The sequence below is a fragment of the Pseudomonas salmasensis genome (genome assembly GCF_014268375.2).
GTDB lineage: Bacteria > Pseudomonadota > Gammaproteobacteria > Pseudomonadales > Pseudomonadaceae > Aquipseudomonas > Aquipseudomonas salmasensis.
Window position 1 is genome coordinate 5,676,170 of record NZ_CP077083.1, and the last position, 461,373, is coordinate 6,137,542.

Annotated in this window: 374 protein-coding genes, 1 tRNA gene, 2 rRNA genes and 23 pseudogenes (2 of these 400 only partly in view); 204 read left to right on the plus strand and 196 right to left on the minus strand. The window is 59.2% G+C overall.

Annotation, left to right across the window (positions count from 1 at the left end; all coding sequences use genetic code 11):
• The 3 genes from HU731_RS25600 to mrdA form a co-directional block, all read left to right on the plus strand.
• A 23S ribosomal RNA gene (locus HU731_RS25600) occupies window positions 1-885 on the plus strand; it begins 2,007 nt to the left of the window's first position.
• 170 nt (window positions 886-1,055) lie between these two features.
• A 5S ribosomal RNA gene (gene rrf, locus HU731_RS25605) occupies window positions 1,056-1,171 on the plus strand.
• Window positions 1,172-1,384: 213 nt separating this feature from the next.
• Window positions 1,385-3,277: a penicillin-binding protein 2 gene (gene mrdA, locus HU731_RS25610; protein ID WP_057712029.1), complete on the plus strand. Its 1,893-nt coding sequence runs from the start codon at window positions 1,385-1,387 to the stop codon at window positions 3,275-3,277.
• A 1-nt stretch (window position 3,278) separates the two neighbouring features.
• On the opposite strand, the gene HU731_RS25615 is transcribed toward mrdA, so the two are convergent.
• The gene (locus HU731_RS25615) at window positions 3,279-3,680 is read right to left on the minus strand and encodes a GFA family protein (RefSeq protein WP_186608792.1); all 402 of its coding nucleotides are present in this window, start codon (window positions 3,678-3,680) and stop codon (window positions 3,279-3,281) included.
• 98 nt (window positions 3,681-3,778) lie between these two features.
• On the opposite strand from HU731_RS25615, the gene HU731_RS25620 reads away from it, so the two are divergent.
• Window positions 3,779-4,246, plus strand: coding sequence for an SRPBCC family protein (locus HU731_RS25620; protein WP_186608791.1), 468 nt, complete (start codon window positions 3,779-3,781; stop codon window positions 4,244-4,246).
• Between the two features lie 42 nt (window positions 4,247-4,288).
• On the opposite strand, the gene HU731_RS25625 is transcribed toward HU731_RS25620, so the two are convergent.
• Complete coding sequence (locus HU731_RS25625; protein ID WP_186608790.1) at window positions 4,289-6,502, minus strand: TonB-dependent receptor; 2,214 nt, start codon at window positions 6,500-6,502, stop codon at window positions 4,289-4,291.
• Between the two features lie 218 nt (window positions 6,503-6,720).
• Here HU731_RS25625 and HU731_RS25630 point away from each other — a divergent pair, with 218 nt between their 5' ends.
• The 3 genes from HU731_RS25630 (at window position 6,721) to HU731_RS25640 (ending at window position 10,490) form a co-directional block, all read left to right on the plus strand.
• Window positions 6,721-9,078: a DNA polymerase II gene (locus HU731_RS25630; RefSeq protein WP_186608789.1), complete on the plus strand. Its 2,358-nt coding sequence runs from the start codon at window positions 6,721-6,723 to the stop codon at window positions 9,076-9,078.
• Window positions 9,079-9,127: 49 nt separating this feature from the next.
• The gene (locus tag HU731_RS25635; RefSeq protein WP_186608788.1) at window positions 9,128-9,760 is read left to right on the plus strand and encodes a glutathione S-transferase N-terminal domain-containing protein; all 633 of its coding nucleotides are present in this window, start codon (window positions 9,128-9,130) and stop codon (window positions 9,758-9,760) included.
• A gap of 151 nt (window positions 9,761-9,911) precedes the next feature.
• Complete coding sequence (locus HU731_RS25640) at window positions 9,912-10,490, plus strand: DUF4174 domain-containing protein (RefSeq protein ID WP_186608796.1); 579 nt, start codon at window positions 9,912-9,914, stop codon at window positions 10,488-10,490.
• Between the two features lie 37 nt (window positions 10,491-10,527).
• On the opposite strand, the gene HU731_RS25645 is transcribed toward HU731_RS25640, so the two are convergent.
• The 15 genes from HU731_RS25645 to HU731_RS25715 all read right to left on the minus strand — a co-directional run bounded on the left by HU731_RS25645 (window position 10,528) and on the right by HU731_RS25715 (window position 30,255).
• Window positions 10,528-11,934 (minus strand): lipid II flippase MurJ, encoded by a 1,407-nt coding sequence (locus HU731_RS25645; RefSeq protein WP_186608787.1) that lies wholly within the window; start codon window positions 11,932-11,934, stop codon window positions 10,528-10,530.
• Window positions 11,934-12,755 carry an acyltransferase gene (locus tag HU731_RS25650; RefSeq protein ID WP_186608786.1) on the minus strand — a complete coding sequence of 274 codons (822 nt, stop codon included), beginning with the start codon at window positions 12,753-12,755 and terminating at the stop codon, window positions 11,934-11,936. The genes HU731_RS25645 and HU731_RS25650 overlap by 1 nt, the downstream gene beginning before the upstream one ends.
• A complete protein-coding gene (locus HU731_RS25655) occupies window positions 12,752-14,155 on the minus strand; it encodes an O-antigen ligase family protein (protein WP_186608785.1) in 1,404 nt (467 codons plus the stop codon). The genes HU731_RS25650 and HU731_RS25655 overlap by 4 nt, the downstream gene beginning before the upstream one ends.
• Window positions 14,155-15,258, minus strand: coding sequence for a glycosyltransferase family 4 protein (locus tag HU731_RS25660; RefSeq protein WP_186608784.1), 1,104 nt, complete (start codon window positions 15,256-15,258; stop codon window positions 14,155-14,157). Before HU731_RS25660 ends, HU731_RS25655 begins: the two co-directional genes overlap by 1 nt.
• Window positions 15,249-16,463 (minus strand): glycosyltransferase family 4 protein, encoded by a 1,215-nt coding sequence (locus tag HU731_RS25665; protein WP_186608783.1) that lies wholly within the window; start codon window positions 16,461-16,463, stop codon window positions 15,249-15,251. Before HU731_RS25665 ends, HU731_RS25660 begins: the two co-directional genes overlap by 10 nt.
• A 22-nt stretch (window positions 16,464-16,485) precedes the next feature.
• Window positions 16,486-17,826, minus strand: coding sequence for a glycoside hydrolase 5 family protein (locus tag HU731_RS25670; RefSeq protein ID WP_186608782.1), 1,341 nt, complete (start codon window positions 17,824-17,826; stop codon window positions 16,486-16,488).
• Window positions 17,823-19,004: a glycosyltransferase gene (locus HU731_RS25675; RefSeq protein ID WP_186608781.1), complete on the minus strand. Its 1,182-nt coding sequence runs from the start codon at window positions 19,002-19,004 to the stop codon at window positions 17,823-17,825. Before HU731_RS25675 ends, HU731_RS25670 begins: the two co-directional genes overlap by 4 nt.
• Window positions 19,004-20,983 (minus strand): GumC family protein, encoded by a 1,980-nt coding sequence (locus tag HU731_RS25680; RefSeq protein WP_186608780.1) that lies wholly within the window; start codon window positions 20,981-20,983, stop codon window positions 19,004-19,006. The genes HU731_RS25675 and HU731_RS25680 overlap by 1 nt, the downstream gene beginning before the upstream one ends.
• A gap of 76 nt (window positions 20,984-21,059) precedes the next feature.
• Complete coding sequence (locus tag HU731_RS25685; RefSeq protein WP_186608779.1) at window positions 21,060-21,887, minus strand: polysaccharide biosynthesis/export family protein; 828 nt, start codon at window positions 21,885-21,887, stop codon at window positions 21,060-21,062.
• A gap of 6 nt (window positions 21,888-21,893) precedes the next feature.
• Window positions 21,894-22,805 (minus strand): glycosyltransferase family 2 protein, encoded by a 912-nt coding sequence (locus HU731_RS25690; protein WP_186608778.1) that lies wholly within the window; start codon window positions 22,803-22,805, stop codon window positions 21,894-21,896.
• Window positions 22,805-24,265, minus strand: coding sequence for a mannose-1-phosphate guanylyltransferase/mannose-6-phosphate isomerase (locus HU731_RS25695; RefSeq protein ID WP_186608777.1), 1,461 nt, complete (start codon window positions 24,263-24,265; stop codon window positions 22,805-22,807). Before HU731_RS25695 ends, HU731_RS25690 begins: the two co-directional genes overlap by 1 nt.
• Window positions 24,265-25,704, minus strand: coding sequence for an undecaprenyl-phosphate glucose phosphotransferase (locus HU731_RS25700; RefSeq protein WP_186608776.1), 1,440 nt, complete (start codon window positions 25,702-25,704; stop codon window positions 24,265-24,267). The genes HU731_RS25695 and HU731_RS25700 overlap by 1 nt, the downstream gene beginning before the upstream one ends.
• Before the next feature lie 506 nt (window positions 25,705-26,210).
• Window positions 26,211-28,697, minus strand: a complete 2,487-nt coding sequence (locus tag HU731_RS25705) for a TonB-dependent siderophore receptor (protein WP_186608775.1) — start codon at window positions 28,695-28,697, stop codon at window positions 26,211-26,213.
• A gap of 105 nt (window positions 28,698-28,802) precedes the next feature.
• Window positions 28,803-29,753 (minus strand): FecR domain-containing protein, encoded by a 951-nt coding sequence (locus HU731_RS25710; RefSeq protein ID WP_186608774.1) that lies wholly within the window; start codon window positions 29,751-29,753, stop codon window positions 28,803-28,805.
• Complete coding sequence (locus HU731_RS25715; protein WP_003190219.1) at window positions 29,740-30,255, minus strand: sigma-70 family RNA polymerase sigma factor; 516 nt, start codon at window positions 30,253-30,255, stop codon at window positions 29,740-29,742. Before HU731_RS25715 ends, HU731_RS25710 begins: the two co-directional genes overlap by 14 nt.
• A 168-nt stretch (window positions 30,256-30,423) precedes the next feature.
• Between HU731_RS25715 and HU731_RS25720 the strand changes: the two genes are divergently transcribed.
• Window positions 30,424-31,053, plus strand: a complete 630-nt coding sequence (locus HU731_RS25720) for a LysE family translocator (RefSeq protein ID WP_186608773.1) — start codon at window positions 30,424-30,426, stop codon at window positions 31,051-31,053.
• A gap of 795 nt (window positions 31,054-31,848) precedes the next feature.
• Here HU731_RS25720 and inhA read toward each other — a convergent pair.
• Window positions 31,849-32,529, minus strand: a complete 681-nt coding sequence (inhA, locus tag HU731_RS25725; protein WP_186608772.1) for an isonitrile hydratase — start codon at window positions 32,527-32,529, stop codon at window positions 31,849-31,851.
• Window positions 32,530-32,619: 90 nt separating this feature from the next.
• Between inhA and HU731_RS25730 the strand changes: the two genes are divergently transcribed.
• Window positions 32,620-33,588 carry a GlxA family transcriptional regulator gene (locus HU731_RS25730; protein WP_186608771.1) on the plus strand — a complete coding sequence of 323 codons (969 nt, stop codon included), beginning with the start codon at window positions 32,620-32,622 and terminating at the stop codon, window positions 33,586-33,588.
• On the opposite strand, the gene HU731_RS25735 is transcribed toward HU731_RS25730, so the two are convergent.
• The 3 genes from HU731_RS25735 to HU731_RS25745 are packed head-to-tail and all read right to left on the minus strand — an operon-like array spanning window position 33,574 to window position 37,092.
• Window positions 33,574-34,485, minus strand: a complete 912-nt coding sequence (locus HU731_RS25735) for an alpha/beta fold hydrolase (protein WP_186608770.1) — start codon at window positions 34,483-34,485, stop codon at window positions 33,574-33,576. The genes HU731_RS25730 and HU731_RS25735 overlap by 15 nt on opposite strands.
• A complete protein-coding gene (locus HU731_RS25740) occupies window positions 34,473-36,299 on the minus strand; it encodes a glycoside hydrolase family 15 protein (protein WP_186608769.1) in 1,827 nt (608 codons plus the stop codon). The genes HU731_RS25735 and HU731_RS25740 overlap by 13 nt, the downstream gene beginning before the upstream one ends.
• Window positions 36,292-37,092 (minus strand): glucose 1-dehydrogenase, encoded by an 801-nt coding sequence (locus tag HU731_RS25745; protein ID WP_186608768.1) that lies wholly within the window; start codon window positions 37,090-37,092, stop codon window positions 36,292-36,294. The genes HU731_RS25740 and HU731_RS25745 overlap by 8 nt, the downstream gene beginning before the upstream one ends.
• A 146-nt stretch (window positions 37,093-37,238) precedes the next feature.
• On the opposite strand from HU731_RS25745, the gene HU731_RS25750 reads away from it, so the two are divergent.
• The 7 genes from HU731_RS25750 to HU731_RS25780 all read left to right on the plus strand — a co-directional run bounded on the left by HU731_RS25750 (window position 37,239) and on the right by HU731_RS25780 (window position 44,487).
• Window positions 37,239-37,640, plus strand: a complete 402-nt coding sequence (locus HU731_RS25750) for a cytochrome c (RefSeq protein WP_186608795.1) — start codon at window positions 37,239-37,241, stop codon at window positions 37,638-37,640.
• A gap of 79 nt (window positions 37,641-37,719) precedes the next feature.
• Window positions 37,720-38,220: a sigma-70 family RNA polymerase sigma factor gene (locus HU731_RS25755; protein ID WP_186608767.1), complete on the plus strand. Its 501-nt coding sequence runs from the start codon at window positions 37,720-37,722 to the stop codon at window positions 38,218-38,220.
• 26 nt (window positions 38,221-38,246) lie between these two features.
• Window positions 38,247-39,194, plus strand: coding sequence for a FecR family protein (locus HU731_RS25760; RefSeq protein ID WP_186608766.1), 948 nt, complete (start codon window positions 38,247-38,249; stop codon window positions 39,192-39,194).
• Between the two features lie 97 nt (window positions 39,195-39,291).
• Window positions 39,292-41,685 carry a TonB-dependent siderophore receptor gene (locus HU731_RS25765; protein ID WP_186608765.1) on the plus strand — a complete coding sequence of 798 codons (2,394 nt, stop codon included), beginning with the start codon at window positions 39,292-39,294 and terminating at the stop codon, window positions 41,683-41,685.
• Window positions 41,686-41,928: 243 nt separating this feature from the next.
• Window positions 41,929-42,951 (plus strand): type III secretion effector protein, encoded by a 1,023-nt coding sequence (locus HU731_RS25770; RefSeq protein WP_186608764.1) that lies wholly within the window; start codon window positions 41,929-41,931, stop codon window positions 42,949-42,951.
• A gap of 287 nt (window positions 42,952-43,238) precedes the next feature.
• Window positions 43,239-43,406, plus strand: coding sequence for a type III secretion effector protein (locus HU731_RS25775; RefSeq protein ID WP_186608763.1), 168 nt, complete (start codon window positions 43,239-43,241; stop codon window positions 43,404-43,406).
• A 418-nt stretch (window positions 43,407-43,824) separates the two neighbouring features.
• Entirely contained in the window at window positions 43,825-44,487 is a 663-nt protein-coding gene (locus HU731_RS25780) for a type III secretion effector protein (RefSeq protein ID WP_225931535.1), read from the plus strand.
• Between the two features lie 7 nt (window positions 44,488-44,494).
• Here HU731_RS25780 and HU731_RS25785 read toward each other — a convergent pair whose 3' ends face one another.
• Window positions 44,495-45,646, minus strand: a complete 1,152-nt coding sequence (locus tag HU731_RS25785) for an MFS transporter (RefSeq protein ID WP_186608762.1) — start codon at window positions 45,644-45,646, stop codon at window positions 44,495-44,497.
• A 798-nt stretch (window positions 45,647-46,444) separates the two neighbouring features.
• Between HU731_RS25785 and tssI the strand changes: the two genes are divergently transcribed.
• Genes tssI through HU731_RS25805 form a run of 4 tightly spaced genes read left to right on the plus strand, consistent with a single transcriptional unit; the run spans window position 46,445 to window position 52,106 of the window.
• On the plus strand, window positions 46,445-48,340 hold the full coding sequence (tssI, locus tag HU731_RS25790; protein WP_186608761.1) for a type VI secretion system tip protein TssI/VgrG: 1,896 nt from the start codon (window positions 46,445-46,447) through the stop codon (window positions 48,338-48,340).
• Entirely contained in the window at window positions 48,340-49,176 is an 837-nt protein-coding gene (locus HU731_RS25795; protein WP_186608760.1) for a DUF4123 domain-containing protein, read from the plus strand. Before tssI ends, HU731_RS25795 begins: the two co-directional genes overlap by 1 nt.
• A gap of 4 nt (window positions 49,177-49,180) precedes the next feature.
• Window positions 49,181-49,942 carry a hypothetical protein gene (locus tag HU731_RS25800; protein ID WP_186608759.1) on the plus strand — a complete coding sequence of 254 codons (762 nt, stop codon included), beginning with the start codon at window positions 49,181-49,183 and terminating at the stop codon, window positions 49,940-49,942.
• A gap of 13 nt (window positions 49,943-49,955) precedes the next feature.
• Window positions 49,956-52,106, plus strand: a complete 2,151-nt coding sequence (locus HU731_RS25805) for a lipase family protein (protein WP_186608758.1) — start codon at window positions 49,956-49,958, stop codon at window positions 52,104-52,106.
• Window positions 52,107-52,115: 9 nt separating this feature from the next.
• Here the strand turns inward: HU731_RS25805 and codA are convergent, their stop codons facing one another.
• From codA to HU731_RS25835, 6 genes are all read right to left on the minus strand, one after another.
• Window positions 52,116-53,351: a cytosine deaminase gene (codA, locus tag HU731_RS25810; RefSeq protein ID WP_186608757.1), complete on the minus strand. Its 1,236-nt coding sequence runs from the start codon at window positions 53,349-53,351 to the stop codon at window positions 52,116-52,118.
• Between the two features lie 50 nt (window positions 53,352-53,401).
• Window positions 53,402-54,670, minus strand: a complete 1,269-nt coding sequence (gene codB / locus HU731_RS25815) for a cytosine permease (protein ID WP_186608756.1) — start codon at window positions 54,668-54,670, stop codon at window positions 53,402-53,404.
• Window positions 54,671-54,887: 217 nt separating this feature from the next.
• Window positions 54,888-55,085 carry a type II toxin-antitoxin system RelB family anti-toxin gene (locus tag HU731_RS25820; protein WP_186608755.1) on the minus strand — a complete coding sequence of 66 codons (198 nt, stop codon included), beginning with the start codon at window positions 55,083-55,085 and terminating at the stop codon, window positions 54,888-54,890.
• Window positions 55,082-55,456: a hypothetical protein gene (locus HU731_RS25825; protein WP_186608754.1), complete on the minus strand. Its 375-nt coding sequence runs from the start codon at window positions 55,454-55,456 to the stop codon at window positions 55,082-55,084. Before HU731_RS25825 ends, HU731_RS25820 begins: the two co-directional genes overlap by 4 nt.
• Window positions 55,457-55,586: 130 nt before the next feature.
• Window positions 55,587-55,943 (minus strand): 6-carboxytetrahydropterin synthase QueD, encoded by a 357-nt coding sequence (gene queD, locus HU731_RS25830; protein ID WP_003237990.1) that lies wholly within the window; start codon window positions 55,941-55,943, stop codon window positions 55,587-55,589.
• 182 nt (window positions 55,944-56,125) lie between these two features.
• On the minus strand, window positions 56,126-57,205 hold the full coding sequence (locus tag HU731_RS25835; RefSeq protein ID WP_186608753.1) for a patatin-like phospholipase domain-containing protein: 1,080 nt from the start codon (window positions 57,203-57,205) through the stop codon (window positions 56,126-56,128).
• A 158-nt stretch (window positions 57,206-57,363) separates the two neighbouring features.
• Between HU731_RS25835 and HU731_RS25840 the strand changes: the two genes are divergently transcribed.
• From HU731_RS25840 to HU731_RS25855, 4 genes are read left to right on the plus strand one after another with little or no spacing between them, the layout of a single operon-like run.
• Window positions 57,364-57,666 (plus strand): PepSY domain-containing protein, encoded by a 303-nt coding sequence (locus tag HU731_RS25840; RefSeq protein WP_054898803.1) that lies wholly within the window; start codon window positions 57,364-57,366, stop codon window positions 57,664-57,666.
• Window positions 57,666-57,977 (plus strand): PepSY domain-containing protein, encoded by a 312-nt coding sequence (locus tag HU731_RS25845; protein ID WP_003190266.1) that lies wholly within the window; start codon window positions 57,666-57,668, stop codon window positions 57,975-57,977. Before HU731_RS25840 ends, HU731_RS25845 begins: the two co-directional genes overlap by 1 nt.
• Window positions 57,977-58,645: a response regulator transcription factor gene (locus HU731_RS25850; RefSeq protein WP_003190268.1), complete on the plus strand. Its 669-nt coding sequence runs from the start codon at window positions 57,977-57,979 to the stop codon at window positions 58,643-58,645. Before HU731_RS25845 ends, HU731_RS25850 begins: the two co-directional genes overlap by 1 nt.
• Complete coding sequence (locus HU731_RS25855) at window positions 58,642-59,955, plus strand: ATP-binding protein (RefSeq protein ID WP_186608752.1); 1,314 nt, start codon at window positions 58,642-58,644, stop codon at window positions 59,953-59,955. The genes HU731_RS25850 and HU731_RS25855 overlap by 4 nt, the downstream gene beginning before the upstream one ends.
• Before the next feature lie 251 nt (window positions 59,956-60,206).
• Here the strand turns inward: HU731_RS25855 and HU731_RS29030 are convergent, their stop codons facing one another.
• Both HU731_RS29030 and HU731_RS29035 read right to left on the minus strand, forming a co-directional pair.
• The gene (locus HU731_RS29030) at window positions 60,207-60,962 is read right to left on the minus strand and encodes a methyl-accepting chemotaxis protein (RefSeq protein WP_371914724.1); all 756 of its coding nucleotides are present in this window, start codon (window positions 60,960-60,962) and stop codon (window positions 60,207-60,209) included.
• A gap of 102 nt (window positions 60,963-61,064) precedes the next feature.
• Window positions 61,065-62,354 (minus strand): annotated as a pseudogene (locus HU731_RS29035) (methyl-accepting chemotaxis protein); the annotation flags it as partial.
• Between the two features lie 228 nt (window positions 62,355-62,582).
• Here HU731_RS29035 and HU731_RS25865 point away from each other — a divergent pair.
• Both HU731_RS25865 and ctpM read left to right on the plus strand, forming a co-directional pair.
• On the plus strand, window positions 62,583-63,902 hold the full coding sequence (locus HU731_RS25865; RefSeq protein WP_186608793.1) for a Na+/H+ antiporter family protein: 1,320 nt from the start codon (window positions 62,583-62,585) through the stop codon (window positions 63,900-63,902).
• A gap of 166 nt (window positions 63,903-64,068) precedes the next feature.
• Window positions 64,069-65,748, plus strand: a complete 1,680-nt coding sequence (ctpM, locus tag HU731_RS29090; protein WP_032892489.1) for a methyl-accepting chemotaxis protein CtpM — start codon at window positions 64,069-64,071, stop codon at window positions 65,746-65,748.
• A 22-nt stretch (window positions 65,749-65,770) separates the two neighbouring features.
• Here ctpM and trhP read toward each other — a convergent pair whose 3' ends face one another.
• Window positions 65,771-67,084, minus strand: coding sequence for a prephenate-dependent tRNA uridine(34) hydroxylase TrhP (trhP, locus tag HU731_RS25875; protein WP_186608750.1), 1,314 nt, complete (start codon window positions 67,082-67,084; stop codon window positions 65,771-65,773).
• Window positions 67,085-67,255: 171 nt separating this feature from the next.
• Here trhP and HU731_RS25880 point away from each other — a divergent pair, with 171 nt between their 5' ends.
• Window positions 67,256-68,323: an AI-2E family transporter gene (locus tag HU731_RS25880; RefSeq protein WP_019818663.1), complete on the plus strand. Its 1,068-nt coding sequence runs from the start codon at window positions 67,256-67,258 to the stop codon at window positions 68,321-68,323.
• Window positions 68,324-68,326: 3 nt separating this feature from the next.
• Here the strand turns inward: HU731_RS25880 and HU731_RS25885 are convergent, their stop codons facing one another.
• The 3 genes from HU731_RS25885 to HU731_RS25895 form a co-directional block, all read right to left on the minus strand.
• Window positions 68,327-68,509, minus strand: coding sequence for a hypothetical protein (locus tag HU731_RS25885; RefSeq protein WP_003190283.1), 183 nt, complete (start codon window positions 68,507-68,509; stop codon window positions 68,327-68,329).
• A gap of 91 nt (window positions 68,510-68,600) precedes the next feature.
• Window positions 68,601-68,795: a hypothetical protein gene (locus HU731_RS25890; RefSeq protein WP_032892487.1), complete on the minus strand. Its 195-nt coding sequence runs from the start codon at window positions 68,793-68,795 to the stop codon at window positions 68,601-68,603.
• Between the two features lie 234 nt (window positions 68,796-69,029).
• Window positions 69,030-69,404 (minus strand): hypothetical protein, encoded by a 375-nt coding sequence (locus tag HU731_RS25895; protein ID WP_073525728.1) that lies wholly within the window; start codon window positions 69,402-69,404, stop codon window positions 69,030-69,032.
• A 156-nt stretch (window positions 69,405-69,560) separates the two neighbouring features.
• On the opposite strand from HU731_RS25895, the gene HU731_RS25900 reads away from it, so the two are divergent.
• Window positions 69,561-70,379 carry a shikimate 5-dehydrogenase gene (locus HU731_RS25900; protein ID WP_186608749.1) on the plus strand — a complete coding sequence of 273 codons (819 nt, stop codon included), beginning with the start codon at window positions 69,561-69,563 and terminating at the stop codon, window positions 70,377-70,379.
• A 601-nt stretch (window positions 70,380-70,980) separates the two neighbouring features.
• Here HU731_RS25900 and HU731_RS25905 read toward each other — a convergent pair.
• Window positions 70,981-71,631 (minus strand): YceH family protein, encoded by a 651-nt coding sequence (locus HU731_RS25905; RefSeq protein WP_186609497.1) that lies wholly within the window; start codon window positions 71,629-71,631, stop codon window positions 70,981-70,983.
• Between the two features lie 116 nt (window positions 71,632-71,747).
• On the opposite strand from HU731_RS25905, the gene HU731_RS25910 reads away from it, so the two are divergent.
• Window positions 71,748-72,257, plus strand: coding sequence for a DUF1993 domain-containing protein (locus HU731_RS25910; protein ID WP_186609495.1), 510 nt, complete (start codon window positions 71,748-71,750; stop codon window positions 72,255-72,257).
• A gap of 184 nt (window positions 72,258-72,441) precedes the next feature.
• Window positions 72,442-75,702 (plus strand): hypothetical protein, encoded by a 3,261-nt coding sequence (locus HU731_RS25915; protein ID WP_189661307.1) that lies wholly within the window; start codon window positions 72,442-72,444, stop codon window positions 75,700-75,702.
• A 78-nt stretch (window positions 75,703-75,780) separates the two neighbouring features.
• Here HU731_RS25915 and sstT read toward each other — a convergent pair whose 3' ends face one another.
• Window positions 75,781-77,001, minus strand: a complete 1,221-nt coding sequence (gene sstT / locus HU731_RS25920) for a serine/threonine transporter SstT (RefSeq protein WP_186609493.1) — start codon at window positions 76,999-77,001, stop codon at window positions 75,781-75,783.
• A gap of 241 nt (window positions 77,002-77,242) precedes the next feature.
• On the opposite strand from sstT, the gene HU731_RS25925 reads away from it, so the two are divergent.
• Window positions 77,243-78,397, plus strand: coding sequence for an MFS transporter (locus tag HU731_RS25925; protein WP_186609491.1), 1,155 nt, complete (start codon window positions 77,243-77,245; stop codon window positions 78,395-78,397).
• A gap of 4 nt (window positions 78,398-78,401) precedes the next feature.
• Here the strand turns inward: HU731_RS25925 and nhaR are convergent, their stop codons facing one another.
• Window positions 78,402-79,304 carry a transcriptional activator NhaR gene (gene nhaR / locus HU731_RS25930; protein WP_186609489.1) on the minus strand — a complete coding sequence of 301 codons (903 nt, stop codon included), beginning with the start codon at window positions 79,302-79,304 and terminating at the stop codon, window positions 78,402-78,404.
• Between the two features lie 134 nt (window positions 79,305-79,438).
• On the opposite strand from nhaR, the gene HU731_RS25935 reads away from it, so the two are divergent.
• The 4 genes from HU731_RS25935 to mnmH all read left to right on the plus strand — a co-directional run bounded on the left by HU731_RS25935 (window position 79,439) and on the right by mnmH (window position 82,702).
• Window positions 79,439-79,690, plus strand: coding sequence for a hypothetical protein (locus HU731_RS25935; protein ID WP_186609488.1), 252 nt, complete (start codon window positions 79,439-79,441; stop codon window positions 79,688-79,690).
• Between the two features lie 31 nt (window positions 79,691-79,721).
• Entirely contained in the window at window positions 79,722-80,471 is a 750-nt protein-coding gene (locus HU731_RS25940; RefSeq protein ID WP_014717958.1) for a TerC family protein, read from the plus strand.
• Between the two features lie 93 nt (window positions 80,472-80,564).
• Complete coding sequence (gene selD, locus HU731_RS25945) at window positions 80,565-81,599, plus strand: selenide, water dikinase SelD (protein WP_186609487.1); 1,035 nt, start codon at window positions 80,565-80,567, stop codon at window positions 81,597-81,599.
• The gene (gene mnmH / locus HU731_RS25950) at window positions 81,599-82,702 is read left to right on the plus strand and encodes a tRNA 2-selenouridine(34) synthase MnmH (protein ID WP_186609486.1); all 1,104 of its coding nucleotides are present in this window, start codon (window positions 81,599-81,601) and stop codon (window positions 82,700-82,702) included. The genes selD and mnmH overlap by 1 nt, the downstream gene beginning before the upstream one ends.
• Before the next feature lie 109 nt (window positions 82,703-82,811).
• On the opposite strand, the gene HU731_RS25955 is transcribed toward mnmH, so the two are convergent.
• Window positions 82,812-83,867 (minus strand): permease, encoded by a 1,056-nt coding sequence (locus HU731_RS25955; protein ID WP_186609485.1) that lies wholly within the window; start codon window positions 83,865-83,867, stop codon window positions 82,812-82,814.
• A gap of 58 nt (window positions 83,868-83,925) precedes the next feature.
• The gene (locus tag HU731_RS25960; protein ID WP_186609484.1) at window positions 83,926-84,627 is read right to left on the minus strand and encodes a histidine phosphatase family protein; all 702 of its coding nucleotides are present in this window, start codon (window positions 84,625-84,627) and stop codon (window positions 83,926-83,928) included.
• Window positions 84,628-84,879: 252 nt separating this feature from the next.
• Between HU731_RS25960 and HU731_RS25965 the strand changes: the two genes are divergently transcribed.
• From HU731_RS25965 to hemB, 3 genes are all read left to right on the plus strand, one after another.
• Complete coding sequence (locus tag HU731_RS25965) at window positions 84,880-85,578, plus strand: glutathione S-transferase N-terminal domain-containing protein (RefSeq protein ID WP_098952059.1); 699 nt, start codon at window positions 84,880-84,882, stop codon at window positions 85,576-85,578.
• A gap of 3 nt (window positions 85,579-85,581) precedes the next feature.
• Window positions 85,582-86,424, plus strand: a complete 843-nt coding sequence (locus tag HU731_RS25970; protein ID WP_186609483.1) for a PhzF family protein — start codon at window positions 85,582-85,584, stop codon at window positions 86,422-86,424.
• 116 nt (window positions 86,425-86,540) lie between these two features.
• Window positions 86,541-87,515: a porphobilinogen synthase gene (gene hemB, locus HU731_RS25975; protein ID WP_016977356.1), complete on the plus strand. Its 975-nt coding sequence runs from the start codon at window positions 86,541-86,543 to the stop codon at window positions 87,513-87,515.
• Window positions 87,516-87,574: 59 nt separating this feature from the next.
• On the opposite strand, the gene HU731_RS25980 is transcribed toward hemB, so the two are convergent.
• The 6 genes and pseudogenes from HU731_RS25980 to HU731_RS26005 all read right to left on the minus strand — a co-directional run bounded on the left by HU731_RS25980 (window position 87,575) and on the right by HU731_RS26005 (window position 96,622).
• Window positions 87,575-87,988: a hypothetical protein gene (locus tag HU731_RS25980; RefSeq protein ID WP_186609482.1), complete on the minus strand. Its 414-nt coding sequence runs from the start codon at window positions 87,986-87,988 to the stop codon at window positions 87,575-87,577.
• Between the two features lies 1 nt (window position 87,989).
• A pseudogene (locus tag HU731_RS25985) lies at window positions 87,990-89,810 on the minus strand (RHS repeat domain-containing protein); the annotation flags it as partial.
• Between the two features lie 52 nt (window positions 89,811-89,862).
• Window positions 89,863-90,285 (minus strand): ANTAR domain-containing protein, encoded by a 423-nt coding sequence (locus tag HU731_RS25990; RefSeq protein ID WP_044273265.1) that lies wholly within the window; start codon window positions 90,283-90,285, stop codon window positions 89,863-89,865.
• 20 nt (window positions 90,286-90,305) lie between these two features.
• A complete protein-coding gene (locus tag HU731_RS25995) occupies window positions 90,306-91,520 on the minus strand; it encodes an EAL domain-containing response regulator (RefSeq protein WP_186606310.1) in 1,215 nt (404 codons plus the stop codon).
• A 129-nt stretch (window positions 91,521-91,649) separates the two neighbouring features.
• Window positions 91,650-95,288: a transporter substrate-binding domain-containing protein gene (locus HU731_RS26000; RefSeq protein ID WP_186606309.1), complete on the minus strand. Its 3,639-nt coding sequence runs from the start codon at window positions 95,286-95,288 to the stop codon at window positions 91,650-91,652.
• Between the two features lie 122 nt (window positions 95,289-95,410).
• Window positions 95,411-96,622: an EAL domain-containing response regulator gene (locus HU731_RS26005; protein ID WP_186606308.1), complete on the minus strand. Its 1,212-nt coding sequence runs from the start codon at window positions 96,620-96,622 to the stop codon at window positions 95,411-95,413.
• A gap of 202 nt (window positions 96,623-96,824) precedes the next feature.
• On the opposite strand from HU731_RS26005, the gene HU731_RS26010 reads away from it, so the two are divergent.
• From HU731_RS26010 to HU731_RS26065, 12 genes are all read left to right on the plus strand, one after another.
• Complete coding sequence (locus HU731_RS26010; protein ID WP_057710092.1) at window positions 96,825-97,451, plus strand: response regulator transcription factor; 627 nt, start codon at window positions 96,825-96,827, stop codon at window positions 97,449-97,451.
• Between the two features lie 174 nt (window positions 97,452-97,625).
• Entirely contained in the window at window positions 97,626-98,180 is a 555-nt protein-coding gene (locus tag HU731_RS26015; protein ID WP_082628774.1) for a fimbrial protein, read from the plus strand.
• A gap of 56 nt (window positions 98,181-98,236) precedes the next feature.
• Window positions 98,237-98,776: a fimbrial protein gene (locus HU731_RS26020; RefSeq protein WP_186606307.1), complete on the plus strand. Its 540-nt coding sequence runs from the start codon at window positions 98,237-98,239 to the stop codon at window positions 98,774-98,776.
• 44 nt (window positions 98,777-98,820) lie between these two features.
• Entirely contained in the window at window positions 98,821-101,310 is a 2,490-nt protein-coding gene (locus HU731_RS26025) for an outer membrane usher protein (RefSeq protein ID WP_186606306.1), read from the plus strand.
• A 24-nt stretch (window positions 101,311-101,334) separates the two neighbouring features.
• A complete protein-coding gene (locus tag HU731_RS26030; RefSeq protein ID WP_186606305.1) occupies window positions 101,335-102,090 on the plus strand; it encodes a fimbria/pilus periplasmic chaperone in 756 nt (251 codons plus the stop codon).
• 35 nt (window positions 102,091-102,125) lie between these two features.
• On the plus strand, window positions 102,126-102,698 hold the full coding sequence (locus tag HU731_RS26035; RefSeq protein WP_186606304.1) for a fimbrial protein: 573 nt from the start codon (window positions 102,126-102,128) through the stop codon (window positions 102,696-102,698).
• A 10-nt stretch (window positions 102,699-102,708) separates the two neighbouring features.
• Window positions 102,709-103,194: a fimbrial protein gene (locus HU731_RS26040; protein WP_164692263.1), complete on the plus strand. Its 486-nt coding sequence runs from the start codon at window positions 102,709-102,711 to the stop codon at window positions 103,192-103,194.
• The gene (locus HU731_RS26045) at window positions 103,191-103,694 is read left to right on the plus strand and encodes a fimbrial protein (RefSeq protein ID WP_094775091.1); all 504 of its coding nucleotides are present in this window, start codon (window positions 103,191-103,193) and stop codon (window positions 103,692-103,694) included. Before HU731_RS26040 ends, HU731_RS26045 begins: the two co-directional genes overlap by 4 nt.
• A 9-nt stretch (window positions 103,695-103,703) precedes the next feature.
• Window positions 103,704-104,240, plus strand: a complete 537-nt coding sequence (locus HU731_RS26050; RefSeq protein WP_094775090.1) for a fimbrial protein — start codon at window positions 103,704-103,706, stop codon at window positions 104,238-104,240.
• Between the two features lie 5 nt (window positions 104,241-104,245).
• Window positions 104,246-105,091 carry an MrpH family fimbial adhesin gene (locus HU731_RS26055; protein WP_057710100.1) on the plus strand — a complete coding sequence of 282 codons (846 nt, stop codon included), beginning with the start codon at window positions 104,246-104,248 and terminating at the stop codon, window positions 105,089-105,091.
• Between the two features lie 110 nt (window positions 105,092-105,201).
• Entirely contained in the window at window positions 105,202-105,456 is a 255-nt protein-coding gene (locus HU731_RS26060) for a DUF1652 domain-containing protein (RefSeq protein ID WP_056784067.1), read from the plus strand.
• Window positions 105,457-105,461: 5 nt separating this feature from the next.
• Window positions 105,462-105,740 carry a hypothetical protein gene (locus HU731_RS26065; RefSeq protein WP_186606303.1) on the plus strand — a complete coding sequence of 93 codons (279 nt, stop codon included), beginning with the start codon at window positions 105,462-105,464 and terminating at the stop codon, window positions 105,738-105,740.
• Between the two features lie 19 nt (window positions 105,741-105,759).
• Here HU731_RS26065 and HU731_RS26070 read toward each other — a convergent pair whose 3' ends face one another.
• Window positions 105,760-106,260 (minus strand): CinA family protein, encoded by a 501-nt coding sequence (locus tag HU731_RS26070; RefSeq protein WP_186606302.1) that lies wholly within the window; start codon window positions 106,258-106,260, stop codon window positions 105,760-105,762.
• 123 nt (window positions 106,261-106,383) lie between these two features.
• Between HU731_RS26070 and HU731_RS26075 the strand changes: the two genes are divergently transcribed.
• From HU731_RS26075 to HU731_RS26100, 6 genes are all read left to right on the plus strand, one after another.
• Entirely contained in the window at window positions 106,384-106,791 is a 408-nt protein-coding gene (locus HU731_RS26075; RefSeq protein ID WP_186606301.1) for a low affinity iron permease family protein, read from the plus strand.
• 621 nt (window positions 106,792-107,412) lie between these two features.
• A complete protein-coding gene (locus HU731_RS26080; protein WP_186606300.1) occupies window positions 107,413-108,177 on the plus strand; it encodes an OBAP family protein in 765 nt (254 codons plus the stop codon).
• Between the two features lie 80 nt (window positions 108,178-108,257).
• Window positions 108,258-109,547, plus strand: a complete 1,290-nt coding sequence (locus tag HU731_RS26085) for an SDR family oxidoreductase (protein WP_186606357.1) — start codon at window positions 108,258-108,260, stop codon at window positions 109,545-109,547.
• A 40-nt stretch (window positions 109,548-109,587) separates the two neighbouring features.
• The gene (locus HU731_RS26090) at window positions 109,588-109,869 is read left to right on the plus strand and encodes a hypothetical protein (RefSeq protein ID WP_186606299.1); all 282 of its coding nucleotides are present in this window, start codon (window positions 109,588-109,590) and stop codon (window positions 109,867-109,869) included.
• A 102-nt stretch (window positions 109,870-109,971) separates the two neighbouring features.
• On the plus strand, window positions 109,972-110,229 hold the full coding sequence (locus HU731_RS26095) for a DUF6555 family protein (RefSeq protein WP_186606298.1): 258 nt from the start codon (window positions 109,972-109,974) through the stop codon (window positions 110,227-110,229).
• Window positions 110,226-110,465, plus strand: coding sequence for a hypothetical protein (locus HU731_RS26100; protein ID WP_186606297.1), 240 nt, complete (start codon window positions 110,226-110,228; stop codon window positions 110,463-110,465). The genes HU731_RS26095 and HU731_RS26100 overlap by 4 nt, the downstream gene beginning before the upstream one ends.
• Before the next feature lie 705 nt (window positions 110,466-111,170).
• On the opposite strand, the gene HU731_RS26105 is transcribed toward HU731_RS26100, so the two are convergent.
• Complete coding sequence (locus tag HU731_RS26105; RefSeq protein ID WP_186606296.1) at window positions 111,171-112,028, minus strand: SDR family oxidoreductase; 858 nt, start codon at window positions 112,026-112,028, stop codon at window positions 111,171-111,173.
• A 308-nt stretch (window positions 112,029-112,336) separates the two neighbouring features.
• On the opposite strand from HU731_RS26105, the gene HU731_RS26110 reads away from it, so the two are divergent.
• Entirely contained in the window at window positions 112,337-116,482 is a 4,146-nt protein-coding gene (locus HU731_RS26110; RefSeq protein WP_186606295.1) for a CheR family methyltransferase, read from the plus strand.
• 15 nt (window positions 116,483-116,497) lie between these two features.
• Here HU731_RS26110 and HU731_RS26115 read toward each other — a convergent pair whose 3' ends face one another.
• From HU731_RS26115 to HU731_RS26155, 9 genes are all read right to left on the minus strand, one after another.
• The gene (locus tag HU731_RS26115; protein WP_186606294.1) at window positions 116,498-117,016 is read right to left on the minus strand and encodes a hypothetical protein; all 519 of its coding nucleotides are present in this window, start codon (window positions 117,014-117,016) and stop codon (window positions 116,498-116,500) included.
• Window positions 117,017-117,030: 14 nt separating this feature from the next.
• Window positions 117,031-117,252, minus strand: coding sequence for a PLDc N-terminal domain-containing protein (locus tag HU731_RS26120; RefSeq protein ID WP_003190416.1), 222 nt, complete (start codon window positions 117,250-117,252; stop codon window positions 117,031-117,033).
• Between the two features lie 78 nt (window positions 117,253-117,330).
• Window positions 117,331-117,774: an SRPBCC family protein gene (locus HU731_RS26125; protein WP_186606293.1), complete on the minus strand. Its 444-nt coding sequence runs from the start codon at window positions 117,772-117,774 to the stop codon at window positions 117,331-117,333.
• A 65-nt stretch (window positions 117,775-117,839) separates the two neighbouring features.
• Complete coding sequence (locus HU731_RS26130; RefSeq protein ID WP_054921177.1) at window positions 117,840-118,226, minus strand: nuclear transport factor 2 family protein; 387 nt, start codon at window positions 118,224-118,226, stop codon at window positions 117,840-117,842.
• 92 nt (window positions 118,227-118,318) lie between these two features.
• On the minus strand, window positions 118,319-119,062 hold the full coding sequence (locus tag HU731_RS26135; protein WP_056787550.1) for an SDR family oxidoreductase: 744 nt from the start codon (window positions 119,060-119,062) through the stop codon (window positions 118,319-118,321).
• 43 nt (window positions 119,063-119,105) lie between these two features.
• Window positions 119,106-120,233 (minus strand): alkene reductase, encoded by a 1,128-nt coding sequence (locus tag HU731_RS26140; RefSeq protein WP_186606292.1) that lies wholly within the window; start codon window positions 120,231-120,233, stop codon window positions 119,106-119,108.
• Window positions 120,234-120,289: 56 nt separating this feature from the next.
• Window positions 120,290-120,871 (minus strand): TetR/AcrR family transcriptional regulator, encoded by a 582-nt coding sequence (locus tag HU731_RS26145; RefSeq protein ID WP_186606291.1) that lies wholly within the window; start codon window positions 120,869-120,871, stop codon window positions 120,290-120,292.
• Between the two features lie 104 nt (window positions 120,872-120,975).
• Window positions 120,976-122,232, minus strand: a complete 1,257-nt coding sequence (locus HU731_RS26150) for a cation:dicarboxylate symporter family transporter (protein ID WP_186606290.1) — start codon at window positions 122,230-122,232, stop codon at window positions 120,976-120,978.
• A gap of 112 nt (window positions 122,233-122,344) precedes the next feature.
• Window positions 122,345-122,770, minus strand: a complete 426-nt coding sequence (locus HU731_RS26155) for a VOC family protein (RefSeq protein WP_014718007.1) — start codon at window positions 122,768-122,770, stop codon at window positions 122,345-122,347.
• Between the two features lie 155 nt (window positions 122,771-122,925).
• Here HU731_RS26155 and HU731_RS26160 point away from each other — a divergent pair, with 155 nt between their 5' ends.
• Both HU731_RS26160 and HU731_RS26165 read left to right on the plus strand, forming a co-directional pair.
• Window positions 122,926-123,804, plus strand: a complete 879-nt coding sequence (locus HU731_RS26160) for a LysR family transcriptional regulator (RefSeq protein ID WP_032892377.1) — start codon at window positions 122,926-122,928, stop codon at window positions 123,802-123,804.
• Window positions 123,805-124,017: 213 nt separating this feature from the next.
• The gene (locus tag HU731_RS26165; protein ID WP_186606289.1) at window positions 124,018-125,292 is read left to right on the plus strand and encodes a glycoside hydrolase family 68 protein; all 1,275 of its coding nucleotides are present in this window, start codon (window positions 124,018-124,020) and stop codon (window positions 125,290-125,292) included.
• A gap of 706 nt (window positions 125,293-125,998) precedes the next feature.
• Here the strand turns inward: HU731_RS26165 and HU731_RS26170 are convergent.
• The 4 genes from HU731_RS26170 to HU731_RS26185 form a co-directional block, all read right to left on the minus strand.
• Window positions 125,999-127,708, minus strand: coding sequence for a polyurethane esterase (locus HU731_RS26170; protein WP_186606288.1), 1,710 nt, complete (start codon window positions 127,706-127,708; stop codon window positions 125,999-126,001).
• 174 nt (window positions 127,709-127,882) lie between these two features.
• Window positions 127,883-132,712 (minus strand): dermonecrotic toxin domain-containing protein, encoded by a 4,830-nt coding sequence (locus tag HU731_RS26175; RefSeq protein WP_186606287.1) that lies wholly within the window; start codon window positions 132,710-132,712, stop codon window positions 127,883-127,885.
• Between the two features lie 570 nt (window positions 132,713-133,282).
• Window positions 133,283-138,487, minus strand: coding sequence for a dermonecrotic toxin domain-containing protein (locus tag HU731_RS26180; protein ID WP_186606286.1), 5,205 nt, complete (start codon window positions 138,485-138,487; stop codon window positions 133,283-133,285).
• A gap of 92 nt (window positions 138,488-138,579) precedes the next feature.
• Entirely contained in the window at window positions 138,580-140,628 is a 2,049-nt protein-coding gene (locus tag HU731_RS26185; RefSeq protein WP_186606285.1) for a M3 family metallopeptidase, read from the minus strand.
• Window positions 140,629-141,037: 409 nt separating this feature from the next.
• Here HU731_RS26185 and HU731_RS26190 point away from each other — a divergent pair, with 409 nt between their 5' ends.
• Together HU731_RS26190 and yecR are read left to right on the plus strand one after the other, a co-directional pair.
• Complete coding sequence (locus HU731_RS26190) at window positions 141,038-141,337, plus strand: hypothetical protein (protein ID WP_014718001.1); 300 nt, start codon at window positions 141,038-141,040, stop codon at window positions 141,335-141,337.
• Between the two features lie 120 nt (window positions 141,338-141,457).
• Window positions 141,458-141,718 (plus strand): YecR family lipoprotein, encoded by a 261-nt coding sequence (yecR, locus tag HU731_RS26195; protein WP_186606284.1) that lies wholly within the window; start codon window positions 141,458-141,460, stop codon window positions 141,716-141,718.
• A gap of 82 nt (window positions 141,719-141,800) precedes the next feature.
• On the opposite strand, the gene HU731_RS26200 is transcribed toward yecR, so the two are convergent.
• Window positions 141,801-143,051: an MFS transporter gene (locus tag HU731_RS26200; RefSeq protein ID WP_186606283.1), complete on the minus strand. Its 1,251-nt coding sequence runs from the start codon at window positions 143,049-143,051 to the stop codon at window positions 141,801-141,803.
• 102 nt (window positions 143,052-143,153) lie between these two features.
• On the opposite strand from HU731_RS26200, the gene HU731_RS26205 reads away from it, so the two are divergent.
• On the plus strand, window positions 143,154-144,122 hold the full coding sequence (locus HU731_RS26205; protein WP_186606282.1) for an AraC family transcriptional regulator: 969 nt from the start codon (window positions 143,154-143,156) through the stop codon (window positions 144,120-144,122).
• 221 nt (window positions 144,123-144,343) lie between these two features.
• On the plus strand, window positions 144,344-144,571 hold the full coding sequence (locus tag HU731_RS26210; RefSeq protein WP_060767487.1) for a hypothetical protein: 228 nt from the start codon (window positions 144,344-144,346) through the stop codon (window positions 144,569-144,571).
• Between the two features lie 174 nt (window positions 144,572-144,745).
• Here the strand turns inward: HU731_RS26210 and tssM are convergent, their stop codons facing one another.
• From tssM to vasI, 7 genes are read right to left on the minus strand one after another with little or no spacing between them, the layout of a single operon-like run.
• Window positions 144,746-148,384 carry a type VI secretion system membrane subunit TssM gene (tssM, locus tag HU731_RS26215; protein ID WP_186606281.1) on the minus strand — a complete coding sequence of 1,213 codons (3,639 nt, stop codon included), beginning with the start codon at window positions 148,382-148,384 and terminating at the stop codon, window positions 144,746-144,748.
• A gap of 20 nt (window positions 148,385-148,404) precedes the next feature.
• Entirely contained in the window at window positions 148,405-149,739 is a 1,335-nt protein-coding gene (locus HU731_RS26220; RefSeq protein ID WP_225931537.1) for a T6SS immunity protein Tli4 family protein, read from the minus strand.
• A complete protein-coding gene (locus tag HU731_RS26225) occupies window positions 149,736-150,989 on the minus strand; it encodes a T6SS immunity protein Tli4 family protein (RefSeq protein ID WP_186606280.1) in 1,254 nt (417 codons plus the stop codon). Before HU731_RS26225 ends, HU731_RS26220 begins: the two co-directional genes overlap by 4 nt.
• On the minus strand, window positions 150,977-152,782 hold the full coding sequence (locus tag HU731_RS26230) for a Tle4 family T6SS lipase effector (protein ID WP_186606279.1): 1,806 nt from the start codon (window positions 152,780-152,782) through the stop codon (window positions 150,977-150,979). Before HU731_RS26230 ends, HU731_RS26225 begins: the two co-directional genes overlap by 13 nt.
• Window positions 152,779-155,298, minus strand: a complete 2,520-nt coding sequence (locus HU731_RS26235; protein WP_186606278.1) for a type VI secretion system Vgr family protein — start codon at window positions 155,296-155,298, stop codon at window positions 152,779-152,781. Before HU731_RS26235 ends, HU731_RS26230 begins: the two co-directional genes overlap by 4 nt.
• Window positions 155,299-155,302: 4 nt before the next feature.
• A complete protein-coding gene (gene tssA, locus HU731_RS26240) occupies window positions 155,303-156,721 on the minus strand; it encodes a type VI secretion system protein TssA (RefSeq protein WP_186606277.1) in 1,419 nt (472 codons plus the stop codon).
• On the minus strand, window positions 156,709-157,380 hold the full coding sequence (vasI, locus tag HU731_RS26245; protein ID WP_225931538.1) for a type VI secretion system-associated protein VasI: 672 nt from the start codon (window positions 157,378-157,380) through the stop codon (window positions 156,709-156,711). The genes tssA and vasI overlap by 13 nt, the downstream gene beginning before the upstream one ends.
• A 332-nt stretch (window positions 157,381-157,712) precedes the next feature.
• Here vasI and tssB point away from each other — a divergent pair, with 332 nt between their 5' ends.
• The 15 genes from tssB (at window position 157,713) to HU731_RS26320 (ending at window position 175,722) form a co-directional block, all read left to right on the plus strand.
• Complete coding sequence (tssB, locus tag HU731_RS26250; RefSeq protein WP_032892393.1) at window positions 157,713-158,216, plus strand: type VI secretion system contractile sheath small subunit; 504 nt, start codon at window positions 157,713-157,715, stop codon at window positions 158,214-158,216.
• Window positions 158,217-158,246: 30 nt separating this feature from the next.
• Entirely contained in the window at window positions 158,247-159,725 is a 1,479-nt protein-coding gene (gene tssC, locus HU731_RS26255) for a type VI secretion system contractile sheath large subunit (RefSeq protein ID WP_186606276.1), read from the plus strand.
• Window positions 159,726-160,142: a type VI secretion system baseplate subunit TssE gene (gene tssE, locus HU731_RS26260; protein WP_186606275.1), complete on the plus strand. Its 417-nt coding sequence runs from the start codon at window positions 159,726-159,728 to the stop codon at window positions 160,140-160,142. It abuts the gene before it with no gap.
• 7 nt (window positions 160,143-160,149) lie between these two features.
• The gene (gene tssF / locus HU731_RS26265) at window positions 160,150-161,916 is read left to right on the plus strand and encodes a type VI secretion system baseplate subunit TssF (RefSeq protein ID WP_186606274.1); all 1,767 of its coding nucleotides are present in this window, start codon (window positions 160,150-160,152) and stop codon (window positions 161,914-161,916) included.
• Entirely contained in the window at window positions 161,880-162,902 is a 1,023-nt protein-coding gene (gene tssG, locus HU731_RS26270; RefSeq protein WP_186606273.1) for a type VI secretion system baseplate subunit TssG, read from the plus strand. The genes tssF and tssG overlap by 37 nt, the downstream gene beginning before the upstream one ends.
• Entirely contained in the window at window positions 162,899-164,248 is a 1,350-nt protein-coding gene (tssJ, locus tag HU731_RS26275; protein ID WP_186606272.1) for a type VI secretion system lipoprotein TssJ, read from the plus strand. The genes tssG and tssJ overlap by 4 nt, the downstream gene beginning before the upstream one ends.
• Window positions 164,249-164,285: 37 nt before the next feature.
• On the plus strand, window positions 164,286-165,632 hold the full coding sequence (gene tssK / locus HU731_RS26280; protein WP_032892401.1) for a type VI secretion system baseplate subunit TssK: 1,347 nt from the start codon (window positions 164,286-164,288) through the stop codon (window positions 165,630-165,632).
• Window positions 165,625-166,470, plus strand: coding sequence for a type IVB secretion system protein IcmH/DotU (gene icmH, locus HU731_RS26285; protein ID WP_186606271.1), 846 nt, complete (start codon window positions 165,625-165,627; stop codon window positions 166,468-166,470). The genes tssK and icmH overlap by 8 nt, the downstream gene beginning before the upstream one ends.
• 103 nt (window positions 166,471-166,573) lie before the next feature.
• Window positions 166,574-167,095 (plus strand): Hcp family type VI secretion system effector, encoded by a 522-nt coding sequence (locus tag HU731_RS26290; protein WP_186606270.1) that lies wholly within the window; start codon window positions 166,574-166,576, stop codon window positions 167,093-167,095.
• 77 nt (window positions 167,096-167,172) lie between these two features.
• Window positions 167,173-167,430: a PAAR domain-containing protein gene (locus HU731_RS26295; RefSeq protein ID WP_047710546.1), complete on the plus strand. Its 258-nt coding sequence runs from the start codon at window positions 167,173-167,175 to the stop codon at window positions 167,428-167,430.
• Between the two features lie 26 nt (window positions 167,431-167,456).
• On the plus strand, window positions 167,457-169,394 hold the full coding sequence (locus tag HU731_RS26300; protein ID WP_186606269.1) for a type VI secretion system Vgr family protein: 1,938 nt from the start codon (window positions 167,457-167,459) through the stop codon (window positions 169,392-169,394).
• A gap of 19 nt (window positions 169,395-169,413) precedes the next feature.
• Entirely contained in the window at window positions 169,414-169,842 is a 429-nt protein-coding gene (locus HU731_RS26305; protein ID WP_186606268.1) for a DcrB-related protein, read from the plus strand.
• Between the two features lie 42 nt (window positions 169,843-169,884).
• On the plus strand, window positions 169,885-174,474 hold the full coding sequence (locus tag HU731_RS26310; RefSeq protein WP_189661076.1) for an RHS repeat-associated core domain-containing protein: 4,590 nt from the start codon (window positions 169,885-169,887) through the stop codon (window positions 174,472-174,474).
• An 11-nt stretch (window positions 174,475-174,485) separates the two neighbouring features.
• Window positions 174,486-174,806 (plus strand): hypothetical protein, encoded by a 321-nt coding sequence (locus HU731_RS26315; protein ID WP_202889514.1) that lies wholly within the window; start codon window positions 174,486-174,488, stop codon window positions 174,804-174,806.
• A gap of 115 nt (window positions 174,807-174,921) precedes the next feature.
• Window positions 174,922-175,722 carry a hypothetical protein gene (locus tag HU731_RS26320; protein ID WP_186606267.1) on the plus strand — a complete coding sequence of 267 codons (801 nt, stop codon included), beginning with the start codon at window positions 174,922-174,924 and terminating at the stop codon, window positions 175,720-175,722.
• Window positions 175,723-175,931: 209 nt separating this feature from the next.
• Here the strand turns inward: HU731_RS26320 and HU731_RS28660 are convergent, their stop codons facing one another.
• Window positions 175,932-176,153, minus strand: a complete 222-nt coding sequence (locus HU731_RS28660; RefSeq protein WP_225931539.1) for a hypothetical protein — start codon at window positions 176,151-176,153, stop codon at window positions 175,932-175,934.
• 3 nt (window positions 176,154-176,156) lie between these two features.
• On the opposite strand from HU731_RS28660, the gene HU731_RS26325 reads away from it, so the two are divergent.
• From HU731_RS26325 to HU731_RS26340, 4 genes are all read left to right on the plus strand, one after another.
• Window positions 176,157-178,271 (plus strand): RHS repeat-associated core domain-containing protein, encoded by a 2,115-nt coding sequence (locus HU731_RS26325; protein ID WP_437180726.1) that lies wholly within the window; start codon window positions 176,157-176,159, stop codon window positions 178,269-178,271.
• Entirely contained in the window at window positions 178,268-178,771 is a 504-nt protein-coding gene (locus HU731_RS26330; RefSeq protein WP_186606266.1) for an Imm26 family immunity protein, read from the plus strand. The genes HU731_RS26325 and HU731_RS26330 overlap by 4 nt, the downstream gene beginning before the upstream one ends.
• Before the next feature lie 217 nt (window positions 178,772-178,988).
• Window positions 178,989-180,215 (plus strand): RHS repeat-associated core domain-containing protein, encoded by a 1,227-nt coding sequence (locus HU731_RS26335; protein ID WP_496198647.1) that lies wholly within the window; start codon window positions 178,989-178,991, stop codon window positions 180,213-180,215.
• Between the two features lie 1,407 nt (window positions 180,216-181,622).
• Window positions 181,623-181,931 (plus strand): hypothetical protein, encoded by a 309-nt coding sequence (locus tag HU731_RS26340; RefSeq protein ID WP_186606263.1) that lies wholly within the window; start codon window positions 181,623-181,625, stop codon window positions 181,929-181,931.
• 211 nt (window positions 181,932-182,142) lie between these two features.
• Here the strand turns inward: HU731_RS26340 and HU731_RS26345 are convergent, their stop codons facing one another.
• The gene (locus HU731_RS26345; protein WP_186606262.1) at window positions 182,143-182,430 is read right to left on the minus strand and encodes a helix-turn-helix domain-containing protein; all 288 of its coding nucleotides are present in this window, start codon (window positions 182,428-182,430) and stop codon (window positions 182,143-182,145) included.
• 838 nt (window positions 182,431-183,268) lie between these two features.
• On the opposite strand from HU731_RS26345, the pseudogene HU731_RS28665 reads away from it, so the two are divergent.
• The 8 genes and pseudogenes from HU731_RS28665 (at window position 183,269) to HU731_RS26380 (ending at window position 187,256) form a co-directional block, all read left to right on the plus strand.
• Window positions 183,269-183,478: pseudogene (locus HU731_RS28665) on the plus strand (hypothetical protein).
• A gap of 622 nt (window positions 183,479-184,100) precedes the next feature.
• The gene (locus HU731_RS26350; RefSeq protein ID WP_186606261.1) at window positions 184,101-184,400 is read left to right on the plus strand and encodes a hypothetical protein; all 300 of its coding nucleotides are present in this window, start codon (window positions 184,101-184,103) and stop codon (window positions 184,398-184,400) included.
• Entirely contained in the window at window positions 184,397-184,639 is a 243-nt protein-coding gene (locus HU731_RS26355; RefSeq protein WP_186606260.1) for a hypothetical protein, read from the plus strand. The genes HU731_RS26350 and HU731_RS26355 overlap by 4 nt, the downstream gene beginning before the upstream one ends.
• Window positions 184,640-185,175: 536 nt before the next feature.
• Entirely contained in the window at window positions 185,176-185,349 is a 174-nt protein-coding gene (locus HU731_RS26360) for a con-10 family general stress protein (RefSeq protein WP_027616405.1), read from the plus strand.
• Window positions 185,350-185,686: 337 nt separating this feature from the next.
• Window positions 185,687-185,965: pseudogene (locus tag HU731_RS26365) on the plus strand (con-10 family general stress protein); the annotation flags it as partial.
• Window positions 185,966-186,025: 60 nt separating this feature from the next.
• A complete protein-coding gene (locus HU731_RS26370) occupies window positions 186,026-186,577 on the plus strand; it encodes an ATP-dependent Clp protease proteolytic subunit (protein ID WP_186606258.1) in 552 nt (183 codons plus the stop codon).
• A 29-nt stretch (window positions 186,578-186,606) separates the two neighbouring features.
• Entirely contained in the window at window positions 186,607-186,846 is a 240-nt protein-coding gene (locus HU731_RS26375) for a DUF2934 domain-containing protein (RefSeq protein ID WP_186606257.1), read from the plus strand.
• A gap of 194 nt (window positions 186,847-187,040) precedes the next feature.
• Window positions 187,041-187,256 carry a hypothetical protein gene (locus tag HU731_RS26380; protein ID WP_186606256.1) on the plus strand — a complete coding sequence of 72 codons (216 nt, stop codon included), beginning with the start codon at window positions 187,041-187,043 and terminating at the stop codon, window positions 187,254-187,256.
• A gap of 35 nt (window positions 187,257-187,291) precedes the next feature.
• On the opposite strand, the gene HU731_RS28670 is transcribed toward HU731_RS26380, so the two are convergent.
• Window positions 187,292-187,573 (minus strand): DUF6555 family protein, encoded by a 282-nt coding sequence (locus HU731_RS28670; RefSeq protein WP_225931540.1) that lies wholly within the window; start codon window positions 187,571-187,573, stop codon window positions 187,292-187,294.
• A 334-nt stretch (window positions 187,574-187,907) separates the two neighbouring features.
• Between HU731_RS28670 and HU731_RS26385 the strand changes: the two genes are divergently transcribed.
• Both HU731_RS26385 and HU731_RS26390 read left to right on the plus strand, forming a co-directional pair.
• Window positions 187,908-188,855 (plus strand): SRPBCC family protein, encoded by a 948-nt coding sequence (locus HU731_RS26385; RefSeq protein WP_225931546.1) that lies wholly within the window; start codon window positions 187,908-187,910, stop codon window positions 188,853-188,855.
• Window positions 188,855-190,024 carry a zinc-dependent alcohol dehydrogenase gene (locus HU731_RS26390; protein ID WP_186606255.1) on the plus strand — a complete coding sequence of 390 codons (1,170 nt, stop codon included), beginning with the start codon at window positions 188,855-188,857 and terminating at the stop codon, window positions 190,022-190,024. The genes HU731_RS26385 and HU731_RS26390 overlap by 1 nt, the downstream gene beginning before the upstream one ends.
• A 91-nt stretch (window positions 190,025-190,115) precedes the next feature.
• Here the strand turns inward: HU731_RS26390 and HU731_RS26395 are convergent, their stop codons facing one another.
• Complete coding sequence (locus HU731_RS26395; protein ID WP_186606254.1) at window positions 190,116-191,375, minus strand: APC family permease; 1,260 nt, start codon at window positions 191,373-191,375, stop codon at window positions 190,116-190,118.
• A gap of 202 nt (window positions 191,376-191,577) precedes the next feature.
• Entirely contained in the window at window positions 191,578-191,892 is a 315-nt protein-coding gene (locus HU731_RS26400; RefSeq protein WP_054068927.1) for a hypothetical protein, read from the minus strand.
• A 418-nt stretch (window positions 191,893-192,310) separates the two neighbouring features.
• Here HU731_RS26400 and cyoA point away from each other — a divergent pair, with 418 nt between their 5' ends.
• From cyoA to cyoE, 5 genes and pseudogenes are all read left to right on the plus strand, one after another.
• Window positions 192,311-193,234 carry a ubiquinol oxidase subunit II gene (gene cyoA, locus HU731_RS26405; RefSeq protein ID WP_186606253.1) on the plus strand — a complete coding sequence of 308 codons (924 nt, stop codon included), beginning with the start codon at window positions 192,311-192,313 and terminating at the stop codon, window positions 193,232-193,234.
• A 2-nt stretch (window positions 193,235-193,236) separates the two neighbouring features.
• On the plus strand, window positions 193,237-195,210 hold the full coding sequence (cyoB, locus tag HU731_RS26410; protein ID WP_186606252.1) for a cytochrome o ubiquinol oxidase subunit I: 1,974 nt from the start codon (window positions 193,237-193,239) through the stop codon (window positions 195,208-195,210).
• A gap of 3 nt (window positions 195,211-195,213) precedes the next feature.
• Entirely contained in the window at window positions 195,214-195,828 is a 615-nt protein-coding gene (locus tag HU731_RS26415) for a cytochrome o ubiquinol oxidase subunit III (protein ID WP_186606251.1), read from the plus strand.
• A gap of 1 nt (window position 195,829) precedes the next feature.
• Entirely contained in the window at window positions 195,830-196,168 is a 339-nt protein-coding gene (cyoD, locus tag HU731_RS26420) for a cytochrome o ubiquinol oxidase subunit IV (RefSeq protein WP_183000315.1), read from the plus strand.
• Window positions 196,126-197,013, plus strand: a pseudogene (gene cyoE / locus HU731_RS26425) (heme o synthase); the annotation flags it as partial. The gene cyoD and the pseudogene cyoE, both read left to right, overlap by 43 nt.
• Here cyoE and HU731_RS28675 read toward each other — a convergent pair.
• From HU731_RS28675 to HU731_RS26445, 4 genes and pseudogenes are all read right to left on the minus strand, one after another.
• Window positions 196,994-198,324: pseudogene (locus tag HU731_RS28675) on the minus strand (response regulator). The pseudogenes cyoE and HU731_RS28675 sit on opposite strands and share 20 nt — an antisense overlap.
• A 169-nt stretch (window positions 198,325-198,493) precedes the next feature.
• The gene (locus tag HU731_RS26435; protein ID WP_186606249.1) at window positions 198,494-199,003 is read right to left on the minus strand and encodes a ferritin-like domain-containing protein; all 510 of its coding nucleotides are present in this window, start codon (window positions 199,001-199,003) and stop codon (window positions 198,494-198,496) included.
• Between the two features lie 65 nt (window positions 199,004-199,068).
• Window positions 199,069-199,953, minus strand: a complete 885-nt coding sequence (locus HU731_RS26440) for a manganese catalase family protein (RefSeq protein WP_186606248.1) — start codon at window positions 199,951-199,953, stop codon at window positions 199,069-199,071.
• A gap of 166 nt (window positions 199,954-200,119) precedes the next feature.
• On the minus strand, window positions 200,120-200,380 hold the full coding sequence (locus HU731_RS26445; protein WP_186606247.1) for a hypothetical protein: 261 nt from the start codon (window positions 200,378-200,380) through the stop codon (window positions 200,120-200,122).
• Window positions 200,381-200,736: 356 nt separating this feature from the next.
• Here HU731_RS26445 and HU731_RS26450 point away from each other — a divergent pair, with 356 nt between their 5' ends.
• A complete protein-coding gene (locus tag HU731_RS26450) occupies window positions 200,737-200,919 on the plus strand; it encodes a con-10 family general stress protein (protein ID WP_186606246.1) in 183 nt (60 codons plus the stop codon).
• Window positions 200,920-201,237: 318 nt separating this feature from the next.
• Window positions 201,238-201,492 (plus strand): metallothionein, encoded by a 255-nt coding sequence (locus HU731_RS26455; RefSeq protein ID WP_186606245.1) that lies wholly within the window; start codon window positions 201,238-201,240, stop codon window positions 201,490-201,492.
• A 38-nt stretch (window positions 201,493-201,530) separates the two neighbouring features.
• Here the strand turns inward: HU731_RS26455 and HU731_RS26460 are convergent.
• The 10 genes and pseudogenes from HU731_RS26460 to HU731_RS26505 form a co-directional block, all read right to left on the minus strand.
• Window positions 201,531-202,649, minus strand: a pseudogene (locus tag HU731_RS26460) (carboxylate-amine ligase).
• 6 nt (window positions 202,650-202,655) lie between these two features.
• Window positions 202,656-203,631, minus strand: a pseudogene (locus tag HU731_RS26465) (methyltransferase).
• Between the two features lie 19 nt (window positions 203,632-203,650).
• Window positions 203,651-203,947, minus strand: a complete 297-nt coding sequence (locus HU731_RS26470; RefSeq protein ID WP_186606244.1) for a hypothetical protein — start codon at window positions 203,945-203,947, stop codon at window positions 203,651-203,653.
• A gap of 823 nt (window positions 203,948-204,770) precedes the next feature.
• On the minus strand, window positions 204,771-205,787 hold the full coding sequence (locus HU731_RS26475; RefSeq protein ID WP_225931693.1) for a zinc-binding metallopeptidase family protein: 1,017 nt from the start codon (window positions 205,785-205,787) through the stop codon (window positions 204,771-204,773).
• 156 nt (window positions 205,788-205,943) lie between these two features.
• The gene (locus HU731_RS26480) at window positions 205,944-206,444 is read right to left on the minus strand and encodes a YciE/YciF ferroxidase family protein (RefSeq protein WP_186606242.1); all 501 of its coding nucleotides are present in this window, start codon (window positions 206,442-206,444) and stop codon (window positions 205,944-205,946) included.
• A gap of 153 nt (window positions 206,445-206,597) precedes the next feature.
• The gene (locus tag HU731_RS26485) at window positions 206,598-207,527 is read right to left on the minus strand and encodes a ZIP family metal transporter (RefSeq protein ID WP_186606241.1); all 930 of its coding nucleotides are present in this window, start codon (window positions 207,525-207,527) and stop codon (window positions 206,598-206,600) included.
• A gap of 98 nt (window positions 207,528-207,625) precedes the next feature.
• Entirely contained in the window at window positions 207,626-207,853 is a 228-nt protein-coding gene (locus HU731_RS26490) for a PLD nuclease N-terminal domain-containing protein (protein WP_186606240.1), read from the minus strand.
• A 95-nt stretch (window positions 207,854-207,948) separates the two neighbouring features.
• Entirely contained in the window at window positions 207,949-208,395 is a 447-nt protein-coding gene (locus HU731_RS26495) for a DUF421 domain-containing protein (RefSeq protein WP_186606239.1), read from the minus strand.
• Window positions 208,396-208,402: 7 nt separating this feature from the next.
• Window positions 208,403-208,921 (minus strand): hypothetical protein, encoded by a 519-nt coding sequence (locus HU731_RS26500; protein ID WP_186606238.1) that lies wholly within the window; start codon window positions 208,919-208,921, stop codon window positions 208,403-208,405.
• Window positions 208,921-209,427 carry a CinA family protein gene (locus HU731_RS26505; protein ID WP_186606237.1) on the minus strand — a complete coding sequence of 169 codons (507 nt, stop codon included), beginning with the start codon at window positions 209,425-209,427 and terminating at the stop codon, window positions 208,921-208,923. The genes HU731_RS26500 and HU731_RS26505 overlap by 1 nt, the downstream gene beginning before the upstream one ends.
• Before the next feature lie 181 nt (window positions 209,428-209,608).
• Between HU731_RS26505 and HU731_RS26510 the strand changes: the two genes are divergently transcribed.
• Window positions 209,609-209,824, plus strand: a complete 216-nt coding sequence (locus HU731_RS26510; RefSeq protein ID WP_186606236.1) for a hypothetical protein — start codon at window positions 209,609-209,611, stop codon at window positions 209,822-209,824.
• A 127-nt stretch (window positions 209,825-209,951) separates the two neighbouring features.
• Here HU731_RS26510 and HU731_RS26515 read toward each other — a convergent pair whose 3' ends face one another.
• The 5 genes and pseudogenes from HU731_RS26515 to HU731_RS26535 all read right to left on the minus strand — a co-directional run.
• Window positions 209,952-210,200: a hypothetical protein gene (locus HU731_RS26515; protein ID WP_186606235.1), complete on the minus strand. Its 249-nt coding sequence runs from the start codon at window positions 210,198-210,200 to the stop codon at window positions 209,952-209,954.
• A gap of 249 nt (window positions 210,201-210,449) precedes the next feature.
• Window positions 210,450-211,157 (minus strand): RES family NAD+ phosphorylase, encoded by a 708-nt coding sequence (locus tag HU731_RS26520; RefSeq protein WP_186606234.1) that lies wholly within the window; start codon window positions 211,155-211,157, stop codon window positions 210,450-210,452.
• Window positions 211,150-211,821, minus strand: a complete 672-nt coding sequence (locus HU731_RS26525) for a hypothetical protein (RefSeq protein WP_186606233.1) — start codon at window positions 211,819-211,821, stop codon at window positions 211,150-211,152. The genes HU731_RS26520 and HU731_RS26525 overlap by 8 nt, the downstream gene beginning before the upstream one ends.
• A gap of 341 nt (window positions 211,822-212,162) precedes the next feature.
• Window positions 212,163-212,429 (minus strand): annotated as a pseudogene (locus HU731_RS26530) (Arm DNA-binding domain-containing protein); the annotation flags it as partial.
• A 483-nt stretch (window positions 212,430-212,912) separates the two neighbouring features.
• Window positions 212,913-213,227 (minus strand): annotated as a pseudogene (locus tag HU731_RS26535) (AMP-binding enzyme); the annotation flags it as partial.
• Between the two features lie 90 nt (window positions 213,228-213,317).
• On the opposite strand from HU731_RS26535, the gene HU731_RS26540 reads away from it, so the two are divergent.
• Window positions 213,318-213,617: an acyl-CoA-like ligand-binding transcription factor gene (locus tag HU731_RS26540; RefSeq protein WP_234306295.1), complete on the plus strand. Its 300-nt coding sequence runs from the start codon at window positions 213,318-213,320 to the stop codon at window positions 213,615-213,617.
• Here HU731_RS26540 and HU731_RS26545 read toward each other — a convergent pair.
• The 4 genes and pseudogenes from HU731_RS26545 to HU731_RS26560 all read right to left on the minus strand — a co-directional run.
• Complete coding sequence (locus tag HU731_RS26545; RefSeq protein WP_186606231.1) at window positions 213,591-214,100, minus strand: hypothetical protein; 510 nt, start codon at window positions 214,098-214,100, stop codon at window positions 213,591-213,593. The genes HU731_RS26540 and HU731_RS26545 overlap by 27 nt on opposite strands.
• Window positions 214,101-214,158: 58 nt before the next feature.
• Window positions 214,159-214,365: pseudogene (locus HU731_RS26550) on the minus strand (transposase); the annotation flags it as partial.
• 60 nt (window positions 214,366-214,425) lie between these two features.
• The gene (locus HU731_RS26555) at window positions 214,426-214,728 is read right to left on the minus strand and encodes an antibiotic biosynthesis monooxygenase family protein (RefSeq protein ID WP_003235795.1); all 303 of its coding nucleotides are present in this window, start codon (window positions 214,726-214,728) and stop codon (window positions 214,426-214,428) included.
• Between the two features lie 65 nt (window positions 214,729-214,793).
• Window positions 214,794-215,474, minus strand: a pseudogene (locus HU731_RS26560) (dioxygenase family protein); the annotation flags it as partial.
• 22 nt (window positions 215,475-215,496) lie between these two features.
• Here HU731_RS26560 and HU731_RS26565 point away from each other — a divergent pair.
• Window positions 215,497-216,042: pseudogene (locus HU731_RS26565) on the plus strand (zincin-like metallopeptidase domain-containing protein); the annotation flags it as partial.
• Between the two features lie 113 nt (window positions 216,043-216,155).
• Here the strand turns inward: HU731_RS26565 and HU731_RS26570 are convergent.
• Complete coding sequence (locus tag HU731_RS26570; protein WP_003235801.1) at window positions 216,156-216,995, minus strand: IclR family transcriptional regulator; 840 nt, start codon at window positions 216,993-216,995, stop codon at window positions 216,156-216,158.
• 859 nt (window positions 216,996-217,854) lie between these two features.
• Here HU731_RS26570 and HU731_RS26575 point away from each other — a divergent pair.
• The 14 genes and pseudogenes from HU731_RS26575 (at window position 217,855) to HU731_RS26640 (ending at window position 231,687) form a co-directional block, all read left to right on the plus strand.
• Window positions 217,855-219,072, plus strand: a pseudogene (locus tag HU731_RS26575) (MFS transporter).
• Between the two features lie 124 nt (window positions 219,073-219,196).
• The gene (locus HU731_RS26580) at window positions 219,197-220,126 is read left to right on the plus strand and encodes a dihydrodipicolinate synthase family protein (protein ID WP_003235804.1); all 930 of its coding nucleotides are present in this window, start codon (window positions 219,197-219,199) and stop codon (window positions 220,124-220,126) included.
• Window positions 220,127-220,340: 214 nt separating this feature from the next.
• Entirely contained in the window at window positions 220,341-221,582 is a 1,242-nt protein-coding gene (locus HU731_RS26585; protein ID WP_003235806.1) for an OprD family porin, read from the plus strand.
• A gap of 406 nt (window positions 221,583-221,988) precedes the next feature.
• Window positions 221,989-222,738 carry a hypothetical protein gene (locus HU731_RS26590; protein WP_080627553.1) on the plus strand — a complete coding sequence of 250 codons (750 nt, stop codon included), beginning with the start codon at window positions 221,989-221,991 and terminating at the stop codon, window positions 222,736-222,738.
• 115 nt (window positions 222,739-222,853) lie between these two features.
• Window positions 222,854-223,078: an AlpA family transcriptional regulator gene (locus tag HU731_RS26595; RefSeq protein WP_003235809.1), complete on the plus strand. Its 225-nt coding sequence runs from the start codon at window positions 222,854-222,856 to the stop codon at window positions 223,076-223,078.
• A gap of 4 nt (window positions 223,079-223,082) precedes the next feature.
• A complete protein-coding gene (locus HU731_RS26600) occupies window positions 223,083-223,928 on the plus strand; it encodes a ParA family protein (RefSeq protein ID WP_186606230.1) in 846 nt (281 codons plus the stop codon).
• Window positions 223,929-224,012: 84 nt separating this feature from the next.
• Window positions 224,013-224,222 carry a hypothetical protein gene (locus HU731_RS26605; RefSeq protein WP_003235812.1) on the plus strand — a complete coding sequence of 70 codons (210 nt, stop codon included), beginning with the start codon at window positions 224,013-224,015 and terminating at the stop codon, window positions 224,220-224,222.
• Between the two features lie 14 nt (window positions 224,223-224,236).
• Entirely contained in the window at window positions 224,237-225,820 is a 1,584-nt protein-coding gene (locus HU731_RS26610; RefSeq protein ID WP_186606229.1) for a ParB family protein, read from the plus strand.
• The gene (locus tag HU731_RS26615; RefSeq protein ID WP_003235817.1) at window positions 225,817-226,365 is read left to right on the plus strand and encodes a DUF2857 domain-containing protein; all 549 of its coding nucleotides are present in this window, start codon (window positions 225,817-225,819) and stop codon (window positions 226,363-226,365) included. The genes HU731_RS26610 and HU731_RS26615 overlap by 4 nt, the downstream gene beginning before the upstream one ends.
• Window positions 226,362-227,549 (plus strand): STY4528 family pathogenicity island replication protein, encoded by a 1,188-nt coding sequence (locus tag HU731_RS26620; protein ID WP_032871003.1) that lies wholly within the window; start codon window positions 226,362-226,364, stop codon window positions 227,547-227,549. The genes HU731_RS26615 and HU731_RS26620 overlap by 4 nt, the downstream gene beginning before the upstream one ends.
• A 220-nt stretch (window positions 227,550-227,769) precedes the next feature.
• Window positions 227,770-228,525, plus strand: coding sequence for a PFL_4669 family integrating conjugative element protein (locus tag HU731_RS26625; protein ID WP_003235820.1), 756 nt, complete (start codon window positions 227,770-227,772; stop codon window positions 228,523-228,525).
• Complete coding sequence (locus HU731_RS26630; RefSeq protein ID WP_003235822.1) at window positions 228,522-229,040, plus strand: DUF3158 family protein; 519 nt, start codon at window positions 228,522-228,524, stop codon at window positions 229,038-229,040. The genes HU731_RS26625 and HU731_RS26630 overlap by 4 nt, the downstream gene beginning before the upstream one ends.
• The gene (locus HU731_RS26635) at window positions 229,037-229,492 is read left to right on the plus strand and encodes a single-stranded DNA-binding protein (RefSeq protein WP_003235824.1); all 456 of its coding nucleotides are present in this window, start codon (window positions 229,037-229,039) and stop codon (window positions 229,490-229,492) included. The genes HU731_RS26630 and HU731_RS26635 overlap by 4 nt, the downstream gene beginning before the upstream one ends.
• 227 nt (window positions 229,493-229,719) lie before the next feature.
• Window positions 229,720-231,687, plus strand: coding sequence for a DNA topoisomerase III (locus HU731_RS26640; protein WP_003235825.1), 1,968 nt, complete (start codon window positions 229,720-229,722; stop codon window positions 231,685-231,687).
• 42 nt (window positions 231,688-231,729) lie between these two features.
• Here HU731_RS26640 and HU731_RS26645 read toward each other — a convergent pair whose 3' ends face one another.
• Window positions 231,730-231,987 (minus strand): hypothetical protein, encoded by a 258-nt coding sequence (locus tag HU731_RS26645; RefSeq protein WP_060766757.1) that lies wholly within the window; start codon window positions 231,985-231,987, stop codon window positions 231,730-231,732.
• Between the two features lie 208 nt (window positions 231,988-232,195).
• Between HU731_RS26645 and HU731_RS26650 the strand changes: the two genes are divergently transcribed.
• The 12 genes and pseudogenes from HU731_RS26650 (at window position 232,196) to HU731_RS26705 (ending at window position 241,767) form a co-directional block, all read left to right on the plus strand.
• Window positions 232,196-232,537, plus strand: coding sequence for a type II toxin-antitoxin system RelB family anti-toxin (locus tag HU731_RS26650; RefSeq protein WP_003235829.1), 342 nt, complete (start codon window positions 232,196-232,198; stop codon window positions 232,535-232,537).
• A gap of 912 nt (window positions 232,538-233,449) precedes the next feature.
• Window positions 233,450-234,032: pseudogene (locus HU731_RS26655) on the plus strand (STY4534 family ICE replication protein).
• 71 nt (window positions 234,033-234,103) lie between these two features.
• Window positions 234,104-234,361: a hypothetical protein gene (locus tag HU731_RS26660; protein WP_003235833.1), complete on the plus strand. Its 258-nt coding sequence runs from the start codon at window positions 234,104-234,106 to the stop codon at window positions 234,359-234,361.
• Window positions 234,362-234,461: 100 nt separating this feature from the next.
• Window positions 234,462-234,956 carry a JAB domain-containing protein gene (locus HU731_RS26665; protein WP_003235837.1) on the plus strand — a complete coding sequence of 165 codons (495 nt, stop codon included), beginning with the start codon at window positions 234,462-234,464 and terminating at the stop codon, window positions 234,954-234,956.
• A gap of 46 nt (window positions 234,957-235,002) precedes the next feature.
• Complete coding sequence (locus HU731_RS26670) at window positions 235,003-235,767, plus strand: DUF5983 family protein (protein ID WP_003235839.1); 765 nt, start codon at window positions 235,003-235,005, stop codon at window positions 235,765-235,767.
• A gap of 89 nt (window positions 235,768-235,856) precedes the next feature.
• Entirely contained in the window at window positions 235,857-236,399 is a 543-nt protein-coding gene (pilL2, locus tag HU731_RS26675; RefSeq protein WP_003235840.1) for a PFGI-1 class ICE element type IV pilus protein PilL2, read from the plus strand.
• Window positions 236,396-237,067 (plus strand): hypothetical protein, encoded by a 672-nt coding sequence (locus tag HU731_RS26680; protein ID WP_003235843.1) that lies wholly within the window; start codon window positions 236,396-236,398, stop codon window positions 237,065-237,067. The genes pilL2 and HU731_RS26680 overlap by 4 nt, the downstream gene beginning before the upstream one ends.
• A 9-nt stretch (window positions 237,068-237,076) precedes the next feature.
• On the plus strand, window positions 237,077-237,796 hold the full coding sequence (locus tag HU731_RS26685) for a TIGR03759 family integrating conjugative element protein (RefSeq protein ID WP_186606228.1): 720 nt from the start codon (window positions 237,077-237,079) through the stop codon (window positions 237,794-237,796).
• Window positions 237,778-238,320, plus strand: coding sequence for a lysozyme family protein (locus tag HU731_RS26690; RefSeq protein ID WP_003235847.1), 543 nt, complete (start codon window positions 237,778-237,780; stop codon window positions 238,318-238,320). The genes HU731_RS26685 and HU731_RS26690 overlap by 19 nt, the downstream gene beginning before the upstream one ends.
• Window positions 238,317-238,832 (plus strand): integrating conjugative element protein, encoded by a 516-nt coding sequence (locus tag HU731_RS26695; RefSeq protein WP_032871006.1) that lies wholly within the window; start codon window positions 238,317-238,319, stop codon window positions 238,830-238,832. Before HU731_RS26690 ends, HU731_RS26695 begins: the two co-directional genes overlap by 4 nt.
• 9 nt (window positions 238,833-238,841) lie before the next feature.
• Window positions 238,842-240,947: a type IV conjugative transfer system coupling protein TraD gene (gene traD / locus HU731_RS26700; RefSeq protein ID WP_003235852.1), complete on the plus strand. Its 2,106-nt coding sequence runs from the start codon at window positions 238,842-238,844 to the stop codon at window positions 240,945-240,947.
• 88 nt (window positions 240,948-241,035) lie between these two features.
• A complete protein-coding gene (locus tag HU731_RS26705) occupies window positions 241,036-241,767 on the plus strand; it encodes a TIGR03747 family integrating conjugative element membrane protein (protein ID WP_003235854.1) in 732 nt (243 codons plus the stop codon).
• Between the two features lie 1,113 nt (window positions 241,768-242,880).
• On the opposite strand, the gene HU731_RS26710 is transcribed toward HU731_RS26705, so the two are convergent.
• From HU731_RS26710 to HU731_RS26750, 9 genes are all read right to left on the minus strand, one after another.
• A complete protein-coding gene (locus tag HU731_RS26710; RefSeq protein WP_032871055.1) occupies window positions 242,881-243,720 on the minus strand; it encodes an MBL fold metallo-hydrolase in 840 nt (279 codons plus the stop codon).
• Window positions 243,721-243,728: 8 nt separating this feature from the next.
• On the minus strand, window positions 243,729-245,372 hold the full coding sequence (gene mqo / locus HU731_RS26715) for a malate dehydrogenase (quinone) (RefSeq protein WP_003235857.1): 1,644 nt from the start codon (window positions 245,370-245,372) through the stop codon (window positions 243,729-243,731).
• A gap of 27 nt (window positions 245,373-245,399) precedes the next feature.
• Window positions 245,400-245,693, minus strand: coding sequence for a hypothetical protein (locus HU731_RS26720; protein ID WP_003235859.1), 294 nt, complete (start codon window positions 245,691-245,693; stop codon window positions 245,400-245,402).
• Between the two features lie 35 nt (window positions 245,694-245,728).
• Complete coding sequence (locus HU731_RS26725) at window positions 245,729-246,856, minus strand: baeRF3 domain-containing protein (protein ID WP_003235861.1); 1,128 nt, start codon at window positions 246,854-246,856, stop codon at window positions 245,729-245,731.
• An 11-nt stretch (window positions 246,857-246,867) separates the two neighbouring features.
• Window positions 246,868-247,293 carry an HPF/RaiA family ribosome-associated protein gene (locus HU731_RS26730; protein ID WP_003235863.1) on the minus strand — a complete coding sequence of 142 codons (426 nt, stop codon included), beginning with the start codon at window positions 247,291-247,293 and terminating at the stop codon, window positions 246,868-246,870.
• Between the two features lie 149 nt (window positions 247,294-247,442).
• On the minus strand, window positions 247,443-249,203 hold the full coding sequence (locus HU731_RS26735) for an ABC transporter ATP-binding protein (RefSeq protein ID WP_003235865.1): 1,761 nt from the start codon (window positions 249,201-249,203) through the stop codon (window positions 247,443-247,445).
• Window positions 249,200-250,402, minus strand: a complete 1,203-nt coding sequence (locus HU731_RS26740) for a glycoside hydrolase family 1 protein (RefSeq protein WP_003235866.1) — start codon at window positions 250,400-250,402, stop codon at window positions 249,200-249,202. Before HU731_RS26740 ends, HU731_RS26735 begins: the two co-directional genes overlap by 4 nt.
• Window positions 250,399-251,592 carry a UDP-galactopyranose mutase gene (gene glf / locus HU731_RS26745; RefSeq protein ID WP_003235869.1) on the minus strand — a complete coding sequence of 398 codons (1,194 nt, stop codon included), beginning with the start codon at window positions 251,590-251,592 and terminating at the stop codon, window positions 250,399-250,401. The genes HU731_RS26740 and glf overlap by 4 nt, the downstream gene beginning before the upstream one ends.
• Window positions 251,580-252,749, minus strand: a complete 1,170-nt coding sequence (locus tag HU731_RS26750; RefSeq protein WP_003235872.1) for a glycosyltransferase family 1 protein — start codon at window positions 252,747-252,749, stop codon at window positions 251,580-251,582. The genes glf and HU731_RS26750 overlap by 13 nt, the downstream gene beginning before the upstream one ends.
• 309 nt (window positions 252,750-253,058) lie before the next feature.
• On the opposite strand from HU731_RS26750, the gene galE reads away from it, so the two are divergent.
• A complete protein-coding gene (gene galE, locus HU731_RS26755) occupies window positions 253,059-254,084 on the plus strand; it encodes a UDP-glucose 4-epimerase GalE (protein WP_003235874.1) in 1,026 nt (341 codons plus the stop codon).
• A gap of 361 nt (window positions 254,085-254,445) precedes the next feature.
• On the opposite strand, the gene HU731_RS26760 is transcribed toward galE, so the two are convergent.
• The 3 genes from HU731_RS26760 to HU731_RS26770 form a co-directional block, all read right to left on the minus strand.
• Entirely contained in the window at window positions 254,446-255,171 is a 726-nt protein-coding gene (locus HU731_RS26760) for a DUF892 family protein (protein ID WP_003235876.1), read from the minus strand.
• Window positions 255,168-256,343, minus strand: a complete 1,176-nt coding sequence (locus tag HU731_RS26765) for a hypothetical protein (protein WP_003235878.1) — start codon at window positions 256,341-256,343, stop codon at window positions 255,168-255,170. Before HU731_RS26765 ends, HU731_RS26760 begins: the two co-directional genes overlap by 4 nt.
• Before the next feature lie 941 nt (window positions 256,344-257,284).
• Complete coding sequence (locus tag HU731_RS26770) at window positions 257,285-258,283, minus strand: NAD(P)/FAD-dependent oxidoreductase (protein WP_003235880.1); 999 nt, start codon at window positions 258,281-258,283, stop codon at window positions 257,285-257,287.
• 187 nt (window positions 258,284-258,470) lie between these two features.
• On the opposite strand from HU731_RS26770, the gene HU731_RS26775 reads away from it, so the two are divergent.
• The 3 genes from HU731_RS26775 (at window position 258,471) to HU731_RS28770 (ending at window position 260,561) form a co-directional block, all read left to right on the plus strand.
• Window positions 258,471-259,229, plus strand: a complete 759-nt coding sequence (locus HU731_RS26775; protein WP_186606227.1) for an SOS response-associated peptidase family protein — start codon at window positions 258,471-258,473, stop codon at window positions 259,227-259,229.
• Window positions 259,230-259,355: 126 nt separating this feature from the next.
• Window positions 259,356-260,336, plus strand: a complete 981-nt coding sequence (gene pip, locus HU731_RS26780; protein WP_003235885.1) for a prolyl aminopeptidase — start codon at window positions 259,356-259,358, stop codon at window positions 260,334-260,336.
• Window positions 260,337-260,429: 93 nt separating this feature from the next.
• Window positions 260,430-260,561: a hypothetical protein gene (locus HU731_RS28770; RefSeq protein WP_264083081.1), complete on the plus strand. Its 132-nt coding sequence runs from the start codon at window positions 260,430-260,432 to the stop codon at window positions 260,559-260,561.
• Between the two features lie 555 nt (window positions 260,562-261,116).
• On the opposite strand, the pseudogene HU731_RS28875 reads toward HU731_RS28770, so the two are convergent.
• A pseudogene (locus HU731_RS28875) lies at window positions 261,117-262,102 on the minus strand (chemotaxis protein CheB).
• A gap of 48 nt (window positions 262,103-262,150) precedes the next feature.
• Window positions 262,151-262,651, minus strand: a complete 501-nt coding sequence (locus HU731_RS26805; protein ID WP_032871010.1) for a DUF421 domain-containing protein — start codon at window positions 262,649-262,651, stop codon at window positions 262,151-262,153.
• Between the two features lie 251 nt (window positions 262,652-262,902).
• Between HU731_RS26805 and HU731_RS26810 the strand changes: the two are divergent.
• Window positions 262,903-263,284, plus strand: a pseudogene (locus tag HU731_RS26810) (M42 family peptidase); the annotation flags it as partial.
• 148 nt (window positions 263,285-263,432) lie between these two features.
• Here HU731_RS26810 and HU731_RS26815 read toward each other — a convergent pair.
• Both HU731_RS26815 and HU731_RS26820 read right to left on the minus strand, forming a co-directional pair.
• Window positions 263,433-263,762, minus strand: coding sequence for a hypothetical protein (locus tag HU731_RS26815; protein WP_003235890.1), 330 nt, complete (start codon window positions 263,760-263,762; stop codon window positions 263,433-263,435).
• 243 nt (window positions 263,763-264,005) lie between these two features.
• Window positions 264,006-264,225: pseudogene (locus HU731_RS26820) on the minus strand (hypothetical protein).
• A 298-nt stretch (window positions 264,226-264,523) separates the two neighbouring features.
• On the opposite strand from HU731_RS26820, the gene HU731_RS26825 reads away from it, so the two are divergent.
• Genes HU731_RS26825 through HU731_RS26865 form a run of 9 tightly spaced genes read left to right on the plus strand, consistent with a single transcriptional unit; the run spans window position 264,524 to window position 271,985 of the window.
• Window positions 264,524-264,859: an integrative conjugative element protein, RAQPRD family gene (locus HU731_RS26825; protein WP_080627556.1), complete on the plus strand. Its 336-nt coding sequence runs from the start codon at window positions 264,524-264,526 to the stop codon at window positions 264,857-264,859.
• Window positions 264,856-265,095, plus strand: a complete 240-nt coding sequence (locus HU731_RS26830; protein WP_003235895.1) for a TIGR03758 family integrating conjugative element protein — start codon at window positions 264,856-264,858, stop codon at window positions 265,093-265,095. Before HU731_RS26825 ends, HU731_RS26830 begins: the two co-directional genes overlap by 4 nt.
• Window positions 265,096-265,112: 17 nt before the next feature.
• On the plus strand, window positions 265,113-265,484 hold the full coding sequence (locus tag HU731_RS26835; RefSeq protein WP_003235897.1) for a TIGR03745 family integrating conjugative element membrane protein: 372 nt from the start codon (window positions 265,113-265,115) through the stop codon (window positions 265,482-265,484).
• A 7-nt stretch (window positions 265,485-265,491) separates the two neighbouring features.
• The gene (locus tag HU731_RS26840; protein ID WP_003235898.1) at window positions 265,492-265,905 is read left to right on the plus strand and encodes a TIGR03750 family conjugal transfer protein; all 414 of its coding nucleotides are present in this window, start codon (window positions 265,492-265,494) and stop codon (window positions 265,903-265,905) included.
• Window positions 265,902-266,543 (plus strand): PFL_4703 family integrating conjugative element protein, encoded by a 642-nt coding sequence (locus tag HU731_RS26845; protein WP_032871013.1) that lies wholly within the window; start codon window positions 265,902-265,904, stop codon window positions 266,541-266,543. Before HU731_RS26840 ends, HU731_RS26845 begins: the two co-directional genes overlap by 4 nt.
• Window positions 266,540-267,352, plus strand: a complete 813-nt coding sequence (locus HU731_RS26850; RefSeq protein ID WP_032871016.1) for a TIGR03749 family integrating conjugative element protein — start codon at window positions 266,540-266,542, stop codon at window positions 267,350-267,352. The genes HU731_RS26845 and HU731_RS26850 overlap by 4 nt, the downstream gene beginning before the upstream one ends.
• Complete coding sequence (locus tag HU731_RS26855) at window positions 267,342-268,859, plus strand: TIGR03752 family integrating conjugative element protein (protein ID WP_186606226.1); 1,518 nt, start codon at window positions 267,342-267,344, stop codon at window positions 268,857-268,859. The genes HU731_RS26850 and HU731_RS26855 overlap by 11 nt, the downstream gene beginning before the upstream one ends.
• The gene (locus HU731_RS26860; protein ID WP_032871020.1) at window positions 268,822-269,238 is read left to right on the plus strand and encodes a TIGR03751 family conjugal transfer lipoprotein; all 417 of its coding nucleotides are present in this window, start codon (window positions 268,822-268,824) and stop codon (window positions 269,236-269,238) included. The genes HU731_RS26855 and HU731_RS26860 overlap by 38 nt, the downstream gene beginning before the upstream one ends.
• Window positions 269,238-271,985: a conjugative transfer ATPase gene (locus HU731_RS26865; RefSeq protein ID WP_003235907.1), complete on the plus strand. Its 2,748-nt coding sequence runs from the start codon at window positions 269,238-269,240 to the stop codon at window positions 271,983-271,985. Before HU731_RS26860 ends, HU731_RS26865 begins: the two co-directional genes overlap by 1 nt.
• Before the next feature lie 24 nt (window positions 271,986-272,009).
• Here HU731_RS26865 and HU731_RS26870 read toward each other — a convergent pair whose 3' ends face one another.
• The 3 genes from HU731_RS26870 to HU731_RS28880 form a co-directional block, all read right to left on the minus strand.
• Window positions 272,010-272,756, minus strand: a complete 747-nt coding sequence (locus HU731_RS26870; protein ID WP_003235908.1) for an ATPase — start codon at window positions 272,754-272,756, stop codon at window positions 272,010-272,012.
• On the minus strand, window positions 272,753-273,001 hold the full coding sequence (locus tag HU731_RS26875) for a hypothetical protein (RefSeq protein WP_003235910.1): 249 nt from the start codon (window positions 272,999-273,001) through the stop codon (window positions 272,753-272,755). Before HU731_RS26875 ends, HU731_RS26870 begins: the two co-directional genes overlap by 4 nt.
• Before the next feature lie 185 nt (window positions 273,002-273,186).
• On the minus strand, window positions 273,187-273,528 hold the full coding sequence (locus tag HU731_RS28880) for a LasR-specific antiactivator QslA (RefSeq protein ID WP_367616863.1): 342 nt from the start codon (window positions 273,526-273,528) through the stop codon (window positions 273,187-273,189).
• A 75-nt stretch (window positions 273,529-273,603) separates the two neighbouring features.
• Between HU731_RS28880 and HU731_RS26885 the strand changes: the two genes are divergently transcribed.
• The 5 genes from HU731_RS26885 (at window position 273,604) to HU731_RS26905 (ending at window position 278,188) form a co-directional block, all read left to right on the plus strand.
• A complete protein-coding gene (locus HU731_RS26885) occupies window positions 273,604-273,858 on the plus strand; it encodes a helix-turn-helix domain-containing protein (protein ID WP_003235912.1) in 255 nt (84 codons plus the stop codon).
• 115 nt (window positions 273,859-273,973) lie between these two features.
• On the plus strand, window positions 273,974-274,930 hold the full coding sequence (locus tag HU731_RS26890; protein ID WP_186606225.1) for a TIGR03756 family integrating conjugative element protein: 957 nt from the start codon (window positions 273,974-273,976) through the stop codon (window positions 274,928-274,930).
• Window positions 274,927-276,309, plus strand: coding sequence for an integrating conjugative element protein (locus HU731_RS26895; RefSeq protein ID WP_032871026.1), 1,383 nt, complete (start codon window positions 274,927-274,929; stop codon window positions 276,307-276,309). The genes HU731_RS26890 and HU731_RS26895 overlap by 4 nt, the downstream gene beginning before the upstream one ends.
• Before the next feature lie 3 nt (window positions 276,310-276,312).
• Entirely contained in the window at window positions 276,313-276,621 is a 309-nt protein-coding gene (locus HU731_RS26900; protein WP_003235919.1) for a hypothetical protein, read from the plus strand.
• A gap of 10 nt (window positions 276,622-276,631) precedes the next feature.
• A complete protein-coding gene (locus tag HU731_RS26905; RefSeq protein ID WP_003235921.1) occupies window positions 276,632-278,188 on the plus strand; it encodes a conjugal transfer protein TraG N-terminal domain-containing protein in 1,557 nt (518 codons plus the stop codon).
• 9 nt (window positions 278,189-278,197) lie between these two features.
• On the opposite strand, the gene HU731_RS26910 is transcribed toward HU731_RS26905, so the two are convergent.
• A complete protein-coding gene (locus tag HU731_RS26910; protein WP_234306294.1) occupies window positions 278,198-278,503 on the minus strand; it encodes a DUF3742 family protein in 306 nt (101 codons plus the stop codon).
• 509 nt (window positions 278,504-279,012) lie between these two features.
• Between HU731_RS26910 and HU731_RS26915 the strand changes: the two genes are divergently transcribed.
• Complete coding sequence (locus HU731_RS26915; RefSeq protein WP_003235923.1) at window positions 279,013-279,342, plus strand: hypothetical protein; 330 nt, start codon at window positions 279,013-279,015, stop codon at window positions 279,340-279,342.
• Between the two features lie 131 nt (window positions 279,343-279,473).
• Window positions 279,474-280,436, plus strand: coding sequence for an ArdC family protein (locus HU731_RS26920; protein WP_186606224.1), 963 nt, complete (start codon window positions 279,474-279,476; stop codon window positions 280,434-280,436).
• A 135-nt stretch (window positions 280,437-280,571) separates the two neighbouring features.
• On the opposite strand, the gene HU731_RS26925 is transcribed toward HU731_RS26920, so the two are convergent.
• A complete protein-coding gene (locus tag HU731_RS26925; RefSeq protein ID WP_032871059.1) occupies window positions 280,572-280,766 on the minus strand; it encodes a DUF7740 domain-containing protein in 195 nt (64 codons plus the stop codon).
• 232 nt (window positions 280,767-280,998) lie between these two features.
• Here HU731_RS26925 and mobH point away from each other — a divergent pair, with 232 nt between their 5' ends.
• Window positions 280,999-282,723, plus strand: a complete 1,725-nt coding sequence (gene mobH / locus HU731_RS26930; RefSeq protein WP_186606350.1) for a MobH family relaxase — start codon at window positions 280,999-281,001, stop codon at window positions 282,721-282,723.
• A 467-nt stretch (window positions 282,724-283,190) separates the two neighbouring features.
• Here the strand turns inward: mobH and HU731_RS29050 are convergent, their stop codons facing one another.
• The 9 genes and pseudogenes from HU731_RS29050 to HU731_RS26970 form a co-directional block, all read right to left on the minus strand.
• A complete protein-coding gene (locus HU731_RS29050; RefSeq protein ID WP_370661146.1) occupies window positions 283,191-284,066 on the minus strand; it encodes a methyl-accepting chemotaxis protein in 876 nt (291 codons plus the stop codon).
• A pseudogene (locus HU731_RS29055) lies at window positions 284,067-285,227 on the minus strand (HAMP domain-containing protein); the annotation flags it as partial. It lies immediately after the preceding gene.
• Window positions 285,228-285,513: 286 nt separating this feature from the next.
• A complete protein-coding gene (locus HU731_RS26940; RefSeq protein WP_003235934.1) occupies window positions 285,514-287,040 on the minus strand; it encodes an IS66-like element ISPsy43 family transposase in 1,527 nt (508 codons plus the stop codon).
• An 83-nt stretch (window positions 287,041-287,123) separates the two neighbouring features.
• A complete protein-coding gene (gene tnpB, locus HU731_RS28695) occupies window positions 287,124-287,459 on the minus strand; it encodes an IS66 family insertion sequence element accessory protein TnpB (protein ID WP_003235935.1) in 336 nt (111 codons plus the stop codon).
• 200 nt (window positions 287,460-287,659) lie between these two features.
• Window positions 287,660-287,788: a transposase gene (locus HU731_RS28885; protein ID WP_186606223.1), complete on the minus strand. Its 129-nt coding sequence runs from the start codon at window positions 287,786-287,788 to the stop codon at window positions 287,660-287,662.
• Between the two features lie 71 nt (window positions 287,789-287,859).
• A protein-coding gene (locus tag HU731_RS26955) for an IS3 family transposase (protein ID WP_086009494.1) occupies window positions 287,860-289,229 on the minus strand; the annotation gives its coding sequence in 2 pieces (ribosomal slippage) (window positions 287,860-288,761 and window positions 288,761-289,229; 1,371 coding nt in all).
• 427 nt (window positions 289,230-289,656) lie between these two features.
• Window positions 289,657-290,586 (minus strand): catechol 1,2-dioxygenase, encoded by a 930-nt coding sequence (gene catA / locus HU731_RS26960; RefSeq protein ID WP_003232683.1) that lies wholly within the window; start codon window positions 290,584-290,586, stop codon window positions 289,657-289,659.
• Between the two features lie 41 nt (window positions 290,587-290,627).
• Window positions 290,628-290,918, minus strand: a complete 291-nt coding sequence (gene catC, locus HU731_RS26965; RefSeq protein WP_003232684.1) for a muconolactone Delta-isomerase — start codon at window positions 290,916-290,918, stop codon at window positions 290,628-290,630.
• A 12-nt stretch (window positions 290,919-290,930) separates the two neighbouring features.
• Entirely contained in the window at window positions 290,931-292,058 is a 1,128-nt protein-coding gene (locus HU731_RS26970) for a muconate cycloisomerase family protein (protein WP_003232685.1), read from the minus strand.
• A gap of 114 nt (window positions 292,059-292,172) precedes the next feature.
• On the opposite strand from HU731_RS26970, the gene HU731_RS26975 reads away from it, so the two are divergent.
• On the plus strand, window positions 292,173-293,048 hold the full coding sequence (locus HU731_RS26975; protein WP_003232686.1) for a LysR family transcriptional regulator: 876 nt from the start codon (window positions 292,173-292,175) through the stop codon (window positions 293,046-293,048).
• 48 nt (window positions 293,049-293,096) lie between these two features.
• Here the strand turns inward: HU731_RS26975 and HU731_RS26980 are convergent, their stop codons facing one another.
• From HU731_RS26980 to HU731_RS27025, 10 genes are all read right to left on the minus strand, one after another.
• Window positions 293,097-293,594, minus strand: a complete 498-nt coding sequence (locus tag HU731_RS26980) for a flavin reductase (RefSeq protein ID WP_003232688.1) — start codon at window positions 293,592-293,594, stop codon at window positions 293,097-293,099.
• An 11-nt stretch (window positions 293,595-293,605) separates the two neighbouring features.
• Window positions 293,606-294,565: a PDR/VanB family oxidoreductase gene (locus HU731_RS26985; RefSeq protein WP_003232689.1), complete on the minus strand. Its 960-nt coding sequence runs from the start codon at window positions 294,563-294,565 to the stop codon at window positions 293,606-293,608.
• 50 nt (window positions 294,566-294,615) lie between these two features.
• A complete protein-coding gene (locus HU731_RS26990) occupies window positions 294,616-295,356 on the minus strand; it encodes an SDR family NAD(P)-dependent oxidoreductase (RefSeq protein WP_186606222.1) in 741 nt (246 codons plus the stop codon).
• Window positions 295,357-295,367: 11 nt separating this feature from the next.
• The gene (locus HU731_RS26995; protein WP_003232693.1) at window positions 295,368-295,844 is read right to left on the minus strand and encodes an aromatic-ring-hydroxylating dioxygenase subunit beta; all 477 of its coding nucleotides are present in this window, start codon (window positions 295,842-295,844) and stop codon (window positions 295,368-295,370) included.
• 15 nt (window positions 295,845-295,859) lie between these two features.
• Entirely contained in the window at window positions 295,860-297,134 is a 1,275-nt protein-coding gene (locus HU731_RS27000) for an aromatic ring-hydroxylating oxygenase subunit alpha (RefSeq protein ID WP_003232694.1), read from the minus strand.
• Window positions 297,135-297,153: 19 nt separating this feature from the next.
• Window positions 297,154-297,516, minus strand: a complete 363-nt coding sequence (locus tag HU731_RS27005) for a hypothetical protein (protein ID WP_003232696.1) — start codon at window positions 297,514-297,516, stop codon at window positions 297,154-297,156.
• 16 nt (window positions 297,517-297,532) lie between these two features.
• Window positions 297,533-298,705 carry an indole-3-acetate monooxygenase gene (gene iacA / locus HU731_RS27010; RefSeq protein ID WP_003232698.1) on the minus strand — a complete coding sequence of 391 codons (1,173 nt, stop codon included), beginning with the start codon at window positions 298,703-298,705 and terminating at the stop codon, window positions 297,533-297,535.
• 435 nt (window positions 298,706-299,140) lie between these two features.
• Entirely contained in the window at window positions 299,141-299,764 is a 624-nt protein-coding gene (locus HU731_RS27015; RefSeq protein ID WP_003232700.1) for an NIPSNAP family protein, read from the minus strand.
• A gap of 92 nt (window positions 299,765-299,856) precedes the next feature.
• Window positions 299,857-300,387, minus strand: coding sequence for a nuclear transport factor 2 family protein (locus HU731_RS27020; RefSeq protein WP_003232702.1), 531 nt, complete (start codon window positions 300,385-300,387; stop codon window positions 299,857-299,859).
• Window position 300,388: 1 nt separating this feature from the next.
• Window positions 300,389-301,513 (minus strand): amidase, encoded by a 1,125-nt coding sequence (locus HU731_RS27025; RefSeq protein WP_003232705.1) that lies wholly within the window; start codon window positions 301,511-301,513, stop codon window positions 300,389-300,391.
• Window positions 301,514-301,705: 192 nt separating this feature from the next.
• Between HU731_RS27025 and HU731_RS27030 the strand changes: the two genes are divergently transcribed.
• The gene (locus tag HU731_RS27030) at window positions 301,706-302,182 is read left to right on the plus strand and encodes a MarR family winged helix-turn-helix transcriptional regulator (RefSeq protein WP_003232707.1); all 477 of its coding nucleotides are present in this window, start codon (window positions 301,706-301,708) and stop codon (window positions 302,180-302,182) included.
• A gap of 138 nt (window positions 302,183-302,320) precedes the next feature.
• Window positions 302,321-303,805 carry an aldehyde dehydrogenase family protein gene (locus tag HU731_RS27035; RefSeq protein WP_186606221.1) on the plus strand — a complete coding sequence of 495 codons (1,485 nt, stop codon included), beginning with the start codon at window positions 302,321-302,323 and terminating at the stop codon, window positions 303,803-303,805.
• Window positions 303,806-303,921: 116 nt separating this feature from the next.
• Here the strand turns inward: HU731_RS27035 and HU731_RS27040 are convergent, their stop codons facing one another.
• From HU731_RS27040 to feaR, 3 genes are all read right to left on the minus strand, one after another.
• Window positions 303,922-305,253 carry an alginate export family protein gene (locus tag HU731_RS27040; protein WP_032870201.1) on the minus strand — a complete coding sequence of 444 codons (1,332 nt, stop codon included), beginning with the start codon at window positions 305,251-305,253 and terminating at the stop codon, window positions 303,922-303,924.
• Window positions 305,254-305,322: 69 nt separating this feature from the next.
• Window positions 305,323-305,787, minus strand: coding sequence for a DUF4440 domain-containing protein (locus tag HU731_RS27045; RefSeq protein WP_032870204.1), 465 nt, complete (start codon window positions 305,785-305,787; stop codon window positions 305,323-305,325).
• A 216-nt stretch (window positions 305,788-306,003) separates the two neighbouring features.
• Complete coding sequence (feaR, locus tag HU731_RS27050) at window positions 306,004-306,903, minus strand: transcriptional regulator FeaR (protein ID WP_032870207.1); 900 nt, start codon at window positions 306,901-306,903, stop codon at window positions 306,004-306,006.
• Window positions 306,904-307,399: 496 nt separating this feature from the next.
• Between feaR and HU731_RS29060 the strand changes: the two are divergent.
• From HU731_RS29060 to HU731_RS27060, 3 genes and pseudogenes are all read left to right on the plus strand, one after another.
• Window positions 307,400-308,377, plus strand: a pseudogene (locus HU731_RS29060) (PDC sensor domain-containing protein); the annotation flags it as partial.
• A 402-nt stretch (window positions 308,378-308,779) separates the two neighbouring features.
• A pseudogene (locus HU731_RS29065) lies at window positions 308,780-309,283 on the plus strand (methyl-accepting chemotaxis protein); the annotation flags it as partial.
• A 105-nt stretch (window positions 309,284-309,388) separates the two neighbouring features.
• Complete coding sequence (locus HU731_RS27060; protein ID WP_003232716.1) at window positions 309,389-309,889, plus strand: hypothetical protein; 501 nt, start codon at window positions 309,389-309,391, stop codon at window positions 309,887-309,889.
• Between the two features lie 16 nt (window positions 309,890-309,905).
• On the opposite strand, the gene HU731_RS27065 is transcribed toward HU731_RS27060, so the two are convergent.
• The 10 genes from HU731_RS27065 to HU731_RS27110 all read right to left on the minus strand — a co-directional run bounded on the left by HU731_RS27065 (window position 309,906) and on the right by HU731_RS27110 (window position 322,746).
• Window positions 309,906-311,117 carry an MFS transporter gene (locus HU731_RS27065; protein ID WP_157169932.1) on the minus strand — a complete coding sequence of 404 codons (1,212 nt, stop codon included), beginning with the start codon at window positions 311,115-311,117 and terminating at the stop codon, window positions 309,906-309,908.
• Window positions 311,118-311,149: 32 nt separating this feature from the next.
• Complete coding sequence (locus tag HU731_RS27070) at window positions 311,150-312,457, minus strand: NAD(P)/FAD-dependent oxidoreductase (protein WP_003232718.1); 1,308 nt, start codon at window positions 312,455-312,457, stop codon at window positions 311,150-311,152.
• A 122-nt stretch (window positions 312,458-312,579) separates the two neighbouring features.
• Window positions 312,580-313,776: a multidrug effflux MFS transporter gene (locus tag HU731_RS27075; protein ID WP_032870214.1), complete on the minus strand. Its 1,197-nt coding sequence runs from the start codon at window positions 313,774-313,776 to the stop codon at window positions 312,580-312,582.
• Window positions 313,773-314,621 (minus strand): alpha/beta fold hydrolase, encoded by an 849-nt coding sequence (locus tag HU731_RS27080; RefSeq protein WP_003232723.1) that lies wholly within the window; start codon window positions 314,619-314,621, stop codon window positions 313,773-313,775. Before HU731_RS27080 ends, HU731_RS27075 begins: the two co-directional genes overlap by 4 nt.
• Before the next feature lie 749 nt (window positions 314,622-315,370).
• Window positions 315,371-316,696, minus strand: coding sequence for an alginate export family protein (locus HU731_RS27085; RefSeq protein ID WP_003232724.1), 1,326 nt, complete (start codon window positions 316,694-316,696; stop codon window positions 315,371-315,373).
• 488 nt (window positions 316,697-317,184) lie between these two features.
• A complete protein-coding gene (locus tag HU731_RS27090) occupies window positions 317,185-317,661 on the minus strand; it encodes an aromatic-ring-hydroxylating dioxygenase subunit beta (protein ID WP_003232726.1) in 477 nt (158 codons plus the stop codon).
• Complete coding sequence (locus HU731_RS27095) at window positions 317,662-318,945, minus strand: aromatic ring-hydroxylating oxygenase subunit alpha (RefSeq protein ID WP_003232728.1); 1,284 nt, start codon at window positions 318,943-318,945, stop codon at window positions 317,662-317,664.
• A gap of 165 nt (window positions 318,946-319,110) precedes the next feature.
• Window positions 319,111-320,535 (minus strand): APC family permease, encoded by a 1,425-nt coding sequence (locus HU731_RS27100; RefSeq protein WP_003232730.1) that lies wholly within the window; start codon window positions 320,533-320,535, stop codon window positions 319,111-319,113.
• Window positions 320,536-321,124: 589 nt separating this feature from the next.
• Window positions 321,125-322,225 carry an amidase gene (locus HU731_RS27105; RefSeq protein ID WP_050557257.1) on the minus strand — a complete coding sequence of 367 codons (1,101 nt, stop codon included), beginning with the start codon at window positions 322,223-322,225 and terminating at the stop codon, window positions 321,125-321,127.
• Window positions 322,222-322,746 carry a nuclear transport factor 2 family protein gene (locus tag HU731_RS27110; protein ID WP_186606220.1) on the minus strand — a complete coding sequence of 175 codons (525 nt, stop codon included), beginning with the start codon at window positions 322,744-322,746 and terminating at the stop codon, window positions 322,222-322,224. Before HU731_RS27110 ends, HU731_RS27105 begins: the two co-directional genes overlap by 4 nt.
• 483 nt (window positions 322,747-323,229) lie before the next feature.
• On the opposite strand from HU731_RS27110, the gene HU731_RS27115 reads away from it, so the two are divergent.
• The 4 genes from HU731_RS27115 to HU731_RS27130 all read left to right on the plus strand — a co-directional run bounded on the left by HU731_RS27115 (window position 323,230) and on the right by HU731_RS27130 (window position 327,475).
• The gene (locus tag HU731_RS27115; protein WP_003232735.1) at window positions 323,230-324,369 is read left to right on the plus strand and encodes an ornithine cyclodeaminase family protein; all 1,140 of its coding nucleotides are present in this window, start codon (window positions 323,230-323,232) and stop codon (window positions 324,367-324,369) included.
• A 53-nt stretch (window positions 324,370-324,422) separates the two neighbouring features.
• Window positions 324,423-324,863, plus strand: coding sequence for a Rid family hydrolase (locus tag HU731_RS27120; RefSeq protein ID WP_003232737.1), 441 nt, complete (start codon window positions 324,423-324,425; stop codon window positions 324,861-324,863).
• A 71-nt stretch (window positions 324,864-324,934) separates the two neighbouring features.
• The gene (locus HU731_RS27125; RefSeq protein ID WP_003232738.1) at window positions 324,935-326,239 is read left to right on the plus strand and encodes an NAD(P)/FAD-dependent oxidoreductase; all 1,305 of its coding nucleotides are present in this window, start codon (window positions 324,935-324,937) and stop codon (window positions 326,237-326,239) included.
• A gap of 237 nt (window positions 326,240-326,476) precedes the next feature.
• Complete coding sequence (locus HU731_RS27130; protein ID WP_225931554.1) at window positions 326,477-327,475, plus strand: LysR family transcriptional regulator; 999 nt, start codon at window positions 326,477-326,479, stop codon at window positions 327,473-327,475.
• Here HU731_RS27130 and HU731_RS27135 read toward each other — a convergent pair.
• Entirely contained in the window at window positions 327,459-328,091 is a 633-nt protein-coding gene (locus HU731_RS27135) for a TetR/AcrR family transcriptional regulator (protein ID WP_003232742.1), read from the minus strand. The two genes, HU731_RS27130 and HU731_RS27135, sit on opposite strands and share 17 nt — an antisense overlap.
• A gap of 384 nt (window positions 328,092-328,475) precedes the next feature.
• Here HU731_RS27135 and HU731_RS27140 point away from each other — a divergent pair, with 384 nt between their 5' ends.
• The 5 genes from HU731_RS27140 (at window position 328,476) to HU731_RS27160 (ending at window position 333,855) form a co-directional block, all read left to right on the plus strand.
• The gene (locus tag HU731_RS27140) at window positions 328,476-329,996 is read left to right on the plus strand and encodes an aldehyde dehydrogenase family protein (protein ID WP_003232745.1); all 1,521 of its coding nucleotides are present in this window, start codon (window positions 328,476-328,478) and stop codon (window positions 329,994-329,996) included.
• A 67-nt stretch (window positions 329,997-330,063) separates the two neighbouring features.
• On the plus strand, window positions 330,064-331,017 hold the full coding sequence (locus tag HU731_RS27145; protein WP_003232747.1) for a PDR/VanB family oxidoreductase: 954 nt from the start codon (window positions 330,064-330,066) through the stop codon (window positions 331,015-331,017).
• A 262-nt stretch (window positions 331,018-331,279) separates the two neighbouring features.
• The gene (locus HU731_RS27150; RefSeq protein ID WP_003232749.1) at window positions 331,280-332,356 is read left to right on the plus strand and encodes a catalase family peroxidase; all 1,077 of its coding nucleotides are present in this window, start codon (window positions 331,280-331,282) and stop codon (window positions 332,354-332,356) included.
• Window positions 332,356-332,913, plus strand: coding sequence for a cytochrome b (locus tag HU731_RS27155; protein WP_003232751.1), 558 nt, complete (start codon window positions 332,356-332,358; stop codon window positions 332,911-332,913). The genes HU731_RS27150 and HU731_RS27155 overlap by 1 nt, the downstream gene beginning before the upstream one ends.
• Complete coding sequence (locus HU731_RS27160; protein ID WP_003232753.1) at window positions 332,914-333,855, plus strand: LysR family transcriptional regulator; 942 nt, start codon at window positions 332,914-332,916, stop codon at window positions 333,853-333,855.
• A 56-nt stretch (window positions 333,856-333,911) separates the two neighbouring features.
• On the opposite strand, the gene HU731_RS27165 is transcribed toward HU731_RS27160, so the two are convergent.
• On the minus strand, window positions 333,912-334,439 hold the full coding sequence (locus HU731_RS27165; protein ID WP_003232755.1) for a flavin reductase: 528 nt from the start codon (window positions 334,437-334,439) through the stop codon (window positions 333,912-333,914).
• Window positions 334,440-334,698: 259 nt separating this feature from the next.
• Between HU731_RS27165 and HU731_RS27170 the strand changes: the two genes are divergently transcribed.
• The 6 genes and pseudogenes from HU731_RS27170 to tnpC form a co-directional block, all read left to right on the plus strand.
• A complete protein-coding gene (locus HU731_RS27170) occupies window positions 334,699-335,889 on the plus strand; it encodes an acyl-CoA dehydrogenase family protein (RefSeq protein ID WP_003232757.1) in 1,191 nt (396 codons plus the stop codon).
• Between the two features lie 323 nt (window positions 335,890-336,212).
• Entirely contained in the window at window positions 336,213-337,838 is a 1,626-nt protein-coding gene (locus tag HU731_RS27175; RefSeq protein WP_003232759.1) for a methyl-accepting chemotaxis protein, read from the plus strand.
• A 148-nt stretch (window positions 337,839-337,986) separates the two neighbouring features.
• A pseudogene (locus HU731_RS28700) lies at window positions 337,987-338,112 on the plus strand (TIGR03756 family integrating conjugative element protein); the annotation flags it as partial.
• Between the two features lie 158 nt (window positions 338,113-338,270).
• Entirely contained in the window at window positions 338,271-339,491 is a 1,221-nt protein-coding gene (locus tag HU731_RS27180; protein WP_003232762.1) for a multidrug effflux MFS transporter, read from the plus strand.
• 17 nt (window positions 339,492-339,508) lie between these two features.
• On the plus strand, window positions 339,509-340,114 hold the full coding sequence (locus HU731_RS27185) for a TetR/AcrR family transcriptional regulator (protein WP_003232764.1): 606 nt from the start codon (window positions 339,509-339,511) through the stop codon (window positions 340,112-340,114).
• Window positions 340,115-340,280: 166 nt separating this feature from the next.
• Window positions 340,281-341,240, plus strand: a pseudogene (gene tnpC / locus HU731_RS27190) (IS66 family transposase); the annotation flags it as partial.
• Between the two features lie 68 nt (window positions 341,241-341,308).
• Here the strand turns inward: tnpC and HU731_RS27195 are convergent.
• The 6 genes from HU731_RS27195 to HU731_RS27220 form a co-directional block, all read right to left on the minus strand.
• Window positions 341,309-343,042 carry a tyrosine-type recombinase/integrase gene (locus HU731_RS27195; RefSeq protein ID WP_003232769.1) on the minus strand — a complete coding sequence of 578 codons (1,734 nt, stop codon included), beginning with the start codon at window positions 343,040-343,042 and terminating at the stop codon, window positions 341,309-341,311.
• 222 nt (window positions 343,043-343,264) lie between these two features.
• Window positions 343,265-343,340: transfer RNA gene (locus HU731_RS27200), tRNA-Gly, on the minus strand.
• A 60-nt stretch (window positions 343,341-343,400) separates the two neighbouring features.
• Window positions 343,401-343,961 carry a CDP-diacylglycerol--glycerol-3-phosphate 3-phosphatidyltransferase gene (gene pgsA, locus HU731_RS27205; protein WP_186606219.1) on the minus strand — a complete coding sequence of 187 codons (561 nt, stop codon included), beginning with the start codon at window positions 343,959-343,961 and terminating at the stop codon, window positions 343,401-343,403.
• A 32-nt stretch (window positions 343,962-343,993) separates the two neighbouring features.
• On the minus strand, window positions 343,994-345,817 hold the full coding sequence (gene uvrC / locus HU731_RS27210; RefSeq protein ID WP_186606218.1) for an excinuclease ABC subunit UvrC: 1,824 nt from the start codon (window positions 345,815-345,817) through the stop codon (window positions 343,994-343,996).
• A gap of 1 nt (window position 345,818) precedes the next feature.
• Entirely contained in the window at window positions 345,819-346,460 is a 642-nt protein-coding gene (gene gacA, locus HU731_RS27215; protein ID WP_003190387.1) for a response regulator transcription factor GacA, read from the minus strand.
• Window positions 346,461-346,611: 151 nt separating this feature from the next.
• The gene (locus HU731_RS27220; protein WP_186606217.1) at window positions 346,612-346,977 is read right to left on the minus strand and encodes a helix-turn-helix domain-containing protein; all 366 of its coding nucleotides are present in this window, start codon (window positions 346,975-346,977) and stop codon (window positions 346,612-346,614) included.
• An 82-nt stretch (window positions 346,978-347,059) separates the two neighbouring features.
• On the opposite strand from HU731_RS27220, the gene HU731_RS27225 reads away from it, so the two are divergent.
• Window positions 347,060-347,299, plus strand: coding sequence for a BcepMu_gp16 family phage-derived protein (locus HU731_RS27225; RefSeq protein WP_186606216.1), 240 nt, complete (start codon window positions 347,060-347,062; stop codon window positions 347,297-347,299).
• Between the two features lie 35 nt (window positions 347,300-347,334).
• Here the strand turns inward: HU731_RS27225 and HU731_RS27230 are convergent, their stop codons facing one another.
• Complete coding sequence (locus HU731_RS27230) at window positions 347,335-347,781, minus strand: GNAT family N-acetyltransferase (RefSeq protein WP_186606215.1); 447 nt, start codon at window positions 347,779-347,781, stop codon at window positions 347,335-347,337.
• Window positions 347,782-348,531 carry a carbon-nitrogen hydrolase family protein gene (locus HU731_RS27235; RefSeq protein ID WP_186606214.1) on the minus strand — a complete coding sequence of 250 codons (750 nt, stop codon included), beginning with the start codon at window positions 348,529-348,531 and terminating at the stop codon, window positions 347,782-347,784.
• 1,194 nt (window positions 348,532-349,725) lie between these two features.
• On the opposite strand from HU731_RS27235, the gene HU731_RS27240 reads away from it, so the two are divergent.
• Window positions 349,726-350,805, plus strand: coding sequence for a 3-deoxy-7-phosphoheptulonate synthase (locus HU731_RS27240; RefSeq protein WP_186606213.1), 1,080 nt, complete (start codon window positions 349,726-349,728; stop codon window positions 350,803-350,805).
• A 57-nt stretch (window positions 350,806-350,862) separates the two neighbouring features.
• Here HU731_RS27240 and HU731_RS27245 read toward each other — a convergent pair whose 3' ends face one another.
• The 7 genes from HU731_RS27245 to HU731_RS27275 form a co-directional block, all read right to left on the minus strand.
• On the minus strand, window positions 350,863-351,285 hold the full coding sequence (locus HU731_RS27245) for an ANTAR domain-containing protein (RefSeq protein WP_186606349.1): 423 nt from the start codon (window positions 351,283-351,285) through the stop codon (window positions 350,863-350,865).
• Between the two features lie 133 nt (window positions 351,286-351,418).
• Window positions 351,419-355,033 (minus strand): transporter substrate-binding domain-containing protein, encoded by a 3,615-nt coding sequence (locus HU731_RS27250; RefSeq protein ID WP_186606212.1) that lies wholly within the window; start codon window positions 355,031-355,033, stop codon window positions 351,419-351,421.
• A 6-nt stretch (window positions 355,034-355,039) separates the two neighbouring features.
• The gene (locus HU731_RS27255; RefSeq protein ID WP_186606211.1) at window positions 355,040-355,666 is read right to left on the minus strand and encodes a response regulator transcription factor; all 627 of its coding nucleotides are present in this window, start codon (window positions 355,664-355,666) and stop codon (window positions 355,040-355,042) included.
• Window positions 355,667-355,954: 288 nt separating this feature from the next.
• Window positions 355,955-356,671: an MgtC/SapB family protein gene (locus HU731_RS27260; protein WP_019821435.1), complete on the minus strand. Its 717-nt coding sequence runs from the start codon at window positions 356,669-356,671 to the stop codon at window positions 355,955-355,957.
• Between the two features lie 193 nt (window positions 356,672-356,864).
• A complete protein-coding gene (gene mgtA / locus HU731_RS27265) occupies window positions 356,865-359,570 on the minus strand; it encodes a magnesium-translocating P-type ATPase (RefSeq protein ID WP_186606210.1) in 2,706 nt (901 codons plus the stop codon).
• 549 nt (window positions 359,571-360,119) lie between these two features.
• Window positions 360,120-360,464 carry an antibiotic biosynthesis monooxygenase family protein gene (locus tag HU731_RS27270; protein WP_186606209.1) on the minus strand — a complete coding sequence of 115 codons (345 nt, stop codon included), beginning with the start codon at window positions 360,462-360,464 and terminating at the stop codon, window positions 360,120-360,122.
• Window positions 360,461-361,621: a cytochrome P450 gene (locus tag HU731_RS27275; RefSeq protein ID WP_186606208.1), complete on the minus strand. Its 1,161-nt coding sequence runs from the start codon at window positions 361,619-361,621 to the stop codon at window positions 360,461-360,463. Before HU731_RS27275 ends, HU731_RS27270 begins: the two co-directional genes overlap by 4 nt.
• 74 nt (window positions 361,622-361,695) lie before the next feature.
• Between HU731_RS27275 and HU731_RS27280 the strand changes: the two genes are divergently transcribed.
• The gene (locus HU731_RS27280) at window positions 361,696-362,433 is read left to right on the plus strand and encodes an ArsR/SmtB family transcription factor (RefSeq protein ID WP_186606207.1); all 738 of its coding nucleotides are present in this window, start codon (window positions 361,696-361,698) and stop codon (window positions 362,431-362,433) included.
• A gap of 18 nt (window positions 362,434-362,451) precedes the next feature.
• Here the strand turns inward: HU731_RS27280 and HU731_RS27285 are convergent, their stop codons facing one another.
• From HU731_RS27285 to HU731_RS27300, 4 genes are all read right to left on the minus strand, one after another.
• The gene (locus HU731_RS27285) at window positions 362,452-363,051 is read right to left on the minus strand and encodes a GNAT family N-acetyltransferase (RefSeq protein ID WP_186606206.1); all 600 of its coding nucleotides are present in this window, start codon (window positions 363,049-363,051) and stop codon (window positions 362,452-362,454) included.
• A gap of 11 nt (window positions 363,052-363,062) precedes the next feature.
• Window positions 363,063-363,407: an FKBP-type peptidyl-prolyl cis-trans isomerase gene (locus HU731_RS27290; protein ID WP_186606205.1), complete on the minus strand. Its 345-nt coding sequence runs from the start codon at window positions 363,405-363,407 to the stop codon at window positions 363,063-363,065.
• A 233-nt stretch (window positions 363,408-363,640) separates the two neighbouring features.
• The gene (locus HU731_RS27295; RefSeq protein WP_003190361.1) at window positions 363,641-364,261 is read right to left on the minus strand and encodes a transglycosylase SLT domain-containing protein; all 621 of its coding nucleotides are present in this window, start codon (window positions 364,259-364,261) and stop codon (window positions 363,641-363,643) included.
• 79 nt (window positions 364,262-364,340) lie between these two features.
• Entirely contained in the window at window positions 364,341-365,309 is a 969-nt protein-coding gene (locus HU731_RS27300; RefSeq protein ID WP_186606204.1) for a hypothetical protein, read from the minus strand.
• 203 nt (window positions 365,310-365,512) lie between these two features.
• Here HU731_RS27300 and HU731_RS27305 point away from each other — a divergent pair, with 203 nt between their 5' ends.
• Together HU731_RS27305 and HU731_RS27310 are read left to right on the plus strand one after the other, a co-directional pair.
• Window positions 365,513-367,009: a PAS domain S-box protein gene (locus tag HU731_RS27305; protein ID WP_186606203.1), complete on the plus strand. Its 1,497-nt coding sequence runs from the start codon at window positions 365,513-365,515 to the stop codon at window positions 367,007-367,009.
• Window positions 367,010-367,111: 102 nt separating this feature from the next.
• Entirely contained in the window at window positions 367,112-367,384 is a 273-nt protein-coding gene (locus HU731_RS27310; RefSeq protein WP_003190355.1) for a DUF1652 domain-containing protein, read from the plus strand.
• On the opposite strand, the gene HU731_RS27315 is transcribed toward HU731_RS27310, so the two are convergent.
• Together HU731_RS27315 and HU731_RS27320 are read right to left on the minus strand one after the other, a co-directional pair.
• Window positions 367,347-368,540: an MFS transporter gene (locus HU731_RS27315; RefSeq protein ID WP_186606202.1), complete on the minus strand. Its 1,194-nt coding sequence runs from the start codon at window positions 368,538-368,540 to the stop codon at window positions 367,347-367,349. The two genes, HU731_RS27310 and HU731_RS27315, sit on opposite strands and share 38 nt — an antisense overlap.
• Window positions 368,541-368,628: 88 nt before the next feature.
• Window positions 368,629-368,937 (minus strand): RcnB family protein, encoded by a 309-nt coding sequence (locus tag HU731_RS27320; protein WP_186606201.1) that lies wholly within the window; start codon window positions 368,935-368,937, stop codon window positions 368,629-368,631.
• A gap of 141 nt (window positions 368,938-369,078) precedes the next feature.
• Between HU731_RS27320 and HU731_RS27325 the strand changes: the two genes are divergently transcribed.
• From HU731_RS27325 to HU731_RS27340, 4 genes are all read left to right on the plus strand, one after another.
• On the plus strand, window positions 369,079-369,636 hold the full coding sequence (locus HU731_RS27325) for a helix-turn-helix domain-containing protein (RefSeq protein WP_032892444.1): 558 nt from the start codon (window positions 369,079-369,081) through the stop codon (window positions 369,634-369,636).
• Between the two features lie 11 nt (window positions 369,637-369,647).
• The gene (locus HU731_RS27330) at window positions 369,648-370,994 is read left to right on the plus strand and encodes a glutamine synthetase family protein (protein WP_186606200.1); all 1,347 of its coding nucleotides are present in this window, start codon (window positions 369,648-369,650) and stop codon (window positions 370,992-370,994) included.
• Between the two features lie 19 nt (window positions 370,995-371,013).
• Window positions 371,014-372,114: a DNA alkylation repair protein gene (locus tag HU731_RS27335; RefSeq protein ID WP_186606199.1), complete on the plus strand. Its 1,101-nt coding sequence runs from the start codon at window positions 371,014-371,016 to the stop codon at window positions 372,112-372,114.
• A gap of 147 nt (window positions 372,115-372,261) precedes the next feature.
• Window positions 372,262-374,121: a DUF3857 domain-containing transglutaminase family protein gene (locus HU731_RS27340; protein ID WP_186606198.1), complete on the plus strand. Its 1,860-nt coding sequence runs from the start codon at window positions 372,262-372,264 to the stop codon at window positions 374,119-374,121.
• Window positions 374,122-374,727: 606 nt separating this feature from the next.
• On the opposite strand, the gene HU731_RS27345 is transcribed toward HU731_RS27340, so the two are convergent.
• Window positions 374,728-375,621, minus strand: coding sequence for a LysR family transcriptional regulator (locus HU731_RS27345; RefSeq protein ID WP_186606197.1), 894 nt, complete (start codon window positions 375,619-375,621; stop codon window positions 374,728-374,730).
• A gap of 128 nt (window positions 375,622-375,749) precedes the next feature.
• On the opposite strand from HU731_RS27345, the gene HU731_RS27350 reads away from it, so the two are divergent.
• The 6 genes from HU731_RS27350 (at window position 375,750) to HU731_RS27375 (ending at window position 383,633) form a co-directional block, all read left to right on the plus strand.
• Window positions 375,750-377,417, plus strand: a complete 1,668-nt coding sequence (locus HU731_RS27350) for a GMC family oxidoreductase (RefSeq protein WP_186606196.1) — start codon at window positions 375,750-375,752, stop codon at window positions 377,415-377,417.
• Between the two features lie 91 nt (window positions 377,418-377,508).
• Window positions 377,509-379,131 (plus strand): MFS transporter, encoded by a 1,623-nt coding sequence (locus tag HU731_RS27355; RefSeq protein WP_032892452.1) that lies wholly within the window; start codon window positions 377,509-377,511, stop codon window positions 379,129-379,131.
• Between the two features lie 221 nt (window positions 379,132-379,352).
• Complete coding sequence (locus tag HU731_RS27360) at window positions 379,353-381,302, plus strand: DNA topoisomerase III (RefSeq protein WP_186606348.1); 1,950 nt, start codon at window positions 379,353-379,355, stop codon at window positions 381,300-381,302.
• A gap of 129 nt (window positions 381,303-381,431) precedes the next feature.
• Window positions 381,432-381,872 (plus strand): CBS domain-containing protein, encoded by a 441-nt coding sequence (locus HU731_RS27365; RefSeq protein WP_032892454.1) that lies wholly within the window; start codon window positions 381,432-381,434, stop codon window positions 381,870-381,872.
• Between the two features lie 9 nt (window positions 381,873-381,881).
• Window positions 381,882-382,730 (plus strand): NAD-dependent protein deacetylase, encoded by an 849-nt coding sequence (locus tag HU731_RS27370; RefSeq protein WP_186606195.1) that lies wholly within the window; start codon window positions 381,882-381,884, stop codon window positions 382,728-382,730.
• Between the two features lie 573 nt (window positions 382,731-383,303).
• Window positions 383,304-383,633: a hypothetical protein gene (locus HU731_RS27375; RefSeq protein ID WP_003190335.1), complete on the plus strand. Its 330-nt coding sequence runs from the start codon at window positions 383,304-383,306 to the stop codon at window positions 383,631-383,633.
• A gap of 58 nt (window positions 383,634-383,691) precedes the next feature.
• Here the strand turns inward: HU731_RS27375 and HU731_RS27380 are convergent, their stop codons facing one another.
• Window positions 383,692-384,594, minus strand: a complete 903-nt coding sequence (locus HU731_RS27380; RefSeq protein ID WP_186606194.1) for a LysR family transcriptional regulator — start codon at window positions 384,592-384,594, stop codon at window positions 383,692-383,694.
• Between the two features lie 132 nt (window positions 384,595-384,726).
• On the opposite strand from HU731_RS27380, the gene HU731_RS27385 reads away from it, so the two are divergent.
• The 3 genes from HU731_RS27385 to HU731_RS27395 are packed head-to-tail and all read left to right on the plus strand — an operon-like array spanning window position 384,727 to window position 387,309.
• Window positions 384,727-385,425 carry a CoA transferase subunit A gene (locus HU731_RS27385; RefSeq protein ID WP_038449701.1) on the plus strand — a complete coding sequence of 233 codons (699 nt, stop codon included), beginning with the start codon at window positions 384,727-384,729 and terminating at the stop codon, window positions 385,423-385,425.
• A gap of 31 nt (window positions 385,426-385,456) precedes the next feature.
• Window positions 385,457-386,116 carry a CoA transferase subunit B gene (locus tag HU731_RS27390; protein WP_003190327.1) on the plus strand — a complete coding sequence of 220 codons (660 nt, stop codon included), beginning with the start codon at window positions 385,457-385,459 and terminating at the stop codon, window positions 386,114-386,116.
• An 11-nt stretch (window positions 386,117-386,127) separates the two neighbouring features.
• The gene (locus HU731_RS27395; protein ID WP_186606193.1) at window positions 386,128-387,309 is read left to right on the plus strand and encodes an acetyl-CoA C-acetyltransferase; all 1,182 of its coding nucleotides are present in this window, start codon (window positions 386,128-386,130) and stop codon (window positions 387,307-387,309) included.
• 294 nt (window positions 387,310-387,603) lie between these two features.
• On the opposite strand, the gene HU731_RS27400 is transcribed toward HU731_RS27395, so the two are convergent.
• Window positions 387,604-388,023 (minus strand): PaaI family thioesterase, encoded by a 420-nt coding sequence (locus tag HU731_RS27400; RefSeq protein ID WP_186606192.1) that lies wholly within the window; start codon window positions 388,021-388,023, stop codon window positions 387,604-387,606.
• Window positions 388,024-388,180: 157 nt separating this feature from the next.
• Here HU731_RS27400 and HU731_RS27405 point away from each other — a divergent pair, with 157 nt between their 5' ends.
• Window positions 388,181-388,975 carry a DUF4349 domain-containing protein gene (locus HU731_RS27405; protein WP_186606191.1) on the plus strand — a complete coding sequence of 265 codons (795 nt, stop codon included), beginning with the start codon at window positions 388,181-388,183 and terminating at the stop codon, window positions 388,973-388,975.
• Here HU731_RS27405 and HU731_RS27410 read toward each other — a convergent pair whose 3' ends face one another.
• The gene (locus tag HU731_RS27410) at window positions 388,976-390,061 is read right to left on the minus strand and encodes a DUF1615 domain-containing protein (protein WP_186606190.1); all 1,086 of its coding nucleotides are present in this window, start codon (window positions 390,059-390,061) and stop codon (window positions 388,976-388,978) included. It lies immediately after the preceding gene.
• Window positions 390,062-390,334: 273 nt separating this feature from the next.
• On the opposite strand from HU731_RS27410, the gene HU731_RS27415 reads away from it, so the two are divergent.
• Window positions 390,335-395,128, plus strand: coding sequence for an RHS repeat-associated core domain-containing protein (locus HU731_RS27415; protein ID WP_217894825.1), 4,794 nt, complete (start codon window positions 390,335-390,337; stop codon window positions 395,126-395,128).
• 2 nt (window positions 395,129-395,130) lie between these two features.
• Window positions 395,131-395,490 (plus strand): hypothetical protein, encoded by a 360-nt coding sequence (locus HU731_RS27420; protein ID WP_186608267.1) that lies wholly within the window; start codon window positions 395,131-395,133, stop codon window positions 395,488-395,490.
• Between the two features lie 198 nt (window positions 395,491-395,688).
• Here HU731_RS27420 and HU731_RS27425 read toward each other — a convergent pair whose 3' ends face one another.
• The 5 genes from HU731_RS27425 to HU731_RS27445 form a co-directional block, all read right to left on the minus strand.
• Window positions 395,689-396,918 (minus strand): M20/M25/M40 family metallo-hydrolase, encoded by a 1,230-nt coding sequence (locus HU731_RS27425; RefSeq protein WP_186608266.1) that lies wholly within the window; start codon window positions 396,916-396,918, stop codon window positions 395,689-395,691.
• 48 nt (window positions 396,919-396,966) lie between these two features.
• On the minus strand, window positions 396,967-398,025 hold the full coding sequence (locus HU731_RS27430; RefSeq protein ID WP_186608265.1) for a diguanylate cyclase: 1,059 nt from the start codon (window positions 398,023-398,025) through the stop codon (window positions 396,967-396,969).
• A 79-nt stretch (window positions 398,026-398,104) separates the two neighbouring features.
• Window positions 398,105-398,737 (minus strand): LysE family translocator, encoded by a 633-nt coding sequence (locus tag HU731_RS27435; protein WP_032892247.1) that lies wholly within the window; start codon window positions 398,735-398,737, stop codon window positions 398,105-398,107.
• A gap of 69 nt (window positions 398,738-398,806) precedes the next feature.
• Entirely contained in the window at window positions 398,807-399,676 is an 870-nt protein-coding gene (locus tag HU731_RS27440; protein WP_186608264.1) for a sugar phosphate isomerase/epimerase family protein, read from the minus strand.
• 27 nt (window positions 399,677-399,703) lie between these two features.
• Window positions 399,704-399,886 (minus strand): rubredoxin, encoded by a 183-nt coding sequence (locus HU731_RS27445; RefSeq protein WP_032892249.1) that lies wholly within the window; start codon window positions 399,884-399,886, stop codon window positions 399,704-399,706.
• 158 nt (window positions 399,887-400,044) lie between these two features.
• On the opposite strand from HU731_RS27445, the gene HU731_RS27450 reads away from it, so the two are divergent.
• Entirely contained in the window at window positions 400,045-401,475 is a 1,431-nt protein-coding gene (locus HU731_RS27450; RefSeq protein WP_186608263.1) for an aminotransferase-like domain-containing protein, read from the plus strand.
• A 543-nt stretch (window positions 401,476-402,018) separates the two neighbouring features.
• Here the strand turns inward: HU731_RS27450 and HU731_RS27455 are convergent.
• Window positions 402,019-402,489: an Lrp/AsnC family transcriptional regulator gene (locus HU731_RS27455; RefSeq protein WP_138763507.1), complete on the minus strand. Its 471-nt coding sequence runs from the start codon at window positions 402,487-402,489 to the stop codon at window positions 402,019-402,021.
• 123 nt (window positions 402,490-402,612) lie between these two features.
• Between HU731_RS27455 and HU731_RS27460 the strand changes: the two genes are divergently transcribed.
• Window positions 402,613-403,857 (plus strand): methionine gamma-lyase, encoded by a 1,245-nt coding sequence (locus HU731_RS27460; RefSeq protein WP_186608262.1) that lies wholly within the window; start codon window positions 402,613-402,615, stop codon window positions 403,855-403,857.
• A gap of 229 nt (window positions 403,858-404,086) precedes the next feature.
• Window positions 404,087-404,758 carry a helix-turn-helix transcriptional regulator gene (locus HU731_RS27465; RefSeq protein WP_186608261.1) on the plus strand — a complete coding sequence of 224 codons (672 nt, stop codon included), beginning with the start codon at window positions 404,087-404,089 and terminating at the stop codon, window positions 404,756-404,758.
• Between the two features lie 46 nt (window positions 404,759-404,804).
• On the opposite strand, the gene HU731_RS27470 is transcribed toward HU731_RS27465, so the two are convergent.
• The 4 genes from HU731_RS27470 to HU731_RS27485 all read right to left on the minus strand — a co-directional run bounded on the left by HU731_RS27470 (window position 404,805) and on the right by HU731_RS27485 (window position 433,030).
• The gene (locus HU731_RS27470) at window positions 404,805-406,763 is read right to left on the minus strand and encodes a MacB family efflux pump subunit (protein WP_186608260.1); all 1,959 of its coding nucleotides are present in this window, start codon (window positions 406,761-406,763) and stop codon (window positions 404,805-404,807) included.
• Window positions 406,764-406,766: 3 nt separating this feature from the next.
• Window positions 406,767-407,918 (minus strand): macrolide transporter subunit MacA, encoded by a 1,152-nt coding sequence (gene macA / locus HU731_RS27475; RefSeq protein ID WP_186608259.1) that lies wholly within the window; start codon window positions 407,916-407,918, stop codon window positions 406,767-406,769.
• A gap of 864 nt (window positions 407,919-408,782) precedes the next feature.
• The gene (locus HU731_RS27480; protein WP_186608258.1) at window positions 408,783-420,110 is read right to left on the minus strand and encodes a non-ribosomal peptide synthetase; all 11,328 of its coding nucleotides are present in this window, start codon (window positions 420,108-420,110) and stop codon (window positions 408,783-408,785) included.
• Window positions 420,107-433,030, minus strand: a complete 12,924-nt coding sequence (locus HU731_RS27485; protein WP_186608257.1) for a non-ribosomal peptide synthetase — start codon at window positions 433,028-433,030, stop codon at window positions 420,107-420,109. Before HU731_RS27485 ends, HU731_RS27480 begins: the two co-directional genes overlap by 4 nt.
• A 415-nt stretch (window positions 433,031-433,445) precedes the next feature.
• Here HU731_RS27485 and HU731_RS27490 point away from each other — a divergent pair, with 415 nt between their 5' ends.
• Both HU731_RS27490 and HU731_RS27495 read left to right on the plus strand, forming a co-directional pair.
• Window positions 433,446-434,864: a PAAR domain-containing protein gene (locus HU731_RS27490; RefSeq protein ID WP_186608256.1), complete on the plus strand. Its 1,419-nt coding sequence runs from the start codon at window positions 433,446-433,448 to the stop codon at window positions 434,862-434,864.
• Window positions 434,861-435,253, plus strand: coding sequence for a hypothetical protein (locus tag HU731_RS27495; RefSeq protein WP_186608255.1), 393 nt, complete (start codon window positions 434,861-434,863; stop codon window positions 435,251-435,253). The genes HU731_RS27490 and HU731_RS27495 overlap by 4 nt, the downstream gene beginning before the upstream one ends.
• A gap of 204 nt (window positions 435,254-435,457) precedes the next feature.
• On the opposite strand, the gene HU731_RS27500 is transcribed toward HU731_RS27495, so the two are convergent.
• Window positions 435,458-446,845, minus strand: coding sequence for an autotransporter-associated beta strand repeat-containing protein (locus tag HU731_RS27500; protein WP_186608254.1), 11,388 nt, complete (start codon window positions 446,843-446,845; stop codon window positions 435,458-435,460).
• Window positions 446,846-447,256: 411 nt separating this feature from the next.
• Between HU731_RS27500 and HU731_RS27505 the strand changes: the two genes are divergently transcribed.
• The gene (locus HU731_RS27505; protein WP_034133836.1) at window positions 447,257-449,068 is read left to right on the plus strand and encodes a monovalent cation:proton antiporter-2 (CPA2) family protein; all 1,812 of its coding nucleotides are present in this window, start codon (window positions 447,257-447,259) and stop codon (window positions 449,066-449,068) included.
• A gap of 72 nt (window positions 449,069-449,140) precedes the next feature.
• Window positions 449,141-449,695 carry a DcrB/PsbP domain-containing protein gene (locus tag HU731_RS27510; RefSeq protein ID WP_186608253.1) on the plus strand — a complete coding sequence of 185 codons (555 nt, stop codon included), beginning with the start codon at window positions 449,141-449,143 and terminating at the stop codon, window positions 449,693-449,695.
• Window positions 449,696-449,830: 135 nt separating this feature from the next.
• Here HU731_RS27510 and HU731_RS27515 read toward each other — a convergent pair whose 3' ends face one another.
• From HU731_RS27515 to HU731_RS27540, 6 genes are all read right to left on the minus strand, one after another.
• Entirely contained in the window at window positions 449,831-450,547 is a 717-nt protein-coding gene (locus HU731_RS27515) for an alpha/beta hydrolase (RefSeq protein ID WP_186608252.1), read from the minus strand.
• 10 nt (window positions 450,548-450,557) lie between these two features.
• A complete protein-coding gene (gene cobF / locus HU731_RS27520; protein ID WP_186608251.1) occupies window positions 450,558-451,313 on the minus strand; it encodes a precorrin-6A synthase (deacetylating) in 756 nt (251 codons plus the stop codon).
• Between the two features lie 45 nt (window positions 451,314-451,358).
• Window positions 451,359-451,913 carry a histidine phosphatase family protein gene (locus tag HU731_RS27525; RefSeq protein ID WP_186608250.1) on the minus strand — a complete coding sequence of 185 codons (555 nt, stop codon included), beginning with the start codon at window positions 451,911-451,913 and terminating at the stop codon, window positions 451,359-451,361.
• A gap of 130 nt (window positions 451,914-452,043) precedes the next feature.
• Window positions 452,044-453,363, minus strand: coding sequence for an MFS transporter (locus HU731_RS27530; RefSeq protein ID WP_186608249.1), 1,320 nt, complete (start codon window positions 453,361-453,363; stop codon window positions 452,044-452,046).
• Between the two features lie 33 nt (window positions 453,364-453,396).
• The gene (locus HU731_RS27535) at window positions 453,397-454,926 is read right to left on the minus strand and encodes a class I adenylate-forming enzyme family protein (protein ID WP_186608248.1); all 1,530 of its coding nucleotides are present in this window, start codon (window positions 454,924-454,926) and stop codon (window positions 453,397-453,399) included.
• A 3-nt stretch (window positions 454,927-454,929) separates the two neighbouring features.
• The gene (locus HU731_RS27540) at window positions 454,930-456,108 is read right to left on the minus strand and encodes an acetyl-CoA acetyltransferase (RefSeq protein ID WP_186608247.1); all 1,179 of its coding nucleotides are present in this window, start codon (window positions 456,106-456,108) and stop codon (window positions 454,930-454,932) included.
• Between the two features lie 130 nt (window positions 456,109-456,238).
• Between HU731_RS27540 and HU731_RS27545 the strand changes: the two genes are divergently transcribed.
• From HU731_RS27545 to HU731_RS27560, 4 genes are all read left to right on the plus strand, one after another.
• Window positions 456,239-456,811 carry a LuxR C-terminal-related transcriptional regulator gene (locus HU731_RS27545; protein ID WP_003190613.1) on the plus strand — a complete coding sequence of 191 codons (573 nt, stop codon included), beginning with the start codon at window positions 456,239-456,241 and terminating at the stop codon, window positions 456,809-456,811.
• Between the two features lie 549 nt (window positions 456,812-457,360).
• Window positions 457,361-458,257: a VOC family protein gene (locus HU731_RS27550; RefSeq protein ID WP_186608246.1), complete on the plus strand. Its 897-nt coding sequence runs from the start codon at window positions 457,361-457,363 to the stop codon at window positions 458,255-458,257.
• On the plus strand, window positions 458,254-459,645 hold the full coding sequence (locus tag HU731_RS27555; protein WP_138763160.1) for an alginate export family protein: 1,392 nt from the start codon (window positions 458,254-458,256) through the stop codon (window positions 459,643-459,645). Before HU731_RS27550 ends, HU731_RS27555 begins: the two co-directional genes overlap by 4 nt.
• A 93-nt stretch (window positions 459,646-459,738) precedes the next feature.
• Window positions 459,739-460,557 carry an alpha/beta fold hydrolase gene (locus tag HU731_RS27560; protein ID WP_078467657.1) on the plus strand — a complete coding sequence of 273 codons (819 nt, stop codon included), beginning with the start codon at window positions 459,739-459,741 and terminating at the stop codon, window positions 460,555-460,557.
• Between the two features lie 156 nt (window positions 460,558-460,713).
• Here the strand turns inward: HU731_RS27560 and HU731_RS27565 are convergent, their stop codons facing one another.
• Complete coding sequence (locus HU731_RS27565; protein WP_186608245.1) at window positions 460,714-461,100, minus strand: DoxX family protein; 387 nt, start codon at window positions 461,098-461,100, stop codon at window positions 460,714-460,716.
• A 183-nt stretch (window positions 461,101-461,283) separates the two neighbouring features.
• On the opposite strand from HU731_RS27565, the gene HU731_RS27570 reads away from it, so the two are divergent.
• On the plus strand, window positions 461,284-461,373 hold the start of the coding sequence (locus tag HU731_RS27570) for an NAD(P)H-quinone oxidoreductase (RefSeq protein ID WP_186608244.1). The gene runs 909 nt beyond the window's last position; only the first 90 of its 999 coding nucleotides appear in the window; it begins with the start codon at window positions 461,284-461,286; its stop codon lies off the right edge, out of view.

Sequence of the window (461,373 nt, forward strand, 5' to 3'; positions counted from 1 at the left end):
AATCGCTGTGAAGATGCAGTGTATCCGCGGCTAGACGGAAAGACCCCGTGAACCTTTACTATAGCTTTGCACTGGACTTTGAATTTGCTTGTGTAGGATAGGTGGGAGGCTTTGAAGCGTGGACGCCAGTCTGCGTGGAGCCATCCTTGAAATACCACCCTGGCAACTTTGAGGTTCTAACTCAGGTCCGTTATCCGGATCGAGGACAGTGTATGGTGGGTAGTTTGACTGGGGCGGTCTCCTCCTAAAGAGTAACGGAGGAGTACGAAGGTGCGCTCAGACCGGTCGGAAATCGGTCGTAGAGTATAAAGGCAAAAGCGCGCTTGACTGCGAGACAGACACGTCGAGCAGGTACGAAAGTAGGTCTTAGTGATCCGGTGGTTCTGTATGGAAGGGCCATCGCTCAACGGATAAAAGGTACTCCGGGGATAACAGGCTGATACCGCCCAAGAGTTCATATCGACGGCGGTGTTTGGCACCTCGATGTCGGCTCATCACATCCTGGGGCTGAAGCCGGTCCCAAGGGTATGGCTGTTCGCCATTTAAAGTGGTACGCGAGCTGGGTTTAGAACGTCGTGAGACAGTTCGGTCCCTATCTGCCGTGGACGTTTGAGATTTGAGAGGGGCTGCTCCTAGTACGAGAGGACCGGAGTGGACGAACCTCTGGTGTTCCGGTTGTCACGCCAGTGGCATTGCCGGGTAGCTATGTTCGGAATAGATAACCGCTGAAAGCATCTAAGCGGGAAACTAGCCTCAAGATGAGATCTCACTGGAACCTTGAGTTCCCTGAAGGGCCGTCGAAGACTACGACGTTGATAGGTTGGGTGTGTAAGCGCTGTGAGGCGTTGAGCTAACCAATACTAATTGCCCGTGAGGCTTGACCATATAACACCCAAGCAATTTGCATGCTCTGAGCTGAAAAGCGAGAGAGACCAGATTGCGGTGTGTGAAGACGAAGATGAACCGAAAGTTCGACGCTCACAAAACACCGAGATCTATCACCTACCCAATTTGCTGAAGCGAGGCCAACTGGCCACGACTCAGTACCCGAATTTCTTGACGACCATAGAGCATTGGAACCACCTGATCCCATCCCGAACTCAGCAGTGAAACGATGCATCGCCGATGGTAGTGTGGGGTTTCCCCATGTGAGAGTAGGTCATCGTCAAGATTAAATTCCGAAACCCCAATTGCGAAAGCAGTTGGGGTTTTGTTTTGGGCGCTCGAAAATTTCAGCGCTTCTGGCAACATCAAATAAGCTGCCGTTGAGGGAATTCGATACAAAGTGTTTCTGCATTTTTGCTATGGTGCAGCACATTTTCACAAGGATTGATCTTTATCCGCAGGATGCGGCGTCGACATTTTCCAACGAGATGCTGTAGAAATGCCTGAACCAATACCTATCAAAGATCATGAAAAAGAAAACCGCCTGGTCAACAAGCGCTTGCTCGCTTGCGCGTTGCTGGTGATTGGGATCACGTGTGCGCTGGTAGGGCGCATGTATTTCCTGCAGGTGGTGCAGTACGACTACCACTCCACAATTTCGGAAAACAACCGGGTCCACGTACTGCCCATCACACCGACTCGCGGCCTGATCTATGACCGGAATGGCGTAGTCCTGGCCGACAACCGCCCTAGTTATAACCTGACCATCACCCGTGAACGCACCGCCGACCTCAAGGCTGAGCTGGACGAGATCGTCAATCTATTGCACCTGCCTGCCGAAGACCGTGCGGTGTTTGATAAGGCGCTCAAGCAGGCCCGTCACCCGTTTGTTCCCGTCACGTTGTTCTACGAGCTGACCGAAGAGCAGATCGCCGTTTTGGCCGTCAACGAGTTCCGTCTACCTGGTGTGGACGTCGAGCCACAATTCGTCCGCCACTACCCCCTCGGCGCGCACTTTGCCCACTCCATCGGCTACGTCGGCCGCATCAACGAAAAAGAATCCAAGACCCTTGATTCGGTCGAGTACCGCGGTACCCAATCCATCGGTAAAACCGGAATCGAGCGTTTTTATGAGTCTGAACTGCATGGTCATGTCGGCTACGAAGAGGTCGAGACCAATGCACAGGGCCGTGTGCTGCGCGTGCTCAAACACACCGATCCGATCCCTGGCAAAAACATTGTACTGAGCCTCGACGTCAAGCTGCAGGAAGCTGCCGAAGAGGCCTTGGGCGACCGTCGTGGTTCGGTAGTCGCCCTGGACCCGCAAACCGGTGAAGTACTGGCGATGGTCAGTAAACCGAGTTTCGATCCGAACCTGTTCGTCACCGGCATCAGCTTCAAGGAGTACGCCGCGCTGCACGACTCCATCGACCGACCGCTGTTCAACCGCGTGCTACGCGGGCTCTATGCGCCAGGTTCAACCATCAAACCGGAAGTTGCCATCGCAGGTCTCGACAGTGGCGTTGTTACCCCACAAACCCGAGTCTTCGACCCGGGTTACTATCAGTTGCCAGACTTTGACCATAAATACCGCAACTGGAACCACAGCGGTGACGGCTGGGTGGACATGGACGCGGCCATCATGCGTTCCAACGACACTTACTTTTACGACCTGGCCCATAAGCTCGGGATCGACCGCCTGCACGACTATCTGGCCGAGTTCGGCCTGGGCCAGAAAGTGTCCCTGGATATGTTCGAAGAATCTGCCGGCCTGATGCCATCCCAAGCCTGGAAGCGTGCAACCCGTCGCCAGCCGTGGTTCCCCGGCGAAACCGTGATCCTAGGCATTGGCCAAGGCTATATGCAGGTCACGCCACTGCAATTGGCCCAGGCCACAGCATTGATCGCCAACAAAGGTGTATGGAACCGGCCGCACCTGGCCAAGACCATCAATGGTGTGGCTCCGGTAGATGAACACCCGATGCCCAACGTTGTGCTCAAAGACCCGCGTGACTGGGAACAGGTCAACCATGGCATGCAATTGGTGATGCACGATCCCCGCGGTATCGCCCGAGCGGCAGCGCAAGGCGCGCAATACCGCATCGCCGGCAAGAGTGGTACCGCCCAGGTGGTGGCAATCAAGCAGGGCGAGCGCTACAACCGCAACAAGACGTTGGAGCGGCATCGCGATAACGCCTTGTTCGTCGGCTTTGCGCCGGCCGAACATCCGAAAATCGTGATTTCAGTCATGATCGAAAACGGCGAGGCCGGCGGCCGTGTAGCCGGGCCTGTGGTGCGACAGATCATGGATGCCTGGCTGCTCGACCAGGAAGGTCATCTCAAACCGCAATATGCGGCGCCGGCCAAGGCACCGGGTGATCCACGGGTTTGACTCAAACCTTCCACTCGTCCCAGCGCGCTACGCCGTCATAGGCCAGCCAGGGCACTTCATGGGCCGTCCAGATATGCGAGGTGGGCCTGACGCCCGGATCCTCATCCAGCGTCGCCACCCGTAGGATCACGTGGGGCTGATGCCCACGTTCAGCGATCAGATGTGAGCCGCAGCGCGAGCAGAAATGTCTGAATTTGCCCGGCGAAGATTCAAAGGATGACAACAGTTCCTCACCCTGCGTCCAGCGAAAATGCTCGCGCATCACCCCGGCCGTGGCAACAAACGCGGCCGCGTGCGCCTTGCGGCAGCTTTCGCAGTGGCAGTGGCTGATGGGCATGTCCAGGCTGTCCACTTGGTAGCGCACACCTTTGCACAAGCAACTTCCATTCAGTGGGTCAGTCATAACCTATGGCCAGGCAAGGAGGGGGTCATCATCATCGCGCACAACGCAAGGTTGCGCATTGGTTGATGTCGCCTACTGTTCAATGAAGGAGGTGACTTATGCACGTATTAGATCGCATCGAACGCAAAGTCCTGCTCAACGCATCACGTAAACAGGTCTGGGAGGCACTCACGCAGGCCGATCAATTTGGTCAGTGGTTCGGTATCGCGCTTAAAGGTAAAACCTTTGTGGCCGGAGAAACCATCGAAGCACCCATTACCTACAAAGGTTACGAACATGTCGTGTGGAAGGCCAGGATCGAACGCATCCTGCCCCAAACGCTGTTTTCTTTCTGGTGGCATCCTTTCGCAGTGGAAGAGGGCATCGACTACGACAAGGAGGCACCGACGCTGGTGGAGTTCACGATTGAAGATCGCGCTCCAGGCATCCTCTTGCGGGTCGTCGAGTCCGGTTTTGACCAGATCCCCGAAGCGCGGCGCCAGAAAGCCTTCAAGATGAACTCCCGTGGCTGGGACGAACAAATGGGCAATATCGAAAATTATCTGAGCAAGCCTCCAATAAGGTGATGGGGCGCAGGGGGAGTTCTGTCCCCCAGCCCTTTTACGTTTTCAGAAATCAATCGTCGCCGACAACTTCGCCACCCGCGGATCCCCCTGGCTCAGGAATCCACCCTGGGCCGATTCCCAATACTTCTCGTTGGCCACGTTCTCCACCGTGGCACCCACCGTCACCTCGCGCTGTTGCAGCATGAAGGTGTAGCGCGCGCCCACGTCGAAGCGGTTCCAGGCCGGCAGGCTCAGCTCGTTGGCTGCGTCGGCGTACTGGCCGCCGGTGCGCAGCATACGGCCGTTGAGGGTCACGCCCTGCAGGCCCGGCACATCCCAATCCACCCCGGCGTTGAGCTGGAATGAAGGTACGCCAATGGCGCGGTTGCCGTCGTTGGCGCCGTTGAGTGTGCCCTTGAGTTCGGTATTCATCAGCGTCACTCCGCCCAGCAGGCGCAGGCCGTTGACGGGCTCACCAAAGACGTTCAGCTCGACGCCTTTGTTGATCTGCTGGCCTTCACGCACATAGCGGGCGGTGGTGGCGTCGATGGCTTCGGCATAACCCGCGCCTGGCTGTTCGATACGGTACACACCCAAGGTCGCGCCATAGGAGCCCATGTCCACTTTGACACCCGCTTCGATCTGCTTGGACCGAGCAGGCGCATAAGCTTGGCCGCCACCGATGACCGTCAGGCTGCCGGACTTGAGCGGCGATGTCGGGCCCTGGGCCAGGCCTTCGATGCGGTTGGCATACAGCGACACATGCTCCCAAGGCTTGAACACAATGCCATACACCGGTGTGGTGATCGACTCGTCATAGTTGGCCGTACGGGTGCCGCTCATGTAGTTGTAGCTCTGCACCACCATCTGCTGGCGACGTGCGCCCAAGGTCACCAGCAAGCGGTCGTCGAAGAAGCCTAAAGTGTCGGATACCGCGAGGCTGCGCACGAACGTCTTGCCAGTGATGGTCGGATCGCTGAAGTCGGTACCGGGAGTATTGCGCGGGCTATTGAGGGCCGGTGGCGCGCCGGTCACCGGGTGATAAATGTTGGTTGGCGTTTTTTCGCTGGCGAAAACATAGGCGTTGCGCGCCTCGGTCCAGATACCGGCCAGGCCGATGTTGAGCCGATGGCTGACGGGGCCGGTCTGGAACTTGCCATTGAGCCCACCCATCGCGCTGGTGTTGTTTTCTTCGTGGGCGATCGTCGAGCCACTGGCGCTGGCATTGCCGAGGTTATCGCTCAATGTCACTGACGAGTAGCGCCCCATTTCGCGGCTGTGCTTGGCGCCGGCTGCCGCGTATGCGGTCCAGTATTCGTTGAGGTCGTACTCGGCGCGCAGCATGCCCAAGGTATCCTCAAGGTTGGTACTGCTCCAGCTCGGTGCGTAGTTGGTGTCTGCCGAAGGGGCATCCGGTACGTGGGTGATCTTGCCGAGAAAGACCGAGTTGCGCCCGCCGTTGATGCGCTGCTTCTGATACACAAAGTCACCGGACAAGCGCAACGCATCGCCGCGGTAGTCCAGGCCGACGGCAAACAGCTTCGAACGCTGGTTCTCATCATTAATGCCGGTATCGCCTTCGCGCCGGGACAGGTTGACCCGTGCGCCAAAACGGTTGTCTTCGCCAAAGCGTTGGCCAATATCCAAGTGTTCGCCAATCCGTCCATCGCTGCTGATGTCGGTGCTGAAACGACGCAGCGGCATATCATCGGCGCGCTTGGGTTGCAGATTTACACCGCCGCCGATCCCCGAGCCGGTGGGGGTGACGCCGTTGATAAACGCGTTGGGGCCCTTGAATACCTCTACGCGCTCCAGGGCGTCAGTGGAGATGATCTGGCGCGGCAGGATGCCGTACAAACCGTTATAGGAAATGTCGTCGCCATTCAACGGCAGGCCACGAATCATGAACGTCTGGGACTGGTTCGCATACCCCGAGGCCTGGCGCACCGAGGAGTCATTGAGCAGCACGTCGCCAACGGTTTCTGCCTGCTGGTCGCGAATCAACTTCTCGGTGTAGGAGGACATGCTGAAGGGCACGTCCATGATGTCCTGGTTGCCCAGCACACCCAGTTGGCCGCCACGTGCAACCTGGCCGCCGGCAAACTCGGGGGGCAGCGCAGTGGGGGCCGGCGCTTCGGCATTGATGCTGGTGGCACCCAGCTCCAGTGCGTTGTCTGACGTCGATGGGGTGGCCGCCTGGACCGCCACACTCAAGGAGCAGCACAAGGCAAGCAGGGCAGGGCGAAACGGCACAGCGAGAGGGTGACAGATGGGCATGGTCGATCCTGACGGCGAACCGTCAATTATGAGGAAGTGGGCAACAACGTCGCGCTTCCTCACTGCGCGGATACGACTCCGGTGCAAATGATAGTAATTACTATTAATGTCCTGCAACAAATTTATGATATTACGCGCTAGGTATGCGTTTACCCGCCGCCTTAGCCCGGATGCCGAGTAGAATCACGCCCTGAATGCGATTCTTGAGGTGCGGTACGGTGGATTTACAGCAGGGTTTTGTCCTGACCCGGCATTGGCGCGATACCCCGGCAGGCACGGAGGTCAGCTTCTGGCTGGCCACCGACCAAGGGCCTCGGTGCATTCGCCTACCCGTGCAAACCTCGGTGGTGTTCATCCCGGAAGCTCACCGCAAGCCGCTCGATTGGTTGCTCAAGGGCGAGCGCGATCTTGAGTTGCGCCCGTTGCAGCTGTGCGACTTTCATCACCGCCCGGTCCTGGGCCTGTATGCCCGCCAGCACCGCCAGTTGATGGACATCGAAAAGCGCCTGCGCGCTGCCGGGGTCGATGTCTACGAAGGTGATGTGCGCCCGCCCGAGCGCTACATGATGGAGCGTTTTATCACCGCTCCGGTCTGGTTCGGTGGCACCGCTGATGCAAGCGGCACCTTGCTCGACGCGCAGATGAAGCCTGCCCCTGACTACCGACCACCCTTGAAGCTGGTGTCTCTGGACATCGAGACCACCGCCCAGGGCGATCTCTACTCCATCGCCCTTGAAGGCTGCGGTGAGCGCCAGGTGTACATGCTCGGCTCGCCGAACAAAACCGACGCGGTGGATTTCAAGCTCGACTATTGCGACACCCGCGCTCAACTGCTCGAACGCCTCAACCAATGGCTGGCCACGTTTGACCCCGACGCGATCATCGGCTGGAACGTGGTGCAGTTCGACCTGCGCGTCCTCCACGAACACGCCCAGCGCCTGAACGTGCCGCTGTTGCTGGGACGTGGCGGTGAAGCCATGGCCTGGCGCGAACACGGCAGCCGCAATCACTACTTCGCCGCGGCGGCGGGGCGGTTGATCATCGACGGTATTGAAGCGCTGCGTTCGGCGACTTGGAGTTTTGAGTCCTTCAGCCTGGAAAACGTCGCGCAAACCCTGCTCGGCGAAGGCAAGGACATCTCCACGCCGTACCAGCGCATGGACGAAATCAACCGCATGTTCGCCGAGGACAAGCCCGCCCTGGCGCGCTACAACCTCAAGGACTGCGAACTGGTCACGCGGATTTTCGAGAAGACCGAGCTGCTCAAGTTCCTGCTCGAACGCGCCAGCGTCACAGGCTTGCCGGCCGACCGTAACGGCGGCTCCGTGGCCGCTTTCACCCACCTGTACATGCCGTTGATGCATCGCCAGGGTTTTGTTGCGCCGAATTTGGGCGACAAACCGCCCCAAGCCAGCCCTGGCGGGTTTGTCATGGACTCGCGCCCGGGCCTCTATGAATCGGTGCTGGTGCTGGACTACAAAAGCCTATATCCGTCGATCATCCGCAGTTTCCTGATCGACCCGGTGGGCTTGATCGAAGGCCTCAAGCATCCCGACGACAGCGACTCGGTGGAAGGCTTTCGCGGGGCGCGCTTCTCCCGCACCCGGCATTGCCTGCCGTCCATCGTCACGCGGGTGTCCGAAGGCCGCGAAGAGGCCAAACGCGAGCGCAATGCGCCGTTATCCCAGGCGCTGAAGATCATCATGAACGCCTTTTACGGTGTGCTCGGCTCCAGCGGCTGTCGGTTCTTTGACACTCGGCTGGCGTCCTCGATCACCCTGCGGGGTCACCAGATCATGCGCCAGACTCGCGCACTGGTTGAGGCCCAAGGGTACGAGGTGATTTACGGTGACACCGACTCCACCTTCGTCTGGCTGGGCAGTGCGCATTCTGCGCAGGATGCCAATCGCATCGGCCTGGCGCTGGTGCAGCACGTCAACGACTGGTGGCGTGCGCACCTGAGCAACGAATATGGCCTGCAAAGCGCCCTGGAGCTGCAATACGAAACCCACTTCAGCCGCTTCCTGATGCCGACCATTCGTGGCGCCGAGGAGGGCAGCAAAAAGCGCTATGCCGGCCTGGTCGTACGCGAAGATGGCAGCGAAGAAATGGTCTACAAGGGCCTGGAAACCGTGCGCAGCGACTGGTCGCCCCTGGCTCGGCAATTCCAGCAGGAACTCTACCAACGTATCTTCCATCGCCAGCCCCATCAGGACTACATACGCGACTACGTACGGCGTACCTTGAGCGGCGAATTCGATGAGTTGCTGATCTACCGCAAACGCCTGCGCCGGCCCTTGCACGACTACGAACGCAACGTCCCGCCTCACGTACGCGCCGCGCGCCTGGCGGACGAGTACAACGATCGCCTGGGCCGCCCGCGCCAGTACCAGCGCGGTGGCTGGATCAGCTACGTGATCAGCGTCAACGGCCCGGAACCGCTGGAAGTACGCCAGGCACCCATCGACTACGACCACTACGTCACGCGCCAATTGCAGCCCGTGGCCGATGCGATCCTGCCGTTCGTGAATGATGATTTCGGTACGTTGGTGGGTGGGCAAATGGGACTATTCTAGCTAATCGACCACAGGCTCACTATTGCCCTTGGCTCAGGAGGAAACGCCCATGTACACGCTTTATGGCACCGACGAATCCGGCTCCTGCATGATCGAAATAGCCCTGCAACGCTGCGCAGTGCCGTGGCATCGCGTGGAGGCCAGTTCCTGGCAGGACGGCGAGGGCAGCGACGCCCTTGCACGTATCAATCCACTCAAGCAGATCCCCACTCTGGTTACTCCAAATGGCCAGGTACTGACCGAAAGCGCCGCGATCCTGATCCACCTGGGCCTGGAGTATCCCAAGGCCCAGTTGTTGGCCGGCGATCGTACGCAGATCCTGCGCGGCTTGCTGTACATCGCCGCCAACTGCTATTCGGCGATCGGCATCATCGACTACCCGCAACGCTGGTTGGGCAATGCCGATGAGGCACTGCAAGCGCAACTGGTCAGCGGTACACGGCGCTACCTGCACCAGGCCTGGGTCGTGTTTGCCGATCAGTTTGCCGGCCAGCTGTTTACCCCAAGCAACGCGCCGAATGCACTGGGCATCATGGCGGCGGCGGTGTCGCGTTGGGACGACGCGCGCGAGGTACTCGACAACCTGGCGCCGGGCTTTGCGCAGAGCCTGGAGCGGGTAGACGCCGACCCTATCGTGGCCCCCGTTTTTGCCCGGCATTGGCCGCAGTGGAAGGTCTCGTAACCGGAAGAAACAATGACAGGCCACTGTCCAAGCCCTTGCGTAGCGGGCGTCCTGACCTACGCTTCTCAAAGTGGTGTAGGAATCATCCTTGAATTTGGCTGTCGCAGACATGAAACTCAAGAACCCTGCATGGAATTCAAAGGAGGTGCGCATGCTCATCCGGTCGCTGACCCTGGCTACCTTGATGGCTTTTACGGGGCCGTTGTTGGCCGCTGATGATAATCCGCTCAAGCAGGAATTGGGCAAGACGCGCCCCCTGGTGGTCGTGGAGCTTGATGCTGGAAACCCGACACTGACAACGCTGAAGAAACAACTGGAAGAGGCTGCCACCAAGCAGTCCTTCGAAGAGCGCAGCATGGTGTTCTACACCGTCAAGTTCGGCAGTATCGGCGCCGAAGGGGAGAAGTTCGCCAAGGACCCAAAGGACAGTAAAAAGCTCACGCCGCCAGAAACCAACGCGCTGATCCGCGCCCTCAAACTCGGCGTTGGCAGCGGCACCAAGGTGATCCTGATCGGCAAGGACGGCGAGAAGAAACTCGAGAAAACCGTGCCTCCGGATAGCCTCGACCTGAAGGAATTCTTCAGCGCCATCGACCAGATGCCTCAGGCGGAAAAGGAGCTTGCCGCACCTGCGGAGCCAGAGCCTGTTCCAGCTGCGCCAGCGGCCCCGGCCAACGGCACCAAACCCGCCAAGCCCGGCAGCAAAGCCCCCAAGCCACTGGAGGATTGAACGGGTCCCCCTCCCACCGTTCTGGTGGGAACCGGCCTCAGGCTTTCCACGGCTTGAGCCAAAGCCCCAACCCCAGCAACACCAGCGCGCCGGCCAGGCTGCTCAACCCCAACTGCCATGCGTCGTTGTGCAAGGGGTGCAGGGCCAGCGCCGCCACACCCAACAGCACCCCGCTCAAGCCCCACTGCAACGGCCAGCCCAGTTGGCCGAGCAGTTGTTGGCGGTGCATCAGCAACAGGTTGGTCACCACCACGCCACCCAACGCCGCCAGGGCGATCCCCGGCAGCCCGAGACAATAGGGCAGCACCACCAACAAGGCGGCGTTGACCAGGCTGCCCAGCAGTTCGCAGTTGAGCGGCAGGCGCGTGTCGCCGCTGGCGTAGGCATAGCGCGCGAGCATGGCGTTCCAGGCGCCAAACACCAGGGGCGTGGCGAACCAGGCCAGCAGCGCCGGCAGTGGGCCGTCGGCGCTCTGGGCGGGCATCAGCAGATGAATCAACGTGGGGCTGGCGCCAATCAGGCCGAAGGCCGCAGGCAGGCTCAGCAGGGTCGCTGCATCCAGGCCGCGGCGCAGCAGGGCCAGGCGCTGTTGGCCTTGCTCGCCGCTCATCATGCCCAGCAGCACTTGGTTGAGGCTCATCAGGGCGATCAGTGGCAGGTTGATCAACTTGCGTGCAAGGTTGACCCAGGTAACAGCGCCTTCCCCCAGGAAACTGGCGATCAAGCGCTCCAGTAGTGCCAGGCCCTGGCTGGCCACGTTGCTGGCCAACAATGGGCCGATGCGCCCCAGCAATTCGCGGCCTGCCAGCGGGTCGCCGCTGACCTGCCACGGCCGCCAGCCGAAGGACCAGACCGGCGCCAGCAACGGCAGGCACATCAACACACTACCCGCAAAAAAACACATAGCCAGTTCGGCGCTGTCGCTGGCGCTGCCACGGATAAACAGGTACAGCACCGGTGGCAGATTGAACAGTAAAGAGCCTAGGCCCGGCAGGACAAAACGTTGGCGTGCCTGCAAGGGAATACTGAACAGCCCATGCATCACCAGGCCTGGCGCACAGGCCGCCAGCCAGCGCAGGTTGGCGGCGGCTTGGGCATGGGCCGCGGCGTCCAGGCCGGGGCCGATCAGGCGCACCCACAGCGGCGCGCCCAGCGCCAGTAGGGCAAACAGGGCCAGGCCCACGCCCAGCAGGCGAGGGGACAGGCTGGCCAGCCAGGCTTGCTGGCGCTGTGGGTCGCGTTGCTGATAGAGGGGCAGCGCAGCCGCTGCGAGCAAGCCGGCAGCCAGGGTCATGCGCAGGGCTTCGGGCAAAAACACCGCCACCAGAAACCCGTCGCTGCGACTGCCCGCACCCCAGGCCGCCACCAGCAGCCATTCGCGGGCAAAACCGGCCACCAGCCCGGCGAGCGTCGCCAGGGTCAGCCAGAGCGTGCTGCCGAACATCAGTGAAACAGGGTGAACAGGCCTTTGCCACCCACCTTGTAGTTCAGGTCATGGCAACGTTCGCCCATGATTTTGGCGCCGCTGCCGCCAATGATTTTGTAGGGCGCCACGGCTTTGGCCACCACGGTGTTGGCGCTTACCACCGAACCATAGCCCAGGTGCGTGCCGAAGCCGATCAACGCACGGCTACCGATCCAGACGTAATCGTCGATGTAAGTCGGCCCGGAAATCGACCAGAACTCCGGCGCCTGCAAATCATGGCTGCCGGCGATAAGCAGAACATGCGAGGCAATCGCCACATGGTTGCCGATCACCAGCCCGGCGCGGGCGTCCACCTGGCAATGCCAGCCAATTACCGAATCGTCGCCGACCACCAGATTGTGCATGCCCAGCACTTCGGTGTTACGCCATAAGCTGGAGCCCTTGCCGATCTTCGCGCCACCCAGGCGCAGCCAGGCAATGCGTACATGGTGGCTGGGGATCTTGTTGATCAAGATGTTGTAGGCCATATCCCAGACACTGCGCCACCGGTCTTTGACGGTTGCCCAGTTTTTGCCGTAACGCGGCAGAAGCTGGGCCGGCAGATCCTGTTTCATCCGGCGGAACAGGCGGCGCGCCACCGGTTGCTCAATTGCAGTTTCCAGGTCGATGGAGCTGATCCAGAAGCGCTTGTTGTCGCCTTCGCCCTCTTCAAATACCACGTCATGGGCCAGGCACCAGTCCAGCGCTTCTTCCAGGTCTGGCAGGCTTACGCCCAGTTCACTGGCCAGCATGGGGAGGCGGTCGCGCAAGTCGGTGGAGTGAATCATCCGGTGCTTCATGGTTGGTTATCCTTTGGCGCAGTAGCAGCAACAGGGGCGGTAATGGAAGGGCGCAGGCGCACCTGTTGCAGGCTCATGCCCATCAACAGCCAGAACAGCGCGATCAGTACAAAGGTGAAGCTGAAGTAGTGGTCGAAAATCCCCGTCAGCAGCGCCGCCAGCACGCCGCAGATGCACCCCAGCCACAGGGCATTGTCGGCGGTGACTTTGCGCACCTGGCCCAGGGGCCGCACTTCGCGCCACCACAACAGGGTGACGGTGATAAACAGCAGCATCCCTGGAATGCCGACCTTGTAGATAAAGTTCAGCCACAGGTTGGAGATCCCCAACAGATTGGAGCCGGGCACGGGCGGGTCGATCTTGAAGCCGATCCCCAGGGGGAAGGTCGCCATGGCGGCGGGGAACCTGGCGTACTCGTCAAAGCGGATTTCGGTACTGGCGTTGGTGGTCGAGAAAATGGTCAGCAAGCGCTCCTGCAACGGCGGATAGAACATCACCAGCGCAACGGCGAACGCCGCCCCGATACCGATGATGCGCCCGCTGTTCGGCACGCGCTTGTAGGCCAGCCAGATCAACACCAGCGCCAGGGCCACGATGGCGCCACGGGAAATACTCAGCAGCAGGCCGGCACACCCCAGCACCGCCACCGCCAGGCCCAGCGCCCGGCGCCAGCCGCTGCGGGTCCAGCCATAAAACAGTGCCAGGGGAATAAACAGCACCAGCACGCCACCGGTCAGGTTGGGGTGCACCCAGGGCGAGGCCATGCGCGTGTAGTTGGCGGAGAAAATGTCCTTCACCGCTTCCGGGTGGGCGTATTTGAGATCGGTGAGAATATCGATCATCGACATCGCATTGCGCGTCTTCAGGAACATGAAGATCGACAGCAACAGCATTGCCAGGTTACCCAGCAACAGGGCGACCACTACCTTGTCGCGGTCGGCGTCGGTACGCAGCAGCAGCGGCACGATAAACAACATCGACAGGTTCATCAGCCAGCGCACCCAGTTCACCGGCCCATTACCTTCGGCATGGATGATCAGCATGCCCCAGATAAACGGAATGGTGCTGAACAGCATCAGCCACATCAGCGCACGCTCGGTCGGCCGCCACAGCATGAAACCACGGGTCTTGCCGATGAACGATTGCCAGAACACCCCGACCCAGGTCAGCCCCAGTACCGCCTCGCTGACGGTGGTGCGGATGCCCAGTTGCAAGGTGGTGTAGGGAATACTGGTGGCCAGTACCGCGAAAATCAGCAAGCCCCACAGGGGAAAGCGGATCAGCGTCAAGGCCACGGCCACACCGGCCACCACCAGCATGACCTTGATCGGCGACAGGGCCAACAGCAACCCGCCGAACACCAGGCCCAGCAGCAGACTGACGAATTTTCCTGGCAGCATTAGCGATCCAATTCCTTGAGCAAAGTGTCCAGGCGCGCGCGATAGGCCGGTTCGGCAAATTGCCGGGCCCAGGCGCGGTGTGTTTCGCCGTCTTGCGTGGCCTCGGCGCCTGCCAGTTGTTGCATGACCTTGTGCAGTTGCTCGGCGTCATGGGGGGCGAAGCGCGGGGCGCTGGGCGGCGCGATTTCATCCAGAGCGCTGCCGCGTGCCACCGCTACCGGCGTGCCGACACTCAAGGCTTCCACCACCGGCAAGCCAAAGCCCTCGGCATAGGACGGCTGCCACAAGCACGCGGCATGACGGTAGAGCGCTTGCAGTTGGCCGTCCGATAAACCGCTGCACCAATGCAGGCCCGGCAGGTCACCAAGTGCCGCTGGTACATCGCTGGGGTGGCCCACCAGTACCATGTCCGGCACATCAGGGTTCAGCGCACGGCAGGCCTGCCACTGGCGCAGGAAGAACGCCATGTTCTTGCGCGGCTCCCGGGTGCCCACCACCAGCCAGTAACGTGCCGGCAGGTTGGCGGGCAGCGGCTCTGGCGTTGCGTTCAATTCGGGTACCAGGTTGCTCAGCACGCGGAACTTGGACCGTGCCCAGGGGAACAGGCGCGCGGCCTCATTGCAGGAAAACTGCGAAGGGCACCACACCCGATCAGCCTGCCACACCGACCAGGCAATCGAGGCCCCGTCGATCAGGCGGTAGGCCAGGGCCTTGAGCTTGGAGCGATGAAAGTTGCGGTGGGTGAGCTGAAACAGGTCATGCAGCACCAGCACATAGCGGGTACCGGCGGGTTTACGGCACAGCGGCAAGCCCATATTCGCCGTGGCGATATACAGGTCGATCTGCTGCTCGTGCAGCGCCTTGGGCAAGAAGCCGCGCTCGAACCGCAGGCGCACCTGTGGGCGTTGCAGGCCGTCCAGCGGGCTGGCCCAGGCCGGGCAAACGGCAGTCTGGCGTTGCGGATGGTCCAGGGGCGCCTCAGTGAACAGCGCCACCTCGGTGTTGCCCCGCGCGCGCAGGGCGTCTTCCAGGGCCACGACCTGGCGGGCGATGCCCGAAGACGGCGCAACCGTGGCGGGGCGATAGTCCAGGGCTACACGCATGGCTGAGACTCCTTGGCGGTAAGCAAGCTGCGGTAGAGGTGCTCCAGTTCATTACCCGCCACCGCCCAGTCGTGGTATTGCCGCGCATAGTCGCGTGCCGCATCGGCCAGTCGCCCGGCCAGCGCCGGTTCATCCAGCAGGCGCACAACGGCGTCGGCCAGGGCCTCGGCGTTTTCGCCGGCCAGGTAATGCACCTGCGGTTGTACCGCCAGCCCGGACACGCCCTGGGCCGTGCTCACCAGCGGCAAGCCGGCGGCCATCGCTTCCAATACCTTGAGCTTGGAGCCGCCGCCATGGCGCAACGGTGCGACAAAACCGGCGCAGCGGCGTTGCAAGGCGCACAGGTCGGGAACAAACCCCAGCCACTCGATACGTTCATCGGGCCAACGCTCGCGCCAGTGTTCGGGTAAGCCATAGCCGACCACCGCCAAGCGTGCGTTCGGGCACTGCAACCAGAGCCTGGGGAAGATCTCTTCGAGCAGCCACTGCACGGCGTCCAGGTTCGGTGCGTATTCGTAGTTGCCGACGAACAACAGGCGCTGGCTCTGCGCATCGGCGTTGACCTCGGCAAAGGCACGGCTGTCGACCCCATTGACCACCACGCTCACCGGCGTCGACGACAATGGCCGCATGGCCTGGGCGTCCGCCTCGGTCACGGCGACCACATGAGCGGCGGCATCGAACGCCTTGCGTTCCCATTGCCGACAGCGCCACTGGTCATACTGCACAAATGGCGCGGCCCACTTGGGGAAGCGGTCGTAAGTGGCGCCGCCGAGGCTCGATTCCAGGTTGTGTTCGGTCAGCACAAACTCGCGCCGTTGCTGCTGCAAGGTGCGCAGAAACGGCTGCAGGCTGTAGCTGTGTTCTACCTGAATCACGTCCCAGCGCTCATTCAACAGTTGCGCAAACTGGGCCTGCAACGGTGCCGACAAGCCGTTGACCGTGGTCAACAGCGGCCAGGGCGCGAACAGGCCAGCGAGCAGGGTCAGCGGGTGTTTCAGTGGCCGGCGCGGTACCACGATCAGGCGCTCGAGCAGCGGCTCAAGGGCCGCGTGCACCGCGTCATCGGCTGCCGTCTTCGATTGCGCCAGCAGCGTGATGCGATGCCCGCGCTCACTCAAGGTGCGCAGCAAATGGTACTGCCGCGTCTTGCCGCCGCTGGTGGTCGGCCACGGCAAGTAGGGCACAATCCAAAGGATTCTCATGTACAGCTCTCCATGCCCGGGGCTACCACACCAATATCTGCAAGCTCGGCTTCACCACGGGGCGAATACCGTTGTCGTCGCTCAGGGTTTGCCGGGCGCCGGTCAGCGGGTCCAGCAGTTCTGCGCGTTTGATGCCGGGCAGGCTGATGCTGCTGCCTTTGGCACTCCAATACATCAGCAGGTGCTTGCCGTCAGGGCGGGTCCAGGCCACGCTGTAGAAGCTATCCGGTACATCCTGCAACTGCGGCGTGTTGCCGGGTTTAAGCGTGGGGCCGGTGATCTCCAGGAAGCGGGCGAGGGCGGTGTACACCGGCTTGGGTTCGCCATCAAGGTTCAACAGGCCGTAATGCTGGTCGCGTGGCGAGGCGCGTTGGTCGAGGTCGGACAGCGCGAACAGGAAGATCTTCTGGTAGTCCTGGGACGCCATCAACGCCAGGCGGCGTAAGGTGTAATCGGCCTGCCCGTCGATACCGATCAGGTCCTGCATTTCCTTGGGCCCGGCATAGCTGGACCAGCCCCATTCAGTGGCCCACACCTGCTTGATCCCGGCACCGTGCAGCATCGAATTGAGTTGATCGCCGCGCAGCAGCACTTCGTTCTTGCCCGGCTCATCGGTTTCCGGAGTCATCGAATAGGGGTGATAAGCCGCGACCATGCCTAGGCTTTGCACCCCCAGCGCGCCGAGCGCTTCAAACATCAGGGTTTTGCCGCGCGGCGGCATCTGGCTGTAATACGCCATGCCACCCATGACCTGCAGTTTGTCCGGCGCTGCAATGTTCAAGGCCTTGTGACTGGCCAACAACAACTGCGCGTATTCCTTGGCGTTGACTTTGGGGCGCCAGTTGTTCGGCAGGTTCTGTTCATTCCACACCTGCCAGGCATCGATATTCGGGTAACGCTTGGCCAGGACGGCCAGGCGCATGGCATAGATGTTGGCGTCCCGCGGTTGATACTGGTCTTGGAACGGCACGCCCTTGGGGGCGGTGGTGATAAAGGGCGCCGACCCCACCAGGTAAAACACCGAACGCAGTTTTTCAGCGGTCAGGGTGCGGTCCAGTTCATCGAAGGTGCCGAGCTGATAATCGTCTTCCTTGGGTTCCAGGCGATCCCAGTGCAGGTCGACCCGCACCCATTGCAATCCGAGCTTTTTATACTGCTTGATCTGCTTGTGGTACTGCTCGGGTGTGAACCACAGAAAGTGGGCGTTCACGCCGAGAAAATCCTTCCAGACTACGGTGCGCTCCGGGGCCAGGTTCACCGGCTGCGCATCGACTTTTTCACTCAACAGCAGGGCGCTACCGACGGCGATTGACAGCACCAGCGGCAGGTAGCGCCACAGTGGGCGAACGGATGACAGGTTCATCGCAACGGCTCCTCACAAGCAACCCGAAATAATTCAGCAAACCGCTGGGCCGTGTTGGCCCACTGGCGTTGGTGGCCGATTTCTCCTGCCCGTGCGGCCCATTGCTGTGCCTGTTGCGGGTCGAGGATCAAGCGGCTCAAGGCGTTGCTCAAGGACGCTGTATCGCCCTGCTGATAGGTGATGCCATTACCGCCGGCCACCTCTTCGGCAAAGGCGCGGGCGTTGGAGGTGATCACCCCGCGCCCGCATGCATTGGCCCACGACAGCGCGCCACTGGTGCCACGCATCTGCCCCAGGAAGCTGAGTTTTTTCGATTCGCGATAGGGCAGCACCATCACATGGTGTGCCTGGATCGTAGAAGGGATCTGCGCCGATGGCAGGTCCAGTTGCCAGTCCACCACATCCTCAAGATGCAGGGCGCTGATCTGCTCGCGCAGGCCATCGAGGTAGTTGCCGGCGGGGTCAAACGTCATTTCCGGCGCGGTGCCACCGGCCAGGGTCAGGCGTACCTGGCCTCGGCATTGCGGGTGGGCGGCCAGTGACTGGGCCAGGGCCTGGAGCAGGTCTTCAATGCCCTTGCCACGGTAGATAAAGCCGAAATACAACAGGCGCAGTGGCGCCAGTGGCGGCAACGCCTGGGGCGCGATGGGCAGGTTGCCATGGGCAATCACCGCCACCTGTTCCGGGCGCAGGCCCATGCGCTGGCGCAGGCAGTCGCCGCCCAAGCGGGTGAGGGTGATCAGGCGGCGCATGCCTTTGGCCAGGCGCCGTTCTTCGTGCAAGGTCAACGGGTCGGCCAGCAGCGCCGCCGCCTGGGGCAGCGGGTGGGGCAGGCGTTCAAGCAGGGTCAAAGGGAAAAACAGCTTGGCCCGGCGCCAGATCAGGCGCTCCGGGTCATGCACCGTGGCGGTTAACGGCAGGTGCGGTTGCGCCCGGCGCAGGTACTCCAGCGCCTGGAACTCACCGAAGCGTCCACCCCCAAGTTCTGCATGCACCAGGTCCACGCCGCGCCAGTCAAAGGCCTGCAGGCGCTTCAACTGTTCAGGCAATTCCAGGCAGCCGGCGAGCGGGGTCACCACCTCCAGGCCCTGTTCGATCAACGCGTTGCGCAAGTGCGCGGCGTAATCGGCGATCCCGGTCTGCTCCGGTGGCAGCGGCGCCAGCAATGCGATACGCATCAGGCCGCCCCGCGCCAGCTGTTGAGCCGCGCCAGCACCTTGGCCGGCACTTCGAAGCGACGGCGGTTGAGGATCATGCCGTCGACTTTGCCGAACGCGGTGGTTAGCAGCGACACGGCATTTTCGATCGTCGGTACGGTGCTGGTGCGGGCTTCGATCACCAGCACGATCTGGTCGGCACGGCGCAGTGTCAGGAAGGCCTGCGGGTTGGAGGACAGCGCCGAGGCGTCCAGCAGCAACACCTCACCCGGCGTTGGCGCGCTCGCCCCATCGACCGAAACGCGGTGACCACGCTCTTCCAGCAGGCGCTTGAGTTGCGAGGCGATAAAGGTCACACCCTCGCCATGGCGCGCCGAGGTCAGGCCCAGGGCAAAACCTTGGGTGGCAATGCGATCCAAGGGCAGCAGGCTGTACAAGCGATAAAGGCTGGCGGTGACGGCTGCCGGCGTTGCGTCTTGCACATCGGGAATGCTGCTCCACAGCGGTACATGGAACATCTCCTGCAACCGTGTGCCATCGTGGATGCGCTGGTCCAGCAGGTACAGCACATAGATGGTCAGCAAGCCCACGGCCACGCCAGCGGGAATAGCGAACAACAGCATCAGCAGGCTCTTGGGAAACACGCGTGCCGGGTTGAGGGTGGCATGTTCGATCAGGGCGATGTTGCTGATCTGGCTGTTGTCCAGTTCGTGGTCGATTCGCGCCTGTTCAAGATTGTCCGAGTACAAGGCATAGCTTTTTTCGGCGGTGCGCAGTTGTTGGCTCAGGGTGTTGAGTTGCGGTTCATCGGTCATCGCCTGGTCACGCTGGGCGCGCAATTCGGTAAGGGTCTTGTCGTAGTTCTCGATTTCCCCGGCCAGTTTGCGCTCTTGCAACTGGGCGTCGATCATTTGCTGTTTGACGTTGATCACCAGGCTGTTAGGCGCGGTGTTCTGCGAGCGTTCCAGGCGGGTGGCTTCCTGGGCGCTGAGGGCTTCCATGTCGCGGATGTTCTGCTCGATCTGATTAACCTGCGGGGTACCCGGCAGGTAGGTGCGCAACAGCCGAGCCCGCTCCACTTGCAGCGCATTGAGCTGGCGCTTGAGGTCAAGCTGAGTGGGGTTGAGGCTGGTTTCGCGCATCGTGACCACGTCTGCCGGCTGGCTCTTGATCTGCTGGCTGGCGTTGGCCAGCAGGCTGCGAATCCCCGAGATCTGGTTCTGGGCGCTGACCTTGGCGTCGGTGACGCGGTCGATCTGGTTGGTCAGGTTCTTCAGGCGCGCATCGACACTGATCGAGTCGATCTGCTTCAAGCGGCCTTGCAACTGGTCCTTCAGGCTCTGGATATTCTCCGCCACCTTGGCGCGTTCGGTTTCATAGAAGGTGTGCAGGCTCTTGCGCCCGAGAATCCGCGCGCGTTCTTCAAGGTAGGCGTTGACCCATGTCTCGACGATTTTTTGCGCCACCGCCGGGTCGTCCCAGGTGAAGGAAATCTCGATCACCGAAGAACCCGGCTCGTGGCCAGCGGTGAAGTTCTTCTCCAGTGAGGTCGCCAAGCGCTCCAGCGGGCTTTGTTTCTCGGCAAGGCCGACGAACTGCAGCACACTACGAATGCCATTGATGACTTCGCCCACGCCCTTTTTGATGTAGAACTTGGTGACCTTCCAGAAGCCGTGCGGCGGCTCGGCGGTCATTGCCATATAGCGCTCGGCGACGATATGCACGATGGGCCGGCCCGTGAGCATTTTTTCTTCGTCGACAATCGGGTCGTGCTGGGTGCTCGGGGCAATCAGCGTCTGGCGGTTGGCGGCCTCGATCGGCAAGGTGGTGTTGTCCCGCCCCGGCTTGACCAGCAAGCGCGCGTCCGACTCGTAGCGAGCCGGCAGCAGGAAGGCACCGAGCACGGCGATGACGATCGTGGTGAGCACGGCCAGTTTGAATTCGCGGCGGTAGATGAAAAACAGCCGCAGCAGGTCGCGAAGAGAGCGGATTTCGATCACAGGATCACTCCATTGATGAGGAGATGAAGATACGTAGCAGGCGCATACATCGAGTTACCAGAGACGCGTTCCATTGCTATGGCACCCCAGGAATATTGATTTTTTCGATGTTGGTGGTCGTGTTCCCGCTGTTCTTCACGCCGCTATCGTTGAGGTCGTAGTTAAAGCCCACGCCAATCCCCTTGTTGATCGGAAACAGCCGCGTGAAGTACATATCCACAGCCTCCACCGTCGCGCCGATGCCCGACTGCGGCACAAAGATCAAATCGCCGCGCTGCAACGCCACCCGCGGGTGATTGGGGTTGGTCAACATGCTTTCCAGGCTGATGAAGTACGTCCTGTACTTGCCATCGGGGCCGGTGCGCAGCAAGGCCACGTTGGAGGCATCCGCCGAGGGCAATACACCACCGGAGCTGAGCAGCGCCTGCTCGACGCTGACGTTGCCGGCCAGGTCGAAAAACGCCGGGTTGGACACCGCACCGCCGATAAACACCTTGTTGCTCGGTGCGCTGGCGATGTTCACCGTCACCGCAGGTTCGCGGTAGATGCGCTTGTACTTCTCGGTGATTTCCTTGCCCAGGTCTTCGGGCGTGCGCAAGGCTGCCTTGACCCGGCCAATGTTGGGCACCGAGATCACACCGTCAGGGCGCACCACGAATATCGTCATGTCATCGGCCGCCGCCGGCTCTTGGGCATCACGCACGATCCGCAGCGAGTCGCCGCTCTGGATCAGCACCTGCGGGGGCGGCAGGTCGGCCAGGGTCAGCGCCGCTTGATGGCCGGCCTTGAGCGTGTCGTTATCAGGAAGCGGCACCCGCGCGGGGGTCGAACAACCAGCCAGCCAGATTGAGGCACTCAAGAGGCCGAGCAGGGTAAGACGGAAACGTCGGTTGATAGTCTTCATGACGGCTCAAGTCCAGTAGGTGGAAAACATGCCCAGGCGCCGTTTAAGCGCGTTGGGCAGGTGGCGTTCAAGGTGGCCGAGGCGATAGCCCAGCAATTTAAAGGCACTGCGCACCACCACTTCGGGGGCGCGGTACAGCGCGTTGGCCTCGCGCAATGCGTGCAGTTCGGCCAGCACATAACGTTTGCCTTCGCCGCCGGCGTCGCCAAACGCCTGGCGAATCCACGGCTCGCGGCCGTAGAACACACCGATATCGAAGTAGCGGCGAAACTCTTCCAGCAAGCGGTAATCGTGGGAGTGATAAACCTGCGCACTCGCGGCATAGCGCACCTGGTAACCGGCCAGCAGCATGCGCGCGGCCACATAGGCGTCTTCACTGCCAATCACATCCTGGGGGAAACCGCCCACCGCGCTCAGGGCGCTGCGCCGGTACACCGAAAACGAGTCGGAGCTGAAGCAGGTCTTGATGCCCAGTTGCGCTGCATCGTCCAGGCGCTTGGTGCGGCTGGCCGCCGGGTAGTTGAAGTGCCGCGACTGCGCGCCGAGCACGCCGGCACCGGGGTGCGGCAGTTGCCGGCCGTAGGCCACGCCATTGAGCGGCTCCAGTTGCAGCTCGCTGATCAGGTTGGCAAAGGTCTCGGCGTTGGCGGGGATCGCGTCCTGGGTCATCACGATCAAGGCGTCGCCGCCTACGTGCTCGCTGGCCCAGCGCCGGGTACCGCCGTGGTTGAAATCACGGGCGTCAATCACCTCCACGCGCGCGCCGAATTCGCGAAAGCGCGCCACGGTGTCATCGCTCGATGCGCTGTCGACCACCAGCATTTCATCCGGCTGCAACGTCTGCATGCGCAGCGCTGGCAACAGGCGGTCCAGGTGGCTGGCCGCGTTGCGGGTGGGGATGATCAATGACGTACGCATCAGGGCTTCACTTCAACCGGCGCGCGGCCGTAGATGTCGTCATAGCGCACGATGTCGTCTTCACCCAGGTACTCACCGCTCTGCACCTCGATCATCACCAGGTCGATGATGCCGGGGTTGGTCAGGCGATGTTTGTGCCCGGCGGGAATGTAGGTGGACTCGTTCATGTTGAGCAGGATTTCGCGCTCGCCATTGGTGATCATCGCCGCGCCGCTGACCACCACCCAATGCTCGCTGCGGTGATGGTGCATTTGCAGGGACAGCGAACCTTTGGGCTTGACCACGATGCGCTTGATTTTGAACCGCGTGCTTTCCTCCAGCACCGTGTAGGTGCCCCAGGGCCGGGTGACGGTGCGATGCAGGCTGAACGCCGGGTGATTCTGGCGCTTGAGTTCGGCCACGATATAGCGCACGTCCTGGCTGCGATGGGCGTCGGCGATCAACAGGGCATCGGGGGTGTCGACGATGATCAGGTCACGCACGCCCACTGCACCGAGTACCCGCTTGGGCGAGTCGATGTAGCAGTTATGCACGTCGTGCAGGATGGCCTCTCCATTGATCTGGTTGCCATTGTCGTCACTGGGCGTGAGTTGGCGCAGGGCTTCCCAGGAGCCGATATCGCTCCAGCCAATGTCGCAGGGCACGACCGCAACCTGGGCGGATTTTTCCATCAGCGCCACATCGATGGAGATATCCGGCGCGGTGCCGAAACCTTCCGGGCTCAGTTCGCGCTGGCGGCTGCTGCTGTTTTGCAGGCTCTGGCTGTGCTCCAGCGCAGCCTTGGCCGCTTCCAGAACCGCCGGGGCGTGGCTGGCCAATTCTTCCAGCAGGGTGGCGGCCTTGAAGCAGAACATGCCGGCATTCCACAGGTGCTTGCCGCCGTCCAGGTAGCCTTGGGCGGTGGCCTGGTCGGGCTTTTCGACAAAGCGCTGTACCCGAAAACCTGCGCCCAGTGCCGGCCCTTGTTCGATATAGCCAAAGCCGGTTTCGGCACGGTCAGGCTGGATGCCAAAGGTCACCAGGTAACCGGCCTCGGCCAAGGCGCGGGCTTTTTCTACCGCCTGGGCAAAGGCGCTTTCATCCAGCACCAGATGATCGGCGGGCATCACCAGCAACTGCGCGTCTGCGCCAAAATGCTCCTGCACATGCAACGCAGCCACGGCGATGGCGGCGGCGGTGTTGCGGCCAAACGGCTCCAGCAGCAGGTCGAGGCCCAGGCGCTGGGTGTTCACCGCGCGGTAGTCGTCGAGGGTGCGAAACAGCTGGTCGCGGTTGGTCACGGTCAGGATGCTGTCGACGCCCGGCAAGTGACTGGCCCGCAGGAAGGTCTTCTGCAGCAGGCTCTGGTCGTCGCGCATGCGCATGAAGGGCTTGGGCATGTTCTGCCGCGAAACCGGCCATAGCCGCGTACCCGAACCACCGGAGATGATGCAGGGAATCAATCCGTTAAGTGGGTTCATCAATAGACTTCCTTGGTGGAAAGAACGGCCGGGACCGTCATGAAAACGATGTAGAGGTCAAGCCATACGGACCATTTGGCGATGTATTCCAGGTCGTATTCGACCCGTTTTTGAATCTTGAACAACGTGTCGGTCTCGCCGCGATAACCATTGATCTGCGCCCAACCGGTGATGCCCGGCTTGACGCGATGGCGCGAACTGTATTCGCTGACCGCTTCCTCGAAAGGAATCCCCGCGGCCTTGGTGGCCGTGGCGTGAGGGCGCGGGCCTACCATCGACATATTGCCCAGCAGCACGTTGAACAGTTGGGGCAGCTCATCGATGCTGGTCTTGCGGATGATCCTGCCGACCCGAGTGATGCGCGGGTCCTGGCGTGTGGTCTGGTGCTCGGCGTTGAGGTCGGTCTGCTCGACGTACATCGAGCGGAACTTGAACACGCGGATTAGGTTGTCGTTGTAGCCATAGCGCTTCTGGCGAAATAGCACCGGGCCTTTGGAATCGAGTTTGATCGCGATGGCGGTCACCAGCATCACCGGCGACAGCAGCAGCAGGCCGATGCTGGCCAGCAGCAGGTCTTCGCAACGCTTGATAAAGGGCGACCAGCCCCGCAGCGGCAACTGCGAGGTGTTGAACATCAGGATGCCGCCCACATCAGTGATGCGGTTATGGCCGTAGCGCAGGGCGGCCATGTCCGGCACCAGCATGACGTTCACCGACATCTGCCGCAGGCGCTTGACCAACCCGTTGATGCGCTGCTCGGCGGCCCAGGGCAGGGTGATCATCACCTGGTTGACCTGTTCGGAGCGGATCAGCTTTTCCAGGTCGCGGGTATTGCCCAGCAACGGCAGGCGGCTCAACTCCTTGGGAATGCGCTCGGTACGGTCGTCGATAAAACCGATCAGGCCGGAACGGATATCACTGTTGCGCGACAGGTGTTCAGCCACATGCACGGCCGTGTCGGTAAAGCCCAGGATCACGGTGCGCTGGAGGAATTTGCCGTTGTCCATCAAATGGCGGTACAGGCGCAGCATCAGTATGCGCTCCACGCCAAACAGCATCAGGCTCGCGCAAAACCAGAACGCCAGGTTGCGTGGGCTCAATTGCGGAAACAGGAGCAGGATCTGGTACATGAACAACAGGATGCAAAATGCAGATACCCAGGCCACCATCATCACCCGAAAACGCAGGCGATTGCTGAACAGGTCATCGGAGTAAACCCCCAGGGCCTGGAACAAGATAATGGTCAGGATCGCAAAGAACGCCAGCAGGCCCAGATAGTGAGTGCGCATATGTTCAGCGACTGGGTCCGGGTAGTACAGCAGGATGATCGCCGGCGAGATTGCGGTCAGCCCGTGGAGCAGTTTTACAAAAACGACAAAAAACTCAACGAAACCGGTGCGAGTCAAAAACAGGCTATCAACGGACGATTTACCGCGCATACATCAGATCCTCAATACACCACCAGAACGTTCCTATTCGTTTGCTCATCCATAAGGCAGGTATGCATTACAAGTGGTGCAAATCGAACGACTTCTGTTGCTGGGTAATCCGTAATGGCTGTCTAGACGCAGGCATTTACTGGGTGATGGCTAAATAGTGGCTCCTTTGAGGATTTGTGTCAATGATTTGGCTTTTTGTCCGTTTTCTTCGATGCTCCTCTCAAGGTCTCCATGATATGACGGTTTGTTGACGTGCCGGGTGGGTATTTCAGAATAATCGAGAATCGATGATGGCTTTTTGGAGTGTAGGAACAAACCTAGGGATTTGCCTGCCAGCGGCGAAAAGCTTTTGCAGGGGGAGGGATGAGGCTTTTTTTGTAGGAGCGAGGGGGACGCCTAGTTCTTGCTCGCGAAAGACGTCAACGATAACGCGTGCTTCCTGGGTACACGCGGCGTCTGTGCGTTTTTCGCGAGCAAGCTCGCTCCTACAGGAGGAATGTGCAGGCTTAGAAGTTGCCTTTGAGGCTCAGTGTGAGGTTACGTGGCTCTCCGTAAAGGTTGCCCCAGCCTGTGGTGCCCACGGTCTGGTAGTAGTTTTTATCGAACAGGTTGTTACCGTTGAGCGCCACCGTCCAGGTGTCGTCCACCTGATACGCCAGGCGCGCATTCCACAAGGCGTAGCCGGCCTGTTCCAGTTTGATGTTTTGCAATCGGTAGTTGCTGCTTTGGGCGTTGACGCCTGCGCCGACGGTCCATTTCGACAGCGCACCGTCCAACTGGTAGTCGCCCCACAAACGCAGCATATGCCGGGGTACGTAGGTGTTGGACACCGCGCCTTCGGCTGCGCTGTCGATGTTCTTCAGGTTCTTGGTTTGCGTGTAGGTGTAGCCGCCAAACACTTGCAGGCGTTCAAGCAATTCGCCGCTCAGCTCGGCCTCGACCCCTTGGGCGCGAACCTTGCCCGTATCGGTGTAGCAGTAGCCGTCGGAGGAACTGCCGCAGCGGGTGATGAAGTCGGTTTGGGCGGCGTTTTTTTCGATGGCGCGAAACAGCGCCAGGGAGCTGTTCAGGCGCCCGTCAAACCATTCGCCCTTGATGCCCAACTCATAGTTCTCACCCATTTTCGGCTTGAGGGCCGAACCGCTGACCGTAGCGTAGGAGCTTTGTGGCTGGAAGATATCGGCGTAGCTGGCGTACACCGAAAGGTTGTCATTGAGGTCGTAGATCAGCGCGGCGAACGGCGTGACCACCCCGGTTTCCTTGGTGCGTGCATCCTGATCGGTCCACTCGCCCCAGGCCAGGTTCAAGGACTCACGGCGGTTTTCATACCAACTGACGCGACTGCCCAGAACCAGCATCAAAGGTTCGGCCAGACGCAGGCGCAAGGTGGCGTAGGCACCGTATTGGGTGGCGGTTTCCTTGACCGTGCCGCCACGGTACATGTTGGGCCAGAAGGTGTCGTCGGCAGGTTCCGGGAAGTGGTGGTTGGGGTTGAAGACGCTTTGGCGCTGGGGCAGGTTGCGGATCGCATAGACATCGTCCTGAGTGCCACGGCTGCCATTGGCGCCGAGGATCAACTCATGTTGCAGGCCAAAGGCTTCAAATTGACCGTCGATGTAGGCGTCCAGGCCGTAGTCTTTGTGATCGTAGTCCAGCAAGGCTGCGTAGCTGGTGAGCGTGGGGGCCGGGTTGCCATAGTCCACGGTGCTCTCGCTGGCGGCGTACTTGATGTCTTGCAGGTTGCGGCTGTGTACGGCGCTGACTTTGAGCTTCCAGTCGTCGTTGAAGTGATGGGTCAGATCGGCGAACAGCGTGGTGCGCTGGCTTTGCCAATCGTTCCAGGCCTGGCCCAGGCAGGTGGAGCGGCTCAGGCCGAGGCTTTTGCCGTCGCGATAACGCGGCAGGCCGCTCCAGCACGGCGTGGAGTCGACATCCTCATAGCTGGCTCCGAAGCCCAGGGTAGTGTCAGGGCGGACATCCATGTCCAGGGCCGCGTAAAACGCCTGGTCCTGGCGCTTGGCAAGGTCCATGTAAGAGCCACGGTTCTGTTGGCTCACCGCCGCGCGGCCGCGCACCGTGCCGCTGTCGTTCAATGGGCCGCCGGTGTCGAATTCGGCGTGATAGTTATCCCAGGTGCCCGCCGACAGACCAAGGCTGGTGGTGGGCTTGTCCTGGGGCCGCTTGCGCACGAAGTTCACCGCACCACTGGCAGTGCCGGCGCCCTTGAGCATTCCGGCAGCGCCTTTAAGCACTTCCACACGGTCATAAATCGCCATGTTCGCGCTGAAACTGTCGGCTTGTATGTAGTCCTTGCCGATGTCCAGTGGTACACCATCGAACTGGTACTGGCCGAGCATCTTGAAGCCCCGGGAGTAAAAATACTTGCCGCCCATGGGCGATTCGTAGCTGGTGATGCCTGGGGTGCGCTCCAGCAATTGGTCGATGGTGGTGATGTTCTGGTCATCCATCAGCTTGCGGGTCATCACACTCACCGATTGCGGCGTGCGTCGCAGGCTGTGTTCGCCCTTGCCGATGGTCACGGCGCCGGTGGTGTAGGAGCCGCTGCCTTCGGTGGTGGCGCCCAAACGATCACCGGTGATGGTGGTGGCGCCCAGGTTCAGGGTCGAGCTGTCGGCCTGTTGAGGTAACAGTAACCAAGCGTTCGGGCCCTGGCTCTGAGCCTGCAAGCCCTGGCCTTGAAGCAGTCGGCTCAGGGCCTGTTGTGGCTCCAGGGTACCGCTCAGCCCAGCACTGCTTTTGCCGGCTACGCTGCCTGCGTCATACGACACGCTGATACCGGCCTGCCGTGCAAATTGATCGAGGGCGCCGGCCAGTGGGCCGGGGGCGATATTCCAGGTGCGCGTCTGGCGTTCGCCGCCGGTTGGCTGGGCACCGGCGGTATACGGAAGGGCAGTGGCCGCCAGGCAGGCGCCGAGGAGGGTCGCCTTGATGGCGTGCCTGAGAGGTGAACGCAGGGAGGGGAACGCTTGCATGACCGCGGGATGCTCCTGAAGGAAGTGGACAACACGGGCCTGTTGATCGGCCTTTCCTTACAGGTCGAATGGCAATGAGAATTCACCTCATTTATTTTTGGCCTGTCACACGCGCGCGGAAACGGTCACCCAGTAACGGCTACGGTAGGTCACATCGATTGCCAACGATTGCGCCACCAACTTGAGCACCTGGTCGGTGTCGTCCAGTTGGTAAGTGCCCGACACCCGCAGCCCCGCCACGGCTTCGCTGCAACGCAGCAACCCATCGCGATAGCGGCCCAGCTCGGCCAGGAAGTCGTCCAGGCGCATGTTGTGGGCGCTGATCACGCCGTCACTCCAGGCCCAAGGGTCCAGGCCGTTGTTGGGGGACGGGCGAATGCCGCTACGATTGAACATCACCTGTTCGCCCGGCTTGATCACTTGGCGTGCAGCGCCGTCATGGCTGTCGGCAAACACCGCCACCGCCCCCCGCTGCACGGCTAGCAGAGTGCCTTGGGGTTCTTCGCGCACCAGTAAGCGCGTGCCGAGAGCGCGTAGATAACCATCGCGGGTATGCACCCATAGCGGACTGTGGTCGGCCCCGGTATTGATCAAAATTTCACCCTGGCGCAGGTTCACCAGACGTTGTTTGGCGCTGGAGGTAATGTCGACGGCGCTGGCGCTGTTGAGCTGGACTTTGCTGCCATCCTCCAATGCTACCCAGCGCCGCTCGCCGGTGGCGGTGCGGTAGTCCGCCATTAAGGCGGGCAGGGGCGTGTAGTCGCGGCCCAGCCAGGCTAAACCTGCGGCGCCGGCAAACAGCCCGAGCATTTTCAGGCCTTCACGACGGCTGATGTGCTGGCGTGCGCCGTCGAGTGCATGGCGACTGACATGCGCTGGCAAGTGGTTGAAATCGTCATTCAGGGTGGCGACCCGATGCCAGGCCTGTTGATGCGCCTCGCTGGTGTGCAGCCACTGTTCAAAGGCCGCGGTGCTGGCGTCGTCGGCGGTGTTGTAGCGCAGCTTGATCATCCACTGGATGGCCTGGTCGACCAGGCGCGAGTCAGGAGTCGGCATAGCGCAACCGGTAACAGGCGTGCAGCGCCTTGGACAGGTCGCGTTCCACCGTTGCCTTGGACACGCCCAGGCGCAAGGCGATCTGCGGGCAGGTCAGGCCGTCCAATTGGGCCAACAGGAACGCCTCGCGTACCCTCGGCTTGAGCTGGTCGAGCAGACGGTCAATGCGCTCCAGGCTGTCGAGGATCAGCCGCCGTGTTTCCTCGCTCGGCACCTCCATTTGCGCAAAGTGCGCCAGGCTTTCCAGGTAGGCGCGTTCCAGCTCGCGGCGCCGGTATTGGTCGATCATCAAGCTACGTGCGATGCTGCTCAGATACGCGCGCGGCTGCTGCAAAGTCTGTTGCTGACGCGCGTTGAGCAGGCGCACGAAGGTGTCCTGCGCGAGGTCAGCGGCGCGCTCATGGCAACCCGTGCGCCGGCTCAACCAGCCTCGCAGCCATGAATGGTGGGCTTGGTATAGCTGGCCGATGGCAGCAGGGTCCAGTGGGTGATCGCTCGACATGGTCATCCTGGCGCAGCAGGCTTAATTGATAATGTTTCGCATTCTAGACGTTGGTCGTGGCATTCAGCAATCACTCGGTTCGCTGCGTGAGCAATGTATCCAGCACAATTTTTTGTAGGGCCTGCAAGCGCCGATTAATCTGGTTTTTTTCCAGCGGACGGTTCAACCATGATCAGCCTGGTCACACTCGGTGTTTTTTCCGGCGCTGTTTTGCTGTTGTTGCTGTCACCGGGGCCGAACATGGCATTTGTCATCAGTCAGGGCGTCACCCAGGGCTGGCGCGGCGGTGTTGCTTCGGCCCTGGGCATTGGCGTGGCCGACCTGTTGCTGACAGCGTTGACCGCCATGGGGGTGACGGCGTTGGTCGCCAGTTGGCCGCCAGCGTTCGACCTCATCCGCTGTGCGGGCGTGATCTACCTGCTGTGGCTGGTCTTCAAAACCTTGCAGAGGCGCCCCAGCCTGGGCGCCGCTCACGTCGGCCGCGTTGCGTTGAGCCGAGTGTTTCTGCAGGCGATGTTCAACAGTTTGCTCAACCCCAAGGCGTTGTTGTTTTTTATGGTGTTCCTGCCACAGTTTGTGCGGCCCGAGGCGGGGCCCATCGCCTTGCAACTGATGGTGCTGGGCGGCGTGCTGACGCTGATCGCGAGCGTGTTTCATGTGCTGTTGGGCCTGTTTGGCGGGGCGCTCAGTCGCTTTTTCGCCAAGCGTACAAAAAGCGCCTGGCTGCAGAAGTGGGGCTTGGCAGCGGTGCTGACGGCGTTGGCCGTGCGCTTGGCGGTGATGTCACGTCCTGCCTGAAGCCAAGCAAGTTTCTTTGTGGCGGGGGCCCGACAGCCGATGCTCATCTACCGGACACCCCAAAATCCAATTGTGGGAGCTGGCTTGCCTGCGATGGCGGCCTGACAGGCGATGCTTCTCTACCTGACATCCCGCGATCCAATTGTGGGAGCTGGCTTGCCTGCGATGACGGCCTGACAGGCGATGCTTCTCTACCTGACACCCCACGATCCAATTGTGGGAGCTGGCTTGCCTGCGATGGCGGCCTGACAGGCGATGCTTCTCTACCAGACACCCCGCAATCCAATTGTGGGAGCTGGCTTGCTCGCGAAGGCGGCCTGACAGCCGACACCGTCATACCGAGTACATATCCATTCCTGCGGTAACGGCCACCTAGGGTTCCGCCCTGACGGCGGCTCACTTTGCAAAAGCGGCAAAGTAAGCAAAGCGCTCTTGCCCCACCACTCGGCACCTCGCTTAGGCTCGGTGTGCCCGTAATCCGCCAGTGATTTGGGGGGCCGCCGCCACGCGCCATCCATGGCGCGGGGCGGCTAAACCGGCATCCCTGCCGGTTTACCCCCCAAATCCCTGTCGAATTCCGGCCAGCGTGGTTTAACGGGGCGCTTGAGATCAAGATCAAGAGCAGATCAAGAGCGACTCGCTTCGCATCGTGGTTACTGTCGGCTACAACCGGACAGGCCGTTTAGCACCGAAAGAATCAAAAGAAGTTTCGTACAGCAGCCTAGGACTCACCTTGCGTCCAGGCGCTGAAGCCGGTTTTTTCCCACAACCCTTTAAGGTTGCTGCTAGGAACATTCACCCCAACCGCGCAGCCGCCCGCGCAACAATCTCCCCGCGCATTCTGCGTGACTCCACCGTGCGCTTGTTGGCTTCCTCCACCACATGCCGGGGCGCCGTCTCCGGGTGGCCTGAGTCAAACGGTGGGGCCGGCGCGTATTCGATCTGCAGTTGCACCAGTTGCGCCGCCGCTTCGCTGTACAACTCTGCGGCCAACGTCAGGGCAAAGTCGATGCCGGCGGTGATCCCGCCGCCGGTAAACAGGTTGCCGTCACGCACCACACGTTCCTGTACGGGGATGGCGCCGAGCGGGGCGAGCAGGTCGTGGTAGGCCCAGTGGGTGGTGGCCTTGCGCCCGCGCAGCAACCCTGCCGCGCCCAGTACCAGTGAGCCGGTGCACACCGAGGTCATGTAGCGCACTGTCTGTGCCTGGGCCTTGAGAAAGTCCAGGGTTTGCGGGTCTTCCATCAACGGGCCCACACCGGCGCCGCCGGGTACGCAGAGCACCTCCAGGTTCGGGCAGTCGGCATAAGTGATGGTCGGCGTGAACACCAAGCCCGTGCTGGAGGTAATCGGCGCGAGGTCTTTCCACACCAGGTGCAGTTTCACGTCTGGCAGCGAACCAAGGACGTCATAGGGGCCGGTCAGGTCCAGTTGCTGGATGCCGGGGAACAACAGAAAGCCGATCTGCAAGGTCATGATTCAAGCTCTGAAAAGGAATGGACAGTCCTTACTGTAGAAGCCTAGGCTTTGGCGAATACGCCATTGAGCCCACTAATTTCGCCAATCATGCCTAAAATTATTCATGTACTCGCGTTTGAGAATGCCCAGGTGCTCGATGTCACCGGGCCTCTACAAGTGTTCGCATCGGCTAATGATCTGGCGCGCCAACGTGGTTTGCCATTGCCCTACGCGGTCAACGTCATTGCTACTCAGGCTGGGCCGGTAATGACGTCGGCCGGCCTGGCGCTGCTGGCCGAGCCGCTGCCCGCCATTGACCAGCCCTGTGACACGCTGGTGATCGCCGGCGGCTGGGGCGTGTACGGCGCTGCCGAGGACCCGGCGCTGGTGCAATGGGTGCGCGATAAATCCCGGCACACACGGCGCATGGCTTCGGTGTGCACCGGAGCTTTTCTGCTGGCGGCCAGTGGCTTGCTCGATGGTTGCCGCGTGGCCACGCACTGGACACGCTGTGAAGAACTGGCGCGAAAGTTCCCCGCGCTCACGGTGGAGGCCAATCCGATTTTCATCCAGCAAGGCGCAATGTGGACGTCTGCCGGTGTGACCGCGGGGATCGATCTGTGCCTGGCCTTGGTAGAGGATGACCTGGGGCGCGCCATTGCCTTGGAAGTGGCGCGCCACTTGGTGGTGTTCCTCAAGCGCCCTGGCGGTCAGTCGCAGTTCAGCGTGACGTTATCCCTGCAAAAGAGCGACAGCCGCTTTGCCGAGCTGCATGCCTGGATCGCCGATAACCTGACGCTGGAGTTGAGCATCGCCACCCTGGCGGCCCAGGCTGGCATGAGCGAGCGCAGCTTTGTGCGCCACTACCGCACCGAGACCGGCCAAACCCCGGCGCGGGCCGTGGAACTGATTCGCGTCGAAAACGCACGCCGGCAACTGGCAGACAGCACAACCTCCATCAAGCGTATCGCCAGGCAATGCGGTTTTGGCTGTGAAGAGACCTTGCGTCGCAGCTTTCTAAGGGCTTTGTCGGTGACGCCTCAGGCTTATCGGGAGCGTTTTTCACCGCTCCAGTAGTTCCAGCAGTGCTTCAAGCGTGACCTGGGGCGCTTCCTGGAAAACATTATGCCCAACACCGGGCAGCACCTGGCGGCGATAAAAGCCGCTGAAGTGCTCCACATCGTCATCCACCAGCGGCGGCGGGCCCACACCGTCGTCGGCCCCGCACAACGAAATGCTCGGTACCGAGATCGCCGGTTGTGGCACCAGCGCCTGCTCGATGGATTCCAGCGCGGGATCACCCGGCGCATACATGAACCGATGGCGATAGGAATGAATCACCACCTCGACAAAATCCGGGTTATCAAACGACGGCGCAGTCAGGGCGTAGCGGCTTGGCCCTTCGGCCCAGGACGGTGACCACAGCGTCCAGAGCAATTGGCAGAGTTCACGCCGGTTGGCCGTCAAACCGTCGACCCCACGCTGGGTGTGAAAGTAGTACTGATACCAGAGCCGGTGCTCTGTCTCAGGTGGCCGTGGCTTGAGCGACTGGCTGATGGCCTGGATGTTGTAGCCATCGCCGGTCACCAGGCCGCGTACCCGCTGCGGCCATAGCGCCGCGACAATACAGGCGGCGCGCCCACCCCAGTCAAAGCCTGCGAGGGTGGCTTGCGGGATGGCCAAGGCATCCATGAAGTCGAGCAAGTCCTTGGCCAGCGCTGCCTGTTGGCCAGAGCGCATCACTTGCGTGTTGATAAATCGCGTCGGGCCATAACCGCGTAAATACGGGACCAGTACCCGATAACCGCGTTCAGCCAGCACCGGTGCGATGTCGTCGTAGCCCCGTGGGTCGTAAGGGAAGCCATGCAACAGGATCACCGGTTCGCCATCGACAGGGCCGTGGGTTTCGTAAGCCACATCAAGCAAGGTGGTGCGCACATACAACAGCTCGGGTGGGGCGGTTACGGTTGCCATACGGTTTTCTCCCCGCTGAGCTTGCGGTCCAAAAACGTTGCCGCACTGATCAACGCCAAATGGCTCAAGGCCTGGGGCGTGTTGCCCAGGTGCCGGGCCTGGCTGTCGAACTCTTCGGCGTACAACCCCAGCGGGTTGGCGTAACGCAGCAACTGTTCGAACTCCAGGTGGGCTTTTTCCACTTGGCCGGCGCGCGCCAGGCATTCGACGTACCAGAACGAGCAGGCGGCAAACGCACCTTCGACGCCTTGCAGCCCATCGATCTGGCTGTCGTCATTGCGGTAGCGGTAGACCATGCCGTCGCGCACCAGGCTTTTCTGGATCGCTTGCAGTGTCGACAGCCAGCGCGGGTCCGTGGCGGCGACAAAGCGCACCAGCGGCATCAACAGCATCGAACCGTCGAGGGCGGTGCTGCCGATATGCTGCACAAAATGCCCGCGCTCTTCGTTCCAGAAGTTCGTCCAGATGTCGGCGTAGATCGCCTGGCGCGTCTGGTCCCAGCGTGCGAACGGCGCTGGTAGTGAGCGTTTGGAGGCCAGGCGGATGGCGCGGTCCAGGGCCACCCAGCACATCAGGCGTGAGTGCAGGAAGTGGTGCTGCTCACCGCGCATTTCCCAGATGCCTACGTCTTTGTGGTTCCAGATCTCACACACCTGATCGACCACTTCCACCGTGTGTTTCCAGCCTTGGTGGGAGATGGCTTCGCCGTATTTGTTCACTAGGTAAACCGCGTCCATCAGTTCGCCGTAGATATCCAGCTGGATCTGATCGAACGCCTCATTGCCCACCCGCACCGGTTGGGCGCCGCCGTGGCCGCTCAAGTGGTCGAGGGTGGCTTCCGGCAGTTCCTGGCGGCCGTCGATGCCGTACAGGATGTTGATCTTGGTCGGCTGGCCGCAGCAGTCGCTGACCCGGCCCCTGAGCCAGCGCATATAGGCGTTGGCTTCCTCGACAAAACCCAGGCGCATGAACGCATAGACGGTGAACGAGGCGTCGCGGATCCAGGTGTAGCGGTAATCCCAGTTGCGTTCGCCGCCGGGTGTTTCCGGCAGCCCGAACGTGGCCGCGGCGATGATGGCGCCGTGTTTGCGCGAGGTCAGCAGTTTCAGCGCCAGGGCCGAGCGGTTGACCATCTCGCGCCAGCGCCCGCGGTAGTTGGACTGGCTGATCCAACCGCGCCAGAACTTCAAGGTGCGCTCCAGGTAGAGGTCGGTACAGTCGTTGGTGACGCGCACATCGTCCTGGCCGCCGAGGACAAATTCGGCGCCCTCATCCTGGGCGAGGGTAAAGGTGGCGATGGCGGTGTTGTCTTGAAGGGTCAGCGGCTGGCTGCCGATCAGGCGCAGGCCAGGCTGGCCGCTGGCGGTGAACACCACGCTGGCAGCCTCGGCCTTCGCCTCGGTAGCGGCCCGGGCATAGTCATGGCGCACGGCGCAGCTTAAGTGGATAGTCGCCTTGCCACTGACCACCCGTACTCGCCTGATCAGCAACGGCAGTTCGTCGACGTTTTCGCTGACGTTCAGCAGGTCGGTGATTTCCACCACCGCTTCATCGCTCAGCCAGCGGGTTTGCAGCACGTTGGTGTCGGGCAGGTAGATCTGCTCGCGGCGGGCGTTGGGCAGGTCCGGGGTAAGCTGAAAGGTGCCGGCCTCGGGCGTGTCGAGCAATGCGCAAAACACCGAGGGGCTGTCGAATTCCGGCCAGCAGAAGAAGTCGATGCTGCCGCGGTCATTCACCAGTGCCGCGCTGCGCATGTCGCCGATAATCCCGTGGGCATCGATGGCGCTTTGAGGTTCGTTCTTGAAATCAACCATTGCCACGGAACTCCGGGTAGAGGCTCATACCGCCATCAATGAACAAGGTGCTGCCAACCACATAATCAGAGGCATCGCTGGCTAGCCACACCACCGCATTGGCCACGTCTTCGACGTCACCGACGCGGCCATAAGGAATCAATTTGAGCAGCTCTTTTTCTGCAGCGCCTTCAGTGGCTGCGCGGTTGATCGCCGTGCGAATCGCCCCAGGCGCAATGCCATTGATGCGGATGCGTTGCTCGCTGACTTCCTGGGCGAGGGTGCGCATCAGCATCTCCACGCCGCCCTTGGACGCCGCGTAATTCACATGCCCGGCCCAGGGGATGACTTGATGCACCGAACTCATATGGATGATTTTGCCGGCAGCTCGTGACACGCCTTCGCGAACGCCCTGGCGATTGAAGATACGCACCGCCGCCCGCGCGCACAGGAACTGCCCGGTGAGGTTGACGCCAATCACCGTGTTCCAATCCTCAAGGCTCATATCCACCAGGTTGGCGTCTTTTTGCAGGCCGGAATTGGCCACCAGAATATCCAGATGGCCGAAGGCGTCGAGGGTTTGCGCGAACAGGCGTTCAACATCGTCCTCCTTGGACACATCGCCGCCAATCGCCAGCGCCTGGCCGCCATTGGCATTGATCTGCGCGGCGAGGGCCTCAGCCGGTGCCGCCTGGGAATTGTAGTTAAGCACCACCGCCGCGCCTGCTGCGGCCAGGGCTTTGGCCGCACCCGCGCCAATGCCGGAACTGGCCCCGGTGACCAGGGCCACTTGTTGCTGCAAGGAAATCTGCATCGCCCACCCACCGTTTTATGAGAGTCCTTCTTGCTGACTGGCGGCGGGGAGCGGAAGTTCACCCCCTGGCGCCTATGCTCAGCTCGGGCAAAAGCGCGACTTATCGTATGATGCTGAAAACAAAGGGCAATACAGGAAGCGATGGAATGCATGTGTGGGCCGATAACAGATGGACAAAATTATTACTCAGCGGCGTATTGGCCGTTTTATCGCTGACTCAAACTGCCTGGTGCGTCGCGCAAAACAGCAATGGTAAGGCGCTGTATCTACAGCGCTGTGCTGTGTGCCATGGGCCCGATATCAAAGGCACGGGGCCATTGGCTAAAAAAAGTAATCCGCCAACCCCCGACCTGACAACCGCCGCCTTCAAGAAACGACTCCATGATTATCCGGGCGTTATCGTCTCCTCCGTTATCCTTCGCCCCAATGGCAACCTGATCCCCAAGACGCTGCAAGACAATGGCGTAAAGATCGCACCGCATGCCTGGAGCGTTAAAGACTTTCGCGATTTGCATCAATACATGAGTGAGGTCATTTCGAACAAATAGTAGGTGGGCGATGGGCAGCAATTGCCCCGCTTAATAGGAAGCATTACTATTCACGCCCCGTCTCCCCAGTGCTCTCGCGATGACTCCTCAGCCGCCCCGCAGAACAGGCTTTTTCGAGCACTACGAAGAGTTGATCGGCACCTGGACACGTCGCCTGAGAAACCGTCAGCAGGCCGAAGACCTGGCGCACGACACCTTCGTGCGGGTGCTTGAGTCCACTGCCTGCGAGGTTGCGCAGCCGCGCGCCTACCTGCATCAAACCGCGCGCAATATTGCGGTGGACGCCTACCGCCGCGAAGACCGTCGCGAGGCGCTGACGCTGCAGGCGGTTGATCACGGCGCCCCCCACAGCGGTGACCCGGAGCATTACATGCACGCGATCCAGTTGGCCGACGCCATCGAGCGGGCGCTGGCCGAGTTGCCGCTCAACTGTCGCAGAATTTTCATCTGGCAGAAGATCGAAGGGCTCACCCAGCAGGAAATCGCCACACGCCTGGGGCTGTCTAAAAACATGGTGGAAAAGTATATGATCCGCACCCTGCGGCATCTGCGTGATCGTCTGGATGCGAGCGCGCCATGACCGGCTTTGAAACAGGATCTTCCACGATGGATAACCGTGTCCGTGATGAGGCCGCGCAGTGGTTTGTGCGCCTGCAAGACGGCCCATTGAGCGCCCAGGAACGTCAACGTTTCGATGCCTGGCGTGGAGCGCAGCCCGCGCATCAGTACGAATTCGATGTGCTGCAAGGGCTATGGAGCGCTACGGATTTGCTACCCAAGGCCCGCTTGCAGGCGCTGGGCGACGCGCCGGTCGAGCGCCCCGGGCGGCGTGCGCTGCTGCGTTATGCCGTGGCCGCCAGTGTGGTCGCCGTTGCAGTGGGCTTGAGTGTATTCAGCGTGTTTGAGCCAAAGCCCTACAATGCCGAATTCAGTACGCAGGTGGGCGAGCATCGCCAGGTGACCTTGCCCGACGGTTCAGTGATGGACCTCAACAGCCGCAGCGTAGTCGCGGTTCACTACGAAAAGGGCCGGCGGGACGTAGAGCTCAAGCAGGGCGAGGCGATGTTCAGCGTGCAACATGATGCCGGCCGCCCGTTTGTGGTCGCCGCCGGGGCGGGGCAGGTGACCGTCACCGGCACGCGCTTTGATGTGCGCCGGGATGCGGACCAAACCCGCGTGGCGGTCGAAGCCGGCACGGTCAAGGTGCAGGGCCAGGCGTCCGATCACAGCGTCACGCTCACCGCCGGGCGTGGCACCCATGTCGACCCCCAGGGCCAAGTGGCAGCAGCCTACGCGGTGAACCCTGAAGAACTCACCGCGTGGCGCAGCGGTAAACTGGTGTTCAACAACGCCGCCCTGAGTGAGGTGGCGCGGGAAGTGTCGCGCTACCGCGAGCAACCGCTGCGTGTCAGTACGGCAGCGGTGGGCAACCTGCGCTTGACCAGCGTCTTTAAATCCAGCGACACCGACGCCTTGCTCAAGGCCTTGCCCCACATCCTGCCGGTCGGCTTGCGCACTTTGCCGGACGGTAGCCAGGAGATTATTTCGCGCTGACGTTCAGGTTTTTTTCGAGTTCTTCGTCTTCTTCAGCAACTGCAACTGGTTTGCATTAACAGCCGCGCATGCTTGCGATCACAGGACTAGGTTCGACGTGAAAAAACTTGCCCTCCACAACAATAAGATTTCCCGCTGGGCGCCCTTGGCCCTGGCCGTTGCCATCAGTACCGCACAGGCTGCCGAGGGCATCCACATTCGCGCCCAACCCCTGGGCGCAGCCTTGAGCCAATTGGGCCAACAGACCTCGCTGCAAGTGTTCTTCAGCCCCGATATGGTTGCCGGCAAGCAAGCCCCCGCGGTCGATGGCAACCTCTCGCCCGAACAAGCCCTGCGCCAATTGCTGCAAGGCAGTGGCCTGGATTACCAGATTGACGCCGGTTCCGTGACCTTGCGCCCGATGAGCAACGGCACCGGTGAAGCCGGCTCGCCGCTGGTGCTGGGTGTGACCGACATCAAGGTGGTGGGCGACTGGCTTGCCGACGCCGATGCCGAAGTGGTGCAGAACCACCCCGGTGCGCGCACGGTTATTCGCCGCGAAGCCATGGTAGAGCAGGGGGCGATGAACGTGGGTGATGTGCTGCGCCGTGTGCCGGGCGTACAAGTGCAGGAATCCAACGGCACCGGCGGCAGTGATATTTCCCTCAACGTCGGTGTACGCGGGCTGACGTCGCGCCTGTCGCCGCGCTCCACCGTGCTGATTGACGGCGTACCGGCGGCGTTCGCTCCCTACGGCCAGCCACAACTGTCGATGGCGCCGATTTCTGCCGGTAACCTGGAAAGCATCGACGTTGTCCGTGGCGCAGGTTCGGTGCGTTATGGGCCACAGAACGTTGGCGGCGTGATCAACTTCGTGACCCGCGCGATCCCGCAAGACTTCTCCGGGGAAGTCGGCACCACCCTGCAAACCTCTGCCCACGGTGGCTGGAAGCATGTGGAGAACGCCTTTATCGGCGGCACGGCCGACAACGGTATCGGCGCCGCGCTGCTGTACTCTGGGGTCAACGGCAATGGTTACCGCAATAGCAACAACGGCAACGACATCGATGACGTGATTTTCAAGACCCACTGGGCGCCGACCGATCAAGACGATTTCTCGCTGAACTTCCACTATTACGACGCCAGCGCCGATATGCCCGGCGGCCTGACCCAGAAGCAGTTCGACGCCAACCCGTACCAGTCGGTACGTGACTGGGATAACTTCAGCGGGCGCCGTAAGGACGTGTCCTTCAAGTACATCCGCCAGATCGACGACCGTACCCAAGCCGAAGTGCTGACCTACTATTCCGACAGTTTCCGTGGCAGCACCATTGCCAACCGCGACCTCAAGACCCTCAGCTCTTATCCGCGCACCTACTACACCTTCGGCATCGAGCCGCGTGTGTCCCATGTGTTTGACGTGGGGCCCAGCACCCAGGAAGTCAGCGTGGGCTATCGCTACCTCAAAGAAGGCATGCACGAGGAGGCCAGCAGCCTGAACCTGGTCAACAACGTGCCGACGCCGGGCGGGCAGAGCGACGGCCACGTATACCAGGACCGTACTGGGGGCACCGAAGCCAACGCCTTTTATATCGATAACAAAATCGATATCGGCAAATGGACTATCACGCCCGGCATTCGCTTCGAAGACATCCGCACCGAATGGCATGACCGCCCGGTCGTGGCCCTGAACGGCAAGCGTACCGAGGAAAAACGCCGCGAGGTCCACAACAACGAACCGCTGCCGGCGCTGAGCGTGATGTACCACGTGTCTGACGCGTGGAAACTGTTCGCCAACTACGAAACCTCCTTCGGCAGCCTGCAGTATTTCCAACTGGGCCAGGGCGGTACCGGCGACCAGACGGCCAACGGCCTGAACCCGGAAAAGGCCAAGACCTACGAGGTCGGTACGCGCTACAACGACAGCGTATGGGGCGGCGAAGTGACGCTGTTCTACATCGACTTCTCGGATGAACTGCAATATGTCAGCAATGACGTGGGCTGGACTAACCTTGGCGCCACCAAGCACAGCGGTATTGAAGCATCGGCCCATTACGACCTGGCCAACCTCGACCCGCGCCTCGACGGCCTGACCGCCAACGCGGGCTTCACCTACACCAAGGCCACCTCCGAAGGTGATGTGCCGTTCAAAGGCCGTGACCTGCCGCTGTACTCGCGTCAAGTAGCGACCTTGGGCCTGCGTTACGACGTCAACCACTGGACCCACAACCTGGATGTCTATGCCCAGTCCGGCCAACGTGCGCCGGGCACCGGCACCACCTACATCACCCAAGGCACCGCAGATGGCCAATACGGTGATATCCCAGGGTATGTCTCGGTCAACGTGCGCAGTGGCTATGACTTCGGCGCACAGCTGTCGAACCTGAAGCTGGGCGTGGGCGTGAAAAACGTCCTCGACCAGCAGCATTACACGCGTTCAAGCGACAACAATGCCGGGTTGTACCTGGGTGAACCTCGCACGTTTTTCGTGCAGGCAAGCGTGGGGTTCTGATTTGTCGTAGAGGGCGAAGATCGCAACCCCAGGGTTGCGATTTTTTTTGCCTGGGCCAGGCGGCCAGCCACTCCTGGCGGGAAGACCAACCGCTAGCGGCGCTGTTTCCTACACCTTCACCGCACATATTGTTGCTTGATCAGGAACTGATTCCGACGCAAAACCACACATGGGAAAGCTGATGGGCTTCGACACTGCGTTGGAGCGACAAGCTGAAAATCGCCCACTGTCATGGAGAAACTTATGTCGGTATCGTTGTTGGAGACACCCGTCTCTGCCTCATCAACGCCTGACCTCACACAGGCCAATGCCAAGGCCGAGGTCAAAAACACTCGCGAGGCTCCAGCTGCGCCTTCCTTCAATGGTCAGAGTGCTGCCCATGTGAATTTTCAATCCGGGGACAACAAAGCCGGGCCTGTATTCGGTCATCACCCGGCATCCACCCCTGCGGCTGACGTGCTTGGCCATCGCCACAACCCGCCGCCAATACAGAACTTTCTGAGCCAACTCAAACACCTGCTCAGCCATTGGTTCTCTGGGCATCGGCCACCCATGCATCCTGGTTGCGGGCATCCGCCGCCACGGCCGAACCCAGGTTGCAGCAACCCGCCACCCAGGCCGAACCCGATTGGAAGCAACCCGCCGCCACGCCCGGACCCCACTGCAGGTCGGCCGTATCCGCCCGCGCCCGGCAGGCCAGACGCGCAGTACTCTCTGAAGAACAGAGAAGAGTTGGCGCAGCAATTGCGCGACAGCTTCAACGCCTTCAGAGACCCGAAGAACCCAGGTTCCATCAGCGTTGACAGCATTCTGGCAATGGCGAAAAGAGGATGGTCGCCCAACCCGGTGATGAACGAGAACATTCGCCTGGCCAATGAGCTGTTACGACGTCCGGAACTGATGGACGCGTTGGATCGCAACGGTTCCACAGGCGCTTTGGATGGCCTGATCGACCGGCACAGCCTGAACGCGGTGATCAAAGGAGAAAACTACTTCAAGTACAAGACCGACAAGGAGTTGGCCGGTGAGCTGCTCGAGCATTTCGACGAGTTGAAGAACGGGAGCGGGGGCTCAAGCCTTAAAATCCGCGACCTGAAAAAGTGGGCGCGCGAGCCGCTTACCGGCGATGCGGCCAAGGACCATCTGATTCAGCTGGCCCAGGAAATGCTAAAGCGCAGTGATCTGCTTGAGAAAATGGATAATCGCGGCAGTAAAGATGACGATGGGAAGATCAGCCGTAAAGGCCTGCAGTTGCTGTCCCGCTGACCGTTCTACAGGCGCCGCCGCCCGGAGGCGCCTGTCCTATAGGTGTCAAGGAACGAATCACGCCCATTTGCCACATAAGGGGTACCTGCAGTTGTAATTCCTCCCACCGCTTTTCAGATTCTGAATGAGGGAAAAATATGCCTTCAACCTCGTTTAATTCTCGCCCAACCGGCCCCATCGAGCTCTTGTGCAGTACCCCTCGTGCAAGTTCCCCAGTCTCCCAGGACCGTGCGCCCTCGCGCAGTCTCCCTTTTGCGTCGACGGAATTTGAGGTACAGACGCGTCGCATGAAAGCTTATGCCGGCGAGCGTAAGTTCCAGGCACCTGTGTCGGAAGACTTTTCCCGGGGCATGCTGTCGGACCCGCTGGCCAGGGGGGAGGGCACTGATTCGTTGAACGACACCGGGTTGATCAGCTGCCTGGCAGGCTGGTGGCGCAGGCGCAGGCTGGATTGACCGCGGTTTTACATATTGTCATGGGTATTTATCGTTCACTCGGAACTGTCGAGTTCACCCAACCACACATGGGGTGCCTGCCTGAGTGGAGTCCGTTCGTTGATTTTGCCCATCAAGGTAATAATCACCCTGCGGATATGCATCTGAAAAGTGTTGGAGATAACTCATGACAATCGAGGGTGTATTACCTTCCGGACGGCCTCTACCCCCCGACAGGCCGGCCGTACAATCAACCCAGCCACCACCGGCCACCCCTGAAACCTGGCATGAAATATCGACTGCGGCCCCGGTGGGAGCCCCGCGCAAGCCCCGTCTTTTTCGTGCCCCTTTATCTGCCCTGCGTCATCGAGATTTACAGAACTTACCCGTTGAACGGCCCAGTGGGATTGTGCCGGGCGCAACCTCAACGGATAGCCAATTGGCTAAAGCGCTGGAAAAATCCTTCGCCTTGCTGCACTCGTTCCTGAGTGAAGGGCGACTGACCTGGATGTCCTTGCAGCGGATCGCCGCTTATCCCATGGGGGAAAGTGAGGCGTTGGATGGCGTGATCCAAGTCGTCAGGGAAATGCTCAATCGCCCGCGGTTAAGTGACGCGATCTTCAGTCGCGACGGCGATGTCACACGTGACAGCCTTAGCGCGGCGGCCCAAGCGTTGCAGGGCAACAGCTCGGCAACCGAGTTCAGTCAGGACCCGTTTCATGCGCAAAGCAATGCGCAAGTGGTGGAGGCGCTGCAAAGCCAGTTTGCGCTGTTGAGAAACAAGGCCATGGATCGAACCTACCTGTTTGAACCGCATCAGTACGTTGAAATAGCCAAGCTCAGGGAGGTCATGCAGGACCCGTATGAGGTTGATCAACAGGGTGCGCCGGTGCTGGATGCGTCCACGGGCATGCCCCAGTCCAAATACAGCGAACTGTGTGTCTACACCGCGAAGAACATTATTGAACGTCCAGGTTTGCTGCCCTCGTTGGAGCGTGCCAATGGCACACGACTATTTGGCCCGCCTCACAAAGAGGGGTGGCTCAGCAACAAAAGCCTCGAACGGTGGCATGAGCAAGACGCCGCTCGCAAGGCACGCTGAAAGTAAGCTACACCTTGAGGACCTTGCCACTGATGGCTACCGCCGCAAGCAATAGCGCGATCAGGATGAAGGCAGTACTCAAGCTGCTGCCGTGGGCGATAAAGCCAATCATGGCGGGGCCGGCGAGAATCCCTGCGTAGCCCAATGTGGTGATGGCAGGCACTGCAATATGTTCCGGCATCACCGTTTGCTTACCCACGGCGGTGTACAGCACCGGCACGATATTCGAACACCCGGCCCCCACAAGCGCATACCCCAGCAGCGCGGTTTCCCACGCAGGCAATAGCGTGGCGAGGAGCAAGCCGGCACAGGCCAGCGCGCCACCGATCACGATTACCCGCGTGGCCCCCAGGCGGCGAACAATGGCATCGCCGGTCAGGCGTCCAGCGGTCATGGTCAAGGCAAATGCCGCATAGCCCAGGCCCGCGTAAGCCTCATCCAGGCCGCGTTCGGCACTCAGAAACACAGCACTCCAATCCAGCACAGCGCCTTCAGCCAAAAAGACGACGAAACACAGGCAACCGATAAACAACACCACGCCATGGGGCACCGCAAATGCCGGCCCCGAGCTTTCACTGCCATAAGGCAACAAGTGCGGTGCTGCCTTGCACAGCGCCGCCAGCGTGATAACCACCACCACCAGGGTCGCCTGCAACGGCGACAGCCCCAGGCCCAGTAACCCCGCAACCCCCGCTGCGCCGACAATGCCCCCCAGGCTGAACAAGCCATGGAAGCCCGACATCATGGTTTTGCCACTGGCGCGCTCAACGATCACCGCTTGCAGGTTGACGGTAGAGTCCACAGTGCCCAAGCCCGCGCCAAACAGGAATAACCCGGCAATCAACAACGGGATCGAACTGACGGTGGCCAGCATCGGCAGGGCCAGGCAGATCATCAGCGTCCCTGCGGTCAGCACCCGTCGGCAACCGTAACGCGAGGCCAGCGCGCCCGCCGCCGGCATTGCGATGATCGACCCCACCCCCAGGCACAACAACAGCAGGCCAAGGGTGCCTTCATTCAGGTCCGCACGCGCCTTGGCGTACGGCACCAACGGCGCCCAGGCGGCGATACCAAAACCTGCGATAAAAAAAGCGATGCGGGTCGACATCTGTTCCAGTCGCCCAGGTACCACGGGGGCGGGGGTGGAAATGGCAGTCATGAGAAAATCCTTGGCTTGGCGTTCAACGAACGATGTCTGGCGCGACATCCTTGCACATCAGGCCGTCTCGAGCGAGCCGGGTTCCCTTGGTGTTCAGGATGAAAGGTACGGGGTACGAGCCTTATTTTTTTACAAACATGGAACGCTTTGGCAACCGATCACCACGTAGAAATGATCGAGCCTGTAGGAGGTGGGCTGGAAGGTGTGTAATCCCTGCGGGAGTGGCTGAACCCCAGGTTTCTTGCGGCGGATTACCACCTTCCAGCTCACTTCCCACCTACAGAGCGTTATGTAATACGCTGCTTTTTCGTCAGGCAGAGGCGCGCGGCAATATCGGCGGGGCGGGGGGGAGTTGCCACGTCTGCGCGGTGAGAGGGGGCATTGCTGTGAGGGAGGCCTGACGCCCCGCGATCAAACTGTGGGAGCGCGAAGGCGGCCTGACAGTCAACACAGTCGGACCGTGTACATCTCCATTCCTGGGACAGTGCGACTAAAAAGCTGAACTGCGAACGACTGTCGTATTGAATAAGTGTCAGCTGTTTCCTTAAAACATAGTTATACAGAGGCAAGCTGTAGTCAGAATTTTCTTCATGTCTTTAGATGATTTTTTGGCTGTACCTATATTTTGTAAAAGACACTTCCATCTTCGTTGTACGAAACTTCTGTTTTATTCAAAAATGACCGAAAAGCGCCTGAGCTCGCTAAGCTTGAACGTGTTCAGGTGCTTTTTTTCGCAATCAGAATAGGTGTTGGCGAGGAAGAGTCGTTCAGGAGAAAGTTGATGGCGGGTAACAAAGGATGGTTAACGGGTTTGTTTCGTCACGTTTCAAGTTAGTCCTTGCAGGCATAAATACAGAACTTCACGTAGTAGCGTTCAACGGCAGTGAAGCCCTTGACCAGCCCTACTTTATACAGGTGCAGTTAGTCAGCGAAGACCCGTCCCTGGACCTGGAGGCGTTGCTTCATCAGCCCGCCTATCTGGACTTCGGCGAAACAGGCCAAGGCTTGCATGGGCAAGTCTACGCCATCGGTCGGGATGATCCCGGTACGCGGCTCACCCTTTATCACCTGACGCTCGCTCCACGCCTGGCATCCCTTGCCCATCGTTGCGATCAGCGGGTTTTCCAGCAGCGCAGCGTGCCGCAGATCATTGCGGCGGTCCTCCAACAGCACGGCATCTTCGCTGACGCCTATGCCTTTGAGCTGGGGCCTGTGGTGTATCCACCACGCGCATTTTGCGTGCAGTACAGGGAGTCCGACCTGCATTTTATCCAACGGCTGTGTGAGGAGGAGGGCATTCACTACCACTTTCGTCACAGCGCGGAGAATCATCTGCTGGTGTTTGGCGATGATCAGACGGTATTTCGCCGGTTACCGGTGCAGCGTTATTGTTCCTCGGCTGATCCATCGCTTGGGGCCCCGGTTGTCCAGCGTTTCGATCGGCGCCTGGTAACGCGCAGCCGGCGCACCGTACGTCGTGACTATGACTTTGAGCACCCTTCGTTTCGCCTGCATGACCAGGCCGGTGCCGGGCCGGCGGATCCTTTGGAAGACTATGCCTATCCTGCCGGCTTTAACGGCCATGCACGCGGGGCACAACTGGCGCGACGCGGCCTTGAGCGTCACCAACGTGATCGCCAACGAGTGCTGGGCAAGAGCGATCAACCGGCGTTGTGCAGCGGTCACTTTCTTGAGCTGTGTGATCACCCGGACCCCGCCTGCAACGACTTATGGCTGCTGACTTCGGTACGTCATGAGGGATACCAGCCGCAGGTGTTGGAGGCGTCGATCGTTGATGCCAATGGGTTCCAAGGCTATCGCAACCGGTTCACTGCAACCCCATGGCGCGCAGTGCATCGACCTGCCCTCAAGCATCCCAAGCCAACGATCAGTGGCAGCCAGACCGCGACGGTAACCGGGCCTGCCGGCGAGGACGTGCACTGCGATGCCTATGGCCGTGTGAAGGTGCGCTTTCACTGGGATCGCGCGGAAAAGGGCGACGAGACCAGCAGTTGTTGGCTGCGCGTGGCGTCCGGTTGGGCAGGCGACGGGTTTGGTGCCATGGTTATTCCACGGGTCGGCATGGAAGTGCTGGTGAGCTTTTTGGAGGGCGACCCGGACCAACCCCTTGTCACCGGTTGCCTGCCCAATGCATCGCACTTGCCGACGTACCCTTTGCCGCAACACAAGACACGCAGTGTACTGCGTAGCCGCAGCTCGCCGGCCGGCGGGGGCGCCAATGAGTTGCACCTCGAAGACCGATGCGGCGAAGAGCTCATCTACCTGCGCGCCCAACGTGACCTGGAGCAGCGGGTGGGGCATGACAGTCGCCTGGAGGTAGCAGGTGATAGCTTGACTCGCGTTGGCCAAAGCCTGGTGATCGAAGCCGGGCAGCAGGTTCATCTCAAGGCCGGTGGCAGCCTGGTGATAGAGGCTGGTGCACAATTGAGCTTGAAGGCGGGCGGTGAACACCTGGTGATGCAAGCCGGCAGTATTTCCAGCAGCCGGCCCATCACCCTGGGTTGTTCGCCGTCTGCAAGCCGTTCGGTGAGCCCGTCATGGGTTGCCGGTGCGCAAATCTCTGCAGCGCAAGGCGTCATCATGGATTTGGCCAAGCAACTGGGCGCGGACTTTTGCCCCCTGTGTGAAGGCTGCCGTGAAGGCCCGTGCGATATCGCGGGGAGGGCGGCCTGATGGACAGCTTGCCCCATCGCTGGATGGCCCAACAACAGCAGAGTGGACGCCAACTGTGCCTGATGCTGGAGGGTAACCATGAGGCTCGCCAGCCCCTGCTGGCAGATCGCGCCCCGTCGCACTATTGCAACCTCTACAGCGAAACCCCTGCGGCAGAGTTGGCGAATTCAGGCCCGCTCATACTGTTACTGGAGCAACTGAATGAGCCTGCATTGGCCGACTTGCTGCTACACCCCGAGTCGAACTGGGGGTGGCTCGCCAGCCTGGCTGCTAGCGACCTGGCGGGTATGGCGCGTCATTGGCGTGAGCGATTACTCCTGGGGCCAGAAGGCCAGCAGGCGCTTTATCGCTTTCACGACAACCGCACCCTGGCCCGTGCCTTGGCCCATCTGGCCGAGGAACATTGGCCGGTCTACCTTGGGCCGCTGATCAGCGTGTGCTATTGGCATGAAGGCCGTTGGTGCCACCACGAAAACCCTGCACCGGGTGACTACCCTGCGCCTGAGCAACCGCCGTGGCTCAACACACCCAACCCCCAGGCCGAAGCCATCCTGCACGCCAATATCCTGCGCTACCTGCTGGCTGAGCACAGTGAAGACCTGGTGGCATTGGTCGAATTCCAAGACCCCAGGATTTGGCTGGCCCAGGTACTGGAACAGGCGCGCATCTGGCAATGGCGGGAGCCGGAGCAGCTCGAATTTCTGGTGGTGCGCCGGTTGGCAGAGGCGACCGGCAGCAGTGTTGTTCATTGGCAGCCAAGGGCAGGCGAGGCGCCAGGAGAGCATTTTGAGCGAGTGGCGGCACAGTGGCGCAGGGAGGTGGGGAGTGGTGAATAGACGGATGGGATTGGTGCTACTGGTGGTTGCGGGGCTTTCGGGATGTACGGGGCGGGCGGTGGAGCGTTTTACGTTGGAGGTGGATTTGCCGGCGCAGTTTGAACTTAAAACGGCTGCCAACTACCGGCCCGCGACGGGTGAGACGTGCACCTTGCCTCGGCGGCGGGGCAAAAGGCCTGAGCGCAAAGTTTTTTTTACAGACTACAAACCTGTGGCGAGCAGCGCGAGCTATGAGCTACCACTGACTGAAACGGTAGAAGGTTGCCCGTTGGTCCTGCGCAGTGTGGAGTTTGACTTCTATGCGAAGTGGGGGACGCGGAGTATGGATGTGGGCGGAAATTTTGGGAGTATTTCCATTCGAGACCGTTTGGAGGCCGACCTACCGGGGATGCCCGAGTCGGGTGTGCAGGAAATACTTGGGCAATGTAAATGGCATTTTCGGACGGTGGGGCCTTTGCATGCGATTAGAAAACTGCTGATCTGCAATTCATTGGATTCGATGGGCAAGTTGCGAGCGTCGCGGGTAGGGGGCGTGGCGCAACGGTCGCACTTACCGGGGAAAAAGCTGAGGCTGTTGCTATCTGTCAGCGAGGATGAATTACCTGCTTTTGACGATAGATGGGTAGCTGTGCCGGGTGGATGGCGGCGATGCAGAGGCAAGAGTTTCGAAGACCTTTTTGCATATTGCGCAGGTAACACCACAGACTTTAAACCCATAAAAATGCCGGACGGTCGCGTATGCGACGTCTATCCAACATGCAAATAACAAGGACGAACTCATGAAGATGGGTGCATGGAAGCAAGCTTTTTTCAATGAACGAATGCCTGCTTGTGCATTGAAAGGGCACTGGGTAAGTTTTCGTTTGGTCGATGTGACGGGCAATGGGAAAGCCTTTGGCGGACTACCATTTTCGGTCCATGACAGTTCAGGGAGACACTACGTCGGTAAACTGAATGATGAGGGTTTTGCCAGTCTGCAGGATTTCTACTGCGGCCCTGTTGTTCTCATGTTGGATGATTTATATAGCGGGACTGAGGAGCCGTACTACCAGCTAAGAACGCGTCGAACGTACAAACTGCCTATCACCGAACTTCAAATGCGCGCGGAGAGAATTTTTTTTGCTAGTGCTGACGACAGACGCGTTGAGGAGAGTTCCGCCTACCAAGAAGCGGATCGGTTTTATCAAGTGGAAGTAAGCGATTTGGTACGCCATAGCGCTCATCTGCCCCTACCTGCTTCGTCAGTTTTGCGTCCCAAGCGTCATGCACTGAAAATGATGGCCGACCTAGGGTTCGGTCCACCCGAGCCAACGTTGTCGGGTATCGTACTGTTCCCCAACAAGCACACCGTTCTGCAAGTACGACCCCTACGGGCCTTGCGCCCAATGTTATCCACCGAAGACAGCTTCTGTGCCCTGAACCTCTACCAACTGGCATTGTTTGCTGCGTTGAGTTACTGCGATTTTGGGCAGGTCCCCGCAGAAAGCCCATCAGACGAAGTGCGGTTTCCGTTAGATCCGAGCGTTGGAAATTTATTCGCTGAACAGCTTTCGGTGTATCACGAAGCCTGGCGAATTGATCCGAACCAATTACACCGTTTCTACCCCATCTACGAAGATGTTCCTTACTCCCAGCGCTTCGAAATCCTGCCTTTCGATCCTGAGTTGTACCCACAAAATCGCCCGGAACTAAAGGAAGAGCAGGGGCATCCCGCACGCTTGCACTTTTTCGATGATGAAAAATTCGGCACTGATACCCAGGCTTTCATCACCCATCACGATGAGATCATCCTGATTTCTGTGCGAGGAACGGTCAGTCGTGCCGACGTATTGCGTGACGCCGATGCCCATCAGGTGTCTTTCGAAGACGGTGTTGGAAAAGCGCACGATGGTTTTTACCAGGCCTACCGGGCTATGCGTGATTTCGTACTGCAATACCTTGATCAGTTTCACCTTGGCCAGCGCATCGTAATTTGCGGCCACAGCCTCGGCGGCGCCATTGCCTTGCTGTTGGCCGAAGGACTGCGCCGAGCCCCGGACGCCCACTACAATATCCTGCTATACACCTACGGCGCCCCCCGCGCCGCCGACGCCGAATTCACCGCCGGCGCCTCATCCCTGGTCCACCATCGCATCGTCAACCACAACGACCCCGTCCCCAGTGTCCCGGCGCCCTGGATGAACACCACCGCCAAACTCTGGATTCCCGGGGCCATCACGCTATTCAGCAACCCCGCACCCGGTGGCCTGCTGTTCGCCGCAGGGCTGGTGCGCGTGGGCGGCAACCCCTATCGGCATCACGGTGAGCAATATCACTTCATGCCGATCACGCTCCCGGATGGCAGCCACTCCTCGGTGTTATGGAAGCCTGGCTGCGAATCGCTCCAAGAGGCGGGTTGCAACCGCGCATTGCAACTGCAGGGCGATATGCCCGACCGCGATAATCTGCTGAGGCAGCTGTTCCAAGCCGACCAGCACTTCATGACCACCAGCTACATCCCCGCCGCCTGGGCGACATTGCGCCGCTGGCAACAAACCCTGGAAAGTGAGGGCCCGCTGGTGACCCAGCGGGAGTTCGAGCTGCTCGACCGGGCCTTCGAAGACATGCGCGAGCAACTGCGGGCCAAGCGGCGTGAACTGGCTCAGCGGCGCCCGGCCAATGATCGTAGCCATGAACCTGGCGATGCCTTGAACGCAGAGATCGACCGTTTGCACACCAGCCGCGAGCGCTTGGCAAGCCTGCGCTGGCGTCGCCTGCAAGCCCGTGATGTCTACGGCAGCCACGCCCCTTCTACCCATCTGCAATCGAGCCTCAAGCGTTGGTTCAGCCACCGCGAGAATCGTGAGTCGGCCCAATTCGCCAGCATCCCACCGCCTGCCCACGATGAGCAGGCCCGGGTGCAAACGCTGGACATCGACTCAGTCGTCTAACGCACGCGGTTACATAAACTCTACCTGCGCCGGTTGCCGTTTCATCAATACCTTGCCGTTGCGAATCGAGTACAACGGCAGGCCCTGGCTACGTATGACTTCGTAGTCGCTGTCGGCCGACAGGATCAGCAGGTTGGCCGGGCGGCCTGCTTGCAATCCGTATCGGTCGCCCAGGGCCATGGCCTTGGCACTATTGTCGGTGACCAGGTCCAGGGCGTTTTGCAAATTGCGGTAACCGAGCATATGGCAGATGTGCAGGCCAGCCTCCAGCACTCGCAGAATGTTGCCGTTACCCAGCGGGTACCAGGGATCGACGATGGAGTCCTGCCCGAAACACACGTTCATGCCGGCCTCCAGCAGTTCGTTGACGCGGGTGACGCCGCGGCGTTTTGGGAAGTTGTCGAAGCGGCCTTGCAGGTGGATGCTTTCGGTGGGGCACGAGACAAAACTGATACCGGAATGCCCCAGCAGGCGAAACAGCTTGGCGCAGTAAGCATTGTCGTAGGAACCCATGGCGGTCGTATGGCTGGCGGTCACGCGGGCACCCATGTCGCGGCTGCGGGCTTCTTCGGCGAGCACTTCGAGAAAGCGCGAGTGGGGGTCGTCGGTTTCGTCACAGTGCACGTCCACCAGGCAGCCGGTGCGTTCGGCCAGGTCCATGAGGAACTTCACCGAACTCACGCCTTGGTCGCGGGTGTATTCGAAGTGGGGGATGCCGCCGATCACGTCGGCACCCAGGCGAATGGCTTCTTCCATCAGTTCGCGGCCATTGCGGAATGACTCGATGCCCTCCTGGGGGAAGGCGACGATTTGCAGGTCGATCAGGTGGGTGCTCTCTTCACGTACCTCCAATAGGGCCTTGAGTGCGGTGAGGTCCGGGTCGGTGACGTCGACATGGGTGCGCACATGCTGGATGCCATGGGCGGCGAGGGCCTGAATGGTTTTTTTGGCCCGGGCCTTGGTGTCTTCCTGGGTAATGGTGGCCTTGCGTTCGCCCCAGCATTCGATGCCTTCAAACAGCGTACCGCTCATGTTCCAACGCGGTTCGCCGGCGGTGAGGGTGGCGTCAAGGTGGATGTGGGGTTCGACGAAGGGCGGTATTACCAGGTTGCCGGCAGCGTCCAAGTCGCCGGCCATCAGCGCCGGCACCCCGGTTTGCGCAGTGATGCTGGCGATCCGGCCGTGTTCCAGGTGCAGATCATGCAGGCCTTCACGGTTGCGCAGGCGGGCATTGATGATGTGCATGGTCAAGTTCCTCTTGGCTAAAAACAATCAGGCAGACAGCCGCCAGATCCTCAGGGCGATACCGATGTCCAGGCGGTCATGGCGCGTAGTATGGCCGTGAGCAGCACATAGGTCAGCGACGCGGCAACAATTCCCACCAACGGCGCGACCCACGGCGAGTTGAACGCCAGCACGGTGCCCACCCCGTACGCGATCAGGCCGGGCCAATTGAACGCCGGCAGGCGAGCCTGCGCCAAGCGTGGGTATTGGCCGCGATAGCGATAGAAGAAGTCCGCCATGATCACGCCCCCAATCGGCGGGATGACCGTGCCCAGCAGGATCAGGTATGGCACCAGCAGGTCGTACATGCCGAACAAGGCGAGCAGGGTGCCGATCACCGCGCCGGCCAGGGTCACGCTCTTGCGCCGTTGGGTGCGCAGCAGGTTACAACCGGCGACGGCGAAGTTGTAGATGGTGTTGTCCTGGGTGCTCCAGATATTGAGCAGCAGCATGGCCATCGCCGCCGTGGCGAAACCTTGCAGTAGCAAGACCTCCACCACATCCGGTTGCTGATAGACGATGGCGCCATATGCCCCGATCAACACCATCAAGCCGTTGCCGACAAAAAAGCCGATCAGGCTGGCCAGCACCGCAACCTTGGCCGAGCGCGAAAACCGTGTCCAGTTGGTGGCCTGGGTTGCCCCGCTGACGAAGGTCCCGAACACCAGGGTGATGGCGGTGGACAAGTCCAGCTCAGCGCTGGGCACCACTGCCAGCAGCCCCTCCAACCCGCCGACCTTCACGGTGGCGACCCACATCGACAGCAGCAACAGGATGCCCATGGCCGGCACCGCGATGTAGGACAGGATTTCCAAGCCGCGATACCCCACGTAGGCGGTGGCGCAGAACAGTAAACCGAATACCACCATCAACCCCAGCACACTGCCTGGGTTCAACTGGAAATACTTGCCCAATACCACGGCCGCCGTGGCCGTGCCCCAGGCATACCAGCCGATCTGGGTAAAACCTAGGATCACGTCACTGAGCTTGCTGCCCACTTCGCCAAAGCAGAAACGCCCCATCAACACCGAGTTCAAGCCGCTCTTGAACGCGATGTAACCCAAGCCTGCGGCATAGATACCCAGCAACAGGTTACCCAGGGCCACGACGCCGAGCATGTCGATGAAGCTGAACGCCACCCCCAGCTTGCCGCCGGCAAACATGGTCGCGGTAAAAAAGGTGAACCCCAGCAACACCATGGCCGTAGAGGCCAGACCCTTGCGCGCATGCAAGGGGACTTCGCTGAGAGGGTAGTCGTTGCCGGGTTCTTGCTGCGTCATGGGGGCTGCTCCCTGAGTGGTGACCCAGGTCGCGTGCATCCTGCGTGCCAACGCAGGTGCGGGCAGGTATGCGCTGACGGGAGCAAGCCCTTTATAAGGCCGCCCCCTCCCAATCAGCGCAAAAGCAGTGCAGCGGTGAGCCAAACTGGCTCAGTCGAACAGCGTTGGCATGAAGCGCATAGTGGGTCTCAATACCCCTTGCAGTCACGCGTCCCCATCAGTCCATCGGTGCTTCAAAGATGGACTCGATGGGCTGCTCGAACACCTTGGCGATCTTGAACGCCAAGGGCAAGCTCGGGTCGTAGCGGCCGGTCTCGATGGCGTTGACGGTCTGGCGCGACACACCCAGTCGCTCTGCAAGGTCAGCCTGGGACCAGCCCAGTTCGGAGCGCAGATGACGCAGTTGATTGTTCACTGATAGCGCCTTGAGCCGATGATCGTCGCCACACACCAGACGCCGCCCATGATCGGCCAGACCATGAAGGCCGACATCCGCGGGAAGCCAGCCGTTTCCAGAAAACCGTAGCTGAAGGTGGTCAGCGCCGTGCAGACAAACGCCACCGCAAGCGCTTCGAGCTGGATCTTGCGGCCCATTTCATCCATGGCGTTCAGCCGCCGGATGATCGACACCGCCATCGCGATCATCGGGATGACGGGCAGCAGCGCCAGGGCGATTTTGGCGACGCCGTCGGGTATCGACGACATGTAGACGCTGGAAACCACCACGCACAGTACGTACACCAACAAAATGACGGCGAACTCCATCGGGAAGCGGTTGGGTGACATGATCATCTCCATAAGTAAAGGGTGCTTTACATTAGGTGGCGGTCAATTCAGTGTCAAGCTCGCTTTACATCGTGGCAGGCAGGCATTAAAAAACTACCCGCACAGGTGGTTTTTTTTAACACTCGATCACTTACTCGCCGCGATAAATGCAGCCACTGGTGCACGTCTCGTGGATACGGATCGCACTGAGTTCCGGCAGCAGAGGTTTCAACTCCGTCCAGATCCACTTGGCCAGCACTTCGCTGGTGGGGTTTTCCAGGCCGGGAATGTCATTGAGGTAGTTGTGGTCGAGGCGTTCATACAGCGGCTTGAAAATCGCCTTGATCTCCGAGAAGTCGCGAATCCAGCCGGTATGGGGATCCAGGTCGCCGCTCAGGTGGATGGCCACTTTGAACGAATGCCCATGCAGGCGCCCGCATTTGTGGCCTTCCGGTACGTGGGGCAGGCGGTGGGCGGATTCGAATGTAAATTCCTTGAAGATTTCCACAGTGTTTTCAGCTCGGTCAGGTGTCTGGCAGGCGGCGAGTTTAACAGCTTGACCAGCCCCTGCGCATACCGCCCCTCATGTTGTAGGAGCGAGCTTGCTCGCGAAAACCCCAAGGGCGCCGCGTTAACCCAGGCACGCTGCGTTATCGTTGACGACCTTCGCGAGCAAGCTCGCTCCTACAGCTAAAGGGTTAGCAAACGGTCGCCGAGCTTGCCGTTATCCGCCAATGCCAAAAACTCATCCCCCAGCCGTTGGCTCTCGCTCATCGCTGTTTGCCAATATCTGTTGCGGCCAGGATCATCGCCCATAAAGCGCTTGAAGTCGCTGCGGTCTGGCAGCTTGCCGTGGGGCAGGCGGGCCAGGTAGTCCCTGGATGGCGCCAGCAGTAACACATCCTGCAAGCCTTGCTGGTTGCTGCGTCGCCATGGCAGGCCCTTGTCGAACCAGCCGGGGATGACCCGGTCGGTAAAGTGCGGGTACAGCACGATGTCATCGCCGTGGTAAGGCAGGTCGAGGTGGTAATCCAGCAGGCCGCCGTCGCGGTAGGTGCCGGCTCCGGCCCCGGGTAGGTCGCGCACGCCTTGCATCACCATGGGGATCGAGCCGGACGCGAGCAACGCCTGGCGCAGGTTACCCACGTCCAGGGTTAGGAAGCGTGAGGGGAAATCCTTCAGAGGGTGTACCGGGGGCGCCTGGCGCGGGTCGTGGATGATCAGCCGCTCAAAATGCCGCGACAGCCGTGCGCGGCCCCGCAGGTTATCGGCAATCACCGACGACAGGCCCAGCCCCAGCCGCCCACGGTGGTCATCGGCGAGCAGGCCGTGGCTCTTGACCACCATGATGTTCAACCGGTAGTCGGGGTTGTCCAGCACCCGCGCATCCCGCCCGGCCAGGAGGTCGTCGAGCATGCGCTGGCAGCTCTGGCTGACTTGGGCCATGGTCACGCCTTTGGCAAAGCGCTGCTCGTTGTACAGGCGGCCCAGGTCGAGCAAGCCTTGCACCGGGTCGGGCAGGCAGGCGCTGGCGAACCGCCAGGAGCCGATGGACGCGCCGATCAGCGCACGCTCGCGCGGGGCACGGCGTAACCAGTCACCGAACAGCGCCAGGTCGAGCCCTTGGATACCCAGGGCCTTGGGGCCGCCCGCCGCACCGGGGAGGATGCCGACGTCGGCAGGCGCAAGGCCCTGCTCGCGGATGCGGGTGAAGGCGCGTTTGCCGGCCTTGAGGGTCAAGGCCGGGAACTTGATATGGATGGCGGTCATACCGGTCTCTGTTGAGGCGAGCGGGGCAGTATAGGAAATCTCGCAGGCAGTGGGAAAAATGGCTTAACTGGAATTGCCATGGTGGCAATTCAGTTTCAGTTAAGTTGCAGCGCGTACCGTGGCCGACGTAGGAAAACATCATGTAACGGAGACTTATCATGAAGCGCCTCACTGCCCTGGGCGCCGCCGCTATCATCCTCGTTACGGCGACCCCGGCCGCCGCCGTGGACCCAGACAAGCCACTGATCGTGCCGGCCACTGTTACAATTGTCGCTTTCGATCAATTGGAAGCCACGGCCCTGGCCCTTCACCCTGGTTCGACGCTGCTGGACACCGATCTGGATGAGGAATACGGCAAGTACGTCTATGAAGTCGAGCTACGAGATACCGACGGCATTGAATGGGATGTTGAATTGAACGCGCTCACCGGGCAGGTTCTCAAGAATCATCAGGATACGTAATGAAGGTAAATTTACGCGTCGGCAGTCGCGTGGCGCTGGTGCTCATGGTGTTTTGTTCCAGCCTCGCGGCCCGCGACCTCAATCAGGATGAAGCTCTGGCCCTGCGCCAGCAGGGCGTGATCCTGCCATTGGAACAGCTGTTGCAGCAGGCCATGGCGCGATACCCCGGCTCGCGGCTGCTGGAAGCCGAACTGGAAAAGAAACACGGGCAATATGCCTATGAAGTGGAACTGGTGACCACCGAGGGCGTGGTGCGCGAGATCAAGCTGGACGCCACCAACGGTGACCTGATCAAAGATGAGGAAGACTGATGCGCCTGCTCCTGGTGGAAGACAACGTACCCCTGGCTGACGAGCTGATGGCCGGCCTGCAGCGCCAGGGCTATGCGGTCGACTGGCTGGCCGATGGCCGCGACGCCGTGTATCAAGGGCGCAGCGAACCCTATGACCTGATCATCCTCGACCTTGGCCTGCCAGGGTTGCCCGGGCTTGACGTGCTTGCGCAATGGCGCGCCGCCGCGTTGGCCATCCCGGTGCTGATCCTCACGGCCCGCGATTCCTGGGCCGAGCGTATCGAAGGGCTCAAGGCCGGCGCCGATGATTACCTGAGCAAACCCTTTCACCCTGAAGAGCTGTACCTGCGCATCCAGTCGCTGCTGCGCCGCTCCCACGGCCAGACGAACCAGCCCACCCTGCAAGCCGCCGGCCTGCATTTGGATGAAGGGCGCCAGTGCGTGCTACGCGACGGCGCCGAGATCCAATTGACGGCTGCCGAGTTTCGCTTGTTGCGCTATTTCATGCTGCATCCCGAACAGATCCTGTCCAAAAGCCACCTGGCCGAACACTTGTATGACGGTGAGACCGAGCGCGACTCCAATGTACTTGAGGTGCACGTCAACCACCTGCGACGCAAATTGGGCCGCAGTGTGATCGAGACCCGGCGCGGCCAGGGCTACCGATTCGGCGCTACCCCGGCATGAGGTCAATCCAGCGGCGCCTGAGCCTGGGGTTGATCAGCGTGATGGTGATTGTCGGCGTGGTGCTGGCGCAAACCAGCCTGTGGTTGTTCGAGGCGGGTTTGCAGCGCTACCTTGAAGCGGGCTTGCGCAACGACAGCGAAAACCTGTTGGTGGCGCTGGTGCGTGGGCCCAATGGCGTGCAGTTGGATGAGCAACGCCTGTCGCCGGCGTACCAACGGCCATTTTCCGGGCATTACTTTCGTATCGACTTTGCCGATGTGCATTGGCGCTCTCGTTCACTGTGGGACCAGGAATTGCCCCGGCTCCCCACGGCGGGGCTCAAGGGCAACCTGCAACTGGGCCCCGAAGGCCAGCAACTGTTGGTGCTGCGCTCGGACTACAAGCGCTTTGGCCAGTCGATTTCCATCAGCGTGGCCCAGGACTACACGCCCGTGCGCGAGAGCTTTCGCCTGATGCGCCAGGTCGGCCTGGTGATGGGGCTGGCGGCGCTGATGCTGGTGCTGATCCTGCAACGGGTCACCGTGCGCCGTGCCTTGCGCCCGCTGGAGACCGCACGTAACCAGATCGCCCAACTGCAACAAGGCCAGCGCTCGCAACTCGACACCCAGGTGCCGCTTGAACTGGAGCCCCTGGTGGCGCAGATCAACCACCTGCTGGCGCACACCGAAGACAGCCTCAAGCGCTCCCGCAACGCCCTCGGCAACCTGGGCCATGCGCTGAAAACCCCGCTGGCGGTATTGTTGAGCGCCGCTTCCAGTGAAGCCCTCAAGGATCATCCGCAGTTGAGCCAGTTACTGCGCGAGCAATTGGAGCAGGTGCAGCAGCGCCTTAACCGTGAACTCAACCGTGCGCGCCTGGCCGGCGATGCCTTGCCGGGCGCGTTGTTTGACTGTGAACAAGAACTGCCCGGTTTACTGGCCACCCTGCGCATGATCCACGGCGAACACCTGGACCTCAGCTACCAGGTGGCGCCGGGCCTGCAACTGCCTTGGGACCGTGAAGACCTGTTGGAACTGCTGGGCAACCTGTTGGACAACGCCTGTAAATGGGCGGACGCCGAGGTACGCCTGAGCGTCAGCGAGACGCCCCATGGTTACCAACTGGCGGTGGAAGACGACGGCCCCGGCATACCCGAGGCCCAGCGCGACCAGGTGTTCAGCCGTGGCGCACGCCTGGATGAACAGAGGGTCGGCCATGGCCTGGGTTTGGGGATCGTGCGCGACATCGTTGAGGTGTGGGGTGGGGTGTTGCAGTTGCAGGAGAGTGAGCTGGGTGGGCTCAAGGTACTGATCGAACTACCTCGGCGCTGACACACCACCGCTCAAAATGTGGGAGCTGGCTTGCCTGCGATAGCATCGACTCGGTTTACCTGGAATACCGAGGTGTCTGCATCGCCTACTGTAGGAGCGAGCTTGCTCGCGAAAAACGTCAACGATAACGCGTGCTTGCTGAGTGACCGCGGCGCCTGTGAGTTTTTCGCGAGCAAGCTCGCTCCTACAAAAAAACCTTAACTGACTGGCATTGGGGCAAGCCCGGCTCCCACAGAAAAGCCTTGCTACATTCAGACTCTGAACTGATCCATCAACCCCTGCTGCTGATTCGCAAGGCTGTTCAACGCCTGGCTGACCCGCGCCGATTCATTGGCCTGCTCCGACAACGACTCGGTCACATCGCGAATGGTCGCCACGTTGCTGTTGATCTCTTCGGCCACCGCGCTTTGCTCTTCGGCGGCGCTGGCGATTTGCAGGTTCATGTCGCTGATCACCGTGACCGCATCGCCAATCTGGCGCAAGGCGGTGACGGCCTGGCCGACCTGTTCGACGCTGCCCTGGGCCTGACGATAGCTGTTGCCCATGGAGCCGACCACGTCGCTGGTACCGGTTTGCAATTGTTCGATCACCAGGCGGGTTTCTTCCACCGATTCCTGGGTGCGCCGTGCCAGGTTGCGCACTTCGTCGGCGACCACGGCAAAACCGCGGCCGGCTTCACCGGCGCGAGCGGCTTCGATGGCGGCGTTGAGCGCCAACAGGTTGGTCTGCTCGGCGATGCCGCGAATCACTTCGAGCACCGAGCCGATCTGTTCGCTGTTGGCGGCCAAGCCTTCTACCTGGGCCATGGCAGTGCTCATGTCGGCGGCGAGCTCGCCAATGTTGACGGTGGTGCGGTCGATAACCGTCAAGCCTTGGCGAGTCGCCTGATCGGCATCTCGGGCGGCTTGGGCCGCCTGGGCGGCGCTGCGGGCCACGTCCTGGGCGGTGGCGCTCATTTCGTGGGACGCGGTAGCCACCTGATCCACCTGGCGGTACTGCTGCTCCATGCCGGCGCTGGTTTGCGTGGCAATGGCTGCGGACTGGTCGGCGGTGCCACGGGCGTCCTGCACCGAGCGTTTGACCTCGGCAATGATCGGCTGCAGCTTGTCGAGGAAGCGGTTGAACCAGCCGGCCAATTGGCCCAGTTCGTCCTGTTTGGCATAGGCCAGGCGCCGGGTCAGGTCGCCTTCGCCGCTGGCGATATCCTCAAGCATGTGCGCCACGCCAAGGATTGGCCGGGTCACGCTGCGCGCCATTAGCCACACCAGGATCAAGCCGACCACGGCGGCCAGCAGGCCCAGGCCCAGTTCCAGCAAGGTGCCTTTGGCGTTGTCGGCGTCCAGCTGATTTTTCAGCGCTTCGGCGGGGGCGACCAGGACTTGTTCCGGTACATCCAGCAATACGCCCCACGATTTACCGCCGGGAATCGGCGCAAAAGGCGCCAGAACCTTGAGTTGATGGTCGGTGCGCAGGCTGTGAGTCTGGGTACTGCTGGCCAAGGCACTGATCAACTGCGCGCCGCTGGCCGGGTCGACCTGCTCCAGGCGTTGGCTGAGTTTGCTGGCATCCGGGCTGTAGCCGGCCAATAAGCCAATCGGGCTGAGGATGCTGACCTGGGTCTGGCCGTCGTACAGTTTCTGGCTGGCCTGTTGGCTGACCGCCTGCAAGCTGTTGAGGTTGATGTCCACCGACAGCGAGGCGATGACTTTGCCATTGACCATCAGCGGGAACACGATGCTGGTCATCAGCACGTTCTGGCCGTCGATCACATAAAAATAAGGTTCGATCACGCAGGGTTTGAGGGTCGTGCGTGGGCAAGTGAACCAGGCGTTGGCTTTTTCACCGCTGGGGCCGATGGACGTATCGGCCATGTCGCTCTCGGGCAGCGCCATCGAGGTGATTTTGCCCGGTGTCGGTTGCGACCAATACAGGGCGAAACGGCCTTTGTCATTGCTGCCCAGTTCCGCCTGGTTGGCGAACAACTCGTCCTTGCCGTCCAGCGCATTGGCTTCGAACACCAGCGACAGGCCGAGCAGGTCGGGGTTGGCCTGCAGGGCGGCCCTGACCTGGCGGGTCAAGTCTTCACGGGTGTCGAAGGCATCGAGAAAGCGCTTTTCTGCCTGCTCGCGCAAAAACAGCACCTGGCGGGAAAAACCGTGGCCGTACTGGTAGGCATCCATGAACTGCTGGCGAATGCCCAGCGCCTGCACTTCGCCTTGGGCCTCGATGCGCGACTGGGCGGCTTCGTCGAGCATCTGCATGCTGGACGCCTTGACCTGCTGCGAGCTCTGCGCCATGCGATACAGCGACAGACCCACCAGCAGGGTCACGATCCCCAGCAGGCACAGGCCCGCCAGCAGGGTGATTTTCCATTGAATGGAGAGCTGCCTGAGCGACATCGGGACATCCTTACCTGAAAGCACATAGAGACAGCGTATCGGCCAGTGCCGGTAATTCTTTATCTGTGCAGAGGGCTTTGCCTCACCACAGTTTTTGACATGATAGCCCCGCTCCTGCAAAGTGCGCGCCCTCTAATAAGACCTCTTTCAAGCCTGCACGCCGGCAGCTTTCCCATGGGCCGCGCACGGGCATGCCTGTCTTTTTTGTTTCTGCTTGAGGTAACCATGATTAACGCAGTCATCGCCGCGGTCGGCACCATGCTGGTACTCAGCCTGTCCCGCGTGCACGTGGTCATCGCCATTATCGTCGGCGCCTTGGTGGGCGGCTTGACCGGTGGCCTGGGTATCGAGGCCACGCTCAAGGCCTTCAACGGCGGGCTGGGCGGCGGCGCAACCGTGGCCTTGTCCTACGCATTGCTCGGGGCTTTCGCCGTGGCGATTGCCAAGTCCGGGCTGGCCCATGCCCTGGCGGACAAAGCCTTGCTGCTGGTGGACCGCCAGGACGCCAGCGGTGGCAACCACGTCAAATGGCTGCTGATCGGCCTGTTGTGGGTGGTGGCGATTGCGTCGCAGAACATCTTGCCGATCCACATTGCGTTTATTCCGCTGCTGGTACCGCCGCTGCTGTACGTACTGACCAAGCTGCAGCTGGACCGTCGCCTGATCGCCTGCGTGATGACCTTCGGCCTGATCACCCCGTACATGTTTCTGCCGGTGGGCTTTGGCAATATCTTCCTCAATCAGATCCTGCTGGCCAACGTCGCCAAGAGCGGGGTGGATATCAGTGGGGTCAACGTCACCCACGCCATGGGCCTGCCGGCGCTGGGCATGGTGGTCGGCCTGCTGGTGGCGGTGTTGTTCAGCTACCGCAAAAAGCGTGTGTACGACCTGAAGAAAATCGAACGTGTCGAGCAAGTGGCGGTGCAGTACAACCCGCTGACCCTGCTGGTGGCCGGCCTGGCAATTGCCTCGGCGTTCATCATCCAGCTGTGGTTGGACTCGATGATCATCGGCGCCCTGGCCGGGTTCCTGATCTTCTCGGTGTCGGGCATCGTGCGCTGGCGCGACACCGATGACCTGTTCACCGAAGGCATGAAGATGATGGCGATGATCGGCTTCATCATGATCGCGTCCTCAGGCTTTGCCGAAGTGCTCAAGGCCACCGGTGACGTGAACTCGCTGGTGCAAGCCTCGGCGGCGTTCATCGGCCATAGCCGGGGCGTCGGGGCGTTGTTGATGTTGCTGGTGGGGTTGTTGGTGACCATGGGCATCGGCTCGTCGTTTTCCACGGTGCCGATCCTCGCGGCGATTTTCGTGCCGCTGTGTGTGCAGTTGGGCTTCAGCCCGGTGGCCATCGTGTGCATCGTTGGTACCGCCGGTGCCTTGGGCGACGCCGGTTCGCCTGCCTCGGACTCCACCCTCGGGCCCACCTCTGGCCTGAACATTGACGGCCAACACCACCACATCTGGGACACCGTGGTGCCGACCTTCCTGCATTACAACCTGCCGCTGCTGGCGTTCGGCTGGCTGGCCGCGATGACGCTCTGACGAGGTTCCTGTAGGAGCGAGCATGCTCGCGAAAAGCGTCAACGATAACGCGGGCAACCTGGCACCCCGCAGGGCTCTCAGGTTTTTCGCGAGCAAGCTCGCTCCTACAGAAATCGCTCACATGGCCGTTAACCTCTCAAGTCGCCACTAACAAGAGAGAAAAGCCATGCGTCTGAGTTTGAAGGCCAAAGTCTTGGCCCTTGCTGTCGTGCCGGTGTTGTTGTTTGCCGTGGTCATCAGCCTGACCACCGTGTGGATTCTGCAGGGCCAGGCCCGCAACGAAGTGGATGAAACCCGCCAGCGCCTGCTCAACGACGCCAAGGCCACCCTGCAAGGTTATGTCGAGGTGGCCATGACCACCATCAAGCCGCTCTACGACGCGGCAGCCCCCGGCGACAGCGCGGCGCGGGCGCAGGTGGTCAAGTTGCTGTCCAACACCAGCTACGGCAAAGACGGCTATTTCTTCGGCTACGACTCCGAGACCATCCGCCTGTTCAAGGGCAACAGCCCGGACGGCGTAGGCAAAAGCTTCAAGGACAACCGTGACCCCAACGGCGTCTACGTCAACCGCGACCTGGTCAAGGTCGGCAAGGACGGCACCCATTACCTGCAATACAGCTCGACCCAGCCCGGCCAGACCGAACTGGTGCCCAAGCTCGGCTATACCGAGTACCTGCCCAAGTGGGACATGGTGATCGGCACCTCGGTGAACCTCGATGGCATCGACGCCCAGGTGGCGGTGGTGCAGGCTAAAGTCGAGAAGCGCATGCAAGGCGTGCTGCTGAGCATCCTCGGCGTCGCCGTGGTGGTGTTGCTGGTGATCGCCGCCGTGGGCATGCTGCTGGCCAATACCATCTTGCGCCCGCTGCACCTGATGAAGGCCAACCTCGATGACATCGCCGCGGGTGAAGGCGACCTGACCCGCCGCCTGGCCATCACCAGCCAGGATGAACTCGGCGACCTGGCCGGTGCGTTCAACCGCTTTGTCGATAAGATCCACGGCCTGGTGCGCCAGATCACTGACATGACCGCTCAGCTCACCGGGTTGGTGAGCCAGGTGTCCGACCAGGCCCAGCGCTCCGAGCAGGCCATGGAACGCCAGCGCCACGAGACCGACCAGGTGGCCACCGCGATCAACCAGATGTCCTCGGCTGCCCACGAAGTGGCGCGCAGTGCCCAGGGCGCCGCCGTCGCCGCGCAGCAGACCGACGCCGAAGGCCAGGCAGCCAAGCGTGTAGTGGACGGCAGCATCGCGCAGATCCATGCGCTGGTGAACGACATCCGCAGCAGCGGCGTGTCCCTGGACAGCCTGCAGCAGGATGTGTCGTCAATCGTCAGCGTGCTCGGCGTGATCCGCTCCATCGCCGAACAAACCAACCTGTTGGCGCTCAACGCTGCCATCGAAGCCGCACGGGCCGGGGAGGCCGGGCGTGGCTTTGCCGTGGTCGCCGATGAAGTGCGTGCCCTTGCCAGTCGCACCCAAACCAGCACCCAGGAAATCCAGGGCATGATCGACCGCCTGCAAAAAGGCACCGAGGCGGCCGTGGACGCGATGCGCCGCTCCAGCGATGCCGGCGACGGCACCTCGGCCCAGGCCAATCAAGCCGGCGCGTCCCTGGACACCATGGCGCAGCTGATTGGCACCATCAACTCAATGAACGCCCAGATCGCCAGCGCCGCCGAGGAGCAGACCGCCGTGGCCGAAGAGATCAACCGCAGCGTGCATCAGATTGCCGTGGCGGTGGACAGCGTGGCGGACGAAACCCAGTTGGGCGCTCAGACGTCTCGCAGCCTGGCAGACCTGGGCCAGCGCCTTGGGCAGTTGGTGGGCCAGTTCAGGATCTGATCCTTTCAACCCTCGGCAGGGTTTAAACGTCGCGCATCAGCAAGCCAAAACGCAGGACCATCTGCGCCGGAATCGGCACATACACCGTATGCCCGTCCCCCGGCGCCACCTCGATGCCTTCGCCCTTGGCGTTATGCAGGCTCGCCAAGTCAAAATGAAAATTGCCAGCGGGCGTCATCAACTCCAGATGATCGCCCAGCGCAAAGCGATTCTTCACCTTCACCTCGGCCAACGCACCACGCCGCTCGCCGGTCAGTTCCCCGACAAACTGCTGGCGTTCGGAAACCGAGCTGCCGTTCTGGTAGTTCTGGTATTCGTCATGCACGTGGCGGCGCAGGAAACCTTCGGTGTAGCCACGTTGGGCCAGGGACTCGAGGTTGGTCATCAAACCGCGGTCAAACGCCCGGCCAGCCACTGCGTCGTCGATGGCCTGGCGGTACACCTGGGTGGTGCGCGCGCAGTAGAAGTGGGACTTGGTACGGCCTTCGATCTTCAATGAATGCACGCCCATCTGTGCCAGGCGCTCCACATGCTGCACGGCCCGCAGGTCCTTGGCGTTCATGATGTAGGTGCCGTGTTCGTCTTCGAAGGCGGGCATGGGGTCATCGGGGCGATTGGCCTCTTGTAGCAGGAACACCTGATCGGTGGGCGTGCCGATGCCCAATGTGGGTTGATATTCATGGACGATATCGCCAGTGACATTCTCCACTGCCGGCGTGGCCTGGTATTTCCAGCGGCAGGCATTGGTGCAAGTGCCCTGGTTGGCATCGCGCTTGTTCATGTAGCCCGACAGCAGGCACCGCCCGGAATAGGCCATGCACAAGGCGCCATGCACAAACACCTCCAACTCCATTGTCGGCACCTGCTGGCGGATTTCGCCGATCTCTTCCAGAGACAGCTCTCGCGACAGAATCACCCTACAGATACCTTGTTGCTGCCAGAACGCCACGCTGGCCCAGTTCACCGTATTGGCCTGTACCGACAGGTGGATCGGCATCTGTGGGAAGTGCTGGCGCACCAGCATGATTAACCCCGGATCAGACATGATCAGCGCATCCGGGCCCATGGCGATCACGGGGGCCAGGTCCTTGAGGAAGGTCTTGAGCTTGGCGTTGTGTGGCGCAATGTTCACCACCACGTAGAAGCGCTTGCCCTGGTCATGGGCTTCCTGGATGCCGAGGGCCAGGTTGGCGTGGTCGAACTCGTTGTTGCGCACCCGCAGGCTGTAGCGCGGCTGGCCGGCATAAACCGCATCGGCACCGTAGGCAAAGGCGTAGCGCATGTTTTTCAGGGTGCCGGCAGGGGCGAGCAGTTCGGGGGCAATCATGGAGGGCATGGCTGTGGGTCGCAAAAGGCGCGAGGGTAGTGCAGGGCCGGGCGCCGTTCATTGATCCACGTCTAAACATAGCGATCTATGCTTGTTCGATAAACAAGGGCACTCCCACGTTTGGCTGCGGACTAAGCAACAGGGCCGCGATCGGCCCTGTTTTTCTGACATGGACCGGACATGAACCAAACCAACCTGCAATTCAAAACCCTGTTGCTGCTACTGGCCCTGGTTACCGTGGCCTTTATCTGGATATTGCTGCCGTTCTACGGCGCGGTGTTCTGGGCCGTGATCCTGGGCATTATCTTTGCGCCGATGCAGCGCCGCCTGCAGCAGCGTTTTAGCTGGAACCGCAACCTGACCTCCCTGACCACCTTGATGGTGTGCCTGGTGATCGCGATTCTGCCGGTGATCATTACCAGTGCGCTGCTGGTGCAAGAGGGGGCCACGCTCTACAAAAACATCGAGAGCGGCAAACTCGACGTGGCGGGTTATATCGAGCAATTCAAGAACGTTCTACCGCCGTATTTCCAGCAATTGCTCGACCGCTTCGGCATGGGCAACCTCGAAGGGCTGCGGGAAAAGGTCGTCAAGGGCGCGATGCAGGGCAGTCAGTTCTTTGCCTCCCAGGCGTTCAGCTTCGGCCAGGGGACGTTTGATTTCCTGGTGAGCTTTTTCATCATGCTGTACCTGCTGTTTTTCTTGCTGCGCGACGGCCCGGAACTGGTACGCAAGGTGCGCACGGCAGTACCGTTGGCCGAGCCGCAAAAGCGTCGCCTGCAGCTCAAGTTCAACCGCGTGGTGCGCGCCACGGTCAAGGGCAACGTGTTGGTGGCCGTGACCCAAGGTGCGCTGGGTGGCTTGATTTTCTGGTTCCTGGACATCCCCAGTGCCTTGCTCTGGGCCGTGCTGATGGCGTTCCTGTCGCTGCTGCCCGCGGTGGGTGCCGGGCTGGTCTGGGGGCCGGTGGCGGTTTACTTCCTGTTGAGCGGTTCGATCTGGCAGGGCGTGGTGCTGGGGCTGTTCGGCGTGTTTGTGATCGGCCTGGTGGACAATGTGCTGCGCCCGATTCTGGTGGGCAAGGACACCAAGATGCCGGACTACCTGATCCTGATCTCGACCTTGGGCGGCCTCTCGGTGTTCGGCCTTAACGGCTTTGTCATCGGGCCGCTGGTGGCCGCGTTGTTCATGTCGTGCTGGGCGTTGTTCGTCGAAACCAAGCCGCGGGTCAAGTTGCCGTTGCCGTAACGTTCAGGCTTCTAGTCTGAAGTCGGTTGCCATCCGGCGTTGTGTTTCGGCATCGGATAACGACGTGAGCGGGCCGCTGATCGGCTCGCCATCGCGTACGACATACCAGCAGGCGAGCAAGCCCAGTTTGCGCAGCGGGGCGGGGACGGCGCTGCCGATGACGGACATGATTTGAACAGTGGGCATAAGTACCTCCAAACGTTATGGAGGTCACCTTACGGTTTGCTGGCGCCTGGGAAAAATCACCTGGCTCGATAGTCGACATCAACGCCAGGCGTTAATCCACCACCTGGTCGAGCATGTTCACCACCTCGTGCTCACTGAGCAGGCCCTTGCGCACCAGGTTTTCGGCCAGCAATGCCAGGAACTTGGCGTTGCGATGGCCTTCAAGGTGCTTGAGTTCAGTCAAGGCGCTGTAGACCTTGCTGGAGGTGCACAGGCCGGCGGTGCGGTGCGGGTTTTGTGTGGGCATGGTCAATCGTCCTTAATTGTTATTGGCTGGACTGGGTCGATAGTGCGACTGTTTTGTGACGCAAACATGACAGCGCAGCCCGCAATCGATCAAGAGGATATTTGACGCTTATGATGTGGGATTGGCGCTCGTGCGTTGTTCTCACAGCGACACTGGCAGGATAAATCCGGACTTCCCAGGCAAAAAAAGGCCCCGCGTGTGGGCGAGGCCTGTGGGGGCAACGGGTATTAGAACTTACCAACCGCGGCGGTAGTAACCGTGGGGCGGGCCGTAGTAGCCACGAGGCGGTCCATAATAACCGCGCGGTGGGCCGTAGTAGACGGGCGCCGGGCGGTAGTAAACCTGCTGTTGCACATACACCGGTGGCGGTGGCGCGTAGTAAACCGGCGGCGGAGCGGCGTAAACCGGCTGCGGCTGAACATACACCGGTTGTTGCACGTACACCTCACGCGGCTGGCTGGCAACCACAGAGCCGACTACCGCTGCGCCGACAAGCGCACCGAACACGGCCGGGCCACCCCAACCACCACCGTGGGCGGAAGCTTGGCCGGCCATCGCGAGTGCGCCGATAAGCAAGGCGATCCTGGGGAGTTTACGCATGATGGTCATTCCTCAATTAGCCCCTGCGCTTGTGGTCTGCAATCAATAGACTCAAGGATTGTCGCGGGGATACTTTTAAGACAACGTATTTCGAGAAAACAGCACCGCCACTGGGTAAAGGTTGTGTAAGGTCTGTACCGATTTGCTTACTTCAAGGAGTTATCCATGCAGATGCACCCCAATAAAGACACCCAACTGTGCATGTCACTGTCGGCGCGCCCTGGGAACTTTGGCCTGCGTTTTCATAACCACCTGTACGAACAGCTGGGTCTGAATTTTTACTATAAAGCCTTCAGCAGCCAGGACTTGCCCGGCGCGATCGGCGGCCTCCGCGCCCTTGGCGTGCGGGGTTGCGGGGTGTCCATGCCGTTCAAGGAAGCCGCCATTGCCTTGGTGGACGAACTTGATGAGTCGGTTCAAGCCATTGATTCCCTGAACACCATCGTCAACACCAACGGTCACCTCAAGGCTTACAACACCGATTACATCGCCATCGAACAATTGCTGAAAAAGCACGCGGTGCCCAAAGACTCCAGCTTCGCCCTGCGCGGCAGCGGCGGTATGGCCAAGGCGGTCGCCAGTGCCTTGCGTGATGGGGGTTATGCCAACGGTGTGATCGTGGCGCGCAACGAGGCCGCGGGCCAGGCATTGGCCAGGAACCTGGGGTATGCGTGGCAGGCGGATCTGGGTAGCCTGCGGCCACAGATGCTGATCAACGTGACGCCCATCGGCATGACCGGCGGGGCGGAGGCGGATGCGTTGGCGTTTGAGCCTGAGGCAATCGATCAGGCGGAGACTGTCTTCGATGTGGTGGCGATCCCGGCGGAAACGCCGTTGATCGTGCGGGGGCGTGCGCAGGGCAAGCGGGTGATTACCGGGCTGGAAGTGATCGCTATCCAGGCGTTGGAGCAGTTTGTGCTTTATACCGGCGTGCGGCCTACGCAGGAGCAGTTCGAGGCCGCGGTGGCTTTCGCCCGCAGCTAAAGCCTTACGCACAACCATTGTGGGAACTGGCTTGCCTGCGATGGCGGCCTGCCAGGCGACACCTATCTACCTGACACGCGACGATCCAACTGTGGGAGCTGGCTTGCCTGCGATGGCGGCCTGAAAGCCAACAGCTATCCACCTGACACCCCACGATCCAACTGTGGGAGCGGGCTTGCTCGCGAAGGCGGCCTGGCAGTCAACACAGTTGGACCGTGTACATATCCATTCCTGCGGTAACGGCCACCTAGGGTTCCGCTCTGACAGCGGCTCACTTTTGAAAAGAGCCCAAAAGTAAGCAAAAGGCTCTTGCCCCACCACTCGGCACCTCGCTTAGGCTCGGTGTGCCCGTAATCCGCCAGTGATTTGGGGGGCCGCCGCCACGCGCCATCCATGGCGCGGGGCGGCTAAACCGGCATCCCTGCCGGTTTACCCCCCAAATCCCTGTCGAATTCCGGCCAGCGTGGTTTAACGGGGCGCCTGAGATCAAAAGCAGATCAAGAGCGGCTCGCTTCGCATCGTGGTTACCGTCGTTCACCTCAGAGTTGTGTCGATACCTATGGCTATCGCAGGCAAGCCAGCTCCCACATCTTTATTTGCGTTATGCCTGTTCCAGCTGTGCCAGCCGTTCTTCCAGCGCCGCAATCCGCGCTTCCAGCTCTTCAATCCGTTCCACCGAAACAGCGCCCGCGCTACGCTCCACTGGGTTCCCCCTTGCGGTCATAATCGCTTCAATATCCGCCGGGTCGCCGAGCGCATGGGTATACCGGTCTTCTCGCTGCCCCGCCTGGCGCGGCACCAGCAGCGCCAGGCCTCGTGCAATCAGGCGTTCCAGTTGATGCACGACTTGTTCGGCATCCTCGAAATCATGCATGCGCCCACTGCGGGTGAGCAGCTCATTGACGGTCTGCGGCCCCCGCAAAAACAGCAGCCCGGTCAGGATCACCTGGGCCGGCACCAGCTCCAGGGCCTTGTCCACACGGTGCTCCCAGCGGTCGGCGCGGCTGCCCATCACCAGGCGCGTGAAGCCTTGGCCTTCGAGCGCGCGCAGGCTCTGGCCGACCTGGCCTTGGCTGAGGTTCATCACCGGCTCGCGGCTGGTCTTCTGGTTGCAGGCCAGCACCAGGGCGTTGAGGGTGAGGGGGTAGGTTTCCGGGTTGGTCGCCTGTTTTTCGATCAGGCAGCCCAGGACGCGGATTTCCGTGCTGTTCAGGCGCGGCTCAGGGGTGTCGGTGTCGTGCTCGGCGGTCATCGCGCTTTCCCTATGCAGTGAAGCCCCTTAGCCTAAGCTTGAAAAAATAAAAGACAAGCGCCAGGCATGGCTATAATCGCGGCTGGTTCCAACCCCGCCATTACCGTGAGACTGTCATGACTATTTCCCTGTACGCCGCCTCCATCCCGGTCTTCAAGCAAATGCTCACCGCCCTCAGCGATGTGCTGAACAAAGCCGAAGCCCACGCCAGCGCCAAGAACATCGAGCCCAATGTCTTGCTGCAAGCGCGCCTGTTCCCGGACATGTTCCCGTTGGTGCGCCAGGTGCAGATCGCCGTGGACTTCGCCAAAGGTGTGTCCGCACGTCTGGCCGAGATCGAAGTACCCAAGTACGAAGACAGCGAAGTCACCTTTGCCGACCTGCAAGCGCTGATCGCCAAAGTCCTGGCCTTTGTCGACACCATCAAGCCCGAGCAGATCGACGGCAAGGAAGGCATCGAGATCGTCACCCGCCCCGGCACCCCGAAAGAGAAGCGCTTCAGCGGCCAGTCCTACCTGCTGACCTACGGCCTGCCGCAGTTCTTCTTCCACGTCACCACCACTTATGCGCTGCTGCGTCATAACGGCGTGGAAGTGGGCAAGCGCGATTACATGGGCGCGTTCTAAACGCAAGGTTCAATAAAAACCTGGGGTTGTTCTTTTACGAACAGCTCCAGGTTTTTTTATGCAGGGTTGTTTTATACCAAGCTTATAATTTGTTACGCATTTCGACGCAACCAATACCCAGAAATATCTCACTCATGGGCGCCTATAAAACTTTCTAGTAAAGAACTTGGAGCCTACAAACGACATGCCCCTTTCTCCCATCGCAGCCACTTCGATTACAAAAAACTCGTATTCCGAGGCAGCACTGGATACCGCGAAGAATCGAGGTGATTCTTCCTCGAATTCGGTTGCGGTGAGCCGCACCCGCCGAGAGGTGCCGGGTAATGAAACGTCCTCCCACACCTCTGCGCGGGATCAAGCCAACAGTGAACTCGCAGCCCTTTATAGTGAGGTGTTGGAGGGCCGGACACGTGATGAAGAAACGATCATCCCGAATATTCCGCACGCTTCATCGTTCGGCCAGTGGCGAGCGCAGCTACGTAATACCCTTAACGACAAGGACTTTTTAACCTGGCTTAAGTCGGAGGGTTATGATCCATCCTCCCTCAAGATTAATTCTGACGGCGGGCTGAGTGTCAGAAAAAATGGCGTGCTTACCTTATTTACCTTAAAAGACAACTCACCTTGGGCAACCTTTGCCGGGCCGATTCTGGCCGCGCTAAAAGCTTATGCGCCCGATGGCATCAGTTACTCGGACCTGCAGGCCGAGAGTGCGCCGCTCAAGCAGGTAGCCCAATTCTATGGCGAGACGATTCATAACGACTTCACCGAAGATCGACAACGTGTCCGAGAGTTGCAAAGCAATAATGGGTTTGCCACCTCAGGGGTGGGTGAGGCGCGTACTGAAGAAGCGCTGGTGGCGCAAAAACAGCAGCTTGCCAACAAACGTGACCTGGATACTTTCAGGGATGCTTTGACCAAAGCATATGTGGGAGCGGACGAGTATTTGGATAACCAAGCCTCATTGCATGACTACACTCATCGCCTTCTTCCCGAGCCGCCAGTTTATGATCGTGAAGCTGGACTGCGATCCTATCTTCAATCGCAACAAATCAAGCTGGATCCTGACTCCGGCTTTCGTCTGGATAACCAACCCATGGCAGGGCGGCAGGTGAACCTCTTGCAGTTCATGACGGGTAATGGTTGGGAGCACCCCGTTGATAAAGCCGACATAAAAAACATGGCCCTTGAGTTGTTACGCCCTGTCGAGTATCGACAATTGCATGGTGATTTGGGGGGCGGGTTATCGTGGCCAACACCGCTGGATACGTCGCAACAGCAGGCGATCTACGACGCTGTTTCCTATAACGCAATGGCGTTGCCTGAGTTCGACTCGTTAACATTGAGCCAGAACGCTTTCGGTTATTTGACGCAAGGTATCCAGTGGTCTGAAGCTGAGCTGAAAGATCCCCGGCAAGCGATCCTCAGGCTTTTGCAAAGCCCCGCCGCGCGTGCCATGGGCGAAGCCTTGCGTACCAAGTTTGACGGCGCAGGCAGTGCTGAGGATTGGGCGCTTTCGGCTCTGCAGATAGGTCTCAACCAGGATGCATTGTTCAAGCCTGACGAAAAGAACAAGGTGGCCGGGTTTGATTTGTCGGCGCGCGAGAATTGGGGTAAGCCGCTGTCTTTTGTCCTTGAGGGGCTAACCGAGCATCTGCGCAAGTCATATGGCCACAACGCTGCGTTGGCAGCCTACCTGCTGTTGTCGCACCACGCCCCGGAGTTACTGGTCAAAAACATCCCTGACAGTGTGACTTACGGTTCCCCGGCCTGGGTCAGCTTGAAAGCCATCGTTGCCAAATCCGAGATGCGCAATCCGGGGGCGGCGGCGACTAAAACTTATGAGCAGCTGCTCAAAGACGATCTGGACCCCATTACCGACGCTGAAAAAAAAGTGCAAGCGCTGGCTGGGAGGGAAGGCCTGATTCACTGGGCTGTGGCGGATGGATCCATTGAAAAACGGGCAGATAACAATTACACGGATGAAGAAGTAGAACGTGCTGTGACCCTCGCCAGTGAGCGTTTCGACACCTTGATACAAGCTTCAGAAGCTCAACGCACCGAATTAGCCACGCGCCATGCACTGGCGCTCAATGCGCTGAAGGAGAAATTTCCCGTAGAAGAATACGGGGTGATAGATTTTGAGAAGAAAACAATCTACCCCAAAGTACGGGATCGTGATTTACAAGGCCCTTACTCGATACTGGATATCTTTTTGCAGCCGCAGCAGCATGTGGAGTGGTATTCCAATGACCCTACCGTTCCTATTGAAAAAATATCCCATGAGCTCAAGTTTATGCCGTCGCCCAATGAGCTGTTTGAAAAGCAAGCTGTCGATTATTACGACGGGCTTAAAGGCGCTATGAAGGTTACCGTACAACACCAATTATCACTGCTGCCTGAGGAGGATAAGGAGGCGCTGCAGTATGGTGAGCTGAAAATTTATGGGGAAGAGAAGGTGACTCGAACCATTACCGACACAGGCACTGGAATTCAGCGCCGTGTCAAAAAAGTTGAAGACGCCAAAAGCAGCTCCGTATTTATCGAAGCCCTGCATAAAGGCAGTAGACGAGTTTATGAATTCAATCCATCGACAGAGGGGTGGAGGCATCGAGCAGATTTGACTGATGGTGTGAAGGTTGGGCTACAGGGCGACTGGGCTGAAATGGCTACGGGTGAGGAAGGGGTGAGAGCTATATCAAACACCCAAGTGAGTGAAATGACAGCCGACAACTCGACAGACACCAAGGAACGAGAACCCAAGCCTCAAACTTCAACAACCATACACACCTTCACCTCGGCGAGAACGCAGCACATAGCCGATGCCGTTACGCGCCATTTTTTCAGTAATAAAGAGCGTGAACAGTTGGCCAGCGGAGCCAGAGGCGTTACCACATTCGATACTGAAGTGACGGAGTTCGAAAAAATACAAGCTGTTACCCGTGCGCTGATACCAGGTGCAGCGGCGCTACACAGTTTTCAGCAGGGCAGAGTCGGTGAAGGGCTTAAGTTTCTTGCATTCGATATATTCGGCTTCGTTGTCGCCGGTGCCGGAGCCCTCGGTAAGATTTCCAAAATAGCGAAGGTGGGCGGGACGCTCGGGAAAGGAGGCGTTGTAGGCAGGCTGGGTCGGGCATTTGTCAGAGCTGCCAATCCGTTTGCAGGGGGGGCTGCCATTGGAACCAGAGGCCTTACAACTTACTCCTCGATCGCGGGCAAAGGGAGCCTTACCTGGAAAGTGATTTCGGCTAATCAAAGTGTGGACAGGGTCTATCAGCACAAGCCCAAAGACGTGATAGAAGGCACTTATCAGGGCGCCGATACATCAAAGGTCATGGCTCAGTTAGATGACATCACTGGTAAGTGGTACCGAGTCGATCCGAAAACGAACAAGCGATATGGGACACCTCTTCAGGGATTCACTGCGCAAAACTCCCCGACTTAACCTCAATACTTTCTAACCCTCGTCATAAAAGGCTCGAGTCGGCTCAGCAGTGAACCGCTCGGGCTTTTCTTCTTTCATTCAAGCTGTTTGTTCTTCCTTACCCAAACACGCCGCCGCCGTAAACAGCACATCGGTAGACGAGTTGAGTGCGGTTTCCGCCGAGTCCTGCAGCACGCCGATGATGAAGCCGACAGCCACTACCTGCATGGCGATTTCACTGGGGATGCCGAACAGGCTGCACGCCAGGGGAATCAGCAGCAGCGAACCACCCGCCACCCCCGATGCACCACAGGCACACACCGCAGCGACCACGCTGAGCAGCACGGCGGTCGGCATGTCCACGGCGATGCCCAGGGTGTGCACGGCGGCCAGGGTCAGCACGGTGATGGTGATGGCGGCGCCGGCCATGTTGATGGTGGCACCGAGGGGGATCGACACCGAGTAGGTGTCTTCATGCAGGCCCAGGCGTTTGCTCAACGCCAGGTTGACCGGAATGTTCGCCGCCGAGCTGCGGGTGAAGAACGCGGTGATGCCGCTTTCGCGCAGGCACATCAGCACCAGCGGGTAAGGGTTGCGGCGCAGTTTCCAGAACACGATGGCCGGGTTGATCACCAGTGCCACGAACAACATGCAACCGATCAGCACCACCAGCAGGTGGGCATAGCCGAGCAGGGCGCCGAAACCCGAGGTGGCCAGGGTGGAGGCCACCAAGCCAAAGATGCCCAGCGGGGCGAAGCGGATCACCACGCGCACGATCAGGGTGACGCCGTTGGACAAGTCGTCCAAGACCGTGCGGGTGGTTTGGCCGGCATGGCGAATAGCGATGCCCATGCCAATGGCCCAGGCCAGAATGCCGATGAAGTTGGCGTTCATCAGTGCGCTGACCGGGTTATCCACCACACTGAGCGCCAGGCTTTGCAACACTTCGCCAATGCCGCCGGGCGCGCTCACCGTGGCGTCATGGGTGGCCAATACCAGGAACGACGGAAACATCATGCTGGCGACCACCGCAACCACGGCGGCGGCAAAGGTGCCGAGCAGGTACAGGAACAGGATCGGGCGGATATGGGTTTCCTGGCCATGCTTATGGTTGGCAATCGAGGCCATCACCAGCACAAACACCAGGATCGGCGCGACGGCTTTGAGGGCCGTGACAAACACCTTGCCGATAAAGCCAGTGGCGCGCGCGGCCTCGGGGAACAGCAGGGCCAGCACGATCCCGGCGATCAGGCCGATGACAATTTGGGTGACCAGGCTGACGCGCATTAAACGTTGCAACAGGGAAGGGGCAGCAGTCATAAAGAGTTGTCTCTAGTTTTTTTAGTAGGGCACAGCATTGCAGGCAGAAAGTACTGTAGGAAGTAGGCGCGAAGTCTAGCATGCTGTGGGAAGCGTCTTGTTTGCTGCGGCATTCCGTCACCCGTTTCAGTCGGGCTTGGTCAAGTCCGGACATGTTCTGTTAAGATTCGTCCCTCTCATCTTTCCTCTCCGTCAGCGGGCCCTCCGGGCTGTCGTTGATGTCGTCGTTTCTGGAGTTTTCATGTTGTTTCCTATCCTGCTGCTGTCAGCCGCCGGTTTTACCGTGCTGACCACAGAATTCGTCATCGTCGGCCTGTTGCCATCGATCGCCCGGGACCTGAACGTCAGTGTGTCCCAGGCCGGGCTGCTGGTGACGCTGTTTGCGTTCACCGTGGCCGCGTTCGGCCCGTTTCTCACCGCCTACTGCGCGCGCTTCCCGCGCAAGCGCCTGTTTATCAGCATCCTGATCATGTTCGCGGCCGCCAATACCGTGGCGGCATTGGCGCCGAATATCTGGGTGATGGCCGTGGCCCGTTTGATCCCCGCCCTGGGCTTGCCAGTGTTCTGGGCCCTGGCCAGCGAAACGGCGGTAGACATCGTCGGCCCTGAGTTCGCCGGGCGCGCGATTGAAAAAATCGGCTTCGGCATTGTGTGCGCCACCGTGTTTGGTATTCCGGTGGGCACGCTGATTTCCGATATGTTCGGCTGGCGAACCGCGTTTGCCGTGCTCGCGGTGATTGCCCTGGCCAAGGCGTTGCTGCTGTATCTCTACCTGCCGGTCACCCCGGCCAAGCACCAGCAGGCCAGCTTGCGCTCACAATTCAAGATCCTGCGCAGCCCGGTGATGCAGGGGCATATCCTGCTGTCGATCCTGGTGTTCAGTGGCATGTTCACCGCCTATACCTACCTGGCCGATATCCTTGAGCGTCTGGCCGGCTTCGACGGTACATTGGTGGGCTGGTGCCTGATGGGCTTTGGCGCGGTCGGGCTGATCGGCAACTCCCTGGGCGGACGTGCCGTGGATCGTCACCCCTTGATCGCGTCCATGGTGTTCTGCGGGTTCATGATCGCGGGCATGGTGGCGGTGGTGCCGGCGATTCACTCGACCATCGGCCTGGCCGCGGCGATGGCGGTGTGGGGCGTGACCCAGGCGGCGATGTTCCTCGTCAGCCATGTGCGCTTGATGAAGGCCGCGCCCCATGCGCCGGCGTTTGCCGCGTCGCTGAACATTGCCGGCGCCAACCTCGGCATCGGCCTGGGCGCGATGGTGGGCGGGCATGTCATCGACACCCTGGGCCTGGGCAGCCTGGGGTTTGCCGCTTCGGGGTTTATACTTCTGTCGATCCTGCTCGCGTTGTGGCTGATGACCGCCAAACCCACGGCGCTCAATGCCTGAACGATCAGGGTAGGGCGGTAAACAACTCCCGCCGGGCACCTTCGGTAATCGCCACAATGCCGGGGTGCTTGACCTTACGCTCCACCGAGATCGCATAGAACGACTCGGTCACTGCATCGGTCTGGCCGATCAGCGCCACGCCATATTGGCGCACCACCTCATCGGCGATCACGCTGGGCGCGATAAAGATCCCGCTGCCCGATTGCCCGAACGCCTGCATCAAGGCGCTGTCGTCGAACTCGCCGATGATGCGCGGCTGAATCTGCTGTTCGGCAAACCAGCGCTGCAAACGGCTGCGCACCACGGTCTCTGCCCCCGGAATCAACAGCGGTGCACCCTGCAAACACTGTGGGAAAACGCCGCCATGCTGGTCAGCCAACGCCTGGGTGGCGAAAAAACTGATGCCGCACTCTCCCAGCTTCTGGCTGTAGCCCTTGATGTCCAAGTGTGTGGGCATGGGGCTGTCGGAAATCACCAGGTCCAGGCGCTGGATCGCCAGGTCGGCCAGTAAACGTTCGAGTTTGTCTTCACGGCAGGTGATGCGGATCGGTTCGCTCAACTCCATGGTCGGCGCGATCAACCGGTACACGATGGATTTGGGCACCACATCCGCCACCCCGACCCGGAACGGGATCTGCTGCTCGTCAGGCTGGGCGCGCAGCATCGCCTCCAGTTCATTGCCGGTCTGGAACATCTGCTCGGCGTAGGGCAGCGCCTGGCGCCCGGCTTCGGTCAGTTCAAGCTGGCGACCGACCCGCTGAAACAGGGCAATACCGTAGGTCTGCTCCAACAGGCTGATCTGCCCGCTGATGGTTTGCGGCGTAAGGTTCAACTGCTCGCAGGCGCGCACGATGCTGCCGGTCTTGGCCACCACCCAGAAGTAATGCAACTGTCGATAATTGAGCATGGCGGTCTACACTTCGCAAAAACCGAAGTATACGCGAGAAAAATACGAATTTTCCTGAACTGTTTGCCTGCATAGAATGCCTCGCTATCGCGGGGCCACTACTTGGACCCAATGGTTCTAACGAGGAATACATCATGAAACTCAATTCCCTGGGCACGGCGTCGTTGCTTGCGCTTTCATTGATAGTGGTCAGCGGTTGTGATCAAGTCGAGAAAAGTGCGCAGCAAGTGTTGGGCAAAGCCACCGAGTCGGCCAAGCAGGCCATCGACGACACCCACAAGGCCGCCGAGCAGGCATTGAGTGAAGCAACCCAGGGCTTGATCAGCCCTGAGAAGCAGGAAAAAGATGCCGAAAACGACGCTGAATCCGACACCAAAGAAACCTAATTTCCCAGCACTACCACGTCAGGACTGACCTATGGATTACCTTTTACAACTGGCCGCCAGCCCCACCGCCTGGGTCGCACTGGCGACCTTGATCGTCATGGAAATCGTGCTGGGCATCGATAACCTGATCTTTATCTCGATCCTCACCAACAAATTGCCAGAGAAGCACCGGGCCAAGGCGCGGCGCATTGGTATCAGCATGGCGTTGATCTTGCGCCTGGGCCTGTTGAGCACCATCGCGTTCATCGTGCAATTGACGACGCCGGTGTTCGAAGTGTTCGGCCAGGCGTTCTCGTGGAAGGACATGATCCTGATCGCCGGCGGCCTGTTCCTGGTGTGGAAGGCAACTACCGAGATCCATCACAGCATGGACCCGGAGCCTGAAGAGAAGGCCACCGTCAGCAACACCGTGACCATCGGCTTTGCCGCTGCCATCGGTCAGATCCTGATGCTCGACCTGGTGTTTTCCATCGACAGCATCATCACCGCCGTGGGCATGACCGAGCACTTGCCGATCATGATCATCGCCGTGGTGGTCTCGGTGATCGTGATGCTGGTGGCCGCTGAACCGTTGGCCAAGTTCATCAACGACAATCCGACCGTGGTGATGCTGGCCCTGGGCTTCTTGATCATGATCGGCATGACGCTGATCGCCGAAGGCTTCGGCGCCCACGTGCCAAAAGGCTACGTGTATGCGGCCATGGCCTTCTCGGCAGCGATCGAATGCTTGAACATTGCCCGGCGTAACCGGCACGCACGTTTGCTCGCTGCGCGCCAGTAACCGCTGAACAAACAGGCCGGCTGTGCTCACAAGAGCCCAGCCGGCCTTTTGCTGTCTGCTAGAATCGGCCCACTTGATAGCTTGAGGTCCCCCATGAACGAGCCGATTCGCCTTACCCAGTACAGCCACGGTGCGGGTTGCGGTTGCAAGATTTCGCCCCAGGTGCTGGAAGTGATCCTTGCGGGCAGCGGAGCACAGAACCTCGACCCCAACCTGTGGGTGGGCAATGCCTCACGCGACGATGCGGCGGTGTACGCCATCGACGACGAGCGCGGCGTGGTGTCCACCACGGACTTTTTCATGCCGATTGTCGACGACCCGTTCGACTTCGGCCGCATTGCCGCCACCAATGCCATCAGCGACATCTACGCCATGGGCGGCGACCCCTTGATGGCTATCGCCATTCTCGGCTGGCCGGTCAATGTGCTGGCGCCGGAGATTGCCCGCGAAGTGATTCGCGGCGGTCGGGCCGTGTGCGATGCCGCTGGCATTCCGCTTGCGGGCGGGCATTCCATCGACGCGCCGGAGCCGATCTTCGGCCTGGCCGTGACCGGCATCGTGCAAAAGCGCCATATGAAGCGTAACGACACGGCCACCGCCGGTTGCCGCCTGTACCTGACCAAGCCCCTGGGCATCGGCATCCTCACCACCGCCGAGAAGAAGGGCAAGCTGCGCGAGGCGGATATCGGCCTGGCGCGTGACTGGATGTGCACCCTCAACAAGCCGGGCAGCCGTTTCGGCAAGTTGGCCGGTGTGACGGCCATGACCGATGTCACCGGTTTCGGCCTGCTCGGCCACCTGGTGGAAATGGCCGATGGCAGTGGCCTGACGGCCCGTATCGAGTATGCAAAGGTTCCGCGCCTGCCAGGGGTTGAGTATTACCTGGACCAGGGCTGTGTGCCCGGTGGCACCTTGCGCAACTTTGAAAGCTACGCCAGCAAGCTGGGGCGCGTGCAGGAGCTGCACAAGCGCGTGCTGTGCGACCCGCAAACCAGCGGTGGCCTGCTGATCGCCGTTACCCCGGAAGGTGATGCCGAGTTCCACGCCGTGGCCGCCGAGCTGGGCCTGGCCCTTGAGCCTATCGGTGAACTGCTGGAGCGACAGACCAACGCGGTTGAGGTGATTTGATGGCGACGGACATCACCGATTACCGCGACATTTTCCTCAATGACCGCCCGATGATGGATACCCGCGCGCCGGTCGAGTTCACCAAGGGCGCGTTCCCCGGGGTGATCAACCTGCCGCTGATGACCGACGATGAGCGCCAGCGGGTTGGCACCTGTTACAAGCAGCAAGGCCAGCAAGCGGCAATCGTACTGGGGCATGAACTGGTGTCCGGGGCAATCAAGGCCGAGCGCATCGAACAGTGGGCGCAGTTTGCCCAGGCCCATCCCGAGGGTTACCTGTACTGCTTTCGGGGCGGCCTGCGTTCGCAGATCGTGCAGCAATGGTTGAAAACCGAAGCGGGCATCGAGTACCCCCGCGTCGGCGGTGGCTACAAGGCCATGCGCACCTTCCTGCTGGAGACCCTGGAGCAGGCGACCGCCCAGTGTGATTTCGTACTGCTGGGCGGCATGACCGGTACCGGCAAGACCGAAGTGCTCGGCCAACTGCGCAATGCCCTGGACCTGGAAGGCCACGCCAACCATCGCGGCTCCAGCTTCGGCAAGCGCGCCACGGCGCAACCCTCCAATATCGACTTTGAAAACCGCCTGGCCGTGGATGTGCTGAAGAAGCGCGCAGGTGGTATCGAGCAGTTTGTGGTCGAGGACGAGAGCCGCATGATCGGCAGTTGTGCGCTGCCATTGCCGCTGCACAAGGGCATGCAGACCTTTCCCATGGTGTGGCTGCAAGACAGTGTCGAAGGCCGTGTGGAGCGCATCCTGAAGGATTACGTCGTCGACCTGTGTGCCGAGTTCATTGACGTGTTTGGTGACGCCGGCCAGGGGTTGTTCGCCGAGCGCCTGACCCAGAGCCTGGCCAATATTCACAAGCGGCTGGGGGGCGAGCGTTTCCAGCGGTTGCAGGCGGTGTTACAGGATGCCCTGGCTGAACAGGCACTCAGCGGCGCAGTGGATCTGCACCGGGTATGGATTGAAGGCTTGCTGCGGGAGTATTACGACCCGATGTATGCGTTCCAGCGCGAGAGCAAGGGCGCGCGTATCGAGTTTGCCGGGGAGCAGGGGGCGGTGGTGGAGTATTTGCGTGAGCGGGCAGCTCGGGTGGGGTGACCTTTGGGGCGCCATCGCAGGCAAGCCAGCTCCCACCTTTTGAAGTGTGAATACATACAAAGGTGGGAGCTGGCTTGCCTGCGATGAGGCCATCAGCCCCACTGAAAATCTAAAGAATCACCGCCCCAATCAACCCACACACCACCCCCACCAGCATGGTCAACCCGGCCACCGTCACCAGCACCCGCGCATCGAAATCCTTGCGCAGCATCAACAGCGACGGCAGGCTCACGCTCGGCAGGGTCATCAGCAAGGCCACGGCCGGGCCGGTGCCCATGCCCAGGGCCATCATGGTTTGTACGATGGGAATCTCTGCCGCTGTCGGAATCACAAACAGCGTGCCCACAATCGCCAGCGGCACCAGCCACACCAGGCTGTCGGCCATCGCCCCGTCCACATGGGGGAACAGCCATACCCGCGCCGCGCCGAGGATCAGCACCGCCAGGATATACACCGGGATAGTGCTCCAGAACAGCTGCCACAGGGTGCGCAACCAGCGGCTCAGGAACGGTTGCGACTCCACCGTGCTGACGTCGGCCACCGCCTCCAGCGCGGCTTCCGGCACCTGGTCCGGGCGCGCAATACGTTGTGCCACCAAGGACACGCCCACCACCAGCACAATCCCCGCCACCAGCCGCAACGCGGTGAAACCCCAGCCCAGCACAAAGCCCATGAACACCAGGGTGGCCGGGTTCAATACCGGGTTGGCAATCCAGAACGCCAGCGCCGCGCCGACCGACACCTGCTGGCGGCGCATGCCCGCCGCCACCGGTGCCGCGCAGCAGCTGCACATCATTCCCGGCAGGGCGAACAGCCCACCGCGCAGGGTCGAGGCCAGCCCGGCACGGCCAAACAGGCGCAGCAGCCAGTCGCGGGGGATCAACACTTGCAGTAACGAGCCGAGGATCACCGCCAGTACGGCGGCTTTCCAGATGGCCAGGAAATATACCTGGGCATAGGCCAGCGCTGCCGCCAGGGGCGAGCTTTGCTGGTCATTGAGAATCGAGGCGCCAATGCTGTGGTTGTCGGCCGCTACAAACGCCTTTAGGTAGTAGGGCGACCACTTCACATAGTAGAGGCCGATGCAGGCCACCAGGAGAAACAGCGCAGGTTTGCACCAGAATGCCCAGCCGCGGTTGGGCTGGGTGGAAGCGAGGTTGGACATGGAGATGATCCGCAGGTGAGTCGATAGCCCGGCATCATACGCCCCTGCGGCCCAAGCTTCAGATATCTGCGCTGACCTGGGTCGGGTCCGGGCAGTTTTCCCCCCCGTTATTCAGCCCTTGCTTATAGTTGCGGCTGAGCAGTGAAGCCTTGCCGTTGTGCCAGGTCAGTGTCAGCACATACAAGGAGTCGTAGTCATTGCCAGACCAATCATCGGTAATGGTGTGTTTTTCACCGGCCGCTTCGCTGGCGACTTTGTTGATCAGTTCCGGCAAGTAACCATGGGACCAAGCCGTATAGATCGTCGCGTTGCGGTACTTGTCCTCGACCAGTTCTTCGGCCAGGGCGCTGGTGTCATTCGCTGAAAAATCGATGTTCACCGGCAGGCCGAGCTTGATCGCGCTGGGGCTGATGGTGATCAAGGGGCGAATGTAGCTGTAGGAGTTATCCAGTTCGCCTTCCTCGACGTTACGCGTCGGGTTGGCAGCGAACACATAGTTGGCTTTGCCGAACTTTTCCGGCAACAGGGTCGCCAGGTTCATGGCGCGGTTCAGGCCCTGGCAATTGAGTTGGCCCAGGCCACCGGCCGGCTTTTCGCCATGGCGCAGGAATACCAGGGTTTGCACGCCATCGACCGGTTGCGCACGGCTTTCACGGGCGTCAAGGGCGGTGACGATGGCGGCGCTGACCAGCAGCAGCGGCAACACCATGTAGGAATAACGTTTGAGTCGTGGCACAAGGCGCAGAGGCTTGATCTTCATGATAGGTTCGAGTCTTCGTGCGTCGGGTTAAGGCGGACAAGCCCGGCCCCAGTGACGCATCAGCGTCCTGCGGTGTTCCCTGTCGATAGAGCAAAGCGCCTCCTTTCATTGTTCGGGCGCTCTTTAAGAGTGCATTCGGGCGCTTTGGTTCGCCCACGCGGGATTCTATCCGGCAAATGTTGCGCAACGATGACCCATGCACGATGGCAGGCAGATGACTATCATGGGGGCTTTCCGTCCAGGGGGTTCTCGATGAACGCACTCGCCGCTTTCCCGATCAACAGCAAATGGCCCGCCCAGCACCCGGAACGCCTGCAGCTGTATTCGTTGCCCACGCCCAACGGCGTCAAGGTGTCGATCATGCTCGAAGAGCTGGGCCTACCTTATGAGGCGCACAAGGTCAGCTTCGACACCCAGGATCAGTTGTCTCCCGAGTTCCTGTCCCTGAACCCCAACAACAAGATCCCCGCGATCATCGACCCCAACGGCCCGAGCGGGCAGCCGCTGGCGCTGTTCGAATCCGGCGCGATCCTTATTTACCTGGCGGAAAAAACCAGCCAGTTGCTCTCCGAAGACCCGGCCACCCGCTATGAAACCCTGCAGTGGTTGATGTTCCAGATGGGCGGCATTGGCCCGATGTTTGGCCAACTGGGGTTCTTCAACAAATTCGCCGGCAAGGCGTATGAAGACAAGCGCCCGCGTGACCGCTACGCCGCCGAGTCCCGACGCTTGCTGGGCGTGCTGGAAAAGCGCCTGCTGGGCCGCACCTGGATCATGGGCGATGAGTACAGCATCGCCGACATTGCGACCTTTCCGTGGGTTCGCAACCTGATCGGGTTCTATGAGTCCGGTGAGCTGGTGGGCATCACCGATTTCCCTAACGTACTGCGCGCGTTGGACGGCTTTGTCGCACGTCCAGCGGTGATCCGTGGCCTGAACATTCCGAGCTGAAGCATGCCGACTTTCGATTTTAAACAGCTGGATGTCTTCAGCAGCGTACCGCTCAAAGGCAACCCCTTGGCCGTGGTGCTGGGGGCCGATAGCTTCACCGACCAGCAGATGGCGGACTTTGCCAATTGGACCAACCTCAGCGAAACCACGTTTTTACTGACTCCGCGCGACCCACGTGCTGACTATCGGGTAAGAATCTTCACCACCCTCAAGGAGCTGCCGTTCGCGGGGCATCCGACCTTGGGCAGTTGCCACGCCTGGTTGCAGGCTGGCGGCGTGCCACGCGGGGAGGAGATTATCCAGGAGTGTGAAATCGGCCTGGTGCGTATTCGCCGTCAGGGCAGTGAACTGGCGTTTATCGCGCCGCCGTTGCTGCGTGCCGGCACGGTGGAGGCACCGTTGCTGGAGCGCGTGCGCCTGGCATTGGGCCTGGCGCCCGAGGCTATCTTGCGCAGCCAGTGGGTCGACAATGGTGCGGGTTGGCTGGCGGTGATGTTGGCTGAGCGTGACGCGGTGCTTGCGTTGCAACCGGACTATTCGCAACTGCAAGGTCTGGCCGTAGGGGTGATCGCCCCCTGCGACCCCACCCGTGACGTGGTGGACGCGCAATTTGAAGTGCGCGCTTTTGTCGCTGGCGATGGCGCCGCCGAAGACCCGGCCACCGGCAGCTTGAATGCCGGCGTGGCCCAATGGCTCCTTGCTGAAGGCCTGGCGCCCAACCGTTACGTGGTCAGCCAAGGCACGGCGATAGGGCGAGCGGGGCGTATTTACATCGAGCGCCAGGGCGATGAAATCTGGGTGGGCGGCGCGGTGGCGTTGTGCATCGAGGGGCGTCTACAGCTGTAGATCAATGAATTGTTACGCGCCTGGCAATACACTATTGGCCCCTCGGCGTTTGTGTTGCCAGGACTTGGGGGCATAAGCTTTCGCCCCAAAGTGTTCAGCCATTTTTCAGGATTGCCATGACCAGCCAGTTCCCCCAAGCCCGCCCACGTCGCCTGCGCCGCTCCCCGGAGCTGCGTGGCCTGTTCCAGGAAAGCGAATTCACCCTCAACGACCTGGTACTGCCGATTTTTGTCGAAGAAGAAATCGACGACTTCGTGCCCATCACCAGCATGCCGGGTGTGTTGCGCATCCCCGAAAAAAAACTCGCCGGTGAGATCGAGCGTTACGCCCGCGCCGGCATCAAGTCGGTGATGACCTTCGGCGTGTCCCACCACCTCGACGCCAGCGGCAGCGACACCTGGAAAGAACGCGGCCTGGTTTCGCGCATGTCCTCGATCATCAAGGACGCCGTGCCGGAAATGATCGTGATGTCCGACACCTGCTTCTGCGAATACACCGACCACGGCCACTGCGGCGTGATGCACGGCGCCCATGTCGACAACGACGCGACCCTGGTCAACCTCGGCAAACAAGCCGTGGCCGCCGCCCGTGCGGGTGCTGATGTCATCGCCCCGTCAGCCGCGATGGACGGCCAGGTCCAGGCCATCCGCCGCGCCCTGGATGACGCCGGCTTCACCCACATCCCGATCATGGCCTACTCCACCAAATTCGCCTCGGCCCTCTACGGCCCCTTCCGCGAAGCCGGCGGCAGCGCGCTCAAGGGCGACCGCAAAAGCTACCAGATGAACCCGATGAACCGCCGCGAAGCCGTGCGCGAATCGCTGCTGGACGAACAGGAAGGCGCCGACGCGCTGATGGTCAAGCCAGCCGGTGCCTACCTCGACATCATCCGCGACATCCGCGAAGCCTCGCGCCTGCCGGTGGCGGCGTACCAGGTGAGCGGTGAGTACGCGATGATCAAGTTCGGCGCACAGGCTGGGGCGATTGATGAGGACCGGGTAGTGCGCGAGACGTTGGGGTCGATCAAGCGAGCGGGGGCGGATTTGATATTTACGTATTTTGCGATGGATTTGGCGTTGGCGGGGATTTAAGGACATCGTTTCTCCCCTGTGGTGAGCGGGCTTATCATAGGGGTAGGAGCACTCGTAACTTAGTTAAATTTTTCGTAATCTTGCGCACCTAGTGACACCAACCATTTCCTGAAGAAATCAATTTGTTCCTGTGGGTCGTTTGTTAGGTTCTCCTCTTCGTAGTCAAACAAATGGACTATGTCGTCGTTGGTAGCTTGCTGACCTAAAGTCATTTCGTATGCGACGAGCCCCGCGCTCATCTGAGAAGCCATTCTTGATGGTTTAACGTTTATTTTTGCCCCTTTGCATAAAAAAGTTATATGCGGGAAGTCTGCTCTGATTTTTGCGAAGCAAATATATAAGTCATGCCCTTCATAGACTTTTTTAAAGTTGTCGGCCTCTGAAAATGTCATGATGAGCTTCCTTGGGTCATATTTGACGGTGACCTCCTTGTGCTCGTTTTTGATTATTACCTTTATATTCTTAGTTTTCATTTTATTTCCTGTTGGGATTTGGTATGGAATATCCAACGTAAGTTCCATCAGACTTTACTGGGGTGGCGCCTAATATATCCTCTGTGTCGATTTTGTTATGGATAGCGAATTCTAGCTCCTTCGGGTATGGCGCCTGCTTGCCTAGTTCTGTATTTATATCATGCCCCTCAATACTCTTAAGTGTATACAAGTAGCCCTTTTTATCTCCGTAGCTGGTAGCAAAAGTGATCCCGACTGCCCGTGATGGCGATGTGCTTATGAAGTTGCTGGGAGGGTCATTACTGTCAATGGCGTGTAGGTACAAATCTTCGCTATCACCTTTGCTTTTAAAGCCATTTTTGAAGACCTCGTTTGGAGGGGTTTTGTCTCCGCGAAAAAGATACTCTTCGTCATTATGAGGAGTCGGAAGGTTGGGTTCTGATTTCTTACTTGATGCGGGAGTTGAAGGATCTTCAGCGCCTAAGGATGGTTCGCATCCTACCGTACCTGGGCATCTGTTCAGTCCCAGCGGATCCACCCACCCCGTAGGATTGGGCACATACCGATATCCATTGATCCCCCCCGCCAACTTCACCGGATCCGGTGTCAGGTAACGGCCAATATCCGGATTGTAGTAGCGATGGCGGTTGTAGTGCAGGCCGCTTTCCGCATCGAAATACTGCCCTTGAAACCGTAGCGGATTGTCGATTTTGCCCACGTCGAGCCGGGCGATCTGGCCGTAGGCGCGGTAGTGGGCGGACCAGACGATGTCGCCTTCGGGGCTGGTCAGTTCCTGCGGGGTGCCGAGGTGGTCGAGTTGGTAGTGGTAGGGCGTTGTGGCCTGTGGGCCGAAGCCTTCCAGTAGCGTCAGTGGGCGGAAGCTGTCGGGTTCGTAGAGGTAGCTGCGATGGCGCTCTGCATGGTGCTCGGCAATCAGCTTGTCGCCTTGCCAGAAAAATTCGGTGGTCTTGCCGTCGACGGTTTTGCTGATGCGGCGCCCAAATGGGTCGTAGCGATAGCGGGCGGTTTGGCCGTTGGGTTGGGTGATGCCGATCAGCCGATGCTGGCAGTCGTAGCGGTATTCGGTGATGAGTTGCTGGCCTTTGCCGCGCCGTTCGCGGATGAGGTTGCCGAAGGCGTCGTAGTCGTAGTGGCGGTCGCCTTGGATTATCAGGCGGTTGGCCGCGACGATGTCCGGGCCGGGGCGGTCTTGCATCAGCAGGTTGCCGGCGGGGTTGTGGCCGAAGCGTTCCTGTATGTCTTGGGAGTGGTCGGCGCGGGTCAGTCGGTTTAGCGGGTCGTAACGGTAAAGGTGTTCGCCTTTGCGGGTGTCGAGCAGGCGGGTGAGGTTGCCGGCTTTGTCGTAGTCGTATTGGCGTTGGTAGAGGTGGTTCTGTTGCTGAGTGACCGCGTGGGCGTGCAGGCGGTGTTGGTCGTCGTAGTGGTAGTGGCTGAGCAGTTGGCCTTGCTGGCGCTGGTGTTCGCGGCCGCTTTTGAAGAGATGTGAGGTGAGCACTTCTCCATTGAGTTCGACGGTGGCGAGGTGGCCGCCTTTGTCGTGGTTGAAAGTGACGCGGTTGTTGTCTGGCAGGCACAGGTTTTTCAGTTGACTGCAGGCGTCGTAGCCGTAACGCAGGGTGCCCCAGCCTTGGTGTTCGGCGGTGAGGCGGTTTTGGCGGTCGTACTCGTAGGCCAGCGCCCAGTGGCCGTCTTCGACGCTGAGGAGGTTGCCTTGGCGGTCGTAGGCGTAGTCGACAACGTTGCTGTCGGGCAGGGTTTTTCTTACGAGGCGCCCGGCGTGGTCGCGCTCGTAGCGGGTGATTAGCTGACTGCCATCGTCGCCAACTGAGGCGGTGGCGGGCCCCGCGAAAAGCGTGCAATAGCTCACACCAGGATTAATTGGATTCCAGCAACGGTCTACCCGAGCGCTGTTTTATTTGCACATCCACCCGGTTCATGACGCGCGCCAGAATCGATCGGTCCGGAACACCGGAGGCAATAAAGCCGCAGCGTTGCGCCGTGACTGGATTATCGGGAAACGCTTGCAGGGTCACGCCCTGATAAATCAATGAATGCCTGACACACGCGTACTCCTCAAGCATTTGCTTAAACTGTGCGCCCGCCGCGTGCACGGTTTCTTCATTGATCACCAACAGATCAAATACATCTCTTGCGTTATCCAATAACGTAATCAACACCTTGAGGGAATCGACAGGCACAACGCGGTGGTATCCCAAATGGCCAAGGTCTTTTTCAATACTCATTCGCCGGGTGGCATCGCTATCTACCAACGCGATCCGCAAACGTGGATTGGACATAAAAGCCCTCCTGATTGACATCAAATATTGCTGCGCGAGTTCAACTGGATCGCCAGCCAGGCCAACGCGCGCGCAGCGTTCATGGGACGAGCACAGAGATAGCCCTGGGCCTCGTTGCATCCCAGCTTCAGTAATCCCTGGCGCTGGTTTTCGTTCTCGACGCCCTCCACCACCACTCGCATGCCCAGTGCCTCGCCCAGTGCCAATGTGCTACTGACCACGGCACGGTTGCGCGCACTGCTTTGAAGGTCGCGGGTAAATGCGGCGTCCAGTTTGATTTCGGTAAACGGCAACTGGCACAGGCGCTCCAGCGAGGAATAGCCGGTGCCGAAGTCATCAATCGACAGGCCGGCGCCCATCATGCGCAGTCGTATCAGGGTGTCGAGCACGGCGGGAGAAACTTCCAGCAGGCCGCATTCAGTGATTTCAAACGTCAGACGACACGCAGCAATGGCGTGGGATTGGAGTGAGTCGCAAAGACGCGGCAGTAATAAGCCATGACCGAGCTGGTCGGACTCCAGGTTAAACGCCAGCGATAGGAACTGCTCCTGCTCTGCCAACTGCTGCAAGAACTCAAGGCCTTGTTGCAACAGCGCGAAGAACAGTTCATCCAACGCGCCAACTTGAGCGAGCAGCGGCAAAAAATCTGCCGGATACAACAGGCCGTATTGTGGATGTTGCCAACGCGCCAGCACTTCAAAACCGCGCACCTGCCCCGTGCTCAAATTGAACTTGGGCTGGAAAAACGCCTTGAACTCATGCCTTGAAAAACCCCCAGCCACGCACGCCTTGCTCAAGAACCCAGACCGGCTGCTTCGGCGCGCCTGCTTTGTCGGCGCCCCAATCCTTTCCAGGTAGCGGCTGAGCATAGGCGCAATGGCGCTTGCTGGCACCGGGAAGTCCACATAACCCAATACACTGATGCCCAACAGGCCTGCCATGCGATCAATTGCATCGTGCAGGTCCGTGCCATGGGCGCTGAACATAATGAGCGCTTTAGCCAAGTGGCCACGGCCGAGCACTTCGATGGCCCTCAAGCCGTGTGCGCCCTCGTCCTTCAAGTTGCACAAAGCGATATCGACAGGCCCGGTACGCTCGAGCAACTCAACGGCCGCCGCGACATCGGCAACGGCGGCCACCTCTTCACACCCGACCTCTCGGAACACCTGGGTGGCAACAAGCCGCTTGAACGGGTGTTCTTCGATGACCAGAACACGAATAGGTAGGAAGGACATGGCAGAGCACACATAAGTGGGGATGTGCGAATTATCGGCAGACCTTCAGCCGGCGTATTTAGGAACGCTCCTAGAAAGAGCCAGAAAATCTGCATGGGCTTATCGCAACGATAAAAGGCTGCCCCGTGGTTAATCCTGTTGAACACTTAACAGCGCCTGCTCAAGATCATCTATGGCGCGTTCAACCCCAGCCACGCTCGCTTCAAGGGCAATAACCGAGACCTGAGGATCAGCACAGGCCACCTCCAGCGCCCGACACCGCTGCACCAACTGTTCACCTTTGACGACTCGGGCAGCACCTTTGATCCGATGGGCCAACTCGACAAGCCTGTCGGTATCAGCCGCCTGTAATAACGCACCCAGTCGCTGCCGATCCTTGCGATTGTTGTTGATCAATTCATTGAGAATCTGCCGAAACTTCACCGGCTCGCTGCTGATCAACAACTCCAGCGGGCCAAGATCAAGCAGACGTGCCTCCTCAGACACCGCGATCAAGCGCTCTACCACTGGCAGAGGGGCATCCACTTCGCACGCGTGGCTGTGCTGGTAGGCAATCAACCGCGCGTCAAGTTCGTCCAGGCCAATGGGTTTGATCAGGCACTCGTTCATACCCGCCTGAATGCCTAGCTCGATTTCTTCGGGCTGGGCATCGGCCGTGAGGCCAATGATGACGGTGGCTTCAATCGTTTGTTCGGTCTCGATTTGGCGAATCGCCTGAGTCAAGGCCACGCCGCTCATGCCAGGCATGTGGCAGTCAGTGATGACCACATCGAACGCCTGCTCACGCCACAGCGCCAGCGCTGACTCGCCATCGGCCGCCTCGATGACATCATGGCCGAGAAAGGCCAGTTGCTGGCGTAGCACCTGCCGATTGACCTGATGATCGTCCACTACCAATACCTGCAGGCGATAGCGGTGCTGCGGTTGCGCAATCGTGGCCAGTCGAGGGGCGTTGATACGTTCCAATACCTGCAGACGCAGCTCGACATTCACGCAGGTGCCACGGCCAAGCTCACTGCTCATGCCGACCCACCCGCCCATCATTTCGCACAGCGAACGGCAGATCACCAGGCCAAGGCCGGTACCTTCACCGCTTTGCACATTGCGCTGCGCCTGGACAAACGGGCGGAACAGCCGCGCCTGATCGGCAGCACTGATACCCACGCCGGTGTCCTCGACCCGAAGGCTGACGTTGAGCAGGTTATCGTCGCTCAATGCACCCGCGATGCTGACTTTGATCGTGCCTTCTTCGGTGAACTTGATGGCGTTGCTCACCAGGTTAGACAGGATTTGCTTGAACCGCAGGGCGTCAACCAGCACGTCGCAACTGATGCTCGACTCAATGTCGAGCAGCAGATTCAGGCGTTTCTGGCGCGCCAACCCTTCAAATACGCGTGCAACTGACTCTACCAACTCACGCAGGTTGGAGCGCTTGGGCGAAAGGCTCAGGCGCCCGGATTCGATACGTGCGATATCAAGAATATCGCCTATCAGCTCCAACAGGCTTTTGGCGGAAACGTGAGCGATTTCGATATTGGCACGGTTGATGGGTTCGCTGTCGGCACGCTTGAGGGCAAGCTCAAGAATGCCGATCACCGCGTTCATGGGCGTGCGAATTTCATGGCTCATGGTCGCCAGGAAATGGGTCTTGGCCCGACTGGCGTCATCGGCCAGGTTCTTGGCCTCCTGCAATTGCTCCACTAACTGGCGGTGTTCGGTAATATCCATCCAGCCACAGATAATGCCTTTGGTGACGCCCTGGGAATCCTGGAACGGTTGTACCCAGTGATTGATCCAGACTTCGCGGCCTTGCAGCACAACGGCATGCACCGACTCGTGAGACTGGCCCTCATTCATCGCTTGCAGGTAGTAGCGGTGAAGGTCCGGTGTAGATTCGAAGGACTCACTGGGCAGTTCGCTGACGGTTTTGTTCAACACCTGCTCTGCACTCAACCCCGTACTGTTCAGATAACTGCGGTTGCATGACACCATGCGCCCATTGATATCTCGCACGTAGAGCGCTGGCGGCATGCAGTCAGTCAGGGTTTCCACAAATTGCAACTGATCGTTGAGCATGCGTTCGGCCTTGAGCCTGGCGCGGATCTGTCGACGCAAATAGAACACCCAGATCAACGAGAGCAATAGCAGAAGCGCCGCACCGGCAACCACTTCGCTGATCACCCGCTCATAATCGACCCATGTCTGCCCGCTCATACCGGGCGGAGAACGCCAGCGGTTTGAGATAGCGTTGAACTCGTCCGGCGAAATACTCTGCAGGACTTTGTCGATAATCGACTGCAGCTCGGCATCGCTACGGCGCAGGGCAAAATTGAGATTGGCCGGCCCGACGTCCAGCGCCTGATTGATGGCCAGCTTCTCTCGGAACAGGCGCTCTATGTAATAACGTGCGGCAGGCAGTGACACGACTGCCGCATCGGCCTTGCCTTGATAAACCATGTTCATGGCATCCAGCGAACCACCCGCCTCGATCACGATCGCTTCAGGGTAATGCTTGCGCAGTTGCGTCAGCGCCACATGACCGGAGGGAATGGTGACGCGCTTGTCGACCAGGTTACCCAATTTGCCTTGCTGGTCCAGGTTGCTCAGCAATACGAAAGGACCGCCCACCAGCGGTCTGGAAAAGCGCAAGTACTCCTCACGCTCGGGGCTTGCCGTCATGAGCGCCAGTTCGGCCTCACCCTTCTGTAGCGCCTGGATGATCTGCGGGTACCCACCACTGTGCACCACCACCTGAAAATTCAGGCCCGTGCTGAGCGTGATGACTTCCAGCAGATCTGCCACCCCGCCTGAAAAAACTCCGTTGGCGTCGAAGTATGCTCCGGGTGCCAGATCATCGTTAATCACGAGCCGCGCCACTGGATGACGTTCGATCCAGCGCCGCTGTTCTGAGGTAAGGTCGATAGGTTCTTCACTGGGTATAAAGCTGTTACCGACCCAGCGTTTGGCCAAGTTGATTAATTGGTCTTCGCCAATGGCCTTGATTGCAACGTTGAGCAAGCGTTGTAGCTGTGTGTTGTCCACACGCATGGCATAGCTATAGCCACCGACGGGCAGGTCGATAAAGCGCTCATAGCGTACGAAGCCGTAAAACGCGCGGTTGATGCGGTAATAGGCACTGTACAAATCGTCGAGGTAGACATCGGCTTGCCCAAAAGCTGCAGCGGCAATCGCTTTGTCATGGTCACTGTAGACCCTGAAGTCCGCACGCGGAAAACGCTTCATCAGGTCGCCGCTATGCTCCTCAGTCACAGCCACGCGCAAGCCCTCCAGGTCCGTCGGCGAATATCGCGGCTCGGCGCTGCGCTTGAACAGCGCAAGCCGATCCCGAGCATAAGGCACGCTGAGGATCAGGTTCTCGCTCGGTGACAACGCCCCATGCCTGCTGACCATATCCACACTGCCGGCCTGTAATGCCTGCTCGGCTTCCGTGGCGCTGGCGAAAGGTACAATCTTGACCTTTACGCCCAACAATTGAGCCACCAAGGCCGTCACATCGGCACTGATACCTTCGTATTGGTGATCTTCTGCATTGACGGAAAAGGGTTCCGATTCATCGGGTGAAATCCCTAACCGAAGCTCAGCCTTATGCCTTAACCAGTGCCAGTCCTCGGTTGTAATTGCGATGTCGTGGCGATCGATGCGCAGCTGGCTGGACAGCACCTGCGGCGCCAGAGGCAGCGAAACCGCCACCACTTGGGTGCTGATCAGCAACAGACACAAGGGCAACCAGGAAGAACGTAAACGCATGGAAGATCAGGACCGAAAGTGGGAGGGACACAGGGAAACGTTGGCAGGTCCTTCTGCACACGCACTAGGGATGTCTAGCGAAGAGAGTGGGCACAATGATAGTTCAAAGCGGGTGCGTTCCTTCAGCCATCCGCCAAGGTCGATCTCTCAGAAGCGACCTGGTGCACGCAGTATGTGATGAAATGACGCTCGGGCATCGGTCGAGCAAACAGAAAGCCTTGTGCGACGCTGGCTCCCAACTCGATCAGGCACGCCTGTTGCTCGGCGGTTTCGACCCCTTCGATGACCAGCGACATATCCAGCGCCTTTGCCAGGGCGACCGCGCAACTGATGATCGCAGCGTTTCGAGGCCGATTTTGCATCTGAAGCACAAAAGCGCGATCAAGCTTGATCTGATTGAATGGCAGATCACTGAGCCGCCCCAGTGACGAATAGCCGGCGCCGAAATCATCCATCGCCAGGCCACATCCGAGCATACGCAGGCGTGCCAGGTTTTCCAGGCTGCTGGCGGGTACGCGGATCAAGCCGGACTCGGTAATCTCAAACATCACACTGGACGCTGCTACCTGATATCGCTTGAGTAGCTCGGTGATTTTTTCGGTCAACTTGCGGCACGCCAGTTGAGCAGGATGCAGGTTGAACGCCAATTCAATCGCCACGCCCTGCGATGCCAAGCGCTGACGCAGCGAGAGACCTTGTTCGAACAGGTGCCAGAACATCTGTTCGATCAAGCCATGCGTTTCCATTACCGGCAAAAAATGTGCGGGAGCCAATACGCCCCACTGAGGATGCGCCCAGCGTGCCAGCACTTCCGCGCCGACTAATTTCTGGCCCTCCAGCGTCACTTTTGGCTGGTAATAGGCCTCAAACTCGCCGTTGTTGAGGGCGCGCTGTATATCAGCAAAACTCGCTAACTCCGTGGATTCCAACGGCCTGGGCGCAACGTTGCCCAGCGCACGGTAGCGTTTGACCAGCTGACTGAAGTCCACCAGGTTGAAGGGTTTGCCCAGGTCGCCAAGCAAAGTCAGGCCCAGACAATGAATCATTGATATCGCGGTCTGGCGTAGTACCGCGTCAAGCTCGCTGCACAACACGACTGCACGTACCTTTGCGCTGTTGCTGGCATGACGCAGGAAGGCCAGCCCATCCATTCCTGACATTTTCAGATCGCAAAGAAGAATATCCACATGAGTGCTGGCAGCCAGGATAGCCACGGCTTCGGCGCCATCCGCCGCTTGAAGAACTGGCATGGCCAGGTTTTTTTCCAAGGCAGTCACAGTCACCAGGCGCTGGAAGGGCTCGTCCTCCAGCACCAGCACAATCAAATCTTGCATCACAGTTCTACACACAAGAGGGAGGCCCAGTGTGCGAAAGCCTTGCCGACGCATCCATGAGAAATTTCCTACATCAAAAGAGAAATTTCTGAAGCCGCGCTATCCGGTTAGACAGTCCTGCTCTATCCTGTAAATAGTATTAACCCTTATTAATCCGCTTATATTGCCTCGTCATAATGCGCGCTGAAGGTCAATTTAAACTATGCACAGTGTCCTTGTAGTCGACGATCATCCGGTGATTCGGCTTGCCGTAAAAGTAGTGTTGGAAAAGCATGGGATGCGCGTGGTAGGAGAAGCAGATAATGGGCTCGATGCCGTCCGACTGGTTCGGGAACTCACGCCTCAAGTGGTAATTCTTGATATTGGTATCCCTAACCTTGATGGTTTCAGCGTGATTACTCGCATCAAGGCGCTGAACGTACGCAGCGAGATATTGATACTGACATCTCAGCCGGCCGACTCAGCCTGCCGGCGCTGCATCCAGCTGGGCGCTCGCGGTTTCGTCAATAAGGAAGAAGATCTGTCCAGCTTGGTGACAGCCATCAAGGCCGTTGATGCCGGTTATAACTTTTTCCCGGCACTGACTTATGACAGCGTGAACTCGGCAGAGCAATTGACTGAACGTGAGCAGATACACTCATTGACTGATCGGGAAGTCACGGTACTGCAATACCTGGCGCAGGGTTATTCAAATAAACAGATCAGCGACATGCTGTTCCTCAGTAACAAAACCATCAGCACTTATAAAACCCGCTTGTTGCAAAAGCTGGGGGCCAGCTCCCTGGTGGACCTGGCTGAATTTGCCAAGCGCAATGCCTTGACCTCCTGATACACACCACCAACGTAGGAAACGTCTGATGGGTACATAGGCAACGTCCCACTCACTTTTACCCCTCTCACTCCTAGACTCGCTCCAGCTCAACGGCACACAGATGCCAGAGCTTTACAGAGAGTTGCGTTGAATCCACTTCCCGGATTTCAACACCTAACCAGGAGTAAGAAAATGAAAGTTAGTACGTTGGCTGGTGCAATCATGGCAATCACCCTTGCAGCGACTTCAGCTGTGAGTATGGCGGCAGACAAGGGGCACGGCACCATCACCTTCAAAGGCTCGATTATCGACGCCCCCTGCTCTATTGCCCAAAATTCGCAGTACCAAACGGTTGAGATGGATCAGATTGCCAACGTCGCACTGAGAAACGGCGGCAAATCCCAACTGACCCCCTTCAAGATTGAGCTGCTGGGCTGCGACATGGGCACGCTGAAGTCCGCGACCGCCAAGTTCACCGGTTCGCCTGCCGCCAACCCCAAGTTGCTCGCCCTTAAAGGCAGCGCTAAAGGCGCCAGCCTGGCCATCGCCGACCACACCGGCGAATTGCTTGATCTGGGCAGCGAGTCGCCCGCTCAGACATTGGCCGATGGCAATAACTACCTGCTGTTCAATGCTTATCTGCAAGGTGACATGAGCACCCCTGCAGGCGGCGGCGAAGCGGTTGCAGCAACGGTTGTTCCAGGCAGCTTCGAGACCTTCGCCAACTTCACCCTCGATTACCAATAACAGGCATCGTCACTCAGGCACCCCGGCGTACGCCGGGGTTGCTTGCGGAGGTTTGGATGACGCGCTCAACCGCTGTGTGGGTGATGCTTTATGCCTTGGGGCAACCCGCCTGTGCTACCGAACCTGCGGCCAACAGTGCGCTCAAGGGCCGGGTGCAATTGACGGGCAGCATTGTTGACAGCGCCTGCACTTTATATATGGGCAGCGACAGTCAGACGGTCAACTTTAAACCCACGGCGCTCAATCGATTGATAGACAGGAGCCCTGCGGCCCAACAATCCCTGAGCCTCTATATCAGTGATTGCATTAGTTCAACAACGCAGCGCAATTCCGATAGTTCAAAGCGCTTCAAGCTGACCTTCGAAGGAGAGGGTCAAGGCCAATATTTCGGCATGCAAGGCAGCGCCCATGGCGTTGCACTGCAGATAAAGGACACACAAGGCAGGTTAGTGTCCCCCGGCATGTTACTTGAGCACAGCCTCGTCTCCAGCGACCTGCTGGTGCTGAGCTACTCACTGACTCTTGTCGGAAGCGGACAGACACTGGAAGCGGGCGACTATCACGCCACGATCAAGCTGAGCATTCAGCACTTCTGAACTGCAGATACGCATTACGCCGTGTCGCTCAAGGATTTAGTCACGTGGATCACGCAAAGGTACTGGCTGCCACTGCATTGTGCTGCGCTGCGGCGTGGGCAAGTGCGGCCGAAGAATTCCAATTCAATACGGATGTATTGGACCTCAAGGACCGCCAGAACCTGGACCTGGGCGTATTTGCCTCGGCCAATTTCATCATGCCTGGCGAGTACAACCTGCTGGTACACGTCAATCGCGATACGTTGGTGGAGTTCCCCATCACTTTTCTACCTGCGCCGGATGACCCCAAGAGCAGCCTGGCTTGCCTGTCGACGACGCTGATCGACCAACTGGGTTTAAAACAACACGTCCTCGACACCCTGGCATGGTGGCACGACGGTGCATGCCTAGACCTCAGCAGCGTGACGGGTATGCAGGCACGCGCTGACCTGAGCAGCTCTGGCCTGTACCTGAGCATTCCCCAGGACCAACTGGAATACACCGCGCCCGACTGGGATCCACCTTCACGCTGGGACGAAGGCGTTTCCGGAATGCTGTTCGATTACAACTTCAACGCCCAGACCACCCAACAGCGGCGTGGCAGAGGACGCAATGACAACCTCAGCGGCAACGGTACTGCTGGGGTCAACCTGGGAGCCTGGCGTCTGCGTGGCGACTGGCAGACCCAGTTGCAACGCAGTGGCGACCAACCTTCACAGCAACAGTTTGCCTGGAGCCGTTTCTATGCGTTGCGGGCCATGCCCTCGTTGCGCTCGAACCTGATGCTGGGCGAGGACTATCTGGACTCAAACCTGTTCGGCAGCTTTCGCTATACCGGCGCCAACCTGAGCAGCAACGACAACATGCTGCCCCCTAACCTCAGAGGTTACGCCCCGGAGGTCACGGGAGTGGCACGCAGCAATGCACGGGTGGTGATTCGCCAACAGGGGCGCGTGCTCTACGACACCCAGGTACCCCAGGGCGCCTTTCGTATCCAAGACCTCAACAACGCGGTCAGTGGCCAGTTGGACGTACGCGTCGAAGAACAGGACGGCAGCGTGCAAGAGTTTCAGATCGACACAGCGAGCATCCCCTACCTGACGCGTCCCGGTACGGTGCGCTACAAGCTGGCCGCTGGCAAACCTTCGGACTGGGACCACCAGCGCGATGGGCCCGCGTTCGCCACTGGCGAGTTCTCCTGGGGCGTGAGCAATGGCTGGTCGCTGTATGGCGGCGGGCTTGGCGCCAAGGACTATGGCTCCCTGGCCGTCGGCGTAGGCCGCGACCTGATGCAGTTCGGCGCGCTGTCAGTGGACGTCACCCAATCCAGAGCCACATTGCCGGGCCAAGACACCTTGAGCGGCAAGTCTTACCGCGCCAGTTACTCCAAGCGCTTCGATGAGTACGACAGTCAGGTGACGTTCGCCGGTTATCGGTTCTCGGAAAAGAATTACATGAGCATGAATGAATTCATCGAAAACCAGCGTGGCGCCCTACCGCTGAACCAAAGCAAGGAGCTGTATACCGCAAGCCTGAGCAAACAGTTTCGCGAATCGGACCTGAGCCTTTATTTGAACTACAACCACCAGACCTACTGGAACAGCCGGGCCAGCGATCGCTACAGCCTGTCGCTGTCGCGCTACTTCGATGTGGGCCGCTTGAAAAACCTCAGCCTGTCGTTGACCGCCTACCAGAACCAGGCCAACGGCACATCGGATGACGGCGCCTACCTGTCGATCAGTATTCCGTGGGACAGCACCGGATCGATCAGCTACAGCTCGTCAGTCAATCGCGGAGAAAGCACCCACAGTGTGAGCTATTACGACCGGCTCGATGAGCGCAACCACTACATGCTCAGTGCCGGCAAGGCCTCAAGTGGCGAGACGGCCAGCGGCTTTATCGCCCATGACGGTGACCAGGCGCAAGTGGTGGCCAGCGCCAGCTATCAGACTGCTGAATACACCTCGGCCGGACTGTCGCTGCAAGGTGGCGCGACCGTGACAGGGCAAGGCGCAGCCTTGCACCGCAGCAGCGTAATGGGCGGCACTCGGTTGCTGGTGGATACCCAAGGCGTGGCGGACGTACCGGTGCGCGGCAACGGCGGCACAACCCGTACAAACCGGTTTGGCAAAGCGGTGATCACCGACGTCAACAGTTACTACCGCAACTACGCCAGCATTGAACTGGACAACCTGCCGGACGATGTCGAAGCCACCCAATCAACTACCCAGGCGACCCTGACGGAAGGCGCCATCGGCTATCGCCGCTTCGATGTAATTGCCGGCGGCAAGGCCATGGTCGTGATTCGCATGGCCGACCGTAGCGCCCCGCCGTTCGGTGCCAACGCGCAGAACCATCTGGGCCAGGCCACCGGAATCGTGGGTGAAGACGGAGCGACCTATTTGAGCGGAATGAAGCCGGGCGAACGCATGTCGCTGCATTGGGATGGCAGCGCGCACTGCACATTCACCCTGCCCGAACAGGTCGTTTCACCTGACAAACAACTGGAGCTGTTCTGCCAGCCCATCCCCGCAGCGGACGACACCGCCGTTTAACCCATTGCACAGGTACACCTACGTATGACCCGTTTTAAACGCAACACCCTGCCCCTGCTCACCTTGTTGAGTGCGTGCGCGGCGCCTTTGAGCCAGGCCGCTGTATCGCTGGATCGCACCCGCGTGATTTTCATCGGCAGTGAAAAGTCGGTCAGCCTGGGTATCAGTAACCAGAATGCCCAACTGCCCTACCTGGCCCAGGCGTGGGTGGAAAATGAAAAAGCCGAAAAAATCACCAGCCCGCTGGTGGTACTGCCGCCCATTCAACGCCTGGAAGCCGGCGCCACCAGCCAGATCAAAATCCAGGGCCTGCCCGAGCTGAGCCTGCTGGCCCAGGATCGCGAATCGCTGTTCTATTTCAACCTGCGCGAAATCCCCCCGCGCAGCGATAAACCCAACACATTGCAGATCGCGTTGCAAACACGGGTAAAGCTGTTCTATCGGCCTGCGGCCATTGCCGCAAAGACCGGGGCGAACCAGACGCCCTGGCAGGAAGCGCTGACCCTCACTCGCCAAGGCGACCGCTATCTGGCGAATAACCCCACGCCGTACTTCGTCACGCTGATCGACGCCACTCAATCATTGGAATCGGCCAGCCCTGCCGACTTCAAGCCGTTGATGATCGCCCCCAAGTCCCAGGCCGACCTGGGAGTAGGCGCCAAAACACTGGGCGACCAACCCGTGCTGACCTACGTCAACGACTATGGCGGCCGGCCGCAACTGCAGTTCAGTTGCGACGCGCACACCTGCACCGCCAAGCCCGTCAGCAGTAAACGCTGACCTCAAGCCATGACGTCCTCAAGTGAGGGGAAACGATGATGTTTGCACTCCGCAGTTGCCTCGGCATCTTTCTGTATGGCGCCTCAACCCTTGCGCAAGCCACGGGTGAGCTCGCGCAGACCGCCGAATTCCAAGTCGCCGGAACCTTGCTTGAAAGCGCTTGTTACCTGGACCCTGCCTCGGCCTATCAGACCTTGCAGATGGGCGATTTGAGCACGGCCCGGCTGGCACACGTCGGCGACCAGGGCACCGCGCTGGCGCTGCAACTCAAGTTGCAGGGGTGCGTACGCAGCGAAGGCGGTCGACAGGACCAAGCTCATGGTGTGCTGGTGTGGAGCGCGATCGAACCCGTCGCCACGCTGACCTTCAGCGCCGTGGCCGACGCCGACAGCCCCGAGCTGATCAAGGTCAGCGGCGCAGAAGGTTTCGGTCTGCGCCTGCTCGATGTACAGGGCAACGACGTGCATCTGGGGCGTGAAGCCCCGACCTGGTTCGTCTCGCCGGGCGACAACCACCTGACATATTACATCCGCCCGCAACGCACGGCAGCGCCTTTGCGCCCGGGCAGCTTCCACGCCAGCCTGAATGTGAACCTGGCGTATGACTGAGGATTGCAGCATGACGCGTATGCGCAGGTTTCTTCTGGCCACGCTGCTCACCTGTGCAGGGTCTGTACAGGCCGTTGAACCGAAGGTGGTGACGATCAAGGGTGTCGTGTATGCCGCGATCCCCTGCGTGATCAATGACAACAAACCCATTACGGCCGCTTTTGGCGACGTGCTGATCGCCGCTATCGACGGTCATTACAAAACCATCACCTTGAACTACACGCTCGATTGCGCGCGGTCGGCGTCCCGTGAGCTACAGATGCAAGTTCGCGGTAACAGCGCAGGGTTCGATCCCGCGTCACTGCAGGTGCAAGGGTTTGACAACCTGGGGATCGCCCTCAAGAAAGACGGCACGCCGCTGGCGATCAATACCTGGAGCGACTTCGATACCGACAAGCAGCCGCTGCTGCAGGCCGTGCTGGTCAAGAGCAACGCTGGTGAAGTCAAGGCCGGCAGTTTCAGCGCAGGCGCAACCTTGATGGTGGACTACCGATGAGACAGTTTGATCGTTGGCTGGCAACCCTGTGCGTGGCGACCTTGGCGCTGCCGTGTCTGGGCGCAGACAACCTGCAATTTTCCGGAACCTTGCTGGCGCCTCCGGTGTGCCAGGTCAGCGATCAGGGCGGACGACTGGAGGTGCGTTTCAAAGGCAATATCGCGATCAGCCGGATTGATGGCGAACGCTATCGCCAGGCAATTCCTTACCAGATCGAATGCCCCGGTGCCAGCAACGCGCCTGTCACCTGGCATATGCGCCTTACCCTCAAAGGGGCGTACGCCCATTTCGATCCCACCGCCCTGAAGACCTCGGAGCTTGACCTGGGTATCAAGGTATTGCTCGGTGGCACTGCGCTGATTCCCGGCGAACCCAGGGACATTGACTTCAACACCGCGGCGCTGCCGGCGCTGGAAGCCGTGCCGGTGAAACTCGCCGGCGCGGCGTTGCGCAGCATCGAATTCACCGCTTCGGCGTTATTGATGGCCGAACTCTACTAAGGAACCTCTATGAGCAAATGGGCCATTACCCTCAGCGTTTGGGTCGCTACCGCCGTTTGGTGGTCCGCGGCGCAGGCAGCAGAGGACAACCTGCACTTCTCCGGCGTCCTGGTGGATGAACCCTGCGTGCTGGCGGTGGAGGACGAGAACATGGAGTTGGACTTCACTACAGTCATCGACAAGGACCTCTACCTGAACGGCAGAACACGCGGGCGCCCGATCAATTTGCACCTGCGCAACTGCGACCTGGAAGTCGGCAAGCGGATGGTCAGCATCACCTTCAGCAGCAGCGCCGAAAGTACCGAGCTGCCCGGGCTGTTGATGCTACAGAGCGCCACGGTCCGCGGCCTGCTGGTGGGCCTGGAAAGCACCAGCGGCGACGCCTTGCCGCTGAACAAGACTCACCCCATGAAGGTGCTTGCCAGCGGCGACAACCTGGTCAGCTTCAATGCCTACCTGCAAGGCGAGCCCGAGGCCTTGGCCAAGCGCACCCTCGGCCTGGGCGCCTTTGATGCATCCCTTACCTTTGCCTTGAGTTACGAGTAATCGCCATGAACTGTTTGTTGATCGCCCTGCGCCATTGCCTGGTGTCTTGCGTGCTGTTGTTCGCCGTGACGGGTCAGGCAGGCGCCATAACTATCACCTCCACTGAAAGCCGATACGAGTCAGGCGGCATCCGTTATTACTTCACCGTAGACAACTGGTCGATATACGACACCACTCCCAGCCCATGCAGAAGCGACAACTATGGAGTCGACACCTGCGTTGTCGAACTGGCAATGCGACCGAACCCCGCCAATGCGTCGACAATAGGAGAAAGGTATGAATGGAGAGTACCGGTCGGACGAGGCAAAGCCACAATGGGGGATATGTTGACAACGCTTAACCGCTACGGGTTTTCGATACCGTTCAGAGGTTCTGTTCTGGTGAGCAAACAGAGTAACGTCAACAGTGAGATGTGTCTAAGTTTCAGCGTATCGACAATCGGGCCGGCGATAGGTGGCGTTATCGGCCTTTTCGGCCCTTGCACACGCGTTATGCCCCCCATTCTGCGATGCGATATCAGCGGCGATACCACCATCGATCACAAGAGTCTGGCCGATACACAGCTGGACGGCGCAACGGCATCGATTCAGCTGACGGTACACTGTAAGGGGACGACCAGCGTCACTATCACAACAAGCATCTCAAACTACTTTGGCGTGAAACTCAGAAGCGATGGAAGCCTTTATTCCAGGATCACCGTCAACGGCAGGGACGCCACCTATGGCACTTATCAGACGGTGCGCGATGACGAGCCAACTCCCGTCAACATTACTTCAACCCTGATCACGCACGGCACAGTTGCCCCGGGCAGCTTTTCCGGCTCTACAGTCATCACCATTTCACCGCCTTGAGGACAGACACATCCAGCAAACTCGCATCGCACAGCCATTACCTTGCCAGTATTTACGCCAACTGATTCTGAGCTAGCCTTAACGCGCTGAGTCCTTTATGCGGTGAACTCATGGATACGTTAACGAAAGCCGAAATCGAAACGGCCCTGTCCGCTCGTCTTCCCAAGTGCGCGGTCAAGTGCGCGCTCAACCAAGACGGCAGCCTTTCAGTCACCGTAACGGCGCGCGGTATGGACCAATTCACCATCGCCAACATCAACCGCGCCCACTACCACGGTGTTTCGGGGATCAACCGGCTTGTGCGGGAAATACGTGAAGAAATGGTCATCGCCAGGCAGTCTTTCTGGCTGTCATCGGTGGGGTAACAGATATGCCAGACGCTACTGACGCAACGCTGCAACCGGTCAACATTGAATACCTGCAAGACACGCTGTTCGGTGTGAACACGCTCGCCAGCGAATGCATGGGGCAACTTGTGCGCACTGCGCCCGGTGTGCAGTTGCGGCTTGCGCCGCCATGGCCAAAGCTATTGCCGAAGGCCCACTGGATTAGCTTTGAATGGAACGGTCAGGCCTATCGTGGTGTGGTGCAGGAGGCTAAGTCCTTAACCAATGGCGACTTGCTGTTGGACATCGAACCGCAGCCGTAAAAGCGCGCACTTGGCAGCATTAGGCGCGCTCACCCGCCAACGCCCGCTGGTGAAAATGCGGCAGCCATTTCAACGCGTGAAGAGACGCGGCCAACTGCACCTGCTCACGAGAGCCCATGAAGCGTTCCTTGCGACTGAACACACTCAGTGCCCCGCCGTTTCGATAGGCCCAGGCAAAACAGACAGTGCCTGGGGGAATGCCGTCCATCCCATCCGGCCCCAGCAGGCCAGTGGTGGCGACCGCTACATCCGCAGGGCTGTCGCGCAGCGCGCCGTGAGCCATTTCCTGGGCGACTTCACAGCTGGTGAGGTTGAATGTTTCGATGGTGTAGGCGCGCACCTTTAACAGGCGCTGTTTCGCCTCTGGCGAATACACCACGTACCCGCTTTCGATCCACGAACCGCTGCCGTCGACCTGGGAAAGCAAGGTGATGATCTTGCCCGCGGTACACGACTCGGCCGTCGTGATGACCAACTGATGGTGCTTGAGGTATTCGACGATAGAAGCAGCGACCGACATGCTGAACGCTCCTGTGCAGAGGGGTGTTGCTGATTGATTTTTGTCAAAAAAAATCGATTTGTAAAAAAGAATTTCGAAAATCTGCTGGGGTCTACAGAGGAACATCCCCCAGGAGACAGCACCATGAAGTTCGCGAAATTCTGCCAAAAACTCTCCAACCAGGCGGGCAGCTCAAAAACATTTCTGACAGCCGTCAGCTTGATTGCTGTTTGGGCGCTCACCGGGCCTTACTTTCATTACAACGACACCTGGCAGTTAATCATCAACACCTCCACCACCATCATCACCTTCCTGATGGTGTTCCTGATCCAGAATACCCAGAACCGCGACAACGATATTCTTCATCTGAAACTGGACGAGCTGATTCGTGCCACCAAAGAAGCCCACAATGCGGCGTTGAGCCTGGATAAGCTCGGGTCGCGAGAGCTGCAGAAATTGCGCGAGCAATACAGCAAGTTGGGGCAGCCTAACGCGGTTGATGACATAGGGCGGGAGGCGGATTCTTCCGGTTCTTCTCGTGGCCCGATCTGAGGCCTGTGCCGGTCAGAGTGCCTTGCGCAACGCTGTAGCGATTGATGGTAACCACGATGCGAAGCGAGCCGCTCTTGATCTTGCTCTTGATCTTGCTCTTGATCTGCTTTTGATCTTGATCTCAGGCGCCCCGTTAAACCACGCTGGCCGAACGCAGGCTTGAATTCGTGGGTAACCCGGCAGGACGCCGGGTTAGCCGCCCCGCGCCATGGATGGCGCGTGGCGGCGGCCCACGGATTCAAGCCTGTGTTCGGGCACACCGAGCCTAAGCGAGGTGCCGAGTGGTGGGGCAAGAGCGTTTTGCTTACTTTTGCGCTTCTCAAAAGTGAGACGCCGTCAGGGCGTAACCCTAAGTGGCCGTTACCGCAGCAATGGATATGTACACAATCCAACTGTGTTGACTGTCAGGCCGCCTTCGCGAGCAAGCCCGCTCCCACAGTTTGATCGCGGGGCATCAGATAGATAGGGGCAGTCATCGCAGGCAAGCCAGCTCCCACATGCGTGAGTGTTCAACTCAAAGCATTTTGAACGCCCCGTACGCTCGTCTTTCCAACGAGAACAGGATCAACCCTGACGCAGATCCTCGAACGTGACCACACCGGCAACAGGAGGCAGCCGACCATGACCGACACCCCAACCCATCGAGTGACAAAATCCCTATCCACCGCAGTGACACTGGCCCTGCTCAGCGCCTGCGCTGGCAACAACTCCCCCTCGAATGTCGAGGCCCCCGGCAAGCCCACAACGCCCTCGACCCGAACGCTGGAAGCCGGCGCCGCCCTGCTTCAATCTCGCCCCCCCATTGACGCATTGAACGCCTACCTGGACGGCTTTCACTTCTACAACGGCCATCCCGATGTACAAATGGAAGCCCATCACTACTGCGCAATCCTCAACGAGGAGGTCATCCAGTGTGTGATCTACGACGGCAACCGCAAGGATGCCAAGTTGATGGGCGTGGAGTACATCATCAGCGAGGCGCAATTCAACACGCTGCCCGCGCCGGAGAAGGCGCTGTGGCACAGCCATGTACATGAAGTGAAGTCAGGGCAACTGGTCGCTCCGGGAATCCCCGAGGTGGCGGAGCATGCACTGATGGAGAAGCTGGTGCACACCTATGGCAAGACCTGGCACACCTGGCATACCGATCTGGATAAGCGCCTGCCCTTGGGCGTCCCGCAATTGATGATGGGGTTCACCGCTGACGGCCAGGCCGACCCACGTATGGTCGCCGAGCGAGATAAACGCCTGGGCATCGACAGTACCGAAAAGAAAAAGTCTCGCGCCGATATCCCCGCGCCGCCCATCGCACCCGGTGCAGACGCGTGGCGCCAGGGCACGGTTATCCAGATCGCCGACCCAACCCAAAAGGCCCACCGGCACTGACACCGCCATTCAGTCATTTGGATTGAACGATCATTTACGGGCCCTTCTCTACCCAAGACCAGCCAAAGGAGGATGTCATGATGATTGATACCGCAATCGGAATGAGGCCTGGCGAGCGATACGCCGTGGAAAACCTGGAGCGCACCCCGAACTTCAGCGGGTTTTTCCTGGACGGAAAATACTACCTGGGCCCTGAACTGATGACGGCAGTCGGATGGCTTGAGGGCCAGACGTTTATCTATGATGAGCTCGATGCCACAGGCGAACCGGTGTTTCCCGACCGCGTCGCTGGCACCCTCGAAAACTTGACCCTGATACTGACAGACGGCGCCCGCCTGCAACTGCACCCGGTGCCCGTCCACGTGCCCGAGGATTCGCCTGGCGTCATGCAGGCCAAGGGGAAACTGCACGGCAAAACCGTGGTGATCACCGGCGCCTCCAGTGGCATTGGCCGCGCGGCTGCTCACGCCTTTGCCGAGCAAAGTACCCGCTTGGTATTGGCGGCCCGGGATGAAAAAGCCCTGGAAGAGGTGGTCGAGGAATGCGCTGCGCGCGGCGCCGAGGCCGTCGCCGTTAAAACCGATGTGACCCAGGGCGACCAGATGCGCGCATTGGCCGAACAGGCAGCGGCCTTCGGCAATGGCCGCATCGATATCTGGATCAACAACGCTGGTGTTGGCGCGGTCGGCAGTTTCGAGAACACGCCCCTGGAAGCCCACGAACAAGTGCTGCAAACCGACCTGCTCGGGTACCTGCGCGGCGCCCACGTGGTGTGGCCCTATTTCAAAGCCCAGAACAGCGGGATCCTGATCAACACCTTGTCGCTGGGCAGTTGGGTAGCCCAGCCCTATGCGGTCGCCTACTCAGCCAGTAAATACGGCCTGCGCGGCCTGACTGAAGCCCTGCGTGGCGAGCTGACTGATTACCCGGATATTCATGTGTGCGACATCTACCCCGCCGTGATGGACACGCCGGGCTTTCGCGATGGCGGCAATTTTACCGGCCACGAGTTGACGCCACCGCCACCGGTCTATGACCCACATAAAGTCGCGCAAGCGATGGTGGCCTGTGCGCTGCAACCCAGAGACAGCACCACGGTAGGCAGCGCTGCCACCGTGGCCCGTGTCGCGCATTTTTTGCTGCCTGGCTTTGCCCGGTTATCCGGTTGGCTCACCCGCCTCGGCCTGGAGCGCAGCCAACGCGCCGCGACCTCTGCGGGCAATCTCTACACCCCGGCAAGCGGCGAACGTCGTGTCGAAGGCGGTTGGCGGCAAACCCGCCGTACACCCTATGGGATGGTTGCGATAGGCGCTGCGCTGCTAGTGGGCGGTGTTGTCGTTGCGCGCAAATATTCAGCTCGTCATAAATAAACGCGGGGGCGACGGCCCCCTTTGCATGAGGTAACCCAGCATGTCTTACGATTACCAAGGTACTGCCAGCGTCATCACTGCCTCGCGTCATCTTGGAACACCCTCAGATGAACGCCTTAACGAGTCTAAAAACATCCAAATGACCAGCAGCGGCAAGCCGACCATCGCGCGCTTGGACTTTGACACGCCATTGGATTGGCCCGGCAATCCCAACTTTATCACCGTCAATTTGCCTGACGGCACCTCCGTCAGCGGGGTGATCGCCGAGCTGCAACGCCCGGCGGATGGGCCTGGATGGGTCACCTTCACAGTAGATGACTAGGCCTCATCCACGCCCTGCCCCCAGTCATCGAATTGTCGGACAACTTATTTGAATTTTTTTTGACGTCAAATATCTGTACTTCATGAGTATCAAGGAGGCCTCATGAAACACAACGACCTATTTACTATCGAGTACCAGCTGCACGGCGAGTCCAAGTCTTTCATCGTGCGCGCGCCGCGCATGGACAATGCCGAGGCTTGGCATTGGGCCAGTTGTGACGCTGGTGTGGCGGTGATCCCCAAATTTGGGCAACACACGTTCAAGCGTGTGTCCAAACCGATGGCGGAGAAATACGGCATTACCCAGGTGCGCTGGAGTGGCGCGGCACAGATTCAATGGGCGGAGGGCCTTAGAGGATGAACAGCCAGACTCTTGGTTACACAGCGACAAACAGGCGGGACGATGAGGTCGCGCGAAACGCCGAGATGTTTTTCGAAGCGGATCGATTGGATGCCTTGGCATACGAGATCATTGAATCCTACAGCGGCGATGCGCAGACGTGGGCGCGCTTTACCGAGGCGAAGAAACGTGCAGATGCGCAGCGTACAGTGGCTTATCGGGAGTGGATGCGGATTCATCGCTCCAAGCGAAAATAACTTCAGCGGGCACGCATGACCTGACACTCTACGATCCAAATGTGGGAGCTGGCTTGCCTGCGAAGACGGTCTGACAGTCAACACAGTTGGACCGGGTACATATCCGTTATTTAGGTAACGGCCACCTAGGGTTCCGCCCAACGGCGGCTCACTTTTGAAAAGAGCCCAAAAGTAAGCAAAAGGCTCTTGCCCCACCACTCGGCACCTCGCTTAGGCTCGGTGTGCCCGTAATCCGCCAGTGATTTGGGGGGCCGCCGCCACGCGCCATCCATGGCGCGGGGCGGCTAAACCGGCATCCCTGCCGGTTTACCCCCCAAATCCCTGTCGAATTCCGGCCAGCGTGGTTTAACGGGGCGCCTGAGATCAAGATCAAAAGCAGATCAAGAACGGCTCGCTTCGCATCGTGGTTACCGTTGGGTGCTGCTACAAGCTAAAAAATTGTGTCGATACCTGTGCTGCGATAGCGGCCTGACAGCCGCTCAGGATGTCAGGCCCGGCGAATACCCCTCGCGTTCATGCCCCTGACTCGGGATCTTTCGAAGGCCCGCCAGGGGCGACACCGCCTTGCTCCTTCCCGTGTTGTCCGCCTGCGGGAGCCTGGGATTTATCGTTTCGCTTCGCTGCCGGCGGGCGCACCTTGCGCTCGGAAGGATTCGGTTCGTGGCGCTTCGAGGCTTCACTCATACCGCCCTCCTCAATCACTGATCAAAGTATCGGCTTACCACCCGTCACACCGTAACGTTCGCCGGAAATATAGCTGCCTTCATCCGACGCCAGCAGCACATAGATCGGCGCCACTTCCACCGGCTGGCCGGGGCGTCCCAGTGGGGTGTTGCCGCCAAAGTTTTTCACCATGTCCGGCGTCATCGTCGAGACGATCAACGGTGTCCAGATGGGCCCCGGTGCCACGCTGTTGACGCGAATCCCGCGCTCGCCGAGCATCTGCGCCAGGCCAGCGGTGAAGTTGGCAATCGCACCTTTGGTGGCCGCATAGGGCAACAGGCTGGGGTTGGGCATGTCGGAGTTGACCGAGCTGGTATTGATGATCGAACTGCCCTCGGCCATGTGCGGCAGCGCGGCCTTGCAGATGCGGAACATCGCGGTGATGTTGACGTTGAAGGTTTTCACCCAGTCCTCGTCAGAGATGTCTTCCAGCGACTGATAGGTCATCTGGAACGCCGCGTTGTTGACCAGCACATCGATGCGTCCGAACTTCTCCACGGTGTCGTTGACGATGGCCGTGCACTGCGCCGCATCGCCCAGGTCGCCGGGCAGTAACAGGCATTGACGACCCGCAGCCTCGACCCAGCGTGCGGTCTCCTTGGCGTCTTCATGTTCATCCAGGTACGACACCGCCACGTCCGCGCCTTCACGTGCGAAGGCAATGGCCACGGCCCGTCCGATGCCGCTGTCGGCGCCGGTGACCAAGGCAATTTTATTGGCGAGCCGCCCCGAGCCTTGGTACGACTGCTCACCGCAATCGGGCATCGGGTCCATCTTGCGCTGCTCACCGGGTACGGGCTGTTGCTGGGCGTTGAAGGGTGGTTTTGGATAGCTGTTCATCAGAACGTCTCCTGGGTGGGTTTCTCTTTGCGAGGGTTCGCCAGGAAGCGAAGTTCAGACGGATTTTCAGAAAATCGGATAACCGTGCACCCACGGTGGCCACTCGTCAGTTTGATTAAACCTTCCGACGGTTGCGCGTCTCAACCGGGTGGTAGTGGTCTGTCGAATCACCGGGTGGCCTCAAGGCATTTTTGTTGGCAGCAGGTTTTCAGCTATATTTCACTGTCGGTTCAGCCCTCGCCCTCGTTGTTCAAGTTCTTCCCTCTACACCCCGTCTTCCTGTGCGCCGTTAACCAAGGTTGGTATTTATGAAGTCTGCCCCCCCGCGGTCCCCCAACGTACCGCAACGCAAAGATCTGACCCCCAGTAACCTGAGTTTCCCGGTGGTGGGTATCGGTGCGTCGGCGGGCGGGCTGCAGGCCGTCAAAGCGTTTTTTGAGCACATGCCCAAAGACTGCGGCATGGCCTTCGTGGTGGTCCTGCATCTTTCGCCCGACCATCAAAGCGTGGCAGACAAGATCATTCAGGAAACGACCCGCATGCCGGTGTCGCAGGTCAATGACGCCACGCCCATCGAAAAGAACCACGTGTACGTCATCTCACCGGCGCAGCTGTTGAAGATGAACGATGGCTACCTCGCGGTCTCGCCTGCCGTGCGCGAAGGCGGAACGCACATTGCCATCGACCTGTTTTTTCGCGACCTGGCAGACACCCATAAAGAACGCGCGTTTTGCCTGATCCTGTCCGGTACCGGCTCAGACGGCGCGGTGGGGCTGTCACGGATCAAAGAGCAAGGCGGCATCACCCTGGTACAAGCGCCGGAAGACGCCGAGTACGACGGCATGCCGCTGGCGGCCATCGAAACCCAGATGGTCGACCTGGTGTTGCCCGTGGTGGAAATACCGCAGAAGCTGCTGGAACTATGGCGCAATGCCCAGTCGATTGTCCTCCCCACCGCCAACGACCCTGAGATCAAGACCACCCCACCCAGCTCCGAACGCGATGCCGCCGTGGCCGAACAGCTGCTGCTGGATATTCTGATCCAGCTGCGCGCCAGTACCGGGCATGACTTCAAGCATTACAAGCGCGCCACGGTGTTGCGCCGTATCGAGCGGCGCTTGCAGGTCACCGCTCAACCCGACCTGGCCACCTATTACAACTTCCTCCAGGCCAACCCGGACGAAACCAAGGCGTTGCTGGGCGACATGCTGATTGGCGTGACCAACTTCTTCCGCGACCGCGAGGCCTTCGAAGCGCTTGAGCGAGACGTGATCCCCAACCTGGTGAAGTCACTGGAAGACAGCGTGCCGCACCGTGAGGAGGTGCGTATCTGGTCGGCGGGTTGCTCAACCGGCGAGGAGGCCTACAGCCTGGCGATGCTGGTGGCCGAGCAACTGGCGCTGGATGCCAGCGGCGCAAAGATGCAGGTATTTGCCACCGATATTGATGAGCGGGCCATTACCCATGGCCGCAATGGTGTGTACCCCGAAGCGATCATCACCGACGTACCGCCCCAACGGCTGCGCCAGTATTTTGCCAAGGAGAAGAACCAGCACTACCGAGTGCGCAAGGAAATTCGCGAGAAGGTGCTGTTCGCCAAACACAGCCTGCTGGCCGACCCGCCGTTCTCGCAGATCGACCTGATCGTGTGCCGCAACCTGTTGATCTATCTGGACCGCGAAGTGCAACGCGACATCCTGCAAATGTTCCACTTCGCGTTGCGTCCCGGTGGCTACCTGTTCCTCGGCTCCTCGGAGTCGGCCGACGGCTGCCTGGACCTGTTCGTACCGGTGGACAAGCGCAACCGCATTTTCAGGGTGCGTGCCGGCTCATCCGCCGTACGCCGCGCCCCGACCATGCCACGTGGCGGCTATCTGCGCCCGAGCACCACGGCACTGACGATTGAAACCAAGGCGCCCAACAAGGTCTCGTTCGCGGACATCCATCTGCGCGCCCTGGAAAAAGCCGCGCCGCCCAGCGTCATCGTGAATATGCAGGCCGATATCCTGCACATGAGCGAAGGCGCCGGGCGATTCCTGCGCTACGTGGCCGGCGAGGTGACGCACAACCTGCTGACGCTGGTGCATCCTGATTTACGCCTGGATATTCGCACCACGCTGTTCCAGGTCCAGCAATCGAATAGCCCGGTGTCTTCGCGCAAGATCCGCATCCAACGCGAGCAAGGCCCCTTCCTGGTGGACATCAGCGCCCGCCCCTACCGCGATGAAGCGACCGAAAACGACTACGTGCTGGTGATCTTCCAGGAAACCGCCGTCGACCCGCTACTGCCGGACATCGACACCGTCAGCCAGGCCGAAAACGCGATCATGAGCAACCTGGAGCGCGAGCTGCAACGCACCAAGTTGCACCTGCAGGACACCATCGAACAGGCGGAAGTCTCCAGCGAGGAACTCAAGGCCTCCAACGAAGAAATGCAGGCCGTCAACGAAGAGCTGCGCTCGGCCACCGAGGAGCTGGAAACCAGCAAGGAAGAGCTGCAGTCGATCAACGAAGAACTGCTGACCGTCAATTTCGAGCTCAAGACCAAGGTGGAAGAGACCGACAAGGTCAACGACTACCTGACCAACCTGATCGCGTCCACGGACATCGCCACGGTCTTCGTCGACCGCAACATGCGCATTCGCTGGTTCACGCCGCGAGCCACGGATATTTTCAGCATGCTGCCGGTGGACACCGGGCGTTCGCTGCTGGACATCACCCATCGCCTCGATTACCCGCAAATGACCGAAGACGCCACCACCGTGTTTGAGTCGCTGAGCATGATCGAGCGGGAAATCAGCAGCAACGACGACCGCTGGTACATTGCGCGGTTACTGCCGTACCGCTCCAGCGAAGATCACATTGACGGCACCGTGCTGACCTTCATTGATATCACCAAGCGGCGCCAGGCCGAAGAGGAACTGCGCCTGGGCGAGGAGCGCATGCGCCTGGTCGCCGAGAGCACCCATGACTTTGCCATCATCATCCTCGATGATCATGGCGCCATCACCGACTGGAACACCGGTGCCGAACTGATCTTCGGCTACACCAAGGACGAGGTGCTGGGCGCTTATTACGACCTGATTTTCTCCCCGGAAGACCGCTCCGCTGGGGTGCCGGAGAGCGAACTGCGCACTGCCCGCGAACATGGGCGTGGCGAGGATGAGCGCTGGCACGTGCGCAAGGACGGCAGCCGCTTCTATTGCAGTGGCGAGGTCACGCAGCTCAAGAGCAACAGTTTGCGCGGCTACGTCAAGATTGCCCGGGACCTTACCGGCCACAAGCGCACCCAGGATGAACAGAATCAGCGCTTGAAGGAAACCCAGACCAACAGCCACCTCAAGGATGAGTTCTTCGCGGTGATGTCCCACGAACTCAAGCATCCGTTGAACCTGATCCAGCTGAACGCCGAACTGTTGCGGCGCTTGCCCGCCACCAAGGTTGCGGGCCCGGCCATCAAGGCGGTCAATACCATCTGCGAAGCGGTGTCCAGCCAGGCGCGGATCATTGACGACCTGCTGGATGTCGCCCGGGTTCGCACGGGCAAGCTGAAGCTGAAAAAGCAACCGATCGACCTGATTCGCACCCTCAAGGACATTCATAGCGTGGTGCTTGCCGACGGCCATCGTCGCCAGGTCAGCCTTCAAACCCCTTCGGTGCCAGGCCCACTGATCGTTGACGTAGACCCCACGCGCATCGAGCAAGTGATCTGGAACCTGGTCAACAACGCTCTCAAGTTTACTCCCGAGGACGGCCAGGTGCAGTTGGTGGTCAGCCGAACGGACGGGCGCGCGCAATTGGACGTCATCGACAGCGGCGCAGGCCTGGCCGCAGACAGCCTGGAAAAAATCTTCGACCTGTTCGGGCAAGCGGAAAACCAGCATCAGACCCACCAGCGTGAAGGCCTGGGCATTGGCTTGTCGCTGGTACGCCAACTGGTGGAAGCCCATGGCGGTTCGGTGAGTGTGCACTCGCGAGGGTTGGGCTTTGGTTGCACCTTCTCGATCTGGTTGCCGCTGTGCGAACAACAGAATCATCTGCTGGATAGCGACGCTACCCAGCACGAAGATCAGCGCCTCAATGGCCTCAAGGTTTTACTGGTCGATGATTCAGCCGAAGTGCTTGAGGTGCTGAACATGCTGCTGGAAATGGAGGGCGCCCAAGTGAGTGCGTTCAGCGACCCTTTGAGCGCGCTTGAAACGGCCCGGGATGCCCATTACGACGTGATTATTTCGGACATCGGCATGCCGAAAATGAATGGCCACGAACTGATGCAGAAGCTGCGCAAGGTAGGCCACCTTCGACAGGCTCCCGCCATTGCCTTAACCGGCTACGGCGCCGGCAATGACCAGAAAAAGGCGACTGAATCGGGCTTTAATGCGCATGTCAGCAAACCCGTGGGCCATGATTCGCTCATCACCTTGATCGAAAAACTGTGCCGCTCACGCCCTTAGGCGTGGGGCAGGCGTTCAAGGGTAGATGAACTGAGAAAAGCGCACGGACGCGCCCGTTTCTGGTCGCGACACCTGGGTAGCCACACTGCCCACGGTGTCGCTGCGCAAGGTCAGGTACAACACTGCCTGGCCGGCGTTGTCACTCTGCATCCACACGCTCACACCCTCCCCGGCCGCCCTGGCCTTGAGCGGCTGAGGCTGCAGCATCTCGATATTGAAACCGCGCAGCAGCTCACCGCTCAACTCGACCTCCAAGGGTTCCTGGGCCTTGCCTTGCACATGAATCACCAGCCCATCGGAGGCACCATTGCGCAAAAAGCGTTGGTACTCCACGCGCAACTGCCCATCGGCACTGCGCACTTCACGGGTGCTCAGCGGCCCGCTGGAAAACAAGCCTGCCAGGCTCAGCCCCATCAGCACCAGCAGCGCGTACCAACCCACCCTTTCAAAGCGCCAGACCTTGCGCTGCAAGGCCATATCTTCCGGTACCGGATAGGTGCGGCTGTGTAAGTCGTCGGGGTCTGGGTTGTTCATAGCGAGGCCCGGATTCAACCCTTGCTGTGCTCGGGAGAAGACGGCCCCTTGGTGACACCCCGTGGGCCGGCAATCGCCCATATCGCAGCGCCCAGAAACGGCAGCACCACGACTACCGCGCTCCAGCCCGCCTTGCTGGCCGAGGCATTATCGCTGCGCCAGATGCTGTTGATGATCCACGCGTCGAGCAGTACGAGGATCACTGCCAGGCCAATCCAGAAGTAAGTGGTTTGCATGATGCACCTCCAGGTTATGTAACTTTGGGTGCGCAGGCGCAGGCAGGGTTCATTATTTTTAAGGGCGTACCGTTGGACTCATCGACACTGAGCAAGCAACAACTGCAGTCCCTGGTGGCCATCTACGATCAAGCTTTGAATCAAGGCTTGATAGTGTTGCGCGGTATTGGGTTCTTGGAGATCGAAACATGCAGACCAAGTGATGCACGTTTGGTCTTGCCCCGTCAAAGCCACCAAACGTACCGTTGCCACGTAGTTGTCCAGAGGCAGTGGCGCTTCCTCAAAGCGGTAGGACAGCGTTAAGGTGCGATCATCGACTGATAACAAGCGCTCTCTCACAACCGCTCCATCAGACAGCGTCAATGTGCGCATACACCCAACAGCCCCATCGGACTCACCGTCCTCGAGGCTACTTTCGACAATCGCAGGGTGCCATTGCTGGATCTCACCAAACTTCTTCACCACGCTCCAGGCGCGTTGTGCATCGCTGTTCAAAACAGCGGAGAATTCAACCATTGGCATCGTATAACCCTTTGAATAGACAGCCCGGCGATCCCGGCATCAGGCGTGCCGGGATCGGTTGATGCTTACGCGTCGAACTGGTGATACACCTTGGCAATCACCTTCCAGACACCCTCAATTTTGATCAGTGTCAGGTAGTCGTTGTAATCGGCGCCAATCGCATCGTTTTCCATATCGACACGTACTACTGCGGTGCTCGGCGTGATTGCCAATACGTCAAGGCGAGTGGTGATTTGGGGTGCGCCGCCGTTCTTCGCAACGAAATCAAACAGGTTGTTGATCGGGCCGCCGAGCAGCTCGCCATTGGTGAACCCATACATCACTGCGTCTTGATGGAAGGCTTGTGCAACGCTTTGAGCATTACCGGTACGCAGACCTTCCACGTACTGATTGGCTGTGGCGATGACAGCGTCGTACTCGTGGGTGGGTACTGCCTTGATATTCTTTGACATGCTTGTTTTTCCTTTCATGGGGGATGAGATGCCACACCGCTCGCCTGACATAGCCGAGGGGTCTTGCTGAATGAGTCAATGACCGCCGCCCGCTACCAATCCTGGCGCGTCGGCGAGATGATCAAGTCATTGACGGTGACGTTTTCCGGCTGGTTGAGCGCGTAAATCACTGCACGGGCGACATCGTCAGGCCCAATTGCAATCCGGTTCAGCGCCTGGGCAGCCTCGCGCCCCCGCGGATCACTGACCTTGTCCGCCCACCCTGTATTGATGACGCCAGGGCTGATCGTGTTAACGCGAATACCGTGCTGCACGCCAAGTTCTTTGCGCATGGACTCGGTCATGGCCTGGACGAAAAACTTGGTCGCACTGTAGACACCTGCCGACGGCCCTACCTGATGCCCTGCAACAGAGTCCATATTGAGAATCTGCCCGGACTTCTGTTCCAACATGAACGGCAATACCGCAGCCGTCATATTGAGGTAACCCTTGATGTTCACATCGATCATTTTTTCCCAATCCTGCACGGCCAGATCAACCCACCGGGAAAAAAGCATCAGGCCGGCGTTGTTCACCAGGATGTCGATGGCGCCGTACGTTTCACGCGCAAACCTGGCAAGCGCCTGGGTTTGATCCGGTCGGGTCACGTCAGTAGTAAACGCGACCACCTCACTGGCGGCCTCACGCAGATCAGCGACGAAAGACTCCAAAGCCTCTTCATCAAGGGCGGCGGCAACCACGCGCGCACCCTGCGCTACCAGCGCCCGGGTGGTTGCCGCGCCGATGCCTGAGGATGCGCCCGTGACGATGGCTACCTTGTTTTGCAGGTAATTCATGTTCTATACCTTTTGCGATGAATACTATTGCGACGCCTGTGCCTTACTTGGCGCTAGAGCTTGCTATTGAGGCGTCCGCGGTTGGCCAATCGGTGTAACCCTTTGCGCCCCCACCGTAGTAACTCTCGCGTGGCGCGATGGTCAGCTCGATACCGCGGCGCAGACGCTCCACGAGGTCGGGGTTGGAAATGAACAAGCGACCAAATGCAACCGCATCGATCCGGCCCTGCGCCCGGCGTTCGATTGCCATCGCCAGGTCATAGTTGTTATTGCCTATGAATGGCCCTTCAAACTGGGCACTCAATGCATCCAGGTCCACACCTTCGGGCACTGTGCGGGAGGTCGCCGTGGCGCCTTCAACAAAATGCAGGTACGCCAGGTTCAATTGATTGAGCTGCTGGATCAGGTAGCCATAAGTCGCCATGACATTGCTGTCAGGAGGCGTATTACCGGCATCAGGGGTCACCGGTGAAAGGCGAATACCGACACGGTCGTTACCCCATATCGAAACCACGGCTTCGGTGACTTCCAAGGTCAGTCGCACCCGGTTCTCAATGGAGCCACCGTATTGATCGGTGCGTTTGTTAGTGGAATCACGCAGGAATTGATCGAGCAGATAGCTGTTGGCCGAATGCACTTCTACGCCATCAAAACCGGCTCGCTTGGCGTTCTCGGCGGCCCGCTTGTATTGCTCGATGATCCCTGGGATCTCCGAGGTTTGCAGCGCACGAGGCGTCGACACCTCGACAAAGCCATTTTCGGTGTAGGTGCTACCTTCAGCCTTGATCGCCGAAGGCGCTACGGGGGCATCGCCGTTGGGTTGCAACTCGACACTGGAAAAACGTCCCACGTGCCACAACTGACTGACAATTTTGCCGCCCGCCGCGTGCACTGCATCGGTGACCTTTTTCCAGCCGTCCACCTGCTCTTGCGACCAGATTCCCGGAGTCATGGCATAGCCACGTCCTTGGGCAGAAATGTTCGTCGCTTCGGCAATGATCAAGCCGGCGCTGGCACGTTGAGCGTAGTAAGTGGCGTGCATTTCATTTGGCACACCGTCGTCGGCCATCCGGCTACGTGTGACGGGCGCCATGACTATCCGGTTAGCCAATTGCAGCGCCCCCAGATGCATGGGAGAAAAAAGGTCGGTATCCGTGGTGATATCGGTCATAAAGCCTCTTGATGAATTAGACCGGTCGTCTAGTAAAGTGGTAAAAAAAAACGCCTCTATGCCAGCAGGCGCTTACTCGTGTTCAGCGCTGTTTCGAAAGCAGCCGTTGTGTTTCGCACCTTCACTAACAGTGAAGCCCCAAGCCACAGTTGATACAACGATTCAGCCAATGTTTCGGCATTCTGGGTCGATGTGATGGACCCATCAGCCATCCCCTGTTCAACACACCGGGTGATCCTCTGGATAATCAGTGCGGTGCCCTCTTCAAGTACGCTGCGCATGTCATCCGAAAGGTCGCACACTTCTGCGCCGAGTTTCACCACCAGGCATTTCTCCTCGGGATGATCGAACGCCTGTGTCTTCGCCCAATAACCCAGGTAGCCAATCAGCCGCTCGGCGCCAGTCCCTTGCGCTGCCATGACGATGTCTACCCGACCGATATACTCTTGGAAATATTCTTCCAGTAGTGCCTGGCCGAACTCCTCCTTGGAGCGGAAGTAGTGATAAAACGAGCCCTTGGGCACGCCCGCCGTCGTCAATACTTCCATAAGACCGACGGCGGTATAGCCCTTGTGGGTCATCAGTGTCTTCGCTACATCGATGATGTGCTGTCGCATGTCCAGATTAGATTTTTTCATAATGACGAGAGCCTATCCAAAACTAGACCGGTCGTCTACAAAACATTAGCAATACCTGACGAATGACCTCCTGCGTTCTCGCCTATCGTTGCTCCTGCAAACGACTAGGCCCGTGCGGCTGGATAATCCGTTGAAGGTCTGAGCTCGACCTTTTCCCACTTGGCGATGACTAACGGCGCAATGGCATTGCCCAACACGTTCAACGTAGTGGTACCACTGTCGATGATCCTGAAAATGCCAGCGATCAACGCGACGCCTTCCAGTGGAAGACCTGCTGAGGCCAATGTCGCTGACAAGATGATGATGGCGAAACCTGGCACCCCTGCTGCGCCCTTGGAAGTCAGCACCATGGTCACCACCAACAGGATCTGCTGGGATAACGACAGGTCGATGCCATGGAGTTGCGCGACAAAGATCGTCGCCACCCCAAGAAAAATCGACGCACCATCGAGGTTGAACGCATACCCCACCGGCACCACGAAGCTGACGATCCGACGCGGCACGCCGTAACTTTCCATCTTTGTCATCAACTGCGGCATCACTGCGGCTGAGGCGGCACTTGAGAACGCGAGCATCAACTCATCGCGCAAGTACCCGATCAACTTGAAAATGTTTTCGCCTATCAAGTAACAGATACCGCCAAGTACCACCAACGCGAAAACAATCAGCGCCAGGTACACAACACCAATCAACTTGAGCAATGGCAACAAAGAAGCGAAACCAAACGTCGCCACGGTCGCGCCGATCATGCCGAACACACCCACAGGCGCATAAGCCATAACCATGGAGACAACCTTGAACATCGCATCGCAAACACTTTGAAGCAGTACGATGACCGGTGCGTTTTTCTCTTTCGGTAAGGCGTTCAATGCCAAGCCGAACAGCACGGCAAAAAACAACACCGACAGCAATTTCCCCTCGGACATCGCAGCCAATACGTTATCGGGCACGATGTTCTGCAATATTACCAGCGCTCCTTTGGGCGGCTCCAGCGTGATGGATGCGGCACCGTGCGAAACACCGGAAATATCGGTACCTGTTCCCGGTTCGAAGAGATTTGCGAAACACAAGCCTATGACGACGGCCAGCGCGGTAATCGCAAAGAAATAACCGAGCGAGCGCACACCCATGCGGCCAAATGACTTGCTGTCTGGGCCACCGGCAATGCCCAGAATCATGCAGCAGAACACGATTGGCACAACGACCATCTTCATCATCTTGATAAAGATGTCACCAAGCGGTTTCAGAACCTGCACGCTGACCCATGCCTGATAGTGCGGATGGGTATTGAAGTACCAACCGACAAGCACGCCAAGCAACAGCCCGGCAACGATTTGCCACACCAAGGGAATACGTTTCATGTCTAGCCTTCTTGTTGGTATGAAAGGTCTGCGTTATCAGCAGTTGCTAGAGTCATGAGCTTGCAGCTCACGTGAGCCCCCATGGCACAGCTCAGCTGTGCCATGGGTGTTCTTATTTCGCGAAGAGCTGGCCCATATCCTTGAACGCCTTGAATTCAAGGGCATTGCCGCAAGGATCAAACAGGAACATGGTGGCTTGCTCGCCAACCTGACCTTTGAAACGAATGTACGGTTCGATCACAAATTCGGTACCAAACGACTTCAGTCGCTCGGCCAGCGCTTCCCATTGCTCCCAACCCAGAATGATGCCGAAGTGCGGAACAGGAACATCATGACCATCGACCGGATTGCTATGAACACTTTCTTGAGAGGCGGTTTTGGGATGCTCGTGAATCACCAGTTGATGACCATAGAAATTGAAATCGACCCATTGAGTGCTGGACCGCCCTTCTTCTAAACCAAAAACCTCACCGTAGAAGGTCCGTGTTGAAGCCAGGTCGTAAACAGGTATTGCGAGGTGGAATGGCGAGAGGCTCATCAGATCTCCAGTGCTTTTTTTGTGGGCTTGGCGAACATTCCCCCGTCATTGCCTCGCTTGGCTCAGCCGTTGCCGGGGATGGAAAACATCGTAGGACGGAAAACCCAACATAAAAATCAATATATATTTCTTAGAAACACAATTAATATTTATGAATGATCAAAGAACTCAAGACACTCATCGCTGTTGCGCGGGAAGGCACTTTTGCCGCTGCCGGCAACAGAATCGGCCTGACCCAGGCCGCTGTGAGCGCGCAAATCCAGCGCCTCGAAGCTGAACTGGGCGTCGAAATTTTCGACAGAAAAGGACGCTCTGCGCATCTCAATAGAATGGGCCACCAGGTACTCTTGCAAGCTCAGGAGCTGCTCAATCTTTACGACAACCTGGGTTCCTCGACGATGGGACAACCCACCAACGAGCGGGTGACTATCGGCGCAATCGCGTCGGTGCAGCGCTCATATTTGCCCGAATCGCTGGCTAGGTTTCACCAGCAATGCCCGCAATGTCGCACGCGAATCATTCCAGGGCTGTCGATGGAATTGGTCAACCTCGTCGACGCTGGCGAGATCGACATGGCCACCATCATTCGCCCACCCTTCTCGCTTCAGAGTGACCTGCACTGGACGACGCTGGCGCGGGAGCCCTACCGGCTGATAGTACCGAGCGAAGTGCCGGGTGAAGACTGGTCGGCGCTCCTGTCCAGCCATCCTTTCATTCGCTATGACCGCTCATCGTTCGGCGGCCGGCAGGTTGATCGATTTGTGCGGCAAATGCATTTCGCGCTGCATGAGGTGTGCGAACTGGATGAGCTGGAAGCCATCCTCCAGTTGGTTAAAAAGGGCGTAGGCGTCGCATTGGTGCCGCAAACGTGCAGAGATCCGGAGTGGCCTATGGGTGTTCGAGCACTCGATCTGGGCATACACACCTTTCATCGTGATATCGGGCTCATACACCGTTCTCGCCAAAGCCTCACCGAACCGGTGCGGATACTGGCTGACTTGATCTCTGACCAGTTCAAGCGAGGCCTGATCTAACCAAGCGCTCGCCAGTGGTCGCCACCCGACCACGCCGATAGCTCGAGGACAGAACGTCTAGAAATGAGACGAGATGAAACGTATCAGCATCACAAAAATCACATTTTATGCATAAATGCATTTTTATTCTTGACCGAGAGAGCCGAGTCTTTTAAATTCAAATAACTGTATATAAATACAGTATTTTGAATCCCTTCATGGACGAGGCTTACTATGAAAAGCACCCCTTCGAAATTTGGCAAAACACCCCATCAACCCAGCCTGTGGACCCGCGCCGATGCGCTCAAAGTCCATGCGGACGACCCCACCACCACCCAGCCGCTGGTCAGTGCGAACTTCCCGGTATTGAGTGACGAGGTTTTTATCTGGGACACCATGCCGCTGCGTGATATCGACGGCAACATCACCTCCGTTGACGGCTGGTCGGTGATCTTCACCCTCACTGCGGATCGCCATCCGAACGACCCGCAATACCTCGATCAGAATGGTAACTACGACGTCATCCGCGACTGGAACGATCGCCATGGCCGGGCAAAGATGTACTACTGGTTCTCCCGCACCGGCAAAGACTGGAAGCTCGGCGGCCGAGTGATGGCTGAAGGGGTTTCGCCCACCGTGCGCGAATGGGCCGGCACGCCGATCCTGTTGAACGAGCAAGGCGAAGTAGACCTGTACTACACCGCCGTCACGCCCGGCGCGACCATCGTCAAGGTGCGTGGCCGCGTGGTGACCACCGAGCACGGCGTCAGCCTGGTGGGCTTCGAGAAGGTCAAGCCGCTGTTCGAGGCTGACGGCAAGATGTACCAGACCGAAGCGCAAAACGCCTTCTGGGGCTTTCGCGATCCATGGCCGTTCCGCGACCCGAAAGACGGCAAGCTGTACATGCTGTTCGAAGGCAACGTGGCCGGCGAGCGCGGCTCGCACAAGGTCGGTAAAGCCGAAATCGGCGACGTGCCGCCAGGCTATGAAGACGTCGGCAACTCACGCTTCCAGACCGCCTGCGTCGGCATCGCCGTGGCCCGTGACGAAGACGGCGACGACTGGGAAATGCTGCCGCCGCTGCTGACCGCAGTCGGCGTCAACGACCAGACCGAACGCCCGCACTTCGTGTTCCAGGACGGCAAGTACTACCTGTTCACCATCAGCCACACCTTTACCTACGCCGACGGCGTGACCGGCCCGGACGGCGTGTACGGCTTCGTCGCCGACTCGCTGTTCGGCCCGTATGTACCCTTGAACGGCTCCGGCCTGGTACTGGGCAACCCGTCCTCCCAACCGTTCCAGACCTACTCGCACTGCGTCATGCCCAACGGCCTGGTGACCTCCTTCATCGACAGCGTACCGACCGACAACACCGGCACGCAGATCCGCATCGGCGGCACCGAAGCACCGACGGTGGGCATCAAGATCAAAGGGCAGCAAACGTTCGTGGTCGCCGAGTATGACTACGGCTACATCCCGCCGATGCTCGACGTTACGCTCAAGTAACCGGAGGCTATGAGGCAGCGGGTTTGAATACCATGGCAAACCCGCACCGGTGGCGAGGGAGCTTGATCCCGTGGCGGCCTGACAGGCGAGCGAATGCACATAGGCATTCACCCAACTGCGCAGTTCGCCACAACCCCCGGTAACCACGATGCGAAGCGAGCCGCTCTTGATCTGCTCTTGATTTGCTCTTGATCTTGATCTCAAGCGCCCCGTTAAACCACGCTGGCCGAACGCAGGCTTGAATTCGTGGGTAACCCGGCAGGACGCCGGGTTAGCCGCCCCGCGCCATGGATGGCGCGTGGCGGAGGCCCACGGATTCAAGCCTGCGTTCGGGCACACCGAGCCCAAGCGAGGTGCCGAGTGGTGGGGCCAGAGCCCTTTGGTTACTTTGGGGCTCTTTTCCAAAGTGACCCGCCGTCAGGGCGGAACCCTAAGTGGCCGTTACCGCAGGAATGGATATGTACACAATCCAACTGTGTCGCCTGTCAGGCCACCTTCGCGAGCAAGCCCGCACAGTAGGATCGCGGGGTGTCAGATAGATAGGCGTCGACTGGCAGGCCGCCTTCGCAGCGATGCGGCGACCCGACAAGCCAGCTCCCACAGATGGATCGCGGGGTGTCAGGTAGATATGAGGCAGCTGACGGGCCGTCACGGGAGCAAGCTCCCTCGCCACAGGTTCAGCGTCACATCACCGTTGCTTGGAGATTCAGGAAATATAAATCCCTGGCCCATTCAACTGAGTCATATTCACGCCAACCAACGTCACAGAATTATCCCCAAACGACAGCAGCGCATTGTCCTCGAACATCGAGACATGGGAGCGATAATCGTATTGCTGCCCCAAGTCCGGAATACCCATGAACACCAGTTTATCGCTGGCCTGGTACCCCTCGATCCGGTCATTGCCAAAGAGGCCATTGAACAGGAAAGTATTGCTGCCACCGCCAGACACCATCAGGTCATTGCCCGCCCCGCCAACAAACACGTTGTTGCCCTGCCCACCGATCAAATGATCATCACCGTCCAAACCGAATAACCACTCCCCCGCTGCATGAGCGGTGAGGACGTTATCCTGTGCATCACCGTTGGCCGAAGGCACGTAGTGCGTCAAGGCTGTTCCGGCCAGCAGGCCCTGGCCGGTTACGGTATAGGTGATGTCGTGTGAACCCCAGGGAAGTGAATTCCACAGGATGTAGGACGTCTCCTTACTCACCAGTGCGCCGATATCCCGAGTCATACTGATGCCACCGTAGGCGTCGTTGACGTACAGCGTGCCATCGCCATCATTGGCAAAGCGCAAGCCGGCCAGTGGTTTTTGTAGTTCGAAGACGTTATCGCCTTGCCCGCCCAGCAGGATGTTGTAGCCGCCGTCATCGCGAAAACGGTCATTACCGGCCCCGCCTTCCAGGAAGTCATTGCCGGCCCCGCCCTTGAGCAGGTCGTTGCCCTCGGTGCCGAGGATAAAGGTATTGCCGGTGTGTTTTTCAGCGTAGCGGTTCAGGTCTTCTACCCATGTGGTGCCTCGCGCAGCCTCAGTGAGGCTGGAAACCACGATGGTCGAGTCCTTGTCGGTCAAGTCATAGAACTGCGAGAACGCGATACGCCCCAGGCCCTGGATGTAACCGTCCAGGGAGTGCGCCTTGGCGACGCCCCAATTGAGGCTATTGGGGAGATGTGCCGAGAACGACGCGTAATTATCGGTAAAGCTGACGAGGTTGTTGGCAGCCGAATCCCAGCCCCTGTCGTTACCCCAGAAGAGTGCCGAGGTATTGATGCCGTTTCCATCAATGGCTTTGAACACCGGGTCGTTCTCGTAGCCGATATTCAACACCTGAGTGTCACCCGAACGCTGGGTAGGTGAAGCAAAGGTCACGTAGTTAGCGTCCTGGTAGAAGCCCCCCCAATGATCGGGGCTCAAGGTGGCCAAGCTGTTGGCCCCGAGTGCGCCGAGGCTATGGCCTGTGACCAGAATATCCTTGCCACTCAGGCCCTGGCTCGCGGCATAACGGGCGACGTTCTCGAACAAGGCGCTGAAGGCGAACTTGGCATAATTGGCGGCGTATCCAGGCAGTGCAGCGGCGGCCAGGTCGCTGGCCACGTCACCTGCGCCATCCCAGGTCAAGCCAAAGGACGTGCCCCGAAAGGCAATGCCCATGGCAATCAGCCTGCCGCCCCCATCGTACTGCCCGAGAATCTCGACGTTGGCCGAAGGGGCCAAGGCAGTCTCGCCCCAAAAGGTGCCTTGCTTGTCGACGTTCTGCGTCACGCCCAAGGCTTGCGCACCAATGGGCGCCCAGCCACCGGTGGCCAGGGGTTTGCCGGTGGAGTCATAAGCGTACTCGGATAAAGCCAAGGCGTTGTCCAGCAGCGCTTTGGCTTGCTCGCCCTGCTTGCTCTTGTAATCGAAAACGCCCATGCCCTTCGCCCCTTTTCAAATGACTATCAGATGGCCATCAGCTCGCACAGCCGGGGTCGATTGAGTGCGCGGCGCGGGGGACTGTCAAGGGTTACCTAGAAATTCAATAATGCTCATCCAATCGACCTCCCATACGTGAGGGAGCGTGGTTTGTGCAGTAAGCCGGCCAGGTACTCAGTCCCCCACGCGCGTCAACAACCCCAGAAACAGCTTTTGATCCAATGGCGGGGTCACATCGGCATAGATCACCTTCAACACTGCGCTGTCGTTGGCGCCGGCCTCTCGCACCAAGTCCTTCTGCCGCAGGAAGCGCTGGTGGGCCAACTTGAGATGGGCAACGCGGTAGGCACTGTCCGCCACCTCGGTGTCGGAATAGTGAAAGTGGGCGTACCAGAGCACCATAGGCGAGTTTTTTTCGCGCACCGCAAATTCCGCCACATAGTCACCGCTGGCGGTGGGTTGGCGCCCATGCACAAGGTTGATATCGACCTTGCGGTGGGTCCACAGGTAGTCGATGTTTTCCTGGGAAGGGCGTTGCGCCTTGTAGCCGGTGCTGCGGTAGTCGCGCGCCTCTTCGAGCAGGCTGGCAACCTCGGCCCGGTAGTGATCGAGCAACGTCGACACACCAGGCTTGTCCGTATGGGCCGCTGCAAGTTCCCGGATGATGTCGCTGAGTTTATTGGCGTGTTGCGTGAGCATGACCTCCCAATCCCTTGGGTCGACCTGTTCACGGCGCGTCTGGTCCTGCAGTTTTTTCATCTGGAACTGGATCGAGCGCCGGATGCCCTGCTTTTGCGCCGTGAGTTGATCGGCAGCGCGTTTCAACGTTGCCAACGAGCGTCGAGGGGGTACAGGCGTCGGCTTTTCGGGGCCGGCAATCACCAGATCCTTCCACACCCCTTCGCCGGGATGCTCGACAAAACGGGCGACCGCTTGTTGATTGAACGGGTCGCGAATCTCCATGACCGCCACCTGCTCGGCCGATTGCGCCGCCCGGACATCGCCGATCAACGTGCCGCGTCGCTGGGTTTTAAAGGCTCGATGGCTGGAACGCCTGGGGGCTCGAAGTGAAGGTGCGCGGCTTGGCCCAGCGATGCCCTCCTCCTCTCGTACCAACGCTGCCAGGTCGGCCTCGGCGCTCTGGCGCGCCTGGTTCAGCCGCTCCAGAAAGCGCGCCTGATACAGGGGGCGGCTCAATGCCGGGTCAAGCTCGTGCAGCGCTTCGCAGGCACTCGCCAGGCGGGCGTACTGGTTGATCAAGGTCGCCAGCACCGCCTTGCGCTCGCGGGTCGAAAAATGTGCATAGGTCCTCAGTGCAATGTGGGAGGACGTCGCCAGTCGCAGGTCCTGCTCGTTAAGCAGTTGGTAAAAATGCTGGACCGCCGGTGCGTCGGTCAACGCGAGATTGTCGATGCTCAAGGTCCTGAGCAAGTTGAGATTGTTCAGCGTCACATTGAATGGATCGGCCATCTCCTGGGTGGACAGTGACTGAATGAACGCCCGACTCTCACCCAGCCCTCGGGTGGAATCCTGCGCGTGCTCATTCAAGGTGGCCTCCAGGGCGTTGGTGTCCTCCAGCAATTGCTGCTCGTGGTCGTTCATCGCCACCATACGCGCGATGAGGTCTTGATAAGCCTCAGGTGTTCGGGCCGGTGTATTCACGTCGATACGCTGGGCGATCTCCCCCACCGACTCGCCTTGTGGTGAAAAACTGCTGTCCCTGGCCAGCGCCAGATGCAAATTATGGATGAGCAATTGCGTGGCGCTGATGGCCCCATACTCAGAGGAACGAGCCTTCTCGAAGTCGCTGGTTTCCAACGCCGCTGTTGCGGGTTTGATCGCCTTGATCAGCATGCGGCGTGCCTCGATCAAACGGCCTGCCTGCACGACGAACGCTTGCAGGGCGTGATTGAAGGATTGCAGCAGTGCCTGACAGTTGGCTTGTTCGTCTTCGTGCTGTTTTTTCAGGAAGGCGACTTTTCGCTCATCGGTATTTTTATTGAGCAATGCCCACCAGTTCCTGAGCTTGTTCCTGGCCGAGAAGTACCTATCCCGCTGCGCTTGTACGCGCTCGAAACGGGTGGTCATTACATCCGCTTCACGCTCCGTTTGCAGATCAAGCCGGGCTTGTTCGGCTTTCATGTGTTTTTTCGCCGCGCGATTTTTCTGTTGTTGCGCCTTGATCTGGTCACCCGGCGCACCCGCCCGCAGTTTTGGCGCGAGGTCCAGGCTCCATCGGCCGTTGCCATCGCTTTTCAACCACGGGCCGCTGCGTGAGGTGTCGAGCGCATCCACGATAAATACGCGATTCGACTCGCGGCTCACACGGTACACGTCATTGCCGATCAAGGCATGCAGCCCGTTGTCCAGGCGGTAAAGGCCTTGGAGACGCCCGGTCATCACCGGCATCGGCAGTCGTGCAGGACGGGGCACTTTGAAACCCTGGATATAGGCACGCTGACTGGTGCTCAGGGCGTTCAGTGCATTGGAGAAAGAAAAGTCAAAGGTGGTGCGACCTTCAGCAATCGGCACGTCAGGCAACATAACTGTGCCGGCCAGCTGTTTGGCTGCGCTGGACGGCGCTCCCATGGGCCGCCGCAAATGCGCCAGCGCCACGGCTGTATTGCTCAGGTCTGCGGCGATCAAGGGTTGTTCGGGGATGGCGCGGTGAGAGACGTGCAACAGCGCCAGACTGAGGCTGCTCAACAGGTCTACCCAGGCCAGCTCGCGGGTGGTCGGATCGCTACTTTGCAGGGCGGGAATGTCCTGATGCAGGCTTTGAGTCAGCAGCAGCAACCACGCGATCGACATCGTCGAGCCTTGCAACAAGGGCAACAGCAAGGTGTTGAGCAACAGCCCGCCCCCTTCGAGCAAAAGCGCCCAGCGACTTTGGGCATTGGACACCGTCTCGCGCTGCGCCAAGCTCACCAGTGCGCGTACATGCTCGCCAAACAGGTACGGCAATAACTGGTCATTGCGTTGGTGTTGCAGCAGCTCTTCACTGCCCTCATCGGCGGCCAAGGTCGCGGGGCTGGGCGTTTCCAGCCCGTCAAACTCAGCCCCCAGGCCGAAACGCAGGATATGCGGCTCAGTGAACCCACCGTTGGCATACACCGGCCGCGCGGGTTCGCCAAGCCACATCAGCACGCTATCCTGCAGGGCTCCAGGCTGGGCAATCGCCGCCAGCAACGCCTCGCGGCTGGCGTACTGCGTCAACGCTTGAGCATACAGCGGGCGATAAAGAATCACCGGGCCCGGCTCTAGGTCCTGGGCCTGGATCACAAACAGGTTGTCGACCTTGTCCGGCTCGGCCCCCGGTTTGCGCAGCAGGGCCAGCGCACGGATGACGACCTTGCGCCCCTCGACCACCCGCTCAGCATCGCTGCATTGCATCAGCGCAGCGACATAGCGATAGCCCAGCACCGTAAACCCCTGCTGCCCCTGGATCGCCAGCGTCAACGCCTGTAACGGTAACTGCGCCCGCAACTGCTCGCCAAATAGCCGCTGGCGCTGCAAGGTGTCGTCGCTATCGGCCAGCAGCAGGCGCTTGAGGTAGTCAGGGTAGGCCTTGCCGATGTCCACGCGCTGGACCAGATCCCTGAGGTAATCGGGGGTGGTCCAGGCCTGGATCAATTGACCGCCCGTGTGCCTAATGGTCATCGGGCCTTTGGGCTTGCCCACCAGGTTGCACAGGGCGAGGTCGGTCAGCGACAGGGTTTGACGCTGGATAATCCCCGCGCCGCCTGGGTACCCGGCCGCCACGGCAAAGGTCAGCTCCAACTCGTCAGGGTTGTAGCCGGGGGCAATCGGTTGATCGACCAGCATCTGCGCATGCAGGGCCTTCGCTGCAAACGTGCGCAGGTCGCTCACGCCGTCGAGAAAGGACTGCCCGCCCGCTCGGGCCTTGGCACTGGCGAGTTCCAGCACATGGGTGCGATAAGCCAGGCGTTGCGCCGGCGGGGCGTCCTTCAGCCAATCGGGCAGGCGATCTTCCATCAGGCCGGTCGGCCTCACCGTGTGCGGTGCCGGGCTCACAAACAAGGGGGCTGGATCGCTCACAGCGTCATACTGCTGCTCCAGCGCATGCAGCCCCCGGCCAGAAGGTAACGGGATGGCCGCCAGGTCCTGCAGCTGCTGATTGAGCACCGCCGCGGCCTGAACCTGGAACACATTGCCGTTGGGCTCAAAACGCTTGCATGTGATCGCGTCCGCGACAAAAGCAGCGTCGAGCTTCGCCGCCCAATACTGATCGAACGCATCATGGGAAGTGAATGACTCAACCGCCCCCGAAAGCGGGCACAGCAGGATCAGCGAGGCGTTGACCACCAGCAGGTCTGGCGATAACAGGGTAAACGAGGCCCCCGCTCGGGTCAGCGTGGTTTCCATGACATAGACGTGCACGGCCTTGGTTTTCATCGCCGCCAGGCGGTCGAGCCGATCCGGGTAGTCGGTGACCTGCTGAATGACGGCACGGGCGGGCTCGGCAAATGCCGCCGTGATGGCCGTGTGGATCAGGTTACTGCGCAGCAGCTCGCTGAGCCCGCGCCAACGGCTCGTCCCATCCCCTCCTCCTTGGTCCCAATAGGCAATCAACGCCTGTTGAAACGCCGTCGGGACCACGTCAGCCAGCTCGCGAATGACCTGCTCGATCACGCGCATATCCACGGCCGGCGCCGCCTCGTTCGCCAGGGCCAGCCGTGTGGGCGCCTGGTTGGTCAGGAAGTGATCCCGGTTGTAGCGCATTGAGAAGTCCAGCGAAGTACTGTTCCCCAGGTAGTCGAGCGCGACATTGAGCAAAACCCGCAGGTCCCATCCGCCCAATGCGTTGGGGGTGGCCAACTTGGTGGTCACCAGGTTGAAGTCCAGGCTGGGATAGGCCTGCTTGATGCCCCTTTCCAACCACTGGCCGGTAACAGAGATCAAGGTGGGGTGATGCATGAACTGCGTGCCGACGGCTCTGGCGATCAGCGTATCGGGGGTTGGCAGCGGTAGGTTGCGAGGCATGGAAAACGTCCTTTTTGTCCGTTGAGGCTCCAAAACCCGAGGTGGGGGAGCCTGGCAAAAAGAAGTACCACGCAGGCGTAATCGAACGCGGTAACGGTGTAGTACACCGTGATACTTCGGTATGACGCCGAACCTGTGGCGAGGGAGCTTGCTCCCGCGACGGCCTGAGAGCCGGTGCTTATCTACCTGACACCCCACAATCCAAATGTGGGAGCTGGCTTGCCTGCGATAGCACCCTGACAGCCGACGCTTTTCTACCTGACACCCAACGATCAACCTGTGGGAGCGGGCTTGCTCGCGAAAGCGGCCTGACAGCCAACACTGTTGGATTGTGTGCATATCCATTGCTGCGGTAACGGCCGCTTAGGGTTCCGCCTGACGGCGGGTCACTTTGGAAAAGCCCCAAAGTAACCAAAGGGCTCTTGCCCCCCCACCACTCGGCACCTCGCCTAGGCTCGGTGTGCCCGTAATCCGCCAGTGATTTGGGGGGGCGCCTGAGATCAAGATCAAAAGCAGATCAAAAGCAGATCAAGAGCGACTCGCTTCGCATCGTGGTTACTGCTGGGTGAATCAAGGCGAATCGCTGGTTAGGCCAATAGGCAGCTCTTTTCGACGACCCAGGTTTGCAATCAGGTAGGCGACGGAGTCGGCGTTGCTCAGTACCGTAAGGATGCGTTTAAGCGGATCGGTACGGAAAACCTGCCGGGCATCGGCGAGGGTTTGGGTGCCGGTGACAGTCAGCAGCCGATCTAGCACAGGCTGTGTCGACGAGCCCTTGGCGGGATCGGTTTTGACGCCGGTGGCAATATCGACCACCTGGAACAGCTGCTGCGTCGGGGTGCTGAGCGACAGGCTTGAAAGCTGGCGGTTTTCCAGGGCTGCCTTGGTTTTACTGCCCGCGGGGGTTTGGGGGTCAATCAGGTCATGAAAAGGATGGGTGGACTGCACGTAAGCCAAGTTCAATGTCGCACAGACATGATGCGTGATTTCGTGAATAAGGGTGGTCGCACGGGCGTGGGCGTCGACATGAAAGGGTTTTATCAACAAATGATCGTATTGCAGGCCCGGGTTGAAAAATGCTTCGGTCAAGTACACCAGTTGCAAGGGGTCGGGGACGATCGTAAAAGCCATCACCTTGTAGGCCCCCTGAAGTGCCGGTATCCGCGAGTGGCCAATGACAAACCGCGCTGAGTCCGCGCCGGTCAGTGAGGGCTCCATCAACGCGCTGCAGACCGTGTCGACGATCGCCTGAATTTTTTCAAGGTGCTCGGCCTCGAGGGTCTGCAGGCCGAAAAACGTTTTGATGCGTTTGGCGACATCAGGTGCAGCCAGGGGTGTTTGGGCAAGCAGGCGCAGGTTTTCCTGGGCGTTCCTTGTATAGAACGTCGCCAATACCAGTGCCTCAATAATCATCAACGACTCCTGAGCGTAAAGCGCGCGAATCTGGCGCATGCCGCTGGCCAAAATATTCATACTGGGGCGCGCAAATGGCTCGGAATAGAAGCGATTGGTCAGTCGCGCAATAGCTCGTCGCCCCGTCAGCAATGGGTCAGTGCTGCTGAGCATCCACTGTTGTCGGGTGTTGCTGTGCACCAAAGGGCCGACCTCCCCCTCCCCCGTGACCCGCCAGCCCAGGTCGTGTTTGATGACCTGGAACACTTTGCCTGCCACTGCTGCGTAGTAATGGCTGGAGGCCGATTGGTAAAGGTTGAGTGAGGTGTCTTTAATCAGGCTGGCCAAGCTCGGCTCAAGGACTTCGAAACGCTGGAGCCGGGTGCGTGGCGCAGCGGTAATGTCCAGCGCGGGCCAGGACACCACGGCGGTCGCAGGCGTGGAAGGCGGCGGGCTCGGCTCGGCTGCTGGGGGTATGCCGCCCTCTGATACGGGAGGCATGGAATTGCGCAGACCGACCAGTAAGGCGACGCCGCCGATAAAATGACCCAGCGCCTCATGCCATTGGTTGCTCTGCAGCTCTTCGGCAGACGCTTTGAACAACGTGAAGCTCTGCCAGACTATCAAGGGGTAAGCCAGTTTTCCGGCAAAAAACACGATGGCCTGCTGCACACCCTCAGCGAACACGGCCTTGGCCGTATCCCAGGCGGTGTCTGCATTGGCGGTTTTCTGGCAGCCCAGCAACGTTGTCAGCAACGCGACATTCTCGGTGTACAACTGTTTAAACAAAGGCGCGTTGATGGGGTTGCATGCCAGCTGCAGGCCGGTGCTGGCCTGGGGTTGCTCCAGTGCGCTGGCCAGTGCTGCGTGGTCAACTGCCGGGACCAGCAGCCGAACCCAGCGCTGTAAGGCATCGCTGGCTGTCAGCTCGGCACGCAGTGCGGCCTCAACCGAATATTCCTTGAGGGTGTAGCCTGGACTATAGGGGGCATAAAGGACTAGAGGTCCCGCGTCACCTGAGGCGGGACCGATCAAATAAGTCCCGGGAATCCTGATGGTGTTCTTCCCGTCATCAACCAGCAGCTCCAGAGGGCGGATCATGGCGGTGGCGTTCACCACTGTCGCCCGGGCGATAGCATCGGGCATGTCCATGATCTGTTGAATGAGCCCGAAGGCCGCCGGTGAAAGCTGACCTTGCAGCATCATGCCATGAGCGTATTGCATCAGTTGCCACGGCAGTTGCTTGGCGAATCGTATAGCGCGTTGCTCAAAATCCGGGCTGGTGGGGCCCAGTAATCCTTCGATGTAAGTCTGATAAGCCCCATTGATATTCAGCGCCTGTATCCGCGTTTTCAGCGTCTGTGCATTCAGGGCGGATGGCAATGGCGTTTTACCGGTGCTGGCGAACAGCGGCACCTCATCGTCCCAGTACGATTGATGGCTCAAGGCATAGTCCAGCAGTGACTGGTTGCGCGCAGGCGTACTGCCCTGCGCCGGCAGCCCGACTTCAACGTCATCCGGTGTCAGGCTGGCCTGATCGTCGCCGTCCTTGAGCACACCGCTGAGTTTGTCGTGCGTGAACCGAGCCAGCGAGTCGATCCCGTGCAGGTAGTCCTGATTATCAGTGACATTGTTTCGATACTGCTCCAACAACTCGGCATAGAGCTGTTGGTCGACAGCACTGGCGTTGCCCAACCATTGCAAACCATGTTGCACGATCATGGCCTGGACCATATCCATGGCACGCCGCAGGTTGGTAGGCGCCAGGTCTTGCGTGGCTTGAACCTGCCACAGCTTGCGCAACTGTTCGAGCGACAGTTTTGTGGACAGGATTCGCTCCAGCTCACGGTCTTTGTGTTGAGCATAGGTTCGTTGCAAGTATTCGACGAGGTTGTCTTCGATCAGCTCAAGGGCACTGAGTGCATAGGACGGATGGGGGTGCCAGTCCGGTTGCGCCAGGTTCTCCAGCAAAGCTTGTCGCTCGTCCGGGCTTGCCAGGCGTCGATTTATCTCTGCTTTGAAGTGGCTCAATGAACGGAAACTTTCCAGTCCCAACGCGGGCGTCCAGAGCAGTGCACGACCGCAATAGTGAGGGTCAAGCCCGCCGCGCTCGGTCAGCATGAAACAGTGAATGAGTACCTGCTGGGTGTGTTGCCCTGCGGGCGTGATCACCAACGCAAACGCATCAGGGCGAAACCCGTTGACACTCAGGCGCAAGTCTCGGGCGTAAATACCCAGTACGGTTGAGAGTACTTCGTAGTCCAGGGGCAATAACGCATTGTTCCACAGCCTGACTTGCATTTCCCCGGTCAAGCCCATCTCCATTGCTTTTCTCAGCAAGGGTTGCATGTTGGGGTACGCACTGTGGGTTCTACGCAAATACGGCTTGAAACCGTCGACTGCACTGTCGATCAGTGTATTGAAGTCGGTGATGTCCAAGCCTGAAATCTTGGTGGCGGTATTGTCAGAGGTGACTGAGTAGACGTGAGTGTTCAACGGGTCGTTCAGTGAATCCACATCGCCACATAAACGCGCCAGAAAATACTCGACCATACTGCTCGATGACAGCAGTTGAGGTGTATCGGTGGCACTGGAGGGGCTGCTGTATTGACGCACCGAGAGGCACGCTGCCTGCAGGTGTTGATGTTTAGCGTGCAGCTTGGTGTTGAGATAGGTGGTGGCGGAATCCTCCAGCGAAGGGCGCCATTCCAGGTGTCGTGCGATTTCAGCGCTGACGTTTTCGAGCAACTGCACCGAGGTGCGCAATGCCGAGAGCGTTGGCGGAACCCTGGGTTCTGTCGCCGCCGCAGTCCAGGTACTTGCCAACTGGGTACTCCAGCGGCCCATGGGGTCGAAGGTGAGTAGCATTGGATCAATCATGCCACGCACATCCAGCACATGATCGACTAGGGCATCGAGGTCCATCGTGCCCTGGCTCAGGCGATATTGATCGAGGGCGTATTCAAGGTTGCGGCCTTGCTTCTCAATAATGCCCACCATGATGCTGTCGAAAACACCCCCCGTGATCGGGGCTTTTATGACCTCGCAGGCCGACAGGTCGGCTTCGTTGAAGCGTTTCGGCCTGGACAAATGATTTCTCCAGGCATCGGCGTGCCGGCGCGGGTTGAGGCTATCGATAAGGTGGGCTTTCAGCGCATCCCGTGCAGCGAACGATTGCAAGCCTTGGTGGGGGGTGTAGAGCAGCCAGGGCGAATCATCGTCACTTTCGTTATTGCTGATGATGAGTGTGCCTGCCAGCTCGACAGGGGATTGCCCTGGCGCCTGCAGCAGTGCCTTTTCAACAGTCACGCTGGGAGCCGCCGTTGTTGCGGCAAGCGCAGCCTTGAGCGGCAAGGCCAGTAGTTGCAAACGCTGGTCAACCGTAATCGCCGCTTGCTGCTGTTGGTCCAGCGCCACGGTGATAAAGGCATTGGCCATGGCATGGGTAAACAGTTGCAGCCGTGAGGCCCCGGTGGAGGCAGGCTGCGCCCAAAATGCCTTAGGCTGTTGCTTCATGTGGGCTCGCAAACCCCGCGCCAGCCCTTGCACCGAGGCTTCCCAACGCAACTGATCGTCAGCCCCCTGAACGGGCTGCTGCGGGTCAGGCGTGCGTTGAGGGTCAACGTAGCGCCGGGTTTCCCCTTCAGGCCAGCCATTGTTGACGAAATACTGGAGGACGGTTGCGCTCAACGTGCGGGTGGTCGTGTGCCGCAGCGTTGGCGTGTCAGCGCTACCTGATTCGCTGGCAGTGTCGATAACATAAGTGTGCACCTGGATTCGGTGCTGATCGACGCCCGCAAACGTCTGCGCCAACTGCGTGCAAATGTATTCATCCAGCAGCGAGGTGAAACTGGGCAGCTTGAGCAGTTCCTCGCGCATCAGACGGGCGTTATCCAGCAGGTTGTTGGCGAGGGTCGTGTGTTGGGCTTGGAAGACAGCGCCGCCCACGGTATGTGCGCTAATTGTCAGGTTCGCAGTGGGCGTCAGGATGTGCTGCTGGGAGATGGAAAGGTAATCGAGCAACCCTTGGCGCTGCGACGAGTCTTTGAGCCACGCCCCCAGTTGCATCCTGAGTGCGTTATGGCTTTGCAGCTTTTCCAGGCCGCGAACGGGCGTGTAGAGAATAACCCCCCCTTCCGGGGCGGGGCTCATGACGAAGGCGCCCGCCAGTTCAATAGCCGGTTGACCGGGTACGTTCAGTTGCAGGGTTTGAACGTGCATCGGCACTGTTTGTGCGCGTCGCAACGCATCGGTGGCCAGGTAGACGGTGTCGAACCAGTCAAGGTCCTTGAGGGTAAAGTTGCGTGCGCGTTGGCGCTTGCTGAGCTGCGTGCGATCGGTTTGAGTTTCGCTGAAAAAGTACGGTGGGTTGTCCGTGACCATTGAATACGCTCCATGCCGGATGGGCTGCTGAACTGAGCAGCGGTGAGTGATCGGAGAGGATCACTCTGGCGCTTCACGTTTCTGCCGAGGAGCTACATATGCCTATGCACCCGTGCTTCATGCTCCGCGGGTAGCTCGGCGCATCGCTTGCCATCCCCCCGGAACAGCGCAAGTGAGCGCAGCAGCGTCCCGGTGTCCCCCTCAGTGATAAAAGCGTCCCGGAAGGCTTTGCCGGTCTCTGGGTTGAACAGGCCATCGCGCTCGAACCGCTCAAAAGCCTGGCGGGCCAGCACACCGGACCACGGGTAGGAATACAGTTTGGCCCCATAGCTCCCCATCGGTTGTTCGAAGCGGTTAATCGGGCGGGCGCCATCAGGCCACTGCAAGTACCCCACCTCAGCGTTGGCCTGGGTGAACACCTCATGAGGTGTACGCCCATCGCCGTAGGTACGGTGCAACTCGAAGTCGACGAGGCCCGTGAGCAACACACTGGCGGTTTCATGACTGGTCTGGGTGTGAACCAACCGGCTCATTTTATTGGCCATATCATCACCCAAGGGCTCTCCCGTCTGAAAATGGCCAGAGAGCCAGACCAGGAACGGCGAAGTAAAGCAGAACTGCTCCAGCACTTGGCCGAAGAATTCCGCCGCATCATGGCTTAATTGGTTCATGCCGGAAATCGCGCGATAGGGGGCGACGGTCAACAGGTGCTGCAGGCAGTGGCCGAACTCATGCAACAAGACCCTCAATTGCAGATGATCCAACAAGCAAGGCTGGGCCTCTGTCGGCCGTGGCAACTGGCTGCGTAGCACTGCGATAGGCCGTTGTGGGCGCCCCTCGGCCGTCATTCGGTGGCTGCGCAAGCCAAAGGCGGCGCCAGTCTCGCCACCCTCTACGCGGCGATAAGGGTCAATGAACAAATGTCCGATCGGTTGCGCATACTCCCTGAGTTCAAACACCCGCACATCCGCGTGCCAGGTATCGATCGTGGTCTGTTCGACCAGCTCTACGCCGAACAGGGTCTGGGTAAAGGTGCACAAGCGTTGCAGCACGGTGTCCAACGGGAAATAGTTGCGCAACGCATCCCGGGAAACGCCAGCCACGTCCTGACGGATTTTTTCCGCGAAATAGCTGTGATCCCAGGGTTGCAGAACAGCGACCCCGTGCTGCGCGGCATAGCGTTGCAGTTGTTGCGCCTCATCGGCGAATGTCGTGCGTGCCTGCTCAACCTGTTGGTGCATAAAGGCAACGACCTCATCGCTCGTCTGCACCGTTTGCTCTACCAACGCCAGCTCGGCGAAGTTGGCATAGCCCAGCAATTGTGCTTTCTGGTGACGGCTGTCGAGCAACACTGTCAGGATCGGTTCATTATCGGTGGCAAGGGCATCAGCACTGGTGTCCACGGCACGGCTGTAGTAAGCCACCATCATTTCCTGGCGCAAGGCTCGATGGTCGGCGTAGCTCATCACGTCCTGAAAGGATTGCTCGCAAAGGGTTAGTAACCAGCCATCCAGACCTGCGTCCCGAGCCGCGACCGCCAGGCGGGCCAGGGTTGCGTCGGGCAGCCCGCTCAGCAGCGCCTTGTCTTGAATGTGCTTACGCCATGCATCGCTGGAGTCTCTTACCCGGCGCAGGAACTCCTGGCTGAACTCACCGATTTGCTGGTTCAGCGCTTTGAGCCGTAGCTGCTTCTCAGGAGAAAGATCAAGGCCAGCCAAATGGTACTCGTGCAATATTTTACGCAACGCACTGTGGCGTTGTTGATTGAAAAGTGCCGCGATCGGGCTATCGGCAAGCTGTCGGTGCAACTGATACAGGTCGTCGTTCACGGCCAACTCGGCTTTGTACTGCATGGCCAACTCATAACTGCGGTTTGATGCCTGCGCCCATGTCTGCCCTTGGGGGTGGGCGTCAAGCAGCTCAATGACGCTGAGCACGCCATCCAGGCGAGCCTCCAATGCCTCCACGGCTTGCACCAGGTCATCCCAAGTGGGAAATGGCGCCTGGCTGGAAATAATCGTGGCGGTGGCGTTGCGACTTTCAGTGATGATCTGCTCAACGGCGGGCACCAAGTGTTCGGCCCGGATGGCTGAGAACGGTGGCAAGTCGTAGGGCTGTAGCAGTGGGTTGTTTTCAGACATGAAGTCACTCTTCAAAGGTAGCTTGCGAAGCAGCCAGCCTAGGGAGTGAATCATCGTTGGGTGGGTTAAATAGGTATGAGTAATAGGAACAAAAAGCGATAGCACGCAGGACACGATCGTCAGTCATCAACATCAGCCTTTGCCCCCCCGCCTTACCCATGCACTGCCGCAGGAGCGCGTCATGCCGCGTGGCAGAGCCCGATAACCGCTTGGAGTGTTGTAGGTTATTTCCGTCAGCCCCAACACGCTTCACCGTAGCCTCCGTCTCGATTTCCTCCAGGTGATTGTGGGGCCTTTTACGCGCTCCTAGACTTCGCCGCCGTAGGGCAAACCCCTGTTCCCTCATGATTCCCACAGGCGGCATGGCGCACATTTTTTTGCCGCCGCCACTCGCAAGGAGCCTCACCCAATGACCAAGACCTCAACCGCCCTTCTCCTGCTCGCACTGGCCAGCCTGCTGGCGGGCTGCACCACCAACCCCAACGTATTGCAGATACACAAAGTCACCGCCGAGGCGATTGGCTTGGCCTCTACGGATGAGCTGACCATGGGCCCGGTCACCAAGAGCAAGGAGGACTTCCTGGGCGGCGCTGAACTGAACTTTAAAGCCACGACCGCCAAGGGCCGTGTGTTCAACTGCTCGACAGTGATGACGCCAGGCATCCTGCTTGAGCCGCCGAAGTACTCGCGCCTGACCTGCACGAAGTAAGGCTGGCAGCCGGTGCGGGCATTGCGCGCACCGGCTATGCGCACAGATCCACACTGATGCTGGCGAACAAAAACGCAGCCTACCCACGTCATTTCTACCCATGAAGGATCGTCCTCGACAATGAAACCCGTCATCGTCGCCATTGCCCTGCCGCTCTTTGCAGGCTGCGTCACGCCCAAATACTGGGAAGCTACCGGCGGCAACCCGTCCGATGGGCTGGTCCAACTCTCCTACGTACATACGCCGTTTGAGTACGGCCAAATCCGCGAATCCCAAGGCTTGGCAATCGCCACGGGGCGCTGCCAGTTTTGGGACTATGCGCGGGCAGAACGCGCAGGCACAGAGAAATCCGTGTGCCGAACGATGGGGCAGTTTCATTGACTGGAAACCAAGGTGACTCAGGATTATCGGTGTCAAAAGTGACAACCACCCAAGGCGCAAAGAGGCGGTTTGGAAAACCAAATCAAAGATGCAACGCGGGCCTGGACTCGCGAACGCCATGGACAGAAGGCACCCGCACACGCAGCGCAATCAGCAACGCAGCCAGCAGCATCAGCACCGCTGCCGCTATGAATACGCCCGCGCTGCCACCGAGGCTGAACACTGCACCGCCAGCGGCAGCGCCCGTGGCGATGGCGGACTGCACAGAGGCCACCACCATGCCGCCGGCGCTTTCCGCCTGATCAGGTACCGCACTGGCGACCCAATTCGACCACGCCACCGGCACACCGCCAAAGGCCAAGCCCCAGATTGCCAGCAGTACCGCCTGCCCCGGCAACGAGGGCGGCAACAGCACCAGCGCCAGTGCTGCAACGCCGACCAGCGCAGGCATTAGCACCAGAGTGGCCAGCGGGTGGCGCTCCAGCAGCTTGCCGGCCAACAGTGTGCCGACGAAGTTCGCCACCCCGAAGCCCAGCAACATCAGCGACAGCCCTTGCGGGCCGATGCCGGTAGTGCCTTCAAGGAACGGCCGAACATAGGTGAACATCGCGAAGTGGCCGCTGTGCACCAGCACACAACCGAACATCCCCATGGCGATGCCCGGGCGCTGCAACACGTCGAAAACCGTGCGCAGACGTGCCGGCCGGCGCGGCGCGAGGCGCGGCAAAGTCAATGACTGAAACGCCAGGGTCAGCATGCCGACCGCCGCCGCTGCAAAGAACGCACTGCGCCAGCCGTATAGCCCACCCAGATAGCTGCCCAGCGGCACTGCAACGACCGTCCCGATGGCAATACCGCTGAAAATGATCGAAAGCGCCCGAGGCAACAAAGCACTCGGCACCAAGCGCATCGCCACCGCCGCAGCCATGCTCCAGAACCCGCCCAGGGCAATCCCCAGCAAGATACGCATCAACAGCAGCACCGCGAAGCTGGAGGAAACAGCGACCAACAGATTGGAGGCAACCATCAACGTGGAAAACCCCAACAACACCCAACGTCGGTCGATGCCGCGGGTCAGGCCTGGCACCAGCAAACCGGCGAACAACGCTACCACTGCTGTCACCGTCACCGCCTGGCCAGCCAGTGCTTCGGACACGCCCAGATCAGTCGCCATCAGTGTTAACAAACTGGCCGGAAGGTACTCAGCGGTCAGTAATCCGAACACCCCCATTGCCAGCGAGAAGACGGCCATCCACGCGGGGGCCGCAGGCTCTGCATCCGAGAAGGCGTCGGGATGGCGGTTGGATACGGCATTACACACACAGTCAGTCATTACAGGGATCTCCCAATCATCATTGCGACCCGCAGTCTAGGCGCGCGAATCTGGATGATCTATGATCCAAAATCTCTCATTTTTGACTAAAACACCTGAACCATGTCTGCAGAACAGTTTGCGCTTGCCTCGGATCTCATCAACGAACTGTTGCGCGGCATGCGCCTGCGTGGCGTCGAATACCGGCGTATACAAACGAGTCCGAGTTTCGGTTTGGGCTTCGCTGAAAAACCTGGGCATGCCTGGTTCCACTTCATGGCGGTCGGCAATGCGGTCCTGCGAATGGAGGACGGCACCACCTACGCGCTGTCTGCCGGCAACGCCGTGTTCATCTCCCATGGCGCGGCCCATCAACTGTATTCCCATGCGGACGTACCCGTTCAGGACATCGACCGCCTAGACGGCGTCCCCCTCGGTGACACCGTGAGCGCGGTGCACACCGGAACCGATGCCAGCCCAACGCCGAGCACCATTTTGTTCAGTGGTTGCATGGAGTTTGAACTGAGCAGTATCCATGGCCTCGGCAAGCTGATGCCGGGCCTGATGTTGATTGATGCCGGCGGCCAGCGCTACCCTGGACTGGTGCCTATCCTGACCACCATGGAACGCGAGGTCAGCGCCGCACGTGTGGGCTTTGCAGGTATCCTCGCGCGGTTGGCCGACGTGGTGGCCGCCATGGTCGTTCGCGGCTGGGTGGAGTGCGCCTGCGGGAATGCCTCTGGCCTGGTCGCCGCCTTGCGCGACCCCCGCTTGGCCGGTGCACTGCTGGCGCTCCATCAACAACCGGGCCGCGACTGGACCGTTGCGCAGTTGGCAGAGCAATGCAACACCTCACGCTCGGCCTTCGCGGACCGCTTCCAGGTGACGATTGGCATGACGCCGCTGCGCTATGTCACCGAACTGCGAATGCGGCTTGCAAGCCAATGGCTGACCCTCGAAAGACTGCCGATCGAAGAGGTAGCACAGCGCTTGGGCTATACATCCCAGGCGGCTTTCAGTCGCGCATTCAAACGTATTACGGGGAAGACACCGGGGTTAAGTCGCAGGGTGAGTCAGCCCGCTGTGACTTGAAGCTGAGCGCACATAGCTGACGGTCTGTGCCTCTGAATCGTTTAATGCCCGTTACGTCGAGGAATGGGTCACGGCAGCGCATAACCGACTAAAGGACTGTCAAGGATGACAGTAGACGCCTGCGACGCCCCACCTGAGAATGAAGGCCACGCGGCGAGAATCCCCAGCCTCTGAGACTGGGCCTGCACGTTTGCCGCCAGCACTCGATGAGGGGCTCAGTCATGGAGATCACTGAATGCCGTGCCGCAGACAACGTCATCTTGACGCTAAAGCAGCCGATGAACGCGCGACGCACACGTCTGCTGTGCGGCTATCTGCGCCAGATCAATCCACCGGCCGAGTATTTGATCCTGGTCGAGGAATGGACGGCGCAAGCCCATTACGTGCAGTTCAACCAGATTACAGGGTGCGCGCGCATCACCAAAAAACTGCGGCCACGCCCGGCCTGAGCATCTCCTTATGAACTTCCATCCACGCACCATCAGCGTAACGCTGGCGATCGGCTTGTTCACCACCACGGGAGTGGCACAGGCGGAACGCGGCCTCATTAAACCGTCGCATCCGCGTGGCTCTGACACAGTCCTGTTTCGCATGTGGTTATGTCGTATTCAGTCATCGCTGACTTAGGGCCGCTCCTCGCTGAAAGCTATTGCGGCCACACCCCCAACCTTGTTCACGTCCCTCTTCGTTTTACGCTCTTCCAACAAGGTCCTGGGCAACACAAACCCTTCAAAACTGCGCTGTGTAATCGGGTTATTAGCCTTCTCCGCGCCTATCCGATAACGCATCAACCCATCGGCGACTGAGAAGGTCAGGTCCACGCTGGTGTCGGTGCGGCCATTGAGGTGCCCGCGACTCAGCAGCCGGAACAACGACCACGGCCCGCGGTAGCTCAGGCTGGCGGTGTTGCCGGTGCTGTGCACCAGAGTCAGTTGACTGCCATTGCTGTTACCCAGGCTGTTGGGCCACACCAGTCCCGTGCGTTGCGGCGCGCCGTGCTGGTAGGGGATCAGTTGGCCGTCGACGCTGAGCATGCTGCTCAGGCGAGTGGCGCTCAGGGCCAGGGGTTCGATGGTGAGTTGCACGGCCAGATGGCCGCGGTGGTTGAAAAAGGTGTCGCGGATGCGCTCGGCCTTTTTCAGTTGTTCCAGCACGTCGCTGCGTACCAGGTAGCCGCCGAGGCTGTCGGAGTACAGGGCATCGAGGTTGTCCTTGAGGAACACGTTCAGGAATTGGTCGTGGAACTGCTGCAGACGCCCCTGCGGGCCGAAGAAGGCTTCGAAGTCTTCCAGCGAGGCGTCCTCGCCACTGGCCTTGAACGGGTAGCGGCCCGCCAGGCGCTCGCGATAGAAGCTGTAGATCTCACTGTCCCAGCGCTTTTCCAGCTCGCGCAGGGCGGCGATCACCAGCACTTGCGAGGTTTGGTCGGCGAGTTTTTTGACCTGCTGATTCAATGGTTCGGGCAGCCCCACGGCGACGCGTTGCAGGTTGGCGATGGGGTCGGCGCCGCCCAGGGAGAAGCGGTTGAGCACAGTTTTAAGGGCTGCTTTGCCGGGGTCCGGGTTGTCGTGCACGGCCTTGGCGTAGTCATAGACGGCGCTGACCGAACGCAGGGTTTCTTCGTAATAGGACGGCTGCTCGCCTCGTGCGGTGATCAGCTCTGACAGACTTGAGAATGCGCGCCGAATCCCTGCTGCCTGTTGTTGCCCCTCGGGCACCTTATCCAGTTTGAGCGGCGCTTGCCCTTCAGCCAGGGGCACGGCCGGGTAGATCACGCTGTTGTCACGCAGGGTTTCCAACAGGCGTCGTAGCGGTGCGGCCGGGCCGGTGACTTGTTCCAGCACCGCCACGCCGTGGCTGAGGTCGTCAAAGTCGGTCACCGCGAACTGGTTCAGCGCACGCCGCCAGCTGTCGACGTAGTCGGCGCTGTACAGGGCGCGGATACGCTGGGTCAGCACGTTGCGGTCTTCGTCGGAGTAGTCCAGGCGTTGTCGTTCGCCAAGGACCCACTGGTCGATCATCGCCAGTTCGATGATGCCCTTGGTACCGGGTTCGAAGTAGTCCTTGAAACCCTTGGCGGTGAGCAGCGGCGGCAATTGCAGACCGCTGCCGGCTTGATCGGTGTTCAGCGCACGGTAGACGATATCGAACGCCGGGCCGACCTCTGTGCGCAGGTCCAGCGGCCGATGCATACGCTCCAGAGCATCCTGTTTCAGGCTCATATACACCCGTTCAGCCATGGGTAACTGGCGCAGTTGCTGCTGCACTTGAGTGATGCGTTCGCGGTAGTTCGGCAGGTCGGCATCGGCGTATTTCAGCGCGTAGCCCAGGTGGCCCATCAAGTCGGCCTGCAACTGGCCCTGGCCCGGATAGGCGCGTTGCCATTGCTTGGCGACCCACTCCTCGACAATCGCCGGGCGGCGGTTGGGGCGCTCTTCGAGCATGCGATACACGCGCAAGGCTGCCAGTTGCTGATTGCTGCCGGCGGGCGCGGTGTTAATTGCCTCCAGCACCCCGCTGGCAATGGCTGGCAGGAAGCGCTTGGACAGCAGATTCAAATAGGCCTCATCCACCGTCGGACCAATCGCCCTGCCCTGGTACAAGCCCATATCCGACAACAACGGCCAGGCTTCACGGTAATCACCGTAGACCAACACCGCATCGCGAATCTGGTCCAGAGGCAGCAACAGGTTGCGCCCCGTAGGGTCGACCGTGGCGTCGATGTCTCGCTCACTGAACTCCTGACTCTTGGCCAACACGTTGGCCGCTTTGTCGCGGTTGATATCGAAGTAAAACTGCCAGGTGCCGACGACCACCAGACACCCCAAAGACGCAACGCTGAACCCGGCGATCAACAGCCGCCGTTTGCTGCGAGCCACCTTGATGTTGTCGCCCGCCAAGCCCGCTTCGGGGTAGATCACCCGCTGGAACAGTTGCTGGGCAAAGTAGATAGCCGTGCCACCGGCCGGTTTGACCTCCGGTGGCGGTGGTGGCAGTTGATACGCCTGCCCTGCTTCTTTGATGAAAGCGTTGCTCAGAGCGCCCTGCTGCAACACCGAGGAAAAATACAGCCCGCGCACCAACGCGGGTGTGGTGAACCGATCACTGCCAAGCATCTCGGTCAGGAAGCCAAACAACGCGGGGCGCAAGCCCGCCATCTGATGCATCAGCGCTTGCAAGCGATCACACTCATCCAACGTACGCGCCTCCCGGGTGCTGTTGAAAACCTGTTCGCAGAGGCAGTCGACAAACACTTGATATTGACGCGTCAGTTCCGCCAGCCAGGCATCAAAATCATCCACCGCGGCCAGGCTGAACGTGAAACCCAGCAGGTCTTCGCGGCCACTGCGCGATAACCTGGCGAAGAATTCTTCGAAGCCTTCCAGCAGGTCGAACTTGCTCAGCGTCACGTATACCGGCAAGCGCGTGCCCAATTGCCGCGTCAGCTCAAACAGCCGGGTGCGCAGCAGGTTGGCGTGGGCCTTGCGTTGTTCGGGACGTTGCGCCAACAAGGTCTGTATATCAATTACCAGCACCACGCCGTTCAATGCCCGACGGCTGCGGTTGCGCGTCAGCCAATCGAGCAGATGCGACCAAAGGCGCGCATGAGTGCCGCTGGGCAACACCGGCTTGACCTTGCCCTGCTGCTCAACGTTTTCAGCCGGTGAATCCGGGTGGCTGAGAAATTCACCCGGCGGGTCAATCAACACCGCCTCGTCCCCGATCCACCAATCCACCGGATAGGCCAATTGCTCTTCCTGAGCCCTGACCCCAGCCTTGGTCACATGAGACAAGGAAAAGCTCTGGTTGGAGCGCGTGATCAGGCTGGTCTTGCCAGCATTCTCCTCACCGAGCACCAGGTACCACGGCAGTTGATACAGCGAACGACGGCGCTCCATGTTGTTGAGCAAATTGCCCAGGCTGCGGTCCAGCGCCCGCTCTTGATCTTCGATATAAGGCAAGCAAGGGTCGGCCTGCACGGCAGCCTCGTGCTGGCGCTCAACTTGCAAACGCTGATAACGCTCGCGCACGCGCCACGCCCAGATCAGCAGCGGCACCACGATCACCACCACACTGGCCGAGACCCGCATCGCCAGCTCGCCCAACGGTTGGCGCTCACGCCACGTCCACTGCGGGCCCAGCCACCAGATGGCGACCAGCAAGAACATCACGCCCAACAGCACCAACACCGGCCATGCCTGGTTGAATTGGCGCAGCACCGGCAGGCCCCCGCGTTTGAGGTAACTCCAGACTGTTTTCATGAATCGCTCCTAACGCTTTTTTAGAGTTCGTTGCTTACACACGGTGAACGCATCCCTGTTGCTCCCGCTGACCCACGCCCGGGGGCATGGCTTGCGTTTTCAACGCTGGCGATGAATTCATGGAGGATGCGTTTGCTTTCGACAGCCTCCTTGACACTGGGGCCGCGACTGTTGGCCTCAGGGTCCGGTCTGGGCACAACCGCGTTGTAGCGGATGCGTACGGATTTGAGGATTGCGTCCCACACGGCCATGGCTTCGTAGTCGGTGAGAGAGGGGTTGACGGGTTCTGGTGACGCGGGTTGTTGCCAGAGAGGCCGTTCGTAGCCTTTGTTGGCGAACTGGGGAAGGGTCCAGCGCACTAGGTCTTCGGGTTCGTCGGGATCAACTGGCTCTCCTTTCATGCCACCCGCCGACAAACGGATGCTCATGCCCGGCCTAGCCAGCGAAGGATTGTCCCGGTAGTTTTCGCTCACAAAGAGTATTTGACGGTGAGTGTCATCGCTGAAGCCGATCAGGGATTCTTCGGCTTGCATTCCGGCTAATGTGATTTGGCCCATCCGCAGTTGTTCATAATCGCCTGCGAGGAATAATTTCCCGTCTTTTTGGGTTCGGACATGCAAACGTTCTCCATCATCAGGTGATAAGGCGTTGTAGTAGACGTTCAGCGATACGTCTGAAGCAGGGGGGTGAAAATAGAAACTGGCGATCTCATGGTCGTGATGACTGCGAATGACAACCGGCCCAAGCGCAAAGCCCGCGCCTGCGGTTTCAGGGGTGACTTTGAAGATCTCTTTTGAAAGTTTTAACAGACGATCTTCAACAGGAGCGGTATTACCCTTGAAGGAGTCCGCTCGGAGCATGACGTAGACATCATCGACCAGCAGGTGGAGTTCGTGAACGAAAGTCTGACGCGGTGTTGGACGCCGGTAGTATTGCAACATGACACTTTGCGGTGTCTGCGCTTTGGCTGACACCAGCATTGATACGTCATCCATCTCATAGTTTTTGACCGCGGCGATCCTGCTGGCCCGTTCCTGCAAGGAAGCGGAAAAGCGTTGCTGTGACACCCCCTCGCCCAGCACACGCACTTCAACGGATGCATGATCGGCCCCCAGCCCGTAATACAACTTCACATCCCCTCCGCCGGTCCAACTGGAAGGCAAGTCGATCAGCCCACGGCCCAGCGCCCAGGTGCGCATGTTGCTGGTCAGTTCGTGCACGGTTTGTTTCTCCTGTTCACTGGGTTGTTTGAAGGCGGCGCAGCCCGCGAGCAACGCGAACGTCAAGCCCATGAAAAGAAGCTGGGGGGGTTTAGGATGAAGGCGGCCAAAATAAAGCCGGTGGGCGCTATTCATTGATCGCTATCCCCTGGTAATGACCTACGTTTTTCCAGGCTGGCAATGAACTCATCGAGGATGCGCTTGCTTTCGGCAACCTCCTCGGCACTAGGCCCGCGAATGTTGGCCCAGGGGTCTGGCTTGGGCACGACCGAACCGTAGCGGATGCGTACGGATTTGAGGATGGCGTCCCACACGGCTATGGCTTCGTAGTCGGTGAGCGAGGGGTTGACGGGTTCTGGTGATGCGGGTTGTTGCCAGAGAGGCAGTTCGTAGCCTTTGTTGGCGAACTGGGGAAGGGTCCAGCGCACAAGATCCCTGGGTTTATCAGGATCTATGGCGGTACGCTTCTTTCCGCCTGCCGATAGGCGAATACTCATAGCTGGACGGCTTAGGGATGGGTTATCTCGATAGTTCTCGCTGACGAAAAGTATTTGACGATGTGTGTCATCACTGAAGCCGATCAAGGATTCTTCGGCTTGCATTCCGGCTAATGTGATTTTGCCTATACGAAGTTGTTCATAATCGCCTGCGAGGAATATTTTCCCGTCTTTTTGGGTTCGGACATGCAAACGTTCTCCATCATCAGGTGATAAGGCGTTGTAGTAGACGTTCAGCGATACGTCTGAAGCGGGGGGGCGAAAATAGAAACTGGCGATCTCATGGTCGTGATGACTGCGAATGACAACCGGCCCAAGCGCAAAGCCCGCGCCTGCGGTTTCGGGGGTGACTTTGAAGATTTCCTTCGACAGCTTTAAGAGTTGGGCTTCAACGGGTTCCGTATCGCCTTCGTATGATTGAGCCCTGAGCATGACGTAGACATCATCGATCAGCAGATGAGACTCATGAACGAATGTTTGGCGGCGCGTTGCCTGCTTGTAGTACTGCAGCAACGTTTCCCTGGGTGAGACAAATTTTGCCGACACCAGCATCGACACATCTGAATTCTTATAGTTCTTGACTGCCGAAATCCGACGTGACCGCTCATTCAAGGCTGCATCAAATCGCTCCTGCGTCACGCGCTCCCCCAAGATCAAGACCTCAACGCTGGAGTGATCAGCTCCCAATCCGTAGTACAGCTTCACATCCCCGCCCCCCGTCCAGTTGGCGGGTAAATCTATCAGCCCACGGCCCAGCGCCCAGGTGCGCATGTTGCTGGTCAATTCGTGCACGGTTTGTTTCTCCTGTTCACTGGGTTGTTTGAAGGTGGTGCACCCTGCAACCGATCCAAGCAGCAGGCATGTAAAAAATACGGTCAGCCTGCGCATAGAGGCCTCTTGGCTTTCGCCGCGATCTTGATCAGGGAGTAGAGGGTGAATTGCTGGGTGAGCGGGTTGGCGTAGGAGGCTTCATGATCGAAACCCGGTGCCTGCACTTGCTGGCGGACAGAACCCTGGCGGACCTGCCTGATCGGCGCCCGGCCGGAGCTCACCGGTACGGTGCCGTCGCCAGCGCCGTCCTGCATACGGCAATGCAGTTCCCAATAGCTGGTCTGCACGGTCTTCACTGGTGCATTGGGGTCACCGCGTGGGGGCATTACGCTTTCGGCTTGCCCGCCTACGTACAACGGGCTTCGTCCGTCGTCACGCACCTCATGCATTTGCAGGCTGGACACCGTGAAGGCATCCGGGCTTGAGGCATAAGGGCCATTGAGGCGAGACCCACGACGCATTTCCCAAGTGATGGATTCGAAACTGGGATGCTTATCGTCGTTGCCGTAGTAAACGTAGGTTTGAGGGTGGTAAGCCCCAGCAATATCCTGGTGAAACTCTCTTGCGCTCTGGATATTATTCGCGAAATCTTTCCAAGTAATCGGATCCCCATCCTTCGGTGCCAACCACTCTTCACGCAACAATCCCCACCAGCGGTCACGGCGTAGATAAATCTCTTCGTAAGGATCCTTTACCGGTTGACGCGGCATAGCCGGGGCTCCGCGCTCGTCAACCAGCCGCAGCCAGCCCGGGGCATAGTCCTGGGTGGGCAGTAATTGCAAGGCACCGGGTGCCTGCGCAAATACAGCGGTGACCTCCTGACCGGTGGGGCCAATGACCGCACCGGCAATGGGGTCTTCGTCGCGCATGCCGACCTTACAGCGACGGTAAGCGACCGGCGCCCCGATGGCGGGCATCACGCCGTGCACGACGCCGGCAATTTTGTCGGCCATACCCGGTAGCTGCGCGCATCGCCGTGCCACCAGCCCACCCATGGAGTGGGTAACCAAAATCACCTGTTGGCAGTTGCGACCGTACTGCTGCATGAGTTCATCAATACGCTCAGCCAGCCTTGACGCGGCCTCCTCGTTGGAGTCCAGCCAGTTGTAACCACAGGCATGCACCGGCATACGGTAGCCACCACGCGCCGCCAACTCGTGCGAAATAATCGACGGCAACTGCGCCGCCAGGTTAGCGCCCAACCCGGGCATGGCGATGGGCATTTCGGGTTTCAACTCGGTGACTTGAACCGGGCCGGGCTCGACACTGCGGGTATGCAGATGCTCAGGCCGAATGTCGAACTGCGGCCATTTGTGCGGCATGAATTCGCTGTTAAGGGTGTCTTCCAGCCACAGAAGAAACGCGTGGTAGCTGGTTTCGCTAACTTCGCCCCATCCGCGCTCTCTATAACGCTGGGTCAAGGCCAGGGCAGCCTTTTTCCTGTCCCGTTCCGGCTGGGTAATGACCGTGCCTACGGCAAGTTTGGGCACTGCTCCTTCGTTATCTACTTCCACCTTGTCAGGATGCAACAAGCGTTGCCGCACTCCTGGCTTTTTGTTGAACCAATTTGTGGCCAACCATATGTTCTTACCCATAAACCCGGCATCCAACCGCCAGATAGGCACCCCCTCCTCTCCCGAATCTTCACTTTCCTGCTCCGCAGGCTTGCTCTTCAAATTCGACCCCATAATCCCCGGCACAAAAATCACCGGCAGCACCCCGTCCGGCGGCAATATGCAGTGCACCGGGTCGGTGATATGGCTGGGCGTGAGGGTCCAGGTATGCACAGGGTTGCCCCGCGCGTTGTAGTGCATGGGGGCGACACGGGGGGTCGTCGGGCTATCGGTCATATGGGGTCTCCGTTTTCAAGCCATTCCAATGTCAACCCTTCCAGCGTCATGCCCTGTTGCAGGGTGACGTAGCCTTCGCCATCAGTGCGGCCTTCGAAGCGTGCGCCGTCTTTGCGAACCAAGGCGTAGGCACGGTTGCGCATGGGTTGACCGTTGAAAAAGGGTTGAAAGCGTTCGTTGAACGAGGTGCTGGGCCAGCTGTTGAGTTGTGTTGCGGCATGGCTGGGGTCAATGAATTGTTTGTTCGCAGCTTTCACAATGAAATCGCCGGGCATGCCCAGCTCGATATTGCCGCCCTGCATCTTGATGTAGGCCCCGCCGCACAGCAGGGTGATGTGTTTGTCCGCCGCCACCAGCACATGTTGCTGGCTGGCGCTGATTTCCACGCTCTGATCTGCTTGCACCTGGATGCTGTTGTGCTGGGCCTGCAGCAGCAGGTGACCGTTCTGGGCGATATGGCGCATGTCACCGCCCTGGGCGAACAGGCCCAGCTCGTCACCCGCGTTAATCACCACTTTTTTACCGGCGGTCAGTTGCAGGTTCTGTTGCGCGACACTGTCGATGTGTTCGCCTGCGCCTATGGCAATGCTGCGGGATGTGGCGGCAGCAATGCCCGCGGGCCCGCTCAGGGCGATGATGGGCTGCGCGCCAGTGCCTGTGCCGTTGGGCTGATCATTGGCGCCCTGCCCCAGGGTGTTGACGGCCTCGGTGAGGGCCTGTTGCGGCTGCCAATCCTGGGCGATGCCTTGGGCAACCTCAGCCGAACTGCCTAGCTGCTTGGCCAACGCCAGGGCGGTGTGCAGCACCTCAATGACTTGCTGGCGCTCGAGTTGGCCCGCAGCGGCCTTCAGTTGCGCTTCAGCAGTCAGCAATAAACCTTTTGCCGCGCGCAACGCACCGTGCCCATCCGTACGTAACTCAAACCCCTCCCCCCTGGGTTTACCGCCACCGTAATGGCGGGGGTGAGTGAGGTAACCCAGATGCAGCGCGCTGTGCTCGTGATCGCTCATCAACGCCGCGCTGATTTGCGCCGTGGTGTCGTCAATGCGCAACTCATTGGCGCGGGTCCCCTTGAATTCGCGACTTTTGGTTGTCGCTACGGCGTTGAGCTTAGGTAGCTCGTAGGGCGGCAAATTGGTCTCGCGGTAGGTGCGGCCTATGGCGATAGGCTGGTCAGGATCACCGTCCAGATAGCTGATCACCAGCTCCTGACTCACACGTGGAATGGCCATGGAGCCCCAGGTCGCGCCAGCCCAGCCTTGCGTGACGCGGATCCAGCACGAGCTGTGGTCGTTGTTTTTGTCCGCGCGATCCCACGGGAACTGCACCTTGACCCGGCCCCATTCATCGCAGTAGATCTCTTCCCCTGGCGGCCCAACCACCGTGGCGATCTGCGGGCCGTCGATGCAGGGTTTGGCACGCAGCGGCGCCTTCCAATCCGAGGTCCAGCGGATGGCGCTGGCGGTCATTTCATAAGAGGTGCCGTGGTCGCTGCCGAATGCCTCTTCCTCCAAGCTGGTGTGCTGTTTGCCTTCGTGCTTGATGGCGATGGTGCGCCAACGGTCGTTGAAGTCTTCGCGGGGATGCTCGTTGAGGTCGAACGCCAGCCCCGGTTGCAGGCGTGCATCGTCACCGGCCAGATGCGCCAGTTTGGCGTCATTGCGCAGGGCGGTCAGCCGGGTCTTGGTGAAGGGTTTGCCGGCGATGTCGCGTTTGTAGCGGCCAGGGTAGTCGTAGCGCTCGTAGTCCTTGTGCTGGTTTTTCAGGTCTTGGTCGCCGGTGGCGGTGTGCTGCTGGTCGTAGCGCGGGTGGGTGAAGGTGTAGTCGCGTTGTACCTGGCGGGCGGTGCGTACTTGTTCGGTGTAGTGAAAACGGGTCAAGGCCGGTTCCGTGGCATCGCCACCGGCCATGGGTTGGTAGATCACGGGGCAATGTTTGTGCGTGCCGATGGTACCCAGGCCGCCGACGCGGTCGGTGAGGACGAGGGTGTGGCCGTCGTCGCGGTGTTCGAAGGTGTAGAGCAGGCCTTCTTCGGCGGCGAGGCGGGCGATGAAATCGAGGTCGGTTTCACCGGCCTGTACGCAGTATTCGCGGCGTTGGTGGTCGAAGCAGATTTCGCGGCGGATGTCGGTCAGTCGGTGCTCGGCGAGCACACTGGTGATGATGTCGGGCACAGTCTGGCCCTGAAAGATGCGCCAGTTGGAGCGCAGGTTGAAACGCGCCAGGGTCGGTTCGATGACGGCGGTGTAGCGGGTGCGACGAAAACCGGTGTCGCCCTGGGTGAACAGGCTGACCAGGCCATGGACGTAACGTACTGGGGTTTCGCCGCGCCAGATGGTGAACAGCCCCGCCAGGTCGAGCACGTTATTGAAGTCGATGGCCGCGTTGTGGCTGGCCAGTTGCAGTTCCAGCTTGAACGGCTGGGACAGGCCTTCTTCAAGCGTGAAAGACACCACATCGAAGGCATCGCCTTTCAAGGGCTCGAAGGTGAATCGCAGGTCGCTTTGGCGGGGCACGTGGCTAGTCCTTACTTTGACTGATGATGGCCGCCACCTTCTGATACAGCTCCGGCTCCCACCCCTGCGCCGTGGTATCGCGCATCAACCGCGCAACGCTGGCGTACAAATCGTCCGCCAGCCACGACAACCCACGCGATGCCAGCAGGTCGGCGGCAATCACGGTGGCGTAGCTGCGATGGCGTGGCGCGTCTTGGGTGGCGTGCAGTTCCTGCAGGCGCAGCAGCACCACTTCCACGCCTTCGGTGTTGAGTTGAGTGGCCAGTTCGTCGCGCAAGCCGGCGTACTCCTGCACCGGGCTGCCGGTGGCTTGCGCCTGATCGGCGCCGGTAATCCAGGCCTGGGTCTGCGCATCCACGAATGGCGCGCCGTCGCTGAAACACAACTCCAGCAAGGCCGGAAGACGGCAGATAAACCGCTCACAGGTCTGGCGGATGGCGCCGGCCACCTCTTCCATCGCCAGGCGCGAGGCGACCTGAGCGGCCAGGTAACTGCCGCGCAGCCAGTACGGCGAGGCGCACACGCTTTTTTCGATGCGCAGTAACAGGTTCGGCTCAATGGCGTTGTGGTTAAGCGCATCCTGATAACCGTCGACGATATCTTTGGGCACGGCGGTCAGTTCGGTGCGCCGGTCACGGACGACGGAGGGCGCGGTGCGCAGGTGCGACCACAGGCCGAAGCGACGCAATTGGTAGCCGGTGGGGTCGTAAGGGTCTTGCTGGTTGATCTGCTCGGCCATGTTCAACACCGCACGGCGTTGTTCACGTTCGTTACTGGGCGCTTGCGGTTTAGGCGGGCTGAAAAAGGCTGCGTCCAGAGCGCCGCTGGCGGTGGGCGTACGGGCAGGCGCGTTCACCGCGGCCGGCTCGCTGTATTTGTCCAACTGCCGTTGCAGGGCATCCAGCGCTGCGGGGTCGAGCTTGGCGCTGTCGACGCACTGTTGCAGGCTGGCCAGCGCCCGTTGCGCCGCTGCTTGGTAAGCCGGCTCAAAACTGCTGCGCTCCAGGGCCGGCAGCACCTGGCCCAGGTCCTCCAGCAGGCGCTGCACCTGCTTGCGCTTGTTCAGGTAACCGGTGGGGCCGGGTTTGGGGTAGGCGTTGTCCCAATACTGCTCGACCATACCCGCGATCAGCCCGAGGGCATCGGCCCACCGCACCCACTGGCGGGTACGCAACCAGACCACTTGCAGATGGCCGACGATGCGCCAGTGCTTGCACTGGGTCGCCAGGTAGTCGCGGGAGGCTTCATCGATGTAGGGCCAGTCGATATCGCTCTCACGCAAGCCGCCCAGCTTGACCATCTCCTGGTCGATGGCCTGGTAGGTTTCGTCCTCAACATCGAAATGCCCGGCAGATTGCGCGGGGTCGATGGGGGCCAGCAGCCGCTCGACGATGTCGACCGGAACGTCGATCACCAACGACATGCCTGGCGCTCCTGTTCGATCAGTTCGCCCAGCCCCTCGGCGTCGAATATCAGGCCGTGCAGCCTTGGATAGTCGCTCTCCAGGCGCAAGCGCTGGCCACCGCCCATGTTGCGCAACAGGGCAATCGCCTGCAGCCCTCGCCCGGCATCGACCACCAGGCCGGCGTCGTCCAGCACCTGCCATTGATAAGCTGCGGATACGGGGCGCTCATCCTTGAACAGTTGAATGCGTATTTTGTTCGGCTTGGCCGGTTCATCCAGCACCAATTGCAGGCGCGAGATTTTCGACTCGCAGCTGATGGCCAAATAGGGCCGTGGCGGCAGTGCCCCCAAGGCCGGGGCCGAAATCACCAGCCGTGGTGGCTGGTCGTTGTCCGGCGCCGGGAATGACGACAACAGAAAGCGCTGGTCCTCAGGTTGGCGCTTGGCTTCATTGCGCTGTACCAGGTCGACAATCGGCAGCACCCGGCTCAATAAACGCGGCGGTGCAGGCGGATGTTGGATGGGCGTGCCGGCAGCCAGGTCAAAGCATTCCAGGCGTTTGAGCGGGGACACGATCGCCGGGCAATCCTGTGCCATCGGCATTGCGTGTATGTGCGGGGCAATCAGCATTGCTGCCAGGCCCCCTACCCAACACCAACGTTGCGATCCTTTGCGCATCAACGCCTCCCCCTACATTATCAATAAATTCAACTTTTGCTATTGAACCAAGGCGATCACTCATCTTCGAACACAGCAACTTTTCATGAACTTATATAAATAACGAACTGGCAAGTCCGAGGCATCATTTTTTTTGCAACACCCTCAAATACCAGATACACCCCTCAGATAACAAAACCTGACACTGTATGAATTTTCCCAGACTCAACATAAACATTAAACAGTAATTTTTCTTACATCCAAGTACCACGAAACGAATCGACCTCGTCCGACATGACTTTTTATGAAACATGGGCTTTTAATAGCGCCACCTTCAAAAAAGGATTTTTCCCATGTCGAAATCCCAAAGTTCTGTCGCGCCTAAAGAACGCATCAATATCAAGTACGTACCGGCCACAGGCGACCAACAAGCCGAAGTCGAGCTACCGCTGAAGTTACTGGTCACCGGCGACTTCAAAGGCCACGGCGAACTAAGCGCTCTTGAAGATAGACCATCCATTCGGATAGATAAAGACACCTTCAACGAAGTCCTCACCAAAGCAGAAGTTGCCTTGGACATGGCGGTCCCGTCGGTACTGAACAACGATCACGACACCGACTTGAATGTGCAACTTCAATTCAAAACCATCAATGACTTCGGCCCTGACGCCATTGCTCGCCAAGTACCCGAGCTAAACAAGTTGCTGGAACTACGCGAAGCCTTGGTTGCGCTCAAGGGACCAATGGGCAACGTACCCGCCTTTCGCAAGCACTTGCAAAACCTGCTGACCGATGAAACCGCCCGTCAACGACTGGCCAGCGAACTGAACCTGGTGCTTGACGCGCCAAACAACTGAGTTCTTTTACGTCCATATGGAGTAGCCCTTATGCCTAGGGAAAGTAGTGCCGCCCAAGTACTGGTCGCCGATGAACAGTCGTCGTTGCTCGATCAATTACTGGCCAATACCACCATCCGCCCGTCCCAGGAAGGCTATGCCGTGGCCCGCCAAGGCGTGGCTGCGTTCATCAGCGAGATCCTGCAAAGCGGTGATCACCAGCAGCCGGTCAACAAGCACCGGGTTGACCAGATGATTGCCGAGATCGACCGCGCGTTGAGCAAGCAAATGGATGTGATCCTGCATCAGCCGCAGCTCCAGCAACTGGAATCGGCCTGGCGTGGGCTGAAACTGCTGGTGGACCGCACGGACTTTCGCGAAAACATCAAGCTGGAAATGCTGCATGTCACCAAGGAGGAGTTGCTGGACGACTTCGACAACGCCGGCGATATCACTCGCAGCGGCTTGTACAAGCACGTCTACACCGCCGGCTACGGCCAGTTCGGCGGTGAGCCGGTGGGTGCCATTGTCGGCAACTACACCTTTGGTCCCAGCTCGCCGGACATCAAGTTGCTCAGCTATGTAGCCTCCATCGGTGCCATGTCCCATGCGCCGTTTGTGTCGGCGGCCGGGCCGGAACTGTTCAACCTCGAAGGCTTCCAGGGCCTGCCCGACCTCAAGGAGATCAACGATATTTTCGACGACCCCCGCCACACCAAATGGCGCGGCTTACGCGAGTCCGAAGACGCTCGTCATTTGGCCCTGACCTTGCCGCGTTTCTTGCTGCGCACGCCCTACAGCACTGAAGACAATTCGGCCCGCAGCTTCGGCTACAACGAAACCGTCGACGGCAACCACGACAACTACCTGTGGGGCAACACCGCGTTCCTGATGGCCTCGCGCATCACCGACAGCTTCGCCCGCTACCGCTGGTGCCCGAACATCATCGGCCCACAGTCCGGTGGTGCGGTGGATGATCTGCCGGTGCACCTGTACGAATCCTTCGGCCAGCTGCAGGCCAAGATCCCTACTGAAGTGTTGATTTCCGACCGCAAGGAATTCGAGCTGGCCGAAGCCGGTTTTATCCCGCTGACCATGCGCAAAGACAGCGACAACGCGGCATTCTTCTCCGCCAACTCGGTGCAGAAACCCAAGAATTTTCCCAAGACCCGCGAAGGCCAGGAAGCCCAGACCAACTACAAGCTCGGCACCCAGTTGCCGTACCTGTTTATCGTCAATCGCCTGGCCCACTACATCAAGGTGCTGCAACGCGAGCAGATCGGTAGCTGGAAGGAACGCCAGGATCTGGAAAGCGAGCTGAACACCTGGCTCAAACAGTACATCGCCGATCAGGAGAACCCGTCGACCGATGTACGCAGCCGTCGTCCCTTGCGCGCCGCAAAAATCGAAGTGCAGGACGTCGAGGGCAACCCGGGCTGGTACCAGGTGTCGTTGGCGATACGGCCGCACTTCAAGTACATGGGGGCCAACTTCGAGATCTCCCTGGTCGGTCGGCTGGACACCCAATAAATGCGCGGCGCCAGCCTGTTCGAACGCCTGGAACCCGATGCACCGCGCTACCGCCAAGGGTGCGCGGATGAGCAGGCGCACCAGCGTGTCGAGGCGATCAAGCGTCACTTGGAGCAGGTGCTCAACTCACGCCAGGGCTGCTCACAAAGCAGCCCTGAACTGGGCCTGCGCGACTTCAACGGCGTCACCCAGGTCAGCAGTGACCTGGTGTTGGCCATCAGCGCCGATATCCGGCGTTCGGTGGAAGCGTTTGAACCGCGCATCAAGGTCACGGGCGTGCGCTATCAGCCCGACCCGGACCTGCCGCTGGAGCTGAACTTTCGCCTGGATTGCCAGGTGCAGGTCAACCAAAAGGAAGAACAAGTGCAGATCGAAGTGGCCATGCACGGCCGCGACGGCTACACCCGCGTTAGATGAGGATGCGATGGACTTGAAACAACGCTTTGCCGAGGAGTTGCGCTACCTGCGCGAACTCGGCCGCGAGTTCGCCGAGGACAACCCGCAACTGGCGCAGTTTCTTGGCGATCAGGCCGGCGACCCAGACGTGGAGCGGCTGCTGGAGGGCTTTGCCTTCCTCACCGCCAAGCTGGGCATGAAGATTGATGACGACCTGTCGGAGCTGACCCACCCGCTGTTGCAAATGCTCTGGCCCAATTACCTGCGGCCCCTGCCCAGTGCGACCATCATCCGTTTTACACCGCTGCCAAATGCGATCAGTCAGCGCAAAGTGATTCCCAAAGGGACGCGGCTGTTTGCCAACCCTGTGGACGGCATTTCCTGCGAGTTTCGCACCTGCACCGACGTCAACCTGTACCCCTTGGCGTTGCACGCCGTCAGCGATGCCCACAGCCGTGAAGCCTCGACACTGCGCGTCGACCTTAATGTGTTGACCCAGCAACCGCTCGACAGTCTTGAATGCGACCAGTTGGACTTTCACTTAGGCGGCGACAATGCCACCGCGCTGACCCTGTACCTATGGCTGGCCCATTACCTCAAAAGCATCACGCTATATGTCAACAACACGCCTTATCGCCTGAACCCCAACGAACTGGACTTTCCCGGTTTCACCCCCGACGAGGCACTGCTGCCCTACCCGCGCAATGTGTTCGATGGCTACCGCATCCTGCAGGAATATTTTGTGTTCCCGCAGCGTTTCCACTTCTTCAGCCTGACCCGGCTTGCCAAGGTCTGGCCAGCCGTCGCCACCGGGCAGATTCGCTTCGAATTTCAGTTTTCGCGGCCGATGCCGGTCAATACGCACCTGCGCACCAGCGACCTGCACCTGTTCTGCGCGCCGGCAGTCAATCTATTCCGCCACGATGCCGAGCCCATCATGCTGGATGGGCGCAGCCAGGAACGCCGTATCAGCCCCGCGGGCAACCGCCAGGATGCGTATGAAATTTTCAGTGTCGACCACGTGGCCGGTTGGGACGCCGCCGACAAGGAGCGTAAAGGCGACCCATTGCGGCGCTTCACCCCGTTCGAATCGTTCCAGCATGAGATCGAACATGCCCGGGGCCGCACGGCGCTGTATTTCCGCACGCATATCGAAGAGTCCCACGGACGTGAAGGATTGCGTCATCGCATCGCCTTTGTGCGCGGCGATGAACGCCTGTATATCGGCGAAAACGAGGCAGCTTCGATCGAATTGACCTGTACCAACCGCGACCTGCCGCAGAGGCTGGGTATCGGGGATGTGTCGCGGTCTACCGAGGCCACACCCTCGTTTGCCACCTATACCAATCTGATTGCGCCAACGCGCAGCTACCGACCGGTGTTGGACAGCAGCCTGCACTGGACGCTGATTTCCAACCTGTCGCTCAACTACCTGTCATTGCTGTCGCCCGAGCCGCTCAAGGCGGTGATCCGTGCCTATGACTTTGCCGCGCTGCACGATCTGCAACAGGCCCGCGCCACCCGCAAACGCCTCAATGGCATCCAGGATGCGGTGACCACGCCCATCGACTGGCTGATGAAAGGCCTACCGGTACGTGGCGTGCAGACGCGCTTAAAACTGGACCAGGACGCTTTTCTCTGCGAGGGCGAGCTGTACCTGTTCGCCAGTGTGCTTTCGCACTTCTTCGCCCTGTACGCGAGCATCAACTCCTTCCATCGCCTGGAAGTGATCAATACCACTAACAACGAGCGCTACGAATGGCCACTGTTGACCGGCAGACAACCCGTGATCTAGCTGACCTGCTGCTGGCCGACGCGCGAAACTATTCGTTTCACCGTCTGCTGGAGCACCTGCACGCCTTGCACGGCGATGACCTGGAAGCACGGCCCCTGAGTGATGCGGTGCGCCGTCGCGTACGCCTGCAAAGCCATGCGGGGCTGGGGTTTCCGGCCTCCGACGTGGTGGAGGCCGCACGCATTGAGGACGATCGTGAAGAGGTGCGCTATCGCTTGCAGACCAGCTTCTTTGGCCTGCACGGTACGGATTCGCCACTGCCCGGTTACTACCTTGATCGCCTGGCCTACGAGCAGGCCCAGGAGCGCGGCATTCGTCCGGCGTTCATGGACTTTTTCAATCATCGTTTGCTGACGCTGCTGCACACCAGCTGGCGCAAGTACCGCTACTACGTTCGCTTCCAGGCCGAGGCCACCGATCGCTTTTCACGTTACGTCTTCTCGATGGTCGGCCTGAATGACAACGACCTGCGCGGCGCTACTCCGTTGCCCTGGGGCCGATTGCTGAGCTTTGCCGGCTTGATCGCCAACCGCAGCCGCTCGCCGTCGGTGGTGTCCGGCATCGTCGAGCACTGTTTCGACCTGCACGGCGTGCATATCCGTGAGTTCGAGGCCCGCTCGGTGAGTTTTCCACAACGCCAGCGCCTGGCGCTGGGCAAAGCCAACGGCACCCTGGGCAGCAACTTTGTGGTGGGTGACCGCAGCAAGACCCGCGCCAGCAAGTTCACCCTGGTGATTCCCAACCTGACCCAGGCGCGCTTTCGTCAGTTTCTGCCCAGCGGCGATCAGTTCGGGCGCTTGCGCCAGTTGATGGATTTTCTGCTGCGCGATGCCACCGCCTACGACCTGGAACTGGGGCTACGCGAAGAAGATGTACCGCCGTTCAACCTGCAACGCGCCAGCGGCACTCACCTGGGTTGGACCAGTTTTATCGAGCACCAGCAACAACGCCATCCCGCCGTGGTGCGGATTCGGGGGCGCGCATGAAGCTGACCCTGGTTATCAGTAATCCCGCGCAGTTGCTGCACGGCTATCTACCCAGTCACCGCTTTGGTCCTCAGGGCGGCAGCATTGGCAGTGCCGCAGCGGATTGGCATCTGGTGGATCGTCAGAACAGTGTGCAGCCTAACCACTGCGATATCCGCGTTGTCGAGGGGCGCTTTTGTGTGATCGACCGCAGTGGCCGTACCTACATCAATGGCCATGATCTGCCGGTGGGTTGCGACAGTGCGGTAGCGCTCAACGATGGCGACTTCTTGCAAGTGGGCGCCTATCGAGTGGCCGTGCAGCTTGGCGAGCATGCGCCAGGGCAACGCTCGCTCGAAGCGCTGTTCAGTGGTCGCCCGGATGGCCTGCTGGAGTGGCATCTGGAGGAGGTAACGAACCCTCCACTGGCCGAAGTTGCACCTGTGGTTTGCCCGGAATTCGAACGCCTTTGCCAACCCGTGGATTTAAGCGAGCAAGGCGATCCGCTGCGGGCGATGCATAAAGCGCCGCCGCCCAAACCGCTAGCGGATAGTGGCGCGCCCGCACACAAGCGCAGCTTCAGCCTGTTCAGCAACCTGCGCCTATGCACCTTGCTGTTGGCCTGCCTGGCCCTCGGCGGCTGCACCATGCTCGGCAAGATCGGCCAGGTGATCTGGACTCCTTCTATCCCGGTCGGCGGCCCCGACGACCAGCCCAGCCGCTACTCCCTGAGCTTGCACGCCAGCGACAACGTCAACCCGCGCCTGATCAGCACCGGCACCGCACCGGTTGAGGACGAAAACCGCTCGCCTTACACCCTCAACGTCCAGGCCGCCAGCCCGCAGGCGCTGACGGACAAAGTGCAAACCCTGCTCAACCATCTTTACGAAGCCGTGCCAGCGCAATCGTTGCTAACCGTTGAGCCCACGCCTGCGGAGCAAATGTCGCCCATCGAGGACGCGCTGCTCGGCGCTTACGACGCCCAGGGCGTGAGCCTGACCACCCCCTGGGGCAGCCCGGCGCTGGAGCATGTCGCTACGCCAATCGCCTTCAAGGTGCTGCAACTCACCGATGACTCGCTGCTGGTCAACGCCAGCCCCGAAGCCCTGGCCGAGGACCTGAAAAAGACCTTGGGCAGCACCTACATCCGGGCCGACGACTACCTGCTTCAGCCCGGCCAATTCAAGTTCATCGACCTGCGTGCCCTGGATGAAGACACGCGTTTTATCGCGGTGATCGCCAACTACCACAGCAGCGACGTCGGCCAGTGGAAACAGCGCCTACGCGTCGAGCCCAAAGGCCGACAGTACGCGGTGCTGGTGCAGCTGGACGCCACCCAGGTCAGCCTCAAGGGAGAAACCCGATGACGCCCTTTTCAGCCGCTTTTGCCCCGAGTAATTACTGATGAGTTCACGCAACCCCGTCATCTGGCATGAAGGTTTGTTCGTCAAGCCCCAGCACTTCCAGCAACAGGCCCGCGCCGCCGAAGCCGCCGTGCATCAGCGCCTGCACAGCCTCAACGACGCCCTCTACGGCTTCAGCGAACTGACGCTGAACACCGAGTACCTGAGCTTCGGGAAAGTCGCCATTACCCAGGCACGCGGGATCATGCCCGACGGCAGCGTCTTCGATATTCCCCACGACCTGGCGCCGCCTTCCCCGTTGGAAATCGCCGACAGCAGCGCGGTCAACCAGATCGTTTACCTGGCGCTGCCACTGCGGTCCAACGGCGCCCTCGAAGTGCGCTGGCCCGACCAGTACGGCAACAGCCGCTACATCGCCCGCCGCGAGGAAATCCGCGATACCCACAGCGATGACGGCGATCAGGTCGGCATGGACCTGGCCGTGCCCAACTTGCAACTAATGCTCGAACGCAGCGACCGCAGCGCCTTCACCGGCATCGCCCTGGGCAGGATCAAAGACAAGCGCCCCGACGGCAGCCTGGTGATGGATGAGCACTTCTATCCCACCAGCCTGTCCCTGCAAGCCGTGCCGGCACTGCATCGCTACCTCGGCGAAGTGGCCGGGCTGATGCGTGAGCGCGCCAAGAACCTGGCCCAGCGTATCGGCTCACCGGGGCAGTCGGGGGTGGCCGATGTCACCGACTTCAACCTGCTGCAAACCCTCAACCGCTTGTTCCCGCTGTTCCAGCACCTGGCCCGCCAACGCCAGGTTCACCCCGAGCGGCTGTACATCGCATTGGCGCAAGCCTGCGGCGAACTGGTGACCTTCACCGATGAAGGCCACCTGCCCCAGGAATACCCGGCCTACCAGCACGACAACCTGCGCGAATCCTTCCAGATCCTGGAGCACACCCTGCGCCGCGCCTTGGGCACCGTGCTGCAACCACGTGCGGTGTCGTTGCCGATCGTCGATCAGGAGTACGGCGTGCGCAGCGCCGCATTGAACGACAAGCGCCTGTTGGACAACGCCGAGTTCATCCTCGCCGTGCGCGCCGGGCTGCCGGCGGAGACCCTGCGTCAGCAACTGCCCCGGCAGATCAAGATCAGCTCCACCGAAGGCCTGGAGCAACTGGTCAGCCTGCAACTGCCGGGCATTCCACTGCGGCCGTTGCCGGTGGCACCGCGGCACCTGCCGTTCCATGCCGGCTTCAGCTACTTCGAACTCGACCGCCATCACCCCGCCTGGCAAAGCCTGAGCAGTGGCAGCGGGTTCGGTTTCCATATTGCCGGTGAATTCCCCGAGCTGGAATTGCAGTTCTGGGCGATCAGGAGTGAGAGAGATGAATGACGTCAAGAACAGCGCCGGCCCTGAGTCGGACACCAATAGTCCAGTGTTTGATGAGCTGGTGCAGCACGTTAGAAGCAAGCCGGAATCTGTCGAAACAGTTCCGCCCAAACCAAAGCCTGCACCACTGCTCGCAGACCCTGAATTCGACATCCGCGGCGTGGCCTGGAACCCGCTGTGCGATGCCGCCACGCCGCTGATCGGCCTGGTCATCCGCCTGCGCCGTCTGGACCACCACCATGACGTGCCTGCGTTGTACCAAAGCGTCAGTAACCAGATCACTGCGATCATGGAAGAAGTCCGCCAGCTCGACTACGACGCCGGCATGCTCAAGGCCTACTCCTACAGCCTGTGCCTGTTGGTGGACGAGGTGGTCATGCGCACCACCTGGGGCAGGCTCTCCACCTGGAGCGCACGCTCGTTGCTCAGCCAGTTCCACGGCGAGACCCGAGGCGGCGAAAAATTCTTCACCATCATGAACAACATGATCCCCGAAGCCGCCAGGTACCAGCATGTGCTGGAGTTCATGTACCAGTGCCTGATCTCCGGCCTCAAAGGCAAATACGGCGCCCACGCCAAGGGCGATGACGAAATACGGAAAATCATCGACCAGCTGCACGGCCTGCTGCGCCCCCTGCGCGGCGAAACACCCAAGCGCCTGACCGACCCGCTCACCAACGTCGCACCGCGCAACTACCGAATCAAACGCGCCTGGCCATTGTGGACGCCATGGGCCATGGCCGCCGTCGTGCTGACGGTCGCCTACACGATCTACTCGATCCGCCTGAACAGCATCACCCAGCAGGTGTTGGTGTCGCTTGAGCGGGTGCTGCACCTGTAACCGATTTTCAGCGCGCTCATTTCGAGCGCCTGCAAAGCCATGGCCGTTTCGGCCATAAACCGCGACCTCAAGGTCGCTCAATCATCGCGACAAGGAGCTTGTCATGCCAACACCCGCGTATATCAGCATCCACGGCAAAAACCAGGGGCATATCACCAAAGGCGCATTCACCGCTGACTCGGTGGGCAACGTCTTTGTGGAAGGCCACGAAGACGAAATCCTCGCCCAGGAAATCGACCATAAAATCGGTGCCCCAACCGACCCGCAAAGCGGTCAACCCACCGGACAGCGCGTGCATAAACCGCTGACCTTCACCAGCGCGCTGAACAAAGCCTCGCCACTGCTCTATCAGGCCCTGGCCACCGGCGAAATGCTGCCGACCGTCGAGGTCAAGTGGTTCCGCACCAACCTCGATGGCAAGCAGGAGCACTTTTTCACCACCAAGCTGGAAGAGGCCACCGTGGTTGATATCCATACCGTGCTGCCCCACGCCCAGAACAGCGACAACCAGAACTACACCCAGCTGATCAAAACCAGCCTGTCCTACCGCAAGGTCAGTTGGAGTCATGTGGTAGCCGGTACTGAAGCCTCGGACGACTGGCGCAAGCCGGCAGCAGCGGGCTAAGCGCGTATCCAGTTCCGCCGCTGCGGCTCGTGCAGCGGCGGCCCCTTCACTGACTTGAATCCTATTAAGGAGGCTCTATGCCTGCCGTCGTACTGGTCGGACACGACCATGATTGCCCTTTATGTGGCCCCACCACCGTCGACAGCGGTGCCCGCAACATGACCGTCAATGGCAAAGCTGTCGCCCGTGTCGGCGACACCCTCGGATGCGGCGCCGTGATCACCAGCGGCTCACGCTCTATGACCGTCGAAGGAAAAGCCGTGGCCCGGGTTGGCGACACCACCGACCACGATGGAAAACTGGAAAACGGTGATAGCAGCTGGTTGATCGACTGACACTTACATATTGAAATGGAGGCCCCATGCCCCGTCAAAGCGACCTGCGTTACACCTTCGAACCGCTGCGGGGCGATCCCTTCGAAGTGGTCTCGTTCACCCTTGAAGAAGGCTTGTCCCAGCCCTTCAAACTCGAACTGGACCTGGTCAGCCATCATCCGGCCATCGACTTCTACCGCATGCTCGACCTGGCCGCGGTGTTCACCATTTGGCGCGACGACACCCCGGTACGCTACGTCCATGGCCTGGTCAGCCTGTTCCAACAGGGCGATACCGGCTTTCGGCGCACCCGCTACACCGCCGTGGTCGAACCGACTCTGGCGCGTTTCAACCTGCGTTCCAACTGGCGAATTTTTCAAAGCCAGACCGTGCCCGACATCATCACCAGCATGCTGGCCGAGCAGAAACTGACCGACATCCGCAGCGAAATCTGCTTCGATCACCAACCCCGCGAATACTGCGTACAGGCCGGTGAAACCGACCTCGACTTCATCGCCCGCCTCGCCGCCGAAGAAGGCCTGCTCTACACCTTCGAACACCGCGCCGACGGCCACACCCTCGTCCTCACCGACCGTGTCGGCGGCCTCGGCACCATCGGCACCCACACCGACTGCCCGGTGATCTACCAGCCCATGGGGGGTGGCGACTCCAAGGAGCCAGCGTTAAACCGCTTCCACTACACCGAACAAGTACGCACCGCACGCCAGGTGCAGCGCGACTATACCTTCACCCACCCGCGCTACGACCAACAGCACACCGCCACCGGCGACCAGGACTTGAAAAACCAGCACAAGGACTACGAGCGCTACGACTATCCTGGCCGCTACAAACGCGACATCGCTGGCAAGCCCTTCACCAAGACACGCCTAACAGCGCTGCGCAACGACGCCAAGTTGGCGCATGTGGAAGGCGACGACGAACGGCTACAACCGGGGTTGGCCTTCGACCTCAACGATCATCCCCGTGAGGACTTCAACGACCGCTGGCGCACCATCGCCATCAAGCACGAAGGCAAGCAACACACCAGCTTGCAGGAAGAATCCTTTGGTAGCGGCCTCGGTACGTCTTATTCGTTAAAAGCCAGCGCCATCCGCTGGACCTCGGATTGGAAGGCGCCGCTGCGCCCCAAACCCTGCATCGACGGCCCGCAGATTGCCACGGTGGTTGGCCCGCCAGGGGAAGAGATCTATTGCGATGAATGGGGCCGGGTCAAGGTGCAATTCCCGTGGGATCGCTCGGATAAAAACAACGACCACAGTTCTTGCTGGATCCGCGTCACCCAAGGCTGGGCCGGGGCGACCTGGGGCTCCATCGCGATCCCGCGCGTAGGTCAGGAGTTGGTGATCAGCCACCTCGACGGAGATCCTGACCAGCCGATCGCCACTGGGGCCGCCTACAGACAGACCAACCTGCCGCCCTACGAGCTGCCCAAACACAAGACGCGGATGACCATCAAAAGCTGCACCCATAAAGGCGAAGGCTTCAACGAGCTGCGTTTTGAGGACGAGCTGGGCCAGGAGGAGGTGTTTATCCATGCCCAGAAAGATCAGAACACCATCGTCAAGAACAACCAGACCCAATCCATTGGCGCGGACCGGAGCAGCCAGGTCGGCCAGGACGAAACCATCACTGTCGGCCGCACGCGCATGCGGGTGGTGAAGGCCAATGACACGTTGAAAGTGGGCGGCAGCAAGAACGACCACGTCGCCGGTGAGTATTACATCGGCGTGGGTAAGCAGCTGCGTCTCGAGTGCGGCAAGACCGTCATAGAGCTCAACGAAAACGGCGACCTGAACATCACCTGCGAGAACTTCAACATCACTGGCATGAAGGCCGGAAAGGTCAACACCCTGTCAGGAAAACTCGATTTGAACATGAGTGGAAAGGCTTCTGGCACGACTGCAAACGGTGTCAGTGGCGCTGATATTCAGAGTGATGTTGAAGGCTACTTCAACCATGAATGACCCCAAGAGGATGGCTCCAATGCGCGAATACATCACCCACGATTTGATCATCGGGCTGGGCAATGAAATGCCTGACGACAACAGCGTCAACATGCTGGTATTCAAGGAACGCGGCACCACTCTGGTACTGGCACGCGGCCTCATGAACCCACAGGAAACGTTGGCCGAGACCTATACCCACCAGCTCAGCGAGTTGCGAAAGAAAGTCACAGCCTTCAAATGCACCAAACCAGCAGAGGTGCGGGTCGGCGTTGACCGCAACATTGTCGCGATGGAAGTACAGACCGAGTTCACCCAAGGCAACGCGCTTTCTTGCCAGTACCAACTGGCCTGTGAGCTACCTAGCGAACCCCGGTTACTGGCGCTGACTTATAGCAAGGGCAGCACGCTCACTGAAGCAGATTTCGACCATTGGGAAACCCTCAAACAGTCCCTTCGGTTCGCCTAAACCGTTCCTCTGGGACTTACCTGATCGCAAGGAAGATGATTCGTGGCAGACACCGTACACGCCGCCCGTGTGGGCGACCCCATACTGCACACCTCCGCGTGGGCTGAATTTTTTTCCACTGTGGCGGAAGCATTAGTGTACGCGGCTGTCACTGCTGCGGTGATCGCGGCGGCGCCTGTCATCATAGGTGCCGCTGCCGTAGCAGCGATAGGCGCGGTAGCGATCAGCGTAGGGGCTGGCTTGCTTGTGTCGGCGGCGAGTTTGATTCCTGCTGGTGACAAATCCATCGGCGAACACTTCAGCGACGCGTGTAGTGGCTTTTTCAACGGGATCTTTCCGCCAACGCCCCAGGGCAACATTGCAAGCGGTTCCGTTGATACTCGCATCAATAGCGAACTAGCGGCCCGTGCCGCTGGAACACAAACAGACGAGCCGGACGAAGCCGATGAGCTTTCGGCCAAACCCAGTGTGATGGACGCCATTACTGGAGTGTTGATCGGCCTGAATCCGATAAGCGCCGCATACCAAAGCGCGGTTGGCGTCTACCAATCTATCGACAGCATTATCAACCCACCCGTAGTGGTCGCACCTAGCAGCGGAACCCGACCCGCCGAACTGGACCAGGTGGTGTGCATGCGGCATTTGCCCATGCCTATTCAATATCTGGCTGAAGGTTCCTCGGAAGTTTTCATTAACAGTCAGCCCGCCGTCCGTAGTGGTGATCGCACCACTTGCGAGGCCACCGTTGGCTCGGATACCGACGTGTCACCGGATGTTCGCATTGGCGGCGAACCTTTAGTGATACGCCCCATTCACGGAGGTAAAAGCAAGATCGGCATGGTGACGGGCATCATTGTCGGCATCCTTGTCGCGCGAAAATTCGGACCGAAGAGTTGCTCGGTGGGCAACCCGGTGGCCGTGTCCACCGGCAGCAAGTTTCAGGACGGCCCGGAAGACCTGGATTTCACCCTCCCCGGCATCCTGCCGATCATTTGGGCAAGGCGCTACAACAGCCTCGACCGCCGCGACAACGGGCTGTTCGGCGCCGGCTGGAGTGTGTTCTACGAAGTTGGAATCGTGCGCGTGCCCCACCCGGACGGTGGCGACCTTTGGGTGTACATCAACGCCGAGGGCGAGCGCCTAGAACTGGGTCAACTCGAGCCCGGCAACCGCTTTATCAGCACCCTCGATGGCTTGGCGTTCTTCGAGATGGGTAATGGCCTAACGGTGGTCGAGGATATTCATGACGGCCTGTATCAGGTCTTTGAAACCGATCCCCACAACCCGCAGCGTTCGCGACTGGTGCGCCTGGGCGACCGCAACCGCAATACGGTCAATCTGCACTATGACGATCAGGGCCGCTTACTGCACCTGTTGGACCCCAATAGCCGCATCACCGTACGCCTGCGCTACAACGATCTGTACCCACGCCGGGTGGAACGAGTTGAGCGCCTGTATTTCAGTGACGAAGGCCCCGGCCATCTAGAGCGCACCGAGCCTTTGGTGCACTACCGCTATGACAGCCATGGAGATTTGAGCGCCGTACTCGATTCCAGCGACCAAGTGCTGCGGCGTTTCACCTATACCCCCGAGCGTTACATGAGCAGCCATACGCTGCCCACCGGCGCCACACGTCACTATGCATGGGCGTGTTTCGAAGTCCCAGAGCAAGGCCCACAATCCGTCCGCGCCGACGGCACGCCCTACACCCTGCCGCCTTTGCTGGAACCACAGCCCGACCACGAATGGCGCGTCACCCGCCACTGGGGCAGCGATGGCGAGGACTATCACTTTCAGTACGACCTGGCCAAGGGCGAAACCCGCGTCGTCGATAGCCTCGGCCGTGAGCAACGCTACTACTGGGGTGCGCTGTACGAGGTCTACCACCACATCGACGCGCTGGGCCAGTGCTGGCACAGCAACCTGCTCGCCGGGCAACTGCTCAAGACCACCGACCCACAGGGCGGCGAGTGGCACTACGTCTACGATGACATTGGACGGCTGATCGAAACCCGCGACCCGCTCGGCCGCAGCGAATACATCCTCTACACCGAACACTGGGCCCTGCCGCTGAGCATCACCGACCGTGGCGGCCACACCCACACCTTCAGCTACGACGAACGCGGCAACCTGCTCAGCGAAAAAGACCCACTGGGGCATACCACCCGCTACCGCTATGACCCCAAGGGCCAGGTGCTGGAGATCGTCGACGCCCACGACAAACACAAGACCCTGGCCTGGAACCGCCATGGGCAACTGCTGCTGTATCGCGATTGTTCCAACTCGGAAAGCCACTACCGTTACGATGAACGCGGCTATCTGTGCGCCAGCACCAATGCCCGCGGCGAGACCACCCAGTACCGGTATGACACTCGCGGACACCTGATCGAAAGCGAGCGCCCGGATGGACGCATCGACCGCTACCAGCGCAACCTCGCCGGCCAGCTCACCGACTACATCGATCCGGCCAACCTGCGCACCCAGTACCACTACGATCCGAGCGGGCGGATCCAGCAGCGTATCGATGCGCTGGGGCATAAGGTGCGTTTCAGCTATGACGCCTACGGGCGCCTGCAACAGCTGAGCAACGAGAATAACGAGGCCTACCGCTTCAAGTGGGATGTGCTGGATCGTTTGACCACCCAGATCGATCTGGACGATAGCTACCGCGCTTACCACTACAACGCTGTGGACGATATCACCGGGACTGACGCTCATCCCACGCCTGCGCCGGAACCACGCAACACTGACGAGGACGGCCCGCCTCCTCTTGAGTCAGACGTCCCCATTCGGCATCGCTTCACTCGCGACGCGGTGGGTCGCTTGCTGCGCAAAACCACCGACGACGGCATCACCGACTATGCCTACGATGCCGCTGACAACCTGCTGGCGATCACTTTTAAAGCGCACAACGGCGAACAGCAGCAACTGAAATTCCGCTATGACGCCCTCGGTCAACTGCTCAGCGAAAGCAGCCACGCGGGTGAACTGGGCTATCGCTACGACGCCCTGGGCAATCTGGAAACCCTGACCCTACCCGACCAACGCCAACTCAATCACCTGTACTACGGCAGCGGCCACCTGCACCAGCTCAACCTCAATGGCCGGGTGGTCTGCGACTTCGAACGCGACCAACTGCACGACGAAGTGCTGCGCACCCAAGGCAGCCTGCTGACCCGTACCCGCTACGACCGATGCGGCCGGCTCAGCCAGAAAGCCCTGCACTACCGCCATGCCTCCCGGGAAACACTCCCACTGCTGCAAAAGCGCTACCAGTATGACGCCAGCGACAACCTGATCATCGAGCGCCTGACCCAGACCCAGCGTCGTGGCGGCAGCGATCCACGCCAACCGCTGCCGGACGACGGCCTGCTCGGGCGCTTCCTCGGCCAGAGCCATGGCAAAAGCGTCGAGGGCCACGAGCACTACAGCTACGACGCCACCGAGCGCCTGCGCGACCATCGCCACAGTACGCCGCAGAACCCGGAACGGCACCGCGAAACCTACAACTACGACGCCGCTGCCAACCTACTGCCCACTGGCCGCATGGGCGGCTACGTCAAGCACAACCGGGTGCACGTGTTTGAGGACAAACGCTACCGTTATGACCGCTTTGGGCGCCTGAGCGAAAAACGTATCGGCAGCCACACCGTGCAACGCTTTCGCTACGACGCCGAACAAAGGCTGGTCTGCGTCGAGCAGGACCAGGGCTGGCAGCGATTACGCAGCGAGTACCGCTACGACCCGCTGGGACGGCGCATCGGTAAACGGGTGTATCGCAATGACAGCGAACAGCCACAGAGCGATGTGCAGTTTGTGTGGCAGGGGCTGCGGCTGTTGCAGGAGGTGGAACACGGCTTCGGCAGCCTGTACGTGTATGCCGATCCCGACAGCTATGAGCCGCTGGCGCGGATTGATGGTCAGCCGGGCAGTGAAGAGATCTTCTACTTCCACACCAACCTCGCCGGGTTGCCGGAACAGCTCACTGACGAGAACGGCATGAGCGTGTGGCACAGTGAGTACGAGGGCTGGGGCAGGAGTCGGGACGAGTGGCACGATCAACGGATCAGGCGCGAGCAGAACCTGAGGTTTCAGGGCCAGTACCTTGACCGGGAAACCGGGCTGCACTACAACACCTTCAGGTTTTATGATGCGGAGGTGGGGCGGTTTACCCAGCCGGATCCGATTGGGTTGTTGGGAGGGTTAAACCTTTATCAGTACGCGCCGAACTCTACGGGATGGATTGATCCCTTTGGGCTTGAATGCTTACGTAATAAAGCTGCCGGAGACGTGCGAGAAGCCACGGTACGACGCCGACTTGAGTCTATCTTTGGAAAAGCGAATGTCTTACGCCAGAGACACCTGCGGAACGCTCAAGGAAAAATAGTAAGCCTGGTTGATAATGCAATCAAAATTGGGAAAACCAAGGGCTCAAGGGTGCTTGACTTTGTTGTAAAAACTAAAGACGGTTGGAAAGGCATTGAAGTAACAAGTAAAACAGCTCGCAAGGGTGCGCAGACCAGAAAAGAAGACATCATTAGAGAGGCCGGAGGAACCCATATACGCCACCCCAAAACCAAAGAATTAATTGAGCTATCTGACGAAACGTCAAGAATAATCCGTATTGATTAGGGAGTAGAAACATGGACATGCTGCAATATAACTATCAATCAATGCTAAAAAGAAGCAAGAATTTGACCTACCGTGCAGAGGTTACAGAAATGACAGAGGTCCTAATGCGGTTCCTCAAAGATAATGAACTCATTAAAAGTGATCCATTCAATGAAGATGGATCTTTGAAATCTGACCTAGTCCTCCGTCGTTCTGACCTATCCGATATGGGAAACTCTTTGCTCGATCAATTTTTCCCCAAATGGTCTGCTTTTATAGATCGTGGCGGAGATGCGAGCAACACAAAAATTCTCTCTGCCGGTCTGAAGAGAATAATGTTAAATAACGAATAACGAAAATCATCACCTGCTCCTATCAGGCACCGATCGAACAATTGCTCGGGGCATTGAAGATATCGGTTCTAGAGAAAAAACGTGCTCGGAAGAAAAACTGGAAAAGTATGAGGAAATGTTGACCCCGGAATTTCTGACAAAAATCCAAAACGCCAAGCCTTTTTGGCACAAGCAAGGGCATACCTTCAAAGCAAGGGAATCATTAAACCAAGTCTATTTTCTCCAATTGAAAGTAAACCATACACTCCTCCAAAAAAGACGCCCGCACCTACGATCTGTGGAAAATAACATAACAATGAAGCCTATGCATCCCAAAGTAATTAAAGCACTAAAGTCTTACGTCCCGGACGATGGCCAAAATAGCTCGGAGACTATTACCACGCTCTCGCAAAACAAGCTAATATTCGAAACTAGAACCATCACGCACGATGAGAGCATATTTTGGCTGCTCGCCGAATTTAAGAAAGCCCAAAAAAATACAATAGTAAATGACTTTATCTATGGCATTCAAGAATCCGTATCGAACTACAGAGCCGCTTTCTCAGCTTTTGCAGTAGCGCAAAACTTTCCACCACACGACTTCACAGGATCCGACGTTTGCTGCACCATTTGCGGCGGATTTTTAGAGCAAACAATTGACTTGACTTTTGTCAATTCCATTAGATACACCTATGACTCTATACAAATTTTGACACCTGCGCATTTAGCCTTCTACCTTGAGCAACATAATCACCAACATCACGCAAAACAATCATCATACGAAAAATTTGCGAGCATCATGACCGAGATCTTCAAGTCTCCCCCTCAAGAAACCCCCACTAGCCTTGCAGATAGACTTTCATCCTTAAAAAAAATAAATATAAAAAAAATGAAATTAGAGGTTTACTTGAAACACTTGGATATGCGGGAGTTTTAGAAACGCCACAACACACGGGATACATTTATAATTTCCACCCGTCCACTTCGCGCCCATCCAAATCACATAAATCATACTGGGAATACCCCATCGATTTTTGGACGGGAGAGCATGGTATAAATTTGCATGCAATGGAGTTCTGGTTTTCAGAATACCAACAGGCGCTCGCCCCCCTGACCAAAGGAAAACTCGATATGTGATCTCATTCGCTACAGGCAGCTGCTGTACCGCGACTGCTCCAATGCCCGCGGCGAAGCCACCCAACTCGCGGACACCTGATCGAAAGCGAGCGCCCCGACGGGCGCATCGACCGCTACCAGCGCAACCTCGCCGGCCAGCTCACCGACTACATCGACCCGGCCAACCTGCGCACGCAGTACCACTACGATCCGAGCGGGCGGATCCAGCAGCGTATCGATGCGCTGGGGCATAAGGTGCGTTTCAGCTATGACGCCTACGGGCGCCTGCAACAGCTGAGCAACGAGAATAACGAGGCCTACCGCTTCGAGTGGGATGTGCTGGATCGTTTGACCACCCAGATCGATCTGGACGATAGCTACCGCGTTTATCACTACAACGCCGTGGACGACGTCACCGGTACCGACGCTCATCCCACGCCTGCGCCGGAACCACGCAACAGTTACGAGGACGGCCCGCCACCGAGCGAATCCGATGCGCCGATCCGGCATCGCTTCACACGCGATGCGGTGGGTCGCTTGCTGCGCAAAACCACCGACGACGGCATCACCGACTATGCCTACGACACTGCTGACAATCTGCTGGCGATCACTTTTAAAGCGCACAACGGCGAACAGCAGCAACTGAAATTCCGCTACGACGCCCTTGGCCAGGTGCTCAGCGAAAGCAGTGATGCCGGTGACCTGCAATACGCGTACGACGCCCTGGGCAATCTGGAAACCCTGACCCTACCCGACCAACGCCAACTCAATCACCTGTATTACGGCAGCGGCCACCTCCACCAGCTCAACCTCAATGGCCGGGTGGTCTGCGACTTCGAACGCGACCAACTGCACGACGAAGTGCTGCGCACCCAAGGCAGCCTGCTGACCCGTACCCGCTACGACCGATGCGGCCGGCTCAGCCAGAAAGCCCTGCACTACCGCCATGCCTCCCGGGAAACACTCCCACTGCTGCAAAAGCGCTACCAGTATGACGCCAGCGACAACCTGATCATCAAGCACCTGACCCAGACCCAGCGTCGTGGCGGCAGCGATCCACGCCAACCGCTGCCGGACGACGGCCTGCTCGGGCGCTTCCTCGGCCAGAGCCATGGCAAAAGTGTCGAAGGCAACGAGCACTACAGCTACGACGCCACCGAGCGCCTGCGCGACCATCGCCACAGCACCCCGCACAACCCGGAACGGCACCGCGAAACCTACAACTACGACGCCGCTGCCAACCTACTGCCCACTGGCCGCATGGGTGGCTACGTCAAGCACAACCGCCTGCACGTGTTCGAGGACAAACGCTACCGTTATGACCGCTTCGGGCGCCTGAGCGAAAAACGTATCGGCAGCCACACCGTGCAACGCTTTCGCTACGACGCCGAACAACGCCTGGTCTGCGTCGAGCAGGATCAAGGCTGGCAACGATTACGCAGCGAATATCGCTACGACCCACTGGGGCGGCGCATCGGTAAACGGGTGTACCGCAATGACAACGAACAGCCACAGAGCGATGTGCAGTTTGTGTGGCAGGGGCTGCGGCTGTTGCAGGAGGTGGAGCACGGCTTCGGCAGCCTGTACGTGTATGCCGATCCCGACAGCTATGAGCCGTTGGCACGGATTGATGGTCAGCCGGGCAGTGAAGAGATCTTCTACTTCCACACCAACCTCGTCGGGTTGCCAGAACAACTGACCGACGAGGCCGGCCTGAGCTTGTGGCACAGTGAGTACGAGGGCTGGGGCAAGAGTCGGGACGAGTGGCACGATCAACGGATCAGGCGCGAGCAGAACCTGCGCTTTCAGGGGCAGTACCTTGACCGCGAAACCGGGCTGCACTACAACACCTTTAGGTTTTATGATGCGGAGGTGGGGAGGTTTACACAGCCGGATCCGATTGGGTTGTTGGGTGGGCTGAATCTCTATCAATACGCACCGAACCCCACAGGCTGGACTGATCCGCTAGGGCTAGTTGCTGTCGACGCTCCAAACTACACCGTATACGGACTATATGACGGAGATCCACGATTTACGAAACCATATTATGTTGGAATTACTAATGATATGGACAGACGGGCCGCCGAGCATAGAGACACCCAACGAATGACTCCTGGCACAAGAATTGAGCCTATTGATAGGAACCTCACCTACGGACAGGCTCGGGGCCATGAACAGTACTACATCGAAAAGTACGAAACAAAAAAAGGAATCATTGGCGAACCAATATCCGCAAAAAATCGAGGAAATAAATACAACTCTTTCAATCACACGCGAACCGATTCAAGAGCTGCATATTTTAAAGCAGCTTATGAAAAACTAAAAACAAAATTAAACAACTTAAAATCACAGAGCAGGAGGTGCGGGTGAGCAACTTTAAAATCTGGAACTGGGATAAGAAGCCTCGAACCATGCTTCGCTTCATTAAACCTGGGGATATCTTTTGCCTTAAAATAAACAACAATAGATATGCTTTTGGCAGAATCATATCAAAAATACTGGGCGGTCATACTGCCGAATTCTTCAATATATTTTTGCCAACGCCAAACATTGACGAATCGCATTTGAAGGAGGCCGACACATTACTGCCCGTGCAGCTGATTGACTCATACTCTCTTTTCGATAAAAAAATTGAAAACGATAGCGACTGGAGAATTATCGGACATAATGAAAACTACAAACCAGTTAACATGAGCAATATTTATTTTGTATACGGACTAGAAGGCTCATGCAAAAAAATAGATATTTTTGACAACGAAACGATAGCATCAGAAGCTGACATACGAAAATATCCTCGCCTAAACCCGCTAGGAGATCACGACATCAAGCTAATTCTAGGTTCTGTGCGAAATCATCTAAAACTCATTTGAACCCAGCAAGCGTTGGGGCTTAGTAAAGTCCGCCCCCATTAAAGGTAGGGGGCCACGATGGTCAAACAGTACGAACTCGGACGCGACCCAGCGTCGTGGCGGCAGCGATCCACGCCAACCACTACCGGACGACGGCCTGCTCGGGCGCTTCCTCGGCCAGAGCCATGGCAAAAGTGTCGAAGGCAACGAGCACTACAGCTACGACGCCACCGAGCGCCTGCGCGACCATCGCCACAGCACCCCGCACAACCCGGAACGGCACCGCGAAACCTACAACTACGACGCCGCTGCCAACCTACTGCCCACTGGCCGCATGGGTGGCTACGTCAAGCACAACCGCCTGCACGTGTTCGAGGACAAACGCTACCGTTATGACCGCTTCGGGCGCCTGAGCGAAAAACGTATCGGCAGCCACACCGTGCAACGCTTTCGCTACGACGCCGAACAACGCCTGGTCTGCGTCGAGCAGGATCAAGGCTGGCAACGATTACGCAGCGAATATCGCTACGACCCACTGGGGCGGCGCATCGGTAAACGGGTGTACCGCAATGACAACGAACAGCCACAGAGCGATGTGCAGTTTGTGTGGCAGGGGCTGCGGCTGTTGCAGGAGGTGGAGCACGGCTTCGGCAGCCTGTACGTGTATGCCGATCCCGACAGCTATGAACCGCTGGCGCGGATCGATGGCACGCCGGGTAGCGAAGATTTTTTTTACTTCCACACCAACCTCGCCGGGTTGCCGGAACAGCTCACTGACGAGGCCGGCCTGAGCGTGTGGCACAGTGAGTACGAGGGCTGGGGCAAGAGTCGGGACGAGTGGCACGATCAAAGGATCAGGCGCGAGCAGAACCTGCGCTTTCAGGGGCAGTACCTTGACCGCGAAACCGGGCTGCACTACAACACGTTCAGGTTTTATGATGCGGAGGTGGGGAAGTTTACACAAGTTGATCCTATAGGTCTAGTCGGAGGAATTAATACTTATCTATATGCACCCAATCCATTGACTTGGGTCGATCCATGGGGGTTAACAGCCAAGGACCTAGGAATTAACATGACCGAAGAAGGTCGCCCACTTTCTCCGGGACAAACCCCGCACCATGCAGTCAAAGAAAATCAAAATGACATTTACAGCAAAGGCTCTCGAGCAATTTTAGCTGGTGATGGAGCGACTCCTGACGTGGCACAAAATGGCGCAAGGCTTTGGGGAACCCACCCTAACCAAGTTGCGCAACCTGGGCACCCCGGAAAGGATGCTGCGAAAAAGATGGGTAACTATCACGCGGGGACACATATCCACGGTAAATTTAATGACAAACTCATATATAAAATATTGAGAAATGCGAAAAGAAAAGGCTTAAGCTCCCTCAAAATCCTTTCGGACATTACCGCAAGAATGGAAAGCGGGGCCTGGAAAAAAACCTTCCAAGCATGTGGTGGAAAATGAACATCCTTACAGATCAAATCATAAAGAATGAAATCAATGAACTACAAAAAAATTTCAGTTCGCACTCGAAAAGTATTTTAGAAACTTACAACCTTTGTAAATCCAAGATCCACACATGGGAATTCTCGATCGGAATTACTAAGGACATTATTCCCTATGAGTGGCTCGTACCATCCATCATCAAAACGAACGGACGAACACTGAATACAGTCACAAAGTCAAACAGCGATTCCAAAAATCTAGTATCGTATGGGTTAGACTCTAATGGAAAGTTAATACTATCACTGAGCAGGCCTCACAAAGACCTTCAAACATTCGGAGAAAAAGCCAGAATAATTGACGGAAACTTTATTTTAGCTGCGCACATATACACATCCCACCCTCAGAAAAATAGATTGACATCTATTTGTCACTCACTCCAAAGAGATGAGTACATTTATTATATATCCATCACTCCTCCATACGACTGGTTTGTCAGAGTAGACAAGCTAACCAACAACAAGATATCTAACAGCCAAATGTTTGCAACAAGCTGGTTCAAACAAATCAACTACGATTTCAGTTATGACGACGATGGAAATTTATCCAAAATAACTATTGGAGACCACATCCACTGGGATGCTTCAATGATACAAACAACATAGATCCATAACCACGGAAAATCGACAAGGCAATTTTTGTCATTTCCGGCCATACGATTTTCTGAGTTTGGCTTGCACCGTCAAGGAGACGCCCCGTTTTTGACAGGCTTACGCCTTCCCTCCGGCAACCGAACGATTGATGCAGTTTGGCGGTTTCCCCGCTCAATTGGACCTCAATCCAGCCCGCCTCGAAAGATCGCTCCTACGTCGTTGCCAAGCCCTTCCGACAGCCCCTTCTGAAAAACTCAGCAGTCACGAAAAATGACGAGCCCTTTTCTAAAATAAACGTTATGTATTCAGTTGTTCTGGGCAAGAAGCCCACGTTTCCATTCATCTCATGAAGAACTTGGATTATGCAAAATACTTCGCTTTTCCCCTCATTGCGTACCGCCCTTGGTACAGCCCTCCGGCCCCGACAGCTCAACCGAGAGGAAGAGCGCCTGGTCCACTACTACCGCTCATTGTCGGATGAGGATCGTGAAGCGGTACGCTGCCTGTTGTATGCGGTCAAGGAAACCAGCGGGGCCGAACGCCCTCACCCGTAACAAGTGACACAGTCATGGGTCAGCGAACGATGAAGTACCTGCGGGGTTGGACACGTTGCCAAGAGCCGGCCCCCATGGAACTTTCCTACCAAACCAACGCACGCCTGCCGACCCCACACGCAACGCCACCACGTGCGCGATGTGACCGCGACCTCGTCGTTTAAACGGTCTACCTTGCTAGAGTACGAAGCCCCATCGCTATGGAGGATCTGTATATCCCCATGCCCGCTTTCGTCACCTTGCAGCCTCGATTCCCCTTCGGTGGCCTGACCATCTCCCGCTGTGTCGACGCCCTGATCCGACAGGATCTGCTCGACCCACTTCTCTACGTACGCCGGCACATCTGCGGCGACTGGGGCGATGTGCGCGCAGAGCATCGGCGCTACAACGACGCGGCTCTGGAACTTGGCGGTTACCTGCTGTCGCCGTTTATGCCATCAGTGACGGGTTGGACCTCTGTGTCTTCACGCAAGCGGACCGGAACCTTACGGCGGTGTTTCTGCTGGATGAGTACTGACTACCGGCCATAAAGCCGGCATGTGCCTGATGCGGTTTGACAGACACCCGCCGCCAAGCCCTAGTCAAAGACCGCAGTGCGTCAACGGCGCATCGGCCGCGTCGTACCTTCATTCTTCCGTCATCCCAAGGGACGCCCGCCCTGCGGTTGGGGAATTCTGCTGTTACAGACCTTGAGCCCCTGCCTGCCGAGGGCTCTCTGCCATGTGCTCCCGCAGGGCTTCACTACTCGCTCGTCGCCGGGAATTTTTCCCCAGCCCCTGTTTCCAGCCACTGTGCATTAACGCTCAACAGTCCTGCGATCCTATCGAGCTGCGAGTGTGGGATGCCGCGTGAAAACCAATTGGTCAGCCGCTGGGGGCTGATCTTCAGAAATAGCGCGAAATCCATTGGCGCGATCTTGCACTCCGACAACACTACCCGCAGACGCACGCCGGAACATTCCGCGCTGGCAGCGCGAAGCATCGTTGATCGTCGCCCTGTGCGCGCTTCTTTCTCTTGGCCGTAGACCATTCCTTGCTCCTTGTGTAGCTCCATGTGTTTTTTGCCTCTTTCACAATGCAGGTTCACTGAGTATAAACACCGCGTTCATGGGGTCCAATTCCCATGTTGCATAGCTTCTTCGGGTGAGCATTGGGGGGCGCATCACGCAGAGAAGCCTTCAAGCATTTGCCAGGACATGGGGCAAGTCCACTGCCTGTAAATCACCGTGACTCAGGATTATCGGTACCAGAAGTGACGCATGACCAAAGGTCTATGTACGCCGGGAGGATGAACAAACAGTAGCTGGCTTGGCGACAGGTGAACTGAGCGAATCCGATATCAATACGAATTTGAGTCTTACAGGATCACCCTGGGCGCCCAAGGTTTTGCACACAAAAAAGACGCCTAAGCGTCTATTCCGTAAATCACAGGCAAAAAAAAGCCACTCAATTGAGTGGCTTTCTCTTTAACGTTTGGAGCGGGAAACGAGACTCGCATCTGGCGTCAGACCCATTGAAATCTAAGGGATTTCTTTTCTTGCCGGAGCAGGAAAAGACTCAATCCTGGACTTGTTTTGGTCGTGTTTCAAGAGCGAAAAAGGGGTAATTCTAGGCAAGGCTATTGGATTCTACGTATAGACGACCGGACGAAAAATCATCACACGGGAGTGGCTGCCACCCAGCTCTTGCGTTCCGTGAACCATCACGAAACGAAAAGCACGGAGCGCTCATGATCTCTCACTGGACACTGATGCATAACGGCACGTCGCTCCCCTGGCATCTAGGAAAGCAGGGGCGAATTGACGTTTAGACAAATGGTCATCGAAAATTTCCCCACTACTACGCTGTCGTCACATGGAGAATAACCAATGATGAACTCAGACCTGCTCCCTTCCCTGCTTTTCAAGATCAATCAAAACCAACTCGCCCTCGAAGCTGCCATCATGGAGCTAACACCCTTGGGTCGAGCATCGCGGATCTGCTGACGTCGCCGCAAATGTTCGCGGTGCACTAGACACAATCAGCAAAAACGAAGAGTTCATCTAATGACGCTCGCGGTGCTGAGGGCGCCAGAGTGACCTAATCTGGGGGGCGCATGCGAGATGCCACTTAATGCCTCCGCGGGTAGAATTTTCAACAAAATCCGGTGGATGACTGGGCCTGCACCGTAGACGTCTCCAACCTACGCTTGGACTGCACCGTCGAGCGGCAGATCGAATCTACTGTAGTACGTCCTCAACTCACATCATTCCGCGCCTCGATCAGTTCTCTCTTACGCATAGTTGAACGCTCGGCTATTCGGTGTTTACGAGCTCGTTCCATAAGCTCATTTTTGCTCATATCCTCTAATCGCTGATCAGTACGCGGGGCACCTTGTCGTCTTGCTGCAGCTCGCCGGGCTGATGATTCTCGGGTCTTAGACTTTTTTGCTTCGCGGGTTCTGCTGATGGACGACCAATCATCAGAAGAGCCATTGCGCAAGAGCCTTCGGTACTGGACATCTGACGGATGCCGTTAGAGGTCATTGGATGCAGTGACGGGGTTAGATTTTTAACGGGTAGCCCCATCTAAAAAGACGATAATTTCAGGCGAAATTTATCGTTGAATTAATCGATATTTCAGAGAAATCCATTTTGATACACGGGCTTTGCAAGCGGGTCACACAGTTATACAGAGACCTGCTGATGAAGGATTCAAGCCATGCAACACAACGACATCGACGCAAAAATGATGGCCTGCCGCCAGTTGGCCATGGAGCAGAATCAGAAGCTTTTCAACGAGGCCAATGCCCTAAGCCGCAGCGCATTCGACCTGCTGGAGCAGTCTGATTTCGATAGCGAAATGTTTGATGAATATCTGCGCCTTCGCGGCAAAGCCGAAGCGCTTTTCCGTGAAGCGATTGACCATCTTGGCGTGCTCAACAAGCATTATCCATTGCCCACCGTAAGCGTGGTCGCCGACGGTGGAAAAGCTGCCAGCCGCGAAAAGGAGATTGCATGATGAAAAATTCTCAGCGCGCCTGGGACCTGGCGATGGTTCTGATTGCTAATGGTAAAATTCCTTTCGATCCCGCCAATTTGAGCGGATCGGTAAAAATACTTGCGCGGCATTTGGAGGCGCTGGAGACAGCACTTCGTGAAGAGGCGATTTTGGCCGAAACCTCGCTTGCCGAAAATCTGGGTCAGCGTTGCCTGCAAAAACAGGTTGGCCGCAGCCGTGCCTTGGTAGGTGCCGATTGATCATCGTCATGGACAGTATCGGGCCGCTGAAAAGAGCTCAACACGCGCTGGCGGAATGCTGCCCGTCGGCGGGTAAATGAGCTGACGGGGCGTTACTCTTTAATCAAATCCATTATTGGCGGTTCGAGGGGTTGGTGCGAGCTTCTGGTCATTTGCCAACCTTCGTTTTCCTGGCCAGCCCCGCCTTACGATCAGTCTGTTTCATACCTATATATTTGGCATAAAGCGTCTAAAACTCCGTGATGTATGTTCCGTAGTCGATCCCTACAAGAGCCCTCAATTTAAAGCATTTTCGACACTAAGCGAAGCGGCAACCATTGCTATTAATTTAATATCACTCCCGCCCCACCTAAAGTAAAAACTTATACGAAGCGGCGCGAACACCGCGCATCTGTACAAGTTTTTTTCAACCAAAGACCGTTCATCGTCCTTTTTTAAAAAATCTCGAAACATTTAGACGGTCGCCCTTATCGGAAACTATGTCCGTTGCAATAAACGGGCGTAAGCGAAACCTAAATTACAGTTGGAGTAACATTATGACGACCAGTAATAAAAACCCAGGTAATTTCGCCAACGATCACGAAAAAGCCTCCGAGGCGGGAAAGAAAGGCGGCCAGGCATCTGGCGGCAACTTTGCCAATGACCGCGAAAAGGCTTCGGAAGCTGGCCGTAAAGGTGGCCAGAATAGCCATGGCGGCGGCCGCAAGTAGTAAGCGTGGTCACAAGAGGGCAGCAATGCTGCCCCTTCTGTTAATAGCAAAGGAGAACTAAGCATGCGAGCATCACCAGACTATCAGCGAAGCGTTTTGCCTCACCAGCCGAGCATGCAAGTGCGAACTGACGCGGAGGCAAGCCAACGCGCGAACACATTGCCGTGTTACGAACATCAGCGCGTCGTGGAACTGGCTGAAGCGACTGTCTATGCGTCGCAAACACTACCGCTGTGCGAAAGGCATTTATAACCTGAGCGACCATCAGTATTTAGGTGCCTGTAGATGTAGATCGAGATGAAAGATATATCAACGACATAACGACGAGATTACTGAAATGACTACTAACGACAAGCAAAATCAAATGAGCGTCAACGAAGCCGGTAAAAAAGGCGGCGATGCAACTTCGGCTTCCCATGACAAAGAGTTCTATCAAGAGATCGGAAGCAAGGGTGGCCAAAACAGCGGCGGCAATTTCAAAAATGATCCCGAGCGCGCCGCCGAGGCCGGTAGCAAAGGCGGCCAGAACAGTGGCGGCAACTTTGCCAACGACCGTGAGAAAGCCGCGGAAGCTGGTCGTAAAGGCGGCCAGAACAGCCATGGTGGCGGACGCAACAGTTAATGTGCTTGATTCAGGGGGAGCCGTGCTCCCCCGCCTTGATGGACGGAGGACACCATGCCTTTACACGTCATTAACTTTACCGGGCCGGTCACCGCCTCTACCTGCAGCCAACTTATCGAAAAAGCCTCATTGGCCGTTCAGCAAGAAGCTTCGGGCCTGGTAGTGAACATCGCCACTATGGGCGGCGAATGCAGCTACGGTTTTACCATGTACAACTTCCTGCTGGCGCTGCCGATCTCGGTGCACACCCACAATCTGGGCACCGTGGAGTCGATGGGCAATATCATCTTTCTGGCCGGTGAGCGTAGGACGGCGTGCAAGCACAGTAAATTTCTGTTTCATCCGTTTCATTGGCATGTGCAAGGCGCCGTCGACCATTCGCGCATGTCCGAATACGCCATGAGCCTTGACTACGACTTGCAGCTGTATGCGCGCATCGTCGAAGAGCGTACCCGGGATGCAAGGGAAAAACTCGAAACAGAAAAGTACCTGATCGCGGCGCCGCGCATTCTCGACCCGCAACAAGCCATGACAGCCGGCTTGATCCATGGGATCGAACTACCGGTCATCAAGGCTGAGTTTGTAAGCAGCTTCATTCACTCCTAGCGTTTTTAAACTGGAACAGGAGCACCACGATGGACGAAGAAACGATTCGACTCACCGCCTACCGTATTTGGGAACAACAAGGTAAGCCTGACGGTCAGGATTTTTTGCATTGGCTGCAAGCCAGAGACGAACTGACGCCCAGGCAAATAGATAGCTCTTCGGGCACGATCGAAAGCCGTGTTACGCAGCCTGCACCGGTCCAATCAAAGCGCCAGGCGGCACCCTCCTCCACAACGCGAAAAGCACGCAGCAAAAAGCTCGAAACCTGAGCGGGCCAGATCAGGCGTGCGGACGCGTCTGTCGTGACACCTGCCGACAGTCATGCGCACGCCTTCCCTTTGAAACTCGAATATTGGCACTTTAATATCAATTAATCGCTTGTTTGAACTCCTCCTTTTTTTTGTTGAATCATTCACCTCATCATGAATCGTGAGTGAGCTTTTAATTTAGGGAGGAATCGAAGATGTCTGGTCTACAAGCGAACGGCCAGTGCGCCCAATGTAAACAGCCCTTCGAGCCGACGACGGACGAACCTTCCTATCTGGTGTCCACCGCCGCCGAGATGCTCTGCCCGCAATGCAGGCAACTGTATCTGGCGGACTTGATGATGGATGCACTTCAACGCAGCGCCCTCAAGTTATGCATGCTGCAGGAACGTCGAAAAAACAATAAGGCTTGACTCAAACCAACACCCTATTCAAATTTGCGTATTTGTTAAAAGTTACACTCATTCAGGGGGCGGTGGCACATAGGGCTGCGCAATAAATGGAAACTTTCAGAAGAACGCCACCTGACGCTCTCCAAGCCGTAGCGTTCTGCAAGGGGTCTGCTGACCCGTTTGATCTTTTCATGGCGTGACCGAGGAATTATACCGATCCCAGCATCGCAAGATGCCCAATGCCACGCCTCTGCATTGTTCATTACATCCGCTCTTATAATCAAAGATCTCGGCTTATGATGGTATTCGTACTCGATAATATATAAAGAATTTTTCATATGCCCTCCTTCTGATTTTTGTTATTGGAGCAGCGCGAAGGTTCAGATTTTCCCTCTTGATGTGTATTTTTAGTTGCGCCAACTTGCGGCACTATCGGGATATGACCATTCGTCGGCGCCTTCTAAAAAAAACCAAACCGTTATCGCTTTATCGCTTCTTACTATTGAGCCTGTTCCCTCCAGGCTCTGGTAAAACTCCTGTCTTGCCCGTACTCCGTGCGGGCTTTTTTTGAGCAGTTCATAAAGCCGTGACGGTGTTCGGCGAGCCGGTGGCTAGTGCGCCGCACTTATATACACAACGTCGGCTTGTTTCGCCGCGCCCCAATGCGCTGCTATGAGTAACTTGAACTTCAAGGGCGGGAAACCTTTCATCTCTAATCGTGAAATGCGGTGGAACTCAAGCTGCGCAGGTTTTTCTATCGCAGACACATCCATCGGAGGATTGACCATGACTGACCAGCCACTAATATCCACCCACACCCCTCCTGACGCGCACCGAAGCGGCACGATGACCAAGGCTGAGCGCACACTTTCGCTGGCCGCTGGCGCTGCCCTATTACTGCATGGCTGTCGCAAGGGTGGGTTGAGTGGTGCACTCCAGGTTGCGGCGGGCGCCTACGGTGTAATTCGCGGTGCAGCCGGGCACTGCGCACTGAAGCGGGTGTTGACACCAACCCCCTACGAAACACAATTCAGCCGCGAACATCAGTGGCCGATCAGCGAGGCAATCACGCGCAGTATCACGATCTTGCGCCCATCGGATGAGGTGTCTGCCTTCATCGCCAGGCCCGAGAACATCGGCCCGTTGCTGCGCTGGGTCGACAGTGTCGAGCAACTGACCCTGGACACCGCGCTCTGGAAGCTCCGCGCACCGGCCGGCCGGCGCCTGCAGTGCGCGCTTGTGCAGATCGATACACAGGATCGCTATGTACTGCATTGGAAAACTCCAGGCGACGCGCGATGGGCGCACGACATTACCGTCTCGCTGAGCCCCGCCCCGGCCGGCCGTGGAACCCAGGTCAAGGCGGTGGTGGTGTGCAAGCCGGCAATGGCCAAGTTGGGCTATGGCTTGGCGCGTGCGATCAGCCTGTTCAGCGACAAAGCCTTGCTCAACGCCCTGCAGGCAGTGAAGCAGCAACTGGAGACCGGCGAGGTCACCAACAACCGCTCCAGGCCGGAACAGGACGACGATTTTTTTTACGTACGCGCCGGCGCTGACCAGGTCGCAACCGATCACCCGTCAGCCAAAACCGGCGTTGTTATCGAAGGAGGACCCCACTGATGCGCGCACTCACTTGGCAAGCACCTAATCTACTGCGAGTCGACAATGTCGCCGACCCTGCCATCCTCAACCCACGGGACGCGATCATTCGCGTCACTCTCTCCTCTGTCTGCGGTTCGGACCTGCACTTGCTCGGCGGCTACGTACCGGCCATGAAGCCCGGCGATATCATTGGCCACGAATTCATGGGCGAAGTGGTCGAGGTCGGCAAAGGCGTCACCGACCTGCGCAAGGGTGACAAAGTGATCACCATCTCAATCATCGGCTGCGGCAACTGCGAGCCGTGCCAGCGCAGCGATTTCTCCTGCTGCGACAACTCCAACCCAAACCCGTCGGCGACGGACCTGATGTATGGCCAGCCATGCTGCGGCATCATCGGCTACAGCCACGCTTTTGGCGGTTACCCGGGCAGTCACGCGACCTACGTGCGGGTGCCGTTCGCCGACGTTAACCTGTTCAAGGTGCCCGAAGGCGTGAGCGATGAGCAGGCGCTGTTTGTCTCGGATGCGGCGCCCACCGGTTACTTCGCGGCGGACAATGCCGATATCCAGCCCGGCGACACCGTGGCAGTGTGGGGCTGCGGCGGCGTTGGCCAGATGGCGATCTGCAGTGCTTACCTGTTGGGCGCCGAGCGGGTGATCGCGATTGATCGTTACCCCGACCGGTTGCGCCTGGCCGAGGAACGCGGCAAGGCGATCCCTATCAACTACGAGAAAACCAACGTGCACGAAGCCTTGCTGGAGTTGACTGGCGGACGCGGCCCGGATCGCTGCATCGACTGTGTGGGCATGGAGGCGCATGGCACCGAGATCGACTATGCCTATGACAAGGCCAAGCAGTTGCTCAGGCTGCACACCGAACGCGGCAGCGTGCTAAGGCAGGCCATACGTGCCTGCCGTAAAGGCGGCACGGTATCGGTGGTCGGCGTGTACGGTGGGTTGCTCGACAAGTTCCCGATGGGCGCGATCGTCAACAAGGCGTTGACGCTAAGATCCGGACAGCAACCGGGGCAGCGTTACGCAACGACCCTGTTCGAGCATATTCGCAAAGGCGAGCTTGACCCTGCCTACTTGCTGACCCATCCCATGAGCCTGGAAGACGGGGCGCAAGGCTACAAGCTGTTCAAGGAAAAAACCGATAATTGCCTGCGGGTGGTGTTTAAGCCCTGAGGGTCGAGCGTGTGGTTTCAATGCCTGGCACGCCGAACAGCGGGGGGATGTGTGAGCCGTAGATGCCGATACCCATGCTCCGATGAGCGGTTTAGCCAGGCTCCGCGACCGGCGTCGCCAGGCGATTGCACGCGTACAGCGCACTACCCAGCAGCATCAACGCGCCGCCTCGCAGCCAAGTGTCGAGGCCTTGCTGGCTGAGCAGGATCAGGCAGGAAACAATCGCCAGCACCGGCACCCAGGTCGGCACACGAAAATGGTGTTCTGCGACGAGGTCGCGGCGCAATACCAGCACCGCCAGGTTGGTGCTGAGGAACACGAAAAGCAGCAACAGCACGACCGTCTCGGCCAACGCTTCGAGCGTGCCGGACAACGTCAAGGAGATGGCCATCAGGGTGCTGGCGATGATCGCGACCCAAGGCGTACGCCGCTTGGGCAGCACGCGCGAAAGCGGCCCCGGCAACAGGCCAATGCGGGCCATGCCATAGGCCAGGCGGCTGGCCGTGACCATGGTCAACAGCGCACCGTTGGCGACCGCCACCAGTGCAACGAAGGCGAAGAGCTGGGGCGGGATACTCAAGCCCGAGGCGCGTACCACTTCGAGCAACGGCGCCGAGGTGGCCGTCAGTTTGTCCATCGGCAGCCCCACTGAAGCAGCGACACCGACCGCTGTATACACGATGCCGGCCGTCACCAACGCGGCAAACAGCGCACGCGGATACACCTTGCGCACCCCGCGTATTTCTTCGGCCAGGTTTGCCGACGTTTCAAAACCGACAAACGAATAGAACGCCAGCAATGCAGCGCCCAGCACCGCAGGCATAGGGTTGACGCCGGCCTTGAACTCCAGCGCGCGGCCGAGGTTGGCTTCGCCCGACTGGATGCACCAGGCCGCGGCCACCACCAATAGCAGCCCGGACAGTTCGATGCAGGTCATGACCATGTTGGCGCCCAACGACTCCTTGATACCGCGAGCATTGAACAGCGCTATCACCATCAGGAATATCAGCGCGGTCAGGTGCGGTGATACGTCGACGAACGCCGCCAGGTAGTCGCCTGCAAATGCCAGGGACAGCCCGGCCGCGCTGGTGACGGCGGCCGCCAGCATGCAAAAGCCGACCAGAAACGAAATCAGCGGTGACTTGAATGCCTTCTCGGCGAACACCGAAGCAGCGCCGGCATAGGGGTACTTGGTCACCAGCTCCGCGTACGAACCTGCCGTGAGCATGGCGAAGAACAACGCCACCAGCAGCGGCACCCAGATCGCCCCGCCCACCTCGCCGGCGATGGTGCCGGCCAGCGCGTACACGCCGGCACCGAGCACATCGCCGAGAATGAACAGAAACAACATCGGGCCCGTCACGGCGCGCCGCAAGGACGGTTTTGTGGGTGCGGCTTAGCTGAAGCTGGACTCGGACATGGGCGGCTCGGGCGGCGGGGTTGTTATCAGCAATCAGCGGGCGCGGGCCGGCTGACGCAGGGCACTCTACAATGGAAAATCCACGCGCCGCCAAAGTTCCGTTTTCCGCTGCAACCCCAGCGCAGGCGCCCCGTCAATCGTCCTCGTGCAGGTGCGCGTCAGCGCAGGGCAAGCGCCCCGATTCGCCGCCCGCAATCCGTTCCGCCTGATCAATGCCGCGCTTGAGCGCGTCGTGCACGGTCCATTCGGCGCCCGGCAACTGGCTGGTGCGTTCAACCACGCATTGCCCCGTCGCAGTATAGACGCTGACCAACACTTCGATATCGGCGTCTTCGCGCTCCCGGGCCCTGACTTCGATATGGCACCCGTTTTCCACTTCCTGAGTAAAGCACTCTTCTTCCAATGCTTTTTGGGCCCATGCCTTATAAGTATTACCACGAATAAACATAACTGTTCTCCCGGACCGTTAGTGGGTTGGCCTTCAAGTAAGACCTGAATGCCTTAAGAGGGATTCCGTCTTTTTTACAAGGGAAATTGCATCATGCACCTATAAAGCTCTAGTGCCGTTTCGCTTGTTAAGCCGTTCGTCAGGCGAAGTAAAAAATTGTTAAACCAACTCCGTGACGTCTATTCGAAATATTCGGCAGCGCGGTGAAAAACGCACCGCAGAGCAGCAGCGAAAGCCAACAGATCCGGGCAGTTTATGGGTTTTATCCATTGATGGCGCCGTATTGCCTGGCGTCAGGCACTTGACTGCGCCACGCACTAACAAGGGCGGCGCCAGCGTTTCGCTTAAGTAATTTACGAACACTGTCGCCGGACTTTCGGCGCCGTAACAACGGACGTTTTCAATACAGGAGCAAGGCATGAAACGAGCGATTGGCTATTGCCTGGCATATCTCGCCAGCGTCTTCTTGTTAAGCGGCTGCAACTTAGTGGTGTTCAACCCCAAGGGGCAGATTGCAACCGATGAGCGCGACCTGATTATCCTCGCCACGGGCCTGATGCTGTTGGTTGTGGTGCCGGTGATCGTGCTGACGTTTGTGTTTGCCTACCGCTACCGCGCCACCAATAAAAAGGCCCGTTACTCACCGCGCTGGGCCAGTTCCCACAAAATCGAAGCGGTAGTGTGGGGCGTGCCGCTGCTGATCATCATCGCCTTGGGCTGGGTGACGTGGAAAACCACCCACGCCCTCGACCCCTATCGCCCGCTCGACTCGGACACGCCACCGATCAACGTCCAGGTGGTGGCCATCGACTGGAAGTGGCTGTTCATCTACCCCGACCTGGGTATCGCCAGCGTCAACGAACTGGCCTTGCCGGTGCACACGCCGGTGAGTTTCACCATCACCTCCGACGCGGCCATGACGTCCTTCTTCATCCCGGCGCTGGGAGGGCAGATCTATGCGATGGCAGGCATGCAGACCAAGCTGCACCTGATCGCCAACGAAACCGGCGAGTTCAAGGGAATCGCCGCCAACTACAACGGCCCCGGTTTTTCCGATATGCATTTCACCACGCTGTCATTGAGCCCCACCGACTTCCAGACCTGGGCGAACAAGGTCAAGGGCGCCTCCACAGTCCTTGACCAAACGAGCTATGCGCACTTGGCCAAGCCCACCATCAAGCACCCCGTGACCTATTACTCGGCAGTGCAGGAGCGGCTGTTCCTGGACATCGTCGATAAGTACGAAGGCATGAACAAGGCCAATAAAACCAGGCGAGCGCCATTGAGCGGTACTGAAAAGCGCGTCGATCAACACCCCAGTTTACTGGCCGAGGAGCAATAACAATGTTCGGAAAACTGTCATGGGATGCGATTCCAACCACTGAACCGATTGTGATGTACACGCTGGCCTTCATCGGGCTGATCGGCGCGGCGATGGTGGGCACCATTACCTGGAAACGCAAATGGGGCTATTTGTGGCGCGAGTGGTTCACGTCGGTGGACCACAAAAAGATCGGATGTATGTACATCATCGTCGCGCTGGTGATGCTGCTACGCGGTTTTTCCGACGCAATCATGATGCGCACCCAGCAAGCCATGGCCGCCAGTGGCGGGCCGGGTTATCTGCCGCCGGAACACTACGACCAGATCTTCACTGCCCACGGCGTGATCATGATTTTTTTCATGGCCATGCCTTTCGTGGTCGGCTTGATGAACATCGTGGTGCCGCTGCAGATCGGCGCGCGCGATGTGGCCTACCCGTTTCTCAACGCGCTGAGCTTCTGGCTGTTTGTGGTCGGCGCCGCGCTGGTGAACATTTCACTGGGGGTCGGTGAGTTCGCGCGCACTGGTTGGGTTGCGTATCCGCCGTTATCCGGGCTGGCCTACAGCCCGGGAGTCGGGGTGGATTATTACATCTGGTCACTGCAGATATCCGGCATAGGCACGTTACTGACGGGGGTAAACTTCTTCGTCACGATCCTGAAGATGCGCACCGAAGGGATGACCCTGTTCAAGATGCCGGTGTTCACCTGGAACGCGCTGTGCACCTCGGTGCTGATCCTGGCGGCGTTTCCGATTCTCACCGCCACCCTGCTCATGCTGAGCCTGGACCGTTATCTGGGCATGCACTTCTTTACCAACGAAGCCGGCGGCAACCCGATGATGTATGTCAACCTCATCTGGGCCTGGGGGCACCCGGAGGTGTACATCCTGATCCTGCCGGCGTTCGGGGTGTTTTCCGAGATTGCCGCGACGTTCAGCAGTAAACGGCTGTTCGGCTACGTGTCGCTGGTGTGGGCAACGATCTCGATTACCGTGTTGTCGTTCATTGTGTGGCTGCACCACTTCTTCACCATGGGCGCAGGGGGTAACGTCAACGCGTTCTTCGGCATCATGACCATGATTATCGCGGTGCCGACCGGGGTGAAAATCTTCACCTGGCTGTTCACCATGTACCGTGGCCGGGTGCGCTTCGAGACCCCCATGCTGTGGACCCTGGGCTTTATCGTGACCTTCAGCATCGGCGGGATGACCGGGGTATTGCTGGCAGTGCCGGGCGCTGACTTCATGCTGCACAACAGCCTGTTCCTGATCGCGCATTTTCACAACGTGATCATCGGCGGCGCGGTGTTCGGCTACATGGCCGGCCTGACCTACTGGTTCCCCAAGGCCTTTGGCTTCCGCTTGAACGACAAGCTGGGCCGCATCGCCTTCTGGTGCTGGCTGATCGGCTTTTATTTCGCGTTCATGCCGTCGTATGTACTGGGCTTTATGGGCATGACCCGGCGCCTCAACCATTTCGACAACCCGGAATGGCGGCCGTGGCTGCTGCTGGAAGTGCTGGGCGTGCTCATCATCCTCTGCGGCGTCATTTCCCAGGCTTTGCAGCTGTTCGTTAGCATCCGCAACCGCCACCAATACCGCGACCTCACTGGCGACCCGTGGGACGGGCGCACCCTGGAGTGGGCCACCTCCTCCCCGCCGCCGCTGTACAACTTCGCCGAGCAACCCAAGGTCAATGACCTGGACGCTTATTGGGGCATGAAGGAGCGCGGCGTGAGCACCCTCATCCACACCGACTACCGAAGCATCCACATGCCGCGCAACACCGCCTCGGGCCTGGTGATCAGCCTGTTCGCGCTGATCTGCAGCTTCGCCCTGGTCTGGCACATCTGGTGGCTGGCGGCGTTCGGCCTGGTGGCTTCGGTGGTCGCGTTCGTGGTGCGCAGCTACGACGAAGACACTGATTACTTCGTGTCCGCGCAAGAGGTGGCGCGCATCGAAACGGCACGTCTCAAAGACCTGGCAGAGGCTTGATCCATGTCCAATATCGTGATTGAAAAAGACGTCGCTCATACTCAGGAACACGGACATGAAGACGCGGGTTCGCTGAGCGTCTTCGGGTTCTGGATCTACCTGATGACCGACTGCATCCTGTTCGCGACCCTGTTCGCGGGCTATGCAGTGTTGCGCGACAGCGTCGCGGGCGGTCCGTCGACCATGGATATTTTTGAGCTGCCCTATGTGCTCGCTGAAACCATGCTGCTGTTGCTCAGCAGCATCACCTACGGCTACGCGATGCTCGCGATGAACCGTGGCCAGCAAAGCCAGGTGCTGCGTTGGCTGGGACTCACGTTCGTGCTCGGCGCCGGCTTCATTGCCATGGAAATCAACGAGTTCCACCATCTGATTGCAGAAGGCTACGGACCGGACCGCAGCGCGTTTCTGACCGCGTTTTTCACCCTTGTCGGCACCCACGGCGCGCACGTGTTGACGGGGTTGATCTGGATGGCTGTGCTGATGGTGCAGATTCGCCAGAAAGGCCTGACCAACACCACCGCCACCCGGCTCAGTTGCCTGAGCCTGTTCTGGCACTTCCTGGACGTGGTGTGGATCTGCGTGTTTACCGTGATCTATCTGTTGGGAGTGGTGTGACATGTACAAGCAAAGTTCGATTCACAGCAGCGCCGGTACCAGCCATGGCAGCAGCCGTTCCTACCTGGTCGGGTTCCTGCTGTCGGTGCTGCTGACCCTGATCCCTTTCGCCCTGGTGATGTTCCCTTCGCTGCCGCGCACCATCACCGCCTGGCTGGTGGTGGCGCTGGGGGTTATCCAGATCGTGGTCCACCTCAAGTTCTTCCTGCATCTGGATACGGCCGAGGAACAACGCTGGAACCTGATTGCACTGATTTTTTCGGCGGTCATCATTCTTTTGCTGGTAGGGCTCTCGCTATGGATCATGGACAGTATTCACCACAACATGCTGGCGCACTGAGGTACTGGCTGGGGCTGCTCAATGCAGGAATTCAACTGACCAAGCCAGGGATCATTTTTGGCAATCTCACGTCGGTGCTGGGGGGTTATTTCCTCGCTGGCGGCGGGCGCCTGGCAGACCCTGCGCACCTAGTTGCCACCCTGCTCGGCACTGCATTGGTGATCGGTTGCGGTTGTGTCATTAACAACTGTGCCGATCGAGACATTGATCGGCGCATGGTGCGAACCTGCCATCGCACACTGGCGCTGCGAACCATCGCGGTGCCCACCGCAGCCAGCTATGCCATCGCACTGGGCGTCAGTGGTTTCGGCCTGCTCTGGGCGGGCAGCAACCTGCTGGCGTGCTGCCTGGCGCTGGTCGGGCTGGTGATCTATGCGGGGGTCTACACCTTCTGGCTCAAGCGCCGTTCCCACTGGGGCACCTTGGTCGGCAGCCTCTCCGGGGCAATGCCGCCGGTGATCGGTTATTGCGCGGTCACCGCAAGGTTCGACGCCACGGCGATGATGTTGATCCTGGTGTTCTGCTGCTGGCAGATGCCTCATTCACACGCCATAACGGTGATGCGCCGCGAGGACTTCCGCGCAGCGCGCCTGCCGCTGCTGACCCTGCACCAAGCCCACCGGCAAATACAGGCATACACCATGGCCTTCTTCGTAGGCACCCTGATGCTGGGCGTGGTGGCCCGGATGGGCATACTTTATTTCGCCGTGACCAGCGCCTTGGGCGGTTACTGGCTGGCGCTCGCCAACAGCGGCGTGCGCCGGGTCGATCCAACACGCTGGGCGCGGTGTATCTTCGGGTTCTCGATTCTGTTGATGATGGCCCTCAACCTGATGCTGGCGCTGTCCACGCTGTGTCGAGCAAGCTGCGAATCTTCCTGGGCAAATCAGCGGGCTGGTAGGGTTTGGCAATCAATTCGAATTCATGCACCTGTATATCCGCGCGCTCCAGCGAGTCTTTCGCATAGCCCGTCGTAAGCAGCACCCTGGTATGCGGATACAAGCGCGCTATCTCACGTGCGAGTTCCGCGCCATTCATCTGGCCAGGCATGATCAAGTCACTGAACACCAGGTCATAGGTCGCGCCGGCGAGCCGGTCCAGCGCCTCGGCGGCAGTGTGTGCAATGTCGGTGCTATAACCGTAGTCGGACAGAACCTCCTGCGCGAGCTCGGCCACTTCGGGCCGGTCCTCCACAATCAAGATGTGCTCGGCGCCTTGAAGCGAAGTGGCCGCGGGCGTTTGCTCGACCCAGAGCTGGCTGTCGTTCGCCGGAAAATACAGGCATACCGTAGTGCCAAAGCCTGGGAACGAATGGATGCGCGCTGTGCCGCCCGATTGCTTGACGAAGCCATACACCATCGACAACCCCAGCCCGGAGCCCTTGCCCTCTTCCTTGGTGGTGAAGAATGGCTGCATGACTTTCTCCTGGAAACTCTCATCGATGCCGTTGCCGTTATCGCTGATCGAGAGGCCCACGTAGCGGCCTTCGGCCAACCCGTCGCGTTGCGCATTGGCATCGCTCGGAACCTGAACTTTGCACGTCTTGACCGTCACGGTCGGCTCGGTATGTCCTTCAAGCGCTTCTTGGGCGTTGGATAACAAATGCTGCACCGCCAGCTCCGCCTGGGCAGGGTCAATACGGCAGTTCCACAGGTCCTCAGCCAGATCCACATGCAGCTGGACATCCTGCAGTGTCTGCGCCACGAAATCGGTGCGGCTCAGCAAGGTGTTCAGGTTGATTACGCGACTGTCGAGACGTTGCTTGCGCGAGAACGCGAGTAGCTGTTGGGTCAAGGTTTGAGCTTTCTCGGCGGCGGCCCTGGCGCGGCTGGCGCTGTTGAGAATGCGCTGCGGGTCCGTGCCGGGGCGCTTGGCGCTCTGCTGGATCAGTTCGAGATAACCGACCATCACCTGCAGCAGGTTATTGAAGTCATGGGCGATGCCGCCGGTCAGTTGCCCGAGGGCCTCCAGATCCTGGACGCGGCGCACGCGCAGTTCTGCGTCGCGGCGCCGGCTCACGTCAAGCTGAGAGGCAAAAAAGTACGCCTGCAATTGCGTCCGATCACTTCATCCTGTTCATACCCCGTCAGCCTCAGGAACGCCTGATTGGCGAAGACGATCGGGTTGTCGGCTTGTCCGGGGTCGCAAACGATCATCGCGCTAGAGCCCCGCCGGATCGATACGGTCGACCACGGGCTTTTTCTTGCTTGCCAAGGTTCACCTCCAGTTACGTGGTGCGTGTTCCATGGACCGTGAAAACGTCGCGCAGTGCCACCCTGCGCTGACCAGGCGCCCGCCGCAGGCGGTCGGGCGCCGCGCATTACGTCAGCGCTTGGCTGCTTTGTCGGGGTCGGCTGAGCGACGCAGGAACGCTTGCGTCAGTTCCGGTAAGTGCTGTAGCAGCCACTCGGCCATGGCGATTTCCTGCGGCAGGATCTTTTCGCAGGCCGCTAGAGTTTCCGAATCACCGGCCTCTTTCGCAGCGGCGATAAGCGCCGTATAGCTGGCAATTTCCATGTTTTCGAAGACGTAACCGGCCATCGCGCCCTTGATGACTTCGTCACTCATCAGTGAGCCACCGACTGCCTGGCCGAACGCCATCAGCTTGCCCCCCATGTCTTTCAGGGTCGATGAGCTGCCGCCCAGACGCGTCAGGCACTGGTCAATAAGTTGCTGCTGGCCGAGGGTTTCCTCAATGTGCTGGTCGATCCGTGCCTTGAGCTGGGGGTAATGTTCCAGGCGCTCGGATTGCGCCTTGAGCATTTTTTCGGCCTGCTGCTCCATCGCATGGGCATCACGTAGCCAATCGAGCAGGTTTTCCTGTGGAGTCGCCATGTCGTTAGTCCTCTTGATAAAAAATGGCAGGCGCCGCACGCCCGAAAGCGTGCGGCTGCCCAGCTTCAAATTTCGGGTTTAGGTTGCATTCCCGAGCCCAGGTCAGCGCCGGTAACGGGATCGATCGTCGCATCCGAGGCCGTGCGGATTTTCATCGCGCTTAATGTCGCTTCGTCATCGGCATCCAGCTGCACAGTGGCCAATCCATCGCCACCATCGACCGCCGGTTGCGGGCTTTCCACGAACTCCCACTCTTCGCCCTGGTTCCACGGGCCACGCATACCTTCCGCGCCTTGGGACATGTTGTAGTAGACCTGCGTGAATTCCGGCATGCCCGGCAGCTTGCCTTGCGGGAAGTTCGGCTGGATCGAATGCAGCGCCTTTTCAAAAGACAATTGATGCGCGATTTCCCGCGTCATCAAAAAGCCCAGCGCCTCTTTTACGCCCGGATCATCCGTGACGTTCATCAGCCGCTCGTAGACGATTTTGGCGCGGGCTTCGGCCGCGATATTGGAGCGCATGTCCGCGGTGGGCTCACCGATAGTGTCGATATAGGCCGCTGTCCAGGGCACGCCCGCGGAGTTGGTTAATGGAGCACCGGCACCGTACAGCAGGCTGGTGATGTGAGAGTCATTGCCGGCGCCGTTAAGGGAGCGATACAACTCGCCCTCCTCTTCCACACCTTCGGCCATTCGCCCCTTGGCGCCCTTGTTGAGCATCACGATGATGGACCCGACGATCTCCAGATGGCTGAGCTCTTCGGTGGCGATGTCCATCAGCAGATCCTTGCGGCCCGGATCGTCTTCAGCCAAGGCCTGGGTGAAGTAGCGGGACGCTGCCGCCAGTTCCCCTTGAGCGCCACCAAACTGTTCCAGCAACAGGTTGGCCAGGCCCGGATTAGGCTCGGCCACACGTACGGTGTATTGAAGTCGCTTGTTATGTAGAAACATCAACAAATCTCCTCAGGCTTAAGAAGGGGCAGCGCCCGCTTGGAGCGCTACCTACCTTTTTGTGAGGCGCCTCGCTGTTGATAAATTTCAAAATAAACCTTTGCTGCGCGACCAGCGGTTGAGTGCTACGCATTAAGCGAAACCGCGGCGCAGAGCATTTGTAGGCTCACTTCCCGTCGTCGTTCTGCGGGCAAGGAACGGTGTCTATCCCAGGGGTGCCGTTGGGCGGAAGCGTGACACCCTGATTTTTGCCACCGTCTGTCTCCTCGGGCGCCCGTTCAGGTGACGTGTCATCGGGGTGGTCCCAGTCAGTTGTTGCGTTCGGATCTTCGTTGCGACCGGCCGTTCCCAGGACGCAACCATCCTCATTCGGGTCAGGCGTTTTTTCCGGCGGCAGGTTTTGACAATTGGATGAGTCATGGTTCATAGCGAGCATCTCCTGTGTAACGTATGAAACCAATTGGAATCGTCTATAAGTTTGCGGTGCCATGTAGAAGACGAACGGCCAGTTATTCCCGACGCGCCGACTTAAGCGTGCAAGCTCCAGCGATTAGTAGGGGTGAGGCCAACTAAGCGAAGCGGAGCGATCGGGTGGTTACCATCAAATTAATATCTAGCGCCCTCTCAGAAACGGCACTCTATGAGATACGTATTGTTAACGACCGCCTGTCGCCTTCCGGTAAAATTCTTAAAACATTTTTTCTCCGACCGACATCCCATTAAATATCCATTGCAGAAAATGGGAAACTAACGAAGCGCTACCTTAGTAAATGGAGAACTCTTATGACTACAGGCAACAAATATCCAGGCAACTTTGCTAACGACCGCGAAAAAGCTTCCGAAGCAGGGAAAAAAGGCGGCCAATCATCGGGCGGAAACTTTGCCAATGACCGCGAGAAAGCGTCTGAAGCAGGACGCAAGGGCGGTCAACACAGCCATGGCGGAGGCCGAAAATCGGGATCTTAGTGCTCATACAGATGGCGGCCTCGCCGCCCTTTGGGGCTCGTTTCGGCGTGCTCATTACAGCGGCGTAACCGGATATACCTGCGCCGTCGATAGCACCTTATCGATCGCTTGGCCGAAACAAACCGGGTGACTGTCGGCAAGAAGCAGCACTTCTGTACTATTCGAAGCACCGTTTCCCTCTGCTCGGCAGCCTATCTTGACGTAAACTCAAGGCCAATAATATAACCACGCCTACGGACCCATCTTTATATTAAAACTTCCTTGGCGCTGATGAAAATCAGGCAACTTAAACCAGGAGATCGGCAGTAAGGAGATACCATGTCAAACACTACCCATCTCGGTCAATGCGCTTGCGCTACCTGTCAGTGCGACGCCTTGGCAGACCATCAACGGGACGGAAAGCACTACTGCAGTCAAGCGTGTGCCCACCTGCACCCACACGGGCAACCTTGCCCGGCCGCTGACTGCCATTGTGAATCGAGCGTCACCCTCCATGAGCGTGCCATAAGCGACAGCCAGCTCGATGAAGCTATCGAAGAAACGTTCCCCGCCAGTGATCCTATTTCCCCTTAGTTTTTTTGAGCGCAGATTTCAATCGCCTGACAGCACTTTCATGGGTTCTCCCGGCTTTCTTCCAACAACAGGTCAACCACTGCTTGCCCGCCTTGCAGTCCGGGCGAAGACTGTGCACTGAAGACGCGCAGTTGACGCTCGGCGCTGCTGCCGTCGCGCAGCATTTGCTGTGCGCGGTCAAACACGACGTCTTCTCCCAACACACGGGCGGTTTCGCCGAATTGCTGCTCAGCCAGAATCAGCCACTGTTCAAGTGATATTGCCGCGGGGTCCGGAGCCAGCGTGAAGCGCCCATGATGTCCGCAACGACGAGCGCGAATGCAATTTTCCTTAAGCAGCCAAAGACGTTAAAGGCTGTATTGGCTGCCGGGGGTCGGCATCTGGCAGGCGTGTTTGATGATGATCCGGAACAGTCCCGCCAGGACCAACGCGTCGCTCAATCGCGGGCACGCGTCGGTCATGCGCAACTCCAGCGTCGGATAGCTCAACGAGGGCCGGCAACCCCACCAGACATTTGCATCCTCAGCCAGCGCCCCGCTACGTTTCAATAAGCCCAGGTATTGCTCGAAGCTCTGCTCATCCGATAGAAACTCAGGGATACCCATGCGCGGCCACTCATCGCAGACTACTTGCCGATAACTACAATACCCACTGGGCTGACCCTGCCACAACGGCGATGAAACGCTTAGAGCCAGCAGCATCGGCAACCAGGGCAACACCTCGTTCAGCACTGCGATTCGATCAATACCCGTCGGGATCTCTGCGTGAACATGCAGACCACTGAGCACGCTGCGCTGCGCGACGATCTGGAACTCCTCAAATAAGCGCTGAAAATGGAACTGACGCGTAGCACGCTGCGCCCGCCAATCTGCCATTGGGTGTACACCGCTGCATATAAACCCCAGCCCATATCCGGCCAACACCTGGCTCAACTCGCGGCGCACCCGGCCGAGGTAAGTGGCGGCTTCTGCGGCGTCGTCAAACACTGGAGACGCCACTTCGACCTGGCCCTGGAACATCTCATAAGAGAAGCCATCGCCGATGACCTCGCGGCACGCCGCAAGCACATAAGCTGGCGGCTCGGCGAGCATTCGCCGACTGCGCAGATCTGTAATGAAATATTCTTCTTCAATGCCAAAGCGCTGAGTGCGATCCATACGCAGTCAGCTCAGTCGAGTAACGGATAGCGCCACCGCTGCGATGCGTTCGACGCGCTCGTACCCTGGTTTTTCCAGCTCTTCGCCAAACACGTCCGGGTCAAGCTCATGGTAGGTCCAGCCAAAAGCATCGCTACTCAACAAGGCGCGAGCGGATTCAAGGAACAAATCGCGGCCATCGACCATCGCCACCCGGTGTAGAGCAATAAAGTGCCATCGCGTTCCAAACGGGGCAGCGCTTCGCGCAAAAGCGCAGCGACAACGCTTCGCCCAATTCACCGCCACCGTGGCGGTAGGACCGCTGCTGACTGTCCTTCATGTAGGGCGGATTGGCGAGGATCAGGTCAAAGCGACCATCAACGCCGTCGAGCACATCACTGTGATATACACTGACGTTTGGGACGTTGGCGAGTTCGGCGTTGACCGCACTCATGCGCAACGCCTTTGGGTTGATGTCCACCGCGAGCACCTCTGCGTCAGGCCGGGCGCGCGCCACCAGCAAGGCACCGGCGCCCGAACCGCAGCCGATGTCCACGGCGCGGCGGATCGGCGCGAAGCGTTGGCGCAAGCTCTCTTCGATTACGCTGGCGAAACGGTAAGTGTCAGGGCCGAAAAAAACCGCATCAGCGTCTTCTGTCGGAAACGCCGAATGCGCCAACAGCAACGGGCCCAGGTTCGACCACCGCACCCGGCTCCGCCAGCGGCCATGCGTCTTGACGATAATTTCAGCCTGTTGCAGTTCCTGTCGTTCGGCAGCCTCGAAAACCTCAGCATCGAAGGGCCGCGACCAACCGAATATCCCGCGCGTATCGCTAGCCGGTGCATTGTCCCAACGCGCCATGACCCGTTGATGGGTCAGCGGTGTGGGCGTTATAAAGCGATAGCCCTGCGCCTGCAGGCGGCGGCCCAGATTGAGCAGTGCCCGATCGGCATGCGATTGGACCGATGACCCGGAGGGCGTTGGGCACAGTGAGTCGACCATAGGCAGGGCTCCTTGTCAGTCAGCGCAGAGCTGCGCGTAATTCGATAAAACGGCGGGTGGCAAACAAGCCGGCGGGCCGATGATGGCGGTCAGGGCCCAGCCACGGTAATAACAGGGAGAGCAGTTGCTCGCCGTCGGGCTCCTGCAGTGCCTTACGGAGTGCCTGAGTGTCAGGGTCATCCAACATTTGCGTGTTTGCGTCCAGCGATACGGGCCGCGCCGGGCGCGCGTGCGCAGTACCTTTTGCATCACGCCAGTCACCGGCGATCCAGTCCCGCAGCAATTGTTTTTCATAACCGCTGAACACGCCGAACATGGCGGCACCCGCGCCTTCGATCAATTACCAGAAACGACTGTCTTCAGGGGCGACTTATTACGGAGGGCGCTTTTTTGCGCGTCCTATTCAGAAAGAGCCGCACACGACGCAATAATTCTATCGGCATGCGCTAAGTTCTGACAAAGTGATGGGTTAACCCTTGGCGGCCAATTTCGGAAGGCTTCAAGCGGTGGCTGAAGCGTGCGCCACCAGTTGCTGAATCGGTTTACCCTCATCTACTCAGTGGTACGCGATCATCGTCATTGAGCCAAGGCTGACGCTGGCAGGCTATGCCGGCATCGTTGCGCAGTTGACCATCACAGAACGATCAAATACAGGGTCCGGCCAGCGAAAGCTTATTATCGCTCCACATCATTAAGCATGCCTGTAGGTGGCCGACGTCGGTGCTCAAAATTGTCCCATTGCTCAGGTTTACGTTGCTCTGCGCAATACATACACACATAAACATCTGGGCTTAAGCCAAGATAATAACCTTTACGTATATAAGGGTGGCTACAACCGCTCGATGGGCGCTCGCCATTAGCTGGTAACTCTTTAGCCATATAAAACCCATAGAAAAAAAGCCCGCACTGAGTACGGGCAAAAAGGAGTTATACCTAGAGGCTGCCTGAGTGAACAGGCTCAGTATTAAGAAGCCAAAAACTATGCAGCGGTTTATTTTTTTCAACGAAAGGCGACGAAAGGCGCGATTAACAAGCGAAGCGTAAAATCATATGGTAAGTCGATGCTTTAAGATAAACGCATGGAATTTGTGTAGATAAACCAAATCTATCTAAGCGCACACCGGGTTCATTTCCTGCCTTTAGCAAGTCATCAGATACTCGCAAAGCGTCGCCGAACAAGCCCGAACTGCGCCGTCTAAAATCAGCTCATAACCATGAGTGTTTTCAGTAGGTATCGCTACGCACCCCGCTCTAGCCGACGAGCCATTGCTTAATACGGCGCTCGCATCTGAGGCAAATTCGACGAGTAACGCATATTGAGGGCTGTAACCACAGCGCTCAGTTGCAGCGGCTAAGGCCGTCACGATGTCGCGCGTGTAGTAACCCTTTTCGTCGCCGGTATTGATGATTGGATCGACGCTCAGCCTCGTTCCATACTCATCCATCACTGGCCCGACCTCTACAGCGATGGTGGTTTCACCTGGTAGGGACGCGGATGCGAACATCGCCCCTGCATTGGATTCTTCTTCCGACGTCGTAAATACAAAATATACATCACATGCCAGCTCATCTCGACGATGACTCAATTGATGCGCGGCATCAATCACGGCCGCCATGGGTGCACGGTCATCCAGAAAATGCGCCGCGATGGCGTCACCCACTCGAAACGGCTTACGCCAATGGCGACTCAGCACGACCCGCGTACCTGGACGTACGCCTTGAGTGCGCAGGACCGGGGGTGAAGATCGCGTAATCACATGAACGTCATTCCAATGCACATCTCCCGATAACACATCAGCGCCTTGAGGCGCATTCCGCGTCGTATGCATTGAGCCGAAGGACAAAACGCCCGGGATAATTTCGTTATCACCCAGAATATCAACCGGACACATACCGAAATTCACCGGGTTCGCGCCTCCCAGGGCGATAACTCTCAATGTGCCATCTTCATTGACGCTCTTAACCACCATCGCGATTTCATCCATGTGCGCCATGACCCTTACAGCTCCGCGCGATTCGGTAGCCTTCCGCTTACCCTTAATAAGTCCTATAACGTTACCTGCGGCATCAACCCATGTTTCGTCGCAGAGAGGAGTAATGGTTTGCAAGCATATTTCGCGAACCTCATCTTCCTGCCCACCTGGCCCGCGAGCCATCAGGAGTTGAGCTAACAACTCGGAAAGTGTGTTTTGCGGGTTTGATGCTCTGGAAATAGCTTCACGTTGTGCATCAGACATTTTCGGTCTCTCGCGCAGGCACTTGTAAGTGACAAACGGCGCCATTGCGGCGCCGCTGGTTTCAAATCACGGCTCTCACTTGGATTCCAATGTTGCAGCCTGATTGCCACCCTGCTCCGCAATCTTTGTCAGCTTTTCATCGGCGCCTTTTTCCTCAGCGAGCGTCGCAGCCAACAGCTTTGCAGCGTCGTCATATTTAAGGTGTTTGGCCATCGCTATCAGGGTGCCATAGGCGGCTATTTCATAGTGTTCCACCTTCTGCGCCGCGCCAATCAACGCTGCATCAAGAACGGCGCCCTTCTCGATCTCTTCCAACAGTTCTTTCGACTCTTCAACCAACCCCTCCATCGCCACGCATTTCATGCGTTTCAATTTCATCCCGGTCAGTTCCACCAATTGATCAATGCGCTCGATCTGGCCCTGGGTTTCTTCCAGATGTGAGGTAAAGGCCTCCGCCAACAGCGGGTTGGTCGCCGCTTTCGCCAAGCGCGGCAAGGCTTTGGTGATTTGCTTTTCCGCGCTGTAAACATCAGAGAGTTCGTGGATAAACAAATCTTCGACAGTTTTTCTAGCCATTTCGAGACTTCCTTCTGGTCACTGGGGCGTCGCCTAGTCGTGGCGTTCGCGTGGGATTTACATGCCAGCAACACTTGCCGTGCATGAAAACTGACCCGCTCAATTTAAGAGGTGTTCCGAAAATTTTCGGGGTGACTGATAAAAGGTTCAGAACTAGCCGAGGGCTGTATCAAGAAACATCATGACGCCGAAACCCAGCATCAGGCCTAAGGTCGCTGGTGTCTGATGACCATTGCGATGTGTCTCGGGAATGACCTCATGGGACACTACAAAAATCATGGCGCCAGCTGCCAAGCCGAGAGCGATGGGATACCCCAAGGCAAAGCTACTGGAAATCCCTAAACCGACAATTGCCCCCAAGGGCTCCATCAGCCCCGAACCAACCGCAATCAGCGCGGCTCGAAGCGCGCTGATGCCTGTCACTCGTAATGCCAGGGCGACTGCTAACCCTTCCGGAATGTCCTGTATGGCAATTGCGGTTGTCAGAGGCAGCCCCACCTTCATATCGCTGTTGGCGAAGCTCACCCCAATAGCCATGCCTTCTGGCAGGTTATGCAGCGTGATTGCCAAGACGAACAACCAAACCCGATTGATACGCTGCGCGTCCGGTCCCATGCGTCCGCTTTTCTCGTGTTCGTGAGGGACGAAACGATCAAGGCCAACCATCAGCGCTACGCCCAATCCCAATCCCGCAACAACAACGCATGCTGCGAGCAATTGGTTTGCGCAAAGGGCCTGTGCTGATTCAATACCAGGGAGAATAAGCGAGAAGGAACTGGCGGCCAGCATCATGCCGGCGGCAAAGCCAAGCATGATGTCTTGTGTACGGGCGGCGATATCTCGCAATGCTATGGCTGCGGCTGCGCCGATAGCTGTCGCAACGAAACCGGAAAGTCCGCCCAGAAAAGCAAAGTGGAGATTCGCCTTATTGGCACCGACGAATGCGCCATAACCGGAGATGACCAGGAAAACAGCTACACACAACAAGAGTATCCAGAAGGACAGTCCTCCCCACCCCGAGCGGGAAATGTGTACGAACCAAGCGCGCAAAGGCGCTTCAAACGACGGAGAGGGCTCTGACATTTTTCCTCCACAGCTTTCTGCGTTATGAGCATGAAACGCAGCAATGGGAAACCACCTTTCGCGTTAAATGCAGAGGCTCTGATTCGCAAAGATTGCAGTCAGCCTTTACTGTGCTCGGGCGAAGATGGCCCCTCCTTTATCCCCCGTGGTCCGGCGACTCCCCAGACGACCAAACCCAATACCGGGAAAATGATCAGACCGAGCGCCCACGCGGCTTTTATCCCTATGGTTTTGTCGCTCCGAAACACGCTGACAATGGCCCATAGATCGACAAGCAGAATGAACACGGCGACAGCAATCGCAAAATAGGTGGTGGCTTCAGACATGGTTTAGCCATCCTTAGGGTGTTAACGCTTAGGCTCCGCTCGAATACGGACGTTCCAAGAAAATCACAGGCCTCCAGCAAGCACGGATCTGAGTTTTAATTTTCTTTGGCAATGATGGAGATTTTTCCGTTGCGCTCAATTATCGCGAACTTGATATCTTCCAGCCGCTCGATACCTTGGCTGGAGCGCGCAGCCTCCATTACATCAGCTTCGATTAATCGAGCGTGCCGCAGGCGTCTGTGCAGGAGCTTGCCATTCTCGACGATGATCGTTGGCTCACCATCGATCAGCCTTGATACCCAGCTAGAACGCTGTTTAAGCAGCGATAGGCCAACATCAATGGCAATCAGCGTCACGATGACGAGTATGCCGTTGGTGATGGAAAAATCATCGCCCAGCAGCGCTTGCTGGGTGGCTTCGCCGATCATCATCAGCAAGACGAAATCGAAGGTCGTCAGCTCTGCCAATGAGCGACGCCCAGCAATCTTAAAGAGCACCATAAGGGCTAAATACATTGCTCCTGCACGCAAGACAGAGTCCATAGGCCACCTAAGGGAAAATGAATTGAACAAGTCTGACGCTTCGAGTGCTGGATGAGGTGATTTTGCTGCGAAAGAGACCGACCGCATCGCCGCGTAGGGTGATGTACAGGATCGCCTGTCCATCAGCGTCGGTTTGCATCCAGAGTTTCATGCCCTGAGAGGAACTTCGTGAGCGCAACGGTTCGGGTTGTAATGTTTCGATGCTAAAACCTTCCAGCAACTGCCCAGCCAGCTCCAGCTCAACGGTTGAGTTCGGCCTTTCTGTTAGCGTGATTTTCATCGAGTTGGTAGAGCCGTTTCGATGAAACATCTCATATTCAACCCTCACCTTCCCGTCGTCGCTACGCACATCTGTCGAACTAAGCAGTCCTCTGGAAAACACGCCCGCGAGCGCCATCACCAAAATTAAAACCAACACGTACCAGCCGACCCGCTCGAAACGCCAAACTTTCAATTGATAGGCCATGTCCTCACGAAGGGGACGGTTTCGGCTTTTCAAGTCTGAATGATCGGTGTCTTCGCTCATCAGGCTTCACCTGTATCGCCGAGCCGTGCGCGGCGATGAAAGTGCGGAAGCTGGCGTAATGCGTATTCCGTGGCTTCCTCTTGAACCTGACAACGTCCGCCGAAGAATCGGTGTTCGTGACTGAACAGATAGCACTCATCATCGGACTGAAACGCCCAGGCAAAACAAATTGTGCCCGCAGTAATACCGTCCACATCGTCGGGGCCGAGTATCCCCGTAGTGGCAATGGCGGCATTTGCAGTGCTGTCTCGTAAAGCCCCCTTCGCCATTTCCTTAGCGACCTCAACGCTCGTCAGGTTGAACGTCTCGATAGTTTGGGGACTAACATGGAGCAATCGTTGCTTGGCCTGCGGCGAATAGACCACATAACCACATTCGATGAATTCGCCGCTGCCTTCCACTTCAGACAAAAGCGTGACGATTTTGCCTGCGGTGCAGGACTCTGCCGTGGTCACGACCAAGGCGTGCTCACGCAAGTATTGGACTATTTCATCTGCGATGGGCATGAGCTGAACTCAATGGGGGCATTGTTCGATCGACCACTACAGATGCCGAACATTCCAAAGATTTCCAACTTTTGGCCGATTGCTGCCACTGAGTCTCAGTAAGTACTCTCTCGGCCTACCGCCCTTTGGTTTCCGTCCCTTCCGCTGCTACGCTCTTGAGTCCTCGATTGGAGTCGAAACAATGCCCACCGAATATTCACTTTCTGATGTTCTTGAGCGGTTATACCAAAATCAGCTCGCCTTGGAGGCCGCAGTGATGGAACTGACCTTGAAGGTAGAAGACCAAGGTGCAACGGAGATTGGTGCTAACGTCCGAGGTGCACTTCAAACCATCGGAGAGAACGCCGGACATATCAAGCAGGGCTTGGCTAAGCTGAGAACCCAGGGCACTGATTAGCGGACCCGACGCACCGGTGAGCTTGGCGGTTATCCTGCACAGCAGGAAGGCTGGACTCGCCGAAGAGTCAGAACTCCCGTGCGCTGCGCGGCGACATGGTGAAGATACGGGCGCCCTCAACCTTTCGTTATGAAAAGCGGCGCAACTTGATAATCCTGCCCGAAGCTACCTTATGCTTGGGCTTGGCCGCTCGAATAACCTTGCTCGTACCATAGTCCGTTGTTTCAACGAGCACGCCATTCATGACTTCCATCACACTGAGCCCGGCCGCCAGCGTATTGATGTAGGCCGCATTAATCGCGCCTTTCGCCATGGCTGGAATTTTCTCTTCCAGCCGGCTCACCAATTCATCACATAACGGTTGGTTGTCATTCATAACTAGCACCACATCCTAAGCCAGCATGGAGCCAGCCATCGTGTCATTTCTGCGTTCATGGACAAGCACGGCCGTTCCTTGGGATGCACGCAAGACGTACTTGGCCGTCGACACCACGTAAAATTTGTACGGAAATTACCATTAATGGCCCATTAAAACTCGCCGTCTTCGGCAAGATCTAATGACTGAGAAATGGCAACTCCAGCCTCAGAGAGCGGCTTCCAGAGGTCACTGTTTGGCCATTTTGACTCAGCTTTTTCCCGCGATGACGACGACCCCAATCCGCTCTGCCAGATTGAGCACTGTGTCGAACGCAGTCGAGTCGCCGGTCAAGCTGCGTGACGCCCCCTGCGGATGGAGCGCGCCGTCAGGAATCCGGTCACCAAAGAGCACCACCGCACGTGCCGAATCATCTTGTCGCGACACCCAAGACAGCCCTTGGGCATCTGGACACTGACGGTGGATTGCCTCGGCCCATTTGCGCGTCGCAGGATATTGATCTTTCTCAGTGTCGATCAATTGTTTGCGCGTGATGCCCAGTTTCCGCAGGGGCACGCTGGACAGATCAACCAGTTGCAGCGGATGGCTAACCTGGACGGCAGAATGCACCTGTCCAGTCAGCTTGCCTTTGTCGAAGCTCTTAAACCCAGCCGTATGGGGAACGTCGTGGAAGACGGTCTCCATCAAGGCGCAATCGACTGTCGTGCCTCCATACAAGGTGGGAATCGCCCGCCCCTGATCATCCTGGATCGGGCTAAAGCGTGCGTTGCCGTGCACACCAGGATTGAATTGATCAGGCTGATACTTATCCTGATGCACACGGTGAAGCACATCGCCTTTGGCGATCACGGTGAAAGTGACGTGCAACGTAGCCGCAGGCACTGGGGTAACGGACGCCGCCAAATCCGTGGGAGGCGTCGCCCCACCCTCACTGGACTCGGTACGCTGCTTAGCCATGGACAATGCCTTGGATTTCATCCTGTGCGGCAGCAATCACCCGATCAGGCGCCGATGCCAACAGGTCCTGAGGTCTTTTGCCTCCCAGAAAACTATTATCGGACCGAAACCAGTAAGCCATCCCCCAGCCGTCCTTGTGGCCAGCGAAAGCCTCGATAATTTTGGCCAGTGCCTTGAACGGCCGATAACCCGCGTCCGGGTCCAAGCCGTAACCCGGGAAATAGTCGACCCCACCGTGACTGATGGCAAAAATCTGCCCCTGCTTTTTCCACTTGTTGGGCTGAGCACTCGGATTGCGGATACTCAACTGGGCCACCTGCGCGATGTCCACGGCGGTCAACCAGTCACCACTTTCCAAGACTGCTTTGCGGGCCTGGACCAGCATCGCCGCTTCCTTGAGCAAGCGAGGCGAAGGTGGCTTACGCGTCACAAACACCTCGGCCAGTCGCTCCAGCGACTTCGGGTCCTGACGCTCCTGCAGCACCTCGTACATCGAAGAAGCCACATTGGCGAAGTTTTCCGCCAACGCCTCAAATACGCTGAGGTTGACCTGATCGAATGACACGACCAGCACTCGGTCCGCATGCGAGCGGCTCAAGCTAGCCCGAGCCTCCTTAGGCGTACCGACCAAGGTGGAGACACCCGGCTGCTCTGTAACGCTCATGGAAATCTCCTCACTAGTTACCTAGGTTATCTACGCTATCTAATCGTAGCATAGTCTTGATAACCCTAGTTCCAACCTAAGCTCCATTCATCTGGATGCATAGGTAGGTTTGAGGGGAGCACGCTATGCCGTCGATCAGCACGGCGACTCTGGGACGAAAAGTCTAAGGATACGATCTTGGCTTTCAGGCGTGGCGAGCGCGCTAAAGGCCAGCAATGGTGCACCGAGAGTCGGCACAAACCCAGTTCAGCACTGCTTGAATTCCCAGCAGTCCAAGACGTCAGAACGGGCGGTCCCGCCCCTCCCTAGGGCTGAACATCTGCATCACATCGTTTGGCATTGCGCTCAAGGCGTCGCTGATCGCGGGGATCGAGACCCTTCGCGACCAGCGCCCTGGCGATATCACGCAGAGCGCGAGCATCGCGTAGGCCTATTTCAGGATAAGTACCGAGCGAAATACGAGGCTGTTTGCCCGCCCAAGAAAAACGAAAGTGCCAACTCTTGGTGCCTTTCGTATTGACGAAAAGCGCAAGGCCATCAAAGTCAGGGAGGGTGTAGTTTTTGGCGCGAGGCCTGGCGTTTCGGACCGCCGTATTGGTAAGGACCATTGTACTAACTCCACTCATATGGATGAAGGAGGGTTGTACCGTTTTCGGAGTGCCAAGCAACTCTAAAAACTGATTTACCAAGCGTCGAATTGATGTACTAAAAAATGTACTAAAAAATTGCGGCTATTGATGTATCAGAGTGGACTTTACTGGAACTAAAAAAGAGGCCGAAGCCTCTTTCTTTGGTTTCCACATACTTCAATGGAAGTCTATAGAAAAATAATTGGAGCGGGAAACGAGACTCGTATCTGGTGTCCGACTCATTGAAATATAAGGGGTTTATTTTCTTGCCGGAGCAGGAAAAGACTTAATTCTGGACTTGTTTTTGACGTGCATCAAGGGCTAATAGGGTGGCATCGAATCTATGCGACTTTGTTCGATCTACAGCCCATCGGGCGGCAAAGTCCACATTGGCAGCCGACTCGACGGCCGCTCACAACCGGATCCTGGCGATTAAAGCTGCATGCGGCGAATTGCCAATGACTATAAAAAGTCGCTTTTCGGTGATCCCAATTCCTCTACGCTGATTTCACGCATGCGGAATTTCTGCACCTTGCCGCTGACGGTCATCGGAAAATCGTCAACGAACTTGAAATGGCGCGGCGCCTTGAAGTGAGCGATCCGGCCCTTGCAGTAATCGCGCAGCTCGTCGGCATCTGCCTGGTGCCCCTCATGCAACCTGACCCAAGCTACGATCTCTTCTCCGTAGACCTTGTCCGGCACACCGATGACCTGCACGTCTGCCACCGCAGGATGAGTAAAGAAGAACTCTTCGGGGAAATCGTTCTCTCCCACACGGCGGCGCTCCCGGATGCCATCGCTGAGGCCGTCGCTCACCTCCCGGCCGACGCGCCGCTGCTCGAGTTGGTGGAGGGTGCGCTGGTCGAAATGGTCACACGGTATCAAACTCCACAGTTGCGAGCGCTTGCTCGCCTGATACGAGATACGCCGACTCTAAGTGCAGGGGACCAGGCGAAGTATGACAAGGTTGAGCGGGCCTTGGCCAAGGCCCTGGCCAACCGTAAGGATGTGCCTGAAGACGACATTGCTTGTCGCGTGGCCGCCGCGACCGCCATCGGCATTCTCAAGCTCGCGGTCGAAGCATGGCTGAGCGGGCCAGATGCTGGACCTGGGCCATTCTGCGAAGCGGCGTTCGCTGCGCTAAAGAACGTCGTAACAAAAGCCTGACATTGGCTTCAGCCCTCCAAGTCCTGAAGTGCTCTGATGCGGATCCCACACTCGTCTGACGGGCTGGTTTTCCCGAATGCGACTCGCCATTGCGTGCATCGCCAGGCTACTGAGCGCCGGATCGTCCGCGGAAAAGCGGCTGATCCCGCGCAGAGATGAAATCTCTGCGACCGAGCCGTCCAGATCGTGACCACCGGGAACTGTGCCAGCGCAGTCCGGCAGGAAGAAACCGGATCTCCGGCGGTAAGGTCCAGGGCATAACCAGCACTCGTCGCGATGCGCGTCGGCGTTGATCGATGCCTGCACGCCCAGCCATTCCGCAGCGTCGAGCGCGATCAGGGTGCAGGTGTCCGGCGCGAGGATGTCGGCACAGCGCGCGATCTGGGCTAATCCGGCGGGGATCATCATCGCTGGATAGGTCATGGTACCGCCGGCCGCGGCGACATCAGCGGGCGGGAGCGGATAGCCGGTGGTCAGTTGCATCCGTTGCAGATTGGCGGGCCGGCCGAGCTTGACGCGAAGATTGCGCAGGTTCGCGCATCTCGCCCCAGCGCTTCCAGCGATTGTAGAGCGTCTTGTGCGGGCCATACTCCTTTGGCGCATCCCGCCATCGCAAACCGTTGCGATTGACGAAAACGATGCCGCTCAACACCCGCCGATCATGAACGCGGGGCTTGCCGTGGCTCTTGGGAAAGTACGGTTGCAGACGCGACATCTGCTCGTTCGTCAGCCAGTAAAGGTCGCTCATTCTCAGTCTCCTTTCGGAGCTTGAATCAGATCGCGCCGCTCACATCAATGGGTCCTGACCCTAAGCAGGGATCGTTGATCCAAGGTGCAAAAAGGTCGCGGGGCCTGCCCTGAAGGTAGGGCTGAATGCGTCAGCTGCAATCATATGAGCAGTAATATCATGAGCTTCTAGGGCTGATTTCGACGCCCATCTCTCAATCAAAACAAATTGGTCTTCATCGTCGGTGACCCTATGAAGGTCGTATTGCAGGCATCCATCTTCATTTCTGACAAGTGGGGCAAGCTTTTCAAATGCATCAATTTGCTCTTGTCCTCGCCCCGCCTGGGTAGAAATCAAAATTACCAGCTTCACTTCATTAAACATAAACATGCTCCATGCTGGTGTTCAGAAATTTGATTGCACGCTGCTGTAGACCACCAGTGTGATGGTCATGGCAGGAAAGCAGGATTTTGCGTCATGCCGCAAGCTACAGTATTTACCCGCCCATAGTCGTGCCAAGGTGTGTTCGCCAGCCGCTTACGTTCTATCGGCGCAGTGGCCACCTGAAGCACAAAGTCAAAATCAATCTGCGCAAAGCGCCCTTGCACACCCAACTCCAGCGCCAGTTGCTGGTCGTCGCTGAAGCGGATTTCGGCGATCAGTTCATCGCGTGTGGCATACGCAAAATCGTCGTGCAAGTACGGGTCATCCGACAGGTTGATCTGCGTGGTCAGGTGCCGATAACCCGGGGCCGAGATAAAGAAATGGATATGCGCCGGCCGCTGCCCATGGCGCCCGAGTTGATCAAGCAACTGTTGGGTCGGTCCGGTCGGCGGGCAGCCATAACACGACGGCACGATGCTGCGAAAACGGTAGTTGCCCTGGGCATCGGTTCCGATGCGTCGACGCAGGTTGAACGCCGATTGCGTCGGGTCAAACCACGAATACGTGCCGCCGGTGTTGGCCTGCCACACATCGACAATCGCGCCGGCCAGTGGATTGCCGTCGGTGTCACGCACCTGGCCACGCATGAACAGCGGCACGGCAGCGTCGGTCACGTCATCCAGGCGCGCTTCGTACTTGGACAACGGCGCACCAGCCACGTACAGCGGGCCTTCGATGGTATGCGGGTGCCGTGCCACCAGCCTTGCTGGCCTCGACATGCTCAATGTCAGCTTGCTCGAGACGGAAAAAAAGTGATTCCTTTCAGCCCAACAGCGCCGCAGAAAATCTGCTGTTAAGTTCAGGTGCACGCATTGTTCACCAGCCTGCCGGCGAAGCTTTTTACCACCCGATCATGGATCTCATCCAACTGCCGACAAAAGCACAATTTCACGATGAAGGCGGGTTCTACGCCACGGCACTTAATGAGCTGACGCATTGGTCCGGGCATCACGCTCGGTTGCAGCGCGAAGGCATAACGTCAGCCTGCCCGCTCGGCTCGCCAGGCTAAGCGTTTGAGGAGCTGATCGCCGAGATGGGGGCTGCGTTTTTATATGCTTACGTCGGCATTCAGGGGGAACTGCGGCGCGAGAGCTACATTAACTCTTGGCTCGGCCTACTCAAGGTAGACAACGTGCGATCCTCCGCGCCAGTGATCAGGCCCGAAGCATCTCGGAGTATGTACTCAACCTGGATCAGCAACTGGAGCAAACGGTAATGAATGACTCGCAATGTATGAGCGACGGAGTTTGCTGATTACCTTCCCGCTGCAATCGCATCACAGGGCCCAACGCGAGTGGGTCTTTTCCACGCCTGCGCTTAGCCTTTCAGGTCGAGACTCTGGCGGGAGGGTTTCTAGTTTACGGTGATCAAAGACTTGAGTTCACGCTTCCGCTAGCCTGGAGCGCTCGACCGATATTCTTTGCCGCTACCATCGTCAATGCCAGCGCTCGACGTTCTAGTTCCTCGATGGAGCATCGCACTGCTGGCGCTGCGATACTGATGGCCCCGACAGGGTAGCCGTCGATATCCAGCACCGGAACGGCCAGGATTCGAAGCCCTTCGGCGAACAGCGAATCTGTAATCAAGTACCCGTCCTTTCGAATTTGTTCCAATACCTTGGAAAGCGGCTTGGCGAGCGTCTTGCCGATGAATGGCGTAGTGGAGGAAAGCGCCTCAATGCGTGCGACTTCTTGCTCGGACAGGAACGCCAGGATCGATTGGCCAATAGCTGTCTGACAAGCAGGAACGGTGGTTCCGATACGAATATCCACACCCAGTCTAGTAATACCGGCTCTTACACGCTCCAGATACAGCACGTCTGCGCCCTGCAGAACGGCGAAACTGGCGGCTTCACTGGTTTCGCTGACGAGCCCCCTCAAAACAGGACGGACCAGACTACGCAGGTCTGTGTGCGCGATTGCATGAAAGCCCAGATTAAGGATCTTGAGCGTTAAGGAAAATCGCTTGCTTTCAGGTATTCGTGAAACATATCCGAGGTCTACCAGCGTATTCAGCATGCGGTAGGTCGTGCCTGGATCCAGATCCGCCTTGTCAGCGATCTGGCTCAACGTAAGCTCATCGCTTTCCGCAGTGAAGGCTTCTAGAACGCGGAATCCCTTAGCCAGTGACTGAACAGTGCTGCGTTGATTTTTATCTTCGCCAGCGGCGTCCGTGGCTTGGTTTTTTACCGGGATACGTGGGGCCATGCTCGATTTCTACCTAATGTGGTCATGTTTTTCGGAATGCGAAAAAATATCAAAGGAGAATATCACTCGACGACGATTTGTCCCAACGCAGATTCAGGGCGCGTGATGCATAAAAAAGAAAAAATAGCGAATGAACCAAAAAAAGGTTGGGCTCCGGAGAAGACTGGTGTAGTGTATTTGAAAATAAGAAAAATATTTCGCAATCCGAAACATAAGAGAAGCGAATAAAATATGAACCACACTGCTAAGCAATATGCCTGCTCCACCGGTGCCACATACCGAGATCAAGGCACTCACGTTAAAGCCTTTCCGTATGTGACCCGCTCATGGGGGACCCGTGTCGCCTCAGGGTCGTATCCTCAGCCAGCTCTGATTTGCGCTCAACCCAACAGTACGCCCTCCTTCCATGGAGCGTGTCACTTCGATCAGGCTGGTATTGTGTACTCGGGCCTTTTGACGCCACGCGTGAATGACGCTTTCAATTCATCTTTTAAAAAACTTTCCGGCCGTTTTCCCTGCCGTGGTGGGCGCGTCTATAACGTGCACGTTTCCGAAAAGCTAATGAACTAGTAATGGAAATTGAGCTAACGCTGATTAGCTCAAATCGGTTAAGCCATTGCACTGTGTTTCTCACTGCGAGCTTCGTTCGCCTCGAATAACGCAAACAATAATAAAAGGAAGTGCCATGTTGATGCAGCAAGTTGAAACTGAGCCCTTACCAGAAAAAGTAAATAGTCAGGCGAATATTAGTGCTCGCCTAGAACGGCTCCCTATTACACGGCAAGTGTTTTGGACCAGGAACATTATTGGCGCCGCAACGTTCTTCGATGGCTACACGGTGATTGCCATTGCCTACGCGATGCCGGTTCTGGCCAAGGAGTGGAGCCTTAGCGGCACCCAGATCGGCATGATCCTCTCTGCAGGTTATTTGGGGCAGCTGTTCGGTGCCTTGCTCTTTGGATGGCTGGCCGAAAGAATCGGACGCATGAAGGTCCTGACGTTCACCATCTTGCTCTTTGTGTCGATGGACGTGGCCTGCCTGTTTGCGTCCAGTGCCGCGATGATGATCGCTTTCAGATTCATACAGGGTATCGGCACGGGAGGGGAAGTCCCGGTGGCGAGCGCCTATATCAACGAGTTGATTGGGTCCAAGAAGCGAGGGAAGTTCTTTCTTCTGTATGAAGTCATGTTTTTGCTGGGCCTGGTAGGAGCCGGGATTATTGGCTACTTCCTCGTACCAATATACGGCTGGAAAGCGATGTTTGCGGTAGGCCTGATCCCCGCCATGCTGCTGATCCCACTTCGCTTCTTCCTGTTCGAGTCGCCGCGCTGGCTCGCGTCCAAGGGACGTCTGGACGAGGCTGACCGGATTGTCACTCGTCTGGAAAACAGCGCGATTAAAGCCGGCAAGACGCTGCCACCAGCAGTCGAAGTGCCGCAGATGCATGGGATCAATAACAAGGGCGGCTGGTGAGAACTTTTCAAAGGTATTTATTTCAAGCGCTCACTCGTTATCTGGGCCATGTGGTTCGGCTCCTATATGGTCGCCAACGGGCTTATTACCTGGTTGCCAACACTCTACCGTCAACATTTCCATCTGCCCCTTGAAACCAGCCTGGCCTATGGCTTCATGACCTCAGCCGCCGGCGTGGTCGCCGCTGTGATATGTGCGCTGCTGATTGATAAAGTCGGTCGACGTCGCTGGTATATAGGTGCCTTGTTCCTTGCCGCCATACCGCTGGCAATATTGGCAACGACAGGTGCCACTGCGCCAATCAAAATTCTGGTGCTGGCGGGATTGGGATATGCGTTGGTCCAGACAGTGACTTTCTCGCTCTATCTGTATTCGGCGGAACTTTATCCTACTCGTCTAAGAGCCTTGGGTACGGGTGTAGGCAGTGCCTGGCTAAGATTGGGTTCGGCATTGGGACCGATCATCGTAGGGTTCACTGTGACTGGCGTTGGTGTTCAATATGTGTTCGGTATCTTTGCGGTCGTCTTATTGATAACAGCCGTGGTCACTGCTTTTTTCGCCATTGAAACCAAAGGCCGAATTCTGGAGGAACTTTCACCATAAGTTTCAACTTTCAACCAATTAAGACTGCGGTACCTGACTCAGTAGTAAATCCAGAACACATCAGTGTGTTTTGCGCCCGCGCATGCGTTATTTGCGAAATTCTAACTAAACCAGAGGTAATGAAATGAGCACTAAAAACACTATCGACCTTAAAGGCCTCGTTCCTGCTCCTGTCACGCCGTTCACTCGTGAAGGTGAGGTTGATTACGCAGCTATTCAGAAACTGGGGGCTTGGCTTGGCAGCTTTGACGGTGTCAAGGGGCTGGTTGTTCTGGGCCACGCCGGTGAGGGAACCTTCCTGACACAGGAAGAACAAGGCCGTGTCATCCAGGCTTTCAAGGAGTCGGTAGGCGGTCGTTTGCCTATTATCGCTGGCATCACCGGCGAAGGCACTCAGGTAGCCGCTGAGGAGGCCAAACGCGCCGTCGCCAACGGTGCTGCTGCCGGCTTGGTATACCCGTCTCACGGCTGGCTGCGTTTTGGTTATCAGAAAGGCGCTGCTCAGGACCGCTATAAAGCGATCTACGAAGAAAGCGGTATGCCACTGATCCTATTCCAGTACCCAGACGTGACCAAAGCGACTTATGACCTGGAAACTCAACTGGAAATCGCCCAGCAGCCTGGCGTGTTTGCCATGAAGAACGGTGTTCGTAACATGCGCCGTTGGGACACCGAGATCCCGGTTATCCGCCGTGAAGTTCCCGAGCTGCAAATCCTGACCTGCCATGACGAATACCTGCTGCACACCATGTTTGACGTGGACGGCGCACTGGTCGGCTATGGCAGCCTGACTCCAGAGCCGCTGATCGAGCTGATCGCTGCCGGTAAGCGTCGCGACTACCCGGCCGCGCGTGCCATTCACGACAAGCTGCTGCCGGTCACTCGTAACGTCTACCACCGTGGTTCCCACATGGAAGGCACCGTGGCCCTGAAACATGGCCTGGTTGCCCGCGGCATCCTGGATCATGCCACCGTACGTTCCCCGCTGTTGCCACTGGCCGAGGGTGCCGACAAGGAAATCGCTGACGCGCTGCGCAGCGCTGGCCTGATCTAATCCTAAGCCAAGCCGGTGCCGTGCTCTGAAGGGGCCGGCTTTCAGGTGAAGTACATGCCAGGGGCCTGTTCATCAGGTCCTTGGCACACTCGATTCGGATATTTCTCCACCTACGATTGACGATCCGTTTTCCCGGGAGAAGCGGCATTGCGCCCACTCAACTGGTGATAACAGGCCGACATTGCCCTTCAATAAAAACAACAGGGGACAGGTCTTGAACATTCAGACTAATCGCGCAACTTGTGTGCTCTTCATTCCAGCTTTGGTTTTACCTTTCAATGCATTGGCTCAGGGTTTCGTGGATGATACTACCGCTACTCTGAACTTCAGGAATTTCTTCTTTGACCGAAATTTCACTGCACCTGGTGTGGCACAAAATCAGGCTCGTGAGTGGACGCAAGGTTTCATCTTCGACCTCAAATCCGGCTTTACCCAAGGTACTGTGGGGTTTGGCGTTGACGTGCTTGGGAAGTACGCAGTGAAGCTCGATGGCGGAGCAGGAAGGTATGGCGCGTTACTGCTGCCAAAGGATGCCGACGGTGATCCTGCGGGAAGTTTCGGTAGACTTGGCGTTGCGATCAAGGCGAAGGTCTCGAATACTGAATTTAAGGTCGGCGAATGGATGCCCAACTTTCCTATTGTCACGGCGGATGACTTTCGCGCATTGCCGCAAACATTTCGCGGTGCCCAGATTTCTTCGCAAGAGATTAAAAACTGGTCCTTTTATGCTGGCGAGTTGAGCAAAACTAGCATGAGAAACGACTCGTCCATGGAAGATCTTTCGTATGGATCGGCTCGATCAGATTCTTTCGAGTTTCTCGGCGCGGACTATCGCTCCACTACCAAAAACACAACCGTCCGGCTTTGGTCTGGCGAGTTGAAAGACATCTACGAACAGCATTACCTCGGACTGAATCAGAAATGGCCATTGGCTGAAAGGATATCGGTTAACGCCAACCTTGGTTATTTCTGGGGCAAAGACTCAGGAAGTGCCAAGGCGGGTCAACTGGATAACCGCACCGCTTCAGCGCTGTTGAGCCTCAACATCGCTGAGCATGCGATCAGCCTGGGGCTGCAAAATGTCTCGGGGGATACCGGCTGGATGCGCATCGGCGGGACCGGCGGTATCTATCTGGCCAACAACACCTTCAACCATGCGTTCGACAACCCCCGAGAACGCTCTTGGCAGGTTCGCTATGATCTCAATTTTGTAGGCTACGGCGTTCCCGGTTTGAGCTTCATGACGCGTTACGTTCATGGTGACAACGTGGAGCTGAAAAATGTCAATGATGGTTCTGAGTGGGTGCGGGAATCGGAGTTGGGCTATGTAGTCCAGAGCGGAACACTCAAGTCTTTCTCTGTTCGTTGGCGAAATTCCAGCGTCAGGCGCAATTTCAACGCCAGTGATTACGATGAGAACCGTCTGATCGTCAGTTACCCGCTAGACATTTTCTGAGGGTTAACTGCCTCGCATGGAGTTGCAAGAGGTTGTCTAACTGATTGACGTGAAGGGCTAAATATCGGCTAATGCTAAGTCTTGGCATATCCTAGCGAGGCCAATTAGCCGGTAGTTTTCGCCTTCGCGTAGATAGAACAAAAGTTGGTGCCAACACCGCTTATGGATCCTATTCGCTCAGCGGCCGCGCTGGTGATAGAAAGGATGCTTACGATATGGTGCTAGAACGCTCAACCATCAGCAGAGCCTTGGATTAGTTAGCAATCCCTAAAAAATTTGCTTGACCGGAAATGGGATAACCTCGCCGAGTTGGTCAACCAAGGAAACAGCTACCGTAATTAGCTAGTTCTGATTTATAGACAGTCGGTGAGAGGCCTATCCATTAGGAATGGAGGTCCGCCACGCTATGACTATTGATGTTTTCAATCCGAATACGAAAACCTTCTATCGCCCTGTAGATGCAGCATTGCGTTGGTGCAATCTCACTCGCTACGAAGCCCAAATTGTCCGGGCAGATTGGTCTCGTCCCGAGAACCTTGCAATCCTATTTCCCCAATGGCCCAGTCTTCACATCGCTTTCGAAAGGATTTTAGACGCCATACGTAATGGTGAACTGCCGTACGGCTGCCTCGGCATTTCTGTTCCTTTCGGAAGCTATGTAGAACCCTTTCAGCTGACCATCCGCCATTCAGACTTACGCCGCTGGATGGAAATTCATTATCCCGACCATAAGCCGAGTTTTTTATTCGAGTCCGGTGAGGATGTACCAGCAAAGGTGAGCCTCGGAACTTTTCTCTCATTGAAAGCAGACCGAGACGAGTTATCGAGGGAGCTGAAAGCGCAACAGCAGCGCTTCCATGAGGTACTTGCAGAACTCAAGTCGATTGGACTCGAAAGAGATGACCTCAAAGCCTTGACCAAAACTAATGGCCAACTCAGCGAGCGCAGCGAACTGACCTATCACAATATCATTGGGGCATTGGTCAGCCTTCTCTTGGACCATTCGCCCGCCGGAAAACCTCTTTCGGTATTCACGAATCAAGCAGCCATCGTTGATGCCATTGTCGCTCGTCACAAAGATGTGCCCGGCCTCAGCAAGCGCACGCTGGATGAAAAATTTGCCGTAGCCAATCGTAGCATCAAAAAAAATACCTAATCGGGCCAATTGCGTTGCAATAGGGTTGATTGCAATGCAATGACTCATCCGCCGTGGTGCGATTCAATCCATGTCACTTCCCAACACGCGCCAATTGGCGCCAGGAGTGACTAGCATGTCCAGCCAATCTGTCCCCTCAGTTGAAGCGCCTCAACCCCAACGCCACATCATGCGGCGTGAGGAGGTCGAGCAAAAAACCGGCTTCAAACGTGCGCACATTTACAACCTGATGAAGGAAGGCAAGTTTCCGCGGGCGAAGCGTATCGGACTGCGCGCAGTTGGCTGGGACTCACTGGAAATCGAGCACTGGATTGCAGAACGCCTTTCGCTACAGGAGTGAGGTGATGCACGTGGTCTCGGTGGTGTCCACCAAGGGTGGCGTAGGCAAAACTACAGTAGCGGCGAACCTCGGTGGCCTGTTGGCCGATGCTGGTCTGCGTGTTCTGCTCTTGGATCTAGATAGCCAACCCACCCTCTCCAGTTATTATTCACTGAGCCAGAAAGCTCATGCAGGTGCGTACGAGCTCATTGCACTCAATCTAACAGTGCCTGAACGAATAATATCTAGGACTGCAGTCGTCGGTCTCGACCTGATTTTCTCCAACGACGATCAAGGTCGACTGAGCACCTTGTTGCTGCATGCACCTGACGGACGACTGCGCCTGCACAATTTGCTCAACGAGTTGAGTCTCAATTATGACCTGCTTTTGATCGACACTCAGGGAGCACGCAGTGTATTGCTGGAGATGGCCATCCTGGCCTCGGATCTCACCCTCTCTCCCATCACGCCGGAAATGCTCGCTGCCCGCGAAATGCGCCGTGGCACCTTGAAGTTACTGAGTGAGCTCAAACCGTTTCGCCACCTAGGCATCGACCCGCCGCCCTTACGGCTCTTACTGAACCAGGTGAACGTCAATCGAGTGGACACCCGGATGATCATCCGAAGCCTGCGCGAGACTTTCGCAGAGGCTACCAATATCTCGGTGCTAGACACCGTAATCCCCGACCGCGTGGCATCTCTCAATGCCGCCTCCCTCGGTTTACCGGTCCACCGAATAGATAAGTGCCTATCGAGTAAACGCCAACGTTCGCCGTGTGCGTTAGAAATCATGCAAGCGCTGGCTATCGAATTATTTCCTGAATGGCGCGAAGCGATCTCATCGGTAATGAGGTGTGCGGAGCCTCGATAAAACAAATCGCCCAATCAGCATTTCACCAATTTATTTTTGTTTGATCAGCCTTGAGCCCAGCAGGGCTTGGTAAGGAGTTTTCTAATGTTGGATCAGTTTCCTATCGTCGTTCAGCCTTCCATTCGACCACGCGACGCGGCTTGCGAGGAGTACTGCACCGTGGTTTTTCGTCTGCAAGGGGGGCGCTCGGCCATGGTGTGGTTCCTCGCAGAACTCTCCCAACATTTCGAAGGTTCAGGGACTGCCGAAATCGTGAAATTCGAGGTCGGTGACCATTTGCGTAGCCTGCGTTAACCGAGGCGGTTGCGATGAAGAAACTCAGTCAGGAGGAAGTCACCGACAAGCTGCACCAGGACCACTTCACTCAAGGTCCTGGACTGGAGCGACTCTCCGATCCAGTCATCGACACTCCCATGCTGGTCACTCTGGAACAGTTACGCCCCTACGAGCACAATCCACGCTTCATCCGTAATCCGCTGTATGAAGATATCAAAGCCTCGATCCGTGAACGCGGGCTAGATCAACCGCCACCGATTACCCGCCGCCCGGGTGAAACCTCTTTCATCATCCGCAACGGCGGCAATACGCGCTTGGCGATTCTCGGCGAGCTGTGGCAGGAAACTCGCGATGAGCGTTTCTTTCGAATTCACTGCCTGTTCCGACCTTGGAGCAATGAAACCAACGCCCTACTCGGCCATTTGGCGGAAAGCGACCTGCACGGCCAACTCACGTTCATCGAACGAGCTCTGGCGGTAGCCAAACTCAAAACCATGCTGGAGTCGGATGGCCCAAAGCTCTCACAACGGGAGCTGGCTCGACGTCTTGCCGCTGGAGGCTATCCGGTTTCGCAGTCGCATATCAGCCGGATGCTGGACACCCTCGAACACTTATTACCCGCCATTCCACAAACTTTGTATGCCGGGTTGGGTAAACCCCAGATAGAGCGTCTGATCGGTCTACGTAGTCAGGCTGAACGAACCTGGAACCGTTATCCAACTGCCATTGCGTTTGCAGAGTTCTGGCTGGAAACCATGGGCTACTTCGATGGTGATCTTGACTCGTTTGATCTTGAGCAGATCCAGGACGAACTGCTCGAACGCATGAGCAGCTTGCTTGGACAGTCCTATCGTATGCTGGCCCTGGAGCTGAGCGATACCCAACGAGTCGTCTCCACGCCTGGGACTGTCACCATTACGCCCTTAGACAATAGCTATCCGCCAAGCGAGCATGAAGCCGCGGCAGAACCGCCCTCCTCCGGCGCGGAATCAAAATCAATCGAGGCCGAGAGCAGGATAGAGCCAATTTCAGAAGAACTGCTCAGAGCACCCGAAACAAATGCTTCACCTGCGGTCAGCTCTCTACCACGCGTTCAACAGATTCGTGAGCAAATCGATCGCGAGATATCCAGCAAGGCGACGTCTCCAGTCGAAACCTGCCCAATGGACGACCTCTGGATCATCACACCACCGCTGGATACCCCGGAACAACTGCGTTTAGCCATTGCTGGACTGGCTCGGGAAATGGCGGCCTATGCCGGAGATGCCAAGAGCATCATTGATCAAAAGCTTGGTTTGGGCTTCACCCTAGACATTAAGCGACTTGATCTTTCAGCGCCTCGCTCGACCGGCGTTCACCTAATTCTCCTGGCCCTGCTACGTGCTCAGGACGAGGTGAACTGGGAAGATCGCAAGCAAGTACCTTCCGCATTGTTCGGGCAGCTGTTGTTGGGGGTCTATCAACTCCCTCTACCAGATCGACCAGTCACGGACGTGGGGCTGGAGCGACTGCCTGACAGTCTGTTAATCAAGCTGTTTCGCCTGATCCGCCTGGCCCGGCGTCTAATCGACTTAACGCTCACCGCTGAAGACAACTCGCCGGAGGAGCTGAGATGAACTTATCCTTCAATATGCTCAATCAAGCCATGCTAACCCAGGTACTGCACGAACTCCGCCTGGGCAACCTGCAACGCTGCAAGGCACTTGGACTGAGTGAGGATGACATCTTCGTGCTGCAATCCTTACCACCGACCACGTTATCGCGCCTGGCCCATGCCACTGTTCCTTGGCTTGAGGTCAAGATTGACTCACCAGTACTACATCGATTGATCGAACAAGCTGACCGCGATGAACAGAACGAACGGTTGATCAATCGAGCGCTCAAGCTCGGCGCCAGCAGCACCATCATGTACCAGTGTTTTGGCTTGGCGCATTCGGAAACAGCCATGCGCCGGCGGCTACTCAAGATAGAAACCCGTAAAGGCCGCCCTCAACATTTGAGCGAAGCGCAGGAGCATGCGTTGTGGCAACGTTGGTGCCAAATACGAACAGAGGATGGCACCGAGGATAAACTCGACGCCATGATGATGCTTGCCGAAGAACAGCAGATCAGCTTGACCATCGTTTGGCAGCAAATCGACCAGTACAGCAACAAAACATGAATGCTGTTCCTGCCAGTCGCTGGCAACGTGTCCTGCAGCAATGCACACAGCAGCTGCATGAGCGCTGGCCAGCACGCCCTACCACTGAACAGCCCTCCAACCAGGCTCTACAGGCTGGCTTTCTGTTTAGTGGCCAATCACACGAAATCGTGCCACGTCGGCTGCTGTTGGATAATCGGCTGACGCCATTGGAGCGAAATGCCTGGCAGGTATTTCGACTCATGCTGCAAGGCCAGGGCGTGGTCACGCCGCGCTATGAGGATTTGCAGCCTTACCTCTCGAGCGTGCCCTACGGTGCGTTAGCCTCGCGTGAAACCATTGCTCGCGTGTTGACGATGCTCAGGCTCACTCGTTGGCTAAGCTTGGTTAGCCGCGGTCGCGATCAAATCAGCGGGCAGCTACAAGGTTCTTTGTATGTTCTGCACGATGAGCCGTTAACCCCCGCCGAAGCCATGGAGCTCGATCAGAACTACCTAGAACTGGTCGGACATGCCCTCGGTCATGCGACAAAGGCCGTGCGTATTGTCGCTCAGCACATTGTGGAGGAGGTCCGACAGGACACGAATATCGATCAGGGTCGGTTACCGACGCGGCTGGACAGTTGGGGCGAACAGAGGGCGCAGCAAGGCTTGGATCAGCCACCCGGTGATGCATTCCACGATTCCGAACGTGGGGAAGATCACCACGTTCGGAATCGTGCAGGCCCTCGTTCGGATTCCGAATCAGGCTCGAACCCTAACGTTTCCGGCACCGTTCGGAATCCGAACGCTGCCTGTACTGTATTAAAAGAAAGTAAATGTACAGTACCGCGCGCGACCTCTACTGTGGATAACCTGCACTGGCCCACTTCGCTGCGCCTGAACCCAAGCGAACGTCAGGCCATCGCCGTGGCGCTGAACAAGCTCAACCCAGCGGATCAGCAGGCGGTACTTAACGAAGCGGGGGCACGCTGTGCGGCCGGTGGTATACGCAAGCCAGCTGCCTATCTGATGGGCTTGGCCCAACGTGCGCTGAAGGGCGACTTTCGTCCTTGGGCAAGTCAGGCCGAACCATCACCCATCGCAGAACCGCCCCCAGCCGCCCCTTCGCGGCCATCTCGAAAAAAGGGCGAACCTGCGTCAGCCCTCGCCCAAGCATGCCTAAATGAGCTGCGCCAACTGCGTGGAGGCAGTGGACGTCAGTAGATTTGATGCCAGTGGCATCAAATCCATAGAGTTCCAATCTACGAAATATCGGACCGAACCATGGAGCGTTTAGGGAAACGCCTGGGCGTAGTTCCAATAAACGTAGACGTCAGGCATTTGCCTTCTCTCACCAAACCGAATAGACCGCATTCAGCTTTTTGGCTGTCCTTGCCCCTCATCTGTCGCAACGTCCCGTCCAAGCCAATGCGAGGACAACACAATGGCCGATCACTATCAACTCAATCTGGGTTCATTGCGCAGCAGCATCACCCTGACCCTGCATACCCACCATGCAGCCCGTATCTGGCAAGGTCGAGCCGCACGCGAAGGCGTCCACTCAATCATGGGTATGGCCGGTTACATCAGTGTCACCAACCTGATCAAACAAGCCGCGGCCCAGGACGATCCCTATGCCGATTGGGCCATCGTTCAGCTCGAAGAAAAACTGATGCAGGCAAAGGCTGGGATGGGAGAACTGACCCAACAGCTGGACCGGATCAGACAGGACTTGCCGACTCAGATCGACATGGGGGACAACCTCAACATCCACCCCGTCACTTTGCCATTGTACATCGGCAGTCAGCTGGGTTTTCTGGCGGTTTACCTGCTAACCGACTACGACACGCTGGTCCGCCATACCCTCTTGGCCCATCACACGGCGTTGATCGGCCGAAGAGACATGGAAGCCTGGATCGACGACGGTGCCCACCTGTTACGCAGCCTGTTCGGTCAGGCGCAACGTTATCGACATGCCGGCGTTACACGCGATGATATGGCAGCAAATAATGCCCGCGCCCTGGCGGCCGTGGAGAAGTATGGATTGCCCCCGATGGACATCCTTGAGGGTCATCGCCGTTCTCAGTTTGCGCCGCCGATCATTCGCCGTGGTGCTGTAGCAGTGGATGACGCTGACGCTTTGGCAGAGGTAGTAGACGGTCCGTCTGCGAGCGTAGATGAGTCGGAGGCTGATGCATGAATCCCATGATCCCGATTCAGCCAATGCCCTTCGAAGCGTTAACACCGGATGCCTATCGGCAGCTCGAACACGCTGCCTCCCTAAAAGGCCTTTTAAAACCTTTTAAGGGTAAGGGGGAGTTGGAGCACCTGGCGCAGGTGGCGAGGGAAATCGAGGCGCAGCTATGTCGCCTGATGGAGGCTGTGGTGCAGCAAGCCGGGCAGCCACCGTACTCGCTATTGAAGATACGATTGGTGCTGCAGAAGACCAGTGCGGGCAGCACCTTTTTGCGTTGGCGCACCCGTGATTTTTCTCGCATGGGTGTGGCGGTTTGGGAACGTCAGATCTCCAACAAAGCACTGCCGCAGATCGTACGAAAGGAATTGCACCGTTTCGAATGCGCGCGTATCGCACTAAACCTTCAGATGAGTGTGGTGCATTCGCTCTACCGCCAGGCTACGACCTGCGCGATCAAAATGGCCAGTGCCGAACAGTTGCTGCGCCAGTTCACACCCGCATTGGAGAAAACACGATGAGTACTTTTTTCGTCGGCGAAGGCAATATCGGCAGTGCGCCAGAGTTCCAGGAGTTCGCCTCAGGCAATGATGAGCCACGGCGCTTGCTACGTCTGAATGTGTACTTCGACAACCCCATCCCACGCGAGGGCAGCTATGAAGATCGGGGCGGCTATTGGGCGCCGGTTGAGCTCTGGCACCGTGAGGCTGAACACTGGAGCACGCTGTACCAGAAAGGCATGCGCGTACTGGTCGAAGGTCGTACGGTGCGCGATGAGTGGGAGGACAGTGAAGACAATGCACGGGTGACCTTCAAGATCGAGGCCCGTCGAGTTGGCATCCTGCCTCACCGGGTGCACAGCGTGGTGATGCGAGAACGCTCCAGTGAGCCGGCGGCCGCTCAAAATACTGAGCAGGCCAGCTCGCCGACCTCGAAACCCAGGAAACACAGAGGGCAATCACCTAAGGCCTGAACGACTTCAGGCATAAAAATTGCGCCTTTGCGCGAAGTTCCTGGCCTGTCATTGCTCGCTGCTCATGAAGCCCCCACCCAGTTACTAACGCTCCAATAAGGTAGCAGCTTCAGCCCATTCAAAGCCGCCCTCACCGACTAATATGAGGAACCTGCCATTCGGGTTTCTCATATCTCGCCCCTGCTACTTCGAACAACGCTGCTCCGAACTCAATCCGGAGTAGTTATATGCGCCTCTTCCTCTGCGAAAAACCTTCCCAGGGTCGTGACATCGCCAAGGTTCTCGGAGCCACTCGGCGTGGTGATGGTTGCCTGATCGGCCCCGAGACAACTGTCACCTGGTGTATCGGCCACCTACTGGAGACGGCCCCGCCTGAAACCTACGGCATTCAGTACAAAAACTGGTCGTTGGATCATCTACCGATCATTCCCTTGCAGTGGCAGGTCGAGGTCAAACCCAAGACTGCCGCGCAGTTCAAAATCATCAAACGCCTGCTCAGCGAAGCCACCACCGTTGTCATCGCAACCGACGCCGACCGCGAAGGTGAGATGATTGCCCGCGAATTATTGGAGCTCTGCCAGTACCAAGGCGCTGTTCAGCGCCTCTGGCTGTCCGCCCTCAACGAGGCGTCGATTCGCAAAGCCCTCTCCTCGCTGAAGTCTGGTCAGGAGACTTTTACGCTCTATCACTCGGCCCTCGCCCGCAGCCGGGCCGACTGGCTGATCGGCATGAACCTCAGTCGTTTGTTTACCCTTCTTGGTCGGCGGGCAGGCTACGACGGCGTTTTGTCAGTGGGACGCGTCCAGACACCCACCTTACGTCTGGTGGTCGATCGGGATCGTGCGATTGCCGGCTTCGTCCCGATGCCTTACTGGAACGTTGAAGTTCAGCTATCGTCGATGGGCCAGCGATTCATCGCGTCGTGGTTACCGCCATGCTCAGGACGGGACGAGTCGGGACGTTGCCTACAACAGGCGCTTGCCCATCACGCGATCCAAACAATCACCGACCAGAAGTCCGCCACGGTACTCTCGTTACATACTGAGCGTTTCCGAGAACCGCCGCCCCTGCCCTTCGACCTAAGCACGTTGCAGGAAGTCTGCTCGCGTAAGCTGGGGCTCGGCGTCCAGGAAACCCTGAACATCGCCCAAACTCTGTATGAAACCCACAAAGCCACCACCTACCCGCGCAGCGATTGCCGCTATTTGCCAGAGAATATGTTCAACGAGGCTCCCGCGGTACTCGACGCCCTGCTCAAAACGGATCCTGCACTCAGACCTGCATTCGAGGACCTCGATCAATCATTGCGCTCCCGTGCATGGAACAATGCCAAGGTCACTGCGCACCACGGCATCATCCCCACCACCGAACCGGCAAACCTGGTGCGGATGTCCGAACAAGAACGCCATGTCTACGAAATGATCCGTAGCCACTACCTCGCGCAGTTTCTTCCGCATCATGAGTTTGATCGGACCCAGGTCGAACTGGCGTGTGGCGAAGAAAGATTGACCGCTGTGGGCAAACTGATCTTGGTCCAGGGCTGGAAAAGCTCGCTCTCCGAAAACACCGAGGAGGATGAGCCCAGTCACAAATCCCAAGTCTTACCCATCTTGCAACAGGGCACGCAGTGCGCAGTGGACAATGTCGAACTCAAATCCATGCGAACTGCCGCTCCTAAACCTCTCACCGAGGGTGATCTGATCAAGGCGATGAAAAACGTCGCCAAGCTTGTCAACGACCCACGCCTGAAACAGAAACTTCGGGACACCACCGGTATCGGGACCGAAGCCACACGAGCCGGCATTATCAAAGGGTTAATTGATCGCGGTTATTTGCTGAAGAAAAAGCGCGCGTTAATAGCTACGGCGGCGGCCCATACTCTGATAGAGGCGGTACCCGCTGCAGTTGCGGATCCTGGCATGACCGCGATCTGGGAGCAGGCGCTTGACGAAATCGAAGCGGGACGCCTGACCTTGGAGGCGTTTGTCGCAAAGCAGGCGAACTGGATTGCTAAGTTGGTCGAACACTATGGAGCGCTCAACTTGTCGATACCGGTCGAAGCCGGCCCGGCCTGCCCCATTTGCAATGCCTCAATGATCAAGCGGAAGGGCAAATCTGGACCGTTCTGGTCATGCTCGCAGTATCCGAACTGCAAGGGCACTACGCAGTTCAGAAAAGAGACGCGCCGCCCATGAACGTTCGATTGAGATCAACATGAAGTTAGGGTGGTGCACAGCTCAGTGCATCATCAGCGGCGCCTGATCCCGTTCCAAGTCGATCAAAGGTTGTCCGACTTCACGGGCCAAAGCGATGCCTGTCGAAATCCATATCTGCCCCAGTTCGTTGAAGGCTTTTAGGTGGGCAGGATCTTCGTTGAGCCAATGAACAAGGCGTTCGAAGTATTCGGGATTATCCGGGCAATCATGAATCTTGATGAACAACTCCAGTGTTCGATCCCAAATCAGATCCATGACGTCCTTTCTCTCATCTTCCATGTTCAACCATCCCTCAACATGGTCCTTTCAGACCGTCGCTCTTACTAACCAATCTGGACTCTGATCCCTAAAGGGACAGAAACCACGTCGCGATACTCAGCTGTTTCAGTCACTATAACAACCCAATGAGTCGATACTCAACCTTTAAGGATGTTCATGTCAACGGGTCTTTGCTCAACCATTCGGGTTGAACTGGAGAACTCATCACTTGGCACATAAACATCCAACCCAAGCCCAAATCGGGCGCATGATCGCGAAGCACCGCAGCGAGCGTAATTTGACTCAGGAAGAGGTGGCTGAACGTTTAGGGATCGGTAGCGAAGCTATCTCGCGCCTGGAACGGGGTGTAGTGGAGCTTTCAGTGGTCAAGCTGATGCAACTGGCTGATATTTTCGATTGCCGGATGGATGAACTCCTGACGGCATCGAGTAATCGCCCCAATGACCAGGGTCAGATGATCGCGGGTCTGCTGAGTGGACTGAAAGAAAGCGACCGTGCCTTTATCTTGGCAACCGTCGAACAATTAGCCGCACATCTCGGCAGTAAGTGACCCCTTTTATCGTGCTAAACGTAGCGTCCTATGAAGGGGACCTGCAGGCTTGACGTCTTATTGACCTCTCTGCTGTAGTAACTTCGGATAATCGCCAACGGCGACCCAAGACCGATTAGCTCCGGGCAGTTCGGTCAAACTCTTCGAGTTCGGAGCCTCCTCTTCTGCGGGATCTCGTTCCCGTTCTGTGCTCGACCTGATTGTGGTGGCGGATGACCACTGTTGCCTCTACCCGGCAATAGCGGTCATCCGCTTCGGCGATCGTATTCAGTCCCGGAGCCCACCGGGGAAACACAGGGCACCCTTTGTGCGCGGATGCGTGCCAGCATATTCCGACCCAGGCCACGACAAGGGTCGGTTGGCGAATCATTGCGCAGTTCAACTAAGTTTTGCGAGGAGCTTGTCGACTGCGTAAGACCGTCAAAGGTGGTTTTTCTCTTCCTCGCCTGGCACACCACCAGGCCCACTTTTCTTTTTTTTCATTTTCTTAATTCCAGTGACTACCACCGTATTCCGGCGTAAAAAAATCGGGTTGTAGCGTCTTGACGCTCCCCTGTGACAGGCTTATACAAAGGGCGTGGTTCGCTGTCGTTGACAGCCCAGCCCAGGTAGCCAAAACCTTCAAGGCTACGCCACGTTCGTGGCGGTTTACCCAAGTGCGATCAGCGTTCGGAAGCTCGCGCGGTTACCGCTTAAGCGGTGATGAATGCCGACTACTCCATCCCTTCGGATTTCCACCGCAGACGTCCCTCTGCTGCACAGCTATTCCCCCAGAAGCATCATTCTGATGGTCATCGGCTTGCCGGTGACGAGTCGTTCATCGCTCGACTTCAACTCACCCACCTTGACGGGGGCTCACTTTCCCGTCAGGGGCTGTGCGTCGCCGTTTTCCCTTGCAACAGGAGAACAACCATGGCCTACGCCAACCAATCCCAAGAAGCGACCTCTTACTTCAACCTGCACACCGCCGGTATCGGCTACCTCAACCGTGTTCGTGAAGTACAGGTCCGCCGCGGTCAGCCATTCATGGCCTGCGATATCGCAGCCTTGCATGGTGCCTCCGATGCAGTGGAGTACACCCGCTTTGATTGCAAAGTCGCTGGTGGCGAAGCTGACCGCTTGATTCGTCTCTATATGGACGCCGTCAGAGCCGAGAAAAAGGTCTTGCTGTCGTTCCGTATTGGTGACCTGTGGATCGACCCATTTCTCTATGAGAAAGGCGATAAACAAGGCCAACCTGGCGCCAGCTTGAAAGGTCGTTTGCTGTTCATCGACTGGATCAAGGTCAATGGCAAGTTCGAATACAAAGCGCCCGCCAGGCAGGAAGCAACAGCACCCTGCTGAGCCAGCGCAGATCAATGAACCCTCTCCAACGTCGGCTGATGCCGAAGCGGAGGATACCGACAACCCTACAGAGGCCAGGATTGTACCTGAATCTCCAACCACTCCCCGCACGGCCCGCCGTGTCGCCACACGTGCTGTTCAGTCCGCCTGAACAATCCATGATGTTTTACATCAAGGCGCTCAATCGAGCGCCTTTTCTTCAACTAGCACAGGAGAACCAATATGGAATGCTTCTGGCTTTGCGACGACTGCCTGTTCGGTGCGGCTTACGAGGACTACAGCACGTTATCGCTGTATTACTCGCCGGATGAGATCGAACAACGCATCGCCGCGATACACCTTAGGCTGGTTCGCTTATTGCCCATCAGTGCCGACTTCGATCCCGAAACCGGCTGGGGCATAAGAGCCTTTTCTCCATTGCCTTGCGACGGTTGTGATTCACACCTGCACGGACAACGCCACCGATTCACTCGGCTGTAAACAGCGCGTCATCGGGCAATGCCCGTGACTCTATATCCACCTCGGGGACGCCACTCCCCTCGGGGGTGTACCCCCGGATTGTTCCCTTCGGAGGTACCCCATGAGCACCCCACTCACCCTGATTGAAACCGCGGATGTCGAGGCTGATCATATCGCCCAGGAAAACCAGCTGATCGACGAAGCGCTGCATATTCTGGATCGTCGGCTGTTCACCCGCGGCCCCGGCCTGACGTCACCTGACGCCGTGGCTTCATATCTAAAACTGCATGTTGCCCCCCAAGAGCATGAAATCTTCGGTGTGATTTTTATCGATGCCCGCCATCGCGTTCTGGCATTCGAGATCCTCTTTCACGGGAGCATCGATGGCGCCAGCGTTTACCCCCGCCAAGTCGTTAAGCGTTCCTTGGCGCATAACGCAGCAGCCGCCATTTTTGTTCATAACCATCCCTCGGGATGTACGGAACCCAGCCAGGCAGATCGCGTCTTGACCGCACGGTTGAAGGAGGCCTTGGCGTTGATCGAGGTTCACGTACTGGATCACTTCATCGTGGGTGAAGGTCGCCCACTTTCTCTTGCCGAATACGGTTGGCTTTAACCCTTACAGGCGCCTTCGGGCGCCTTGTTCATTCTGGAGAATACTCATGAACTCCACTACCCAAACCCCAGACATGCTGGGTGCCTCAAACCCATTCGTCCGCTGCTATGACAAGCTATCTATCGAACGGCTGCTACTGATCACCTACGCAAACGACTGCCCTCCCTGCTTTCGCTCCATACACGACTCACAAGCTCATCTACCCGACGATGCGCTGGAACTTTTCCCCTGCCTTTTCAACGATGATTTCGCCTTGATCAGCGAAGGCCAATTCATTCCGGATGAGCTGGATGAATGCTGTCCGTCCAGCGGGCTGGTGCGGCAAGTGATCTATGCCGTGACTGGCGAAATGCTCAACGAACGACAGCATGTCGGTGACCATTACTCCTTGGAAGAAGCCCAAGCCATGGTCCATCGCTTGAAGTTCGAAACGGGACACTACAGTCGAGCCTGGGAGATCAGTACCGCACACCTCACTGAAGAGGCGTTGCGCTACTTGGAACGCCGGGCTAGCAATTTCAACTCCGGACCAACCGGTCTGCTGTTTGAACCCTTCGCCCTGACAGACGGCAATGGCCTCGGGTGTAAGTTGATCGGCACGCCCTGGAGCGACGAAAATCTGATGAAGATTGAGGGCGGTCTTTACACATCGCTGAGGCAGGAGCAGCTCGACGCTGGCACACCGGAAGCCCTTGTCAACGTACTGTATCTGGCGGCATCGGCGGATGTGAGGTTGTTGATTTTCGACCCCGACGCTGCCGTCTTGGATGGGCTCGCCATTTATGACGAAATAGCAACGCGTTCAACTTAAACACGACCCGTCTTGAATCAACTTACTCACTGACCCGCTCCTTCACCTCATGTCAGGTTCTGCACTGAATCTGACATGAGGTTTTTTCCATGGAGCGTTTTTTCACGCCTGTCTGCCTGCTGGGTTTATTGAGCGCCTGCACGGTGCAGATCCCCACCCCATCACCGACTAGTCCAGAGAATGCCGGTAGTTCCAATCGGGCCCAGCTTTCGAGGAGTACAGCCGAAGAGAGTCACCCGACAGAGCTCCGCTATGGCCGCTATACGCTGGTCAGCACCGAGCCCACAGCAGAGCAACGTGATCTTCTCGCTCAAATCATTGACGTGAGCATTCCGCTCAACCTGAATCCTTCGGTACAGGAAGCGATGCACTACGTGCTGCAGCGCTCAGGTTATTCGCTCTGCCCTGCTGCCGAACCCGTAAAGATACTGTTTACCCGGCCTCTGCCCGCCGCCCATTACCGGCTCGGCCCGATTTCATTAAGCAACGCTCTACAAGTACTGGCTGGCCCCGCCTGGCAACTCACGATCGATGAGGTCAGCCGTTCGGTCTGCTTCGAACGGCAGAAAAATGATGGCGGCACGGTGCGAGTCACGCCAACCTCGCCCCATCAGTCGGAGGCACGCCCATGAAAGCCTCGACATTTCAAACTCTCATTGTCGGCTCCCTTTGTCTGGCGGTCTCCGGGCTGAGTGGTGGCTTGTATAACCAGTATCAACGCGTGACCGAGCTGGAAAATGCGAACGCCCAACGCTTACAGACCCTGGATACCCTGCAACGTGATTCAAGCACCCTCTTGGATGCGCAGGAGAAGCTGCAGTACGCACTGAAAGACCTGAAGCAGATGGTCGATACCAGTGAGCAACAGGCCAATACCCTCGATCCGATGTTGGATCAATGGGCGCAAGAGATACAGGAGCTACGCGACGGGCTGGCAGCCCGTGCTACCGAAGCCGACATGATCGCGCTACGTGCACGACTTGAGCACGTCGAGCAGCAACTCCTGGACCTCAAAAGCCAGCCACCACTCCCACCACCGACGCCTTCCTCGGCCAAGCCGAAAAAAACCGCTCAGCCCAAGCCTGCCCCGCTCCTGCCGCCATTTTCAGTGTTGAGCGTCGAGTACCGCGGTGGCGAGCGCTTTCTGGCGGTCGCACCTCCTGACAGTCGCTCGCTCAATGATATCCAGTTGCTGCACAACGGCGAGCAGTTCGGCACATGGCAACTGAAGGTGCTGGAGCCGAACGCGGCTATCTTCGCGGTGACCGCTCACCCAGACCAGACCGTGCACCTCCCTTGAGAAGCGATCATGAACAGAGCTCCGCTGAGCCCCATCGTCTGTTTCATTTCATTGCTGAGCACGGGCGCTGCGCTGGGCAACCCAGTCACGACACCGTCACGGACCCAGGACACGCAGTCTGCTCCGCTGGAGCGTCCGCACTCTGAACAGGCGGCAAGCTGGGGTCTGACGGAGCAGGAGTGGACACGCTTCGAACAGATCCAAGCCGGCCCGCGTGGTTTCTGGAGCCCGAATCTGGATCCGCTGACCGCGCTCGGCGTCGAAGCAGAGACCGACCAAGAGCGCCAGCGCTATGCCGAATTGCAGGTAGCGCTGGAAGCCAAACGAGCCGAGCGCGAGTTGGCCTACCAAAATGCTTACACCGCGGCCTGGGCCAGGCTGTTCCCCGGACTGCTGCCGATCCAGGGTATGGCATCCCCGCCCGCTGCTAGCTCACCGGTAGAGCCGCGCCGTGCGCTGTTTGTCGAAGACCATTGCCCTGCGTGCACCGCTGAAGCGCAGCGTCTGCAAAGCAGTGGTACAGCGTTCGATATCTATGTGGTGGGTAGCCAAGGCGAGGATGAACACGTCCGGCGCTGGGCAACGCAAGCAGGCATTGATCCGAGCAAGGTTCAACGCCGGCAAATCACCCTGAACCATGATCGCGGGCGCTGGTTCAGCCTGGGAGCCCCGAGACCGTTACCCGTCACATTTCAGCAGGTGAACGGACAATGGCAACGTCTCGATTGATTGCTATTGCTCTCCTGCTGACGGTGCATGCCGTCCGGGCAGACGAACTCCCGCCTCCGGCTTATCAATTGGCAGCGCATGACGCCAACGTCCCTTCCACGGTGTTGTTCGCGATTGCCCTGCAGGAGAGTGGCGCCCGCCTCCGTGGTCGACTGCTGCCCTGGCCCTGGACGCTGAATATTGCCGGGAGCCCTTACCGTTTCGCCAATTGTCAGACCGCCTGTCACGCCTTGCTTCAGGCACTTGCTCGGTATGACGCCAAGCGCGTCGATGCCGGGCTTGGGCAAATCAACCTGGGTTATCACGGACGGCATTTTTCCAGTCCCTGCGAAGCCCTCGAACCCTACCGCAATCTGGCTGTAACTGCCGCGCTGCTGCAAGAGCATCACGCCGTCACCGGTGATTGGGTGTCAGCTGCCGGCCGATATCACCGCCCGGCAGGAGGAACGCTGGCCGCGCGTTACCGCGCCGGCTTTACCCGCCAACTCGACAGGCTTTCCTTCAAACAGGGCACACCACCATGAAGCGACTTCCCAGTGCGTATTACTTCGCCGTGCTCTTGCCTGCGCTCGCCCAGCCGGGACTGTCGTTTGCAGAAGTTCAGCCTGGCGGTTTCACCCGCCCCCAGTTTGAAGCTTCCAGGCCGCCGATAAACAACAAGACCCAGCCTGCTCGGGCCATACATGCAGATCTATCTGCATTTGCCGATGAAACCTGGATACTGCCCGTGCGCAGCTCTCACTTGAGCCCAGGCCAAATCACAACTCGCACCCTGGACATGCCGGGCTTGCGGCCATTTTTCCTTGTCGGGGAGGATCCCCAATCGTTGGCTTGGCTGCATCAGCGTGCGACTGAACTGCAAGAAATGGGGGCGGCCGGTCTCGCCGTCGAAGTGACCGATACTGAAGCCCTGGCCCGAATTCGAGCAGCCGCGCCGGGCATCACCATCCTGCCGGTCAACGGCAACGACATCGCCTCTCGCCTGAAAATTGAGCACTACCCTGTCTTGATCACAGCCACCTCACTGGAACAGTGAGTCTGGGTCATGGCCGAGCATGCGATGGAGTCCAAACTCCGGCCCGCAGTCGAGCTATATACCGTGGCGATCTGCATCGCCGCGGCGGTGTTATGCGTGTATTCGCCCTGGGCCGTGGCCCTATCACCCGAGATCGGTCTGATTGCGGCTCTGGCCTATGCCCTGTTCGGTTTGATCCGCCTCCGACAAGCCTGGGAGGTGTTGCGCTATCGGCGCAATATCCGCCGGCTGCCTCGCTACGAGCTGACAAGTCGGCATATTCCCATCAGTTGTAAGCGTCTGTTCATGGGCCGCGGATTTCGCTGGACCCGCCTGCATACCCAGCGCTTGGTCGAGGCCCAGGATCCCGCGGCCGCCCGCTATGTCGACCAACAGACCCGCTATCGCCTGGCACGTGAACTCGAACGACGCCTGGAACATGCACCGTTTCCGCTCTCGACATTGGCCCGAGTCACCGCTTGGGACAGTGCCTTCAATCCGTTGCGCCCTTTGCCCCCGGTAGGTGGCTCGTCGCTGTTGCATGGGGTCGAGCCCGACGAAACGGAAGTCAGTCTGCCACTGGGCGAACGGGTCGGTCACACCCTGGTACTGGGCACGACCCGCGTCGGCAAGACTCGACTCGCCGAGGTGTACATCACCCAGGATATTCATCGCATTGAGCACGAAGTCGTCATCGTCTTCGATCCGAAGGGCGATGCTGACTTGCTCAAGCGCATGTACATCGAAGCCAAACGCGCCGGTCGGGAGAAAGAGTTTTATGTCTTCCATCTGGGCTGGCCAGAAATCTCCGCCCGCTACAACGCCGTGGGACGTTTCGGACGTATTTCTGAGGTAGCATCTCGCATTGCTGGGCAGCTCAGTGGTGAAGGTAACTCCGCGGCCTTCCGTGAGTTCGCATGGCGTTTCGTCAACATCATTGCCCGGGCTTTGATCGAATTGGGCCGGCGTCCGGACTACCTGCAGATCCAGCGGCATGTGGTCAACATTGATGCCCTGTTCATCGAATACGCCCAGCAGTTTTTCGCCAAGACCGACCCTAAGGCGTGGGAAGTGATCGTCCAGCTGGAAGGAAAGCTCACAGAGAAGAACATTCCGCGCCATATGATAGGACGCGAAAAGCGGGTGGTGGCGATCGAGCAATACCTGGCGGTGAAGCGTGTATTTGATCCGGTAATGGACGGACTGCGTTCAGCGGTGCGCTACGACCGCACTTACTTCGACAAAATCGTGGCCTCGCTACTGCCGCTGCTGGAGAAACTCACCACCGGCAAGACCGCCCAGTTACTGGCTCCCAACTATACCGACCTGGATGACCCGCGGCCGATCTTCGACTGGATGCAGATCATCCGAAAACGCGGCATCGTCTACGTTGGCCTGGATGCGCTGACTGATGCCGAAGTGGCCGCCGCCGTGGGAAATTCAATGTTCGCCGACTTGGTCTCGGTCGCGGGACATATCTATAAACATGGCATTGACCATGGGCTGCCTCAATCTGGCAACGCTGGTGACAAACTGCCAATCAACCTGCATGCCGATGAGTTCAACGAGTTGATGGGCGATGAGTTCATTCCGCTGATCAACAAGGGGGGCGGTGCCGGTATCCAGGTAACCGCCTACACTCAAACCCTCAGCGATATCGAAGCACGTATAGGCAACCGTGCCAAGGCCGGCCAGGTGGTCGGCAACTTCAACACTCTACAGATGCTGCGGGTGCGCGAAACCGCGACTGCGGAACTGCTCACCCAGCAGTTGCCCAAGGTTAATGTGCTGACTAAGACCCTGGTTTCGGGTGCGACCGACACCTCCGATCCGGAGGCCAACACGGACTTCACCTCGTCCTCACAGGACCGTGTCAGCAGCACCAGCGTGCCGCTGATCGAGCCTGCTCACATCGTCAGTTTGCCCAAGGGGCAAATGTTCTCCTTCCAGGCCGGTGGCCAGCTATGGAAAGTACGCATGCCGTTGCCAAAACCCTCCAACGACGATGCCATGCCCAATGACCTGCAGGAGCTCACCCAGATGATGCGGGCGGCTTACAACGAGCAGGCGGGTCAATGGTGGAGTGCAAGCGGTAGCGGCTCCACTACAAACTTCGATTTGGATCAGGTGGGCTAGCCCGGCCTCACCACAGGAGTCGATGCAGCAGCAAGCTATTCAGAAGGTTTCGTGACGATACCAAATGCAAATCCCAATGGAGTGAACGATGGCGACTTCCGTTCGGAGCACACCGCCACAACCGACCCAGCGCCCAGGATTGATCATCTCGGCGATCGGCTTAGTACTGCGCATCATCAGTTTGTTAATTGCCTCATTGCTGTTCTCGATCTTGACCGAGTGGGCAGGCCTGCTTTGCTTCTGGGGGGATCAAGGCTGGAGACACAGCCAAGGCATGCTGACTAATGAACTGGGTTGGCTTAGCGAGCACTTCAAATCTTCACTCATTCTCCAACAACCCGGGCAGATGATTGTCCAGATATTGGATCTCCTCAACCAGTGGCTTTTGGTCAAAACTGGATTTGCGGACTTTGCTCATCAGGCCCGGGTGTCGAGCCAGGGAAACGGGTTCTGGCACTGGACCAATCAGCTCTACGTGAGTATTGAAGATTTCGTGCTGGCTGCTGTGTACGTTACTTTTACCTTTGTAGTGCGTCTGACCATTCTGGTCTTATCCACGCCGCTGTTCTTACTGAGCATGCTCACTGGCTTTGTTGATGGGTTAATGCGCCGTGATCTGCGCAAATTTGGCGCTGGGCAAGAAAGCAGCTTTGTTTATCACCGTGCTAAGCGAGCAGTGTTACCACTGCTGATCGTGCCCTGGATTATCTACCTATCCCTACCGTTTTCGCTCAATCCCCTGACGATTTTCTTGCCTTGCGCGGTGATGGTCGGAACAGCAACTGCTATCACTGCAGCAACGTTCAAAAAACACCTTTGATAGAACGTACTGCTGGAATGTAATGCACGAGGTTGCTATAGATAGCCAGAGAGAGGAATCGGGCTTCGGGCGTGGGATTGTGGTGGTAAGGATGCTTGATGGTTCCGTTTTGTCAGGCCTGTGGGTTTAGGCATTCCAAGCCATCATCGGCATGTGAGAAAGTTCTGCAGCGTGCTGGCACCAGAACAGGCGCCAGTGCCATGATCGTCCCGTGGGGCTATTTTTTTGGACGCCAAACCAAAACCATAGACTTTCTTTGGGAAAATCAGAGACTTGCTTTTTATTGATTTGACGGTAAAGAAGAGATTCGAACCCACATCACTACGCCCCTACCGCAACTAATTCAATGTCTACGCAACAACTGCTTTTGGCCGATTCTGTTGAAAAAATTCGGCTTACCCAAAGCGCTCTAATATTGACGGATGAAAACACCTCTTTTGCACGCTGCTAAGTGAAATTAGACCCATCAACCTTCTGCGCAAAACTCAGATTTCAATCTCAGGCGCGTACTTTTCTGCCGTGGAATTCGAAGCCGACTTTTCAACAGAATCGGCCGATCTCAGCCGGTCAAGGCCAACAAGAGGACTGGTCAAGTCGAATGCAATGAGTGGCCAAATTCATGCAACTGCGCCCATTTTGAAGGACATGCGCTCAGCCGCTTTGAGACGCTGCACCTTAATGTGGATCGGGCGCAGTGGAGCGTCTGGCTGGTTTTGCCCCGGGAGTGAGCTCAGGCACCAGCTTGAGCTCTACCGCAAAGACCATGGGAGTTCCGCACTTGGTAAACGGCTTACGCCCGCTCATGACTTCTACAGATTTGCGCCGCAATACAAGTGACCTCACTTTCTTCATCCACCTTTCACTCATAGCGTTGACTCCAGATATCGATGACGTTCCCAGCGTTGCTTACCGCCGCGTCTCTCGATATCAAAAGACATATCCTCCCTGCATTGCTAAATGCTTTCTCTTCTTTCCCGAACGGCGCAATAACAGTCATCCGAAGGCAATGCGGCACGTCCAAATTCTGACCCTGTCAGAATCAACGTCCTGCTTCGCCTAGCGTCAGATTGCAGTTTTTTACACGCTTAAAGCCCTCCCATCATTTCCTCTTGTCTACATTCTCGATTCAGCATCAAGCGCTTGCTCCAGCTCACGCGCATCATGGCTGCAAAATATATCCACCGCCGCGCCACCATCAGCCGCCAATTGCCGCAACCTCTGCTGGTTATGCAGCCGCGCCTGGCGGTCGGTGTCCATCATGGTCTGGTAGAAGCGCATCCCAGGTGGGCAGCGGCGTTTGGGTAAATGCACTTCGTCATGATGAAAGTAGGCATCGCCAGCATGCAATTTCCAGCCCTCGGCGGTGCGGATGGCGATGCCTGCGTGGCCGGCGGTGTGGCCTCTGAGGGGCACCAGCAGGATGTCTTCTTCCTGGGCGCCGACCAAGGCGCGTACCGAGTCGAAGCCGAACCAGGTGTCGCCGTGCGGGGCGTACAGTTGCCAGCCGGCGACGTCGCGCCATTGCGCGGGCAGGAAGCGGCGCTGTTCGATCCAGCCATTCGCCAGGGTGGCGTGGTTGAGTTCCTGGTGCATCACGTGCACACGCGCATTCGGGAAGTCTTGCAGGCCACCGGCGTGGTCGAAATCCAGGTGCGTGAGCAGGATGTGGCGAACGTCGTTGGGATGGAAGCCCATCAAGCGCAGTTGCTCGAGGGCGGTGAAACGGTGCTCGAGCTGGATGTTATTGAATGTCCGGAAAAACCGGCTCAGGCGTTCGGGATGCTCGACGTCCTGCTGGCCGAAACCGGTGTCCACCAGGATCAGGCCATTGGTGGCGGTCTCGATCAGCAGGCAATGGCACACCACCGAGGCGGTGAGGCCGCGGCTGTAGCCATCGAACAGGGCGCCGCCCAACGGGCACATGCAGCCACAATTGAGATGATGCACGCGCAGGCCTTGGGTCATGGCTGCAGATCCGGGTCGGTATCCACGTGTGGCTGCTTGATCGGGTCGATGGGAGGTTTGGCGCCGGGTTGGCGGTCGATGTCCGGCGGTGGCGTCAGTTGCAGCAACTCGCTGGTGTAGCGCCATTCCTCCATGACTTTGTCGGGGTGTTCATTCAGGTGCGTGCCGTAGCTGGGTACGATTTGGCGCAGCTTTTCCTGCCAAGGCGCGCTCGCCAGCTTGTCCTTGAATACCTTCTGCATCAGGTCGAGCATGATCGGCGCTGCGGTCGACGCTCCTGGGGAAGCCCCCAGCAAGCCGGCGATGCTGCCGTCCTTGGACGCCACCACTTCGGTACCCAGCTTGAGCACGCCGCCCTGGTCTTCATCCTTCTTGATGATCTGCACGCGCTGCCCGGCTTGCCACAAACGCCAGTCTTCCTTTCTGGCGTTGGGGAAATACGCTTTCAGCGCATCGAAACGATCATCGTCCGATTGCATCAACTGGCCGGCCAGGTACTGCACCAGGTCGAACTCACGCACGCCGACGCGCATCATCGGCCAGACGTTGTGCAAGGTCATGCTGGCGGCCAGATCGAAGTACGAGCCCTCCTTGAGGAACTTGGTGGAAAACGTCGCAAACGGGCCAAACAGAATCATCCGTTTGCCATCGAGTACACGGGTGTCCAGGTGCGGCACCGACATCGGCGGCGCGCCCGTGGAGGCAATGCCGTAGGCCTTGGCCATGTGCTGCTCGGCCACCTGCGCATTGTCGGTCACCAGGAAAGAACCGCCCACCGGAAAGCCGGCGTAATCCTTGGCTTCCTCGATGCCGGACTTCTGCAGCAACGGCAACGCCGCGCCGCCCGCCCCGATGAACAGGAATTTCGCATCGGTGGCGCCGGTCGTGCCGTCCTTGAGGTTTTTGTATTCGACGTGCCAGGAGCCATCGTCGTTGCGCGTAATGTCGCGCACTTCCGTCGACAGCCTGAGGGCGAAGTTCTGGCGGGTTTGCAGGTGACTGACGAACTGCCGAGTGATCTCGCCGAAGTTGACGTCAGTGCCGATGGGCGTCCAGGTCGCGGCGATTTTTTGCGAAGGATCGCGGCCCTCCATCATCAGCGGCACCCATTGCTTGATCTGCGCCGGGTCTTCGGAATATTGCATCGGCCGGAACAGCGGGCTGGCCTGCAACGCCTCGTAGCGTTTTTTCAGGAAGCGGATGTTGTCGTCGCCCCACACGAAACTCATGTGCGGCGTGGAGTTGATGAACGAGCGCGGGTTGTGCAGCACGCCGGTTTTCACTTGCCAGGCTAAGAACTGCCGGGTGATCTGGAACGCTTCGTTGATTTCAACGGCCTTGGTGATATTGATCTTGCCGTCCTTTTCCGGGGTGTAGTTCAGCTCGGCGAGCGCCGAGTGGCCGGTGCCGGCATTGTTCCAGCCGTTGGAGCTCTCCTCGGCGACCTTGTCCAGGCGCTCGACCATCTCCATTGACCAACCCGGCTCCAGTTCACTGAGCCACACCGCCAGGGTCGAGCTCATGATCCCGCCCCCCACCAGCATCACATCGACGCGCTTGGTTTCGGCGGCGTACGCGTGCGAGATGCCCAGCGACAGGGCCAGGGCGGTCAGTGCTCCTTTGAGGGTCGGGTTGTTCATGGTTGCCTCCAAGACACGACGGTCGGTTTATTTCGGGGGGGACGTCGACTGCGCCGCATCGATGCACAGGTCGATGGCCACGGTGTCGAGTCGATCGCGTTGCTGGGCTGCAAGGCTTTGCAGCGTTTTCGCGTAGACCGCGTCTGCGGCGTCCTTGAGCCGCTGCCATTCCTCCAGGCTGATGATCTCGCGCAGTACCAGCTCGTCGGCGCGGTTGATGAGGGTCCGATAAAAGTCGTCAGGCTGATCCAGGCGGTAGCTATCGTCTTCAAGCAAAAGGTGCCAGGCCCGAATCTCCATCGCTTTTTCGCTTTTTTCCATGCTCGCGCTCCTGCTGAGTAAAAAGCCCGTGCGCCTCAGTAACGCAATACAGCCGCCGCGCGGGTGTCGGTGGGCATCGAACGCTCGGCAGGCACGACCACCACTTCGCCGCCCTGGCGGATAACGGCCAGGATCAACTCGTCCAGCGCAGCGTCCTCCTCGGCGACCTGGGCGCCTGGCTCGCTGCCGTCAGCCTCCACCAGCAACAACGCCACCCGGCCTTCCAGCGTCGCATGCTCGATGTCCACCAGCCGCGAGGCATAAAGCCGCTGCCCTACGGCCACGCCAAATCGATCAAACGCGGTGTTCAGCGAATCCTCATAGCGCTTGCTCATCACGGCGCTGCAGGCCTGCGCCAACTCGGCTGGCGACAGCGTGGCGGGGTCTTTACGCACACCGTCGGCCAGCAGGAAGGGGTTGTGACTGAGCGCCCTGAACACGGCCTGGTTCTCGGGCAGCGCCACCAGCACCAACGGCAGTTTGCAGACGCGCGAACAGTGCTCGGTGATCGCTTTGTCGACGGCACGGAAGAACCGCTCGCGGTCCAGGTTCACTTCGTCCTGCTTACCGCCACCGCCCGACTCATGCATCATCGGATCGCCGCGCTCGCCCGCGCCACTGAACCCGTCGGGGTGGCCTTGCTGGTCGCGGGGGGTCAGTTGATCGCCCAAGGCATCGGCCTGGGAGGTGGGCACCGCCTCCGGCAATTCGACTTGCTGCAGTGTCTGCGCGGCGCCCTCGTAAACCCGCACGCTGTCCCGCGTCAGGCACAGCGCCTGGTAGCGTTCGGTCATCGGCGCCTGGCGCAGCAGCGGCCTGAGGTAGGGGTGGCGATTGACGATGGCGGTTTCTTGAACCGGCCGGTGCAACCCCACCACCAGAAAATGCTCGGCGCCGCCAAAGATCGCGATCGAAGGCGGGCAGCTATTCCAGAACTCCGTGTCGGCCACCAGGTCATGAAACGGTGCAAGCAGCGTCTCGGCCTGCGCCTGATCAGTCAGCAGGCCTTCGAGGTCTTTGATGAGGTTCTTCAAGCGAATCGGGTTTTGCGTGCGTTCGGGGAACGTCTGCTGGGCGGGCATGTAGACACTCAGGTTGGTGCGATCCGCCAGGCCCAGAAGCGTGTTCAGGGTGTCGCGGGTAAAGGTTTGAACGTGGACCATGGGGAGCCTCCTCAGTGTTTGTCCAGATCAGCCTGCCTGGCCAGGAAATCGTCTTCGATCAGCGCGTCGATCTGCGTCGGCGATTCTTCCTGGACCGGGGGCGCCGTCAGATGCCCGGTGGATTCGACTTTGGGTGACAAGCGCCCCATCAGATGTTCCAGCGCGTGGTGGATTTTGCGCGCGGCGCCAGCGACGGCCAGCTCCAGGCTTTCCGCCTGATGCGTAACGGACAACGAGCTGTGGCCCTTGGGGCGCACTTCGATCTGGCAACGTTTGTCTTGCGGACCGGACTTCTGCGCATTCACGTCGCCCACATGGATTTCCACGCGCGTCAGCACCGAGCTGTAGCGCTCCAGCTCGTCCACCACCGTACTGCCTACCCACGCCTGAAGATCGGCACTGCCTTCAATATGATTACTGTCTACCTGTACCAGCATGGTCAATTCCTCTTCTGTCCTGAAAAGTAGGTTCGCCCCAAGGGCGTCAACGGCTATGTAAGGTTCGAACCGAGGCTATTCTCACGCGTTCGTTCGGCAAACGGCGCAGGCCGATCAACGGCGTACTCCGCTCCGAGCACGCTCAGGCATCAGTGGTCCTGGACCATCGTCTGCATCTGCCAGAGCGTGCGGAAACGTCCCTGGCGGCGACGCAGTTCATCGGGTGCGCCGTCCTGAACCACCTTCCCCTCTTCCAGCACCAGCACCCGGTCGAAGCTGGCGATGGTCGAGAGGCGGTGAGCCACCGCAAGTACCGTCCTGCCGCGCATCAGGTCCATCAGCGCGCACTGGATGATCGCCTCGGAATCGGAATCCAGTGCGGAGGTCGCCTCGTCGAGGATCAAGATCGGCGCGTTCTTCAGGAACGCCCGCGCCAGCCCCAGGCGTTGGCGTTGCCCACCGGAAAGCGTCACGCCACGTTCCCCCACCAGCGTGTGATAACCATCGGGCAGCGCCTGCACGAACTCATCGCAGTAGGCTCGCCGGGCGGCATCAATAATCTGTTGCTCGGTCGCGCGCGGCTGGCCGTAGCCGATGTTTTCCAGGATGCTGCGATTGAACAGCGCCGGCTCCTGGGGTACCACGGCGATTTGTCGGCGCAGGCTGTCCTGGCTGACCGAGCGAATGTCCCGGTCGTCGATCAGGATCGCCCCGCCGTGCACATCGTCCAGACGTTGCAGCAAGCTGAGCAGTGTGGATTTTCCCGAACCCGAGGTACCGGCAATCCCGACGCTCTGGCCCGCCGGAATGTCCAGGAATAAATGCTTGAACACCTGGCGCCCGCCGGGGTACGCATAGCTGACGTCCAGCAATTTGATGCTGCCCCGGGTCGGCGCGAGTTCTTCCGGCGCATCGCTGAGTTCGTGCGGCTGCGCGATGATGCCGAGCGTTTCGGTGATGACGCCCATCTGCTGGCTGGCTTCCACCAGCGCCAGCGCCAGTTCGCGCGAGCCGTGGAGGATACGAAACGTCAACGCGCTGACCATGACTACATCGCCCGCCGTAACCTGACCCTGGCGCCACAGCAGGATCGCCCAACCCAGCATTGACCCGGCCATGATGGACAGGCAGATATCGTGGAGCACGCGTGCCTTTTCCAGGTAGATCCAACTGCGCCGATGCGCGCCCGCCTCGACGCCGATCTCCCGCTCCAGCCTGACGCGCTCGCGCTCGCGCCCGGAGAACGCCTTGATCGTCCAGACATTGGACACCAGGTCGACAATCTCGCCCCCGACCCGCGCCGACTGTGAGGCGAAAGCGATATGCCGGTTCCTGCCACGCACGCCGACCACGGTGATCAACGCGGCTACCAGCACCACACACGCGATCAGGGCCAATGCCATTGAGCCGCGCACAGCGAACAACACCACTACGGCACCGATAAAATCCACGCACGGCGGTACGATGCGCCAGGCCAGGCCGCCGTATATCTTGTCGGCGGCCGCGCCGGCCGACGACACTCGATTGGCCAGCGAACCGGCAAAATGCCGGTTGAAATAGCGCATCGGATGGCCGGTCAGGTGATGAAAAAGGTCAACGCGCAGGTCGGCGCAACTGCCCACCACGGTATGACAGCCGACCCAACCGCCCAAGCGCCACAGCACGTTTTCCAACACGATCAAGCCGATGAACAGACTGAACGCATGCCACACCTGGTCGGCCTGCGACTCTCCGGCCATGGCGTCCACCAGCAACTTCATGCCGTACTGCACCGCCACCGCGCAGCAGGCCGCGCCGATCACCAGTGACAACATCGCGCAGAAATGCAGCGGGCGCACCCTCACGTAACGCCATAAAAACGCGCTGGCTGTCGCCGGCAAAGGTTCGTCGCGCAGGCGCTGAAAGATCATGTGCGCAGCCTCTGCGCCCGCCTTGCATCAAGCTCGCGCAAGCGTGCTTCGATACGCTCGGGAACGGCTTTGAGCTGCAGGTGCAGCGGGTGGAAAGGCGCGCGTTCGCCCTCTCCGTCGGCGTAGCCGAAGACGCCGGTGGGGCAATAACGGCCATCATCCCAGCCGGGGTAATCGAGAAAGGGGTACCAACAAATGCCTTGCACCGGCACCCCACGTTCCAGCGCCATCAGCACCTGGTCCACTACATAGCTCAACCAGGGCAAACGCTCCTGGTCCTCCGCTCCGGTTTCAGAGATCAGCAGCGGCCGCTGGTAGCGTTGGTGCAACTCTTTGAGCATACCGGCGAGCGGGCGGTAATCCGACTCACCCAGCGCAATGCGCCCGCCGTGGAAATACCACTGGTTATGCGGGTAGAAATTCGCGCCGATGATATCCAGGTAATCCTCCTGCCCGCCCAGGCCGGGCCACTGGCGCCCGATCAGCATGTCCCAGGCCTCGAATTGGGCCACCCGGTAGCGTTCGGCGCTTTCAATGTCCTCGCTACGCTGCGACTCGGAGACCACATTGATCAGCGGGTCGCACTGCACGAAACGCGCAGCCGGCGCGCGTTCGCGAATCGCCTCGATCGCGGCGATGCTGGCGCGCACCAACTGGTGCTTGAGCTCCTGGCCGCGCCCGTGGGCATTGGGGTTGAAATAACCGACGTCGCCCCCCGCCCAGCTCCAGAACGATATCTCGTTGACCGGCGAATAGAACGGAACGCTGATGCCTTCATCGGACATCAGCCCTGCCACCGCGCCGGCAAAACGTGCGAACCGGTCGACAAACGATGGGCGCCAGACGTCCAGGTCATCCGGATACCCGTAGTGGCAAAGGTCCCAGATCACTTGCACCTGGTGATCGCGCGCAGCCCTGAGCATCGGCAGGAAACTGCTCCAGTCGTAGCGACCCGGGCTGCGCTCGATCAAGTGCCAACGCAGGCCGTCACGGGCGCAACGCACATTCAGGCCCGCCAGTTGCGCGTAGTCCTTGTGTGCCCAGCGCGCGTGCCCGGTGGCGGCCAGCAAGTCCAGGCGCCGACCATCCTGGCGGCGCTGGCTGGAGCACTCGTAGCCCGCCATCACGAAGCTGTTGAAGAGCGCGTGATGACCGCGCTCGCGGGGCTCCCTCTGGCTCTGCTCCGGCGGCGCGCTCATAACACATCGAGCCCGGCTGCAACGGTGGCTTCGCTGCTCGCAGCTTCAATGTCGCGGTACAACGCAAGCGCCTGGCCCACCACCTGGTCCATGTTGTAGTACTTGTAAGTACCCAGGCGCCCGAGGAACGTCACATTCGGCGTCTGCTCCGCGAGGGCCTTGTACCGCTTGTACAGCTCGACGTTTTCGGCGCGTGGCACCGGGTAATAAGGGTCGCCCTCATCGCAGGGAAACTCGCGAGTAATGCTGGTGCAGGGGTGGACCTGACCGGTCAGGTGCTTGTACTCGGTGATGCGCGTGTAGGGCACCTCCGGGTCCGGGAAGTTGACCACCGCCACCGGCTGATAGCGCTCCTGCTCGAGCGTCTGGTGCTCGAACCGCAACGAACGGTAGGGCAAGCGTCCCAACTGGAAATCAAAGTACTCGTCGATCGGGCCGCAATAGATCACGTGCTTGAATTTCACCTCATCGCGCACGGCCTTGAAGTCGGTGTCCAGCAGCAGGTCGATCCGGGGGTGATCGAGCATCTGCTCGAACATGCGCGTGTAGCCATCGCGGGGCATCATCTGGAAGGTGTCGGTGAAATAGCGGTCGTCTTCATTGGTGCGCGTGGGGATCCGCGAGGTTACCGACTTGTCCAGCGCGGAAGGGTCCAGGCCCCATTGCTTGCGGGTGTAGCCACGGAAGAATTTCTCGTAGAGCGTGCGCCCGATCTGATTGACCACCACGTCTTCCGACGTGCGAATCGTGGCCACCGGCTCCGCGCGCTCGGCCAGGAACACTTCGGCTTGCTCGGACGTCATCGACAAACCGTACAGTTTGTTAAGCGTGGTGAGATTGATGGGGATCGGCACCAGTTGCCCATCGACCTGCGCCAGCACACGGTGCTCATAGGGCCGCCACTCGGTAAAGCGCGACAGGTAGTCGACGATCCGCTGCGCGTTAGTGTGAAAGATGTGCGGACCGTAACGATGCACCAGTACCCCCGCCGCATCCGGGTGATCGTATGCGTTGCCGGCGATATGCGCGCGTCGGTCGATCAACAGCACGTTGCGCCCCAGCCCCTGGGCCAGCCGTTCGGCGATGACGCTGCCGGCAAACCCGGCGCCGACGATCAGGTAGTCATAGACGCCGCGCCCAGGTTGGCAGGACGGTCCGGACTTGGCGGTTTCAAGGTTTATCTGAGGCATTCGATCTGCTCCTTCATAAAGCGGCACGTGTTATCCCAGGACATCCCTTCAAGCGCCGCATCGGCGCGTTTCAGGAAGTCGGGCGTACCTTTGAGGCGCAGCGCGCCTTCGATGGCGCTGACAAACGCGTCGGCAGTGTCGGCGATAAATACGGCACCGCTTTGGCCGTAGCCATTGACCACATCGCGTATTGGCGTCGAGACCACGGGGCAGCCGCCGGCCAGGTACTCGGGGGTCTTGGTGGGGCTGATGAAACGGGTGGACTCATTGAGCGCGAACGGCATCAGGGCCACGTCCCAGCCGCTCAGGTAAGCCGGCAGCTCGGCGTATTGCCGCCCGCCCAGATAATGAATATTGGAGCGTCGCGGCAGGGTCTGCGGATCGATCTTGACCACCGGCCCGATCAGTACGATCTGCCAGTCGGGACGCTGCGCCGCCACGCGGTCCACCAGCTCGATGTCAAAGCGCTCATCGATCACACCGAAAAAGCCCAGGCGTGGCCGCGCGATCGGCGCCTGGTCGGCAGGGTCCGCCAAGGCGTTTCGCGCCTGCGCAAAATGCCCAATGTCGACGCTGCTGGGCACCGGGTGCGCATTGCCGTGCTGGTGCTGCTTGACCTCCCAGAGGCTGAAACCGCCGGTGAACACCACGTCGGCCTTGTCCATGAGCAGCCGCTCCATGTCCACCAGCCGTGCGGGCGCGCCCTTGAACGCAGACAGCTCATCCATGCAGTCGAACACCGTGACCCGCGCCTGGAGGTGGTCGGTAAACGCCAGGCTCATGGGCGTGAAATACCAGAGCAGGAGATCACCTTGCACGGCCTCGGCAAGACGCTCATCCAGCAACCGTCGCTGCGCCTCGATCATCGCCTGCTCACCCAGGCCCTCGGGCAAGTGCGGGACAACCACCTGGATGCCCGCGGCCGGGTTCGACATTTCCAGCCGGGGAGGCTCGCCACCGCCCACGACCGGTTCTTCGAAGAAGATCACGTCATAGTCTTTCGCCAGGCGCGACATCACATGCTGCGGACGCTGGTAGACGAACCCCCAGCGCAAATGGGACAGGCACACCAGCGTCGGACGGGCCTGGCTGGGGGATTCAACAGGGCTTTGCGCACTCACTTGAGCAAACGCCTCGGGCTGTTCTGCAAGGTTCATATCAACGTCCTTATCAAGCGAAAAGATGACGGCTCATGCATCGAGCCCCTGGCCATACCGTGTCGATACGGCAAGCGCACGACAGCCCTTATCCAGGCCATTCGGCTCTTGAAGGTTGGAAGCACGGTCGTCGCGGGGCGTTCACCGCAAGAGTGAGCGAAGCCGATGAACTGCACATACCGGTCAGTCAACCGGTTTGAACTCCTCGTAAAAAGCGCCCCCTACCTTGAACAGTCAGCGCAGAAGCAGCGCTGACCGAACTGAGGAAACAGGCATCGGGCAGATGCCGGGGCGAACGAGGGCGAGCGCATGATGTTGATTACGGGCGGTGCGGGATATATCGGTGCGCACGTTGCATTGGAATGGATGGTCCGAGGCGAAGAGGTGTTGATATTGGACAACTTATGCAATAGCCATCGCTCGGCGATCGACCGGATAAGCACCTTGGCGGGCAAGCGGCCGGGGTTCATCTATGGCGACGTGCGTAATCGACGTTTGCTCGACACCCTGCTGCGTGACTACCCCATCGATGCCGTGGTGCATTGCGCGGGTTTGAAAGCCGTTGGCGAAAGCGTGCGCGAGCCGTTGCGCTACTACGACACCAATGTCGGCGGCAGCGTGGTGCTTTGCCAGGCCATGGCACAGGCCGGCGTGTTCCGGCTGGTGTTCAGTTCATCCGCAACGGTGTATGGCGACTGCACCCGCATGCCGATCAACGAAGCGTGCGCCACCGGGCAACCGACCAACCCGTACGGGATGTCGAAGCTGATGTGCGAAAACGTCATGAAAAGCGTGGCCAGCTCCGACCCGCGCTGGTCGATAGGCCTGCTGCGCTACTTCAACCCGATCGGTGCCCATGCCTCCGGCCTGCTGGGCGAGGCGCCGACCAGCACACCGAACAATCTATTGCCCTATCTGCTTCAGGTTGCCAGCGGCGAGCGCCAAGCGTTGTCGGTCTACGGCAAGGACTACCCCACCCCGGACGGCACCGGCGTTCGCGATTACATCCACGTCGTGGACCTGGCCCTGGGTCATATCCGCGCGCTGGAAGCATTGCGCGAGCGCCGCGGCGTCAGTATCTGGAACCTGGGAACGGGGCGAGGGTATTCGGTGCTCGACGTGATCAACGCCTTTGAAAAAGTGAGCGGCGTCCAGATCCCCCTGAACTTCGAAGCGCGCCGCCCAGGCGACATAGCCTGCTGCTGGGCCGACCCGCAAAAGTCCATCGACGAGCTGGGCTGGCAAGCGCGCTATTCGTTGGAGCAAATGCTCGCCGATGCGTGGCGCTGGCAATGCAACCAGCGCGAGCATGAGGTGGTTCGGCAGGCGAATTGAAGCGCGCGCATTGGCGGGGGACATTGATTCGGATTACACCGGAGTCAGCGCTGGAATGGAAGAGATGTCTCAAGACGTCATCCTACGGCTCGAAGCGCGTGGGACTGGGTTCTGCAATGTCCCTGCAAGATGTAGCGCCGTCCGTGAACTGGGACTCAAAAGCGGCCCTCCTGTTCCAAAAAAGGCATAAACCCCGAAATACGGGCAGCAATCAAGGGCAGCGTTGCGCACCATGCTGTTTGTGCACACTCAGAAAGGCGAGCTCGACCCCTCGTTTCTACTGACCCATCCCATGAACCCAGAGGCAGTGCGAATAGTTTCACGCCGACGTCCGGCGTGAAACCACGCATCGCGCAAACTGTCAGCTCACTTGGGCAAGCAGGTCGTCGCGAATGAACTCGCGAACCGTGGCCAGGTGCGTTTCTTCCTGCTGCAACGCCGTTTTAAAGCGCTTGGCGATCAGCGGATGCCCGCCTTTCTCGGCCAGTTCAATCAACAGTTCCCAGGCGGCGTTGTCTTCCAGTTCGATGGTCAGGATCGCACTCATCGACTGCGAGACAGTCGTGCGCGGGTCAGTCAGTACCTGCAGCACACCCATGGCCTTGACCCCGACCACGTCCGCACACGGCGTCATGGCGGTGGGGTCGGCGCCCAGGGTTTCGATGGCTTCGCGCACCAGGTTCATGTGCTCGATTTCTTCGGCCTGGATCTGGCGCAAGGTGTCCACCAATGCGGGGTTGGCGCCCGGTGCCGACGTGGCCTTGGCCACCATCGCTTCATATAAACGTACGCCGCTGCGCTCGAAAGCCAGACGCTCTCCGAGCTTGTCGAGCAGCACTTCAGGCGCCTTGCCGATGGTCTTGTCCAGCGCGGTCTTGACCACACCCTTGGCCCTGCATGGAGCCGGCACTGAACCGATTAGGTCGGCTTCGCGAATAGCGCGCTCGCGCTCGGCGGTGTAGGCGCTCATGTCGCCGGGGACATCAGCGGGAAACATGCGCGTAGCTTCCAATTGGCGTGCGGTGCCTTCAGGCGACATCTGCGCGCCGGTGCGGTTGGTGCCGATGATCACTTGACGTTCGCTCATTCCTGTTCTCCCGCTGGGTTGAGTTCGGTGCCCGGTTTGAAGGTGTAGCCAGCCGACACCTCGTTGGCCGGAACGCCTTCACTATTAAGGCGTGCGCGTTGATCCAGAGACGCCTGCCCTTCCCTTTCCTTTGGCACGTAATCGATGCCATGAGCACGCAGGTCGAGCTCGCGAGACAAGGTCTCGCGCACGAAATCGCGCTGGCTTTTGAACTCGATCATGCGCGGCAGCGGGCCGGCCAGTACCTCGGCGGGATCGCGGCGTTCGTATTGCTTGAATAACTCGCAGGCCAGGTTGAGATGGCCCAGTTCATAGTCGACAAAGCGTTCCCAGAGCGCCTTAATGCGCGGGTTTTCTTCCTGCTCGGCGCAACTGGCGTAGGTGTAGACCTCCATCGCCTCGTGCACCAGCCACTTTTCCATGAAGGTTTCGCTGGGGTCCTGCAACGCACCGTACTGGGTCACATGCTGCTCCTCGACCGAGGCGATTTCGGCATACAGCGCGCGGGCGACCGGGTCGGCGAACAACGGACCGATGTTCATGTAGTAATCGTGGGTCTGGTATTCGGCCCCGGTGATCAGTGCCGCGTGGACCTTGGTGATCAGTGCGGCATTGTCTTTCTGATAGTTGTCACGCAGGTCATCGCCGGGGGCGCGGTGATGCTCGCTGGTGGGCCTGCCGGGTACGAGGTCGGTGTAGCCCTGCAGAATGTTATTGGCGTCCTTGCCCTCCAACCGGTCGAGCATCGCGGCGTAGCGGTAGAGGTGGTCGAAGTCTTCCAACAGGCCAAAGCGATAGGTCTGAGCCTGGTAGGGATCTGGCTCATTCTGGGCGACGGCGGCGGTCACCTCGATCGCCACCTGCTCGTAGGCAACGGTGGTTTCCAAGGGCGAATGGTCCGCAGACAGCAGCCAGTTGACCGCCGTCATCTGGTGTTGCTCGACACGGCGGATCTGCGCCAGCGGCAGCTGCAACTCTTTGTGAAACCGCGAGCCAAAATGCTTGAGTCGCAAGGCGTCGGATTCAACGCCGTTCATCAAAATCACCCGTACCCGGGTGAATGCATCATCGTCCAGCTTGCTGATCGGCTTGCCAGCCAGGTCGCGCCAGGTAAAGCTCTGCTTGTCTAAGGGCGTGCCCTTGTTGTCCAGCAGATTATCGATTTTGGACATGGATTGATCTCCTTCATCAGTCATCACCAAGTGACTTTTTCAACGAGCCGGCACCTTAATTCTCGGCTCTAATTGATGACAAAGAGATCGCGCGAGGGCATCGAAATTTTGTGACCGTCCTCCGATGAACGGTTAGCTAAGACGGCCAGTCGCACGTGCAACCCGACTCCGCAACCGGAGTCGCGAAGCGGTTGCGCCCCTACGGCAATTCCCAGCAGCATCAGCGCACCGCCGCATACGCAAATATTCCCTTTGCTGGGAAGGTGGCTGCAACCCTAGCGGCGTTCCGGTCGTGTACTAGCACGCCGGCCCCGGTGAAGGAGCTTCGTCCGGTAAGCGTCAGTTCTGACATCCGGATCACTACCGCATCGTGATGTTCGATCAACGCGGCGCCCTTCGCTCCACGCCACTGGGATAACTGCACAACAACACGACGCAGGCGCTGGTCGAGAACCTGGAAACTTCGCTAGCGACTGGATATTCAAAGCCGGCTGATCAACGGTGGCTCATGGGGGCACCACGCTCGCTTTGGCTTATCGCGAGTCTCATCCGCAGCGCTGTCTGGGTTTCATCTTCAGACGTATTTCTGGACTCACGATGAGATCAACTGGTTCATCCACGGCATGCGCCGGTTTTCGCCCGGCGCAGGCGAGAATTTCGTGAACTTCATTCCCCAGGAGGAGCGGCTGGATCAGCTGCAGGCTTATTTGAACGAATGACTGGCGACGATGAGCAATCACGCGGCGAAGCCATTCGCACCTGGGTTCATTACTCGGCCAGTTTTCCATTGTTGCGCCACGATCCAGACGGCGTTGAGCTATCAGGGTTTACAGATCGAAACGGTGAATTGAAGCGTCCGATGCCCCCTACCGTGGACCTCGCGGTATTACGCTAGTTAGGTTGAAACCATTTTGACCGAAGACGCTATTCTGACTACGAACTCAAGCAGTATCGCTAGCGGTTTTTTCGTCCCGTGTCCGATCCCAAAAACGCCGAGCCAGGCTGTTATGCACTGCAGTCGCGCAGACTGCCGCCTGGCCCGTAGCAACGCAGATTTGTTTGAGAGAGCCCACGACATCTCCGACCGCGTAGAGCCCGCTGATCGATGTGCATTGGTGGTTGTCAACGTGCAAAGCGCCCTCCTCGTCTACCTGCACGCCCAGTTGCACGGCGAGCTCCGAGCGATATCGCGAACCCAGCGACGGATAGACGATATCAAAGCAAAACTCTTCGCCACTGCTCACCTTCACGAAGACTTTGCCATCGCTCACTTCGATGTACTCGACCCGCTCTCTGATCAGACGTATGCCCGCGCGCTGCGCTGTCGCGATCTCTTCCTCACTCGTTTCGCTATCACCCTCGGCGAGCACAGTTACACGGTCAGTAAAGTTGCGCAAAAACAGCCCGTGATTAATCGCACAGTGTGCCTCGCCATACACTGCCACGTTATCACCGTTGACTTCGTAACCATCGCATATAGCGCACAGCCGGATGACCGACTGTGCAATGCCATCATAAGGTCGATCCATCTGCGGCAAGGTATCGACGATTCCGGTTGCCAGCACCACACGGGGTGCGCTCAGCGCTCGTCCGTTGAGTTGCGCAACGAAACCGTTGCGATTCTTGAGCAGACTCTCCACACGTCCGGCTTCGATTATCGCCCCGTACGATAGAGCTTGCTCGCGTAATCGATCGAGCAAGTCGTTACCCGATATGCCTGGTGCAAAGCCGGGGTAGTTGTGTGAAAGCGGAATCAGACTTGCGCGACTCTGCCCGCCGTCGGCGACCACGACCCGTCGGTGGAAACGGCTTAAATAAACCGCAGTCGTGAGCCCTGCAGGGCCGGCACCGATAATCAGGCAATCGACGTCGCTATCATCGGTTGAGGCGGATTCGGAACCTTCTGAAGCGTCCCGGTATGCTTCTGGCTTATGTGACATGCACTGTCCTACCAATGACGTTCGAGCCGATTGACAGACGACAAAAAGATTTATCAATCACTTCACTCTACAAACGGCGGCGTCTGATGAACGGTCACGCAAGTCGATCAAATGCTTCTTCTTTTCCGCTCGTCTGCTCAGTCAAAGGAGTTTCGAACCGCGCTGCAACACCTTGGATCGCATTTACATGATTCGCCGCATTCGATCCCTTAAACGGATAAGACGCGACGTGGCGGGTCCTTTTGAAGTGCCACTGCCAGGAGTTTCCGCGATGTGTGAGTACATTATTCAACACGATATGACCGAGGGGGTTGAAGCGTTGTTTAACGCAGCGCAGAACCAGAATATGAGCGGTGCATTTGGTTTGGCGGACGGCAGTCTGCACCGAACCTGCGAACCGCAGCACAGCCGAAACGTGATCAAGCCGAACATGTGCGTGGATGCCATACGCAGCCGCAACGGGTTATTGGAATGCCTCAAGGTTCGCTGGGGGTGGAAACCGTTCTGGTCGATGGGAACAATGCCGCCGATGACTCATCTGCCTCTGCATCTGGTGATGCGTTCACGGGTATTCGACATGCTCAAGCGCGACGGGCGCATGCTCATCGCAGTCGATGGCTGGTATGAAGCCTGCGAAGTCGAGCAATCAAAAAATAGCCCTCGCCTCAGCTACACCACGTCACGTCAAAACGGGCCGATTTTTCTCGCGGCACTAGCACAAGCCAGTGAACACTTCAATGGCTGTGACGGCCTCGCACTGGTCACGCACGACGAGACATCCACCAGACAGCAACGCCTGCTGGCGTTCACTGCCGAGGATGCGCAGGTATGGCTACGCCCCGATTTGCAATGGGATCAGGCACAGGACCTCGCCATGCACATGGCGCTGGCAGAACCGCAGTTGGAGCATGTTCTGTCCTCCACGCGCAGCCTGCGCGGCCGATGAGTTCCAACATGCTTTTATTGAGGGTCGCTCGAACCTTACAAGGCCACACCGAGCGGCCCCTACTAGTTCGGTGCCGAAGTTTGAAACTCTCAGGCACCAGCAATCTGCCAATAGTGAGGGCGAACAATGCAAGCACCCTGCGAAGTCACCTACAAACTGTTCCCTGCGATCGAAGAGCCGCGCCGCAGCGGTACGTTGAAAGTCGATGACATCCATACGCTTTACTGGGAAGAAAGCGGCAACCCTGGCGGCGTTCCGGTCGTGTACTTGCACGGCGGCCCCGGCGAAGGAGCGCCGCCCGGCAAGCGTCAGTTCTGGGATCCGGATCACTACCGCATCGTGCTGTTCGATCAACGCGGCGCCCTTCGTTCGACGCCACTGGGAGAGCTGCGCAACAACACGACGCAGGCGCTGGTCGACGATCTAGAAACACTTCGCGAGCATCTGGACATCGAAAGCTGGCTGATAACCGGTGGCTCATGGGGAACTACACTCGCTCTGGCATATGGCGAGGCTTATCCGCAGCGCTGTCTGGGTTTCATCTTGCGGGGCGTATTTCTTGGCACCGAAGATGAAATCGACTGGTACATCCACGGCATGCGCCGGTTTTTCCCGCGTGCACACGAGGATTTCGTGAACTTCATTCCCGAGGAAGAGCGGCAGGATCTGCTGCAGGCTTATCTCGATCGCATGACGGGCGATGACGAAAAACTAAGCGGCGAAGCCATTCGCGGATGGATCCGCTACTCGACCAGTTGCTCATTGTTGCGCCACGATCCTGATGGCGTTGAAAGCCAGGCCGCCGATGGCCAGACCAGTAATGGTATGGGGCGGCTTGATGCCTGGTACTTCAAAAATCGTCTATTCCTTGAGGAGGACCAACTGATCAGTAACATCAAGGTAATCAAACATCTCCCGTGCAAAATCATCCAGGGTGGGCACGACATGATCGCCACGCCCAATTCCGCTTTCCGCTTGCACAAGGCTTGGCCAGACTCGGTGCTGAAGATCATCAATGACGCCGGCCATGCGCCATCTGAGCCGGGGATTATCAGCGCACTGATCGAGGCGACCGAGCAGTTCAAGGAGATGGGGAAGTTCTGTTGAGGTCAATGCATGGTCCACTTATACGGATTGATTGAACATTGAAATATGTAATGAGTTGACGCTCCTAATATCCCGCTTGAGTGGGGATCCGAAATGTTTCTGAATAACTCGGAAAGCGGGGTGAAGACTTCAAAAAGTGTGGTCATGGGCCTGGCGCTCGGCAACCGTGTCGGCGAGACCGCGCCCCCGCTCTCTGGCAGCACATGCGCCGCCGTCGGCGATTAATCGCCGACGTGTTTCAGTCGGATTTCATGATCAGCTCACGGCTCGGGTATCAGTTATGGGCCAAGTGGTGTTGCACGAAATGTACTATTCGGTAAGCGATTAGAGCCTCAATTTGCGTATTTTACAAACTGGTAATGAACACTCTGATCCTGGCCGCGCTTGGCCGAAAGCGGGCGGTCGTGAGCGGCAGATATCGGCCGATTCTGTTGAAAACAGTCGGTTTGCACAAACGCTCGAATACTGATGGGTGAAAACACCTGCTTTGCATGTTGCTACGTGAACTCCGAGGCCTGAACCTTCTGCCAGAAATTCAGATTTTAATCTTAGGCGCGAACTTTTCTGCCGTGGAATTCGAAGTCGACTTTTTCAACAGAATCAGCCAAAAGCGGTCGGTCAGACGCCCTGATAAATTGAGGGCATGAAAGACTAATCCCGTCTAACGCTTAAAAGCATACCCATCCAGAAGCGTGCAAAGCCATTGGACGCAACCTGGTGTACTGTATCGGTTGAATTCACAATCCGGCTATTTAAAATGTGCGAGCAGCGTTTTCAAGGCTATTTTTTGAGATCCAAGCTCTGCTTGCTCAATTTTATATTCGTTGATCTGACTTGATCCCGGTACAGAGTTTTTTCGGGTAGAAATCGAGCGAGGAGCATTTGCTTCTCATGCAACCCCCTGATCGCGACCCAAATCGCTTCTTCGATGATTTTATCCTGCGACTCTCTGAGCACAGCAGCGGTGTAACTATGCCCGGTGTGGCAACGGAAGCGGGTTAGTGCTCCACTTAACTGCCACAAGCTGCCGCCGCACTCAGGGCAAGATAATCCACTCAGAGAACCTATCGAATCCAAGGCCTGCCCCCCTCCGGCATTCATGTCGTGCACTAGCTCATTTTCTGTAGCCATGGGCTCGATACGCTTAGCCACTGACCCAGCCATTGTTTTCGTAGACCACTCGCTCTCCCTCTGCACGATGATGTCGGCTAGGTCTGACAAGGACAAACACGCGTCCACATCTACATGACGAAGCGCGCTTTCTGGCATGGATCGAGCTTCTGCTGTATCTGGATCCTGAACCAGGGCCACGCCCCCGGTAGGCCTTTATCACCTCCAGTCCGGTTACACCATCATCGAGCTGCCCCGTGAGAATGACGCCTATTGCTCGGTCGCGATGGCTGATGGCTGATGGCTGATGGCTGCAGACCTGAACATGGGATCAATTGCTGGCCGGGCATAGTTTTCTTTAGCGCCTCGCAGGATGTTAATCGCCCATTTTTCAATCAGCAGATGATGGTCAGGAGGAGCAACATAAACGTGGCCTTTTTTATGGCTTCATCCTGCTTGGCAAAGCTTACCTTAAGAGCAGTATTCTTCGACAAAATCGATGGCAACGAGCTGAAGTTGTTGCCGATGTGCATCGTTACAAATACTGCGGCGGGCAGATCGCTCGGTAAGTGATTAAAAAGCAGCGTTAGCGCATGTAGTCCCCCGGTCGAAGTTCCAATCACAACAACCTGGTCCGCAGCGTTGTTAGCGTCCACTCGCTTTATCCTTATTGATGAATTTCGTCTCTCGCTAGATGGTGACCTCTATACATGAGGGACGTTCCAACAGCCGAAGCTGCCCGAGACATCTAAGCTGAGGTGTTGCACTTGGTGTTGACGAAGCATCGCGAACAAGCGTTCGCGGGACAAAGCGGCACGCTTGAGTTCATCCAGTGGATTCCCTTGATGAATGATCGTTCTGACCGAGCCCAAGATCACTGTCTCGAAGCGTGGAGACCGGACACTCCACCTCGCCATCGAGTAATGCAGCATGATCACGGACAGCATGATGATGCTCGGCGGGAGCAGGCCCCGTCCGATGGCCTGCAACGGCACCCCGAACGCCCCAGCGAGTGTCACGACCACGGATACTCGAATAACGTGTACTGCGACGCGCCCCTTCGCCCGAGCAAGCGCATTGAACATATGATCAGCATAAAAAAGGATCATCGCGCGCAAAGCGATTTCCAGCAAAGAGCCCCAGCTGTCTTGTTCGAGCAAAAAGACGATAGGCAGTTTCGGCCGTAAACATACTCGTTTCGTCAAACTGACTTCATTGTGTCTGCGCCGCGCTGCAGCGAGGTCCATACGTCTTATGACGCGCCCGGACCACAGAGTTCCGAGGATATCCAAGGTTGGTCGGATAAATGGTCGATGGCCGTGGCGGCGATAAAGGTCGAACCTTCACGCAAGGCAACAGGTCATTTTTGATGAGACGTTAAGGCCTCGCCAGTGCGGGTTTAGTTCTGAAGGTTGCGTGCCTAGGTGCCCGCAACCGAGTCAATGTTGGAGAAATCATGAACGCGGATAACAAAGCCTTGCTCGAAAAGCTTCTGATGGCTTACGGCCCGGGTGGCCAGGAAGATGAAGTGCGAGATATGCCAGACAGAGTTGGCGCATTATTGCGACGAAGTCACTGTGGATCGCGCGGGCAATGTCATCGGTCGCATCAAGGCATCGTGCGATGTTGACCCCGCCGAAGGAATCCAAATCATGGCGCACCTCGATGAAATCGCGATGGTCGTCAAGTTGGTCGATGAAGCCGGAACATTGCAGGTGGAAGCACTGGGCGGCGCGCAGCCGATCAGCTTTGAGGTGGCCCCGGTCGATATCCTTGGCGACAGTGGGTCGCTGCCCGGTGTGCTGTCGTTTGGTTCGATGCACAGCAGCGGCGGTACTACGCCTTTACAAAGGTCCGCTCTCGGCCGGTTAGCGACCGTGGCTCTGTTTAGCCATCCTTGTCTATCCACACATGGAGGGCTTGTCATGAACATCATCGCTAACCGGCCAACATCAGACTGGCTTGGTGCCTGCTGGGAAATATGATTTATATTGACTTAACCGATACCACTTCTACATAGCGGAATTTTTTCCTGGCTGCTTTGGTGGCTTCCTGTTCTGCCAGCAACGTACTCAGAGTATCGGCTTCATGGACGATCTCAAGAGTCCTTCCTTCAAACTCATTGCTCACACGAAGAGTTACCCGAAGCCTCGAGGTAAAGGCTTTGGGGGCTTTCTTTTTCGCCACTTTTGATACGGGTGCGGCAACGAAGTCCGGCTGGATTTCTTCCACGGGAACGGTGCTCGTCGGCGCAGCTATTTCAGCGTAGCCGAACAATGCTTGGCGCATCTCTTCTTCGGTCAATTCTTTGTTCATGCTGGTTCTCAAGGGGCTGATCACTAACCCAGTGCAATTCTAACAGCTAGTCTTGGCGAGGCAGTTTCCATCTACCGGAATGTGTCCTGGACACTACTCTCCTGTGGGGAACAAGGCTGATTAATTCGCATCGGACTCCCCACATTTCAAATGTTCACATCCAACGAATAAAGCGACAGGTTACAGGTTGACTAACAGAATCACTTCGGTACCTGCAAGCGTGTGGCGGGCATTAGAGGATGCCTATAACTGACGTAGGCGCATAATCGCCATCAGTGATGGCTCGGCCATTTTGGTCGGGCGTTTCCATGGCCCCCATTGCGTTAACGGCGACACCTTCCACTCCATCCTCTGAGATCCATTTGGTCACTTCTTCAAGGGCGGCTGCTAGGGCGTGCTGGTTGTGCAGGAGCAGTGTGAGAGCGTCCGCTGTGGCTATGTTGGCTTCAGAGTTATCTGACATGGGAATCATCCTGGAGTAAGTGGTATTGGAAGACTAGCTAAACACACCGTTGGCTGGAGCCATTTCCCCCAGACCCGCTGACACTTGGAGGTATTTGCACTGACTTAACGACTCATTTGCAAACGACCTCAGTAAGCACTCCATCACTTCCCTTCTCCGCGATATAGCCGGTAACCAAACTCGCTACATGGTCAGCGCCTGTATCGAAAATAAAATGACGTAGCGTGTTTCGTATTTTTTACTGCTGAGCCCTATTCGGCAGTTGGATGCTAGCCCCATAACCAAATGGGCTATCCACATGCCAACTGTATTTTGCCGAATCTGCTGTTTGCTCGTACTGACCACGCTCAATAGTGGCAGCTATGCCGCATCAGCTCTTGAACAGGATCAGTTAAGCCTGATTTTGCAGCAACTCGACACTATCGAACATCTTGCGACAAGAGCCCAGATAGCTAGCTCGGCTGAATCAACGGAGCGTTATCGCTTCGACTATCTCCGCCTAACTCAAGACATCCAACGCATTCGTCTTGGTGTGCAGGACTACCTCTCTCCCTCCCGCGCTCAACCCCGCGATCCCAGTGAGCTGGTCGGCGATTACCGCCTCGACACTCCGTCTTCGGAACCTTCGCCATGAGCATGACTGACGCTCAGACCGCAGCCTTCCAAAACGCCTCCGGCTTTTCGGCACAGAGCAGCTCAACACTGTGGCTGTCTCTGGTTCTCGTCCTTGCTTTGCTGTGGTGTGCCTGGGTGATGTGGACGGCTTACCGGGGCTGGGCGACAGGAAGCATGCGCTTTGGTGCCTTTGGCGGAAGCGCTGCGCGCGTACTGCTTACCTTGCTGATTTTGATGTTCTTCACCCTGTCCTAACATCGGAGATCGCCATCATGCTCAAGTGCCTTGTCCCCCTTAAAAACAACCTGCGTGATCGTGCAAGCCAACGCTTGATCGGTCTGCTGCTGGTCCTTGGTCCTGGCCTAGCTTTTGCCGACCTACCGACCATGGAGGCGCCTTCCCGAGGTGAAGGTTCCGGGTTGATCGAGACGATCAAAAACTACGCCTACGACGCCGGCATTCTGCTCGGCCTGCTGATTGCCCTGCTCGCATTTCTCGGCGTGGCCTGGCATTCCCTGACCGTATTCGCCGATGTCCAAAACCAGCGCAAGACCTGGAAAGACCTCGGCGCGGTAGTCGGTATCGGCGCCCTGTTGGTGGTGATCATCATCTGGTTTCTCACCAAGGCTGCCGCGATTCTGTGAGGTTGGCATGAACGACACTATCGAACGTCTTGCCGACGGCACTTTGGTCTTTCTGCCAGAGCGACTCAATCGTGATCCAGCCGTATTGCGCGGTTTAACCAATGATGAAATGTGGGTGGCCCTAGGCACCGGCGCCGTCATTGGCCTGCTGGTGGGCATTCCTTTGGCGATCGTCACCGCCTCGATTGCCGTGGCGCCGACCAGCATGATCGCAGGCATGACAGTGGTGTTATTGGTCGGGGGCACGCTACTACGTCGGGCCAAACGGGCTCGTCCCGAGACCTGGTTGTACCGCAAGCTCGAATGGATACTCGCCAGCCGTTGGCGCCTGGGGCGTGGAAGTTTGATTCTCCACTCTGGCGCCTGGACAGTTCGCCGTTCGCGTCGACTTCGCCCCGCCCAGTCTCGGTGGCAGCCATGAGTCGATTTCGAAACAAGGTCGATGCCCAACAGGCCCATATCTTCAGCCTGCGTCTGGCGATAGTGATGCTCGCTCTACTAAGCGCCGGACTATGGTATGGCTGGCGCTCAGCACCGACCGATCTGACCGTGCATGTCCCCCCTGATCTGCGCGCGGGCAGCACACGCAAGTGGTGGGATGTTCCCCCAGAGAATGTGTATGCCTTTGCCCTGTACATCTTTGGCCAACTCAACCGCTGGCCCTCGGATGGCGAGCAGGATTATCGCCGCGCCATTTATGGCTTGCAGTCCTACCTGACACCTGCTTGCAAGGCCTTCCTCGACGGCGACTATGAGTATCGCAAGGCCGCCGGCGAACTGCGTCAACGGGTGCGTGGCGTCTACGAAGTTCTAGGCCGAGGCTACAGTGAAGATCCGGAACTGCGGGTCAAGCAACTTGATCGCGACAGCTGGTTGGTCACCCTCGACCTCAACGCTGATGAGTATTACGCCGCCGAACCGGTGAAACGGGTGGTCGTGCGTTATCCGTTACGGGTGGTGCGTTTCGATCTAGACCCCGAACGCAATAAGTGGGGCCTTGCACTGGATTGCTATCAGGGTACGCCGCAAAAAATCTCCCTGCCTGGGGGTGAGCCATGAAGCGGATTTCTACCCTGGGACTCACCCTCACACTTATGCTATCGGGCGCTGCAGCGCAGGCCGTCGAACTGATGCACTGGGAACGCCTACCGCTCGCGGTCCCACTGGTGATCAATCAGGAACGAGTGGTCTTTGTCGATGAAGCGATTCGTGTCGGCGTGCCTTCCACTCTGAAGGATAAACTGCGCGTGCAATCAACCGGAGGCACGCTGTACCTGCGCGCGTCGGAAGCCATTGCACCGACACGACTGCAACTGCAATCGGTCAAGACGGGCGAGATCATCCTCCTGGATATCGCGGCCACGCCTGGCGATCAACCGCTGGAGCCCGTGCGTATTCTCAAGAATACTCCGGTGCAAGCTATCGAGTCTGAATCGAGTACCGTCGCTGTTCCAGAACGTACGCCGATCCCGGCCGCGTTGACGCGCTACGCCGCGCAAAGCCTGTACGGTCCGCTGCGCACCGTGGAGTCCCTGCCCGGCGTACGCCGCGTCCCGCTCAAGCTGCGTACCGAACTGCCGACCCTGCTGCCGAGCGAAAACGTTTCCAGCACACCCATCGCCTCCTTGCGGCTCGGTGACTATTGGGTGACGGCCGTGAAGTTGCGCAATCGAGGTACAGCGACGGTGCAACTAGATCCGCGTCAGCTTCAGGCAAAACTGTTCGCCGCGACCTTCCAGCATGCTTTCCTCGGGCCGGTCGGCAGTGAGGAAGACACCACGATTGCCTACCTCATCACGCGCGGTGCCGGCCTCGAACACGCCGTGATGCTTCCGCCCGTTGCGCGAGGTACTGACGATGAAGGCTAACGCCTTGCTCAAATGGCTGGTACCGGCTGCGCTGCTGGGCGTGGTGCTGATCATCATGAAAAGCTGGGTCGCGGGAGGCAATACGCCCTCTCCAGAGCACCCAGTTGATCAGGGCGATATTCAATTATCTGCCGAGCAAGCCAAGTCGCTCGGCATTGCGGGCGATACCCCACGCGACACGGTCGCCACCTTGGTAGGCCAAGTGAAGGCCATGCGCAGCGACATGCTCGGTTTGAAGAAACACAATGATTCACTGCAGACGGAGAACAACCGCCTGCGCGAGCGGGAAAACAGTGTTGATTCGCGTATTCAGACCGCGCTTGGCAGCGTGACCCAGCAGGTCGACGAAGGCCGTCGACAAGCCAACGAGGCCCGACTCAAAGCAGAACAAGACACTCGTCAGGCTCGCGGTCTACTAACGCAATTGCAGGAGCAGTTGTCGGGGCTGGCCGGCAAAGGCAAGGATATGCCGATCGGACTGGGGCTTGAACCGGGCGATGGGGACCAGTTCGAAGGGCGGCATTCTGCCAACGATGCGCTGCAGTGGATTGAACCCTCGGATGCTCCCTCCACCGAAACCCGAGGCAAAACCAAGACCTCTTCCGCACCGAGTCTGCCTAATGCCTTCAACTCGATCGAGGGTTTGGAGGACAATGCCATCGACCGCAGCCAAAAGCAGTTACGCGAGGTCACCAAGGGTGAGCGTGACCTGACGCGATCCGGTGATCGTACCGAAGGTGCAAAGCCGGTCTACACCATTCCCGAAAATGCGACATTGATGGGCTCGGTCGCCATGACCGCGCTGATTGGCCGAGTCCCCGTGGATGGCACGGTGAATGATCCCTATCCCTTCAAGGTGCTTGTCGGTCCGAAAAACCTGACGGCCAACGGCATCGACCTGCCGGACGTCGCTGGGGCCGTGATGAGCGGCACGGCGTCCGGTGACTGGACCTTGTCCTGCGTACGCGGACAGGTCGAGTCAATCACCTTTGTGTTTACTGACGGCACCATCCGTACGGTGCCTCAGCCAAAAACGGTCGCCAGCCGCAATGCCTCGGCCACCCAAAGCTCAAACACTGACAAGATCCGCGGTGGACTTGGGTACCTCTCAGATCCGTATGGCATTCCCTGCATCGCCGGCGAGCGTCGCTCGAATGCCAAGCAGTACCTGGGCAGTCAGACTCTGATCACTGCCGCCGGTGCTGGCGTCGCCGCCCTACTCGGGAATGAACAGAACAACAGCAGCGTCATTAGTTCGGGCGGCAGTGCCTTCGGGGTCACTAACAACAGTGGTAATAGCGCACTGACCTCAATTATCAGTGGTGGGGCCAGCGACATTCGAGAGTGGGTCAACAAACTGTATGGCGAAGCCTTTGCTGCCGTGTACGTACCACCGGCAGCACAGGTCGCCCTTCACCTCGACCATGAGATCACCATCGACTACGAGCCTAAGGGCCGGAGCGTTCGCCATGAAAAAGATCCTACGTCTCTATCTGATCTGGATTAGCTTGCTCTGCTGGGTCCTGACGGGGTGTTCCACCGACAAGGACACGCTTTTGCCGCATGGCGAGCAAACCATGCTGGACATCTGGAACGGCGCCGGCTCACAGGGTACTCAACAGCAACTGTTGGATGCTCGGCAACAGTTGCGTCGCCCGTTGGCTCAAACAGATCTCTCCGCTGCGCTCCAGGAACCGTATACGCGTACAGCAGCGAATGAAATTCGCAACCTGTTCCCTCGCCTGCCCAATCCTGATTTGGTGATGTACGTGTATCCGCATCTGAGTGGTACCGAGCAGGCACCAGTGCCGGGGTACTCGACCGTCTTTCCATTCTACCAACGGGTGCAGTACGCACTGCCGGGTGAACGTCAGGAAGATCTGTAATGTGTAGCGACGATACGGGCAACTCCACGTCTGCATGGAAAGCCTGGCGCAACCCATTGCGCCCCCGCGCCACACTGGCCGATGAAGCTGCGCTCTATGCGCACAATCCCAGCTTCACCGATCATCTGCCGTGGGTCGAATACCTCGACACCGAGCAGTGTTTTCTACTAGATGACAATCGCTCTGTGGGTGCAATATTCGAGTTACTGCCCATAGGCACCGAAGGGCGCGAACCCGATTGGCTAACGGCAGCCCGCGATGCCATAGAAGATGCCCTGCAGGATAGCTTTGACGAGCTGGATCAAGCGCCTTGGGTGGCGCAATTTTTCTGCCAGGACGACAACGACTTCACCCCCTACCTGACCCGGCTCACCGACTATATTCAGGACGGCGTCCGAGGCACGGTTTTCACCGAAGCGTACCTGGAACTTATTCGCCGACATTTGAAAGCCATCTCCAAGCCCGGCGGCCTGTTCGAGGATAAGGCAGTCACGCGCCTGCCCTGGCGAGGAAACAACCGTCGGGTGCGATTGGTGATCTATCGCTGGCTTGAGTCTGACGGTGAGGAGGCGGGACTCAACCCAGTGCAATCGCTGCGACAAACTTGCGAACGTGTCGCTGTTTCGTTGCAGGCGTGCGGGGTGCAATCGACGCTAGTTGATGGCCGAGGTCTGTATGCTTGGTTATTGCCCTGGTTCAATCCAGCGCCCAAGCTCACAGATGAATCGCCCGAAGATTTCTACCGCCGCGTGGCCTATCCGGAGTCCGACGAAGGCGAATCGCTGGAGCTACCCTTCGATCATGACTTTGCCGAACGCCTGTTCTTCAACGAACCGCGTTCGGACGTGCAGCATGGACTCTGGTTTTTTGATGATCACCCCCACCGGGTAATGGTGGTGGACAAGCTGCGCCGGGCGCCATTGATTGGTCAACTCACTGGCGAAATCCGCAAGGGAGACGCGGTGAATGCCCTGTTCGACCAGTTACCCGAAGGCACGGTGATGAGTCTGACCCTGGTGGTCAAACCACAAGATGTACTCGAAGATCAGTTGAACCGTCTGGCACGCAAAGCCATTGGTGAAAACTTGGCTTCGACTCAGGCCCGTCAGGATGTTGAAGAGGCTCGTGCGATCATTGGCCGACAACACAAGCTGTACCGCGGCACCCTGGCATTTTACGTGCGCGGTCACGATGAACAGCAATTGCACCAACGCTCAGTCGGCCTGACGAACGCGCTGCTGGGTGCGGGGCTACAACCGGTGCGTGAGGGCGATGAAGTCGCCGCCTGCAACAGCTACCTGCGTTGGTTACCGATGGCTTACAACCCAGCCCGCGACACACGTAACTGGTACACACGCCTGATGTTCGCCCAACACCTGGCAAACCTCGTTCCAGTCTGGGGCCGCAGCACTGGCACCGGCCACCCAGGTATCACGCTGTTTAATCGTGGTGGTTCGCCTTTGAGCTTTGATCCTTTGTCACGTTTAGACAGAGCAATGAACGGCCATCTGCTGTTATTCGGCCCCACCGGCGCCGGCAAGTCAGCGACCCTTGTCACCTTGTTGATGCAGATCATGGCTATATACCGCCCTCGCCTGTTTATCGTAGAGGCTGGCAACTCGTTCGGCCTGCAGGGTGACTACTTCACAACACAAGGCCTGTCGGTCAACAAGGTCCAATTGAAACCTGGTACCGCGGTCAGCCTCGCCCCGTTCGCCGCTGCCTGGCGCCTGGTCGAGCAGCCGGATCAGGTGGCGAGTCTATCGATCGATGATTGGGACGATGAGGTGGTAACCTGTCGCGAAGACCAGCGCGATGTTCTCGGCGAACTGGAAATCACCGCCCGCCTGATGATTACCGGCGGCGAAGCCAAGGAAGAGGCGCGCCTGAGTCGAGCCGATCGCAGTCTGATCCGGGAGTGCATTCTCGATGCAGCGCAGACCTGTGTCGCAGCGGAGCGCCAGGTACTGACCCGCGACGTGCGCGACGCGTTGCTGCGCGTCGCCGCCGACCCGCACTTGCCAGAGAAACGTCGCGAGCGTGCCCAGGAAATGGGCGAGTCCATGGACCTGTTTTGCCAAGGTTTAGAGGGTGAACTGTTCGATCGTGAAGGCACACCTTGGCCCGAAAGCGATGTGACCATTGTTGATCTCGCCACTTACGCTCGCGAAGGCTACGAGGCGCAGATGTCCATCAGCTACATCTGCCTGATGAACACCGTGAACAACCTGGCCGAGCGCGACCAGTACCTGGGCCGACCGATCATCATGGTCACTGACGAGGGCCATATCATCACCAAAAACCCGTTGCTGGCGCCGTTTGTGGTCAAGGGCACGAAGATGTGGCGCAAGCTCGGAGCCTGGTTCTGGCTGGCGACGCAAAACCTTGCCGACTTTCCTTCCGCCGCGCAGACCATGCTCAACATGATCGAATGGTGGATTTGCTTGAACATGCCGCCCGCGGAAATCGAAGAAATCGCACGGTTCAAGAAACTCACGCCGGCACAGAAGGCCTTGCTGCTCTCCGCCAGTAAGGAGCCGAGGAAATACACTGAGGGGGTCGTGCTATCGAAGAAGCTCGAGACGCTGTTTCGGGCCGTGCCGCCCAGTCTTTATCTCGCCCTGGCCATGACGGAGCCCGAGGAAAAAGCCGAGCGCTGGACACTGATGCAGAGCACCGGCTGCTCGGAACTGGAGGCGGCTTACCGGGTAGCTGAACGGATCGATAGGATGCGAGGAATTAAGTGAAACGGAGCTGATCCTTGGTTTCGATCAACCCGGCAGCAAATCCTTGAAAACCTTCTCCACGTAGGCTTGCATGAACCAGTCAGGGATCTCATCAGCCCTGAATTCAAGGTCAGTCCCGTCTGTTACTTCAGCGAGCAGCACCAGATCAGCGCCGGAGTTATCAAAGATATAAGCCCGGTTCGAAGCTGCGATGGCTGCTGGCAATAGGTTCAGGCAACGACCGTAGCGCTGCACAATTTTTTCCGTGGGGACTGGGTGCCCACCTGCCGCGACACGGTTCTTGACCCTGTTGATATTGATGTCAGGATCTTCAGTGGCGACAAAGTAGAGGTAGGTTCGATATCCCGACGCTTTTGCCTTAAGCATAAAAGCGACTTTGTCCTCGCTAGACATCACCGTTTCGAAGGTGAAAGACAACTGGGCTTCAAGGAGCTTGTGCCGCATGAAATCAGAGAGCACGGAAGCAAAATAGGAATTCATCGCGACGGACTGGAAATTCAGGCCGTTATTGCTGAAGTCTATTTTGGCCGCCTCCTCATCAAGCTGGGCCGACCGGATCAGTCGGTGCGCCTTGATAAAGTCGAGAACCTCGTCACCTTCGACTTCCAGTTGAAAATCGCTGAACTCCAGGCGTCCGCCCTCTTTGGCAGCCTTTTCGATTTCATCCGGGTTGATGTAGATCCCGATCAGGTGGGAAGGGACGGCACTTTTCATTGTGCTTTTACCGGAACCATTAGGGCCGGCAAATACCCTCAGCCGCGGCACGGTCATGAGCAGCGGTGCACCTTGATAATCCCGCCCAAGGTCACTCTATGCTTGGGCTTGGCCACTCGAATAACCTTGTGCTTACCGTCGGCAGTCGTCTCAACGAGCTTGCCGTCCATCACTTCCATCACGCTGCGTCCGGCCGCCAGCGCGTTGATATAGGCCGTATTGATCGCACCTTCAGCCATGGCTGGGATTTTACCCTCCAGTCGGCTCACCAGATCGTCACTCAACACTTGCTCGGCTTTCATATCGCGCTCCACGTTCTCAGAGCGTGCAGAATCTGCACTTATCAGAATCCTAACTACGTAAATCTGTTTATCACAGACCAACGCCACTTCTGTCAGATCTCCATTCTAGAGGAATGGAGCCTAGAACCATACCTTCCAGTAAATTTTCCCGTGTAGGCCATATCGTCAGGGTTGGAGCCGCACGGCTAAGGTGAAACGCCTTGAAGCCGCTGCTGAACTCTCAATAAAAATCCTGCTTCGAAAGCATCCTGAGATTCTCCTACTGGACAAGTCTTCCGTGCCTGCGCCAGTTCCCACCACAGTGGTACGTCACCGGGTGTATTAAGCCAGGCCTGGGCGCATTGCACGCCACGTTCGATCATAGGCGCAAATTCGCTGCCCCACGGTGTCAAGAGGCTCGGGCAGCCGTCCGCCGCCGGAATTGAAACGTAATTTTCGTCCATAGACACCTTAGCTTTCGATTTAATTATTAATGCTGGGTCTGTCCCAAGCAGCATAGAAACAAAACTGGCACTTCGCTTAAGCATCAGAAAAGAGCCCAATCAGGCCAATGTAGACTATATCCCGTGGATTGAGAGTCCCTCAAGGCGCAGTTTGCGCGCATGACTCAAGACTACGAACAGCTTCGTCTGCAACTGGCGGAAAACATCCGCTCGATGCGACGCGTGAAGAATCTCACCCAGGAGCAATTGGCGCTCATGGCCGAGGTGGATCGTACCTATGTGAGTCAAATCGAACGAGGGGTCGGCAACCCGTCGTTATTGGTCCTCTGCAAACTCGCCAACATTTTCGAGATCAAAACGGATCAATTGCTCATCGAGTCTGACGCGCTTGCTCGTAAGCTGAGCGCTGAATGACCCTCTGCTGATCTAGAAAATCGCTGTAAACCGACGATCCTGCGTTCGGCTTTCTCACTGACACCCTCCTTTCGATCATTGAACCTGTCCAGGCCATACACCCAGAGCCTGGATCATGTCTGCTGCCTGCCCGCATATTTCGCCCCAAAAGTTACATCCTTTAGTGCTGAGCATTCTGCTGGCATCGGGGCCAAGCGTAGCGCTGGATACTGGCAGCATTACCGCCTCCGTGCTCTCTCCGGACTGCCTCGAATACAAGGTCGTCGGCATCTGCTTTTGGTTGCTCTGCACACCCTTCGGCTGCACCGTGAAAACCTCAACCAAAGTTCGTCATTTCATTCCTGAGCTGGTGGTCTCCAGCTATGCCACCACCGGTGCCAATCCTTGGACCGAGATGGCCGCACTCTCCTCTCCCATCAGCGGTGCGGAAGGCGGTGGTAACCTGATCACGCTAAACACGCGACGTGACAACCTGCCTCGTTTCAAAAACGTTGATGGCATCGGGCATCCCGGTGGCTGGGCCGCCACGCAACTTGCCTCGCAATCCGGCTACGCCTGCGCCAGCGGTGCCACTGCGTTCATGCCCTACTACCTGAGCACTTTGGACTCACTGGCCTGGCGTCATGGCATCCCGGAAAGCCTTTATCCCGAGTCGCTCTTACCGGGAGTCCGTGAGATCGGTCGTCAGCTCGCGGGAAACATGTGGGGCAACGTCTATCCCCGGCAAGGATTTTTGGTGCAACCCGACGACTTCAAAGCCGCTGCGGTGATGGCGCAGCGCGCGGGTGACGTCATTACCCGCAACTGGCAACCGCACGTGTATGTCCCGCTCACACCCGTACCACGCGATGGTTATTGGCCGCCTGGCCCAATCGTTGAAAACGACGCTTCGACCCACAAATGGCAATTGCTCTCCCCCCTGGTTCAACCCACATGCGCCATCTTCCCCAGCGATCCGGTGCAGAGCGCGGATGGCGGCTACGCCTGGTCGCTGTGGCGTCTTTATAGCTGCTGCAAGCGTGAGGGACAGACCTTCCTGTTCAGCATCAACTTCGAAGGTGGTGCTGCATGAGTCGGCTTCTTGCAGAACCATGGTTAAGCCCGATGACTTTGTTGCTCTGCGGACTGCTCGCCGTGACCACGCATGCCCACGGCGCCGAGGACGATTACCGCCTAGGCACTCAAGGCGAAGTACTGGACGACCGGGTGATGTACACCATCGGTGGCGGCTCGGCAGCGGGCTCGCCGAGCTCGCTCTATCGCCCCAACGGGCTCGGTGTCGGCGCTTCATGGCGAGCGAACATGATGTGTGGAAACATGAGCCTCACCAACACCCTGCAAAACCAGCTGAACGGCGCTACCGAAGGCTTCCAGCAGATCATGGGCAGCATCGTGCAGAACGCGACCCAGGCGGTGATGTCGCTGCCGGCGTTGACTATCCAGCGCGCCAATCCCGGCCTCTATGAGTTGTTGAGCAACGGGGTGATGCAAGGAAGAATCGACTTCGACCGTTCCAAGCTGACCTGCCAGGCGATGGCCGAGAAGATGGCGGACAAGGTCGGTCAAGCCGGCTGGGGCGCATTGGCCAAGAACCAGGAGATGCAGGGCAACCTCGAACAAACCGGAGGTGATGCGGTGGCCGCAGTGAAGAACACCGAGGCCCGTAACGGCAATAATGGGGTGTCATGGGTCGGCGGGCAGAAGGCTGGAGGTAGCGGACAACCACCCATCCGGGCAACCTCCGATGTGGTGCGCGCGGGCTACAACCTGCTGCATAACCGGTCCGTGGATGACAGCGCCTCGATCAGTAGCAGTGATTGCCTGGGCGGCGCTATTTGCCAGGCATGGACCTCACCCCAAGAGGAATCCGAATGGGCCGTTCGCGTGTTGGGCGAGAACGAAGTCGCGACCTGCGACAGTTGCGAAACCCTGCGTGCTACCGCTGGCAGCGGATTGACGCCGCTGATCCAGGAGGCCTATAGCGAACGCCTCAAGGCCTTGCAAGGGTTGCTGTCTGGCTCACTGCCGCCTACCCCTGACAATCTGGCTAAAGCGTCCAGCCCGATGCTGCCGGTGACCCGGGGTGTGGTTGAAGCTCTGCGCGATGATCCCGACCAGGATCTGTTGGCACGCCGCTTGGCCAGTGAGACGGCCTTGTCCAGCGTGCTCGACAAGGCACTCCTACTACTGCGCACCCTGCTGGCGGGCAGCCATGAACCGAACATCGCCTCCGCCGAACCGGCCCAAACCGCCTTGACGAAAAATATCGACACCCTGGAGCGCGAAATACGCCTGCTGCAGACCGAACTGCAGGTCCGGCAGATGCTGGCCACCAATACCGCCAGCCTGGTGCTCGATCGGCATGCCGGCGGTGCTGATGCATCGCGTACCGTCGAGCAAGGCGACCCCGAGCCCGGTCGACTCAATAATGCTGACGCCAGAGGCAAGTGAGCCATGAAACGCTCACCGCTATTCACTTTGCTTTCGAGTCTGGGGATTGCCGCAATGATGATCCTGATCGCCGCACTGGTTGCCTGGATCGGCCGCACTGCGCTGGGTAGTTTCGAGATCTGGCAGCAAGCCTTGGAATCGATACGGCCTTACCTGCGGTGGTGGCGTGCCCTGCTTTACGGCGTCCTCTTAGCACTCTGGTGGGACCTGCTAAGGCGCTACCGAAATCGACCACAGGACCGATTGCGCGTGAAGCGCGCCGGGACATTAGGGCTCTTGCTCTTTACCTGCGTCGAGCTCACTCGATTGTGAGGTAAGAACCATGCTCATGAGCACCAACAGCTACCTGGAGTTTTACCTCTCCCTCCTGGCATGGATCATCAACAACGGTATCTGGAACGTCCTGTCCGACACTGGACTGTTCGCCGCACCCTTCGGCGCGATCATCTTGCAAGAGTGGTTGTCGGCCCGTCAGCAAGGCGCGGATGAAGGCAACAAGGGTTTGCTCTCTGTACCGCGGATAGAGAACCGGCTGTGGCTGGCCTACATCGTCGTCTTGTTCGGCTGCGCGCCGGTCTTTCCATTGAGCCTCACGTCAATGACGTTCGATGATGCAGCGAGCCAGCGCTGCGGTATCAGTGTGGCTAAGCCAGCAGAAACCGCCTGGGGGATCACCTTCAATACCATCGGCGAACGCTCCGCCAACGTGCCAATTTGGTGGTTTCTGGTGCACGCCTTGAGCAAAGGGGTGACGGCGGCGGCAACCGGCTCCATCCCCTGCGCACCGGATATCCGGCAGATCCGCATGGAGATCGACAGTTCGCGCATCGATAACCAGGTTTTGCTACAGGAAATCGCCGACTTCACTCGTGACTGCTACGGCTACTCCCGCTCTCGGCTGTTCACCAATCGTCCGCAGCTGGACAAACAGCAAAGTCATGATGCGTCCTGGATCGGCTCAAGCTATTTTCTCGACACCCCGGGTTACTACGACACTGATCGCTCACGGACACCGCGAGTCAGTTGGCCCTACGATGAAACCCGCGATATTTCCTTGCCACGGCTGGAGAATGGCGCGGGCTACCCCACTTGCAAACAATGGTGGAGTGACAGCGGTATCGGGTTGCGAGCACGATTGATCGAGCAAGTTGACCCTTCGCTGCTGACTCAGCTGAAAGGCTGGTTGACTGGTCGCTCAAGCAACGAGATCGAGGATGCCACCCTGCGCGAACTGGTCAGCCCGCGCCAACAGTCGATGTCCATGTCGCCCGGACAGGTGTACCAGGATTATGGCTCCAGTGCCCGCGGTGGGTCGATCAATCAGGGGCTCAATAACCTGGCGACCAACACTGGGCTAGCCCTCGGCTCCTTCAGCAACTTCCCGGCAATGAATGCACTACGTGCCGCCCTGCCGATGGTGCAGGCTTTCCTGATCATGGGCGTCATCATCAGTTTGCCGCTGATCCTGCTGGTCAGTACCTACCAATTGAAAACCGTCATGACGGTGACGTTCGCGCTGTTCACGCTGCACATGCTGACCTTCTGGTGGGAGTTAGCCCGCTGGGTCGACTCCAGCATGCTCGATACCTTGTACAACCAAGTCTCGGCGTCCAATCAGGTGCTGTTGTCGCTGCCGACATCCGGATTTATGGATGGAACCGTCACGGCACAGGTGATTGAGTATGTGATGGGGGCGATGTTCATCGTACTGCCGATGGTCTTTCTAGCCGCAATGAGCTGGGCTGGGTATAGCGTAGGTTCAGGTGTAGAAGGAATGCTCAGCCGGGGAACCCAGGCTGCGCAGACAGCGAGTTCTAACGGGACCTCTCAGTTGATGAGCGGAGCAAGAATAGTTTCAGGTAAATCGGGCTCAAAATAACCAGGGAGGTTACTTCAGTGAACCCCATTTATCGTACCGCTCAGGCCAAGACGCTCTGTGAATTGGATCATCGAGATCATCAATATCTGGAGTGTCTGAATCTTGAACTGAGATAGCCGCTAATGCGACGAATGTGCACACCAGCAGAAACAACCAAAAGCTAACAAAAAGAAGTGCACCGAACAGGGCCACCTGGGCAAGCAGAAAGATCCCGCGAACGAGTAAATTACCCGCAGGCAAACCTGCCGTCACTGCACGCTTGGCCACACGAGACTCAAACCCTTTCAACCTGCGATAACCACGTTTGGCGAACATACCGCATGCATATGCCCAGCGGTGTGCGCGGGAGATTGGAAGTGGCTGCTGAGCCGGCATGGTTGCGCCCTCTTCTGAGCGTGTTCCTGTGGAAATCGAGATTACAGACTACTACTGAAAAACGCCCATGCTTAACCGTTTATCAGCTTATTCGGTCGAAAACTCTTCACTGGAAGACAGAAGACGCACCTCGTACAACAGCGCCTCTAAGGCCGTTGACCCATGCCAATCATCCAGCTACATAGAGGATACGGATCGCTGTTATCGACAGCACCTTCCCAGGTAGCCAGAGCCTTTGAGGCTACGTCACTCCGGTGATGGTTCCCCCCAAGTGCGATTAGCGTTCGGTGGCTCGCACGGTCACGCTTCACGGTGATGAACGCCTACTGCTCTCCCGAGCGTCTTTCGAGCCCGGCTCGTCCTAACCCCTCTTGTTTTTCTTCAACCCACCGCGGGAAATTCTTTCCCCTATGGGACAGGTTTCTTCGCGCTATCAACGGAGGCACCCCATGTCCGACTCACTCACAAGCGAAGCACTGAACACTCTGCACTTGCCCGTTGTGTTCACTCCAGACGCGTGGCAACACGCAGTACTGCTCGATGGTTCAAATTATTCTGAAAAACTGCAGCTCGATAGGCTGAGCAACATCGTACGCGCAGCCTTCAAAGCACACCTGGCCGATCCAAACGCACCCTACGTGGTGTTTGAGGTAGCCAAGTTCGTCTCAGCGAGTGATGCAGAACATAAACCATTGCTGCGACTGAGCCTCAGCCTACTTCAGGCATCAGACCAGCCTAACGCCTTACTGATAGCGCTTGCGGAAGAGCAGCAACGCTAAACGCAAACGGCCATACACGGCCACTGATCCAACTCAGGCTATACGCAGTCCTGCACCAATCCAACCAACACCCACCGGGGAACCCTCCCCGACGGGAAAGGCGTTCCTCCGTTTTCTACGAGGAAAATGCCATGCGCAATATCTACCAAGACGTGACTGACAAGATCGTTACCGCGTTGGACCAAGGCGTAGCGCCCTGGATCAAACCCTGGTCCTCAAGTGGCTCAACTGACGTCGGTCATCACCAACCCTATCCCATCAACGCCGTCACGCAGCGTCCCTATTCGGGCATCAATTTACCGTTGCTCTGGGCCGAGGCCAGGTTGCAGGGGTTTACTCAAGATCGCTGGCTGACCTTCAATCAAGCCAAAAAAGCCGGCGGGCACATTCGTAAGGGTGAGCACAGCACCCTGGCAGTGCTCTACAAGCCGATGGAGCGCGAGAAACAAACCGAAGCAGGCCAACCCGTACTCGATGAAAACGGTCAACCAAAAGTCGCTCACTTTGGCATTCTCAGGACGCATTTTCTGTTCAACATCGAGCAAACGGAAGGGCTCGAAACGCTTAATGAAACCGTGCTCGAGACGGAACCGAGCGATCCCGTATTCCCCAACGCTGCTGCGGAAAGTTTGTTGCTAAGTTCGGGCGCAAATATCATTCATCGATTTGCCGACGAAGCCTTTTACCACCCGATCAGGGATCTCATCCAACTGCCGACAAAATCGCAATTCCACGATCAAGGTGGATACTACGCCACCGCACTTCACGAGCTGACGCACTGGACCGGACACCACTCTCGATTGAAGCGCGAAGGCGTGACCTCACCTTGCCCATTCGGCTCGCCAGACTATGCATTTGAAGAGTTGATCGCCGAAATGGGTGCCGCTTTTTTATGTGCCTACGCCGGTATACAGGGAGAGCTTCGGCACGAGGGCTACATCGATTCCTGGCTCGGCCTGCTCAAGGCTGACAACCGCGCCATCTTCCGCGCCAGTGGCCAGGCACGATGCGCTTCGGAGTATGTGCTCAACCTGGAGCAGCAACAGAAGCAGACGGTAATGGATAACTCGCGATGCATGAACGATGGAGCTTGATCGTTACCTCACTGCTGCAAGCGCTTCACAGGGTCCAACACGAGTTGGACCCTTTTTCTGTTCCCAGAGAAAATCCCCGCACCGTGGAGTTCTGACGCAGAGAACGGGAGGTACTTCCATAACCGCAGAACGCCGTTACGTATCCAGGTTCTGCGCCAGGTAGTCCACCAGCTCGAGCGGACTTCGACTGTCGATCACCTTGTAGATCAGATCGCGTTTACTGCGCGGTAACTTCTTGACCACGCTCTTAGCCGAAGCCCTGACGGCTTCGTCTGTTCCATGGATACGTGCCGCGAGCAGCAGTATGAGCGTGGCGTCAGTGAGGTTCATGGCAAGACCCGATAAAATTCGCACCGCAGTGTACCGACACTTTCCTTTTTCGTACCAGCACGCGCATCCAACAAAATGGCACCAGGACAAATCGATATTCCGATTGCCGCACAAAGGGAAACGCGTCAAAAGGACCGGTAAGGGTTAGAAGGGAATGGGGAGTCAAGGGTAAGAGCCCTATCCGAAAAGGCTAAAAGGCCACTCACTCTGCAGGTTCCGGGGAAGGACCATGATGCTCAGTTTGTTTCGGCAAAAAAGGCAAAAGCCTACTCCGACGCCCACCGTAAACGTCGCCGATGGGTACCTGCCCATCGAATCGTCCCAGAGCTTGTTAGCAGTCGAGCATCGCCGCCAGTTGCTCGATCGCATCTGGCAGTACACCGCCCTCTCCCATCCGCAATTCAGCCAGCTCTATTTAAATCCGATCCATCGCTACGCCGAGCTGGTCCAGCAGCTTCCAGCCAGCGAGACGCACCACCACGCTTATCTTGGCGGCATGCTCGACCATGGGTTGGAGCTGGTCGCCTGTAGTCTGAAATTGCGTCAGTCGTATCTGCTCCCCACGGGTGCTGCGCCCGAAGACCAAGCCGCCCAGACCGACGCCTGGTCTGCTGGCATCGCCTATGGTGCCCTGCTGCATGACATTGGCAAGATCGCCGTGGACCTGCTGGTCGAGCGCCAGGATGGCCGTGTCTGGCATCCTTGGCAGGGACCCCTGAATCAGCCCTACCGTTTTCGTTACATCAAGGGGCGTGACTACCACCTGCATGGCGCGGCCGCAGGCTTGCTCTACACCCAGATTCTCGACCGCTCAATTCTCGATTGGCTCAGTGGATTTCCATCGCTCTGGGCCAACCTGCTGTATGTCCTAGCAGGTCAGTATGAGCGTGCTGGTGTGCTCGGTGAGTTAGTGATGCAGGCAGACCGTGTTTCCACCGCACAAAACATCGGCGGAAACCCGAGCAAGGCGCTGCAAGCGCCGATACATTCGCTGCAACATCACTTGATCAGCGGACTGCGTCATCTGGTTCAGCACGAACTGAAACTCAACCAGCCGGGTGCCGCGGGATGGCTGACCCAGGACGCGCTCTGGCTGGTCAGCAAGACGGTCACAGACAAGCTGCGAGCCTATCTGCTGTCGCAATCGATTGAGGGCATTCCCTCGTCCAACCTCGCGGTGTTCGATGAGCTGCAATCGCATGGATTGGTGGAGTCCACGCCGGAAGGCAAAGCCATCTGGACTGCGCAAGTAACACAGGGAGACTGGCAGCACAGCTTTACCTTTCTGCGCCTTCAACCGGCGTTGATCTGGGGGAACGAAGACCGGCCTGAGGCTTTCAGCGGAACGTTGAGTATTGCGGCTCATGAACACTCAGCTGACACCCCGGTACCGACACCAGCGCCCGACGCAGTCAGCGCAGAATCATGTCAAAGCCAACCACAGCCGGATCCGATGGAGCTAGAGGATGCCGATTACCTCGGCACGCTGCTGGACATGTTCGAGTTGGACGAGCCTGAGGCCAACGATGCTCTGCCAGAAAGTGCTGTCGAAACTTCAACGCTTCAATCGGATAGCCCAGGCCAGGCATTCCTGAATTGGGTCAAGGAAGGCATTCTGAGCCACAAACTGATCATCAACGACAGCAAGGCCAAAATCCACACGGTGGGTGGCAGCGTATTTCTGGTCACGCCTGGTCTCTTCCAACGCTACGTGCAGGAATTTCCAGACGTTTCGCAGGGATCAGATCAGGAGGTTGAGGAATGGCGTTGGGTGCAAAAGCAGTTCGAAAAACTGAAGGCTCACAAGAAGCGAGACAACGGTCTAAATATCTGGACATGCCAAGTGCATGGCCCTAGGAAGAAAACAACCTTGAAGGGCTACTTGATTGAGGATCCGAAGTTATTTTTTGAATTGATGCCACTCGATAATCCTTTCCTAAAAATCGAAAAAGATTAAATTTCAATAGCCCCATTAAACATCGCCCACGACGTTGCTCTTGCCGCAAAGGTGGCTGGTTTTGACCGAGTGATCTATCCGTTCTTTTTCAGCCTGATTCGCACCGGCGCCATCCTTTCGAGACGGCCTACGGCCTGTCGCTTCGTCGACTCCATCCAGAGCGGGACCAATATGTGGAAGCAAATACCATTCGAAATCTCGCGTTTTTTGGTAGGCCGGTAGAGAGCGGCTAGGTCAGCATCGAGTGCACTAATCGCCCGATCCTCACCCAGGTTGGCTATTGTGGGCATTTCGTAACCGTCCGGGCAAGTCATCTAGCGTAGCTGGCTCTATTGTTTTACGAGATTGCGCAACGATGAAGCTCAGCCCTCAATGTCGATCAGGGACTGCCGGGCATCATCACCCCAGTCAGACCCGATCAAAGCACTTTCTCGTGCTATCAACAATTGAAACGCTTGAGATTCCTTTCAAGCGTTGCTGGATAACTTAAACTTGCCGACTACGCTGCGAAGTTCATTAGCGAGCAATGAAAGCTCGTCAGCCGTTACGGCGTTGTCCTCTACGCCTTCCATGACGATTAAGCTGCTGTTTCGAATGCCGATGACGTTGCGATTGATATCCTCTGAGACCGAATGTTGCTGCACCGCCGCACTTGCAATCTGAGTGTTCATGCCCACAATTCCGTCTACTGCTTCATTGATCTGGTTCAGGCTGCCAGACGCTTGGCTCGCTGCCTGAATGCATTCCCTAGCTCGGGTTTGCCCAGCTTTCATCTGTTGAACAGCGGCATCAGTAGCGCCTTGCAACTGTTGGATGATCCGTCGAATTTCTTCTGTGGAGTTTTGTGTGCGCGAGGCCAGAGTCCGCACTTCGTCAGCCACGACCGCGAAACCACGGCCTTGCTCGCCAGCTCGCGCCGCCTCGATGGCCGCGTTAAGGGCCAGCAGGTTAGTCTGATCCGCGATGGTACTGATGACCTCGATGACACCACCGATTTCTTTGCTGTGTGTCGCTAACGCTTCGACTTTGCTTGCACTGAGCTCCACTTCGTTGGCCAACGCCTCAATAGCGGCACTTGTTTCAATCATAACTTTCAAGCCGTCGTTAGACGCACTGCTTGCAGATTCAGCGGCACGTGCTGCGCCCTCGGTATTCTGGGCCACGTCGGCAACGCTCGCGGTCATTTCGTTGATGGCAGTAGCAACCTGCTCGGTTTCAGCCTGTTGTGAGTTCATTGAGGCTTTGGCTTGGCCTATGGAGATCTCTAGTCGCTTTGCCGCATCTGAGACTGAATGCGAGCTACGCTCCACCTGGCTCAGTGAGCCAGAGAAGGCCGTTACCATGCGGTTAAGTCCCTCGCCTACATCACCGATTTCATCGTGGCTGTTGATTCGGACGCGCGCGCTCAGATCGCCTTGAGCAATACGTGCCGTCACAGCTAGGAGCTCATCAACCCCAATCCGCAGAGCCTTGTAGATGCCGACGAACGCATAGAGCAGCAGTATCGCAATGGCGATAAATAGCTCAGTGCCGAAAGTACGCTCATTACTCAGTGTATTCAGACGCTCATCAATTCGAATTCGCAGCGATTCCTGCATCTGATCCTGAGCTTTGTAAAACTGAGCAACGACGGCGTTTCCACGCTCGCCCAAGGTGTTGGCATTCACGTTTGAGCGCTTGCTCGGATCAAGGTAGTCCACCAGGTCTTTACGCAGATTTTCCAGGTCGGTAATGGCTGTTGTTACAGACGGCTGAACTACACCAGATAATTTCGGCTCTTCTCGGCGAAGCAGGGAAAGGCTCTGCTGCAACTCTTGACGCATTAGCAGCTCATGTTTCAACAAAGTCTGGGCAAAAATACGAGTGGTGTCGTCCAGAGGACGGTCAGCGCTAAAACCGCTGGCCAGACCGCGAATCTGTCCGACCAGATTTATTTGTCGAGGCAGACGTATAGAGCTTAGATCGATGAGGTACAACGAACCTGCTTCTTCGTCCAAAATCATGCCGGAAGTGGCCGTAATGTAGTAAACGAAATTCATTAGGTCGGTTAACTGGTCGTTCCACGCGGAAAAGATCACCAAAGGTGCTTCGCCTGCTTTGGCGCGTTCAACCAGCTGCACACTAGCGGTACGCAACGTCTGAACTCGGTCTGTCGTTGCCAGTTGGGTGCTAAATTTTGCGTCCTGCGCAGCAAGAGTCGCATAGGCATCGTTAAGCTTTTCAGCATTGCGTGCTGCATTGGCTACTGCGTTGGTGTCACCGCTGAGCATGCCGTGTGTCAGCGCCCTCTGAATCATGGTTAGACGCAGGATAGGGGTGACGTCCAACAAGTATTGTTGACCCACCTGTTCATGCTTGATGCCCGTGATGCTCGTGTTCAGTGAAAGCATCACCCGGGTGCCTAGCAGGAGCAGAGGAATCAGGACAATAAATCCCAAAATTGCGAATTTCATGGGGAATCGAACACGGTTGGTAACGAACAGGGCAGGCGCTAATAAATTCATCGGGTTCTCGATCACTCAAGGTCTGTGAGTGCTTTCTTAGGCGTTAAAAAGTGCCCATCTCTCATTTATGGTTATGAGGTAATGAAAGCATTCCAAGAGATCTTCCTCAAAAGCCGCTTACTCTCCTTTGTTACAGGATCGAATTGCCGCGCTTCTCTTGGTACGAAAACTATCGGCTGAACCGGGCGAAGCTGTAGGGAGGAATGCATGGATAACCAGCATAAAGGCTAAGTAGACCGGTAATGGCACCAGTTGGAGGTGCGTCCGGGCATCCCGTCTTGCGCAACTAAACCGGTCGCCACCTATGCGGTAGTAGCTCCGCAATCTCACTTGCCCGCTGCGTCGGCAGGCGCGTGAGGACGTCCTTCAAATAAGCATACGGATCATGGCCGTTGAGTCGCGCCGATTGGATCAAACTCATGATCGCCGCTGCACGTTTACCGCTGCGTAACGATCCCGCGAACAGCCAGTTCGAACGCCCAAGAGCCCACGGCCGGATTTGATTCTCGCACCAGTTATTATCGATGGGCACGGCACCGTCATCGAGATAGCGCGTCAGCGCTATCCAGCGTTTGAGACTGTAATCCAGCGCCTTGGCGATGGCCGAACCCTCAGGCACAAGCTGTCTTTGGGCGATCATCCAGGTATGAAGTGCGTCGGCGATTGGCGCTGCTTTTTCCTGCCGTATTCGCTGCCGATCACCCGGCTCCAGCTCTCGGACTTCTCGTTCAGCTTCGTACAAGGCCGCGATGTACTTCAGCGCTTTTTCGGCGACCTGGCTCTTGTTGGTCACGTGCAAGTCGAAGAACTTCCGGCGGGCATGGGCCATGCAGCCGATCTCCGTAACGCCCAGTTCAAAGCCTGCCTTGTAGCCGGCAAAGTCATCGCAGACCAGCTTGCCGTTCCAACTGCCCAAGAAGGCTCGGGCATGTTCGCCAGCGCGGCTCGGGCTGAAGTCGTAAACGACCGCCGCCAGGTTGGAGAACTGACTGGTGGCATAGGCCCAGACGTAAGCGCGATGAGTTTTTTTCGCACCAGGCGTCAGCATTTGTACCGGCGTCTCGTCGGCGTGAACGACGTCGTGCGTCAGCACGGCTTCGCGCAGCGCATCAACCAGCGGCTGTAATTGCACGCCGCAGTTGCCCACCCACTGCGCCAAGGTCGAACGGGCGATGGGCAGCCCGGCGCGGCCGAAGATTTTCTCTTGGCGATACAGCGGCAGATGGTCGGCAAACTTGGCCACCATGATGTGGGCCAGCAGGCCTGCGGTCGGGACGCCTTTGTCGATGACGTGCGCCGGTACCGGCGCCTGGATCAGTGTTTCGCACTGTTCGCAGGCCCACTTTCCACGGATGTGGCGTTCGACTGTGAACACGCCGGGCGTGTAGTCGAGCTTTTCGCTGGCGTCTTCGCCGATGCGCTTGAGTGCGCAGCCGCACTGGCAGTGGCTGTTGTCCGGTTCGTGATGGATCAGTGTGCGAGGAAACTGCGGTGGCAGCGGTGCGCGCTTGGGTTGCTGGCGCACTTTGGCTTCGACAGGTGCCGGTTGCAGCGCCTCAAACTCGGCTTCGATAGCGGCGATATCCGTATCGATCAAGTCGTCGAGCAGGCTGGCTTGATCCGGGCTCAACTGCTCGCTGCGCTTGGCAAACTTGAAGCGTTTGAGCAGCGCGATCTCGTGGGCTAGCTTCTCGTTGACCGATTTGTGATGAGTGATTTGCTTGTCCATCGTCTCGACGCGCTGGATCAACTGCGCCGCCAAGGCACGCAGTTCTTCAGGGTTTAATTGATCGAGATTCGGATGCGAAGTCATGCCGCCGATTTTGCCAGAGAGGGCTAGTGGCGGCGATAGACTGATGGGCCAATTGCGCTGGCAAGCAGGCCATGGCAGGCGAATTAGAGCACCGTGATGGCTGCTCCGGAACCGACGCGTTGCCAAGGCAAGCCGAGCACCAAGGCTTGAAGTTGCTCTGCATCCAACTCGACTTCAGAGCCGTGCCGCACGCCCGGCCAAAAAAAACGTCCTTGATTCAAGCGCCGGGCAGCAAGCCAAATCCCCAAGCCATCATGCACCAGCATTTTCATGCGATTGGCACGACGGTTGGCAAACAGATAAGCACAGTGCGGCTTCGCCGCACCGAACACCGCCACGACCCGCGCCAGCGCAGTTTCAGTGCCTGCGCGCATGTCCATGGGCTCGGTGGCAAGCCAGATGGAGTCGATGCGGATCATCGCAGCAGGTCTCGCAGGAAAGCAGAACACGCCGCTGCATTTTCTGCCGGCCAACTCACCACGACTACGCCTTTTGAATGCGGCACTTCGATTCGGATCGTGGCAGGAAGGGCCTGATGCATAGGCACCGGCGGCGATGTCTTGACCGGGATGAAGGCGGTTTGAAGTGTCAGGTTTTTCTGTGCATGCACCCGAATCCATTAATGGACGAGGTTTGCATTGAGGTTGTGGGTCAAGGCGACATTGGCAATTGAAGTGTCAGGTTGGGCGCACTCAGCAATGATCTGGGCCTTGAAGGACTTGGAATAGGAACGGCGTTCTTGTGGCATGGGCGTCCGCTTAAAAAGGCTAAAAATGGTGTCCACCTATATTGATCTGACCCCGAAATGTTGGACGCCTTCTATGCCCGTCGTGCTTGAGTCCTGTATTCCACAGGGCTCAGGCCACTTAGCTTCAGCCTGATTCGCGAATGATTGTAGTAGTGTATGTAGTCCTCTATACCTGCTTCAAGCTCATCGAGACTGTTGAATTTGTTCAGGTAAAAGAACTCGGATTTCAACGTGCCAAAAAAGCTTTCCATAGCCGCATTGTCATAGCAATTTCCTTTGCGGGACATGCTTGGCTTTACCGCACGCTCGTTCAGCACGCGGCGGTAGATAGGCATCCGGTACTGCCATCCCTGGTCGGAATGCAAGAGTGGTTTATCGCATGGCCGCAGCCTCTCAAAAGCTTGCCGTAGCATCGCACCAACCATGTCGAACAGCGGGCGCCTCGCGGTCTTGAAGGCGATTATTTCACCGTTATATAGGTCAAGGATCGGCGAGAGATAAAGCTTCTGCCCCCCGACCCGAAACTCCGTCACATCGGTTACCCATTTCTGGTTCGGTCGTTTGGCATCGAACTTCCGTTTCAGCAGGTTCGGCGCTACCTGACCCTCTTCGCCTCTGTATGCCCGGTATTTCTTTATGCGCACACGGCTTTTCAACTGAAGCTCGCCCATGAGGCGCTGAACAGTCTTGTGGTTCACGAGGTGGCCAGATCGCCGAACGGCAGCAGTGATACGGCGATAGCCATATCGGCCCTTGTGCTCGTCGAAAATTGAGCAAATTCTGGACTTCAGCTCCGCGTATTTATCAACGGATTGCTGCACCTTTTGTTGATAGTAAAAAGTGCTACGGGCCAGGCCAGCCAATTTCAGAAGGCCTTCCAGAGGGTGCTCCTGCCTCAGTTCAATCACGATTTGCGCTTTTTCCGCTGCGCTGCTCGCTCCTTCGCTTGAACCAAGGCATCGAGCTTTTTTAAATAAGCAATTTCCATCCGCAACTGGCTCAATTCGGCCAGCAAATCATCACGCGTACGAGCTTCATCGTCCGAAAATTCAAGCTGAATGGACGGGATGGGGTTTGTCATTTTTTTGTGAAGTCCGCTTCCTGGCTGCCGGGACAAGGCCTCCAAACCGCCTTCATCATACCTGCGCTCCCATTCGCCAATGATGTCGGATTTCCGGATATCAAACAGGGCAGCGACTTGGCGATAGGACAGCTCTTCCTCTCGCATGCGCTGCAATACATTCAGCTTGAACTCAGGGCTGTAGTTCTTCTTTCTCTTACTTTTGAGGCCTGCGGCACCAAGCGCCTGATATGCCGCAATCCACTTTCGAAGCGAAGAGGCATTGACCCCGTGACGATGCGCGACCTCTCTGTGACCTGCGCTTCCCGAACAGTAATCTTCAACAACCGACAATTTCGCCTGCTCTGTGTACTTTTTCATGACACCCCTGGATGTTGATGTCCAACATTTCGGGGTCAGATCAAAATTACGCGGACACAATCACCCTTATAGGCCGAGGTCGGAAGGTGTGTTCGCCGGCCCCTTACTGAATTCGCCCATAAAATCGGGTTATAGCGATTTCGATGGCGCAGGTTCCGAACTTGCATGGCACCGCGTCGGGCTCTACCCGGTGCACCCGACTCAGGTCCTTGACCCGCGCGCAGGTCAATACATGGGGCACGCTATCGAGGGCAGGTTGCTCGCCAACGCGACGCTGCCGCGACTACGCTGGCGTAACAGCAGACGTCCTGCATATTCAGGCAGCAAGCGCCGATAAGCCCTGCTCACTGCCTGAAGCGACAACAGACTGAAACACCTTGCCTATGCCGTTTGCGCCCGACCTGCTCGAACCCGTTTTTGTTCGCGCTCAATCCTCGAGCGCACGAACACGCTGCATGCGCTGCTGCTCTACCGGTGCAGCGGCCACCTGCAGCTCAAAGTCGAAATTAATCTGCGCAAATCGCCCTTGCACGCCCAACTCCTGCGCCAGCTGTTGATCGTCGCTGAAGCGGATTTCGGCGATCAGTTCATCCCGTGTCGCATACGCAAAGTCATCGTGCAGGTACGGGTCATCCGACAGGTTGATCTGCGTGGTCAGGTGCCGATGACCCGGGGCCGAGATAAAGAAATGGATATGCGCCGGCCGCTGCCCATGGCGCCCAAGTTGGTCAAGCAACTGCTGAGTCGGACCGGTCGGCGGGCAGCCATAGCCTGACGGCACGATGCTGCGAAAACGGTAGTTGCCTTGGGCATCGGTCTCGATGCGGCGGCGCAGGTTGAACTCCGATTGGTTGCTGTCGAACCAGGAATACGTGCCGCCGGTGTTGGCCTGCCACACATCGACAATCGCGCCGGCCAGCGGATTGCCGTCGGTGTCGCGCACCTGGCCACGCATGAACAGCGGCACAGCGGCATCGGTCCCATCATCGAGCCGTGCTTCGTACTTCGACAGCGGCGCGCCGGCCACGTACAGCGGGCCTTCGATAGTACGCGGGGTGCCACCGGTCTTGCCGGCCTCGACATCGGCGGCGTCCATCAACATGTCCAGGTAATGCTCCAGGCCCAGCCCGGCGACGAGCAGCCCGGCTTCCTGGTTCTTACCCAGTTCATTGAGGTAGTTGACCGCCTTCCAGAATTCTTCGGGGGTCACCTCCAGGTCTTCGATGATGTTCACGGTGTCGCGCAGAATCCGGTACACCAACGCCTTGGTGCGCGGGTTGCCGCCATCGTTAAGGTTGCCGCTCGCCTCTTCAAGGAACTGTTGAGCGTGGTCGGTCTGTGACAGTCGGATGGACATGGTGCGTTCCTCATCTTGTAATTATTGGGTGAATAACAGGCTTAGCGGTCATCTTCATGGATCGACGAAGGGTGCCGGCACAAGGCATTCACTTCGATGGACATATAAGGGAAGAGCGGCAGCTGCATCAGCAGGTCGTGCAGGTCTTGCACGCTGTCGACATCAAATACGCTGTAGTTGGCGTAATGCCCGGCGATACGCCACAGGTGGCGCCATTTGCCCTCCTGTTGCAGACGCTGTGCCAGGGCTTTCTCATCGGCCTTGAGGCTGGCCGCGTGCTCGGGGTTCATGTCCAGGGGCAGGTTCACGGTCATTTTTACATGGAACAACATGGCAAGTGCCTCTCAGTGTTTGTCACGACGGAAGAACGCCAGACGCTCCTCATCGAGGGTCAGTCCCAAACCCGGGGCGGTTGAGACATGCAGGTGGAAATCCCGATACACCAGCGGTTCGGCAAGAATGTCCTCGGTCAGCAGCAGCGGGCCGAACAGCTCGGTGTCCCACGCCAGCTTGTTCAGCGTGAGGAAGGCATGCGCCGAAGCCAGGGTGCCGATACCGCCCTCAAGCATGGTGCCGCCGTACAGGGCGATACCCGCCGCCTCTGCTATCGCCGCCGTGCGCAACAACGCACGGGGGCCGCCGTTCTTGGCGATCTTGAGGGCGAACACCGACGCCGCGCCTTCGCGGGCCAGGTTAAAGGCGTCCTCGACACATTCAATGGATTCATCCGCCATGATCGGCGCCGGGCTCGACAGGTTGAGCCGCGCCATACCGCCGCGGTTATAGCGAGAAATCGGTTGCTCGATCAGGTCGATACCGTTGTCGCCCAGCACTTTGCACGCGCGCAATGCCACCGCTTCGTCCCACGCCTGGTTAACGTCAACGCGCACACTGGCGCGGTCGCCCAGGGCCTTTTTGATTGCGATCACATGGGCGAGGTCGTGGTCGACTTCACCGGCGCCGATCTTCAATTTGAAGATGCGGTGGCGGCGCAGGTCGAGCATCTTTTCGGCCTCGGCAATGTCCTTTTCGGTGTTGCCGCTGGCCAGGGTCCAGGCCACCGGCAACGCATCGCGCACGCGGCCGCCGAGCAGTTCGCTGACCGGCAGGTTCAAGCGTTTGCCCAGCGCATCGAGCAAGGCGCTTTCGACGCCGGATTTGGCAAAGGTGTTGCCGCGAATGCTGCGCTCCAGGCGCAACATGGCCGCATTGATATTGTTGGCGTCCTGGCCGATCAGCAGCGGCGCAAAATGGCGATCAATGTTGACCTTGATGCTGTCGGGGCTTTCATTGCCGTAGCTCAGGCCGCCAATGGTGGTGGATTCGCCGATGCCCTCGATGCCGTCGGCGCAGCGCACGCGGATGACCACCAGGGTCTGGTTCTGCATCGTGTGCATCGCCAGCTTGTGCGGGCGAATGGTGGGAAGGTCGACGATGATCGTCTCGATCGACTCTATGGCGCAAATGGGCATGACGATACCTGTTGAGTTCTTTTTAGATTTGATCCGATTCTGTTCCCTATTTTTCAAGGCATCCAATATAGAATGGGTCTCGAACAATACCCTTAGGGTATGAATGGAGTGATTATGGAACTGCGTCACTTGCGCTATTTCCAGGTACTGGGGGCAACCCTGAACTTCACCCGCGCCGCCGAACGCCTGCACATTGCCCAGCCGCCGTTGAGCCGGCAGATACAGCAACTGGAAGATGAGCTGGGGGTGATTCTGCTCGAACGCGGCCGGCCGCTGCGGCTGACCGAGGCCGGGCGGTTTTTCTATGAGCACGCCAATGTGCTGCTGGAACAACTGAACACGGTGTGCGCCAACACCCGGCGCATCGGCCAGGGCGAGAAGACCTGGCTGGGCATAGGCTTTGCGCCGTCGACCCTGTACGGCGTGTTGCCGGAACTGATCCGGCGGTTGCGCACCCACGAGGCGCTGGAGCTGGAATTGGGGCTGTCGGAGATGACCACCCTGCAGCAGGTCGAAGCCCTCAAGGCCGGGCGCATCGATGTGGGCTTCGGGCGGATCCGCATCGATGACACGGCCATCGTCCAGCGCGTCCTGGTGGAGGACCGTCTGGTGGCGGTACTGCCCGCCGGCCACCCATTGCTCGCCGCGCCCGCTACCCTCGCGCAATTGTCCGCCGAGCCGTTTGTGCTGTACCCCGGCAATCCGCGCCCCAGCTATGCCGACCATGTGATCGCGCTGTTCGACGCCCACGGCCTGAGCCTCAAGGTCGCGCAATGGACCAACGAACTGCAGACCGCCATCGGCCTGGTCGGCGCGGGCATGGGCGTAACCCTGGTGCCGGCCTCGGTGCAGGTGCTGCACCGCGCTGACATCGGCTACACGCCGGTTGTGGAAACCACCGCGACCTCGCCGATCATTCTGAGCCGGCGAGTGAATGACCAGTCGCCGGGGCTTACACATTGCCTGCACTTGGTGGAAGAATTGATCTGAGTTCCGCTGGCCGGGTTTGTCTGAACCCGGCGACCGCGAACGTGGCATTCAGCAAGCCTTGGAGGCTTCACCCAGGCGGTGATAGGCGCGGTTGAAATACACCAGGCCCTCGTCCGCACCGCTCTGGCGAATGGTCTGCACCTCGCAGTAGAAAATACTGTGGGAACCCACTTCGTGGACCTGCGCGATCCGGCAGTCGAAGTTCACCAGCGCTTCGAGCATCACCGGCGCGCCGCTTTCCAGGGTGGTCCACCCCGTCACGGCAAAGCGCTCATCCATGCTCAGCGTGCGGTCGGCAAAAGCACCGGACAGGTGCTGATGATCGCCGCACAGGGTGTTCACACACACCACGCCATTGCGCTTGAAATGCTCGTTGGAATGAGAGGAACGGTTCATGCACACCAACAGCGTGGGCGGTGAGTCGGTCACGCTGCAGACCGCCGACGCGGTAAAGCCGAACCGTCCTGCGGCGCCATCGGTGGTGATGACCGACACGGCACCGCCCAGCATGGCCATTGCATTGCGAAAGCTGCCTACATCTATCATGGTCGTTCCCCTTAGATATCCAGCACGAGTTTTTTGGATTTGGCTCGTGAACAGCACACTAGAATTTGGTCATTGCCGGCCTTTTCATCGTCCGTGAGGTACACGTCGCGATGGTCCGGCTCGCCTTCGAGCACGTCGCACAGGCAGGTCCCACACACGCCCTGCTCGCAGGAAATCTCGATCTTGATGCCCACCTGCGCCAGCGCGGCGAGAATGCTCTGCCCTTCGGCCACCTGCACGGTCTTGCCGCTGCGTGCGGCCACCACTTCAAAGCTGCCACCCGAGCTGTCCACGTCCACCTGGAAATATTCCTTGTGGATGTGCGACTCGCTGTAGCCCTGCTCGCGTGCGCCCTGGATCACCCAGTCCATGAAACCTGCAGGGCCGCAGGTATACATGTGCACGCCGGCCTCGCCCTGGCCGAGCACCTTGGCCAGGTCGAGCTTCTGCTCCGGCCCTTCGTCATCGAAGTGGGTGAACACCTGCGCGGCAAACGGTGCGCTGGCCAGCTCCGCGAGGAACGCACTGCGGCCACGCTCACGTCCGCAGTAATGCAGCTCGAAGGTCTGGCCGGCCGCGTGCAGCGCATACGCCATGGCAATCATCGGCGTGACACCGATACCGCCACCCAGCAGCACCGAACGCCGTGCCTCGGGTGCCAGCGGAAACAGGTTGCGCGGTGCGCTGATCTGCACCTCGCGGCCTTCGAGCAGGGTGTCGTGCACCCCGGCCGAACCGCCGCGCGAGGCCGGATCCTTGAGCACGCCCAGGCGATACAGGCTCGGGTCGGCAGGGTTGCTGCACAGCGAGTACTGGCGCACCAGCCCCGGCCCGATATGGATATCGACGTGCGCACCGGCATCGAACAGCGGCAGCGGCGCGCCGTCACGACGGGTCAGGTCCAGGACGACAACGCCGTCCCCTTGCAGCTCGCGCTTGCGCACGACTACGTCCAACAGTTCTTCAGTCATGGCCGTTATTCCATGGAGTTCGCAAAGGCCGCCGTGGCGGCCGCTATCAGTCAGCGCATGAACAGGCCGCCGTTCACGTCCCAGGTCGCCCCGGTGGTGAAATAGGCTTCGGGCCGTGCCAACTGCACAATCAAGTCACCGAGAAAGTCCGCATCGCCCAGGCGCTGCACCGGAATATTGGCCAGCAGGCCCGGCAGGCGTTCGGCCGGAATCGCCGCGCGCACCGCCGCCGATTCGATAGGGCCTGGGGCGATGGCGTTGACCGTGACCCCGCGTGCGGCAAACTCCTTGGCGAAAATCTTGGTCAGCGTGACGATGCCGCCCTTGCTCGCGGCATAATGCGCGCCGGTCGCGGTACCGCCGTTCTGCCCGGCCAGGGAGGCCATGTTGATGATGCGTCCATAACCGGTTTCGGCCATGTGCGCGCCCAGCACCTGGCAGCCGAGAAACACGCTGCGCAGGTTCAGGCCGACCACAGCGTCGAACTCCTCGGGGCTGATCTGCATCAACGGCGTGGTCTTGGTCACGGCAGCGTTATTGACCACCACGTGCAGGGCGCCGAAACGCGCCAGCACCTGCTCCAGGCCCGCTTCGAAATCGGCCTTGCTGCCGGCATCCAGTTGCAGCGCCAGCGTGTGCTCGCCGGCCGAGTCCAACTGTTTGGCGCAGGCTTGTGCGGCGGCAAGGTTGAGGTCGGTGACCACCACCGAATACCCCGCCCGCAGCAGGCTGGCGCAGAAATGCTGCCCCAGGCCCTGGCCCGCGCCGGTCACCAATGCGATCTGGCTCATGTCGGCGCTCCTTAAAGGATGTAGCCGATACCGGCAAGGGCATCGTCACTGTTGATAAGGCTGATAACTTTGCGCTGGATCTTGAAGCTCCCCTCGCTGCGGATCAGTTCATAGGTGAGGTCGGCGCTGTAGAACTTCAGGCTTTCCTTGCGGAACTCACGGATGTTCTGCGCGCAGCGCACCGTTACCTGCGTGCCGTCATCGGCCAACACCCGGAACCGCGACTGCATGCGCACGGTGCGCGGCTGCGGGCTGGTGGAGATCGATTCGCCGCCGGTCAGGCGCTGCACCCGCAACTCACGCATATGATGGTCGTCGTAGGCGTAGTTGAGGGTGTTTTCGAAGTCGGTTTCCCTGGGGTCGATGGGAATGATGTAGGTGCCCTTCTCGGTCCACATCTTCAACCAGCCCTCGTACTCACCGTGGTCGAGCATGTCGCCTTCCTGCCAGATGAAAGCGGTCACTTCTTGCAGTAATTGCAGGTTCATAAGGTTCTCCACGGATCAGGCCGACATCATCTTCTTCCACTGCTGGTACCCGGCGCGCATGCCGGTCTCGGCACTCACATCGGACACCCGCCCGTCTGCGCTGGCCTGCTCGCCGGGCAGGCCGCGGTTGAGCATGATCCACAGGTCTTCACCGGCGTTGGCGCCCTTCTGTACCCGTTCCCAGGCCTCGGAGTCGTCCGGCGTGCCGAAGCCCATCGGGCCCTGGAAGTGTTCATGCAGGCGCAGGCGGTAACGGTTGGCCGCCGCCGGGCCGCCGTCCATGGTGATGACCGAGTGGTGGATTTCGGTCTCGGTCACCGAGATCGGTTGCAGCACCCGGAAAAACGCCATCGAGCAGGCGACGTTGGGGAACAGGTTGAGGTTGAAACCGGTGCCGCCCACCGCACGCACGATGCGGCGCACCTGTTGCTCTTCGATGCCTTCGTCACGCAGCTCGGCCGCAAGCCCTTCGAAGCGCTCGGGGATCGGCTTGTCCAGGTCGGCCTCGAGGTCGACCAGGTCGGGAATCATCACCATCACGCTGTGGCCGTTGCCCAGGTCCTCGACATAGCCGGGGCCCTTGACGAAGTCGAACAGCTCAAGGGTCTGCTCATCCACCGACGACAGAAAGCTCTTGTGCACCAACGGGAAGTGGTAGGCGTCGGTGGTATTTTCCAGCTGGATCTTCCAGTTGCCCGGGAAGCGGAAACGGTGCTCGCCCGGGACCTTGATGCCGTAGCCGGCGCCCTGTTTCATGAACAGGTCCATCCATTTTTTCGCGGCGCCGAGGTAGTCTTCCAGCGGCTCGATGTCGTCCTTGAAAGTAGCGAAGATCATGCCGGCATAACTTTCGGTGCGCAGGCTGACCAGCGGCAGCTCGGCCTTGTCGATGCAGTCGCCGTAGCTTTCCGGGTGCGGAATACCGCGCAGCGAGCCATCGAGCGCATAGCCCCAGCCGTGGTACGGGCAGACGAAGCTGTTGGTCTTGCCTTTCTTGTGTTCACACACGGTGGCGCCACGGTGGCGGCAGCGGTTGAGCAGCACGTGCACGTCTTTCTTGCGGTCACGCACCACGATCACCGGCTGCTTGCCGATATAGGTGGTCTTGTAGCTGCCGTTGTCGGGAATCTCGCTGGCGTGGGCGACCCAGATCCAGGTGCTGTAGAAAATCTTTTCCAGCTCGGCGTCGAACAATTGTGCGTCGGTGTACATCGAGGTGTGGACGCGGTCGGCCTGCACCAGGTCGGCGGGGTCGACGTCAAGGTTTACAGCGGGAATCAGCTTGCTCATGGGAATGTCCTCGTCGGCATCAAGTGCGCTGAATAATCAGCTCGCGCCCAACCCGGGCTTCAACCTTGGTGTAGCGCCACAGCTTGTACGGGCCATCGCCCACCGGCGTTGTGCGAAACAGGTTGCAGGCGGCGTGCACGGTCTCGATGTCCGGCACGTCGGCCAGCAGGTACGTGGTCCACGGGAAGCCATCGGAAGGCCCGACCATGCTCTGGTCGTCATCCATGTTGCCCAGCACCTTGACGCCGGCGAGGTCGTGGATGCCGTTCCACATCGCACTGAACGCTGCCCACACCTGCAATTGTTCATCGCGCGCGGCATCGAAAAAATTCTGGTTGATGCCCATGCAGAACAGCACGCGCAAGGTCTTTTTATCGCTCATTTTATTTCCTCGACGGTTAGAGGTAGCCAGGCAAAGGCTGTTTGCCGAAGAACATGGCTCCGGCGTTTTGATAGGTGATGTCGCCCATGAATGCGTGCTGGGTCACCACTTGGGCGTCGTTGACACAGCGCGCCAGCGGGCTGTCGTTGTACACGCCGCTCATGCCCGAGAGCATCTGCGCGGTACGCGCCACATCGGCGGCGACGCGGGTGGCATGGGTCGACGACAACCGCAGCAGGTTGGTCGCGGCCACGGGCACCGCGTCGCCGGCCAGCACGTAATCCCAGGCGCGGTCGATGGATTCGTAGAAGAACGCCCGCGCGGCACGCAGCTCGGCTTCCGCCCGGGCAATGTCGACCTGGGCCAGGGGCCGATCGGCAATCGCCGGGGCGCCGGTGACCGAGACACGCCCGCTGGCCATGTCAGCCAGGGCATCGAGTGCGGCACGCGCCACGCCGAGGCCAACCACCGAGAGCACCTGGGTAGCGAATGACAGCGACGGGTAGCGGAAGAACGGTTCGTCCAGGTTGGGCAGGCCGCCGCGCACGAAGGTCCACTCCTCGCTGACCCGCACATTGTCGGCGACCAGGTCGTGGCTGCCGGTACCCAGCAGGCCGACGGTGTCCCAGGTTTCGTCAATGCGGATCGCACTGCGCGGCATGACTGCAATGCGCGGCAGGCCGAAGGTGTCGCCGCTTTTCGGGGCGATGCCGACACCGACGATGTCGGAGCCCAGGGAACCGCTGGAGTACTTCCAGCGGCCACTGACCACAAAACCGCCCTCGACCACTTCAGCCGGTTGCGGCGGGAAGATGCCGCCGGCGAACACCACGTCCGGGCCGTTGGCATACACCTTGGCGATGCTCTCAAGTGGCAATGCCGCGAGGTAGACCGGGCTCATGCCGAAACTGGCGACCCAGCCGGCCGAACCGTCGGCCTGGGCAATGCGCTCTATCACCTGGCAGAACTCGGCGGGCGAACATTCCAGGCCACCGAAGCGCTTGGGCACCAGCGCCCGGTAAACGCCGTGCTGTTTGAAGGCCTGGATCACGTCCTGGGAAATGCGACGCTGACGGTCGAACTCACCGGTGCGGGCACGTTCACGCACATCGACCAACAAGGCTTCGAAGGCGGGACCACTGGCAAGCGAGCTCACCGTCTCAACCGCTGGTTTTTTAAGCGAGTGCATAGGATTGACTCCGTTGTCAGGAACGGTATTGGGCTGGGCGGGAAGTCAGCGTCGAGGGGGGACGCGGGACGGAACGAGGGCGATGGATCGGCATAGTGATTACCTTTGTTTTTGTGGGTGCCGTTGGGAGAGAATCTGAGCCCGATTACGTGAATTGTCAATTGATTTATCACCTTGATTAACAGCACTAATCACGTAATAAATAACGGTAAACGCACTGAAAAACTTATCTATGTATTTGTTTTTGTTGGGTTTAAATAAAATTAATAGCCTTGAATTGCTCAAGAAAACTTTTAATTTTATTTATTTTTAATATCACAAAAATCAATGTGGGAGCGGGCTTGCTCGCGAAGGCGGTGGGTCAGGCAAAAATATTCCGCCCGACACACCGCCTTCGCGAGCAAGCCCGCTCCCACACTGCATTCCATGCGATGCTCAGCGTAACGGCGAGAACGGCGCCGGCAGGTACACCGTGGAGTGCATCTGCAACAGCTGCGGCGCGGAGTTTTCCGGCGGCCAGGCGCCTTCGGCCACGGCACGGGTGCGCACTTCAAGGCGCTGCTCCAGCGAGCTGTAGGGCCAGATGTGCAGGTAGCGCGGAATCTTCCCGCTGGTGGCGTAGAACGCTCCATACACCTGGGAATAGTCCGGCCCGGTGCGCCGATCCACGGCCTTGCCCCAACCGCGCAACGTTGGCATCAGCCCGCTGGGCACGAGGTTGTATTCGCGCAACTCATAGAACGGGCCATGAACGCCGGGCGGCAGCGGTTCGACAAAGGCGAAGGCGCTGTAGTCATCCACCTGTTGTTCAAGCAGAAATTCACCAATCGCAAAGCCATCGGACGCCACCAGATAGCGCTGGCGTTCACGTTCACGACACTCGCCATCGTCGAACCCGCGCAGCACCGCGATTCGGTTCTGCGAGCCGATTTCCGATACCCAGCAGCCCATCAAATGCACGCCCTCGCCCGCCTCGCGCAAGCTCTGCTCCAGACGCGGCAAGGCTTGCGGCACGGTGCGTACCCGTAAAGTGAAGGTCAACAGTTCGAAGTGTTTCATGGCAGTCTCCAGCGCTACGCGCACGGCACGACCGCCCTTGGCGGGCAGGCGTGGAAAGAGGAATGACGGGGGTAATCAGCGCGCGTTATCGCTCACTGTGCGGCAGGCTTGGGCACCGGCAGCTCGGCGTCGCTGTTCCATGCCTGCACCGGGCGACTGAACAGGTTTTCGGTCTGGAAATGCGCCATGCGCCACTGCCCGTCTTCCTCGGCAAAGCGCACGCTCAGGCGCGCGGCGTTGAGGTGGGAGGCGCCGCTGGCGAAGGTGGATGTTTGCAACATCACCCAACTGCCGACCACGGCATCGTCCCGCACCTCGATCAGCTCGCTGGTGAGAAAGTGCACGTTAAGAGCAAAGTGCGCCGGGGTTTTCATGTAGCTGGCGAACATCGCGGCAATGGCTGCGCGCCCGCGATAACCGCCGAAGCTCTGGGCGTACTTGGCGCCCTTGCCCTCCCACACCGCATCCTCGGTGAACAGGCCGGCCAGTTCGTCGAGCGGCGTGCGCGCGTCCAGGGCATCACACAGCACCATGTAGCGGTTCATGCAGGCGCGCGCGTTGTCCTGGATTTCAAAACGACGCAGGCGCTGTTCCAGGTCTGCGCGGGGAATGGTTGTGCTCATCTCAGACCTCATGTCCGGCGTACAGGCGTTCAAGCAGGCGACCGGCGATGGCCAGCAGTTGCTCATCCGTGCCCTTGCCCCCTACCAATTGCAGGCCAACCGGCAGGCCCTCGGCACTGGCCAACGGGATGCTCAACGCCGGATGCCCCGACAGGTTGAACGGGCGCACGAAAGCGGTCATGCCCAGCACGGCCTGGGTGTCGGTCGCTTCGGCCAGGGTCAAGGGAAAGTCCGGCATGGTTGGCAGCACCAGCACGTCGACCTGTTGCAGTGCGGCATCGACTTCGGCGCTGAACTGTGCCCGCACCTGCTCGGCCTGCGCCAGTGCCGCAGACGTGGTGTTACCGGCGGCCGCCAGGCGCGCGGCGATGTCGGCGCCCACCTTGCCGGTGTCCAGCAAGTGCCCGCAGGCATCGAAGGTCTCGCGGTTTATCACCACCATGCCGGCCTCATAGGCCGCCTTGAGGCTAGGCAATGTGAGGGTTTCGGAGGGCAGACGGCTGTCGGCGATGGCAGCGTCGATCACGTGCTGTACCGCTGCGCCGGCCTGCACGCTCACAATGCCCAGGCGCGGCGCGGCCGGTGCCGCTACGGGCTGGAAAGTAGGGTCGATCGCCTGCATGGCCGTGACCAGCATCGGCAGGCTCGCGGCAAACGGGCCGACGCAATCAAGGCTGCTGTGCGTCGGCATCACGCCACGGCGGCTGATCCGGCCGAACGTCGGCTTAAAACCGAACACGCCACAACAGCAAGCGGGAATGCGTACCGAGCCGCCCGTGTCCGTGCCCAGGGAAAAATCCGCCAGCCCGGCGGCCACGGCGGCGGCTGAACCGCTGGAGGATCCGCCTGGAATACGCCCGGGGAAACGCGGGTTCGGCGCGGTGCCGACCCAGTGATTGATCCCCGTGGTGCCAAAGGCCAGTTCGTGCAGGCTGGTCTTGCCCACCAGGCGGCAGCCTTTATCCAACAGGGCTTGCACCACCTCGGCATGGGCCGCGGCCGGCGCGGCATCGTCCAGGGCCTGGCTCGATGCACGGGTAGGCAGGCCGGCGATATCGATGGTGTCCTTGACCATTACGGTCGGCCCATCGCCGCCAAGGGAAAGCTGTTCAATCACCAGGGTCATGTCACGTTACCTTCAGTGCGAATTGCGGAATGGGGGCGCCCGATGCGCCCTTTCCTTTTTTCACACTCACCGAATATTACGTGAATTGTCAATTAGATTTCTGAATGTCGGCGTGGATCGCACGGATCAATAACCGTGCCCAATTCACGAGAAAAGTCTATGATTGCTCGCCTCCCTCGACATGAGCACATCATGAGCCCACCAAAAAAACACGCAGGCCGCTACGACCCCGGCAGTGAAGACTTTCATAAAGAAGATTTCCCGTTCTACTGGCTCGCCATGGTGCATGGCCGCTACAGCCAGTACATGGAAAAGGCTCTGAAGAAAATCGGCCTGGACATCTCGCGCTGGCGAGTGCTGTTCATCCTCAAGGAGAACGGCCAGTCGAGTATTTCGGAAATTTCCACCCACGCCATCGCCAAGCTTTCGACCATCACCAAAACGGTGTATCGCATGAAGGAAGACGGCCTGGTGGACACCGCGCCCTGCGAGGACGATGGCCGCGTCACTCAGGTGCGCATCACCGCGCAGGGGCGCGAAGCGATCGAACGCATCCAAGTGGCCACCGGTGATGTGTTCAAGCGCAGTTTCAACGGCATGACCGAAGCGCAGATCCAGCGCCTGAACCGCATGCTCGAAACGGTGTTCAACAACCTCGGCGAACCCTAGGCCAGCCGCGACACAGCCTGTCGCGCATAACCAATTCCCTGGCAGGCTCGCACAAGCAGCCAGGCGTGTATCGGCTTTTAATGCAGAGGTCTTTCGAGCGCCCGACGGGCGCGACGAACCCTTCATTGGAGCGCCGCCATGCACATTGCCTTATTGCCCTCAGTCGTTGCTTTCCTGGACCGCGACCATTCCAACTTCATCGATGGCGCCATGCACACCAGCGCGTCGGCGCAACGCATCGGCATCGTCGACCCCGGTACCGGCGAGACCGTCGCGCAGTTGCGTGACGCCCAGGCCGAGGATGTCAACCTGGCCGTCAACAGCGCCTCCGTCGCCTTCAAGGGCGCCTGGGCAAAGGTCACGCCCTACCAGCGCGGCGTTCTGCTCAACCGCCTGGCCGATCTGATCGAGGCCAACGGCGAAGAGCTGGCGCAACTGGAAACCGTGAGTTCCGGCAAATCGATCAACCTGTCGCGGCATATCGAAGTGGGCCAGAGCGCGGTGTTCCTGCGTTACTTCGCCGGCTGGGCCACCAAAATCGGCGGCCAGACCATGACCCCGTCGTTGCCCTCCATGGACGGCGAGCACTACAGCGCCTACACCCTGCGCGAGCCGGTCGGCGTGGTTGCGGCCATCGTGCCGTGGAACTTCTCGTTGATGATCGGCGTATGGAAGCTCGGCGCCGCGCTGACCACCGGCTGCACCGTCGTGCTCAAACCCAGCGAATACACGCCGCTGTCCCTGCTGCGCCTGGCGGAACTGGCGATCGAGGCCGGGATTCCAGCGGGTGTGATCAACGTGGTCAACGGCCGTGGCCAGGTCGGTCAGCAGTTGATCGCACACCCGCAGGTGCGCAAGGTGTCGTTCACCGGCTCGGTGCCCACCGGCATTGCCGTGGGCAAGGCCGCCATGGGAGCCGACCTGACCCGTGTGACCCTGGAGCTGGGCGGCAAGAACGCCGCCGCGCTGTTGGCCGACGCCAATGTCGATGACGCCGTGGCGCGCTTCGTACAAGCGGCTTATGTGCACCAGGGCCAGGTGTGCGCATCACCCGAGCGCTTGTTCGTGCACCGCTCACTCGTCGAGCAAGTGACACAGAAGATGGCGGCGATGCTGTCGCAGATGATCATCGGTTCACCCCTGGATGAACACGCACAGTTCGGCCCGCTGTCGAACAAGCCGCACTTCGACAAAATCCTTGGTTTTTTCGAGCGCGCCCTGCAAAGCAACCAGGTGGTGTGCGGCGCGCGCGCCGTGGACCGCACCGGTTACTACGTCGAGCCGACGCTGATCGTGGCCACCGGCAAGGACGACCCGCTGCTGCACGAGGAAACCTTCGGCCCGGTGGTGTGCGTGCTGGCGTTCGACGATGAAGAAGAATTGGTCGAGCTGATGAACGACAGCCCGTTCGGCCTCACCGCCAGTATCTGGACCAACGACCTGTCCAAGGCTTTGCGCCTGATCCCGCAAATCGAAGCGGGCACGGTGTGGGTCAACATGCACACCTTCGTCGACCCCAGCGTGCCGTTTGGCGGGATGAAGGCGTCGGGTGTCGGGCGTGAGTTCGGCAGTGCGTTTATCGACGATTACACTGAGCTGAAATCGGTGATTATCCGCTATTGACAAGCAGGCGCTCGCGGGCCGACCGGGTGTTTGCTCTGACGGCACAGAGATCCAGATATGGGAACGAGTACGGCAGACACTAATCGGTCCACCGTACTCTACTGCTGGTTGAACGATCAGAACCTGGTCGAGATCAACACCGCGCTATACACATTGAGCTTGTCATCCCCCAACTGCGCGCCGCCATGATCCGCATCTTTGCGCGGGTCGTAGAGACCCAGCATGGGCGACAGCGTGATAGTGGGTGTCACCGACCAGTCCAGGATCAAATCCAGCTCACGCCCCGAACTGTCAATGGCACCACGGGTACGCTGGTTACGAAAATCATAAGCCAGAACGCTCACCGCGAGTGTCTCGTACGGCTGCGCGCGCCAGTACACTTGCTGGATCGTGGTATTGGCGCCAAAGGGTCCTGCATAGTTGGCGGCAACTTCGCCCTGGAACCAGGTACCGTAACCACGGCTGAAGCCATAGAGAAGAGAGTCCCATTCGACCCCATACTGACTGAAGCGATAGCCCAGTGTCTGCTTGCCCGGCAGATCGGCGAAGGTCCATGCTGCCTCGACATAACCCGCCTTGGCATTACCCCGCCGGGTGTTTTGCACAGCGATTTCCGATGACAGGAACAGCCCAGGTACGCCGGCATTTCCCGTAGCGCGCAAGCTATAGACATCCATGCCATCGCGGTCCGCCTGAATACCGCTTGCGAGCTTCCGATCAACCCCAAGCCCATGCAGATATGTCAGGCCAATCGTTCCCATATCGGCAGTGTATTCAAGGGTGGAAAACGCCATCTCGACTTTCGCCTGAATCGGGTTGTCCGACTTGAACCAGCCGAGCGAGCCATGCAGTCCCTGCTGACCACCGAGCTTCAACCAGAAAGTCTGGTCAAATGCACGGCGCGGCGTGATGTAATAGCCGCCCCCACGATTGTAACGGTTGTCTGCGACGCCCCTGCCCGCGCTGATGCCGTCACCGGCGACGAGAAAACCGTCACCGAGCAGGATCGCCTGCCGGCCGGCGGAAACTTCCACGCCGTCTTTGCCAAGCGCCGGAAAGAGATCAGTCGAGCGCCAGCCGGCAAAGGCCTCTTCCCATTTATCGGTGCGCTCGGTGCCATTGGTAAAACCTGCCGCATCACCATCGCCCCACGTCGCCGACGCGGTGCGGTTCACCGTACCGAACACCGACCCCAGATCATCGCTGGTCAAACTGCCGCTCAAGCCATACTTGATGTAGCCCTCCTGCCAGCTGGAATGCCCCGGTGCGCGATTGCCCCACTGTTGATAATTTTTCTGGCTGTGGAAAACGCCCACGGTAGAGCTCACATCCAGCGACAACGTGCGATCGGGCTCATCGACCAGCACATAGGCCTGCCCGACAGTGCACCAAAGACTCCCCGTGATGCAGACGCAACACCCTATTACATTCGTCAAACCTGGTTTCATGACTTGCGCGCTCCCTGGCGCGCCGCACGGCGGCGCACCGTTATTATTATTGTGTTGACCAAGCCTCTATCACTGAGCGATTGCACCATTGGCAAACATGTCTGCGACGATGAACCAATGACCGTGCTCTTTCTTCCAGACAAACAGGCTCTTCATCTTGAAGGGGGCCTCGTTACCTGCCGGAGTCACGTCCCACGTCACCCAGGTGTAGGCGGACTCATCGTTGAGTTGCACCAAGCGATTGAGATGTATGACGGTGCTCTTGGAGCCCTCCATCAGATGCTGAACCAGGCCGGTAAGCTGCGCTTTGCCCTGATAAAGCTCCGCTACCCCTTCGCCGGTGATCTGGGTCTGCTCGGTGTAGACCTGCTCGACAACTGTCTTGGCGTCTTTTTTCGGCCAACTGGCGACAATGCCGTTCAGCTTGCTCTCAATGATGGCCTGCAACGGTTCGGACGATTGCGCATGTGCGTAGGCAGAGCCGCAGGCCAGAGCAGCCAGAAGCACAAGGGAAGACGACATTTTCTTGTTCATGGAGCACCCGTTTCAAGAATGAATGGATCAGATCGCTGTGGGCCAGTTTCTAAACTGGCACACAGAAATTCTGATGCAGTTGGGCGCCGATTGATTGGACGTGCTGGACAGCATTTTGCAAATTATTGCCAGGTTGCGCTCAAATCGCGGACAACAAAAAGCCGCGAGGATGCGACACTAAAGCAGTCACATCCGCGCGGCTCGCCGCCCCCAGGCTCAGTGCCCGCGACTTCTGTAGGTGCTCGGTGTCAGCCCCGTCTGCTTTTTGAACGTCTTGGAAAAATGCGCCGAGTCGGCAAACCCCCAGTAGCTGGCGATCTCGGTGATCGAGCGATGCGCGCAAACGGGGTCGCGCAGATCCTGCGCCGCCTTCAACAACCGCTCACGCAGAATGTACCGGCAAACACTGTCGCCACTGGCTTCGAACAGCCTGTAGAGCTGGCGGTTGGAAATACCCAACTCTTCAGACAACGACGCCGGCGACAGCCGCGGTGAGTCGAGTCGCTGCTGGATGAGCGATTGCACTTCATGCAATTGCCATCCCGGCGAGTGGTCGCAGGCGCGGTATTCCAGCACTGACTCAAGCAAGGCAACCAATGCTCGCTGCATACCGTCACCATCCTGCGGGCAAGACCACTGCGCCAGCTCGCCTCCAGCAACCTGACGCACCAGCGTGCCAAGCAGTTGACCACAGACCCCCGTAGTCGACAGCTTGCCGAAGCGGGTACGGTCCAGGCCCTTGAACAACTCGCGCGACAAAGGAATCGATACATGGGAAAACAAGCCCTGGGGAGTCATTTTCACGCCCTCGGAAAAGTCGAGCAAGGCGAGGTCACCCGCGCGCAGGTCAATCACCCTGTCCCCCAGCTCAAGGGCCATTGAACCTTGCTGTTGTAACACAAGGAAACACCGACCCGCCGAATCCCGCACGCTTGCCCGACCCGCCTTGGCAATCACATTGGCATTGCTGCGGATGTGGGCAACCGCCGTGCTGCCCATCAGCGTTTGTTTCATATCCCCGATGAAAAGGCTCTGGCAGTGGTCATAGCGCGTTTCGAAACGACCGCAGACCGCATGCACTCTTTCGTTCCATGCCGACAACGCTTGACCATTCATAGATATTCTCCCGGGGAGACGCTCCAAATTAGTGCGCTTTTCACGTGATTAAGGTAACAAAAAAGTCTACTTTTAGTGACCAAGCACAGAGCGCGCCAACTCGTGGAAAAATCCACTGGATGGCTATGATTTTGTCTGCTGCCGCCAAGCCTTTGTGCAAGGGCGCCAGCCCATATAGTTTGCAGCCCGAGCCCGATAGCCTGTGGTATCAACCACGCGCTGCGGAATCCAACACATCATGACCCTGGTATTGAGTATTCAAAACAAGATCGCCTTGCTGGCAAGCGTCTGCCTGGCCGCAGTGCTGGCACTGGTTGTGGGGCTGTCCCTTGAGCAACGCCAAACCAGTGAGGATTTAATGCTCGGCGCGTCGGGCCAGCTGTTGCTCACGGCCGCCCAAGGCAACCTGCAGGCCGAAGGTCAATCTCAGGCCCTGACCATCCAACAGGGATTCAGCCAAACGTACGCGTTTGGTCAAGGCCTCAGTCGTCAGGTGATGCACCTGCGTGATAGCGCCGACAAGAGCCCGGCGGCCTCCCGCGCACTGAGAAAGGACTTGGCCCAGGTACTGCAAAAGGCACTTACCGAACGCCCCGAGTTGCTGGGCCTGTTCGTTGCCTTCGAACCCGACGCCTTGGATGGTCACGATACGGAATTCAAAGGCCAGTCAACGCTGGCCAGCAACGACAGCGGGCGCTTCTCGATGTACTGGCTGCGGCCCTCGCCCGGCAAGCTGGAAATGATCCCGGGCGATGAAAAACTCTTGGCCGATACCTCGCCAGGCCCCAGTGGCGCGCCGTTCAACACCTTCTTCACCTGCGCCCGCGACCACGCCAAAGCCTGCTTGCTTGATCCCTACATCGATACTTCAAGCGCGCCGGCGCGGCTGGTCACCACGATTGCCATACCGATGATTGAAAACGGTAAAGTCGTGGCTGTGCTGGGCCTGGACATCAGCCTGGAGACCTTGCAACGGAATGCTCAAAAAGCCAGCGCCAGTATCTATGACGGCCAGGGCGGCATTTCGATTGTGAGCGCGGCGGGCGTAATTGCCGGTGACAGCCTTCATCCGGAGCAACTGGGCAAGCAGTTGCAATCGATAATTCCCGCACAGGCGGCCGATGTGCTCAAGGCTATGCGCGAAGCACAGGTGCGGCCCCTGGAAAATGATCAACGAATCAGCGTGATCGTGCCGATCCGGCCGTTTGCCGATGCAACACCGTGGGGCGTGGTCGTCACCGTCGCAAAAGACGTCTTGGCCGCCCCGGTGGTCAACTTGAAGGACCAGATGCACAAGCAGCGCGTCAGAAGCCTGCTGCTTGAACTCGCCCTGGGCATTGCGGCGGCGCTACTGGGGGGCGCAATGATGTGGCTGACGGCCCGCAGCGTCACCCGTCCCCTGCTGCGCGTGGCACGACTGCTGGAGGATATCGCCGATGGCGAAGGCGATCTCACACGGCGCTTGGCGTACCCGGCTAGGGACGAACTGGGCCGAGTGTGCAACGCCTTCGACCGGTTCCTGGATCAATTGCAGCCGGTGATCGCAGCGGTGCAGGGGGCTGTCCATCACGCGCGCGAGACGGCCGACCAGTCGGCTCAGGTCGCCAGTCGCACCCATGCCGGTATGCAACAGCAGATTCGCGAGTTCGAACAAATGGCCACCGCCCTGCACGAGATGTCAGCGACGTCGCAGGATGCCGCCCGGAGCGCCGCGCAGGCAGCGGATGCTGCTCGGCATGCCGACCAGGCCACGGGCAATGGGGTGCGCGTGATCGAAAACACGGCCCAGGGTATCCAAGCCCTGGCCGCCGGCATGAGCAAAGGCATGATGCGTTTGCAGGCATTGTCGTCGAGCAGTCAACAGATAGGCACGGTCATGGAAGTCATTCTCTCTATCGCTCGGCAGACCAACCTGCTCGCCCTCAATGCCGCCATCGAAGCGGCACGGGCCGGTGATGCAGGTCGCGGCTTTGCGGTGGTGGCCGATGAAGTCCGTAGCCTGGCTCAGCGCACACAGGCGTCGGTCGAAGAGATCGGTGCCGTGGTCGAAAACTTGCACAACGGCACCCACGATGTGACGACGGCGATGCAGCAGAGTCATGACCTGGCCCAACACAATGCCACCGAGGCGCGCCTGGCACTTGACGCGCTGGAACAGATTCGCCAGGCGGTCGGCATCATCACCGACATGAACGTACAGATAGCCTGCGCCACGGAAGAACAGAGCAGTGTCGCCGAAGAGATCAATCGCAACGTCGAAGCGGTACGCGACGTCACGGCCTCGCTGTCGACCCAGGCCGAACGCTCGGCGAGCATCAGCCAGCAACTGAACGAACTGGCCACCGAACAACAGGCGCTGGTGCAGAAGTTCAAGACCTGAGCCGCAATGGCCAGACCCTCTTTCCATCACCCAGGATGCCACATGTTCAAGATCGCTTTAGTGACGTTATCCCTGACATGCACACCTGTACTTGCCGAGACGAATATGAATTCAAAAGCCGATGAAACCGCATTTGCGGCGCTGATGCAGAAGGAAATCACCAACCGAGCCACGGCTCGCTACGCCATCGAAGCCATTCTGAATCGGGATCAGCCGCAGGCGGCCAGGCAATTCTGGAGCAGCTATCAAGCGCTTGAGACATTGAATGAGGAGGTCTATGCAGCACCGACCCTGCAATTGCGCGTGAAGCCCAATCGCTTCAGCGCATGGCTCAAAGGTCAGTCAGCGGCGTTGTACTACTGGCTGGCGCCCAAGCGCATGATCAAGACCATGGCGCAGGCCACCGGGGAGTATTACAAAGAGATCAATGCCGATGCCGCGCGGGTGCCTGCGCGGCATGAGGGTTTCTACCAGTATGTGTTGCGCCAGGAGAACGTCCAGGTTGAAGCGTTTGCCCTGGCGGACAAGGATGATTACGCCACCGCCAGCGAACGCCTGGCGGCGTTCGTCGACGCTCAGCGCAACAACGCGGTGCGCGCGCAATAACAGCTTGTCACCTGTCTTACAGTCTGGACATGACCGCGGTGTCTGAATCCCTGGCGCGATTGGACGCCAGTTGAGCTCTCAACACCGCAGCACCATAGATGGCCAGGACCGCCACCGAACAGGCTCCAGAGAACACCAATACCGCCGAGTAGCCAAACGCCTCGATCAGGAACCCGCCAATGGCCGGCCCGAATGCCGCACCGAGAGACAGGCACAGCGCGCCCAGCGCGACAAGCTTGCCCGACAGGTCGAACTCGGCCATGACGCCAAAGGTGTAAGCCAGCACGAAGCTGATCGAAAACAGAAAGCAGATAACCCCCACGACATAGGTCGTCAGAGAGGAGAATTGCGCCAGCGCCACCAGGCCCAGCAACTCCGCGAGGATGATCACGGCCACCGGCATGAAGCGCCCCACCTTCAGGCCGATCGCCGACGCGATGAAACCACCGCCCGCATTGATCAAAAAGCCCAGCGCCAGCACCATGCCGATAGTATCGGAGCTCAGTCCGGTCTTTTTCCCCATCAGTTCGAGGAACGCCCACACCGACATGATGCCGGTCAGGAAAACCAGGCTGGCCACCAGACTCAACCATACGATGGCGCGACTTTCGGTGCTGGGAATCTGCACAGCAGCATCGGACGCATCCAATTGGCGCTCGCTACGGCGCGGCACCCAGGGCAGCGGCAGAATGCCCATCACCACCATGGCCAGGGCGATGGTGATCAACATGCCTTCAAAACCCCACACCGGCGCCACCGCCACCGGCAGCAGGATGAGCAGGAAGGCGCCCGGTACCGTCTCGATACCCAGCTTGAAACCAAACGCACGTTCGGGCTGGGAGCTGTCACCGAAAATCGTCATGGCCAGGGCATACAAGGCGCCCGTTCCGGCGCCCGCCAAGGCCATGATCACCAGCAGCATTTCATAGGAAGGGTCACGCAGAACAAATAACACCGCGCCCACCACCAGCGCCGACGACAGCGCTGAAATAACCCGCCAGCTGAGTCGGTGGATCCACAGCAATGACGCCAGCCCGAACGCGCCAAACCCCAGGTTCATGGCCATCGCGAGGTTACCCAGTTGGTGCTCGCCGAGCCCGAATCGCTCGGCAAACGCTCCAAACAGCACCGGTAGCACGTTCAATAACAGTGCGCCCGCCCCTGAGACCAACCCTGCACACAGGTAGACGGAAGTTTTATCGATCGGATTTGTTTTTGTAGTTTTCATTGAGGTATCCCGGCTTGATAAACAATGTTTACTTAACGACGGCCTACACGGTAGGCATTGAGTTGGCGAGAAACCTTGCCCAGGGAGCACAGCACTGCCCTGAAACGGTCCTTGCCGAAAATACGCTTGCGTGGAATCGAACTCATCGCATCCCAGGCGGGCGAGCCACCGCTCATACCGTCGGCGATGACCCTGGCGATCACCTGGCTGGGTGTGACCCCGAACCCGGAATAGCCCTGCACATAGAACACATTCGGATGCTCATCCAACGTGCCGACCTGCGGGAATAGGTTCAATGAGCAATCCATCGGGCCGCCCCAGGCCAAATCGATTTTGGTCGTGGCGAGGTAGGGAAACAGTCTCAGCATTTTTTTGTGGTTCCACGCTTTCAGGTCCAGCGGGACATACTCGAGCAGCATGCCGGCGGTGCCGTACATCAGCCGGTTATCCGCCGTGATCCGGTAATAATCGATGATCGGCGTGATATCGCTGAAGGCGCCACGGATCGGGCTGATGCGCTCGATCATTTCATTGGTCAGCGGCTCGGTGACCGTATTGAAGGCGTAGACGTTGATGGTGGAGTTGTCGAGCGAGCGGTCCAGCTTGTTGAGAAAGGCCCCGCACGCAAACAGCAGTTTGTCGGCCTTGACCGAACCTTTCGCCGTGCGCACGGTGATCTTGGCTCCATAGTTCACCTCAAGCACCGGGGACTGCTCGAAAATCCGTCCACCATGGATTTCAGTAAAGGCCTGCGCCTGCCCCAGCAGCAGGTTCAGCGAATGGATATGCCCATTGCCCATATGCTTGAGCGCACAGGTGTAGATATCTGCCCCGACAATACTGCGCACCTCTGAACCTTCCAGGTAAGTGATTTCCTGATCCGGGTTCAGGCTCTGGAAGTCTTTGGCCCAGGACTGCAAGAGTTTGCCCTGACGCTTGTTGAACCCCATGTAACCGTAACCGTGCCGGAAATCCGCCTGGATGTCATACCGCGCGATACGTTGCTTGATGAGGCTCGCGCCCAGGTCGCTGATCTCGAAAATCGCCTTGAGCCCCTCGGGGCCGACGTCCTTTTCGATATTTTCCAGGTCATGCCCGATGCCCGCCATCACGTGGCCGCCGTTGCGACCCGAACCGCCGAAGCCCAGGTAATTGGCTTCCAGCACCACCACGTTGGTGATACCCCGCTCGGCCAGCTCCAGCGCCGTGTTGATACCCGAAAAACCGCCCCCGATGATCACGACCTCAGCCTCGATATCGCTTTCGAGGTCGCGATAGTGCAGGTCGTATTTACGGGTCATGGTGTAGTACGAAGAAGGGTTTTCCAAAGACAACGACATACCAGCCTACCTTTTTATTATCAGGGCCTATCACGTCCCCAGTGTGGAACGGATTGGCTTGGCTGGCATGTCCAATATTGCCGAATTCTTGGTCAGGGCTGACAACCCATCGGCAAGTGGGCTCAAGCCGTCACGGCGACCGCCCGGGCAGGCAGGCGAAGGGTCACACCATAAGCAACCAACGCGCCCAACCCGCAACACCCCACCACCAGGCACATCGGCCAGGCGCTGCCATCAGCCAAATGGCTGACCCACAGACTGGCCAGCGCCCCGGTAGCGAATTGCACCGAAATCCCCAGCGCCACGCTCGCGCCGGCCTGGCGTGGAAACAGCATCATCAGACTGGCCATGCAGTTGGCGCCGATCAAACCGGTCACGCCCATGTACAGCACCATGCAACACACGATGCTCGCCAGCCCGCCCCATCCGGTATAGCCGACCAGCATCATCGCCAGCCCTGCCCCGCTCGCCAGTACCGTGCCCACCCCGAGCATGCGTTGCGGTCCGAAACGGCCCACCCAGCGGGCGTTGATGAAGGTCACCAGGATGATGCCGAGGATGTTCAGGGCGAACAATGCGCTGAACGCCCGTGGCGAGACGTCGAAGTACACCACGTAGACAAAAGGCGACGCGGTGATAAAGGCGAACATGCCGCCAAAGCCCAGGGCCATGCACAGGATCAGCGCCACTGCCCTGGGTTGCCGGACAATGGCAAGGTACGCCGCGAAGGCCGCCGGCACGGACGCTCCGCGCTGCTGCACGGGCAAACTTTCCTTCAGGGTCAAGGCAACCAGCAACAGGCACAGGCTGGACAGGATGAACAACGCCGCGAAGATGGTCCGCCAGCCCTGGATCAGCACCAGCCAGGTGCCGATCATCGGCGCGACCAGGGTCGCCATCATGGTCAGCACGTGCATCCACGACAGTACTTTGGCCGCCTCCACCAGGCCGACCAGGTCTCTGGCGACGGCGCGGGCCAGCACCAGCGCGCCCGCGCCACCCAGCGCCTGGAAAAAGCGCCAGGCAATCAGTTGCTCGACGCTGCCGGCAAACAGGCAGCCCAGGGTCGCCGCCACGTACAGCGCCAGGCTGCCGAGCAGCAACGGGCGACGGCCATAGCGGTCGGACAGCGGCCCGTAGCACAGCATGCCCAGGCACAGCCCGGCAAGAAACGCGCTGATGGTGTGTTGCACTTGCGCGGTGCTGGTCGCCAGATCCTCGGCGATTTGCGGAAAGCTGGGCAGATAAGTGTCAATCGAAAACGGCCCGAAGGCCGTCAGCGATGAAAGCAATACGATCAATCGGGCCCGCCGTTTCATCGGCCGGGTATCGCGAGGCTGTCAAGGAACGCGATGACCAGCCGGTTGAACGTCTCACCCTGGTCGTCATGCACATAGTGACTGGCGTCCGCGACTTCGGCGGTTTGAATCTGCGCATTGCTGTCGCGCATGGCTTGCAGGGTCGCCACCGGCAAGAAATCCGAGCGCGCGCCGCGAATGAACAGGGTCGGGCAATCCAGGGCGCGCACCGCCGGCCACAAGTCAGTCGGTTCGATGCTCAGGCGCGCCTCGGCGATGCCTTGCTGGTCGTGGCGCCAGGTGATCACGCCGGCGCTTTCTTTCATCGAGTGGGCCAGCCGGGAGGCCAGGCCTTGTTCCGACAAGCCCGGGCGCGAGGTCTGCCAGAACGTGCGGGCGGCCTCCCAATTGTCGAATTGCAGCGGGGTCTGGTTCATCTCCCGGCGGATGCGCGCCGCACCGTCGCCCGGGCTCGAAGACCCGGGTCCGATGTCTTCGATGATCAGGCCAATCAAGCGGCCAGGCGTCTGCCGTGCGTATTCGAGGGTATTGGCGCCGCCCAGTGAATGCCCCAGCAACACGAAGCGCTGTAAGCCGGCATGGGCGACGAAATCCTGCAGATCCTCCACATAGAACTGTGTGTGGTAGCTCGCGGCCGGGGCCCAGTCACTCAGCCCGCGACCGCGCTGGTCGAGGGCGTAGATGCAATAACCACCTCCCAACGCCTCGACCAACGACTCCCAGGTCTGTGCATAGGCACGCAAGCCGTGCAGCAGAACCAGAGGCACGCCGCTCGGGTTGCCCCAGCGCAGGACATGCAGGTTCAAGCCTGCTCGAGTGGTGAAGAAACTGCTGACTGAGTGCATAGCTTCGCTCCGCTAATCTGCGTAGGAGCGAGCTTGCTCGCGAAGAGCGTCAACGAAAAACGCGGGCATCCTGTATGAACGCGGTCCATTTGAGTTCTTCGCGAGCAAGCTCGCTCCTACAGTGGCATGAGGTTTGGTTCAAATCAGAAACGATCGAAGCGATACGGGCTCGGACAAGTAGATGAAGTCTATGTTGGTGGTAATGGACATTATTATTCTCGACTGAAGGGGATATCGGCTGCCCCCACGCTATCGAGGTCGAGTATCGGCGTGCGGTTGATGACGGTATTGTAAATTTCGGACATCAAGCTTCGAGCGGGCCCTCGGCGTTGGCGCGAAATGATGCTCGATGTCGCGGCGACGCTGTCAGGAAAGTCGATTGGGCTGAAATCGTGAGTGATCCAGACGAAATAGTCTTAGGAAACGCAACGCCAGAATAAAGCGGCCAATAACCGCTCAAAAAGAGTGCCTGTCTAAAAAGGATGCCCTCGGGAACGAGGGCACCTCCACCACGGAGCAAAAGTGGAAACTATTCCAGGCGCACGGATGAAACGCTCTGCCGGTTTCTATTACTGACTGCGTTATTTACGTCATGCTTTTCTTTGATACAGCTAGATCTCGCAAGAAGTACAGAACGTTTGCCAGGCAAAACTCGGCGATCCGACGGTGGGCTATGGCGTGTGTATGGATACATGCTTTATTTAAACGGCCAGAAACAAAAACAGGTGACATCAGTCACCTGCCACGTATCAAAATGTCGTAGCAAACACCAACTGGGTGTACACATTGGTATCGTTGTTACCCAACTGCGTCCCCCCCTGCTCTGCGCTTTTGTCTGGCTGGTAGATGCCTAACAAAGGCAAAACGGTCAAGTGCTGATTAACGCGCCATTCGGCATACAAGTCGATTTCATGACCATCGTTGTTACGCACGTTACGATCAATGGTGTCGTAATTAAAGTACATGGCTCCGAGGGTCAGGCTTTCCAAAGGAGAGACCTTGAACGTGACGTTCTGGATACGAGCATTATTATTGAAGGGCCCGGCATAGTTACTTGCCACCTCACCTTGGAACCATGTGCCATAGCCACGGCCCGTTCCATAAAACAAGGTGTCATAACCCTCTGAAAAGCGGCTGTAGCGATAGCTGGCGCTCGGCTTCCACGGAGCATCAGCAAAGGTCCACCCTGCTTCCAGATACCAAGCGTCCTCATTCGCCGCATTCGGTTTGTTTTGCCTGGCGTATTCACCCGACAAAAACAGGTTTTCCACGCCCGCGTTACCCACTGCGCGCACGCTGTAGGTCTTCATGCCTTCACGCTCAAGCTGAAGGGGGGAAGCGTACTGTTCAGCGATTTTCGTGGTGTTGACGTACGTCAGGCCAACGGTACCCGCTGCGGCCACGTGTTCCAGCGTACCGACGTACATCTCGGTATTAGCCTGAGAGGGATTATCGGATTTAAGCCACATCAGATCGCCACGCCAGCCCTCTTTACCGCCAATGCGCAACACGGCTGTCTTATCGAATGCTTTACGGGCAGCCACGTAGAAAGCACCTCCACGATTATACTGTCCGTCGCCGAGGCCGCGACCTGCACTGAAGGCGTCGCCCTGAATAAGGAAGCCGTCGCCCACTGCAATATTCTGTCGACCGAATGAAAAGTCGATGCCGTCTTTGCCAAGGACTTCAAACAGGTTGCCCGAGCGCCATCCCAGATAAGCATCTTCAATCTTGGTGGTGCGCTCTGATCCATCAGTGTAGCCTGCAGCGTCCCCATCCCCCCAAGTGGCCGAACTGACCAGTGAGAAGGCACCATAGGCCGTCCCTGCGCCTCGCAATCCCTGATCGCCGCTCACGCCATACTTGATGTAGCCCTCTCTCCATGAGGACGACCCCTGTGTTAACCGACCAGAGGCTGGATAACTTTCACGACTGTGGAAAACGCCAAAAACCGCATCCAGGTTAGCATTGAGATGGGTCTCATCTCGGGAAAAAAGCTCGTAAGCGCCCGCGGGAGTTGTTGCATTGAATAGTGCAGCGAGGGTACAAAAGTGAAGCAGGGAATATCGACGCATGGTTGCATTTCCATTTTTTTTATTAAGTTAAGCGATACATTAAATGGGCTATTCAACAATCTTCATTTAAATGCCGCCAGGATTCTGCAGTCGTTGGAGTAGTCAATGCGAGTTACTGATTAATAATTGCACCGCTTGTTTTTAAGCATCTGTTGTGCTTTTTGAATTTCACCTCCTCGCGATAGCGTGCTTGAATAACTCTCTACAGGCCTAATCTGAGCATTATTACCGGTACAGCAATGGCCTGAGTCTGACATGTTTTTTTGGATAGATGCCAAGTACGAAGAAGGGCTGAAACCTTAACTGTGTCAATTCAACAAAAATACCGCCTCTAAAGAGACTGATACTTAAATCTATAACCGACAGCTGTTCAATCCGCTACAAGGTGCCTTCCGATCAAAACGCTTGGCGAAGGTCAGAAGGCACCGCTCTTATAGCCGGCAGAAACAGTGCGAACACTCCTCGTCTCCGGCACCCGAACTGTTAACTTAAAGTATATAACCTATCCCAGCGAGCGCGTCGTCAGCGTTGATCAAACGAATCAACTTACGCTGAATCTTGAAAGTGTCACTGACGCGCTCAAGCTCGTAGACGATGTCCGCGCTGTAATGTTTGAGCGAGTCCTTGCGAAACTCGCGCACGTTTTGCGCGCAACGGACCGTCACTTTTTCATCGCTTTCGAACAGCACACGAAAACGTGACAGGGTGCGCACGGTGCGCGGCTGCGGGCTGGTGGAAATCGAATCACCTCCGGTCAGACGCTGGATTCGTAACTGACGCATGTGATGATCGTCATAGGCGTAGTTGAGGGTGTTTTCGAAGTCTTCTTCCTTGGGATTGATCGGGATAATGTAAGTACCCTTTTCGTTCCACAGGCTCAACCAGGTGTCGAATTCGCCATGGTCGAGCATGTCGCCTTCAGCCCATATAAAGGCGGTGACTTGATTCAGTAATTGCAGGTTCATTTACTTAGTCTCTGCCGTCATCATCTTTTTCCACTGCTGGTAAGCAGCGCGCATGCCGGTCTCGGCGCTTACGTCGCTGACCAGCCCGTCTTCGGTCGGTTTCTCCCCCGGCAGGCCACGGTTCAACATGATCCACAGGTCTTCGCCAGCACTTGCGCCTTTCTGCACACGCTCCCAGGCTTCGGAATCGTCCGGAGTACCAAAGCCCATCGGACCCTGGAAGTGCTCATGCAAACGCAGGCGGTAGCGGTTGGCTATAGCAGGGCCGCCGTCCATGGTGATTACCGAGTGATGAATTTCTGTCTCTGTCACCGATATCGGTTGCAGCGCGCGGAAAAACGCCATGGAACAGGCAACGTTGGGGAACAGGTTAAGATTGAAACCCGAGCCACCGACAGCACGAACAATACGGCGCACTTGCTGCTCTTCAATACCGTCTTCGCGCAATTGCGCAGCAAGCTCCTCGAAGCGCTCCGGAATCGGTTTGTCGAGATCGGCTTCAAGATCCACCAAGTCGGGGATCATCACCATTACGCTGTGCCCGTTACCAAGGTCTTCGACGTAACCCGGCCCTTCAACGAAGTCGAACAGTTTGAGGGTTTGCTCATCAACTGATGCCAGGAATGACTTGTGCACCAGCGGGAAGTGGTAAGCGTCGGTGGTATTTTCCAACTGGATTTTCCAGTTGCCCGGAAAGCGGAAACGGTGCTCGCCTGGGACCTTGATCGGGTAACCGGCGCCCTGTTTCATGAACAGGTCGATCCATTTCTTGGCAGGCCCGAGGAAATCGACCAGTGGTTCGATGTCATCCTTGAGAGAGGCAAACAGCATGCCCGCGTATTCTTCAACACGCAGGCTGACCAGAGGCAACTCGCCCTTATCCAGGCAATCACCGTAGCTTTCAGGGCTCGGCACACCACGCAGTGAACCATCCAGCGCGTAACTCCAGCCGTGATATGGACAGACAAAGCTGTTGGTCTTGCCCTTCTTGTGTTCGCATACCGTAGCGCCGCGATGGCGGCAGCGGTTGAGGTGCACATGGACCTGTTTCTTGCGGTCGCGCACCACGATCACCGGCTGCTTGCCGATGTAGGTGCTTTTGTAGCTGCCCGCCTCCGGGATCTCGCTGACGTGCGCGACCCAGACCCAGGTACTGTAGAAAATCTTTTCCAGTTCCATGTCAAACAACTTGGCGTCGGTGTACAACGACGTGTGCACGCGGTCGTGCTTGATCAAGCTTGCGGGCTCCATATCAAGCCCGACAACGTTAATTAAATCGCTCACAATTAATTACCTTTCTATCGCAATGTGACGAGAGTTATTTTTAAATAACCTTAAGCCCGCACCCACAGCCCATCAACCGCCGACCGCGAGAGGTTTATTGTTTTAAAGACAACAAGCGTCAGCCCACCTGGATCAAGCTTAACGGCGGTGTAGGCATGGCCTATATCATTTGATCCCGGACGAGTCAGCTTTCCTGAAGCCCCCCTTGATTATCCCGTAGAGAAACAAGACAACCAAAAGTAATGGAGTGCCATTGACCCAGGCAGATTCACTGCCCGTTAGCATGCCGTAATTATCGTAGATGAGATAAACGGCAGCACTAAGCCCCGCCAGTGCGATGAGTGGGCTGAGTAACGTTTTAAAATACCGTTTATCGTTGGCTTTTTTGAAGTGAACGACGACCCCCAATGTGACAAATGTCTGAAGCCCTATCAATCCAAGCGTCGACAATGCCACCGTGACGGGAAACAAAAATACAAAGGCGTCATAGCCCAGGCAGGAAGAGACGATAATGGTCAGCGCAACGAGCACGGTCACAAGTAGACTGGCATTGGCTGGAGATTTTTTCGTTTCATGAATACGTGAAAGAACATTCGGTAAGTGCCGGTCTTTGGCCAACACTTGAACATACCGCGTCGCCGCATTATGCAGTGACAACAAACAGCAAAAGTTACTGGTGCACAGCATAAGGGAAACAATTGTCGCCATCGTGCTACCCAAACGAGTCGTGAACAAATTAATGACCAACCCGCCCTTCGCTACGGCTGCCTCGTCCTTGATGGAGTCAAACCCAACCTCACCGATGATAAGCCAGATAATAATCAAGTAGGCGACGCCTACCAACACGACCGCCAAACGAGTGGCATGCGGAATGGTTTTTGCTGGCTTCCTGGCTTCCATCGCATAAAGCGCGGCGGACTCGACACCGAGGAATGACGCCAGCGCCACCATGAGCCCAACCCCCAGCCCCGGCAACATTATTGCGTCTACCGAGATGGCTTGAACCGGGAAGGCGTTAAGACCTTTATCCAAGAATATGGAAATACCCAGTAGAAAAAGCACAAAGAACTCTGCAAGCACCAAAGGCACCAGGATCTTTGCGGCAAAATCAATATTCGCCCGACCCAGATAACAGATCGCCCCCACGTATAACACGGTCCATGCGGCCCAGCCGATATCAATACCAAACCCTTGCATGGTCATATTCGTGTAATACCCGGACGCCACAGCAATCGCCGTGGTAATTGCCAGATAAGAGGCTAAGGCAACCCATGCCGCCCCCGCGCCAACGCCCCGTCCAAAGATCACCGTGAGGTACTTGTAAAATGCGCCGGCCCCCGGGATCGCCCGGATTAATTCGCCATAGCCTATCGAGAAAAAAATCATCAGAATTCCTGCCAGCAGGAATGCTCCGGCAAGGCCAGCGCCATTACCGTGCTCAAAAGCGATGGGGGCCGCGGTGAGAACTGCCCCTAATGGTCCTGCGGCTGCAATCACCAATAACGCGATTTTATAAGCACTTAGATTACCTTCTAATTGCTGGCCGCCTGCAGGCACATCTGCAGATAGGGGCTCGGATAGCTCTGTCATCCCAATTCTCCACTCTAATTATTTTATGAATAACGGAAATAAATCGATGCAGCAGCATCCTTGCGGACCCACGCGAGCGCTCCTCAAGCACAAGCGATACTTACCCGCTGCCCCTGAAAACCGCAGCCTGGCTATTCTTTACATCGCTCCTCACTCGTTGCCAAGTTCATCAAACTCTTATCTTGCCAAAGGGCGGGTACTCAGGAACTCAAACCCATCACTTGTCTTCGATGACACGATTCATGACGTCTATTCAACGAGGCATCGATGTGAAGTGTATATTCCTGGCCTTGGCAATCGGATTGATTCAGGCGCAGGCGCATCGTTTTAATTTTTTCGTGCGACGTAGAGTGCGCGTCACCGGTCATCAGGCTTCATAGGGATATAAGTTCTACAGGTATCCTTGCAGCACTGCACCCCGAAAACCATGACACCGTAAGCGACATTCGTTGTACAAATTGCAACGCTGCAATTTGTTAGATGACATTCCTTATCAAGTACTGCGTGGCCCGAGAAGGAACTGGGTCACTTTTTGATTACACCGCCTGACCAACGTGCTTGCTGCGCTCGATGACGAACGCTGACTGATTCAAAGGAACGCACCAGCAATGGCACACAGACGTGCGTCCGCTCCCTTTGCTCCGATGAGTTGCAGGCTGGTTTTAATGGAGGAACCCGGGTATGGAATTGGCACACTCAATGCCGGGTGCCCGCTCAAGTTGAACGGCCTGAGGAATCGGGTCAGATCGATCACCGATTCACCCTTGCGTACATCAACCAATAGCGGTGGCAGACGAGGCAAACTCGGAAGGACAAGCGTATCGAAGCGTTCCAGCAAATGGTCCACCTGTTCGCTGAATGCCATGCGCACCGCTTGCGCAGCTTGTACCGCCACGGCATCGGTGTTGGCCGCACGCCGCAACCTCGCCTCAATATCGGCGCCCAGTAAAGCCTGGCCCGTGTAATGACCATAAGCAGCCCACGTTTCAGCATTAATGACGGTCAATGCAGCTTCGAATGCCTGTTCAAGAAGCGGCAGCGTGACGACTTCCCAGGCCCAGCCTCGACGATCCATCTCGTCCCGTATGGCTTGCTCAATCGCCGGATCGCAAGAGACATCGACCACCCCTACCCGGAATTGCCCGAGAGGCTTATGCGCCGAGAAAGTTGAGTCCATTGAAGTCATCGCAGCCACGATCGTCTCGAGATCACGAGCCATGGGTCCTACAACATCAAGAGAACTGGAAGCCGGATACACACCGTGACGACTCAAACGCCCGAACGATGGCTTGAGACCGAAGACCCCACAGCAGGCAGCCGGCATGCGCACAGAACCTCCTGTATCAGTACCCAATGCCACATCCACATTTCCCTGAGCAACGATGACTGCTGAGCCGCTGGAAGACCCACCGGGTATCCGGTCCGGTGCCTGTGGATTAACTGGCGTTCCAGCCCACTCGTTGATACCGGTCACGCCGAAAGCCAGCTCATGCAGCACAGTCTTGCCAATGATTTGCCAACCATCGTCGAGAAGCGCCTTCACAACGGCTGCATGGTTCTGGGCTGGCGCGGCGTGTTCGAAAGCACGACTCCCACAGCGTGTTGGCCAACCTGCCACATCCAAAGAATCCTTGATGGCGACAGTCCGACCCGGCCCCCCGATGCAACCTTCAATGACCAGCGGGCTCACAGTGACGCCCCCTGGACATTCTCGAGACGAAAGGCATCAACGCGTTCAGTTGAAAAAGAGGAGATGCGCCAGGCGTCTGCCTCCCAGAGAATTTCCACGCTGAGGGCGGCGACAATTGATTCGGATTGACCAGATTCGTAGCGACTGAGTTGCTGCATTACCCATCGGCCTTTGGCTTGAAAACCATCGACAGCTATCTGCTCACCGGAAAGAAAGTGCATATTTGACAGAAAGTGTGGAGCCGGCGGCAGGTAACTCATGAGCATCGCCACTATCGCTTTGCGTCCGTCTACACGACCAAACTTAAGGGCATACCGAGATCCGACCCCCTGCCAAACTGCGTCCTGGCAGAACAATTGGCCCAGCTCGCTTTCACGTGTTTCAGGTCCGGGAACGTCGCACAAAAACATATACCGATTCAGTAAATGGCGAACCGCAGATTCGGCCTCAAGTACCCGAATACGCTCTTCCAGCAGGGAAATGTCAGAAATGGGGGAAATGGGGGAAATGGGGGAAATCATGAGAAGGCTCCTGTCGAATTTGCAAAAACAAGACAAGGAAATTACTGACATAGAAATCGGGCCACAATCACAGTAACCAGAGATCATGTTGCTTTTTAGGCAATGATGTTGATCGGTGCTTGACCGGAATAGCCGCTATACCCTGCTAGAGCAAGCGTTGTCATTACCACAACAAGTGTCGCCTCGAATGTCATCGAGTTCAAAAAAACGAACTGTAGGATAAGCGTGGTCTGTTACCTAGTTTAGCTTGAGCGCCAGAACTCATGCCGAATGCTCCAAGGCTGATGTGGAGCAGTTAAGCGCCGAAAAAAGCGCATAACCGTCATGGCTCACCCGATTATTCGAAGGCCCTGCGATTTGGACCGTTCGATTCAGAATGACAACGGCGTTGAAGGTTAGAGCGCAACCGGTCAGATCACGTCCCCGCTGAGAAAGGTTCGTATCAGCGGCAAGAGCAGTATTTCAAAATGAGCATCAACGACTATGCACAACTTACCAAATATTGATTTCATTTACCTCTCCGAACCGGACATGATTCAGGCGGGCGTTACCAATATGGCAGCCTGCGTTGACACGATGGAAGAAATGTTTTCCCTGATGTACCACGGCGACTACCGCATGGCAGGTCCCAATAACAACTCCCACGGATCTGTGGTGGTATTTCCCGAAGACTCACCTTTTCCGGACATGCCCAAACCTACCCCCGATCGACGCTTCATGGCGATGCCTGCGTACCTTGGCGGTCAATTTCGGACAGCCGGGATGAAATGGTACGGATCCAACATCGCGAATAGAGAGAAGGGCCTCCCCCGCTCCATCCTTCTGTTCGTACTCAACGATGCCGATACGGGCGCTCCTCTGGCAATCATGTCAGCGAATCTTCTTTCTGCTTATCGAACAGGCGCCGTGCCTGGCGTAGGCGCCCGCCATCTGGCCAAAAAGAATTCGAAGGTGGTTGGCATTCTGGGTCCAGGTGTGATGGCGAAGACCTCACTTTCGGCATTCGTTGCCGAATGTCCTGGGATTGACACAGTTAAAGTCAAGGGACGCGGCCAAAAAAATATCGATGCGTTTACATCGTGGGTTCGTGAGACTTTTCCGCAGATTGTCAACATTCATGTGGTTGACACCAACGAAGCTGTGGTACGCGATTGTGACATCGTCACATTCTGCAATTCCGGAGCAATTGGTGATGCCTCTGCCTATCCTGTGGTGAAGCGTGAATGGGTAAGCCCGGGTACGTTCCTGTCCATGCCCGCCTTGACGAGTATCGATGAAGGCATGCAGTCACCCGACATCCGCAAGGTTCTGGACAATCCTTCTCTCTACCAAGCATGGCATGAAGAAAATCCCAAGCCAGTGCACAACATCGTGCCAGTAGTGGGCATCCAATTCCTGGATCTGATCGACGAAGGAAAAATGTCACCTGACCAGCTCGAGGATCTGGGCAAGATTGTTGTCGGTGAAGCACCCGGCCGCAAAAACGACGATGAAATCATAATCATGTCGGTCGGCGGTATGCCCGTAGAAGATGTTGCGTGGGGCACCGTGATTTATCGGAACGCATGCGAAAAAGGCATAGGCGTCAAACTTAATCTCTGGGAAACCCCAACGCTAAGTTGAGCCTGCACGGCCACCGCGCCTTCTGAGTCTTCATTGAATATCGGACACTCCACATGAAAGAAGTTATCGACGTTATTAAAGTTAAAACCGGATCCAAGTTTGAGGAGCTGGGTAGCTATTCGCGCCTGATCGCCGTCGGCGATCTGATTTTCGTATCCAATACCGCCGGCCGCAATCCCGCCACAAAGGAAATGCCCGAAGACCCGGCTGAGCAGACCCTTCAAGTCTTGGCCAATATAGAACATGCCCTTTCGGCCGTTGACGCTTCGCTTGGCGATATCGTTGCCGCGCGCGTGTTCATACCGTTTGCGAAGGACATAGATATCGTAATGGCCACCTACGCAGAAAAAATGCGAGGCATTAATCCAACGCTGACGCTGACCAGCCCTCCCCTGGGATCTGAGATATACAAAGTTGAAATTGAAGTCACCGCCTATCGCGGGGTCTCAAAGGCCAATGTCAAAGAAATCACGATTACTCATAACAATACGTGACACTTAGCAGCCTCAGGGCGTAGCGATTCAGTGCACTTTCGATAACGTATACAGTATCAAGGATAAGAAACTTGGCCCCCTCTATCTCTCCCGTTCAGACTTCTGTCGTTCTTCCTGCCGCCACGACAGTGGTGGTGATCGGAGGGGGCATTATCGGACTCACTGCGGCATTGTCGCTGGCAGAACGTGGCATACCCGTCACAGTACTTGAAAAGGGCAGAATTGCTGGCGAACAATCCTCGCGAAATCTGGGGTGGATCAGGAAAATGGGGCGGGCCAAACTGGACCTCCCTCTTTCAATCGCTGCAGAAAAACTATGGGGCACCATGGCGCAACGGCTCAATGCCGATGTTGGCTACAGACAGACCGGTATTTTGTATACCGCCAGCTCAGCCTCGGAAATGGCTTCACATCAAGAATGGTTGAACTCAGTCGCTGATGCCTCGCTCGACTCACGCCTGGTCACCGCGAGAGAAATCGCTGATCTTTCTCCAGGGTGCACCGTCGATTGGGCAGGCGGAATTTATACAGCCTCTGATGGCCGAGCAGAGCCTACTCTTGCCAGCAGTGCCATCGCACGGGCGGCTATTGCAAAAGGCGTTATCATCGTGGAGAACTGCGCGGTGCGAACGCTATCCATGTCGGCAGGCAGAGTAAGCGGTGTTGTAACCGAGCGGGGGGAAGTGCGTTGCGATAACGTAGTTCTTTCCGGCGGCATGTGGTCGAGACGCTTCCTGGCTAACTTCGGTGTTCCCCTCTTGACGTTGCCGGTAGTCGCCTCAGTCCTTCGAACGGCTCCTCTGACGATAGAGGGAATGACTGAGGTCGCAGTAGGAACTCCAGATATCTCTTTTCGCAAACATCAGGACGGCGGATACATCATTACAAACCGGGGAGCTTTCATGGTGCCGATCGTGCCTGACAGCTTGATGATCGGGCATCATTACTTTTCCACACTGCGCTCCCAATGGAAAAACATGAATCTTTCCCTGGGACGAGAGTTCATGACAGAACTGGCCCTGTCGCGACGCAGTTCTGACCAAGGTACCTCTGCTTTCGAGCAGAGACGGACAATAGACCCAAACGTCAATCACGGACTGAATCGGGCTGCATTACGCAATCTCACTGAAGCTTGGCCCGCTTTTAAAAAAGCCACCGTAGAGCTCGAATGGGCTGGCATGATCGATGTAACCCCGGACGGCCTCCCAGTGATATCCCCCGTGGATAAAATTCCGGGCTTGACGCTTGCTTCCGGATTCTCAGGGCATGGTTTTGGCACCTCTCCAGCAGCCGGACAACTGGTCGCTGATCTCGTCACTGGCGACACACCGATAGTTAATCCCGCACCGTATCACCTCAAGCGCCAGCACAGCTGATAAAGCCAGGAAATCAGGGGTACCTCAGCAATCAAGAGCCCCATAGAAAGTTAAATGTGCAACCTAGAACCGCAAATTTCGGCGCAGACAGAAACGCCTTCTTAGATCAAAAAGCTATAAAAATATTGTAGGTCACTGACCAAAAAAACTAGCCCTCAGTATTGCTTCCCGGCATTCACTAGCATAGATTCGTCAGCATAATAAAAAACTTGATGATGCGAACCGTGCGAGGCACCCATGATGAATTCCCAAACTGAGCTTCAAGATCAACGCTTCAAGTATCTGTATTTGAGCTCGAGACTGGGAACCATGCGCGCGGCGGCCGAAGAGCTGGAGCTCGCCGTCTCCTCCATCAGTCGCCAGATTGCAAAACTGGAGTCCGATCTCGGCATTCAGCTCATACAAGAAGGTACTCACAGGATCTGCCTGACCGCTGCTGGTCAGGCTGCAGTTGATTATTATGTTGAGCGTATGGGTCATCACAATCAACTGTTGAAAAAACTCGGCCAACTCAAAGAAGGATATTTAAATAGAACAAGCATTGCGGTGGGCGAAGGACTACTTAGTACTCAGGCCATAGGTGAGCTTTATCAATTTTTCAAAGCTAACCGACAATCGCACACTGAGCTTTTGATTGCGCCCTCTCACGAAGTTGAGCGAATGGTCGCTGAAGACGAAGCAGACATAGGATTGGTGTTTTCCCCTACCAAGACCGCAAACATCAATAGGCTCCATTCTTTCGATCAACCCATGAGAGCTATTGTCCATCCCGACCACCCGCTGGCGGGTAGATCGGTACTCAGTCTTCAAGACCTGGCTGACGAAGATATTGTTCTCCCCCCCCCTGAGTACCGAATCAGAGGGATTATTGACCAATTGCAAAGTGAAAGCAGCGCTCACTTCCAGCCTTACATTACTTCAAACTCACTGAAGATAATGTTGGATCTCACGCGCAACGGCATAGCCTCGACAATACTCAGTGACTTCCCCGTCATTGACGAGTTATGCAACGGCACGTTAAAAGCTATTCCTATCGATTATCACGCGTTGAATGTAACACAAGTACAAATTATTTCGCGCCAATCCAGGAAGCTGTCCCCTCTTTCGCGTGATTTGGTGCATTACTTGGCAATGGCAATAAACGCCCAGATTAGGCGCATTCGTGATTGCAACAGCAGAAATCCCAATAAGATTTTCTTGGTTCGGAAAAATGCCATCGCTACGGCAGTTGACTAGTCTCTTTTTTCTGAGCGATATTTTCCATGATTCTCCATATGATTGATTTAGCGTCTTGAACTATTCGTTCATAACTCTGTGCATCCGGCCAATCCACCATGTAAAGCACCATAATGCCATCGATATGTAACAGCACCTGGGTTGCGACCCGTTTGATGGTCTCACGCGATGCATCAGGGTAAACCCTGGTAAGGATTGTCGAAAATTTTCGCCTATTGACTCTGTACAGTTTACGTTGAAAAAGGCGAGCCTCTACATCCCGGAGTGCCATCCCCCAGAGTTCGACGAAGATAGCTGTAACATCCAGTCGCATGAGATCGCTAAACAAATAATCCAACACAGCACCCATCTGTTGTTCGGGACTATTATAGGACTCCATCATTATGAGTTTATAATTTCTCAGATAGTCATTTACGGTATACCTGACCATCTCCAAGAATAGTTGATCTTTGGTCGGAAAAAAATATTGAAGATGACTCAGCGACATATCGACTTTTTTAGCCACGCTTCTCATACTGAATCCAGCATTTCCTGAGTCGAGAAATACCATCCTTGCCTCGACCAAAATAGCCGTACGCCTCTCTTCAGTCTTTTGATTGTTTTTAGCAACCCTCATTGAGAATTTCCTTTTTACCTAAAAAATTCCAGAAATTATACAACACTCTTAATTCGCCTTAAAGCCCATACTTGCTTGCATTCCATACAGGCCAGATATACTTGGCCGGTTAGATGCACTAATTTTCCACCCGATATCGTCATCGTCTCAGCTTAGTGCAGTCGTGGTCCACGACCTAGGGCACGATCAGCAAAAACCAATCCGCCCTACACGCAAGTGAGACATTGCACGCACCACCTGGATGATTCGCCTTTGTTGCAGCAAGGGCAACAATAGGTACCTCTGCGGTCATTGTCCAACTCTTGACGGTGCGGGATATTAATTTCCATTATATTCCGCTAGTACGATAGCGGCCCCTGAAACAATAACAATGGGCATTCGATCATGACATTGGCAAATAACTATGAACACCTCACGGCTGGGGCTAAATCCAGGATCGGCAAACGCACTCAACTCTTTATTAATGGTGAGTTCAGGGACCCGCATTCAGAAAAATATTTTCCTATCGCTGATCCCAGTAACGGTCTTGAACTAGGTCAAATTGCTCAGGCAGACCAATTTGACGTCGACCTGGCAGTTGCCTCTGCACGCAAGGCTTTTGAAGACAGCGCCTGGTCCAGAATGAAGCCATATCAACGTGAAGCGTTGATGCTCCGGCTCGCTGATTTGATTGCGGAAAATGCTCAGGAGCTTTCTGAACTCGAGACGCTCAGCAGTGGCCGCCTTATTCGAAACACTCGCGCATTCGATGCGGACCTGTCGGTTTATACGCTGCGTTATATGGCGGGGTGGTCCACCAAAATCTCTGGAAAAACCCTGGATTTGTCCGTTCCTTACCTTCCGGATCAAAAATTCTTTGGTTTCACAAAACGATCGCCACTGGGTGTCGTAGCCGCAATTACCCCGTGGAACGTGCCGCTTTGCCAAGCGGTCTGGAAATTGGCACCTGTTCTTGCAACGGGGTGCACTGTTGTTCTCAAGCCCGCTGAGCAAACCCCGTTCACTACTTTGCGCCTGGCGGAGCTGTGTAATGAAGCTGGTATTCCACCTGGAGTTGTCAATGTCATTACCGGCCTAGGTCATGAAGTGGGTGCGGCGCTTGTTGAGCACCCTGGCGTGGACAAGATAAGTTTTACAGGCTCGACTGAGACAGGGAAACGAATCGCCGCAATAGCAGCGCCCCTGATGAAAAAATACACGCTTGAACTCGGCGGTAAGTCACCGGTCGTCATCGCCGAAGATGCCGATCTGAACATCGCTATTCCCGGCGCTGCCTGGGCTATTTTCGGCAATCATGGTCAAAACTGCTGCGCAGGTTCTCGGCTGTATGTCCACGAACGCCACTACGCCGAAGTCACTGCGGGAGTCGCTGAAATCGCACGGACCATCAAAATTGGTCCAGGTCTGGATTTAAGCTCGCAGATGGGCCCACTCGTTCATCACGCCCACCGCGACAAGGTGATGAGCATGATCCACCAGGGCCTTGAGTCCGGTGCAGAATTACTGTGTGGGGGCGAGACCATCAACAGCCCTGGCGCTTACATTCAGCCTACCATTTTGACCGACCTTACAAACAACAGCGTCACATCCCAAAAGGAGATTTTTGGGCCGGTGCTAACTGCCTTTTCCTTCAAGGACGACCGAGAGGTTATCCAGCGCGCCAATGCCACCTCATTTGGTTTGGGGGCCAGTATCTGGACCAAAAACGTTGATCGGATCACGACCTTCTTCGGCGGCGTAAAGGCAGGCACTATCTGGATCAATAACCACAATGTGCTGGATCTCAGTCTCCCCTTCGGCGGCATGAAGGATTCGGGCGCAGGTCATGAATTGGGGGAAGAAGGCTTACTCGCCCACACGTCACTCAAGGCCGGTGTTATGCGTGTTTTTGATCCGGCTGAATGAAGATTGGCGAGCCTTTTTTGAACCATCAATATGAATTGTCTTCCCGCGTGCGTACAGGTATTACCCGATGAATGAACTCCTAAACGTAGTCGTGCTTAAACGAGTGCTGCAAGGTGATGATGTGGTCGTCATCGAGCTGGCGCGGGCAGACCGCGGCAATTTACCGACCTTTGAAGCCGGTGCTCATATTGATGTGCACCTCCCCTCAAGTGTGGTCCGCCAATATTCGTTGTGCGGCGATCCCGCTGACGCAGGCATTTATCGCCTTGGGGTTTTGAAAGATCCTCAATCCAGGGGTGGATCCATTGCAGTCCATCAGGAATTGCTTGAAGGCGTAAAGGTAAACATCAGCCTGCCTCGTAACCATTTCCCGCTGGACTTGAATGCCGAACGTTCAATCCTGCTCGGAGGGGGTATTGGCATTACACCGATGCTGGCCATGGCCTATGCCCTTGAAGCCAAGGGCAAGGCGTTTGAAATGCATTATTGCGCACGCTCACGTAGCCGAAGTGCGTTTCTTGAAGAGTTGGAGCGCTCCGGATTTTCCCATGCCGTCCAGCTGCACTTCGACGATGAACCTGACAGCAAACTGGACCTTAAACGCGTATTAGGAGGCCGCCAGGAGACGGCTCACATCTATACATGTGGACCGGGAGGTTTTATGGAGTGGGTTATCAATAATGCTCTCGAACTCGGCTACCCTGATGCACACATTCACCGCGAATACTTTCAGGCCGACATTGATACCAAAGGGTCTGGTTTTGAGGTTGTGGCGGCGCGCAGCGGTAAAACCGTCAATGTCATGACCGGGCAGACCATTTATCAAGCACTGGCTGAAGTAGGTATTGATATCGAAATATCCTGCGAGCAGGGTGTTTGTGGCACCTGCCTCTGTGATGTTTTAGAGGGTGAACCAGACCACCGCGATGTATACCTCACTGCTGATGAAAAAGCGGCGAACGATACGATATTAGTATGCTGTTCACGATCAAAATCTCCCCGACTGGTGCTGGACATATAACGTAAAAAGTGGTGCACCGCTGACACCATTTACCTTGGGCGTCCTCAGCAATGTAATGACACACACAGGCTATGGCGCAGGGCCCATCATGCTTTGCCGCTCAAGCAAACCCATTGAGCACACCGGGATTTTTTCCTGCCGTATCGGCGGTTGAAATCCTTCTGATTTACACATAACGACTGCCTTGCGCGGGTTAGTGTTGGCGCTATCCATTCGGCAGTTTCAATCCAGCGCTGCCTCAAAAAGGGCAGCTGAGAATTTTATGCTTAAGAATAACCTTCAGGGTTTATGGAAATTTCGACTGCCGTTGTTGGGCATATTCAGTATCGCGACTGCTCTTGTGCTGGCTTTTGCCTGGACAGGAGGATTCTTAGGCACCGGCGTTACCACAAAAGAGTTTCTGGGTGAGTCCCTGGATAATTTTCCACCAGGCTATCGACGGGCCCACGGTAAGGGTATGTGTTTCAGTGGGACTTTTCATGCGAGCGGCGCGGCCGTCCCTCTGTCGACCTCACGTATTTTTCTACCGGCCAACATTCCCGCCGTCGGGCGTTTTTCAATCGGCACCGTGGACCCGCATGCGGCGGACAATTCGACGTCGACCGTCAGCATGGCACTTATGCTGGTAGGCGACGATAAGTCACAGTGGCGAATGAAGCTTAACAACGACCCCTATTTCGCGACTCGGGATGCGGAGGGTTTCCTGGCGCAGGTTGAAGCCTTTGAACCGGTGGCGGCCACTGGACAACCATCCCCGGACAAGGTGGCCGCGTTTTTTCAAAAATATCCAGAGGCTCGCAAGTCTGTAGAGCGAGAGGCGAATGCGACTTGGCCGGCCAGTTTTGCAGGAACCGAATATAATTCCATCAACGCCTTCGTACTTATTGCAGCGGATGGAAAACGTCAACCTGTGCGCTGGTCCATGCGCCCTCGTGCGGCTGTAGAGATGTTGAGCAAAGAGGCTCATGCGCAAGCCAGTCATGACTTCCTGTTTGATGAAATAACTCAGCGTGTGGGTGTAGCACCCTTGTATTGGGATCTGGTATTCCAACTGGCCGAGGCAGAGGATCCGGTGAACGATCCTTCTCAACCATGGCCGAGCAACCGCAAGGAGGTCATCGCTGGGACGTTAGAGGTCAACCATGTGGTAGAGCAAACTCATGGGGCATGTCGTGACATTAACTTTGACCCTACGCTTGTACCTTCAGGAATAGCACTTTCAGACGATCCAGTGCTTGCAGCCCGTGCGGGTATTTACTCCCAGTCCTATAACGCCAGATTACGAGAAATCGGTTTTGGTAAAGCCACTGACGCGGTTGGCCAAAAGGAAATCAAATAATGCATACCCAGCAGAAGCACACCGGTGTGCAAAGTTTCAACTTCGCGGCACGGCTTCTCCATTGGCTCATGGCTGTCCTTATCCTGGCTATGCTATTTATAGGTGTAGGCATGATGTCTTCTCTGAGCCTGCGTCCCTGGCTCATTGATCTTCATAGGCCTCTGGGAATCGCCATTCTTCTTTTGGCTATCCTGCGTCTAGGCAATCGGCTTTTAAGCACCACGCCGCCATTGCCTGCCAGCGTACCATACTGGCAGGCAATGGCGGCGCATGTTTCGCATCTATTGCTCTACTTGCTGATGCTCTGCCTGCCACTGCTCGGTTGGGCCACGCTCTCTGCCGGAAATTGGCCTGTCACCATGTTCGCGGGCTGGAACCTTCCACCCATTGCTCCTGTCAGCTCCGCGCTTTACGCTTGGTTTCGGGCCGCACATGGGTTATTCGCCTGGGTTCTGTTTCTGCTTGTGTTAGGACATCTTTGCGCAGCGCTGATACATGCTTGGATATACCGCGACGGCGTCTTTTCCAGCATCACGCGTAAGGCTCGTGGTAAATAAATGACGCACATCAACATGGCCACGATCGATCTGAATCTTCTCAGGACTTTTGTGGCTATTTGGGAATACCGCAGCCTGACAATCGCGGCCGAACGCCTGCACCTCAGCCAGCCCGCCGTCAGTCACGCACTGCGTCGACTACGCGATGTGTTTGACGATCCGCTGTTCGTACGAACAGCAACGTCGATGGAGCCGACTGACGCAGCTATTCGCCTGCACGGCCCCATTGAACATGCGCTGATTATTATTCAAAGCGCATTAATGATGTTTTCGAACTTTGAACCGAAAACAGCGGATCGTACTTTTCGCATCTCCATGTCGGATATGTCGCAACTTTATGTGCTACCGACGGTGATGGAAGTGCTAGCGCGCGAGGCGCCGAAAGTACGCCTGGATGTGCGTCAAATGCCTATAGAGCAACTGGCTATGGCATTGCGCAAAGGTGATGTAGATATCGCGATAGGCTATCTGGTAGAACTTGGTGAAGAGTGCATCCACGAAAACTTGCTAGACGACGAATTCATTTGTCTGTTGCGCGACGGCCATCCTTTTCAGGAAGATGAATTGAGCGTTCAGGACATACTCGCCCTGCGCTATGTTGACGTTTCGAGCAATATTACCGGCCATGGCGTAACCGCCGATGCAGCATTCGGAAAGGCCGGCATTGCGCGCGAAATCGCTCTGAAAGTGCCTAACTTCACGATTGCCCCGAAAATCGTTGCCAACACTGATCTGGCATTGATTCTGCCGCGTGCCATTGCCATGCAGCTAAACCACGACCAGCGCTATCGGCTGCTGAGTCTGCCCATCGAATTGCCACCTATCTCGGTGGGACTTTATTGCCATAGCCGTTTCCTATCGGATGCCGGGATAACCTGGCTGCGCGGGTTAATCATTAGTCTATTTGCCTCCGGCAGCCATACTGGAGTTCATATCAAATGAGGCGTGCGAGCATTCTTTATAAACCCTGTAACCCACGAATGGGGAACTGCAATTATTCAGGATGCCGACGTCTGTACGTTGACGGCTGCAGCCCGCCCCAGACGGTGAAAGTTTCTCCCAAAGTAAATCAGGCTCTCCCCCTCTTCACGGACCTGAATTTGGTTAATTTCTACAAATAATACCGAATGCGATCCGACTTCCTTGATATCTACTATGTTTCCTTCGAGGCTTGCTAGGGCGTCGTTCAACACCGGTAGGCCCGAGGAGCCTGTCCGCCAATCCTGGCCGGCAAAACGTTCAGCAGGCGGCAGGTCGGTCATACCAGCAAACTGTCGCGCAACACCCTCCAGATCACCGGTCAGTATATTTACGCACAACGCCCTGTTGCCCAGCAACGCTTCATGAATTGAACTGTTACGGTTGATGCAAACCAATAATGTTGGGGGCGTATCAGTGACCGAACAGACCGCACTCGCAGTTAATCCGAAGCGACCATGGGGGCCATCGGTAGTAATGATATTCACCGCCGCAGACAACAATGACAGCGCTTGCCGAAAATGTTGTTTTGATTGATCGCTAACCATAACCTTCACCTTTTAATTATTGACTTGGTGAATCCATGTTGAGAGGGATTGTTCATTCGGTCAAATTCGCTTTACTCATACGCACTATTGACAGCAGGAATAGCCATCGCCCTTAAACGCCCTCCCCTTTAGAGGCGCATGGCACGACAGTTAATTCCCACGGATTATTTAGCTTATTCATATTTCGAATTTGATTTTTTCTTATCCGCCCACGCATCCTGAACGTGAATGCAATCACACCAGCCAGAGAACAATAAATATGAACAGCAAAAATAACTTCGATGCCCCTGACACACTTGATGGCGCTCCAATCAGCATCAAGGCAATTTCCCTGGATGATGTAATTGCGGAGATTGCCGAGCGTCGCAGCGAGTTTAACCAACGCTCCCATGTCCCTTTAGACATGATCGAAAAAATGAAAGCAGTGGGTATCTTCCGCGCCAGTACTCCCAAATGTTTCGGTGGCGATGCGCTGCCTCCAGCCGAGTTCCTGCGCATCGTAGAGCGGGTTTCCGAAGCCGACGGTTCGGTCGGTTGGGTGACCGCGTTCGGCTCAGCCAACATCTACCTGGCGGCACTCCCCCCGGCAACCCAAGCGTTGATTTATGCCAACGGGCCAGACCAGGTCTATGCTGGCGGCCTTTACCCTCTACAACCCGCCAAAGAGACTGAAAATGGCTGGGAAGTCAGCGGGCACTGGCGGTTCGCTAGTGGGTGCAAAGGTGCCAACTGGATTGGTGTAGGCATCGGCGGCACATCGGCCAACGGTGGAGGACCGGCGGCAGGCAAACCGCTGACCGCAGTGTTCCCGGCAGGCGAAGTGCAGATCGTCGATAACTGGAATGTTGTCGGTATGCAAGGGACGGGTAGCCATGACCTCAAATTGCACAAAAAAAACGTCGAGCGCGAGTGGACATTCGTGCGTGGTAGCGCTTCAACCATTGACGAACCCCTCTATCGTTACCCATCCGTGGCCTACCAAGCGCAGGTCCACGCCGCCGTTAACCTTGGGTTGGCACGAGCGGCACTTGACATGGTGATCGCGATGTCGGGCAGCACCAAGACTGTCACCGGTGCCCCACGCTTGGGCGATCGGGCTTATTACCGCAGCGAACTGGGTAAGGCAGAGGCGATGCTGCGCAGCTCACAGGCTTTTTTCTACGAAACCGCCGAAATTGTATGGGCATCGCTTTTGGCCGGTAATCCAGTGACTTTGCATCAGGCAAACTTATTGCGCCTCAGCGCCACCCATGCTGCTCATACCTGCGCGGATGTAGTCATGAAGGCTTATCGGCTGGCTGGCACCACGGCCATTTTCACCGACAATCGCCTGCAATGGATCGTACGCGACTCCATGGTAGTCACACAGCATGCTTTCCTCGGCGAAGCGACTTATGACGGCGCCGGCGCGGTGTTCGCCGGCATCGAACTGAACATGCCCTATCCTTGAACGCCAATCTGCACAGCAACTTCTGCCAAGCTGCTTCAGCCTCCGAAACTGATTGTGCACGAGAAATACTCAACCTCGTTGGCGTGTATCTACCCAAATAACGAAGATGCCATTCAGGTCGTTTGGGTTGGAGATTGTCGTCATCGAGTTGCGTCGCGCCAACATCACTCTTTTATGAAAGTCGGACAGTGGGCCCTATCTGTTTTAATCCGAGACACACAGCGTTTTTCGCTCAAGTACGTCATCTAATGACCGATAAAAGTTGATGCGCGGGACCCTACGCCGATGCTCATTGGGAGCACATTCCTCGCTCTAGGAAAACCATGACAATAAGAACAATGAACATTGCTCCACGCGCATTTCTCGGGTTCTCCCTGATAGGCGCGCTCATGTTGATTCTCGGCCTCTTCGCCCTGTCGCAGATGAGCAAAATCCGAGCAGCCGGCGACGACATCGCAATAAATGGCGTCCCTAGCTTTCAGACCCTGAACGCTCTCACGGTGACGGGCGTCCGTATGCGGGTGTTGTCGTATCGCCTGTTGACTGATCGCGAACCGAATGCTCAGAACAGGACCATCGAATTACTTGCGGAACAAAACCAACAACTTAACAAGTCGCAGGCAGCATACGCCAAACTGATTTCATCCCCTAAAGAGCAGTCCGACTACAACGACTATATGCGGCTGATGGATGAATATCGGAAGATCGAAACGCGACTTGTCACCCTCAGTCGGGCCGGCAATCTGCAAGAGCTGACGCGCCTGTTAAACACCGACTCTGCTGCCAACGCTGAACAGATAAATGTGGCGTTGAGCAAGCTTACTGACTTCAATAACACCCAGTTGGCTATCATCAATCAATCCGCTGCTGACCAGTACAGTTCTGCGTTCAACTGGGTTGTCGGCCTCCTGATTATTGCCTCGCTGCTGACCATGCTGTTTGCCTGGCTGCTGACCAAGAGCATCACCCAACCGATAGCGTTGGCACTTGAAGCTGCTGAAACCATCGCCGAAGGTAATCTGACCCGCCCGATCAACGTCGACGGCACTGACGAAGCGGGCCGGTTGCTGCTCGCCATGCAAAAGATGCAGGAGAAACTGCGCGATACCTTGATGCGTATTTCGGGATCCGCAACACAACTGGCTTCCGCTGCAGAGGAGCTGAACGCAGTAACCGATGAGAGCGCCCGCGGTCTGGCGCAGCAGGATAACGAAATAGAGCAAGCTGCGACTGCAGTCAACGAAATGACCAGCGCCGTCGAAGAAGTGGCGCGTAATGCAGTGAGCACTTCCGAGGCATCAAAAAACGCGACGGCGTCAGCAGGCGATGGCCGGGATCTGGTTCAGGAAACCGTCAACGCTATCGAACGCATGAGCGGCGATGTGCAAAGCACCGCTGATCTTATCGGTAATCTGGCGGAAGAATCCCGCGACATCGGCAAGGTTCTGGACGTGATTCGTGGCTTGGCGGATCAGACCAACCTGCTGGCGCTGAACGCAGCCATCGAAGCGGCCCGGGCCGGTGAAGCCGGTCGCGGCTTTGCGGTGGTTGCCGATGAAGTGCGCGCTTTGGCCCATCGCACCCAACAGTCCACCAGCGAAATTGAACGCATGGTTGGCAGCATTCAAGGCGGCACCGAAAAAGCGGTCGGTTCAATGCGTAACAGCACTGACCGTGCTGAATCGACCCTGAACATTGCGAAAGGCGCAGGCTTGGCGCTGGATACCATCAACGCTGCGGTTATCGAGATCAACGAACGAAACCTGGTCATCGCCTCCGCTGCGGAAGAACAGGCTGCAGTCGCCCGAGAAGTGGACCGCAACCTGGTCAACATCCGCGACCTGTCGACGCAATCTTCAAACGGCGCCGCCCAGACCAGCGCCGCCAGCGGCGAGTTGACCCGCCTGGCGGTTGACCTGAACAACATGGTTTCGAGGTTTAGCTTGTAAGAGGTATCGGAGGCCATCTGTCAGAGCGAGGCTTGTCCGCTACTGCGATGACGAGGTCTGCCTGATATACCAAGGAGCCTGGTTCGCAGGCAGGACTCGCTCTCACAGGGTTCAATTTGAACCCTGATCCCGCCCAAAGTTACGGCCCTTGGCGCTAAGTATCCTGTTGGCGCATGGGCCAGCAGTGGCGCTGGATAATGGCGCCATATCGTCCTCTGTGTTGTCTCCAAATTACCCCGCCTACAGGCCCATCGGCATTTGTTTCTGGCTCAGTTGAACGCCCTTCGGTTGCTCCCCTCTCCTGCCCTGCGCGGCGCGCTGGCCGGTGCTTGCTGACCACTGAAACAAGAACAACTTGACCTTCCCTCCGGATTCTCGTTAACCTCGCGCCGTCAGCCTACCTTCCGGTAGGAAGCTAATCGTGAGTTTGTTATGGAAAAGAGTCACTCCGGCAGTCCTTCGCTGAAATTTGCCATTGCCTTGGGCGCCATCGCCGCACTGGGGCCCTCAGCCGTCGATATGTATTTGCCAAGCCTGCCCGAAATGGCGGTCGATTATTCGACCAGTGTTGCCAGCATTCAGCTGACGCTCACGGTCTTTTTGTTGGCAATGGGGCTTGGGCAATTACTATTCGGGCCGGTTGTCGACGCCTTGGGCCGTCGACGTCCACTGATGGCAGGCTTGTTACTATTCAGCTTGAGTGCGCTGGCTGCAGGCGCGGCCCCGACCCTTGAATGGCTACTCTTAGCACGATTTGCCCAGGGGATAGGCAGTGCTTTGACGTTGGTAGTCATCATGAGCATGGTGCGTGACGTCACTCAGGGCGTTCAGGCAGCAAAACTTTTTGGCCTGCTGCTGACCATTCAAGGTGTTGCTCCCATCATCGCCCCGGGGTTGGGTGGTTACATTGAGGCGCATTTCGGATGGCGGGCCGTCATGCTGGTACTGGCTGTTCTTGGTGCGCTGGTGGCGGTGAATTCGATGGCTGTTTTGCCTGAAACACTACCCGTGCAAAAGCGCGAGCCATTGAATATGAAACGGGCGATCGGCACGTACGCGCGGATCGCAAAAGAAGGTCGCTTTCTACGGCCCACCTTAGCGCTGTCAGCCGTGTTCTTCTTTCTCTTTGCCTATGTAGGCGGCGCTACATTTGTTTATCAGAAGGAATACGGGTTGCCTGCTGCCCAGTTTGGTACGCTGTTTGGCGCAACCGGCATAGCGATTCTAATCGGGGCCGTCGTGGCTGCCAGACTGGTGGGCAAGTACGGTTTGGCGCGCATGGCAACGGCTGGAGCTTTTTGCATCTTTGCAGGTTCTGTCATGGCCTACGGCGCAGCAGTATCTGGTTTTAGTTTGTACTGGCTGGCCGCCGGCGTCGCGATAGCACTGCTTGGATTGGGGATTGCAGAAACCTCATTGATGACGCTAGTGATGTCTTCGCAAACCACTGCCCTGGGTTCAACGGCTGCATTGCTCGGCGCGTTTCAGCTTGGCATCTCGGCCTTCGCCACACCGTTGACCGGTTGGGCGAGCAGCCATGGCGCCATTGCCTGGTGCGCATTCCTGATAGTCTGCGCCGTTATGGTGGGTGCGCTGACCTGGGTCAGTGTGCGCGAAGGCAGGGCCGAGCACATCACCGCGTTAAATCACTGAATTAAAAGGTCATCCCGATGAAAGTGCTGAGCCCTTCGGCAAGCAGAATCTGTGATATCGCTCTGGTGCATTTCGCTGAGCGGGGATACGACGCCTCGTCGCTCAATGAAATCGCTGTCGTGGCAGGTATGCGCAAGCCGTCGTTATACGCGCACTTCAAGAGCAAGGATGATCTGTTCAACGCCGTGCTGAATCTGGCGCTGGCGACGGAGAGGCACTATATCGAAGAGATGTTTGCAAGCGTCCCGGCGAATGATGACGAGCCCGGCAAGCTGTACACGGACAATCTTTCAAACCGCTACGAGTCTTCCGCTGCTCTGCGTTTCCTGCTGCGCACGGCATTCTTTCCGCCTTCGGAGCTGAAGGCATCGGTCACGACGGGCTTTGAAGCCTATCTTGATCTCTTGCGTGAACGTTTTGGAGCAGGCCTTGAGAACAGGTATCCAGCACTGTCGGCGAACGAGATTTCGATGTTCCAGGATGCTTATATCGGTGTTATCGACAGCCTTCATGTCGAGTTGATTTACTGTAGTGAAGGCACTTACCGTCGGCGTCTTGCCGCTTTATGGCGCATTCTTGGTGATTCGCTGTCTCTGGCTGTGGGGAAAGGGGCACATGGATAACTCAACCATTTAAACTGTGCAAAACTATTGCTCCCTTGCTGCCTCCCGTACGGGCTTAGTCCTTTTGTAGAAGGTTTCCTCGTCGCAGGCTTTCCGGTCGCGGTAGGGATGGCAGTTACCTGCCATCCCCCGCACAGATCCGTACGTGCGGAACTACCGCATACAGATGCTACTTGAGCGCGAAACAAGCAAGGGCCGCATTGTTCATCTGGAAGAAGAAAATGCGCTGCTAAGCCAGCGCTTGTTCGGACGCAAGTCCGAGCAAACAGCCGATCTGGCCACGCCGCAGTTGGCGCTCTTCAATGAAGCGGAAAGTGTCTTCGAAGCTATCGATGAAACCGCTGAAGAAGAGGTTGTCGCCCCCGCCAAACGCCGTGGCAAGCGCAAGCCACTGCCTGCCGATCTACCGCGCATCGAGGTTATCCACGAACTACCCGAGCATGAACTGACTTGCGTCTGCGGCTGCCGCAAACACGCCATCGGCGAGGAAGTTAGCGAGCAGCTTGAAATCGTGCCGATGCAAATTCGCGCCATCAAACATGTCCGCAAAATCTACGGTTGCCGCGACTGCGAGACCGCACCGGTCACCGCAGACAAGCCAGCGCAATTGATTGAAAAGAGCATGGCCAGCCCCAGTGTTCTGGCGATGCTGCTGACGACCAAATATGTAGACGGCTTACCGTTGCACCGTTTTGAAAAAGTGCTGGGTCGCCACGGTATTGATATCTCGCGCCAGACCTTGGCTCGCTGGGTGATCCAATGCGGCGAGCACTTTCAGCCGCTGCTGAATTTAATGCGCGACAGTTTGCTGGCCAGTCGCGTTATCCACTGCGATGAAACCCGGGTGCAGGTGTTGAAAGAGCCCGACCGCGAGGCAAGCAGCCAGTCGTGGATGTGGGTGCAAACCGGCGGCCCACCTGATAAGCCGGTTATCCTTTTTGACTACTCCACCAGCCGAGCGCAGGAGGTGCCTACGCGCCTGCTCGATGGCTATCGTGGCTACGTAATGACCGATGATTACGCCGGTTACAACGCACTGGGCGCCCAAGCTGGAGTTGAGCGCTTAGGATGCTGGGCCCATGCTCGTCGCAAATTCGTTGAAGCACAGAAGGTGCAGCCCAAAGGTAGCCTGAAGTTGAGTGCCGATAGGCCCAAGGTACGACACACCAGCCTCTTACTCAGATCGATGTCAAATCATGGAGTCTCTAGCTGATTTGAGAGCTTCCAAAAGACGTCCCAAGATCCTATTGCGCCGCCTATCGCCAAGGCTTCCTGCGTCTGTGCAAGCCGTACAGAATCCAGCTGCCAATCCGGAACCCGCAACCCACGATTACCCAGACTGATAGCTAACAACCGCCCCGCCTTGATTTCCCGACTCACCTGCTCCCTCGATATCCCCGCCAACCGCGCAAAATCCGGCACCGTCAAATTAGTCGGCGCCTCGTACGCCGCCAGCATTGCAAGACGCTCACGCTGTATATCCGAAACCACCGACTCATCTGTCACCACCGCACCCTTCTCGTGCGCTGCAGGACGTGAAGCATCACCCTCAGCACCAGAGGACGCCATAACCCGTTTCGGCGCACTAACGACGTCATAGACCAACGAAGTGCTAGCTCCACCCTCCACCGTCAGTAGCGGGGCCGTTCCTTCCAACCGAATCGTCAGCCGCGAACACGCAGCCTCATGCTTGCCCTGTGCCCAGAGTTCCAAGCGATTCGCCCAATCCTGCATCATGGACCGGCGCTGCTCGATGTATCTGGCGTGATTGTAGGTGGCACTGACCTGGTCCGGATCCGCATGGGAAAGCTGCGCATCAATCCAGTTTTTGGGGTACCCGATCTCGTGCAGCGCAGTGGAAATCGTCGCACGCATGCCGTGGCCGGTGAGCTGGTCGGCGTAGCCCATTCGGTGCAGGGCATTGTTGAGTGTGTTCTCGCTGATCCGCAGTTTTAGGTTGCTGCGATGTGAGAACAGAAACTTCTGCGCGGGCACGACTTGGTCAAGCAGGTAGCGGACGATTTCGATTGCCTGGACTGAAAGCGGAACGATATAAGGCGGGATTTCTCCAGCCGGTTTATTGCGCTTGCGCATCTTGAGCTGGAGCTGTTTGACGACTTCCGGCGGGATGACCCATAGCTGCTTATCCAGGTCGAACTGATCAGGCGTGGCGTAACGTAACTCGCCTGTGCGAACACCCGTCAGCAGAAGCAGGCGCAAGCCCAGTTTGGTTTGAAGGTGGCCGCCGTATTGTCGGATCGCCTTCAGCAGGTCGGGCAGTTGCTCCATCAGCAGGTAGGGGTTGTTCGCCACCGGTGGCTTGGGCAGCGCGACGATGTCCAGGTCTGAGGCGGGATTGAGTTCCATGCCTTCAACTTTTACCAGGGCATAGCGGAACAGCTGGTTGAACCAGGTTCGGCATTTTTCGGCCATGGTGAAGGCTTTGCGTTGTTCGATGGCGCTGAGGATCGCCAGCAGGTCGTGGCGGGTGATAGTTTTGATGGGACGCTCAGCCAGGGTCGGCAGAATGTCTTTTTTGAAGACTCTGAGGATTTGCGAGAGGGTGGTTTGGCGGCCTTCTTTCAGGCTCAGGCGGCGGAAGTTGATCCAGTCGTTGTAGACCGCTTGGAAGGTGTGCTTTTCTTCAGCCTCGACCTCGCGGCGCTGTTGCTTACGGTGCTCGCACGGGTTGATGTTTTGGGCCAGTAACTTGCGCGCTTCATCGCGATATTCACGCGCTTGTTTCAGGCTGACTGCGGGGTAGCAGCCGAAGGACATTTTGACTTGCTGACCCGCCCAGTAAAAACGGAACAACCATCGCTTTTTGCCGTTGACAGGCACCATGAGGGACAGACCGTCAAAGTCGCCGAGGGTGTAGGTTTTATCTGTAGGTCGGGCGTGCCGAATTGCCATATCTGATAGAGGCATGGTGAGCTCCAGTTAAAGAGTCAGCACCCGATGCTCGTCTGGCGACCTGAGAGGATCCAGCAACAATACGATTTTGAGTCTTTCCGGAAAAGGTACTCAAAAAGGTACTTAAACGTACTGGATTACCCTGGTTTTCAGTGGTTTTCCGCAGAAACGAAAAAAGACGCCGAAGCGTCTATTTCGCTATCCTCAGCGCCCTATGGACATCTGTGGATCAATATTTGGAGCGGGAAACGAGACTCGAACTCGCGACCCCGACCTTGGCAAGGTCGTGCTCTACCAACTGAGCTATTCCCGCTTGGTGATGCGCATTCTATAGAATCCTCAGCACCCGTCAACCCCTTGATTCAAAAAAGTTTTATTTCTTTTCAACCGTGGTTCGCAGATGAGGCCAGGCAGCACGCAGATATTGCAGCATGGACCACAGGGTCAGGCCGGCGGCGATGAGCAGCAAGGCGTAGCCGGTGAGTACCCAGAATGTGAAGTCCGACGGGTTGGCCAGCAGGATGACCAGCGCGAGCATTTGCGCGGCGGTTTTCCATTTGCCCATGTTGGAGACGGCGACGTGGGCGCGGGCGCCGATTTCGGCCATCCACTCGCGCAGGGCCGAGACGACGATCTCGCGGCCGATGATCACGGCGGCTGGCAGGGTCAGCCACAGGTTGCCGTGTTCCTGTACCAGCAGGACCAGGGCAACGGCCACCATGAGTTTGTCGGCCACAGGGTCGAGGAACGCGCCGAAGGGCGTGCTCTGTTCCAGGCGGCGTGCCAGGTAGCCGTCGAGCCAGTCGGTGGCGGCTGCGAAGGCGAATACCGAGCTGGAGGCGAGGTAGCTCCATTCATACGGCAAATAGAACAACAGAATGAAAATCGGGATAAGCAGGACGCGTAGAACGGTAATCAGATTAGGGATATTCATCGGCACAACTGGCTACGAGGTGAGAAGGCATTCTATTCGCTGTGCAGGTTTGCATAAATCAGCTCAGCGAGCTTTTTACTGATACCGGGTGCTTTGGCTATCTCGTCAATGCTGGCACGGGACAGCTCCTGCAAGCCACCAAAATGTTTAAGCAAGTCGCGACGTCGCGTCGGGCCGACCCCCGCAACCCCTTCCAGGGTTGAGGTTCGCCGGGTTTTGCCACGCCGGGCGCGGTGGCCGGTAATAGCGAAACGGTGCGCTTCGTCGCGGATCTGTTGAATCAGGTGCAGTGCAGGTGAGTCGCCCTTCAAAGTGAACTCATGGGCGGCATCATTCAAGTACAACGTTTCAAAACCGGCCTTGCGCGTGGTGCCCTTGGCTACGCCGAGCAGGATCAGGTCGGGCACCGCCAGTTCGTTGAGTACGTCACGGGCCATGGACAACTGGCCCTTGCCGCCATCTACCAGCAGGATATCGGGCAACTTGCCCTCCCCGTCCTTCAACTTGCTGAAACGCCGCGTGAGTGCCTGGTGCATGGCGGCATAGTCATCGCCTGCGGTAACGCCTTCGATGTTGTAGCGTCGATAATCGGATTTGATCGGCCCTTCCGGCCCGAATACCACGCACGAGGCCACTGTGGCCTCGCCGCTGGAGTGGCTGATGTCGTAGCACTCCAGGCGCTGGGGCGGCTCGTCCAGGTTGAGCACCTCGGCCAGGGCGTCGAAGCGCGCAGCGACGTGCTGTCGGTTCGCCAGCCGCGCCCCCAGGGCCTGTTCGGCGTTGGTCACGGCCAGTTGCTGCCAGCGGGCACGGGTGCCGCGTACGCGGTGGCTGATGTCCAGCTCGCGGCCGCGCAGCTCGTGGATCGCTTCGATCAAGGTGGGAAAGTCTTCATGCACCACGTTGACGATCAGCTCCGACGGCAGGTCGCGCTCAGGGCTGCTGACGTAATAGTGGCCAAGGAACGCAGCCATGACTTCTGCCACGTCTTCGTCGATACCGGTCTGCGGGAAGAAATTCTTGCTGCCCAGCACCCGCCCGCCACGCACGCTGATCAGGTGCACACAGGCGCCGCCCGGGTTGACGAACGCGGCAATCACGTCGACGTCACCGGTGCCGCCTTCCATACTTTGCTGGTCCTGGACACGGCGCAGCAGGGAGATCTGGTCGCGCAGTTCGGCAGCCTTTTCGAAATCCAGGGTGCTGGCGGCCTGCTCCATGGCTCCAGAGAGCTCATCAGTGAGCGCATTGCTGCGCCCTTCGAGGAACATCACCGAATGGCGCACATCCTCGGCGTACTCCGCAGGTTCCACCAGGCCCACACAGGGCGCCTTGCAGCGCTTGATCTGGTATTGCAGGCACGGCCGTGTGCGATTCTTGTAGAAGCTGTCTTCGCACTGGCGCACAAAAAAGGTTTTTTGCAGCAGGCTCAGGCTTTCACGAATCGCCCCGGCGCTGGGGTAAGGCCCGAAGTACTTGCCCTTCTGCTTTTTTGCCCCGCGGTGAATGCTCAGGCGCGGAAAGTTGCCGTCCGATAAAAATACGTAAGGGTAGGATTTATCGTCACGTAGCAGGATGTTGTAAGGCGGCCGCCATTCCTTGATCAGCGTCTGCTCAAGCAGCAGCGCTTCGGTTTCATTGGCGGTGATGGTGGTTTCGACCTGGGCGATACGCGCCACCAGGGCGGCGGTTTTCGGCGCAAGGCCGGTCTTGCGAAAGTAGCTCGCCAGACGGTTCTTCAGGTTCTTGGCTTTGCCCACGTAAAGCAGGCGCGCCTCGCTGTCGAACATGCGGTACACGCCGGGGCGGCCACTGCAGGTGGAGAGAAAGGCACTGGGATCAAACGGTGTGGTCATGTCAGGCGCTGGCGTCCACCATGCCGTGGCGCACTGCGAGCAGGGTCAATTCAACATCACTGCTGATAGCAAGCTTCTCGAAGATACGATAACGGTAGGTATTGACGGTCTTGGGCGACAGGCACAGCTTGTCAGAGATGGTCTGCACCTTCTGGCAACCGACGATCATCAGGGCGATCTGGATTTCCCGCTCCGACAACGCATCAAACGGCGAATCGCTGGTGGGCTGGAACGATTTGATCGCCAATTGCTGGGCAATCTGCGGGCTGATGTAGCGCTGGCCAGCAAATACCAGGCGAATGGCCTGCACCATCTCGGCCAGGCCTGCGCCCTTGGTGAGGTAACCGGCGGCACCGGCTTGCAGCAAACGGGTGGGGAACGGGTCTTCCTCACACACCGTGACCACCACGACCTTGATATCCGGATGGCTGCGCAATAGCTTGGTCGTGGCACCAAGACCGCCAATCCCAGGCATCTTGACGTCCATCAGTACCACATCGGGCTTCAACTCCCGGGCCTTGATCAGGGATTCCTCCCCCGACTCCGCCTGGCCGACTACTTGCAGGCCGTCGATGTCAGCCAGCATTCGTGTAATGCCTGTACGAACGAGATCATGGTCATCGACTACTAGCACCCTAATCAAGCAGACACCTCGCGATATGGTCTTATAGGTTGCTGAACACCTTAGCAAAAAACCAAGGCGCAGACCTAGTTGCAAGTGTCATATATATAGAGATTCAACGCGTTGGGGCAGTTCGCCGGGTGACGAACAGCCCTGTTTCCTGGGTTAAAGGTCAGGATTCCTGGGGGGGCGGCTTGGCTTTTCCGTTCACCACGGATGAATGCTCGGCCAAGGTACTGGTCAAGCGACGGATTGCATCCTGGTCTTCCTTGAACATCGCTCGGTAGTTGCCCAGCACTTTTTCTTCGATCTTGCTCAGGTTATCCAGCTGGATCGGCGTTGGGCTGCCGGTCAACACGTACAGGATATCCACACCTTTTTCGGCGACACGAGACAAATAGTCGGCCTTGGGTGCACGACCACCGCTTTCATATTTGCCTTGGGCGTTCGCCTCAACGCCTCCAATTTCACCAAAAACTTTCTGCGACAGGCCAAGTCGCTCTCTTTCTTGCCTTAAGCGCGAACCGATTCCACTCATTTGGATGTATGATCCTAAATTGGCACACCCCAAGAGGTGTCACACCATTACTTCGTTAAACAAACTTGAACGGTTTTGAACTATGCCCGGAATCCGTACTGCTGCACAAGCCAAGGCCTGGCTGGAACATCAAGGAAAGTCAGTTCAAGCGTTCGCCCGGGAGCATGGCGTAGACCCGGCAACCACCTATCAAGTGCTCGCCGGGCGAAAAAAGGGACGGCGTGGAGAAGCCCATAAAGTGGCGGTACTTCTGGGCATGAAAGAGGGCGTTATCGTGGATGAGCCTGAAGTTCAATCCCACGATGAACAAAGCACTAGCTGACAGCAGTATGCGCTTATTTGTAGGACGTGCCTGTTTTAGTCCGATGTGAGTGCGCGACACTCACGCTCCATCCGCCAGAAGCCATCCTCTTCACCGACAATGCTCAACCCCAGGCGCTGATACAGCCTTCTTGCCGGGTTGGTCTTGAACACCGTCAAACGTAGAAAGCCCAGGCCCTCGACGCCTGCCTTAAGCACCATTTGCTCGAGCACCCATGTGCCCGCGCCCTGCTTGCGGCAGCATTCCAGCAGGTGCAGCTCGCGGATATACAGGGCCTTGCCGTCGCGGCTCAGGCTGATAAAGCCCATGACGCCGTCATCGTTGCAGATCAGCCAGTTCTCACGGCCCGCCCAGGCCACGTCGAAGCCGTCGTTGGACCACAACAAGCCGTTCTGACAGTAGTAATGGCTCATGGCCTCCTGGGTCAGGGTGCGGGCAAACGGCAGGTCTTGCTCAGTGGCCCGGCGCAAATGAAACCTCATTCAGAGAGCTACCACTTGGCCGGTCCATTGCCCGTTCTCGCGACGGGCGATCACCAGCGCGTCGCCGACACCGGGGGCGGCAACAAGCAAGTTGCCATCGGCGGTCCAAATTGCACTGCGACCGGCACAGGCCCAGCCTCCGGACGGCCCCCCGTGGTTAGCCATCAGTACCAACAGGCCATGCTCGGCCGCATAGCCTTCAAGCAAAGCACTGTCCGCCGCGTAGCCTCCCTCGCTGATCAGTACGCTTGCGGCATACACCGTGGCGCCCGCTGCCGCCGCTTGACGTGGATGGCTGGCCTGGGAAAAGTCCGCGCACACCGCCAATGCTATGCGGTCATCTCCGAATGCCAGGACCTCGCCGCCCTGCCCCGCAGCAAATGCCAGCTCTTCGCCGGGGTGCAGATGCTGCTTGGTGTAGACGCCTACCGAGCCATCCGCCCCCAGCACCAGCGCACCGATCAGCACGCCTGCTTGTGCCGCCAACCGCACCGGCATGCCCACCACGGCGGTCAACCGCAGCTCCCGCGCGAGCTCACGCAGGGGCGACAACACGGCGTCTTGCGGGTCGATGGCCAAGTCGGCCGCCAGGAACGGCTCGTAGCCCGTCAGTGACAGCTCCGGAAATAGCAGGCACTGCACGCCCTGTTCAACCGCGGCCCGCATCAACGCCAGGTGCCGCTGGATATTGGCAGCGACATCGCCCGGGATGGAAACGGTTTGCGCCGCAGCAAGGGTCAAGGCAGTCATGGTCGCGTCCTGGCAATCATTGTTTGAGAGCTGTCAGCATATCCACACTTGCCCCATAGCGGCATAGGTATCTACACAACACTGTAACGGTGGACGCTAACCACGATGCGAAGCGAGCCGCTCTTGATCTTGCTCTTGATCTGCTTTTGATCTTGAGCGCCCCGTTAAACCACGCTGGCCGGAATTCGACAGGGATTTGGGGGGTAAACCGGCAAGGATGCCGGTTTAGCCGCCCCGCGCCATGGATGGCGCGTGGCGGCGCCCCCCCAAATCACTGTCGGATTACGGGCACACCGAGCCCAAGCGAGGTGCCGAGTGGTGGGGCAAGAGCGCTTTGCTTACTTTCGCGCTTTTCGAAAGTGAGCCGCCGTCAGGGCGGAACCCTAAGTGGCCGTTACCTAAATAACGGATATGTACCCGGTCCAGCTGCGTTGACTGCCGGGCCGCCTTCGCGAGCAAGCCCGCTCCCACAGTAGGATCGCGGGGTGTCAGATAGATAGGTGTCGGCTGTCAGGCCGCCATCGCAGGCAAGCCAGCTCCCACATTTGGATCGCGGTGCGTCAGCTAGATCAGCGTCGCCTGTCAGTCCGTCACGGGAGCAAGCTCCCTCGCCACAGGTCCAGCGTTGCCCATAGCGGTAACGACTGCCACGCAATAGAAATTACTGATTGAATCAACCCGCACGCCTCTAGTAAGCTCCCCCCATCATTTGGAGAGCCCCATGTTGCCACTCACCCACACTCAGGTTTGCCCTGCTGCCAGCGCCTTGCGCTCGGTGTCGGCTACCCGTGTGAACGGTTCGAGCGCACTGGCCGGCTTTTATTTTGGGTATTGGTTTAGCCACTGGCGCGCCTGATACCTGAAATCGGCGCCCACTACTCAAGGGGTCGCCTACCAGAGAAATCTAAACCCCCGGTCGGCTCCCCGACCGGGGGTTTTGTTTTTTCAGCGCCTAACAACTTGTTTGCTCACGATCACTTAAAGGAATCACACCATGAACTTCACCACCTATTACCGCTACGACACTTGCACTGCATGGCGATTTAGCCAGCTCCGTTCGGGACAGCCTGCCGCCTCCGACCGGTCACCCCGTGGTGGCAAGCCAACACACGTAGCCGATACGGCCAATTGTCGAACACCCCAGTAGGCCAAGCGTGCGGGAATCGCCCGCCGCTTGCCCAGGAAGCCTTGAATATGAACTCCTCCGTCGCCGCTTTGCCCGTCTCTACCCTCAACAGTGCCAATGAAGCCCTGACCCAGCGTTTGCCCAGCTCCCTTGAGCTCAAGCATCAACTCCCGCTCAGCCCGTTCCTCAACGAACAAGTCCACGCCCATCGCCAAGCCGTGCGCGCCATCCTCAATGGCGAAGATTCACGCTTGCTGGTGATTGTGGGGCCGTGCTCGATCCACGACCCGGAATCGGCCATGGAATACGCGCGCAATCTGAAGAAGCTTGCACTTGAAGTCAGCGACCAGATGCTGCTGGTGATCCGTGCCTACGTCGAAAAACCGCGCACCACGGTGGGTTGGAAAGGCCTGGCCTACGATCCGCACTTGGACGGCAGCGATGACATGGCCGCCGGCCTGAGCCTGTCCCGTGAATTGATGCGTGAAATGCTGCGCCTGGGCCTGCCGGTCGCCACCGAGTTGCTGCAACCCATGGCCGCCGGCTACTTCGATGACTTGCTCACGTGGGTCGCCATTGGCGCACGCACCACCGAATCGCAGATTCACCGCGAAATGGCCAGCGGCCTGGGCATGCCCGTAGGCTTCAAGAACGGCACCGACGGCGGCGTCGCCATTGCCTGCGATGCCATGCGCTCAGCGTCGCACCCGCATCGTCATTTCGGCGTCGACAGCCAGGGCCACCCGGCGATCATCCAGACGCCCGGCAACCCCGACACCCACCTGGTGCTGCGCGGCGGCCACCGTGGGCCGAACTACGATGCGCAAAGCGTGGCCGACGTAAAGCATGACCTGGCCAAGTCCAAGGTGGCGGCGCGGATCATGGTCGACTGCAGCCATGCCAACAGCGGCAAGAACCCGCTGCGCCAACCGGCGGTATTCAATGACGTGCTGGAGCAGCGCTTGCAAGGTGATACCTCGCTGGTCGGCATGATGCTTGAGAGTCACCTGTTCGAAGGCTGCCAGCCGCTAAGCGCGTCGATGAAATACGGCGTGTCGGTCACCGATGGCTGCCTGGGTTGGGACGGGACCGAGCAGTTGTTACGCAGCGCCGCCGAGCGGCTGCGGGAGCACGGCAAAGCCGACTGATCGGTGAAAATCAACATCTGGGAGGGAGCTTGCTCCCTCGCCACAGGTCCAGTGAGGTTAGGCCCGGGCCACCGGCATGCGAGACAACTCCCGCAGCCACGGCAACACCCGCAGGCCGTGGGCAGTCTCGCAGGGGTCGACAATGTCCATGAAGTGTTCGAGGTTGACGTGGTCCGGCACGCCCGGCAGGCGCACCCGCACGGCCGGCGTTACACCGCAAGGAGCGCCCAGATCCAAGTGCTCGTATACCAGCACATGACGCACCTGGGGCTGAGGTTCGTGGGCTTGGGCCATCAACCCTGCATTGATTATCAGCACATCGAAGGGCTCGGCAGGAATGGCGGTAAGAATTCGCACCTCTTCGAATGTCTGCACCGGCACGATCCGGTAATAACCCAACCGGTTGAGCATTTTCTCGATGTACAGGCGTTGCAGATGCTGTTCATCGGCAATCAGGATGGTCAGTGCTTTGTTCGGCATGGCAAACCCCTGGCAGGCAGTGCTCGGCAGTGAGCGCTGCCCATTTTCCAGACATACGCCGACGACAAAATCAGGCATGTTCCCGGTTCGCGTAAGAGTTTTCCCAAATTCCGCGAATGGCGATCAACCACAGTCAGGGCTGATTGCAATAAGCGCTCAAGCCGTGATGCAAAACATCGATCGCTTCACCCACGCCCTCAACCGCTGGCCCCAAGGCCTGACGGTCGCGCTGTTCACACGCCACTTCCAATGCTTCACACCTATCGATCAATGAGCTGGCCTTGACCATCCGCGCACCGCCCTTGGCACGGTGAGCCAGGTCGTGCAGCTTGGCGAAGTCTGCCTGGCTTGCCAGGCGTGGCAGCAAGGCACGGTCCGCCTCCAGGCTTTCGAGCAACGGCGCCAGCAATTCGACAAGCGCAGCGTGATCATCGCCGGTCAGCGCGACCAATGTGCTCAAGTCGAATGTCGCCACGGGCTGCGGGCCCGCGTCGGCCACACGCGAGGCCAGCGCCGACCGCAAGTCGTCAAGCCCGGTTGGCTTGAACAGGCAGCCATCCATGCCCGCCTGCCGGCAGCGCTCGGCTTCCTCCGGCTGGGCGTTGGCGGTGAACCCCAGCAACAGGCAGGGTTCCAGACCCTGTTCACGCTCTTGCGCGCGAATGTCCTGCGCCAGCTGATAGCCGTTCTTGAACGGCATGTTGCAATCGGTAATGACGCCGTCGAACTGCCCCGTTCTCCACTGTTCAAGCCCTTGAACACCGTCTTCGGCCGTGACGATATGGTGGCCCAGAAAGCTCAACTGTCGAGCCAGCAGCAAGCGATTGGCCGGGTAGTCGTCCACTACCAGAATGTTCAACGCGCGGCCCTCAGGCGCCGCGTCTTGCACAGGCTCAACCGCGGCCGGCAGCGTGGCGCTCATGGCCAGTGCCAAGGTCACGTCCACCCGAGTGCCGTGCCCCAACACGCTGCTCAGGTGCAATTGGCCGCCCATCATTTCGCACAAGCTGCGGCTGATCACCAACCCCAGCCCAGACCCGCTGCGTGCCGACTGCTGGTTATTGCTGCCCTGGATAAACACGCTGAACAACCGCTGCTGGTCGGCGATGCTGATTCCGATGCCAGTGTCTTGCACCCATAACTGCAACGCCAAGCGATCGTCCTCAACCACCGCCTGCGCGACCAGGCTGACCTGCCCATGGGGCGTGAACTTGATGGCATTGCTCAAAAGGTTCGACACCACCTGCTTGAATCGCAGTGGGTCGACCAGCACCGCCTGATCAATCAACGGGTCCAGTTCAACCTGCAGCGCCAGCCCCTTGGCTCGGGCCAGCCCCTCGAACACACGCGCGACCGACGCCAACAACTCATGCAGGTTGGCAGGCTCCAGGGTCAGCGACAAATGCCCGGACTCGATCCGCGCTATATCGAGAATATCGCCGATCAACTCCAGCATGCCCCGTGAAGCCACCGAGGCCACCTCCAGAGCGTCGCGGTCGACCCGCCCCTGTTCGGCATTTTTCAACGCCAGCTCGATCATGCCTATCACAGCGTTCATCGGCGTGCGGATCTCGTGGCTCATGGTCGCCAGGAAGGTCGTCTTGGCGCGATTGGCGGCGTCGGCATCGTCCTTGGCTTCCTGTAGCTGGCCGAGCAACCGGTGCCGCTCGCTTACATCTACCCAACCGGCAATCATGCCCACCACCTTGTCGTCGCCGTCGCGGTACGGCAGCATCCACTGGTAAATGGTCAGCACATCGCCATTGGGCACCTTGAGTATTCGATCATGAATCTGCGGCTCGCCCCCCGCCATCAAGCGCAGGTAATCCTCATGAAACGACTGGGCCTGGGGCGGGTTTTCGACGTCGGTTTCCACCACCGTCCTGCCGATCACGTCTTCAAGCTTGTAGCCAAACACGTCGAGGTAGGCGTTATTGCAGGCCATCAGCCGCCCTTGGCGGTCTCGCACGTAAATCGGGTGCGGCGTGCCGTCAATCAATACGCTCATGAACCGCATCTGATCGCTCAGCGCCCGCTCGGCCTGCAGGCGCTTACGAATCAGGCTGCGCAGGTAAATGGCCCAGCCCAGCGTGACGGCCAACAACAGCGCCGCCAACCCAAAGCCCTGAAGAATCACGTTGCGATAACGCAACCAGTAGCTGTCCTCGATGATGACCTCGCTGCGCCACTGGCCAATCAACTCGTCCATTTCCTGCGGGGTGATACTCAGCAGGGCCTTGTCGAGGATCGAATACAACTCCAGCTGACTGCGGTTGACCCCAAAGGTCACGCGTGCAGGCTCTGTGCCGACCGTACTGGCGACCCGCAAGCGGTCGCGGTAATACCGGTTGATCAGATAGCGTGCGCTGATCAACGAATTGACCGCGCCGTTGGCATCACCATTAGCCACCAGCGCCATGGCTTGCTGGGGGTTCTCTACGTCGACAAACATCACGCCTGGAAAATTCTGCGCTATGTCCTCATGCAAGCCATTGCCAACCACCATGGCCAGGCGTTTACCGACCATGTCCTCCAGCGTGAGCGGGCTATGCGGTCCGTCACGGGTTACCAGCACAAAGGGATTGGTCAGGTAGGGCCGGGTAAAGCGCACTTTTTCGGCCCGCTCCACACTGGGGGTGATAACCGCCAGCATGTCCGCCGTGCCCGCACTGACGATATTGACCTGGCGCGGCAACGAACTGCCCGGCACCACATCGAACTTCAAGCCGGTGCGCAAGCTGATGCGCGATAACACTTCGGCACTCAACCCTTCGAATTGCCCTTGATCACCAATAAAAGATAACGGTAGGAAGTCATTGAGCACCGCGACGCTAACCCGTGGGTTTTTCTGCACCCAGCGTTGTTCACTGGCGCTCAAGTGCAGCCGGTCAACGCCGATTATGCCCAGGTTACCCCCGCTCCAGCGGCGCAGGATTTCCATCTGTTCGCTGGCGGGGATCGCCTCCAGCGCGGTATTGAGGATGGGCAGTAAACGCGTATTTTCATGGGTCACGGCAAACGCAAACGGGTTGACTTCCAGGCCGGAAAAATCCGCCATGCGCACATTGTTGAGGTGGTTGCGATTGATCAGGTAATTGCTGCTGATGGCATCCCCCAGGTAAACGTCGGCACGACCAAACGCCACGGCACCAATGGCTTCGAACGTCGAGGCAAACAGTTCCAGCTGGGCCTTGGGGTAAAACGCCCGTACGGCGTCGGGCTGCATATAGTGATACAGCATCGCCACGCGCTTGCCGGCCAGGTCGTCATTCAATACCTGGCTGTCACCGCTGCGAGTCACCAGGGTCGGTTGATCGTTGGCATAAGAGCGAGATAGAAGCAGTTGCGGGTCGGCCGCTTCATAACCATTGGCCGAACCCAGGAAATCCACCGCCCCCTGCTTCAGGGCCTCGATCACTTCATCTCGGGTGTCGTAACGCCGAACTTCGATGGAGATATGCAAGGCCTGGCCGACCAGCGCGGCAAAATCGGCGGTAATACCTTCCAGTTCGTCGTTGTTATTGGTCAAGTCAAAAGGTGCGTAATCGGGCGCCGAAATGCCCATCAGCAATGAGCGCCGCTCACGCAGCCAACGCCAATCGGCTTCGTCCAGCGCCACTTGTGGGGTTTCGATATGAGAGTGCCCCAACAGCCGCAAAACGTGAGGCTCTTCAAGGGCCACCGCGATAAGGGGTAACAGGCTCATCCAAAGGATCGTGGCGAACCTCATCAACGCGGTGGCGATCATTTCAGTTCAGATCAGCTGGTTGCGCTGGGCAAACTTGGATAAGTGCACTACCGAGGACATACGCAACTTCTCCTTGAGTCGAGTCTTGTAGGTACTGATCGTTTTGTGGCTCAGCAGCATTTGCTCAGCGATTTCCTTGTTGCCCAACCCCAGGGCGAGCATCTGCAGTACGGTGAGTTCGCGGTCAGACAAACATTCGATCATCTGCCGTTCCGTTTCTTGCAAATCGTCGCGCCGCACCGAACTGGTCGGCAAACTGGGGAAGCAGCTGTAGCCCGACATGATCGCCTTGATAGCCTTTTGCAGCTCATCCAGTTCGCCGGTCTTGGCGACGAACCCCATGGCGCCGGCGCGCATGCAGCGGGTGGAAAAAAACACCGCGAGGTAGGAAGTCAGCACCAGAATCTTGCATGGCAAGCCCAACGCCTTGATCCGGCTGATGACCTCCAACCCACCCAATTTGGGCATCGCCAGGTCGAGGATAATCAGCTCGGGACGTTGCTCCCGGGCCAACTGCATCGCATCTGCGCCATCCCCTGCCTGAAAAATCTCAACAAAACCCTCCAACTGCAGGAGGTGTTTGACCGTCGCTCGGATAAACGGATGGTCATCCACAATTAATGCTTTGCTCATACAACTTCCCTATGTGGACAAAATACCCTTACACATCACACCGGACCTGGATACCTGTGAGAATTGACAGTTCCGACAAGCGGCGCTGCCCTTTCAGAACGGTAACCAGGCGGTGTCTGGCCCCTTCACTTAACTCAGCATAACTACGGACGCCGGACCTCAACGACCCAACAGCCGCAAGTGCCCAACCTTAGCAACGCAGTGATGTTTCAACTGAAGGGATAATCCGGAGTGGATGTAGGATTTTTCCACAAGTAAGCTTAGCCAACCCTGGCTAGTCCATAGGGGTCAGTCGGTGGTACTCGGGCTCCAGAAAGCCTGTACCACCAAGGTTGATGTTGAGAGGCGCGCTACCAGGGCATCCAGTTCGTCGCCATCCACCGACGTGGCGGCCAGGATGGCCTCGATCTCCACCTCGTCGCTGCCGAACGGCCGCACATCGACATCGCTGGCCGGGTAGTTGCAACGTGCCAGCTCGGCTTCGAGCAACGCCATCACCGCCTGCTGCTGACTGCGGCGCGCAATCACGTAAAGAATGTTAGTGACCTCTGCCGACACCACGTCCAAGGGTTGGCGGTTGATGTTATTGACGATCGGCCGCAGCAAGGTGTTGGCCGCCAGCACAAACAGCGTACCCAGCAAGGCCTCCAGGATCAGGTCGGCGCCAGCGCAGGCGCCCACCGCCGCCGAAGCCCAGAGGGTGGCGGCCGTGTTGAGCCCGCGCACATTGCCCTCCTCGCGCATGATCACACCGGCCCCCAGGAAGCCGATACCCGACACCACGTAAGCGACCACGCGCACCGCGCCCTCCGCGCCGCCCAGGCGGTTGGCCATGTCGACAAAGATCGCCGCGCCCACCGCCACCAGCACATTGGTACGTAAGCCGGCGGTGCGCTGGCGGTACTGACGTTCGAAACCAATCAAGCCGCCGAGGATAAATGCCGCGCTGAGGCTGACCACGGTGTCGACCAGGGAATTGAGGTTGATGTTGTTGATTGCCTGCATAAAAAAATCTCCATGAATGCAGATGCACATTGAAACAATGCCGGCCCCTGTAGGGGCGAGCTTGCTCGCGAAAACGTCAACGATGACGCGTGCTTGCTGAATGAACGCGGCGTCTGCAAGTTCTTCGCGAGCAAGCTCGCTCCTACACAGTAAGCCTGGCTCCCACAGGGTTTGCGGTGTTGCATGGCACTCACTACTGCCAGCCAAACCTGCGAATGTAGTAGCCCTTCACCGCTTGGGTCAGCGCCATGTACGCCAGCAAAATCACTGGCAGGAACACAAAGTACAGAGACGGCAACGCCTGCAATTTGAAGTAATGCGCCAGTGGCCCCATCGGCAGGAAAATCCCCACGGCCATGATCACGCCGGTCATCAGCATCAACGGCAGCGCTGCACGGCTTTGCAGGAACGGGATTTTCGGGGTGCGGATCATGTGCACGATCAGGGTCTGGGTCAGCAGCCCCACCACGAACCAGCCGGATTGGAACAGCGTCTGGTGGTCTGGCGTGTTGGCATCAAACACATACCACATGAGTGCGAACGTGGTGATGTCGAAGATCGAACTGATCGGCCCGAAAAACAGCATGAAGCGCCCCACTTCCCCCGGCTGCCAGCGTTGCGGCGTAGCAAGCATCTCGTCATCGACGTTGTCGAACGGGATCGCGATCTGCGAGATGTCATACAGCAGGTTTTGCACCAGCAGGTGCATCGGCAGCATCGGCAAAAACGGGATAAAGGCACTGGCCACCAACACCGAGAACACGTTGCCGAAGTTGGAACTGGCGGTCATCTTGATGTACTTGAGCATGTTGGCGAAGGTGCGCCGGCCTTCCAGCACGCCCTCCTCCAGGATCATCAGGCTCTTCTCCAACAGGATGATGTCGGCCGCTTCCTTGGCGATGTCCACCGCGCTGTCCACCGAAATACCGATATCCGCCGTGCGCAACGCCGGAGCGTCGTTGATGCCATCGCCCATAAAGCCCACCACATGCCCGTTGGCCTTGAGCAAACGCACGATGCGTTCCTTGTGGCTGGGGGTGAGTTTGGCAAACACGTTGGTAGTTTCCACGGCCAGGGCCAGCTCGGCGTCGCTCATGGCTTCGATGTCGTTGCCCATCAGCAAGCCTTGTTGCTCCAGGCCCACTTCGCGGCAGATCTTCGCTGTGACCAGTTCGTTGTCGCCGGTCAGTACTTTGACCGCCACGCCGTGGGCCTTCAGGGCCTTGAGAGCCGGTGCGGTGCTTTCCTTGGGCGGGTCGAGAAACGCCACGTAGCCGATCAGCGTCAGGTTGTTTTCATCGGCCAGGGTGTAGGTGTCACGCCCCGCCGGCATCGGCTGCGCCGCTACCGCTACCACCCGCAGCCCTTCTTCGTTAAAGGCCGCGGTCACCTGGCGAATGCGCGCCAGCAGTTCGTCGGTCAGCGCTTCATCGACGTCGCCATGGCGCACGCGGTTGCACACCGACAAAATCTCCTCCACCGCTCCTTTGCAGATCAACAGGTGCGGTTGGTGCTGCTCGGCCACCACCACCGACATGCGGCGGCGGTTGAAGTCGAAGGGGATCTCGTCGACCTTGTGGAACGCGGTACCGACTTTCAGCTCGCGATGGATGTCCACGTGCTCAAGCACCGCCACATCCAACAGGTTCTTCAAGCCGGTCTGGTAGTAGCTGTTGAGGTAGGCCATTTCCAGCACGTCGTCCGACTCCTGGCCCCACACATCCACATGCCGGGCCAGGAAAATCTTGTCCTGGGTGAGCGTGCCGGTCTTGTCGGTGCACAGCACGTCCATGGCGCCGAAGTTCTGGATCGCGTCCAGGCGCTTGACGATCACCTTCTTGCGCGACAGAAACACCGCGCCCTTGGCCAGGGTCGAGGTGACGATCATGGGCAGCATTTCCGGGGTCAGGCCCACCGCAATCGACAGCGCGAACAGCAACGCTTCGGTCCAGTCGCCCTTGGTGAACCCGTTGATGAACAGCACCAGCGGCGCCATCACGAACATAAAGCGAATCAGCAACCAGCTGACCTTGTTGACCCCCTGCTGGAACGAGGTGGTCGCACGGTCCGTCGCCGTGACGCGTTGCGCCAAGGCACCAAAATACGTGCTGTTGCCGGTGGCCAGGACCACCGCCGTGGCGGCGCCGGACACCACGTTGGTGCCCATGAACAGAATATTCTCCAGCTCCAGCGGGTTGCGCGTATGGGCGTCCTGCTGATGAGCGAACTTCTCCACCGGCATGGATTCACCGGTCATCGCCGCCTGGCTGACGAACAAGTCCTTGGCGCTCAGCACGCGGCAGTCCGCGGGGATCATGTCGCCGGCCGACAACACAATCAGGTCGCCTGGCACCAGTTGCTTGATCGGCAATTCAATGCGTTTGGCAGCATCGCGGCGCAGCACCGTCGCGGTATTGCTCACCATGGCCTTCAAGGCATCGGCGGCCTTGTTCGACTTGGCCTCCTGCCAGAAGCGCAACAGGGTCGAGAGCACCACCATGGAGAAAATCACCGTGGCGGCCTTCATGTCTTCAGTCAGCCAGGAGATCACCGCCAACAGGGTCAGCAGCAGGTTGAAAGGGTTCTTGTAGCAATGCCACAGGTGCACCCACCACGGCAGCGGCTGCTCGTGCTCGACTTCATTGAGGCCGTATTGCACGCGCAGGGCATCGGCCTCCTGGGTGTTCAGGCCCTCGGCGTGGCTGCCCAGTACACCCAGCAATTGCACGGTGCTGCGGTTGGCAGCAGCCACCAGCGTCTGCGCCAGGCTAGGCGGTACTTCGCGGCTGACGCTGGCGTCGGTCACGGTCTCCAGCATCGCCAGGCGGCGAAAATGCCGGGCGATATGCCGGGTCCGCAGGAAACCGGCGAAGAACTCTTTGAGCAACGTGAGGTTCATGGTGTAACTCCTGCGCGAGGAAAAACCGTCGTGCAGGTACTGCCCGTCCACACCGCGCCCGTCACACAGGCACAGCCGAACCTGGCCCGCCTGCCGTAACAGGCAGGCGCGTCCGTAGCATCCAGGCGTTACCCAGGTGCTGGTCAGCGTCGATGAGAGGGAATCAGGCAGGTGCCAGGATTGGCCACCGCCGGGATGCCGCTTCTCGCTTTGTGAGGCGAGACAACGGCATCTGGAAAATGCGCGTTACCTTGCCAAGAGGCCGGTTACCGAAACCGGCCGACGACTGTCACTCGAACAAGTACCCACTGAGGGTCTCCGCTATTGATGAAAACGCGCGAAGCTTACGCCCCGATGTTGGCGGAGTAAACCGTAGGAAAGTGCCTGCATGGTGAATAAGAAAATTCTTCAGGATGGGTTCAGGTAACAACGGTAGGAGCGAGCTTGCTCGCGAAAAGCGTCAACGATAACGCGTGCTTGCTGAATGAACGCGGCGCCTGCGAGTTCTTCGCGAGCAAGCTCGCTCCTACAGAAGGCGGTGTGCTGCTTTTACTCATGCGCCTGCCTGCTGTCGGTCGGCGCTTGAGCACGATCCTCGAGACTGTAATCGCGCACTACCTGGGCAATGCGCAGGTGGTAGTCAGCAAAAACCTGCCGACGGCCTGTTGATTGCGCGGCTCGATGTAGCTCAAGGCTGCGCCACTGCTGGATAGCCTCCTCGTCACGCCAGAATGACAGGGAGAGTAGCTTTGCAGGTTCACTCAGGCTCTGGAAACGCTCAACTGAAATGAAGCCATCGATTTGAGCGAGCAAGGGCTTGAGTTCGGCAGCGAGGTCGAGATAACGCTGGTAGTGCTCCTCATGTGGCCAGGCTTCAAAAATAACAGCGATCACTGTTGAGTCTCCTCATCACGGTAGAACCGCGGGATGCGGCCATTAAGGGAAGGCCAATAACCCCAGCGATAAGCACGGGCAGATGAGTCTGGCTGTCGATGCAAGAATGCCGAAATCACCTCTGAGGCAATAGCCAACGCCAAGGCCTGGCCTGGGCATTGATGCCTGCCTGCGCCGAAACTGAAGGTTCGTCGTTGAGTTCGTTTGAGCAAGAAGCTGTCGGGGTCTGGGTTGGCGGCGGGATCTCGGTTGGCAGCAGCAAGCAATAGTAAAACGGTATCGCCCGCCTCTAGAACGCTGCCGCCAATCGTGCAGCGCTGTGCAACGAAGCGCCGCGTGTTTTGTACCGGTGAGTCGTGGCGCGCTACCTCTGCCACCCACTCAGCCAAGAGCATGGGTGTGGCGTGCATGTCTTCAAACAGGTCAGGGTGTCGTTGGAACGCTATGAGGGCGTTGCCGATCAGGCCTGCAGTGGCTTCGCAGGTCTGTGACAACAGGCCAATCAGATTCGCAATCAACGCCTCATCGTCTTTCCAGGCTGAGGCTTGGTATTCGCCATAAAGACGATCCAAAAAGCCGCTACGCTTATCGTCGTCACTCAGCAGCGCTTGGACCATCTGCCTCAGCCGAGCCGCCCCACAATGGGCTTCACTGAGTTGAGCTTCGTCGCTCAAGGGCGATAGACAGGCGACAAAATCCCGTGTCAGTTGCGCGACTTCCTGCAACTGGCTGGGTGCGAAACCTATCAAAGTCGCAATGACCGAAACCGGCAACCTGAACATCCACTCGTTCGGGTTACCGACTGGGTCATCCAATGTCTCGACAACCTGCGCCACAATGCCTGCGAGATTTTCGCTTCCCAACGAGCCCAAGGCCGGCTCGATAACCATCCGGGGGCAGCGGTGTTGCGCCCCCTCGTTCATACGCATCAAACGACCAAAGATATCGCCTGCCGCGCCTTGTGCAATGGCCGCTGGAATCGGCTCGTGCAGTGGGCGTACAAGGCAGTCGGGATGCTCCAGGATGGCCTCGACAACGCGTGCGCCACTGGCAATCCATAAACCAAGATCTGCATCGAAAACCAATTCACTGTGTCGCCTGAGGCGTGCGTAATAATCGTAGGGGTCGGCATGGGTGGCGGCTTCAAACGGCGTCATTTTGGCAGTCCTTTTCGCAAAGAACGGCTACTATCGAACAACCGTCACATCGACAATTCGCTCAGGAACGAAATATGGATTCCCAAAGCAATGACACCGCCATTTCCCGTGTCGCCGGCGCGATTGCGGAACCCGCAAGGACGAAAATGCTGTGTTCGCTGATGGACGGTCACGCCCGTACCAGTACTGAACTGGCCGTCATCGCCGACGTCAGTGCTTCTACGGCGAGCGCACACTTGGCAAGGCTTAAAGAGGACGGTTTGATAAAACTGCACACCCAGGGCAGGCACCGCTACTTCAGCCTGACAGATGCGCATGTGGCCCAAGCGATTGAAGCCCTTATGGTGATCAGCCGAAACGCTCAGACCTCGTTTGTTTCGACAACCCCCAGTCGATTGCAGCTTGCGCGAACCTGTTATGACCACATGGCGGGATCCTTGGCGGTACAACTGCACGACTATTTCCTCGACTCCGGCTGGTTGAGCATGTCGGACGCGGGTGACGGTACGTATCAGCTCAGCGTGGAGGGCGAAAAAGCGATGGCAGGGCTCGGTATCGAGGTAGATACCGTAAGGGTACAGAGGCGTCGTTTCGCTTGCGCATGCCTGGACTGGAGCATGCGCCGCCCTCACCTCGCCGGCGCACTGGGGGCCGCTGTGCTACAGGCCGTCATCAGCCGCAAATGGGTTATCCAGGACCTTGATAGTCGGGCGCTGGCCGTGACGCCCAAGGGGCGAAAGGAGCTGTCGGGCAAGTTTGGGATAAGGGTTGAAGAGCCAGAACTGAAGCGATCAGGCAGCGCCTGCGCATAAGGCCAAACCCCCTTCATGCTACGGCGCGCCGGGCTGGTCCCGCTCAACCAACGCCAGGTAGCTGTCGATGGTTGCCTGGCCGACGGGCTTGACCTGTATCGACACCCTATTCACCTGCCGGCCCATCGTGATGCCCTCGCGGGTGCGCACCTGTACATAGCCAAGCCTGGGCCAAAAACGCTCGGCCCTGGTATTGCCCACCACCACCGTCAGCCGTAGCCACTGAGCGCCCTTTGCCACCGCCCACGCCTCAAGGTCGGTGTGCAAGCGCTGCGCCAGCCCGCTGCCGTGCCAGCGCGTATGCACCAGCAGCAACCCAATGTGCCACACCCCGGCGGCGAGCAAATCCGCAGCGATATTCACCACGGCGACCAGGTGGCCCTGCGCATCTCGGTAACCCAGCCAGTACAGGCGGCTGCAACGCCAGCCAGCGGGCAATTGGCCGCGTAACTCTTCCCGTGCTTCGGTCGGGGTAGCCGGTTCGCCATTCACCGCGATGAAGTAATCGGGTTCCTGTTCAAAAAACTGCTGCAGCTCAGCCTCATCGAAGCCAAACAGCTCAACCACCCGAATGCCTTCCAGGGAGCTGCCAGGCAACAGATGTGGATCAACGTCCATGTTCAACCTCTTCAATCATCCCGCGTCAGCACTTCCAGCAATTCAATTTCGAAGCGCAGGTTACTGTTGGGTTTGATATGCGCGCCCATCGAGCGCTCGCCATAAGCCAGGTGCGCGGGTACATACAACATGCGCACGCCGCCAACCTGCATGCCCATCAAACCCTGGTCCCAACCCTTGATCACGCGGCCAGTGCCGATTACGCACTGGAACGGTTTGCCCCGCTCCCAGGAGGAATCGAACACCGTGCCATCTTCCAGGGTGCCGGTGTATTGGGTGGTGATCAGCGCGCCCTTGACCACGGCTTTGCCGTCGCCCAGGCGGATGTCGGTGACCTGCAGTTCGTCGTTGCTCATGGAGTTCTCATTGAAGGAGGCTAAAGGCTGGGTTTTCCCAGAATTGGGTGGGTTTGGCAAGTGCAGGGAAATGGCCAACGTGATGGTGGACCGTTAGCTGGAATGCATACAGATCCAATGTGGGAGCGGGCTTGCCCGCGAAGGCGGTGTGTCAGTCAATGCATCTGTGTCTGCACTACCGCTTTCGCAGGCAAGCCAGCTCCACAATTGGATCTGCGTGCATCCAAAAGCCTTTACAACCAATGCCAGAACCGGCTCCAAAACCCTCGCCCCAACTCATCCTTGCACCCGGCATATTGGCGCGCATACATCTGCGAACGCGCTTGCACCTTGCTCGCCACCGGTGGCAGCCAGGCTTTGCTGGCGTAGGTGCGCTGGCGGTAGCCGCCCCAGCCTTCGTGGTAGTTCAGGTATTGGCCATAGGCGTCGTACTTGTAGACGCCGTTGATGGTGTAGGTCTTGTCCATGTACCAGCCGATAAAGTCGATGGCGTCGTCGAAGTCTTCGCGATCAGCGCCGCTGCGGCCGGTGGCTTTGCGGTAGTCGTTCCATACTTCATCCTTGGCTTGGGCATAGCCGGAAGCGGTGGACACACGGCCCCACGGGATGATCCACAGCAGGTATTTTCGCGGGGTCTTGGCGTCGTGGCGAAAGCCCGACTCCTGATACATGATGGCGAACGGCACCTGGATCGGTACGCCCCAACGCTTTTGCGTGACCTTGGCGGCGTCGTACCAGTCGTCTTTTTCGCGCAAGATACCGCAGAGGTCGTTGGGCGTGCGTGGCGGCGAGGTGCCGCACGCCGCCAACAGAGAAGTGAGTAATAACAGTCCGACGGCTTTGCCTGCGCTCAAGGGGGCACCTTTGTGGGATAAGGGTAAAATGCCAGCATTTTACCCCTTCACACAGGCGGCGTCCTTGCCGCAGACAGTTTTAAGCCAAAGGCACGCGACGGGTAGTCAGCGCAATACGACCGATAAAGAAGCTCAAGGCCGCGCCCAACAGCAGCATGGCCAAGGTGCTCCAGGCCGCGCGGGACAGTTGCTTGGCAGCGACTTCACCGGCTTCACGGGCTTTCTGTTCCGCCTGTTTTTTCAGCTCATCGACCTTTTGCATGGCTTGCTGATAAGCCTGGGCATAGTTATCGACGATCTGGGTGGCTTCTTCTTTGCTCTTGCCAGTGCGGGCCGCGACGATGTTGACCAGCGCTTCTTTATCCGCCGCATTCAGTGCTGGCTCGCCGGACGCTTTCACACGCTCGAACCACTGCTTGAGCTCATCACCGGCCTGGGCAGGATTGTTCGCTGCATCGGTGGCCGACTGCTTGCCATCGGCCGCTGCCTGATCGGCTTTTTGCTCAACATTGGCAGGGTCCAGCTCAGCCTTGCCGCTCTGCTTGAGCAAGGTATCCAGTTGGCCTTGCAGGCTGTTCCAATCCAGCTCGATGCCCTGCTCGTTCAACTGTTGCTTGATGCTATTGCCAATCCCCGGCGCGGCGGCAGCAATGCCACTGCCGGCTGCGGACAGGCCTTTGCCCACCACGTTGCCGGCAGTACCGACCACGCTGGAAGCCAGGCCCGCCAGCAACCAAGTAGTGAGCAAGGTGGTCAGGGTCCAGGTCAGCACCCCGTGCAGACCGCCGCGATCCGGCGCGGTGCGGCCGGCCACGAACGCGCCCAACGCGATGGCAACCAGTGTCGATACAAACAGCCAGATGCCCGCACCCGTGCCAAAACCGCTCAACGGGTTGCCTGCTTCCATCGGGTCAACGGCGCTGGCGCCAATGGCGGTGCCCAACACACTCAAGACCAGGTAGGTGACCAGTGCGATTGCACTACCGGCCAATACCGAGCTCCACGACACACGAAACAGTGATCGATTGGTTTCATAGACAGTGGTCATACAAAGGTCCTTTTCAAATTGAGGAGCAAGGCAATGCGCCTTGTTGGGTGTGAGTGTGGCGAAACGACATACGTTCAGTCCTGGCCCATATGCACCAGGCGCTCTGGTGCATTCGCACTGCCCCGTAGGCAATGACTCTGCACTATCCTGAAGCCGGGATGTCGTAACCCAATGTGCCTTGCCCTGCCCTAATCGGAGACGTTATGACCCAGGATGTTCTCGCCAAAGAAACCAACCGCCGCCAACTGCAAACCATCATCTCCGGGCTGTCTGACGGTGTGATCCTGGCTGAGGTCGACCAGACCATTCTGTGGGCCAATGAAGCGGCGTTGACCATGCATGGGGTCAGCGAGGTCAAGGAACTGGGCGCCAATACCGAGGCGTACGCCAAGCGCTTTGCCCTGCGCTATCGCAACAACCACCCCTTGCCACTGGACAGCTACCCCCTCAGCCGCGTGGCTGCCGGTGAAGAGTTCAGCGATGTGGTGGTGGAAGTCACGCCCGCCGACGACGAACATCGCAGCTGGGTGCACCGCCTGCGCAGCCTGGTGCTGACCGATGCCCAGGGTGAGCCGGAGTTGCTGGTGCTGATCCTCAGCGACGCCACTGAATGGGCCAGCGCGGAGCAACGCTTTGAGAAAACCTTCAACGCCAACCCGGCGCCCGCCGTTATCTGCCGCCTCAGCGACCTGCGCTACATCAAGGTCAACCAGGGTTTCCTGGAGATGACCGGCTACAACCGCGACCAGGTCATTGGCAAATCCGTGTATGAATTGGATGTGCTGGAACAGGCCGAGCGCAAGGACCTGGCAATCCAGCGCCTGGGCGAAGGCGCGACCATCCCGCAGATGCAGGCCGAACTGCGGCTGCCCGAAGGTGGCAGCAAACTGGTGATCGTCGCCGGCCAACCACTGGACATGAACGAGGAAGACTGCATGCTGTTTTCCTTCACCGACCTGGAGCCACGGCGCAAAGCCGAGATCGCCCTGCGCCAGAGCGAAGAGCGCTTCGCCAAGTCCTTCCGCCTGACGCCCGTGCCGACCCTGGTGTGCAGTGCCGACAACCGCCAGGTGGTAGACATCAACGAAGCCTTCATGAGCATCACCGGCTACATCAGCGAGGAACTGATCGGCAAATCCATCGAAGACATCAACTTCATCGACAGCCCCCAGGCCGGCGCACAGTTGTTCGCCACCCTGGAAAAAGCCGGCAACCTTGAAGGTCAGGACCTCAAGGTGCGCAAGAAAGGCAACGAGGTGATCGACTGCGTGGTGTCCGCCGACACCGTGGTTATTCAGGACGTACCCTGCTACCTGATGGTGCTGATGAACATCACCGAACGCAAACGCTCGGAGCTGGAGCTGGTGGCAGCCATCGAGGAAGTCATGCAGGACGCATCCTGGTTCAGCCAGACCCTGATCGAGAAGCTGGCCAACGCCAAGAGCGTCAACAGCCCCAACCTGCCGAATGTTTCCTTCACCGACCTCACCGCCCGCGAGCGCGATGTGTTGGGCCTGATCTGCGAGGGACTGGCGGACAAAGAGATCGCCTCGCGCCTGAAACTGGCGCCCAACACCGTGCGTAACCATGTGGCCACGGTGTACTCCAAGCTGGGGGTGCACAGCCGTAGTGCAGCGATCGTCTGGGCCCGTGAACGCGGGCTGTTTGCCGGTGATTTGCGCGTAAAAAACAAGCCATGACCGTGCAAATGCACTAGTGCGTCTAGTGCGAATTCGCCTTATTGAGCGGCGGTGCAAGCAATAACCTTCAAGGGATCGTATTTATGCCTAGAAGGAACCCGCATGTTTACCCTCTCTCAACTGCGCAACTGCATCGAAGAAGGCCTGTCACCGCTGACGTGCGAATTCACCCTGTGCCGGGACGCGTCCTTGACTCTCAAGGTCTACGACGCCGAGACCGGCCGCGTCGACCTGGTGGTGACCGGCATCAGCACCAACCGCCTGCAAACCCCGCAGGAAGTGGCAAAAATGGTGGATGAGTTGCGCTACGAGCTGCAAAGCAACAACGTCGGCAAGCTCACGCTGGATGATTTGCCTTTATCGCCGCTCCCATGAAATAAAACACCCCGCCTGCGACGATAAACGCCCCCAGCATGTAGAACATGTAATGGGCTGGCAGGCTGGCCAACACCAGCCCGCACAACACCGGCCCCAGCGCGGCGCCGAGGTTGGACAGGTTTTGCGCCCCGTAATACATGCCCCGCAGGTGGTCCGGGGCAATTCGGTCGATAAACATGTACTCGGCCGGGAACACGATGATTTCCCCGACGGTGAACACCGCCATCGCCAACACCCAGCCCACCACGCTGCTGGACAGTCCGAAGCCGATCAACCCCAACATGAACATGCTCAAGCCGGCGATCAGCCATTGGCTCAGGTAACGGTGCGAGATGCGCCGGCCAATCAGGTACTGCAAGGCGATCACCAATACAGCGTTGGTGGTCAGCACCGCGCTGATTACCGTGTAGGTGTATTCGGCGGTCGTGGTGGTCACCAAGTACTGCGACAGGTAGGCCGTGAACTGGCCGAACACCACCGCGCTGAGTAGACCGCCGAGGGTGAAGCACACCAGGCGACGGTCCTGCAGCAAAACGCGGGCGACGGCGAGGAACGGCACCGGCTTTTGCGTAGCGTCCGCAGTGGCCAAGGTACGGTCACCCCAACGCCCATACAGCAGGAAAAACCCCAGCCCCAACAGCGCCGACAGAATAAACGGCAGGCTGATATCCAGCTTGGCCACCATCGCGCCAAAGAACGGCCCCACGGCATAGCCGATATTGGTAAGGGTGTACTTGATGGAAAACACCTCGCTGCGCGCGTCTTCGGGCAGCAGGCTGGCGAAGCCGGCTTTTACCGCAATATCGATGACGGCGTAGGCCAGGTTGATCAGGATCAGGCAGCCATAGAACGCCCAGATATTCTGCGCCAGCACCGTGCCGATAAACCCAAGCACAAACACCAGGCTCAACCCGAGCAGCAAGCGATAGCTATTGATGCGGTCGACCAGAAAACCGCCGTATACGCTCAGCAGCGAGCCGACGATCAGCGAACTGCCAATCACCAGGCCGACCTGGGTAATGTCCAGGCCAAAATGGCTGGTGAGGTAGATCACGAGGTAGGGAAAGGTGATGGCTTTGGCCAGCCTCAGCAGCAACGTGGCGCACAGCAGCAGGTTCACGGTGCGGGGGTAGTTTCTTATTGTGGCAAGCATCCTGCTCTCATTTTTCAAAGGTAACGCGACCATTGCGGTCGGTTACCTTAACGCAAGAAACATGAAACGAGCAGATGCCCCGACGGGATTATTTCTTGACTGGCGTAATCTCAAGGATGGTGCCGTTGGTGGTCTTGAGCAGGACGTACTTGTCGCCTACGCGCGCCCACTGGCTTTCCTCTTCGGGCTGCTTGAGGCCGCGTTTTTTCCAATCGCTGATGGCCGACTCCTTGCGCATCAGGATATCCGGCGCACGGTCGCCCTCTTTCAAGTCACGCGCGTTGATGTTTGAAGGTTGCACGGTTTCCTGAGGGGTATCGCCGGCCTGCGCCACGAAACTGGCGGTAGACAAGCTTGCAGCGACGAGAACACAGGCAGCTAGAGTTCTGGATTTCATGGGTGCTCCTTCAATTAATGATGCATACCCAGGTTCCGACCGCGGCGGCGCGCAATCATTCAGCCTTGTTTCCTGTGGCCAGAGATTGCGATCGTGAAAATAATGCTGTAATTTTTCATGAAATTATTCGACATAAATTTCATGACCCCACAAGAAGAACTCGCCACCCTCGCGGCGCTGATCCACGACCTGCGCAAGCACAAGAAGCTCACCCTGGCGCAACTTGCGCAAAAAATCGAGCGGTCGGTGGGGTTTCTGTCCCAGGTCGAACGTGGCCTGTCGCGCCCGACCGTGGCCGACTTGACCGCCATCAGCCACGCCCTCGACGTGCCCACCACCTACTTCTACAGCCTGCCCAAACCCAAGGCAGTGGACTGGGTCACCCGCCCCAACGAGCGGCGCACGGTGTATTACGCCAATGGCATCACCGACATCCTGGTGTCGCCAAGTATGAACGGCGCGTTTTCGATGCTCGACAGCTTGTTGGCCCCCGGCGCCAACAGCGGCGAACAGAGCATGAGCGACCGTGCCGAACAGGCCGGGTTTGTGCTCGAAGGCGAGCTGACGCTGTGGGTTGAGGGTGAGCCCGATGCGGTCACCCTCCACGCTGGCGACAGTTTCCACCTGGCCAGTTTCGCTCACTGCCGTTACGCCAACCTCACCGACCTGCCCGCCCGCGTCTTGTGGGTTTACAACTAGGAGCTGCACCCGTGAAAAGCCCATCTGCAACGTTGCTGGCCGAAGTACGGACCTTTCGCCAGAACCACCCCGACGCGCGTTATGTCGACCTGATCGCCCTGGACATTCCCGGGCATTTCTACGGCAAGCGCTACCCGGTGGAGATGCTTGAGAAAGTCGCCGCTGGCAGCCCGCTGAAGCTGCCGCAGAACGCGGTATTGCTGGGGGCTCAGGGTGGGTTGTTCAAGATTGGCGACTACTGCTTCAACGATGGCGACCCGGACGCCAACCGCCGATTGGTGCCCGGCACGCTCAAACCAGTCACTTGGGAGTCGCAGCCATTGGGGCAAATGCTCATCACCTCGGACGGCACTGAAGCGCCTATCGAATTCGAACCCCGCGAAGTCCTGGCCAAGGTGCTCGAACGCTTGCAACACCAGGGCATTCACCCCGTGGTCGCGTTTGAGCTGGAGTTCTACCTGTTCGATAAACAGCTGGAAAACGGCCTGCCGCAATTTGCCCGCGACCCGCTCAGTGGGGATGCCGACGACCAGCCCAACCTGCATATCGAACGGCTGTCGCGCTTCAGCGACGTGCTCGACGACATGGCGCAAACCGCCAAGGACCAAGGCATCGACATCACGGTGATCACCGCCGAAATCGGCCCCGGCCAGTTCGAGATCAACTTCGGCCACTGCGACGACGGCCTGCGCGCTGCCGACTGGGCCGCCCTGTTCTGCCGCAGCACCCGTGGCGTCGCGCTCAAGCAGGGTTACCGCGCCAGCTTCATGGCCAAGCCCTACCTGCAATTTCCCGGCAGCGGCATGCATGTGCATGTCAGCCTTTACGACGCGGCGGGCAATAACCTGCTCGCGGCTCATCAGCAGCAGCCGCTGCGCCACGCCGTGGCCGGGTGCCTGGAATTACTGCCGCACTGCATGCCGATCTTCTCGCCCAACCACAACGCCTTCCGCCGCCTGGGCGGCACGGTCAACGCTGCGACGCGTGCAAGCTGGGGCTTTGAGGACCGCGACGCCTGTGTGCGCATCCCCGACTCCGACCCGCGCAACCTGCGGATAGAGCACCGCCTGGCCAGCGCCGATGCCAACCCTTACCTGGTGCTGGCGGCGATCCTGGTGGGCCTTGAGCACGGGCTTGAGGCCAAGCGCGAACCCATCGCGCCCCTGAACGAAGACCGCAACAGCGGCACCGATTTCCCGGTGGAAATGCTCGACGCCGTGCGTGCCATGCAGCAGCAACCCGTACTGCGCGACAAGCTGGGCGCGGAATTTGTCGACGTGTATTGCGAGAACAAACGCCAGGATCACTTGGCCTTTCAACAAGAGATCCATGCGCGAGAATATCGCTGGTTTCTCTGACCCAACCATGGAAATGCAGATGAGCGACCAAGCCGCCCCGGCTCTCAAGGAAATCTTCAACATCGAACGCCTGCAACACATCGCCACCGAAATGACGGTGGTGTACCCGGCGTTCGACGCCAAGGGTTTTCTCCAGCACGCTTGCGTCGGGCTGGACGAGTTATCAGTGATGCAGCGCATGGCCCGGGTCAGCGAGAGCCTGCACGCGGTGATTGCGCTGGATTATGCGCAAACCCTCAAGCTGCTTTACGCTCTGGCACCGCGCATCAACAGCGGCTTTGTCAGCCTGTTCCTGGCACATTACGTGGCGAGTTATGGCCTGGGTGATTTCAAACGTTCAATGGCCGCGCTGAAGTTTTTCACCACTTTTGGTTCGGCCGAGTTCGCCATTCGCCACTTCTTGCTGCACGATTTCGAGCGCACCTTGGCAGTGATGCAGCAATGGTCGCTGGATGGTAATGAACACGTACGCCGCCTGGCCAGCGAAGGCTCACGCCCTCGCCTGCCTTGGTCATTTCGCCTTGCCAATGTGCAGGCCAACCCCGAGTTATGCGCGTCGATCCTGGATAACCTCAGGGCCGACAGCAGCCTCTATGTGCGCAAGTCGGTGGCCAACCACCTCAATGACATCACCAAGGACCACCCCGACTGGGTGCTCAACGTGATCGAAGGCTGGGACCTGGCCAACGCCCACACCGCCTGGATCGCTCGCCATGCGTTGCGCAGCTTGATCAAGCAAGGCAATACCCGCGCGCTGACGATCATAGGGGCCGGAGCCAAGGCTGAGGTGACGATCCATCGACTGAGCGTCACCCCCGCCGTGATCCGATTGGGCGAGCGGATCAATCTGTCATTCCAGCTGGAATCCACCGCCACCCACGCGCAAAAACTGGTGGTGGACTACGCCATCGACTACGTAAAAAGCGCTGGCCACAGCGCATCCAAAGTGTTCAAGCTCAAGGCTTTTACCTTGGGCGCCGGCGAACGCCAGACCATCAACCGCGAGCAGCACATCCGCGAATTGACCACGCGCAAGCACTACCCCGGCACGCATCGAATACATGTTTTGATCAACGGTGAATGCCTGGCCAGCACAGAGTTCGAACTGCTGAAACCTTGACACAAATCAAGCAAAAGGCTCTAGCACGGGCCTTTCAGACCGAACAATTGTCGAACAATCCTGGCCTTTGCCGTTGAGATCCATTATCATCCGGCGCCTTCTCGCTACCCGCCGGGTAGCTGTTTCAATGTGTCACCCGAGGCGCCCATGTACCGTTTTTCGTTTCACCGCTCTTTGATTGCCATCAGCCTGGGGCTGGTCTCCCATTCCGTCAGCGCGGCCCTGCAACCCATAGCCGAAGCCCCGCTGGCCAGTGACACCGAGCTGCACTGCCACTTCAACCGTGACGCCAGCACCGACTGCACCACCACCTACCGCTACACGATCCTCAAGGCCAACGGCCGCGAAATGCTCTCGCGCATCGATTTCGATTACTCCGAAGGCGATACCTTTGAAGTGATCAGCGCCCAGTCCACCCAGCCTGGCGCCAAGCCGGTCGCCCTCGCCGACACGCAAATCGATACTCGCAGCGCGCCCAACCCAGACCAGGGTTTCAGCCGCGATAAGCAAACCTCCCTGGCCTTCCCCAACCTGCGTGTGGGCACAAAAATCCGCTACACGGTACGCCAACATTACCCGGCCAAACCCCTGATGACCCAGTTCCATTACGTGCTCAAGTTCGGGCCCAGCGCCGCCCGCCGTGATCGTTTCAAGGCGCGCTTTACCGCCGAACGGCCGATCCAGTGGCGCAGCGAATTGTTCGACGGTTTCAAGGTAACGCCTTCGAGCAACGGCAAGACCCTGGACGTGGTGCAGAAGGCCCCGACCTACCTCAACTACATCAATGAATCCTCCGCCGCCGCACTGCTGCGCGTCCCCCGCCTGGAAGTGGGCAGCGCCGTGGACCGCCAGGCGTACTTCGGTGATTTTGCCCAGCGTTACAACCAGATCCTCGGCGCCAACCTACCGACGCAAGCCGCCGCCGCCGTGGCCGCCGCACGCAGCCTGGCGCCGGCTGAGCAAGTGGCCGCAATGATGCAGCACATCAATGATCACTACCGCTACCTGGGTGACTGGCGCGCAACCGAACGCGGGTACGTGCCGTTCAGCCTCGCGGAAATCGAGCAGCACGGCTACGGCGACTGCAAGGACCTGGCGACGCTGCTGACGGCCATGCTCAAGGCCAGCGGCATCAAGGCGGAGACCGCGTGGGTCAGCCGTGGCGACGTGGTAGATGCCCTGCTGATTCCGGGCACCCAAGCGCCGAACCACGCCATCGTGCGTGCCGAAGTGAATGGCCAGGTGTGGTGGCTTGACCCGACCAACCCGGTCTTCGCCCCTGGCCAGACCATGCCCGATATTGAGGACCGCTGGGTGTTGGTCAACGACGCCCAGAGCCAGGTGCGCGAAGAACACATCCCACTGGAGCGCCCCGAAGTCTCGATACGCCTGGACAAACAGGTGCAATACGGCAAAGAGGGAGATGGCGCGGTCAAGGCGACTATTACCTTCAGCCGCCTGCCGCTGATGCAACTGAGCGTCGCCGACCGCCAGCAGGGCACCACCGCCACCGACCAGAACATCTGCGCCAACTTCGGCAACGACATCAGCGACTGTCAGATCACCCGCGAACCCACCCGCTTTGTGGTACATGACGGCTACAGCGTCACCGCCCGCATGAACGATCAGCGCGCCCTGGAAAAACTGGCCAATGACTATGTCTACACCGACCCATCCTTGAAAGACCGCTGGGAGGGTTACGTCAACTATCGCCGCCAGGGGCAACAGGCCGACCTCTACCTGGGCAACCCAGAGACTTACGATTACACCTACACCCTGGCTGGCGGGAAAATGGAAAAAGCCATCCCCGGCTGCAAAGTGCGCTCGCCGTGGTACGACCTCGACCTGGACGGAAAACTGGAAGACGGCTCACTGCGCTATCACTATCGCCTGAGCCAGAAAAAACGTTGGCTGACCCATGCCGAAGTCACCAGCGATGCGTTCGGCAAGATGATTGAAGAAGCTCGGGCCTGTGCCGAGCAGGTGCATCAGGTGGTGAAGTTCTAAGCTGCCCCTGACCCACCCCGATCCAAATGTGGGAGCTGGCTTGCCTGCGATGACGGCGGGTCAGCTTGCACATGAGTGGCTGATACATCGCCATCGCAGCATAGGTATCTACACAACCTTGGAGGTTGTTGCAGCCAACGGTAACCACGATGCGAAGCGAGCCGCTCTTGATCTTGCTCTTGATCTGCTTTTGATCTTAGGCGCCCCGTCAAACCACGCTGGCCGGAATTCGACAGGGATTTGGGGGGTAAACCGGCAGGGATGCCGGTTTAGCCGCCCCGCGCCATGGATGGCGCGTGGCGGCGGCCCCCCAAATCACTGGCGGATTACGGGCACACCGAGCCTAAGCGAGGTGCCGAGTGGTGGGGCAAGAGCGTTTTGCTTACTTTTGCGCTTTTCAAAAGTGAGCCGCCGTCAGGGCGGAACCCTAAGTGGCCGTTACCTAAATAACGGATATGTACCCGGTCCAACTGTGTTGACTGTCAGGCCGCCTTCGCGAGCAAGCCCGCTCCCACAGTTCGATTGTGGGGTATCAGGTAGAGAAGTGTCGGCTGGTAGGCCGCCATCGCAGGCAAGCCAGCTCCCACATTTTAATCCGCGTGTGTGTCAGCGAGATTCGCCGAGCAATAGACCCTGCTCCCGAGCGCACAACTCCACCACATAATCCCACAACACCCGCAACCGCACCGACTTGTGCAACTCCCGGCGCGAGCTGATCCAATAGCTGCGCTGAATGCCCTCCGCCGGCAGCAACGGCACCAACTCCCCATCCCCAGCCGCCATAAAACTCGGCAACACCGCAATGCCCAACCCCGAACGCGCCGCCTGATGCTGGGCGATCACGCTGGTGCTGTGGAACACCACCTTGGGGTTACGGCAGAAGCTGTTGAGGAACTTCAGTTCCTGGCTGAACAGCAGGTCATCGACATAATCGATCCAGGCATGGGCAGCAAGGTCTTCACGCTTCTCGATAGGCGGGTTACGCGCCAGATAGCCACGGCTGGCGTACAGCGCCAGACGATAATCGGTGAGTTTGCGCGTCACCAATTGATCGGCGCTGGGGCGCTCCAGGTGAATGCTGATCTCCGCTTCGCGGTTGAGAATACTGACAAAACGCGGCACCGCGACCAGCTCCACCTCCAATCCTGGATAGCGTTCAAACAACCCGCCCATGCGCGCGGCCAAAAACATTACCCCCAGCCCTTCGGCCACGCCGAGGCGGATCTTGCCCAGGGGCGCAGCAGAATGGGTGAGTTCATCTTCGGCCAGCAGCGCTACGTTCTCCATGGCCTCGGCATGCTTGAGCAAGGCTTCGCCGGCAGGCGTCAGTTCATAGCCCTGGGCGTGCTGCACGAACAGCGCCGTGCCGAGGCTTTTCTCGATGGCGTCGATATGCCGGGCCACGGTGGCATGCGTGGTTTTCAGGCGTTGGGCGGCGGTGAGCAGGCGGCCACTGCGCTGCAACTCGAGAAAAAACCGCAGGTCATTCCAGTCGAACATATCGCCTCCAGTGCCCGGGCCAGCCGGCGTTGTTTAAAAACGCACAGCGGGTGGGTAAAAACTAACATTTTTAAGACGAAAACTAACAACTAGGATGGGGCCAATAAGAAAAACAAGCGAGACCCCAGATGCCCAATGCAACTGCTGAATACGATTACATCGTCGTCGGCGCCGGCCCTGCCGGATGCCTGCTGGCCAATCGTCTGTCCGCCAATCCAGCTCACCGCGTCCTGTTGCTGGAAGCCGGTGGCCGCGACAACTACCCCTGGATCCATATCCCCGTCGGCTACCTGTTCTGCATCGGCAACCCACGCACCGACTGGTGCTTCAAGACCGAATCCCAAGCTGGCCTGCAAGGGCGTGCCTTGAGTTACCCACGGGGCAAAGTGCTGGGCGGCTGCTCGTCCATCAACGGCATGATCTATATGCGCGGCCAGGCTCAGGACTACGACGGCTGGGCGGCGGCGGGCAACGCGGGCTGGGCCTGGAAAGACGTATTGCCGCTGTTCAAACAGAGCGAAAACCATTTTGCCGGCGGCTCTGAATTCCACAACGAGGGCGGCGAGTGGCGCGTCGAGCAACAGCGCCTGTCGTGGCCGATCCTCGATGCGTTTCGTGAAGCGGCGGCTCAAAGCGGCATCGCCAATATCAATGACTTCAACCAGGGCGATAACGAGGGCTGCGGTTACTTCCAGGTCAACCAGAAAGCCGGTGTGCGCTGGAACGCGGCCAAGGCGTTTCTCAAGCCGATCCGCCAGCGGCCCAACCTCACCGTGCTGACGGAGGTAGAGGTTGAGCGTGTGCGACTGGAAAACGGTCGTGCCTCGCAGGTACTGGGGCGTCAACACGGCCAGTCGATGGGCTGGAAGGCGCGCAAGGAGATTGTGCTGTGCGCCGGCTCGGTGGGTTCGCCGGGGATTCTGCAACGCTCAGGGATCGGCCCTTCCCAGGTGCTCAAGCCGCTGGGCATCGACGTAGTGCATGAACTGCCAGGCGTTGGCGGCAACCTGCAAGATCACCTGCAACTGCGCCTGATCTACAAGCTGGAAAATGCCCGCACCCTGAACCAGATCGCCGGCACGCTGTGGGGCAAGATGGGCATGGGCCTGCGCTACCTGTACGACCGCAGCGGCCCGCTGTCGATGGCGCCCAGCCAGCTCGGCGCATTTGCCCGCTCCGGGCCGGAGCAGACCTCGGCCAATCTGCAATACCACGTGCAGCCACTGTCCCTGGAGCGCTTTGGCGAACCGTTGCACGGTTTCCCGGCATTTACCGCGTCGGTCTGCGACCTGCGCCCACAAAGTCGCGGCCGGGTGGATATTCGTTCGGCCAACCCGGCGGATGCGCCGCTGATACAGCCCAATTACCTCAGCCACCCAGAGGACTTGCGCGTCGCCGCCGACGCCATTCGCCTGACCCGGCGCATCGTCGCAGCGCCTGCACTGAGCCAGTTCAAACCGGTGGAATACCTGCCCGGCCAAGACCTGCAAACTGAAGAACAACTGCACGAGGCCGCCGCACGGATCGGCACCACGATTTTCCATCCGGTGGGCACCTGCCGCATGGGCAATGACAAAGACGCGGTGGTCGACAGCCAACTGCGCGTACACGGCATTCCCGGCCTGCGCATTGCCGATGCGTCGATCATGCCGCGCATCACCTCCGGCAATACCTGCTCACCCACGCTGATGATCGCGGAGAAAGCCGCGCAGCTAATCCTGTCCCCAAACACCGTAGGAGCGAGCTTGCTCGCGAAAAACCCACCAGCACCGCGCACCACAGGGCACCCCGCGTAATCATTAACGCTATTTGAAGTTGAAAAACACCGGCGCTGAGATCAGCGCCGACAGTGGAAAAACAATAAATAATCACTGTGAGGGACACCCGATGTCAGAACATGCTCAACCCCTGGGCTCGGCGGCCAGTGCAAGTACCGCCAACGAATCAAGAAAGGTCATCTTCGCCTCCTCCCTGGGGACGGTGTTCGAGTGGTATGACTTTTTCCTCTACGGCGCCCTGGCGGCGGTAATCAGCAAACAGTTCTTTGCCGGGGTCAACGACACCACGGCGTTTATCTTTGCCTTGATGGCCTTTGCCGCAGGCTTTGTGGTGCGGCCATTCGGTGCGCTGGTGTTCGGCCGCCTGGGCGATATGATCGGGCGCAAGTACACCTTCCTCGTGACCATCATCCTGATGGGCGTGGCAACCTTCTGCGTCGGGTTGCTGCCGACCTACGCCAGCATCGGCATTGCCGCGCCGATCATCCTCATTGTGCTGCGCATGCTGCAGGGCCTGGCACTGGGCGGCGAGTACGGTGGCGCCGCCACCTACGTGGCCGAGCATGCGCCACCGGGCAAGCGTGGGCTGCATACCAGTTGGATTCAATCCACCGCCACCCTCGGCCTGCTGCTGTCGCTGCTAGTGGTACTGGCCTGCCGTTACTTCACGGGCGATCAGTTCGAAGTGTGGGGCTGGCGCATTCCGTTCCTGTTTTCCATCGTGCTGCTGGGCATCTCGACCTGGATCCGCATGAGCCTGCACGAGTCGCCCGCCTTCTTGAAAATGAAAGAAGAAGGCAAGGCCTGCAAGGCGCCGATTCGCGAGTCGTTCGGCAAATGGGAAAACCTCAAGGTGGTGCTGATAGCCTTGTTCAGCATCAACGGCGGGCAGGCGGTGACCTTCTACGCGGCGCAGTTTTATGTGCTGTTCTTCCTCACCCAGTTCCTGCGCATGGACCCGGCCCTGGCCAATATGCTGTTGATCATCAGCGTGGTGATCGGCGCGCCGTTCTTTATCCTGTTTGGCTGGCTGTCGGACAAGGTCGGGCGCAAGCCGGTGCTGATGCTCGGCCTGCTGTTGGCGACCGCGCTGTACTTCCCGATCTTCAAGGGCCTGGCGCACTACACCAACCCGGCGATGGACCAGGCCAGCCAACAGGCGCCGATCACCGTACTGGCCGACCCGGCCACCTGCACCTTCCAGTTCGACCCAGTGGGCAAGGCCCGTTTTGACAGCCCGTGCGACAAGGTCAAGACCTTCCTGGTCAAACAGGGCCTGCCCTACAGCAGCGCCGCCGCCCCTGCGGGCAGCCCGGTGCAAGTGAGCGTGGGCGATGTGCGTATCGACGGTTTTGACGAAGCGGCCCTGCGTGGCGCCGTGGCCCTGGCCGGCTACCCGTCATCGGCGGATGTGGCCCAGGTCAACAAGCTGATGGTGGTGGTGCTGATCGTGGTGCTGATCTTCATCGCCGCCATGTGCTACGGGCCCTTGGCGGCGCTGATGGTGGAGCTGTTTCCGACGCGCATCCGCTACACCTCGATGTCCCTGCCCTACCACATCGGTAACGGCTGGTTTGGCGGGTTTCTGCCGACGGTGTCGTTCGCCCTGGTGGTGTACACCGGCGATATCTTCTATGGGTTGTGGTACCCGGTGGTGGTGACGGGCGTGAGCCTGATCGTCGGGCTGTTCTGCCTTAAAGAAACCCGGCATGTGGATATCGAAAACAACTGATACCTCCCCCCTGTAGGAGCGAGCTTGCTCGCGAAGGTCGTTAACGATGACGCGGGGAACCTAGTGCCCCGCGTTGCTCTCAGGTTCTTCGCGAGCAAGCTCGCTCCTACAGCGGTGTATGCTGCCCTCACAAATTGCTGTACATCCATACAGATAATGGTTGCTCAAATCCCTTCAAATAAGCATCCTGCAAGGCATCAACCTGATCTGATGTGATGACCATGCGGCTGTACCTCTGTGAAAAACCCTCCCAGGCCAAGGATATCGCGGCCGTGCTCGGCGCCAGCCGCCGCGGCGATGGGTGCTGGCTGGGTAATGGAGTCACGGTCACCTGGTGCATCGGCCACCTGCTGGAAACCGCTCCGCCCGACGCTTACGACGCCAAGTACAAACGCTGGGTGCTGGCCGACCTGCCGATTGTCCCGGAAAAATGGAAGATGCTGGTCAAGCCAAAGACCGCCAGCCAATACAAGGCCGTCAAGCGCTTGCTGGGGGAAGCGAAGGAACTGGTGATCGCCACCGACGCCGACCGCGAAGGCGAGATGATCGCCCGTGAACTGGTGGAGCACTGTCGCTATCGCGGGCCGATCCAGCGGCTATGGCTGTCGGCGCTCGACGACGCCTCCATTCGCAAGGCCCTGGCGGCGCTCAAACCCGGTGCAGAAACCTTCAGCCTGTATCACTCGGCCCTGGGGCGCTCGCGCGCCGACTGGCTGATTGGCATGAACATGAGCCGCCTGTTTACCCTGCTGGGGCGCCAATCCGGTTACCAAGGTGTATTGCCGGTAGGCCGGGTGCAAACCCCGACCCTGCGCCTGGTGGTGGACCGTGATCGCAGCATCGCCGATTTCGTGCCGGTGGCCTATTGGGCCATCGATGTCGACCTGCGCCACGAGCACATGACCTTCACCGCCCAATGGCGCGCCCCTGAGGATGCCTGTGACGACCAGGGCCGTTGCCTCAACCCGCAACGGGCGCGGGACGCCGCCGACGCCATGCTCAACGCCGCCACGGCGCGGCTGGTGAAGCTGCGTACCGAGCGCATGCGCGAGGTGGCGCCCCTGCCCTTCGACCTCGGCACCTTGCAGGAGATCTGTTCCAAAAAGCTCGGCCTGGGCGCCCAGGAAACCCTGGATATCGCCCAATCCCTGTACGAAACCCACAAGGCCATCACCTACCCGCGCAGCGATTGCGGCTACCTGCCCCTGAGCCAACACAGCGAAGCGCCGAAGATTCTGGCGGCGCTGGGCCGTGCGGATACGGCGGTCAACGAACTGATGCCACACATCGACCCTCAGCGCCGTTCGCGGGCCTGGAACGACGCCAAGGTCAGCGCCCACCACGGTATCATCCCCACCGGAGCCGGCAAGGAGGTCAGCCAACTGACCGGCAAGCACCGTGCGGTCTATACGCTGATTCGTGCACGCTACCTGGCGCAGTTCCTGCCCAACCATGAATACGACCGCACCCAGGCCGATTTCGACTGTGCCGGCCAGGCGTTGCGCGCGGTGGGCAAAGTGGTCATCGAACCGGGCTGGAAACGCGCCTTGCCCGAGGCGCTGGCGCCCGCCAAAGGTCGCGAAGCCCCTGCGCCCCAAGCGTTGCCGACGCTGGTGCAGGGCCACGACTACGCCGTGGCCAAGGTCAACCTCAAGGACCTATGGACCCAGCCACCCAAGCCCTTTACCGAAGGCGACCTGATCAAGGCAATGAAAAACGTCGCCAAGCTGGTGGAAGACCCTTTGCTCAAGCAAAAACTCAAGGACACCACTGGCATCGGCACCGAGGCCACCCGCGCTGGGATCATCCAGGGCCTGCTGGACCGCGGCTACCTGGTGAAAAACGGCAAGGCCCTGTCGGCAACCCCGGCCGCGTTCAGCCTGATTGACGCGGTGCCCCGCGCCATCGCCGACCCCGGCACCACTGCCATCTGGGAACAGGCACTGGACATGGTGCAAAGCGGCGAAATGAGCCTGGAAGAATTCGTTGCCAAGCAAGCGGCCTGGATGAGCAAACAGGTGGCGCGCTGCAACGGCATGCGCATGACCATCACCGGCCCCGCCAGCCCCGCAGGCCGGGGTGCAACGCCGTGGAAAAAGAAACGCAAGGCCGCCCCACGTAAGGCTGCTGCCAGCCCCAAGCGCGGGAAAAAGCCGGCAAATGCCGGTTAAATACCGAAAAAAACCGGCACATGACGTTTTTCGACAGGTTTAACGCCGCATTGGCCCTTGCTCCGGCGGGTTCGGTCTAGGATTCTGTAGGGGATCTGGACTACCAACAACAACACCGGAGTGGCCGCCATGAAGACCGTTGCACAACTGCTCAAAGCCAAGGACCAGAAAAACCAGGACGTCCACACCATCAAATGGGACCACACCGTGTTTGAAGCGCTGGTGCGGATGTCCGAGAAAAACGTCGGTGCCTTGCCTGTGGTCAAGGATGGCGTGGTGGTCGGCATCATCAGTGAACGGGATTACGCGCGCAAAATCATGCTCAAGGGCCTATCGTCGGTCACTACCAAGGTCCATGAGGTGATGAGCTCGCCGGTGATCACGGTGGATACTCACAAGAGTGTCGAGGAATGCATGAACATCATGACCGACAGTCACCTGCGCCACCTGCCTGTGGTCGAAGGCGGCAAACTGCTGGGCCTGCTGTCCATCGGTGACCTGGTCAAGGAAGCCATTGCCGAACAAGCGGCCTTGATCCAACAGCTGGAACAGTACATCCGCGGCGAATAGGGGGAACCCATGCTCGACACGCTGGACCATCAGGAAGACCACCTCGACACCCTGCACCGGGCCATGACCGGCCGGCGTTTTCTGGTACTGACCGGCGCAGGGATCAGTACATCTTCGGGCATCCCGGATTACCGGGACGGTGAAGGTGTACGCCGGGGCAAGCCACCGATGATGTACCAGGAATTCCTCGCCACCCCCGAGGCGCGGCGCCGCTACTGGGCGCGGGCGATGCTGGGTTGGCCACGGGTGCGCATTGCCCAGCCGAACAAGGCCCACCTTGCGCTCGCGACGCTGCAACACCGTGGCCATATCAGCGGGCTGATTACGCAGAACGTCGACACCCTGCATGACCAGGCCGGTAGCCAGGACGTGATCGAGTTGCATGGCAGCTTGCATCGCGTGCTGTGCCTGGATTGCCAACTGCGTAGCGAGCGCGATGTGATCCAGCGGCAGATGGAAGTCGATAACCCGCACATGGCACAGGTTCATGCGGTGCAAGCGCCGGATGGTGACACCTTGCTCGATCCGGCGTTTGAACAGCGCTTCCAAGTGCCCCGCTGCCCGCACTGCAATGGCGAACGGCTGAAACCGGATGTGGTGTTCTTTGGCGAAAACGTCGCACCGGCGACGGCGCTCAAGGCAATGACGGCGGTAGAGCATGCCGAAGGACTGTTGGTGGTGGGTTCGTCGCTGATGGCCTATTCGGCGTTTCGCCTATGCAAAGCGATGGTTGAACAGGGTAAGCCGGTGATTGCCATCAACCTGGGCAAGACTCGGGGGGATGAGCTGTTGCAGGTGAAAATCCAGGCCTCCTGCGAGCGACTACTGCCATTACTTGCTGACCAACTCTCCCTGTAGGAGCGAGCTTGCTCGCGAAAATCGTCAACGATAACCGGGGCAACCTGACACTCCACGGCGAGCCCAAGTTTTTCGCGAGCAAGCTCGCTCCTACAAGGGTTGAGGCGCTCGACCATCACTTCCAAAAAATGACGCCCAAGTCACGTTTTCTCGCATTCCCCCGTCCCCACGGCAATTTATGTAGTGCACAAAAATAATCACTACATAACCGTTGACGTAACCTTTTTGTCCTTGCATGATCTAGACGTCTCTCGGATCGAGAGCGTTGGTAACAAGCGTTTTGAACAGGCTCGTCTGACCGCCGAGCTGTTTTTCTGGATGTGCACTGCCCACAAGGCAGATTGATGAAGCTGACCGGCCCCGAAAGGGACAGGTACAAGACGCTCAAACGCGGCTTGTCTTCGCAATCAGAGCATTGCGTAGCAGACCATCAGCAAGACTACATGCATCAGCTTCAAGACCCTGCCCGTATTCGGCAGCCCGTCGCTGACGCCCGGTTTTAGTAACCGGAGACAACTTAACTGGTATTAACGAACCAACTGATAGATCGCCAACTGGTCAAGGGGCTTACACATGAATCTGAACAACCAACCAACTATCGATGAATTGGCTGAGATGTTCGCAGCGCAGAAAGACACACTCGACGACCATATCCTGTGGATTGGCAAATCGGGCGAAGTGCAAATTGACTGCCTGGCGCCCCATACCGAAGAAGCCGAGTTTGACCGTAACAACCGTGAGCTGGCGGCGCGCCTGAAGATGTACCGCCGTGGCCAGGGTTATGTCGGCAAGAAAGCCGCGGCTGACCGCAACTTTATCGAACAGGTGTTCGACACACTTAACAATGCCTGGGCGTCTTTCAAAGACAGCTCGCAAGTTAAAGTGATCGACCGTTACTACTAAGTAGTACTCAATTAATGTGGGCGCTGGCTTGCCAGCGCCCACCTTTGTATTTACCGGTTTAGAAAGTTGGAAACCTGCCCTTCCCCGCTTCATCTCGAAAGATATCGAACAACACCTGCGCCGCCGCCGACAGTTCATGCCCCGGCTTGGTCAACACCCCAATTGGCCGTTCGATCACCGGGCCGGTCAAGGTAATGCAACGGGCTCCCGCCTCCTCCATCTGCCTGGCGCATAACGCAGGCACCGCGCTAACCCCCAAACCGCTGGCAACCATCTTGCCCACCGTCGCCAGTTGATGGCTTTCCAAGGCAACAGGCAATTTCATCTGCAAGGCACCCAGGTGTTCCTCCAGCATCACTCGCACGGTGGAAGGCCGCTGCAGGGTGATGAACGGCTGTTCCAACAAGGCTTTCCAGTCGATTTCAACGCGCTGTGCCAAGGCTGAATCTCCCGGCACCACAGCCACAAAACGGTCTAGGTACAACGGCGTGAACGCCAATGACGAGCCTTCAGACGGCTCGAACGCCACCCCCAGCTCCACCTGACGGTCACGCACCATTTCCAGCACTTGCTCGTTGATCAGGTCATGCACCGTCACGTTCACCTGAGGGTAACGGGCGCGGAATATCTTCAGGATCGGCGGCAACAGGTTCCCCGCGAACGACGGCATGGCCGCCACCGTGACGCGGCCACGTTGCAGGGTGAAACGCTGACGCAGTTCGTCTTCGGCGTTGTCCCAATCGGCAATCAACCGGCGGGCCAGGGGCAACAGGGATTCACCTTCAGGGGTCAGCGCGACGTTACGGGTATTGCGGCTGAACAGCCGCCCACCCAAACCTTCTTCCAGGCCCTTGATGGTCAAGCTCAACGCCGACTGGGAGAGGTGCAAACGCTCGCAGGCCGCAGCAAAACTCAGGCTTTGTGCGACAGCGAGAAAGGCCCGCATCTGTTTGACGGTCATGGACGGCTCCGGACGAGGACTGGACTATGCTGTTTTCTAAATCAATCAACCTTAAAAAACAACTTAACAAATCAATCCACTGGCGCAACACTCAACTCACTGGCTGGACCACAAACAATAAAAGAGGTGCATATGGCAGGTTTCGATAAACGCGTGGCGTCCTATGAAGAAGCACTGGCAGGCCTGGAAGACGGCATGACCGTACTCTCCGGTGGTTTTGGCCTGTGTGGCATTCCGGAAAACCTCATTGGCGAAATCAAGCGCAAAGGCACCCGTGACCTGACGGTGGTCTCCAACAACTGCGGCGTCGATGGCTTTGGCCTGGGTGTGCTGCTGGAACAGAAGCAGATCAGCAAAGTGATCGCTTCCTACGTGGGTGAAAACGCCCTGTTCGAGAAGCAACTGCTCAGCGGCGAGATTGAGGTGGTGCTCACGCCCCAAGGCACCCTGGCAGAGAAAATGCGCGCAGGCGGCGCCGGCATTCCGGCCTTCTTCACTGCCACCGGCGTCGGCACCCCCGTGGCCGAAGGCAAGGAAACCCGCGAATTCAAGGGTCGCCCGTATCTGATGGAAGAGTCCATCACCGGCGACTTTGCCATCGTCAAAGGCTGGAAAGCCGACCACTTCGGCAACGTCATCTACCGTCACACCGCCCAGAACTTCAACCCGCTGGCCGCCACCGCCGGCAAGATCACCGTGGTCGAAGTCGAGGAAATCGTCGAACCGGGCGAGCTGGACCCGGCGCAGATCCACACCCCTGGCATCTACGTCGACCGGATCATCTGCGGCACCTTCGAAAAGCGCATTGAACAGCGCACCGTCCGCAAATAATCCCCGTCCAGAACAATAAGAGGAAACAATCATGGCGCTTACCCGCGAACAAATGGCTCAACGCGTTGCCCGCGAAATGCAGGACGGTTACTACGTGAACCTCGGTATCGGCATTCCGACCCTGGTGGCCAACTACATCCCCGACGGCATGGAAGTGATGCTGCAATCGGAAAACGGCCTGCTTGGCATGGGCCCGTTCCCGACCGAAGACACCATCGATGCCGACATGATCAACGCCGGCAAGCAGACCGTCACCGCACGCATCGGCGCCTCGATCTTCTCTTCCGCCGAGTCCTTCGCGATGATTCGCGGTGGGCATGTCGACCTCACCGTACTGGGCGCATTCGAAGTGGACGTACAGGGCAACATCGCCTCCTGGATGATCCCCGGCAAGCTGGTCAAGGGCATGGGCGGTGCCATGGACCTGGTGGCTGGCGCAGAAAACATCATTGTGATCATGACTCACGCGTCCAAGGACGGTGAGTCCAAGTTGCTCAGCCAGTGCAGCCTGCCGCTGACCGGTGCCAACTGCATCAAGCGTGTGCTCACGGACCTGGCGTACCTGGAAATCGAAAATGGCGCTTTTGTCCTCAAGGAACGCGCACCTGGCGTCAGCGTTGAAGAGATTGTGAGCAAGACCGCCGGTAAACTGATCGTCCCGGACCACGTTCCAGAAATGCACTTCCAGTGAGGACAGATTCCATGCAAGACGTCGTGATTGTTGCTGCCACCCGCACCGCCGTGGGCAGCTTCCAAGGTTCGCTGGCGAATATTCCGGCTCCTGAACTGGGCGCCGCCGTGATCCGTCGCCTGCTGGAGCAGACCGGCCTGGACCCGGCGCAAGTGGATGAAGTGATCCTCGGCCAGGTGCTCACCGCAGGCAGCGGCCAGAACCCGGCACGCCAGGCTTCGATCCTCGCCGGCCTGCCCCACGCCGTGCCGAGCCTGACCCTGAACAAGGTCTGCGGTTCGGGCCTCAAGGCTCTGCACCTGGGCGCCCAAGCCATTCGTTGCGGCGACGCCGAGGTGATCATTGCCGGTGGCATGGAGAACATGAGCCTGGCCCCGTACGTATTGCCTGCTGCGCGCACCGGTTTGCGCATGGGCCATGCGAAGATGATCGACAGCATGATCACCGACGGCCTGTGGGATGCGTTCAACGATTACCACATGGGCATCACCGCCGAGAACCTGGTGGACAAATACGGCATCAGCCGCGAAGCCCAGGACGCCTTTGCCGCCGCCTCCCAGCAGAAAGCCGCCGCCGCTATCGAAGCCGGGCGCTTTGCCGATGAGATCACACCGATCCTGATCCCCCAGCGCAAAGGCGACCCGGTGGCCTTCGCGGTGGACGAACAACCCCGCGCCGGCACTACCGCCGAATCCCTGGCCAAGCTCAAGCCTGCGTTCAAGAAAGACGGCAGCGTCACCGCCGGCAACGCCTCCAGCCTGAACGACGGCGCCGCGGCCGTGCTGCTGATGAGCGCCGACAAAGCCAAGGCTCTCGGCCTGCCCGTACTGGCGCGTATCGCCAGCTACGCCAACGCGGGCGTCGACCCGGCCATCATGGGCATCGGCCCGGTCTCGGCCACCCGCCGCTGCCTGGACAAGGCCGGCTGGAGCCTGGGCGACCTGGACCTGATCGAAGCCAACGAAGCCTTCGCCGCGCAATCCCTGGCAGTGGGCAAAGAGCTGGAATGGGACGCGCAAAAGGTCAACGTCAACGGCGGCGCCATCGCCATCGGCCACCCTATTGGTGCTTCAGGCTGCCGCGTGCTGGTGACCCTGCTGCATGAAATGATCAAGCGCGACGCCAAGAAAGGCTTGGCAACGCTGTGCATCGGCGGCGGCCAAGGCGTAGCCCTGGCGCTCGAGCGCAACTGACCTGTAGGAGCGAGCTTGCTCGCGAAAAACGTCAACGATAACGCAGCGCTCCTGATAGAACCTGTTGCCTGTGAGTGCTTCGCGAGCAAGCTCGCTCCTACAGGTGAAACATAACGAGCAACACAGAAAAGGCCCGGCTCCACGAAAAGCCAGGCCTTTTCTTTTATCGATACCCCTGAATCAACTCGGTCAAAATGTGGGAGCTGGCTTGCCTGCGATAGCGGTGTGTCAGTTAGCAACGATCTGACTGATAGACCGCTATCGCAGGCAAGCCAGCTCCCACATTTGATCTCACTACCTGTCAGCTTGCGGCACCGCGAACACCCCGCTCGCCCGCAGCACCACCCGCTCCTCCACCTGCAAACTCAACGTGGCAAACGCCATCTGCCGTCCGCGCTTATGGCTTTCCAAACGCACCACCATCCACTCCCCTACCTGCACAGCGCCCAGGTAATCCACGGTCATGCTGGCGGTAATCAACGGCAATGGCGGCTCACTGGAAAACGCCATCGCGTACCCCATGCCGATATCGGCCAGCGTCGCCAGCACCCCGCCGTGCACCGTACCGCGCCCGTTGGCGTGACGATGATCGGCGCGCAGGCCGACTTCCAATTGCAAACCTTCGCCACGGCAATACGCCGGGCCGAGCAGTTCCAGCAACGGGCTGCTGCGCGGCAATGGGACAAAGCCTTGGGGGACGGTCTGAGCGCTCATGGCGGTTGCTTCCCTGGTATGAGGCTTGAGATGTACTCCAGCCTCGACCCGGCAGCCACCACCATCAGCCGGGCAAATCCCGGGCAATGCTTTGCGTTAATGGGCCAGACCCGCTTTAATCTCGGCCAATTTCTCCTACACATTTCAAGGAAACGCCATGCGCCACCTGGACGGCAACTCCCACCCGCTTCGCGCGCCGCTGTTGCTCTTGCTCGCCGGCCTGGCCTTGGCCGGTTGTTCCCCCAAGGACCACTCTCGCGCCACCGTCATCAATGGCGAACAGGGCAAGGCCGGGGCACAACTGGCTTATGAACATGAATTGACCCTGGCCCTGCCCGGTGCCCTGCTTTCGCCGCGCATGCAGGCCACTCGCGAGGCGTGTGAAACGGCGCGCTTTGGCGCCTGCAATATCCTGGGCATTACTGAAGACAGCCAGGGTGGCCAGATCATCCTGCGGGTCGCGCCCACCGGTGTGGAGCCGATGGTCGCCCTGGCGGCCGAAGGCGGTAAGCTCGGCCAGCGCATCACCACTGCCGAGGACATGGCCGATGCCGTGGCGGATGTGCGCCGTCGCCAGGACCGTCTGCAAGCCCAGCAGCAACGCCTCGACGAACTGGCCAAGCGCAAGGACATCACCGTCAGCGACCTGATCGTCCTGAGCAAAGAGCAAGCCGGTATTGAAAACGAGCTGCAGGAATTGGCCCAGGTTGCCGCCGGCCAGCAACGCCGCCTCGACACCAACCGCGTGACCTTGAACTTCCGCTCCTCCGACGGCGCCAACCAGGTGTCAAGGTTCACCCGGATGTTCAGCAACCTGGGAGACAACCTGGTGAACGGCACCGCAGACGCCCTGGAACGTGCCAGCTATGTGCTGCCCTTCGTGATCCTGGCGTTCCCGGTGGTGTGGTTGTGGGTCGGCTTGTGGCGCCGTTTCGTCAAACGCCGCGGTTGATCAGCGCTTCATGCAGCGCTGATAGCGCTCATCCACACGCTTGGCAAACCAGGCCGTGGTCAGGTTACGGGTGATCTTCGGGCTCTTGAGCACAATACCCGGCAGGATCGCCCGTGGCAGCGGCTTGCCGGCCGCCTGGTCGGCCAAGGCGAAGACACGCTTGTACAACGTGGTGTCCTCGAAATCCAACTGCTCGCCCTGCTCCAGTTGGCTGCGTATGCTCGGGTTGCGCATGTCCAGTTTCGCCCCCAGTGAACGCACCGCCAGCTCGGTAGTGCCGGGCAGCAAGGAGCCATAGCGGATCAAATCCCCATCCAGCGCCAGCTCTTTGCCCGAAACACGGCTGACCGCGGCCTGGAACGCGGCATTGCGGCTGGCGTACCAACCGGCATTGAAGTCGGCAAAGCGGTACAGCGGCTGGTCGTAGCTCACCGGGTAACCGAGCAGGTGGGCGATGCCGAAGTACATGCCGCCGCGACGGGTGAATACTTCGCGGCGAATCGTACCGTCCACCGTGTAGGGATAACCCCGCGCCTGTTTCTGCGCAAAGTCGATACTGACCTGCATGGGGCCTGCGGTGTGTACCGGGTTGAACCCGCCAAACAGCGTATTGCCCAGGGGCACCATGCTGATGAAGTCATCGAAGATGCCGCTCAAATCCCTCTCCGTACGGGCGGCATTCAAACGGTCGGCGTAGGTTTTGCCGGTGGGCGAGCGCAACTGCAAGGCGCTGCGCACCACGAAGGCGGGCACATGCACCTTGCCGGCGCGGCGCAGAATTTCATCCTGGGCGATCTTGCCCATACCGGGCACCGGCGGGTCGACCTGATAGGTGGACTCTTGCTCGGTCACCGCCAGTACCGCACAGATGTTTTCGGTGCTGGGGTAGATTTTCTGGGTGTCGAACGCGGTATAGATGTCCTGGGCCCAACCGTTACGGTCCGCGACCTTGGCCGGCAGCAGGCGCACGATCTGCGCCTTCACCTCGGCTTCACTGCGCTCGGGCTGCTGGGGGCCACGGGAAGTGGAGCAACCGGCCAGTACCAGCAAAGGAATGAGGCAGAGCAGCAGACGCGTTGAATACATGGGGCTTCCTTGGTTAACGACAGGCCGGGCAGTGCTGATATCGACAGGTAAGTCTAACCGGGGTTCGTCGGCATGCCGAACCCCGTGCCTGGCAGTAACTGAAACATCCCACACCACTGCCGGATAAGCTCTACTCCTCGCCCTCGCAAACCGCTGCAAAGTCCCTCGCCTGATCAAACAGTGCGAGGGAGTGCAGATGGTTTTTTTCGTGACGCGTGCGGTTGACGGGGCCGCCACTTGAACCCGGCCATTGGCAGGTTGGCGCTGACGCCAATGAACGCGGAAACGGTCGACGTCGAGGGCGTCTTCCGTGACTTTCGCGAGTGCTTGAACACCTTTGACGAGTGGGCCGAACGCTTCTGGAGCTTCTCGGCACTGGACGTCGAACAGGTATTCAAGGTCGGCGATGACGTCGCACTGGTTGCACCGATCAATCGTTCCCTGTTCCCCAGCAGCACCGTCGCCACGTGCCAGGCTACAGGTACCTTGACCCTGGTGCATATGTTCCAGAGCACCAAGTTCGTGCCCATCGGCAACACGCCGGTGGTGGTGCAACGCGTTGATCCACACGGCGGCCCGCTGGGCGAGCCCCTCCATAAGACCATCGGCCCCAGTGGCATCCTCGAAATCACCGAGTGTGATCGCAACCAGCAATACCGGGTGAGTTTTTACCCCAACGTTTCCCAGGATCACGTCCAGGCGCTGTATGCGTCCTACCAGTCGGTGATCGCCGTGCTGGAAGCCCGGCTGCGCAAAGAGTGGACCGACACCTTCCAGGCCCAGTGGAAAAACTACACAGACGCCCGCCCGCTTGAGCGACGCCGCCTGCTGGAAGCGGCCTTTGCCAGTGGGTTGGGCAAGGCACTTTATAGCCTGTGGGACAACATTGGCGAGCTGTCTGCGCTGCCGGCGGACCTTAAGCCCAATAGCGAAAAGCTACTGAAATACCTTTCACAAACTGAGCTCGACGAACTGCTGACACTGGGCAGTGACGCGATCGCCCAGGGCTTGTTGGTGCTCAGTGATGAGCCGCTGCTGTTTATCTATCTATCGGCGCTGGTCAGTTGGATGCGCATGCTCCCGCCGCCGGAGATGGCTGAACTGTGGGGTGAAATCACCGGTGAGGTGCTGATCAATCTGCTGCTGATTCGCGTGTTGGGTGCGATGGGCGTGGTGGTGCGATTGGGGGCTCGTGTGCTCAGTCACGTTAAATCCGGGCGGGTGCGGGCGTTGTTGGAGGTGTTGGCCAAACATGTCTCTGGGCCTCGGTTGGAGACGCATGTTGAGACCGCCAAGCCGTTGTTGCTGAGCAGTGCGGCGACGCGGGTCAAGGCGGTCCCGGTGGTGCCGTTGAAGGCTGGCGACACGCTGGTTTCGAACCCGGTGCCGATGGTGCGCGGCAAGGCCCAGCGCACCACGTTGGTCCGCCAAGAGCCTGTCGATGATGTGCCGGCTGTGGCTTCAAACCCCAAAGGAGATGCGGCGGCGCCTGCGGATAAAACCGTCACTCACGGTTGCCCGGTGTCGATGGTCACCGGCGAGGAACTGCTGACCCTCACCGACGGCGCTCTGGACGGGATCTTGCCGTTTGAGTGGACGCGCTTGTACCGCACCAGTGCGGTGGATGTCGATTGTGGGTTGGGGTTTGGTTGGAGCCATGCGCTGGCCCATCGGCTGGTGGTGTCGGGCGATTCGGTGGTGTGGACTGACCATGAGAACCGCTCGACTGCCCTGCCCTTGCCGACTGCCGCTCGACCTGCGATCACCAATAGCCTGGCCGAAGCGGCGATCTATTTGGGTTCGGCTCCTGATGAACTGGTGCTGGCCCAGGCCTCGCGTTTCTATCACTTCCGCGATGGTGTGCTGACAACCATCAGCGATGCGTATGACAACCGGCTGCGCCTTTGCCGTGATCACTCAGGGCGGATTGAGCGGCTGGATAACGGTGCTGGCCGTTCGCTGCTGTTGCGTTATGAGTTGGATCGCATCGTCGCGGTGGACTACCAGGTGCATCGCGCCAAAGGGCGAGAGCCCTACGTGTGGGAGACCGAACAGAACGTTGTTTCCTACGCCTATGACGAACACGGACGACTGGTCTGCGCGACCAATGCTGTCGGGGAAAGCGAACGTTATCGGTATGACGATCAGCACGTCATTCTTGAACGCCAACTGGCCGGTGGGGCGAGTTTCTTTTGGGAATGGGAACACGCTGGCAAGGCGGCGCGTTGCGTGCGGCATTGGGCAAGTTTTTCGCAGATGGACACGCGTTATGCCTGGGGTGATGACGGGCGTGTCACGGTGCATAACGCCGATGGTAGCCAGGAAGTCTATGTCCATGACGACCGTGCTCGGCTGGTGCAGCGCATCGATCCGGACGGCGCTCAGCATTACAAATCCTACGATGCCAAGGGCCGGCTGACCGTCGAGCAAGATCCGATGGGCGCGGTGACGGCCTATCAGTATGACGATACCGGACGTTTGGTGGCGCTGTTTCCGGGGGATGATGAGCCAACGTCCTACGAGCATGACAATGGGTTCGTACGGGTTGTACGGCGTGGTGAAGCAGTCTGGAAATATGAGCGTAATGACCAGGGCGATGTCATTCGCAAGACTGACCCCGATGGCCATTCGACTGACTACAGCTACAACAAACATGGGCAACTGACGGGGATTTGGTACCCGGACAGCAGTTGTCATCGGCTGGTGTGGAACGAGCGTGGGCAGTTGCTTGAAGAGCAATTGCCCAATGGTGGGATCAGGCGTTATCGCTATGACGACTTGGGGCGGCAAGTTGCCTGTGAGGATGAACACGGCGCACAGACCGTTTATGAATGGGACAGCGTCGGTAGGCTGATTCGCCTTGTGTTGCCAGGCGGCGCCACACGAAAATTCAGCTACAACCCCTACGGCAAAATCATCGCCGAACGCGACGAACTCGGCCACGTCACCCGCTACGAATACGCAGATGGCCTGCACCTGATCAGCCGCCGCCTCAACGCCGACGGCACCCAGGTCAAGTACCGCTACGACAACGTGCGGCTGCTGCTCACCGAGATCGAAAACGAAGCCGGCGAAACCTACCAACTCGACTACCACCCCAACGGCCTGATCCGCCAGGAAACCGGCTTCGACGGCCAGCGCACCGCGTATGCCTACGACCTCAACGGCAACCTGCTGGAGAAAACCGAATACGGCGACGATGGCAGCCAATTAATCACCCGCTACCAGCGCGACCACGCCGGGCGCCTCGTACGAAAAACCCTGCCCGACAGCAACGTTGTCGACTATGCCTACGACCGCCAAGGTAACCTCCTCAGCGTCGAAGACGGCCACTGGGCGCTGGCCTACGAGTACGACCGCCAAAACCGCCTCACCGCCGAACACCAAGGCTGGGGCACCCTGCGTTACGGCTACGACGCCTGCGGTCAACTGAAAAACCTGTGCCTGCCAGACAACAACCGCGTCACTTTCAACCACGACAAAGGCGGCCACCTCGCCACCGTCGAACTCAATGGTGACGTGCTCACCTCACATCTATTCAACAGCGGCCGCGAACACCAGCGCCAGCAAGGCCAACTGCTCAGCCACTACCACTACGACGACCAACACCGCCTGCACGCCCACGCGGTCACCCAGCAACAAAACCACCTCTACCAACGCCAATACGACTACGACAAAGCCGGCAACCTCGCCCGCCTGCTCGACACCCGCAAAGGCGAACACCGCTACCACTACGACCCCCTCGCCCGCCTGACCCGCGCCGACCACTCCCAAGACGTACAGGAACGCTTCGGCCACAACCCGGCCGGCAACCTGCTGATGCAAGACCGCCCCGGCCCGGACATCGTCGCGGCCAACCGCCTGATAATCCAAGGCGACCGCCACTACGACTACGACGCCTTCGGCAACTTGATTCGTGAGCGGCGCGGCAAAGGCCAGCAACTCATCACCGAATACCGCTACGACTGCCAGCATCGGTTAATCAGCATCACAAAGCCGAACGGCCAAACCGCCAGCTATCGCTATGACCCATTTGGGCGGCGCATAAGCAAAACCGTCGAAGGCAAGACCACGGAGTTTTTCTGGCAAGGCGACAAGCTGATTGCCGAGCACCATGCAGAGCGTCATCGCAGTTACCTCTACGAACCCGACAGCTTCCGCCCATTGGCACTATTGGAAGGTTTCGGCCCAAAAGAAACCAAGCCCTACCACTACCAACTCGACCACCTCGGCACCCCGCAGGAACTCACCAGCCCCGAGGGAGAAATCGCCTGGTCCGCCCACTACCGCGCCTACGGCCAGATCGCCCGGCTCGACGTGGGCAAAATCGACAATCCGCTGCGCTTTCAAGGGCAGTATTTCGATGCGGAAAGCGGCCTGCACTACAACCTCCATCGCTACTACAATCCGGATATTGGTCGCTACCTGACACCGGATCCGGTGAAGCTGGCGGGTGGGATCAATGGGTACAGGTATGTGCCCAATCCGACAGGTTGGGTAGACCCGCTGGGCCTGAATTCATGCCCAGGCAGTGACGGGTGTAAACCCAGTACTAGCGCCCAAAACCCTGCGGCAAGTGTCAATCATGGAGAACCGGCCCTACCGCAACTGACCCGTGCGCAGCGGCAGGCGAGAATTGATGAGCTAGCAGAATCAAATGCCCATCGGCGATTATCAGAGCTTGAAGCGTCAATTCCAGGGGCACACTTTTTAGAAAAACACGGAGCTCAGACATCACTAGAGTCTCAGCTAGAGCGAGTGATGACAGCCAGGAATCCGACCACCGGGGAAATAGAAACGTTCGGAAGAGGCAGGAGATCCGGACAGCCAAGACCTCCGAGCGCCGCCACACACTTCCTGAGTCATAGAGACCAGTTAAATGCAATTGACCGGGCAATTTTAATTTTCAAACTCAATGGCCGAGCAGCGGTTCCTGCACCAATGGATATGGGAAAGGTGATAGGCGAAGGGTATAAAAGGGAGAGATTAGAATATGGAAAACAGAGAAAAGCCTTTGTGCATTTGAATGAAGACGGAAAACCCATTACTGCTTATACGGACTTTTAAACATGAAAAGACAACCACAGCTATCAATACTTAAAGGATTGTTATTTACCTACTGCATCGAAAACACCCGAAATCTCGAAAGAGAAGAAATCATAGCGTCAAAAAACATTAACAATCCAAGAGAGCTTACAGAGCTTTTCGATGCTTTAACCAAGCCAGAGTTTTACACGTATACGCCAGAGGAGCAGAGTTGGTTCATAGAAACCATTAAACATTATCTTTTAACCGACGAAAATTTCGACTCTGTCTTCTACCTTTTCGACACTTACTTTGAAGATGAAATCATCGACAACAGAGCCTTTATGAAAACATTGCTTGAATGTCTAATTCGTTATCACGCTGAAGCGACAACAGATAAGTAATCCGACAAAACCAAGCGAACACAACGCTCAAATCAACAAAGCCCAAATGTGGGAGCTGGCTTGCCTGCGAAAGCGGTACTGCAGTAACACATGCAGCAACTGACACACCGCCTTCGCGAGCAAGCCCGCTCCCACAGGGGATCTGCGTTTACCTGGCTGGCATTCCTCCCACATTCAAACCCGCCTCGTTCGATCTGATCAGCGCTTGGAAAGCTCCATAATCATCCGACTCAACAAATAAACCCGTGGCGCCACACTTTCCACCTCGGCATATTCCTCCGACGTGTGAATATTGCCCCCCACTATCCCAAACCCATCCAACGTCGGCGTGCCTACCCCGGCGGACAAGCTCGCATCTGCCGCGCCGCCGCTGCCTTCGATGGTCAACTTGCGTCCCAGTTCGCCATAAATTCCCTGGGCAATCGCTACCAACTTATCCGACTCGGCGGTCTGCGGCATCGGTGGCAGGCCACGCTGCAGGCTGGTTTTCACTTCGGTTTCCGGGATCAATTTGTTGGCTGAGACCCGCGCCAGGTCTTTCTCGATCCGGTCGAACTCTTCCGGCAGGGCCGCACGCACGTCGGCCTTGGCGGTAGCCTGGTCAGGGATGACGTTGGTGCGGTCACCAGCCTTGAGCACGGTGAAGTTGATGGTGGTTTTCTTGTCTTCATCGCCCAGCTTGCCCAGTTGCAGGATCTGGTGCGCGGCTTCCATGGCGGCGTTGCGTCCCAGTTCCGGGGCGACGCCGGCATGGGCGGCCTTGCCTTTGACTTCGACCACGGCGGTGGCGCTGCCTTTGCGCCATACCACCAGGCCGTCGGCGGGACGACCGGGCTCCAGGTTCAGGGTCACGTCGTGGCCCTTGGCGGTTTTACGGATCAGTTCGGAGGCAGCGTCGGACCCAGTTTCTTCGCTGGCGTCGAGCAGGAAGGTGATCTGCGCGTAGTCCTTGAAACCCTGGCTTTTGAGGACTTTGAGCGCATAGATGCCCGCGACGATGCCGCCCTTGTCATCCATCACGCCGGGGCCGTAGGCGCGGCCGTCCTTGATGTGGAAGGGGCGCTCGGCAGCCGAGCCTTCCTTGAATACGGTATCCATATGCGCCATCAGCAGGATCTTGGCCTTGCCGGTGCCTTTGAGGGTGGCAACCACATGGCTGTTGTTGGCGGCTTTATCCGGCACCAGTTCGATGTCGAAGCCCAACTGTTTCAACTCATCCACGGCGATATCGCGCACTTGGGTCAGGCCCGGCTCGTAGCCTGAGCCGGAATCGATATTCACCAGGCGCTCCAGCAGTTTCAAGGCTTCGGCCTTGTATTGTTCGGCCTGTTGCTGGATCTGTTTATGAGGCTCGGCGCTGTAGGCCGGCAGGCTGAAAGACAGGGCCAGGGTAGCGGCCAACAGGGTTTGCGGGAAGGAGAAGAGCATGGACCGATCCTTGTTTTTTGTTGGAGGGTGCCCCGCCACCCTACCCCACTAAACTGACCGCAACCAACTGCCCTGAACCGAACTGACCCGGTTGCGCCCGCTGCTCTTGGCCTCGTACAGCGCCTGGTCGGCATCGTTTAGCCAACTGATGGAGTCGGCATGGCTCGGCTGGTAAGGCGCCAGGCCGATGCTCAGGCTCACCCGCAGTGTCGGGTCCTGGGCGTAGGCCAAAGCGTTGAAGCGACCGCGCAGGGCCTCCATTACCTCGGTGGCACGGTTGAGGGGCATGCCTGGCAGGATCACGCAGAACTCATCGCCGCCATAACGCCCGGCCAGGTCGGTGGTGCGCAGGTTCTGGCGCAGCACCTTGCTCAGTTGGCGCAGGACGATATCGCCGGTCACATGGCCGTAGGTGTCGTTGATGGTCTTGAAGTGGTCGATGTCGATCAATGCGATGGCGGCACCGGCCGGGCCTTGGCGGCAACGTTGAAACTCAAGGTCCAGGTGGTCTTTCCAGGCGCCGTGGTTGAGCAGGCCCGACAGGCTGTCGGTGCGGCTCAAGGCCAGCAGCTCACGCTTGTGGCGAGCCAAGGTGACGGCCTGGCGGTAGCAGATCCAGCCCAGGGCCAGGGGATACAGCATCAGGATCGGCAGGCAGGCATACAGCTGGGCCTGGGTGGTCACAGCGATAAACCCAGGCGTGAACAGCAGCAGCGCGGTGCCCAGCCCCAATGCCTGCGCCGCCCAACCCGCGAACAAAAAGCGCGGCCCGCCGATGGCGACGTTGTTCATGCTCATCATCGACAGGGTGGTGACGCTGGGCAGCGGGTTGAAATGCATCGCGCCAACCCAGAACCCACCGCAAAAGGAATCGAACAACAGGCTGCGGCGTTCGCTGCGCAAGGTATTGGCCGAACGCAACGAGCATTGAAAAGCCAGGTGCGGCCACGCGAAGGCGTTGATCAGCATCCAGGCCCACACCCACAGGGGCGGGTTCAACGGATACATGCCGAACGCCACGCACACAAAGCCGAGCGTCAGCCCCAGCAGGCGGGATTTGTACAAGCGCAAAGCGAGCGGAAGTCCTTTTCCTCCGACGGCTGGCATGGTGGGGGCAGTCCTGGGTGATTGCCTGGAGTCTAACAGGGCAACGTCAAATCGCCACTACCGCTTATTGGCTAATACTTCAGTGCGAAAACCCGCGCGCCAGCATCAAGGCGACGCCCAGCAGCAACACGGCTGTGATCCGCTGCAACAGCACGCGCCGCTTGGGGTTTTCCAGCACGTGCTTGATGCGCTGGCCGAAATAGCAATACAGGCAGCCGCTGGCAAATTGCAGCAGCAGGAAAGTCAGGCCGAGGATGGCGATATCCGCCGCCGAGCTGTGTTCACCGGCGCCGGCAAACTGCGGGAACACGGCGCTGAACATGATGATGGTCTTGGGGTTGGAAAACCCGGTCAACAGCCCTTTGCCGAACAGGCTGCGCGCGCCCTCAACCGTGCCGGCGTTGTTGATCGACACGCCACTGCTGGTCCACTGCTTGTAGGCCAGGTAAAGAATGTAGGCCACCCCGACAAACTGGATGGTCTGGGTAATGGCAAGGTTGCCTTTGATCAACTCCGAGAAGCCGACGGCAAAGATCAGGATCGAAATCAGGTACGACACACTGGCGCCGACCTGCGCCGGGATCGAGCTGCGCAAGCCGTCCTTCAAGCCCAGGCTGAGCAACAGCAGGGTCATGGGGCCCGGGCTGAAGGTCATGGTGGCGCAGAACAACAGGAAGTAGAGAAATGAAGACAGGGTTAACGCACTTGTCATGGCCAGCACCTTGAATAAAGAGAAACAGCAGCAACGGGGCGAACGCGGCCAGCGCTCGCCCCAGGCCGATCAGGCGACGGCGATTTCGGTGGTCAGGGAGTCGCGGTACATCACTGCCAGGTCAGCCAGGGCGGCCTTGGCAGTCTGGTTGCGGGTTTCAAACGCGACCAAGCCCTTCCAGTTGGTCTCGACAATAGCCTGCAGCACATCAGCGTAATCGCAGTTACCGTCATGGATGCCGAAGTGCTGGTCTTGCACACCGTTGTTGTTGCTGAAGGAAATGCCCTTGATCAGGTGGTGGTACTTGCGCACCACTTCTGCCGGCAGGCCGTTCTCGATGTTGGCGTGGCCGGCATCGAGGAAGAAGTACACATTGCTGTGGGCTTGCAGGCGCTCGAACACAAAGGCGTATTCCGCTTCATGGGTGAAGATGTAATGGAATGGCCGATAGTTGACGTAGTTGGACAGGTTTTCCAGGTAGATATCCGTGCCCTTGGCCTCGGCGTACAACGCCAGTTCCTGCACCGACTTGAGGTAATGCTCCAGGGCAACCTTCTTGGCCATCAGCACCATTTTCGGCTCGACGATGCAACCCCCGTGAATGATCAACGGCGCGCCCAGGCGGCTGGCGATGTCGATTTCCTTCTTCACGTACTCCACGGCCGCGCTACGGAAGGCCTCGACATCACTGCCCAACGGCGCCTTGAAGTTGCCGTGGAAAACCGGCTTGACCCCCGTGGCCGCGATTTGCGCCTGCAGGCTTTCAATACGCGCGTCGGTCCAGTCATCGACCATTTCGCCAAACAGGCTGCCGTCGATGTACCAGTGGGTGCAGTCACCTTCGATGGCGGTTTGCAGGCCCTTTTCGGCGCCCAGGTATTTCTGGTGGGCCACACCGGTGCAGAACGGGACGGTGGCGTTGATCAGTTTGCTGTCCATGGGACGATTCCTTTCGTGGATGGCGTGTCAGGCTTCTTGAAGCTCAGGGAGGTTGATGGCCATGAAATCGGCCTTGGTCACGCCGCAATCCGGGCATGCCCAGTCTTCAGGCACCTCTTCCCAAGGGGTGCCTGCGGGAATTCCGTCCTCCGGAATACCCAGTTCTTCTACGTACATAAAACCGCAGGGTGCGCACATATAAGTCTTCATGGAAATGCAAAATCCATTGCTTAGGTGTAGGAAATTTCGCCATCTCCTGGCGAGATGCCGCGCAGTCTAGGGGAGTGGCATTGCGCAAGGCAGGTAAAGTAATGCCTAATTCGGCCTAACTTCACCGGTAAAAGCACCGGCAAACACAAGGACGCGTCATGTTTGTATCCGCCATCGCTTTTGTAGAGGGCACGCCCAAGGTCCAGCAGATCGTCGAGGCGTTCAGCCACGCCATCGAAAATGGCGAATGGGCACCGGGCAGCAAACTGCCATCCGTGCGCGAACTGACCCAGATCCTCGGCGTCAGCAAGTTCACCCTCAACGAGGCACTGGACCGCCTGCGCGGTCGCCACCTGCTCACCTCAAGCCAAGGCCGCGGCTACTTCGTGGCGATGGACAGCACCCGCCCAGCCTCGGCGACCTGGGTGGACCTGTTGCCCCAAGACCTGCTCAGCGTTTTGCGCCGCCCGTTGGCCACCGCCAGTGGCGAACTGCGCCCCGGTGGCGGGCACTTGCCGGAGGACTGGCTCAATGGCGAAGCGATCCGCCAAGCCATGCGCAGCGTAGTGCGTGCGCCGTCACTGCGCATCGCCGGGCTGGGCACACCGGCGGGGCTGTTGCCGTTGCGCCAGGCGCTGCAACAGAAACTGCACGGCGAAGGCTTGTCGGTGCCGGTGGAACAAATCATCACCACGCCCAATACCGTGCAGGGCCTGGACATGCTCATGCGCCTGCTCGCCCGCCCCGGCGACACGGTGCTGCTCGACGCACCGTGCTACTTCAACTTCCACGCCAACCTGGCGCTGCACGGCGTCAAGGTCATCACCATTGCCCGCCGCCCCGACGGCTTTGACTTCACCGCCCTCGAACAGCTGCTGGCCGAACACCGCCCCAGCCTGTACCTGACCACCAGCGTGTTGCACAACCCCACCGGCCACTCCTTCAGCCCGAGCCAAGCGTTCCGCCTGTTGCAACTGACCCAGCAGTATCAGTGCCACATCGTCGAAGACGACCTCTACGGCGACCTGCACCCCAACCCGCCCCCACGCCTGGCCGCCGTCGCCGGGCTGGACCAGGTCACCTACCTGTCGGGTTTCTCAAAGATCCTGAGTGCCAACACCCGCGTCAGCTACGTCGTCGCCGCCCCGCAACTGGCCGCCAACCTGACCAACATGAAATTGATGAGCGGTGGCGTCACCTCCGAACTGTTCGAACAGATCGTCTACCGCATGCTCAGCGAAGGCAGCTACGCCAAGCACCGCAAACGCATGGTGCAGCGCCTGATGGAAGCCGGAGGGCGCGTCGAACAATGGCTCAAGCGCTGCGGGTGCGAACTGCCCATGGCGTATGAAGGCGGGATGTTCATCTGGGCACGCCTGCCGCCCGGCGTCAATGGCGAACTCCTGGCCCAGGAAGCCCTGAAACGCAGCATGGTACTGGCCCCCGGCGCCCTGTTTGGCTACGACCCGTCCCACCGCGACTCAATGCGTTTCAATGTGGCACACAGCGACGAACCACGCGTGCAGCGAGTGTTCGAGGCGCTGTTGCTGCACGGTGTCGCCCAAAAAAGCAAAAGCCCCCCAACCTAACCTAACCACGATGCGAAGCGAGTAGCTCTTGATCTGCCGGTAACCACGATGCGAAGCGAGCCGCTCTTGATCTGCTTTTGATCTGCTTTTGATCTTGATCTCAGGCGCCCCGTTAAACCACGCTGGCCGAACGCAGGCTTGAATTCGTGGGTAACCCGGCAGGACGCCGGGTTAGCCGCCCCGCGCCATGGATGGCGCGTGGCGGCGGCCCACGGATTCAAGCCTGCGTTCGGGCACACCGAGCCCAAGCGAGGTGCCGAGTGGTGGGGCAAGAGCGTTTTGCTTACTTTTGCGCTTTTCAAAAGTGAGCCGCCGTCAGGGCGGAACCCTAAGTGGCCGTTGCCGCAGAAATGGATATGTACTCATTCCAACCCAACCAAATAGTCGACCAGAAGGCCGCCTTCGCGAGCAAGCCCGCTCCCACAGTTGGATCGTAGGGTGTCAGGTAGATATGGCCCGGCTGTCAGGCCGTCATCGCAGGCAAGCCAGCTCCCACAGCTGGATCGCGGGGGTGTCAGTAGGTAAGACGCCGTAAGCCCCCCGTCAACCCGGCAACGGAATCACCCGCAACGGCCGCACCGACTTGTACGAAAAACTCGAATAAATCTCCTTGACGCAAGGCAACGTCTGCAAAACCTCCCTGGCAAACTCACCAAACGACTCCAGGTCCTTGGCCACCACCTCAAGCAAAAAGTCATAGCGCCCCGAAACGTTATGGCACGCCACAACCTCCGGAATCGCCAACAGCCGCTGCTCGAACGCCCGGGCGATTTCCTGGGTGTGGCTCTCCATCATGATGCTGACAAACGCAGTCACCCCATAACCCAGCGCCTTGGGAGAAAGGATCGCCTGATAGCCACTGATCACCCCGCTCTCCTCCAGGGTGCGCACCCGGCGCCAGCAGGGTGACGTGGTGAGGGCCACCCGCTCGGCCAACTCGGCCACGGTCAGGCGGGCATTGCCTTGCAACGCGTTTAAAAGAGCTTTATCCGTGCGGTCCAGCTTGATGGGCATAACGTGCCTCTAATCATTATTTTTATCGGTGTTTGATCCACAAACGCAGGTTTTTCCGGGCTTTTTAGCAAGGTTCATCTGTGGTTATGAGCATAGCATTGTAGGAAATAAGGAGCGCCCGACATGCACACTAAACACACCAGCTTCGGCTTTTCTACCCGTGCCATCCACCACGGCTATGACCCCGTTGACCACCACGGCGCCCTCGTCCCGCCCATCTACCTGTCTGCCACCTTCGCCTTCCCCACCGTCGAATACGGCGCCGCCTGCTTTGCCGGCGAAGCCAGCGGCCATTTCTATACACGCATATCCAACCCCACCCTGGCCCTGCTGGAATCACGCATGGCCAGCCTGGAAAACGGCGAGGCCGCCGTAGCGTTCAGCTCTGGCATGGGCGCAATTGCCGCGACGTTCTGGACCCTGTTGCGCCCGGGCGACGAGATCATCGTCAGCCAGACGCTCTATGGTTGTACCTTCGCCCTGTTGCACCATGGCCTGGGCGAATTCGGCATCAAGGTGCGGCATGTCGACCTGACCGACCTGGCCGCCCTGCAAGCAGCCTTCTCCCCGGCCACCCGCATGCTCTACTGCGAAACCCCGGCCAACCCCAACCTGCGCCTGATCGACATTGCCGCCGTGGCCGAGTTGGCTCATCAACAGCCGAATGTCACCGTGGTGGTCGATAACACTTACTGCACCCCCTACCTGCAACGCCCCCTGGAACTGGGCGCCGATGTGGTGGTGCACTCGGCCACCAAATACCTCAGCGGCCACGGCGACATCACCGCAGGCATCGCGGTGAGCAACCAGGCCCTGGCGCAGCGCATTCGCCTGCAAGGACTCAAGGACCTGACCGGCGCGGTGATGTCCCCCCAGGACGCCGCGTTGTTGATGCGCGGCCTCAAGACCCTGGGCCTGCGCATGGACCGCCATTGCAGCAACGCCCAGGCGGTGGCCGAGGCGTTGCAGGCACACCCGGCCGTGCAGTGGGTGACCTACCCGGGGCTGCGTTCTTTCCCACAGTACGAACTGGCAAACCGGCAAATGAAACTGCCCGGCGGCATGATCGCCTTTGAACTCAAGGGTGGCATCGAGACCGGCCAGCGCTTCATGAACGCGCTGCAACTGTTCACCCGCGCGGTCAGCCTGGGGGATGCCGAATCACTGGCCCAACACCCGGCGAGCATGACCCACTCCACCTACACCCCCGAGCAACGGGCGCAGCACGGTATCAGCGAGGGGCTGGTGCGTTTGTCGGTGGGGCTGGAAGACGTCGCCGACCTGCTGGCCGATATCCAACAAGCCCTGGCCAAGTGCAGCGCTGCCAACCTGCGGCCTGCCGCAACAGCAGCGTATGCGATGAAATAGCGCCCAACCCCACGGGTTATGCGGTGCCTGGGCGGCGGTCGGAAGGATCCGGCCGCCGTTCTGTCTGTTTAATGTTTTTTTTCGCAGATTGGATCCCCCTCCTTTAGCCAGCCTGTACTAGCATGTCAGCGGCGGGACGCACTATCACTGCAGGTTATTCACATTAGTTACCTTCTTAACCCCCGTCGCTATAAGGCCCGATACCTGCACGAAACTCATGGACGAATTGATGAACGCACACCTGTTCCCACAGATAGGCAAGGTCATCGCCAGCACCGGCAGCCGCCATTTCCCACGTATGCTGCATGACCTGATCCTCACCCAACTGGCAGTGGACGCCACCCATATCACCCAGTTGCAGGTCAGCCGCGAAGGCCTTGGCCGCCGCAAGATCAGCCCGGTGTACACCGATTCGGTCGCGGCCCTGGGTAGCGAGCAACTGGCCGCACAACTGCATCTCACGCGCCGCAAGGACGATGTGCGCTATGTACTGTCGGTGTACCGCTCGCACCCGTCCGAAAGTTTCTCCGCGCAAGAACGCAGCATGCTGCAGGACTTCTCCACGCTGTTGCTGCCCATGGTGGAAAAACACATCACCGCGCTGCAGCCATCGCTCCCGGACAGCCCATCGGCAGAGCCGCAACACCAGGGCATCGACACCTTGCGCCGACGTATCCAGGAGCGCCTGGTGCAATCGGGGCTTACCCTGTCCAACCGTGAACTGCAAGTGTGCGTAGGCCTGCTGGCCGGGCGCACTGCACCGGAGCTGGCCGAACAACTGGCGTTGAAGGTCAACACCATCGAGAGCTACCTCAAGCGTGCGGCGATCAAATTGGGGATCAGCGGGCGGCATTCGTTGTTGCGCTGGATGTACTCGACCGAGTCTGACACGGCCCTATAAGCCCAGCAAAAATCCCTGTGGGAGCAGGCAAGCCAGCTCCCACAGATCAGTCCCGGGCCAGTGCTTCTATCGGGTCCAACCGCGCCGCATTCCGCGCCGGTACAAAACCGAACACAATGCCGATCAACGTCGAACAGGCAAACGCGGTAATGATCGAGCCCACCGAAAACACCATCTCCCACTCCTTCACAAACAGCGAAAACAGATAGCCGATGGCGTAGGACAACGAAATCCCGATGATCCCGCCGATCAGGCACACCATCACCGCCTCCACCAGAAACTGCTGACGAATATCCGACTGCCGCGCCCCCACCGCCATGCGAATCCCGATTTCACGGGTGCGCTCGGTGACCGACACCAACATGATATTCATCACGCCAATACCGCCCACCAGCAAAGAAATCACCGCAATCAATGACAGCAGCAGCGCCAGGGAGCGGCTGGTTTTCTGTACCGTCTGCATGATGCTGTCGAGGTTGTTGGTGAAAAAATCCTTGGTGCCGTGGCGTTGCAGCATGAGCTTATTGACGTTGTCCTCCACCACCTTGCTCGGCTGGCCGTCCTTGATGCGCACGGTGATGCTGTCCAGATGACGCTGGCCCAGCAGACGCCCCGCCGCGGTTTCATAGGGCACCCACACGTTCAGGGCCTTGCTGGCGGCGAACATGTTTTTATTGTCCGCCGTCACCCCAATCACCGTGCACGGCAGGTTGCCTATCAGGATCACCTGGCCCAACGGGTCGATGTTGGGCCCGAACAGGCGCTGGCGGGTATTGTGGTCGATCACCACCACCTGGGCCTGGCGCCGTGCATCGCTTTCGCTGAAGGCAATGCCGGCTTCAAGCTTGAGGCCCTTGACCTTGAAGTAGCGATCGCTCACGCCATTGACCTGGGCATCCAGGTCGATATTGCCGTAGCGCAACAACAGGTTGCGCCCCACCACCGGCGTGGCGCTGTCGACGTAATACAGCTGGTTCAGCGCCTCCACATCCGAGGGCATCAAGGTCTCGATGGCCGAGGCGCGACTGTCGCCAAAACTGGTGCCGGAAAAGATATCGATGGTGTTGCTGCCAATGGCCTGGATGTCCTTGAGCACATAGCGCTTGGCCCCTTCGCCGATGGCCGAAATCGACACCACCGAGGTGATGCCGATGACAATCCCGAGCATGGTCAGCAAGGTGCGCATGCGGTGGGAGATCAGCGCCACCCAGGCCATATTGAACGCTTCCTTGAACAACCCCAGGCTCGCCACCAGGCGCCGCGCCCCGCTGCGCCGGGGTTCGACCGGCGCCTCTACGGGCAATTCCAGGCCGACGCTGTCGTTGGCCTTGTCGCTGATGATCTCGCCGTCGCACACCTCGACAATGCGCTGGGCGTTCGCCGCGACCTTGGGGTCGTGGGTGACGATAATCACCGTGTGCCCCGCCGCATGCAGCTCGGCGAGGATACGCATCACCTCCTTGCCGCTGTGGGTGTCGAGCGCGCCGGTGGGTTCGTCGGCCAGGATCACTTCGCCGCCGTTCATCAACGCCCGCGCAATACTCACTCGCTGCTGTTGCCCGCCGGACAGCTGGCTGGGCCGGTGGCTGGTGTGGCCCGACAGGCCCAGGCGTGCCAGCAGTTCCCCGGCGCGGCTATGGCGCTGGCTTTGCGGGGTGCCGGCGTAGATCGCCGGCATTTCCACGTTATGCAAAGCGCTCAGGTGCGCGAGCAAATGGTAACGCTGGAAGATAAACCCGAAGTAATCACGCCGCAGCTCCGCCAGTTGCTCATCGCCTAGGGAGCGGGTTTCGATGCCGTTGATCTTGTAGCTGCCGGCGGTGGCGTAATCCAGGCCACCGAGGATGTTCATCAGGGTCGATTTACCCGAACCGGAGGCGCCGATAATCGCCAGCATTTCCCCGGCATGGATGCTCAGGTCGATGCCCTTGAGCGCAATGAATTCACGCTCGCCGGCCATGAAGCTGCGGGTGATGCCCTTGAGTTCCAACAGAGGCTGGCTCATGACTCAGCTCCCCGCCACGGCAGGCGTGGCGTCGCCGATCACTACGGTGTCACCCTCGGCCAGCCCATCAAGGACCTGCACCTTGACGTTGTTGTTGATACCGGTCTTCACCGTGCGGGCCACCGCCTTGCCCTTGGCATCCAGCACCCGCACTTCGTAGCGGCCATCGGCATTGCGCACGCCCAGCGCCGCCACGGGCACCATCAGCGCGGCCTCGGCGGTGTCGAGCACGATGCGCACCTGTGCGGTCATGGCAATGCGCAGGCGGTGGTCGGGGTTGGGCACGTCGAACAACGCGTTGTAGAACACCGCGGTGTTTTGCTTCGGCGTGCCGGCGGTCTGGGTTTCCAGAAAGTTCTGCGGCGCAGGCTCAGTGCCGCGCAGCTTGGCGTAATAGCGTTTGTCTGCCTCGCCGAGAATGGTGAAGTACACCTGCTGGCCGGGGCTGATATGAATCACATCCGCTTCCGACACTTGGGCCTTGACGGTCATGGTGTCCAGGTCTGCCAGCTTGAGCAGCACGGGCGCCAACTGGCTGGCGATCACGGTCTGGCCTTCCTGGGTGACAATACCCACCACGTCGCCGTCGATGGGCGCGTTGATGCGGGTGTAGGCCAGGTTGACCTTGGCGGTGTCGATCTGGATGTGCGCGCTCTTGATCTGTGCGTCCAGGGACAGCAGGTTGGCCTGCTGTACCTGGTAGGTCGATTCGGCGTCTTCAAAATCCTGGCGCGACACCGACTCGTCGGCCTGCAAGCCTTTGTAGCGCTCATACACGGACTTGGCCTGCTTGAGTTGCGCGGCGGTCGCGCGGCGTTGGGCCTGGAGGTTTTCTTCATCGACTTGGGCTTTGCGCAGGGTGTTCTGCAGGATCAAGGGGTCGATTTCGGCCAGCCACTGGCCCTTCTTTACCTTGTCGCCGACTTTGACTTTCAGCGACTTGAGCTGGCCGGAGACTTGGGCGCCGACGTCGACTTGTTTGACGCCTTCGAGCAGGCCGGTGGCCAATACCGCGTTTTCGATATCGCCGCGTTCGGCGGTGGCGGTGAGGTATTGGGGGGCGTCGGCGGGGGCCTTTACGGTGTAGATGATCAGGCCTATTGCGACGGCCGCTATAGCCAGAATGCCGATTTTGCGGAATTTAGACGTTTGCATGGTTGGCTTCTTGGTTGAGAACAAATGCGTGGCGGGGGAGATTGGTGTGGGAGCTGGCTTGCCTGCGATGGCGGCCTGACAGCCTCCGCATATCTACCTGACGCTCCGCGATCAAACTGTGGGAGCGGGCTTGCTCGCGAAGGCGGCCTTCTGGTCGACTATTTGGTTGGGTTGGAATGAGTACATATCCATTTCTGCGGCAACGGCCGCTTAGGGTTCCGCTCTTACAGCGGCTCACTTTTGAAAAGCGCAAAAGTAAGCAAAACGCTCTTGCCCCACCACTCGGCACCTCGCCTAGGCTCGGTGTGCCCGTAATCCGCCAGTGATTTGGGCGGCTAAACCGGCATCCCTGCCGGTTTACCCCCCAAATCCCTGTCGAATTCCGGCCAGCGTGGTTTAACGGGGCGCTTAAGATCAAGATCACAAGCAGATCAAGATCAAGAGCCGCTCGCTTCGCATCGTGGTTTCCGGGGGCATGCCTGCCCCCCCATATCTCACCGAGTTCACCTTCAAAAACCGGTCGGTTATAAGGCCGCCGCGCTCTGCTTTTGATCTGAAATCGCCCCGTTAAACCACGCTGGCCGAACGCAGGTTTTGCAGCGTGGGTAACCCGGCAGGACGCCGGGTTAGCCGCACTAGGCCAGGGATGGCCCATTGCGGCGGCCCACGCTGCAAAGCCTGCGTTCGGGCACACCGAGCCTGGGCGAGGTGCCGAGTGGTGGGGCGAAGGCCTTTTGGTTACTTTTGGGCCTTTCCAAAAGTGACCCGCTGTAAGAGCGGAACCATAAGTGGCCGTTACCGCAGGAACGGATATGTACACAGACACCCCCCTGTTGCCCCCACATCTGGATCGGTGCACACCCCTCAAGACACCACCTCCCCAACCCCAACAACGTCCAACCACCACCTGGCCAACCCCAAAACATTCGGCGCCTTGAGCAACGTAAAGTGATTCCCCCCGCCATGCCAAACCTGCAACCCCCCCCCCTGCCCTCGCCACCCCTCAACCATCAACCCCTGCTCACGCTGATTCCCCGCCGCATCCAACGCCGGGTCCTGCGCCAACACCAAGCGCACCACCCCCTCATACCGCCCTTGCGGCTGATACACCGTGCGCAACGCCGCCGCGTAAGTGCGCGCCGGCCCATCCATCGCCTCCACCGCCGCACGCGCCGGCAACAACCCCACATTCACCATCCCCGCATGCAACGCTTGCCGCTGCGCCACCTCATCGCGCCCGGCAAAGTCCACCGCATCAATCCCCAGCGACTTCCCAGCCGCCAACTGCATCGCCTCGATCAACCGCAACAACGCCGCCGTCGAGGTATAAGCCTTGCCCGCACGCCCCGGCGCCTCGCTGTCGATCACCGTCAAAGAGCCCACCTCACGCCCCATCGCCTGCAAGCGCAGCGCCATTTCCAGCGCCACCCAGCCGCCAAACGAATGCCCCACCAGATGCACCGGCCCCTCAGGGCACTCCTGTTCCAGCGCCGCCAGGTAACACTGCGCCGCCGCTTCCACCTGGCTATGGGGCACCGCCTCGCCATCCAGCCCCCGCGGCTGCAAGCCATACAGCGGCCAGTCGCGCCCCAGCGCTTCGCTCAAACTTACAAAGCCGGTGACGCTGTCTCCCGCGCCTGGCACGCAGAACACCGGCGCATAACCGGCGCGCCCGCTCTGGATGCGCAGCAAGGGTGAGTGCGCCGCGCAACTCACCGGGGTGCTCGCCGCCAGCGCTTGGCTCATGGCCTGGCCGAGGCTCTGGATATGCGGCGCCTGCATCATGCTCTGGTGATCCCCCGGCACCTGCACCTGGCGCAGTTGCCCAGGCGCCAGGGCGGTGTCCCAACCCAGCGCGGCACTGCGCCGCGACAGTTCGGTGGGCCGCTGCTCGGCGCTGAACAGGTGCACCGGGATCGGCAGCGGGAACAGGCTGTAGTGGGCCAGGGCATGCCCATGCCCGACTTCCCGTTGCAAAAAGCTCAACAGGTCGGCGTCCGTCGCCGCTGCCATTTGCGCGTATAGCAAACCTTGATCGCGACAGCGTTGCAGCAAAGCCGCAATGTCCAGCTGTCCAAGGCCTGCCTCCAGTTGGTCCAGGTTCGCCAGCTCATCCACTCCTCCCTGTGCCTTCCAATAGGCCGTGCACTGCAACAACAAATGCCGCTTGAGGGCATCCGGCCCGCTCCAGCGCGCTTTGCCCTGGTCGGTCATGCGCGGCACGTAGCTGTCGATCAAGCCGAGAAACGCCACGGCCTCATCCTGCCCCAGCAACTGCATGGCAACTTCATAGGCCAGCACGCCACCAAAAGACCACCCCGCCAGCCGGTAAGGGCCGTGGGGCTGGATCTGGCGAATCAGCCCGACCATGCGCGCGGCCAAGCCTTCCATGCTGTCCAAGTGCGCCTCGCCCAACGCCACGCCCGGCAGGCCATAAATCGGGTAATCGCCCGGCAGGTGCTGGCCCAGCGCCGGGAAGTACACGTCCATGCCGCTGAACTCATGCACCAGAAATAACGGTGCCTGCGACCCACGGCTGCGCACCGTGATCACCGCCGTCTCAGGCAGCACGTCGTCACCGCGCAGGCGCAGCAGCGCCGCGACCGAGGCCACGCTGGCATGCTCGAACAGCTCGGCCAGCGACACCGGCAACCCGGCCTCTTCCAGCCGATTGACCAGGCGAATCGCCAACAACGAATGCCCGCCCAGTTCGAAGAAACTGTCATGGCGCCCCACCTGCTCAAGCTTCAGTACCTCGGCCCACAGCTGGGCCAAGGTCTGCTCCAGTGCATCGACCGGTACTTCAAATGTGCCGCTGGCCGAAGCGTCCCACGTGGGCACCGGCAAGGCTTTGCGATCGACCTTGCCATTGGCCGTCAACGGCAAATGCTCCAGTGCCACAAAGGCCGACGGCACCATGTAGGCCGGCAAGTGCGCCTGCAGGTAAGCGCGTACCGGCTCGATGCCGACCGGCTCGCCCGCCCAGGTGAAGTAGGCCACCAGGCGTTTGTCCCCCGGCACGTCTTCGCGGGCCAGCACCACCCCTTCGCGAATGCCGGCGAATGTCGCCATGCGTGCTTCGATCTCACCCAGCTCAATGCGAAATCCACGGATCTTCACTTGGTCGTCATTGCGCCCGATGCACTCCAGCAGGCCGTCTGCGCTCCAGCGCCCGAGGTCGCCAGTGCGGTACAGCAAGGCGCCTGGATTGAACGGGTTCTGCACGAACTTTTCAGCCGTCAACTCAGGGCGGTTCAGGTAGCCCTGGGCGACACCGTCGCCGCCGATGCAGATTTCACCGGTCGCCCCCACGGGCAGCAGCTGCAACTGCGTATCCAGTACGTAGACTTGCGTATTGGAAATGGGTCGCCCTACCGGCACGCTGTCGGCATCAGCGGTAAGCGCGTGCACTTCATAAGTGGTGGCGTAGGTGGTGGTTTCGGTCGGCCCGTAGCAATGCACCAGGCGCAACCCCGGTGCTAATGCCAGCAGGTTGCGAAACGCCGCCGGGTCGGCACGCTCGCCGCCGCACAGCAAAATACGCAAGCCGGCCAGGGCCTGGGGAATCAGTTGCACATACTGGTTGAACAGCGCCGTGGTGACGAACAGCACCGTCACGCCCTGAAGTGCCGCGCCAAACGCCAGCGGGTCGAGCAAGGTGGCGTGGTCGATCACCTGCACCTGACCGCCGTTGAGCAACGGCCCCCAGACGTCCATGGTGCTGGCATCAAACGCCGGGTTCGAGGCGAAGGCCACGCGGTCATGGGGATTGAAATCGGCGTAGCCGTTGTTGAGCACCAGGCGCGTGATGCCACGGTGCGGCACCAATACGCCTTTGGGCATGCCGGTGGAGCCGGAGGTGTACATGATGTACGCCACGCTGTGCGAGGGCTGCGGCAGGCCGGGGTTGTGTTCGGGGTATGAGTCGAGGGCCAGGGTGTCCAGGTCCAGGTGCTGCACCGCGCTCTCCACGCTGCAGTCGCTGCGGGTCAACAGCCAGGCGGCGCCGCTGTCTTGCAGCATGAAAGCCTGGCGTTCGGCCGGCGCGTTGAGGTCCAGTGGCACATAGGCGGCGGCGCATTTGAGAATCGCCAGTTGGCTGACCAACAACGCCACCGAGCGTGGCAGCAGGATCGCCAGGTTATCGCCGGGGCACACACCCAGGCCGAGCAGATGATGGGCCAAGCGGTTGGCGCGGCGGTTGAGTTCGCCGTAGCTCACCTGCTGCTCGCCGTGCCGCACCGCCACCGCATCGGGGCGCGCCTGGGCCTGGGCTTCGAACAGGTCTTGCACGCTGCGATCACGTGGGAAAGCGCGGGCCGTGGCGTTGAAGCCCTCAAGCAGTTGCTGGCGTTCGGCCTGGGGCAGGATCGACAAGCAATTGAGCGCGATGTCGCTGCACTCTTCCAGTGCCTGCACCACCTGCGCCAAGGCGTTATGCAGGTAGTCGCCCAAGCGTCGGGCCCCCTGCCCCATGGCCGTGAGGCTGAAACCTTCACCCAGGTCATCCACACTCACCGACACGCCGTAGTGGGTGTGTTCCTCGGTCTGGAGCACCTCGATCCCCTGCCACGCCTCGGCCACGCCCCCGGCCTGGGGCGCACTGTGGCGGTAGTTGAACAACACGCTGAACAACGGCGTGGCCATCGGGACGCCGCTGCAACGCTGGGCCAGCGCCAGGGGCGCGTGTTCATGGCTGAGCAGTTCGGTCAGGCGCCCATGGGTGGTACGCAGCGCGGTCAGTACCGAGTGTTCACCCAGGTCAACCCGCAGCGGCAAGGTATTGATAAACACGCCCATGGCGCGCTCGGCGCCTTCGCCACCTTGCAGGCGGCCGAGCATCACCGTGCCGAACACCACCTGTTCACGGGCGCAGACCGTGCCCAGCACATGGGCCCAGGCCAGGTGCATAAGGCTGGCGGCGCTGACGCCGGCTTGTCGCGCCTGAGTGCGCAGGCGCCGACTCAACCCCAGGTCGAGGCTCACCTTCACGCGCTCATCGGCGCCCAGGTGCGGTACGTCGGTGGGTTCGTCGATCTCAGCGAGCATCTCGCGGAAAAACGTCTCGTGGTCCTCAGCGCCCAGACGGGTCTGGGCCACGTAGTTGCGGTACGGCACGGGCGCGGCCAAGGCGTCTTGGGTGCCCAACAGGAAGGCCTGCATGTCGTGTTGCAGGATGTCCAGGGCGATGTGGTCCATCACCAGATGGTGGAACAGCAACGTCGCCACTACCCGTTGCGACTCCTCGGCGTATACCAGGCGCATCAAAGGTGCGTGGCCAAGGTCCAGGCGTGGCAGCACCGGGCCGCTTTCAACGCTTAATGAGGCGGTGCGCCACACCACCTGCACCGGTTCCTCCAGCCCATCCCAATGGAAGGATGAACGCAGGATGTCATGGCGCTGGATCACCGCCTGCAAGGCATGGGCGAAGGCGTCCAGGCGCAGGCGGCTGTCGAAGGCAAACTGCGCCTGCAACACATAGGCGTCGTCACCTTGCACGGCGCGATGCTGATACAGGATGCCGGCCTGCAAGGGTGCCAGCGGATAAATATCCTGCACATTCGCCGCGCCGCCGGGGATGCTGGCGACGATGCGCTCGATGGCAGCAGGGTCCAGGGTGATCAGCGCAAGCATGTCCGGCGTAATCCGGGTGCAATCGGCCGCAATGCGATTGGCCGGCACCGCCACTTCACGGCCACCGCCCAAGGCCGCAGCCAAAGCCGACAAGGTCGGTTGGCCAAACAGCACTTTCACATCCGCCGACAAGCCCAGGCGGCGCATGCGCCCCATCAGGCTGACTGCCAGCAAGGAGTGGCCGCCCAATTCAAAGAAATTATCATGTCGGCCCACGCGCTCCACGTTGAGCAATTCGGCCCACAGTGCGGCCAGGGTGATTTCTGTATCCCCCACGGGCGCTTCATAGTCGCGCACGCTCGACGCGTCCAGGCCCGGCGCCGGCAGCGCCTTGCGGTCGAGTTTACCGTTGGGGCTCAGCGGCAGCGCCTGCAGGTGCACAAAGCTCGTCGGCAGCATGAATTCCGGCAGGTGTTGCAGCAGATGGGCGCGCAGGCTTTCGACGTCGCTCGGCACGCCGGTGTAATAGGCGATCAGGCGCTGCTCGCGGGCGATCACGGCAGCTTCCTGCACCGCCGGATGCTCGCTCAGGCGCGCCTGGATTTCCCCCAGTTCGATGCGCAGTCCACGGATTTTCACCTGGTCATCATTGCGCCCCAGGTACTCGAGCGTGCCGTCGGGCAAGTAGCGGCCCACGTCCCCGGTGCGGTACATACGCCCAGGGGTGAACGGGTCGTCGAGGAAGCGTTCGGCGGTCAGCTCAGGGCGGTTGAGGTAACCCCGCGCCACCTGCACGCCTGCGATGAACAATTCACCGACCACCCCCAACGGCACCGGCTGCAACTGCCCATCCAGTACATACAGGCGCGTGTTGGCAATCGGCTTGCCGATGGGGGTGTTATCCGGCACCAAGGCACCCGCGCAGTCCCACGCGGTGACATCCACCGCCGCTTCGGTGGGGCCATACAGGTTGTACAAGCCAACCTCCGGCAATTGCTGCTTGAAGCGCCGCACCAGGCTGCCCGGCAGGGCTTCGCCGCTGCACATCACCCGCACCAGCCCGGCGGCCTGGCTGACATCGCCGTGGGCCAGGAACACGTCGAGCATCGACGGCACAAAATGCAGCGTTGTGACCCGCTCGGCCTTGATCACCTGGCACAGGTAGTCAGGGTCTTTATGCCCGCCCGGGCGGGCCATGACCAGGCGTGCGCCAGTGAACAGCGGCCAGAAAAACTCCCATACCGACACGTCGAAGCTGAACGGGGTTTTCTGCAACACCGTATCGCTGGCCGTCAGCCCGTATTCGTCTTGCATCCACAGCAGGCGGTTGACCACCCCAGGGTGTTCGTTGATCACGCCCTTGGGCTGGCCGGTGGAACCGGAGGTGTAGATCACGTAGGCCGCCTCGCTGGCCGCCTGCGGGTTATGGGTGGGCTGGTGCTGCCAGGTGGGTGAATCCAGGTTGACCACCGGAACGTCGCCCAGTAACGCGAGTGTGGTGGACTGGCCCAGCACCACCGTCGGCGCACTGTCGTGCAGCATGTAGGCGATGCGTTCCAGCGGGTAGGCCGGGTCCAGCGGCACATAGGCGGCGCCGGCCTTGAGGATCGCGTACAGGCCGATGACCATGTCCAGGCCACGCTCCACGCAGATCGCCACCCGCGCCTGCGGCTGCACACCCAGAGCTTGCAGGTGACGGGCCAGTTGGTTGGCGCGCACGTTCAGTTCGGCATAGCTCAGTTGCTGCGCGCCCGCCTTCAGGGCAATGGCATGAGGTGTGCGCAGCACCTGGGCTTCAAACAGGCCGTGCAGGGTCTGGTCGAGGTTGTACTCAACGGCGGTGGCGTTGAAATCCACCAGCAGTTGTCGACGCTCGCGCGCATCCACCAGCGGCACCTGCGCCAGCACCGCCTGGTCGTTATCGACCATCGCCTGCAACACGCGGGTGAAATAGCCGACGTAGCGCTGCATCGTCGACTCGTCAAACAGGGCCACGGCATATTCCAGCGCACCGAGGATGCTGCCCTGCACCTCCCCCAGGTTCAACGACAGGTCGAACTTGGCGAAATGGCTGTTCTCGACAATGCTCTCCAGGGCCAGGTCGCCCAAGGCCAGGGTCGGCGCGCTGCTGTCCTGCCAGCTCAGCAAGGTCTGGAACAGCGGGCTGTGGGCCAGGCTGCGCGGCGGCCGGGTGATTTCCACCACCTGCTCGAAGGGCAAGTCCTGATGGGCCTGGGCTTGCAGCGTCAGCGTCTTGACCCGCGCCAGCAACGCCTCGGTGCTCAGCTCGCCCGAGGTGTCGATACGCAGCGCCAGGGTGTTGACGAACAGGCCAATCAGCCCTTCGACTTCGGTGCGCATGCGGTTGGCCACCGGCGTGCCGATCACCAACTCGAGCTGCCCGGACAGGCGCGCCAACAGCGACGCCCAGGCGCTCATCAAGGTCATGTACAAGGTGGTGCCATGGCGCTGGCTCAAGGCCTTGAGCCCGGCGGTGAGGCGTTCATCCAGGCGCACGTCGACGCTGCTGCCAGCGTAGTCCTGCTGCGCCGGGCGCGGGCGGTCGGTGGGCAAGCTCAGCAACGCCGGCGCACCGGCCAGCGCCTGCTGCCAGTAGCTGCTTTGGCGTTGCAGCACCTCGCCGCTCAGCCACAGGCGTTGCCACACGGCAAAGTCGGCGTACTGGATCGGCAAGGGCGGCAGCGGGTCGGCGTGGCCGTGGCTGAAGGCCTGGTACAGCGCCATCAGCTCGCGGGTCAGCACGCCCATGGACCAGCCGTCGGAGACGATATGGTGCAGGGTCAGCAACAGCACATGGTGATCATCGGCCATCACCACCAGGCGCCCGCGCAGCAACGGGCCGCGCTCAAGGTCGAACGGTGCCGAAGCTTCGCCGTGGATCAGCGCGTCCAGGGCCTGTTGCGGCTGCGGGTGGCGACGCAGGTCCTGCACTTGCAGCGCCAACACCTTTTCAGCCGGCACGACCAGCACCTGGGCCTGGTCACCCTGCTGGGCGAAGCGGCTGCGCAGGGTGTCATGCCGCGCCACAATGCGCGCCAGGGCCCGTTGCAGCGCCTGTACATGCAACTGCCCGCGCAACCGCAGGCCGATGGGAATGTTGTAGGCGGTGTTGGCCCCTTCCATCAACGCCAGGAACCACAGGCGTTGCTGGGCGAAGGACAGCGGCACGTCGTCATCACGGTTGGCCGGCAAGATATCCGGCAAGGTGCTGCGACCGGCCTGGGCCAGCACCTCGGCGACCGCCGCCAGTTCAGCGTTGGCAAACAGGTCGCCCAGCGCCAATTCGACGCCCAGCCGCTGGCGCACCTGGGACACCATGCGCATGGCCAGCAGCGAATGCCCGCCCAGCTCAAAGAAATGGTCATAACGCCCCACGCGCTGCACCTGCAACACATCGGCCCAGATCTGCGCCAGCACGGTTTCGATTTCGCCCTGGGGCACGGCGTACTCGCGGGTAAATACCGCGGCCATGTCCGGCGCCGGCAGGGCCTTGCGGTCGAGCTTGCCATTGGCGGTCAGGGGCAGTGCGTCGAGCTTCATGAACGCGACGGGCACCATGTAGTCCGGCAGATGCGCCACCAGGTGGGCGCGAATCTGGGCCAGCGTCAGCGGGTCCAGTAGCGGGTTTTCGGTGAAGTAGGCCACCAGCCGTTCTTCACGCACCACCGCCACCGCCTCCAAAATGCCGGGCAATTGGTTGAGCTGGGTCTCGATTTCGCCCAGTTCGATGCGCACGCCACGGATTTTCACCTGGTCATCGTTGCGCCCCAGGTAGTCGAGCGTGCCGTCCGGCAACCAGCGCACCAGGTCGCCGGTGCGGTACATGCGCCCTGCATTGAACGGGTCGCGCACGAAACGCTCGGCGGTCAGTTCCGGGCGGTTGAGGTAACCGCGTGCCACGCCCTTGCCGCCCACGTACAACTCCCCCGCCACCCCCAACGGCACCGGGCGCTGGTGTGGGTCGAGCACGTAGACCTTGGCATTGGCGATGGGCTTGCCGATATGCAAGGGCTGGCCCGCCTCGACCTTGCCGGAAGTGGCCACCACTGTGGCTTCGGTGGGCCCGTAGTTGTTGATCAGCTCAAAGCGCTGCGCCCGTTTGAACTGGCGCAGACGGTCGCCACCGACCAGCAAGGTGCGCAAGGTCGGGTGCTCGATGTTCTGGCTGAAGGCGTATTCCGCCACCGGCGTCGGCAGAAAGCTCACGTCCAAAGGCTGCGCGCACCACCAGGCCAGCAGTGCGTCGATATCTTCGCCGCCCTCATGGGCCGGTGGCAGGTGCAAGGTGGCGCCCACACACAACGCCGGCCACACTTCCCAGGCCATCGCGTCAAAGCCGAAACCGGCAACACTGGCGGTATGCCGCCCGGCGCGCAGGTCGAAGGCGCTGCAATGCCAGTCCACCAGGTTGGCGACCGTGTGGTGTTCCACCATCACCCCTTTGGGCAAACCGGTGGAGCCGGAGGTGTAGATCACATAGGCCAGGTGCGTCGGGCCGACGGCGATTGTGGGGTTGCTCGCCGAATGGTGCTGCCAGGTGAAGCGGTCCAGATTGATCACCGGCACTTCCAGGGCCGGCAGGCGCTCGAGCAATGCGTGCTGGGTAAGTACCGCCACTGGCGCGCTGTCACTGAGCAAATAGTGGAGGCGCTCGGCCGGGTGGGACGGGTCCACCGGCACATAACCGGCACCGGCCTTGAGAATCGCCAGCAACCCGGCCAGGGTGTCGAGGCCGCGCCGCGCCACAATGGCCACGCGGTCGTCGGGCTTGACCCCCAGTGCCAGCAGATGATGGGCCAGCAGGTTGGCTTGCTGGTTCAGTTCGGTATAGGTCAGTTGCCGGCCCTGATGCACCGCGGCGATGGCGTCCGGCGTGAGCGCAGCCTGGGCTTCTACGCGGCCATGCAGGGTGGTGCTTTGGGGGAAGACGGTCTGGGTGGTGTTGAACTGTTCCAGCAGCAGGCGCTGTTCGGCAGCGGGCACCACCGACAGTTGGTCAAGCGCGGTATGGGGGGCCTGTTCCAGTGCGCTCACCAGGTTTTCCAGCGCGGTGTGCAGGTAGGCGCAGACGCGTTGAGGGTCGACCAGGGTGCTGGCCAGCAAACTCAGGCCGAAGCCTTCGCCCAGGTCGTCCACGCTCAGGGTCAGCGGGTAGTTGGTGCGTTCCTCGGCACGCAGTGCGGTGATGCCCTGCCAGGCCGACACCGCCTCGGCATTGGCGGCGGACGCGCTGTGGCGATAGTTGAGCAGTGCGCTGAACAGCGGCGTCGGCGCGAGCACGCCACTGCAACGCTGGGCCAGGGCCAAGGCCGCGTGTTCATGGCGCAGCAAAGTGGTCAAGCGTGCGTGGGTGGCCTTGACGGCGGTGCGCACGTCCTGGGCGTCTACGTCCACGCGAAACGGCAAGGTATTGATGAAAATACCCAGGGCGCGGTCGGTGTCATAGCTGCCCTGCATGCGCCCCATCAATACGGTGCCGAACACCACCTGAGCCTTGCCGGCCAACCCCCCCAGCACCTGGGCCCACCCCAAGTGAAACAGGCTGGCGGCGCTCACGCCCAGTTGGCGCGCCTGTACGCGCAAACGCTGGGCCAGTGCCGGCGCCAATGGCAGGCTGACTTCAGCAATAGCGCGCGCATCGCCTTGCACGTCCTGCAAACCGAACGGCAAGGTGGGCTCGCTGATATCGCCGAGCATTTGCCGGAAGAAACTTTCGTGCTCCTGTTCACTGATGCCCAGCCGCGCCTGCGCCACGTAGTTGCGAAACGGCACGGCCTGGCCGAGGGCCGCGCCCTGCCCTAACAGGCACGCCTGCATCTCGTGGCACACCACGTCCAGGGCGCTGTGGTCGAGCGCCATGTGATGGAACAACAGGGTGGCGACGATGCGCTGGTTGGCCGGGTCTTCAGCGCGCACCAGGCGCAGCAACGGCGCCTGGGTGACGTCGAGGCGGTAGTGGCGGGCATCAAACAGGTCATGCAGTTGCGTGGCGATATCGCCGTCGGCCGGGTCCAGCATCAAGGCTTGCACCGGCAGGCGTGCCTGGCGCCACACCACTTGCGAGGGTTGCGTCAGGCCATCCCAGACCACCCCGGTACGCAGGATGTCGTGACGGTCCATCACCCGTTGCAGCGCCTGGGCAAACGCATCGAAACGCGCCAGGTTGTCAAAGGCGAACTGCGACTGCATCACATAGGGGTCGCCCTGCTCGGCACTCACATGGTGGAACAGGATGCCTTCCTGCAACGGCGCCAGCGGGTAGATGTCCTGGATATTCGCCACGCCGCCCTGCACCGTGGCGACAATGCGCTCGATCTCGTCCTGGCTCAGGGTCGACAGGGTCAGCATCTGGGGAGTGATGCGCTCGGCAGTGGCCGGGATACCATTGGCCGGCACCTGCACCTCACCGGCCTTGGTCGCGGTGTATGCACCGGCCTTGATCAGTTCGATCAGCGCCGGCTTGTGTTCATGCAAGGCGGCCAATATCGCCGGGTCGCTCAAGGCGTGCTTGTTGCCGTTCACCGACAACTGCTCGCCCTTGAGCGCCAGTTGCACATCCTTGGTGTTCAGGGTTGCCAGCAGCTCGAGGATGTTCACAGGACGATCTCCATTCGTTCGGTCATTGCGGCGTAGCCGGCCAGGGTCGGTTGTTCGAACAAGCCCCGCACATCGGCTTCCATGCCTTCCTGGCGCAGGCGCCCGATCAAGCTCACGGCCAGCAGCGAGTGCCCGCCCAGTTCAAAGAAGTTGTCGTGGCGCCCTACCCGCTCCACCTTGAGCAACTCGGCCCAGAGCTGGGCCAGGAGGATTTCGGTGTCGCCTTCGGGCGCCGTGTATTCACGTACCTGCAAGGCGTCCATACCCGGTGCAGGCAGGGCCTTGCGGTCAAGCTTGCCGTTGGGGCTCAGGGGCCAGGCGTCCAGGTGCATGAACAGCGCCGGCACCATAAAGTCGGGCAGGTGCTGCAACAGCTGGGCGCGCAGGCTTTCGATATCGGTAGGCGCGCCGGTGTAATACGCGACCAGGCGCTGGTCCCGGGCGACGACCACGGCGTCCTTGACCGCCGGATGCTCGATCAGGTGCGCCTGGATTTCTCCCAGCTCGATGCGCAGGCCACGGATCTTGACCTGATCGTCGTTGCGCCCCAGGTACTCAAGCGTGCCGTCGGGCAAGTAGCGGCCCAGGTCACCGGTGCGGTACATGCGCCCCGGGGTGAACGGGTCGTCAAGGAAGCGTTCGGCGGTCAGCTCAGGGCGGTTCAGATAACCCCGCGCCACTTGCACGCCCGCGATAAACAGCTCACCGACCACGCCTAACGGTACTGGCTGCAACTGCCCGTCCAGAACATACAGGCGAGTATTGGCAATCGGCTTGCCGATCGGGGTGTTGTCCGGCACCTCAGGGCGTGCGCAGTTCCACGCCGTCACGTCTACCGCCGCTTCGGTGGGGCCATACAGGTTGTACAAGCCAATCCCCGGCAACTGCTGCTTGAAACGCCGCACCAGGCTGCCCGGCAAGGCCTCGCCGCTGCACATCACCCGCACCAATCCCGCCGCTTGGCTGACATCGCCGTGGGCCAGGAATACATCGAGCATCGACGGCACAAAGTGCAGGGTCGTGATGTGCTCCGAGGCGATCACCTCGCACAGGTACGCCGGGTCTTTGTGCCCGTCAGGGCGCGCCATCACCAGGCGTGCGCCGGTGAACAGCGGCCAGAAGAATTCCCACACCGACACGTCGAAGCTGAACGGGGTTTTCTGCAGCACCGCATCGTGGGCCTTGAGGCCATAGGCGTCCTGCATCCACAACAGGCGGTTGACCACCCCGGCATGTTCGTTGATCACACCCTTGGGCTGGCCGGTGGAACCGGAGGTGTAAATCACATAGGCCGCGTGGCGGGCAGTGAGGCCCGGTATCTGCGGGTTAGTCGTCGGTTGGTGCTGCCAGGTGCTGTGGTCGAGGTCGATCACCGCCACGTCACCCAGCAACGCGCGGGTGGCGCTTTGGGCCAGCACCACCACCGGCGCGCTGTCGTGCAGCATGTAGGCGATGCGCTCTGGTGGGTACGCCGGGTCCAGCGGCACATAGGCACCGCCGGCCTTGAGAATGGCGAACAGGCCGATGACCATGTCCAGGCCGCGCTCGACGCAGATGCCCACCCGCGCGTCCGGGCGCACGCCGTTGTCACGCAGGTGATGGGCCAGGCGGTTGGCGCGCTCATTGAGTTGCCGGTAGCTCAAGGTGTGCTCACCGGCCTTCACCGCCACGGCCTGCGGGGTACGTACGACCTGGGCTTCAAACATGCCGTGCAGGGTCTGGTCGAGGTTGTAGTTCACCTCGGTGGCGTTGAACTGCACCAGCAGCTGTTGCCGCTCTTGCAGCCCCAGCACCGGCAGGCGATTCAGCGCCTGGTGCGGCGCATGCTCAAGGGCCTCGACCAGGCCGCTCAACGCGTTATGCATATAGCCGCACATCCGCTGCGCATCCACCTGGGCCAAGGCAGTGAACGCGTAGCCATCGCCCAGGTCGTCCACGTTCAGGGTCAGTGGGTAATTGGTGCGCCCGTCATTGACCAGGGTCTGCATGCCTTCCCAGGCCAACTGCGCATCCGCCGAGCGGGTGGCGGCGCCGCGATGGCGATAGTTGAGCATCGAGCTGAACAACGGCGCCGGGGACGCTACACCGCTGCAACGCTGGGCCAAGGCCAGGGAGGCGTGTTCATGGCCGAGCAAGTCGGTCAGCCGCGCATGGGTAGCGCGCACGGCGGCGCGGGCGCCCTGGTCGTCAATGTCCAGGCGCAGCGGCAAGGTATTGATAAACACGCCCAGGGCGCGGTCGGCGCCCTCGCCGCCTTGCAAGCGGCCCACCAGCACTGTGCCGAACACCACCGTATGGCGCGCCGATACCGCGGCCAGCACCTGCGCCCAGGCCAGATGGAACAGGCTGGCAGCGCTGACACCCAGCAGCCGCGCCTGGCTGCGCAGGCGGCGGTTGAGCTGACTGTCCAGTTGCAGGGTATGTTCGTCGATGGCATTGCCGTCGCCGCGCACGTCCTGCCAGCCGAACGGCAACGTCGGTTCGTCGACATCGCCCAGCATCTGGCGGAAGAACTGCTCATGCGCCTGTTCGCTGACACCCAGGCGCGCCTGGGCCACATAGTTGCGATACGGCATCGGCGCGGCGGTGGGCGCGGCGTGGCCCAACAGGTGGCCCTGCATTTCGCGCAACACCACGTCAAAGGCGGTGTGGTCCAACACGATATGGTGATAGAGCAGCACCGCCACCACGCGCTGGTTGACCGGGTCCTGGGCGTACATCAGGCGGATCAACGGCGCCTGGCTGATTTCCAGGCGATAACGCCGCGCATCAAAGCGCTCGTGCAGGCCGGCGAGTACGTCGCCTTGCAAGTGCAGTTCCTGCACGCACAACTGCGCCTGGCGCCACACCACTTGCAGCGGTTGCGCCAGGCCCTCCCACACCACCCCGGTGCGCAGGATGTCGTGGCGGTTAATTACCTGTTGCAGGGCGCGCACAAAAGCCTGCACACGCTCGACACTGTCAAACGCCAGGTGCGATTGCAGCAGGTAAGGATCGCCCTGCGCCGCCGTGAGGTAGTGATAGAAAATCCCTTCCTGCAACGGCGCCAGCGGGTAGATATCCTGCACGTTGGCAGCGCCGCCAGGCACCTGGGCCACCACCTGATCGATGGCCGACTGGTCGAGGCTTACCAAAGCCAGCATGTTCGGGGTGATGCGCTGGCAACCGGCACTGATGCGATTGGCCGGCACCTGCACTTCGCGGCCACTGCCGACAGCGGCGGCCAGAGCGGCCAGGGTTGGCTGGCTGAACAGTACGCGCACATCGGCGCTGAGGCCGGCCTGGCGCATGCGCTCGATCAGGCTGACGGCCAGCAAGGAATGGCCGCCCAGTTCGAAGAAGTGGTCATGGCGACCCACCTGCTCCACCTGCAACACCTCGGCCCACAGCCGCGCCAGGGTGGTTTCGACGTCACCTTGGGGGGCTTGGTATTCGCGGCTGAGCAAGGCGCACTGGTCCGGCTGCGGCAGTGCCTTGCGGTCCAGTTTGCCATTGGCGGTCAGGGGCAGTTGGTCAAGCCGCATATAGGCGACCGGCACCAGCGCCTCGGGCAGTTGGGCTTGCAGGTGCGCACGCAAGGTCTCGATCTGCAACGGGTGCTGTTCGGTGAACCAGGCCAGCAGGCGGCCTTCGCGCACCAGCACCACGGCCTCGCGGATGCCGTCCAGGGCCGCCAGGCGGCTTTCGATTTCACCCAGTTCCACCCGCACGCCGCGCAGTTTTACCTGGTCGTCGTTACGGCCCAGGTATTCAAGGTTGCCATCGGGCAGCCAACGCACCCGGTCACCGGTGCGGTACATGCGCCCAGGGCTGAACGGGTCTTGCAGGAAGCGTTCGGCGGTCAGCTCGGCACGGTTGAGGTAGCCCCGCGCCACGCCGCTGCCGCCTACATAAAGTTCACCGGCCACGCCCACCGGTACCGGGCGCAGGTGCGCGTCCAGCACATAGCTGGTGGCATTGGCGATGGGCCGGCCGATATGCAACACCTGCCCGGCCCGCACGCGACCGGAGGTAGCAACCACCGTGGCTTCGGTGGGGCCGTAGTTGTTGACCACCGCAAAGCGCCGCTCCTGGGTGAACTGGCGCAAGCGGTCTCCGCCGATCAGCAGGATGCGCAAGGTGGGGTGCTGCTGGGGCAAGCTAAAGGCGTACTCGGCCACCGGCGTCGGCAAGAAGCTGACGTCCAACGGCTGCGCCAGCCACCAGGCCAACAGTTCATCGATGTTTTCGTTGCCAATCTCGGCGGGCGGCAGGTGCAGGGTCGCGCCGACGCACAGGGCTGGCCAGACCTCCCAGGCCATGGCATCGAACCCCATGCCGGCCACGCTGCTGGTGTGGCTTACCGCTGTCAGGCCAAAGGCCTGACAGTGCCAATGCATCAGGTTTTCCACGGTGCGATGTTCCACCATGACGCCCTTGGGCTGGCCGGTGGAGCCGGAGGTGTAGATCACGTACGCCAGGTGCGCGGGCGTCAGCGCGGGCAGTTGCGGGTTGCTGACGTCGTGGCGCTGCCAGGCGGGGTCATGCAGATCAACCAACGCAAGCGAACCGAGCAGCTCCCGGGTACTGGTCTCGGCGAGCACTGCCACGGGCGCGCTGTCTTGCAACAAATAGGCAATACGCTCGGCGGGGTACGCCGGGTCAATCGGCACATAGCCCGCGCCAGCCTTGAGAATGCCCAACAGCCCCACTAGCATTTGCGGGCCGCGACGGCAGCACAGCGCCACGCGGTCGTCGGCTTGCACGCCGAGTTCCAGCAAGTGATGAGCCAACTGGTTGGCCCGTTGATTGAGCTGCTGATACGTCAGCGCCTCACTGCCTTGCTGCACGGCAATGCGATGGGGTTGGCGCTCGGCCTGCACCTCAAACGCACCGTGCAGGGTCTGGCCACGGGGGAAGTCGTGGGCGGTAGCGTTGAACTCGCGCAGTACCGTGTCGCGCTCTGCGGCGGGCAGAATCGGCAATTGGCGCAGCGCGCTGTGGGGCGCCGTCTCCAGGGTGGCAATCAGTTGCTGCACGGTACTGAGCATGTAGGCGCACAGGCGTTGCGCGCCGATCTGCGGCACTGCCAGCACGCTCAGGCCAAAGCCTGCGCCCAGGTCATCCACGCTCAGGGTCAACGGGTAGTTGCTGCGTTCTTCACCGCCCAGCAGTTGCACGCCTTCCCAGATGCCGTGGCCGTCGCGGGCCATTTCGCCTGGGTTGCTGTGGCGGTAATTGAGCAAGGCGCTGAACAGCGGTGTGCTGGTCGGCACGCCACTGCAACGCTGGGCCAGGGCCAGTGACGCATGTTCATGCCCGAGCAAGGCGCTCAAGCGTGCATGGGTGGCTTTGACCGCCTGCGCCGCGTCGGCTGCAACATCGACCCGCAGCGGCAAGGTGTTGATAAACATCCCCAGCGCACGGTCTGCGCCCTCGCCGGCTTGCAGTCGGCCCATGAGCACGGTGCCGAACACCACCTCATCGCGGCCCGAGACCAGGCCCAACACCTGGGCCCAGGCCAGGTGCATCAGGCTGGCGGCGCTGACCCCCAGTTGGCGCGCCTGCTGGCGTACGCGCCGGGCCAGGCCTGCCTCCAGGTGCACCTCGGCTTCTTCGATTGCACGGCCATCGCCCTGTACATCCTGCAGGCCAAACGGCAAGGTCGGCTCGTCGACCTCCGCGAGCATGTCGCGGAAAAACTGCTCATGCTGCGCCACACTGACGCCCAGTCGAGCCTGGGCCACATAGTTGCGAAACGGCGCGGCGGGGGGCAAGTCCTGGGCCTGATTGAACATAAAGGCACGCATTTCCTGGCCGACCACTTCCATGGCGGTGTGGTCCAGCGCCAGGTGGTGGAACAGCAGGATCGCCGCGACCCGGTGGTGCGCCGGGTCCTGGGCGTAGACCATGCGCAGCAACGGCGCCTGGGTAATGTCCAGGCGATAATGACGCGCATCGAAACGCCCGTGCAGTTGCGCCATGACGTCGCCGCCGGCCGGGTCGAGCATCACCTCCTGCACCGCCAGCTGGGCGGCGCGCCACACCACTTGCACCGGGCTGTCGAGCCCTTCCCACACCACAGCGGTACGCAAAATATCGTGGCGCGCCACCACCTGTTGCAGCGCGCCCATAAAAGCGTGCAAGCGCTCGGCGGTGTCAAAGGCCATGCGCGATTGCAGCAGGTACGGGTCGCCCTGCTCGGCGCTGATGTGGTGGTAGAGAATGCCTTCCTGTAGCGGCGCCAGCGGGTAGATATCCTGGATATTCGCTGCACCACCCGGCACGCTGGCAACGATGTGCGCGATGGCCTGCGGGGTGAGTTGCACCAGGCTCAGCATCGACGGCGTGAGCTGTGTGCAGCCGGCGGGGATGCCATTGGCGGGCACCACGATTTCTCTGCCGCTGCCCACGGCGGCCGCCAGCGCGGCCAGGCTTGGCTGGCTGAACAACACGCGCACATCAAAGCTCAGGCCCACTTGGCGCATGCGTTCGATCAGGCTGACGGCCAGCAACGAATGCCCGCCCAATTCGAAGAAATGATCATGGCGCCCCACGCGCTCAAGCTTGAGCACGTCCTGCCAGATCTGCGCCAGCAGGCTTTCCACCTCGCCTTGGGGGGCTTCGTAGCCACGGCTGATCAAGGCGGCCTGGTCGGGTGCCGGCAATGCCTTGCGGTCGAGCTTGCCGTTGTTGGTCAACGGCAGGCTGGCCAGCGGCATATAGGCCGACGGCAGCATGTAGTCCGGCAGTTGGCCTTGCAGGTGAGCGTGTACCTGGTCAATGCCCAGGTCTGCGCCGGCCCAGGTGAAATAGGCCACCAGGCGCTTGTCCCCCGGTACGTCTTCACGGGCGAGCACGGCAACTTCCTGAATGCCTGCACAGCTGGCCAGGCGCGCCTCGATCTCGCCCAGTTCGATACGGAAACCGCGGATTTTGACTTGGTCGTCATTGCGCCCCAGGCACTCCAGCAGGCCCTCTTGCGACCAGCGCCCGAGGTCGCCAGTGCGATACATCAGTGCCCCAGGCTGATCGACAAAGGGGTTGTTCACGAATTTCTCGGCGGTCAATTGCGCACGGTTCAAGTAGCCCTTGGCGACACCCTCCCCGCCAATGCAGATTTCACCGGTGATACCCAGCGGCACCGGCTGCAACTGCGCATCCAGCACATAGATCTGCGTATTGGAAATCGGTCGCCCTACCGGCACGCTGTCGGCATCAAGGGCCAGCGCACGCACTTCATAGGTGGCGGCGTAGGTGGTGGTTTCGGTCGGCCCGTAGCAATGCACCAGACGCAACGCCGGGGCCTGCGCCAACAGGCTGCGGAAGGCCGCCGGGTCGGCACGTTCGCCGCCGCACAGCAAAATGCGCAGGCCGGCCAGGGCATTTGGAATCAGTTGCACATACTGGTTGAACAGCGCGGTGGTGACGAACAGCACCGTGGCGCCCTTGAGTTGAGCGCCAAACGCCAGCGGGTCGAGCAAAGTGGCGTGGTCGATCACCTGGACCTGGGCGCCGTTGAGCAGCGCGCCCCACACATCCATGGTGCTGGCGTCGAACGCCGGGTTCGACGCAAACGCGATGCGGTCATGGGGGTTGAAGTCGGCGTAGCCGTTATTGATCACCAGCCGGCTGATGCCGCGATGGGTCACCAACACGCCTTTGGGCGTACCGGTGGAGCCGGAGGTGTACATGATGTACGCCACGCTGTCCGAGCTCTGGGCCACCGCGGGGTTGGTCGCAGGCAATGCGTCCAGGCTCAGCTCGCCCAGGTTGTCCAGCCGCTGGCGGGCGCCGCTGTCCTGCACCATGAAGGCTTGGCGTTCAGGCGGCGCGTTGATGTCCAGCGGCACGTAGACCGCTGCGCATTTGAGTACAGCCAATTGGCTGACGATCAGGTCGATTGAGCGCGGCAGGGCCAGGGCGACCGGCTCACCCGGCTGTACGCCCTGGTTGAGCAAATAATGAGCGAGCCGGTTAGCACGGCGGTTGAGGTCGCGGTAGCTCAGGGCGCGCTCGCCATGCACCACCGCCGTGGCTTGCGGCCGAGCCAGTGCCTGGGCTTCGAACAGTTGGGCAACGCTGAGGTGCGACGGAAATTCACGAGCGCTGGCATTGAAGTCCTGCAGCAGTTTGCGCCGCTCCGCCGGCGGCACGATCGATACGCTGTGCAACGCGGTGGTCGGCGCCTGTTGCAGCGCAGTCACCAGGTGGCGCAGTGCGGTGAGCATGTAGTTGCCCACCCGTTGCACGTCCAGTTCGGCCACGCCTTGCACGGTCAAGCGCATGCCCGTGCCGAGGTCATCGACGTTGAGCACCAGTGGGTAGTTGCTGCACTCTTCGGAGCTGAGAATCTCGATACCGGAGGCGGCAAAGGGGTTGTCCCCCGGGGCTTCATCGGCTGCGCTGTGCCGGTAATTGAGCAAGGTGCTGAACAACGGCAGCGAGCCCGGCACGCCGCTGCACCGCTGGGCCAGGGACAACGAGGCATGTTCGTGCCCGAGCAGCTGCGCCAGGCGCGCATGGGTGGCGCGCACGCCGGCCTGTACGCCGACGCTGCCAAGGCTGACCCGCAGCGGCAAGGTGTTGATGAACATCCCCAGCGCCCGGTCGGCGCCCTCGCCGCCCTGCATGCGGCCCAGCAACACGGTGCCGAATACCACCTCCTGCTGGCCAGACACCTGGCCCAGCACCTGGGCCCACGCAAGGTGCACCAGGCTGGCGGTGCTCACGCCCAGTTGCCGGGCCTGTTCGCGCAAGCCCAGGTTGAGCGCCGGCTCCAGCGGCAGGCGCGCTTCGTGAATGCCGCTGCCGTCACCATTCACGTCCTGCAAACCGAAGGCCAGGGTCGGCTCGTCGATATCGCCCAGCATCTGGCTGAAGAACGCTTCATGCTGGGCCTGGGTGACACCGAGGCGGGCCTGGGCCACGTAGTTGCGGTACTGCACCGCGTCAGGCAATTGCGCACTGTGGCCGTGCAGGCTGGCGCTCATCTCTTCGACCAGCACGTGCAGGGCCGTATGGTCGAGCAGGATATGGTGCAGCAGCAAAATGCCGACCACGCCGTGGCTGTCCTGCGCATACGCCAGGCGCATCAGTGAGGCGCGTGACAGGTCCAGGCGATAGTGGCGTGGGTCGAAACGCTGTTGCAGGTGCGCCAGTGCATCGCCGCCCAGGGCATCCAGGCGTTCGACCACCAAGGGTGCCTGGCGCAACACCACTTGCACCGGTTCCTCCAGGCCCTCCCAGAGAATGGCGGTGCGCAGGATATCGTTGCGTTCGATCACCGCGTGCAGCGCGTTGACGAAGCCGTCGACGGCGCCCTGGTCGTGAAAGCGCAACTGCACCTGCAACACGTAGGGGTCGCCCTCGGTGGTCGCCAGGTGGTGGTAGAGAATGCCGGCCTGCAACGGCGCCAGGCCGTAGATGTCCTGCACGTTGGCAACGCCACCGGGCACGGCCTCGAGGATGTGGTCGATGGCGGCCTGATCCAGCTCGACCAGGGGCAGCATGTCCGGGGTGATGGCCTGGGTGTCTGCTTGAATAGGATTGGCCGGCACCTGCACGCTCTGCTGGCCGCCCACCGCCGCAGCGAGCGCCGCCAAGGTGGGTTGGCCGAACAGCACGCGCACATCGGCGCTGAGGTCGGCCTGGCGCATGCGTTCGATCAGTTTGACCGCCAGCAGCGAATGGCCACCGAGTTCGAAGAAATTGTCCTCACGGCCGACACGGTCGACGTTGAGCAAGTCTTGCCAGAGCCTGGCGAGGGTGGTTTCCACCGCGCCCTGGGGCGCCGCATACGCGCGCCGGGCTACGGCGTCGGCATCGGGTGCGGGCAAGGCCTTGCGGTCGAGTTTGCCGTTGGTGGTCAGCGGCAGCTTATCCAGGCGCACGAAGGCGCTGGGCACCATGTGTTCGGCCAGGCTGCGCAGCAGATGGTCACGCAGGGCGGCCACGTTGAGTTCGCCATCGCTGATCACATAGGCCACCAGGCGTTGGTCGCCCGGCTGATCTTCACGGGCGATCACCACGGCATCGCGCACGCCGCTGGCCGTGGCCAGATGCGCCTGGATTTCACCCAGTTCGATGCGGAAACCCCGGATCTTGACCTGGTCATCGTTACGCCCCAGGTACTCGACACTGCCGTCGGCCAGCAGGCGACCGAGGTCGCCGGTCTTGTACATGCGCAGGCCGGTGGCCGGATCGGCAAGGAAACGTTCGGCATTCAGCCCCTCGCGGTTGAAGTAACCACGCGCCACCCCGGCACCGCCCACGTACAACTCGCCCACCACCCCCTGAGGCAAGGGCTCGCGGCGGGCATCCAGCACGTACAACTGCAAATCGGGAATACGCACGCCAATCGGGCTCACGCCGACCAAGTGTGCGTCGGCCGCTTCCAGCGCCCGGTAGGTCACATGCACGGTGGTTTCAGTGATGCCGTACATGTTCACCAGTTGCGTACCGGCATTCACCGCCCGTGCGTACCACGGCTTGAGCATGCCCGGTTCCAGGGCTTCGCCGCCGAAAATCACCTGACGCAGGGAATGGGACTGGGCGCTGTTGCTCTGGGCCGCGATCAACTGGCGGAACGCGCTCGGCGTCTGGTTGAGGATGCTCACCTTGGCATCGCACAGCAACGCGTAGCACTCATCCGGCGAGCGGCTGACCAGTTGCGGCACGATCAGCAACTGGCCGCCGTGCATCAGCGCGCCCCAGATTTCCCACACGGAAAAGTCGAACGCGAAGGAATGGAACAATGCCCACACATCATGATGATTGAAGCCGAACCACTGCTGGGTGGCGCTGAACAGGCGTGCGACCTGGCGATGCTCGATCATCACGCCCTTGGGCAGGCCGGTGGAGCCGGAGGTGTAGATCACATAGGCGAGGTTGGCCGGGCTCAGGTGCAACCCAGGATTGTTGATGGGCAACGGGCCCAGGTGGTCGAGGTCGATTTGGGCGAGTGCGCCGACCCGCTGCGCCGTGTCGGCCTGCACGAGCACCGCCACCGGCTGGCTGTCGGCCAGGGTGTAGGCGATGCGTTCCTGGGGATAGGCCGGGTCGATGGGCACATAGCCCGCGCCGGCCTTGAGGATGCCGAGCAGGCCGATGATCATTTGCGGGCCGCGCTCCACGCAGATCGCCACGCGCGCGTCGGGGCGCACGCCGTGGGCCAGCAGCGCGTGGGCGACCTGGTTGGCACGTTCATTGAGTTGGCGGTAGGTCAGGGAGTGTTGCTCGAAGTACAACGCAATGGCATCGGGCTGGGCGGCGGCGTGGGTTTCGACTTGCTGGTGGATCAGCTGGGTATCGGCGTAGTGCGTGGGGCAGTCGTTCAAGGTGTGCAGCAAGTGGTGGCGTTCAGCGTCAGGCAGGATGTTCAGGCCGCAGAGCGGCATATCCGGTCGTTGTTCGAGGGCGTCGGCCAGGCTTTTCAAGGCCGTATGCAGATAGCCCGCAACCCGCTGCGCGCCGATGGACGCATCCACCATCACCGTCAGGGCGAAGTCTTCCCCCAGGTCATCGACGTTGACGGTCAACGGGTAGTTGGTGCGCTCTTCGGCGCCCAATACCTGGATGCCGTCGGCCACTTCAATCACCGCCGCCATGTCAGTGGCGGCGCTGTGACGGTAGTTGAGTATCGCGCTGAACAGCGGCGTAGGCGCCGCCACGCCGCTGCAGCGTTGTGCCAGCGCCAGGGACGCATGTTCGTGGTCGAGCAAGCGCGTGAGGCGCTCATGAGTGACCTTGACCGCAGCGCGCACGCCCTGCTCGCCCACATCCACCCGCAGCGGCAAGGTGTTGATGAACATGCCCAAGGCCCGCTCACCGCCCTCGCCTGCCCCCATGCGCCCGAGCATCACGGTACCGAATACCACCGCCTCCCGCCCGGAAACCGCACCCAGCACCCGCGCCAAGGCCAGGTGCATCAGGCTCGCCACACTCACCCCCAGCGGGCGCGCCACGCTACGCAAGCGGCGGCTCAGAGCGCTGTCGACGGGGATGCGCACTTCGTCGATACCCTGGCCGTCGCCCTGCACATCCTGCAGGCCGAACGGCAGCGTCGGTTCATCGATATCCGCCAGCATGTCGCGGAAGAACGCCTCATGAGCCTGCTCGCTGACACCATGGCGCACCTGGGCGATATAGGTGCGAAACGCTACCGGTGCAGGGGCCAGCGCTTGCTGCCCGGCCAGGTACAGTTGGATTTCATGCCGCACGCCATCCAGGGCCGTGTGATCAAGGATGGTGTGGTGGAACAGCAACATCGCCACCACCCGCTGGTTGGCCGGGTCATCAGCGAACACCAGGCGCAACAGCGGCGCCTGGCCCAGGTCCATGCGGTAGGCGCGGGTATCATAGCGAGCGAGCAATTGAGCCAGGCGGTCAGCACCGTCCAGCTGCGCCTCTTCGCAGGCCAGCGCAGCCTTGCGCCACACCACTTGCAGCGGTTCGTCCATGCGCTCCCAGACCATCGAAGTGCGCAAAATGTCGTGACGGTCGATGACCCATTGCAGCGCCTCGGCAAAGGCCTCAAGGCGTGCGCGGCTGTCGAACACGAACTGCGCGTGCAGCACGTAAGGGTCACCCTTTTGCGCCGAAAGATGGTGATAGAGCATGCCTTCCTGGAGCGGCGCCAGCGGATAGATATCCTGCACATTCGCCGCACCGCCGGGGACCGCTGCGACGATACGGTCGATGGCCGGCTGGTCGAGGTTGACCAGCGCCAGCATGTCCGGGGTGATGCGGTAGGCCGGGCTCAGCCAGTCACCGCCATGCTCGGCGACCAACTGCAGGAGTTGGGGTTTGTGCGCGATCAATTGATCCCAGAGCGCGTCGTCCAACGCTTGGTCATCGCCCAGGACAATCAGGTCGTCTTCTTCCGTTTGCAGACGGATCGCGTGGGTGGAAATCGCTGCCAGTAAGTCGCTGAACTGCATGGGGAACCTGCCTGATAATTCACGGTTGACGAGAATGTCCGTATTCAGTTTTGCCGCTTGGATCGGCAGTACCGCGCGCCTGTAAAAAATGCGGGCGCAGCCGTAGGCCTGGAGGGGCTTCCGGCAGGCTTGAAAATTAAGGGATCTGTGGGCTGGGGGGTGACATGGGAAGCGGGGACAAGGGGGCAGTACGGTTTGCTCGGAGGGCTGTACGGGGTGCAGCAGGCCGTTCAGATTTGTACGACAAAAAGCCCGGAAACGTCTGACTTTACCCTCAGGAAATCCCTCTCCAAAGTTTGGCTTGCCGCTGACTTGCTCTGACTCGGTTACCTCGATTGAAAGGCGTTACGCATCAGTTTTCTTATCGAAACGAGCAGGAGAGTACGGCCAAAAAAAATGGATAAGGGGCAAAAAAATGAGCGTAGGTTATTTCGTCCGCCAAGGTGATAAAACCAGTTGCGGCGGGGAAGTACTGGACGGAGATCAAAGGACCCATATGCATGGCAGTCTTCGTGCGTGCGAAGGTGACCCAGTCACCTGTGGCAAGGATGGGCAAACGTACAAGATCATCGGCGGCATTTCCTTCATGCAAAGCAATGGCCGGCTTATAGCCGGTACGTTGGATAGCTACAGCGGCTGTTCCTGTAAAGCCGAGCTGATTCCTTCGGTGTTACTCGGCAAGTACCACAGCAGAGGTGGCTCGGTTGTGAGCGCCAATAGACTGGCCGCTGAGCCGGTCCAGCCAGCAACCCACTGGTCAGCCCCCTCTCAACGCACGTCCAACCAGCCAAGTGAGTCGCCCCAATCCGCATTTGCCGCATTCAAAGCGCTCATAGGCGAGGAACCAGGTTTTTATATCGTGCCCAAAAGTGTGAGCCGTGAGGCGCTGCAAGCCACACTTTTTCCAACGCTCGACCCGGCTGTAATGCGCAAGTTTCAATCGCTGAATCCCAACACAGGGCACGCCAAAGCCGGCTCGATGATCGTGCTCAGCGACCCGAAAAACACCTTCTGCACGTATGAAGAAGCTCAGCTGATGCAGGCTGCACAACACGTCAGCGCATCTCTGGAGGAACTTACGCCGGACGAGGCTGACTTTCTGTATCGCCATGGTGCCGAGATCGCTGGATTTATCGGCCATACCTCAACCTGGCTCGGCGTCAGCGCTGTGGTGATGGAAACGCACATGAACAACCTGCGCGACACCCTCCAAGCAATCGAGCGTTTACATCAAGACAATTATCGCCAACACGGCCACCTCAAGTCGTCGCAGTTCTTCACCGATCGCCAGCGCCTCATGAACCAGCTGGACGCCCATCTGCTCAACTCAACCCGCTTACGTGGCCAAACCACCCTGGGCGATCACCCCAAGTTGAAAACGGCCCTGGGCATTTCCAATCGCAGTCTGGTGCATCACTGGGACAAAGCGGGTGGGCCTGGGCAGATTCCGGGTTATTCGGCGCATGTGGAAGCGACCAGCCGTGCGGCCAGATACATGAAGGCAGGTGGGTATATCGGAATTGCCCTCGGCGGCGTATCCGCCTCATTGGCAATACAACAGGTTTGCAATAACGATTCCGGGGCGGCTTGCGAAAAGATCAAGTTTACAGAGGCTGGAAAGTTCGCTGGCTCGGTTGGCGGCGGTGCTGCTGCCGGGTGGGTCGGTGGCGTTGCTGGTAGTACGATCTGCCTGGGGCTGGGTGTTACGACAGGTATAGGGGGCGTTATCTGTGTAGCGGCTCTGGTTGGGACAGGCGCTTGGGCGGGTACGACGATCGGTGGCAAAGGTGGCGAAATGGGCGGAGAAATTTTGTATGAGAAATCTTTGCCATGACGACGGAAGAGTTTTGGAAGTCCTGGCTGGCTTTCTGGATGGTTGCCGGGGGACCGCTTCTGCTTGGCTTTACGGGCCTCGCATTCAGTCTGTACCTCACCCACCGTCACCTGGACGCCATTAAGGAAGCTTTGAAAAACAGCCGTTATATCTATCTTTGGGGAGACAGCCTTGGGAAGCGCGGTTTGATTTGGTCTCTTTTGGAAATGTCACAAATAGCCGGAATGATCCTGATGCCAAAGTTGCATATCCGGCATGGCAAATTGGACCCCGTGGACTATGAAAACTTCCCACCCTATCTAAAGCGTCTTCTCACAATCGTCACGATGATGATCTCTACCGCCCTGACTTGGATGGCTGTTGCAGCCATTGCGCTGGAGTTCAGGTAACCCAAACAGGCCTCACCCGAGGCCCCACATCAACACAGCCAAGTCCAATCTCCTGTAGGAGCGAGCTTGCTCGCGAAAAACTCACAGGCGCCGCGTTTAATCAGGATGCCCGCGTTATCGTTGAGGTTTTTCGCGAGCAAGCTCGCTCCTACATGGGGCAAAAAAAACCGCCCTTGCGGGCGGTTCAAGAAAACTCGGCCTTGATCAGAAACCGAGGGAGAAACTTACCGTCACGGCGTGGTCCTTGTCGTTGCGCGAGAGTTGGCCCGAATAGCCCAGGCCCAGTCTGCCGTTCTGGCTGATCTGGTAGTCCAGGCCCGCTTCCACCACCGCGCTGTCCTTGGCAATCGGCACGCCCTGGGTGCTGAACGAGCCACCGCCATTGATAAAGCTCAGGTCGGCGTCGGGCTTGGTGTCACCGAAGGCATGGCGCCAGCCGATGCTGCCCCGTGGGGTGATTTTCGAGCCGTTACCCAGGGTGATGGTCTGGCCAATGCGCACGCCCAAGGTCGAGTAGGTGATGTCCTGGTCGGCATCGCCGCGCAGGGCTGCCGAGCCGCCTTTCTCCTTAATGGTGTCGCTGTCGTAGTTGACGTAGGCCAGGCCGGCGAAAGGTTCCAGGGCCACGCTAGGGGTTTGAATGGTGTAACCGACTTCACCGAACACCTGCGCACTGCGTGCCTTGTAGTCGGCTTTGAGGCGTTGGCCCTCGCCACCGACTGCCACGTTGCGCTTGCTTTCGATGTCATGCCAGCTGTACGCCACGCCCATGCGTGCGGCGAAGGCTTCTTGCTGGTAGGCGGTGTAGGCCATCAGGTGGTAGCTGTCCACATCGGCGCTGGAGTTGCGGCGCTTGGCGTCCAGGTCGCTGCGGGTGTAGCCGGCGGCCACGCCCACGCGCCAGGCGTCGTCCACTTGCTTGTCGGTACCGAGCAGGAAGCCGCTGAGGTTGCGGTCCAGCTTGGCGCTGTTGCTGTCACCGCCCATATGGCCCCAGGTGCCGAGCACGCGCATCCAACCGACCATCTCGCCGTGGCAACCGGCGCTGCTCAGGTGGTTCTCGCTAGGTGCCAAGGCATTGCGCGGGTCGTCCTCACGGTAGCAACCGGGTTGGCGCAGGCGCTCGTTGACCGCGTCACGCACGTAACGCGAATCTTCAAGCATGGCGCTGGCGGTGCTGGCGTGGATTTCGCCGGACAAGCTGTCGAAGGCCGCCCGGGCTGCCGCTGCATCACCGTTAAGCAGTGCATTTTGCACCGCTGCGCCACCGACTGCAGTACCGGTGCCCAACGCCGCCGCCACGCCGCGTTGGTTACCGGTGGCCGCCACGCTGGCATAGCTGACGTCGTTGCGGCTGACCGCCAGGGCCACTTGGGTTGGGCTGTAGTTCAACGCGGTAGTGAGGAACGCCAGGTTCTCCAGGTTGGTGGTGGCAAAGGTGCCGTTGACCGCGCCGGCTGTCAGCAAGGTGTAGGTGGTGGCGCCGGCATAGGGTGCCAGGTTGATCACATTCAAGGTGCCACCCAGGTTAGCGGTGCCGCCCACGGCCAGGGAGCCGGTGGTGGATGGGGTGATCACCAGGTTCAGCGCACCGGTGCTGGCGTTGGTGAAGTTGCCAGCCACGGTCAGCTTGCCGCCGTCGGGTGTTACCGAGCCGTTGTTGACCAGCGAACCGACACTGCCGTTACCGGTCAGCCCTGCACCGTTGGCCACGGTGACCTGGCCGCCAAGTACCGCGCCTGGGTTGGCCGCGTTACCCACTTGCAACACGCCCTCTTCCACTGCCACGGTGCCGCTGAACGGCTGGTTGCCGGTCAGCAACAGCGCGCCTGCACCTTGCTTGATCAGCGCACCGGTGCCGCTCAAGGTGCCGCTGAACTGGCCATTGGTGCGCTGGGTAAACAACAACCGCGCATTGTTGAGGATCCTGCCACGCAGGCTGGTGGTGGTGCCCGCCAGCGTACCGCCACTGACGGTGGTGCCGCCGGTGTAGGTATTGGCGCCCGTCAGCAGCAAGGTGCCGGCATCCAGCTTGTTGATGCCGCCGGTTCCCACCAGCGGTGCATCAATCTGAGCGGTCACGCCGGAATTGACCCGCACCGGCGCCAGGCTGCCATCCGCCGCATTGGTGGGGCTCAAGCTGCCGCCTTCTCCGGCGACCAGCGTGTAGCCGGCGTCCAGCACTTGCAGGCCGGTGAAGCCTTGGTTGCCGACCACGGTCACGGTGCCGCCCTGCCCGCCAAATACGGCGAACTGGTTGGTGGACGCCTGCCCTTGGGTGCCGGTCGGGTCGGTCCAGTTGGTGTCCGGGCCCCAGGTACCGCTGCCGCCGGTGATGCTGCCATCGGGGTTGGTGGTGCCGCCGTTCCAGAACTGGATCTGCCCTGGGGTGGTTTGCACCACCAGGTTGAGCTGGTTGGCCAGCGCCGTTTGCAGGCTCAGGTTGCCCAGTGCCACCGGCAAGGTGCCAAAGATGAGGCCGTTATCGGTCAAGCTGCCGCCGTAGCGGAACAGCTGGTACACGCCGACGCCGAAGCCGCCCGTATCGCTGACGTTGAGCGTGCCGTCCAGGGTCAGGTTGCCCGCCACGTTCACCGCTGTACTGGAGGCACCCGGCGCACCGAGGGCGAAATCCAGGGTGGTGCCCGAGGACAAGGCCAGCGAACCTACCGACAGTGGCGTCGCGGCACCGGCCTGGAGCACCGAGCCATCGGCCATGTTCACCGCACCGCCCAGGGTACCGCTGCCGCCGAGGGTCGCGCCGCTGGCGACTTGCACCACGGCGCTGTTCAAGGTGCCGTTGACCAGCAGGCTGCCGGTGTTGACGTTGGTGTTACCGGTAAAGGTGTTGTTGCCGCTGAGCAGCAACGCGCCGGTGCCGGTTTTGCTCAACACACCGGTACCGGTGAGGTTGCCGGTGTAGGTGCCGTCGGTGGTTTGCTCAAAGGTCAATGCCGCGTTGTTGGCGATGGCGCCTTGCAGGCTGGTGGTGTTGCCGGTGGTGCTGCCGCCGTTGAGCGTGGTACCGCCGCTGTAGGTGTTGGCAGCGGTCAGCAACAACGCGCCGTCGCCATTTTTCACCAGGCTGCCGCTGCCGCTGACCACGCCGTTGAGGGCCAGGTCGTGGCTGCCGGCCAGGGTCAGCGGGCCGCCCAGGTTGAGGGTGTTGGCCAGTTGCAGGTCGGTGCTGCCATCCAGTTGCGCCGCGCCGCCGACCGTCAAGGCACCACTGCCCAGGGCAGCATTATTGCCGAGGATCAATTGGCCAGCGTTCAGGCTCGTGCCGCCGCTGTAGCTGTTGACGCCATTGAGCGTCAACGCGGCCGCACCGTTTTTCACCAGGCTGCCGCTGCCGCTGATGCCACCATTGAGGGCCAGCGCGTTGCTGCCACCCACCGTCAACGCACCGTTGAGCACGGCCGCATTGGCCAGGCTGACCGCCGCGTTGCTGTCTAGGGTGGTGCCACCGGCCGCCGTCAGAGCGCCTGTGCCCAGGGCACTGTTATTGCCCACCACCAGGGTGCCGCCGTTTAGCGCGGTACCGCCGGTGTAGCCATTGCTGCCGTTGAGTACCAGGGTGCCGCTGTCGAGCTTGGCCAGGGTGCCGGCGCCGTTGAGTGTTACGCCCAGGGTCGCGGTGGCGTTCGGGTCGACGCGCACCGCGGTGTTGCCGGTGCCGCCATTGACCAGGTTGAGCACGCCCGCCGTGCCGGAGCCCAGGGTGTAGCCGTTGGTGACGAACTGCATGCCGGTGATGTTCTGCGTGCCGTCCACCGTCACGTTGCCTGCTGCGCCTTGGAACACCGCGAAGCTGTTGACCCAGCCTTGGTTGAGGGTGCCGTCGACATTGGTCCAGTTGGTATTGCCGGCGTTCCAGGTGCCGTTGCCGCCGTCAATCGCACCGTTGCCGATCAGGCTGTTGCCATCCCAGAACTGCACGGTGGTGTTGGGCGCGGTCACCAGCAGGTTGACCTTGTTGGTGATCGCGGTCTGCACTTGCAGGTCGCCCGGCACCACGGTGCCTGGCAGTGTGCCAAGAGCCAGGCCGTTATCGGTCAAGGCTCCGGTGTAGTTGATGAGGTTGTAGACGCCGCTGCCAAAGCCGCCGATATCGGTGACATTGAGGTTGCCGTCCAGGGTCAGATTGCCGCCGACATTCAGCAGGCCTGTGCCGCCACCCAGCACCGGAGTGCCGAGGCCGACATCCAGGTTCGAGTTGCCCCCCAGCACTAACGAGCCCACCGACAGCGTGCTGCCGGAGGCCAGGCCGATGTGCCCACCGTCGGCCACAGTCACCGCGCCGGCCAATGAACCGCTGCCGGCCAGGGTCGCGCCGCTGTTGACTGCCACCGTGCCGCTGGCCAGTGAGCCTGTGACATTCAAGGTGCCGCCGTTGACGGTGGCCGCGCCGCTGAGGGCATTGGTGCCGCTCAGGTTGAGCACCCCGCTGCCGTTTTTATCCAGGTTGCCGGCACCGTTGAGCGCACCGCCAAAACTGTTATCCAGGTTGCTGCCACCCACCGCCAGCGTGTTGCCGCCAGCCACCTGTACCACGCCGGTGCCGGCCAGGCTGTTGAGGTTGGCATCGCCACCCAGGTTGAGGCTCGCGCCGCTGCCGACAGTGACGCCGGAGGTGGTGCCCAGCGCACCATTACCCGTCGTGGTCACGCTGCCCGCCGCCACAGTGAGTGGGCCGCTGAAGCTGTTGTTGCCGGTCAGCAGCAGGTCCGCCGCGCCATTTTTGATCAGCGCTGCGTTGCCAGCGAGTACACCGGCCAGGGTCAGGTTGTTGCTGCCAGCGACAGTGAGGTCGCCATTGAGGTTGACCGCATTGGCCAGCACCAGCGGCGTGCTGTTGGCCAGGGTGGCCGTACCGCCGACGGTCAATGCGCCCGAGCCCAGGGCCGTGTTGCTGCCGAGGGTCAGCGTGCCGGCATTGAGCGCCGTGCCGCCGCTGTAGGTGTTGGCGCCGTTGAGGGTCAGGTTGGCGCCACCGGCCTTGGTCAACGAACCCGTGCCGTCCACCACACCGTTGAGGCTCAGGTCGTTGCTGCCGCCGACGGTGAGCGCGGCATTCAGGCTGGTGTTATTGGCCAGGGCCAACGCCGTGTTGGTGTCCAGGGTGGTTGCCCCATTGACCGCCAAGGCACCGCTGCCCAGGGCCGATGCATTGCCCAGGGTCAAGGAGCCGGCATTCAATTGCGTGCCGCCCAGATAGGCGTTGGCACCGTTGAGCGTCAGGTTGCCCGCGCCGGTTTTGGTCAGGCCACCGCTACCGCTGACCAGGCCGTTCAGGCTCAGGTCGGCGGTGCCCAGAATGCCCAGGTTGCCGGCCAGATTGACCGTGTTGGCCAGGGCGACCGCCGTGCTGCTGTCGAGGGTGGTGCCAGCGGCCGCGTTCAGGGCGCCACTGCCCAGGGCCGTGTTGGAGGCCAGGATCAGGCCGCCTGCGTTGAGTGCGGTTGGGCCGGCATAGGTGTTGTTGCCGCTGAGCGTCAGGTTGGCGATGCCATTTTTGATCAGACTGCCAGTGCCCGCCACGGTGCCGGCCAGGGTCAGGGCATTGCTGCCGCCGAGGGTAAGGCTGCCGTTGACGTTGAGTGCATTGGCCAGGCTGACCGCGGTGTTGCTGTCCAGGGTGGTGCCATTGGCGGTGGTCAAGACACCGCTGCCCAGGGCACTGTCATTGCCGACCACCAAGGTGCCGCCATCCAGGGCGGTGCCGCCGGTGTAGCTGTTGGCGCCGTTGAGCACCAGGGTGCCGGTGTCAAGCTTGGCCAGGGTGCCGCCGCCGTTGAGCGCCACGCCCAGGGTGGCAGTGACGCCGGGGTCGACACGTACGGCGGTGTTGCCGCCCACGCCATTGAACAGGGTCAAGGCGCCCGCTGCGCCACCCGCCAGGTTGTAGCCATCGGTGACGAACTGCAAACCGGTGACGGCTTGCGCGCCGTCAACCGTGACGGTGCCCGCCGTGCCTTGGAACACGGCAAAGCTGTTGGGCGTCCAGGCGGTATTGAATGCGCCGTTGACGCCGGTCCATTGGCTGCCGCCTGCACTCCAGGTGCCGCTGCCGCCTTCGATGGTGCCATTGCCCGTGGTTTGGCTGCCGTCCCAGAACTGCACGTTGGTGCTGCCGTTGACCAGCAGGTTGATCTGGTTGCCGATCGCAGTTTGCAGGTCCAAGTCGCTGGCCGGGATGTTCACCGGCAGGCTGCCCAGCAGCAGGCCGTTGTTGGTCAGGCCGCCGGTGTAGTCGATCAGGCGGTAGATGCCCGCACCGAAGCCGCCGATATCCGTGACATTCAACGTGCCGTCCAGGGTCAGGTTGCCGTTGACCTGAACCAGCGCCGTGCCGCCAGTGGCGGGCGCGCCGAGGCCAGCATCCAGGTTGGAGTTGGCATTGAGCAGCAGCGAACCGGTAGTCAGGGTCGCGCCGGAGTTGACAGCCAGGTGGCCGCCATCGGCGATGCTCACATTGCCGAGCAAGGTGCCGGTACCGCCGAGGGTGGCGCCACTGCCCACCGCCACATTGGCGCTGGCCAGGGAGCCATTGACGAGCAAGCTGCCGGCGTTGACCTGGGCGTCCCCGGTCACCACGCTGAGGCCACCGAGGGTCAAGGCGCCCGTGCCGTCTTTGGCCAGGTCGCCGAGGCCTGCCACGATCCCGTCGAAGGTGCTGTCCAGATTATTGTTGCCGACGCTCAAGGTGCTGCCGGCGCCTACGGTTGCAATCCCGGTACCCGTGAGGGCGCCCAGGCTGGCGCTGCCGCCCAGGTTCAGAGAGGTACCGCTCGCCAGGTTGACCCCAGCGCCGACACCCAGTGCACCATTGCCCACCGTAGTGAGGCTGCCCGATTGCACATCGAACAGGCCATTGAAGGTGTTAGTGCCAGTCAGGCTCACATCCGCCGTGCCGGTTTTGACCAGGCTACCGCTGCCTGCCAGCACGCCGGCCAGGGTCAGGTTGTTGTTGAGACCGCCCACGGTCAGGCCAGCATTGAGGTTGACCGCATTGGCCAATACCAGCGGTGTGCTGTTGGCCAGAGTAGCTGCACCGTTTACGTTCAAGGCGCCGGTACCCAGGGCCGCTGCCGTGCCCAGGGTCAGCGTGCCGGCGTTGAGGGTGGTACCGCCCTGGAAGGTGTTGACGCCATTGAGGGTCAGGTTGGCCGCGCCGTCTTTAGTCAGGCCCGCCGTGCCGGTGACCAGGCCACCCAGGGTCAGGTCGTTGCTGCCGGCGACGGCAAGGTTGGCGTCAAGCACGAGGCCATTGCCCACTGTCAGCGCCGCCGTGCTATCCAGGGTCGCCGCGCCGCCTACAGTGAGGTTGCCCAGGCCAAGGGCGGTGGCGCTGCCCAAGGTCAGCGTACCGGCGTTCAGGGTGGTGCCACCCAGGTAGGCGTTGGCGCCGCTGAGGATCAGATTGGCCGTGCCCTCCTTGGTCAGGCTGCCTGCACCGTTGATTGCGCCGCCGAGGGTCAGGTCAGCGGTGCCGCCGATGCCCAGGTTGCCCGCCAGGTTGATCGCGTTAGTGGTGGTGACCGCCGTGCTGGCGTCCAAGGTGGTACCGCCTGCGGCGTTCAACACGCCCGCGCCCAGCGCCGTATTGCTGGCCAGGATCAGCCCGCCTGCGTTCAAGGCCACAGGGCCCAGGAAGGTATTGGTGCCGCCGAGTGTCAGGTCTGCCGTGCCATTCTTGACCAGGCCCCCGACGCCGCTGATGGCGCCATTGAGCGCTAATGCGTTGCTGCCGCCGAATGTCAGGCTGCCGTTGAGTACCGCATCATTGCCCAGGGTTACAGGGGCGTTGCTGTCCAGCGTGGTGCCCGCTGCCGCAGTCAGCGTGCCAGTGCCCAGCGCGGTGTTGCTGCCGACCACCACCGTACCGCCATTGAGCAAGGTGCCGCCGGTGTAGCTGTTGGCGCTATTGAGCACCAGCGTGCCGGTATCGAGTTTGTTCAGAACGCCCGCGCCGGTGATCTCCACGCCGAGGGTGGCCGTCGCCAGTGGGTCGACACGCACGGCGAAGTTGCCGCTGCCGGTGCTCAACTGCCCACCGGTGCCATTGACCAGGCTGTAGCCATCGGTGGCGAATTGCATGCCCGTGATAGTTTGCACGCCGTCCACACTGACGGTACCCGCCGCGCCTTGGAACACCGCAAAGCCGCCGCCCCAGGTCTGGTTGGAAAGGCCGTCGGCCGAGGTCCAGTTGGTGCCGCCCGCTGTCCAGGTGCCGTTGCCCCCGTCAACACTGCCGTTGGCCACGTTGCTGATGCCGTCCCAGAAACGAATGTTCGGGGCCGCTACCACCAGGTTGACCTCGTTGCTCACTGAAGTCTGTACCAGCAGATCACCTAGGCCGTAGCCCAGCGGCACCGTGTTGACGTTCAATGCGCCGGTCAAGCCGCCGGTGTAGTTGATCAAGCGATACACACCAGCGCCGAAGCCACCAGCGTCGCTCACATTAAGGTCGCCGGCCAGGTTCACATTGCCACCGACATTCATCAGCGACGTCAGCGACGGTGCGCCAAGGGCCACATCCAGACTGGCCTCGGCACTCATGTTCAGGCCTGCGGCGGACAAGGTCGTGCCACTGCCCAGCGCCAAGTGCCCGCCACTATTGATATTCGCCGTACCCAATAGCGAGCCACTGCCAGTGAGGGTGCCGCCGCTATTCACGTTGACCAACGCGCTGCCCAGGGAACCATCGACATCCAGGGTGCCCGCGTTGATCGCCGTGTTACCGGTGATGCCATTAATTGCGTTGAGCGTGAGCGTGCCGGTACCCACCTTGATCAAGCTGCCCGCACCGCTAAGGTCACCGTCAAAGGTACTGCTGGTGTTCACACCACCCACGGTGAGATTCAAACCGCTGCCGACTGCCACGCTACCTGCGCCGCTGAGGCCGGCCAGGCTGGAATCGACGCCCAGGTTCAGCGCAGCGCCAGCGCTGACATCAACGCCAGAGGTGCTACCCAATGCACCGGCGCTGCCGGTGGTGACGCTGCCGGAGACAATATTCAATGGCCCGGTAAAGGTGTTATTGCCGCTCAAGGTCAGGTCAGCCAAGCCATTTTTGATCAGTGCACTGGCGCCGCTGATCACGCCGCTGAGGTTGAGGTCATTGTTACCCGCGAGCGTCAGGTCGCCATTCAAGGCAATCCCGTTGCCCAGGGTGAAGGTCGCGCTGGTATCCAGGGTTGCCGCACCGCCGACGGTCAAGGGGCCTGCGCCCAATGCGCCTGCCGCGCCCAATGTCAGCGAGCCAGCGTTGAGGCTGGTGCCACCGCTGAAGGTGTTGGTGCCGTTGAGAGTCAGGTTGGCCAGGCCATCCTTGATCAGCGCACCCGCGCCGCTGACTACACCGCCCAGGGTCAGCGCATTGGCGCCGCCGACAGTCAGCCCGGCGTTGAGGACAATGTTATTGCCCAGCGCCACCGCCGAGGTGCTGTCCAGGGTGGCGGCGCCGCCGACGGTCAAGTTGCCCAGGCCGAGCGCCGTGTTGCTGCCGACGGTCAGCGTGCCTGCATTAAGCGTGGTGCCACCCAGGAAGTTATTGCTGCCGCTGAGTGTCAGGCCGGCCGTGCCGTCTTTGGTCAGGCTGCCTGCACCGTTGACCGTGCCGCCCAGGGTCAGGTTGGCGCTGCCGCCAATGCCCAGGTTACCGGCCAGGTTGACCGCGTTGGCCAAGCTCACCGCCGTATTGGCATCCAGGCTCGTGCCGGCTGCCGCATTCAATACACCGGAACCCAGCGCGCCATCCGTGCCCACCACCAGCTTGCCGGCGTTCAGCGCGGTAGTGCCCAAGTAAGTGTTCGCGCCGTTAAGAATCAGGTCCGCCGGCCCGTTCTTGATCAACCCGCCGATGCCCGCCACGGCGCCACCCAGGGTCAATGCATTGCTGCCACCAAGGGTCAGGTTACCGCCCAGGTTGATGTTATTGCCCAGGCTCACCGCTGCGCTGGCATCCAGTGTGGTGCCCGCCGTTGCGTTCAACACACTGGTACCCAGCGCGGTATTTGAGCCGACCACCAGCGAACCGGCGTTCAAGGCCGTGGTGCCGCTGTAGGTGTTGTTACCCTTAAGCGCCAAGCTCGATGCGCCGGTCTTGATCAACCCGGAACCACCGCTGACAACCCCGCCCAGGGTCAGAGGGTTCACGCCGCCTACGGTCAGATTGGCGTTCAAGGTGATCGCATTGCTGGTGGTCAACGCTGCATTGCTTTGCAACGTACCCGCACCCGTCACGGTCAAGGCACCGGTGCCGAGTGCTGCGGCATCGCCCAATGTGAGCGTGCCGGCATTCAAGGTGGTGCCACCCTGGAAGGTGTTGGCGCCGCTGAGGATCAACTCGCCGGTACCGGCCTTGGTCAAGCCAGTGCTGCCCGAGATCAGGCCGCTCAAGGTCAGCCCGGTAGCAGCCCCCTGCACCGTCAGGCCACCGGTTCCGAGGGTCATCAGGTTAGCCAGTGTCAGGTTGTTAGTGGTGGCTTCGATAGCGCCGCCGTTGGAGGTGAGCACACCGCTGCCAAAGGTCGCGTTGTTGTCGAATTGCGCGACGCCGCCATTGAGCGTGGTGCTGCCGCTGACCAATGGCCCCTGCAAGGTCCAGGTGCCGCTGTTGATGGCCAGGTTGTTGAAGTTGACATAGTTGGCGCTTGAGGCCGTGCCGGTACCCGTACTGCCACCACCGACACCCGTCGTGTTTTCAAGGATCAGTGAGTTGCTGCCGCCCGCGCCGCCGTCCACCTGGCCGGTGGGCGCAAAGGTGAGGTTTACGCCGATCAGTCCGCCCAGGCTCAGGCCGAGGCCGCCGCCGTTGGTCACTTGCGACCCCGTGACGGCAGTAAAGGTGTTGGTACTGGCGGTCCCCATCGACACACCGCCAGAGATAATGCCGGTGTTGCGGAACGTGTTCCCCGTAGTAGAGCTCTCGAACGCCACGCGTCCGGTCAGGGTACCGTTGTTAGTCATGTTGACCTGCCCACCGCCCTGCACCGCCACCACCGGGGTGTCGGAAGAGAACAGCGTCAGGCCGACCAGCGAGGAAGATCCGATGATGCCATCGTTGACGATGGTGGTGGTGCCACCTGCACCGTTGGTGGCGTTCAGTGCCATGCCGTCCAGGGAAGCCAGGTTCAGCCCAAGCAACGCGCCAGTACCGCGTATGATGCCGCTGGCGCTGTTGGTGATGTTCAACGCGCTGGCTGTCGTATTGCCAATCACCACACCACCGCTCAGGAGAGTCACCAACCCGAGTAACGCGGGGTCAATCGTGCCGGCGTTGTTCAACGTCGTGTTGTCACCCGTCAGGGTCAATGCTTTACCGCCCAACGTCGCATTGAGCTGCGCCCCCGCGTTGACGTTGACCGTCAGGCTGTTGACTGCACTGCTGAAGGTGTTGAGAAACAGCGGCAATGACGGCACCCCCGTACAGGTCACCGTCGCTCCAGCGGTGGGGCTCGCCGGGCTACAGGCGGCAAACACATCCGGGCTCGCCAGCCCCATCACCAGCCCGGCCACGCCCAGGCGGATCGCAAGAGAAAGCGCAGAAATACGAGGTAAAGCGGCAGTCGCAAGTCTTCTATCCACGTTCTACTCCTTGTGGTCCAAGCCTTTCATCCGTGACTGCGTGCACGCCTTGCTTCAACGATCCACACGCATCGAATTCGAAACACCTGACCGTGGTGACTACTGATCCAGTTTTTCGAAACGTTAGTAGACCTGCGCGAAAGCCATTGAATTAAATGGTATTAATACTTTCGTAAAACCGGCGTAAGAATGGGATGAGCGCCAACATCCATTGACTGTCGCGACAAAAATACAAGTTTCAAAATGTGAAAAAGCGCTCTAATAGCGCCCTATCCTCCCCACCGTAGGCGTGAGCTTGCTCGCGAAAATCCTCAACGATGACGTGACAAACCGGATATAACGCGGTGCCCTTGCGTTTTTCGCGAGCAAGCTCGCTCCTACAGTTGATCGATGCAAATGCTGGAGTTCGTAATGCCCCATGAAGGCAACCTGTTACAAGCAGCCGTGGTGTTCCTGTTCGCCGCGGTGCTCACCGTGCCCCTGGCCAAGCGCCTGCAATTGGGCGCGGTGCTGGGCTATCTGTTCGCCGGTGTGATCATCGGCCCGTCGGTTCTCGGCCTGATCGGCAACCCGCAAAGCGTGGCGCAGTTCTCTGAACTGGGCGTGGTGCTGTTGCTGTTCATCATCGGCCTGGAGCTGTCGCCCAAACGCTTATGGGTGATGCGCAAGGCGGTGTTCGGCGTGGGCTTGGCCCAGGTCCTGCTCACCGGCGTGGTGATGGGTGCGGTCGCGCTGTGGCTGTTTGGCCAGTCGTGGAACAGCGCCATCGTGCTGGGCCTGGGCCTGGCGCTGTCGTCTACGGCGTTTGGCCTGCAAAGCCTGGCCGAACGCAAGGAGCTCAACCAACCCCACGGGCGTCTGGCCTTTGCCATCCTGTTGTTCCAGGACATCGCCGCCATCCCGCTGATCGCCATGGTGCCGTTGCTGGCCGGCAGCGATCATCCGACCACCGAAGCCCAGGGCCTGCAACATGTGTTGCAGATCCTCGGCAGCATCGCGGTGGTGATCATCGGCGGGCGCTACCTGTTGCGCCCGGTGTTTCGCATTGTGGCCAAGACCGGCCTGCGCGAAGTGTCCACCGCCACCGCGCTGCTGGTGGTGATCGGCACCGCCTGGCTGATGGAATTGGTGGGCGTGTCCATGGCTCTGGGGGCCTTCCTCGCCGGCCTGCTGCTGGCGGATTCGGAATACCGCCACGAACTGGAATCCCAGATCGAGCCGTTCAAGGGCCTGCTGCTGGGCCTGTTTTTCATCAGCGTGGGCATGGGCGCCAACCTCAGCCTGCTGCTCAGCACGCCACTGGTGGTGATCGGCCTGACCCTGCTGCTGATCGGCTTGAAACTGCCGCTGCTGTACGCCGTCGGGCGGATGGTGGGCGACCTCAATCGCGAAAGTGCCCTGCGCCTGGGCGTGGTACTGGCGGCGGGGGGTGAGTTCGCCTTCGTGGTGTTCAAGATCGGTCGCGACCAAGGCCTGTTCGAACCGCAGCTGTACGACGTGCTGGTGCTCACCATCACCCTGTCCATGGCCGTGACTCCGCTGCTGTTGCTGGTGTGCCCGAAGCTGTTCAAACCCAAGGCCAAGCCGGTGGAAGTACCCGAGGAATACCGCGCCATCGAAAGCGATGCGCCCCGCGTGGTCATCGCCGGCATGGGGCGGATGGGCCAGATCGTGGCGCGGATCCTGCGCGCCCAGAACATTTCGTTTATCGCCCTCGACACCTCGGTGGAAACCATCGAGCTGACCCGCAGTTTCGGCGGCATGCCGGTGTTCTACGGCGACCCTCAACGCCCGGAAATCCTCCACGCTGCCAAAGTCGATCAAGCGGAATTCTTCGTGATCGCCATGGACGACCCGGAGATCAACATCAAGACCGCCGAGCTGGTGCGCAACCTCTACCCGCACATGAAGATCATCGCCCGTGCGCGTAACCGCCAGCACGTACACCGCCTGGTGGACCTGGACGCTTCACCGGTGCGCGAAACCTTCTACTCCAGCCTGGAAATGAGCCGCCGCACCCTGGTCGGCCTCGGTTTGAGCCAGGCCCAGGCCGATGCGCGCATCAACCGCTTCAAGACCCACGACCAGCAGGTACTCGCCGCCCAACACGCGGTATACGACGACGCGGCCAAGGTCATGCAAACTGCCCAGGAAGCCCGTGCGGAACTGGCGCGCTTGTTTGAAATGGACAGGCTTGAGGAAGAATCTTCCGACAAAGTGTGACGGGGCCGATGAACGAGATTGCGAATTTTCTGACAGAATACGCCGCAATTTCGTTCATCCCCGGAGTGCTTCATGGCCACGTTCACCAAGACCGCAGTGCTGCTCGCCCTCGCGCTGACCGCCGGCAGCGTGTTCGCTGCCGCCAAGCCCGCCACACAGACCATCTCCACCCTGGGTGGCAAGTTCACCTTCAAACTGCCCAAGGCCTACAGCGCCGACACCCTGCCCTCCGGCACCGCGCAAGACGGCACCGCCGACACCCAAGGCACCTTGTACGCCAACTCAACGACGAAAAGTGTGGTGATCGTCGCCGAAACCGTGCGCAACGATGGAGCAACGATCCAGGATAACGACCCGAAGTTCCTCGACGGCGCCGTGGCTGATTTCGTCAAAGACCAGAGCGCCGCCATGCCCGACTTCAAGAAACTGGGGGAGAAGAAACTCACCTACAAGGGCTTGGGCCTGCGCCAAGTGGACAGCAGCGCTACCCAAGGCGGTGGCAAGACCTTGAACTCCACGTTCCTGGGGGGTTCGGGCAACCATTTGCTGGTGATCCAGGCGATTTCCCGGGCGGATGATGTGAAGGGGCATGCGGCGTTGGTGAAGCAGATCACAGGCGGCAAGTAACCTCCCCCCTCTTCCAGCCAACACAAAACCACTGTGGGAGCGGGCTTGCTCGCGATGGCGGTGTGTCAGGCACTGACTTGCTGACTGATAGACCGCATTCGCGAGCAAGCCCGCTCCCACATTTTCAAGCGCATTTCACTTCAGGCTTTTCTCTAGCCAGGCTTTCAAGTCCTGCACTTCTGCTTCGCTGATGGTGTGATTCATCCCCGGGTATTCATGAAACTCCGCCTTGAGCCCCAACTCCGCCAGCATCTTGTTCGCCCGTGTGGCCGAGCTAAAGGGCAACGCCTGATCCAAAGTGCCATGCCCGATAAAGATCGCCAGCTTGCCCATGGACGCATCCGGTTTCAGCGCAGACCTGAGCACCGGTAGCACGCTGCCACTGAGCGCAGCGATACCGCGTACCAACTCGGGTTCACGCAAGGCCACCTCGTAAGACATGATCGCGCCCTGGCTGAACCCCACCAGGAACACCCGATCACGTTGGGTGTGATATTTGGCGGTGGCCTTGAGCACAAAGTCCTTGATCAGCCGGGCGCTGCTGAACAGTTCATCGGTCTCGCCGTTGTACTCAGGCTCATCGGTCTTGGTAAACCAGCGATAACCCTGCGGTTCCACCGGCAGCGGCGCACGCACCGAAAGATAAGTCCAGGTGGACGGCAACGCGTCTTTGATATCAAACAGGTCTTGCTCGTTGCTGCCAAAACCATGCAGGAAGATCACCAGTGGCTGGTTGCGCGCATCGCCCTGGGTCTGTTCCAGGTAGGACAACGGCAAGTCTGTGTGCAAGCCGCTATCGGCATGAGCGGCGCCGGCCACCAGGGCCAGGGCGAAGGCAAGCTGTTTGAGCATCGGGTTTACCTCAGGGTTTACGCAACAAATAGGTGTCCATGATCCAGCCGTTTTCCAGGCGCGCCGCCTTGCGCACCCGTTCGATCTCTTCTGCCACCTGCGCCACTTTGCCGCTGATCAGGATCTCGTCCGGCGTGCCCAGGTAAGCGCCCCAGTAAATATCCAGGTCCTGATCCGCCACGCTGCGGTAGGAATCTTCGGCGTCGAGCATCACCACCAGGGTATCGGCATCACTCGCCTGCCCCGCCGCCAACCGGCGCCCAGTGGTGATTTCGATGGACTTGCCGATACGGTTGAGCGGCACCTTATGCTGCGCCGCCAGGGCCTGCACACTGGTGATACCCGGAATCACTTCAAACTCGAAGACACAACGGCCACTGACAAGAATAGCCTGCAAAATGCGGATGGTGCTGTCGTACAGCGCCGGATCGCCCCAGGCCAAAAACGCCCCCACTTCGCCGTCGGCCATTTCTTCGTTGATCATGCGCTCGAAGGTGTGCTGCTTGTCGCGGTTGAGGTCTTGCACGGCGGTGGTGTAGTCGATCTCACCGCGCACCCGCTCCGGGCAGTCGGCCTCGACAAAACGGTAGCCCGGCTTGGTGATGTAGGTGTCGCAGATTTCCCGGCGCAGGTCGATCAGCTTGTCCTTGCTCTGGCCCTTGTCCATCAGGAAGAACACGTCGGTACGGTTCAGCGCCTTCACGGCCTGCATCGTGATGTAGTCAGGGTTGCCGGCGCCAATGCCGATGATCAGGATGCGTTTCATGGGGAGCTCTCAGTGCGGGGCGTGGATTTTGCCATGTTCCGGGAATCAGGCGGAAGTTTCCAGGCGCAGGCGCCATACACCGTTGAAGCGTAGCTCGGTGGCCGAGAGGGGTTCGACGTCGATCCGATAGAACATCGAGACAGGCAACTGCATGACGTGCAGCATCGCCGCACGGATGACGAACGGGTGGGTCACGGCGATGACATGGCCGGGGTGGGTTTCGAGCGATTTGAGCCATTGGCCAACCCGCCTGCACAACTGATCCACCGACTCGCCGCCGTGGGCTGCGCTGGTGCTGTCGGTGGCCCAGGTGTTCAAGGTTTCGCTGTCGAGTTGGCCGATGCGCTGGCCTTTCCATGCACCCACATCAAGGTCGCATAAGACGAGGTCGACCTGGGCGTTATCGCCGAACAAGCCCGCGCTCTGGCGGGTTCTGGCCTCGGGGCCGCACAGCAGGCGTGCCGGTTGTTTGTAGCGGCCAGCCAGGGACAAGGCCGCGCCCTGCCAGTCCATCGTGACGGACTCGTCATCCGGAAATCGCCCTTGCTTTTGCAAGGGCGTGATGGCGTGGCAGATCAGGGTCAAGCGGGTGGCCGGCATGGCGATTCTCTGTAACTGTAGGAGCGAGCTTGCTCGCGAAAAACCTCAACGATAACGCGTGCTGCCTGAAGAAGCGCGGCGCCTTTGAGTTTTTCGCGAGCAAGCTCGCTCCTACAGGGGTGTTCGTGAATCAGGCCAAGGCAGTATTGGCGGGCACGGCTGTCGAGTGAGCGCTGGCGACAAAATCTTCCTTGCGCAACACCACCAACGCCAGCAACGACACCACCCCGGTCGCCACGTAGAAATACCACGGCGAAGTAATGTCGCCTGTCACCTTGATCAGCCAGGTGGAAATCAACGGCGCACTGCCGCCAAACACCGCCACAGGCACGTTATAGGCCACCGCAATCCCGGTAGAACGGATGCGCGTGGGCAGTAGTTCACTCATCAGCGCATAGGTCGAGGACGCATACAGCCCGAACAAAATCGCCACCGCCATCAACGGCGCGAAGAAGGTCGCCGGGGTGGCGGTCGGGGCGGATTTAAACAGCCAGAACATCGCCAGGGTCGCCAGTGTGCCGATCACCATCAGGAACGGCTTGCGCCCGTATTTATCGGTAAAGGCCCCGCCAAACGGCATCACAAAAGCCGCCGAGAAGCTGGCGACGAACACGTACAGCAAGGTGGTGCCGCTGTCGAACTTGACGATCTTGGCCATGTAGGTCGAGGCGAAGGTCAGCACCAGGTAGAAGATCGAGCTGTGCAAGGTGATGATAAAGAACACCAGGGCAATCGCGCGCTTCCACTGCCAGACCTCACGCAGCGGCGCGCGAGAAGTTTGCCCGGCGCGTTGCAAGGCGAGGAACTCGGGGCTGTCTTCGAGCTTGAGGCGAATATACATGGAGATAAAGCCCAGGGGCGCGGCGATCAGGAACGGCACGCGCCAGGCCCACTCTTGCATAACCTCGGCGCCCAGCACCCAGGTCATGCCATTGGCCACGGCGCCACCGAGCAGCAGGCCGAGCACGGCGGTGACCATCAGCCAGCAGGTGGCAAAGCCACGACGACCGGGGCCGGCGTATTCGGAGATGAAGCTGGTGACGGTGCCGATTTCACCGCCCGCCGAGAAGCCCTGCACGCAGCGCACCAGGATCAGCAGGATCGGTGCGGCGATGCCCAGGCTGGCGTAGGTCGGCAACAGGCCCAGCATCACCGTGGAGCCGGTCATCATCACCAGCGCCATGATCAGGGTTTTGCGCCGGCCGATCTTGTCCGCCAGCGGGCCGAAGAACAGCCCACCCAAGGGACGGATAAAAAAGCTCAGCGCAAACGCGGCAAAGCTGGCCAACAGGCTGGTGGTGGGGTCATCGGAGACGAAGAACGCCTGGCCGATATAGACGGCGAGAAAGCCATACACGCCGTAGTCGTACCACTCGATCAAGTGGCCGGAGGTAGCGCCCAGAAACGCACGGCGGCGCTTGCGGACGGTGTCTTGTGCGGGATTGCCCATCGTGGGGACTCCTTGTCTGATTATCGATCCATGTTAAAGCGCGGCGATACTCGCGGTTTGCAGCCAATGCCGCAAGTCGGTCTTGAGAATCTTGCCGTAGCTGTTCTTGGGCAAGTCGCTGCGCCACACATATTTTTTCGGTTTTTTGAACGAGGCCATGCGCGCCAGGAACCACGCGGTGAGTTCGCCTTCGTCCAGGGGCTGACCGCTGCGGGTCACCACGAAGGCCACCACCGACTCACCCCATTGCGCGTCCGGCTCGCCCACCACGCACACTTCGAACACCTCGGGATGCTGGGCCAGCACTTCCTCGACTTCACGGGGGTACACGTTGCTGCCGCCACTGATGATCACGTCCTTGGAGCGGTCCGTGAGCGTCAGGTAGCCGGCCGGGTCGAGGTAGCCGATATCGCCGGTCAGCAGCCAACCGTCCACCAGCGTCTGGCGCGTGGCCTGCGGGTTGCGCCAGTAGCCTTGCATCACCGTGGCGCCACGCACCGCGATTTCGCCGCGCTGGCCGGTGGGCAGTGGCTGGCGCTCGGCATCGAGAATGCGGATTTCCACACAGGCTTGCGCGTGGCCCACCGAGGCGGCCAGGGTGGCCCAGTCGGGACGCTGGCGCTCGGCGATCAAGGCGCGGGGCAAGACGCTGATGGTCATCGGGCTCTCGCCCTGGCCGTAGATCTGCACCAGGCGCGGGCCGAAGGTGTCGACCGCTTCACGCAGGTCGGCCAGGTACATGGGGCCGCCGCCGTAGACGATGGTCTTGATGCCAGCGCCGTGATAATCCTGGCGCCGCGCCTGCTCCACCATGCGCTTGACCATGGTCGGCGCGGCAAACAGCGACACATCGCCCATCTGCTCGGCCAACCCGAACAGCTCGGCAGCATCGAAGCCATGGGAGGCCGGCACCACATGGCGGGCGCCGCAGCGTACATGGATGAAGTTGTACAGGCCAGCACCGTGGGACATGGGCGCGGCATACAACGCCGCATCGTCGGCACTCACCGCGTCGACATCCGTGGCGTAGCACAGCGACATGGCGATCAGGTTGCCGTGGGACAGCATCACGCCCTTGGAGCGCCCGGTGGTACCAGAGGTGTAGAACAGCCAGGCGAGGTCGTGATCCTGGCGTGGCACCGGCTGTTCCAGGGTCGGCCAACCATGGCTGGGCGGCAGCGGGTGGCCGTCCAGTTCCGTGCAACGCGCGGGCAAATCCCGCGATGAAAACACCTGGCCGCCGTCGGTAAAGATCAACCGCGCCTCGGCATTATCGGCAATCCACGCCGCTTCGCTGGGGTGCAGCTTGGCGTTGATCGGCACCGCCACCCCGCCCATCCACCAGATGGCGTAGAGCAGTTCCAGGTAGTCGCAGCTGTTTTTCATCAGCAGCGCCACCGCGTCCCCCGGCACCAGGCCGTGCTGCTCCACCAGGTGCGCGGCGCGTTGGCGTACGTGGGCGGCGAAGGTGGCGTAGTCGGCCACTTGCACGCTGCCGTCAAACAAAGCCGGGCGTTGCGGGGCCCGGCGCTGGGTGTCGTGCAGCCAGTTGGCAATGTTCATGGCTCAGCTCCGGCGTGCCTGCAGGACCGAGGCGTAGTTGGCCACCGCCATGCCGCCCATGTTGAACACCAGGCCGAACTCCGGGTTGGGCACCGCCAGGCCAATCGGCTCGCCGGTCAATTGCCGGAACGCCAAGGCATGCATGGACACCCCCGTGGCGCCGACGGGGTGCCCCTTGGCTTTGAGCCCGCCGGAAAGGTTGACCGGCAAGCGCCCGCCGGCGCGCACCACGCCGCTGTCGAGTACGCGATGCCCTTCGCCCTTGGGCGCCAGGCCCATGGCTTCGTAGATCAGCAGCTCAGCGATGGTGAAGCAGTCGTGTACCTCGGCGAAGCTCAGGTCAGCCAGGGTCACATTCGCCCCGCGCAACGCTGCATGAATCGCGCGTTGCGGGCCTTCAAAGGCCAGGATGTCGCGCTGGGCGATGGGCAAGGTGTCGTTGACCTGGGTCATCGCGCGGATTTGCACCTCGCGACGGAACGCCCGCGCACGTTTGGGCGAGGCGAGGATGATCGCGGCGGCGCCATCGCTGATCAGAGAGCAATCGGTCAGGCGCAGGGAGTCAGCCACGAATGGGTTGCTTTGGGACACGTTGTTGCAGTGTTCGAAATTCATCTCCCGATGCATCTGCGCCAGCGGGTTGGCCATGGCATTGGAGTGGTTTTTGGTAGCGATGGCCGCCATCGAGCCCAGCGGGCAGTGATAACGCTCAGCGTATTGGCGTGCAGCGCGGCCAAACAACTGGGGGAAACTCAGGCCGGCTTCGGCCGGGTCGTTCTGGTAGCCGGCCCCGGCCAAGGCTTGGGTGACCGCGGCGGTGCTGGTGTGGGTCATCTTCTCGGCGCCCACCACCAGCACCAGCTCAGCACTGCCGGAGAGGATCGCATTGACCCCCGCCTGGATCGCCGCCGAGCCGGACGCACAGGCGTTTTCACAGCGGGTAGCCGGTTTAAAGCGCAGCCCGGGGTCGGCCTGCAGCAGCAATGAGGCGGCAAACCCGTCGGGCACCAGCCCCGAGTTGAAATGGCCGAGGAACAACGCATCGATTTGCGACGCGTCAATCTCGGCGTCGCTCAGGGCTTCCCGGGTCACCTGGACGATCAGGTCTTCGAGCGTCGTGCCTTCCAGGCGACCAAAACGGGAGTGACCAGCGGCAACAATGGAGATGCAATCAGCAGGCATAATCAATTTCTTCTGTTCTTGATTCGGACTTTACTTACAATGACCCACCCCTGATCGTGCGCCAATTCGTGTAACTACTTACACGGGTAAGTAGCGCCCCAGGGCATTGAACAACGAGGCAGGATGCCCCATGACCGCGCTAGCCCAGCAATTCCCCGACCTCGAACGCCTGGCGTTCAAGCTGTCCCCTGCCCCGCAGATCGTCACCAGCGACCGCGTGATATTGGACTGCAACGACGCTTTCCTGAAGCTGTTCGGCTATACGCGCGACGCGCTGGTCAACCAGCTGACCCTGCTGATCTACCCGTCCCAGGCCGACTACCACGCCATCGGCAAGCGCAGCCATGACTGGCTGCTCGACAGCGACAACGGCTTTTATTCCGATGAACGCTTCATGCAGCACCACAACGGCGAAGTATTCTGGGCCAAGTCCCACGGCTACACCCTCACCCCCAAAGACCCGTTCAAACTGATGATCTGGCACTTCGAACGCCTGGACCGCATGCACCAGGGCACCGGCGACCTCACGCCCCGCGAGCGGGAAATCGCCATGCACATCGTCAACGGCTTCAAATCCAAGGAAATCGCCCTGCGCCTGGCGATCTCCCACCGCACCGTGGAAGTGCACCGGGCGCGGCTGATGAAGAAACTGCAGGCCAAGACGGTGGTGGAATTGGTGTCGAAGATCATTATGGTGGCGTAACAGACAACGGCTATTTAACTGATGCCCCGCGATCCAAATGTGCGGGCATCCCCAATTTCTGTAGGAGCGAGCTTGCTCGCGAAAAACGTCAACAATAACGCGTGTTTGCTGAATGAACGCGGCGCCTGTAAGTTTTTCGCGAGCAAGCTCGCTCCTACAAAAAAGCCTTAACTGACTGGCATTATGGCTTTCCTGCGAAAGCGTTAGTGCAGTAGATGCACAACTTGCAGGTTGCACACTCCACTGTAACCACGATGCGAAGCGAGCCGCTTTTGATCTGCTTTTGATCTTGATCTTAAGCGCCCCGTTAAACCAAGCTGGCCGGAATTCGACAGGGATATGTACACAATCCAACTGTGTCGGCTGGGAGGCCGTCATCGCAGGCAAGCCAGCTCCCACAGGTTGATCTCGGGGGTGTCAGGTAGATCGGCGTCGGCTGCCTGGGCCGCGTAGCTGAAACGTTCAACCGAGCACGTCCATACAATTCCCCACCGCCCTGCCCCCCTAACCTCACCGCTTTCGAACCCTCAAAAGCGCTGGAGAATGGGCATGGGTAACACAACAACCAAGGTATCGCTGGCATTGACACTGCTGGCAAGTGCGATGATGAACAGCGCGTTCGCCGCCACCCCAAGCGTGGCCGTGGCGCCGCAATACGACACCAGCCATGTGTATGTGGCACCGGCCGATGTGGACCGTTTTGCCCAGAGTTTCCTCGCCACCTTCGGCGGCAAAAGCACGCCCCAGGTCGTGGTCAATGTGCTGCCGGTACCGAGCAGCACCACCTCGCAACTGCTGCAAACCCCGGCGGGTACCGTGTCGTTGTTCGGCTTTACCACCCCCGTACCCCACCCCTTCGGCCAGGAACGCAACGGCTATCTGGTCAAGGACATGGACGTGGCCCTCAAGGCCGCGCGTGAAAATGGCGCCGACGTAATCGTCAGCGATTTCCCCGACCCCATCGGCCGTGATGCCGTGGTGCAATGGCCGGGCGGTGTGAACATGCAGCTCTACTGGCACACCAAGACCCCGGATTACACCGCCTTCGACACCGTGCCGGAAAACCGTGTGTATGTGTCCAACGACAGCGCCGAGCGGTTTATCAAGGCGTTCCTGGGTTTCTCCCACGGCAAGGTGTTGAGCGACGACAAGCACGCCCCAGGGGTTGATGTCGGCCAGGCCGGCGGCCATTACCGCCGCGTGGATATCGAATCGCCGTTCGGGCGCATGGCGGTGCTGGTCACCAACGGCCAACTGCCCTACCCGTTCGGCCACGACACCACCGGTTATCAGGTCAACGACCTGGCCGCCACCCTGGGCAAGGCCACTGGCTCTGGCGCCACAGTGCTGGTGCCGGCGTTCGACAGCAAAGGTCGGCGCAGTGCGTTGGTGGAGTTCCCAGGCGGTTATGTCGCAGAAATCCACCAACTCAGCGCGGCAAAATGATGCGTCACGCAGGCTGGAGCCTGGCGGTGCTGTGGCCGTTGCTTGCCGGCAGTGTGCAGGCCGACGACCAGCCGGTACGCCCGGCGATCAAGGCCAACCGTTGGCAGGAAGACTGGTCCGTGCTCAAGGACCCGGCCTTGCGCACGCAACCGCTGGACAACCTCAAGTACATCCCGTTGTCCGCGGCCAACCCGTTCACCTACCTGTCGTTGGGCGCCACCTTGCGTGAACGATTCGAGATGAACGACGCCAGCGGGTTCGGCGTGCGGGATGTACCGCGTGACCGCTACCTGATCCAGCGCTTTCAGGTGCACGCCGACTTGCACCTGAACGAACACTGGCGGCTGTTCACCCAGTTGGAAGATGTGCGGGCCTATGACAAGACCACGATTGGCGGTGCCGACCAGAACCGCGTCGACCTGCGCCTGGCCTTTGCCGAATACGTGAAGACCTTCAACGCCGGCACCTTCAAGGCACGGGCTGGCCGCCAGGATTTCGCCTTCGACTTGCAGCGTTTCATCTCGTCACGGGACGGCCCGAATGTGCGGCAGTCCTTCGATGCGTTGTGGGCGGACTGGGAAACGCCGCAATGGCGCTTTATCGGGATCGCCAGCCAACCGGTGCAGTACCAGGATGGCCGGCATTTCGACGACAAGTCCAACAGCGACGCGCGCTTCCACATGCTACGGGTCGAGCGACTGGTGGGCGGCACCAATGAGCTGTCGGCCTATTACGGCGTGTACGAGCGCAGCGCCGCCCATTACCTGGACGCCGACGGCGACGAAACCCGCCAGTTGCTGGACGCCCGCCTCGGCGGCGCAGCCCAGGGGTTCGACTGGGACATCGAAGCCATGCTGCAACGCGGCTCGGTGGGCAGCAAGACGATTCGCGCCTGGGCCGGCGGCAGCCGCACCGGCTACACCTTTGACACGCTGGCCTGGAAGCCGCGTATCGGCCTGCAACTGGATATCGCCTCTGGTGACCGCAAGGCCGGTGACGGCCGGGTCGGCACCTTCAACCCGCTGTTCCCCAATGGCTATTACTTTTCCCTGGCAGGTTATACCGGCTACAGCAACCTGATCCACGTCAAGCCGTCGATCACCGTCAAGCCCATTGCCAAGCTCAGCGTGCAAACCGCTGTCGGCCTGCTGTGGCGGCAAACCACCGCAGACGCCGTCTACACCCAGCCCAACCTGGCCGTGGCTGGCACCGCGGGCCAAGGTGAGCGCTGGACCGGCGCCTATGGGCAACTGCGCACCGACTACGCCTTTACGCCCAACCTCAGCGGTGCGGTCGAGGCGGTGCACTACGCGGTCGGCCAGACCCTGCGTGATGCCGGTGGGCACGACAGCAATTACCTGGGCATGGAGCTCAAGTTCAGTTGGTGAGGCAAGCACACCCATACAAGCCAGGGCTCAGGTTTACGGCAATAGTGAGGCGGTTTTTTCACCGCCCTTTTTCAGCCCTGCAAGGAGTTTCAGATGAGCACATTCGTTGCCAAAGACGGTACCCAGATCTACTTCAAGGACTGGGGCAGCGGTAAGCCCGTGCTGTTCAGCCATGGCTGGCCGCTGGATGCGGACATGTGGGAATACCAGATGGAATACCTGAGCAGCCGTGGCTTTCGCACCATCGCGTTCGACCGTCGTGGCTTTGGCCGCTCGGACCAGCCATGGACCGGTAACGACTACGACACCTTCGCTGACGATATCGCCCAGTTGATCGAACACCTGGACCTGCAGGACGTGACCCTGGTGGGCTTCTCCATGGGTGGCGGTGACGTGGCGCGCTACATCGCCCGCCACGGCAGTGCCCGTGTCGCCGGCCTGGTGTTGCTGGGCGCGGTCACGCCGATCTTCGGCCAGCAAGCCGATTACCCCCAAGGCGTGCCTGGCGAGGTGTTCGATGGCATCAAGGCCGGCCTGCTGAAGGATCGTGCGCAGTTCATCAGCGACTTCAACACGCCGTTCTTCGGTCTCAATAAAGGCCAGCACGTTTCAGAGGGCGTGCTCAGCCAGACCCTGCAGATCGCCATGCTCGCGTCGCTCAAATCCACCGTGGATTGCGTCACCGCGTTCTCGCAAACCGACTTCCGCCCGGACATGGCCAAGATCGACGTGCCGACCCTGGTGATCCATGGCGACGGCGACCAGATCGTGCCGTTCGACACCACCGGCAAAGTCGCGGCGCAGATGATCGAGGGCGCGCAATTGAAGGTGTACAAGGATGCGCCGCACGGGTTTGCCGTGACCCACGCCCAACAGCTCAACGAAGACCTGCTGGCGTTCCTGAACCGCTGATACCTCGATGCACTTGTAGGAGCGAGCTTGCTCGCGAAGAACCTCAACGATAACGCGTGCTTGCTGAATGAACGCGGCGCCTATGAGTTTTTCGCGAGCAAGCTCGCTCCTACAGAAGGCAGAAGGCAGAAGGCCGGGTTCACCCGGCCTTTTTTTTCAGGCAAAGCGCTGGCTCAACACCAGCCGCCCTGGCCCTGCGATCAACACGCTGGTGAAGATGATCAGCAGCAGCCAACCGAATTGCCCTTCGAACAGCGTCCATTCCGGGTGCACCACCAGCAACGCAATCACCAGCACCGCCAGGATCGGCAGGCACGCCAGGCGCACCAACACGCCCGCGATGATCAGCAACGGGCACAGCACCTCGGCGAAAATCGCCAGCAGCAAGGTGATAGAAGCGCCCAGGTGAAAAGGGTCTTCGATCAGCTTCAGTTGTTCGCTGTAGTGCAGCAACTTGGGCAAGCCGTGTACCCACAACAGGAACAGCGCCCCGCTGCCGCGCAGAAACAACAGCCCGATATCCTGATTTCTTGCTTGGTTCATATGCCACCTGTTTGCGTCGAAAATGACCGGCAGCCAGTGTGTCCAACGCCGCGGCTCTGCACTTGCAGGCTTGTGCTGAAATCCTGCGGTTGCATTGCCCAAAGAACCCGGCATGATCTTGCTGAACTGCCGACCCCGCGCTACGGTCCCAACCCATACGCTCATCGCTACAGGAACTTTTCCATGACACTCCCCCAAGAAATGACCCTGATCGAAATCACCATCCCTGGCGGGCCCGAGGTCTTGCAGCCGCGTAGCGCCGATGTGCCAGTG

Bases quoted from the DNA above. Each gene is read 5' to 3' on its own strand.
- mrdA (WP_057712029.1), top strand. From the start codon at position 1,385: ATGCCTGAACCAATACCTATCAAAGATCATGAAAAAGAAAACCGCCTG.
- HU731_RS25615 (WP_186608792.1), bottom strand. From the start codon at position 3,680: ATGACTGACCCACTGAATGGAAGTTGCTTGTGCAAAGGTGTGCGCTAC.
- HU731_RS25620 (WP_186608791.1), top strand. From the start codon at position 3,779: ATGCACGTATTAGATCGCATCGAACGCAAAGTCCTGCTCAACGCATCA.
- HU731_RS25625 (WP_186608790.1), bottom strand. From the start codon at position 6,502: ATGCCCATCTGTCACCCTCTCGCTGTGCCGTTTCGCCCTGCCCTGCTT.
- HU731_RS25635 (WP_186608788.1), top strand. From the start codon at position 9,128: ATGTACACGCTTTATGGCACCGACGAATCCGGCTCCTGCATGATCGAA.
- HU731_RS25640 (WP_186608796.1), top strand. From the start codon at position 9,912: ATGCTCATCCGGTCGCTGACCCTGGCTACCTTGATGGCTTTTACGGGG.
- HU731_RS25645 (WP_186608787.1), bottom strand. From the start codon at position 11,934: ATGTTCGGCAGCACGCTCTGGCTGACCCTGGCGACGCTCGCCGGGCTG.
- HU731_RS25650 (WP_186608786.1), bottom strand. From the start codon at position 12,755: ATGAAGCACCGGATGATTCACTCCACCGACTTGCGCGACCGCCTCCCC.
- HU731_RS25655 (WP_186608785.1), bottom strand. From the start codon at position 14,155: ATGCTGCCAGGAAAATTCGTCAGTCTGCTGCTGGGCCTGGTGTTCGGC.
- HU731_RS25660 (WP_186608784.1), bottom strand. From the start codon at position 15,258: ATGCGTGTAGCCCTGGACTATCGCCCCGCCACGGTTGCGCCGTCTTCG.
- HU731_RS25665 (WP_186608783.1), bottom strand. From the start codon at position 16,463: ATGAGAATCCTTTGGATTGTGCCCTACTTGCCGTGGCCGACCACCAGC.
- HU731_RS25670 (WP_186608782.1), bottom strand. From the start codon at position 17,826: ATGAACCTGTCATCCGTTCGCCCACTGTGGCGCTACCTGCCGCTGGTG.
- HU731_RS25675 (WP_186608781.1), bottom strand. From the start codon at position 19,004: ATGCGTATCGCATTGCTGGCGCCGCTGCCACCGGAGCAGACCGGGATC.
- HU731_RS25685 (WP_186608779.1), bottom strand. From the start codon at position 21,887: ATGAAGACTATCAACCGACGTTTCCGTCTTACCCTGCTCGGCCTCTTG.
- HU731_RS25690 (WP_186608778.1), bottom strand. From the start codon at position 22,805: ATGCGTACGTCATTGATCATCCCCACCCGCAACGCGGCCAGCCACCTG.
- HU731_RS25695 (WP_186608777.1), bottom strand. From the start codon at position 24,265: ATGAACCCACTTAACGGATTGATTCCCTGCATCATCTCCGGTGGTTCG.
- HU731_RS25700 (WP_186608776.1), bottom strand. From the start codon at position 25,704: ATGCGCGGTAAATCGTCCGTTGATAGCCTGTTTTTGACTCGCACCGGT.
- HU731_RS25705 (WP_186608775.1), bottom strand. From the start codon at position 28,697: ATGCAAGCGTTCCCCTCCCTGCGTTCACCTCTCAGGCACGCCATCAAG.
- HU731_RS25710 (WP_186608774.1), bottom strand. From the start codon at position 29,753: ATGCCGACTCCTGACTCGCGCCTGGTCGACCAGGCCATCCAGTGGATG.
- HU731_RS25715 (WP_003190219.1), bottom strand. From the start codon at position 30,255: ATGTCGAGCGATCACCCACTGGACCCTGCTGCCATCGGCCAGCTATAC.
- HU731_RS25720 (WP_186608773.1), top strand. From the start codon at position 30,424: ATGATCAGCCTGGTCACACTCGGTGTTTTTTCCGGCGCTGTTTTGCTG.
- inhA (WP_186608772.1), bottom strand. From the start codon at position 32,529: ATGACCTTGCAGATCGGCTTTCTGTTGTTCCCCGGCATCCAGCAACTG.
- HU731_RS25730 (WP_186608771.1), top strand. From the start codon at position 32,620: ATGCCTAAAATTATTCATGTACTCGCGTTTGAGAATGCCCAGGTGCTC.
- HU731_RS25735 (WP_186608770.1), bottom strand. From the start codon at position 34,485: ATGGCAACCGTAACCGCCCCACCCGAGCTGTTGTATGTGCGCACCACC.
- HU731_RS25740 (WP_186608769.1), bottom strand. From the start codon at position 36,299: ATGGTTGATTTCAAGAACGAACCTCAAAGCGCCATCGATGCCCACGGG.
- HU731_RS25745 (WP_186608768.1), bottom strand. From the start codon at position 37,092: ATGCAGATTTCCTTGCAGCAACAAGTGGCCCTGGTCACCGGGGCCAGT.
- HU731_RS25750 (WP_186608795.1), top strand. From the start codon at position 37,239: ATGCATGTGTGGGCCGATAACAGATGGACAAAATTATTACTCAGCGGC.
- HU731_RS25755 (WP_186608767.1), top strand. From the start codon at position 37,720: ATGACTCCTCAGCCGCCCCGCAGAACAGGCTTTTTCGAGCACTACGAA.
- HU731_RS25760 (WP_186608766.1), top strand. From the start codon at position 38,247: ATGGATAACCGTGTCCGTGATGAGGCCGCGCAGTGGTTTGTGCGCCTG.
- HU731_RS25770 (WP_186608764.1), top strand. From the start codon at position 41,929: ATGTCGGTATCGTTGTTGGAGACACCCGTCTCTGCCTCATCAACGCCT.
- HU731_RS25775 (WP_186608763.1), top strand. From the start codon at position 43,239: ATGAAAGCTTATGCCGGCGAGCGTAAGTTCCAGGCACCTGTGTCGGAA.
- HU731_RS25785 (WP_186608762.1), bottom strand. From the start codon at position 45,646: ATGACTGCCATTTCCACCCCCGCCCCCGTGGTACCTGGGCGACTGGAA.
- tssI (WP_186608761.1), top strand. From the start codon at position 46,445: ATGGTTAACGGGTTTGTTTCGTCACGTTTCAAGTTAGTCCTTGCAGGC.
- HU731_RS25795 (WP_186608760.1), top strand. From the start codon at position 48,340: ATGGACAGCTTGCCCCATCGCTGGATGGCCCAACAACAGCAGAGTGGA.
- HU731_RS25800 (WP_186608759.1), top strand. From the start codon at position 49,181: ATGGGATTGGTGCTACTGGTGGTTGCGGGGCTTTCGGGATGTACGGGG.
- HU731_RS25805 (WP_186608758.1), top strand. From the start codon at position 49,956: ATGAAGATGGGTGCATGGAAGCAAGCTTTTTTCAATGAACGAATGCCT.
- codA (WP_186608757.1), bottom strand. From the start codon at position 53,351: ATGCACATCATCAATGCCCGCCTGCGCAACCGTGAAGGCCTGCATGAT.
- codB (WP_186608756.1), bottom strand. From the start codon at position 54,670: ATGACGCAGCAAGAACCCGGCAACGACTACCCTCTCAGCGAAGTCCCC.
- HU731_RS25825 (WP_186608754.1), bottom strand. From the start codon at position 55,456: ATGTCACCCAACCGCTTCCCGATGGAGTTCGCCGTCATTTTGTTGGTG.
- HU731_RS25835 (WP_186608753.1), bottom strand. From the start codon at position 57,205: ATGACCGCCATCCATATCAAGTTCCCGGCCTTGACCCTCAAGGCCGGC.
- HU731_RS25840 (WP_054898803.1), top strand. From the start codon at position 57,364: ATGAAGCGCCTCACTGCCCTGGGCGCCGCCGCTATCATCCTCGTTACG.
- HU731_RS25845 (WP_003190266.1), top strand. From the start codon at position 57,666: ATGAAGGTAAATTTACGCGTCGGCAGTCGCGTGGCGCTGGTGCTCATG.
- HU731_RS25850 (WP_003190268.1), top strand. From the start codon at position 57,977: ATGCGCCTGCTCCTGGTGGAAGACAACGTACCCCTGGCTGACGAGCTG.
- HU731_RS25855 (WP_186608752.1), top strand. From the start codon at position 58,642: ATGAGGTCAATCCAGCGGCGCCTGAGCCTGGGGTTGATCAGCGTGATG.
- HU731_RS29030 (WP_371914724.1), bottom strand. From the start codon at position 60,962: ATGGAGCAGCAGTACCGCCAGGTGGATCAGGTGGCTACCGCGTCCCAC.
- ctpM (WP_032892489.1), top strand. From the start codon at position 64,069: ATGCGTCTGAGTTTGAAGGCCAAAGTCTTGGCCCTTGCTGTCGTGCCG.
- trhP (WP_186608750.1), bottom strand. From the start codon at position 67,084: ATGCCCTCCATGATTGCCCCCGAACTGCTCGCCCCTGCCGGCACCCTG.
- HU731_RS25880 (WP_019818663.1), top strand. From the start codon at position 67,256: ATGAACCAAACCAACCTGCAATTCAAAACCCTGTTGCTGCTACTGGCC.
- HU731_RS25885 (WP_003190283.1), bottom strand. From the start codon at position 68,509: ATGCCCACTGTTCAAATCATGTCCGTCATCGGCAGCGCCGTCCCCGCC.
- HU731_RS25890 (WP_032892487.1), bottom strand. From the start codon at position 68,795: ATGCCCACACAAAACCCGCACCGCACCGCCGGCCTGTGCACCTCCAGC.
- HU731_RS25895 (WP_073525728.1), bottom strand. From the start codon at position 69,404: ATGACCATCATGCGTAAACTCCCCAGGATCGCCTTGCTTATCGGCGCA.
- HU731_RS25900 (WP_186608749.1), top strand. From the start codon at position 69,561: ATGCAGATGCACCCCAATAAAGACACCCAACTGTGCATGTCACTGTCG.
- HU731_RS25905 (WP_186609497.1), bottom strand. From the start codon at position 71,631: ATGACCGCCGAGCACGACACCGACACCCCTGAGCCGCGCCTGAACAGC.
- HU731_RS25910 (WP_186609495.1), top strand. From the start codon at position 71,748: ATGACTATTTCCCTGTACGCCGCCTCCATCCCGGTCTTCAAGCAAATG.
- HU731_RS25915 (WP_189661307.1), top strand. From the start codon at position 72,442: ATGCCCCTTTCTCCCATCGCAGCCACTTCGATTACAAAAAACTCGTAT.
- sstT (WP_186609493.1), bottom strand. From the start codon at position 77,001: ATGACTGCTGCCCCTTCCCTGTTGCAACGTTTAATGCGCGTCAGCCTG.
- HU731_RS25925 (WP_186609491.1), top strand. From the start codon at position 77,243: ATGTTGTTTCCTATCCTGCTGCTGTCAGCCGCCGGTTTTACCGTGCTG.
- nhaR (WP_186609489.1), bottom strand. From the start codon at position 79,304: ATGCTCAATTATCGACAGTTGCATTACTTCTGGGTGGTGGCCAAGACC.
- HU731_RS25935 (WP_186609488.1), top strand. From the start codon at position 79,439: ATGAAACTCAATTCCCTGGGCACGGCGTCGTTGCTTGCGCTTTCATTG.
- HU731_RS25940 (WP_014717958.1), top strand. From the start codon at position 79,722: ATGGATTACCTTTTACAACTGGCCGCCAGCCCCACCGCCTGGGTCGCA.
- selD (WP_186609487.1), top strand. From the start codon at position 80,565: ATGAACGAGCCGATTCGCCTTACCCAGTACAGCCACGGTGCGGGTTGC.
- mnmH (WP_186609486.1), top strand. From the start codon at position 81,599: ATGGCGACGGACATCACCGATTACCGCGACATTTTCCTCAATGACCGC.
- HU731_RS25955 (WP_186609485.1), bottom strand. From the start codon at position 83,867: ATGTCCAACCTCGCTTCCACCCAGCCCAACCGCGGCTGGGCATTCTGG.
- HU731_RS25960 (WP_186609484.1), bottom strand. From the start codon at position 84,627: ATGAAGATCAAGCCTCTGCGCCTTGTGCCACGACTCAAACGTTATTCC.
- HU731_RS25965 (WP_098952059.1), top strand. From the start codon at position 84,880: ATGAACGCACTCGCCGCTTTCCCGATCAACAGCAAATGGCCCGCCCAG.
- HU731_RS25970 (WP_186609483.1), top strand. From the start codon at position 85,582: ATGCCGACTTTCGATTTTAAACAGCTGGATGTCTTCAGCAGCGTACCG.
- hemB (WP_016977356.1), top strand. From the start codon at position 86,541: ATGACCAGCCAGTTCCCCCAAGCCCGCCCACGTCGCCTGCGCCGCTCC.
- HU731_RS25980 (WP_186609482.1), bottom strand. From the start codon at position 87,988: ATGAAAACTAAGAATATAAAGGTAATAATCAAAAACGAGCACAAGGAG.
- HU731_RS25990 (WP_044273265.1), bottom strand. From the start codon at position 90,285: ATGTCCAATCCACGTTTGCGGATCGCGTTGGTAGATAGCGATGCCACC.
- HU731_RS25995 (WP_186606310.1), bottom strand. From the start codon at position 91,520: ATGTCCTTCCTACCTATTCGTGTTCTGGTCATCGAAGAACACCCGTTC.
- HU731_RS26000 (WP_186606309.1), bottom strand. From the start codon at position 95,288: ATGCGTTTACGTTCTTCCTGGTTGCCCTTGTGTCTGTTGCTGATCAGC.
- HU731_RS26005 (WP_186606308.1), bottom strand. From the start codon at position 96,622: ATGCAAGATTTGATTGTGCTGGTGCTGGAGGACGAGCCCTTCCAGCGC.
- HU731_RS26010 (WP_057710092.1), top strand. From the start codon at position 96,825: ATGCACAGTGTCCTTGTAGTCGACGATCATCCGGTGATTCGGCTTGCC.
- HU731_RS26015 (WP_082628774.1), top strand. From the start codon at position 97,626: ATGAAAGTTAGTACGTTGGCTGGTGCAATCATGGCAATCACCCTTGCA.
- HU731_RS26020 (WP_186606307.1), top strand. From the start codon at position 98,237: ATGACGCGCTCAACCGCTGTGTGGGTGATGCTTTATGCCTTGGGGCAA.
- HU731_RS26030 (WP_186606305.1), top strand. From the start codon at position 101,335: ATGACCCGTTTTAAACGCAACACCCTGCCCCTGCTCACCTTGTTGAGT.
- HU731_RS26035 (WP_186606304.1), top strand. From the start codon at position 102,126: ATGATGTTTGCACTCCGCAGTTGCCTCGGCATCTTTCTGTATGGCGCC.
- HU731_RS26040 (WP_164692263.1), top strand. From the start codon at position 102,709: ATGACGCGTATGCGCAGGTTTCTTCTGGCCACGCTGCTCACCTGTGCA.
- HU731_RS26045 (WP_094775091.1), top strand. From the start codon at position 103,191: ATGAGACAGTTTGATCGTTGGCTGGCAACCCTGTGCGTGGCGACCTTG.
- HU731_RS26050 (WP_094775090.1), top strand. From the start codon at position 103,704: ATGAGCAAATGGGCCATTACCCTCAGCGTTTGGGTCGCTACCGCCGTT.
- HU731_RS26055 (WP_057710100.1), top strand. From the start codon at position 104,246: ATGAACTGTTTGTTGATCGCCCTGCGCCATTGCCTGGTGTCTTGCGTG.
- HU731_RS26060 (WP_056784067.1), top strand. From the start codon at position 105,202: ATGGATACGTTAACGAAAGCCGAAATCGAAACGGCCCTGTCCGCTCGT.
- HU731_RS26065 (WP_186606303.1), top strand. From the start codon at position 105,462: ATGCCAGACGCTACTGACGCAACGCTGCAACCGGTCAACATTGAATAC.
- HU731_RS26070 (WP_186606302.1), bottom strand. From the start codon at position 106,260: ATGTCGGTCGCTGCTTCTATCGTCGAATACCTCAAGCACCATCAGTTG.
- HU731_RS26075 (WP_186606301.1), top strand. From the start codon at position 106,384: ATGAAGTTCGCGAAATTCTGCCAAAAACTCTCCAACCAGGCGGGCAGC.
- HU731_RS26080 (WP_186606300.1), top strand. From the start codon at position 107,413: ATGACCGACACCCCAACCCATCGAGTGACAAAATCCCTATCCACCGCA.
- HU731_RS26085 (WP_186606357.1), top strand. From the start codon at position 108,258: ATGATTGATACCGCAATCGGAATGAGGCCTGGCGAGCGATACGCCGTG.
- HU731_RS26090 (WP_186606299.1), top strand. From the start codon at position 109,588: ATGTCTTACGATTACCAAGGTACTGCCAGCGTCATCACTGCCTCGCGT.
- HU731_RS26095 (WP_186606298.1), top strand. From the start codon at position 109,972: ATGAAACACAACGACCTATTTACTATCGAGTACCAGCTGCACGGCGAG.
- HU731_RS26100 (WP_186606297.1), top strand. From the start codon at position 110,226: ATGAACAGCCAGACTCTTGGTTACACAGCGACAAACAGGCGGGACGAT.
- HU731_RS26105 (WP_186606296.1), bottom strand. From the start codon at position 112,028: ATGAACAGCTATCCAAAACCACCCTTCAACGCCCAGCAACAGCCCGTA.
- HU731_RS26110 (WP_186606295.1), top strand. From the start codon at position 112,337: ATGAAGTCTGCCCCCCCGCGGTCCCCCAACGTACCGCAACGCAAAGAT.
- HU731_RS26115 (WP_186606294.1), bottom strand. From the start codon at position 117,016: ATGAACAACCCAGACCCCGACGACTTACACAGCCGCACCTATCCGGTA.
- HU731_RS26120 (WP_003190416.1), bottom strand. From the start codon at position 117,252: ATGCAAACCACTTACTTCTGGATTGGCCTGGCAGTGATCCTCGTACTG.
- HU731_RS26125 (WP_186606293.1), bottom strand. From the start codon at position 117,774: ATGCCAATGGTTGAATTCTCCGCTGTTTTGAACAGCGATGCACAACGC.
- HU731_RS26130 (WP_054921177.1), bottom strand. From the start codon at position 118,226: ATGTCAAAGAATATCAAGGCAGTACCCACCCACGAGTACGACGCTGTC.
- HU731_RS26135 (WP_056787550.1), bottom strand. From the start codon at position 119,062: ATGAATTACCTGCAAAACAAGGTAGCCATCGTCACGGGCGCATCCTCA.
- HU731_RS26140 (WP_186606292.1), bottom strand. From the start codon at position 120,233: ATGACCGATATCACCACGGATACCGACCTTTTTTCTCCCATGCATCTG.
- HU731_RS26145 (WP_186606291.1), bottom strand. From the start codon at position 120,871: ATGAAAAAATCTAATCTGGACATGCGACAGCACATCATCGATGTAGCG.
- HU731_RS26150 (WP_186606290.1), bottom strand. From the start codon at position 122,232: ATGAAACGTATTCCCTTGGTGTGGCAAATCGTTGCCGGGCTGTTGCTT.
- HU731_RS26155 (WP_014718007.1), bottom strand. From the start codon at position 122,770: ATGAGCCTCTCGCCATTCCACCTCGCAATACCTGTTTACGACCTGGCT.
- HU731_RS26160 (WP_032892377.1), top strand. From the start codon at position 122,926: ATGATCAAAGAACTCAAGACACTCATCGCTGTTGCGCGGGAAGGCACT.
- HU731_RS26165 (WP_186606289.1), top strand. From the start codon at position 124,018: ATGAAAAGCACCCCTTCGAAATTTGGCAAAACACCCCATCAACCCAGC.
- HU731_RS26170 (WP_186606288.1), bottom strand. From the start codon at position 127,708: ATGGGCGTTTTCGATTACAAGAGCAAGCAGGGCGAGCAAGCCAAAGCG.
- HU731_RS26175 (WP_186606287.1), bottom strand. From the start codon at position 132,712: ATGCCTCGCAACCTACCGCTGCCAACCCCCGATACGCTGATCGCCAGA.
- HU731_RS26180 (WP_186606286.1), bottom strand. From the start codon at position 138,487: ATGGTCACGGACAACCCACCGTACTTTTTCAGCGAAACTCAAACCGAT.
- HU731_RS26185 (WP_186606285.1), bottom strand. From the start codon at position 140,628: ATGTCTGAAAACAACCCACTGCTACAGCCCTACGACTTGCCACCGTTC.
- HU731_RS26190 (WP_014718001.1), top strand. From the start codon at position 141,038: ATGACCAAGACCTCAACCGCCCTTCTCCTGCTCGCACTGGCCAGCCTG.
- yecR (WP_186606284.1), top strand. From the start codon at position 141,458: ATGAAACCCGTCATCGTCGCCATTGCCCTGCCGCTCTTTGCAGGCTGC.
- HU731_RS26200 (WP_186606283.1), bottom strand. From the start codon at position 143,051: ATGACTGACTGTGTGTGTAATGCCGTATCCAACCGCCATCCCGACGCC.
- HU731_RS26205 (WP_186606282.1), top strand. From the start codon at position 143,154: ATGTCTGCAGAACAGTTTGCGCTTGCCTCGGATCTCATCAACGAACTG.
- HU731_RS26210 (WP_060767487.1), top strand. From the start codon at position 144,344: ATGGAGATCACTGAATGCCGTGCCGCAGACAACGTCATCTTGACGCTA.
- tssM (WP_186606281.1), bottom strand. From the start codon at position 148,384: ATGAAAACAGTCTGGAGTTACCTCAAACGCGGGGGCCTGCCGGTGCTG.
- HU731_RS26220 (WP_225931537.1), bottom strand. From the start codon at position 149,739: ATGAATAGCGCCCACCGGCTTTATTTTGGCCGCCTTCATCCTAAACCC.
- HU731_RS26225 (WP_186606280.1), bottom strand. From the start codon at position 150,989: ATGCGCAGGCTGACCGTATTTTTTACATGCCTGCTGCTTGGATCGGTT.
- HU731_RS26230 (WP_186606279.1), bottom strand. From the start codon at position 152,782: ATGACCGATAGCCCGACGACCCCCCGTGTCGCCCCCATGCACTACAAC.
- tssA (WP_186606277.1), bottom strand. From the start codon at position 156,721: ATGTCGTTGGTGATCGACGTTCCGGTCGACATCGTCGAGCGGCTGCTG.
- vasI (WP_225931538.1), bottom strand. From the start codon at position 157,380: ATGCGCAAAGGATCGCAACGTTGGTGTTGGGTAGGGGGCCTGGCAGCA.
- tssB (WP_032892393.1), top strand. From the start codon at position 157,713: ATGTCGAAATCCCAAAGTTCTGTCGCGCCTAAAGAACGCATCAATATC.
- tssC (WP_186606276.1), top strand. From the start codon at position 158,247: ATGCCTAGGGAAAGTAGTGCCGCCCAAGTACTGGTCGCCGATGAACAG.
- tssE (WP_186606275.1), top strand. From the start codon at position 159,726: ATGCGCGGCGCCAGCCTGTTCGAACGCCTGGAACCCGATGCACCGCGC.
- tssF (WP_186606274.1), top strand. From the start codon at position 160,150: ATGGACTTGAAACAACGCTTTGCCGAGGAGTTGCGCTACCTGCGCGAA.
- tssG (WP_186606273.1), top strand. From the start codon at position 161,880: ATGGCCACTGTTGACCGGCAGACAACCCGTGATCTAGCTGACCTGCTG.
- tssJ (WP_186606272.1), top strand. From the start codon at position 162,899: ATGAAGCTGACCCTGGTTATCAGTAATCCCGCGCAGTTGCTGCACGGC.
- tssK (WP_032892401.1), top strand. From the start codon at position 164,286: ATGAGTTCACGCAACCCCGTCATCTGGCATGAAGGTTTGTTCGTCAAG.
- icmH (WP_186606271.1), top strand. From the start codon at position 165,625: ATGAATGACGTCAAGAACAGCGCCGGCCCTGAGTCGGACACCAATAGT.
- HU731_RS26290 (WP_186606270.1), top strand. From the start codon at position 166,574: ATGCCAACACCCGCGTATATCAGCATCCACGGCAAAAACCAGGGGCAT.
- HU731_RS26295 (WP_047710546.1), top strand. From the start codon at position 167,173: ATGCCTGCCGTCGTACTGGTCGGACACGACCATGATTGCCCTTTATGT.
- HU731_RS26300 (WP_186606269.1), top strand. From the start codon at position 167,457: ATGCCCCGTCAAAGCGACCTGCGTTACACCTTCGAACCGCTGCGGGGC.
- HU731_RS26305 (WP_186606268.1), top strand. From the start codon at position 169,414: ATGCGCGAATACATCACCCACGATTTGATCATCGGGCTGGGCAATGAA.
- HU731_RS26315 (WP_202889514.1), top strand. From the start codon at position 174,486: ATGGACATGCTGCAATATAACTATCAATCAATGCTAAAAAGAAGCAAG.
- HU731_RS26320 (WP_186606267.1), top strand. From the start codon at position 174,922: ATGTTGACCCCGGAATTTCTGACAAAAATCCAAAACGCCAAGCCTTTT.
- HU731_RS28660 (WP_225931539.1), bottom strand. From the start codon at position 176,153: ATGCCCCAGCGCATCGATACGCTGCTGGATCCGCCCGCTCGGATCGTA.
- HU731_RS26340 (WP_186606263.1), top strand. From the start codon at position 181,623: ATGCCCGCTTTCGTCACCTTGCAGCCTCGATTCCCCTTCGGTGGCCTG.
- HU731_RS26345 (WP_186606262.1), bottom strand. From the start codon at position 182,430: ATGGTCTACGGCCAAGAGAAAGAAGCGCGCACAGGGCGACGATCAACG.
- HU731_RS26350 (WP_186606261.1), top strand. From the start codon at position 184,101: ATGCAACACAACGACATCGACGCAAAAATGATGGCCTGCCGCCAGTTG.
- HU731_RS26355 (WP_186606260.1), top strand. From the start codon at position 184,397: ATGATGAAAAATTCTCAGCGCGCCTGGGACCTGGCGATGGTTCTGATT.
- HU731_RS26360 (WP_027616405.1), top strand. From the start codon at position 185,176: ATGACGACCAGTAATAAAAACCCAGGTAATTTCGCCAACGATCACGAA.
- HU731_RS26370 (WP_186606258.1), top strand. From the start codon at position 186,026: ATGCCTTTACACGTCATTAACTTTACCGGGCCGGTCACCGCCTCTACC.
- HU731_RS26375 (WP_186606257.1), top strand. From the start codon at position 186,607: ATGGACGAAGAAACGATTCGACTCACCGCCTACCGTATTTGGGAACAA.
- HU731_RS26380 (WP_186606256.1), top strand. From the start codon at position 187,041: ATGTCTGGTCTACAAGCGAACGGCCAGTGCGCCCAATGTAAACAGCCC.
- HU731_RS28670 (WP_225931540.1), bottom strand. From the start codon at position 187,573: ATGAAAAATTCTTTATATATTATCGAGTACGAATACCATCATAAGCCG.
- HU731_RS26385 (WP_225931546.1), top strand. From the start codon at position 187,908: ATGAGTAACTTGAACTTCAAGGGCGGGAAACCTTTCATCTCTAATCGT.
- HU731_RS26390 (WP_186606255.1), top strand. From the start codon at position 188,855: ATGCGCGCACTCACTTGGCAAGCACCTAATCTACTGCGAGTCGACAAT.
- HU731_RS26395 (WP_186606254.1), bottom strand. From the start codon at position 191,375: ATGTTGTTTCTGTTCATTCTCGGCGATGTGCTCGGTGCCGGCGTGTAC.
- HU731_RS26400 (WP_054068927.1), bottom strand. From the start codon at position 191,892: ATGTTTATTCGTGGTAATACTTATAAGGCATGGGCCCAAAAAGCATTG.
- cyoA (WP_186606253.1), top strand. From the start codon at position 192,311: ATGAAACGAGCGATTGGCTATTGCCTGGCATATCTCGCCAGCGTCTTC.
- cyoB (WP_186606252.1), top strand. From the start codon at position 193,237: ATGTTCGGAAAACTGTCATGGGATGCGATTCCAACCACTGAACCGATT.
- HU731_RS26415 (WP_186606251.1), top strand. From the start codon at position 195,214: ATGTCCAATATCGTGATTGAAAAAGACGTCGCTCATACTCAGGAACAC.
- cyoD (WP_183000315.1), top strand. From the start codon at position 195,830: ATGTACAAGCAAAGTTCGATTCACAGCAGCGCCGGTACCAGCCATGGC.
- HU731_RS26435 (WP_186606249.1), bottom strand. From the start codon at position 199,003: ATGGCGACTCCACAGGAAAACCTGCTCGATTGGCTACGTGATGCCCAT.
- HU731_RS26440 (WP_186606248.1), bottom strand. From the start codon at position 199,953: ATGTTTCTACATAACAAGCGACTTCAATACACCGTACGTGTGGCCGAG.
- HU731_RS26445 (WP_186606247.1), bottom strand. From the start codon at position 200,380: ATGAACCATGACTCATCCAATTGTCAAAACCTGCCGCCGGAAAAAACG.
- HU731_RS26450 (WP_186606246.1), top strand. From the start codon at position 200,737: ATGACTACAGGCAACAAATATCCAGGCAACTTTGCTAACGACCGCGAA.
- HU731_RS26455 (WP_186606245.1), top strand. From the start codon at position 201,238: ATGTCAAACACTACCCATCTCGGTCAATGCGCTTGCGCTACCTGTCAG.
- HU731_RS26470 (WP_186606244.1), bottom strand. From the start codon at position 203,947: ATGTTCGGCGTGTTCAGCGGTTATGAAAAACAATTGCTGCGGGACTGG.
- HU731_RS26475 (WP_225931693.1), bottom strand. From the start codon at position 205,787: ATGGCTCGCGGGCCAGGTGGGCAGGAAGATGAGGTTCGCGAAATATGC.
- HU731_RS26480 (WP_186606242.1), bottom strand. From the start codon at position 206,444: ATGGCTAGAAAAACTGTCGAAGATTTGTTTATCCACGAACTCTCTGAT.
- HU731_RS26485 (WP_186606241.1), bottom strand. From the start codon at position 207,527: ATGTCAGAGCCCTCTCCGTCGTTTGAAGCGCCTTTGCGCGCTTGGTTC.
- HU731_RS26490 (WP_186606240.1), bottom strand. From the start codon at position 207,853: ATGTCTGAAGCCACCACCTATTTTGCGATTGCTGTCGCCGTGTTCATT.
- HU731_RS26495 (WP_186606239.1), bottom strand. From the start codon at position 208,395: ATGGACTCTGTCTTGCGTGCAGGAGCAATGTATTTAGCCCTTATGGTG.
- HU731_RS26500 (WP_186606238.1), bottom strand. From the start codon at position 208,921: ATGAGCGAAGACACCGATCATTCAGACTTGAAAAGCCGAAACCGTCCC.
- HU731_RS26505 (WP_186606237.1), bottom strand. From the start codon at position 209,427: ATGCCCATCGCAGATGAAATAGTCCAATACTTGCGTGAGCACGCCTTG.
- HU731_RS26510 (WP_186606236.1), top strand. From the start codon at position 209,609: ATGCCCACCGAATATTCACTTTCTGATGTTCTTGAGCGGTTATACCAA.
- HU731_RS26515 (WP_186606235.1), bottom strand. From the start codon at position 210,200: ATGAATGACAACCAACCGTTATGTGATGAATTGGTGAGCCGGCTGGAA.
- HU731_RS26520 (WP_186606234.1), bottom strand. From the start codon at position 211,157: ATGGCTAAGCAGCGTACCGAGTCCAGTGAGGGTGGGGCGACGCCTCCC.
- HU731_RS26525 (WP_186606233.1), bottom strand. From the start codon at position 211,821: ATGAGCGTTACAGAGCAGCCGGGTGTCTCCACCTTGGTCGGTACGCCT.
- HU731_RS26540 (WP_234306295.1), top strand. From the start codon at position 213,318: ATGGTCACACGGTATCAAACTCCACAGTTGCGAGCGCTTGCTCGCCTG.
- HU731_RS26545 (WP_186606231.1), bottom strand. From the start codon at position 214,100: ATGCAACTGACCACCGGCTATCCGCTCCCGCCCGCTGATGTCGCCGCG.
- HU731_RS26555 (WP_003235795.1), bottom strand. From the start codon at position 214,728: ATGTTTAATGAAGTGAAGCTGGTAATTTTGATTTCTACCCAGGCGGGG.
- HU731_RS26570 (WP_003235801.1), bottom strand. From the start codon at position 216,995: ATGGCCCCACGTATCCCGGTAAAAAACCAAGCCACGGACGCCGCTGGC.
- HU731_RS26580 (WP_003235804.1), top strand. From the start codon at position 219,197: ATGAGCACTAAAAACACTATCGACCTTAAAGGCCTCGTTCCTGCTCCT.
- HU731_RS26590 (WP_080627553.1), top strand. From the start codon at position 221,989: ATGACTATTGATGTTTTCAATCCGAATACGAAAACCTTCTATCGCCCT.
- HU731_RS26595 (WP_003235809.1), top strand. From the start codon at position 222,854: ATGTCCAGCCAATCTGTCCCCTCAGTTGAAGCGCCTCAACCCCAACGC.
- HU731_RS26600 (WP_186606230.1), top strand. From the start codon at position 223,083: ATGCACGTGGTCTCGGTGGTGTCCACCAAGGGTGGCGTAGGCAAAACT.
- HU731_RS26605 (WP_003235812.1), top strand. From the start codon at position 224,013: ATGTTGGATCAGTTTCCTATCGTCGTTCAGCCTTCCATTCGACCACGC.
- HU731_RS26610 (WP_186606229.1), top strand. From the start codon at position 224,237: ATGAAGAAACTCAGTCAGGAGGAAGTCACCGACAAGCTGCACCAGGAC.
- HU731_RS26615 (WP_003235817.1), top strand. From the start codon at position 225,817: ATGAACTTATCCTTCAATATGCTCAATCAAGCCATGCTAACCCAGGTA.
- HU731_RS26620 (WP_032871003.1), top strand. From the start codon at position 226,362: ATGAATGCTGTTCCTGCCAGTCGCTGGCAACGTGTCCTGCAGCAATGC.
- HU731_RS26625 (WP_003235820.1), top strand. From the start codon at position 227,770: ATGGCCGATCACTATCAACTCAATCTGGGTTCATTGCGCAGCAGCATC.
- HU731_RS26630 (WP_003235822.1), top strand. From the start codon at position 228,522: ATGAATCCCATGATCCCGATTCAGCCAATGCCCTTCGAAGCGTTAACA.
- HU731_RS26635 (WP_003235824.1), top strand. From the start codon at position 229,037: ATGAGTACTTTTTTCGTCGGCGAAGGCAATATCGGCAGTGCGCCAGAG.
- HU731_RS26640 (WP_003235825.1), top strand. From the start codon at position 229,720: ATGCGCCTCTTCCTCTGCGAAAAACCTTCCCAGGGTCGTGACATCGCC.
- HU731_RS26645 (WP_060766757.1), bottom strand. From the start codon at position 231,987: ATGGAAGATGAGAGAAAGGACGTCATGGATCTGATTTGGGATCGAACA.
- HU731_RS26660 (WP_003235833.1), top strand. From the start codon at position 234,104: ATGGAATGCTTCTGGCTTTGCGACGACTGCCTGTTCGGTGCGGCTTAC.
- HU731_RS26665 (WP_003235837.1), top strand. From the start codon at position 234,462: ATGAGCACCCCACTCACCCTGATTGAAACCGCGGATGTCGAGGCTGAT.
- HU731_RS26670 (WP_003235839.1), top strand. From the start codon at position 235,003: ATGAACTCCACTACCCAAACCCCAGACATGCTGGGTGCCTCAAACCCA.
- pilL2 (WP_003235840.1), top strand. From the start codon at position 235,857: ATGGAGCGTTTTTTCACGCCTGTCTGCCTGCTGGGTTTATTGAGCGCC.
- HU731_RS26680 (WP_003235843.1), top strand. From the start codon at position 236,396: ATGAAAGCCTCGACATTTCAAACTCTCATTGTCGGCTCCCTTTGTCTG.
- HU731_RS26685 (WP_186606228.1), top strand. From the start codon at position 237,077: ATGAACAGAGCTCCGCTGAGCCCCATCGTCTGTTTCATTTCATTGCTG.
- HU731_RS26690 (WP_003235847.1), top strand. From the start codon at position 237,778: ATGGCAACGTCTCGATTGATTGCTATTGCTCTCCTGCTGACGGTGCAT.
- HU731_RS26695 (WP_032871006.1), top strand. From the start codon at position 238,317: ATGAAGCGACTTCCCAGTGCGTATTACTTCGCCGTGCTCTTGCCTGCG.
- traD (WP_003235852.1), top strand. From the start codon at position 238,842: ATGGCCGAGCATGCGATGGAGTCCAAACTCCGGCCCGCAGTCGAGCTA.
- HU731_RS26705 (WP_003235854.1), top strand. From the start codon at position 241,036: ATGGCGACTTCCGTTCGGAGCACACCGCCACAACCGACCCAGCGCCCA.
- mqo (WP_003235857.1), bottom strand. From the start codon at position 245,372: ATGAACAACCCGACCCTCAAAGGAGCACTGACCGCCCTGGCCCTGTCG.
- HU731_RS26720 (WP_003235859.1), bottom strand. From the start codon at position 245,693: ATGGAAAAAAGCGAAAAAGCGATGGAGATTCGGGCCTGGCACCTTTTG.
- HU731_RS26725 (WP_003235861.1), bottom strand. From the start codon at position 246,856: ATGGTCCACGTTCAAACCTTTACCCGCGACACCCTGAACACGCTTCTG.
- HU731_RS26730 (WP_003235863.1), bottom strand. From the start codon at position 247,293: ATGCTGGTACAGGTAGACAGTAATCATATTGAAGGCAGTGCCGATCTT.
- HU731_RS26735 (WP_003235865.1), bottom strand. From the start codon at position 249,203: ATGATCTTTCAGCGCCTGCGCGACGAACCTTTGCCGGCGACAGCCAGC.
- HU731_RS26740 (WP_003235866.1), bottom strand. From the start codon at position 250,402: ATGAGCGCGCCGCCGGAGCAGAGCCAGAGGGAGCCCCGCGAGCGCGGT.
- glf (WP_003235869.1), bottom strand. From the start codon at position 251,592: ATGCCTCAGATAAACCTTGAAACCGCCAAGTCCGGACCGTCCTGCCAA.
- HU731_RS26750 (WP_003235872.1), bottom strand. From the start codon at position 252,749: ATGAACCTTGCAGAACAGCCCGAGGCGTTTGCTCAAGTGAGTGCGCAA.
- galE (WP_003235874.1), top strand. From the start codon at position 253,059: ATGATGTTGATTACGGGCGGTGCGGGATATATCGGTGCGCACGTTGCA.
- HU731_RS26760 (WP_003235876.1), bottom strand. From the start codon at position 255,171: ATGAGCGAACGTCAAGTGATCATCGGCACCAACCGCACCGGCGCGCAG.
- HU731_RS26765 (WP_003235878.1), bottom strand. From the start codon at position 256,343: ATGTCCAAAATCGATAATCTGCTGGACAACAAGGGCACGCCCTTAGAC.
- HU731_RS26770 (WP_003235880.1), bottom strand. From the start codon at position 258,283: ATGTCACATAAGCCAGAAGCATACCGGGACGCTTCAGAAGGTTCCGAA.
- HU731_RS26775 (WP_186606227.1), top strand. From the start codon at position 258,471: ATGATTCGCCGCATTCGATCCCTTAAACGGATAAGACGCGACGTGGCG.
- pip (WP_003235885.1), top strand. From the start codon at position 259,356: ATGCAAGCACCCTGCGAAGTCACCTACAAACTGTTCCCTGCGATCGAA.
- HU731_RS28770 (WP_264083081.1), top strand. From the start codon at position 260,430: ATGTTTCTGAATAACTCGGAAAGCGGGGTGAAGACTTCAAAAAGTGTG.
- HU731_RS26815 (WP_003235890.1), bottom strand. From the start codon at position 263,762: ATGAACAAAGAATTGACCGAAGAAGAGATGCGCCAAGCATTGTTCGGC.
- HU731_RS26825 (WP_080627556.1), top strand. From the start codon at position 264,524: ATGCCAACTGTATTTTGCCGAATCTGCTGTTTGCTCGTACTGACCACG.
- HU731_RS26830 (WP_003235895.1), top strand. From the start codon at position 264,856: ATGAGCATGACTGACGCTCAGACCGCAGCCTTCCAAAACGCCTCCGGC.
- HU731_RS26835 (WP_003235897.1), top strand. From the start codon at position 265,113: ATGCTCAAGTGCCTTGTCCCCCTTAAAAACAACCTGCGTGATCGTGCA.
- HU731_RS26840 (WP_003235898.1), top strand. From the start codon at position 265,492: ATGAACGACACTATCGAACGTCTTGCCGACGGCACTTTGGTCTTTCTG.
- HU731_RS26845 (WP_032871013.1), top strand. From the start codon at position 265,902: ATGAGTCGATTTCGAAACAAGGTCGATGCCCAACAGGCCCATATCTTC.
- HU731_RS26850 (WP_032871016.1), top strand. From the start codon at position 266,540: ATGAAGCGGATTTCTACCCTGGGACTCACCCTCACACTTATGCTATCG.
- HU731_RS26855 (WP_186606226.1), top strand. From the start codon at position 267,342: ATGAAGGCTAACGCCTTGCTCAAATGGCTGGTACCGGCTGCGCTGCTG.
- HU731_RS26860 (WP_032871020.1), top strand. From the start codon at position 268,822: ATGAAAAAGATCCTACGTCTCTATCTGATCTGGATTAGCTTGCTCTGC.
- HU731_RS26865 (WP_003235907.1), top strand. From the start codon at position 269,238: ATGTGTAGCGACGATACGGGCAACTCCACGTCTGCATGGAAAGCCTGG.
- HU731_RS26870 (WP_003235908.1), bottom strand. From the start codon at position 272,756: ATGACCGTGCCGCGGCTGAGGGTATTTGCCGGCCCTAATGGTTCCGGT.
- HU731_RS26875 (WP_003235910.1), bottom strand. From the start codon at position 273,001: ATGAAAGCCGAGCAAGTGTTGAGTGACGATCTGGTGAGCCGACTGGAG.
- HU731_RS28880 (WP_367616863.1), bottom strand. From the start codon at position 273,528: ATGCTTAAGCGAAGTGCCAGTTTTGTTTCTATGCTGCTTGGGACAGAC.
- HU731_RS26885 (WP_003235912.1), top strand. From the start codon at position 273,604: ATGACTCAAGACTACGAACAGCTTCGTCTGCAACTGGCGGAAAACATC.
- HU731_RS26890 (WP_186606225.1), top strand. From the start codon at position 273,974: ATGTCTGCTGCCTGCCCGCATATTTCGCCCCAAAAGTTACATCCTTTA.
- HU731_RS26895 (WP_032871026.1), top strand. From the start codon at position 274,927: ATGAGTCGGCTTCTTGCAGAACCATGGTTAAGCCCGATGACTTTGTTG.
- HU731_RS26900 (WP_003235919.1), top strand. From the start codon at position 276,313: ATGAAACGCTCACCGCTATTCACTTTGCTTTCGAGTCTGGGGATTGCC.
- HU731_RS26905 (WP_003235921.1), top strand. From the start codon at position 276,632: ATGCTCATGAGCACCAACAGCTACCTGGAGTTTTACCTCTCCCTCCTG.
- HU731_RS26910 (WP_234306294.1), bottom strand. From the start codon at position 278,503: ATGTTCGCCAAACGTGGTTATCGCAGGTTGAAAGGGTTTGAGTCTCGT.
- HU731_RS26915 (WP_003235923.1), top strand. From the start codon at position 279,013: ATGTCCGACTCACTCACAAGCGAAGCACTGAACACTCTGCACTTGCCC.
- HU731_RS26920 (WP_186606224.1), top strand. From the start codon at position 279,474: ATGCGCAATATCTACCAAGACGTGACTGACAAGATCGTTACCGCGTTG.
- HU731_RS26925 (WP_032871059.1), bottom strand. From the start codon at position 280,766: ATGAACCTCACTGACGCCACGCTCATACTGCTGCTCGCGGCACGTATC.
- mobH (WP_186606350.1), top strand. From the start codon at position 280,999: ATGCTCAGTTTGTTTCGGCAAAAAAGGCAAAAGCCTACTCCGACGCCC.
- HU731_RS29050 (WP_370661146.1), bottom strand. From the start codon at position 284,066: ATGGTAACGGCCTTCTCTGGCTCACTGAGCCAGGTGGAGCGTAGCTCG.
- HU731_RS26940 (WP_003235934.1), bottom strand. From the start codon at position 287,040: ATGACTTCGCATCCGAATCTCGATCAATTAAACCCTGAAGAACTGCGT.
- tnpB (WP_003235935.1), bottom strand. From the start codon at position 287,459: ATGATCCGCATCGACTCCATCTGGCTTGCCACCGAGCCCATGGACATG.
- HU731_RS28885 (WP_186606223.1), bottom strand. From the start codon at position 287,788: ATGCCACAAGAACGCCGTTCCTATTCCAAGTCCTTCAAGGCCCAGATC.
- catA (WP_003232683.1), bottom strand. From the start codon at position 290,586: ATGTCCATCCGACTGTCACAGACCGACCACGCTCAACAGTTCCTTGAA.
- catC (WP_003232684.1), bottom strand. From the start codon at position 290,918: ATGTTGTTCCATGTAAAAATGACCGTGAACCTGCCCCTGGACATGAAC.
- HU731_RS26970 (WP_003232685.1), bottom strand. From the start codon at position 292,058: ATGCCCATTTGCGCCATAGAGTCGATCGAGACGATCATCGTCGACCTT.
- HU731_RS26975 (WP_003232686.1), top strand. From the start codon at position 292,173: ATGGAACTGCGTCACTTGCGCTATTTCCAGGTACTGGGGGCAACCCTG.
- HU731_RS26980 (WP_003232688.1), bottom strand. From the start codon at position 293,594: ATGATAGATGTAGGCAGCTTTCGCAATGCAATGGCCATGCTGGGCGGT.
- HU731_RS26985 (WP_003232689.1), bottom strand. From the start codon at position 294,565: ATGACTGAAGAACTGTTGGACGTAGTCGTGCGCAAGCGCGAGCTGCAA.
- HU731_RS26990 (WP_186606222.1), bottom strand. From the start codon at position 295,356: ATGAGCCAGATCGCATTGGTGACCGGCGCGGGCCAGGGCCTGGGGCAG.
- HU731_RS26995 (WP_003232693.1), bottom strand. From the start codon at position 295,844: ATGAACCTGCAATTACTGCAAGAAGTGACCGCTTTCATCTGGCAGGAA.
- HU731_RS27000 (WP_003232694.1), bottom strand. From the start codon at position 297,134: ATGAGCAAGCTGATTCCCGCTGTAAACCTTGACGTCGACCCCGCCGAC.
- HU731_RS27005 (WP_003232696.1), bottom strand. From the start codon at position 297,516: ATGAGCGATAAAAAGACCTTGCGCGTGCTGTTCTGCATGGGCATCAAC.
- iacA (WP_003232698.1), bottom strand. From the start codon at position 298,705: ATGCACTCGCTTAAAAAACCAGCGGTTGAGACGGTGAGCTCGCTTGCC.
- HU731_RS27015 (WP_003232700.1), bottom strand. From the start codon at position 299,764: ATGAAACACTTCGAACTGTTGACCTTCACTTTACGGGTACGCACCGTG.
- HU731_RS27020 (WP_003232702.1), bottom strand. From the start codon at position 300,387: ATGAGCACAACCATTCCCCGCGCAGACCTGGAACAGCGCCTGCGTCGT.
- HU731_RS27025 (WP_003232705.1), bottom strand. From the start codon at position 301,513: ATGACCCTGGTGATTGAACAGCTTTCCCTTGGCGGCGATGGGCCGACC.
- HU731_RS27030 (WP_003232707.1), top strand. From the start codon at position 301,706: ATGAGCCCACCAAAAAAACACGCAGGCCGCTACGACCCCGGCAGTGAA.
- HU731_RS27035 (WP_186606221.1), top strand. From the start codon at position 302,321: ATGCACATTGCCTTATTGCCCTCAGTCGTTGCTTTCCTGGACCGCGAC.
- HU731_RS27040 (WP_032870201.1), bottom strand. From the start codon at position 305,253: ATGAAACCAGGTTTGACGAATGTAATAGGGTGTTGCGTCTGCATCACG.
- HU731_RS27045 (WP_032870204.1), bottom strand. From the start codon at position 305,787: ATGAACAAGAAAATGTCGTCTTCCCTTGTGCTTCTGGCTGCTCTGGCC.
- feaR (WP_032870207.1), bottom strand. From the start codon at position 306,903: ATGAATGGTCAAGCGTTGTCGGCATGGAACGAAAGAGTGCATGCGGTC.
- HU731_RS27060 (WP_003232716.1), top strand. From the start codon at position 309,389: ATGAATTCAAAAGCCGATGAAACCGCATTTGCGGCGCTGATGCAGAAG.
- HU731_RS27065 (WP_157169932.1), bottom strand. From the start codon at position 311,117: ATGAAAACTACAAAAACAAATCCGATCGATAAAACTTCCGTCTACCTG.
- HU731_RS27070 (WP_003232718.1), bottom strand. From the start codon at position 312,457: ATGTCGTTGTCTTTGGAAAACCCTTCTTCGTACTACACCATGACCCGT.
- HU731_RS27075 (WP_032870214.1), bottom strand. From the start codon at position 313,776: ATGAAACGGCGGGCCCGATTGATCGTATTGCTTTCATCGCTGACGGCC.
- HU731_RS27080 (WP_003232723.1), bottom strand. From the start codon at position 314,621: ATGCACTCAGTCAGCAGTTTCTTCACCACTCGAGCAGGCTTGAACCTG.
- HU731_RS27085 (WP_003232724.1), bottom strand. From the start codon at position 316,696: ATGCGTCGATATTCCCTGCTTCACTTTTGTACCCTCGCTGCACTATTC.
- HU731_RS27090 (WP_003232726.1), bottom strand. From the start codon at position 317,661: ATGAACCTGCAATTACTGAATCAAGTCACCGCCTTTATATGGGCTGAA.
- HU731_RS27100 (WP_003232730.1), bottom strand. From the start codon at position 320,535: ATGACAGAGCTATCCGAGCCCCTATCTGCAGATGTGCCTGCAGGCGGC.
- HU731_RS27110 (WP_186606220.1), bottom strand. From the start codon at position 322,746: ATGATTTCCCCCATTTCCCCCATTTCCCCCATTTCTGACATTTCCCTG.
- HU731_RS27115 (WP_003232735.1), top strand. From the start codon at position 323,230: ATGCACAACTTACCAAATATTGATTTCATTTACCTCTCCGAACCGGAC.
- HU731_RS27120 (WP_003232737.1), top strand. From the start codon at position 324,423: ATGAAAGAAGTTATCGACGTTATTAAAGTTAAAACCGGATCCAAGTTT.
- HU731_RS27130 (WP_225931554.1), top strand. From the start codon at position 326,477: ATGATGAATTCCCAAACTGAGCTTCAAGATCAACGCTTCAAGTATCTG.
- HU731_RS27135 (WP_003232742.1), bottom strand. From the start codon at position 328,091: ATGAGGGTTGCTAAAAACAATCAAAAGACTGAAGAGAGGCGTACGGCT.
- HU731_RS27140 (WP_003232745.1), top strand. From the start codon at position 328,476: ATGACATTGGCAAATAACTATGAACACCTCACGGCTGGGGCTAAATCC.
- HU731_RS27145 (WP_003232747.1), top strand. From the start codon at position 330,064: ATGAATGAACTCCTAAACGTAGTCGTGCTTAAACGAGTGCTGCAAGGT.
- HU731_RS27150 (WP_003232749.1), top strand. From the start codon at position 331,280: ATGCTTAAGAATAACCTTCAGGGTTTATGGAAATTTCGACTGCCGTTG.
- HU731_RS27155 (WP_003232751.1), top strand. From the start codon at position 332,356: ATGCATACCCAGCAGAAGCACACCGGTGTGCAAAGTTTCAACTTCGCG.
- HU731_RS27160 (WP_003232753.1), top strand. From the start codon at position 332,914: ATGACGCACATCAACATGGCCACGATCGATCTGAATCTTCTCAGGACT.
- HU731_RS27165 (WP_003232755.1), bottom strand. From the start codon at position 334,439: ATGGTTAGCGATCAATCAAAACAACATTTTCGGCAAGCGCTGTCATTG.
- HU731_RS27170 (WP_003232757.1), top strand. From the start codon at position 334,699: ATGAACAGCAAAAATAACTTCGATGCCCCTGACACACTTGATGGCGCT.
- HU731_RS27175 (WP_003232759.1), top strand. From the start codon at position 336,213: ATGACAATAAGAACAATGAACATTGCTCCACGCGCATTTCTCGGGTTC.
- HU731_RS27180 (WP_003232762.1), top strand. From the start codon at position 338,271: ATGGAAAAGAGTCACTCCGGCAGTCCTTCGCTGAAATTTGCCATTGCC.
- HU731_RS27185 (WP_003232764.1), top strand. From the start codon at position 339,509: ATGAAAGTGCTGAGCCCTTCGGCAAGCAGAATCTGTGATATCGCTCTG.
- HU731_RS27195 (WP_003232769.1), bottom strand. From the start codon at position 343,042: ATGCCTCTATCAGATATGGCAATTCGGCACGCCCGACCTACAGATAAA.
- pgsA (WP_186606219.1), bottom strand. From the start codon at position 343,961: ATGAATATCCCTAATCTGATTACCGTTCTACGCGTCCTGCTTATCCCG.
- uvrC (WP_186606218.1), bottom strand. From the start codon at position 345,817: ATGACCACACCGTTTGATCCCAGTGCCTTTCTCTCCACCTGCAGTGGC.
- HU731_RS27220 (WP_186606217.1), bottom strand. From the start codon at position 346,977: ATGAGTGGAATCGGTTCGCGCTTAAGGCAAGAAAGAGAGCGACTTGGC.
- HU731_RS27225 (WP_186606216.1), top strand. From the start codon at position 347,060: ATGCCCGGAATCCGTACTGCTGCACAAGCCAAGGCCTGGCTGGAACAT.
- HU731_RS27230 (WP_186606215.1), bottom strand. From the start codon at position 347,781: ATGAGGTTTCATTTGCGCCGGGCCACTGAGCAAGACCTGCCGTTTGCC.
- HU731_RS27235 (WP_186606214.1), bottom strand. From the start codon at position 348,531: ATGACTGCCTTGACCCTTGCTGCGGCGCAAACCGTTTCCATCCCGGGC.
- HU731_RS27240 (WP_186606213.1), top strand. From the start codon at position 349,726: ATGAACTCCTCCGTCGCCGCTTTGCCCGTCTCTACCCTCAACAGTGCC.
- HU731_RS27245 (WP_186606349.1), bottom strand. From the start codon at position 351,285: ATGCCGAACAAAGCACTGACCATCCTGATTGCCGATGAACAGCATCTG.
- HU731_RS27250 (WP_186606212.1), bottom strand. From the start codon at position 355,033: ATGATCGCCACCGCGTTGATGAGGTTCGCCACGATCCTTTGGATGAGC.
- HU731_RS27255 (WP_186606211.1), bottom strand. From the start codon at position 355,666: ATGAGCAAAGCATTAATTGTGGATGACCATCCGTTTATCCGAGCGACG.
- HU731_RS27260 (WP_019821435.1), bottom strand. From the start codon at position 356,671: ATGCAGGCAATCAACAACATCAACCTCAATTCCCTGGTCGACACCGTG.
- mgtA (WP_186606210.1), bottom strand. From the start codon at position 359,570: ATGAACCTCACGTTGCTCAAAGAGTTCTTCGCCGGTTTCCTGCGGACC.
- HU731_RS27275 (WP_186606208.1), bottom strand. From the start codon at position 361,621: ATGACGCCGTTTGAAGCCGCCACCCATGCCGACCCCTACGATTATTAC.
- HU731_RS27280 (WP_186606207.1), top strand. From the start codon at position 361,696: ATGGATTCCCAAAGCAATGACACCGCCATTTCCCGTGTCGCCGGCGCG.
- HU731_RS27285 (WP_186606206.1), bottom strand. From the start codon at position 363,051: ATGGACGTTGATCCACATCTGTTGCCTGGCAGCTCCCTGGAAGGCATT.
- HU731_RS27290 (WP_186606205.1), bottom strand. From the start codon at position 363,407: ATGAGCAACGACGAACTGCAGGTCACCGACATCCGCCTGGGCGACGGC.
- HU731_RS27300 (WP_186606204.1), bottom strand. From the start codon at position 365,309: ATGACCACTGTCTATGAAACCAATCGATCACTGTTTCGTGTGTCGTGG.
- HU731_RS27305 (WP_186606203.1), top strand. From the start codon at position 365,513: ATGACCCAGGATGTTCTCGCCAAAGAAACCAACCGCCGCCAACTGCAA.
- HU731_RS27310 (WP_003190355.1), top strand. From the start codon at position 367,112: ATGTTTACCCTCTCTCAACTGCGCAACTGCATCGAAGAAGGCCTGTCA.
- HU731_RS27315 (WP_186606202.1), bottom strand. From the start codon at position 368,540: ATGCTTGCCACAATAAGAAACTACCCCCGCACCGTGAACCTGCTGCTG.
- HU731_RS27320 (WP_186606201.1), bottom strand. From the start codon at position 368,937: ATGAAATCCAGAACTCTAGCTGCCTGTGTTCTCGTCGCTGCAAGCTTG.
- HU731_RS27325 (WP_032892444.1), top strand. From the start codon at position 369,079: ATGACCCCACAAGAAGAACTCGCCACCCTCGCGGCGCTGATCCACGAC.
- HU731_RS27335 (WP_186606199.1), top strand. From the start codon at position 371,014: ATGAGCGACCAAGCCGCCCCGGCTCTCAAGGAAATCTTCAACATCGAA.
- HU731_RS27340 (WP_186606198.1), top strand. From the start codon at position 372,262: ATGTACCGTTTTTCGTTTCACCGCTCTTTGATTGCCATCAGCCTGGGG.
- HU731_RS27345 (WP_186606197.1), bottom strand. From the start codon at position 375,621: ATGTTCGACTGGAATGACCTGCGGTTTTTTCTCGAGTTGCAGCGCAGT.
- HU731_RS27350 (WP_186606196.1), top strand. From the start codon at position 375,750: ATGCCCAATGCAACTGCTGAATACGATTACATCGTCGTCGGCGCCGGC.
- HU731_RS27355 (WP_032892452.1), top strand. From the start codon at position 377,509: ATGTCAGAACATGCTCAACCCCTGGGCTCGGCGGCCAGTGCAAGTACC.
- HU731_RS27360 (WP_186606348.1), top strand. From the start codon at position 379,353: ATGCGGCTGTACCTCTGTGAAAAACCCTCCCAGGCCAAGGATATCGCG.
- HU731_RS27365 (WP_032892454.1), top strand. From the start codon at position 381,432: ATGAAGACCGTTGCACAACTGCTCAAAGCCAAGGACCAGAAAAACCAG.
- HU731_RS27370 (WP_186606195.1), top strand. From the start codon at position 381,882: ATGCTCGACACGCTGGACCATCAGGAAGACCACCTCGACACCCTGCAC.
- HU731_RS27375 (WP_003190335.1), top strand. From the start codon at position 383,304: ATGAATCTGAACAACCAACCAACTATCGATGAATTGGCTGAGATGTTC.
- HU731_RS27380 (WP_186606194.1), bottom strand. From the start codon at position 384,594: ATGACCGTCAAACAGATGCGGGCCTTTCTCGCTGTCGCACAAAGCCTG.
- HU731_RS27385 (WP_038449701.1), top strand. From the start codon at position 384,727: ATGGCAGGTTTCGATAAACGCGTGGCGTCCTATGAAGAAGCACTGGCA.
- HU731_RS27390 (WP_003190327.1), top strand. From the start codon at position 385,457: ATGGCGCTTACCCGCGAACAAATGGCTCAACGCGTTGCCCGCGAAATG.
- HU731_RS27395 (WP_186606193.1), top strand. From the start codon at position 386,128: ATGCAAGACGTCGTGATTGTTGCTGCCACCCGCACCGCCGTGGGCAGC.
- HU731_RS27400 (WP_186606192.1), bottom strand. From the start codon at position 388,023: ATGAGCGCTCAGACCGTCCCCCAAGGCTTTGTCCCATTGCCGCGCAGC.
- HU731_RS27405 (WP_186606191.1), top strand. From the start codon at position 388,181: ATGCGCCACCTGGACGGCAACTCCCACCCGCTTCGCGCGCCGCTGTTG.
- HU731_RS27410 (WP_186606190.1), bottom strand. From the start codon at position 390,061: ATGTATTCAACGCGTCTGCTGCTCTGCCTCATTCCTTTGCTGGTACTG.
- HU731_RS27415 (WP_217894825.1), top strand. From the start codon at position 390,335: ATGAACGCGGAAACGGTCGACGTCGAGGGCGTCTTCCGTGACTTTCGC.
- HU731_RS27420 (WP_186608267.1), top strand. From the start codon at position 395,131: ATGAAAAGACAACCACAGCTATCAATACTTAAAGGATTGTTATTTACC.
- HU731_RS27425 (WP_186608266.1), bottom strand. From the start codon at position 396,918: ATGCTCTTCTCCTTCCCGCAAACCCTGTTGGCCGCTACCCTGGCCCTG.
- HU731_RS27430 (WP_186608265.1), bottom strand. From the start codon at position 398,025: ATGCCAGCCGTCGGAGGAAAAGGACTTCCGCTCGCTTTGCGCTTGTAC.
- HU731_RS27435 (WP_032892247.1), bottom strand. From the start codon at position 398,737: ATGACAAGTGCGTTAACCCTGTCTTCATTTCTCTACTTCCTGTTGTTC.
- HU731_RS27440 (WP_186608264.1), bottom strand. From the start codon at position 399,676: ATGGACAGCAAACTGATCAACGCCACCGTCCCGTTCTGCACCGGTGTG.
- HU731_RS27445 (WP_032892249.1), bottom strand. From the start codon at position 399,886: ATGAAGACTTATATGTGCGCACCCTGCGGTTTTATGTACGTAGAAGAA.
- HU731_RS27450 (WP_186608263.1), top strand. From the start codon at position 400,045: ATGTTTGTATCCGCCATCGCTTTTGTAGAGGGCACGCCCAAGGTCCAG.
- HU731_RS27455 (WP_138763507.1), bottom strand. From the start codon at position 402,489: ATGCCCATCAAGCTGGACCGCACGGATAAAGCTCTTTTAAACGCGTTG.
- HU731_RS27460 (WP_186608262.1), top strand. From the start codon at position 402,613: ATGCACACTAAACACACCAGCTTCGGCTTTTCTACCCGTGCCATCCAC.
- HU731_RS27465 (WP_186608261.1), top strand. From the start codon at position 404,087: ATGAACGCACACCTGTTCCCACAGATAGGCAAGGTCATCGCCAGCACC.
- HU731_RS27470 (WP_186608260.1), bottom strand. From the start codon at position 406,763: ATGAGCCAGCCTCTGTTGGAACTCAAGGGCATCACCCGCAGCTTCATG.
- macA (WP_186608259.1), bottom strand. From the start codon at position 407,918: ATGCAAACGTCTAAATTCCGCAAAATCGGCATTCTGGCTATAGCGGCC.
- HU731_RS27485 (WP_186608257.1), bottom strand. From the start codon at position 433,030: ATGCAGTTCAGCGACTTACTGGCAGCGATTTCCACCCACGCGATCCGT.
- HU731_RS27490 (WP_186608256.1), top strand. From the start codon at position 433,446: ATGAGCGTAGGTTATTTCGTCCGCCAAGGTGATAAAACCAGTTGCGGC.
- HU731_RS27495 (WP_186608255.1), top strand. From the start codon at position 434,861: ATGACGACGGAAGAGTTTTGGAAGTCCTGGCTGGCTTTCTGGATGGTT.
- HU731_RS27505 (WP_034133836.1), top strand. From the start codon at position 447,257: ATGCCCCATGAAGGCAACCTGTTACAAGCAGCCGTGGTGTTCCTGTTC.
- HU731_RS27510 (WP_186608253.1), top strand. From the start codon at position 449,141: ATGGCCACGTTCACCAAGACCGCAGTGCTGCTCGCCCTCGCGCTGACC.
- HU731_RS27515 (WP_186608252.1), bottom strand. From the start codon at position 450,547: ATGCTCAAACAGCTTGCCTTCGCCCTGGCCCTGGTGGCCGGCGCCGCT.
- cobF (WP_186608251.1), bottom strand. From the start codon at position 451,313: ATGAAACGCATCCTGATCATCGGCATTGGCGCCGGCAACCCTGACTAC.
- HU731_RS27525 (WP_186608250.1), bottom strand. From the start codon at position 451,913: ATGCCGGCCACCCGCTTGACCCTGATCTGCCACGCCATCACGCCCTTG.
- HU731_RS27530 (WP_186608249.1), bottom strand. From the start codon at position 453,363: ATGGGCAATCCCGCACAAGACACCGTCCGCAAGCGCCGCCGTGCGTTT.
- HU731_RS27535 (WP_186608248.1), bottom strand. From the start codon at position 454,926: ATGAACATTGCCAACTGGCTGCACGACACCCAGCGCCGGGCCCCGCAA.
- HU731_RS27540 (WP_186608247.1), bottom strand. From the start codon at position 456,108: ATGCCTGCTGATTGCATCTCCATTGTTGCCGCTGGTCACTCCCGTTTT.
- HU731_RS27545 (WP_003190613.1), top strand. From the start codon at position 456,239: ATGACCGCGCTAGCCCAGCAATTCCCCGACCTCGAACGCCTGGCGTTC.
- HU731_RS27550 (WP_186608246.1), top strand. From the start codon at position 457,361: ATGGGTAACACAACAACCAAGGTATCGCTGGCATTGACACTGCTGGCA.
- HU731_RS27555 (WP_138763160.1), top strand. From the start codon at position 458,254: ATGATGCGTCACGCAGGCTGGAGCCTGGCGGTGCTGTGGCCGTTGCTT.
- HU731_RS27560 (WP_078467657.1), top strand. From the start codon at position 459,739: ATGAGCACATTCGTTGCCAAAGACGGTACCCAGATCTACTTCAAGGAC.
- HU731_RS27565 (WP_186608245.1), bottom strand. From the start codon at position 461,100: ATGAACCAAGCAAGAAATCAGGATATCGGGCTGTTGTTTCTGCGCGGC.